The sequence below is a fragment of the Mesorhizobium sp. P171375 genome, from assembly GCF_057786075.1.
The window spans coordinates 5,622,942-6,073,373 of record NZ_JBYNWF010000001.1 but is presented as its reverse complement, the minus strand read 5'-3'; the positions used below and the strand labels follow the sequence as shown (position 1 = coordinate 6,073,373).

Sequence of the window (450,432 nt, the reverse complement as noted above, 5' to 3'; positions counted from 1 at the left end):
CCACATCTCGCTGTCGACCTGCTCGGCCGGCAACGCGTCAGCCACCACCTGGTGGAAAGTGCGGCTGAGAAGGGCAGGCGGAACCGACTGTTCGACATGGCCGACGCGCAGGCCGCGCGTGCGGGTGATGTCGCCGGAGGTCGGCTCCATCGCGCCGGTCAGGCATTTGAGCAAGGTCGACTTGCCGCGGCCGTTGTCGGCGACGATGCCGAGCCGGTCGCCGGTGCCGATGGTGAGATCGAGATTGGAAAACAGCGGCGCACTCATGGTGACGCCAAGGGATTTGAGGCTGATCAGGGCCATTGTGATTTCTCTGGACTTGCCGGAGACAGCTCCGGATGCACTTTGACGGTGCACTTGCCGGCCATCAGGCTCAGTGTTGCGCACCACGAAGGGCAGACCAAAAAATCGAAGCGGGAAAAAACCCGTGATGTCCCTGGTCAGCCCTGCAAGCGAACTCGCAGGGCAGAAATCGGGCCACGCTGACGATGGTGACGAAAAAACGTAAACACGTGAGCCCTCCTTTCAAGACAAGACGTTGAGTGTGAGGGAGCGATTACACCAAAGGCGGGATTGGTGGCAAGTGGGTGGGGGAGTGCCGGGGCGGCGAAGCGCTTACCTTCTCCCCTTGTGGGCCTGTTGCGTAATTGGCTGGTTGTGATTCTCTGAAGGCGAAAGCCGGGAGAGTCGCAATGGCGGTTAAGCGGACGGGTCAGTTGAGCCTGGTGGAGGCATTTCTGGGCGACAAGCTTGCGGGCGGTTCTTCGCCGCTCGACCGTCTGTCAGGTCTGGTGAAGTGGTACCGGTTCGAGAAGCTGCTCAACCGGCTGCGGGATGGCGGGCCGGGTCGGGCAGCCTGGCCGCCACTGGTGCTGTTCAAGGCGCTTTTGTTGCAATCGCTCTATGGCTTGTCTGATCGCGAGTTGGAGGAAGCACTCGGCGACCGGCTGTCGTTCCGGCGCTTTGCCGGGCTTGGCCTAGACGACACGGTCCCCGATCACACGGTTCTGTCGCGCTTTCGCAATCTGCTTGTCGGCGAAGGGCTGATGGAGAGGCTGTTTGGCGAACTGGACCGGCAGCTGGAGAAGGCCGGTGTGATCCTGAAGCGTGGGACGATGCTGGACGCCACGCTGATCGATGCGGTCTCGGCACCGCCGACACCCGAGCGGCCGTCGAAGGACGCAGACGCCCGCCCCACCATGCGCAAGGGCAAGGATGGCTTTACCTTTGGCTACAAGGCTCATGTCGGGGTGGATGAGGGTTCGGGCCTGATCCGCACGGTGATCACCACACCGGCCAACGTCAACGACACGGTGATGGCCGATGCCTTGATCTGCGGCGACGAGAAGACGGTGTGGGCGGATGCCGCCTATGACACCCATGCCCGCCGTGCCCGATTGAAGGCACAGGGCAAGAAGGTGCGCATTGCGCGCCGTCCCAACAAGCATCATGCGCTGCCGGCACGGCTCAAGCGCTACAATCGCCTGATCGCCAGACGGCGAGCGGCGGTGGAAACCACCTTCGCCACGCTCAAGAACCGCATGAAGCTGACCACGATCCGCTACATCGGACTGGCCAAGGCTACCGCTCAAGTGACGATGGCGGCCATCGCCTTCAACATGCGCCGATGGGCGGCCATCACGGGATAGGTGCGCCCTGCGTCGGCCTGAGGGCCTCCGCCACCATCAAACTCCACCCCAAAAGGCAAAGCCGAGCGAGACATCACGGTCAAACCGCTCCGCACGCCTTTCTCCCGTAACTGTGCAACAGGGCCCTTGTGGGAGAAGGTGGCCGAGCGAAGCTCGGTCGGATGAGGGGTGCTCCAGGGAACGCCGACGTCTCACTCCGCTGGAATACCCCTCAACCGTCTCGGCGCTGCGCGCCGATCCACCTTCTCCCACAGGGGGAGAAGGAAGAGAGGCGCTACTTCCCCGGCCGCCCAGTCTTGCCGGGCCGGCGCTTTTCGCGGCGGGCGTCGCCTGGGTCTTCGTAGGAACCAATACCGGGGCGCTGGCGAACGATGGGCTTGGCGTCGCGATCCTTCGCGCCCCCCTCTGTCCTGCCGGCCCCCACAAGGGGGGAGATTGGCTGCGGCTTGGCCGGCACTTTTCCTTCTACCGGCTTTTCCGTCCGCCGCACGGTCATCTCATCGAGCGAGTTCTTCTTGAACAGCGGTTTTGCAGGCTCGCCCGGAATGCCGAAGTCGGAACCGTGCGCTTCCTGCGCCGACTGTTTCTTGAACAGCGAACGGGACACCGCGCCTGACGGCGTCGGCATGTCGGTGCCAGGCCCCATATCGTCCAGCGACGGCTTGGCAAACAGTGGCTTCTTCACCGGCACGGCGCCGTCGGCGCCCATCTCGTCGAGCGCCGGCTTGCGGAAGAGGTTGGACCGGGCAGCCCTGGCCGCCTCTTCGGCGGAACGTGCCGCGTCGAGCTTGCGGAAACGCTCCTGTTCCTCCGCCGTACGATGCTTGGCCACGCCCTTGTTGTGCTTGCCCTTTTCGCGGCCCGAAACCGGGCTTTCCATGTCGGCATATTTGGCCAGCGGGTCTTCCGAGATCGACAGTTCCATCTCGCGCAGCCGCTTGATCTCGTCGCGGATGCGGGCGGCCTTTTCGAAGTCGAGATTGGCGGCGGCGTCGCGCATCTGCTTTTCCATGGCGTCGAGATGGGCCTTGAGATTGTTGCCCATCATGGCGCCGGCGCTGTCGGTGAACTGAGAGATGTCGGCGCGGACGTGGTCCTTCTCGTAGACCGAATCCAGAATGTCGGAGATGCGCGACTTGACCGATTCCGGGGTGATGCCGTTGGCGGCGTTCCACTCCATCTGCTTTTCGCGGCGGCGGTTGGTCTCGGCCATCGCCCGCTCCATCGAGCCGGTGATCTGGTCGGCATAGAGGATGACCTTGCCGTCGACGTTGCGAGCGGCGCGGCCGATGGTCTGGATCAGCGACGTTTCGGAACGCAGGAAGCCTTCCTTGTCGGCATCGAGGATGGCGACGAAGCCGCATTCGGGAATGTCGAGACCTTCGCGCAACAGGTTGATCCCGACCAGGACATCGAAGGCGCCGAGCCGCAGGTCGCGCAGGATCTCGATGCGCTCCAACGTGTCGATGTCGGAGTGCATGTAGCGGACGCGGATGCCTTGCTCATGCAAATATTCGGTCAGGTCTTCGGCCATGCGCTTGGTCAAGACGGTGACCAGCGTGCGGTAGCCGGCCGCGGTGGTGTCGCGGATCTCGCCGACGACATCGTCGACCTGGCTCTTGGCCGGACGAACCTCGACCGGCGGGTCGATCAGGCCGGTCGGGCGGATGACCTGCTCGGCGAAGACGCCGCCGGACTGTTCCATCTCCCAGCCGCCGGGCGTCGCCGAAACCGCGACCGAGAGCGGACGCATGGCGTCCCATTCCTCGAAGCGCAGCGGCCGGTTGTCCATGCAGGAGGGCAGGCGGAAGCCATACTCGGCCAGCGTCGCCTTGCGGCGAAAGTCACCGCGATACATGCCGCCGATCTGCGGCACGGTGACATGGCTTTCGTCGACGAAGACCAGCGCGTTATCAGGGATATATTCGAACAAAGTCGGCGGCGGATCGCCCGGCTGGCGTCCTGTGAGATAGCGCGAATAATTCTCGATGCCGGCGCAGGAGCCGGTCGCTTCCAGCATTTCCAGGTCGAAGCGGGTGCGCTGCTCCAGCCGCTGCGCCTCCAGCAGGCGGCCGGCGCGCTCGAGTTCGACCAGCCGGTGCTTGAGCTCTTCCTTGATCGACTTGATGGCCTGGTTGAGCGTCGGGCGCGGCGTCACATAGTGCGAATTGGCGTAGATCTTGACGCTTTTCAGCTCGCCGGTCTTCTGGCCGGTGAGCGGATCGAATTCGGTGATCGCCTCTATCTCGTCGCCGAACATCGAGATGCGCCAGGCGCGGTCCTCAAGGTGGGCCGGGAAGATTTCGATCGTGTCGCCGCGCACGCGGAACGAGCCGCGGACGAAATTGATGTCCTGGCGCTTGTATTGCTGGGCGACGAGGTCGGCGAGCAAAGCGCGCTGGTCGAGCCGGTCGCCGATCTGCATCTGGAAGGTCATCGCCGTATAGGTCTCGACCGAGCCGATACCGTAGATGCAGGACACCGAGGCGACGATGATGACGTCGTCGCGCTCGAGCAGCGAGCGCGTCGCCGAATGGCGCATGCGGTCGATCTGCTCGTTGATCGAGGATTCCTTCTCGATGAAGGTGTCGGTGCGCGGAACGTAGGCCTCCGGCTGGTAATAGTCGTAGTAGGAGACGAAATATTCGACCGCGTTGTCGGGGAAGAATTTCTTGAACTCGGAAAAGAGCTGCGCGGCCAGCGTCTTGTTGGGCGCCAGGATCAAGGCAGGGCGCTGCGTCTCCTCGATCACCTTGGCCATGGTGAAGGTTTTGCCCGAGCCGGTGACGCCGAGCAGCACCTGGGTGCGGTCGTTGTTGTCGACGCCTTCGACAAGGTCCTTGATGGCGGTCGGCTGGTCGCCGGCCGGCTCGAAATCCGACACCATCTTGATGGCGATGCCGCCTTCGGATTTTTCCGGGCGGGCAGGGCGGTGCGGTGTCCACAGCACGCCGTCCTTGTGCAGCGGATTGCCGGATTCGATCAGCGCCGACAGCGCCGCAACCGTTGCGGTGACACTGCCCGAGGCCATCGTCTCGGCATCTTCCAGCGAGATGTCCAGGCCGGCGACCGGATTGAGGCCGGCGGCGGTGCGCTCCCTGGCGGTGGCAGCACCGCCCATCGATGTGCCACGCGAACTGCGGCCGGGCGCGGCGGAACGCTCCGGGATCTTTTTCGCCGCCTTTGGCGATTTGCCGCCGTCACCCTTGCCGGAGAGGCGGCCTTCCTTCTCGGCCTCCTGCTCGATCTGCTCAGCCCAGTCCGCAATCGAGCCGGTCAGCGGCGTGCCGGTGAAGTCGGCTTGCGGCGCCTCGGCGAAGCCGCCCTTGTGCAGCGGCTCCGAGGCATCGAGGAAATCGGTCAGCGGGCTGCGCCGCTTGGGCGGCGAAGCGCTGTTGTCACCCGCCGTCAAGGGCGTTTTTTTGTCGGGGAGTTTGGCCATGCCCCGAATATGGGCAGAGTCCGCCAAAATGGAAAGGGTGCAGTGGCGCAGGGCATTGGGCGAACCGAGGCTGCTGACACAAGGGTGTCAGGAGCTGTGGCGCGAGTGCCTGGCGATTGCCTCAGTTGAACCACAGCGCGAAGGTCAAAAACCCGGCGCCGCCGAACTGGCGCTGGATCTGGTCGAACTCGTCGCTGGTCAGGATCTTGCCGCTCTCGAGATAGGGCGCGACGGCCGGGCCGGTGATCGACAGCACCAGATCGAAATTTTTCGGCTCCTCGAAGAAGCGCTTCATGTTGATGCCCTTGTCGGCGATACGGAAATGCGGCAGCAGCGTGCGGCCTTCGAGCAGATCCTCGGCCATGGTCAAAGTGGCAAGCCAGGCCTGCACCTGTTCCTCGCCGACTTCGAGACCGGTCAGCGGGTTGGCGCCCTTCTGCTGCGGGCCGGGCAGCCATTCGCGGTCATTGTCGGTCTCAGTGCGGATCGCCTTCCAGTCCTCGCGCGACAGCCGGATCATCTCCAGTAGATGGCGGCGCGCGGACTGCCGGCGCTCGGGCTCGACCACCGGCCAGTTGACGAGGTGGACCAGCGAAATGAAGTCGGCAATGCGCCATTCGGAGGCCAGCATGCCGCCGCTGGTGCCGCCGTCCAGCGGCACGAGAATGTCCTGCAGCGGCAGTTTGGCGTGCGGGAACAGCATGTGGAACGAGCCGTCGAACATGTTTCTGAAATCATGCGCCAGCCAGAAATCGGCCTGCGCCATCAGGAACTCCGCATAGCCCTGCAGCCAAAAGCCGTCGGCGCGGTCGAAGCGGAAGGCGAGCGCCGGCGCGGTGTCGTCCGGGGCGATGCCGCCACGCGCCAGCGAGGCCATGATGGCGGCCATGCTTTCGTCAGGCGCGATGGCGCCGTCCTCGTTGAGGTCGATGCCGACATGGGTGAGGTCGATGACCATGCCGATATCGGCATCCGCCGGCACCGAGCCCAGCGTGGCGGCGGATTTCTCCAGCCGGTCGCGGAAGGCGACCAGAATGGCGCGGAACTGTTCATAGGTCAGCGGTTCGGGATTGGGATTGTCCGGAACCGGAAGCCGCATCAGCGGCAGCATGAAGGATTGCGGGCTATCGAAGCCGTGGCGGTGCAGGCCGCCGGCCAGGATTTCCAGCGCGGTGAAGAACTCGCCCGCGCCGGCGGCGTAGGCCGCTGCCGGATCACCTGATGACGCAGCCTCGAGCGTGGCCAGCGCGGTGTTGCGGTCAGCCACGGTCTTCGCCTCGAACAGGGCGGAGGCTGCTTCGGGCGACGCGGCGGATGCCGAAGACAAGGGCAGCAAAAGAAGGAAGGCGGACGCCAACAAGCTTGCTACATGTGTCATCTCATTCCTCCACTATGCCATTGCGCGGACCATACACGTATTCAGTGCGCCGCGTCTGCCCATTACGAGCGGCAGTGTTTCGAGGCTGACGGTCGACACTTCCCGGGCAGACCGTCTACACAAGCCAACCGATTGGGCAAACGATTGGGCGTCGCGTGTCGAACTATCCGCTTTCCTACAAACTGTCATGGCTGCCGCGCTTCCTGAAGCCGTCGCTCGGCGGCGATGTCAGGGACTTTGCGCCGATTGCGGCGACAACCATCATCGATCCGCCGCCGGCGCGGAGGGTACGTCTGGTGTTCGTCGGCGACATTTCGGCGGTGGCCAACCGCAGCGCGCCGGAGTGCGATCCAATGATCGCAAAGCTGCTGGGCTCAGCCGATCTGGTGATCGGCAATTGCGAAAGTCCGGTCGTTGAGCGGCCGAGCGTGGCACTCGGCACGCGGCTCGGCACGCACCATGCGATGAGCGAACGGTTTCTCGCCGACGCACTTACCGCCGTCGGTATCGCGCGCGAAAAACTGGTGCTGTCACTGGCCAACAACCATGTGCTGGATCAGGGCGTCGCCGGTTTCGACGAGACCGTTGCAGCGCTGGAACGGCTCGGCATCCGCACCATCGGCACCGCGAAAAAAGGACCTGTAGAGCAGGTCAAGGCCGGGCCGCTGACGATCGGCTTTGCGGCATTCACGCTGTGGCGCAATGCCGACGCTTCGCCGTTCACCGAGCGGGTGTCGATGCAGAGCGACCCGGCGGCATGGGTAAAAGACGCCACGGACAAGAGGATTGATCTGCGCTGTGCCGTTCCACATTGGGACTGGGAATTCAGGCATTTTCCGCGCCCGCAAACGCAGGCGCTGGCCAGGCTGCTCGCAGCGCATGGCTTCGGACTGATTGCCGGACACCATGCCCATGTCGTGCAGCCGGTGCAGTGGGTCGGCAAGACGCTTGTCGCCTATGGGCTCGGCGACTTCCTCGGTACCGCTTTGGCGCGCCAGCCATGGCCCGGCCGCATCGGCGGCATTTTCGTCGTCGATGTCAGCGCCGATCTCGGCAAGCGCGGCGCCATCGCCGGCTACAGGATGTATCCCTTCATGCGGCTCCGCGCCGGCGGGCATGACCGGTTGGTCCCGGTCGAGGCGCTCACCGACCCGATAAAGGGCAAGGTCGAGGCGCGGCTGAAGGCGATTTTCGGCGACTGACGACTTTCCGAAAAAACGGTAGGATAGGCGAAAATGGGGCTTGCGAGGGGGCGATGGAAACAGCGGATTTCATGCCTGATGAAACGGTTATCGCCGGCATCAGGAAGAACATCGAAGCCTATGAGGCCGGACGCGCCTCGGCCTATCGCCAAGTGCGCTGGCGGGTGCCGGTGTTTCTCGGGCTGCTGCTGGTCTTCGTCGCGCTGGTGGCCTGGTTGTTCAACAAGGTCGCCGACTTGAACGAGCAGTGGTTCTCGACACCGCATGTGTTCCTCTATGTCGTTGGTTTCTTCGCGGCGCTGCTGCTCTATTTCCTGGCGATGAGACCGGCGACGCGGCTGCAGCAATCGTTCCGCGACACGCTGCTGCCGATCATTTTCGGCTTCATCAGGGATGTGCGCTATCAGCACAGCGTGACGCCGAATTCCTTCGACCGGCTGCCGCGGGCCGTGGTCGGCGCCTTCAACCGGCAGAGCTTCGACGACATCGTGTCAGGCCGCTACGAGGAGTTTCCGTTCGAGCTTTACGAGGCGGAGTTGCGCCAAGGCTCGGGCAAAGGCTCGTCGACGGTCTTCAAGGGCGTCATCGTCGCCTTCGAGACGATCGCGCCATTCCCCGGCACATTGGTGGCGACGCGGCGCAGCAATGCAGTGGTCGGCTTCTTCCGTGGCATCTTCGCCGGCAAGATGCAGGAGCTGTCGAGCGGTGACCCGCTGCTCGATAGTGACTATGAATTCCGCACCGACAATGTCGCCGCCGCCCAGCCGCTGGTCACTGGCCGGCTGGCGCAGGCGCTGAAATGGCTGCATGAGACATGGCGCGATGATCCGGCGCGGGTCGCGCTCAACGGCAGCGACGGTTTCCTGCTGTTGCCGCAGCCGAAGAACTTTTTCGAGCTGCCCGCCATTTCCGTGCCGCTCGACTACACCAGCCATATTGCGCCGATGATCGCCGATATGGGCGCGATCCTGGCGACGGCGGCGCTGGTGCGCAAGATCGGCGCGACGGATGGGGAGATCCAGCCAGGCTGACCCCGTCAGCAGTCGAAGCCGTAATTCTGGCGATAATAGTCGGCTTCTTCCTTCGATATCGTCTTGAACAGCACGCAGACGGTGAAGCTGCCAACCTGGCGGCCGTTCCTGGTGTAGCCCCAGTCGGAAATATCGTCGCGGGTGAATTCGAGTTCCTGGCCGGCAGTCACGTTGTGCACGGCCTGCGGCTCGTTCGCCAATGTTCCGGCAAAGCCGCTTGCTGTCTTGTGGAAGGGGATGATCCAGAAGTGTTCCGAAGTGTCGCCGTCCTTGACCTCGACCTTCAATTTGTAGTCGGTGGTTCCGGCTGGCGGTGCCTCCGACAAGGTCAGGAATTGATCGAGGCTGGCGCGCGCCTGCGCAATGGCGGCCGCCATGTCCGGATCGTCACGGGCGACGTTGACGACCTTGTCGTCGCCCTGCTGGGAATTTTGCGCCCCGGCCGAAATCGGAGCGGACGCCAGCATCAAGGACAGCATCACGCGAATTGCATGCTTCATGGAAAGGTGCTCCTCCGTGCCGATGCCTCACACCATCATGCATCTATCTGGAGTTTTCAACGGCAGTGCGACACCGTGGTATGGCCCGAATGGCGCGGCCGCCGCTCACAGCCCGCTCGGCACCAGCCCTGCCAGCCAGTTCGCGGATCGCTTGGCCATGCCGACCGTTGCCGATGCGGCACGGCCGAGATCGGTCTTGACCACCGCATAGCCGTTCCTGGTGCGGTAGAGCACGCCGGTTCCGCCATCGACCATTTGCTCGTAGGCGACGGGCCGGGCTGCTGCCGCTTCCATGGCCGTCGTCGGCGAGCCGACCGGAACGCTCGGCCGATGGCTCAGTTCCGGCGGCAACGGGCTTTCAGACTGAACACTCCGGCTGGCTGGCCTCAGTTCCGGGCGGGATGCGGTCGCCGCCAGTTGCGAAGAGGATGCCGACCCCTTGGTGCGGCAGATGCCGGAACCAGCGGATAGTTGAAATTCTTCTGATGCAGCATCTGGTTTTTCATCGCCGCTTCGCAGTCGGCGATGGTCGCCCACTTCGCCGGCGTCTCGCCGATATATTCGCAAAGCTTGGCGTCGCAGTCGCAGCCGACGATGGTCATGGCGACAAGGGCGGTCTTGATCACGGTCTTGTCCTTCGGATTGCCCCCCGGCAGCCAACCCCTCCATCGCGCGCGAACAAGGCGGGATTTTGGCCACGATCGCGCAATGAGCCAGGCGATGCGTTTTCAGGAGCGGCTCACAATAGGTGGATTTCGAGATGCCCGGGAGCAGATAGGGCGGCGACCATGATGCGTTTGCGAAAGAAGGGCAAAATAAATATTGCCTTCTATGACAGCAACAACTGTTTCCTGGCGCGGTTTTCTATTACGATACTGGCGGGGCGATACAACAATATCGGGAGGGGTTGCCATGGGAAGAATTGTCCGGTCCGCTGAGCCTGTGTCGAGAAGCAATCCGACGCTTGAGGGCATTCCCGGCGCTGCTCCGCTCGACGTCGACGACGGCGATCAGGACGCAGGATCGAAAGGCGGCGACGGCTATCTCGACCGGGTGGCAAAGTATGTGCCCGCCGAAGTCGTGGCATTCTTCATCTTCGTCAATTCCATCCTCGACAACGCGGCCGAGGAGCCGGTGGCCAAGGCGCTGTCCGATGCGGTGGCCGCAGAATCCAAAGGCATTCCGGGGGACATTCCGGGCGCGGTACGAGCAGCCATCTACAAGATTGAAATGGCCGGCATCAGCGTCTGGACCATTTCATGGGCCGTGTTGTTCATCGCACTGGCAATGACGCCGATCTATCTTAAATCGGTGAGCGATGCCGCCGACAATGCGGAGGCTCCCGGCGCCAACATCGTCATGTCGATGCTCGCTTTCCCGTTCTGGGCTTACGCTGTCGATGCGCTGGCCCTCAGGCCATGGCATGACGGGGCGCTGGCCAGCATAATGCTGGCCACATTCACGCTCATCAGCGGCGCTGTACGGCCGGAATATATAAACTCCGTCCTCAATTTGATCCCGGGCATCGGATCAAAGAAGTAGGCCGGCATGGGGGCCGGCCTCGTCGTAGTGCGGAAGTCGCGGCTTCAGCAATCGTAGACGTGCTCCAGCCTGGCGCCGGCCCTCAGCAGCGCCGGCAGCAAAGGTGCAGTTTGCGCACGGCGACGATCAGCCCGGTGCGGTGGTTGGCCGGATCGACCGGGATCGGCTGGCTGAACAGCACGCGGGCGCCTTCGGGCGCCGCAAGCTCGGCCGCCGACAGCACGTTAGCCGATTTTGCCGAGGGTTGCAGCCCCAGCTGGAAAGGTATGTGGGAGGCCCGAAGGACAGTCGGCGCCGGGATTTCTCCCAGCGCCTCCCTGTCAGATCAGGACACGGTCGGGCAGCAACTTCCCTAGAGATGTCGCGCCATGCCGGCCTTGATGTTGACGGCCCTGCCAGTCACCACCCGAAGGCGATGCCCGTTCCAGGCCACGCCGTTCTCCACTCTTGCGAGCTTCGCTCAGCGTGCCATCGAAGGTTTTTGCCGTCCTTCATGGCAGCATCGGTCCGCCGTTGGCGTTCGCACGCTTTCCGCGGCCCCGTAGGTCTCGGCATCCGTCCCTCGAACAGGCAAGCCTGCTCTCGCTTCGGGCCGTACGGGCCTCAGGAAATCCGCCTTTTCGCTTTGCCTTTCGGCGTGGCGATCGGTAGCCGCCTGAGATGGGTTAAACTTACGCCGGGTAAGGGTTTTGGGGAATGGGGGTGAGCCTGTGGATAACGGGATTATCGGGGACGGTTTGCCACAAACCTCGGAATCTCGGCGTCGGCTGCCTTAGACAGCCTGCCCGCTTTTTGACGCCCAGCCGGTTGTACCCCTTGCTCCGCACGCAGGCGCGGGTTTCAATGCCGGCAAAGCATCGCGCCTATCGGCTCGGTGCGGGGAGGGTGCGCTTTGAAAGTCGGGGTGGTGCTCAATCCGATTGCCGGTGGCGGCCGGCTGAAACGGCATTGGCCGGAGGTCGCCGCGTCTCTGAAAACCCATTTCGGCGACTTCGAGCTGCGCGAGACGCAAGCCGAGGGCGACGCCGAAAGGTTAGCGCTCGACCTCGCGGCCAGCGGTTTCGATCTGGTGATCGCGGCTGGCGGCGACGGCACCGCCAGTGAGGTGGCGGATGGGTTGCTGCAGGCATTCGATGAGAGCGGCCGGACAACCGAGCTTGGGTTGCTGCCTTGCGGCACAGGGATCGACTTCGCCCGCGGGCTCGGCCTGCCGAAAGAGGTGGACGCAGTGCTGAAACGGATCGCCGAGGCCAAGGCGCGCAAGGTCGATGCCGGGCGCATCTGCTACATCGACGATCATGGCGCGCTGGCCAGCCGCCATTTCATCAACATCGCCAGCCTCGGTCTGTCCGGCGCCACCGACCGCGCCGTCAATGCCGACAAGCGCAAGGGTAAGATGTCGGCCAAGGCGCTGTTTCTCTGGCGCACTGTGGTCGAATTCGTCCGCTACCGGTTCCAGGACGTCCGGATCACCGTCGATGACGGCATGCCGGTCGAAGCGCGCATGGCGCTGGTGGCGGTGGCCAACGGCAAATTCTTCGGCGGCGGCATGATGATTGCGCCGGACGCTGAGCTGGCCGATGGTCAGTTCGACATCGTCATCCTGCGGGCGGCCGGCAAGCTGAAGCTGATCTGGGACATCCGCCTGCTCTATGGCGGACGGCACCGCAACCATCCGGCTATCACGATCCTGCGAGGCCGGAAAGTGGTGGTCGAACCGCTCGGCGATGTCGAGAAAAATGGCGCGCTTGTCGACATAGATGGCGAGTCGCCGGGGCGTATTCCCGCGACCTTCGAGATTTTGCCCGGAGCGCTGACGCTGAGATATTGAATCAAGTGCCTTAGGTGCTGATTCTGAAGGCCCGACTAAGCCACTGAAGACATTGGCTAAATATTTTGCCGGCTAGGTCTCAAGTTTGGCCGGGAAGCCGGGTGCACGCAGGTCGGTGCCGACGGCATCCTCGAGCAATTTGACGATCTGGGTCGACCAGGCGCTGCCGCCATAGGCCGCTTTGCCCTGCTCGAAAATCGCGTTGACGCGCGTGGCAAGGTCGAGCGGTACGCCGGATTGTTCGGCCATGGCGAGCGCGAAGCCGAGGTCCTTCAGCGCCAGGTCCATGGTGAAGCCGATGTCGTAGGAGCCGTTGAGGATGAGCTGACTTTCTGTCTCATGGACGAAGCTGTTGCCGGAAGAGGCGACGATGGCGTGGTAGGATTGGGCAAGGTCGAGGCCGCCCTGCCTGGCCAGCATCAGCGCCTCGCCGGCGGCGACGAGATGGATGAAGGCCAGCATGTTGGTGATGACCTTGATCACCGCCGCCGAGCCGACCGGTCCCATCAGGAACGATTTTGCGCACATTGCTTCGATTGCTGGACGATGCCGCTCATAGAGAGCTGCATCGCCACCGACCAGCGCGGTGATCTTTCCCACTGCCGCCAGATGCACACCACCGGTGACCGGGCACTCCAGCGTTTCGACGCCCTTGGCCAAGGCGAGAGCTGCCAGTCGCAGAATCTCATCGCGACCATTGGTCGACATCTCGATCCAGGTGCCACCCTTGGGTAGGCCTTCGAGCAGGCCGTCGCCACCCGTCAGCACAGCTTCGCTGACCTTTGGCGAAGGCAGGCAAGTGATGGCGTTGCCGGCCTGCGCCGCCGCTTCGGCAGGACTAGCTGCTGCTGTCGCGCCGAGCGCAACCAAGCGCTCGGCGGAGGCGGGGTCACGGTCGAAGACGATGACGGCAAAACCGTTGCGCAGCAGGCTGGCGGCAAGGTTGCCGCCGAGATGGCCAAGGCCGATGAATGCGTAGCGCTCTCTCACGGCATCAGCGGCGTCTGCATCATCTGCAGATGCAAATCCTTGCCGGTGTAGGGATGCGCGTCGCAGACCGCCTCGTTGAGCTCGACGCCGAGCCCGGGCTCCTTCGACGGGATGACGTCGCCGTCCTGCCATTCGATCTTCTTCTTCAGGAGCGCGGCGTGGAAACCGTCCCACTGCTTCAGCGATTCCAGGATGAGGAAGTTGGGCAGCGTCACTGCCAGCTGGATGTTGGCCGCGCCGACGATCGGCCCGCAATAGCAGTGCGGCGCGACCTGGATGTGATAGGCCTCGGCCATGGCGGCGATCTTCTTGGTTTCCAGAATGCCGCCAGAGCGGCCGAGGTCAGGCTGCAGGATGGTCGCGGCGCGGTTCTCGATGACGCGGGCAAATTCAAACTTGGTCGTCAGGCGCTCGCCGGTGGCGATCGGGATGGAGGTGCCGCGAGCCACCTGCGCCATCACTTCGGGCATGTCAGGCGGCACCGGCTCTTCGAACCACAAGGGATCATAGGGCTCGATGGCGCGCGCCATGCGCAGTGCGCCCGATGCGGTGAACTGGCCATGCGTACCGAACAATATATCGGCGCGGGTGCCGACAGCTTCGCGGACCGCCTTGATCATGCGGGTGGAGACATCGATGTCGACGAGGCGCGGCTGGTGACCGTCAAAGGCCGTGTAAGGGCCGGCCGGGTCGAGTTTGACGGCAGTAAACCCCTGCTCGACATATTCGAGCGCGCAGGCCGCCGCCAGCTCGGGGTCGTTGTAGACGTTCCGGCCGTCCGGCGCGTCCTCGGAATGGACGCTGCCGGTGTGCGGATAGAGATAGGTGTAGGTGCGCAGCGTCTCGTGCACCTGGCCGCCGAGCAATTTGTAGACCGGCTTGTTGGCTTCCTTGCCGATGATGTCCCAACAGGCCATTTCGAGTGCGGAAAAACAGCCCATGCCGGAAACATCCGGGCGCTGGGTGAAGCCGGAGGAATAGGCGCGGCGGAAAAAGTTCTCGATGTCGTGCGGGTCGCGCCCGACGAGATAGCGCTCGGCCATGTCCTCGACCATTTTCGCGGTCGTGTGGGCCGAGAAGGTGGCGTTGTAGGCCTCGCCATAGCCGACGACACCGCCATCGGTGGTCAGCTTGACGAAGATGAAATACTTGCCGCCGATGCCTGGCGGCGGATTGCCGACAACCCAGGTCTTGACGTCGGTGATCTTCATTTTTGGTCCTCCAGAACCAGTTCGGCGCCCTTCCATCCGGTCATGATGGCGGCGGCGTTGGTGTTGCCGGTGATGTTGGCGGGAAAGATCGAGGCGTCGATGACGCGCAGGCCGTCGAGCCCATGCACTTTCAGGCGCGGATCGACGACCGCCTGCCCGGCATCGGGGCCCATGCGGCAGGTCGAGACCGGGTGATAGACGGTGCCCGAGCGCTTCCTGAAATCCGTGATCAGGTCGGCATCCGACTGGATCGATGGCCCCGGCAAAACCTCTTCGGCGATGATCTCGGCCATGGCCGGCATCGAGGCGATCTTGCGCACGAATTTTACCGCCGCCAGCATCTCGTCGACATCGGCATTGGTGGAGTAGGCGTTGGCGACGATCTTGGGATAGTACAGCGGATTGCTGGAGCGGATCATGATCTCGCCGCGGCTCGACGGGCGGCAGTTGGACAGGCCGATGGAGAACCCCGGCCATGGGTCCGGCGTCAGGATAGGCCGCTCGCCGCTCTTTGGAATAACGGTGGAGAAGGCCTGGAAATAAAGCTGCATGTTGGGGCGCGAGAACGCCGGGTCGGTGCGGAAGAAGCCGCCGCCATGGTTCATCGACAGCGACAGCGGACCCGAGCGGGTGAGGATGTATTGCATGCCGACCAGCAGTTTTCCCCACCAGGGGCGCAGGATCTGGTTCAGCGTCGGCACCTTGCCCTTGAAGGTGTAGTTGATGCCGACATGGTCCTGCAGATGCGCGCCGACATTTTCGTTGGCGTGGACGACAGGAATGCCGAGGCCCTTGAGCAGCGCCGAGGGGCCGACGCCGGACAGCTGCAGCAGCTGGGGCGAGTTGATCGAACCGGCGGAGAGGATGACCTCGCGACCGGCGCGGGCGGTCTTGGTCTCGCCGTTCTGCTGGTACTCGATGCCGACGGCGCGCTTGCCTTCGAACAGAATTTTGCTCGCCAGTGCATTGGTTTCGACGCGCACATTCGCGCGTTTCATCGCCGGGCGCAGGAAGGCGCGCGCCGCCGACATGCGACGGCCACCCTTGGTCGAGATCTGGTAGACGCCGACGCCTTCCTGGACGGCGCCGTTGAAGTCGGGATTGAGCGGCAGGCCCGCCTGCTGGCCGGCAGCAAGGTAGCGTTTGGTCAGCGGATGGACGGCGTTCGTGGTGTCGGTGATGTGCAGCGGCCCGCCGGTGCCGCGCCATTTGTCGGCGCCGGCCTCATTGTCCTCGAGCGCCTTGAAGCCCGGCAGCAAATCGTCATAGCCCCAGCCGGGATTGCCGGCATCGCGCCAGTCGTCAAAGTCCTCGCGCGCACCTCTGATCCAGACCATGGCATTGATCGAGCTTGAGCCGCCAAGGAGCTTGCCGCGCGGCCAATGGTCGACATTGCCGCCGAGACCGGGGTCCGGTTCGGGCTTGTAGCTCCAGTTGACCGCCGGGTCGAAGAAGGTCTTGCCATAGCCGAGCGGCATCTGGACGTAAAAACGGCGGTCGGTGCCGCCAGCTTCCAGGACCAGCACGGAGTAGCGGCCGGAAGCCGACAGTTTGTCGGCGAGAACCGAGCCGGCCGAGCCGGAGCCGACGATGATGAAGTCATAGGTCTGCATGATTGGTGTTGGCGGCTCCGCAAAACTGGGGGCAGCCTAGACGCGACGGCTTTGCCAAGTCGCCGCACCTTCCGGCATGCGTTGTGAAAAATGCGACCGCGAGACGCCTGGTTCGGAAATGCCAACAGGGAAACGACATTGCGCCGCCAGCCTCGCACATCGCGTTGACCTCCCGGCGCCGTGACGCTACGGGATCGAGGGCAATCGTTTCAGGGGATTTGGCGCATGGTGCATTACGCGGACGGACAGCCGATCGGCGATCTGACCTTGCGCACGCTGGCCATGCCGGCCGATGCCAATGCGGCCGGCGATATCTTTGGCGGCTGGGTGATGGCGCAAATGGACCTTGCCTGCGGCATCCGCGCCGCCGAGCGCGCCAAGGGCCGCGTGGTGACGGCGGCGGTCAAGGAGATGTCCTTCGCCAAGGCGATGAAGATCGGCGACACGCTGTGCATCTACACCCATGTCGAGCGCGTCGGCCGCACGTCGATGACGCTCAAGGTCGAGGCTTGGGCGCAGCGCTACCTCTCCGATCTGATGGAGAAGGTCACCTATGCCGATTTTGTCATGGTGGCGCTTGATAGCGACGGCAAGCCGAAGCCGATTCCAGCGGAAAGCTGAAGCAGTCGATTCTTCCAAGCTTGCGCTTATGTAACATCCCCCACGCGGGCGATGCGCTACGCGACATCCAATGGTTGCCTTCGTCTCCGATTCTGCGGATGGCGGAGGGAAGACAATGCGTCAACACATGCTGAACGGCTGGCTCGTGGCGGCCCTTGTCGCGGTGATCTGTCTGCTTGGCACCACCGCCTATACCGAGATCAGGAAAGAACTTCCGAGCGTCGCCTGCAAGCACGACCGCACAGTCGACAACCAGCGAACTGCAAGGGCCGATACGTGCAGCACGATGTGTTGCAGCAACCCTGCGTCAAAGGCCTGAAGGCCTCTCAGCGAGGACGCTTATTCGCCTCAAAATGATGGTGCGCCGGCGAACGAGACGCGGCAGCTGGATCGCGACGGCCTGGCCGAGGATGCCAGGCGGACCCAGCCAAATCTGAACTGCGTGTCTCGAGGACGAAGTCCTTGCGCTGCAAGGGTTTCAGGCGTGCACGCCGTCGAATTTTTCGCGCGCTGCCTGGACGCGCACGGTGTTTTTGCGCGCCCATTCGCCCAGCGCGCCGACCGGGACCAGCAGCTCATGGCCGAGCTCGGTCAGCTCGTAATCGACGCGTGGCGGGATGGTCGGGAACACGGTTCGGGTGACGAAACCGTCGCGCTCCAGGCCACGCAAAGTGGTGGTCAGCATCTTCTGCGAAATGCCGCCGACGGCGGCGCGCAATTCATTGAAACGCAGCGGCCCGCCGCCGAGCTTGCCGACGACCAGGACGGTCCATTTGTCGCCGACGCGCTGCAGGATTTCCGAGACGGCGCGGCAGTCTTCGGTGTTGTGCGGGTACCTCAGTAACAAAACGGTGCCTCCTTGCGCAGTGGTTTGACAGTATCTCATATAGCGCCGGTATCCAAACGATACCAGCTTTTACATATATGGAGAGCCCCATGTCCAAGCCCAAAATCGCCATTGTCGTCGGTTCGACACGCGCCGCGCGTTTCGCCGATGTGCCCGCCCAGTGGATCGCCAAGATCGCAAAATCGCATGCCGACATCGATGTCGAGATCGTTGACCTGCGCGACTGGCCGCTGCCCTTCTTCGATGAAGTTGCCTCGTCCGCCTGGGCACCGTCGCAGAACGAAGTTGCGCAGCGTTGGCAGAAGAAGGTCGCCGAGTTCGACGGCTTCATCTTCACCGCCGCCGAATACAATCACGGCCCGACCGCAGTGCTGAAGAACGCCATCGACTACGCCGCCAATGAATGGAACAAGAAGCCGGCCGGCTTTGTCGGCTATGGCAGCGTCGGCGGCTCGCGTGCTGTCGAGCACCTGCGCCTTGCCGCCGTTGAGCTGCAGATGGCGCCGGTCAAGTCCGCCGTCCACATCGCCTGGGGCGATTTCCTGGCGGTACGCCAGGGCGAAAAGAAGCTTGAGGAGATCGAGCATCTGAACCAGGCTGCTGCCGCGCTGGTCAACGATGTCGCCTGGTGGGCCCGGGTGCTCAAGGCTGCGCGTCAGGCCGACGCGATTGCCGGCGAAGCCCAGGCGGCCTGAGCCTTATCCTCCCAAGGATCAATCATCTTCCCAAAGGGGCGGCGCTTGCGCCGCCCTTTTTTCGTTGACGACCATGCGTGATAGATCGCCGCCTGTCACAGCCAACCGCCGGAAAAACCGGCTCGATGCAGTCCGGTGGCGATGGCCGGCACGCCGCGCATCAGCCGCCACAGGAAGTCCGACCGGTAATTCTCGATCATCAGGGCGATCGGCCCCTGATTGATGCCGACGTGGTCCGGCGATACCCAGCCACAGGCGCGGCCGTCGGCTGCGGCGATCGTCGGATTGAAGCTTGCGACGAAGCCGTAAGGATTGCCCACGTGCAGGTCCATCTCGTGAAAATGGCGCAGCGCCGGCAGCACGATTTCCGGCGCAAAGGGCAGGGAGGTAATCGCCGCCCATGGCGACAGCGTGCCGTCATCAGGCCCGAAAGGCGCGCCGCGCGCGAGATAGCCGAAGAAGCGGCGGCCATCGATCGTCATTTCCCGTTTGGTCGGGCCCGGACCGTCGCTGGCGGTGACGCCCCAGCAATTCTCGCCGTAGCCGCTTAGCCCCTTCGGATTGCGGATGGCGTAGTCGCGCTGCAGATAGGTCGCCTGGCGGCTGTTCTGGAAATAGTCGCTGTCGTGATCGCGCATGAAGGCATCGCGGATGCCGCGAAAATCGATCCAGATATGCGAGAACTGGTGGATGAAGAGCGGGCCGGCATAGACCAGTTCGCGGTCGTAGATTGTCTTCCACTTGTAGCTGGACAGCCAGGCCGCGTAGCTCTCGGGCGGCAGCGGATGGGTTGGCGAGCCCAAACCCAGCACGTACAGGATCAGCGCTTCGTCAAATCCTTCCCAGCGATAGCGCAGGAAGCCTTTTTCAGGCCGCCAGCCATGGGTAACGGTGGGGCCGCCATTCTGCGCCCAGCGCCAGTCGGCGCGGCGGTAGAGCGCATCGGCGAGCTGGCGGATTTCCAGTTCGGATCCATCGTCCTGGTCAAAATAGGCGCCGGCGGACAGAACGCCCGCAAGCAGGAGCGCGGTATCGACAGTGGACAGCTCGCACTTCCAGACGCGGCGGCCGGTCTGCATGTCGAGGAAATGATAGTAGAAACCCTTGTAGCCGGTGGCATCGGGCTCTGGCCCATGCGGAGCGTTCCAGAAGAAACGGAGCGTGGCGAGCGTGCGCTCGATTGCGGCCGCGCGCGTCATGAAACCGCGTTCGACACCGACGGGATAGGACGACAAAGCGAGGCCGACGGCGGCTATGCTGGCAGGCGACGCCTGCGTGTTGCGGTCGGCGACCAGGCCGTTGGCAGGGTTGGCCTCGTTGAGAAAATACTCGAAGGACAGACGCTGGATATCTTGGAGAAGCTCGTCGTTTAGCGCGTGTTCGTTCGATGCATCCATGGCTATCGATATAGAGGCTTTGGCTGCGTTTCCCAATCTCTCAGTGGATCAATCATGGGTGAGGCAGGCTGCTTTCGGAGTCCGTACTTCGCCATGCAAGCGAGCATCTGACAAAGCCCTTCTGACGCCACGTCGCGGGCATTGCTTGCCGACCTTGAGCCGCCACGCGCTCGTGTCCCTTGCTCGATCACGTCCGAGTGAATTGCATAATGCAACTCACATCGCTATCTGTAACTTTCATTATGAAAGAGACCGCTGTCATGGTTGCAAAGACAAGCTTCGAAAACCGCCCATGCCCCATCGCGCGCAGCCTCGATGCTGTCGGTGAGTGGTGGAGCATCCTGCTGCTCAGGGACGCGTTCCAGGGCCTGACGCGCTTCGACCAGTTTCAAAAGAGCCTGGACATCGCGCCCAACATTCTGACGCGGCGGCTGAACAGCCTTGTCGAGCGCGGCCTGTTCGAAAAGCGCGTCTACTGCGAACGGCCGCTTCGCCATGAATATGTGCTGACCGCCAAGGCGCGCGATTTTCGCCCGGTTCTCCTCTCCCTGCTCGCCTGGGGCAACAAGCATCTGGCCCCCGAAGGCCCGAGCCTGGTGATGGTGGACAGGGCGGATGGACGCTGGGCCGAGCCGGTTCTGGTCGACCGCCAAACCGGCAGTGAACTCGACAGCGAGGGCTTCACCCTGGCGACTGGACCGACCGCCACCGACCGTATGCGGCAGCGCTATCGCTTCAGCAGCGCGGGCTCAGGCCTTCCGCTTATAGAGAATACGGTGATTGAGCACAGGTGGGATGAGGCGCGCCAATGAACAAGGTTCTTTCGGCCGCCGAGCTGCAGCCGGCGCAGCCCCCGGTCGTGCAAATCCCCGCACCCGCCAAAAAGCGCCGCAAGCCGTGGCTGACGCTGGCAGCCGTGATCGTCGTCGGTGCCGCCGGATGGTATGGCTTCGACTGGTGGCGGGCCGGCCGCTTCCTCGTCTCGACCGACGATGCCTATGTCGGCGGCAACGTCACGCCGCTGGCGCCGCGGGTCGCCGGCCACATCGATCAGATCCTTGTCGAGGACAACCGGCACGTCGCCGCCGGACAGCTCATCATCCGCATCGACGACCGGCCGTTCAAGGCGGCGCTGGAGCATGCTCAGGCGTCCGTCCAGCAGCAGCAATCGGCCCTCGACAATCTGCGCGCCCAGATATCGTTGCAGAATTCGGTGATCGAGCAGGCCGAGGCCGATCTCGAAGCCAAGAGCGCTGCCGCGACTTTCACCGCCCAGGATGCCAAACGCTATGAAGTGCTGGCCAGCACCCGGGCCGGAACGCAGCAGGATGCGCAGAGAAGCCTCGCCGTCGACGGTCAGGCCAAGGCTACCGTTGCCGCCTCGCGCGCCGGGCTTGCCGCCGCCAGACAGCAGCTCGACGTGCTCAACACCCAGATCGCGGAAGCGACCGCAGCTGTCGCGGCGGCCAAGGCCGACGTCGATACGGCCGAGCTCGATCTCGGCTTCACGGAAATCCGCTCGCCCCTCGACGGCATCATCGGCAACAGGCTGGCGCAGGTCGGCAGCTATGTCTCGCCGGGCAGCTATCTCCTGACCATCGTTCCGGCCTCCGGCCTGTGGGTCGACGCCAATTTCAAGGAAGACCAGCTGCGCGACATGACCGACGGCCAGGCTGCGACGGTCTACACCGACATTGCGCCCGATGCGCCGCTCAAAGGTCACGTCACCAGCCTGGGGCCGGCGACCGGGGCGATCTTCAGCGTGATCCCGCCGCAGAACGCGACCGGCAATTTCACCAAGATCGTCCAGCGCGTTCCGGTCCGGATCACGATCGACCCGGACCAGGCGCAGAAAGTCGCGCTGCGGCCGGGTCTGTCGACAACGGTCACCGTCGATACCGCGTCACGCTGAGGACGCCATGCCGGTGCGCCAGGAATCCTTCATCACCAGCATCCTGCCGTTCATGGTGATGTGCGTGGGGATGTTCATCGCGCTGCTCGACATCCAGATCGTGGCGTCTTCGCTGCAGGATATTGGTGGTGGTCTGTCGGCGGCACAGGACCAGATCGGCTGGGTGCAGACCTCCTATCTGGTGGCGGAAATCATTGTCATCCCGCTGTCGGGCTGGCTCACCCGCGTGTTCTCGACACGCTGGCTTTTCACCTTCTCGGCAGCCGGCTTCACGCTGGCCAGCATGCTGTGCGGCTTCGCCTGGAGCATCGAAAGCATGATCGTGTTCCGCGCACTGCAGGGGCTGCTCGGCGCGTCGATGATCCCGACGGTGTTCACCTCGTCGTTCCACTACTTCCAGGGGCCGAGGCGGGTCTATGCGGCGGCGGTGGTCGGCAGCATCGCGTCGATCGCGCCAACGCTCGGCCCGGTGATCGGCGGCTGGATCACCGATACGCTGAACTGGCACTGGCTGTTTTATGTCAACGTCATTCCCGGCACCATCATCACTATCCTCGTCGCGCTGCTGGTCAAGATCGACAAGGCCGATCCGTCGCTGCTGAAGGGCGCTGATTATATCGGCATGGTGCTGATGGCGGTCAGCCTCGGCACGGCCGAATATGTGCTGGAGGAGGGCACGCGCTGGAACTGGTTCGACGACGCAACGATCCGCAACGGCGCCATCATTGCCAGCGTTACCCTGGTTCTGTTCGTCATCCGCAGCCTGACCTATTCACAGCCGGTGGTCGACTTTCGCGCCTTCGGCAACCGCAACTTTGCCATCGGCTGCTTCCTCTCCTTCGTTACCGGCATCGGCATCTTTGCCACGATCTATCTGACGCCGCTGTTCCTCGGCTATGTCCGCGGCTACGACGCCTTCCAGACCGGGGTGGCGGTGTTTTCCACAGGCGTCGCCTCGATGGTCGGCGTGCCGGTCTACATCTTCCTCGCCAAGCGCTTCGACACGCGCTGGCTGATGATGTTCGGGCTGGCATCTTTCGGCGCCTCGATGTGGAGCTTTAGCGCTATCACCAGCCAGTGGGGCGCCGCGCAACTGCTTCTGCCGCAGATATTTCGTGGTTTTCCGCAGGTCTTTGCGGTGGCGCCGAGCGTTAATCTCGGCCTCGGCAGCCTGCCGCCGGAGCGGCTGAAATATGCCAGTGGCCTGTTCAATACGATGCGCAATCTGGGCGGCGCGGTGGGCATCGCCATTTGTGGCGCGATCCTGAACGACCGCACCAACTTCCATTTCCTGACTATCGCCTCGCATCTGACGCCGCAAAACGAGGCGGCGATGCGCCTCCTCGACAATGTCGGGCAGCGCTATGGGCAGTTGCCGGGTGCTGTCGACGATGGTCATGCCGCGGCGCTGAAGCAGCTCTGGCAACTTGCCTATCGCGAGGCCTCCACCATGGCCTATGCCGATGCGTTCCTGGTCATCATGGTTGCCTTCGTCATCGCCACCGCGCTGGTTCCCTTCCTGCGCAACGTCACGCCGAAGGCGCCGCCGCCGGACGCGCACTGAGGCAAACTTGCCTTGGACCGGCATATGGACAGGGCTGCCATCTGGCCCTGCCGTTTTGCCCTGATATATCGGCCGCGATCCATCACATGAGCAGTCCCCGTGAAGTCACCCAGCCTGACAGGCATCGTTTCCCCCATGATCCCGGTGCTGGTCTGCGCGCTGGCGATCTTCCTTCTGTCCGCCATGGATGCGGCAATGAAGGTTCTGGTCATCGCCGTCGGTGTCTACAACACGGTGCTGTGGCGAAGCATGCTTGCAACCGTGGTCGCGGGCACGGCCTGGGCGGCAGGGCCGCGCGTGCTTCCCACGCCTTCCGTGCTCAAGCTGCATGCGCTGCGCGCCGTCGTCGTCTGCATCGTTCTGCTGTCATTCTTCTGGGGGCTTGCCAGGCTGCCGCTGGCGGATGGGATCGGGCTTAGTTTCGTAGCACCGCTGTTTGCTCTTCTGCTGGCCGCACTGCTGTTGGGCGAACGCATCCAGCGTCAGGCGATCTGGGCGTCGCTGGCCGGCATCGCCGGCGTCGTCATCATCATGGCCGGACAGTTCGGGCAAGGCAGTTACACCGGGGATGCTCTGCTTGGCACGGTGGCGGTGCTCGCGTCGACGGTGTTCTATGCCTACAACCTGATCCTCTCGCGGCGACAGGCGCTGGTGGCCAAACCAGGCGAGATCATGATGTTCCAGAACCTGTGCGTCGCCACCGTCCTTCTCCCCGCCGCGCCCTGGCTGGCGGTTGCCCTGCCGGGCAATCTCTGGCTTCCCCTTGCGGGTGTGACGGCTTTGTCGCTCTCCGGCCAGTTCCTGATGAGCTGGTCCTATGCGCGCGCTGAAGCGCAATATCTGATCCCGACGGAATATTCGGCCTTCATCTGGGCGATCGTGTTCGGCTGGCTGTTCTTCGACGAGGCGGCGACCTGGACAACGCTGGCAGGTGCGGCCCTGATCGTGGCCAGCTGCCTGATCGCCTCGCGCTCCAATCCGAGACTTGCCGAACCGATCGAAGCCGCGGTGTGAAAGGGCGCTGTTGTCAGCGCACCACTTCGCGATGGCCGCTGGGCAGGCGGGTGGCGATCAGCTTGTCGATGCGGCGGCCGTCGAGGTCGACCACCTCGAAGCGCCAGCCCTGCGCGTCGACGCATTCGCCGGTCGCCGGCAGATGATGCATGTGCGACAGCACATAGCCGGCGACGGTCTCATAGTCGCGGTTTTCTGGCAGGTCGATGCCGAGAACCTCGGCCATCTCGTCGGCCTGCATGTAGCCGGCGAGCAGCCATGAGCCGTCCTCGCGCTTGACGGCGTTTTCCTCCTCGCCGGCATCGAGGTCGGCGCGGAACACACCAGTGATGGCTTCGAGAATGTCGGCGGGGGTAACGATGCCTTCGAAATGACCGTATTCGTCATGCACCAGCGCCATTGGCACGTCGGAATCCTTCAGCTTCTGCAGCACGTCCAGCGCGTCGGCCTGGTCATAGACGATGGGGGCGGCGCGCGCATGCTTGCGTGGGTCGAGCGGGCGGCCGGCAAGGATCGCCGCCAGCACGTCGCGGGTCTGGACGACGCCGACCATGACATCGACGCCGCCATCGCCCGCCGGCAGGCGCGAATGCTGGGTGTCCATCAAGAGCTTGCGGATGGCGCTCTCATCCGCCTGCAGATTGATCCAGTCGACTTCGGTGCGCGGCGTCATCACCGCGCGCACGGCGCGGTCGCCGAGCCGCATGACGCCGGCAATCATGCGCCGCTCGTCGGATTCGATGGTGCCGTGATGCTCGGCCTCGGCGACCAGCATCTTGATCTCCTCGTCGGTGACCTTCTCGTCGCTTTCGCCGCGCTGGCCGAGCAGCCACAATATGGCGCGGCCGGAAATGTCGAGCAGGAAGACGAGCGGCGCCGAGACAGTGGCAAGGATGGTCATCGCCGGAGCGGCGCGGGCAGCAACGCGTTCCGGATCGCGCAATGCGATCTGCTTGGGCACCAGTTCGCCGACAATCAGCGAGAAATAGGTGATGATGGCGACGACGATGCCGACGCCGAGCGGGTCGGCGACGCTCTCGCGGATGCCGGTCGAGGCCAGGAAGACGGACAGCCTGTCGCCCAGCGTGGCGCCGGAGAAGGCGCCCGACAACACCCCTACCAAGGTGATGCCGATCTGCACCGACGACAGGAATTTGCCGGGGTTGGAGCCGAGCGCCAGCGCGCGCCCGGCGCCATTGACGCCGCGGTCGATCATCGCCTTGAGCCGTGCCGGGCGCGACGAAACGATGGCGAGCTCGGACATCGACAGAAGGCCGTTCACACAGATGAGGACGACCACGGTAGCGATTTCGACGTATAGCATCAGGGGTCAATAGCATTGCCGCGCGGTTTTCGAAAATAGATGGCCGCGATTTTTCAAGATGACGGGCGCGGATCTTTCAAGCGACATCCCAAGGCGGCGACGAAAAACGCTCGACCAGGGCATCGACGACGACGCGAACCTTCGGCGCCAGGTTGCGTGTCACCGGCCAGATAGCATGCACGACGACGTTTTCGACCAGACAATCCGACAGAACCATCTCAAGTTCGCCGCTTTTGAGGCAGTCGGCCGCCAGCCAGGTTGGCAGAAAAGCAATGCCGCAGCCGGCAAGCGCTGCATCCAGCATCGGTTCGCCATGACCGAGGACGAGCCGCGCTTTGGGCACGAATTTTCCGAGATGTCCGTCGCTATGCCTTACGGTCCAGGGCCGGACGACGCCGTCGCGGCCGTAACCGATGACGCTATGGGCGGCAAGATCCTCGATCGATCGCGGCCTGCCGTGGTTTTCGAGATAGGCAGGGGCGGCGCAGATTGCCGAGCGCTGGGCATAGATGCGACGCGCGGCGAGCGACAGGCTATCGTCGAGATCGCCCATGCGGATGGCAAGATCGATGCCTTCCTCTATCAAGTCGACCCGCCGGTCATTGAAGGAGATTTCTACCGTCAGATCCGGGAACTGCCTGGAAAGATCGAACAGAACAGGGGCGACGCAGCGGCGGCCGAAGGCCAGAGGCACGTCGACACGAAGCCGGCCGGAAGGCACCTGGCGACGCAAGGCAATCAACGAGTGGGCGGCCTCGATCTCAGCCAGCGCCCTGACACAGGCTTCATAGTAGCTGACGCCTTCGCTGGTTGGGCTGAGGCTGCGAGTGGTGCGGTTGAGCAGGCGAACGCCGAGGCGCTGCTCCAACTGCGCAATCGTCTTGCCGACCGCCGATTTCGTCACATGCATACGTTCGCCTGCACCGGTGAAGCTGCCGGCCTCCACCACCTGGACGAAGGCGACGACGCCTTGCAGGTTCGGCGATTCCATCGGTCGTTTCCTATTGTAGCGTTCAGGTATTCAATCCGTTGCCAAATATGCCACATCGAAGCGCTAATTTCCATAGCGAAATGGCATAGATGTCTCTCCCGTGACGTCAATCACGGAGCGCGAAAACAAGATGAGCACCCAAGTCAACAGATCCTGGCAGATGACCGGCTTTGGCCTGTCCAGGCTGGAGAGGGTTGAAGGCAAGGTTCCCGAGCCAGGCCCGCGCGAGCTTCTGGTGCGAACCAAAGCCGTATCCCTGAACTACAAGGACAGGATGATCATCGACGGCACGCTGATCCCGGATCTTGTCTTTCCCTTTGTGCCGACATCCGACGCACTGGGCGAGGTGGTGGCCGTCGGCAAGGAGGTCAGCCGTTTTCGCGTCGGGCAACGCGTACTCGGCCAGGTGATCGCCGACTGGCCGGATGGCAACGCTCCACCGGTGCTGCACAAGCACACGCTGGGGTTGTCGCTCTCGGGCATGCTTTCCGATCACGTCGTCCTTGGCGAGGATGCCGCAGTGTTGGCGCCACCATCGCTCAGCGATGTCGAGGCGGCGACGCTGCCGATCGCGGCGCTGACGGCGTGGTTCGCGTTGGTCGAGGCGACCAAGCCGGTGCCGGGCCAGACCCTTCTCATCCAGGGCACCGGTGGTGTGTCGCTGTTTGCGTTGCAGTTTGCCAACGCATTTGGTCTGCGCCCCATCGTTACGTCGAGCAGCGACGAGAAGCTCGAGCGGGCGAGGCAACTCGGTGCCTGGCAGGTGATCAACTACCGGACCCAGCCTGCATGGGACAAAGCCGCGCGCGACCTGACAGAGGGCATTGGCGTCAACCATGTGCTGGAAATGGTCGGCGGCGACAATGCGCGGCGTTCGCTCCATGCGCTGGCCGCGGATGGCCGGCTGTCGATCATCGGCATCCTCGGCGACGCTGAACTCAGCTTTCCGATCCTGCCGTTCATGCGTAACCGCATCACCGTGCAAGGCCTGTCGGTCGGCCACCGCCGTGCTTTCGAGCGGATGAACCAGGCGATCGAAGCGCTGGCGCTCAAGCCGGTGATCGACAAGGTTTTTGGCTTCGATGAGGTGCCGCAGGCATTGAAGCATCTGGAGAAAGGGCCGTTCGGCAAGATCGTGATCACCATGACCTGACCCTTTGCAATCGTTTTGCTATGGCAACCGCTTCAAGATGCCGACGATGGCCTTGCCGTCGGTGAAATAGGGATCGCCGCCGCCATTGCGTCCGGCTTTGGTGGCGCCGATGCCAGGGATATCGCTTACCGAGATCAACATGCCGGCAGCCGACAGGTCGTGGATCAAGAGATCGCGCTCGGCGTCGATGTCGGGGCCGATATGGTGGGTAATGGCGCCGGTGTCGTGGCTCAGCCCAACGCCACGATCGAAGCTGGCCGAGCCCAGCCAGAGCGGGCGGCCATCGTCGCCGGTCGCGTCGGTGCGCCAGAAGCGGACATGATGACGTCGGTCGGCGCTGTCGCCGACCGGTTTTTCAAAGGCGAGGTCCTGGGCGCGGCCTTCGAACAGCAGCCGGCTGACCGGTGCGTCGGGATAGGGATGGTCGAACAGCACGCTTTCCCCGATTTCGATCGCGGTCTTCAGCGTCACGCCGTCTGCCGTGTCCCAACCGGCCACGGCGAAGGCATGCACAAGCTCCTTTTCGCTGCCGACAAGGCCGACATTGATCGGGTCGCCAGGAATGCCTTGCGGCGTATGCGTTACCATCTCGAAGGTCTGCTTGCGAAAGCCGCGATCCCTGAATGTCCAGAATTCAGGTGCGGCGACATAGGCGAGCGCCAGCCAGGCGGCCACGAAAGCCGCAAGCCAGATCGTTGCGCGTTGTCTGAGGCTTTTCTGTCCCACCTGTCCGCCGCCTGCTTGCGAGGCGTCACCTTATGCGGCGTGACGGGGCTTTGGCAAAGAGCCGGCTAGCGGCAGGCGCGGTAGCCGCTCTTGCGGTTCTTGATGTCAAAATGGAAATGGTTGCGGTGGTCGTAATTGTAGCCGGGGCCGAGCACGGTGGTGAAATACTGGCAGCCGTCGGCGCGCACATTGTTGAGGAAGCCACGGGTGCGGAAGGCGAACAGGCCGGGCTTGCGCACGTCGATGTCGTCGCCATTGTTGAGCTCGATGCTCATGACGTCGAGTGCGTTGCCCTTGCCGTGCTCGGACAGGACGCCCTCGCCAGCGATGTTGCGGCAGGAATAGCTCGAGCCCTGGTGAATGGTCTTGACGCCGGAGAAATAGCGCCAGCGGGCGGAGGGAACCAGTTCGTTCCGGGTCCAGGCGGCGAAGCTGGCGGCCATGTCACAGGTCAATGTCGCCGCCGGTTTCATCTGGATGCCGCCAATGGCCGAAACCTTGACCGGATAGTCGATGCCGCACTGTCCCTCATGGATCGGCTGGACATCGGTGTAGACGACGCCGAGGCGCCGCAATTCTCCACGGCAGTCGGTTTCGCTGGCCGGCATCTGCTCGGGCTCCGACATCGGCTCGTCCATGCGCGGATAGGCGGCGGTCATGTAGGGATTGGACGGGACGAGCTTCTGCATACCTTCATACTGCGGTACGGCAGCAGTCTGGGCACCGACATCGACAGCCGGCTGCAGCGACAGCACACTGCCGGTGTTGCAGGCAGAAACGGCGGCCAGCGCAAGGCCGGCGGTCACCATCGCTGCGCGTTTCGATTGGCGCGCGACCATCGCGGCGGCGCGAAATATTCCGGCCATGGGCGGAATCCCTGTCCCTAGATGTCCGGCATTTTAACGATCAAGGGTAAAGGAAAACTCAGCGGCCGCATTCACGCCTGCGGCTGAAATGCGGCAGGCGGACGATCATTGGCAGAAGGTGCCGCCGTGCCGACGCGGTTCGAGATCGAGATGGAAATGCAGGGCGTGATCGGAGTCCGCGCCCGGTCCGAGCACGGTCTTGAACGGTCCGCAGGCAGCCTTGCGCACCGCGTTGAGGAATTTGCCGTCCTTTTCGGGAGGCGTTGGACCGACTTCGATCTTCCGGCCGTCAGCCAAGGTGAAGCTGGCGATATCGAGGGCGTTGCCGAATGCGTGTTCCGACAGTTTGCGCGTACCATGGCGTGGCCGGCAGACGAAGGCCGATGCCGGGTTGATCGATTTCAGGTCGGCGCCGAATTCAGCCTTTGCCGTCGGCTGGATGACATTGGCGGCAAAGCGGGCGGCCACTTCGGCCATCGGGCAGTTGAGCTCGGTGGCGGGGCCGATGGCGATGGATTTTCCGAGCGTCTTCAGCACGATGGGATAGGGGATCGAGCAGCCGATATCGGGATTGCTTTCCGCCTTGTGCTCCTCGAATTCGACGCCAAGCGCCGTCAGCCGCTCGCGACAGGCAACTTCCTCCGCCGGCATTTTTGCATCGGGCAAATCGCCCGAGCGAGGGTCGGGGAGCATCTTCTTGTCGTCGGCATCCTCGGGTTTTTCAGGCGGTTGTGGGACGACGACCGGCGGCTCTACCTCCGGCTTTGTGACGTCGGGCCTTTGTGTCGGAACGGGCACCACTGCCGGCGGCTCAGACCTACTCTCGGCATTGGTTGACGGCTCCGAGCCTGACGGCTCTGGGGCTGACGGTTCGGGCCGCGCCTGTTTTTTATATCGGGATTTTTCTTCATTGAACCGATCGTCATCGGACCGGTTGGGTGCACCACTGGTCTTTTGCTCTTCGGTTTTTGCGGCGCCGGTCTCCTGCGCCTCCACGGGACGCGCCTTGGGCACCGGAACATCGTTGGGTGATGGCTGCGGATCCGGCGTTTTCGGTTCCGCCTGGTTCGGCACGATATGCCGCTTGCCGCGCGATTTCAGGCGGTGCTTGCTGCGCGGCTTCGACGGCTGGTCGGCCCGTTGTGTCAGCAGTTGCTCAACCCAGGACGGCTTATGAGGCCGTCTGTGCTTCGCGTCGGCAGGCGTCGTGAGCAATCCGGCCACCACCATGGCCAGCGCCAACCCGCACATTCTGGAAAAGACAAGCGCCGCCATCGGTCCTAAACGGCGTGGGCTTGCGGAGGTTGCCGTGAAAAGCGCATGCGCCCGATCACGATCGGTTACCCCGGCGTTACGCGCCGATCGCCTCCAGCCCTTCTTCCAGCCAGTCGGCCAGCAGCGGCATGCCGAGCAGATATTTTGCCGTGCGCTTGTTGGCGCGCTCGCGCGCGGCGGCAACCGCATCGGACCATTCCGCTGCGTCATAGTCGCCGCGGCCGACCCAGGCCAGCGCGATCAATTCGGCCGCCTCGTCGACATTGAGGTCGTTGATCAGTTCGCGCAGCTCTTCCTCGGTGAGGTTTTCAGAGCTCTCCTCCGCAAGCCCGTCATGGTGGTGATTGTCGTGCGTGTCGCCGTCGAACTCGACCTCATGCTCGGCGCCGTCGGTATAGTCTTCGTTGACGGCAGCGCTCAGCCCCTTTGCCTTGAGAATGAACAGCCGCACGGTGTCCGGGCCGATCGATAGCTCCCATTCCCGTTCACGGCGCTGTTGCACTCTCTCGCACTCCGCTGGTCATTTCCCGGATGATAGCGGATTTGCAGCGCGCGTCACGTCCGTTCGGCCGGCTTGGCTCACCGCCGGCGGGTTTCTGGCTCGCGCGCCTGTCTTTTGAAGTGGTTTTGGCAAATAGTTTTCGCGGCGCGGCTTTTCCGGGATGAAATGGCGCGCGTCCGGCGTTAGCATTTCATCATTATCCCTCAAGGAGGCTTCGATGCGCAGACGTTTGCTGATTCAAGTTCTAGCTGTTGTCGCTCTGCCGCTGTTTGCGGCGCCAGCATTTACCGCCGGCGAAGGCGGCGGAGGCGGCAGCGACGGCGGGAGCACGAAATGCAAGAAGGGCGAGGTCTGGGACAAGAAGCTCAAGAAGTGCGTCGCGCCGAAATACGGCATGCTCGACGACGACAATATCTATGAGGCGGGCCATGATCTGGCGATGGCCGGGCGCTATGATGAGGCGATCGCCGTGCTCAGCCTGGCCGCCAACAAGCAGGATCCGCGCATCCTCAACTATCTCGGCTATTCGCACCGCCATTCCGGCCGCGTCACGGTCGGGCTCGGCTATTATGAGGAAGCGCTGCGCATCAATCCCGATTACACGCTGGTGCGCGAATATCTCGGCGAGGCGCATCTGCAGATCGGCGACCTGGCTGGCGCCCAGGAGCAGCTGGCCGAGATCGAGAAGCGCACCGGCAAAGGCTCGCGCGAATACGGCATGCTGGCCGAACAGATCTACCATTTTATGAGAAGCTGACCCCACCCAATGGCTTCTCTGGGCCGGTTGCGAGCAATCGCAGCCGGCTTTTTATTGTCTTAGCCGCAACACAACGCGCATTCCGCGACGGCAACTGCACAATCGGCTCATGATTTTTCAAAAGCCCGCTTTTTCAGCGTGAAAAGCGCGCGAAGATCGCTATATTAGGGGAAATTGCGGTGAAACGGTTCCGTTAGCCCGAGGCTACCGGACCCGTTTTCTTTTTGTACCCATCGACAAGGCTTTCCCCGAAACGCGGGGGTGGCGGCAGGAAAGGTTAGGCATCATGAACAAGGTCCCGATGACAGGCGAGGGGTTCGCGTCATTGAAGGAAGAACTGCGTTGGCGCCAGCAGGAAGAGCGGCCGCGCATCATCGAGGCGATCTCCGAAGCGCGCTCGCATGGCGACCTGTCCGAAAATGCCGAATATCATGCTGCCAAGGAGTCGCAGAGCCTCAATGAGGGCCGCGTTAACGAGCTAGAAGATTATATCGCGCGCGCCGAAGTGATCGACATCACCAAGCTCAGCGGCGACAAGGTCAAGTTCGGCGCCACGGTGGTGCTGGTCGACGAGGACACCGAGGAAAAGAAGACCTACCAGATCGTCGGCGACCAGGAAGCGGACGTGAAATCGGGCCGCATCTCGATCTCGTCGCCGATCGCGCGTGCGCTCATCGGCAAGGAAGTCGGCGACGCCATCGAGGTTAATGCGCCCGGCGGTGCCAGGGGCTACGAGATCGTCCAGGTGCAGTTCATCTAGGACCTCAGATAATTCCGAAAGCTTCTAAGCCGGCGCTCGTGATTTGAGCGCCAGTTGCTTTTCAGCTTCTGCCACAACCTCAGCCGGTGTTAAGCGCTCCCCTGATGCGGCCAGCAGCGTTGAGGCATATTGCCCGCGCGGGCCGGTTAACCCCGGCTCCGTCGCCAGGAATACCGCGACCGTCGGCAGGCCGAAGGCGCTGGCGAGATGGGTCAGGCCGGTGTCGGCGCCGATGACCAGCGTCGAACGGCCGAGGATCGCGGCGATGTCGGATAGCGGCGATTTCGGCACCACGATTGTTGCCGGCACCGCTTGCGCGATCGCCTTGGCCACGGCCTTCTCGCGCTCGTTCGACCAGGTGGTGACCGGCGTGATCCCCCGCCCAACCAGGAGGCGAGCAGCTCCGATCCAGTCTTCGGGCGGCCATTTCTTGTCCTCGCGGCTGGTGCCGTGCAGCAGGAAGGCCGTTTTACCATCGATGCCGGCCGGGCCGCCCGGAGGAGGCACAATCCCTGATGCCAGCGTCGAAAGATCGGGCTTGTAGCCAAGCGCCAGCCCGAACAGCCGCCGCGTGCGTTCAATGGCGTGCAGGTCGCGCGGCACGGCGTATTTGCGCTTGTAAAACAACGTTGCCGAGGGCTCCCGCGCGCTGGCGCGATCGAAACCGGCAACCGGCGCGCCGGCCTGGATGGCGACAAAGGCCGACTTCAACAACCCTTGCGCATCGATGACCAGATCGTACTGGCCCGCGTGCAGTTCCCGGCGCAGGCCGGCCATCTCGCGCCATGTACCGCTGTCGAAAAGCTGCTTGCGCCAGCGCCGGATCGCCACTTTGTGGATGGTTGCGATCGCCGGATGCAGGGCGACGATGCCGGCAAAGGCCTCCTCGACACACCAATCAAAGGAAATGTCAGGGCGGTTGCGGCGCGCATCCTCGACAGCGGGGAAGGTGTGGATGACGTCGCCCATTGACGATGTCTTGACGATCAGCACCTTCATGCGACGGCCGGGAGTTCCAGCAAACGGTCCACCGCCGCCGCAACCTTGGCGACATCGAGCGTCTTCAGGCAGTTGAGATGGCCGAGCGGGCAGACTTTTTGGTGACAGGGCGAGCAGGACAAATGCAGCCAGATGAGCTCGCGCTGCTCGGCGAGCGGCGGCGTGTTCTCAGGCGAGGTCGAGCCGTAGACGGCAACGACCGGCGTGCCGACGGCGGCCGCGACATGCATCAGCCCGCTGTCGTTGGACACCGCCAGCCTGGCCGCCGCGATCAGGTCGATGGCGTCTTCCAGCCGCGTTTTGCCTGCGAGATCGACGACACCGGGTGCGAGCGCCGAAATGTCGGCGGTGACGTCGCGATCGTTCTTGGAGCCAAACAGCGCCACTTTGAATCCCTTCGCCATCATCTCGCGGGCGAGGCCGGCATAGCTTTCGCTCGGCCAGCGTTTGGCCGGACCGAATTCGGCGCCGGGCATCACGGCCACGAATTTTCTCGGCTGCAGATCGAAGCGGATAAGAAGCTCTTTCTGATTGCCGGCATCGACGGTGAGCCGCGGCGGCCGGAAATGTCCGCCTTGGGCAAGACCGAAATAAGCCTGCGCGGTTCGCCGCTTGACGCTGGCGGGCAGCGGAACGATGTCGGTCAGCAGGCCATAGCGCATTTCGCGCAAATTGCCGAAGCGGCGTGGAATGCGGGCAAAGAACGGGATCAGTGCCGATTTCCAGCTCCCCGGCAGGACATACGCCATGTCGTAGCGGCCGCGCAGCAGGCGGCCGAAGCGGCGGCGAATGGTGAATTCGAGCGCGCCGGGTTTCAGCGGAAAATCGATCTGCTGGCGCAGTTCGGGCATGCGCTTGACCAAGGGGGCTGCCCAGGCCGGAGCCAGCACGTCGATGGCGGCGTTGGGATGGCGTTCCTTCAGCGCCGAAAACAGGCACTGCGCCATGACCATGTCGCCCACCCAGCGTGGGCCGATCACGAGGATCGTTGGGCTTTCAGCCATTCGACATAGTCTCTGACGCCGGTTTCCACGCTGCGGAATTGCCCGTTATAGCCGGCTGCGCGCAAGCGGGACATATCAGCCTGGGTAAAACTCTGGTAGCTGCCCTTGAGATGGTCGGGGAATTCTATGAACTCGATCTCGCCTTTGCCCAGCGTGTCGATGACGGTTTCAGCGATGGCGCGGAACGGCTGGGCGCGGCCGGTGCCGCAGTTGAAGATGCCGCTTGAGCCCCGCTTCCACAGCCACAGATTGACGTCGGCGACATCGCCGACATGAATGAAGTCGCGGCTCTGTTCGCCAGGGCCAAAACCGTCATAGGCGCCGAACAGCTTTGGATTCTCGCCGCGCCCGACCTGGTTGAACAGATGGAAGGCGACCGAGGCCATGGCGCCCTTATGCGCCTCACGCGGCCCATAAACGTTGAAATAGCGCAAGCCGGTGACCTGCGAATGGTCGGTATCGAAGACGGTCCGCCTGACATAGTCGTCGAACAGTTTCTTCGAATAGGCATAGACGTTGAGCGGCCGCTCGAGCGCCGGGTCCTCGCGAAACTCCGAACCGCCGCCATAGACGGAGGCCGAGGAGGCGTAGAGGAAGGGGACCCGCAGCGACAGGCAGGCATGCAGCAGCCGCTTCGAATAGGCGTAGTTCACATCCATCATGTACTTGCCGTTCCACTCGGTGGTGGTCGAGCAGGCGCCCTGATGGAACACAGCCTCGATGCGGCCGAGGTCGCCGGCTTCCAGGCGCGGCAGGAACTCGTCCTTGTCGAGATAGTCGGCGATCTTGAGATCGGCCAGATTGACGATCTTGTGGCCGTCGGTGAGGTCGTCGACGACGATTATGTCGTCATGGCCTTCGGCATTGAGTGCGGCGACTATGTTGGAGCCGATCATGCCGGCGCCGCCCGTGACGATGATCATGAAGGCCTCTGGCTGCTTGCGATTCCGGTCCTTATAAGGGAGCCCAGCCGGGCTGTCGATGAAGCAGGCGGTTGCCTACTCTTGTTGTGTCAAGCTTGTCTATTTTGTCTGTTTTGTCTATTATGTGCAAAACGGAGTTTGCGATGAAACACTATCCATCGACCGATCTGAAACAGAATCTCGGCGACGTGCTTGCAGCTGCCAGCCAGCAGCCCGTGTCCATCACCCGCCACAACAAGCCGAGATATGTCCTGATGAGCATCGAGGCTTACGAGGCACGCTTCGTCAACGACAGCCGCCGCGCCTACGCGGCCAAGGACGCTCCACCCGAACATGTCGAGAGGCTTGAGGAGTACGCGGCCGGCGTAGATCGCGATTAGGCCGATTGCTGCCGACAGCGCAGTCGATGTGGTTTGGTTGCCGATAATCGCGCTAAGTCAGCGCCGCCCCTCATCCGCCTGCCGGCACCTTCTCCCCGTATAGTGACGGGGAGAAGGGGCTTGTCGCAACTTGCCGCCTTTCTTGCAACGCCGGTGGTTGGCGAAACCATCGATGGGAGCGCCCCTCTCCCCGTCACTATACGGGGAGAGGATGCCGGCAGGCAGGTGAGGGGCAGCGCAAACGCCTGGCAAGACAGTTGGACGAGTTCGAAGATATCCATATCTGTGGTATCGCCAATATGGAAATGAGGGCAGTGAGGCGCAGCCCGTCAGAGACCCAATCCTTGAGGGACAAAAATGCCGTCGACCGAACTGCTCATTGCGTTTTTCGTCACCACGGCGATCTTCGCCTACATCCCGGGTCCAGCCATGCTTTACGCGGCCGCGCAGACCATGGCGCGCGGGCGCTGGTCGGGGCTGACGGCGGCACTCGGCATCCATCTTGGCGGCTATTTCCATGTCTTTGCCGCGGCCGCCGGCCTGTCGGTGCTGTTCCACGCCGTGCCGCCGCTCTACATGGCGGTCAAGCTGATCGGCGCGCTCTACCTGATCTGGCTTGGTGTCTCGCTGTTTCGCAAGCGCGGGGAGGGCGATGCGGCATTGCCGGCCATCGAGCGGAAATCGGCGCGACGGGCCTTTTTCGAGAGCATCACCGTCGAGGTGCTCAATCCGAAGACGGCGATCTTCTTCATGGCGTTCCTGCCGCAGTTCATCGATGCCTCGGCGGCTTTGCCAGTCTGGCTGCAGTTCGTCGTTTTGGGCACCATCGTCAATCTGATGTTTTCTTCCGCCGATATCGTCTGCGTGTTTTTGGCCGGTGCGGTCATCGGCCGGCTCAAGCGCTCCAGCCGCGCCCAGTGCATGATGCAGCGGGCGGGCGGGGCGGTGCTGGTTGGACTGGGCGTCCACGTTGCGATGCAGAAGAGCTGACGGCTGCCTGACGTTGCGCTGCGTGGATTTGCGGTATATCGGCTTCGCCATGAACGATCCGGCCCGTAAATTGACAATTTTCAGCGTGATTGAGATCGGCCTTTCCCTCGCATTGCCAGTGACATGATCAAGCACAATCCGCCTTCGCCCGAGCCTTTGCACCGCGCCATTGCCCGCTTTGGCGACGTCGCCGTGCTGGTGGTGGGTGACTTCATCCTCGACCGTTTCGTCAATGGCGTCATCGAGCGGATATCGCCGGAAGCGCCGATTCCGGTGCTGCACGGGCGCGGCGAGACCTCGACGATGGGCGGCGCCGGCAATGTCGTCGCCAACATCGTTTCGCTGGGTGCAGCCGCTATACCGGTCTCGGTGATCGGCACCGATGTGGCCGGCGACAATCTCATGCGCATGCTGCGCGAACTCGGCGCCAATACGGCGGGCCTCGCGCAGGAGCGCGGCCGCATGACGTCATCGAAGAGCCGCTTCAGCGCGCTCAACCAGCAGGTGTTGCGCTTCGACGAGGAAGAGATCAAGCCGCTCGACGTGGCCGAGCGTGCCGGCCTGGTCCGGCATTTCCGGGAAGCGCTCTCTCGCGCCGACATCGTCATCCTGTCCGATTACGGCAAGGGCATCCTGCTCGACGGCGTGGCGGCCGAACTGATCGCCATCTGCCGCGAGGCGGGAAAACCGGTGCTGGTCGACCCCAAGGGGCGCGACTATGCACGCTATGCCGGCGCGACCGCCATAACCCCAAACCGCAAGGAGTTGGGCGAAGCGGTCGGTCATCCGGTTTTCGCCGATGACGAGATCGTCGCGGCCGCACGCGAATTGATTGCGGCGCACGGCCTCGACTTCGTCGTCGCCACGCGCAGCGAAAAGGGCATGAGCGTCGTCAGCGCAGATGAGGCGCGCCACATCGCCACCCAGGCGCGCGAAGTGTTCGACGTTTCGGGCGCCGGCGACACGGTGATCGCCAGCTTCGCGCTGGCCCTGGCCGCGGGCGCCGATCGCGTCATGGCCGCCTCCATCGCCAATGCTGCCGGTGGCGTGGTGGTGGGCAAGCGCGGCACGGCGCGGTTGACGGTCGAGGAGCTGACCGGCGCGCTGTTTCGCTCGCATGGCCCGACCGCGCACAAGGACGCCATCCTCGATGCCGCATCGGCCGCGCGCATGGTGGCGACGTGGAAGGATGAGGGTTTGACCGTCGGCTTCACCAATGGCTGTTTCGACATCCTCCATGCCGGCCATGTCAGTCTGCTACACGCGGCGCGCAGCCAGTGCGATCGGTTGGTGCTCGGGCTCAACAGCGACGCCTCGGTGCGCCGGCTGAAAGGGCCGGGGCGCCCGGTCAACGACCAGCATGACCGCGCCTGTGTGCTCGCTGCACTTGCTTCCGTCGACGCCGTCGTCGTGTTCGAGGAGGACACGCCGCTGGCGCTGATCGAGGCGCTGCTGCCGGACATTCTGGTCAAGGGCGCCGACTACACCGTCGAAACCGTGGTCGGCGCCGATGTGGTGCAGAAAGCGGGCGGACGTGTCGTGCTGGTCGACCTCGTCGCCGGCAAGAGCACCACCGGCACGATCGGCAAATTGCGCGCCGGTGGCGCCAGCAACTGAGGGATTTCATGTCCGGACTGAACGATTACCTTGTCCGCTCGGCGGCTGCGATCAACGCGATGGTCGAGCGCGACCTGACCGTCGAGATGGAGCGGGCGGCAGTGGCTATCGTCACCGCGCTTTCGTCCGGTAAGGCTTTGCTGATCGCTGGCAATGGCGGTTCGGCCAGCGACGCCATCCACATTGCCGGCGAACTGGTCGGCCGCTTCCTTAGGGAGCGCAAGGCCTACAATGTCATCGCGCTGCCAGCCAATGCCGCCGTGCTGACTGCATGGGGCAATGACTACGGCTTCGACACGGTGTTTTCGCGTCAGGTCGAGGCGCATGGCGCGGCAGGTGGCGTGCTGCTCGCCATTTCGACCAGCGGTAATTCGCCGAGCATTCTTGCCGCTGCCGAGCAGGCACGGATGATGGACATGACGGTGATCAGCCTGACCGGCGATACCGGCGGCAAGCTTGCGCCGCTCACCGACATCCTGCTCAACGTGCCCTCAACCTCGACGCCGATCATCCAGCAGGGGCATCTCTGCCTCTACCATTATCTTTGCGAAGTGGTCGAAGCGCGTCTCAGCGATGTCTGACACCGGCGCCTCCGGCCCATACCCGCTGGCTGAGCCCGGTCTGTGGGTCGAGCGGGTCGGTTCACGGGTGTTTCCAGCCAACGCGCCGGCGCTGTTTCTCGACCGCGACGGCACCATCAATGTCGATACCGGTTATCCCGACGATCCCGCTGACATCGTTCTGCGGCCGGAAATGCTGCCAGTAATCCGAACCGCCAATATCGTCGGCCTTCCTGCGATCATAGTGTCCAACCAGTCGGGCATTGCGCGCGGCTACTTCGGCTGGCCTGAATTCGCCGCCGTGAATGCCCGGCTGCTGGCACTTCTCGAAGTCGAGCAATGCCGTATCGATATGGTGCTTGCCTGTGGCTACCATTCGAGCGGCACGGGTGAACTGGCGATAGGCGATCATCCGATGCGCAAGCCCAATCCAGGCATGCTTTTGCGCGCTCGTGATCTGCTGCGCGTGGACGTCGGTCGATCGATCATCGTTGGCGACAAGGCTGACGACATGGAAGCCGGTCGAAGAGGTGGGCTGGTAGAAGGGTGGCTCGTCGGCGGCAGGATCAACAAAAAGGCCCCGGACGGCAGTTTCACGACGCGCAAACTGATGACGGGCAATGACTACCGCAGACTGTGCGACGTAATCGCAGGGTTGGGCGTGGCTTAGAACGCCACCAGTCCCTCGTCCTTGACGCGGCGGATGGTGAGCGCGGTGCGCACCGTGTCGACATTTGGCGCCGAGGCCAGCTGTTCGATGACGAAGGTCTGGAAGGTGCCGAGGTCGCTCGCCACGCAATGCAGCAGGAAATCGGATTCGCCCGACACCATCCAGGCATCGCGCACGATCGGCCAGCCGCGGGTGCGCTCGGCGAAGGTTTTGAGTTCCGCGTCGGCCTGGTGGTGCAGGCCGATCAGGCAGAAGGCGACGACGTCCATGCCGAGCGCCGGCGCGTTGAGCAAGGCGCGATAGCCCTTGATGATGCCGGTTTCCTCCAGCCGCCGGACACGGCGCAGGCAGGGCGGGGCGGAAATGCCGACGCGGCTCGACAGTTCGACATTGGTCATGCGCCCGTCGCCCTGAAGCTCGCGCAAAATCTTCCAGTCGATGGCGTCGAGATCGGCTTTCAGGGGCATGGCTGTCTCAGCTTAAGCGCAAGAATCTTTCGCGATCTCGTCATTAAACGACTTTTGTGTCGATGCCAGCCCTTGGTCAGGCGATTTTAGGGCGGTAACGAAAGCGGCGATTGCGCGAATATGCCTATGGGCCGAAGCTTTCCGGGGACGACGGCCCGTTCGTCTTGCTGGCATGGTTGGCAACCCTTACATTACCAGCGACATTTCACGTCTTTTTCCAAGGCACACTCGATTGTCTGCCCCGCAGAGGCTTTAGATGACCACCAAACATGCGCCTGTCCTTATCATCGGTTCCGGCCCGGCCGGCTATACCGCCGCGGTCTATGCCGCGCGCGCCATGCTGAAGCCGATGCTCGTCGCCGGCCTGCAGCAGGGCGGCCAGTTGATGATCACCACCGATGTCGAAAACTATCCGGGCTTCGCCGATCCGATCCAGGGTCCGTGGCTGATGGAGCAGATGCTGAAGCAGGCCGAGCATGTCGGCACCGACATCATCAACGACATCATCACCGAGGTCGATCTCAACGTGCGGCCGTTTCGCGCCAAGGGCGATTCCGGCACCACCTACACGGCGGACGCGCTGATCATCGCCACCGGCGCGCAGGCGAAGTGGCTGGGCATTCCGACCGAGCAGGCCTTCATGGGCTTCGGCGTGTCGGCCTGCGCCACCTGCGACGGCTTTTTCTACCGCGGCAAGGATGTCGCGGTGATCGGCGGCGGCAATTCGGCGGTGGAGGAGGCGCTCTACCTCTCCAATCTGGCGAAGAGCGTGACCGTCATTCACCGCCGCAACGATTTCCGCGCCGAGCGCATCCTGCGTGAGCGGCTGTTGAAGAAGGACAATGTCCGCGTCATCTGGGACACGATCGTCGACGAGATCACCGGCCGGCCCGGCAAGACGCCGCTGCCACCTTCGGTCGAAGGGCTGAAGCTCAAGAACGCGGTGACGGGCGAGATCAGCCATCTCAAGGTCGACGGTGTGTTCGTGGCGATCGGCCATGCGCCGGCGGTGGAGCTGTTTGTCGGCAAGCTGAAGCAGAAGCCGAATGGCTATCTGTGGACGGCGCCCGATTCGACCCGCACCGACGTGCCCGGCGTGTTTGCCGCCGGCGACGTGACCGACGACATCTACCGTCAGGCGGTGACCGCCGCCGGGCTCGGCTGCATGGCCGCGCTCGAGGCGGAAAAGTACCTGGCCGGCATCGAGGTGCTCCGCGAAGCGGCGGAATAAAATCTATCAAGACGGCAGAGCAAGCCGTTCAAAAGCCTGATTTTTCATTCAGACGCCAAAAACAGAACGAGGGGAACTCAATGGCGTTGGACTGGGACAAGCTTCGCGTGTTTCACGCTGCGGCGGAGGCTGGGTCGTTCACCCATGCCGCCGAGACATTGCATCTGTCGCAATCGGCGATTTCACGCCAGGTCAGCGCGCTCGAACATGATGTCGGGGTGCCGCTGTTCAACCGCCATGCGCGCGGCCTGGTGCTGACTGAGCAGGGCGAGATGCTGTTCCGCACGGCGCATGACGTGCTGATGAAGCTGGAGACCATCAAGTCGCGGCTGACCGAAGCCAAGGACCGGCCGTCCGGCGTGCTCAGGGTGACGACCACTGTCGGGCTTGGCGCCGGCTGGCTGACCGAGCGTGTGCAGGAATTCATCGAACTCTATCCGGAAATCAGCCTGCAGCTGATCCTCGCCAATGAGGAACTCGACCTCACCATGCGCCAGGCCGATTGCGCGATCCGGCTGCGCCAGCCGCAGCAGCCCGACCTGATCCAACGCCGCCTGTTTACGGTGCATTTCCACCTCTATGCCTCGCCGGCCTATGTCGGCAAACACGGCAAGCCGGCCTCGGTCGCCGATCTGAAGAACCATCGCATCGTCACCTTCGGCGTGCCGGTTCCGTCACATCTGTCGGAGCTTAACTGGCTGGAGACCATCGGCGATTTCGAAGGCGGGCAAAGGGTGCCGACGCTGCAGATCAACGACATATTGTCGATCAAGCGCGCCGTGCAGGGCGGCGCCGGCATCGCCATGCTGCCCGACTATGTGATCTCCAAGGAGTCCGATCTGGTGCAGCTTTTGCCAGAGACCGAGGTGCCGTCCTTCGACACCTATTTCGCCTATCCCGACGCGATGAAGAACCAGGCCAAGCTGCACGTGTTCCGCGATTTCATCATCGCGAAAGCGCGTAGCTGGTCGTTTTGATCCTCACGATGCTCTGTAGCTATTCCCGCCACGGCGTCAGCCGCGGCAACCAGCCGGGGACGTTGCGGCGGTAGGTCTCGTATTCGGCGCCATAGCGGCGGGCCAGCGTCGGCTCTTCGTAGAGCTTCACGAAGGAGCCCATGACGATCGCGCCGATGACGGCATAGGCGACGACGGTCCAGCTCGAAAACAGCAGCGCCTGGCCGAGGATGATCGACAGCACCGCGACATACATCGGGTTGCGGACATGGCGGTAGATGCCGCCGATCACCAGTCGCTCGGTGGGCGCGACAGGCGCCGGTGTGCCGAGGCCTTCAAGCGCAAAGCGGGCAAAGGAATGAACGAGCAGGGCGATGGCCGCGACGATCAGAAGCCAGCCGAGGGGAACGAAACCGGGCACAGTCGATAGCGGCAGATGGTAGTGGTCCGTCAGCAGCCAGGGCACCACACCGGCGACGACGCAAGGCGCTGCGATGAAGAAGACCGCGCTGCCGGCGATCGCCTGGGGTGTCCGCATTTCAGGTCTTCCTTGCCGGCGCCTTGCCTTCCGATTCTGGCCGCTGCCGCAAAAATAAACGCGCTCTGCCTGATTCTATGTCATTTGGCGTTTTTGCGCTTTGGCGCAAAAATCGGGTCCGGTTACGGTTCTGTGACAGCTATGGGCCGGTCGCGCAGGCCATCTGAAGTCTTTTTCTGGTCCTACCGTGCCCTAAAATGGGTTAGACCACAGCCTGCGCCTTTTTGCATGCGTGTGTTGCAAAATAGATGCTTGTTTCTTGGGCATGATGAGCACATATATAGACCATCTCCTGGGCGCGTTCTCCTCCCATTAGCGCCCTCGAGTGTTCCCCTCTGGAGGTTAGCCTTAACAGGCACTTCCAATCAAACTCAGCCGGATCTTCGTTGATCCGGCTTTTTTGTTTTCAGGCCTGCCGCAACCGGCGAAAAACCGACCGGAATTGCCGCGTAACAGTGACATGTAACCTCAGGTAACATGTCGCAGGCGCGATTCATCGTTTAAGCAGATCATAGGACGCGGTGTGGTTCGTCCGGGAGATGGGGGCATCACTCGGATGATCCGGGCTCAGGCGGCTACCGCGTCCGAACCTATTCGTCTGCCAGTGCCGCCAGGCGCGGCGGATACATGCGGCGGACCTGCCGTTTTCCTCCCAAGAAGACGGTCCGCATTAGTAGCGGCATCCGGATCATCCGGGCGCCGTTTTTTTTGCGGATCAGCCACCGCCTGTCAGGCAGCCTTGCCGTTGGCGTTCATCGCCTCGTCGGCCAAACGCCCCGTAAGCTCAGCCATATGATCGAAGGCACAGCGATAGCTGGCGACGCCGGCGGTCGCCGAGCGCAGTTCGATGATCAGATCGCCGATCTCGGCCTGCGGCATGGTCGCCTCGACGACATCCCATCCCGGCCAGTCGGGCCGCGCGTCGTAGCCGAGGATCTGGCCGCGGCGCTGCGGGATTAGCGCGATGATCTTCGAGGTGGCTTCGGACGGGGTGACGATCTCGACTTTCATTACCGGCTCGAGCAGCACCGGTGAGCACGCCGCCATACCTTCCTTCATCGCGAGTTTGGCTGCCATCTGGAAGGCCATGTCGGATGAATCGACGGCATGGTAGGAGCCGTCGGAGAGGTTGACGGCAACGTCGACCACAGGGAAGCCGAGCGGGCCGGATTTCAGATAATCGCGCACGCCGGTTTCGACCGACTGGATGTAGGTCTTGGGCACGACGCCGCCGGTGATGGTGTCCGAGAACTGGAAGCCGGAACCACGCGGAAGCGGCTTGATCTCGATCACCACATCGCCGAACTGGCCATGGCCGCCGGACTGCTTCTTGTGGCGGCCGCGCTGCTGCACCGTCTTGCGGATCGTCTCGCGATAGGGGACGGCAGGCGCGTGGCCTTCGACCGGGATCTGGTTCTTGCCTTCCAGCCGCTCGCGCACGACCCGCAGATGCATCTCGCCATGGCCGGACAGCACGGTTTCGGCCGAGTCCTGATTGTGGCGCAGGGTGAGCGAGGGATCTTCCTCGGCCAGGCGCTGGATGGCCGCCGACATCTTGACCTCGTCCTTGCGCTCCTTGGGCCGTAGCGCAAAAGCAAAGACCGGCTGCGGCGGCGTCAGCGTAAGCAGCGGCTTGATGCCGCCCTTGGTGGAGCTCAACGTCTGGCCGGTCTTGACCTCGTCCAGCTTGCCCAGCGCCACCGTGTCGCCAGCCTTGGCGGCGGTGAGCTTGGACTGGTCCTTGCCGAGCATCTTGTAGATGCCGGAGACCTTCGCCGTCTCGCCGTTCGACAGGAAAAGCTCTGTGGCGTCGGCGAGCTGGCCCGACAGGATGCGTGACACAGACAGCTTGCCGCCATGCGCGGTGTGGATGGTCTTCATCACCTGGACGACAGTCTGGTTGCCGTCCGGGACGCCGAGTCGCTTGCGGGTCGCCTCGACATCCGGCGCGTCATGGCGGATCGCCTTCAACAGACGCAGCACGCCATTGCCCTTTTCGGCGGTGCCGATCAGCACCGGCGTTATGACGCCGGCGCGCAGGTCGGCGGACAGATCGTCGAAGACCGCGTCTTTCGGCGGTTCGATCTCCTCCAGCAACTGCTCCATCAGCTGGTCGTCGTGATCGGCGAGCGTCTCCAGCATGGAGAAGCGGGCTTCCAGCTCGCGCGCCTTTTCGTCGCCCGGAATCTCGGCGACCTGGCTTTCGGCATATTCGCGGTAGATGTAGGCGCGCTCCAGCGCCAGGTCGATCGAACCGATCACCACATTGTCCTTGCGCAACGGAATCTGGCGCAGCAGCAGCGGCGCCGCGCTCGTCGGCTGCAGCATCTTCAGCGTGTCGCGCACGCCGGCGATCGCCTTGTCGACCTTGTTGAGGAACAGGATGCGCGGCACGCCGAGATCATCGAGCTTGCGCATGATGAGCTGCAAGGCAGGGATCTTCTTCTCGTCGGCCTCGGCGACGACCACGGCGAGGTCGCAGGCGGCCAGCACCGGCTCGGCCTCGAAGGAGAATTCGATCGATCCGGGGCAGTCGACGACGGTGAGCTGCTCGCCCATGAATTCGGTTGTGGCAAAGGTCGCCTCGACGCTCATGGCGTGCGCCCGCGCCTCGGGCGAATGATCGGAAACGGTGCTTCCCGATGAAACGGGATTTTGGCGGGGGATGGCGCCCGTGCGGGCGAGGATGGCTTCGAGAAGTGTCGTCTTACCGCTTGCAAAGGGACCGACTATGGCAATGCATTTCGGTCCCGTGCGTCGTCCTCCGGCGCGAGTACCCATGGCTGACCTCCACTCAGGCGTTGGCCTTGGAGTACGATCAGCAAAAGTGGAAACGGTTTTGCGCCGATCGCACCCTGTTTGGAGCGGCGGCCGGCCTGTTCGACCGTCGCGGGCGGGGTTGTTTTCATTTAGCCACCTGCCCAAACCCATCGTCCCACGGGTTAGGCGGTAGGGCAAGGAAAATAGAAATCGGCGTGCGCCGCCGTCAGGCGGAGAGGGCGGGAAGCGGGATTAGAAAACTTGTCGGAAAGTTTTCAGCGGCCCTGGCTTCGCCGCGCCGGCGTGGCTGCACTCTGCTTCACCACCGTTTCGGTGTAGCGCGACAACAGCGGGTTGAACAGGTTTGGGCGTTCCCAGAAAGGTGCATGGCCGGCGTCCGGGATGACATGGCACTGTTCCCACAGCGAGGCATAGGCCACCGTCTCGAAGTAGCTCAGCCGCACCAGCGGATCATGCTCTCCATTGATCACCGCGACCGGGAACGGGGCGTGTTCGACCACCTGTTTCTGGTCGGCGCCCTTGCCGGCAAACATGCTGCGCGCCACGCCGGCGCGCAGCCTGCCGTCGGTGCGCCTTATGGCTTCACGGAACGACGGACTGGCGGTGTCGCCGAAGCAAAGCGCCTCAAAGCGCTCGATGTCGCGTTCGGAGTAGACCTTCTTGGAGGTGAGCAGCATGTCCCAATTGGCGTGAAAGCCGCGCAGCATGCCGAGCGGTCCCCTCGACACCGGCGGCGCCCCGGTCAGAACCAGGCCGTTCACCGCGTGGTGAAAGCTGGCGAGTTCGATCGCCACATGGCCGCCGAGCGACCAGCCGAAGATGATGGCGCGGTCGATGCCCAGCGAATCGAGAAGGCGGGCTGTGGTCTGGGCGAGACCGGTAATCGTGTAGGCGGTTGCCGGGTCGCGGGCATCCGATGACTCGCCATGGCCGGGAAGATCGAAGGCGATCAGCCGATGGGCATCGGCGAGCGGACTGTCGAACTGACGGGCAAACACGGCGCGCGAACTGCCTGAGCCATGGATCATGACGATGGGCATGCCGGATCCCGACGACTGGCTGAGGCGCAAATCGGCCTGCGGCGTGCGGATGGTGCGGTGAGTGATGCTCATGCTGGATTAGACCTTCAGATTTGCCTGAAGGCCAACATCGCATCGCGGGCTCTATATGTTCTTTAAACATGTGGTTAAGAAAGGATTTCTAGAAATCGACCATCGGCGTGCCCACCGGCTCCATGGCAACCACCGCGGAATCCCGACAATGGAACCAGTTCTCGATCTTCTTGTCTCGATCTTCAGCATCGCGACGATTGGCCAGTATGTTTGGTCGATGCGGGCGCATTTCCAACCGCAGGCCATGTCTCCAGGCGCCATGACGATATCGGCGGCGGTCATCGCCACAGCGCTGTTCTTTCTCGCCATACTGTGGATCCAATCGCAGCCGGTTTCGGCAAAGCTCACCGGACTTGCCGTCGAACTGGCGAGCTCTGCCCTGTTCTGGTGGGCGATTGTCACGTCGCGCAAGGCGCGGCTACGCTTCATCTTCGCGTCCGACGATCCCCACAGCCTGCTGACCGACGGCCCTTACGGCTATGTCCGCCACCCGTTCTATACGTCCTACATCATCTTCTGGATCGGATGGGGGATCGCGACGTGGTCGATCTGGGCGGTGGTGCCGGTCGCCGGGATCGCCATCCTTTATGTGTTTGCCGCGCTCGACGAAGAGAAGAAATTTTCGCGTACACCGCTTGCCGGCGACTATCAGGCCTATCGCGGCCGAGCCGGCCTGTTCTGGCCGCGGCTGGGGTGATAGGCAGGGGGTAGGGTTTGCCGGATTGAGGATCGCCAGATGAAGATCATTGCCTGTGGCAGCGTGCCGACCATCATCGCGCCGGAGAAGTATTTCACCGGCCGCGTGCTGCAGACACCGATCATCGAGAGGCAAGCGCCGGCGCGGCTGCGCGCCACGCTGGTCAGCTTCGAGCCCGGCGCGCGCACCCACTGGCACACGCATCCGCTCGGCCAGACGCTCTATGTCACCGCGGGCGCCGGCCTTGCGCAGACATGGGGCGGGCCGATCCAGGAGATCAGGGCCGGCGACGTCATCTCGTTCGAGCCCGGTGAGAAGCACTGGCACGGTGCAGGTCCGAAGACGACGATGACCCATGTCGCCATGCAGGAGGCGCTGGACGGCGTCCATGCCGATTGGATGGAAGCGGTAACCCCTGAACAATATGGCGGCTGAGCGCATGGTGGGCGAAACGGCATGCACGAACGCTTCGCCACCGCCTATGCCGGAGCAAGAGGCATGAGGCGCCAACAAAAAGCCCGGCGTGACGCCGGGTTTTCTGTTTCAGGCTGGCCTGATCAGGTCAGCGATGCCGTAAAGCGCTGGATCCGCGTGCAGGCTTCCTCCAGCAGCGTCTCCGACGTGGCGTAGGAGATGCGGAAGTTGGGGCCGAGGCCGAAGGCCGAGCCGAACACCACCGCGACACCCTCGGCTTCGAGCAGTTCGGAGCAGAAGGCTTCGTCGGTGTCGATCACCTTGCCGGCCTTGGTCTTCTTGCCGATCAGCTGGGCGCAGGACGGATAGACGTAGAAGGCGCCTTCGGGCGACGGGCAGCTTATGCCGCGCGCCTGGTTGAGCATCGACACGACGAGATCGCGCCTCCCTTGAAAAATCGCCTTGTTCCTGGCGACGAAATCCTGCGGCCCATTGAGCGCCTCGACCGAGGCCCACTGCGCGATGGTGCAGGCGCCGGAGGTCTGCTGGCCCTGGATCATGTCCATTGCCTTGATCAGCTGCACCGGACCCGCGGCATAGCCGATGCGCCAGCCGGTCATGGCATAGGCTTTCGAGACGCCGTTCATGGTCAGCGTGCGGTCATAGAGCTTCGGCTCGACCTCGGCGATGGTCTTGAAGACGAAATCGCCATAGGTCAGGTGCTCGTACATGTCGTCGGTCAGCGTCCAAACATGCGGATGCTTCAGCAGGACATCGGCCAGCGCGCGCAGCTCGGCCTCCGTATAGGCGGCGCCCGACGGGTTCGACGGTGAGTTCATCAAGAGCCATTTGGTCTTCGGCGTGATCGCCTCTTCCAGCACGGCCGGCGTCAGCTTGAAACCATTGTCGATCGAGGTGTCGGCAAACACCGAGGTGCCGCCGCAGATCGCCACCATTTCGGGATAGCTGACCCAGTAGGGGCGGGGGATGATGACCTCGTCGCCGGGGTTCAGCGTCGCCATGAAAGCGTTGAACAGGATCTGCTTGCCGCCGGTGCCGACAATGGTCTGCTCGGGCTTGTAGTCGAGATTGTTCTCGCGCTTGAACTTTTTGGCGATCGCTTCGCGCAGCGGCACGATGCCCGATACCGGCGGGTACTTGGTCTCGCCACGGCGTATCGCCTCGATCGCCGCATTCTTGATGTTGTCGGGCGTATCGAAATCCGGTTCGCCGGCGCCGAGGCCGATAATGTCACGGCCGGCATTTTTCAGCTCGCGGGCTTTCTGCGTCACCGCGATGGTGGCGGAAGGCTTCACGCGGGAAAGGGCGTCGGCAAGAAAGGCCATGACCAGATATCTCCAGAGGGGTCGGCGCAGCGGGAACAGCTGCGGCGCTTCTCATGTCGCATCAACCCGCCAAGTGCAAGCATTGTCGGATGAGCCAGGGGTCAAGGAGGTGTGAAGATCGGCTTTGGGACAGCGCCTGCGCCGGGATTTCTCCTCGTTCGTGTGAAGCAATCCACAGAGCGCATCCGCGGCAAGAATAAATTCATCAACGGCCGCTAAAACCTTTGACGGCAGGATCGCCAGCCATTTCGCCTGTCTCGCGGAGCGAGGGACCCTTGTCGCGCAGCATCGGGCTTGCCCACATCATTCGTAACGATGACGGCACCTCTTCAGGTGTCTGGGGCCTCTACACCCTGCAGAGCGCCTTCCAGCCGATCTTCGCCTTCAAAGAGGGCAAATTGTCGGTGGTGGCGTTCGAAGGGTTGATCCGGCCGTTTCGCGACGGCGAGCCGCAATCGCCGATGAATTTTTTCTCGACCTGTCCGGCCGGCGACCGCCTGCATATCGAGGCGCTGACGCGCACGCTGCATTTGCTCAACGCCGGCGCCTGCCTGCCACAAGAGGCCTCGATCTTCGTCAATTTCGACCCGTCGGTGTTCACCGAACGCTCCGTCGTCGACAACGCGCTGCGCGACATGCGCCTGGTGCTGCACGAGGTGGGGATCGATCCGCGCCGCATCGTGTGCGAGGTGACCGAGCAGAGGTCGGCGTCGCAGGAAACGCTTTACAGCTTCGTCGAGGCGCTGCGGGCTAATGGCTTCCGCATCGCCGTTGACGACTATGGCGCCGATGAATCCGACATCAATCGCATCAAGGAACTCAAGCCGGACATCGTCAAATTCGATGCGCACTGGATCACGCAGCTGATGGAGTCAGGCGCCGGCTTCGCCCTGTTGACCACCATGGTGACGAACTTCGAACAGCAAGGCATCCGCACCGTGTTCGAGGGCATCGAGGAGGGCTGGCAACTTGAACTCGCCGAGAAATCGGGCGCCTCGATGGTGCAGGGTTTCGTGCTGGCGAAGCCGGAACTGGCGCCGACCAGTTTTCGCGTTTTCGGCAAGGATGCGCAGCCACCTGTCGCGGCGACCGAGCCAGTCAAGGCGCCTGCCGGCCGAACCGCTACAGCGCGGCCGGGCAGGGTGTTCGGGCGCAGGACCGGGCCATGACCGGGCAGCGCGAGCGGCGGCGTGTCGTCGGCGAAGCGATCTTCGCCGACGAGGTCGGTATCGAATATGGCGTCTATGGCGCGTTCCGGTTGAAGAGCGCCTACCAGCCGATCTTTGCGCCACGCGGCGGCGCGTTGGCCGCGGTCGCCGTCGAGGCGCTGATCGAACCGCACCGCGCTGCCATGCCGGTTGCGCCGGCCGTGTTCTTCGACAGCATCGCGGCAGGCGACCGCCTGTTTGTCGAGACGATGTGCCGGATGCTGCATCTGAGAAACTTCCGCAACATCGGCGTCGATGGGCTCGACCTGTTCTTCAACTACAACCCGATGATCAACGATCATCTCGGGCGGGCGCTGGCCGAGATCCGGCTGATGACCCGGCATCTCGGCGATCTCGACCTGCATGCCGGCATGCTGGTCTGCGAAATCACCGAGCAGGCCGCCGACGATCATGTGCTGGCCCCGCTGGTGCGCGAGATACGGCGCCACGGCGTTCGCGTCGCCATCGATGATTTCGGTACCGGCCATTCGACCGCCGAGCGGATGAGCCTGCTTCAACCTGACATCGTCAAGATCGACGGCGGCTGGTTCGCCGAATTCTGTCGCCACACTGCCGCCGAACGCTTCTTCCGGCCGCTTGTCTCGTCGCTGCACGATCGCGGCGCCAAGGTGCTGGTCGAAGGCATCGAGCAATCCGTGCATCTGCGCGTCGCGCTGGATGGCGGTGTCGACCTGCTGCAGGGGTTTCATCTTGGCCGCCCGGCATTAGCCGGTACGATCTTCAACCAGGAGCCGCTATCGATCGAGGCGCTGCTGGGCACGGACAACAAGGTGGTGCCGTTGCATCTGCGGCGTTAAAGAGGAGCGTCCTTCTCCCCGTTCACGGGGAGAAGGTGGCGGCAGCCAGATGAGGGGCGGCGCCGGCTTTCATAATTGGTCTGGTGACGGGGCAGTCCTTCCGCGTCGGCGCTGCCCCTCATCGCCCTGCCGGGCACTTCTCCCGTGAACGGGGAGAAGGACGCTGTATTGTCTGAACCCCAGACAAACAAAAAGGCGGGATAAATCCCGCCTTCCCATTTTCGGTAGCCTGATCGGGAGCTTTAAGTCCGGGCTGGCAGCTATCTGCTGATCCAGCTGGTCGGGTCTTTCCACTCCGGCGCGCTTCTCGCGCGACTGTCAGTACATCCGTGACTTGCCGCGCGCCCCGAACTCTCGTCCGGCGCGCGCTGTTTGCAAAATCAGGCTGCCTTGCTCAGAGAACCAGCGGACGACTTGCCAGTGCGGCGGTCCTGCTCGATCTCGAAGTTGATCTTCTGGCCTTCGACCAGGGTCGACAGTCCAGCGCGCTCGACAGCGGAGATGTGGACGAAAACGTCCGCGCCGCCCGAATCAGGCTGAATGAAGCCGAAGCCCTTGGTGGCGTTGAACCACTTGACCGTACCAGTTGCCATATAAATAGTCCTCGCATTTGCTTTGGTTTGACCGAACCGAGGTTCAGCCGGTGTGTATCGAGATTTTGGAGATAGACGTCAGCAAACGCGAAGATCGCGAGGCCCGGATCGATCGGCCGAAATATCAATGGACCTGATATAGGCGGGTTTTGCACCAAAAACAAGATGGCTCGAAAAATGGCGCCGCCGCGGCGCCGCCCAAAGGCCGCCCCAATCGCATGAAAGCGTTGAGCAATCGGGAAGATCGGGGCGCCCCACGGCGTTAGTCCGGTTTTGGGAGACAACCATGAAAACCGTCGTGAAAACCATTCTGCTGGCTGTCTGCCTGACGCTGGCGGCCGCCGAAGCGCAGGCGATTTCGCGCTACGACCCCACTCGTATGAGCTGCGACAGGGTGCAGGGCACGATCGCCCGCCAGGGCGCGGTGATCCTGCGCTATCAGTCCAGGCGCGTGCCGGGGCTGCCGCTCTTCGACCGCTACGTGCAGAGCCAGCAATTCTGCAATATCGGCGAGGTCAGGAAACGCGCCTATGTGCCGAGCGCCGATACCGAATCCTGCCCGGTCTATCTCTGCAAGCGGATCGAGAACGACCATTTCCACCGGCGGTTCCTGCGGCGCCACTAAGTGGTTCGGGTTCTGATTTTTCAGAACCCGAACGACACCTGCGCCGGAGGTGGCGGGCCGACGCGCACGCCTTCCATGCCCAGCATCTTTTCCTTGGTGGCCGAGCCGCCGGGCGCCGAGAAGCCGCCGATCTTGCCGCCCGCGGCCAGGATGCGGTGGCAGGGAATGACGAGCGGCACCGGGTTGGCGCCAAGCGCTGCTCCTGTTTCGCGCGGCAGGCCGGGCTGGCCGGCGCGCTTGGCCAGTTCGCCATAGGTGGTGGTTTCGCCATAACCAAGCTTTCGCGCCGCGTCGTAGATGGCGAGGCGGAAGTCGTCGACGCCGTCCAAATCGACCGGCACGCCGGAGAAATCGACGTCCTCGCCTGAGGCATAAGCCTTGATCGAGGCGATCAGTTCGACGACCCATTGCGGCTGCCCAGTATTGCCTGAGACGCCGGCATGGCGCATCAGCCGGCGCTCCACCGCTTCGCGGCTCTTTTCGGGCAGGCAGAGCCGGATCAGGCCCTTTTCGCTCCAGGCGATGCCCATGAAGCCGATCACTGTTTCTAACACTGCGTGGCCGGCTGTGATCGAAGATGTCGTTTCCATGATGCGCTCCTTTCCGCAAAGTGGCGAAAACCGGCATACCGACCGGTACATATGCAGAACAATATGGCATCTGGGCCTAGCTCTTGCCACCCGAAAACCACCGGATAGCCCCGATTGCTCACCAGGAATCGCTGGTGTAAGGACTTCTTAACAACCCGACAAACCGGACCCGCGCGGCTTGCCAGCAAAATTCAACCTTATTGCGATCTGTGTGATCGTCGGCGCCGCAGCACTCAGCGGCTGCCAATCGACCTCGCAGATGAAGGCTACGCCTGCGCTGACCGAAACCGCTACCGCCGCCGGCAGCGATGCCGGCTTCACCGTGCCGCTGCCCGACACGGTTTCGGTGCTGCCGCAATCCTCAGGGGTTACACCCGTCCAGGCGGCCGAAGCGACACCCGCCACGCCGGCACTCGATGCCGCCGCGCAGCCAGCTGCCGCGACAGCGGCTTTTGCCGGCGCGACGCCGACGGTGGCAGCCATGCCCGCCGCAATGACCGCCAATGCCTGGCAAGCGCCGGCACCTGCCAAAGCCGGGCAGCCACTCACTGCTGAGACATACACGACCGCCGGGTTTGTCATGCCGGCGACCGCCAAGGGTGGCGAGAAAACCTTGCCCGGCGTGCAGCAGGTGGCCTATGTCGGGCCGCAGAATCCGGCTGCCCTGGTGCAGTTCCCGGCCGCCCCGCTCAGCTCCGCGCCAGCAGAAGAGCGTACGACCGGCATGCGCGGCGACATCGACCAGCTGATCCAGAAATATGCCGCACTCTACGAGGTGCCGGTCGATCTGGTGCGCCATGTCGTCAACCGCGAAAGCACCTACAATCCCAAGGCCTACAATAACGGCCATTGGGGCCTGATGCAGATCAAGCACGCGACGGCGCGCGGCATGGGCTATGACGGGCCGGCCAAGGGCCTGTTCGACGCCGAGACCAATCTGAAATACGCGGTCAAATATCTGCGCGGCGCCTGGCTGTGTGCCGACGGCAACGCCAGGAAGGCCGACTGGCTCTACCAGACCGGCTATTATTTCGACGCCAAGCGCAAAGGCCTCCTCGAGGCGACCGGCCTCGGTGTCGACCGCAGGCGCCGCCGGCTGCAGCCCGACGCCTGAGCGCCATGCCTGAACCGCGGCCGCCGGCTCCAAACGACATCCGGCTGCGCAAGATCCTCGACGAGACACTCGTTGCACCGCACTGGCCGGACGGCTTTGCCATGCGCTGCTTCGAACATGGCGACGCGCAACCCCTGCATGCGCTTTTGACCGAGGTGTTCGATGACGGCACCGATGGCCCATTCGACGAATGGTGGCCGCGTATCTCAGGCGATGCCGAATTCGACCCGGCGCTGTGTTTCCTGGTCATCGACGCCAAGGGACGGCTGGCGGCGGCAGCGCTGTGCTGGACGAGGGCCTTCGTCAAGGACCTCGCCGTTCACCCCGAGGCGCGCGGCAAAGGCATTGGCGAAGCGCTGATGTGGCAGGCTTTCAATGCCTTTCGCGATCGAGGCGCGCCCCATGTCGACCTCAAGACCAACACGGTCGAGAACGCCGCAGCGCTCAGGCTCTACGAGCGGCTGGGAATGATTCAAGTCCCTTGGGAAGGCTAAAGCGGCTGTTGAAAACCTCCGGATTGTGAACTGCTTCACATAGGCCGCTGCAACCGGATGCTACCTCACCATCCATGCCTTTCGGCCGATGGCGGATCGACGACTGGCAGATGTGGAGGGGCTGCACCGGCATGTGTTCAGCCACTCCTTGGCGGGTCCCAGGCGGGGGTTTGGGGCCCGCCAGTCGCTTCAGATATCAGGCGCATTGCCGATCTTCTTTTTAAGCTCGAGCGCCCAGGCGCGGCCCTCGTCGCCGCCCCACAGCAGCCAGGCGATAGTGCCGGCCGACGGATTATCCTCGTTGCCATAGTTCTTCCCGCGCTTGTCGATCTCGTGGCGGGCGAAATAGCTGACCATGCGGCGGATGGTGGATGGCGCCAGCTTTTCGCGGTTCTTCAGTTCGGTGGCGCGCGTGACGCCGATCTCGGTGCCGCCGCGCCCGAATTGCTTGCGCAGCCGCAGGCCCTTGGCTGCGTTGTCGGCAACGATCTGCGGACAGCGCAGGTCGATCTCGTCGGTGCTTTGCTCGCGCATATATGCTCCCCTGATCCCAGAGATCTAGCTGACGGGAAGAATACGGCAAGGCGGGCTCGTTTCCCGGATCAAGAATGTCGGAACCAGTCGAGTTGGCTCGTCCTTGGATCGTAAAGCAATCCGCGCCAGGACGCCGGCGCGACGACCTGAAGGAGCCGGTCATGATCACCTTTCCCAATGAATCCGCGAAATACCGCACCGCCCGCGAAAAACTGCTGCGCAAGGAAATCGAGCTGCGCCGTGTGATGGAGGAGGTCGCCGAGGCACGGCGCGCGCTGCCGCCGGGCGGGCTGATCCGCCAGGACTATGAGTTCGACGGGCTGGATGCCGAAGGCAGGCCGGCGACGATAAAACTGTCCGAGCTGTTCGCGCCCGGCAAGGACTCGCTCATCCTTTACAACATGATGTTTCCGCGCCATCCGCAGGAGAAGCGCGAGGTAGCCACCAGCGGCGGCACGGCCAAGCTTGCGCGGCAGGATCAGCCATGCCCGTCCTGCACGGCGCTGCTCGACCAGTTCGACGGCGCGGTCGGGCATCTCCAGGCGGCCGGCTTCAATTTCGCGGTGGTGGGCAAGACCGCGCTCGAAAACCTGCTCACGCTTGGCCGCGACAGGGGCTGGCGCAACATGCGATTGGTGTCTTCCGCCGGCAACAGCTTCAAGCGCGACTACAATGCCGAGGGTGCCGACGGCGCGCAGATCCCGCTGCTGTCGGTGTTTCATCGTGACGCGGACGGCATCCGCCATTTCTGGAGTTCGGAACTGGATTTCGCGCCGACGGAGCCCGGCCAGGATCCGCGCGGCATCGGCACCTGCGAGACCCTGTGGAACCTGATGGATTTCACGCCTGAGGGCCGGCCGAACTGGCATGAGCAGCTGCAGTATGGCGAGGCGTGCTGCCACTGAGAGCAGGGTGGGGTGCTCGTGCCCCTGCATCGTTTCAGCTCACTAGGCGCCGGCGCCGCCCCTCATTGCCCTGCCGGACGTTCGTCATTCGAAAAGCCAAGCAGTTGGCTTTTCGTCCGCTTCGCGGACCATTCCTCAACTCCCCGTATAGTGACGGGGAGAAAGAAGCCTGCGCCGATGGTTTCGCCAATCACCAGCGTTGCAGAAAGCGTGCCGGCGCTGCGGTCAAGCCCCTTCTCCCCGTCACTATACGGAGAGAAGATGCCGGCAGGCAGATGAGGGGCAGCGCTGACATCTGATGGCCCGCCCTGTGCGCGGGCGATGCGGAATCGAGGAGGAGTGAATGCCCAAGATCGACCTGTCCACCGTGCCCGTCCGCAAAGGCTCCGGCTACCCCGCGCCCTTCGACGCTCCTTGCGCCGACCGCACGCGCAAGCGCCTCGGCGATGCCGGCGGCCTCACCGATTTCGGCGTCAACCTGATGACCCTCCCGCCCGGCGGCTGGTCGAGCCAGCGGCATTGGCACAGCCATGAGGACGAGCTCGTCTATGTGCTGGAAGGCGAACTGGTGCTGGTCGAGGATGGCGGCGAGACGCTGCTCAAGGCTGGCGACTGTGCGACCTTTGCCAAAAACAGCGGCAACGGCCATCACATGATCAACCGCTCGACGATGACAGCGCGCTATCTCGAAGTCGGCTCGCGCTCTCCCGACGATGTCATCACCTGCTCTGACATCGACATGATGAGCCCGAGTTCGGACGGCCGGTTTCTGCATAAGGACGGCACGCCGTATCCGGGGCAGGGGTGAGCGACTTGCGTCCGTTAGCGTTTGCGAGGTGACAGTGTAGTCTCCAAGCAATCGCAGAATCGGCGCAGGCCCCCTCATCCGGCCGCTTCGCGGCCACCTTCTCCCCGCTGGGGAGAAGAGGGTGGCGCCGGCGCCAAAAGTCTCCTCTCCCCTCGGGGAGAGGTCGCCCGAGCGAAGCGGAGGGCGGGTGAGGGGGCTTGGCGCCAGCCTGTCCAACAAAGGGAGCACCACCGTGAAAAAAGAAATCATCGAAGTGCCGGTACTGTCGGCGGCGGTGCGGGCGCTGGGCGTGCCGCTGTCGTTGGTGACCAAGGGCGCCGGGCTGGTCTTCGTCTCCGGCACGCCACCGCTCGATCTCGCGACCGGCAAACTGGTCAAGGGCGACATCGAGGTGCAGACCGAGGCATCGCTCAGGGCATTGCGCCATTGCCTCGAAGCGGCGGGAAGCTCGCTCGACAATGTGCTGATGGTGCGCATCTACGCCGCCAATGCCGGCTTCTACAACGCCATCAACCGCGTCTACGCCAGGCACTTCCCCGAAAACCCGCCCTCGCGCACCTTCGTGCCGGTGGCGTCATGGCCGATGGAGTTCGATATCGAGATCGAGTGCGTGGCGGTGGGGTGAGTTGGGCAGACGGCGTAAGAAGTAATGGTTCTCTCTGTTCCCCAGAACCGGAAGGAATAGTGTCTACGCATATGCCGCCCACCTGTGTTGCCCATCTACAATGGTTTTGGGACCATCAACTGATCGATGACCGCTGCCATCCCCGGGGGTCGATACGCGTGATCTCTAATCCTAGAAATGATCAAATTCCTGAATTGGTCGTATTTAACACCGTTCCCATGCCGGCCCACAAAACGCTTGAGAATGTCACGCCCTCGAAATGATAGTTTCCATCTACCGGATTGGATGTCCTCCAGAAGAGACCTGGAGATCGAGCTTGCTAGTAAATTTAGCGCCACATCGGATAGTGAGTCCGAAACAAGCGCATTAATCCTGTCGCGGGAGTGCCTAATTGCATCTGCCACAGCAATTGCAACATCTGGAGACTGTGGATCAACCCGAAGCATCAATGCGGAAACAATCTTGTCGTTTGCTGAGGTTGAAACTTGATGGACCACCAAAGAACTCACCGTCTCAGTAGCGCAACTTTTCAGCTCCTCTTCCACCTCCAATTCCGAAAGCGTATTGTCATGACCGACTAAGTCGGTCAAAACCATCCGTATATATTTCGGATCAACAAGGTAGTTCTCGATGTGGTAAGCATTCCATGTGAGTCTATTGTTCAACGAGGTATCCTTGGTGGCGTCGGAGTCCCTGTCAACTATTGAGAATATGCGCGAAGGAGGCAATTTGCCTGAATTTGATAACTTCTCGAGAAGAACATGTAGCCCTCTCACTCGGTGTTTATTTGTTCCAGATATAAGATTGGCCTTGCTGGGAAGTTCGGGAAACAGCTCCGATGCCATCCGCAGGTCGAAATCGGAATCTTCGCCTTCAAATATTACAATCCTACCACCAGGATTATACGCGGCCAGATCTCCAACCAGATCGATGACCGCGCGTTCAAGATCCTGATCTGCACGGATTAAAGTTGCCTGACTAGTACGTTTAGAGGCGTATGCGCTTGGCGTAATATGAAAAACCGATACGCCGGCCTTTCCGACGCTCTCACGGAGGATCGCATCAGAGTGAGTCACTAGCCACACTTGATTTCCGAGAGCCTTTGCAAGATGCCGGTGGTAGAAATCTGGAAGATTTCTTGTTAACCTAGGATTGAGATGCAGCTCTGGCTCATCAAGAAGTATAATAGAATTCTTTGGCGTTGAAGTTCTAAGTCTGAGATACCCATAGAGTATCTCTTTTTCTCCAGAGCTCAACTCATCCAGGTCATGGCTCTCGCGCCCTCCGATTCTAACTGGAAACCTTAAGCTCCCTTCCGCAGTTGGTTGAGGCCCTAAAAATTCCTTATCTGGAAAGAAGGTAATAAATAGCTCTTTCAAAACGTCTGTTATTGATTTCGTTCTATCAACGAACGATCCAGACTTTTCTGATAGAGCCTCTCTCACGTATAGTGCGGCCATCTCACTTTTAATGTTACTATATTTTGCATTGTAATTATATAGAGTGCTTTGCTTCTTCTGCTCATTTATAGCATCTAGGTTTACATTTATTGAGTTTATTACTTCTCGTCCGTAGATACGATGAGGTCCGTGATAATCAATGATACCAAAGTGCCTAATATCAAATGTGCTGAAAACGAGCTCTAATACTTTGGAAGGGTTGAATTGCGGTTGCTTGTTCGGGCTGATTTTTATTGCCGCCGTAATATGATTTAGATCGATTTCCTTCTGAAAAAGCTTTATGTCCTTATTTGCTTGTTTCTTCACATCTGGTTCTCTGCTGCGAAATTGCGCCGTGAAAGGTGCCGCATTTAGAGATCGCCATCCATAAAGCTCGGGAACGACAGCTCGCCACGCTTGATCAGTAATTAATGCTTCGGCATTTTCTTTAAGATAGCGTCTTTCATCTTCGTGAATTTCTATGTCTATCTGTATAACAAGAGGTTTTGCTGGATTGTTAAATAGAGAGGTAAACGCGGCGGGGTCATTCGAGAAATTAATTTGAAATTCGCCGAACCACTGCTGAGTCTCGTTTGGCTGGTAGCCACCATACACTGATTTAACGAGGCGGATCGCATCTAGGACGCATGATTTTCCGGAACCATTTTGACCGGCGAGAACAACAAGATCATCCAGATTCGGTAGTTCCGTGAGTCGAATACCCCGGAAGTTTTGAATGTGTACTCGTCTTATGCGCATTCAAACCCCCACCGTTGAAACGCCGGAATTGCCAGAATTATTTAAATGACAATGGTAGTGTTAGCTAGCCGGGCGATCGATTGAGGTGGAGAACGAACAAGAATATTTCGCAAGGGCTGCGGCTCCGATTGAGTTCCCCCAAGGGCCGGCCTTATGAATATGGCTCTTCGAATCTCTCTAGTGTAAAATCGCGGGACGTTGATTGCCTCACGCAAAATACTCCTGCAGCGGCCGAACCTCCAGGCTCCCTGCCTTCAGCGCCGCAATCGCCTCGGCCACTGCGGCCGCTCCCGACAGCGTCGTGTAATACGGCACCTTCTGCATCAGCGTCGCGCGGCGCAGCGATTTCGAGTCCGACACCGCCTTCTGGCCGTCCGTGGTGTTGAAGACGATCTGGACCTGGCGGTTGCGGATGGCGTCTTCGATGTGGGGGCGGCCCTCAAGCACCTTGTTGATTTTCTCCGCTACGACACCGTTCTCGGCGAGGAAGCGCGCGGTGCCTGATGTGGCCATCACTTTGAAGCCCTGGCCGGCGAGGCGCTTGACCGCCGGCAATATGCCTTTCTTGTCCTCGTCACGCACCGAGACGAACAGCGTGCCGGAGCGCGGCAGGTCGACGCCGGCGCCCAGCTGGCTCTTGGCGAAGGCCAGCGCAAAGTCGCGGTCGAGGCCCATGACCTCGCCGGTCGAGCGCATTTCCGGGCCGAGCAAGATGTCGACGCCGGGGAAGCGGGCGAAGGGGAAGACGGCTTCCTTGACCGCGATATGGCCGGGATTGCGCGGATCGGGCATGGCGCCGTAATGGGCGAAGGCGTCTTCCAGCTTTTCGCCGGCCATGATGCGGGCGGCGATCTTGGCGATGGGGCGGCCGATGGTCTTGGCGACGAAGGGCACGGTGCGCGATGCCCGCGGGTTGACCTCCAGCACATAGACCGTGCCGTCCTTGATCGCATACTGCACGTTCATCAACCCGCCGACATTGAGCGCGCGGGCAAGGGCTGCCGTCTGGCGCTCCAGCTCGTCGACCAGCTCCGAAGGCAGCGAGTGAACGGGGAGCGAGCAGGCGCTGTCGCCGGAGTGAATGCCGGCCTCTTCGATGTGTTCGAGAATGCCTGAGACGAATGTGTCCGTGCCGTCGCAGAGGCAGTCGACATCGACCTCGATGGCACCCGAGAGATAGGTGTCGAACAGCAGCGGGTTCTTGCCCAAGAGGGTGTTGATCTGGCCGGTCTTGTCGTTGGGGTATTTCTGCTTGATGTCCTCCGGCACCAGGCCGGGCACGGTGTCGAGCAGATAGGACTGCAGCATGCTCTCGTCATGGATGATCTGCATGGCGCGGCCGCCCAGCACATAGGACGGGCGCACCACCAGCGGGAAGCCGAGCTCGCCGGCGACGAGGCGGGCCTGCTCGACGGAATAGGCGATGCCGTTCTTCGGCTGGGTCAGGTTGAGCTTGTGCAGCAGCTTCTGGAAACGGTCGCGATCTTCGGCGAGATCGATCATGTCGGGCGAAGTGCCAAGGATCGGGATGCCGGCCTTCTCCAGCGCGTCGGCCAGCTTCAGCGGCGTCTGGCCGCCGAACTGGACGATGACGCCGACCAGTTCGCCCGAGGCCTGTTCAGCGCGCAGGATCTCAAGCACGTCCTCCGCCGTCAGCGGCTCGAAGTAGAGCCGGTCGGAGGTGTCGTAGTCGGTCGAGACGGTCTCGGGGTTGCAGTTGATCATGATCGCTTCATAGCCGGCATCGCGAAGCGCGAAGGCGGCGTGGCAGCAGCAATAGTCGAACTCGATGCCCTGGCCGATGCGGTTGGGGCCGCCGCCGAGGATGACGACCTTCTTGCGCGATGACACCTGCGCCTCATTGGCAAGCGCGCCGGCGAAGGGCACTTCGTAGGTCGAATACATGTAGGCTGTGGGCGAGGCGAACTCGGCAGCACAGGTGTCGATGCGCTTATAAACCGGATGAACGTCGAGCTTTTCGCGAATCCTTTGAATCACTTCGGCGTCGGTGTTCGTCAGCGACGCGAGGCGGGCGTCGGAGAAGCCCATCGCCTTCAGCATGCGCAGATTGACGGCATCTTGCGGAATGCCGTGCTCGCGGATGCGGGCTTCCATGGCCAGGATGCCGGCGATCTGCTCGAGGAACCACGGGTCGATCTTGCACATGGCGTGGACGTCTTCCAGCGAGGTGCCCATGCGGATCGCCTGGGCCACCATGCGCAGCCGGTCAGGGGTAGGGGTTCCCAAAGCGGCTCGGATGGCGTTGCGGTCGTCGACGTGACTGGCGGGCGCAGTGCCGTGACCGAGGCCGGGGATTTCGATTTCGTCGAGGCCGGTCAGGCCGGTTTCCAGACCGCGCAGAGCCTTCTGCAAAGACTCCTGGAAAGTGCGGCCGATGGCCATGACTTCGCCGACCGACTTCATGGCGGTGGTCAGCACCGGCTCGGCTCCAGGGAATTTCTCGAAGGCAAAGCGCGGGATTTTGGTGACGACGTAATCGATGCTCGGCTCGAAGGAGGCGGGCGTGGCGCCGCCGGTGATGTCGTTCTCCAGCTCGTCCAGCGTGTAGCCGACGGCGAGCTTTGCCGCGATCTTGGCGATGGGGAAACCGGTCGCCTTGGAGGCGAGGGCAGAGCTGCGCGAGACGCGCGGGTTCATCTCGATAACCACCAGCCTGCCATCGGCCGGGTTGACGGCGAACTGGACGTTGGAGCCGCCGGTCTCGACGCCGATCTCGCGCAGCACCGCGATCGAGGCGTTGCGCATCATCTGGTATTCTTTGTCCGTGAGGGTTAGCGCCGGGGCGACTGTGATCGAGTCCCCCGTATGCACGCCCATCGGGTCGATGTTCTCGATCGAGCAGACGATGATGCAATTGTCCGCCTTGTCGCGGACAACCTCCATCTCATATTCCTTCCAGCCGAGCACGCTTTCCTCGATCAGCACTTCGGTGGTCGGCGAGGCGTCGAGGCCGGACTGGACGATGTCGTAGAATTCGGCGCGGTTGTAGGCGATGCCGCCGCCAGTGCCGCCCATGGTGAAGGACGGGCGGATGATGGCGGGCAGGCCGACATGGTCGAGCGCCTGGGCGGCGATCGCCATGCCATGGCTGATGTAGCGCTGCTTGCGGTCGCCTTCGCCGAGGTTCCAGCGTGTTTCCAGCGCGTCGAGCGCGGCATCGAGATCGGCCGGCGCCTCGGCCTTCAGCGCGGCGCGCTCGGCCTCATGCGTCTTGCGGTCGGTGTTCTTGACGTCGGTGGCGTTGGCCAGCATCGACTTCGGCGTTTCGAGCCCGATCTTCTTCATCGCCTCGCGAAACAGCGCGCGATCCTCTGCCTTGTCGATTGCCGTGGCATCGGCGCCGATCATCTCGACATTGTAGCGGTCGAGCACGCCCATGCGGCGCAGCGACAAAGCGGTGTTGAGCGCGGTCTGACCGCCCATGGTCGGCAGCAGCGCGTCGGGCCGCTCCTTGGCGATGATCTTGGCGACGACCTCCGGCGTGATCGGCTCGATATAGGTGGCGTCGGCCAGTTCCGGGTCGGTCATGATGGTGGCCGGGTTGGAATTGACCAGGATGACGCGGAAACCTTCCTCCTTCAGCGCCTTGCAGGCCTGGGTGCCGGAATAGTCGAACTCGCAGGCCTGGCCGATGACGATGGGGCCGGCCCCGATGATCAGGATCGACTTGATGTCGGTGCGTCTTGGCATCGTTATGAGTTCCGTTCGGCGAGCGGCTTGCACGAAAAACCGGGACGGGAAGACCCGGCCGGTTGTGCTTGCGATTCTGGTATCAGGCTAGGAGGGCCTTATAGGGAAGAGTTTTGGCGGATGTAACCCCGAAAATGAGGGATTGCGCGCGGCTTCGCAAACGGGGCAATCGCTTCAAGTTTGAAATCGCATCTTGCCGGGCGCCGGCGTCGACAAATGGTCAGTCGTGGCAGAATCCAGTTTGCGACGGCGCCGAACCCTAATCCCCGGCCGCCACGGCGTCGGTGATCTCGAAGCGCTCGGAGGTGCCGATGCGGATCATGTTCAAGCTGCCTTCGCGGGTGAAGCGGAATTCGTCGGCAGAGTCGGAGCCGACTGGCAAGCCGCCATGGAAGCTGATGATGCGCGCGCCGCCGTCCGGCCAGGTCACGGTCACGGCGCTGTCGCCGCCGGTATGGGCGACGCTTATTTGGCACTGGGTCATCGGCTCGCCGACATGGCGCGCGCAGGGGATGCCGGGCGCGGGTGGAGCAGGGGAGGGCTCGATCGCCGCGAACGCCATGCCATAGGCATCGTCCATCGCGGTCCTGCCGATCTCGGCGGCGGACTTCGGCGTGCCTGGATCCGAGCCGCCGAGTCGCTGCGTCAGGTCAGGCGGCGGCGCAGGTGCGGGCGGTGGGGGCGGCGTCGTGGCGTCCGGGCCAGCATCGGTGGCCGTGGCGACAGTGGGCGCATCCGCCGGCTGATCGGATTCAGGCACGGTCGCCGGATTGACCGGAACGAGATAGCGCGCCGGCGCCCAGCCGGTGACTTTGGGATTGTCTGAAACAATCTTGCACCAGGGATGTCCGTCAATGTCGTTGCAGCCGAGGTTGCGTACGCTCGCGCCGGCAGCCACCCGCGCCTCGGTCTTGCCCATCGGCGATGGCTTGGCGCGGATGTTGAGCAGATCGTCGGGGGCAAGCCCGGTGACGATGGAGATGAAGGGCGCCTCTTCGGCGTGAGCCGGGACAACAGCCATCCACGCCGCCGTCAGCAGCGGAGCGGCAATCAGCGCATGCAGACTTGTTCGGAGCGTAACGATGCGCCTCATCATTGGCCGTGCACTGATACTCTGTACCTTTGCCGCGGCAGGTCCTGCCGCATGCCGAGGCGGTTTTATAAGGGACGATACGGCGTCATGTAAGTCCGAAAATGCGTCCGATGTTTGGTGCCGGGAGGGCGGCGCAGGGCACGGCTGTGGCGTCAAACGGAGCCTTGCCCAGAGGATTTGGGCATGAAGCCGGTTCTGAGCGCATGCGCCCATTCCGGCCGCCCCGCCTGTTCAGCCTGCCTGGCTGCCGCTTCGTGGTCGTAGTCGACGGCGATGGTCTCGAAACGGTCGGGTCCTTCACCATCCAAGGTGACGATGCCGTAGCGCGCATGCGGGCTGCCTTGCTCCGAAACATGCGCCGGCGGGGTGTCGTCGTCATAGGCGGGGGCGCCGACGCTGCCGGGGTTGAAGATCACGGGGCCGTCGGGGATGCGGATCAGCTCTGGGCGGTGGCTGTGGCCGCACAGCACGATGCGGCAGGCGAGCCCCTTCAGCCGCCGCTGAATAGCGGCAAGCGGTGCGCGCACCAGTTGGCCATCGACGATCGCGTCGAGCAGATATTTCTCGTCATGGTCGGGCCGGGCATGAAAGGCGACCACGCCGGGAATGATCTCCAGCGTGAAGGGCAGGGCGAACAGGGCTTCGCGCTGCGCCTCCGTCAGCCGCTCCTGGGCGTAGCGGTCGGAAGCCCACATCGTGTCGTCGGCGGGATCGACGGCGACGCGGCGGTCATGGTTGCCGCGCACGGTCGGCAGGTCGAGCGCTTCGAGCCGCTCGAACGTCTCGCGCGGCCAGAGCGGACCGGAGACGCAATCGCCGAGATTGATGGTAAGATCGGCGCCACCGCGCCGCTTGAGGTCGTCGAGCACGGCATCCAGCGCCAGGACGTTGCCGTGGATGTCGGCGAGGACGGCGATGCGCATGCGGCGGGCTCCCTGGTGCAGCCGCGTTGGAGGCTTTGCGGCCCGTCTTCGTTATCAAGCTCGTGCCTTGGGTATCAAGCCCTTGAGATCGTTCGGGACAGCCGGGAGCCCCACCCGTGGCTTTTGCGGAAGCACTCCATCTGCTACCGTCCACGCCATTCCAGAGTTCATCTGGGGGGAGATCTGCTCAAGACAGCCTTGGAGGGACCAGGCGATGACCCGCGACCAGATGGTTGCCCACCTCCGCGCCGCCAATGACGTCGCGCGCGAGACTGCCGCGCACGGGCATCATCCTTTCGGCTGTGTGCTCGTCGGCCCCGACGATCGCATCCTGATGCGGCAAGGCAACATCAACACCGTGCGCCACGCCGAAACCGAACTCTCCCGGCGTGCGGCGGACGCCTATCCGCCGGAATTCCTCTGGTCCTGCACGCTGGTCACAACCGGCGAGCCCTGTGCGATGTGCACCGGAACGCTCTACTGGGCCAATATCGGCCGGCTGGTCTACGGCTACGAGGAGAGCAAGCTTCTCGCACTGACTGGCGATCACGCCGAGAATCCGACGATGAACCTCTCGTCGCGCACAGTCCTCGCCTCCGGGCAGAAGCCGGTCGAGGTCCACGGCCCATTCCCCGAGATGGATGAGGAACTTCTCGCCCCGCATATCGGTTTTTGGCAGCGCTAGGAGCGACAGAAACCTTACTTGCGAACCTGCAGCCTCAAACCGGCAGTTCGATGTCGTGGCCTCCGACCGCCGGAAGGGCAGGGTCGTCACCAGCCGCCGCAATGACGCTGTCGAGCAGGCCGGGGAAGCGGGCGTCGAGATCGGCGCGGCGCAGCGTGATCATGCGGTTGGTGCCGACCACTTCGGCGCGGGTGACGCCGGCCTCGCGCAGTTTGGCGAGGTGATAGCTGAGATTGGTCTTGGAGCCGAGGTCGAGGAACTGGCTGCAGTTCAACGCCACGCCCTCCTTGCTGGCGAGATAGCGCACAATGGCGAGCCTGGTCGGGTCGCCAAGCACGCCGAGCACGATCGGCAAGCTGATCTGGTCTGTATTGGGGTGCGGCAAGGTCATGGCCCGAAACTAAGCACAGTCGGTGGCGATTTCAACGCGTCCATCTTGTCCCGCGCATGCACAGTGTTTCTCCGTTTCGCGATCAGGCCCGCCGGCTGTCCTGACACAGGGCTGTCAGCAGGGTTCAGCTATTTTTGGTCATCTTCATTGACATCATGCCCTGTTATGTCCAATTGTTCAATAAGCTTTGAACTAAGGACACCCCCAATGGACAAGCGCCTCTTCTGGCTTGCGCTCGGATCGTTCACGATCTCGACCGAAGGCTTCGTCATTTCCAGCCTGTTGCCCGACATCGCCACCGACGCCGGCATTTCCATCCCGCTCGCCGGCACGCTGATCACCGCTTTTGCGCTCGCCTATGCGATCGGCACGCCGATCCTGGCGACGCTGACCGGTGAATGGGACCGGCGCCGCGTCATCCTGTGGACGCTGACGTTCTTCGTCATCGGCAATCTGGTGGCAGCACTAAGCTCGTCCTTCGAACTGCTGCTCATTGCCCGCATCATCATGGCGCTGTCCTCGGGCCTGTTTGCCGCAACCGCGCAAGGCACGGCGGTGGCGCTGGTCGATGACCATCACCGGGCGCGCGCCATCGCCGTGGTCGTCGGCGGCACCACCGTGGCGGTTGCGCTCGGCGCACCGCTCGGCGCGCTGGTCGCCGCCTTTGCCGGCTGGCGCGGCACCTTCTTTGCCATTGCCGGGCTTGGCGCGCTGGTCGGCGCCATCCTGTGGTATCGGCTGCCGCGTGGCATCATCGGCACCAAACTGCCGCTACGGGCACGGCTTTCGGCAGCAGTGCGCCCCGGCGTCATGCCAATCCTGTTGACGACGACTCTGGCGCTGATCGGTGCCTTCACCGTCTTTGCCTATGTCGCACCGCTGGCCATCGAAAGCGGGGGCCTCAGCCCGATGGCGTTGCCCGGCATGCTGCTCGCCTTTGGCGTCGGCGCCGTCATCGGCAACATTGCCGGTGGCCAGGCGGCCGACCGTTTCGGCGCGACGCGCACCGTCGGCTGGTCGCTGGCGCTGAGCGCGGCCATGCTGGTGATGCTCTCGGTTATCCCCACCTTCCTGCCGCAGCACATCGCCGGGCCGGTGCTGATGGCCATGATGGTGCCGTGGGGCATCGTCGGCTGGGCGTTCCCGCCGGCGCAGGCCAGCCGCATCATCAAGCTGGCGCCAGACGCCGCTCCGATCGTGCTGTCGCTCAATGCCTCGGCGCTCTATCTCGGCGTGGCGCTGGGCGCGGTGGTCGGCGGTGCGGTGTTGCGCTACGGCGTGCCGGCCGATCTCGGCCTGGTGGCGGCGGTGTTCCCGGTTATCGGGCTCGGCGTCGTGCTGGCCGGCCGCTGGGCGGCACGACCAGTCGCCATGCCGGCGGAGTAATGCCGTTTCCAGATATGATCGCCGGCCGCTCCTTCAGCTTGAAGGGGCGGCCGGTGGTACTTCGTAATCCAGCTCCGCGACTTCATCCAGCATGGCGCGCAGATCGGCCGCCCGTTGCCTGCCGACCATGTCCTCGAAGCGCTGCTGGGCAGTGCTCCACAGTTTCGTCGCCTCTTCGAGCTTGGCGAGGCCTTGGGTTGTCAGCCGCACCCGCTTGATGCGGCGATCGTCCTTGTCGGCGAAGGTCTCGATATAGCCGTCGCGGATCAGCGGCTTCAGCGTGTGGCCGAGCGCCGACAGATCCATGACCATCTCTTCGGCTATGGTGCCCATCGCCGGCTCGCTGCCGACATAGATCTGGTAGAGCAGGCCGTATTGCGTGCCCTTCAGGCCAGAAGGCGCGATCACATCGTCATAGAAGCGGCTGAGCTTGCGCGCGGCACGCCGCAGCGTGGCATTGTTGCAAGGGCTGAATCCCGGCATCGCAGTCTTGGTCATCACGACTCCTCACCGGCAAAAAGCGTCTGTCGGCCTGCCGCAGAAATAGTTTCTGCCGCCTCCGTTGACAAGATGGTGGCATATACCTACTTCCCAGATAGTGGTATATGCCACTAATTGGAAATCAGGCGGCGAGCGGGGGACATCCCATCTCGCCGGGCAGCTAAAAAGGAACAGGACAATGAGTGGACAGGACAATAAGGGCACCGCAGTCATCACCGGCGCGTCGGCCGGCATCGGAGCGGTCTACGCCGACAGGCTGGCCGGGCAGGGCTACGATCTGGTGCTGGTGGCGAGGCGCGCCGACCGGCTCGAGGAACTGGCTGAAAAGCTGCGTTATGCCTACAAGCGCAAGGTCAGCGTGATTGCCGCCGATCTCGCCGACGACAATGATGTGCGCCGCGTCGAGCAGGCGATCGCCGCCGACGACAGCGTGACGCTGCTGGTCAACAATGCCGGCATCGGCGGCCAGGCCGTGGTGGCAACGGCCGACGCCGACGAGGCCGAGCGCATGATCAAGGTCAATGTCATTGCCTTGACCCGCCTGACCCGCGCCGTGCTGCCGGGGCTTTTGGCGCGCAACCGTGGCGCCATCGTCAACATCGCTTCGGTGCTCGCCTATGAGACCTCGTTCGGCGGCATCTACAGCGGCACCAAGGCCTATGTCGTCAACTTCACCGAAGGGCTGCACCGCGAGGTCGCCGGCACCAATGTGAAGGTCCAGGCGGTGCTGCCGGGCGCGACCCGCACCGATTTCTGGGAGCTTGCCGGCAGCGATATCGACAACCTGCCGAAGGAAATCATCATGACCGCCGACGATATGGTCGATGCGGCACTTGTGGGTCTCGCCAGGGGCGAAGCCGTCACCGTACCGGCGCTTGCCGATGCGGCCAAGCTCGACACCTTCCTCGGCGCCCGGCAGGCCTTCTACGGCAGCCTGCACGCCGACAAGCCGGCGGCCCGCTACGCGGCTTGAGGAGGCTGGTTCGCTTTCGCGAACCAGGACCCCCACCCCGCTCACTTCGTTCGCGACTTGCCGGGGCGAGCCACGGGTCTCGCCCGTCCTTCGGACCCCCACAAGGGGGAGGGTAGAAGGCGCGCTCCCTACCTCCCCCTTGTGGGGAGGTCGGACCGAAGGTCCGGGTGGGGGTACTGGCGCAAGCTTTACAGATTAAGCAGTCCGCCACATCGGAATGATTGACGCCGCCAGCACCAGCGCCAGCACGATGTTGAGCGCGCGCCATTGCCATTCGGTCTTGAGCAGCCGTGCCAGCACCATGCCCGCCACGCACCAGATCGACAACGAAATGGCGGCGGTGAGGCCGAAGGTCGAGCCGAGCAGCAAAGCCAGTTGTCCCGGTCCGTCGGCCAGCGCCGCGAACGAGGCGGCGGCACCCAGTCCCATCGCCCAGCCCTTCGGGTTCATCCACTGAATGCCTGCGCCGCCGAAGAAGCTGTTGGGCTTGGCCATCGTCACATCGAGATTGGGCGGCCCCGCGCGACCGATCTTGATGGCCAGCCAGATGAGATAGAGCGAGCCGATGATCTTCATCGCCAGCTGCAGCGACGGCATGGCCAACAGCAGGCCGGCAAGCCCGGCGGCGGCGGCACCAGTCACCGTGGCAAGGCCGGCAGCGCTGCCGGCCATCAGCGGCACAGAACGGCGAAAGCCGAACTGCGCTCCCGAAGCGGTGGACAAGGTCGTGGCAATACCAGGCGTGGCGGTGGCCACGAAGGCAAACAGGATAAGCGGCAGGATGGGCTGGAGCATGGGAGGCCCTTCATCGAAGGCCCCATCGTAGACCGCCGCCTGCTTCAGTAAATGCAATGTTTGCGATGCCTGGCATTAGAAGATATAATGCTAGTCATGATCCGTAATCTCGACACCGCGCTGATCCGCACCTTCGTCACCGTCGCCGACAAGGCCAGCATGACGGCGGCGGCAAACGCGCTGCATTTGACGCAAGGCGCCGTCAGCCAGCAGGTCAAGCGGCTGGAGGAGGCGCTCGGCTGCAGCCTGTTCGAGCGCGACCGACGCGGCTTGCGGCTGACACGGCCCGGCGAGCGGCTGTTTGGCAAGGCAAAGCGGCTGCTTGGCCTCAATGACGAAATCTGGGCCGAGATGGCGGGCACGGACGTGGCCGGCCAGGTGCGGCTCGGCGTGCCCTACGATCTCGTCGGCACCTTGCTGGCGCCGGTGCTGAAGGCCTATTCCGAGGCCTATCCGCGGGTCGAGATATCGCTGCTCTGTGCTGCCTCGCCGGACCTTGCCGCTGCCCTTGCGGCCGGCACCATCGATCTTGCCGTCATCGAGGAACGTGTGGGTCCGTCGGCGGGCGAGTGCCTGGTCATCGACCGGCTGGTCTGGGTCGGGGCCAAGGGCGGCGTCGCTCGCGCCAAGCGACCGCTGCCGGTGTCGATCGTCGCCGACACCTGCGCCTTCCGCCCTGTGGTGTTGTCGGCGCTGAACGAGCATGGTTTGGAATGGCGCACCGTGTTCGAAAACGGCAACATCGACGCCACGACGGCGACGGTGCGCTCCGACCTTGCCGTCACCGCCTGGCTCGCCTCCACCGTGCCTGCCGATCTCGACATTCTGCCCTTCGATGCCGGGCTGCCGCCGCTGCCGAATTTCTCGATCAACCTGCATCTGCCAAGATTTGGCGCGGCCCCGGCGGCGCAGGAGTTTGCGCGGTATATCAGGGATGGACTGGCGCGGCGGGCGGTGGCGGCTTGAGGGTGCCGGCAGGCGGATGAGGGGCGGCGCGAACCGATCCGTTTCAGATACACAGACGTTTCGTCCAATTGGCGAGGTCAGCGCTGCCCCTCATTGCCCTGCCGGGCATTTCTCCCCGTACAGTGACGGGGAGAAATTACCACTTATTTCCAGTTCTTGCGTCGCTCGAGCTCGGCGTCTGACGGCTCCTGCGTGACAAACGACCCAACCTTGATCTCGCCTGATCGTTCGTAGGTCGCCATGATGACGCCGGTGGTGGTGGCTTGCGACTTGACGAGCTTGAAGGCGGCCGGCATCGCATTGTCGCTGAACAGCCGCTTGCCCTTGCCCAGCAGCAGCGGGAAGATCATCAGCCGGATCTCGTCGATCAGCCCGTTGGCCAGCAAAGTCTGGATCAGCTCGCCCGAACCCTGGATGAGCAGATCAGGCCCATCTTCTTGGCTGAGGCGGCGCAACGCCGCGACGATATCTTCCCCAAGCCATTGCGTGTTCTCCCAGGTCAGGCTGTCCGGTCGATGCGTCGCCACATATTTGGTCGCAGGGTTGAAGGCATCTCCGATCGGATCTTTCTGGTAAGGCCAGTACGCCGCGAAGATGTCGTAGGTCCTGCGGCCGAGCAGCAGCGCGAAGGGTTTGGAGAAGAGTTCTTCCATCGCCACGCCCGCCACCTCGTCAAAATAATGGAAGGTCCAGCCGCCGAACTCGAAGCCGCCAACCGGATCTTCCTCGGGACCACCTGGCGCTTGCATGACGCCGTCTAGGCTGACGAAGGTGGCGGCGATGATCTTCCTCATTGGATTTTTCCTTCTCTTTGGTCCGGGCCGTCGGGCCGGACTTCGATCCAAGGACGGACCGGCAGGCGGCCTTCCGACAGGTAACAGCAAAAAACGATACCTATTGCCGCTGTCGCCTGCCGCCAAGCGCCTGCGACGAAAACCAGACGTCGCCGATGACAGCGGTGGCGGTCCGGTCCGGCGCCCTGTCTGATGTCAGCCAGATGGAGCGGCTTCGCGCCGCTTGCTGGAGGTCGGGGATTTTCGCCGCCGAGTTGGCGACCGAGGCGCCGACGCAAGGGATGAACCATGAGCGCATGAACGGGTCGCAGGCAAAGCCCTTGTCGGTGCGGGTCACCGTCACGGCAAGGCCGACGCTCTGGGACGGGCGCCAGGGAAAGATCATGCGGCCGCCGGGCTTTAGCGCTCGCAGCCAGGCAACCGGCGGGGCGATGACGCCAGCGTTGACATAGATGATGTCGGAAGGCGGCAGATCGCTCGTGACGGCATCACCGTGAATGACGCTGACATTGTCGTAGGTTTCGAGGTTCTTTGTCGCTTTGGCGGCAAGGTCGGCCTCCAGTTCGAAGGCGGTGACCGCGCCAGGCGAAACCAGCCGTGCCAGCAAGGCGGTGTAGTAGCCGGTGCCGGCGCCGACATGGGTGACGGCCTGACCCGGTCTGGGGGCGATCCGGCCGATCCACATGGCGTGCAGGGAGGGCTCGCCATTGTTGATGCCCTTGTCGGCATCGAGCGCCACCAGCACGTCCTGATAGATGTGAACCGGATCGGCGCTCGGCGTCATGATCTTGCCGTTGCCGGTGATCAGCGCCCTGCCAGCAACCACCGTCCATGGTCCGGGGCCGAGAAAGGCCTCGCGCGGCACCGTGGCGAAAGCCTGTTCGAGACGCGGATCGGCCGAGCCGGCACTGGCCGCCATCAACTGCGCATAGAATTTCCTGGCGTCTTCGACACTTGTCATGATGGCGAACAAGATAGCGCAAGCCGCCAGTTTGTCGCGGTCTGGAGCAATTCCAGGAAAAGTGGGAAACGGTTTTCCGGGAAAAGCGCGTAGCGCTTTCCCTTGGGAATTGCGTTAAAACAAAGAGATAGAGCAGGTCGCCGTTTCCGCGAAACGGCGAACTGCTCGAGAAGAAGCTCAGCCGACGCCGAAGACGGTGTCGTAGAGCAGCTTGAAATTGAGCACCAGGATGATCGCGGCGACCACCCACGCGAGGGCCGCCACGCCGCGCGGAATGGCAAGGTTGCCCATCTTCTTCTTGTCGGAGACAAACTGCACCAGCGGGATGACCGCGAAGGGAAGCTGCATCGACAGGATCACCTGGCTGAAGACAAGCAACTGGCCGGTGCCCTTTTCGCCATAGAACGCGGTGACGACCACCACTGGAACGATGGCGATGCCGCGCGTCAGCAGCCGGCGCGCCCATTGCGGGATGCGCAGGCGCAGGAAGCCCTCCATGACGATCTGACCGGCAAGCGTTGCCGTAACCGTCGAGTTGAGGCCCGAGGCCAGCAGCGCCACCGCAAACAGGATCGAGGCGATGCCGAGGCCAAGCAGCGGCGACAGGAGTTCGAAGGCTTGGCCGATTTCGGCGACGTCCTGATGGCCGGTGCCGTGGAAGGCGACAGCCGAGACGATCAGGATCGAAGCGTTGACGAACAGCGCCAGGATGAGCGCGATGGTCGAGTCGGTCGTCGCCCATTTGATGGCGTCGCGCTTGCCCTTTTCGGTCCGCTCATAAGCGCGTGTCTGCACGATCGAGGAGTGCAGATAGAGATTGTGCGGCATGACCGTAGCGCCGATGATGCCGATGGCGATGTAGAGCATCGCCGGGTTGGTGACGATCTCCGTCGACGGCACGAACATCGAATGCAGGATCGAGCCGACCGGCGGGGCGGCGGCGAAGATCTGGATGGCGAAGCAGCCGAAGATGATGATCAAAAGCGCGATGACGAAGGCTTCGAGATAGCGGAAGCCCTTGTTCATCAACAAAAGCACTATGAAGGCGTCGAGCGCCGTCAGCATGGCGCCGCCGATGAGCGGAATGCCGAACAGAAGCTGCAGCGCAATCGCCGTGCCGATGACTTCGGCGAGGTCGCAGGCGATGATGGCGAGTTCGCAGGCGATCCACAGCACGAAACTGACGGGACGGGGATAGTAGGCGCGGCAGGCCTGGGCGAGGTCACGGCCGGTGGCGATGCCAAGCCGGGCGGCGAGCGCCTGCAGCAGGATCGCCATCAGGTTGGACAGCATGATGATGAACAAAAGCGTGTAGCCGAACTGCGCGCCGCCGGCGAGGTCGGTCGCCCAGTTGCCCGGGTCCATATATCCGACCGAAACCATGTAGCCCGGCCCCATGAAGGCGAACAGACGGCGGAACCAGACGCCGGATTGCGGCACCGTGATCGTCGAATTCACCTCGCGCAGGCTGGGCGGATTGTCCTCCGGCCTGTCAAATCGCCAGGTTGATCCCACGGTTGCGTCGGCTTCGGACATGTACGGTTTTCCACTGAAAGGATTGGTATCTGCCATCCTATCTATGCCAGGGCTCAACATTATGCAATAGGCTATATTTCATTGTATGTGCTTCTTGTGAGGGCAGCCCAATGGACACGCAGGGATGATCGCAAACGCCGGTTGCGCCTGCCATGGAATGCAAATAAACGGCTGGAACAGTTAAGCCTGTGCTATGAATGGCAAAGGCGGATTGATTTGTCGAAAGCCACGAGGGAACACATATTGGCGCTGAAGCACAAACCGGTTCGACGCGAAGAGCCGCTTCCGGATGCCGATGTCCATTCCGAAGGCTTCCGGCAGACGCGCGAAGCGCGCCGCAGCGCGCTGGTTGAGGATTATGTCGAGCTGATCGCCGACCTGATCGAGGACGGCAATGAGGCGCGTCAGGTCGATATCGCGGCAAGGCTTGGTGTCGCCCAGCCGACGGTGGCCAAGATGCTGACCAGGCTGTGCGCCGACGGGCTGGTCTCCCGCAAGCCGTATCGCGGCGTGTTTCTGACCGATGCCGGCCGCAAGGTGGCGGAGGAAAGCCGCATCCGCCACCAAACGGTTGAAGCCTTCCTGCGTTCGCTCGGCGTCAGCGCCGAGACGGCGCGCATCGATGCCGAGGGCATCGAGCATCATGTCAGCGCCGAGACGCTAGAAGCCTTCCGCAAGGCGATGATCGCGCCGCGCTGAGCCTTGCCAGCCTCGAACCAAAGTCCACGGGAACCTCTGCACCTCAGGCTCGTTGCTCCTGACGTCGCGCGCGATTGTTGCGCGCCAAGGGAGGAAAACCATGGGCGTTGAACAGGCACCGACCGCGAAGGGCAAGCAGGCTGCAAAGGGTTTGAAGCAGGCTGCCGCAAAAGACGAGCGCAAGACCGAGGCGGAAACCGGCCGGCCGCTGAAGAAGGGCGCCGCGCGTTTCGAGGAGCGCTCCAGAAGCTCCGATGGCAAAAGTGCTGGCGCCAAGCAGAAGAGCTGAGATCGCAAGCGCCAACGCGCGGCTTATTCTTCGCTCACATCCTGCACCCAGCTGCGCGGATGGCCGTCGACGCGGAACTGGAAGATGAAATAGGGGGGGATGCAGGTGCCCTTGCCGGGCTTGGCCTCGGCCAGATCGTCGTAGCCGGCGGTGCAGATATAGTCCTCGCGACAGGGATGCGCCTTGTCGCAGGCGCGCAGGCCGGCAGTCTTGGTAAATTCCTTGGTGCAGAATTTGTGGTCCTTGCCCGACGCAATGCAGTCGTTGAAGCCGGTCTTGGCCAGCCGCCCGCAACTTGCCTCGTCGGGAAGCTTGTCGCAGCTTGCCTTGCGCAGCATGCCGCCGGGAAAGCCGCCGGTCTTCTGCTCGGGATTGTCGTAGCGCTGGCGCGCCGCGCCATAGCCGGCGAGCTTGATTACCGGTTTCTTGTCGCGCGCAGGATCGATGGCGCAAGCCTTTGCGGTGGCCGGTGACAGGCGGCAATACTGGTCGCTGCCCCATTTCGACATCTTGATCTCGCCGAACTCGACGGGATCGCCGACCTGGGTGCCGCCTTCGCTGACGCAGGTGCCGAAGCCCGGATGGATGGCGCTTGCATGGACGCCAGCGCAGCGCAGGCCTTCACCACAGCTCCAGTCCTTGAAGCTTGCATCCTCGCCGCTGTAGCAGATCGAGCCCCAGCCATTGTAGAGGTCGGTGTCTTTCAGCGCCTCGGCATATTTGGCATCGGGACGAGCGGCGAAGCCGCGGGAGAAATCCGGATGGCCGCCGGCGGCGAAGTCCTCGACGATGGCGCGCCGGCGCGGCAGGTCGGCGAAGAACACCGCCGAGCCCGGTACGAAGACAGCGTTGCGGCGCGGCTCGCTCGCCGGATCGGCGCCGGTATAGTGGAAGCCGGCAATGCCATGCGTCTGGTGGCAGCCGGTGCAGGTCATCTCATTGAGGCGAAGATTGAAGCCGGCCACCGATTTCACGCTGTACAGTGCGTTGCCTCTGGCGACATAGTCCTGCAGCGCCTTGTTGATATCGGAATCGTCGAGCAGCCCATAGGCGATGTTGTTTTGCGACCGGCTCATGCCGCCGGGCGCGACCGAGACGGCGCTGGTCGCCAGGAATTTGTCGTCGATGACCAGCCGGCCGCGATCGAGATCGTAGATGTTGCGGTCGGTGAGCAACCATTTGGCAAAGGCCGGCCGGTCAGCGAGCACGATCTTCCTGTCGATCTGGTTCTCCATCTTCGATTCCTGGAAGGTGGACGTCGCCGGGTCCCATTTGAAAATCTTGAGGAGATATTCGGCGTGGCCACCGAAGTCGCGGCGGCTCGACGCCGATAGCCGGAGAACCTGCATGTTGAGTTCGAGCCGCATTATCTGCGATGAATTCAGCATGGCGTTCGACAGCGGACCTTCATCGGAGCGCAGCCAGGCCGCCAGCTGGTCGGGTGGAAGGTCTTTTTGCCCGGCGGCCAGCCAGCGGTTGGCGACATCGGCGCACGACACGGCGGTGGCGCTTGGACGGTCTCTCGAAGCGCGTGCGCGAGCCTCGCCGGGCTTGGCGTTGAAGACCAGGCTCATGGTCAGCGGCAGGCGCGACGAAATGCGTTGTGCCGTCTTCCCTTTCGCCGGCTTCTCCGCCACCGAATAATGGAAACGATAGATCAGCCTGATCTCGCCGCATTCGGTGTGGCCGAGATAGCCGCGGTCCATGCGGTTGACGACGCCAGTCAGGTCCAGCGTCGAGCCATCGTCATCGATGTAGTTGGGGTTGAATTTCTGGCTGGGGTCCTTCGTCTTCGCCATAGCGGCGACATAGGGGTCGGGACTGCCGGCGGGCTCGTCGGCGATCTCCTGCTTGACGGCGTTGCGCACCGGGGTCAGCGCACGCACCGAAAACAGGCCGCGATTGTCGACCTCACGCGTGAGACCCAGCGCCGGGCCGAGCAGGCGGCTGATGGAACGACCACCACGCTCGAGCGCCTGCAATGTGTCGGGATCGGTGACGGCGACGCTGGAATCGAGCGTCACGGCGCACGCCGGCCACGGGCCGAGGCACAGCAGCGCCGCCAGCAACAGAAATCGGCCGATCGTCCGCAAGCCCCTGATACCCCCGTTCGAACCGGATGCTACAGCGCGCAGGCCGACTCGACCAGAGCGCGAAGCCGCGATGCCGGCGGCGCGAAAAATACTGTGACTTGGTGCAACCATTGGGATATTCGTTTGTTGGGTCGGACCGGGCCATACCATCGGCCGGGTCTGCCGGGAATTTTGCATCACGGGGAGTTGCCATGCTCTGGAAGGGCCGCCGTCAGAGTGACAATGTCGAGGACGAGCGCAGCGACAGCGGCGGCGGTGGTTTCGGCGGCGTCAGCCCTGGCCAGTTCCGCGTCCCGATCGGCGGCCGCACCGGTGGCGGCGGCAGCATCCTGCTCGTCATCCTTGTGGTGCTGGCCGGATGGTATTTCGGCTTCGATCCGTCGCAGATCCTGGGCAGCGGCGACAGCGGCGGTGTGCTGCCGGGGGGCGGCGGCCAGATCACCGACAACAGCAGCGGCCAGGACGAGGGTGCCGGCACGCCTGCTTCCGACGAGATGAAGCAGTTCGTGGCGACGGTGCTCGCCGAGACCGAAGAGACCTGGACCGGCATTTTCCAGTCACAGGGCCTGAAATACGAGGATCCGAAGCTTGTGCTGTTCAGCGGCCAGATCCGCTCGGCCTGCGGCTCCGCCTCGACGGCAGCCGGTCCCTTCTATTGTCCCGGCGACCACAAGGTCTACCTCGACACCACCTTCTTCCAGCAGCTCGACCAGCAGTTTGGCGCCTCGGGCGATTTCGCTCAGGCCTATGTGATCGCCCATGAGGTCGGTCACCATGTGCAGAACCTCACCGGCATCCTGCCCAAGTTCAACCAGATGCGTCAGTCCATGGGCGAGGCGGAAGCCAACCAGATGTCGGTGCGCATAGAGCTGCAGGCCGACTGCTTCGCCGGTGTCTGGGCGCATTTCACCGGGCAGAAGGGCATTCTGGAACAGGGCGACATCGAAGAGGCGCTGAACGCCGCCAAGCAGATCGGCGACGACACGCTGCAGAAGAAGATGCAGGGCTATGTCGTTCCGGAAAGCTTCAACCATGGCACCTCGCAGCAGCGGCAGACCTGGTTGGCGCGTGGCTACAAGAGCGGCAAGCTGTCGGATTGCAACACGCTGACGGGTCCGATCTGACGAGACTGTCTCAGGCCCGCAGTTCCCAGCGTAAACCAACCGCCAACTTGCCGTCAGGGAATGTCAGGATCAGCGATTCCTGCGCGTTCCCTTATTGTTCCGGAATGACGCCTCGCCTATAAGGGGCGCCCGCCTTCGCCCAAAGGCGGCCCAGGGAGCAGGCACCATCATGATCGACCCCAAAACCGCCAGGCGGGGCCTTGCGCTCGTCTTCACCACGCTGCTGCTCGATATTATCGGCTTCGGCATGATCATGCCGGTGCTGCCGGCCTTTCTCAGGGAACTGAGCGGCGTCGGCATCAGCGAAGCGGCGATCGAGGGCGGCTGGCTGTTCTTCGTCTATGCGGCGATGCAGTTCTTCTTCGCGCCGATCATGGGCGGATTGAGCGACCGCTTCGGGCGGCGGCCGATCCTGCTCGCCTCGGTGCTGACCTTCTCCATCGACAATCTGATCTGCGCCATCGCCTGGTCCTATCCGATGCTGTTCATCGGCCGCGTGCTGGCTGGTATTTCGGGCGCCAGCTATTCCACGACATCGGCCTTCATTGCCGACATTTCGAACGATGAGAACCGGGCGAAGAACTTTGGTCTGCTCGGCATCGCCTTCGGCGTCGGCTTCGTCATAGGGCCGGTGCTGGGCGGGCTGCTCGGCACGTTCGGGCCGCGCGTGCCGTTCTATTTCGCCGCCGGGCTTGCCTTCGTGAATTTTTTAATCGCGCTGTTCTTCCTACCGGAAACGCTGGAGCAGAAGCACCGCCGGCGCTTCGAGTGGAAACGCGCCAATCCGGTCGGCACGCTCATGCAGATGCGCCAATACCAAGGCATCGGCTGGATCGGACTCGCCTTCTTCCTGATGACGCTCGGCCACATGATGTATCCGGCGGTGTGGTCGTTTGTCTCCAACTACCGCTATGGCTGGAGCGAACAGCAGATCGGCTTCTCGCTCGGCGCCTTCGGCCTGTGCGGCGCGATCGTCATGGCGACAGTGCTGCCGCGCGTGATCCCAAAACTTGGCGAATGGAGGACGGCGGTCATTGGTCTCACATTCACGGCCGCCAGCGCCTTCGGCTATGCCTTCGCCTCGCAAGGCTGGATGATCTATGCGGTGATCGTCGTCGGCTGCCTGGAAGCACTGGCCGATCCGCCGCTGAGGAGCCTCGCCGCCGCCAAGGTGCCGCCTTCGGCGCAGGGCGAATTGCAGGGCGCGATGACCTCGATCTTCTCGATCACCTCGATCATCACGCCGCTGCTCTACACCGCAATCTTTTCCTGGTTCACCGGGCCGAATGCGCCGGTGACCTTTGGCGGCGCGCCTTATCTGCTCGGCGCGTGCTTCCTCACGCTTGCAGTCATCGTCTTTGTGACGAAGGTCGCGCGGCCAACGGGGGTGAGAAGCGCCACTACCGGCGTCGCTGAAGATGGAGCACAGGTATGAGCCATGACGGCCGCATAAAGCTGACCAAGGATGGGGTGTCGCTGTCGCGGCTGGTGTTCGGCGCCCGGCGGCTGCTCGACAGCGCCGCCCGCCCGGACGCCGATCAGGTCGCGAGGTTGATCAGCTCGGCAGTTGAGCTCGGGCTGACCAGCTTCGATCATGCCGACATATACGAGAACTACGAGGTCGAGGCGGCGTTCGGCGCCGGCTTGTCGCGCTGGAAGGGAAAACGCGACAGCATCGAGCTGATCTCGAAATGCGACATCATGCTGGCATCCGGCAACCGGCCGCAAAACCGGCTGAAGCATTACGACACCAGTGCCGGTCATATCGCCGCCTCTGTCGAGCGTTCGCTCGCCAATCTCGGCACCGACTATCTCGACCTGTTGCTGTTGCACCGGCCCGACCCGCTGATGGATGCCGACGAGACGGCGGCGGCCCTTGCCGGGCTGTTCAACTCCGGCAAGGTGAGGGCGGTCGGCGTTTCCAATTTCACCCCGTCGCAGTTCGACCTTTTGGCCTCGCGGCTGCCGTTTGCGCTGGCCACCAACCAGATCGAGATGTCGGTGCTGAAAACCAATGCGCTGGCCGATGGCAGCCTCGATCATGCGCAGCGCCTTGGCTATGCGCCGATGATCTGGTCGCCGGTCGGCGGCGGCTCACTGTTCACCGGCAAGGAGGGACGCGAGGCGCGGGTCAGGGCAGCAATCGCGGCAGTGGCAGCTGAAACCGGCGTGAGCGATCTTGCTGCTGTCGCCATCGCCTGGTTGTTGCGCCACCCGGCCCGGCTGGTGCCGGTGCTGGGCACGATGAAGCCGGAGCGGCTGTCAGCCATGGTCAAGGCGCTGGAGATCAACCTCGACCGCCAGCAATGGTTTGCCATTCTGGAGGCAAGCGAAGGCCGGCCGGTGGCGTAGAGGCTCAGGCCCGCTCGGCTAGCAATTCCTCGCCACGCTTTTCGCGGATCAAATTGACGAAGCGGCGGAACAGGTAGTGCGAGTCCTGTGGGCCTGGCGAAGCCTCGGGATGATGCTGGACCGAGAACACCGGGCGTCCCGTCAACGCGATGCCGCAATTCGAGCCGTCGAACAGCGAGACATGGGTTTCCTCGACGCCTTCCGGCAGCGAGTCGGCATCGACGGCAAAGCCGTGGTTCATCGAGACGATCTCGACCTTGCCGGTGGTATGATCCTTGACCGGATGGTTGGCGCCGTGGTGGCCCTGGTGCATCTTGGCGGTCTTACCGCCCAGCGCCAGCGCCAGCATCTGGTGGCCGAGGCAGATGCCGAACACCGGTATGTCGGTCTTGAGCAGGTCCTGGATGACCGGCACGGCGTAGTCGCCGGTGGCTTCCGGATCGCCGGGGCCGTTGGAGAGGAAGATGCCGTCGGGCTGCATGGCCAGGATTTCTTCCGAACCGGTGCTGGCCGGCACCACTGTCACCTTGGCGCCGAGGCCGGAAAGCAGGCGCAATATGTTGCGCTTGACGCCGTAGTCGATGGCGACGACGTGCATCGACGGTTCGGCCTGTTCGCCAAAACCTTCGTTCCACACCCAGGGCGTTTCGCGCCAGACCGAGGACTGGCCGGAGGTGACCTCCTTGGCGAGGTCGAGCCCGATCAGGCCCGACCAGGCGGCGGCGCGGCGCTTCAAATCGTCGAGGTCGAAGACGCCGTCGGGCGCATGGGCGATGACGGCGTTGGGCATGCCCTTCTCGCGGATCAGCGCGGTCAGCGCGCGGGTGTCGATGCCGGACAGCGCGACGATGCCGCGCTTCTTCAGCCACTGGTCGAGATGGCCGGCCGCACGGTAGTTGGACGGGTTGGTGACATCGGCCTTGAACACGGCGCCGACGGCGCCGGCGCGGGCGACCGGATTCAAGTCCTCGATGTCTTCGTCATTGGTGCCGATATTGCCGATATGCGGGAAGGTGAAGGTGACGATCTGGCCGGCATAGGACGGGTCAGTGAGGATTTCCTGGTAGCCGGTCAGCGCGGTGTTGAAGCAGACTTCGGCAACGGCGGAGCCGGCGGCGCCGAGACCGCGACCCTCGATGACGGTGCCGTCGGCCAGCACCAGAAGGGCGGTCGGCTTTTCGGTTGCCCAGGCGGGGGTCAACGCGGGCGTCATCTCGGCCATGGCGGCGCTCCTGTCAGGTTGCGCGTTTCGATGGCGGGCCATCTGCGCAGCAAACGGCGCGGCCGATCTCCCGAGCCTGCGCGCATCAATTCATTTGTCTTATGCAAGGCCGAGTACATAGGGGAAGGCGCCAGAGCGGTCAATGATGCCGGGCCAAATCGGCAGGCATTTGTTTCGTCGAACGATATCAGTGGCTTGGCCTGTTTGCTTTACGAGTTCGCCACGGTTATTGTCCGCGCCGTTCGAAGGAGAAAGCATCATGCGCGCAAAAATCGCCGAATCCCTGAAGAGCGCGATGAAGGCGCAGGACAAGCACCGGCTGCCGACATTGCGGCTGATCCAGGCCGCCATCCACGACCGCGACATCGCCAATCGCGGCTCGGGTAAGGAGCCCGCCAGCGACGAGGAGATCCTGCAGATACTGGCAAAGATGGTGAAGCAGCGCGAGGAATCGGCCAAGGCGTTCGAAGACGGCAAGCGGCCGGAACTGGCGGCCCAGGAGCGCGGCGAGATGGAGATCATCCGCGGCTTCCTGCCGACGCAGCTGGACGATGCGGCCGTGGCCGCGGCGGCCCGCGAGGCGATTGCAGCCACGGGCGCGGCCAGCCAGAAGGACATGGGCAAGGTGATCGCCGCGCTGAAGCAGAAATATGCCGGCCAGATGGACTTCGGCAAGGCAAGCGGCATCGTCAAAGGCCTGCTGCAGTAGCAGCCGGCCTTCAAGGCGTCTTGCAGCGTCTTGCCGTGTGGCGACGCATTTTTGATCGGCAAAGATTCAGCTATGATCTGATTCCGGCGCGCCCACGCCTCCTCCCTCCAGCGGGAAAGCATTGATCATGCGGGGCCATGCGATCATCAAAACCGACTGTTCGAGCACCAAGCATAAGGAGGGGTTGCGAAGATTGCTCGCAATAGGAGGTTTTTCGATGAGGCTGTCAGCGCCGGTCTACCATCTGAAGCGTGAAGCCAAACTCTTGGCGCGCAAAGACAATATTCCCCTTCACCAGGCGCTTGACCGCATTGCAGCCAGGGAAGGTTTCGACAACTGGAGCTTGCTTGCGAGCAGAGCCTCCGCAGCGACGCCTGCCGGCAAATTGTTTGCGCAAATGGCGCCCGGTGACCTGGTTCTGGTGGGGGCGCGGCCGGGCCAGGGCAAGACCCTGATGAGCCTCAAGCTCGCGTTGGAGGCCATGAGGTCGGGCAATCGCGCCGTATTCTTCACCTTGGAGTACAGCGAGCGAGACGTTTTGGACCGATTTCGCGCCATCGGGGCGGACCCGGCGCAGTTCGGCGGCCTGTTCGAATTCGACAATTCCGACGCCGTCAGCGCCGACTACATCATAGGCAAACTGGGATCGGCGCCGCGTGGCACGCTGGTGGTCATAGACTATCTGCAACTGCTCGATCAGAAACGTGAAAACCCCGACCTGATGGCCCAGGTTCGGACGCTGAAGTCATTTGCCCGGGAACGAGGGCTGATCCTGGTCTTCATCTCCCAGATCGATCGATCATACGATCCGCGGATCAAGTCCTGTCCAGATATCAGCGACGTCCGCTTGCCGAACCCGCTGGATCTGTCGCTGTTCGACAAGGCATGTTTTCTCAACAAGGGCGAAGTTCGTTTCCAGGCCGCAGGCTTCGCCTAGTCTCGGCGTCGCCCTGCTTCCCGGTTCCATGCATTGAGCATCATGATCGAAATCGTCAAACCCGCGCTCGAACATCTGCCGTCCTACAAGGCCGCGCTCGAGCGTGGCTGGTCGCCGGATAATGTGCGGCTTGAGGAAGCGACGCGCGAGCAGCTTGCCGCCATCGAGGCGGATCCGGTGGCGTTCCTTGCCAGCCTCGACGATCCAGAGGCGAAGGGGCCGCCGATCGCCTTGCCCGATGGCACGACCGTGCCGCGGCTGCCCAGCTTCCGCCGCTGGATCTGGGACGGCGAGGCCGCCGGCTCGATCGGCTTTCGCTGGCAGCCCGGAACGTCGGCGCTGCCGTCGCATGTGCTCGGCAATATCGGCTATGCCGTGGTGCCGTGGAAGCGCGGCCGCGGCTATGCCACCGAAGCGCTGCGGCTGATGCTGGATGAGGCGAGGGCGGTCGGCTTGCCATATGTCGAGCTCACCACCGACCTCGACAATCCGGCCTCGCAGAAGGTGGTGCTGGCCAATGGCGGCCGTATGGTCGGTCCGTTCGTCAAGGATGCCGCGTATGGCGGCGCCGAGAGCATGTTGTTCCGGATCGATCTGTAGCGGCGCTATTCGGCCGCGGCCGGCAGCGGCGGCGCTGCGCGGCTGCGCCCCTCCCAGACATAGGAGGCAATTGCCACCACCACCGCGACCAGCATGGCGGCAGTGCCCACAACCGGCAGGCTGCGATAGCCGTAACCGGCGTTGAGCATGGCGGCACCCAGCGATGCGGCGAGCGCGATGCCGACGTTGAAGCCAGACGGTATGAGCGAGGAGGCGAGATTGGAGGCGTCCGCCGTCCAGGCCAGGATGCGGGTCTGGATCGGCGTGCCAATGGCGAAGTTGAGGCCACCCCAAATGACGATGGCGATGACCATCGGGAGCGGGTAGGGGCTGACGGCATAGATCACGCCAAGCATCACCGCCTGCAGGGCAAGGATGGTGATCAGCGACGGCATCAGCTTCCAGTCGGAAAGCTTGCCGCCGAGGAAGACGCCGATGGTGGCGCCGACGCCGTTGAGCAGCAGCACCCAAGGGATCAGGTTTTCGTCGAGATGGGTCACTTCAAGCAGCGTCGGGGTGATGTAGGTGAACAGGCCGAACTGCCCGATCATCAGCATCAGCATCAGGATCAGCGAGGTCCAGACCTGCTGGCGCGCCAGCACGCGCACCTCGTGGCCAAGGTTGGCTGGCGGGCTCGATGCGCCCGTTTTGCGCGGCAAGAGGGCGGCCATCGCAGCAAACGCTACTACGCCAAGCGCGCACATCACCCAGAAGGTGGCGCGCCAGCCCCAGAGATTGCCGATCGCGGTGCCGGCCGGCACGCCGATGACGTTGGAAACGGTGAGGCCGGAGAGGATGACGGCGACAGCCATGCCACGCTTGTCCTCGGGCACAAGGCCGACGGCCACCACCATGGCGACACCGAAATAGGCCCCGTGCGCGACGGCGACCGCAATGCGCAGGAGCAGCATCGAGGCAAAGTCGGGCGCCAGCGCGCAAGCGGCCTGGCCGATGGTGAAGGCGACGGTCAGGCAAAGCAGCAGGGTTTTGCGGGAAAAGCCTTTGGTGGCGAGCGCCAGCAGCGGCCCGCCAACCGCGATGCCGCCGGCATAGCCGGAGACGAGATAGCCGGAGGTCGGGATCGAAACGCCCAGACCATCGGCCACTTGCGGCAATACACCGGCGATGACGAATTCGGTGGTGCCGAAAGCGAAGGCGGCGATGAACAGGGCAATGAGCGGAAGCATGGCGCGGAAGCGATCCTGAGACGAGGTCGCCTCAAATCATGGATGGCGCTTGCCGGCAATGCAGAAATTGTCGACGCCGCTTTAGGTTTTCTTGATCCGGCCCATTCCAGCTGGCGGCACCCACCAAGTCTAAGCGGCGTTCTTCCTGCCGTAGGGGATTTTCAGCCACGCCCGCTCATGAAGGTAATACAGCAAGGATTTGGTGACGACCTCGGTGGCGCCGATGGCCGCGGCAAGCTTGATGCTGCCGGTGATGACGAGCGAGATGATCATCGTGTCAATGGTGCCGGTGGCGCGCCACGATAGCGCCTTGGCAAAGCTACGCGAATGGGTATCCAAAGACTATCCTCCCGGTGGACTGACCCGATGCTTAGCCGAGGGAGGGCTGGGCGCGCAAAGACTAATTTCGCCGCAGCAGGCGCTTGTCCGGGCTCAGCTGGCCTTCAGCCTCGACCCACCGAGCAGGCCGCGCTCTTCCAGCACCGGATAGGCCATCGAGGCCAGCAGCGAGTTGATCTGCTTGAGGTCGCGGATGGTGTCGAGGTGGATGGAGCTGGTCTCGACGCTCTTGGCGGTGCCGTCGCGCAGGCGCACGAAATGGCTGGCGCTGGTTTCCTTCTCACGGTCCCGCAGTCGGTCCTTTTCCAGCACCAGCTGGCGCGCGGCCTCGGGGTCGCGGGACACCAGCACATTGAAGGCGAGCCTGGCATTGGCCAGCACCGAGGCATGGAAGGCGCTGAGTTCGCGCCAGCCTTCGGGCGTGAACTCCAGCCCGCGCTCAAGCTTCTTCTTCACATGCACCAGCATGTTGCGCACGATGATGTCGCCGACCTGCTCGAGCTTGACGCATGCACCGATCAATTCCTGGCAGCGGAGGGCCTCGTCCTCTGTGAGCGAGTTCCTGGTCAGTTTGGCCAGATAGAGCTTGATCGCCGCGTGCTTCCTGTCGACACGGTCGTCAAGTGCGGCCAGCGCCTTGATCTTGTCGGCGTCGGCGCTCTCGTAGAGTTCGATGATGCGCTTCAGCATGATCTCGACCGTTTCGCAGACCCGCACCACCTCGCGGGTGGCATTGGCCAGCGCCTGGCTCGGCACGTCCAGCGCGCTGTCGTTGAGCGCGGAAAGCTCGATGACGTCGAGAGCTGCGGCCGGTTCGGACTTGGTGCCCATCGCCACGATCTTCTCCGAAACGCGATAGACCAGCCTGGCCAGCGGCAGGCCCGCGAGCAGAATCAGCACATTGAACAGGATGTGGGCGTTGACGATCTGGTCGGGCACGGTGGCGCCGAGGAAGGCGACCGGCGGCTTCAGCATCATGAACAGGATCAGCATCACCAGCGAGCCCATGCCGCGCATCAAGAGATTGCCGATTGGCACGACGCGCACGCCAGGCTCGGCGTTGCGGGTGAGCAGCGGCGCGATGATCGACGAGCCGAGATTGACGCCGAGCACCAGCACGATGCCGAGTTCCGGTGGGATGAAACCGCGGCCGGCCAGCGTCACCAAAAGCAGCACCGCGGCGATCGAGGAGTGGAACAGCCAGGTGATGAGGGCTGCAAGCAGGTAGGCGGTGACGAAATCGCCTGAGAAATAGTTGACGATCAGCGGCATCAGCGTGCTCTGGCGCAGCGGCTCGGACGCCTGGCCGATCATCTCGAGCGACAGAAGCAAAAGGCCGATGCCGACCAGAATGCGGCCGGACTGGCGCCAGTCGCGCCGCTCGGTGGCCATGAACATGACGGTGCCGGCGACAAGGCAGATCGGCACCAGCAGCGTCAGATCGAAAGTCAAGAGCTTGACCACCAGCGCCGAGCCGATTTCGGCGCCGCGCACCGCCAACTGGCCCGACATGCCCGACACGATGCCGGCGCCGGCGAAGGAGCCGACCAGAAGCGTAACCGCGGTCGAACTCTGCAACGCAATCGACAGGCCGCAGCCGGCCAGCACCGCCATGATCGGATTGCGCATGGTGGCGCGCAGTCGGTGGCGCAGCACATCGCCATAGGCGCGCTCGACGCCAGTCTTGACCATCCGGGTCGCAAACAGCATCAGCGCCACGGCGCCGGCCAGATGCAGGAGAACGACCGAACCGCTCATGTCAACGCCTGCATGCGGACAGGACGCGCGATGCTGACAGCGCGACGCCTGGAGGGGACAACGAGGATGCGAATCATGGTCATGACAGTCGCTTAATATTAGCTGGAATATTTTAGCCGGATAATAAAATTTGTCGATTCCAAGGGCGGTCGCGACGCGACAGGCCGTGTCGGAAAATAGACGGACGCGCAGATGACTGCACGGCGGGTTCATGGCACGGCAGTGGACTGGCGAAGTTTGCCGCGCCTTTGGCGACAACCTTTGTGATGATCTTTACCGGCCAGGCCGCACCGATGAACACGTCCCGGCCGCGGCCAGGAATGGATCCGCGTCGGCAACGACTATGTGCTGGTGAGCATCCTGTCCGGCATCATCTTCGGCGCCATTGCCGCGCAGTAAGCCGGGCCAAGCCGGCACTGAAACTTTGAAAGGAGGCGGCCGGCAAGAGCCCGCCTTTCTTTTTGGCCTGTGGAAACCGGGTAAGGTCCGCAATAGGGGTCGTCGGATTTCGCGCACATGATTATATGAGGGACAAACGAGTTCCCCGATGCGCTTTCCGCCCGCCTTTCTCGACGAGATACGCGACCGTGTGCCGATTTCATCGGTTATCGGCCAGCGCGTCGCGTGGGACAGGAAGAAGACCAACGCGTCGCGCGGCGATTACTGGGCATGCTGCCCCTTCCATGGCGAGAAGAGCCCGTCCTTTCACTGCGAGGACAAGAAGGGCCGCTATCACTGCTTCGGCTGCTCGGTGTCGGGCGATCATTTCAAGTTCCTGACCGAACTCGACGGCATGAGTTTTCCCGAAGCGGTCGAGAAGATCGCGGAGATGGCTGGCGTGCCGATGCCGGTGCGCGACGAACGGGAGGAGCAGCGCGAGAAGGAACGCGCCAGCCTGACCGACGTCATGGAGATGGCGACTGTCTTCTTCCAGGAGCGGCTGCAGGGACCGGAAGGGGCGAAAGCCCGCGCCTATTTGCGCGACCGCGGGCTGACGCCGGCGACGCAGCAATCATTCCGGCTGGGCTTTGCACCGGACAGCCGCAACGCGCTGAAGGAGCATCTTGCCGCCAAGGGCGTGCCCAAGGCCGATATTGAGGCCTGCGGGCTGGTGCGCCATGGCGACGACATCCCGGTCTCCTATGACTGGTTCCGCGACAGGATCATGTTCCCGATCCCGGATTCGCGCGGCAAGATCATCGCCTTCGGCGGCCGCGCGCTGGCCGCCGATGCGCTGGCCAAATACATGAACTCGCCCGACACCGAGCTCTTCCACAAGGGCAATGTGCTCTACAATTTCGCCCGCGCCCGCAAAGCGCTCGCAAAGGGCGGTACGGTGATTGCCGTTGAAGGCTATATGGACGTCATTGCGCTGGCGCAGGCCGGCTTCGAAAATGCCGTAGCGCCGCTCGGCACCGCACTCACCGAAAACCAGCTTGAACTTCTGTGGCGCATGGCGCCCGAGCCGATGCTTTGCTTCGACGGCGACCAGGCCGGGCTGAAGGCGGCGTGGCGCGCCGCCGACATGGCGCTGCCGTCGATCCAGCCGGGACGCTCGGCGCGCTTTGCCCTGCTGCCCGAGGGCAAGGACCCCGACGATCTGGTCAAGGCCGAAGGGCCGGACGCCTTTCGCGCCGTGCTTGCCGAAGCGCGGCCGCTGGCCGACCTGCTCTGGATGCGCGAGACGGCAGGCGGCGTCTTCGACACGCCGGAGCGGCGGGCGGAGCTGGAAAAGACGCTGCGCGAACTGACCGGCCGCATCCGCGACGAGAGCCTGCGCTACCACTACCAGCAGGAGATGCGCGAGCGCGTGCTGAACTTCTTCGGCTCGCAGCGCAGTGCCCGCCAGGGTCGTCAGGACTGGAAACCGGGGCAGGGCAAAACACCGGCACCCGGCGGCCAGTTCGCGAAAGGCAGCGGCGTTGGCGCGCGCGCCGCGATCACCGAAAGCCTCGGCCGCTCCGCCATGGTCAAGCGCGGCGGCGAGATGATGTCGGTGCGGGAGGCGACGATCATCGTGGCGCTGGTCAACCATCCCGCGCTGATCGACGAGAATTTCGCCCATGTCGAGTTCCTCGATCTCGCCAACACCGATCTGCAGCGGCTGCACGCCGCCATCCTCGACGCCATGGCGCATGACATGGCCAATGACCGCGACGCGGTGATCGCCACGATCGAGCGCGCCGGCTGCAGCGATATCTGGGAGCGGGCGGTGATGCTGATCAAACGCGCCCGGCAATGGCCGGCGCTGGAAACCGCCGCCCTTGACGATGCCCGTGACGCCTTCAACCAGGCGCTGCACTTGCAGCGCAGCGCGCGCACCTTACATAAGGAGCTCAAGCAGGCGGAAGCAGCGCTCGCCAGCGATCCCACAGACGAAAACTACCGGCATCTCGTCGAGATTCAGGCGCAATTTCGTGATGTGCAGGCAACGGAAGCGCTGATCGAAGGGTTCGGCGTGTCCTCGGGCAAGGCTGGACGCGTGTAGGTTGAAACCTGCGCAAGAGTGAAGTTGAAACGTGCTGCGCATCGAATCGACGCCTCTAAGTCGGGTAATTGATTCGCTTTTTTGATGCGAATCATGCGAGAGGCGCTTGACCTTCTGGCAGAATGACGGAATCAGGACGATTCGAAACCTTAACCCGTGCCGGCGTCGATGGGAAATGCAGCGATGTGAGGTGCTGATCACTGGACAGGCTGTTAGCCTGCCACAGATATCAGGGTTAATCTGGACTTAATGCATGTCGCCCAAAAGTGAAAACCGGTTTTGGGGCACGATATGAACCAAACAAAAGAGTTGATGCGGTTACCGGCCCGGTGAAGCGCGTTTCGTCACGAGCGCATAATTTGACCGGTGCGGCAGCTTACGCGGCTTCGATGTTCGGCCGCTAGGAGAAGATAAAGACTATGGCGACAAAGGAAAAGGAAGAGGTCGAGACCGAACGTGAAGGCGCCACCGATGGCCCGCTGCTCGACCTTTCCGATGATGCTGTCAAGAAGATGATCAAGGCCGCCAAGAAGCGCGGCTATGTGACCCTTGACGAGCTGAATGCGGTGCTGCCGTCGGAAGAGACCGATCCGGATCGCATCGAAGACATCAATGCGATGCTGTCCGACATGGGCATCAACGTGGTCGAGGACGACGACCAGGGCGAGGAGCCCGAGGCCGCCGACAGCAATGCCGACGCCGAGGAAGACGCCAACGAACTGGCCGAGCAGACCGGCACCGCCGTCGCCGCCACGACCACGAAGAAAGAGCCGACCGACCGCACCGATGATCCGGTGCGCATGTATCTGCGCGAAATGGGCTCGGTCGAGCTTTTGTCGCGCGAGGGCGAAATCGCGATCGCCAAGCGCATCGAGGCCGGCCGCGAGACGATGATCGCGGGCCTCTGCGAAAGCCCGCTGACCTTCCAGGCCATCATCATCTGGCGCGACGAGCTCAACGAATCCAAGATCCTGCTGCGCGAGATCATCGACCTCGAAGCCACCTATGCCGGCCCTGAAGCCAAGCAGGCGCCGGTGGTGGAGCGCATCGAGGAGGCCCCGAAGCCCGAGGAAAAGCCACGCCGCGGCAGCCGTGAAGACGAAGACGACATCACCAATGTCGGCACCGATACGCGCGGCCTGGTCGATGACGACGAGGAAGATGAGGACGAGGCCAGCCTGTCGCTGGCGGCGATGGAAGCGGAACTGCGCCCGCAGGTGATGGAGACGCTCGACGTCATCGCCGACACCTACAAGAAGCTGCGCAAGCTGCAGGACCAGCAGGTCGAGAACCGTCTGGCCGCCGCCGGCACGTTGTCGCCCAGCCAGGACCGCCGCCTGAAGGAGCTGAAGGATCAGCTGATCAAGGCTGTGAAGTCGCTGTCGCTCAACACCGCGCGCATCGAGGCGCTGGTCGAGCAGCTCTACGACATCAACAAGCGCCTGGTGCAGAACGAAGGCAAGCTGCTGCGCCTGGCCGAAAGCTATGGCGTGCGCCGCGAGGAGTTCCTCAAGGAATATCAGGGTTCCGAGCTCGATCCGAACTGGACCCGCTCGATCGGCAATCTGACCTCGCGCGGCTGGAAGGAATTCACCAAGAACGAGAAGGACGCGATCAAGGAGCTGCGTTCGGAGATCCAGAACCTCGCCACCGAAACGGCGATCTCGATCCTGGAATTCCGCAAGATCGTCAATCAGGTGCAGAAAGGCGAGCGTGAAGCCGCGATCGCCAAGAAGGAAATGGTCGAGGCCAATCTGCGTCTCGTCATCTCCATCGCCAAGAAGTACACCAATCGCGGCCTGCAGTTCCTCGACCTGATCCAGGAAGGCAATATCGGCCTGATGAAGGCGGTCGACAAATTCGAATACCGCCGCGGTTACAAGTTCTCCACCTACGCGACATGGTGGATCCGGCAGGCGATCACGCGTTCGATCGCCGACCAGGCGCGCACCATCCGCATCCCGGTGCACATGATCGAGACGATCAACAAGATCGTGCGGACGTCGCGCCAGATGCTGCACGAGATCGGCCGCGAGCCGACGCCGGAAGAACTGGCCGAAAAGCTCGCAATGCCGCTCGAAAAAGTCCGCAAGGTGCTGAAGATCGCCAAAGAGCCGATCTCGCTCGAAACCCCGGTGGGCGACGAGGAGGATTCGCATCTCGGCGATTTCATCGAGGACAAGATGGCGATCCTGCCGATCGATGCGGCGATCCAGGCCAATCTGCGCGAGACCACCACGCGCGTGCTCGCCTCGCTGACGCCGCGCGAAGAGCGCGTGCTGCGCATGCGCTTCGGCATCGGCATGAACACCGACCACACGCTGGAAGAAGTCGGCCAGCAGTTCTCGGTCACCCGCGAGCGTATCCGCCAGATCGAAGCCAAGGCGCTGCGCAAGCTCAAGCACCCGAGCAGGTCGCGCAAGCTCAGGAGCTTCCTCGACAGTTGACACTCGCCGATTGCAAGGAAATTAAGGGCGCCCATCGAGGCGCCCTTTTCGTTTCAAGTGGTTCATCGAATTGCTCTACAACGGCACGTTCAGCCGCGTCCCCTTGACGATGATGCCGCCTCGGTCGCCAACTTCTATTGAGCCGTAACGCTGTCTGAAGCACTCGGGCAGCGGGCGGTCGCCGGGAACAGACAGCCACAGGCGCAGCATATGGCGCCGCTTGTCGGAGTCTGGCCAATCCCTAAAACCCATGCGGTCGTGAAGCAGTGAATGATTGTAGACAAACTGCATGTCGCCGGGCCGCAGCCGCATCGACAGATTTAGCTTCGGGTCATTGGCAAGGCTGTCGAAGAGATCCAGCGCTTCGACATGCGCGGGGCTCAGCCGCATGGCATCCGGGAAGCGCTGGGCGCTGTCGATATACTGGCGTTGATAAATGCCGGTCAGTAATCCCGCGTGCCAGTTGAGGACCGGGATTTCGAAGTAGGGCTTTTCGCCTTCGGGTACCTCGCCGCGCCGGTCGGTGGCAATCGGATCAAACAGCAGACGGACCAGATCGGGCCGTCTCTTGCGCATCTCATTGTAGATCGTCACCGTGCTTACCAGCAGGGACTCGCCACCTTGCATGGCATCTTTTAGGCAGAGCAGACCGACGACGTCGGCGGAGTCGGTGTGAAATGTCTGGCGCTCCGCAGTCTGGTAGATGCGCGTCGTAACGTCCTTGGCGTCGGCGCCTGTGTCGCGGACATGGCCGAGTATATGGCCCTGGGCATTCTGCGACCGTGCGCCTCCAAGATGCGCGCCAATCCCGCAGAAGATCGTTGCCGACATTTGCGCGGAATATGTCTCGACCGGGAGGCCGCGAAGCACCTCGAACCCAATGCCTGCGATCAGTTTTTCGCGGAGGGCGGTGAGATGGCCGGCAAGCCGGGGCAAGGGGAAGTCGGCCTTGCTCAGGTTGCCGATATCTTGCGAACGGGCGAGAAAGCCGGTTGTCGCCAATTCCAGTTCCGCGACATCCTGCTTGTCCAATTCGACCAGCCAACTTTCAGGATGCTTCGCTATTTCCTCGCCAGTCCATGCGGCAGGAATTTCGATCTGTCCGGGCGGCAGGTCGATGCTCTCGCGCATGAAACTCTCCAACGGCTGGATCGGCGGGATTTCCGCCAGGTCGATGGCCACGAACGGAGATTGCCGTAGTCAGGCGGAATTTTAAACCGGCTTTCCCCGGTCGGCGCCGACAGTTTTGCGGTCGTCGCCATGCGGCCGCCTTGGCGCTTGGAGAAATCGCCTCCACGCATCAATGGGGCTGGCGCGACAGTCCTTGCACGAAGCTCGCTGCGGGCGGATACTTCCCCGTCGGATGCGTGTTCTGGGTGACAAACCGGATGTTCGCCCCGGCGCAGGTCCACGACCTGAGCCGTGCTCCGTGGCGCCGGAGGGAGGTGTGCGATGACAACCTACATCCTTTTGATGAACTGGACCGAACAGGGCGCGAGGAACGTGCGCGAGTCGCCGAAGCGGCTCGATGCCGCCAAGAAGCAACTGGCTGACATGGGCGGATCGTTCAAGGCGTTTTATCTCACCATGGGCGAATGCGACATGGTGGCCGTGGTCGAAGCGCCCGACGATGCGGTGCTGGCGCGCTTTGCGCTGATGCTGGCGACTGGCGGCAGCGTCAAGACGCGAACGCTCAAGGCTTTCCCGGAGTTTGCCTATCGCGAGATCGTCACTTCGCTTGGATAAGGCGAAGGTAGCTTGAAATAACGAGGCCAGAAGCATTTCCGGGCGATCAATGGGGGGTGCCGCTTGACGGCGCCTGATCTGCCGATATTGAGGGGAAATGCTCCTCTCGTTCGAGAAGAACTTTATTTTCATCCACATCCCGAAGACGGCGGGGACCTCGATCACCCGTGCGCTGCGGCCATGGTGCCTGAGGCCGAAGCCGACGCCGTGGCGGCGTCTGCTGTCGCGTCTGCCGGTGCCGGAAGCGCCGGAGAAGGTCAATTTCAGGCAGCATGACAGAGCCGCCTGGCTGCGGCGCAAGTTGCCGCCCCGGCTCTATGACGGAGCCTACAAGTTCGCCGTGGTGCGCAACCCTTTCGCGCTGGTCGTTTCCAATTACCAGCATTTGCGCCGGAAAACCTCGCGGCGCCGGCATCGCCAGGCGCAGCGCTGGGACTTCAAGGCGTTCCTGCGCTACCTCGAACGCAAGAACCGGCTGGCGCGGGTGGATCAGACGAGCTGGATTTCGGACAGGAACGGAAAGCTGATTATCGACGAGGTCCTGCGCTTCGAAACGCTGGGCGAGCAGTTCAATGTCCTGGCCGAGCGGCTCGGCCTTCCCGGCGAGCTTCCGCGATCGAATGTCGGGGCGCCGGTCGACTATCGCGCCCTCTACGATGAGGAGGCGAAAGCGATCGTGCGACGGCTCTATGTCAGAGACTTCGAGCGCTTCGGCTACGAGTTCTGATCAAGCGCGGCGCTTCGCCATGTTGCGGGCCGATGGCATTGAGGGGATAGTCGGTGCGTTCCTCGGGTCACGGATTTGAAATCCATGTCCAAGCCTGCGCTCACCGTCTGGTACAACACACGCTGCCCCGTCTGCGATGGCGGCATCACTAGGCAGAAAAGGCGGCTGATCGAGGCGATCAAGGCTGGGCAGATCGCGTTTCGGGACATCAATCTCGAACCGGCGGCGCTCGCCGGCTACGGTGCCTCGCTAGAGGACATCCGCCGCCGGCTGCATGCCACGGATGATCAGGGCAAGCTGCTGGTCGGCGCCGATGTCGCGCTGGCCGTCTGGAGGGTGACGCCGGGCGAGGGGTGGCTGGCTGCGCTGTTCGGCAATCCGGTCGCGCTGCCGCTGACCCGGTTCGCCTATGATCGCTTTGCTGACCTTCTCTATGCCTGGAATCGACGCAACGGACGTTGGTAAGGGGGCAAGCCCGAAATTGTCTTCGGGCCTGCCGTCGTGAGCCTTACCGGGCCGGCAGCTCGCATAGCCAGCCGACGATGCGTCGCACGGCCGGCAACAAAAGCAGCAGCGTCGGAAACGCCACCAGCCAGGACAAGCCCCAGGCGGTGAGCCAGACAGAGGGCAGGTTGGGCTGAGGGCCAAGGCTTTTCAGCGTCGAGATGAACGAGACGATGAAGGTCATCAGCAGCGACAGCACCAGCGGGCTGACGATGGCAGCATAACGCGCCGGCAGCTTGCCGCGCTTACTACGGGTCGTGGTCATTGGGATTTTCCCTGAAGTATCCGGTCCGTCGCATGGCATCCACTCCTGCCGGGATTCCGGCGGAATTGCCCGGAAGGACCGGGGTTGGATGCGTTGCTTGACGTCAGACGCTTACGGAGAGGCGCAAAGCCCTCACGCGCCTTCTAGCTGTCAGCGTCGGCGAAATCAACCGCTCTGGCCGCTCTCAGATACATCGTAAGATATATCTTGACTTGTCGATGCCGCACGCCTATTTAAGATATATCGTAAGATAGAACTCAAGGAGCAATCCATGCACAGACATCATCCCTTTGGCGAGCGCGCCGAGCGCGCCTTCCTGCATATGGCCGGCAAGTTCGGCGGGCGCGGCGGCGGCTTCGGTCCGTTCGGACATGGCGGTCGTGGCGGCGGGCGCGGCGGCCCGGGCGACATGTTTCGCGCCGGACGCATGCTGGCCGACGGCGATCTCAAGCTGATCACGCTGTCGCTGCTGGCCGAGGCGCCGCGCCACGGCTACGACATCATCAAGGCGCTGGAAGAGCGCACCAGCGGCATCTACAGCCCAAGCCCGGGCGTCGTTTATCCGACGCTGACCTTCCTCGAAGAGGCCGGCTATGCCGCCTCTGCGGCCGACGGCAACAAGAAGGTGTTTTCGATCACCGAGGCGGGCCAGGCGCACCTCAACGAAAACCGCGAAATGATCGACGGCGTGCTCGAGCATCTCGAGCGCTTCGGCCGCAAGATGGCCAAGGCGCGCGAGTGGTTCGGCTGGAACGACGAGAGCGAGGAAGGCGGACGGCGTGGCCGTGGCGGCCGTTCGGAAGCCCGCGACGAGTTCCGCGCCGTGCGCCACCGGCTGCGTGCAGCACTCGGCGAGATCGTCGACGCGCCGGCCGAAAAGCAGGCCGAAGCGATCGCCATACTGGAAGGGGCCGCCGAAGCTCTTGAGGCGCTGTCGCGCGGCTAGCTGGTTGTGTGCATGTCGCTATCCCAAAACCGCTGGGCACTTTTGCGCGACATGCATTAGCGGCCGAGCCGCGGCCCTTGCCGACTTAGCCAAGGACCGCTAGTGAAAATCATCTCGCATCACACCATGTGATGCGGGATGATTGCGGTTGGAGGCTGCTCATGTCTTTTCTGAAACGTCTTTTCGGCGGCGGGGGCGGCGGTGACGCAGGCGAGCCAAAGAGCGCCGCTACGGCAAAACAGATCGAGCACAAGGGTTTTCTGATCAGCGCCACACCTTACAAGGCTGATGGCCAGTACCAGACCTGCGGTGTGGTTTCGAAGGAAGTCGGCGGCGTGATGAAGGAACACCGCTTCATCCGCGCCGACCGTTTCGCCGGTCTTGACGACGCTGTCGACATCTCGATCAAGAAGGGCATCCAGCTCGTCGACGAGCAGGGCGAGAAGATTTTCGGCTAGGTATGTCGATATTCAGGTGATGCCGGCCTGCGAATGCCGGCTTCCTGCGCTTCCGATGCTCACGTACGAAAAGTACGCTCCACTCCGGTTCTCGGTACAGCCATTCTCGGCTCGGCCTGACCTGAATCTCGACACACCCTTGTTAGCGCATGGTGCGTTGACAACAAAAAAAGGCAGGCGATGGGCGCCTGCCTTTTTCAACTCGAGTGAGTGACGGGCTTGCGTTTTACGCCGCCGCCGCAATACGCTCGGCAGCTCCCGCGGCCACCACGGCGTCGATCTTGGCTGTCGCCTTGGCGAGCGCTGCGGTAACGGCATCGGCGCCCATGCCGACGCCTTCGATACGGATGACTTCGACATCGGTCATGCCGAGGAAGCCGAGCACCGAGCGCAGATAGGGGACAGCGTGGTCCATCTGGACGGCCGCGCCTTCGGAATAGATGCCGCCGGAAGCGAGCACGATGTAGACCTTCTTGCCGGTGACGAGGCCGTTGGGGCCGCCCTCGCCGTAAGAGAAGCTCCTGCCGGAACGGGCGATGTGGTCGACCCACGACTTCAGCGTCGAGGAGATGTTGAAGTTGATGAAGCCGGTGGCCAGGATCACGGTGTCGGCGGCGAACAGCTCGTCGAGCGCGACGTCGGAGACGCCGACGACTTCAGCCTGGCGCGGGCTGCGGGCTTCGACGGGCGTGTAGATGCCGGTCGAATAATCGGCGTCGATATGCGGCAGCGGGTTGGCGACGAGGTCGCGCACGACACGCGTGTTCGACGGATCGGCGGCGAGGAGCTTTTCAGCGAATTCGGTGGCGATGCGGGTCGAATGCGAAGCGGAGCCACGCGGGCTCGAGGTTACAAGAAGGATGGACATGGCGGTTCTCTCCAGTGGGAATTGAATTGTCCCGCTTGATATGGGCCTATCGATCCATTCAAAAAACTGGTATATTTTCTATATAATCCATCCATAAAGTAGATATGCCATGCAACCCAATCCGACGCTCGACCAACTTCAAATCCTGGTGGCGGTAGCCGACACCGGCAGTTTCTCGGCCGCCGGCCGTAAGCTCAACCGGGCACAGTCCGTCATCAGCTATGGTATCGCCAATCTCGAGGCGCAGCTTGGGCTGAAACTGTTCGAGCGCGAGGGCACGCGCGAACCGCAACTGACCGAGATTGGCCGGGCGATGTTGGAGGATGCGCGGCGCATGGTCGGCGTGCTGCAGCGCGTCCGCTCGCGCGTCGACGGCCACCATCAGGGATTGGAGGCGGAAGTCGCCCTGTCGGTCGACGCGACGCTGCCTTCGCCGGTGCTGGTTCGTGTACTGAAGGCATTCGAGGCGCAGTTTCCAACCGTGATGCTGCGCCTCCACATCGGTTCGCTCGGCCTGATCCCCGATCATGTCGTTAGCGGACAGTCCGATCTCGGCATTGGTGGCCTGCTGGGCGAGGTCGACGTGCACCTCGTGCGCATCGGCTTCATGTCGATCGTGCTGGCTGCCGCGCCCAGCCATCCGCTGGCCCGGCTGCCGAAGCCGGTGGCGCTCGAAGATGCGCGCGAACACACGCAACTCGTTGTTACCGACCAGTCCGAACGCACCAAGGGACGCGACTTCGGCGTTTTTGCCTACCGAACCTGGCGGCTGACGGATGTTCGCACCAAGCATATTCTGATGCGCGAGGGCCTGGGTTGGGGCGGGCTGCCGCGCTGGCTGATATCAGACGATCTCGCTAGCGGCCGGCTGGTGGAACTCGACCTCGAACCCTACAGCGAGGTGCGCTCATCGCTCTATTCCATGCATCGCGTCGACCGCAGCCCGAAACCGGCGGCGGCCTGGTTGATCGACCAGTTCAAACGCCAGCTCGGCTGCTTCAACGAGTTCGAACCGGGCACGGTGCCTATGGTGCAAGGCATCCCCGGGGAGATATGATGTTCCTTGGGGTTATGCGCGGCGCGGAGCCGGAGCGAGCCCGTCGATCAATGCCATGAGCACGGCGCGATAGTCTTCGGCTGACGCACCGGCCTCGACGGCAAGTGCCGCACGATCGAAAGCCGCGGCGAGCAAAGCGGTCAGCGCGTCGACCGGCAGCCTGATCAACGACTGCTCGCGCATCGCTGCAACTAGGCCTTCGCGCAGCGAACGGTTGCCGTGGCGGTTGTCGATCGCGTCCATGGCGGCGCGGCCGAGCACGGCAGGTCCGTCGAGCAACAGCAGTCGGGTGCGGCCGGGCGCGCGCATGGCCGCGAGATAGGCGTCCGATCCGGCGATCAGCGCGTCGCGGGCAAACAGCGATGGCGGCGAGGCACGATCGATCTCAGCGGCGACAGCTTCTGCCTCCTGCTCGACCACGGCGGCAAACAGCGCCTGCTTGTCGGCGAAATGGTGGTAGAGCGCGCCGCGGGTGACGCCGGCGGCCGCTACGATCTCCGGCGTGCCGGTCTCGGCATAGGATTTTTCAATGAACAGTTTGCGCGCGGCGGCGATCAGGTCGGCACGCGTTGCCTCGGTGCGATCGCGATTGGAGCGGCGCGCGGTTTCTCGTTGCATACATGCAGCCTGTATGTTATTTCAATTTACATGCAGACTGTATGTTAGCTGACGGGAGAAAGAAAGATGAAGACGACTAGCTATTATCCGGTGTTGATGACGGGCGACGTAGCCGGCACGAAAGCCTTCTATATCAACCACTTCCGCTTCAAGCCGCTGTTTACGAGCGACTGGTATGTACATCTGCAGTCGGCCGAGGATCGCCGGGTCAATCTCGGCATCGTCCACGGCGACCACGAAACGATCCCGGAAGAGGGGCACGGCCGCACGTCGGGCCTGCTGATCAATTTCGAGGTTCACGATCCGGACGCGGTCTATGAACGGATCGTTGCGGCCGGCCTGCCGATCCTGCGCTCGCTGCGCGACGAACCCTTCGGCCAGCGCCATTTCATCACCAGGGATCCCAACGGCGTGCTGATCGACGTCATCAAGCCGATCCCGCTCAGCCCTGAGTTTCAGGCGCAATTCGCGGAGGGCGCGGCGGGGAGCTGAGCGATGGCAGCAAATGTCGGCAGCGGCTCCGGCCTCTGTGGCCGGGGTCACGCGATGCAGTCTATGCTGGATGATGCTGAAGCTGGTCCTGTTGCATGCGTGACATCTGCCTTGTTCGTGCGCCATCCAATCTCGGCCTGCGGCCGCTGCACCCGGGCCATGTGCCCGGCACCTGGCGCGCGCCGCAGGCGCTGAGCGAAGCCGGTCTGATCGAGGTGCTGGTGCCGGCGCGGGTGGTCGATCTCGAAAGGCCCGCTTACAGCATCGAACAGCAACCGGGCACACACCTGCGCAATGGTCCGGCGATCCGCCGCTTCAATCTCGACCTTGCCTAGATCGTCGCAAGTGCGCTCGGGAAAAGCGAATTCCCGCTGGTCATCGGCGGCGATTGTTCGATTCTGCTTGGCGCCCTGGCGGCGGCGCGACGGTCCGGTGCGGTCGCGCTTGTGCATGTCGATGGCCACAGCGACTTCCGCCATCCGGGCAATTACGATGTCGACGCCTCGCTCGGCTCGGCCGCCGGCATGGATCTGGCGCTTGCCACCGGACGTGGCGAGCCTTTGTTGACGGAGTGGCCCGGCATTGCCGGTCCGCTTGTTGCCGACGAGACGGTGGTGCAGATCGGCGAGCGCGAGAGCCGCGATGCCGATTTTGCCTGGCCCGACATAAATGCGACCGCCATCACGCGTATCGATGTCTTTGCCGCGCAGGAACTCGGCGCGGCTGGAGTGTTGGAAAAGACCCGAGCCACGCTGACGCGCGCCGATTGTCCCTACTGGTTGCATCTTGATGTAGATGTGCTCGACCAGACAATCATGGCGGCGGTGGATTCGCCCGGCAGTCCCGGCATCGATCCCGACGATCTCGTTGCGATCCTGTCGGCGCTGGCAGGGGACCAGCGCTGCATCGGCATGGACATGACCATCTACGATCCCGATCTCGACCCGGACGGCGACCTCGCAGCGTTGCTGGTGTCGCTGCTCGGGCGCGTGCTCAAGCAGCGATAGGGTTCAGCTCGCCCTTGCCACCGGCGTCACCGTGACCTGACTGACGCCGGTGCGGCGCACCACGGTGCACAGCGTCTCGCGGCCGATGCGTTCGGCGTCGAGGATGCGCACGAGGTCGTCGACGCCGGTGACTGGGCGGCCGTCTATTGCGGCGATGATGTCGCCCTCCTTCAGGCCGGCCTTTGCCGCCGGGCCGTTCTTCTCGACGCTGCGCAGCCGTACCGCGGTGTTGGTCGACACCTGTGACAGAAGCGCTGCGCGGCGCGGCAAATTAGTGGTGTCGGCGGAGATGCCGATGAAGGCGCGCCGCACCCGGCCGAAGCGGATGATCTCCGAAATGACGAAGTTCGCGGTGTTGGAGGCAACCGCGAAGGCGATGCCTTGCGCGCCATGGATCATGGCGGTGTTGACGCCGATGACCTCGCCGGCCGACGAGACCAGCGGCCCGCCGGAATTGCCAGGATTGAGCGCCGCATCGGTCTGGATGACGTCATCGATCAGCCGCCCGGTCGAGGCGCGCATCGACCGGCCAAGCGCGGAGACGACGCCGGAGGTGACGGTCCATTCGAAGCCGAGCGGATTGCCGATGGCGATAGCGATCTGGCCGCGCCGCAGCCGCTTGGAATCGCCCAGCGGCGCGACATCGGCAAAGCTGCCGTCAGCGCGCACCAGCGCGATGTCGGTGTCGGGGTCGCGGCCAAGCACGCGGCCTTCGCTGGAGGCGCCGTCCGGCATCGAGACTCGCACCGTCCTGGCGTCGCCGACGACATGGAAATTGGTGACGACCAAGCCGTCCTGCGCGATGACGAAGCCGGAGCCGTGGCCGCCCTGGCCGCCAATGCGCTCGATGCGGCAGACGGCGGGGCCGATGCGATCGACCGCGTCTGCCACCGTCGACGAATAGGCGTCGAGCAGTGTGTCGTCCGGTTGGAATTTGGCGGCGGCGACGGCCATTGGTGGGCTCCGTGTTTTCAGGCTTGTTCGTGATTTTTTCCTGTGCGTGTCGTTATCCCAAAACCGTTGAGCACTTTTGGGCGACACGCACTATATGTGCGGAGCGGCTGGAAGCGCCGCGACCTGACCAGATGGCCAGTGAAACCATGAACTAGCCGTCAGGCGAGTATCTGCGAGCCGGCTGCCGAGCGATATCTGGGGCATGCAAGAAACCCAGGAGACCAAAATGAGCGACTTCAATCTCGGCGCCTTTTCCGCGGCCATCGCCGACGTCGCGGCTGCGGCGGCACCCGTGACGGCAAGTTTCACCACCCATCACCATCGCACCGCCAGCGCCTTCCATTGGCGTGACGGCTATTTCGTCACCGCCGAGGAAGCCGTCGAGGCCGGCGAAGAGATCGAACTGACATTGGCTTCGGGCGAGACGGTCAAGGCCGAACTGGTCGGCCGCGATCCCTCGACCGGCGTTGCACTTTTGAAACCGGCAGGTGCTGTCAGCGCCGCGCCGCTTGCCAAAGCGGATGCGGTGCGGCCCGGCAATCTGGCCATTGCCATCGGCAGCAGCCAGGGCTCGGCTCTGGCCGTGTCGGGCTCGGTCGGTGAGGTCGGTCCGGCCTGGCGCTCGATGCGCGGCGGCACCATCGACCGGCGCATCAATCTTGCCGTCAATGCCGGCAGCCGTTTCGAGGGCGGGCCGGTGCTCGACGCCAAGGGCGCGCTGATTGGCATGCTGCTGTTCGGCCCGCGCGGCCGGGCCCTGGTCATGCCCTATGAGACGATCGAGCGGGCGGTGGAGACGCTGCGTGAAAAGGGCCATGTCGCGCGCGGCTATCTCGGCGCCGGCCTGCACCCGATCCGTGACGGCGCGGCGCGCGGTGCCATGGTGATGAGCCTCGACGACAATGGCCCGGCCAAGGCCGCCGGCCTTGCGCTCGGTGACATCATCGTGGCGTGGAACGGCGAGGCCGTACATGGGCCGCGCGAGCTGATCCGCAAGCTTGGGCCCGATAGCGCAGGTGCCGCAGTGAGGCTTGGCGTGGTGCGCGGCGGCGAACAGCGCGATGTGGCTGTAACAATCGGCGAGAAGCCGCTGAGCTGAGAGGGTTGATGGACACGCTCGCCAACGATCGGATCATGTCCGACGGCCCCGCCTCGCGGCGGCTGGTGGTGCTGATCGCGCTTGGCGACGTTGTTCGCGCTGAGCGCTTGGCTGCTGCGCTTGCCGCGAGCGACGATCTGTTGCCGGTCGCGGCCGGCAGCGGTGCGGCCGACGTCGCCATCATCGACGGCAGCGGCGCTGATGCCGTTCCGGCCGCCACGCCGCGGGTGCTGCTGTCTGGGCGTGCGGGCGGCGAACGGCCTGCCGGCGAGGTGATGGCGGTCATGCCTGCTGGCGCGGACGATCTGCTGATCGCCGCGGCGGTGCGGCTGGCGGCGGCTGGCTATCGCGTCTCGGGCGACGGCGGTGGCGGGCGCCATGGGGATTTTCATGCTGGCGATGGCGAGCCTTTCGAGGAAGACCTCTCCGATGAACATGCCCCCCGACCAGCACTGTCACCGCGCGAGGCCGAAGTGCTGGCACTGCTTGCCGAGGGCGCGCCCAACAAGGTGATCGCGCGACGGCTGAACATCTCGGTGCACACGGCAAAGTTCCACGTCGCCGCGATCCTGATCAAGCTCGGCGCGGCGAACCGCACCGATGCGATCGCGATTGCCATGCGGCAGGGCCTGGTGCTGGTCTGATGTTGCTCAAACCGCCGCTTCGATGTCGGTCAGCCGGAAATCATCGCCCTTGAACAACAACGGCATGGCTTCGAGCCGTGCCGTGGCGTAGGCGATGCAGTCGCCGAAATTCAGCGCCGCCGGATGCCGGCCCTTGCCATAGCGCAGGAAGGTCTGGCGGGCGACGGCAGCGTGGTCGGCGGTGAATGGGACGGTTTCGATCGAGGCGGTACGCAGGAACTGGTCGAGGCGATCCAATATTTCATCTTCCCGGCGGCCAGCGAGCACCATCGTCGTTTCAAGCAAAGTTGGCGCTGCCAGCAGCCGTCTCCTGGCCTGAGTGATCGCCAGCACGAAACGGTCGTAGCCCGGCTCAAGGCGCAGAATGGCGACCAGAACCGAGGAATCGATGATCATTTTGTCGGGATTCCGAACTCATCGTAACCAAGGATTTCGTCGTCGGTCAGTGCGTTTTCACGTTCCGGGACGTTTCCAGCACTGTCCGCAATCGCCATCAACCGCTGAAACAGGTCGCTGGCTTCGTCGCGTGGCACCAGCCGCTCGCGCGCGACCTCGCGCTCGAGGCTCTGACGGATAGCCTCTGTCACGGTCACGCGCCGGCGGCGGGCGAGTTCGCGCGCCAGTTGCTCGACTTCCATGTTCTTGATGGACAGCGCCATCTATATTCCACCTTTTTGTATAGGATATATACCAAGCGCCTGACAAATCCTACAGCTTTCGGGCGCAGATCGATGTCAGCCTCCGCAGCGTCACCCATCGCTTCCCGCCGCAGGCCCTTGTATCCCGCAACCGCGCGGGCAAGGATCGCGCAAAGAACCAAAGCCACTGGAGGAAAAATGTCGCTGAAGGGAAAGACGCTGTTCATCTCCGGCGGGTCGCGCGGCATTGGGCTGGCGATTGCGCTCAGGGCGGCGCGCGATGGCGCCAATGTGACGATCGCGGCCAAGACCGCCGAGCCGCATCCGAAGCTGCCAGGCACGATCTACACGGCTGCCGAAGAAATCGAGCAGGCCGGCGGCAAGGCGCTACCGGTTTTGTGCGACATCCGCGAGGAGGCGCAGGTTGCGGAGGCAGTCGCTAGAACCGTGGAAAAATTCGGCGGCATCGACATCTGCGTCAACAATGCCAGCGCCATCCAGCTCACCGGGACGCTGGAAACCGACATGAAGCGTTACGATCTGATGCACCAGATCAACACGCGCGGCACTTTCCTGGTCTCGAAAATGTGCATTCCGCACCTGAAGTTGGCAAGCAATCCTCACATTCTGAATCTGGCGCCGCCGCTCGACATGAAGGCCAAGTGGTTCAAGAATCACGTCGCCTACACGATGGCCAAGTTCGGCATGTCGATGTGCACGCTGGGCATGAGCGCCGAGTTTGCCAAGGACGGCATCGCGGTCAATTCGCTGTGGCCGATCTCGACCATCGACACGGCGGCGGTGCGCAATCTGCTCGGCGGCGCGACGGTGGCGGCGATGAGCCGTTTGCCCGATATCATGGCCGATGCCGCGCATGCCATCTTCCTGCGGCCATCGCGCGAGACGTCAGGCAATTTCTACATCGACGAAGAGGTGCTGCGCGCCGAGGGTGTGACGGACTTTTCGATCTATTCGCCCGGTGCGACAGGATCGCTGGCCGGCGACTTCTTCGTGCCCGACGAGGTGTTTGCGAATTCGCCAACGAACGTCAAAAGCATTTACTAGCCGGTTTCACGCGCGTCTGCGCTGGCTCCCGTCTGTCTGCCGCACCTTCTCCGTTCACGGGGAAACGGCCTCAGTCTTCTTGCCTTTGGCCAGGCCCATCAGCCGGTCGATATAGGCGAGCATGAATGCCGAGGCGACGAAGGCGAGGTGGATGATGGTCAGCCACATCAGCTGCTCGGTCGTGTAGGAGGCCGAATTCAGGAACACCTGCAACAGGTGGATCGAGGAAATGGCGACGATGGTCGAGGCGACTTTGACCTTCAGCGAGCCGACATCGATCGTGCCGAGCCAATGGACCTCGCCGTCATTCTCGTCGAAGCGGCTGACGAAGTTCTCGTAGCCGGAGATAATGACCATGACCACCAGCGAGGCGACAAGTGCCGCATCGATGAGGCCGAGCATTTTCAGGATGGTGTCGGTGTCGCCGAGCGTAAAGGCGAGGGTGATAAACTCATAGAGCTTCTTGCCGAAGGATAGTGCGTAGACGGCCAATGCCAGGGCCAGCCCGATGTAGAAAACGACCAGCAGCCAGCGCGAGGCGAGGATGATCGATTCGATGGCAAGTTCGAGACGTTTCATGCAGCGGTTCCGGTCAGCTTTCTGCGGTCGAATGGGTATTTCGGCCAGCCCGCCCCGGTTTGCAAGGCTAATTGTGGTGCAAAAAAACCCCGCCGGGAGGGCCGGCGGGGCTCAGTGCATCCCGCTGGAGTCGGGACGGGGCAGGGAACGCCCAGTCGTGAATCTGGGGTGAGCGGCCTCGCGATTCAATGAGCCGGCTCTAATGCTTGCACAATTCTTGTTGACTGGGCTGGCGGTTCGTACATCCACCCCATCCCGGTCTACCGGGATGGGTCCTTTTTGTTGATCTATTCCAGAAAGCCACTCAAGCTATTGGAAAAGCAGATCAATTGTTGCTCGCCACGGGCGCCACCAACGAGGTGATGCGGCGGATGGCGACGCGGCGGTTCTCGCGATTGGGCGCCGTCGTGTTCACCTTCAAATACTCCTCGCCATAGCCCTGCGTGGTCAGGTTCTCCGGCGGGATGCCGAAGGCATTGGTCAACGCTTCGGCGACCGACTCGGCGCGGCGGTCGGACAGAGCAAGGTTCGCCTCCGGCGTTCCGACCGCGTCGGTGTGGCCTTCGATGAGGAAGGTTTCAGCCGGGTTCTTCTTCAACAGCTTCTCCATGGCGCTGGCGACGCCTTCCAGTTTCTGCACTTCGGTGTCGGAGATCGAGGCCGAGCCAAATTCGAAGTTCAGCGTGTCGAGGTCGACGCGCCGCGCGATGTCACGCACACGCGCCGAGCGCTTGACCTCGTCGATCGAATAGAGGCGCTGGACCCTCTCCACCGGCGGCTGTTCGAGGAAGGTGTAGTAGTCGTCCGGATCCTCCACATCCTCCGAATCCAGGATGTAGTCCCGACGCGAGATGTCGAGCCGCATCGGCGGCAGGTCGTCGCCGGGATCGCGCCAGTCGCTGTCATCCTCATAGTGCCGCTCGTCGACATAGCTCAGCACATATTCGCGTCCATCCGGCGCAATGCGCGAACGCTGGATGACGTCGCCATAGCGGTTGCGGATGGTGACGATCTGGACACCGTTGTCACGCTCGACGATTTCCCGGGTGCGATCGCCCGACAGATCCTCATAGTAGACGTTCCTGGCGCCGCGGGTCATGCGCGGGGCGTCATTGCTCTGGACGAATGTCTGGTTGTTGAACTGCAGGATGACGCGGTCGCCGAGTTCCCTGACGACGTCGACGCCTTTCGGACGCCGACGGTCGCGAACGTTCTCATCGGGTGCACGCTCTACGCGCGTGCCCTTTTCCTCCGTCACCGGCGCGATCTTTTCAAGCTGGATTGCTTGTTGGGCCGACTTGTCGTCGGTGGGCGGCGGTCCTTGGTCGACTGGAGCCGGCTTCGGGTTCTGCGCCTCTGTGCTGCCCTGCGCGGGCTGCTCGCCCGTCTGGCCGCCTGCATTCTGACCATTCTGGCCGTCGGCGTTCTGGCCGCCCTGGTCCTTGCGGTGCTTGCGCCTGGCATCCTTCTGGCTGTCCAGAATGGGTGCTTCGTCGGGATTGGCCACGGCTTCGCCCTGGGCCGGATTTTCGCCCTGCGCCGGCTGGTCGGCATTGGCGGGTTGTTCACCCGTCGCGGGCTGTTGTTCGCCGGCCGCAGGTTGCTGTTCGCCTGTCACCGGCTGTTCGCCGACAGGTTTCTTGCCATGCTTCCTGGCCTGGTCCTTTGGCTGTTCGCCCTCGGCGGGAGCGGCTTGCTGATCGGCCGGGGGCTGGACCGGCTCGGCCTGCGGCACTGGTTCTCCGGCAGGTGCAACCTTGGTGGCTGGCGCCTGTTCGGCAGGTGCGGCCTCGATCTGCTGATCTTGCTTGCGCTTTTTCTTGCGCGCATTGTTGTCGTTCGCCGGCGCTACCTGTTCTGTGGGCGCTGCTTGCTCTGCAGGCTGCTGGGCCGGCTGTTCAGCCGGCGCCGCTTCGATCTGCTGCTGGTCGCGCTTCTTTTTGCGCGGCTTAGGCTGCTGTTCATCAACTGCGGGAGCCGGTTGCTCGGCAGCAGGCGCTGCCTGTTCCGCCGGCGCTGCCTCGATCTGCTGCTGCTGGTCACGCTTCTTCTTGCGTGGTTTGGGCTGCTGTTCTTCCACGGCGGGAGCAGCCTGCTCGGCAGGGGCCTGCTCCGTCTGCTGCTGTTGATTGCGCTTCTTCCTGCGCGGCTGCTGCTCTTCAGCCGGAGCAGCCTGTTCAGCAGGAGCCTGCTCGGCCTGTTGTTGTTGGTCGCGCTTCTTCTTGCGCGGCTGTTGTTCCTCGACGGCTGGCGCGGCCTGCTCGGCGGCTGGCGCTGCCTGTTCGGCCGGTGCCTGTTCGGCCTGCTGGCGCTTCTTTTTGCGCGGCAGTTCCTGGTCGGTCTGCTGACCATCTGCAGCAGGGTCGTCCTGGACCAGGATCAATGGCGCGGCCGTGTGCTGCAAGGGGCCGAAAACGGCGTTGCCCTGCAGCGGGGAGGCGCCCAACGGCGCGGATGCCATCAGCAGGCCAAGTGCCGTACCTGCCAGTACCCGTGGTTGGCGTTTCATCACGAATTCTCCTTGTGGGGTCCCATCCCTGCCCAAACTTTCATCAGCCGGATTGGTTCCGGTTCGTGGACATTACCGACAACGAAGGACGATTGACCGGCCTTTTGAAGGCAACTTCATGTTTTTCGTATGGTGCGGGCGGCATTTGCGGCGGCGGTACAGCTTGACCTCACCGCCAGCGAGGGCCACATCTCAGCCCATGATGGAAACCCCGTTCTGGAAAACCAAGACGCTGGAAGCGATGACGCCGGCCGAGTGGGAATCGCTATGCGACGGCTGCGGCAAATGCTGCCTGTCGAAACTCGAGGACGAAGATACCGGCGAAATCTACTGGACATCAGTCGGCTGCCGTCTGTTCGACGGGCAAACCTGCCGCTGTTCGGACTATGCCAACCGGCTGGCGCGCGTGCCGGACTGCGTCGGGCTGACGCCGCAGAATGTGCGCACCATCAGCTGGCTGCCGAAAACCTGCGCCTACCGGCTGGTTGCCGAGGGACACGATCTCTACTGGTGGCACAGGCTGGTGTCGGGAAGTGCCGAGACCGTGCATGAGGCCGGCATTTCCATGCGCGGCCGCGTCCGCGCCAGCGAGACCGATCTTGCCGAGCCGGACGCCTATTTCGACTATATGCTCGACGACGAGCCCTAGATTCAAAGTGATAGAGCATGATGTCTGGACAAACACTGTTTGTCCGAGAAAGCCGCTTCACACTTTTCGGCATCATGCTCAAGCGTCTGGAACGGATGTAGCCGCCGCCCGTTTCTGGGATGACCGGACGTTTTTGAGACTCCAAGTCGTTTGCAGCGGTGGAAGGGGCGGTTGCTTTCGACCTATCCGGCAGATTAACCGAAAATGAACGGCCGGTTCGCAAAGAGTTCAGATTGCAAGGAGCATTCTCCCCCCATCGGTTCGACGAAGACGGGCGCCAGCCCTCAACAAGGAGAGAAGACAATGTTCAACACGATCAAAACGGTAGCCCTTTCGGGTCTCGTAGCCCTCGGCACGCTCGCCGCCGTTCCCGCCCATGCGGACTCGATCTATCTCGGCTTCGGCAACAACCACGACCGCCGCACCGGCGTCTATATCGGCGACGACGATGACGGCTACCGCCGCGAGCGCCATTGGCGCCGCTGTTCGCCGGAGCGCGCCCTCGACAAGGCCGAGCGCATGGGCCTGCACCGCGTCCGCCTCATCGACGTCAATCGCCGCGTCGTGAAGGTCGCCGGCCGCCAGTATGGTGATCGCGTGGTGGTCGTGTTCGCCAATGAGCGCGGTTGCCCGGTTATTTATCGCTAAGGCAGGAGACTGATCTGCTGATGAAGATCAGTCTGGAGGCATGATCCTCTGCGAGGATCAGCCTGTGATAGCAGCATGATCCTCTGCGAGGATCGGCCAGGAGCCCCTTTCCCATAGCGCGGAAGGGTGCGGCTCGAAGAAAACCCCGAAGGACCATGTCCTCCGGGGTTTTTCATATTTGGTGTTAAATACCGGTCAGTTCGGCCCGCAGCATGCGGCCGCGGGCTTTGCCGATTTGGATGAGCCTACTTGAGCTCAAAGGTGACGGTGACCTGCACGGCATAGGCATTCTCGCCGGCCTGTACCGGAACCGCGGCGCCTGCCGCATCGAAGGCCTTGGCATTGATCGGCATCGGCGCCGGCGCGATGTTCTGGTCGGTAATTTCCAGCACCCGTCCGATGCTGACGCCGGCAGCCTCGGCTAGCGTCTTGGCCTTGGCCAAGGCGTCGGCGACCGCCTTCTTGCGGGCCTCTGTGACTGCAGCCTTCGGATCCTCGTTGGAGAACGAGATGCCGCCGCCCTGGTTGACGCCGAGCGACACCGCCTTGTCGAGAATCTCGCCGGTCTTGTCGATGTCGCGGATGCGCACGGAGAGCGTGTTGGTCACCTGGTAGGCGACAAGCTCGGCTTCCTGGCTGCCGTCGGGCTTGTTGGTGTAGTTGTAACGCGGGTTGATCTGGATGCCGGCGGTCTGCAGGTCGCGGTCCTTGATCCCTGCCGATTTCATTGCCGCGATCACGGCGGCCATGGCGTCATTGTTGGCGTCGAGTGCCGCGCGTGCCGTCTTGGCCTCGCGCATGACGCTGAGCGTCAGCAACGCCAGGTCCGGCGCTACAGTCGACTGGCCTTCACCCGACACGATGATGCGGGGCGGGGGCAGCGAATCGGCAGCGGCGGCAATAGCCGGAAAAGCGATCGCCGCGGCAAGTGCGAGCGGCAAAAAATGTCTGGTCATGAAAATCTCCTCGGTCCGCGATCCAGTCGCGCCTGTCGACTAGGATGCGAATATGGGCTGATTTGGGCAATCTCGGCCAGCCTGTCCGGAAAGCCTTGTGCCGCGTAAGGAAAAACACTAATCCAGCGCGCGTGGGGCCTGTAGCTCAATGGTTAGAGCCGGCGGCTCATAACCGCTTGGTTGGGGGTTCGAGTCCCTCCGGGCCCACCATAACCATTGATTTAACTATGGAAAATTGACCCCGGCCCAAAAGCCGGACCAAACAAGAGGCCAGCTCCAAGGCGCCAGGCAGCGCCTTGGAGCAGGCTTGTCGCTCAAGTAGATGTTCGCAGGCGGCCTAAGCGCTTCGCCGGCTTCTTGGGGGGAGGGCGCTGTCGCCTTGCGCTCGAGGGCGGCCACCTGATCTGAACTTCCATGTCGCGTGATCTAGTCTCAGCTGTGCCCAGGTGGCGTTCATCAATCAGCTGAGGGTCGGCTTCAGACGTTCGTCTACGTCCTTCATTCGCTCATGCAGTAGAGCGCGTCGTGCTTGACGATTTCGATGCTCCGCAGGTTGAGCAGCCGGATGACGCCCTTGTCCTTCAGCCGGGTGAAGACCCGCGACACGGTCTCGATGGTGAGGCCGAGATAGTCGCCGATGTCCATGCGCGACATTGGCAGTTCGACCTGCCGCAATCCGCCTTGCCGCTCCGCCATATCCACGAGGAAAGCGGCTACGCGTTCGATAGCGTTCTGGCGGCCGAGCACCAGGAGGTGCTCCTGCGCCCTGGTCAGGCCCTTCAGCGCCAAGGGCAGCAGCTGGCGCGACATGTCCGCCCCGGCAGCGAGCCGCAGGACGCGGACAGCGGTGGCGTTGATTGCCTCCGCAAAGAAATGATGTGTCGCGTCAGCCTCGAAGCCGAATGTCTCTCCGGCAAGGTGAAAGGCGCTGATCTGCCGGCGACCGTCGGCAAGCAGGCGGTAGATGCGCACGGCGCCGAACTCGACCTGATAGAAGGCCCCAGCCTTCTCACCCTGGGCATAGATTTCCGCGCCGGCGGGAAAAAAGCTGACCGGCTGCAGCGGTGCCGGGTCGAACGCGTCCGGCAGGCTTGGCTGAGCAGAATGCGACGACAGTGAGATTCTTGAGGCGGTGTAGGCGTGCATGGCTGTTTTCCCGGTTGATCCGTGACACAGCAATCGCGCGAATCCGCGGGTCGCGAAATTCGGTTTTGTCCCTACGGGAAACTACCTAGTCGGGCGGATTGTTGATCCACATCAAGTGACAAGGCGCGCCGGTCGCTTAAGTCCTCCTTCGCTTTGGGTGATAGCAATAGGGAGTCGTTTCGAATTCTTGCATCGGAACGGCTGGTGGGTAGCGATGTATCTTCCGCAATTCCTGGTCGGAATGTTTATAACGTCGGGTATCGTGGGTCTGTGGACCTACGCGGCCACCGGTTCGGTCTGGAGCGCGGTAGGCTGGGCGATTGTGGACCTGGTCATTCTGCAGGTGGGATACTTCGCCCTTGTCATACGCCTTGTTTACAAACGCACTACGGCAGACGCTGCAGAGAATTCGGCGCCCCCCGGCCATGTTCAGCCATTTCACCGCGACGGCACGCACTCCTAGAGCCGCCAGACCGTATGACTCATCCGCCAACGGCTTTCCACAAACCCTGCTGCGGCTTCAGGAGATCAGGTTCGACAGTCGCGCCGCCATATGCTCTCGTCACGCGCTAGTTGCCGTCGTCGAACGGGTAAAAGTGGACTACCTTGAGTGTGACCGTGATGTCATGGCCCTCGATCAGAACCGTGGCCCACCGGTCCCCCAGATCGTCTTGCCAAGTTCGGTAACGCGGCACCTTGCGGCCAGATCCATGCCAACTTCGACCTTGTCCGTTCTCTTTGCCATCATTGGACTCCCGTTCGCTTTCACCTCGACTCTGCGTAGCTTCCTGCTCCAAGTGGGTCAGTTCGAGAGCAGCCGGTTAATCGCCCCTTGCTTCAGCAAGCAGCGGGTCATGCCGCAAACGCCCATTCGTGGATACGGCTGTGGCCGTAGCCGCCCGCGACCACAAGGTCGGCACCCATCGCCCGGGCGACTTCGGACACGGCTTCGCAGGCGTCCGCTTGGCCGACGTCCAGAACCTCCGATCTTGCCTTGACGCCATGTCTCATCAGGAAGCGGAGCACGTCCCCGACACTTTCGCGTGCGCTTCTCAGATTCTGTTCCTCGATCGTCGCCACAAGGACATGTTGTGCACCGTTCAAAAAGGGCATTGCATCGGTGACCGCACGCCGGGCCTCGCGGGTATCTTTCCAGGCAACCAGAACATTTTCGGACTTAAGCGTTGCAACCTTGTCAGCCGCAAGCAACACGGGCCTTCCGGCCGACAGCACTAACGTTCCGACATCGACCATCCGGTGGCGGTCGCTGGGAACGCCCTGTGCGGGAGCCCCGGTCACGATGAGGTCGGCGGCGCGTGCATGCGTCGCGAGCAGGCGTGTTGGATCGCCGATCTCCTCGCGCCACGAGGCATCGTGTCCGGCTACGACACTCAGGAATTCTTGTTTCAGAATCTTCAGGCGATCCTCGATATCCGTGCGGCGTTGCCGCATGATCTCGGCTGCCGTCACGCCGCCATCGTCGCCTGGAACAAACACGTATGAATCGGCCGCCGCAAATCCGATCAGCGTAGCTTCGAAGCGTCGAGCCAACTCCAGCGCATAGGTCGTTCGCGGCGCTGCCGGGGAATCCACGTCGAGTTGAACCATGATGGTGTTAAAGGTCATTGCCGTGGCTTCGGTGAGATTTATTGCAGGATCGCCGGAGGTTCGATCTTGCGCCTTGATGTTCGTCAAAGCCTGCCTGTCCTGCCAGTCCATCTCGGCCCACCGTCATCGCCGGCCCGCCCTGCAAGACCCGGCGGACGGCGTGCCCCGCCCTTTCGGCGCCCTCGCCATAGGCGTTGGCGAGGCCGCGGCAGGAGCCGGTCGGGGGATGGGTCGGGATGGCCGACCACAATCAGGATGCGTCGTGACATGGTCAACTCCCAGGGAGCTTGGCGTTGCCGTCAGGGCTGCTCGACCCTTGCTACCTGGTAGGTGTGCATTGCGCCGTTGCGCTCGATCGACACATATTCACCGGTCACGAAGCGTTCATCGCCGAGATGAAAGCCGATTTCGTCATCGCGGTCGCCTTCGGCGTAGTCGAAATACCACTGTCCGCCAGGCTTGCGCCTCAGCCGTCCGATCAAATCTTCCTCGCCATTGCGAAACCGGCGAACACGGCAAGAGGCCTTGTGTGATTTCCACTCTTCCGCATCGATCTGGCCTTCGCCGGTCAATGGAGCGAGCACGTCATAACCTTCTTCGCGGTCGCCTTCCGGATGGCCCTTTTCGCGCGCGAGCAACAGCCGCACGTGGCGGAATTTCGGGGTTAGGTCCATTAGAATGGTCATGGCGAACTCCTTTCGGGCAGATCCATAGAGCAGTCGCGGGCGCCCTTGATCCGCGTCAAAGAAAGAACTTGGCTTCGATCAAGGGCTAGGCAACCGCGTTGCGCAGGCCCCCAAGGTCACTGCGACCAGGGTTGCGGCTGCTAGTGGCAACCAGAACTTGACCGGACCTGCGGAGATCGCGAGCAGCAGGCGTCCAATTGCGTTTGCAGCCAACGCTGCCAGCAAAGCTTGGCCCACGGTCTCGACGGACACGGAATGCTTGACCAGGCGCAGCGCCCCAAGCACCGAGACATCGACATCGAATGCGCCGGCGAGCGCCGAACTCGCCAGCAGACCGCGCCCACCGAATTGAGCGGCCAGCCCGGCACTCGCGGTCGCGACGATCGCAAAGAGCACGGCGAAGAGCAGCAGCGGGCCCAGTTCGAATGGATTGCGCGCGATAGCGCTACCTTCACCCTTCCCGCTATCGCGACAAATCAGCAATGCGCCGCTGACAGCGAAGGCAAACGCCGCGGCAATCGCCGGCATGACGACCGCCGCGAAAACGCTTGGCTCGATGATCAGAACCATGCGCAGACGCGGAGAACCGACACCATTGCAGCCAGGGATGCAGCCCCGGCGAGTGGCAGTGGACTAGGCGCGGAGGCGGCGTTGCGGGCCAGCGCCAAGGTCACGGCGGTCGAAGAGACGATCGCACCGGCGAGCGAACTGACAAGCAGACCACGCGTATTTCCCAGAATGCGAACAGCCACATAGCCGGCGAATGAAATCGAGGCCATCAGCACCGTCAGGAACCAGACCTCCCACGGATTGAAACCGCCCCACGGGTCCATCGTCCGGTTTGGCAGCAGGGGCAGAACGATCGCCGTCATCACCGCCAGGCTCAGCGCTGAACGCAGTTCGATCCAGGTCAGTCGCTTCAAAAGACCGTGCAGGACCTCACGGCTGGCCAGGATTGCCGCCAATGCCGCTCCACCGGCAGCAGCAGCCCGGCAGTCGCCGGCGACGGAAAGCGCGCCAAGGGCGAAAACGCCAAGGCCGGCGATCACGCCCGTGACGCTGAAATCCTTGTCATGGGCGGCCTCGCGCGCCTTGTACCAGGCGAAGATTGCCGCAAAAGCGATGAAGCCGCTGACCAGCACGGAAACCGCGCCGAGCGCGTCGGCAAGTGCGGCGAGAACGCCGCCAAGCAGCCCGGATATGCCGAATGTCCGGATGCCGGCCGTGCGACTGCGATCCGGTGCGTCCCGCTCTTGCCAGCCGCGCTCCAAGCCGACGAGCAGGCCTATTGCGAGGGCAAGTCCCAACCGGGCGATCAGTGGATCCACTACTGGCTCGCTTCCCGTCCGGACACCTGCTCGATCAGAATCCGAAAGAAAACGTGCGGTGCACTGTCGGCTGTGGGAGGAATGACGGGCTTGAGTGCGCCAGGTTCCCACCAGTCGGAATGCTTGCTCAACACCGACCAGGCATGGTCCCGCTGAAGCTTGTGGCCGATCTGGTCAGGCAGTTCTTCGTATCGGCCATCGGCAACCACGCTTCTCCATCCTCGGCCCAGCCCATGTTCGTCAACCTGAACGGACACCAGAGGATTGGCTCGCATCCATTCGATCTTCTTGCCCGGCATGGAAAACGCGTAAAGATGAGCATCCGAATGGGCGTAGTAGAGGGGCACGACATAAGGCTGCCCGTCCTTCGCGCAGGCCAGGCGGCCAACGCGGTTGGCCATCAGGATTTTGGTGCATTCCAAGACAGAAAGAGTGCGGATCTGCATCAGTGCGATCTCCTGTTCTTCACGGCTTTTGAACTAGGCCGGAAACGTGCCGCTGGCTAATTTTGTACAGCTGGGCAGCCCCGTCCATTGCGGAGACAACGTCGCTGTCAGAGAGCTGCGGGAACCGCAGATAGTGGTGGCCCAAGGTCTGGAACCGTGCTGGCTGACTAAGGCAGACCACACGGTCCGCTTCCTGTTCCAGCGCGGCGACCGTCTCTTGCGGTGAAACGGGAATTGCCACGACGATTTCCCTTGGTGACCGGCGCTCGAGGGCGCGGATCGCGATTTTCATGGTCGTACCGGTCGCGGCACCGTCATCGACGATGATCGCGGTCTTTCCCGCAATCGAGATCGGTGTGGTCTTCCCGCGATAGGCAGCGCGCCGGCGTTCGAGTTCTGGCCGCTCATTTGCAATCAAGACACGTAGTTCGCTTTCGTCGAGCGCATAGGTTTCGACAATCTCACGGTTCAAGACGACGTCGCCAGGGTCGCCATCGACGATTGCGGCAACAGCCAGCTCGGGATTGCCCGGGGCGCCGACCTTGCGGACGATAAGCAGATCAAGAGGAGCGTTGAGGGCCCTGGCCACTTCCACTGCGACGGGCACGCCGCCACGCGGCAATGCCAGCACGATGGGCTGGTGCAGTTGAAGCCTGCTAAGCTCCAGGCCAAGCTTCACTCCAGCCTCTTCCCGGTCGCGGAACATCGGTCAATCCACCGGCCACAGTTTTCGCAGCGACTTCTTCATCGAGTTTCTGACCTGTACGATCTCACCATGCGATATGTGACGGTCGAGAAGCTTGAAAACGGCACTGATCGCGACATCGAAGTCGATCTCCTCATCGTAGCCGAAACTGTTTCTGACGCTGAGAATGAAGTCGCGCTTTGTGCGCTCATGCGCAGGCGCCGACGGATTCCAGCCTTCGAAATAGATGCCGCGGACCAAAACAGGCAGTTGCGCCGAGAGATCGGCCATTTCCGCCGGCGACAGCCAATCCCGCACCGTGTGCAGGACAGACCTCAGGAGACGACACGCGCTCGGCTCACTCCAGCAGAGGTCCTTAGCGAGCTCCTTGACCCATTGTTGCGCCTGCTGGCCAGCGTGCGTGAAGTCAGCGAAGGACGTGTGGGAAATATGACCCATGGCGATGCTCCTCGAAGATTTGAACTCCATTCTCGGGCATCGAAGAGCTTTGAGCATTGAGCAGGATCAAATCGTTCAAAAGTGCGCTGCTCCGATCTTCTTTCACCGCGGCAGCGATCAGCTCAAGGAGCCGCACCCCGGCTGGCAAAGGGGACGGAGCACGTTTGGGCGGGCGGCGGCTTTCAGCCGCCCGACTTCGGCACCAGCAGGGGAACAATCCGGTCGCTCTTGGCCACAGTGGGCCGTCCGGCGGAGCCGTGGGGAATGCCGAGCGCATCCCATGTCTCGACCAGCGCGTCCTGCAGTCCCGCAATCAGTGCATCGGTGTGGAACGGCGTCGGCGTGATGCGCAGCCGCTCGGTGCCGCGCGGCACGGTCGGATAGTTGATCGGCTGGATGTAGATGCGGTGCACGCCAAGCAGGCGGTCGCTGGCCATCTTGCAGAGTTCCGGGTCACCGACCAGCACCGGCACGATATGGGTGGGCGACTCCATCACCGGCAGGCCGGCGGCAGACAGAACCTCCTTGGTCCGCGTCGCCTGGCGCAATTGCGCGTCGCGCTCGACCTGCGAGCGCTTCAGGTGGCGGATGGAGGTGGTGGCGGCGGCGGCAATCGCCGGCGGCAGCGCCGTGGTGAAGATGAAGCCCGGCGCGTAGGAGCGCACCGCATCGATGATGGCGCTGTTGCCGGCGATATAGCCGCCCAGCGTGCCGAACGCCTTGGCCAGCGTGCCTTCGATTATGTCGATCCGGTCGGCCAGCCCCTCGCGCTCGGTGATGCCGCCGCCACGCGGTCCGTACATGCCCACCGCGTGAACCTCGTCGATATAGGTCATGGCGTTGTAGCGTTCGGCCAGCTCGACGATCTGCTTGATCGGCGCAATGTCGCCATCCATCGAATAGACGCTCTCGAAGACGATCAGCTTGGCGCGCTCGCGGCCTGCCGCTTGCAAAAGGCTTTCGAGATGCGCGACGTCATTGTGGCGGAAAATCTTCTTTTCGGCGCCCGAGCGCCGCACGCCCTCGATCATCGAAGCGTGGTTCAACTCGTCCGAGATGATCAGGCAGTTGGGCAACAGACGCGCGATCGTCGAGATCGAGGCTTCGTTGGAGACGAAGCCGGAGGTGAAGACCAGGGCCGCTTCCTTGTCGTGCAGGTCGGCAAGTTCCACTTCGAGCTCGACCAGCGGGTTGCTGGTGCCGGAAATGTTGCGGGTGCCGCCGGCGCCGGAGCCCATCTTGCCCGCCGCGTTCTGGAACGCGGCGATGACATCGGGGTTCTGGGCCATGCCGAGATAGTCGTTGGAACACCAGACGGTGATTTCCTCGGCGCGGCCATTGGAACGCCAGATGGCGCGCGGAAACTTGCCGACGATGCGCTCGAGATCGGCGAAGACGCGGTAGCGCCGCTCGGCATGAAGCTGGTCGATCGCTTCCTCGAAGAACCGCTGATAGTTCATGGCACGCTCCCTGCGTATGGAGTGAACGCGACGACATCATGTCGAAGCACTTGCCGTCATGTTGCAGTAGGGGCAGGCCCCAGCATTGAGCCATATCAAATCGGCGGCCCGGCCTGCCGGGCGTCGGGGGCAGGTCTTCGAATGCTTTGAAAAATGATTCAAGTCAAAGCGCAGGCCGACATTTCTATCAATGATGGCGGGATGTGGAATCCGATCGCAAGCGCTCCGTTTGGTCGCAATCTCGAGCTGGCCGTCTTCGACGAGGACGGCCCGCACGCGCTCGTATTTCCCTGTGCAAGGGCTCGGGAAGGCTGGAAGAATGCCACCAACGGCGCCCGTGTCGACATCCGGCCGACCCACTGGCGTGATTGGGGGGAGAAGGCCCAAGCCAGACTTGGCAAACCTCTCGAAGGCTCTCCCTAGAGTCTGGTTTCGACGATCAACGCCATGCGCACAAGATGTGACAGGCTGCCTGCGCCCATCTTGCTCATGACATTGGCACGATGGATCTCGACTGTACGCGGGCTGATTCCAAGGTCATAGGCGATCGTCTTGTTGGGCAGACCCGAGACAAGCCCGTCGAGCACCTGCCGCTCGCGCTCTGACAAGGTCGACAGACGCCCGCGGATATCCGCTGACTGCGGATGCGCTGCATTGACCTGGTTGCGGCTGGCGAGAGCGGAGCGGATCGCGTCGATCAGCAATTCGTCGTCGAACGGCTTTTCGATGAAATCGGAGGCGCCTTCCTTCATCGCCTGAACGGCGAGCGCCACATCGGCATGGCCCGTCATGACAATAACTGGAATTGTATGCCCACCCGCTCTGAGCTGGCGCAGGAACTCGATGCCGTCTATGCCCGGCATGCGTACGTCGGTGACGATGCAGCCGTCGAGATTGTCCGTCGCCGTCGATAGAAAAGCTGTGGCCGATTCGTGCAGGCGCACAGCGAAGTCTGCTGTGGCCAGAAGAAAACCGAGCGACTTACGAACGTCGACGTCGTCATCGACCACGTGCACCAGATCACTGTCGGCCATTTGTGACCTCTTCTTTCTCTACGATGCGCAAGGTGAACCGGAAAGCGGTTCCACCGGCCGGCATTGCTTCGGCCCATATGTGACCGCCGTGCGATTCGACGATGGTGCGGCAAATGGAAAGGCCAACACCCATGCCTTGCTTCTTGGTGGTGACAAATGGCTGAAACAACTGGGCCGAGACCTCTGGTGCGAGACCCGGGCCGGTATCGATCACGCTCACCTCGGCCATCCCATCATCCCGGGCAACGGTTGTGACTTTCAATTCGCGGCGGGGCACGTCCTGCATGGCCTCCACCGCATTGCGCATCAGATTGAGCAGAACCTGCTGAATCTGGATGCGGTCGGTCAAGACCAGTTCGGCAGCGGGGTCAAGCGTGTAGCTGACCAGGACATTTATCTCCCGCGCACCGACCAGCGCTAGAGATGAGGCTTCCTCGATCAGTGCCGGCAGTCGTTCCACCTGACGCTCGCTTTCGCCCCTTGCCACAAAATCCCTCAGATGACGGATGACGTCTCCTGCCCGCAGGGCCTGCTCAGCTGCCTTCTCCACCGCATCCCGCAGCATAGGCGCGTTCTCTTCCTGGCTCTTTTCGAGCAGCCGACGACTGCCTTTGAGGTAGTTCGTGATGGCGGTCAGCGGCTGGTTGATCTCATGAGCGAGCGTCGACGCCATTTCGCCGAGCGCGGTAAACCGCGCCATGTGGAGGAGCTCCTGCTGCTGCTCCTGGATTCTTGCTTCTGCCCGGTGGCGTTCGGTGAGGTCGCGGCAAAAGCCGGTAAAGAAGCGCCCGGTTCCCGGATGCATCTCGCCGACGGAAAGTTCCATCGGGAAAGTCGTGCCATCCTTGCGTGCCCCGGTAACGGTGCGGCCGAGCCCGATGATCCGGCGCTCGCCCGTCGTCAGGTAGCGAAGCAGATAGGCATCATGCTCATCACGGTAGGGCGGAGGCATCAGCATTTTCACGTTTTGACCAATGACTTCACCTGACTGATAGCCGAACAGCGTTTCGGCGGCGGTGCTGAAGGATTGGATCCCGCCCTGCTCATCGATGACGACCATTGCATCCGGCACCGTTGCCAGGATCGATCGCAAATGGTCCTCACGCAGCCGAAGGGCTGCGTTTGCAAAGGAGAGTTCGCTGACATCCGTGCCTTCGATGAAGATGGCGGTTATACGGCCATCGTCGGCCTTGATCGGCTGATAGACAAAATCGAGGATGCGCTCTTCGACCGGCCCTTCGGCTTGGTTGCGAAAGCCAACCTTCACGCCGTCGCCCCTGTAGGGCTCGCCGGTCATGTAGACCTGGTCCAGATGTTCGAAAAACTCATGTCCTTCGAGCTCGGGAAATGCATCCCGCACTGACTTTCCAATCACCTGCCTGTTGCCGATCAATCGCTGGTAGGCGGCATTGGTCAATTCGAAGACGTGACCTGGCTCGCGCATGAGCGCGATAAACCCCGGAGCCTGATCGAACATCCGCGACAGGAGTGATTTCAGTATCGTCCCACCGGGCGACAAGCTGAGCGCTTCGTCTTTGATCACCTGAAATTCCTGGGTTCGAGACGGTGCTACCCGCGCTACTATCACTTCTCGTCGCACAGGCAAAACAGATCGAGACGACGTTTCCGCAAGACATTCATTTGGCGGGCGCAATTGGCGGTCTTTGACGCGCGTCAAGGCATCGGGCGCTGGCGCGTGCGATCCATCACGCATAGCACCGTTCCAGCGAAAGGCACCCGCAATGTCCTACAGGTCAATTATCGTGAACCTCGCCATCGATGCTGCACCTGCCCCTATTGTGCAGGTGGGGATCGAACTTGCCGAACGATTTGGAGCGCATCTGATCGGCCTTGCGGCAGCTGATGTCCCGCCTCTGGTCGCGACAGGCGATGGCATGGTCTACGAAGGCGAGGTCATGCAGATCCAGCGAACGGAAATCGAGAAGCGGCTTGCCGAATTGCGTGACGTGTTCGAGACGCTGGTACCCGCTTCGATCACAAGCGAATGGGGACAAGCCGTCTGCAGTCCGACCCGGTTCCTCGGCGTTTCGGCCAGGGCCGCCGACCTCATCGTCACCGGCGGTGTGGATGGAGACAACGTCTTTCGCGCCGTGGATGTCGGCAGTCTGGCACTCGGTGCCGGGCGGCCAGTCCTGGTCATTGCTGGCAATATCGAGCATATTCGCGCAAAAACCGTGCTGGTTGCCTGGAAGGACACTAGGGAGGCTCGGCGTGCGCTAGCAGATGCGTTGCCTTTTCTGGCAAAGGCCAACGAAGTTGTTGTGGCCACGATAGACAGCAACCGCGACGAAACCAGCCGTGACAGCCTCGACGATGTCGCCGTCTTTCTCGACCGCCACGGCATCAGGGCGCGAACCGAGCTGATCGCCGGTGAGGCTGATGGCGACCGGTTACTCACCTTCGCGCACTCGATCCATGCGGACCTGATCGTCTCGGGCGCCTATGGCCATAGCCGCTTGCGGGAATGGGCGTTCGGCGGCGTTACCCGCACGCTCATCGAAGAGAGCCGCATCAGCCGCTTCCTGTCGTATTGATAAAGAGAAGTTGATCAGCAATCTTTCTCGGCACGGAGCGGGTTTACCTCCTGCGCCGCTTGATCGAGATCAACGCCACCTGCCGCCAACATGGCAATGATGGCGAGTAGGCAGGAGTGATGAATATGAGCTTTCTCGATTACCTGATTTCGGTCGACGCCAGAACGGCTCTGATGGATCGCATGATGCGGACGCTCGGCGTCGACAGACATTTGAAGGTCGTGGCAGACCATGCGGCAGTCACCAATAGGGCGGTGAACCGCTGCCGTGCCTGCGGCCATCAGGACGAATGCATGACCTGGCTCGATGAACACGAGCATGCCAGCGAGCCGCCGGACTATTGCCGCAACAGCGACCTTATCGCTCGACTGCAGCAAGCGGCCGGGCAACGCTAGGACATCGAGCTGTCAGCCTCGACGAGGTCGTGCCGTCCGTGTTCTGATGAGAGTCAACACAGATCAGATTTTTGCGGTTGATAAGTTTGCATTCCACGGGACCAGGCAGCTTGGACAATTTATTTTTTCTGGAGGCATTTCTGCTCTTCGTCGCGCCAGGGCCTACCAACGCTCTTTTGATGGCGGGGGCGGTCAAGCGAGAGAACTCGGTCAAGCTTTTGGCCGCTCAGGCTTGCGGATACGGGATCGCATGCGCGTGCTGGTTTTCGCTACGTCCCTTGATGCCGCCCGAGGCCATTCAAATACTTAGGCTGGTGGCAGCCGGATGGCTCATAATTCTGGGCCTGCGTCTGACAGCGAGCGCCCGGATCAACGCTTCCAAAAGCGGCGACGCCATTTCGGTTGCGGCGACCAGTGCTCTCAATCCGAAGGCCTTTATTTATTGCCTGGCTATCGTGCCGCTAAACACCGAACCGCGCGCGCTGGGGGTCTTCTGGGTTGCGCTCCTGATGATGACGGCTGCCACCGGATCGGTGTGGCTTTTGCTAGGCAAGCGCTTCAGCGGAGGCAAAAGAATGGTAGAAAGAGTTTCGGGCGCGGCGCTTATCGCCTTTGCCCTGTTGCTTCTTCGACCATTGATACCCCTTGTCGCGACCTGAGCGGCGAACCCTGGGCGAGGACTGGCAACTGAGCGAGGCAAGGGTGCCTCGCTGCGGATCAATGTCATGTGCCGCCAATCTGGCGATAATTGCCCTAGCGCAGGAGTTCGATGACGTGACTTTCTCGACTCCGCTAGGAAACAAGGACGACTGACACAGGATCGGCGCAGAAGAGCGCGTCCTCGACCGCTTTGACGCCGGCGACGTTTTCGGCCGCTACAATGGCTGCCTGCCGCTCGCGTTCGTCGAAGATGGCCCCGCTCAGTTTCACCACGCCATTGTTCACCGTCACGTTGATCAAGTCCTTGCCGGCCCATTTCTGCGACGCTAGCTCGATCATGATGTTCTGCCGAATCTGTTCGTCATCGATAGCTGCAGGGGCTGTATCCGGAAGCACGCTGAGCAATGCCCGCAGAAGATCGGAGCGGGTGATTATGCCGACGACCTTACAAGCGTCGACGACAGGAATGCGTTTGATGTTGTGACGCGTCATGAGATCGATGACCTCGGTGAGCGGTGCGGTGGGGGATGCCGTGACGACATCTTGCGACATTACCTCCTCGATCCGTCGCCCGTTGGCGTGGACATATTCATCGGCGGCCTTTCCGGGGCTGACGAGAAACTCCAGCCAGCGCGAGCGCTTTCGCTGCGTGCCCAGTTCCCCGCGACGTAGGAAATCGCCCTCGCTGACGATCCCCACCAGGGTGCCGTCGCCGCGAATGACGGGCAAGCCGCTGATCTTTTTGACGAGCATCAACCCGGCAGCCTCGGCGATCGATGCGGATGGGTCTATGCCGACGACTGGCTTGCTCATTATGGCTTCGGCTTGCATGCCAACCTCCTCAGATGGTTACTCCTATTCATATCGAGGCCACGCGCGCTGTGCCTTGATCTGAATCATTTTTTAGATTGCGCAAGCATAGCGGATTGACAGTTTCTTGGCGATGAAACGGCCCGGCTGCGCGCGTATAGAAATAGGTCCGATCCACAATGCCAACCTGTTCCTGCCGACGTCAGCCGGGGAAGTTCGGAAGCTCTCGCTTGGTGCTTTCGATTTTGGTGACCCTTTGCTTGGTCGCAAATGGCTGCGCGACCCGGGCGGGAAACGTGCCTCAACCTCCCGCGATCACCACGAGCGAAGCCACGCGAGTTAACCTGCTGGTCGCCACAACACGCAAACCGTCGACGGACCCTGACCAACTTTATTCAGGAGAGCGCGGGACGGCGATCTCGTTGGACAGCGTCACTGTCGCCGCACCTCCGGATCGAAACCGAAAGATCAGTCAGGTCCAACGGCCTTCACACCGCCCTTCTGATCCCGCTCGGGAGTTCGCCATGGCCGAGGTCGACAAAGTCGCAACGGAGAGGCAGGTCTTCGATTGGTTCCGCAAGAACCGAAATGCAAAGCGTCAGGTGCTCATTTTTGTGCACGGCTACAACAACTCTTATGCCGACTCCGTCTTTCGTTTCGCTCAGATCGTTCTCGACACAGGGACCGACGCTGCGCCCATTCTCTTCGCCTGGCCCTCGCGGGCCAGGGTCTTCGACTATCTTTACGACAAGGAGAGCGCCAACTACTCGCGTCGAGCCCTGGAGGACTTGATCCTCCAGGCTTCCATGAGTCCCGACGTCGACGACGTCACCATTCTCGCTCATTCGATGGTGACGTGGCTTGCCGTGGAGGCGTTACGTGGCGTTGCCATGCGTAAAAACGGGATCCCAACTAAGGTCAGGAATGTCGTCTTGGCGTCTCCGGATATCGACATCGACGTGTTTCGCCGTCAATTTGTCGAGATGGGGCCAAATAAGCCGCGGTTTACAATCTTCACGTCGACGCGGGACAAGGCCCTTGAGTTTTCGCGATTGTTATCGGGTGGAATTTCGCGTGTCGGCGGTACCGATCTCACGCCATATACGGCGGTTCTTGAAGAACTCGGAGTTACCGTCATCGACACGAGCGCAATCGGGTCGGGAGATCCACTCGGGCACAATGGCTATGCCGATAGCCCGGAGATTGTCCGGCTGCTGGCGCAGCGCCTGAGCGGTCGATCGGTGACGGCAGGCGAAGCTAAGTTCTCGGATCGCGTAGCGTCACCGACCGTCTACGACCGGCCGTTGCCGCGCAAAACCGCGACCGCCGCAGTAGACAGCAACGAGGCACGCAAATTGTTGAAACGCGAGCCTGTCACGTCGATTGGACAGATCGTTGATGGTCAAATCTCGTACTGAGATATCTGTGTAGACTGCAGGCTGTAAAGAGAGTGGTGATCAACGGCCAGCCTGCGGTGGACGTTATGGTCAATATGACCTATTGTGCAATCCGTTGTTTGAGATAGGACCAACGATGGCGAAGATCAATCCTGTTCGTCGAGCTGAAATTGGGCGTGAAAAGCGCGCGCGAACCCGTGCAGAGCTCGTTGCCGCGGCCAACTCGTTGTTCGCCAGACAGGCCGTGGAATCGGTAACAGTCGACGATGTGGTCAGGGAGGCCGCCGTTGCCAAGGGTACGTTCTACGTTCATTTCGATGGCCTAGACGGTTTGACGGCGGCAGTCGCGGAGGAACTGGTCCAATCCTTTGACGAAATGCTGCAGTCCGATCGGCTCTCACTCGACGATCCTGCCGTTCGGATTGCGTTCGGGTGCAGCGCATTCATCGATAAGGCCCTCAATGATCCTCGGTGGGCCAGCCTTGTCGCCAGGATGGCGACGGTAGATGCAAAGGGTGGCGAACTCGTCCGAGACCGAATCTTCGAAGACCTGCAACAGTTCTCGAACAACCTGCCGGACGGCGGGCCATCCGCGCACCTGAACCTGGAGATCGTCGTTGGGATTATGCTCCAGCTCATGCGCGCGCTTGGCGAGCGCAGGCTGTCGTCGCTCGATCGTGATCCGGCCATAAGCGCCATCCTGCGCGCGATCGGCCTCAATGCCCGGGAGGTGAAGTCGGTCCTTACGCGCTTGCCTACATCGGCCGACGGCGCAATGCCTGATGGGCCGCGGCAACGGAAGTCTCAGCGCCCAGGTGCGGGGAGCAGCGGGGCCTGACCTTGGACTGCCAGCCCCCACGCGGCGATCTCAGTTATCTGTTCGTTGAGATTGATGGCCGCGCGCGGCGTATGGGCCAACGTAAAGCCGATGCCCGGCCGCAAACGCCGCCCACCGTTCAGTGCTTTCCTCTATCGCTACCCAACCTCGTCGAATCAGCGCTGACCGAGGCCGAGAGCACGAAGCGTTGCGTCGAGCGCTTGGCTGGTCGTTTCGGGCCGGGGACCTCGCGCAATAATTCCGCGCGTCACCTCCAGCCATATCCCTATTGCGATGTCGGCTGCCAACTCAACGTCGCGCACGCTCACTCGGCCCTGAGCAATCGCTTCCTCAATGTCCGCCTTGAGGTTCGCGCGAACCCCTATGCCGAACTCAATGGGTGATTGCGAGCTCTGAATAACAAGGCGGGCCCAGTCCGTGTCCGCGCTCGCTCTCTCCAGGAATTTCATGAACGCGAAAGAGAGGCGCTCGATCGGATCCCGCCGCTCGAGCCTCGCAGGCGACAGCAGCTCATCAAAGCTCTGACTGAGCCCGGCCCCCACCGCAGCGGCCAGATCTCCGATGCTCTTGAAATGGCAGTAGAAGGTCCCCTTGGCAACGCCCGCAGCCTCGACCACAGCATCCACCGTAACCGCCTCGTGCGTACGCCCCCCAAGGAGCGTCGCGCCTGCTTCCACGATCTGCGCACGCGTCCGCGCCCGCTTCTCGCGCCCTATCTCCGCCCTGCGCGCCACATCGACTTTTGCCATGCGTCATGTCCTTTTTGCATTGCACCATTACGCAATTCTCATATTGACTATATAGTCGTTTTGACATATAGGTGCAAATCGAAAAATTGAATGATCGCGATGCGGACGGCGAAGGGCCGCGAGGTCACGCTCGGTGAGAAGGAAAGCATTCGATGAACGTTCAGTCCCAGAAGGATTTCCAAACGGCGGAACGGCGTCTCCCTTTCGAATGCATTGCGTTGGTGCTGCAAGGCGGTGGGGCACTTGGAGCCTACCAGGCTGGCGTCTACGAAGCCCTTGCGGAAGCCGGCATTCATCCAGATTGGGTTGCCGGCGTCTCCATTGGCGCCATCAACTCCGCGATCATCGCTGGAAACGAGCCGGCCGAACGGGTTGCGAAGCTGCGGACCTTCTGGCGCGAGATCACCGCCAATCCCCTTCTCGACTGGACTGCCGCCACAGACGCTCTTGCTCCGAAGGGCAATCTGCCGCGCGCACTCTTCAATCAATTCAGTGCAGCCTGCGCGCTCGTCGCCGGCGCCCCAGGCTTCTTCAGCCTGCGGCAGCCCGCACCCTGGATGCACTCGGATGGCTCGCTCCAAGGTACAAGCTTCTACGACACCAGCCGCCTGAAGAGCACTCTGGAGCGGCTTGTGGACTTCGACCGGATCAACGCGGGCGGCATGCGTTTCAGTGTCGGCGCGGTGAACGTGCGGACAGGAAATCTCGTCTACTTCGACAATGAGACGCATACGATCCGGCCCGAGCATGTGATGGCCAGTGGCTCGCTTCCGCCCGGCTTCCCTGCGGTCGAAATTGAGGGCGAACTCTACTGGGACGGCGGCCTCGTTTCCAACACGCCGCTGCAGTGGGTCGTCGAGCACGGGACGCGGCAAGACACGATTGCCTTCCAGGTCGACCTGTGGAGCGCGCGCGGTGAGATACCCCGCAACCTAGCCGACGTCGCGGCGCGGCAAAAGGACATCCAGTATTCGAGCCGCTCGCGCGCCCATACCGACCAGTTCAAGCAGTACCAGCGCGCCCGGCACGCTCTCGCCAGCCTGCTTTCGAAGCTGCCGGCCGACTTACTTGCCAGCAATGAGGCAAGAATGCTGGGCGGGATCGCAGACCACAAGGTCTACAAGCTCGTGCACCTCATCTACCGCGCAAAACAGTACGAAGACCACTCGAAGGACTACGAGTTCTCGCGTTTGTCGATGGAGGAGCATTGGCGGGCCGGTTACTTCGATGCCATTCGCACATTGCGCCATCCTGAGGCACTGAGTCGGCCGGACAATCTGGACGGGGTCAGCACCTATGACCTTGCCATCGACGGGCTGGAATAGCGGTCGGCCCAAAGACGACTAACGGCCCCTGCCGGTCGCGAAGGCGACCAGGCTTCTCCTGAAACGAACCGCTCGATCCAGCCCAAAGGAATTTCCGACATGCATCAAGACACCGTCCGGGCGAAGGCTTTCGCCATGCCCCTGACCAGCCCGGCCTATCCGGCCGGGCCATATCGCTTCCGAAACCGGGAGTATCTGATCATCACATATCGCACCGATCCGCAGAAGCTGCGCGACCTGGTGCCGGAGCCACTTCAGGTCGTCGAGCCGCTCGTGAAATTCGAGTTCATTCGCATGCCGGACTCGACTGGGTTTGGCGACTACACCGAAAGCGGGCAGGTCATCCCGGTCTCCTTCCGAGGCCGCAAGGGCAGCTACACCCACTGCATGTTTCTCGATGACCATCCGCCGATCGCCGGCGGACGCGAGTTGTGGGGTTTTCCGAAGAAGCTCGCCAGCCCAACGCTTCGAACGGAGACGGATACCCTTGTCGGCACGCTCAACTACGGCCCGGTCCGCGTCGCGACCGGCACCATGGGCTACAAGCACCGAGCCGCCGATCCCGCGAGCGTGAAGGCCTCGCTCGCCCAACCGAACTTCCTCCTCAAGATCATTCCGCATGTCGACGGCACGCCGCGCATCTGCGAGCTCGTCGAATACCACCTTGAGGACATAGATCTGAAAGGCGCCTGGACCGGCCCGGCAGCCCTGAACCTTTGGTCACACGCACTGGCGCCGGTCGCCGAACTGCCGGTCCTGGAAGTGGTATCGGCGGTTCATATCGTCGCAGATCTCACGCTCGCGCTCGGCAAGGTCGTGCATGACTACCTTGTGCAGGCCGAGCCGCGCCATCGGAAAGGAAGAATCCATGAACTTGCAGACTGAGATCTCATCGAACAAGCGCGCCGATGGAGCCCGCGGACGGCTCCTGGACAAGGTGGCGGTGATCACTGGAGCCGCGAGCGGCATCGGCAAGGAGATTGCGCTCAGCTTCGCCCGTGAGGGAGCAAAGGTGGTCATTGCGGATCTCGATCAGACCGCGGCGCAAAAAGCCGCGTTCGAGATCGATCCGATGGGCAAGCGTGCGCTCGGGGTTGGCATGAATGTCAGCAGCGAGGAGCAGGTGGAAAGCGGAATGGCGAAGGTGATCGAAGTCTTCGGGCGCCTCGACATCCTGGTCAGCAACGCCGGCGTCCAGATCGTGGCGCCGATCGTGGAGTTCGAATTCGCGAAATGGCGGAAGCTGCTTTCCATCCACCTCGACGGGGCTTTCCTGACGACCCGTGCAGCCTTGCGGCAGATGTACAGCCAGAACAGCGGCTGCATCATCTATATGGGATCCGTGCATTCCAAGGAGGCGTCGCCGCTCAAGGCTCCTTACGTCACAGCCAAGCACGGCCTCGTTGGCCTGGCGAAGGTCGTGGCCAAGGAGGGGGCCGCCCACGGCGTCCGCGCCAACGTGATATGCCCCGGGTTTGTGCTGACGCCGCTCGTCGAGAAGCAGATTCCCGAACAGGCTCGCGAGCTAGGACTCTCCGAAGCGGACGTGGTCAAGACCATGATGCTGAAGGAGACGGTCGACGGCGAGTTCACGACCGTCCAGGACGTTGCGGAAGCAGCGCTGTTCCTCGCGGCCTTCCCATCGAACGCGCTGACCGGCCAGTCGATGGTGGTCAGCCATGGATGGTCCATGCAGTAGCGGGGTTCGGAGACGCGCGTCTCATCGCGCGCTTCCGTCCTGTCTAGATCGATCTCCACCTATTCGTCGTACCTTTTTGCATAGCACAATTGTACGAATCTCATATTGACGATATCGTCGTTTTGACATACAAGTTCAATATGAAATCGAAACCCGGCCGATAACCGGGGCTCATTCATCATCAGTTCCCTGCAACCCCGATCCTTTCGAGCGGAGGCTTTCATGCGCCTATCGTACGGCAAATTCCTTTGTGTCTGTCTCGCCGGCCTTTGTATTGCTGGCTGTTCCGAAGAGGAGAAGGCAGCATCTCCAGCACCGCGGCAGGCGCGGGCAGTGGTGGTGACGCCTCACAAGCTCGCCACGGTGGCGCAGGGCGCCGGTCGCGTCCAGTCGCGGTATGTCAGCGAGGTGGGCTTCGAAGTCGGCGGCCGCGTCATCTCCCGCGATGTCGACATAGGCGCCATCGTCAAGAAAGGTCAGAACCTCGCTGAACTTAGTGCCGTCGATTACCGCAACAAGGTGACCGCCGCAGAGGCCGATCTCACGGCGGCCAAGGCCACGCTCATCCAGGTCGTGGCCCAGGAGGAACGCTTCCGCATTCTGCTCGGCAAGGGCTTTACCACCCGTTCCCAGTATGACGAGGCGCTGAAGTCGCTACAGAGCGCACAAGCTGCCGTCCAGGCGGCCGAAGCCAATCTCCGGATCGCTCAAAACCAGCTCGGCTACACGCAGCTGCTTGCACCCGAGGACGGCATCGTGACGGCGACGGCGGCGGACCCCGGTCAGGTCGTCGTCGCGGGCCAGACGGTTGTTGAAGTCTCCCGCAATGACGCGCGCGAGGCCGTGTTCGCTGTCGCCGGTTCAGATATCACCGCGGCAAAGCTCGGCATGGCGGTGAACGTTTCGATCCAGGGCCGGCCGGAGATCGCAGTCATCGGCACGATCCGCGAGATTTCGCCCGAGGCGGACAGCACGACCGGCACCTATCAGGTGAAGGTGGCGCTGGCTTCGCCGCCGCCAGAGATGCGGCTGGGGGCAGTCGTCGTAGGCCGCGTTGAAAGCGAAGGAGCCCAGGAGGTCACCACACTACCCCCGACCGCACTGCTGCAGTCCGGAGACAAGCCGCAGGTCTGGGTGATTGGCGGTGACGGCAAGGTTCAGCGCCGGAACGTCCAGCTGCTTCAATTCGATACGGACTCCGTGGTGGTCAGCCACGGTCTTTCGGCAGGAGAGAAGGTCGTGACAGCCGGCGTCAATTCGCTAGCTGACGGTGAGTTGGTCAACGCTGAGACGGAGGTGAAGTGATGACACGCTTTAATCTTTCAGAATGGGCCGTCCACAACCGGGCCATCATCGTATTCCTCATGCTTGTCTGCGTCATCGGTGGCATCAGCGCCTATGAGCGACTTGGTCGGCAGGAGGATCCGGACTTTACCGTGCAGACCATGGTGGTCCAGGCGGTCTGGCCCGGGGCCACCGCGGCCGACATGCTCACTGAGGTGACCGACAGGCTGGAGAAGAAGCTCGAAGAAACTCCCAAGCTGGATTACCTCAAGAGCTACACCAAACCCGGCCAGGCAACGATTTTCGTCTACCTCAAGGAGTCGACGCCCAAGAGCGATCTCGACGCCATCTGGTACCAGGTCCGCAAGAAAGTCAGCGACGTTCAGGCGACGCTTCCCCCTGGCGTGATCGGCCCCTTCTTCAACGACGAGTTTGGCGACGTCTTCGGCGTCATCTACGGAATCACCTACGACGGCTTCACGCCGCGACAGGCGCGCGACTTCGCCGAGACGGCGCGGACTGAGTTCCTGCGTTCGTCCGATGTCGGCAAGGTCGAGATTTTTGGCGACCAGGACGAGAAGATCTATCTCAGCTTCTCACCCCAGAAGCTCGCCAATCTCAAGCTCAACCTCGACGAAGTGCTCACGGCGATCGCCCGCCAGAACGCCGTTGTGCCCTCCGGCGTCATCAACACGCCACATGAGAACATGCTTGTCGACGTTACGGGCTCGCTCCTGACGCCCGAGAATGTTACCAACCTCAACCTCTGGATTGATGGGCGCTTCTACAAACTCACTGACATCGCCAACGTCCAACGCGGCTACAGCGACCCGCCCACGAAGATGTTCCGCGTCAACGGCAAGCCGGCTATCGGGATTGGCATCAACATGCGCGAGGGCGGCAACAACCTCGAATTCGGCGAAGGCCTGCACGAAGCGGCCAAGCGCCTGACGCAACGCTTTCCCGTCGGCATTAATCTCAATCTGGTTTCGGACCAGCCTGAGGTCGTGCGCGAGGCCATCGGCGAATTCACCAAGGCGCTGGTCGAGGCGATTGTCATTGTGCTCGCCGTCAGCTTCCTCAGCCTTGGCCTCAGGGCAGGGCTCGTGGTTGCCCTGTCAATACCGCTGGTACTCGCAATCGTCTTTATCGCCATGGAGGCGATGGGCATCAGCTTACAGCGCATCTCGCTTGGCGCTCTCATCATCGCGCTCGGCCTGCTGGTAGATGACGCGATGATCACTATCGAGATGATGATCTCGAAGATCGAGGAAGGCATGGAAAAAATCAAGGCGGCTACCTTCGCCTACACTTCTACCGCCTTCCCCATGCTATCGGGAACTCTGATCACGATCCTCGGCTTCCTGCCGATCGGGTTCGCAGACAACAACACCGGACAGTATACGTTTTCACTGTTTGCGGTCATTGGGGTTGCGCTGGTTGCGTCCTGGTTCGTGGCCGTGATCTTCGCGCCGGTAATCGGGCTTTCCTTGCTGCCTTCCCGCATGAAGGCGCACGCTCATGGGCCCGGCCGCTTCATGCGTGCGTTCATCGGCTTGCTTGGTTTCAGCATGCGGCACCGCTGGCTCACCATCGCCGCCTCGCTTGCCGCCTTCGGTGCCTCGCTCTACGGCATGGGTTTTGTGCAGCAGCAGTTCTTCCCGGCGTCGAACCGGCCCGAGCTTGTGGTTACGATGACGCTGCCGAAGAATGCCTCGATCGCCGCGACCGAGACGGAGACGAAACGGCTGGAAGAGTGGCTTGCCAGCGACCCGGACATCGCCGGCTATTCTTCCTATGTGGGCGGCGGAGCCATCCGCTTCTATCTGCCGCTCGACGTCCAGCTCGACAACGACTTCATGGCGGAGACCGTGGTCGTCGCGAAGGACCTCGAGGCGCGCGACCGCGTTCTGGTGAGGCTCCAGACGCTGTTTGCCGACAGCTTCCCGGACGTGAAGGCCCGCATCTCGCGCCTGGAACTCGGGCCGCCCGTCGGCTGGCCGGTGCAATACCGGGTGAGCGCGCCGACGGCCGAGGAGGCAAGGGAGCACGCGGAGGAACTCGCAAATGTGCTGCGATCATCCGGACTCGTGCGAAACGTCAACTACGACTGGGCGGAGAAGAGCAAGGAGCTGCGCATCGTGGTCAATCAGGATCGCGTGCGTCAGGCTGGCCTGAGTTCGCAGCAGGTCGCCCAGGCACTCGACCGGGTGATCAGTGGCTCGACGGTCACTCAGCTTCGCGACTCAATCTATCTGGTCGATGTCGTTGCGCGGGCCGAGAGCAGCGAGCGCTCAAGCGTTGAGGTCTTACGCAATCTTCAGATCCCCACCGCGACAGGCGCCTCAGTGCCCATGCGCGAGCTTGCCGAGTTCCAGTATGATCTCGACGAGGGTTATATCTGGCGTCGCGGCCGCCTGCCCACCATCACAGTTCAGGCGGAACCGCTGCCAGGGCTGCAGCCCGCCTCCGTTCACGAGCAACTGGCAGGCGCGATTGAGGCGCTGCACAAGTCGATGCCGGCGGGCACCCTGATTGAGACCGGTGGTACGGTCGAGAAGAGCGGCCAAAGCAACGCCGCGCTACTGGCCCAGTTTCCGCTGATGATCACCCTGATGCTTACCGTACTCATCGTGCAGCTGGGCAGCTTCCGCCGGATGGCGATGGTGATCAGCGTGGCGCCGCTCGGCCTCATCGGGGTCGCGATCGCGCTGCTGACCACCAGCACGCCGATGGGCTTCATCGCCATCCTCGGGATTATCGCACTTGCAGGCATGATCATCCGCAACTCCGTGATCCTCGTCGATCAAATCGAGCATGAGCGGGCGCGAGGCATCGATCCGTGGCAGGCGGTGATCGACGCGACCACGCACAGGTTCCGGCCGATCATGCTGACCGCGGCTGCAGCCATCCTTGGCATGATACCCATCATGCACGACGTGTTCTGGGGACCGATGGCCTACGCCATTGTCGGCGGGCTCGCCGTGGCCACGGTGCTTACCCTGGTCTTCCTCCCGGCGCTCTATGTCGCGGCCAATAGTATCCGGGAGAAAGACGAGCCGACTGCATCGGCGGAGCCGGATGCGATTGCGGCGCCCATTCTCGTACCTCAGCACTGAGAAGGGGATCGGTATGCTGAAAACGTCGTCCTCTCTCCTTCATCGCTACTTCGGATCGGATGCCACGATGTACGCCGGATCAGGTGAGACCGCCCGCGAATATGCCGACAAGATGCTGCTCTCAGCGCTGCAGGAAGCGCAATCGGCGGCACGCTCGTACGACACGCGGGCCCAGATCGTCGGCGTGGGCTACATCCTTGCCCTCAACCTGGTGCTGCGATTCGGCGATCTCTTGCCGATCCATGCGCCAATCGGGCCGCTGTTTTATGCGGTCGTTTGGGGGATCGTGATCATGCCGATCATGCAGTTCGGCCACGTTCTTTATCCGAGCCGCATGCGCGCGGAAAAGGAATTTAATGGCAAGGTGTCCGGGGCTTCCGCCGTTGCGCCGGTCTACTATGTCGAACCCAGCTCCTTCCCTGATGTCCGGGCCCTGGTCCACCAGGCGTTGAAGTCCGATTGGACCTCAGTGCTGGCCACCGAATTGCTGAAGACCTCGCGTGTCCGGACCATCAAGCAGGCGCGCTTCCACCGCGGCCTGCTGATGACCGTTTTGTCCTTCATCGTGCTGGGTGGCGAGCAGTTTCTTCGAAGTTTCACACTGGCTTGATGAGCAACATGACACCGAGCTCTGAGGCCGGGAAGCAAAGCAGCCGACCTCACCGCCTTTTCCGCTACCGCAAGGGAGAGCTTCGGCTCGGTAAGGATCAACTCCTCCGCCAGGCCGGCGCCCAACCGGAAACTTCAAGAAGAGTCGCATGACTATGGATCCAGCAACCATCACCGCCGTCTCCGCACTGGCCGGTTCCGCCATTGGCGCCTTGTCATCCGTCGCCACGAGCTGGCTCACCCAGCATCGTCAGAATCGTGTGCAGCGGCTCGAGCAGGAGGCTTCGCGTCGCGAGCGGCTGTTCGGCGAGTTCATCGACCAAGCATCGAGGGCCTATGCTGACGGAGTGGTCCAGGAACGCTTGGATGACCCATCCAAGTTGGTCCCGATGTACACCGCCATTAGCAAGCTTCGCCTATTTGCCATGCCAGGAACCATCGGGGCTGCCGAGGCAGTTCTTGAACACGTCGTCACGACATACGAGACGACTTCGTCCGCCTTGGCGGCCCGGAACTCGCGCGTGGCCGCCCATGACATTCTGCGCGTGTTTGCAGAGGCCTGCCGCGCGGAGCTAGCGTCCGTGCGCTAAACTCCGGGAGGACTTCGCTGAACAAGTTCATCAGCGCCGCGCCTATGCCAGAAGAAGCCAGCTTGCCGTCCAATATAGCGGGATGGGAAGTCTGTTCACGGCAGAAACGCTCGCCGTCCCCTGGAGCACGGCTCCGAACAAACGAAGTTAGCTCTGTATGCGCCACGGAACGATGCGGAACGATACGGGAAGATTTCTGATTTTGGCCCACGAAAAACTCAATAAAATCAACGTCCTTACTACGTCCTCCGGGCCCACCATTATCGTTATTTATCAATGACTTATTGACAGGTTCGCCACGAGGTTCGCCAACAGGTTCGCCAAGCAGCGGCTTCCGCGTCACCAGCCGTACAGCGCCACTTGTCGCGCTGGTTTACTATATGACCTGCCAGGCCTGACTGTCGGCAAATGGTTGGCCGTGCCGCCCATTCCCGCGCGATCGGAATTGGCGAAAGTTGGCATTTACGCCAGCTGCAACGGCTGAAGTCTAGCAGTGAAAGACGTCAGCGTTTGACGCCTTGCCCAACACCACTTCGTATATCACCCCTCGAGGATATCTATCGATGCGCGTCCGCGGCGCACCAGGGGATGCAGGTGTGAACCTGCTTATTCGCTTACCTGCGGGGGTCGAGCAGGCTGCGTGCGACGTCTTCAATATGCGAGCGCATGGCGAGTTCGGCTTGCATGGGGTCGCGCGCAGTGATCGCATCCAGAATATTCCTGTGCTGCTGCGCGTAATGCTCCCGTCGCTCCGGCGTGAGTACCGCCTGACGAAGCTGGCTCCATGTCCTTTGCCGTCTTATAGCGTTGAAGCTGTCGAAGATGGAAAGCAGGAGCCGATTGCCTGTGACCAGACACAGCGCCCGGTGAAACTGTCCGTCCCAGGACTCCCACGCAGCGGGGTCTCCAGAGGCCCTTCCCTTCTGAACAAGTCCGAACATATCAGAGATCTGAAGTTCGCTCGCGCGCAGAGCCGCCATTCGGGCAATCTGAGGTTCGATTGCCAGTCGTGCCTCCAGCGCCTCGGCCGGGCTCGTGTTTGCGGTAACGAACGACAGTTGTTTTGGTGCTTTTTCGGGACGCGGACCAACAAAAGTACCTTGACCGACATGACGCCAAATTCGTCCTTCCGCCTCGAGCCGGTCAAGCGCCACTCGCAGTCCCATACGACTGACGGCGAGCTGACGGGCCAGATCTCGTTCCGGCGGCAGCCGACTCTGCGGCTGGAAGCGATTTTCCCGCAGCATTTCGTCAAGCTTCTGGTGAGCGTAGTCGGCTCTCTTCATTTTAGACCATTCCATATTGGTTTATTTTGGTGGGCCGGTACCCAGTGAGTTGACAGGGCCCATACGTTGGGGAATAGATAACAAAAATTGTAACAGAACACTATCGGGATATAGACCAATACGCAATGGTCCAAATTGTTGGGCCGATAAATTAAGGGGAAGGTTGTCAAATGTCTCGTGTTTCCAAAACTGCCGGTTGTGCCATCGCGCTCGTCTTTGCGGTTGGCCTTGCCCATGCATCGGAAGTGACGCCGCCGGCAGATATCGCAAAGGCAGGCAAGATCACGTATTGCGCGGAATTCGGAAATCCGCCGCTCGGCTTCTATGACGAAAATCAGGTTCTAGGTGGCATGGATGTCGATATCGGCACCGAGATCGGGAAGCGGATGGGGGTGAAGGTCGAGTGGAAGGAAACTGCGTTCAGTGCCATCATTCCGGCTCTCCTGGCCAAGCAGTGCGATGCCATTCTGTCGCAGCTTTTCGACAAAGCGCAGCGCCGCGAAGTCGTGGATTTCACGAACTACATGTATTCGAGCCAGTCGCTCTTGGTGGCGAAGGGAAACCCGAAGAATGTCAAAGGGCTTGAGGATCTTTCCGGCCTCAAGGCCGCGGTGGACAATGGCACGACGATCCAGAGCCTGCTGGACGAGCAGAACAAGAAATTCAAGGAAGCTGGAAAACCTGAAGTAACGGTCACGGTCTTCCCGAAGGATTCCGATGCTCGCCAGGCGCTGCAAATTGGTCAGGTCGATGCATACGGAACCACCCTCGAAACAGCTGCTTTTTTCCTACAGAAGGCGGGCCATATTTTCGACATAGGCGGTGAGCCGTTCGCCAAGATCAAGACCGGGATCGCCACCCGCAAAGGTGAGGCCGAGATGCATGATGCCGTTCAGAAGGCCTTCGATTCGATGAGGGCCGACGGCACCTACAAGAAGTTACTCGCGAAGTGGGGGCTCGAAGGAGACGCCATCGAATAGGCGGTCCCCATGAATTTCGAATGGGGCGTTTTTTGGGAATACCTGTTCCGGCCAAGTTCGGTCTATTTGCACGGTCTCTGGCTGACCTTGAGCATCAGCGTGATCTCCCAAGGCTTCGGAACCCTTCTCGGGCTTTTCATAGCCTTGGCCCGGATCTCGAAGCATCACATACTGCAAGTGTCCGCGCGAATCTTCGTGTGGGGTTTTCGCGGCACGCCATTGTTGGTGCAGATCGTCTTCATTTACACCGGGTTGGCGGCCGCGAACATTTTCCGTTTCGAGGATATCAATCTCGGTTTCGCCGTCCTTCCCGGCAATATGCAGGCAGGAATTCTTGCGTTGACGCTGAACGAAGCGGCCTACATGGCGGAGATCATTCGGGCGGGGATCAATTCCGTCGCCATAGGCCAGACGGAAGCGTCAAAGTCCCTGGGAATGACATACGGCCTCTACATGCGGCGCATCATACTGCCGCAAGCGGCGCGCGTGGTTGTGCCGCCGCTTGGCAACGAGTTTAATAGCATGCTGAAAAACACGACACTGCTAAGCGTGATTGGCGTTCCCGAACTTCTGCTCGCAACGCAGATGGTTACGTCCGTAACCTTTCGTGTTTTTGAGCTGTATATGGTGGTCGCCTGCTACTACCTGACGCTCACAACGCTCTGGGGCTTCGTACAGCAGCGGCTCGAGTCGCGGTATGGCGATCCTGCTGCGGCAGCTTCCCGCAAACTCGGCTCAAAGGGGTACCGGCGCCTGTTCGGATTTGGCCAGACTGGAGAGCGGCGATGAGTGGTGATCGGGCGGATGAGCCTGCGGTTGTCACCGCGCGCGGCGTGGAAAAGCGCTTCGGTGACCTTCAGGTCCTCAAGGGAATCGATCTTACCGTTCGCAAGGGAGAGGTGGTCGTCATCGTTGGTGCGTCGGGGTCGGGCAAGACCACGTTCATACGCTGCATCAATCATCTCGAGAGGATCCAGAAAGGTCGGATTGAGGTCAACGGCCATTTGATCGGCTACCGCGAACGCGACGGCCAACTTGTGGAAGACAGCGAGCGGAACATTGCCCGCCAGCGCTGCGAGATTGGAATGGTCTTCCAGCTGTTTAATCTATTTCCGCACCTGACGGCTCTCGAAAACATCATCGAAGCGCCGATTCACGTGCGCAAGATTCCGCGTGAGGAAGCGCTCCGAACCGGCCGCACACTGCTCGCTCGCGTGGGCCTGGCCGATAAAGAGAATACCTATCCCGCGCAACTCTCTGGTGGTCAGCAGCAGCGTGTGGCCATTGCCCGTGCTCTGGCCATGCGTCCTGCGCTCATGCTGTTCGACGAGCCGACCAGTGCGCTCGACCCTGAGATGATTGGCGAAGTCCTGGACGTCATGAAGGAACTCGCCCGCGAGGGCATGACCATGATTGTGGTGAGCCACGAGATGGGCTTCGCGCGCGAGGTGGCAAACCGCGTCATCATGATGCATGGCGGCCGGATAATAGAGGACGCTCCTCCGGAGCAATTCTTCACCGCGCCCGCCCATGAAAGAACCGCGGCGTTTTTGTCCCGGGTCATTAGCAGGAAAGAGTGAGAGCGGTACGCATGAATACGATCCGCGATATTCTAAGTTCCGGGCCCTTGGGGGCTCGAGCAATTGGAGCTCCAGCTCGCCCGGATATCACCTTGGGAGAACTGCTGGCTCTTGTCGACCGGACGGTCAGATCTCTCAACAATCTTGGCATTGGGAGGGGTGACAAACTCGCCATCGTTCTCGACAACGGCCCCGAGATGGTCGCCGCCTTTCTCTCCTGCGCAACCGCCTGTACGACCGCTCCACTCAATCCAGCCTACCGAGAAGACGAGTTCGTCTTTTATCTGGACGATCTCAAGGCGAAGGCACTTCTCGTCGCAGCCGGGAGCACAAGTCCGGCGCTCGCTGCAGCCGCGCGCGTCGGGATACCGACAATCCACCTGCATGCACGAGAAGACGGTCCAGCGGGGCTCTTCGATCTGTCGGGCATGTCGTCGGCGGCCACCACGCCGGGACTGGCAGATTCTGAGGATGTCGCGCTGGTCCTGCATACTTCGGGTACGACCTCCAGGCCTAAAATAGTGCCGCTTAGTCACACCAACCTCCTGACTTCAGGGGCAAATATCGTACGGACGCTCAACCTTGGGCCGTCGGACCGTTGCCTCAACATTATGCCGCTCTTCCATATTCACGGTCTGGTTGCGGCCGTGCTGGCAAGCCTGTCGGCCGGCGGCAGTGTTTTCTGCACGCCCGGCTTCAACGCCCTGAAGTTCTTCGGCTGGATGAACGAGGCTAGACCGACCTGGTATACGGCTGTGCCTACGATGCATCAGGCGATCCTCGCCCGCAGCAGCGGCAATGCGGAAACTATTGCAGCCAATCCTTTGCGGTTCATCCGTTCGAGCTCGGCATCTTTGCCAGCGCCCGTCTTCGCCGAAATGGAACGGGTTTTTGGGTGTCCGGTGATCGAAGCATACTCGATGACTGAGAACGCTCATCAGATGACGTCCAATCAGTTGCCGCCAGGCCAGCGCAAGCCGGGAAGTGTCGGCCTCGCCGCGGGACCCGAGGTTGCAATCATGTCCGAAGACGGAAGATTGCTTCCTTCCCGAGAGGTAGGAGAAATTATCACACGCGGCGCGAACGTCACGCGAGGTTACGAGAATAACCCAAAGGCCAACTCTGAGGCGTTTACTCATGGGTGGTTTCGCACCGGCGATCAGGGTGTGATGGACGATGACGGTTTTCTTCGCCTTACCGGTCGGCTCAAAGAGATCATCAACCGCGGTGGCGAAAAAATTGCCCCGCTCGAGGTCGATGAAGTCCTGATGGCCCATCCGGCTGTCCATCAGGCGGTGACCTTCGCCATACCGCATGACAAGCTTGGCGAGGACATCGCAGCGGTCATTGTCCTGAGGGAGGGCGCCAAGGCCGGCGAGCGAGATATCCGCGAGTTCGCTGCTGGTCGGCTTGCCGACTTCAAAGTGCCAAGACGTGTGGTATTTGTGCCCGAAATTCCCAAAGGCGCCACGGGAAAGATGCAGCGCATTGGCCTCGCGGCAAAACTTGGGCTGGCATAGGCATGGCCAGCAGAGGCTCACGCGCCAGAAGTGATTGCGAAGGCTCGCTCCCTCGCTTCAGGAAAGCGAGTTCGAGGCCAAAAGACGCGAAGCCGTGGGCCGCCGCGACATCTTTCAATCGTAACTGACAAGCAAATTGGAATGACGGCGCGGCTTTGGGCTTGCCGTGTTCATTCCCGACGTTGCCGATAGGAGAACACTATGCGCGACTTCCAACTTCCTGGCCGCTCTCCGGCCATGGCCATGAACGGCATGGCGGCCACTCACAACCCCCATGCGGCTCGGGTGGCCATTGAGGTGCTGCAAAACGGAGGCGCGGCAATCGATGCGGCAGTCGCCGCGGCCGCGGTGCTTGCCGTCATCGAACCCCAGCAAACCGGAATCGGCGGCGACTGCTTTGTCATCATGGCCAAGAATGGCACCGATCAGATTGTTGCCTATAATGGCTCCGGGCGAGCACCTTCCAGGCTTCCAACTGACGAACTCGCCGTCGGCCAGGGCCAACTTGAGGATTTGAGCCCGCATGCCGTCACTATTCCGGGCGCGATTGATGCGTGGACCCAGCTCGTGGCCGATCATGGACGCAAGGAGATCGGTGAGCTTCTTGCTCCTGCAATTGCCTTTGCGCGGGATGGATTTCCGGTTCATCCGCGGGTGGCGGAAGATTGGGCTTTGGAGGAACCGCGGTTGCGGCGCGACCCCAATGCGACCCGCGTTTTTCTTCCGCGTGGCCGGGCCGCTCGGGCAGGGGAGGTATTTCGCAACCCAGGCCTGGCCGACGCGCTCAGCCTGATCGCTGCCAAAGGCAGAGATGGATTCTACAAGGGGCCAGTGGCTCAGGATATCGTGAGCTATCTGCGCAGCCTGGGCGGCTATCACACCCTTGACGATTTCGAGATCGCCGCAGGCGAATATGTCAAGCCGGTCCGGACGGATTACCGTGGCATGGAAGTCTGCCAGATCCCGCCCAATAACCAGGGCATCACCGCGCTCCTCATGCTCAACATCCTCGAGGGTTTTGATCTCGCGGCGCTCGAGCCTTTGGGCGCCGAGCGTCTCCATCTTGAAATCGAAGCCGGCAGGCTGGCCTACCGTGATCGTGATGCTTTCATCTGCGACACGCGGCATGCCGCATTTCCAGTGAATGAAATCCTGGCCAAGGATTACGCCGCACGCCTGCGAAATGAAATTCGTCGCGACCGTGTGGCAGACCATCTGCCGCCGCCACTGATGCGCAAATCAGACACTGTCTACCTGACAGTCGTCGACCGTGATCGCAACTGCGTCAGCTTCATCAATTCTGTCTATTGGGGCTTTGGCTCAACCCGAGTCTCGCCAACCTATGGCATCACGCTTCAAAATCGCGGCATGGGCTTTTCGCTCGATCCCACCCATCCCAACGCGATAGGGCCGGGCAAGCGCCCCCTCCACACGATCATGCCCGGGCTCGCCATGAAGGATGGTCGACCATTCCTTTGCTATGGGGTCATGGGTGGCGACTATCAACCATTTGGACATACACACGTATTGACCGGCATCGTCGACTTCGGGCTCGATCCGCAGGAGGCGATCGACCAGCCCCGCGTCTTCCATTCGCTGGGTGACACTGAGGTCGAGCGTGGCGTTCCGGTCAATACAGTCGAGGGGCTAAGAAAGCTCGGCCACCGGGTGGTCCAGCCAGCCGAACCGCTCGGCGGCGGACAAATGATAAAGATCGACTGGTCCGAAGGTGTGCTTATCGGGGGTTCTGATGCGCGTATGGATGGTTGCGCCCTTGGCTACTAGGTCGTCGACACCGGCCCCTCGATGCCGACAGTCCGGCCGCGAGAGCTGGATGGGATGCTGATGCAAGGTTCGGCGGTTCAACGGGGGATCGGCTGATGCGGATCTGCGTCTTCGGCGCGGGAGCGATCGGAGGTCTCGTCGGCGCCAGGCTCGCCGCGCAAGACGGCGCCGAAGTGAGCCTCGTTGCCAGGGGTGCGCACCTTGCGATCATGCGCGAGAAGGGTTTGACACTGAAGTCTGAAGAGGGTGAGACCACCGTCACGGTGCGCGTGACGGATCAGCCGGCAGATCTCGGGCCGCAAGATTTCGTATTCCTGGCGCTCAAGGCTCATTCGCTTCCAGGCATCCTTGAAAGCCTGAAGCCGCTTCTGGGGCCTGAAACGGCGGTCGTCACGGCGCAGAATGGCGTTCCTTGGTGGTATTTTCATAAGCATGGCGGCGTGCATGAGGGGCGCCGTATCGAGGCCGTCGATCCGAAGGGGCTGCTGTGGGGCACGATTGGGCCTCAGCGTGTGATCGGGTGTGTCGTGCATCCGGCCGCAGAAATCGAGGCCCCCGGCATCATCCGCCACATCGAAGGCGATCGGCTGCCGATCGGCGAACCTTCAGGCGAGAAGACCGAACGCATCGCCAAACTGGCTGCGCTCCTCGTCTCAGCGGGTTTCAGGGCGCCTATTCGCCCGCAAATCCGCAATGAGATCTGGGTGAAGCTGTGGGGCAATCTCTCGCTCAATCCAGTTTCCGCCCTGACCGGCGGAAAGCTCGATGAAATCTGCGCCGATCCAGGCACGCGGGCGATCATTCGCGCAATGATGGTCGAAGCTCAAACGATCGGCGAGGCTTTGGGGGCAAGTTTCGGCGTCGATGTCGATCGACGGATTGCCGGCGCGGCCGCGGTCGGCGCGCACAAGACATCAATGCTGCAGGATCTGGAACTGGGCCGGCCGATGGAGGTCGATGCTCTGGTGTCGGCCGTCCAGGAGCTAGGCCGTCTCACCGGTCAGGCGACCCCGACGATCGATATCGTCGAGGCGCTCATTCGGCAGCGTGCGAAGCTCGCCGGCTGTCTTTGACGACCACCCCCTGCAGGCCATTTTCATCCAGACCGCCCTTAGGGAGTGGGCTTTATGAGGGTCAATTAGGTTCGGATCCGGCTATGTCGCACACGGATCGTTGCTTCTTCCTAGTTGAAGTCTATATTGCAACTCCACGTATTAATCACATTTATCCAGATTTCCAACTTGAGCGCACTTCCGAATTGTGCGTTCCAATTGCTCAGGACATGATCACAAAGAGATTGGAACTTTGGTTGAAAATCATGATCACTAGTTGAAATCTTTATTACGACATCTGGGACGGTGGCCGCGTGCACTGCCAAGGAATTAAATGCTATTGCTGTACACTGATTTAGCTCGACGATGATATCGTGATCAGGAACGTTGAGAACCTCGTTTGTCGCCTGATAAAGAATATCCATCACTGAGGCGCAGCGATCGGTCAACTGTTTCTGGGCTCCAGCGGATTTAGGGAAAATTTCGATGTAAGCCATTATAGTATATTCCTCTGCCTTCCGTTGTTTCCTATAAAGTTAAATTAAAAATTATTATAACATCAAACAGTATTTGGCATATGTTATTTTTCTCTGCTTTTTACTTCCATCAGTTCTATCGGAAATCCAATGGACGGTTCCATGTCCATCTTAACTTCTCTAGAGAATTCAGATGAAAGCGTGTCAGTCACCTGCCACCCGAGTTTTGATAGCCGGTCCAATTCTGCGTCCATATTAGGGGTGAGGAAGCCAATTTCACTCAAGTGCCCAATTGGCGCACCGCACCCGGTATGGTATCCCAGCCGTTGTTTTTCGAGCGGCTCCATTAGTTCAAGATAGAAATTGTCGTTCACCCACGCGCCGCTGACAAAAGCTTCACCTTTGAATAGATCTCCTTCAACACGAGTAAACCCTCCTGTGCCGATACCAAAAGACTCAGTCAGCAACCTTTCCGTGCGACGGATGTCGTCAACCCGAATGCAGACGTGGTTCATGATGAGCCTCTGTTCCTGATGGCATTTTTTGACCAAGCGCATCATTCGGCTCTCGAAACCTTCTTCTCTGTCTTGATTTTCCATAGCTAATTCCTCCAATAGTTTCTCTAATCAAAGATAGGAAGTATTGACAACGTCGACCTTCAGACGCAGACAGCCGATGAACCTCTGCTGTCACCGCAGCGGCACCCGCTTGTTGAGTTCAGCTCCGTCCCCAGGCCAGACCGATCACAACATCCCACAAGGCAAAGGTGCGGCTAACCTCCCGGCGCGACAACATTCAGGACACACGGACCGATAGCTTCAAGGCAGTACCCCCCTTCGAGCACAAACATGTGAGGGCAGCCCAGGGATGCAACGGTTTCTCCGATCCGGCTGAAATCAGCCAACTCAAGGGCCAGACGCCCCGCGGGATCGTTGGCATAGGTATCCACGCCGAGTGCCACCACCATATAGTCAGGAGAATAATCGCGCAGCCTCTCGAGTGCGGTCGTCAAACCTTCGCTATAGCCCGACCAATCGGTGCCGGGTTGCAGTGGCAGGTTCAAGTTGAAGCCTTCTCCAGCCTCGGCGCCGATCTCCTCGGCGTAGCCGGAGAAATAGGGATAGTCCACCGCAGGATCGGCGTGGAGAGAGATGGTAAGGACATCGGACCTGGTCCAGAAGATGTCTTGAGCCCCGTTGCCATGGTGAGCGTCAACGTCCAGGATCGCGACCCGAGCGCCATCTCGCGTCAGTTCCTGTGCGGCCAGCGCGGTATGGTTGGTGTAACTCGTTCCACCACCCATGTTCCAGCAGGCATGGTGCCCCGGAGGACGAGCCAGGACCAGGCCCGGCAATCCAGAGACGCGAAGGTCCCTGGCAGCCTGAAGGGACGCCCCTGCTGCGCACAAGGTTGCAGGCCACATCGCCGGCGTGATCGTACTTACGCCGTCGAACATGTAGTAGGCGATCTTGCCTTCTATCGCGCTTGGGCATCGAGCTGGCCGGTTGCGGTGCGGCCAGACGAAGCCGACGCCGTCGAGTTCGGTTCCGAATGAGCTCGACCATTCATCCCAAGCCGTGGCCAGGAAATCGAGGTAGTCTTCGGAATGAATGGTGCGCAGATCTTCCTTCGATGCAGGTGCACAGTCCAAGACATCGGTGTGGCCAGCCTGTCGTAAGACGTCCAGAACAACGCTGGTGCGCTCCGCCACGTCGAGCGTCGGGATGAACCTCCCAGGGGTGAGTTCGACTTTCGATTGATGCTCCAGATGAGCATCGCATTTGTAGATTTTCATCTGCTAATCCCCGGTTGGCTCAGGCGCTACTTGCGATCCGAAGATCGGGCGGCACCTCTGTCAGCGCGGTGTGAAGGGCTTCGAAGCACCGGTCGGCGTCGGCGGTGCTGAAGGCCAATGGCGGCCTTATCTTGATGACGTTTCCCAAGGGACCTGTCGAGGCAACCAGGACACCGAGGCTCTTCATCCGTTCACGCACCCAGCGGGCTGCGAGTTTCGCGGGAGCGCGCGATGTCCGATCGACGACAAGCTCGACTCCGTAGAAGAGGCCGCGCCCATGAATGTGGCCGACAAGCTCGTGCGTGCCGATCAAGCCGTCGAGAGATGCCTTGAGATGCGCACCGACACGCTCGGCGTTGCCTTGCAGGTTCTCGCCCTGCAGAACGTCCAAGGTGGCGTTGGCGACAACCGTCGAGACCGTGTTGCCGCCAAACGTGTTGAAATAGCCAGTGCGACGCTGGAACTCCAGGGCAATTTCGCGACGCGTCACGAGCGCGGCGATAGGGTGGCCGTTGCCCATCGGCTTTCCCATGGTGACCATGTCGGGACGAACATTGAAGGCCTCGAAGCCCCACATGTCCGTGCCCGATCTTCCGAAGCCCATTTGAACTTCGTCGGCGATGCACAACGCCCCTGCGCGGCCCGCTTTCTCGAAGGCAAGGCGCATGTAGTCCTGTGGCGGCACCAGGGCGCCGTTGCCGTCAAAGATCGAGTCGATCAGCACGGCTGCAGCCCCGGGCCCCCTTGCTCCAAGGCGGGCCGCTGCTTCCGTCACGTGATCAGAGTATCGTTCCGCTAAATCGGCCTGGTCGCCTCGGTGGATGCCCCGGTAGACATTAGGAGCCGGCACCGCCTCGACCCAACTCGGCTTGTCCTTGATGTCGTATTCCAGCAACGAAAGCGGCGCGACCACCGATGTGTTGCCATGATAGCTGTTCTCCGTGACGATCACGCCTTCGTTGCCGGTAACTGACCGGGCAATGCGAACCGCCAGGTCGTTGGCCTCCGAGCCGGTGCAGACAAAGATCCAGGTATCCAGGCCTTCGGGGAGGGTCGCAGTCAGCCGCTCTCCCAGCCGCAGGATCTCGCTATGAAGATAGCGGGAGTTGGTGTTGAGCGTGGCCGCCTGCTGGGCGAGCGCCTGCACCACATAGGGGTGGCAATGCCCCACGTTGGCGACGTTGTTGTAGCAATCCAGGTACTCCGTCCCGGAAGCGTCGAAGAGTTTTGTGCCGCGACCGCGCACGAGTTCGAGCGGCTCGTTGTAGAACGTGTAGGCTTTGCCCAGGACGGATTCCCTGCGCGACACCAGGGCTTGGATATCGTTCGCAGTCTGTTCCACCACGGGCGATGAGATCGGAGTGGGCACTACGGACGGTGTCATCGAGGCGACGAACGCGTCGTCGTCGATGTTGGCGAGACGTGATATGGCTGCCGAATACAGGGGTTGCAGTTCACCGAGGTGTTGGTCGTTCCGGCCGTTGACGACAGCCTGGTAGCGCACGAGCCCGACCTGCAGGATCAGCCGGGCCAGCACCAGGTCCTTGAGCACCGCCAGATCGGCGGACTCCAGTGGCATATGGATTTGGTAGCCGCGTACGACGGCTGCCGCGGCCGCCACAGGCTCCGGGCTCCAATGGATGAAAGACGCCACGGCAACGGCGAGGTCCTGCGCGACCGTCCCATAGACCATGTCGCCAAAGTCGATAACACCCACGACTTCGAGCAAAGGCTCGGCCCGGACCAGGACGTTGCTCTCGTGGAAATCATTGTAGATAACCTGCGATCGGAGGCGCGGCAGTGCTGCCAGGGTTGATCCGGCGAGGTGCTCCAATGCCCGGTCGACATCTGGGCGGATTTCTTCTGGGATATAGTCCCGCAGCCAATCACCAAGGACCAGGCTATTTGCCAGGTCCCACGGCATCGGTCGAAGGGCGCCGCGATGATTGAATCCCTGGAGCGCGCGTGCCAGACGGCCTTGCGCCGCACCGAGGCGCAGAAGGTCGTCGGTGGACAGATTGAAGCCTCGCTGGCTCAACAGATCCATGACGGTCTCGCCGGCGACGTACGAGAGAACCCGCAAAGCATACCTTCTTCCCTCTCCAGCCGAGATGCTGGAAAGCAGGTCACCTGCAAGGGTCCTGCGCACCCGTGGGACCTGGAGCGCCGGGTCTACCTGTTCGATATGTTCAAGTGCTTTCGCCTGAAAGATGAGACCTTCCTCATCCTCTTCGAGAGATGCAATCTTGACGACAAACCTCTCGCCGGCGGCAGTGACAAGACGATAGTTCTGTTCTCTTTCCCCTCCCAGCTGATGCCATTCGCCTGCCAGCCCGTAGTGTTCGAGCACATGGTCCGCGACCGGCTTCAGGTCCAGTTGCGGCGCCTTGATGCTGCGCAGGAGCGAGCGCGCTTCAGTCTCGGTGATTTTCGTTTGCATGGTCGAACTGGTACCTCGATTTCGACGCCCTGCCACTACGCCGTCATAGCAGACGTGAGCGCGTCGCCCAGATCCTGGCGTCTCATGAACCCTACCGTTCTGCCGGTGGAATTGCCGAAGGCGATCACGCTGGCCCCGCCCTGGAAGGTTTCCGCGACTCTTCGAAGTGTCGCCTCAGCCTCGAGTTGCACGTCGAATGCGCCCGGCTCTCCACGCTGCATGAAATTTTCCGCCGTCAGTATTCGACTGCGTTCCGCGCTCGCGGTGAATGCTCTCACATAGGAATCCGCGGGATTCAGGATCAGTTCCGCAGCGCTGCCGGTCTGGACGAGCTCGCCCTTGCGCAAAAGGGCGATGCGATCTCCAACGCGAGCAGCCTCGTTGAAGTCATGGGTCACGAACACGGCAGTCTTCGACAGCGTTTTCTGTAGCCTGAGAATTTCGTCCTGCATCTCTTCGCGAATGAGTGGGTCGAGCGCTGAAAAGGGCTCGTCCAGCAGCCAAAGGCTAGGATTGGTTGACAGACTGCGAGCAATGCCGACGCGCTGCTGTTGGCCTCCGGAGAGCTCGTGCGGGTAGTGATCTTCTTTGCCGGACAGCCCGACGAGCCCAATCATATCGAGCGCCTTCTGCCTCCGCTCAGCTGCGCGCACGCCTTGGATTTCCAGGGGCAACTCCACATTGCCGACCACGGTACGGTGGGGAAGCAGCGCGAAATTCTGGAACACCATGCTCATGTGCGTACGACGCAGCAGTTGCAGGCTCTTTTCAGGCACGGCGCGCAAGTCCTGACCCTCGAAGCGCAACTCTCCGGCCGTCGGCTCCACCAGGCGCGTCAAGCATCTCAGCAGAGTGGACTTTCCGGATCCGGAAAGCCCCATGATGACCAGGATCTCGCCCTTCGCCACGGAGAGATCGATGCCGGCCAACGCGACGAAACCGCCGCGCTGCTCCACCGAGGAGATATTCTCACTCAGTGGCGCTTCGGGATCGATACTATGTGCCTTGGCCGGTCCGTAAATCTTCCAAAGGTTCTTGCAGCTTAGCATGGCTATCCCCGACAATCCTCAGCCCAGTTCCCTGGCTTCGTTCAACATGATCGCGTCAGAGGAGGTATAGCCGCCATCGACGGCGATGCTCGTGCCCGAGACAAAGCTGGCCCGCTCGGACAGAAGGAAGGCGACCACGCCAGCGACTTCGTCCGGCCGCCCGTCTCGCCCAAGAGGTGTGACTGATGCTGATCCCGAGGACGCCTCAGTCGTCATGTCGGTTTGTATCCATCCCGGCGAGACGGCGTTGGCGCGGATGTTTCGGGAGCCGAAATTGCAGGCGAGGCTCTTGGCCAGATTGACCATCGCCGCCTTCGACGCCGCGTAAGCCATACTTGCGTAGGAGCCGAAGAACGCGTCGGTGGACGCGACCAAAACAACCGATCCTCCCGACACAATCTGCTTCTGCAGTCCAAGAGTTAGCCGCAACGCTGCATTCAGATTTACTTCGAAGGTGCGATCCCAGATCGAAATGTCATATTCAGTAAAGCGCTCGAACTTGACGATTCCCGCATTGTGGACGATGCCCCGAAGTTGGACACCGTGCAGACGCCGCATCAACTCGTCCTGACTCTCTCGCGCGCCGGCATCAAAATGGTGAAGCGTGACTTTGCGCTCCAGTTCTTCGCCATACGAAACAAGGCTCTCTGCCGCTGCTGCATCGTTGAGGTACGTGGCATGCACATCGTAGCCATCCCGAAGCAACATCTCTGCAGTCGCTCGCCCAATACCGCGGGACGCGCCTGTGATCAGCGCGATCGGAGCTTCACTTGGATTCGACATATTGTTCTTCGATCCTCTTTTTGGCTTTTGGTCTCAGTTTCTGATCTTGGTCCATTTCAAGGAATAGGTTCACGCCTTTGCAGGCATACTGCAGGGCGGAGGTCAGAATTTCCATGGCACTGGCCGCGTCGGTCGCCTCCAAGGCGTCGATGATCGCAACCAGGGCCGCATTCAGTCGCGTGATGATGCCCTTTTCCTCGAAGGCCTCGCGCGCCGGCGGAGCTGTCTTGATCCAGACGCTTTCGATCATCTCAATGAGCGCCTGAGATTCCCCTCGCACATAGATCTTCATCAGAAGGCCGTTGAACCGACGGGCGTAGCCAACAGTGTTGCCAGCCTCGATGTCGCGCTGCATGCACTCGGCTTCGCTTCGGAGCGCCTGGATCGTTTCACTCGATATGCGCGCGGCGGCCCTCTCTAGCGCCAGGCATTCGAGGCTCACCGAGATCTCGAGGTATTCGTTAAAGCTCTGCCGCGAAACGAAGGGGACGCGCGCTGACCGGTTTTCCTCGATGATAAGAATGCCGTCTTCGCCGAGGCGCCGGAACGCCGTACGGACCGGCATCGGGCTGACGCCCAGTTCGGCGGCGATATCGCGGATCTTCAGGCGCTGTCCGGCCCGCCACCGGCACTCAAGGATATCCTGACGGACAAGCTTGTACACGCGGTCCGAAGCGGTCGTGCCCTGCTCATCCTTCTTTGTCATTTGTGACTCGTTTGTGATATTTTACATTCAATTCCATGCTTCATTCAACCTGAGATGCCGTCGCAATGCAACCTCCTTTTTCATTTTTGTGATTGACATGTGATACAATTGCGCCCTAGCTTTGACTGGTAGGTCATTCTGAAAGGGGGTTTCGACATGCGGTTTCCACTCTCATCAGTCACGTTGGCGTCTGTGCTTTGCGCCAGTCTGTGCATTTCTTCCGGCGAGGCGCTCGCCGCTGCCGAGTCCCAGGATCCGGTGCGGTTGGCGATCGTTAGTGCGCCCGACGCGGACTTCATTACGAACGTCTTCGGGACCTTGCTCAAGAAGGCCGGATACAACATTCAGTACGTGCATACCGACTACACGGCGCAGTTCACGGCCATAGAGCTCGGCGATCTCGAGATCAGTCCCGCAATCTGGTCGTCTTCTCCCGAACTGATCGCAGCTGCGCTTGCGTCGGGCTCTGTGACGAAGGTGGGGTCGGTCGGCGTCAAGATCAGGGAAACCTGGTGGTACCCAAACTATGTTGCTCAGCTATGTCCGGGATTGCCGGACTGGAAGGCGCTCAAGAATCCTGCATGCATCAAAGCGCTATCCAACCCCGAGACGGACGGAAAGATCAATTATCTCGGAACGCCGGCGGACTTTGACGCCGATGACGAGCGCCGCATCGCGGCGTTGGGCATTGATGTCCACATAACCTTGCCGGGCACCATGGCGGCCATGGTCGCCACGATGCAGGGCGCAATCGAAAGGAAAAAACCGATCATCGGATTTGGTTTCGTGCCTCACTGGCTGTACGGCTCCGGCGTGGGCACCTTTGTCGATTTCCCGCCCTATGAGGACGCGTGCCGCAGCGATCCCGCCTGGGGCGTCAACCCCGATCTCGTGGGCGACTGCGCATTACCCACGGGAGATATCATCGAGTTGATCAACAATGATTTCGCCAAGCGCGAGCCCAATGTAACGGATCTCTTGAAGAAGTTTGTTCTGACCAATGACGATGTTGCCTGGGGCATCCTCAAGCAGGATAAGGGCGGACTTACGCCCGAAGCTGCCGCGGCTGAGTGGATTTCCACCAACGAGAAAAAGTGGTCACCGTGGCTTCAATAACCTTCGGCGCGACATCTGTGGCGCCGCTCATCCACCACAAATGGCTGCTGAGCAGCCGTTTGTGGGTGACATTCGGCCTCATTTTGCTCGTCGCTGCCTATGTTGGGCGGGAGGTGCTGCCCGAAGGGTTGTACGTCTGGCCGAAGCAATGGCTGCTGCCGTTGCTTAAGATGTCCAACGATGTGCTCAACCAGTTGCTTCGCCGATCCGAAATTTTTGGCGAGCCTCTCCGGGTCTGGACGCGTGCGGGTGGGGAGGCAGTCGGCCTTCCGATGCGGGGCTTGCAGAACCTTCTGACCACCGGCTGGTCCTTTCCGGGTCGCACTGCAGCCGAAACGGTTACTCTGCCGCCATTGTCGTGGGTGTCGGTGGTTCTTGCTGCAACCTACATGGGTTGGCTCGCCGGTGGGCGCCGCCTGGCTGTCCTGGCGTTTGCAACTTTCGCGTACTTTCTTGTTTTCAATCTTTGGGCTCAAGCGACATTGACGCTCGCTTCCGTGGCGTTTGCGATCGTCGTCGGCGTGATCTTTGGCCTGGTGCTTGGCGTGATGCTGTTTCGTTGGCGTTGGCTCGAAACCGTATTGAGCCCCGTCTTCGACGTCATGCAAACGATTCCGCCATTTAGCTATCTGGTGCCAGTCCTGATCCTCTTCGGGTTCGGTCCCGTCGCGGCGTTGGTGGCAACACTGATCTTCGCTTTGCCGCCGATGGCGCGAGCGGTGGTGTATGGCCTGCGTCGGTTGCCGGACCATACGTTCGAACTGTCCAGCATGACCGGTGCCTCCCGCTGGCAGGGCACATCGAAGATCCTTTTGCCAAGCGCGAGGGACGACCTCCTTCTGGGCGTCAATCAACTGGTGATGATGGCTCTGGCTATGGTCATTCTGGCTTCGATGATCGGCGCAGGTGGTCTGGGAGCGGAAGTGCTTCGCGCGATCCAATCCCTCAAGATCGGTCGCGGGTTGGAGGCGGGGATTGCGATAACACTGCTGGCCGTACTGCTTTACGGCTACGGACATTCGATCGCCGTGCGACGACCTTCTCATCTGTCTCGGCCGCGACCGATGGAGCACCTCGCGATCCTGGCCGGGATCCTGGTCATTCCCACAGTCGCGGGAGTTGCAATCGCACCCCTGGCGCAATATCCCACCGAGTTGACGATCTCGACCGCTGATTTCTGGTCACGCGTCATCACTTGGCTGAACGGCAACTGGGGCGATGGTTTCGAAGCCGCTCGGCTGACCATCACGCTCAGCGTCATTCGGCCCTTGCTGACGATACTGAGAGAGCTCGGCTGGGCGTCGATTGCGGCTTGCATGCTGTGTTTCGGCTTCGCGCTGCGGCGGCCTTTTCTTGCTGTCCTGTCTTGCGCCACGCTCATCCTGATCGCTGCCATCGGCTATTGGGACAAGTTGCTGATCACCTTCAATCTGGTGACGGTCGGAACGCTGCTCTCCCTTTTTGTCGGAGCGCCCTTGGGAATATGGGCCGGATCTTCGCGCCGCGTGCACGCGGTGTCAGAGGTTATCGTCACGACCCTGCAGACGTTGCCTTCCTTCGTATACCTGGTGCCCGTTGTCATGCTTCTGGGTCCCGGAGATGCAACCGCGGTGATCGCCATCGCGCTCTACTCCGTGGCGACGACGGTACGATACACGGACCATGCCATCCGCAATGTCGATCCAACGACGATCGAAGCTGCGGTGGCGTTCGGGGCCACCCCACTTCAAACGTTCTGGAAGGTTCGTCTGCCTCTTGCCCGACCTGGTCTGATGCTGGGTCTCAACCAGACGATCCTCATGTGTGTTGGGATGGTGGTCATCACGGCGCTTGTTGGCTCACAGGGGCTTGAACTGGAGACCGTGGATGCCATCGCTCGCGTCGAGGCCGGCAGAGGATTGCTTGCAGGCCTTGCGATTTCCGCACTGGCAATCATCCTGGACCGCTATGTAGGCGCGGTCGCGGAGAAATTGAACGCCCCCGGCTCGCCTCGCGCTATTTCATCATGATCATCAATGCTCCGGCTGCCCGCTACGGCTGCGGAAATATGAACATTGAGGGTGGCACGTTGAAGTCATTCCGGGCCCGGGTCGCGGGACGGGCCGTTGGCCAGTTTCATGTCTTTTGATTTCTGGGAACAAAGCGACACAAGGAGAGGGTTTCGCAATGGTTGACTTTAATGAGCGCCTTGCAGCGCTGCGGGCGAAGTTCGCCGACAGTCTTGAGTTTCATGATCCGAAATTCCGCAAGGTTGGTGAGAAGATATTTAGTGGGGGAATCCGTCTGGCGCCGTATTCTGGCATCTCAACCTTTGCCAGCCTGCCATTGAAGACAATCGATTTTAACGCGCCCGACTTCGGCGATCTCCAGGTGGCGGTGGTCGGCGTGCCAATGGATCTTGGTGTAAGCAACCGGCCCGGATCGCGTTTCGGGCCACGTGCGATACGGGCAATCGAGCGGATTGGGCCGTACAATCATGTCCTCGAATGCGCTCCTGCGTTCGATCTCAGGATCGCCGACATAGGCGACGTTCCTTTCAAAAGCCGCTATCGCCTGGAGCAAAGTCACGATGATATCCAGGCGGCAATTGCGGCGGTCGTCGCTGCGGGCGTAATTCCCGTCTCGGTTGGAGGCGATCACTCGATCACTCATCCTATCCTCAGGGCCGTCGGCCGCGATCGCCCGGTTGGGTTGATTCATATCGATGCGCATTGCGACACTGGCGGCCCCTTCGATCAGACCAAGTTCCATCACGGTGGGCCGATGCGTAACGCGGTCCTGGACGGCGTGCTCGATCCCGCCCGGACAATCCAGATCGGAATTCGCGGCCCCTCGGAATATTTGTGGGAATTCTCCTATGCGTCCGGCATGACGGTCATCCACGCCGAAGAAATTTCGGGCCTTGGAATCGAAGCCGTGATCCGCAAGGCGAGGGAGATTGTCGGCGACGGCCCGACCTATCTTTCTTTTGATGTCGACAGCGTCGATCCGGCCTTCGCACCGGGGACAGGCACTCCAGAGATTGGCGGGCTCACGACGCGCGAGGTATTGGAGCTCATCAGGGGACTGAAGGGCGTCAATCTTGTCGGCGCAGACGTGGTCGAAGTGGTCCCGCAATACGACGCGACAACCAACACAGCGCAGGTCGGGGCTCAGGTGCTCTTTGAAATTCTGAGCCTGCTGACTTTTAGCCCTTCGCTCGCATGAGTCGGCTGTGAGCCTTTTTCGAATTGGGGAGAGCGTTGTCATGCTCGATAAGCGGAAGTTCTATATCGATGGCGAGTGGGTGTCCCCAATCGCGGCGCTGGATCTGGAAGTCCTGAACCCTGCAACCGAAAAGCCGATTGCCGTCATTTCCATGGGTTCTGAAAAGGATATCGCCAAGGCTGTCGAGGCAGCAAAGAATGCTTTCGCGTCCTATAGCCGAACTACTCTTGAAGAGCGCCTCCGGTTGCTCGAACGATTTCTGGCCATCTACAAACGTCGCTACGACGAGATGGCTGAAACCATCACGTTGGAGCTTGGCGCCCCAATCACCATGAGCCGCGAGCAGCAGGCCGATGTCGGTGTTGGCCATCTGCGGGGGTTCATCGATGCGCTGCGCGATCTGAAAGTTCGCGAAGCGCTGCCCAATGGCGATATCGTTCTGCGCGAACCTATCGGCGTCTGTGGTCTGATTACGCCATGGAATTGGCCGATCAATCAGATCGCATTGAAGGTGGTGCCGGCCCTCGCGACAGGGTGCACCTGCATCCTGAAGCCCAGCGAATTCACGCCTCTCAACGCGATGTTGTATGCTGAGATGATTGATGAGGCAGGCTTTCCCGCCGGTGTCTTCAATTTGGTCAATGGCGGCGCCGATTGCGGCGCGGCGCTTTCGAAGCACAAGGACGTCGACATGATGTCCTTCACAGGCTCTACCAGAGCAGGGATCGCAGTCAGCAAGGATGCTGCGGACACTGTCAAAAGGGTAACCCTGGAGCTTGGTGGCAAGTCCCCTAACATCGTTTTCGAAGATGCGGATCTCGAAGAGCGCATTTCCGCCAGTGTCGCTGACTGCTTTAATAATTCCGGCCAGTCCTGCGATGCTCCGACGCGCCTTCTCGTGCAGCGCTCTGTCTATCAAAGGTCAATCGAGATAGCGCGTCGCGCCGGCATGGCCGCCGAAGTTGGGGATCCCATGAAGGAAGGGGCGCATATTGGGCCTCTGGTGAGCGCCGTTCAGTTCGACCGTGTCCAAACCTTGCTCAACGCTGCGATCGACGAAGGAGCGAAATTGATCGTTGGCGGCCCGGGCAAACCGGAAGGCTTCGAAGCTGGTTACTTCGTGAAACCAACTATCTTCGTCGACGTCGAGAACGGGATGCGCATCGCAAGGGAAGAGGTTTTCGGGCCGGTTCTTGCCATCATTCCGTTTGACACCGAAGAGGAAGCCATAGCCATAGCGAATGACACGGCGTACGGCCTCGCAGCCTATGTGCAGACCGGTGATCTTAAGAGAGCTGAAAGGGTGGCAGCGCGCCTGCGGGCTGGCATGGTGCATATCAACGGGGCGCCGCACCGCTACGGAAGCCCATTCGGGGGCTACAAGCGGTCCGGCAATGGCCGCGAGGGCGGCAAGTTTGGTCTTGAAGATTTTCAGGAAGTAAAAGCAATTCACAGACCTGCGTAGCCTAAAGTGTTGATTGCCAACGTGGAATGACCGGAAAACACAAGATATTTTCACCGAAAATCGATCATGTTTGAACCACCCCTTGCACTTTAGCAGGGACTTTGGAGGGACCGACATGGCGTTATTAAGCGTAAATCGGACGCGGTCATTTTTGAAAGCATTTATCGATTCGGGAGATTGGTCGCGGGGCCGGCCTGTCCCGCAATACCACTTGCGAGTATCTGCGGGCGTGTCGGGCCGAAGTTCAGGTGCCGGATCGTCGCCAGGCAGATCGCGGCGCACGCAAAATCGCGCGGCGTCTCGGCGGCCGATTTCGCGCTGGCCCGGGTGCTCAACAACCGGCCTATCACGACGACCATCGCCGGTCCGCGCACCGAGGAACAGTGGGAAGCGGCGGAAGCTGCAGGAAATCGGCAGCCTGCCCCCTGGCGCCGGGTCTTTTCTGTCCCGGCATTCTTTCTGGCGGAGCCAGTCAGGCGTCGCTACGGCTGGCCGCGTCGGAGGCCTCTGCCTTTCGGCGCCCCTGCTTGCGGCCCCGCAGCGAGCTGGAGGGTCGTTCCATGTCCATCAACAGATTTATCGCCCGTTCGGCGAAGCTGAGTGCCGCTACAAGGGCCGTCACTGCTGCGTCGAGGTCCCTGCGCCGCATCGCCTGGAATATCTCGACCAGATGAACGTGGATCTTGCTGACAAAGACCGGCGCTTCAAAGATTACGTTCGAAGGAGGGGCGACATGCACCCAGGCATATTCGATCATTTCGATCAGGGCGCTTGATCCGCCGCTCCGATAGAGTTCCATCAGCATCGAATTGAAGCGCTGCGCATAGCCGACGGTGCGACCCTTCTCCAGCTCGAGCCTCAGCGCTTCGGCCTTGTCTATCAAACTCGTGAGCTGCTGAGGTGTGATCCGGCTATAAGCCCTCTCGAGAGCCAGCGTCTCGAGGCGTACCGTCACTTCATAGAATTCGCTAAAGCGGCGTTGGGAAATGACGGGAACGCGCGCCGAGTGGTTTTCCTTGACGGTCAGCACGCCCTCATCGCCAAGCCTTTTCAACGCCAGCCGCACAGGCATAGGACTGACGCCGAATTCAGCCGCAAGATTTCTGATCTTGAGCATATGGCCCGCGGGCCAGCGACATTCCATGAGGTCTCTGCGGATAGAATTGTAGATTTGGTCAGCGATGGTTTCCTTGCCGCCCTCCGTCAGTTTCTTATCATTCATATGTCCCGAACTTTCCGCAGTCTTGATCTCTAAACCGTCCATTTTGATCAAACTTGCCCTCGCTGCAAGAGCGCAAACGCTCAGGCATCGTCGTGAAAATATGGTAGCGAAGCCCGCCAACCTACCAATAGAAGGCGCGCCATGATCCGCGCTGCGAGGTCAGATGGCGCGTTGGCCAGGGTCGATGCCATAAGGACGTCGGACAAAGCAACCATGGGCAGGAGACAAATGCTCCTCCCCATGGTCTCGCTGCGTTTCGGGAGCAGCCAGCGGGATTCTTCGATCATCGTTCCTGAAGAAATGGCAGATCCGTGGCAGTTGGACACTGGAGGCTCTGCGACCTCGGTCGCGATGATGCCTCCGCGACCTCTTCCGTCATCTGATCCAGCCACTCCAGACATCCCGGTTCTTCGCCATCCATTCAACGGCCACATCGTCGGTAGCCTTGCCGTCGACTTCTTGAAGTTTGATCGCCGCTGCCATCTCATCCGTGCTCATTTTGAGCTTCTTCAGGATTTCGATCGCGAAGGGTTCTTTCGCTTCGAATGACTTGTTGACAAGCTTGAAGACTGCATCCTCGGGTGCGGCGCAGTCGCGCGTCGCTTCCGGATTTGGGCCCCAGGCGGGATCGTCATAGCAGGCCTGCTCGAAGGTCGGCAGCGCGATGAAGCTGCCCTGGTCGCTTCCATAGAAGCGGGAGTGTCGCTTCCGCCGTCCGCCGATTCGACCACGCGTCTGCAGAGTGGCGCGAGTTTGGAGACGGCCCAGTCATGGCACATCGCCTACATCGATCATGCCCGCTACGCGAACGCCTTGCGCACCACCAAGGCCGGCGCTTGCTTTGTCTCGGAGCGCTTTGCCCATATAGTGCCGGCCGGCACCATTCCCATCATCGTCCGGGATCCCCGCCTGGTCTACGCCAGGGTCCTTGCTCGACTGCATCCCGAGGCGCTGCGGGCTGCCCCCTTTTTTGCAGCGCCAATGCCACCGAGGGATGTTTTGTGCATCCATCAGCGCAGATTGGAGCCGGCGTCGTGCTCGATCCCGGCGTTGTCATCGGAGAGCGGGTGTTCATCGGCGCCGGCACCACGATAGGTGCCCATGTGGTTCTGGGGCCGGACGTGGTGATCGGCTGGGATTGCTCCATCGGTCCCAGCGTCACCATCACCCATTGCAACATGGGCGATCGGTCCATCGTTCATGCGGGAGCCCGCATTGGTCAGGATGGTTTCGGATTCGCGATGAGCATTTCAGGACATGTGAAGATACCGCAACTCGGCCGCGTCATAATCGGAAACGACGTCGAGATCGGAGCCAACAGCACTGTCGATCGCGGCAGCGGGGGCAACACCGTCATTGGAGACGGGACGAAGATCGATAACCTCGTTCAGATTGCGCACAATGTACGGATTGGACGCCATTGCGTGATTACTGCCCAGGTCGGGATCGCGGGCTCGCCCGTGCTGGAGAACTGCGTTGCGGTGGGCGGCCATAGTGCCATTGCTGGCCATCTGAACATTGGCCGGGGCGCTCAACTTGCCGCAGCATCGCGGCTCATGAGAGACGTGCCGGCAGCCGAACGCTGGGGCGGAATGCCGGCCAAACCTCTGCGAGAATGGTTCCGCGAACAAACAACCCTTAGGAAACTGGCGAAGCATCGCTCTGGGCTTTGACTCTGTAGCCACCCATTGATCGAAACCTGTGAAGATTAGGTATCAGAGGGTGAGGTGCTCATTTGGAGCTCTCACCGGGTTCGCCACCGAATACGAGAACATACGAAGGAAACGGGTTGGCGAACCATCCGCTAACGTATTGATTTTGTGTAGAAAACGTTGACCCTCCGGACCCACCAACTTGTTACAAATCAGTGTCTTACGTTTAATTCTTTGAGTTTTAATTGAGTGTTTTCGGGTAAACCTCTGCCTGTTGGGTGAAATGGTTTTGGGGCCGTTCGTCAATTTCTCCGTCTCGTTGATGGCAACCGTCACACGTAGCTCAACACTCCTTGGCTTCGAAAGACCCTTCAGCGATGCGTGCGGTATTCGGCGGCAACGACGTGCAATTAGGGGGGCCGAACTCGGCGAGAACTGACTATCCCGCCTTCGCAAAAAGGGCCATGGCCATCGTTGCGCGGACAGCTACTCCTTCAGGCTGCGCAGCCGAAGCGATCGACCCTGAAATCGTCGAGCGGCGTTTCGCAACGGTCGGTCATGATGAGCTCGGCCATGGCATCGCCCACGCCCGGACCGAGCTGGAAGCCGTGTCCGCTGAAGCCGAAAGCGTGGAACAGGCCTGGCGTCGTCGCCGAGCGTCCCATGATCGGCAGCATGTCTCTGACATAACCCTCGCAGCCGGACCAAGTGCGAATGACCGTAGCCTGCGCGATCGCCGGCAGCAGCCGCGCGACGGCGCGCGATTGCAATGGAAGGCGCATGGGATCGGCGCTGGCGTGGCCTGGATCGAGATTCACCGCTACTCTTTCGGCCGCTCCGCCGAAGACGATGTTGCCCCGCTCGACCTGACGCAAATAGGCGCCATGGTCCTGGTTGCGCGTCCAGATGCCGACCACCGGCAAGATCTGATGCGGCAGCGGCTCGGTCACGCCCATCTGCGGGCCACGGGCGTCGAGCGGAACCGCTTCGCCGAACTGCGCGGCGATGCGCGCGCCCCAAGCACCGGCGGTGTTGAGCAGACACTCGGCGGCGAATGCACCTTTTGAACTGGCTACAAGGAAGCTGGAGCCCGTGTACCGGATCGTCTCGACCTCAGTCGCCTCGACGATTTCGGCGCCCAGCCTGCGGGCTGCCTCGGCAAAGGCCGGTGCGATCAGCCGGGGATTGCCGCTGCCATCGTGCGGCGAGAACGACGCCGCAACAGCATCAGGACCGAGACCGGGAAAACGGGCGCGAATCTCGCGTCGGCTGAGCTCCGCCAGCTCAAGCCCCCAGGGCAGCGCCGCCTCGGCATAGGCCCGCATGTCGGCGAGGCTATCTTCATCGAAGATCAGCCGGATATGGCCGGTAGCGCGGAATTCCACGTCGCGGCCAAGCATTTTTTCGGCCTCGCCCCACAGCCTGAGCGAGCGATGGGCCAGCGGAAGCTGGGACAGATGACGCCCCGTGCGCCGGATGTTGCCGAAGGAGGCAACCGTTGCTCCAGTGCCGATCCGGTTGCGCTCGATCAACGTCACGCGCGCGCCGTGCAGGGCCAGGAAATAGGTCGAAGCCGTTCCCATCAGTCCGCCGCCCAGCACGATCACATCCATGGCGCCCTCTTGCAATGAATCATTGACCAATCTTGTCGGCGCCACGGCATTGCGTCAAAGATGGGTTTGGATAGAAGCCATAAGCTTTACCTATGGAGTAGCAATGCGGGCCCGGCAGCTCGAAGTGTTCATCGCTGTTATGCGCGCGGGCACCGTGACCGCCGCGGCGCGGCTGCTGAACATCTCCCAGCCTGCTTTGAGCCAGATCCTGCTCCACGCCGAGGACGAACTCGGCTTCACCTTGTTCGAGCGGGTGAAAGGCCGGTTGCGACCGACCCCGGAGGCGCTCGAGATCTTCCCTGATGCCGAGAGGTTGTCAGCGGGGCTTGAAGGCTTGCGCCGCAAGACCACCGATCTACGCTTGGGTCGGGCAGGGCTGGTGCGGGTCGCCGCCTCACCGCCGCCGGCCATGGCTATCTTGCCGCGTGCATTCACCAAATTCCGGGCCCAGCATCCCAACATAATGTTGCGCGCTCATAGCGCGCCGATCGCCGCCATCGTCGACATGCTGCGAGCGGGCGACGCCAGCCTCGGCGTGGCCATGGACGACCGGCTCCCTCCGGATATTGAGGCGGAGGTGATCGGCAGCATCGGCTTCGCATGCCTGCTGCCCGCCGGGCACGCGCTGCAAAAGAAAGCCGAACTGACGCTCGCCGACCTCGTCGGGGAGGAGTTGATATCGTATCGCGGCAACACCCGTCCTGCCGACGAACTGGCCCACGCTGCCCGCGCGCAAGGTGTGACGCTTTCGCCGTCGCTCGAGATCGACGTATCCATCTCCGCGGTCGGTTTTGTCCAGGCCGGTCTGGGCATCGCCTTGGTCGACGCGCTGCTGCCTTGGCATCAGTTTGCCGGGCTTGCGGTCAGGCTGCTGACAGGCCCGGAATTTCCGATCGCGCTTCTCACCTCGCGGACGCGGGCCCTTTCACGCGCCGATGAGATGATGCGCGATGAGATCCGCGCGGCCTGTGCCGCCGTCCTGAATGAGCATCGCGCGAAAGCATAAGCAAGACTTATATCCTTGCTCATCATACGTCTTGGACCCGCACCATCCGGCATGCCAATTTGCTTGGCAGACAGGAAGGACGCATCATGGATGGTGTCATCACGGCGGATAAGGCGCAGAACAGAGCCGACTGGAAGGTTGGCGTCGATATCGGCGGGACATTCATCGATTTCTGTGCGCTCGAAGCAAATTCCGGACGCCTCGCCTCGCTAAAGGTGCTGACGACGCCAGAAGATCCGGGCGCCGAACTGATGACCGGTCTTACCCTTCTGGCCGTGCGCGAAGGTTTTGATCCTGCCCATATGACGCGCTTCGTGCACGGCACCACCGTCGGCATCAACACGATCATCCAGCGCAAGGGCGCGCCGCTGGCGCTGTTCACCAATGCCGGCTTCGAAGACGTGATCGAGCTCGCGCGGCTGCGCATGCCGGACATGTATTCTCTGTTCTGCTCGCGTCCGGACCCGCTGATCTCGCGCGACATGGTGTTCGGCATTCCGGTCCGCATGCGCGCCGATGGAAGCGAATCCCAGGCGCCGGACATGGCGGTGGTGGCCAGCGCGGTGGCAGCGGCGAAAGCGAATGGGGCGCAGGGGATCATCGTCTCCTTCCTCCATTCCTGGCGCAACGCCGCGCAGGAGGCTGCCGTCAAGGCGACGATCGCACGTCTCGCTCCCGACCTCTTCGTCTTCTCTTCGGCCGAGGTGTGGCCGGTCATCCGCGAATACGAGCGCAGCTCGACCGCCATTCTCAACGGCTATGTCCATCCGCGCGTCTCGGGCTATCTGACGGCGCTGGAAGAGCGGCTGAAGGACCGCGGCGTGCCGGCCCGCCCGATGCTGACGAAGTCGAACGGCGGGCTGATGAACGCCGCCGAAGGCAAGCACGCCTGCGTCAACATGTTGCTGTCGGGAACGGCCTCCGGTGTCATCGGCGCCTCGTGGCTGGCGCGCCAGGCAGGCGAAGACAGGATCCTTACCCTCGACATCGGTGGCACCTCGGCCGACTTCGCGCTCATCATCGACGGCGAGCCGCAGTTTGGCACCGGCGAACTGATCGGCGAATTTCCGCTCCATATCCCCTCCGTCTCGGTGAGCTCTATCGGCGTCGGCGGCGGCTCGATCGCCAGCGTCGACGCGCAAGGGGTGCTGCGCGTCGGGCCGGAGTCGGCGGGTTCGACGCCGGGACCGGCATGCTACGGCCGTGGCGGCGAGCGGGCGACGGTGACGGACGCCATGGTGGTGTGCGGATGGCTCGGCCACAGCGAGATGGCCTACGGCCAGCTCAGGATCGATACCGGACTGGCGCATCGCGGGGTCGGCGAGCTTGCCGCCCGGCTCGACCGACCGGTCGAGCAGACCGCGCAGGCGATCCTCGACATTGCGGTGTCGGAGATGTTCGTCGAGGTCGAGAAACTCGCCTCGCGCGCCGGCGTCGACTTGCGCGATTTCACGCTGATGCCCTTCGGCGGCGGAGGCCCGATGCTCGGCGCCTTCCTGGCCCGCGAACTCGGGATGAAGCGCGTCATGGCGCCCCGCCGTCCCGGCGTGGTGTCGGCGCTGGGCGGGTTGGTGGCGGATCTGCGCGGGGACTTCATCCGCACCATCTTCAGCCCGCTGTCGAGCATGTCGCTTGCCGGAATTCGCGAGGCCTTCGAGGCCCTGGCACGTGAGGGCCGTGACTGGCTCGCGGCGCAACGTCATGACGGGGAGGCGGAGCTCAATTTGTCCTGCGACATGCGCTATGTCGGACAGAGTTATGAGATCGAGGTCCTCCTTTCACCGGAATGGCTGACGGACGGCAATGCGGCCGCCATCGCGCAGGCCTTCCACCTCACCCATCAGCAGCTCTACGATTTCCACGACCCGGACGGCGAGATCGAACTTGTGAATGTCCGGCTATCCGCCGTAGGCGCGGGGCCGAAGCTCTCTTTCCTGGAGACAGACGAGATCCGTGCCGCCGCCGTTCCGGCGCGCCGGCTCCCGGTCTATACGGGCGCTGGCGTCGAGACCGTCGACCTCCACGACCGGCAGGCCCTGGTGCCGGGCAGCACGTTCCACGGGCCTGCGGTGGTCGTGCAGGAAGACACCACCTTCGCAATTCCCGCTGGAGCACAGGCACGGGTCGACCGTCACCTCAACCTTTTGCTGACCTTCCCGGAGTGATGCCATGTTTGACCGGACAAATCTGCAGGTTCTGGCGAACCATGCCCGCGCGGCGGCCGAGAACATGGCCCACACGCTGCACCGCACTGCGCACTCTGCCTTCGTCAAGGAGACGCAGGACTTCACCGTGATGCTGATGGATCGTTCGGGCGCGACCTTCGCCGTGCCGATGGACCTCGGCGCCACCTGGTATCCGGGGCTTTCGTATCACCGCGCCATCGCGATGGTCGACGACTACCGGCCGGGCGACGTTGCGTTCACCAACGATCCCTATTCGGGCCACGTCGCCACGCACGCGCCCGACACGCATCTGTGGAAGCCGGTCTTCGTCGATGGCGAGATCGTCGCCTGGACCGGAGGGCATATCCACAACACCGACATGGGTGGCGCGGTGCCGGCTTCGCTCAGCCGGGCGCTGACCGAGATCCATCAGGAAGGCATTCGCTTTCCGCCGATGAAGCTGGTGAACGAGGGCGTCTTCGACGAGACAATACTGCGGATCATGAGCACCAATGTGCGCAAGCCCGACCTCAACATCGGCGACATCAAGGCGCTGGTCGGCGCGCTCAACACCGGCGAGCGCAAGATCCAGGCGATGGTGAGGAAGTTCGGCAAGGCCGGCTTCATCGAAGGCGTTGCCGCGCTTCTCGACCATGCGGAGGCGCAGGCGCGCGACGTGCTGCGTTCGATGCCCGACGGCACCTGGGAATTCGCCGACTATGCCGACGAGGATTCCGTCGAGGCCAATCCGTGCCGGCTGAAGCTGACGCTGACGATCAGGGGCGACGAAGCGGTGCTCGACTTCACCGGCTCCGATCCGCAGCTCGGCTCCTCGCTCAACGTGCCATCAGGCGGCGACCCGCGACACACCATGCTGCTGGTGGGCGTCTACTACGTGCTCTACACGCTCAACCCGAAGATCCTGCTCAATACGGGCCTTATCAGGCCGTTCACCTGCATCACGCCCGAAGGTTCGGTGCTCAATCCGGTCCATCCCGCCGCAGTGGGCATGCGCTCGCTCACCTGCGCCCGGCTGCGGTCGGTCATCTTCGGCGCCTTCTCGCAAGCCGTGCCGGAGCGCCTACCAGCAGCACCCGCCGGCAACAACTGCATCGTCAACGTCATGACCACGGACGAGCGGACCAGCCGGACCGTCATCGCGGCGGTGAACCCCGTGGTGGGGGGCGGTGGTGCGATGCCGCATCGCGACGGCACCAACGGATCGGGCGCCGACGCCGCCTATCTCAAGAACACGCCGATCGAGATCACCGAGACCGAGACCCCGGTCGAATTCGTGAAGTACGGGCTCGCCAGGGACAGTGGCGGTGCAGGGCGCTGGCGCGGCGGCCTGGCGACCGAGATGGCCTTCCGTGTCTTCGCCCCCGACTCCAGGATCACGGCGCGCAACCGGGACCGCAGCTTCTTTCGTCCCTGGGGTGTGCTGGGCGGCAAGGCGGCCGGCCTGTCTGACATGGTCGTCAATCCGGGGACCGAGCACGAGCGGCGGCTGGGCAACATCGACACGGCGGTCCTGCAGCCTGGCGACGTGCTTGATATCCGCTCCGCCGGCGGCGGCGGGCGCGGCGATCCGCATGAGCGCGAGCCCTGGCAGGTCGCGCAGGATGTGCGGCGCGGCTATGTGTCACCGATTGTTGCCGAGCGCGACTATGGCGTCGTCATTCGCGATGGCGAGGTCGACGAGCAGGCGACCGCGAGGCTGCGCGCGGGGCACAAGCCGTCCGCCGGCCATTTCCATTTCGGTCCGGAGCGCGATGGCTACGAAGCGCAGTGGACGCCGGCGGCCTATGACCTGCTGACCGCCATACTGCGGGACTTGCCGATCCACTGGCGGTTTTTCGCCAAGACGGAGATCTTCCGTCGCATGAAGGGGCGCTCGGGACCGGAAGGCGTCCAGGCGGCGTTCGATGCGGTCTGCGAACGGTTCCCCGAACTGCCCCGTCCTCACAGCGTGCGAGAGGCAGCGGAATGATCACCGCTGGCCGCATCGTCCGGCTGGCCGAGCGCGACCGCGCAGTGGTGCATTTCTTTCTCGACGGTGAGATGCGCGGCGCCCTTGCAGGCGATACCGTGCTGACCGCCATGCTGGCATCAGGGTACGCCTTGCGGAGCTCCGAGTTCGGAGCCGAGCCGCGTGCTGGCTTCTGCCTGATGGGAGCCTGCCAGGATTGCTGGGTATGGCAGGACGACGGACCGCGGCTGCGGGCGTGCTCGACACTTCTCAGCGAAGGCATGCGGTTGCGCACGATGCCATCGGAGAGCTGGCTGTGAGCGAGACCCCGTCGCCGCGGATCGTGATCGTGGGCGCCGGTCCGGCTGGCATAAGGGCCGCCGCGACGCTTGTGGAGGCCGGGCTCCACCCGGTGGTGATCGACGAAGGGCAGCGCGCAGGCGGACAGATCTATCGCCGCCCGCCCGCCGGGTTCACCCGCACCGCGAAGCAACTCTACGGGTCGGAGGCGGCGAAGGCGGACGCGCTGCATGCGCTGTTTGACTGGCTGGCCAAAGAGGGGCGGCTCACCCATTGCGCGGCGAGTTCGGTTATCGCCGCGCAGAACGGGCGACTGCACGTGCTGGGGGAGGGCGGCGTGCAGCTAGTCAGCTATGACCGCCTGATCCTTGCCACCGGCGCATCCGACCGTGTCGCTCCGGTCCCGGGCTGGCAGAGCGCCGGCGTCTACAGCCTCGGCGCCGCGCAGATCGCGCTCAAGGCGCAGGGCGTGGCGCTTGGGCGGCGCATCGTCCTGATCGGATCGGGGCCTTTGCTGACGCTGGTCGGCGCCCAGCTCGTCAAAGCTGGAGCCGATGTGGCGGCGGTGCTGGACACTTCTCCCTGGCATCAGCAGATGCGGGGGCTCTGGCAGCTTGCCGCCCGGCCGCTCGTCACGCTGCGCGGTCTGGCCCTGCGAGCAAGGCTCGGCGGCCGCTACCATGCGGGCGTGACGCTCGAGCGGATCGAGGCTGACGAAAAAGGTGTCACGGCGATGCGTTGGCGCGACGCCGGCGGTCGGGAGCACCGCACCCCTTGCGACATGATAGGCATGGGCTGGCATCTGCGGGCAGAGACGCATCTGGCCGACCTTGTGGGGTGCGCCTTCACCTATGACGAGCAGTGGCGGCAATGGCTGCCGAAGACCGACGAGATGGGTCGGGCCGGCAACGGCGTTTATCTGGCGGGCGATGGGGCTCGTCTTCTGGGAGCGGACGGCGCGGAGATCGCGGGGCGTCTCGCGGCGGCGGCATGCCTTGCCGATCTCGGAATTCCGGCGCGGTCCACCGGCGGCGATCTGCGCAAGCTTGCGCGGCTCGAGCGCTTTGCCCGTGGCCTGGCTTGCGCCTTTCCCTGGCCGGCAGCGATGGCGCGGGCACTCCCCGACGACGCGGTCGTTTGCCGCTGCGAGAACGTGACTGCCGGAGCTGTACGCGAGAGCGCGGATTTCGGCGGCGGCGAGGCCAACAGGGTGAAATCGCTGTCGCGCGTCGGCATGGGGCGATGCCAGGGGCGCTACTGCCAGTTGGCTGCCGTTGAACTTGTTGCGGCGCAAGCCGGCTGTGCGCCCGGCGCTGTCGGCCGGTTTCGCGGGCAGGCGCCTGTCCGCCCGGCACCTATCGGTGCCTTTCTCCGGGACGGTTGATGCAATTCCGGAGGCCACACCAGGATGGCATGGATCACATCCTAGAAATCGGCAACCTTTCCCCAGGCCGAAGCATCGAAGCGCCGGGGATCATAGGATGTCGGATCGACGATCGGCTCCGCTCCAGTCACCAGGTCGGCGACGAGATGCCCGGCGCCGGGCCCGATGCCGAAGCCGTGTCCCGAAAATCCGGCAGCCAGGAAGAAGCCCGGAACGCTGTGGATCTCGCCAATGGCGGGCACGCCGTCCGGCGTGCTGTCGATGTAGCCGGCCCAGGCCGCATTGATCCTGGTCTGGCGCAGTGCCGGCAGCAACTCGAGCGCCCGGGCGTGGGTAAGCCGAATGGTCGCGCGATCCGGGACCGGATCGAGGATACGCATCCGCTCCATCGGCGTCGGCTGGTCAAGCCGCCAGCGCCGCAGCGTTTCGTGGCCCGAGCACATGCCCTGAAGACCGCCGGGCGCGAGGCTTCGCCACCGCTTCAGGAACATCGGCAGGAACTGCGAGGAGAAGCGCAGCTGCTGCGGCGTAACGTCGACGCGGCCGCGACCGCTTATGGCGAGCGTGTAGCCACCATCGCTGCGACGCGTAGCCGAGATCCTTGCCGTGTGCAGCGCATCCGGAAGGCCCTCCGCGCCCGGCGAGACGGACAGGATGGAGGAACGGATCGACGCCTGCGGAAAGCGGAAGCCGAACTGCCGGCAGAAGGAGGAGGCCCAGGCGCCGCCGGCCAGGACGGCCAGCTTCGTGCGGATCGTTCCGTTTTCGGTGACCACGCCACTCAGGCGGCCACCCTCGGTCTCGATACCGCGCGCGGCGCAATTCTGGTGCACGGAGCCGCCCAGCTTGAGGATGCCGCGGGCGACAGCGGGCGCGGCCCGCGACGGATCGGCGGTGCCGTCGGTCGGCGAGAAGACGCCGCCTTTCCAGGTCCGGCCGGTGGCGCGACCGCGCTCGCTGGCCTTGGCGCCGTCGAGCATGTGCGTGGTGACGCCGGCCGTCCTGGCGAAGTCACGCCAGCGCGCCCAGCCGGCCAGTTCCGCCTCGTCATCGCTGAGATAGAGCAGGCCACAGCGGCGAAAGCCGGTGTCCTCGCCGGTTTCCGCCGCGAAGCTGTTCCACAGATCGAGGCTTCGGGTTGCCATCGGCAACTCACGGGCGTCGCGGTTCTGCTGGCGGCACCATCCCCAGTTCCTGGAGGATTGTTCGGCGCCGATGCCTCCCTTTTCGACGAGGGCGACCTGCATGCCGCGCCTGGCCAGATAATAAGCCGCGAAGACGCCGACGATGCCGCCGCCGATCACCACCGCGTCCGCGGACTGTGGCAGTTCGCCAGATGTCTCGATTTGCTGCAATTGAGCGCGCATGGTCTCTGCCTCGATACGCCAATCTAACGCGTTCCGCAGGCAGCCGCTGCTGCAGTTGAGGCCGAGGCAGTATTTTATTCCGGCAGCTCGGCTGAAATCGGAAGTCGCTGCGTTTCAAAGTGGTGTCGGCTTGGATGGACAGGCCGGCCGGCTGTGGTAGTGTCGATGGCTGTTGATACGGCAGCATTTTGTGCTGTGGCGTGCGTTCTTCGGAGACGGCCGTGAAACTGGATCGGATCGACATCAAGATTCTGCACGAATTGCAGAAGAACGGCCGCATCACCAATGTGGAACTTGCCGATCTGGTGCATCTGTCGCCGAGCCCGTGCCTGATGCGGGTCAAGAAACTCCAGTCGGAAGGCTACATCGAAGGCTATTCCGCGCAGATCAATATCGGCAAGCTTGGCCAGACGCTGACCGTTTTCACCGAAATCACCTTGAAGAACCACCGTCAGATTGACTTCGCCCGCTTTCTCGCTGTCGTGGAGAAGATCGAGCAGGTCATCGAATGCCATCTTGTGTCGGGCGGCTACGATTATTTGATGAAATTCGTGACCTCCGGCATTAGTGAGTATCAGACGATCATGGAGCGGCTGACCGACATGGATATCGGCATCGACAAGTATTTCAGCTTCGTGGTGCTGAAGTCGCCCATCGTCAAGGCGCACATGCCACTGCCCAGCCTGTTTCCGATGTAAGCCCCCGCGCTTCGTCGCTCTACGTATCCGCTTCAAAGCAATTCCGGACGGGAAAGCGTCGCAGGCTTTTCCTGGGATTGCTCTTAGCGATGGCCGTACTGGCTGACGAGCTCGGGGTCGCGGACGAGGCCGTCGAGCCAGGTCGGGTCAAGCTTCGGCACGGAGGAGAACAGAAGCTTGGAATAGGGGTGGGTGGGCGCCGTCAGCTTGTCGGGCGTGATCTGCTCCACCCGCTCCCCGTTGTACATGACCATGATCTCGTCGCAGATGGCCTCGACGACGGAGAGGTCGTGGCTGATGAAGATGTAGGAGAGTCCCAGCTCGCGCTGTAGTTCCTTGAGCAGCTCGATCACGGCCGCCGCCACCACCGTGTCGAGCGCCGAGGTGATTTCGTCGCAGATGATGAGCTTGGGGTTGGCCGCCAGCGCGCGTGCGAAGTTCACCCGCTGCTTCTGGCCGCCCGAGAGCTCCGATGGATGACGGTAGCGCAGCGTCTTGGGCAGGCGCACCATGTCGAGCAGTTCGTCGACGCGCTTCGAGCGCGCCTGCCTGTCGAGCCGATGATAGAAGGCCAGCGGGCGAGAGATGATGTCCCCCACGGGCTTGGCCGGATTGAGCGCGGTATCGGCATACTGGAACACGATCTGCATCTCGCGCAGCTGGTCCTGGCTGCGTTTCCTGGCGGCGCGCTGCAGTTCCTCACCGTCGAAGACGATGTCACCGGCAGCCGCCGGATGGATGCCGGCGATGACGCGCGCTAGCGTCGATTTTCCGCAGCCGGATTCGCCGATGACGCCGAGATTGCGCCCTTTCTCGACAACGAGGCTGACGGAATCGACGGCGCGGATAAGTGGCAGTCCGTCATCCCGCACCGCGCCATAGCCAGCCGTCACATTGTCGATACGCAGCAGCTGTTTCGTCCCGGTATCCGCGTCTGCATGTGCTTGCCGCGGCTTTGGTTCGAAGGCGGCCAGCAGTTCGCGCGTGTAGGGGTGCTGGGCGTCCGAAAGGATTTCCGCCGTGGTGCCGGTCTCCTGCACTTCGCCGCCTTTCAGCACCACGATGCGGTCGGCGATCTGGGCGACGACCGCGAGGTCGTGGGAAACATAGACACCCGCTATCCCGCCCGCCCGCATGACCGACTTGAATGCCTTCAGCACGTCGATCTGCGTCGTCACGTCGAGTGCTGTCGTCGGCTCGTCGAAGATCATCAGCTTGGGATCGCCGATGAGCGCCATGGCCGCGGCCAGCCGCTGCAATTGCCCGCCCGAAACCTGGTGCGGATAACGCGCGCCGATCCCTTCCGGATCTGGTAACGACAAGGCCCGGAACAGCTCGACCGCGCGCTGGCGCGCTTGCTCGGGTGGCATAAGCTGGTGGATGCGCGTGACCTCGATGACCTGCTCCATGATCGTGGAGGAGGGGTTGAACGAGGCGGCGGCACTTTGCGGAACATAGGCAATGTCGGTGCCGCGCAGCCTGGCGCGTTCCTTTTCGGAAAGGGCAGCCATGTTCTTGCCGTTGACGTTGATCTCGCCGCCGACGATCCGGCAGCCGGGCCGCGCATAGCCCATGAGCGAGAGCGCTACCGTCGTCTTGCCGGAGCCGCTCTCGCCGATCAGGGCAACGATCTCGCCGTCGGCGATGTCGAAGCTGACGCCCTTGATGATTTCGACAAGCCGTCCGGAGTCGGTCTTCGCCTCGATCCTCAGGTTTCTGACCTCGACGAGATTGCTCATGCGTCTCGGTCCCTGATCTTCTGCGGCAGGTTGTCGATCAGCAGGTTGACGCTGATGGTGAGGCTGGCGATTGCCAGCGACGGCACGATGACGGCGGGGGCCGCGAAGGGCAGGCCGCCGATGTTCTCGCGCACCAGCGCGCCCCAGTCGGCGAGCGGTGGCTGGAGGCCGAGTCCCAGGAAGGACAGGCCGGAGAGCAACAGCACGATGAAGACGAAGCGCAGGCCGAAGTCGGCCAGCACTGGGCGGATGATGTTGGGCAGGATCTCGGAGCCGATAAGGTAGGCGGTGCTCTCGCCACGGACACGGGCGACGGTGATGAAGTCCATGGTGTTGATGTTGACGGCGAGCGCGCGCGCGAAGCGGTAGGCGCCGGGGACATAGATGATGGCCAGCGTCAGGATCAGCACCGGGATCGACGAGCCGACCGCAGCGACGACCACAAGGCCGAACAGCTTGCTGGGGATGGAGTTCATGGCGTCCAGGAAGCGGCTGAGGCAGGTGTCGAGCCAGCCACCGGTGACGGCCGCGATCATCCCCAGCACGACACCTGAAAAGCAGGCGATGGCGACGGCGGCGAGCGATATGCCGACGGTGTAGCGGGCGCCCATCAGAACCCGCGAGAGCATATCGCGCCCAAGATAGTCCGAGCCGAGCCACAGTCCCTGGCGCATCGGGCCGAAATAGTCGTCGTCGACAATGTCGCCGATCGAATGGGGAATGACGTAAGGCGCCAGGATCGCGATGAGCGTCCAGGCCAGGATGACCAGCGCGGCCACGACGCCGACGAGGCTGTAGCTGTGACCCAGGAAGGACCGTTGGGAGGTTGTCGCGCGCGCTATCGTCATCTGAGCCTCGGGTTGGACATGATGGCGACGATGTCGGCGGCGGTGATGAGGAAGAGGTAGCCGAGGCAGAAGATCATCGCGCAACTCTGGATAAGCGGCAGGTCACGGGTGGCGACGGCATCGACCATCAGCTTGGCGATGCCGGGATAGTTGAAGATCGTCTCGACGATGATGACGCCGCCGACCAGATAGGACAGTGAGAGCGCGACAGCGTTGACGATTGGCCCAAGAGCATTCGGAAGTGCGTGCCTCAGCACCATGCGGCCGCGCGAGGCGCCTTTCAGAAGTGCCATCTCGACATAAGGCGTAGAGAGCGTTTCGATCACCGCGGCGCGGGTCATGCGGATCATCTGGGCGGAGATGACGAAGGTGAGCGTGATCACCGGCATTGCATAGATGCGCACGAGGTCGGTCAGCGTATGCGCCTCGTTGACCGAGGACAGCGCCGGCAGCCATTTCAAATAAACGGCGAAGAGCAGGACCGCGAGGGTCGCGACCATGAATTCCGGCACGGAGATGACGCCGATCGACAGGATGGTGACGGTGCGGTCATAGACGGAGCCGCGCAACATCGCGGCGGTGATGCCGAGCGTCAGCGCCAATGGCACCGAGAGCAGCGTGGTGATGCCCGCGAGTTTCATGGTGTTGACCAGGCGTCCGCCGATCAGTGTCGCGACCGGCATCTCGTTGGCATAGGAGGTGCCGAGGTCGCCGTGGAGCAGGCCAAGAAGCCAGAGCAGGAAGCGCAGGATCGCCGGATCGTTGAGATGCATGGCCTCGCGCAGGCCGGCGACCGCTTCCGGAGTCGCCGCCTGGCCGAGCAGGATCGACGCGGTATCGCCAGGCAGCATGCTGGTGGCGAAGAACACAGCGAACAGCACGATCAAAAGCGTGACGGCCGCGATCCCCAGCCGCTTCAGCACGAGGTTGAGAACCCCAGACGTCATGGAAGCGCTCCCCGCGGTTGCGTAGGCCAAACAATCTTGCGCAATGAAGTGCCGGGGGCTGGCTGACCGGCCCCCGGCTGGCTTCTCTCAGGCTTCGAGCCAGAGATATTCCACCATTGCATAGCCCATCATGCCACCGAGCGGGTTCGCTTCCAAACCCTTCACCTTGCTGGAGAGGGCGTCGACGTTGGAAATGTAGGCCGGGATGATGGTGCCGGCCTCCTCGGAGACCATAGCCTGCATCTGGCCGTAGATCTCCTTGCGCTTGGTCTGATCGAGCGAGCCGCGCGCCTCGATGAGCATCTTGTCGAACTTCTCGGACTTGTACTGGCTTTCGTTCCACGGCGCGTTGGAAGCGTAGAGGAGCGAGAACAGGATGTCCGGCGTCGGGCGCGGATTGATGTTGCCGAAATGGATTGGCGCCTTCAGCCAGTAATTGTCCCAGTAGCCGTCGGCCGGGACGCGCTGGACGTCGAGCTTCATGCCGATATCCGCGCCGGCGGCCTGGATGATCACCGCCATGTCGATCGACGAGGTCGCCGCGTCGGAAGCGATCACCGGGATGGATTGGCCGAGCAGGCCTGCCTTCTGGAAGTGGAACTTCGCCTTGTCCGGGTCGAAAGCCTTCGGTTTGACGTCGGGATTGTGGAAGATATTCGCCGGCGAGACAGGCTGGTCGTTGCCGATTTCGCCGAGGCCGCGCAATGCCGATTTGACGATCTGCTCGCGGTTGACGAGATACTTCATGCCCGCCACGAAGTCGGCCTTGCTGCCTGGATCCATGTCGAGCCGGATGTTGAGGTCGGTGTAGTTGCCCGAAGTCGTCTTCGACAATTCGAAGCCCTCCTGGCCGCCGATGAGTTTCATCGCACGCGGATTGATCGAGGCTGCAAAATTGATGTCGCCCGAAAGCAGGGCGTTGACGCGGGCGCTGTCGTCGCTGATGGCGATGAACTCGAAAGAGTCGAGATAGGGCTTGCCCGACTTCCAGTAGTTCTTGTTCTTGGTGACCACCGAACGCACGCCCGGTTCGAACGTTTGCAGCACGAAGGCGCCGGTGCCATTGCCCTTGGAGAAGTCCGTGGTGCCGTCCTGGACGATCATGAAATGGTGCAGCGCCAGGATGGTCGGCAGGTCGGCATTCGGGTCGGCGAGCGTGATTTCGACGGTCGACTTGTCGACCGCCTTGAAGCCGGTCATCTGTGCGGCGATCTTGGCGACCTTGGAGCCGACCGCTTTGTCGAGATGGCGCTTCAGCGAGAAGACGACGTCGTCGGCGGTGAGGTCCTTGCCGTCGTGGAAGGTGACGCCCTTGCGCAGCTTCACCGTCCAGGTCTTGGCGTCCTTGCTGTCGAAGCTTTCAGCCAGCTCCATCTGCGTGACGCCATCCTTGTCGAGGAAAGTCAGGCGGTTGTAGAGCGAGCAGCAGCGGACATAGTCGGTGGAGAGCGACGCCTTTGCAGGATCAAGCGTGTCGGCGGTCGATGACGACCAGCCGGCGGCTTTGAAATTTCCGCCGGAAACCGGCTCAGCGGCAACGGCATTGGTGGCGCGGCCGAGTACCAGGCTACCCGCGGCAACCGCGGCGCCGCCGGCCAACAGCATCTTGAGAAGTTCGCGGCGGCTCGCGCCCCGCCGAATGGCATTTTCGACCATGGCATCGTCTGCGCTGGTCCAGTTCGTGATCTTGTCGGTCATGTTATTCCCCTTTCTGTTTGTGTGGTCGGGATGCTCGTCTTGTTGCGGCTTTCCGGGCTTGGGCTCAGGTTCGTTCCTTCAGGCTTTCCCGCACGGCCGCCGCCAACGCGGCCATTGAGGTGAAGTGGTGGTCCGGCACGGTGAAGCGCCCGGGTTCGATCGTGCCGCCATAACCCTTCTGGGCGTGCCGGCGCTCGATCCAGCAGTTGGTCATGCCAAGCGCCCGGGATATGCCGATGTCGTGGTACTGGCTTTGGGCGACGTGCAGAATGTCGTCCTTGCTGTCGCCGCGAGAGGCGACGAAATCGAACACCTTCTGGAAAAAGGCCGGGTCCGGTTTCTCCGTGCCGGTGTCGTCAGCGGTGAAGGTAGCGAAGAAGGGCAATCCCAACCGCTTCTCGAAATGATCGAGCGCCCAGCGCCGGGCATTGGTCATGGCAATCAGCTTGTGGGATTTCGCAAGCTCGGCCAGTGCCGCCGCGCTGTCGGGAAAGCCTTGCCAGGCGCTGGCGGAGTCTCGCAGCCGGACGCCGTATTTCTCCTCGGTCGGCAGGCCGAGTTGCGGCGCGATAACCATGTAGACACGCACGAGATCGTCGGGAAACAGGGCCGCATCGGGCATGTAGCGGGCCTGCCGATACAGGGCCAGCGCGGCTTCGCCATCGATCGCAACGCCGGCGTCGGCGGCAATCCCGGCCAGGCAGGTCGTGATGCCGCCTTCGAAGTCGATCAGCGTGCCGACGACATCGAAGGTCATGTATTTGAATTCGCTAAAGCCCCTGGCCAAGACTGGCTCTCCTCTGCGCGGCCGAATTGCATGGTGCTGAACAGAACAAAATTTCGTGCTGTCCGGGGCATCGGCCTTTTCAAGAGCCCGGAAATTCGAGCCCTCTGGCCTTGTCTTAAGGACAGTCTGGCACTTCCCCCGCGCTGGATTCGCCGAAAAGGCGCAGGGCTGCGGCATAAAATTGCGAAATCGTTTGGCCCGGCGCTATTTCGAAACACGTGGTATTCGTCGCCCGTCATGCCAGGGCTTGGCGGACATCCGCATCGTCCAGCGTCTGGTCAAGCGTCCGGCGCGTGCGCTCGATGATCGCATCGATGTCGTCGTCAGTGCAGCAGAGCGGGGGAGCGTAGCCGATAACCCCATGCGCAAACGCACGGACGATCAGGCCGTTGTCCCAAGCCCTGTCGAAGACGCGCCGCGCCGCCATGGCCGAAGCCGGAAGTGGTGTCTTCTTCTTTTTGTCGACCACCAGTTCGATCGCGGCAAGCATGCCGCGACCGCGCACATCGCCGACAAGAGGGTGGTCGCTCAGGCCTGCCAGTCCCGCCATCAGGCGAGCGCCGGCCCTGATGCCATTCTCCAGAAGGCCGTCTTCGTAGAGCCTCAACACCTCGAGCGCGACGGCGGCGCTGACGGGATGGGCGGAATAGGTGTAGCCGTGGCCGACCGCAGAAGCGCCCGCGCCATCGGCGATGACGTTGTAGACATGATCGGCCATGAACACGGCACCCATAGGAACATAGCCCGAGGTCAGCCCCTTCGCGGTCGTCATGAAGTCGGGAACGATGTCCTCCTCCGTGCAGGCGAACAGGGGGCCGGTGCGGCCGAAGCCGGTGATCACCTCGTCGGCGATGAACAGGATGCCGTACTCCCGGCAGAGTTCGCGTATCGCCTTGATCCAGCCCTTCGGCGGGACGATGACGCCGCCTGAGCCCTGGATCGGTTCGGCATAGAAGGCGGCGACCCGCTCCGGTCCGAGATCCTCGATCTTGGCCTTCAATGCGGCGAGCGATGCGGCGATGATCGCGTTCCCGTCCTCGCCTACCGGGTTGCGATAGGGATAGGGGGAGGGGATCTTGTGTTGCCATTCGAAGGGAATGCCGAAACCGGCGTGAAAGGCGGGGAGCGCGGTCAGGCCGGCGCCGACCACCGACGACCCGTGATAACCCTGCTCGATGGAAATGAACTGGTCGCGTTTCGCCTCGCCCTTGGCATTCCAGTAGTAGCGGACGAAACGGATCGTGCTGTCGACCGCGTCCGACCCGCCGAGCGTGAAATAGACGTGATTGAGATCCCCGGGCGCGCGCTCAGCTAATTCCGAGGCGAGGCGGATGGCCGGCTCCGAGCCGAGGTCGAAATAGGCAGTGGCGTAGGGGAGCTCGCGCATCTGCCGGGCCGCAGCCTCGACGATGCTGTCATGGCCATAGCCGGCGTTGACGCACCATAGTCCCGCAAAACCGTCGACGAGTTGCTTGCCGGACGCATCGGTCACGGTCGCGCCCTTCGCCGATTTCAAGACGCGCACGCCGAGCGCCTCATGGCCGCGGTATGATGAGACAGGATGGATGAGATGGGCGCGGTCGAGTTCGATCAGGGAATTGGCGAGCATTGTTGTCCTCCGGATTAACCGAGCGCCTGGTTGGCGAGGGCGTAAACTTTTGGCCGGGCCTGTGCCGCGTCCTTCCTGGACGGACGGTCCATGGTCACGCCGCCGCCGACATGGGCGAGGCCGATTTCCCCGAGCCAGTCGGCGATGCCGGCCCTGCTGTCGGTATCCACACGCAGGAAGGCGCCGGGGCGCGATGTGGCGAAGAAACTGATGAGTGCCTTGGCGTCCTCGACATTTCCGGCGATGACCGGGCCGATCACCTCGCCGCGTCCGAACGGGCGTATCGCGGCATAGCCTTCGATGGCGCCATTGCGGCGGATGACCGCGAACTGGCCGCGCTCGGCCAGCGCATCGATCAGAGCTTCACGGTCGGCGCCGTAGGCCTCGCGGTCCAGCGCCTTGATCTCCGGCAGATCGTCTGCACCTGCTGCTTCCACACCGTCGGCCGCAGCAAGCTCTGCAACCTTGCCCTGGTGCTGCAGGATCGTGCCGGAGGGCACAAAGCCCAGTTTCTGATAGAGAGGCATGCCGTCGGTCGTCGCGACGAGCCGCAATGGGCGGTCTCCTGCCAAGTCAAAGGCCTGTTCCATGAGCCGGCGCCCGAGCCCCTTGCCCCGCACGTTCCTGTCGACGATCACCATGTTGATCATGGCGCACTCCGCGCCGTAGGGCGTTACCAGGATGGTTCCGGTGACGCGGCCCTGGTCGTCGAGCGCGACCGCGCCGCTCGAGAGCTGCAGCGCCATCTGCCAGTCCTGCGGGCGATGCGGCCAGTTCTCCTGGCGAGAAAGCGCCACAGCGCCCTCGATATGGTCCGGCCCGAACGCCTGGATTTGGATCTCGCCCTGCTGCATAGGCTTCCCTTCCGTCTGATGCCAAGTCTCGGCCATCGGCGCGCCGCAGATCGTCTGAAGGTCTTGGCTTGGGCAGTATCTTTCGCCGTAGCACAAGGGGTGCGCCGCATCTTGTGCTGGCGCCCTCCGCGATGAGTGCGCCTTAGGTCGCGAAAGGCACTCTCATTGGCCGTCAAGATGCTACAGCGTGCCAAACCGGATGGCGGATACGGAACTTTCTGCTTTCGGGAGGCCCATTTCGGTCAGGTGGCTCGTCGCCTGCCGGCTTATGATGAAGTGCATCGCAAAGCTTGTGTGCTTCCACGGGAGATCGACAGACATGGCTTCTTTTCGGCCCAAATACATCACCTTCGACTGCTATGGCACGTTGACCAATTTCCAGATGGCGGAAGCGGCGCGCGACCTTTACGGCAGCCGGCTCGACGAGCAGCGCATGCAGGAGTTCATCAAGAACTTCGCCGCCTATCGGCTCGACGAGATCATGGGCGACTGGAAGCCCTATGCCGACGTCGTCCACAACGCGCTCGAGCGCGCCTGCAAGCGCAACGGCGTCGCCTTCAGCGCCGACGACGCCAGGATGGTCTATGAGCGTGTCCCGACCTGGGGGCCTCACGCGGATGTTCCGGCCGGCCTGGCGAAGGTGGCCAAGGAGATTCCGCTGGTCATCCTCTCCAACGCCATGAACGCGCAGATCATGTCCAATGTCGGGAAACTCGGCGCACCGTTCCATGCCGTCTACACGGCCGAGCAGGCACAGGCCTACAAGCCTCGCTTCCAGGCTTTCGAATACATGCTCGACATGCTGGGCTGTAGCCCGGAGGATATTCTTCACTGTTCGTCTTCGTTCCGCTACGACCTGATGTCGGCACATGATCTCGGCATCAAGAACAAGGTCTGGGTCAATCGCGGCCACGAGCCGGCCAACCCGTACTACGGCTATGTCGAGATATCAGACATTTCGGGTCTTCCAGGCGTGATTGGTCTTTGAAACAGGCGGGTTGCCAATGAAGTTCGTCTCCTACTGGCACGACACGGCTCCCGTCTTTGCCGGCGGGGCGCAAGGCCCGGTCGAGGGGCACTACGATACCGCCATCATCGGTGGCGGCTTCACCGGTCTCGCCGCCGCGCGCCAACTGGCGAAGGCCGGCGCGAAGGTGGCCGTGCTGGAGGCGGAGCGGGTGGGCTGGGGCGCATCAGGTCGCAATGGCGGACACCTGAACAACGGCCTCGCCCATGGCTACCTCTCGGCCAAGGCGGAACTCGGCAAGGAACGCGCAATCGCGCTCTACCGGGCGCTTGACGACTCCGTCGACACCATCGAGGCGCTGGTCGCCGAGGAAGGCATCGACTGCAATTTCCGCCGCGCTGGCAAGCTGAAGCTCGCCTCCAAGCCACAGCATTTCGAAGCGATCGCCCGCAACTTCGAAGCCCTCCATGCGGAAGTGGATCCGGATACGGCGCTGCTGTCGGCCGCCGACCTCAAGTCCGAGATCGGTTCGCCCTTCCACGGTGCGATGCTGTCGAAGAAGAGCGCCATGATGCATATGGGCCGCTATGTGGCAGGCTTGGCCACGGCCGCCGCCCGCCACGGTGCCGTCATCCACGAAAACGCGGTTGTGACCGACCGCAAGCAGGCCGGTGGCAGGCATGAGCTGACCACCTCCCGCGGCCGGATCAGCGCCGACAATGTGGTGGTTGCGACCGGCGCCTATACCACGCCGAATTTCGGCTATTTTCGCCGCAGGATCATCTCCGTCGGCAGCTTCATCATCGCCACAAGGCCGTTGAACGACGCCGAGATCACTGCCACCATGCCCGGCAACCGGACATGCGTGACCTCGATGAACATCGGCAACTACTTCCGGCTTTCGCCGGACAAGCGCCTGATCTTCGGCGGCCGCGCGCGCTTTTCGGCGACCTCGGACCAGCGCTCCGACGCCAGGAGCGGACAGATATTGCAGGCGGGCCTCGCGGCGATCTTCCCGCAGCTCGCCAAGGTCGAGATCGACTATTGCTGGGGCGGGCTGGTCGACATGACCAAGGACCGTTTTCCGCGGGCCGGCTACCAAGACGGTGTCTGGTACGCGATGGGCTATTCCGGCCACGGCGCGCAGCTTTCCACCCATCTCGGCATGATCCTGGCTGATGCCATGCTCGGCCGCGAGGACCGCAATCCGATGAAGGGGCTCGAGTGGCCTTCCATTCCCGGCTATTCCGGCAAGCCCTGGTTCCTGCCTATGGTCGGCCTCTATTACAAGGCGCTCGACCGAATTCAGTGATCGTCGATCCGGCCTGGCCGGCTTCAGCCAAATTGCCTCAACTGAGCCCGCCCATGTGGAAGCTCTTCATCTCGAGATATTCCTCGATACCGGCCTGCGCACCCTCACGGCCGAGGCCCGACTGCTTGACGCCGCCGAAGGGGGCGACTTCCATTGAGACCGAGCCGGTGTTGAGCCCCACCATGCCGAACTCCAACGCCTCGCCGACGCGCCAGGCGCGCTTCAGGTTCTCTGTGTAGAAGTAGGAGGCAAGGCCGTAGGGTGTGCCGTTGGCGAGCGCGATCGCCTCCTCTTCCGTCTCGAAGCGGAAAAGCGGCGCGACCGGACCGAAGGTTTCCTCACCGGCGAGCTGCATGTCTTTTGTGGCGCCGGTCAGCACCAGCGGCGCGACATACTGAGGACCCTCCGGCAGCGCCGGCTTTTCGGTGATGATCGCCGCGCCTTTGGCGAGCGCATCCTCGACGTGGCGGTTGATCTTCTCGACCGCCGCCATGTTGATCATCGGCCCGATGGCGACACCGGGTTCTGTGCCCGGCCCCACCTTCATGGCGTTGACGCGGGCGGAAAGCTTCGCGGCGAAGGTTTCGTAGACTCCGGCCTGGACGAGGATGCGGTTGGCGCAGACGCAGGTCTGGCCGCCGTTGCGGAACTTCGAGACAAGCGCGCCCTCGACGGCGAGATCGAGATCGGCGTCGTCGAAGACGATGAGGGGCGCGTTGCCGCCGAGTTCGAGGCTGAGCCGTTTGACGGTATCGGCCGCTCCGCGCATCAGCAGCGAACCGACCCGCGTCGAGCCGGTGAAAGAGATCTTGCGAACGGTCTCGTTCGCCATGATCTCGTTGCCGATCTCGGCCGGCATGCCGGTCACGATGTTGATGACGCCGGCGGGGATGCCCGCGCGTTCGGCAAGCACGCCGAGCGCCAGCGCCGAATAGGGGGTGAACTCGGATGGCTTGATCACCACCGTGCAGCCGGCGGCCAGCGCCGGCGCGACCTTGCGGGTGATCATCGCGTTGGGGAAGTTCCACGGCGTGATGATGCCGCACACCCCGACCGGTTCCTTCAGCACGATGATGCGCCGGTCCGGCGTGGGCGAGGGGATGGTGTGGCCATTGATGCGGCGTGCCTCCTCTGCGAACCATTTGACGAATGACGCGCCGTAACGGATCTCGCCTTTGGCCTCGTCCAGGGGCTTGCCCTGTTCGGTCGTCAAGATCAGCGCGAGATCGTCCAGATGCACGAGCATCAGGCTATGCCAGGTCTCCAGGAGGCCAGCGCGCTCGGCGTTGGTCTTCTTCTTCCAATCGCCATAGGCGGAAGCTGCGGCGTCTATCGCAGCGCGGGTCTCCGGACCGGCCATGTCGGGCACCGTGCCGATCGTTGCCTGGGTCGCCGGATCGACGACATCGACCGTCTTTCCGGAAGAGGCCGCGACCCATTTGCCGCCGATCAGGCCGGCCTCGCGGAACAGACTTTTGTCTTTCAGATTTTTCATCGAAAACGACTTTGCAATCAGGTGAGCGCCGCGACGACGGCGGTGGTGATGGCGTTCGTGCGGTCTTTGCCGGGAACGGTGCCTATGCCTCTGGCGGTTGCGGCCTCGACCGCCTGCATGACGCGGCCGGCCGCAGCCTTTTCGCCGAGATGGTCGAGCATCATGGCGCCGGACCAGATGGTGGCGATCGGATTGGCGATGCCCAGATGCGCGATATCGGGCGCGGAGCCGTGCACAGGCTCGAACATCGACGGCGCCGAGCGGTCGGGATTGATGTTGGCGGAGGCGGCGTAGCCGAGCCCGCCCTGGATCGCTGCGCCGATGTCGGTCAGGATGTCGCCGAACAGGTTGGAGGCGACGACCACGTCGAGGCTCTCCGGCGCCATGATCATGCGCGCGGCGAGCGCGTCGACATGATAGCTGGTCACTTCGACGTCCGGATAATCCGCAGCCAGCTTTCGCGTGATGTCGTCCCAGAACACCATCGAGTATTTCTGCGCGTTGGACTTGGTGACTGAGGCGAGCTTCCGCCGCCGCGACCGCGCCTGCTCGAAGCCGAAGCGCAGGATGCGCTCGACGCCGGCGCGGGTGAAGATCGAGGTCTCTACGGCCACCTCATCCAGAGTTCCCTGATGCACGCGCCCGCCGGCGCCCGAATATTCGCCCTCGGTGTTCTCGCGGATGCACAGGATGTCGAAGCCCTCGGCCCGCAGCGGGCCCTTTACGCCCGGCAGCAGACGGTGCGGCCTGATGTTGGCATATTGCACGAACGCCTTGCGGATCGGCAGCAGCAGGCCGTGCAGCGAGACCGAATCCGGCACCTCCGCCGGCCAGCCGACCGCGCCGAGAAGGATGGCGTCGAAGCCGCGCAAGGTGTCGATGCCGTCCTGCGGCATCATGCGGCCGGTTTCCTTGAAGAAGCGGCAGGACCAGGGGAAGTCGGTTCCCGTCAGCGCAAAGCCGAAGTTTTTGGCCGCGGTTTCCAGCACCGTCCAGGTGGCGGCGGTCACATCGCGGCCGATGCCGTCACCTGGGATCAGGGCGATCGAATAGGACTTCATCGGCTTCTCTTCACAGGCTGATCAGGACGCTCTTGGTCCTGCGGTTGGCGAGATAGGCCTCACGGCCGAGATCCTTGCCGATACCGGAGCGCTTGTAGCCGCCGGTTGGCAGGATATGGTCGCGCGAGCGGCTGTAGCGGTTGACCCAGACGGTGCCCGCTTCGAGCTTGCGCGCGAAGCGGATGGTACGGGACAGGTCGGAGGTGAACAGGCCGGAAGCCAGCCCGTAGGTCGGATGGCTCGACAGCGTCAGCGCTTCTTCCTCGGTCTCGAACGTCTGGACGGTCAGGACCGGGCCGAAGATTTCCTCGATGATTGCAGGATTGGCCTGATCGACATTGGTGATCAGTGTCGGTTCGTAGAAATAGCCCGGGCTGTCCGTGGCGGCGCCGCCGATCAGGCATTCGCCGCCGGCTTCGACCGCGGCTCGCACGATGCTGTCGATGCGCGCTCGCTGCCGTTCCGAGATAACAGGCGAATACTGCGTCGTCTCGTCCCAGGTCGGGCCTGGCCGCACCGCCTTCATCCGTTGCAGGATGGCGGTCGTCAGCCTGTCGGCGACACTCTTCTCGACGATCAGGCGCGTACCGGCCACACAGGCTTGGCCGGCATTGAAGGTGACGCTGCCGGCGATCGCCATTGCTGCCTTGTCGAGATCGGCATCGGCAAAAACAATCTGCGGGCTCTTGCCGCCGAGTTCCAGCGTCATTGGCTTGACGCCGGTACGAGCGACGTTCTCCATGATGGCCGAACCGGCGCGGGTCGAGCCGGTGAAGGAGACCTTGGCGATGTCGGGATGACCGGTCAGCGCCGTGCCGGTCGTCGGACCGTCGCCGAGCACCACGTTTATGAGCCCTGCCGGCAGGCCCGCCCTGATCGCGAGTTCTGCCATGTAGACTGCAGAGAAGGGCGTCATTTCAGACGGCTTCAGCACGACAGCGTTGCCCGCGGCCAGCGCCGGGCCGAGCTTCCATCCGGCCATGGAGACAGGGAAGTTCCAGGGTGTGATCGCGCCGACCACGCCATAGGGCTCGCTCATGATCATGCCGAAGGTGGCGTCGTCGGTCGGCACGAGATCGCTGCCTTCCTTGTCGGCGAACTCGGCAAAAAAGCGGATCTGTTCGGCGGTCACGGCAATGTCGCCGGCAACGAGCTGGCCGACGGGCCGCGTCGAGGACAGCGCCTCGATCCTGGCGAGCGTTTCGGCTTCCGCCTCGATCAGGTCGGCCCAGGCCTGGAGTGCTTTGGTGCGCTCGCGCGGCCGGACGCCGCCCCAGTTGCTGGCCTTAAGCGCCGCCTTGGCACTTGCCACCGCACGGTCGACCATGTCTAAGCCAGCCACAGGGCAGGCAGTATATGACCTGCCGTCCGAGGGGCGGCGCATTTCGAGCCCGCCCTCGGTCGAGATCAGTTCCCCGCCGATGAGGTGGCCGACGGGGAGGGGGATTGTATCGGGATTGAAGCTTAGGCTCATCGACAACCACTCTGCGGCGTGGGCTGGAGCCTAGCGCGTGCCGGCACGCAGCATGCGCTGTTCGGCGACCTACCGCCGACGAATGTTGCGTGCCAGACGTGAGAGACGGCAAAATCTTCCGCGCAGGCCGGCATCTCACGCGGGTTCCGTTAACCGACGGTCACGTAGATCTTGCGCACTGTTTCGATGGTCTTCCAGACACCGGTGAAGCCGGGCTTCATCACGAAGCTGTCGCCGGCGCGGTAGATCACCGTTTCACCGGCGTCGGGCGTGATTTCGACCACGCCGGACAGGATGTGGCAAAACTCGAAAGTGTCGCCCTTGATCGAGCGCGTCTCTCCCGGCGTCGCCTCCCAGACGCCGGTGTGGACGAGATCGTTCTTGGCGGCGTCCTGCGCCCAGGTCTTGAAGGCAGGGTTGCCGGCAATCAGCCGTTCGGGCAGCGCCCTGGATTCGCGCGGCGGGGAGGCAGGGCTGGTATCGACGGTCTTGAGCAGGGACAAAGGATGACCTTTCCGGTTGGGTTTCAATAGCCGCGCGACCGGTCGACGAGCCCGATAGGATCGAGACCCGCGCGGTGGCGCCTGATGTTGTCGATGACGGCGCGTGCAGCCGTCGCAGGTTGGGTGACGCTTGCGATATGCGGGGTGAGAATGATCTTCGGATGCGACCAGAACGGATGACCCGCGGGCAGCGGTTCGGGATCGGTGACGTCGATCATCGCCGCCAATAGTTGGCCGCTGTTCAGAGCCGCGACAAGCGCTTCGTGGTCGAGCTGCGGCCCTCGGCCGGTGTGGACGAGCGCCGCGCCCTTGGGCAGCTTCGCCAACAGGTCGGCATTCAGAAAACCGCGCGTATCCTCGGTCAGTGGCAGCAGGCAGATCAATATGTCGCTGGCCGCGAGCATCTCCTCCAGCCCAAGTTCGCCATGATAACAGGCCACGCCCGCGATCTGTCGAGGCGAGCGGCTCCAGCCGGCGAGCGGAAAGCCGAAGGGCTTCAGCCGGTCGAGGACGGCCTGGCCGAGTTGCCCGAGGCCAAGCACGCCGAGCCGGCGCGACCCGGCCTGGAGTTGTGCGATATCGCTCCATTCGCCGGCGCGCTGCTGCGCCAGATAGGCAGGTAGGTTGCGGTGCAGCGCGAGCACGGCCAGCGTCACATACTCCTGCATCATGCGCACGATGCCTTCCTCGACCGTACGCACGATCTTCACCTGTTCCGGCACGGTATCGAAGCGGAACTGGTCCACGCCAGCGCCAATCGAAAACAGGATCTCCAGGCTCCTGTAGCGCGCGAGGTCTTCTGGCGCGGTCCAGGTGATGAGATAGCGTACCGCGTCGGGATCGACCGCTGCAGCATCCATCGTGAAGGGGACGTCCGGCAATTCTGTAGCGAATGCATCGGCGAAGACCGCCCCGCGCCCCGCATCGGAATTGAACAGGAACGTCATCCGGTTTCCCTTCAAGCCGCGCAGCGCGCGCCCAGCGCCTCGATCAATCGCTGGCAGGCTGCGAGTTCGCTGGTGAGAATGTACTCATCCGGCTTGTGGGCGCGGTCGATGTCGCCCGGTCCACAGATGATCGCATCGAACCCGGCCGCCTGATAAAGTCCTGCCTCCGTGCCATAGCTGACGGCGGCGAGCGTCACCTCGCCTGTCAGCTCGCGCAGCAGTCCTGCCAGTGCCGCTTCTTGTGGCAGCGACAGGGCCGGATAAGCGCTCATCGCCGTCCACTCGACCGGAAAGCCGTCGGTTTCGAGGGCCTCGGCCCGCGCCCTGATCGGCGCGAGAAGGCTCGCCGGGTCGACACCGGGTATGGCGCGTGCCTCCAGATCCAGCGTGCAACTGTCGGGAATGATGTTGACCGACTGTCCTCCTGCGATCACACCGGCCTGCAGCGAGGAATAGGCGGGCTCGAAGGCGGAGTTGAACGGACCGCGCGTCAGCCGCTCGGCTTCGCTCACGGCCGCGCTCAGCGCTTCGGACATCGCATGGATGGCGTTGAGCCCGAGGTCAGGCCGTGAAGAATGGCCGGAGCGCCCTTTGATGATTACGCGGGCGGCCGCCTTGCCCTTGTGGCCGCGCACGGCGCGCATGCCGCTCGGCTCGCCGACGATGACGCCGAGCGGCTTCGCGCAAAGTTCGGGAAGCCGGGCGATCAGGTGTGGCACGCCGCGACATCCCACTTCCTCGTCGTAGGAGAAGGCGAGATGGATCGGTCTGGCGAGGCGCAGTCCAGCCAGCATGGGCACAGCCGCCAGCGTAGCGGCCAGAAACCCCTTCATATCCGTGGTGCCGCGTCCGTAGAGCCGTTCACCGTCCCGGCGCAGGGTGAAAGGAGCCGAACTCCACTGCGGCTCGCCGGCGGGAACGACGTCCATGTGGCCGGACAGGATGTAGCCCGGGACATCGGTGGGACCGACCGTCGCGAAAAGATTGAAACGGTCGCCTTCCGGCCCTGGAAGCACGGTGACCTGGGTTCCGTGTTCCGCGAGATGGGTCTCGATCCAGCCGGCGATATCGCCGTTCGGTCTGCCGGCGACCGATGGAAAGGCGACGAGACGATCGAGGATGTCGAAGACGTCCATTCCAGCCCTCAAAACATTTCGGGTTCGCCGGATCGATGCCGTCGACCATATGCTGCTAGATTTCCAGAGAGAGTGTGCGCGTTCTTTCGCGATTGCGTGCCGAAAGCGGAAGTGTTTCAGTCGAATCTTGCGTTGGCGCGCGGCTTTCGAGCAAATCGTACCGGGCTGCTTGTTTAGCGTTGGCGGGACAGTAGGCGGTCGCCAATAGGTCGCCCTCCCTCGTGGTAATCTTTCAGGGGCATGGACTTGAAGCCGTCCGAGAGCTTGAAAATCGATACCTTCTCGATGCGAATCGACGACATTGAAGGCGTCGATCTTGACCGGTTGCACGCACTCTCGCTCTCCGTGGGATGGCCGCATCGCGCCGAGGATTGGCAATTCCTGCGCCAATCGGGAGAGGGGTTCGTGGCGCTCGACGAGATCGGCCGGGTTCTCGGCTCGGCCATGTGGTTCGCGCATGGCACGGATTTCGCAACCGTGGGCATGGTCATCACCTCGCCGCGGCTCCAGACGCTGGGTGCGGGGCAATGGCTGATGAAGCGGGTCTTCGACAGGGTAGCCGGCCGCGACTTGCGCCTCAATGCGACCAGGGCGGCAAGGCGGCTCTATCTCTCGCTCGACTTCCAGCCGGAGAAGACTGTCTATCAATGCCAGGGCATCGCCCGCCTGGAGACGACGGGTAGCCCGGGAGACATACGCGATGTCAGGACCTTGGGCGCAGGGGACATTCCCGCAGCTATCGCGCTCGACGCGGCAGGATTTGGCGTGAGGCGGGCGGCACTCATCGAAAGGCTTTTCGCACACTCGGCCGGCTATGGTCTTTTCAAGGATGGCAGGCTGAACGCATTCGCGCTCTGCCGGCCGCTCGGGCGAGGCCACGTCGTGGGGCCGGTCGTGGCGGAAAGCGATGCCGACGCCGTGGCGATCGTCCGGCCGCATGTGGACGACCATTCGGGGTCTTTCCTGCGGATCGACACCCACATGGACAATGGCGAGTTCGCCGCCTTTCTGTCGCACAGCGGCATGCCGGTTTTCGACACGGTGCTCACCATGTCGATGGGCAAGCCTCTCAACGATTTTGCCGTCGGCGGTGCAATCACACCGAAGACCTATGCCCTCGCCAGTCAAACGCTCGGTTAGTTCAATCCAGGACGCGGGCAGTCGCGGCTGTCCACGCCTTCGCAGGCACTCTTGCGGCACCAGTAGAACTAACATCTAAAAGTATGGTTTCTGCAGCCATGCTCAAACGCAGACAACACTGGATTGTCACAGCCTTCGAAGTTGCCCAAGGCAGGCGCGCATCAACTTCCGTCTGAACGCATCGACGTCGCGACAACTTTGTTGGATTCGCTTATTCGTGACCGAAGTGCACTGACAATGGCACGCTAGTGTTCAATATCGTGTCATGGCGTAGAAAAGGCGGTGGCTCGCCGGGATCGGCGAAGCCGCGAATTACGAATTCTCCATTGCCCTTCGCCAAAATTCGCAGCAGGAACCTAAGATGCGAAAAACGCGACCGAGATCGCTCGGAAGCACTTCGCCTTGCCGGTGGTCCCATACCGCTACGGGCGGTATCGCGCTGCGGTAGTCGACGCTGCTGGGTCTTGAGCCACATCTAATCGATCGCGACTGCTTCGACCACCTCGGGCTGCCGTACACGTAGAAAAATGCAGCGTCCGGATCGCCGCGAGCACCCGAGAAAATGGACCTCGCAGACTTCCAGAGCGTGGGCATCGAACGTCGGCAAAGCGGGGCAACGGGGCTCTGGTTTGGGCAAATTCTCGGCCTGTTCAACTTGCTAAAGCGTGGTAAAGTGATTATACCAGTTAATAACATGACGATCGGCGCGGCCGTCGTTTAAAAATCGGGAGTAGGGATAAATGACGACGATTGCGTTGTTCGGTGCCGGCGGGAAGATGGGGTACCGCCTGTCGACCAATTTTCGCGGTTCGCCCTATACGATACGCCATGTCGAGGTCAGCGATGCCGGCCGCGAGCGGCTGAAGTCGGGTCTGGGCTTCGAAGCCGTCAGCGCCGATGAAGCGCTCAAAGGTGCCGATGTGGTGATCCTGGCGGTTCCCGATACGCATATCGGCAAGGTGGCGGCCAGCATAGAGAGCAAGCTTGCATCGGGCACGATGGTCGTCGTGCTCGACGCCGCCGCGCCGTTCGCCGGCCATTTGCCGAAGCGGCCGGACCTGACCTATTTTGTCACCCATCCCTGCCATCCGCCGATCTTCAACGACGAGACCGACATGGCGGCAAAAAAAGACTATTTCGGCGGCGTCAAAGCCAAGCAGCATATGGTCAGCGCGCTGATGCAGGGTCCGGAAGAGGATTTTGCCAAGGGCGAGGCGATCGCCAAGATCATCTGGGCGCCAGTGATGCGTTCGCACCGTGTCACTGTCGATCAGATGGCGTTGCTGGAGCCCGGCCTTTCGGAAACCGTATGCGCCTCGCTGCTCGTCGTCATGAAGGAAGCCGTCGACGAGGTCGTGGCGCGCGGCGTCGACAAGCAAGCTGCGCTCGATTTCCTGCTCGGCCATATGAATGTTCTTGGCGCCGTCATCTTCGGCGAAACCAAGGGTGTGTTCTCCGACGCCTGCAACAAGGCGATCGAGTTCGGCAAGCCGGTGCTGATGCGCGACGACTGGAAGCGGGTGTTCGAGCCGGAAGAGATCGCCGCGAGCATTCAGCGCATCACCTGAGAAAGGCCAAGTCAGGTGCTCGCCGGAGCGTCTCGATGCCTCGGCGCATCGCCGCCGACGCTCAACCTCGGTCGTATCAGGTACATATCATCTGAATTTGTGATTGACTCATCATACCAGTTGGCTTAGCTGTTGTTGACTCGGATCGATAAGGTTTCGCAGGGAGTTCGAAGCCTGGACGAGTGGAGGACGGCCGGGGAGCAACGATCCGTCAGTGGAAGCCGGCAAACGGCTTTTGAGCCTGAACCGATCAGCGGCCCGCGCTGCGTAACGAATTCGAATGCAGACAGTGGCCTTGGTTGATCAAGGCCGTTTTTCAAACGGGAGGACATCATGAAACTCACACGCAGAATGACACTTGCGGCTTTTGCCGGGATGCTGGCGCTTGGCACCGCGGCACCCGCCTATGCCGCGGACCTCATTGCAATCATCACGCCCTCGCATGACAATCCGTTCTTCAAGGCGGAAGCCGTCGGTGCCGAAGCCAAGGCCAAGGAACTCGGCTACGAAGCGCTGGTGCTCGTCCATGACGACGATGCCAACAAGCAGTCCGAACTGATCGACACCGCGATCGGTCGCGGCGCCAAGGCGATCATCCTCGACAATGCCGGCGCCGACGCCACCGTCGCCGCCGTGCAGAAGGCCAAGGACGCGGGCGTGCCTTCGTTCCTGATCGACCGCGAGATCAACGCCACCGGAGTCGCCGTCGCGCAGATCGTCTCCAACAACTACCAGGGCGCCCAGCTCGGCGCGCAGGAATTCGTCAAGCTGATGGGCGAGAAGGGCAATTTCGTCGAGCTGGTCGGCAAGGAATCCGACACCAATGCCGGAATCCGCTCCAAGGGCTATCACGACGTCATCGACGACTATCCGGACCTGAAGATGGTCGCCCAGCAATCGGCCAACTGGAGCCAGACCGAAGCCTACGCCAAGATGGAATCGATCCTGCAGGCCAACCCCGACATCAAGGGCGTCATCTCCGGCAACGATACGATGGCGATGGGCGCCTATGCGGCGCTGGTCGCGGCGAACCGGAAGGACGTCATCGTCGTCGGCTTCGACGGATCGAACGACGTGCGCGACTCGATCACCGCGGGCGGCATCAAGGCAACCGTGCTGCAGCCGGCCTATGCGCAGGCGCAGATGGCGGTAGAGCAGGCCAACGACTTCATCAAGAACAAGAAGTCGCCGGCCAAGGAAAAGCAGTTGATGGACTGCGTCCTGGTCAATGGCGACAATGCTCCCAAGCTGGAAACTTTTGCGCTGACCAACTGAGCCGGCGCGATATGAATAGCGAGGGACGACCCATGGGTCGTCCCTCGCCGCCATTTTCCGTGGGTGCCGACCGCCGTGCTGAACAACAGGCCATCATGCTGAACAACAAGCCGATCTGGCCGATCCTTGCCGCGACACTCGGCATCAGCCTTACCGCCTGCAAGATTCTTCCGACTCCCTCGGGAGACAGCGGCAGCAGCACCGCGTTCAACCCCGACAAGATGGTCGAGGAGATCTGGGTGGCGAAGGTCGTGCCCTATCTCCAGCGGAAAGCCGGGCCGTTTGCCGAGGTTCATGCGCTGGCGAAAACCGATCCCGCTTCTGCCGGCGCCAAATATGGCAATCCAAACAAGCAGGCAAATTCGCCTTGGACCTTCGCGGTTCGCGTTGAGGGCAAGATCATTGCCGCCAACACGGCGTCGCGCGCGGCGACGATGGATATCGATGTCGACGGCGACGGCAAGGCGGATGCGCGGGTGCAGATCGGACCGGCGATGCGGGGAACCGCGCTGCGCGACAGCCTCGATTTCATCCAGTTCAACGATTTTACCAACCAGATCGATTTTGCCCAGTTCGGCAAGGCGTTCAACGCCTATGCCGACACGGCCGTGCTTTCCAAACTGCCGCGCGACGCACTGGAAGGCCGGACCGCGAAAGTTCTCGGCGCCTATACGCTCGAAAGCGGCCAGGACCTGCCGCTGGTGACGCCGGCGGAGGCGGAAATCGGGCCAAAACCATGACTGCTGCCGCCGCTCATGATGTCATCCTGAAGTTGGAAGACGTCTCCAAGGTCTATTCCGGCACGGTCGCGGTCAAGCGCGCGAATTTCGAGGTGCGCAGGGGCGCGGTGAATGTGCTGGTCGGCGAAAACGGCGCCGGCAAGTCGACGCTGATGAAGATCATCGCCGGCGTCGAGCAGCCGACGCTCGGCCGGATCCTTCTGGAAGGGGAGGAGGTCTCCTTCTCGTCATCGGGAGATGCGGTGAACCGCGGCATCGGCATGGTGTTCCAGGAACTGAACCTGTTCGGCAATATGACGGTGGCCGAGAACATCTTCGCCACCCGCGAGATCACCAACCGGTTCCGCAAGATCGACCGCAAGGAGCAGGAGCGCCGTGCCGCGCAATTTCTCGAACGGCTTCAGGCCGGCATAAGGCCCGATATGCTGGTCGAGGATCTGCGCATCGGCCAGCAGCAGCTGGTCGAGATCGCCAAGGCAGTTTCGCTCGATGCCCGCATCCTGATCATGGACGAGCCGACCTCGGCGCTGAGTGCGGCGGAAGTCGAGATCCTGTTCAAGGTGATTGCCGACCTCAAGGCGCGCGGCGTGGCCATCGTCTACATCTCGCACCGGTTGGAAGAGCTGATCCGCATCGGCGACTACATCACTGTGCTGCGCGACGGGCACATCACCGGCCAGGAGGAGATGAAAAACGTCGACACGCGGTGGATCGTGCGGCAGATGATCGGCTCCGACGCCAAGGATTTCGCCAAGGCCGACGGCCATGTTCCCGGCGAAGAAATATTCCGCGCCGAAGACATCTGCCTGCCGCGCGCGACCGGTGGATTGGCCGTCGACCATGTGTCGCTGTCGCTGCGCGCCGGCGAGATCCTAGGCATCTACGGATTGATGGGCGCCGGGCGCAGCGAGCTGTTCGACTGCATCATGGGCCGCCATGGCCAGGCGACCGGAACGATCTTCATCGCCGGCAAAAAGGTCAAGGAGCGCGACACGACGCGGCGCATCGGGCGCGGACTGGCGCTGATCCCCGAAGACCGCCAGCGCGAAGGGCTGGTGTCGATCCTCTCGGTTGCCAGCAACCTGACGCTGGCCAGCCTGTCGCGGTTCGTTCGCCTGTTTCATATTCGCGGCGGCCCCGAAAGACAGGCAGTGGCGCAGATGGTGCAGGAACTGGCGATCAAGGTCGCCGACCCTGCGCAGGAGGTCTCGTCGCTGTCGGGCGGCAACCAGCAAAAGGTGGTGATCGGCAAGGCGCTGCTTACCGGACCGAAGGTGCTGCTGATGGACGAGCCGAGCCGTGGCATCGATGTCGGCGCCAAGGCCGACGTCTTCCGCACCATGCGCAAACTGTCGCGTGACGGACTGGGCATTCTCTTCGCCACCTCCGATCTCGACGAGGTGATGGCGCTGTCCGACCGCATCGCGGTGATGAGCAACGGAAAACTGACCGGCATGTTCGATCGCGCCGAGGCGACGGAGGCGGCCTTGGTCGCCGCCTCGGCACTTGGCCACGGACCGGCCCCGCACACGGAGAATACCGCCCATGACTGACATCCCGGCCAAGGCGGCTATTCCATTCGTCTCGAGTGGCTCGCTGCTGCTGACGTTGATGAAGGCGAGGACGTTCATCGCGCTGATCGCCGTGCTGATCTTCTTTTCGATTGCGGCGCCGAACTTCCTGTCGACCGCCAATCTGATCCTGATGTCGAAGCATGTGGCGCTGAACGCGTTCCTGGCGATGGGCATGACCTTCGTTATCATCACCGGCGGCATCGACCTATCGGTCGGCTCGATCGTCGGCCTGTGCGGCATGGTAGCCGGCTACCTCGTGCTGAACGGCATCGACCTGCAGATCGGCTACACCATCTATTTCAACGTGGTCGAGATCGCGCTGATCACGCTTACCGTCGGCATCCTGATCGGTGCCGCCAACGGATTGCTGATCACCAGGCTGAACGTCGCGCCGTTCATCGCCACGCTTGGCGTGCTCTACGTCGCGCGCGGCCTGGCGCTGCTGTCGTCGGATGGCCGCACCTTCCCCAATCTCGTCGGCAAGCCGGAACTCGGCACTACCGGGTTCGGCTTCCTCGGCGCCGGCCGGCTGCTCGGCCTGCCGGTGGCGATCTGGATCCTGATCGTCGTTGCGCTGGCGGCGGCCTATCTCGCCAAATACACGCCACTCGGCCGCCATATCTTTGCTGTCGGCGGCAATGAACGGGCGTCGCGTATTTCCGGCGTCCGTGTCAACATGGTGAAAATGTTCGTCTACATGTTCTCCGGCTTTTGCGCGGCGATCGTCGGCCTGATCATTTCGTCCGAACTGATGGCCTCGCATCCGGCAACGGGTGAAAGTTTCGAGCTCAACGCCATCGCCGCGGCGGTGCTTGGCGGCACGTCGATGTCGGGCGGTCGCGGCACGATCGGCGGCACCATTGTCGGCGCCTTCGTCATCGGCATTCTTTCGGACGGGTTGGTGATGATGGGCGTGAGTTCCTTCTGGCAAATGGTGATCAAGGGCCTCGTCATCATCGTCGCCGTCGTCGTCGACCAGGCGCAGCGTCGGCTGCAGAGCCGGGTGACACTGATGCAGATGGCAAAGGCAGGGTGAGCATGGCGGAGTTGCGGGGAGCACTGATCGGTTGCGGCTTCTTTGCCGTCAACCAGATGCATGCCTGGCGTGACATTGAAGGCGCCTCGATCGTCGCCGTTTGCGACCGCGACCCGGAACGGCTGTGCATCGTTGGTGACCAGTTCGGCATCGCGAAGCGCTACACCGACGCGGCCGAACTTTTTGCCAGCGAGAGGCTGGATTTCGTCGATATCGCCACCACGGCGCCCAGCCATCGTCCGCTGGTCGAGATGGCGGCGCGTTACCGTGTGCCGGTGATCTGCCAAAAGCCGTTCGCGCCGACGTTGGCCGACGCCAAGGCCATGGTGAAGGCCTGTGCCGATGCCGGCGTACCGCTGATGGTGCATGAGAACTTCCGCTGGCAGTCGCCGATCCAGGCGGTGCGCGCCGTGCTCGACAGCGGCAAGATCGGCACGCCCTTCTTCGGCCGCATCTCCTTCCGCTCCGCCTATGACGTGTTTTCCGGCCAGCCCTATCTCGCCAAGGGAAAGCGCTTCATCATCGAGGATCTCGGCATCCACAGCCTTGACATTGCCCGGTTCCTGCTGGGCGATGTGTCGACGATCACGACACGAACCGCGCGCATCAACCCTGATATCGCTGGCGAAGATGTCGCGACGATGTTGATGGACCACAAGAACGGCGCGACGTCGGTCGTCGACTGCAGCTACGCGACGAAGCTTGCCGTCGAGCCGTTTCCCGAAACGCTGATCGAGATCGACGGCAGCGACGGCACGATCCGGCTGGCGCAAGAATACCGGCTCACCGTCACCGGCAAGAGCGGCACGAAGATCATAGACGTTTCGCCGCCGCTGCTGCCCTGGGCGTCGCGGCCCTGGCACAACATCCAGGAGAGCGTCGTCGCGATTCAACAGCACTGGGTCGACTGCCTGGCAAAGGGGACTGAGCCGGCGACCTCGGGCGCGGACAATCTCCAAACCTTTGCGCTTGTCGAGGCGGCCTATCTGGGCGCCGCGAGCCACGAACCTGTCCACCTCGATGCCTTGCTGAAATGACAGCCGACGCCTTTCTCCTCTACGGCACACGCGTGGTCGAGGCCGAGCCAGTCAGGCTGAGTGCAGGCCCGCTCAGCGCCGACTTCGTCAACGGCAATCTGCGCAGCATCCGTTATGGTGGCATCGAAGTGCTGCGCGCCATCGCGTACATCGTCAGGGATCGCGATTGGGGCACTTACGAACCAGCGCTGACCAACCTTATGATCGATTGTGGCGCCGACAGTTTCTCGGTGAGCTACACGGCAAACTGCACCGGGCAGGACGCAAGCCGGCTCGCCTTCCGCGCCACGATCAAAGGCTCCTCTGATGGCCATCTGGTCTTCGACGTCAGCGCACTGCCCGAGAGCGATTTCGAGACCAATCGCTGCGGCTTCTGCATCTTGCACCCGATCGCCGGGTTGGCTGGCAGTGCGGTGACGGTCGAGCATACCGATGGCAGCGTGGTGGCGACAAAACTTCCGCTGCTGATCGATCCCTGGCAGCCTTTCAAGGATTTGCGCGCGATCACCCATGAGCTTCAGCCGGGCATTACTGCCGAATGCCGGATGGAGGGCGCCACTTTCGAGATGGAAGACCAGCGCAACTGGTCGGATGCGTCCTACAAGACCTATGTCCGGCCGCTTGCGCTGCCGTGGCCCTATGTGTTGCCTGCCGATCAACCCGTCAGGCAGACGATCAGCCTGCGCATCATCGACGAGGGGAAAATACCGGCTGTCGCGGCAAGCACCGAACCGGTGCGCATCGAACTCGGCGAGGCCGGGCAGAGGCTGCCGGATATCGGTGTGATCATCTACCCGGATGACGTGGAGGCCGCGCTCGCAAACCTTCCGACATTGGCCGCGCTGGGCCCGCAGCAACTTGTCTTCCACTACGACCCGACACGTGGCCATGGGCTGGGTGCGTTGCAGTCCTTTGCAAAACTTGCCGCCGCCTATCCAGTGCAGACGACGCTGGAATGCGTCGTTGTCTGCGCGGGCGATCTCGAAGCTGAACTTTCAGCCGTCGCCGACATGGTGCACCAGGCCGGGCTAAAACTTTCGGCCATTGCCGTCTCGCCTTCCGTCGACCGGCAGTCGACGCCGCCGGGCAGCGCGTGGCCGGACTGTCCGCCGCTCGAAGACGTTTATGCCGCTGCTCGTCGCGCCTTTCCTGGTATCCGGCTTGGCGGTGGCATGTTCAGCTATTTCACCGAACTCAACCGCAAGCGCGTGCCGGCCGGCTTGCTGGATTTCGTCACCCACTGCACTTGCCCGATCGTGCACGCCGCCGACGATCTCAGCGTCATGCAGTCACTGGAGGCGCTGCCCTTCATCACGCGATCTGCGCGGGCGATCTTCGGAGAAAAACCCTACCGCATCGGCCCGTCGACGATTGCCATGCGCCAGAACCCCTATGGCAGCGCGACCAAGGCCAATCCCGGGGGACAGCGCATCGCCATGGCCGACCGCGACCCGCGCCATGCCGGACTGTTCGCCGCCGCGTGGACGATCGGCTATGCCGCGCGCGTCGCGCCGGTTGGACTGGAGCAACTCACGCTCTCCGGCTTCGCTGGACCGTTCGGCGTGCTGGCGGCGTCCGGAGAATCCGTCGCGGAAGGATCACCCCGGCCGATCTTCGATGCCATCAAGGGGCTTTGCGAAATGGCCGGCCTTGCGCATGTGGCGGCAACGACGAGCGATGAGACCAAGGTGCTGGCGCTGGCTGGCCGCGCCGCCTCGGGCAAGATCATCTTGTGGCTGGTGAACCTGGCAGCGGGCGACGTGCCGGTCGACATCTCAGCGCTTGGTCGGGAGCAATTCTTGATGGCGCCTTACGCGATCGCGCGGATCGGCTAAGCTATTTTTCGGAATTCATCACATAGAGCGCGCGGGAGCGCTCGAGATGCTTGATCATCGCCTTCTCGGCGCCGTCTGCATCCTTCTTCTCGATGCGGTCGATGATCTCTTCGTGCTCGGTCAGCGTGAACTTTTCCTTGCCGGTCCAGATCAGCATTTCCGTATGATATTCCTTCAGCCAACCGAGCATCGCCTCGCTGACGGCGACATAGATCGGGTTGCCTGAAATCGCCGCGATCTGGGTGTGAAACTTCATGTCGGCGGAGATGAAGGCTTCGGAATCGCCGCGAAAGCCGCGCTGTTCGGCAATTGTGGCCCGCAGTCGCTCAACGTCCTCGGCGGTTGCGTTTTCGGCGGCTTCCCTGACCATGCCGCGCTCGAAGAAGATGCGCGCGGTTTTCAGGTGTTCCAGCGTGTCCTTCGACGACGACAGGATGATCTTGGCCGCGCCATCGACCTGTTTGATGATCGACTTGGCGGTCAACTGCAGCACCTTGGCGCGCTCGCCATGCGAGATCGCGACCAGGCCCATATTGCTCAGCGCCTGCATCGCCTCGCGGATCGCGGGACGGCCGACCTCGAAGCGCTCCATCAGTTCGCGCTCCGAAGGCATATCGTCGCCCGGCGTCAGTTCGCCGCTGGTGATCAGGCGCTTCAGCCGCAAAAACACTTCATCGGAAAGCTTGCGCCGGACGATCGGCTCCGAACGGTTCATCGTCGCGAATCACTCCCTTGACCGGTGTCTATCTAGCACTGCCGTCACGATTTCCAGAATGCCTGCCAGCCAATCAGCCCATATCTTGCGAGCAGGATATTGCTTGCAAAGCTTATGTACTCATTATACCAGATTTCGACGATCAAGGAACTCTTTTCGAACCTCCTTCGGCCTCAGACAACGAACCATGATCACGCTCACCTACCGCATCGAGACATCAGGCAGCATCGAGGCGCTGGCGGCCAAGATCGCCAGCGACCAGTCGACCGGAACCTTCGTTGCGCTGCCCGGTGAGACCGAGGAACTCAAGGCCAGAGTGGCAGCGCGCGTTCTCGCCATACGCCATCTGCCCGAGGCTGACAGGCCCTCCATTCCCGAGGCCGGTGACGGGCCGTTCAAGCGCGCGGATGTCGACATCGCCTTTCCGTTCGATGCCATCGGCACCGACCTGTCGGCACTGATGACGATTGCCATCGGCGGCGCCTATTCGATCAAGGGCCTGTCCGGCATTCGCGTCGTCGACATGAAGCTGCCGGAGCAATATCGCGGCGCTCATCCAGGTCCGCAGTTCGGTGTCGCCGGCAGCCGCCGGCTGACCGGCGTCACGGATCGGCCGATCATCGGCACTATCGTCAAGCCGGCGCTGGGGCTGCGGCCGCACGAGACCGCCGCAATGGTGGGCGAGCTGATCGCCGCCGGCGTCGATTTCATCAAGGACGACGAGAAGCTGATGAGCCCAGCCTATTCGCCCTTGGCGGAACGGGTGAAGGCAATCATGCCGCTGGTCCTCGACCATGAGCAGAAGACCGGCAAGAAGGTGATGTATGCCTTCGGCATTTCGCATGCCGATCCAGACGAGATGATGCGCAACCACGACTTTGTCGCCAAGGCCGGTGGCAATTGCGCGGTGGTCAACATCAATTCCATCGGCTTCGGCGGCATGGCCTTTCTCAGGAAGCGCTCCAGCCTGGTGCTGCACGCCCATCGCAACGGCTGGGATATCCTCACCCGCCATCCCGGCCTCGGCATGGACTTCAAGGTCTGGCAGCAATTCTGGCGGCTGCTCGGCGTCGACCAGTTCCAGATCAACGGCATCCAATCGAAATACTGGGAGCCGGACACGTCCTTCGTCGAATCCTTCAAGGCGGTGACGACACCGATCTTTTTGCCTGAGGACTGCGCGCTGCCAGTGGCCGGCTCCGGCCAGTGGGGCGGGCAGGCGCCCGAGACCTATGAACGAACCGGCCGCACGGTCGACCTGCTCTATCTGTGCGGCGGGGGCATCGTCAGCCATCCGGACGGGCCGAGCGCCGGCGTGCGCGCCGTGCAGCAGGCCTGGCAAGCTGCGGTCGACGGCATTCCGCTGGTGGAGTTCGCCTTGAGCCATCCTGAGCTGGCGCGGTCGATCGAAAAATTCGGCGACGGCAAGGCAGCCTGAAACGATGCAAAACCTTCTGCTCAGCTATTATGGCGACGATGTCACCGGCTCGACCGATGTGATGGAGGCGCTCGAGCTCGGCGGCGTGCCGACCGTGCTGTTCATGCGCCGGCCGAACGCGGCCATGCTTGCGCAGTTCAGCTATTGCCGAGCCATCGGACTGGCCGGCACCAGCCGCAGCGAGGCTCCGCTCTGGATGGACACGAACCTGCGCGAAGCCTTCGCCTGGCTGAAGACACTGAACGCCGCGCTCTGCCACTACAAGGTCTGCTCGACCTTCGACTCCAGCCCGACGATCGGCAGCATCGGCCGCGCCATCGAGATCGGTCGTTCGGTCTTCGCGCAGGATAGCGTGCCGCTGCTGGTCGGGGCGCCGCAGCTCAAGCGCTACACCGCCTTTGGCCATCTGTTCGCCGCCTATCGCGAAAAGTATTTCCGCATCGACCGCCATCCGGTGATGAGCCGCCACCCGACCACGCCGATGGATGAATCCGACCTGCTGATCCATCTGTCGCGGCAGACGAAGCTGACGTCGGGGCTGGTCGATCTCGCGACGCTGCAGTCGGCGGGCCGGTCTGAAGCGTTCGATCGCTTGTTGGCCGAGGGCACCGACATCGTGCTTGTCGATGTCGACAGCCGGGAGACGCAGGCGCTTGCCGGCAAGGAGATTTGGCGTGTCCGCAAGCCGGGCGGCTCTTTCGTCGTCGGCTCGTCCGGGATCGAATATGCGCTGCTGGCCGAATGGGTGTCGAACGGGACGGTCAGTGCTGAACCGAAATTTTCGCCGCCGGGTGCGGCCGACCGGGTCGCGGTGGTCTCGGGCAGTTGTTCGCCGACGACCGAACGACAGATCCGGCACGCTTTGACCGACGGCTTCGACGGCATCGAGGTCGATCCTGTCGAACTGATCTCCGAAGCGTCCGGAGATGCAATCGCGCGCGCAGTTTCTGCCGGCCGCTCCAGTCTGGAAGCCGGCCGCAGTGTGGTGCTCTACACCGCGCTTGGTCCCGCGGCGGACCGGGGCGCCGAAATCGACCGGCAGGAAGGTGCCCGCCACAAGCTTGGTCGCGGCCTTGGCGAACTGCTTCGCGCGCTGACGATCGAGCAGAATTTGCAACGCGTGGTCATTGCCGGCGGCGACACGTCGAGCCACGCGCTCGGCCAGATGGGTGTCGATGCGCTGACGGTGCGGATGCCGCTGCCGGCATCGCCGGGCTCGCCGCTTTGCGTCGCTCACTCGCGCATCAAGGCGATCGATGGGCTGGAGGTGGCGCTCAAGGGCGGGCAGGTCGGAACCGAACGCTATTTCAGCGCCATCCGCGACGGCCTTCGCAGTTGACAACGCGTCCGCGCCAGCAACCGCGAGATCCATCCGTGCCTCGACTGGCGCCGAAGCCTTAGTGAAAGCCTAGTCGACAACCTGAAATGCAATGGCTTGAATAGCGTCGAAATTGTCGCGCATGTTGACGTTAAATTCACATAAAGATATGGGTTCTTTCTCGCGGCAAGGTGCTTTTGGAGTTCGTCCGCCTTGCTCTATCGGGATTGTCGCTATGTGTTTCGCCCTTGCATCAGACTGCAGGATCGCGCTGCAGCAATCGCCAGTTGCTGAAAGAGGCGGTGATCATGCCCAGCCTGCTCGGAATCGATAACGGTCTGACGGTCACCAAGGCGGTCATCTTCGATGCCGACGGCACGCAATTGTCTGTGGCGCGTCGCCGGGTGCCGCAATCTATGCCCCTTGCGCGTTCGGTAGAACGCGACATGGCAGGCCTGTGGCAAGCGACCGCCGACGCCATCAAGGAGGCGATCGCGCTTTCCGGCAGGCCGGCGGAAGACATCAAGGCGGTAGCGGCGACTGCGCATGGCGATGGTCTCTATCTGCTCGATCATGACCGTCAGCCCTTGGGACCAGGCATCCTATCGCTCGACAGCCGCGCCGGCGACATTGTCGACAGGTGGTGCGCCGGTACCGTTTTCGCCGATGCGCTGGCGACGACAGGCCAGACGCCGCATGTTTCGGCACCGTCGGCGCTGCTGGCCTGGATAAGGCAGAACGATCCTGATCGCTATGGGCGCATCGGCCATGTGCTGGCCTGCAAGGACTGGCTGCGCTTTTGCCTGACCAGCACGATCGGCACCGACCGTACGGAGGCCAGCACCTCCTTCACGGATTTCCGAACGCAGGCCTTCGCGCCGGAAGCGATGCGCATCTTCGGCCTGGACGATCTTTTCGATGCGCTGCCGCAGGTGGCGCATTCGGCCGACATCGTTGGACAGGTCACCGCGGAAGCCGCCGAAATGACCGGCCTGTTCAAGGGCACGCCCGTCGCCTGCGGCCTGCATGACGTGACCGCGTCGGCACTTGGCATGGGCGGCCATGAGGAGGGCACGCTCGCCATTGTCGCCGGCACCTATTCCATCAACGAAGTCGTTTCGTCTGAGCCGCGCGTCGACCCGCGCTGGTTCTGCCGCAACGCCCTCGACGCCGGCCGTTGGAACAATATGGCGATCTCGCCGGCCTCGACCGCCAACTACGACTGGTTTCTCGACACGTTCTGCCGCTCGGAACAGGACACGGCAAACGCGGATTTCGGCTCCATCCACGAAATGCTGGCAAGCGAGATCGACGCCGCGCTGAAAAGGCCTTCGACCATTCTGTTTCATCCCTATCTGTTCGGCTCTCCCTATGGCGATGTCGCCAGCGGCAGCTTTGTCGGCCTGCATGGCTGGCACAATCGCGGCGACATGCTGAAGGCGGTTCTGGAAGGCATTGTCTTCAATCATCGCACCCATGTCGAAGCCTTGCGTGACGGCTTTGCCATCAGCGAGATCCGCCTGACCGGCGGTGGTGCGCGGAACCCGGCTTTCGTGCAGATGTTTGCCGACGTTCTGAACGCCCCGGTCACCGTCACCTCGTCCGACGAGGCCGCGGCCCTGGGTGCCGCCCTTTGCGCTGGGGCCGCGGTCGGGATCTTCGCGACGCCGCAACAGGGCGCCAAGCAGGTCGGCATGACGGAGCGGAAATACCAGCCCGTGCCGGCCTCCAGTGCCGTGTTCAATGAGCGATTTTCGCTCTACTGCCGCATAGCCGAGCAGATGAAGTCGCATTGGCCTGACATCGAAAAGCTGGCGCGGCCGAGGGGAGAAGCATGATCAAGGCCGACGAACGACGCGAAGAAATCGCCGACTATGTGATAAAGCTCGGCCAGGTGCGCATCGACGATCTGGTCGAGCATTTCGGCGTGTCGCGCATGACCATCCACCGGCACATCGACCGGCTGGCGCAGCAGGGCGTGCTGCGCAAGCTGCATGGCGCGGTGACGGTCCAGCCCTCGGGTCTCTATGAGAGCGCCTTCCGCTACCGGGTGACGGTCAATCGAGCCGAGAAGGATGCACTGGCGCGGGCAGCACTGGATTATGTCGAGGCCGGCCAGGTGGTGATGCTCGACGATTCATCGACGGCAAACGCGGTCGCGACGCTGCTGCTCGACGTCAAGCCGCTGACGGTTGTCACCAACAGCGTGTCGACGGCTGCGCTGCTGATCAATGTCGACGACCTCGACTTCATCTGTCTCGGCGGCCAGTATCACGGCACCTACAATGCCTATATCGGCATCGTCTGCGAGAACGCCGTGGCGCAGTTGCGCGCCAATGTGCTGATCTGTTCGGCTTCGGCCATCACCGGAACCACTGCTTTCATCCAGGATCCGAATGTCGTGCGGGTCAAGCAGGCGATGATGGCCGCATCGGTCAAGCGCATCCTTTTGGTCGACCACGCAAAATTCGACCGGATCGCGCTGCATGTCTTCGACGATCTGACCAGTTTCGACGCGGTGATGGTGACCGAGGGCCTGGGCGATGCGCAGGCGCAGAGCCTCGAACGGGCCGGGGTGAAGCTGCGCATCGTCAAGACGAAAGCGCCATGAGCCCAGCCGACGGAGCAGGGGCGAAAGATCGCGCAGGACGCCTCGTCGCGATGGCCGGGACCGGCGAGGTCGACGTCGTCATTCTTGGCGCCGGCATCAACGGGGCAGGGTTGTTTCGCGATCTGTGCGCGCAAGGTGTCAGCTGCCTGATCGTCGACAAAGCGGATTTCGGCTCGGGCACCAGTGCCGCGCCGTCGAGGCTCATCCACGGTGGCCTGAAATATCTCGAGACCGGCGAGTTCGGGCTGGTGGCGCAGTCGACGCTCGAACGCAATCTGCTTTTGCAAAACGCGCCGCACTATGTCAGCCCGCTGCCGACCGTCATCCCGATCTTCTCGTGGAGCAAGGGCATGCTGGCGGCGTTGCGAACGCTGTTCGGCTCGACCAGCGCGCCGCGCAGCCGCGGCGCCATACTGATCAAGATCGGCTTGATGATCTACGATTTCTACGGTTCGCGAAACCAGGTCATGCCGCGCCACCGCATGGTCGGACGGCGGCAGACACTTCGCGAGATGCCGGCTCTCAATCCGGCGATCGTCGCCACCGGCACCTACTACGATGCCAAGATCAGCCACCCCGAGAGGCTGGTACTGGAGCTGATCCTCGACGGCTTGCAGGCCCACGCGGCATCTGCCAGTGCCAACTACACGACACTGGCGGCTTCAGCCAATGGCGTGCTCACCTTCCAGCCGGAAAACGGCACCGCTTTTTCGGTGCGGCCGAAGCTGGTGGTGAACGCCGCCGGTCCGTGGATCGATGACGTCAATGCGTTGCTTGGCGCGTCGTCAAAGATGATCGGCGGCACCAAGGGCTCGCATATCCTGTTAAAGCATGACGAACTGGTCAAAAGCCTTGCAGGGCGCATGCTCTATTTCGAGGCCGATGACGGCCGCATCTGCCTGGTTTACGACTATCTCGGCCTGGCGCTGGTCGGCTCGACCGACATCAAGGCCGACAATCCGGACGCGGTGCGCTGCGAACCCGAAGAAGTCGAGTATCTGCTCGACAGCGTGCGAACGCTGCTGCCGGGCATGGCGTTCGAGCGCGACCAGATCGTCTATGCCTACAGCGGCATCCGACCCCTGCCGACGTCTGAAGCAGCGACGCCCGGACTGATCAGCCGCGATCATTCGGCGCCGGTTGCCGAGCCGGACGGCAACAGGCCCTTTGCAGTCATTTCGCTGGTCGGCGGCAAATGGACGACGTTCCGCGGCTTTGCCGAGGAAGTCGCTGACACCGTGCTCGGGCGCTTGCAGCGCAGCCGCAACGTGTCCACTCAGTCGATGCCGATCGGGGGTGGGAGGGATTTTCCGGCCAATGCCGAGGCGCGCGCGGACTGGCTGGCTGAGGCGCAGCAGGCAACCGGCGTCGAGCAAGAGCGCCTTGACCAATTGCTGTCGCGCTACGGGACCAGAGCCGCGCAGATCGCCAGGCACAGGTCGAATGATGAGGGTCGCCTGCCGGACTCGGACGGCTATGGCAAGGCTGAAATCGACTACATCGCGCGCAACGAATTCGTCGAACATTTGGCCGATGTCGTCATGCGCCGCAGCACTTTGGCGATAGCCGGTTCGCTGACGCGCCGCGATCTGGAGGAGATTGCCGCGATCGCCGGGCGGGCGTTGGCGTGGAGCACTGAGCGCCTCGCGCGGGAAGTCGAAGCCGCTGTTGTCGAGCTCGAGGGCAGGAACCTGATGCGGCTGGACTGATCGCGCCGACGCCGACGCCGGTAGTATTCTAGGGCAATCCGATCGGTTTGCCCTTGTTGCGCCTTGTGCACCAAAATTCCTGTCTTACATCCGGATTGGGATTTTCATCGCCATCGAACATTTCAACAAAAACAAATGCTTATTCGTTATTTCAGCTGCCGGCGCTCAAGGGTCCATGTTGTCGTTGAACATGATATAACGCAAATTGACGTTAACTTAACGCCGCCGTATGATCGCCTAATATGTTGACCTCCTAATATGCTGCGTCGGCTGCCGACCCCGTCGGCTGAGGCAACCATCTGCGGAGGATTGACAGCGATGCAAAGGTGTGAAAATTTTTGCATACAAAGATAATATTATCACCCTGGGGAGGGGATGGCTTGAAATCCGGCGGAACCGCGAACCGCGACCACGAGTCCAGCCTCGCCACGCGCGCGGCCTGGCTCCACTATGCCGGAGGTCTCACACAGGCTCAGGTGGCCAAGCGGCTTGGCCTGACCAGCCTCAAGGCGCATCGGCTGATCACTAAGGCCAACCAGGACGGCCTGGTCAGAGTGTTCATCGACGGAGATGTCGCCGAATGCGTCGACCTGGAGCAGCGCCTGACCGCCGCCTATGGGCTCGACTATTGCGAGGTGGTTCCCGATCTCGATCAGGACGGACTGCCGCTCAAAGGTCTGGGCATTGCCGGCGCCCAGTTCCTCAAGCGCGAAATCGATCGCGGCGAAGACATGCTGATCGGCGTCGGCCATGGCCGCACGCTTGCGGCCTGCGTCGAATATCTGACACGCACCACTGCTGCCCACATCCGTTTTGTCTCGCTGCTTGGCGGCGTGACGCGCAAATTCGCCGCCAACCCGCACGACGTCATGCATCGCCTGGCAGAGCGGACCGGCGCGCAGGCTTTTGTCATGCCGGTGCCTTTTGTCGCCAACACCGCCGAGGACCGCGAGGTGCTGCTTGGCCAGCGCGGCATCAGCGATGTCTTCGCTCTCGCCGGCCGGTCCGACCTGATGTTCGTCGGAATAGGCACGGCCGAACGGGAGGCGTCGCTGGTCGCCACTGGCATGATCGAGCCTGCCGAAATCGACGATGTCAAACGTGACGGCGGCGTCGGCGAATTGCTTGCGCATTTCTTCGACGACAAGGGCCGCCCGGTCGAAACAGCGCTGTCGGAAAGAATCCTGGCGCTTCCGCGCGATCAGTTGAAGGGCCGCAGGATCGTGGCCGTCGCCGGCGGCAAGGTGAAAGTGCGGGCCATCAAGGCGGTGCTCGAAAGCCGTTATCTGAGCGGCCTGATCACCGACGAATGCACGGCCAGGGCACTGATCGAACAGGGCCGGCTTGAGAGTGCATCCGGTGCAACGAAACGCCGCGTGAACGGAGGATCGTCGAATGCGTGACAACGGAAAATCCGCTTCGCTGGTGGTTGTATCATGAGCGCCAAGGCTGCCACCGCATCGCCCCGGCAGACTTCGCCCGGCCTGCGCCGCGCACTTGCCGGCGCCGCTGTCCTGGTTCTGCTCGGCGCTATGGCGCTCGATACCAAAATCGTCAAGATCGGCTCCGCCGGCGATGTTCGCAACGCCGTGTTCTCCGCAGCCGACTACGGCAAGTCGGAATTTCCCAAGGTGCAGGCCGATGTCGAGACGCGTGCCGCCGACGCCGCAAAGGTGGCGACGGCGATCGCCAAGGACAGGGCTACGGCCGAGAAAGAATACGGCGTGCCCGCGGGTGTCGGGCCGGTCATCTCGGTCAAATTCACCGGCGTCGTCGGCGAGGGAAAGTCGGGCATCTACAAGGTCGCTGTCGACGGTTTGCCGGATACGCTGACGGTCCGCGTGCAGACAGGGCCAGCGATCAACGGCACCGAGCTTCGCGACGCCACCGGCAAGATCACCTTCGGTCAGTTCACCAACCAGATCGAATACCAAGACGCCGGCTCGGCGCTGAACAACGAGATGAAAAAAGAGGTGCTGACGAAAGTCGATACCGGCGCCTTGACCGGCAAGACCATAGCGGTGGTCGGCGCCTTCAAGCTGGTCAATCCGAAGAGCTGGCTGGTCACGCCGGTAAGGCTGGACGTCAAATGACAACGGCTTCCGGCACAGAACCCGCGACTGGCGACGCCGTGCTTTCGGCGCGCAATGTCGTCATGTCGTATGGAGGCGTTCACGCGCTCAAGGGCGTCAACTTCGACATCCATCGCGGCAAGGTCACGACCCTGTTTGGAGAGAATGGCGCCGGCAAGTCGACGCTGATGAAGATCCTGTCCGGCGTGGTGACGCCGACATCCGGCGACATCGTGCTCGATGGCAATCTCGTCAGCTTTTCCTCGTCTTCGGATGCGCGCGATCGCGGCATTTCGATCATCCACCAGGAGCTCAGCCTGGCGCCGAATCTGAGCGTTCGCGACAACATCTTCATGGGCCGCGAACTGCGCACCAGAACCGGCCTCGACTTCGCCGAGGAGTCGCGCCAGGCGCGGGCGCTGATGGCCGACCTCGAAGAAGACATCGATCCGATGACCCTGGTCGAGGATCTGCGCCTTGGGCAGCAGCAGATCGTCGAGATCGCTCGCGCATTGTCGGTCGATTCCCGCATCCTGATCATGGACGAGCCGACCTCCGCACTCAGTGCCACAGAGGTGGAGGTGCTGTTCAAGGTGATCCGCGACCTGACCAGCCGCGGCGTCTCGATCGTCTACATATCGCATCACCTCGAAGAGGCGCTGCAGATCACCGACTATGCCGTCGTGCTGCGCGACGGATCGATCACGGCGACGGCCGAGGCCAAGGACATCGATCTCGAATGGATCGTCCGCAACATGGTGGGCGAGAATTTTGACCTCGGCTCGCCGCCGACCGGCCATGAATTCGGCGAGGTCGCGCTGTCGATCGAGGATGTCAGCGTCACCGACGCTTCGGGTTCGGACTATGTCGTCGATCACCTGTCGCTGGACGTCAAAGCGGGCGAGATCGTCTGCATCTATGGACTGATGGGCGCCGGGCGCACGGAATTGCTGGAAGCCGTTGCCGGACGCGTGCCGATGGCGGGCGGGCGGGCGCTGCTGGAAGGCGAGGACGTCTCGGGGCTGACCATTGCCCAGCGCATCGCCAGAGGCCTGGTGCTGGTGCCCGAGGACCGCCAGCGCGACGGCCTGGTCCAGACCATGACCGTCGGCCGCAATCTGTCGCTTGCCAGCATCGAGGCGTTCGCCAAAGGCTTGTTCCTCTCCCGGCCCAGGGAACGCGCACTGATCGACGATTCGATCCGGAAGGTCACCATCAAGACCACCGGCGGCCACGCCATGATCGGATCGCTGTCGGGCGGCAATCAGCAGAAGGTCGTCATCGGCAAGATGCTGACGACCAACCCCAAGGTCATCCTTCTCGACGAGCCGAGCCGCGGCATCGATGTCGGCGCCAAGGCCGAAGTCTTCCGTCTGCTCAGCGAGCGCGCTGCGCAAGGCCTGGCGGTCATCTTCTCGACCTCGGAGGTCAATGAGTGCCTCAGCATCGCCCACCGCATCGTCGTCATGCGGCGCGGCAAGATTTCAGCCGAGTTCGGCGCGAACGCCACCAAAGAGCAGATCATGGCCGCCTCCGGCGAAGCCGTGGTCGCCTGATCATAGAATTTCGGAGCCCCGATCATGACCGATGTCAGCCAGGCCAGCAAACAGTGCAGCCCCAGCGCGGGCGGCGAGGGCTTCGACGTGGCCAAGCTGCTGCTCGAGGGTCGGGCTTTCTTTGCCCTGATCGTCATCATCGTCGTCTTCTCGATGCTGTCGCCCTACTACCTCTCGGTGGCGAACTTCCTGACCATGGCCTCGCATGTCGCCATCTTCGGGATTCTCGCCGTCGGCATGCTGCTGGTCATCCTCAATGGTGGCATCGATCTGTCGGTCGGATCGACGCTTGGGCTTGCCGGCGTCGTCGCCGGATTTCTGATGCAAGGCGTGACGTTGACCTGGCTGGGCGTCGTTCTCTACCCTCCGGTCTGGGTGGTGGCGGTGCTGGCCTGCATGCTGGGCGCCGCTGTGGGTCTGGTCAACGGCGTGCTGATCGCGCGGTTCAAGGTTCCGGCCTTCGTCGCCACGCTCGGCGTCATGTACATGGCGCGCGGCCTGGCGCTGCTGATGACCAGTGGCCTGACCTACAACAATCTCGGTGGCAAGCCGGAGCTGGGCAACACCGGCTTCGACGCGCTCGGCTTCAACCGCCTGTTCGGCGTGCCGACCGGCGTGGTGGTGCTGGTGGTCATCGCGCTGATCGGCAGCATCGTCTTGAACCGCACCGCTTTCGGCCGCTGGCTCTACGCCTCGGGCGGCAATGAGCGCGCCGCCGAACTCTCCGGCGTTCCGGTCAAGACGGTGCAGATTTCGGTCTATGTGCTTTCAGGCATCTGCGCCGCCATTGCCGGCCTGATCCTGTCCTCGCAGCTGACCTCGGCCGGACCGACTGCGGGCACCACCTACGAATTGACGGCCATCGCGGCCGTCGTCATCGGCGGCGCGGCGCTGACCGGCGGGCGCGGCAACATCCGCGGCACCTTGCTCGGGGCCTTCGTCATCGGCTTCCTGTCCGACGGTCTGGTGATCATCGGCATCTCATCCTACTGGCAGACAGTGTTCACCGGCGCCGTCATCGTGCTCGCCGTGCTCCTCAATGCCGTTCAGTATCGCCGCCGTAGCAAGCTTCCAGCTTACACGGGCGGCCAACCGACTTCTCAGAAACGGGGGAAGGCCGAACCGGCCAATCCTGCCCAAGGGAAGACTGCCGGGTGACCGGCAGCAACACCGCGTAAACCATTGGAGGAATTTACATGAAAATCGTGCTTAGAAGTTTGCTTGCCGCCGCAATGGTGGTTGGGTTTAGCGCAGCCGCATCGGCCGCGGGCCTGATCTCGATCATCGTCAACGATCCGGCCAATCCCTATTGGCTGACCGAAGGCAACGTCGCCAAGGCCGAGGCCGAAAAGCTCGGCTATACGGCCAATGTCGCTGCCCACAAGGGTGACACCAACACGGAAAGCAATCTGATCGACACCGCCATCACCAACAAGTCGGTGGCGATCATCCTCGACCCGGCCAATGCCGATGGTTCGGTCGGCGCGGTGAAGAAGGCGATCGCCGCCAACATCCCGGTTTTCCTCGTCAATGCCGAGATCAACCAGGAAGGCCTCGCCAAGGGACAGCTCGTCTCCAACAACGCGCAGGGTGCGGCTCTCGGTGCCCAGCAGTGGGTGCAGGCGGTCGGTGAAAAGGGCAAGTATGTCGAATTGCTCGGCGCCCCGTCGGACAACAACGCTGCCACGCGCTCGAACGGCTACGCGACTGTGCTGAGCCAGTATCCGGATCTCGAAAAGGCTGCTTCGCAGGTCGCCAACTGGGATCGTACCCAGGGCCACGACAAGATGCAGAGCATGCTGCAGGCCAATCCCGACATCATCGCCGTGATCAGCGGCAATGACGAAATGGCGCTTGGTGCGGTTGCGGCGCTGAAGGAAGCCGGCAAGCTGGCTGGCATCAAGGTCGGCGGCTTCGACGGCTCTCCGGATGCGGTTGCGGCCATCAAGTCCGGCGAACTGCAATACACCGTGCTGCAGCCTGTCGCCATCTTCTCGGCGAAGGCCGTGCAGCAGGCCGACTCGTTCATCAAGTCGGGCGCCACCGGTGCCACCAGCGAGAAGCAGCTGTTCGATTGCCTTCTCATCACCAAGGACAATGTGGACAAGTACACCGCACCCTTCGTGCTGTCGGAATAAAACGTGCACAGGGGGTGTCCTTGCGGACACTCCCTGCCTCTTCTACGGCTTCCAGACAACAAAGACTGCTCCTTTGAATTGCCTTCATAACCATCCGGAACTTGCCGCATGAAAGACCTGCTGATCGGGATCGACGCGGGAACCTCCGTGATCAAATCGGTCGCTTTCGATCTTTCGGGGCGGCAGCTTGCCATGGCGTCGGTGACCAACAGCTTCGTCACGCTGGAAGGCGGCGGCGCCGAGCAGGATCTCGATCAAACCTGGCGCGACATGGTTGAGACGGTTCGCGAACTGGCGACGAAAATTCCGGATCTCGCGCGGCGAATTGCGGCGGTGGCGATCACCGGGCAGGGCGACGGTACCTGGCTTATCGATGGCGACGGCATGCCGGTCGGGCGCGCCTGGCTATGGCTCGATGCCCGCGCCGGCCATCTGGTGGACGAGATGCGCTGCGATGCCCGAGATCGCACGCGGTTCGAGATCACCGGCACCGGGCTCAACGCCTGCCAGCAGGGCGCCCAGCTCAGCTGGCTGAAAAGGAACAGCCCGGAAATCCTGGAGCGGGCCGCCACCGCCTTTCATTGCAAGGACTGGCTCTATTTCAAAATGACCGGCGAGCGCGCCACCGATCCGTCGGAAGGCACTTTCACTTTCGGCGATTTCCGCTCGCGCAGCTATTCCGACGCGGTGCTCGACATTCTGGATCTGACGACACATCAGCGCTTGTTGCCGCCCATGCTCGAAGGCACGACCGACCATCACCCGCTGTCGCCATCGGCGGCGAGAGAGACCGGCCTGCTCGAAGGCACGCCGGTGGTGCTGGGTTACGTGGATATGGTCAGCACCGCGCTCGGAGCCGGCCTCTACGATCCAAGCGGCAATGTCGGCTGCACGGTCATCGGCTCCACCGGCATTCACACGCGCCTGGCGCGCACCGCCGACGATGTCGTGCTCAACGACAATGCGTCCGGCTATACGATCGCCATGCCGGTTCCCGGCGCCTATGCGCAACTGCAATCCAATATGGCGGCGACCCTCAACATAGACTGGCTGCTTGGCCTTGCGCGCGACGTGCTGACCGCCAGCGACGCCAAGCCTTCGCGCGACGAATTGCTGAAAGCACTCGATGCCTGGGTCGAAGGATCGGAGCCGGGATCGCTGGTCTATCAGCCCTATATTTCGCTCGCCGGCGAACGCGGCCCGTTCGTCGATCCGGATGCACGCGCGGGCTTCATCGGCCTGTCGGTCAAGCACGGCTTTGGCGATTTGGCGCGCGCGGTTCTAGAGGGATTGGCCTTCGCGGCACGCGATTGCTACGAGGCGATGGGCACGATGCCGGGTGAAATCCGCCTGTCGGGTGGTGCCGCCCGCAGTCCGTCGCTGCGCCGCATCATCGCCGCAGTGACCCGCGCGCAGGTCAGAACCAGCAGCCGCCAGGAAGCAGGCGCCGCGGGCGCAGCGATGATGGCCGCGGTCAGGCTCGGCGTCTATCGCTCCATGGATGATTGTTGCTCCGAATGGGTGACGCCGCTGCTGGGCGAATGCGACACCTATGACGAGGCGCTTTCCCACACCTACGATGCGCTGTTTCCATCCTTCGTCGCGGCGCGCCAGGCGCTGCGGCCGGTATGGAAACGCATGGCGCACCGCACAGGAGCAAAGTCTTGAGCGATACGTCTGAAGTTGTCGATCTCTTCGTGATTGGCGGCGGCGTCAACGGCGCCGGCATAGCGCGCGATGCGGCCGGTCGCGGGCTGTCGGTCATCCTGTGCGAGAAGGATGATCTGGCGCAAGGCACCAGTTCGCGTTCCGGCAAGCTGGTGCATGGCGGCCTGCGCTATCTCGAATATTACGAGTTCCGGTTGGTGCGCGAAGCGCTGATCGAACGCGAGGTGCTGCTTGAGGCGGCGCCGCACATCATATGGCCGATGCGCTTCGTGCTGCCGCATAGCCCCGAGGACAGGCCGGCATGGCTTGTCCGGCTCGGGCTGTTTCTCTATGACCATCTTGGCGGCCGTAAGCGGCTGCCGGGGACGCGAACACTGAACCTGCGGACAGCGCCGGAAGGGGCGCCGATCAAGGACGAATTCAAGCGCGGCTTCGAATATTCCGACTGCTGGGTCGATGATGCCCGCCTGGTGCTGCTCAACGCGCTCGACGCCAGTCAGCACGGCGCAAAAGTCTTCACCCGCACCGCCTGTATTGCTGCCCGACGCGAAGGCGGCCTGTGGTCGATCGACATGCAGGACGGTCGCACCGGTGCTGTGACGAAGGTCCGCGCAAAGGGGCTGGTCAACGCCGCCGGGCCGTGGGTCAACGACATTGTGAGCCGCGTCGCCGGACAGAATTCCACCCGCAACGTTCGCCTGGTGAAAGGCAGCCATATCGTCGTGCCCAAATTCTGGGAAGGACGGCAGGCCTACCTCATCCAGAACAGCGACAAGCGGGTGATTTTCGTCAACCCGTATGAGAATGATCTGGCCCTGATCGGCACCACCGACATTCCCTATGAAGGCAAGCCCGAGGAGGTGGCCGCCGAGGCCAGCGAAGTCGATTACCTGATCAAGGTGGTCAATCGCTACTTCAAGCGCCAGCTGACTGCGCAGGACGTGGTCTACAGTTTCTCAGGTGTGCGACCGCTCTATGACGACAATGCAGACAACCCAAGCGCGGTGACACGCGACTACATCTTCGAACTCGACGCCCCGAATGGCGGCGCGCCGCTGCTTTCGGTGTTCGGCGGCAAGATCACCACCTTCCGCAAGTTGTCCGAACATGCGCTGGAAAAAATCCAGCCATTCTTCCCGACGATGAAGAAAGCCTGGACCGCCAAAATTCCCTTGCCGGGGGGCGACCTGCCCAACGCCGATTTCGAGCAGTTTTTGAGCGATCTGCACGCCGAGTTTTCCTCGCTTAGCCCGTCGCTGGTGAAGCACTATGCGCGAAGCTACGGCACGCGCACGCGCGCTTTGCTGAAAGGGGTGAAAAACGAAGCCGATCTCGGCCGTCGTTTCGGCCCGGATTTCTTTGAGCGCGAAGCTGCCTTCCTGTTCGAGACCGAATGGGCGATGACTGCTGCCGATGTTCTCGAACGCCGCACCAAGCACGGGTTGCACATCAATGCGGCCGAGCGGAAAACATTTGAAGACTGGTGCGCTAACATCATGGCGGCGGCAAACTGATGGCCTTCACGCTTTCTCTCAACACCAATCCGCTGGTCAATCGTTTCGCTGATCCCGACGATTTGATCGACGCCATTGCCTATGGCATCGGCATCCGCGACGTGCAACTGACGCATGAATTCGTCAATCCGGGCTGGCCGGCGGCAACGATTGCCAAATTCCTGCGCCTGTTCAACAGCGCCCTGGCGCGGACCGGCGTGCGCGTCACCTCAGGGATGACCGGGCCTTATGGCAGGCTCAACCATTTCGGCCATCCGGACGCGGATGTGCGCCGCTACTATGTCGACTGGTTCAAGACCTTTGCCGACATCTCCGCCGAACTCGGCGCTTCGGGCATGGGCACACAGTTCGCCATCTTCACCTATAAGGATTATGACGATCCGCAACGGCGGGCAGCGCTTCTCGACGTCGCGGTCGAATGCTGGCGCGAAGTGGCCGAGCATGCCAAGGCAGCCGGCCTGACCTACCTGTTCTGGGAGCCGATGTCGGTGGGGCGGGAGTTTGGCCATACGATCGAAAGCTGCGTTGACCTGCAGGGCGCCATCGACGCGGCCAAGCTCCCGATCCCGATGAAAATGATGGTCGACATCGACCATGGCGACGTCACCTCGCCCAACCCCGCCGACACCGATCCCTATGCCTGGGCGAAAGCCTTTCCGCTGCAATCGCCGATCATCCATATCAAGCAGTCGTCCATGAACAAGGGTGGCCACTGGCCGTTCACGGCCGCCTACAACAAGGATGGTCGCATCCTTCCACAGAAGTTGCTCGACACCGTGCGACAGGGCGGCGGAACCGACAATGAGATTTGCCTTGAACTTTCCTTTCGGGAGAGGGAACCGGTCGATCATCAGGTGATTGCAATGATCCGCGAGTCGGTGGATTTCTGGGCGCCTTACATCGACAGCGGCCGCAACAGTCTCAAGCCTCGCGCTTGAGGTAAAACGCCGGCTCGAAAGCTGGCGCCGATGCTGGCCGAGAAAACACGTGTCGTCCGAATTTCGGATCGAAGGAGAAAAGAATGACCCCATATTGGGTCGGCACCAGCTGGAAGATGAACAAGACGCTGGCGGAGGCGTTGCAATTCGCCGAGGCATTGGCGGCCTTCGTGCCCGGCTTCGATCCGGCGATACAGCCTTTCGTCATTCCGCCGTTCACCGCCGTGCGGCAGGTGAAGACGGCGCTCGCCAACACACGCGTCAAGGTTGGCGCGCAGAACATGCACTGGGCCGATGCCGGTGCGTGGACGGGCGAGATTTCCCCGGTGATGCTCAGGGATTGCGGACTCGACCTGATCGAACTCGGCCATAGTGAGCGCCGCGAACATTTTGGCGAGACGGACAAAACCGTGGGACTGAAAACGGCGGCGGCGGTCAGGAACGGTTTCGTGCCGCTGATCTGCGTCGGCGAGACGCTGGCGGAGCGCGAGGGCGGCCGCGCCGATGACATCCTGACCGCGCAGGTTCTGGGCGCGCTGCAAGGCCTCGCGGACCATGAATTGTCGGCGGAAATCCTGTTTGCCTACGAGCCGGTGTGGGCGATCGGCGAGAAGGGCATCCCGGCCAGCGCCGACTATGCCGACAAGCAGCAGGCGCTGATCAAACAGGTCGCCGCCAGCCGGTTGCCGGCTGCCCCGCTTGTGCTCTACGGCGGCAGCGTCAATCCCGGCAATGCGGCCGAACTGATCGGCCAGCCGCATATAGACGGCCTGTTCATCGGCCGCTCGGCATGGCATGCGGAAGGCTATATCGACATTCTGAAAAAGGCGTCGAGCGCCATCGCGCGCTGACCAGGAAAGCAAAGGAGTTCATTGTCATGAAGATCGCACTTGGAGCCGACAGCGCTGGCAAGCCGCTGCTCGATGTCATCGCAAAGCATCTCGCCACCAAGCCCGAGTTGCAGGTCGTCGATCTCAGCCAGGCCGGCTACTACGCCGATATCGCCGCCGCAGTTGGCCACGAAATTATCGACGGCAATTACGACCGCGCCATCCTGTTTTGCGGCACCGGCATCGGCGTCAGCATCTCGGCCAACAAGGTGCCGGGCATTCGCGCTGCGCTCACCCACGACACCTATTCGGCGGAGCGCGCCGCAAAATCCAACAATGCCCAGATCATCACCATGGGCGCCCGCGTCATCGGCCCCGAACTGGCGAAGTCGATCGCCGATGCGTGGCTCGCCTCGGAGTTCGATCCGAACGGCCCCTCTGCCGGGAACGTGGATGCCATCGACAAGCTCGACGCCAAGCGCTGAAGACGGGTCTTTCCGGATAGAGTCAAGTTGAGCCTCTATCCTGTTGTTTGAAAATGACCTTTCCCGGAAGGGATATGGTCTAGCTCGTCAAGGCGGCCCGCATCGCCTCGATCACCGTTACGGCGGACGCAGCGCCTGGATCCATATGGCCAAGCGAGCGTTCGCCAAGGCGGGAGGCCCGACCCTTGGTGGCGATCATCGCCTTGGTCGCTTCCGCGCCGGCCCTTGCGGCCTCGACCGCAGCCGCAAGACTGCCAGCCAGACCCTTGCCGGCGGCCAGCGCCTCGCCCGCCGCTGTCGCGGCCGGCGCCCAGGCATCCATCATCGTCTTTTCGCCTGTTTCAGCCTTGCCGCGATCCTGTATGCCTTTGGCCATCGCCTGGAACACGGCAACGGTGTCGGCTTCGTCGAGCGTCGTCTTGCCCTTCACGGCTGCAGCGCCGCGCATGAACGCGGTGGCGTAGAGCGGACCCGAGGATGCGCCGACGGCGTTGAGGAACGACTTTGCCGCCGTGTTCAGTAAGGCGGTCGGATCGGTGGTGGCGGCGTCCAGTGCGGCCACCGCATCGCGTGCCGCGGAAAATCCAAGCTCCATCGCAATGCCGTGGTCGGCGTCGCCAATCACGCCGTCAAGCGCGCAGAGCCGGTCTCGGTCGGCTGACATGGCGTCCGCAATGCCAGCGAACATCGCGGCAAGGTGGGCAGTGTCGATCGTTGTCATGTCTTTGTCCCTTGCTGCTCTGACAGGTTTTAGCCAACGCGAAACATGGCGCAGTCGCAAGGGTGGTCGAGCATCGTCTGCAACTCCTCGTCGAGGTGGTGCAGCGTGATCGAAGCGCCGGCCATTTCGAGCGAGGTGCAGTAATTGCCGACCCAGCTTGCGTGAATGGACACACCGATATCGTCAAGCCTCTGCTTCACGCGCCGGTTCATGATGTAGAGTTCCATCAGCGGTGTCGAACCGAGCGAATTGACCAGCACGGCGACCTTCTCGCCGCGTGCCGGCGCCATCTCGGCGAGGATACTGTCCAGCATCTCGTCGGTGATCTCGTCGGCCGTTTTAAGCTTTCCGCGCGCGATGCCGGGTTCGCCATGGATGCCCATGCCGATCTCCATCTCGTCGGGTCCGATCTCAAAATTCGGCCGGCGGGTTTGCGGCAACGAACAAGGCGCCAACGCCACACCCATGGTGAATGTTTGGTCGTTGGCTTTCCGAGCGATGCGCTCGCATTCATCGAAGGACAACATGCGGTCGCAGGCGGCACCTGCCGCCTTGAAGATGAAGAAATTGCCCGCGACACCCCGTCTCTTGTGCCTGTCGCCAACGGGCGCGGACGCGACGTCGTCGGTGCTCAGCACCGTGCGCACCTCAATATCGTCCATCCCAGCCATCTCGGCCGCCATGTCGAAATTCATGACGTCGCCGGCATAGTTGCCGTACATGAACAGCACACCGGCGCCGCCATCTGCTGCCTTTGCGCATTCAAGGATCGGATCGGGCGGCGGCGAGGCGAAGACGTTGCCGATGGCCGCCGCGTCTGCCAGCCCCTTGCCGACAAAGCCGAGAAAACTCGGCTCGTGGCCCGAGCCGCCACCAATGACGAGGCCTATCTTACCCTGGCGCGGTCCGTCGCGGGCGATGATCGAACGTGGGCTGCCGTCCACGCTTTTGAGATGGCGGGGATGCGCTGCCAGGATGCCTTCCAGCATCTCGTCGACGGCGCGATTGCCGTCATTGATGATCTTCTTGGTTTGCACCGGCGTCCTTCCGATTTGGGTATTTTCATAGATGATACCGGGCGCAATCGAGATTTTCACCCCGGCAATTGATGTTTTCAAATGTTGGCTCTCTCTGGCACGGCCAGGATATGCACGCCGTCGCTTTTTTTGTCCGCCACCAAGCGAAATTCTTCTTGCCAGCGGAACGTCCGCTTGCTGATGATTTTACCTCGCCAGACGTGATGGTGAAGATGATCAAGTCCGGTAAACATCGCCATCACGACCGGCTCAACATGGCGCCGCGACGGCGTGGCGCGCGCGCATGTCGTGCCGATGCCGATGGATCTGGCCATGCCGGTCTACACGCCGGACGATTTGATGGGCGGCAATGTGCCGACTGGCACCACAGTGGCCGGGTGAAGTCCTCGTGCTCGCCCGGTCGCGGCTCCTTGTCGGCGAGCACATACAGCAGCAGGCCGAGTGGGCCCATGTAGAGGGTCACCAGGATGAACCCCCATTTCATCACCACAGGTTCGGGATTGTTGCGGTACTGATCTATGCCGACATAGAGCGTCGAGGCGGCGGCAAGAGTGAACCAGACAACAAGAAAATAGTCGATCGGCTGGACGAGCATGGGCAGAACCTGATTCTGGATCCGTGGCTGGTGATAGCCACCCCTTTTCGATGAACGCGGTCGGCGCGTTTACGATCCAGCCAGTTGAATTTGGGAGTGATGAATTCTGTCAGCTTCCGCTCTTGTCGAAGGATCGCCGCGCGGTAATTCCCCTGAAGGCGTGGGCGCTTTTCGCAACAGGAGCGGACCATGAAACATCAGACACTCGACCAACTGCATGCCATCGCCGGGATTGAGCCCTCGGCGCCACATTTGGAAATGACACGAAACGAGCGCATCGCGCGTTGGGCTGAACTTCTCGAGCAGAATCCCGAACGATGCCTTGGCGCATTTACAGGCACCGAACATCTGCACCCGGAGGCACGTGCCATGGCACGCGGCGACGGGTCGGCAATTGCTGTTGCCTTCGAAGACACGGTGCTACGCGCTTCCGGCCTGAGGGATGACACGTATGGCGAGGCCAAGCGCTTCTTCGAACTGAATGACCGGCAACTGCACGACATCGTTTGCGATTGTCATGTAGGCGCTACCATGACAGCACGGTGGGCTGCCACTAGGGTCCGCGCACTGATCGGCGAGAACAGGTTTCTCGCATGGTTGAGGCAAAGGATCATGCACTGACCAAGAGTCGGGAATTGTCGCGTGCCCGCAGCCGTGCGATTCCCGACCGCCCCATTTCTGGATCAGCGCCTGTTCTGGCGACACAGCCGGTCAGTTACGCAGTCACTTTCCCACGTTCAGCGGGGCCAGGGCGGCGGCGTGTTAACACGACATAGGCCGTCAATATAACCAGCAACAATGGCCCGCCGGCCGCGAGAACCAACCATAGCCTGGATGCAACTCATCGAATCCGTTCGTACGTTCCGACGAGTTCTGCCTGCTCGAGCAGATGTTTTTGCGCTTCCTGCCAGATACGCTGGATGCCGGCGCTTGCCGGGATGGCAAGGTTTGGTGTGTCGAGCGCGGCCAGCTGGAAATGATAGTGATGGACGCCGTGTCCGACCGGTGGTTGAGGGCCATCATAATAGGCGTTGCCAAAATCGTTCGTCGCCTGCCTGAGGGCCTGCGGACCCGGCTTGCCGCTTGCCGCCTCGGGAAGCTCCTGGGTGTCCGGGGACATGTTGAACACCGCCCAATGGCCGAACGTTCCGCTTGGCGCATCCGGATCCTGGACGACGAGAACGAAGCTCCTTGTATCATCAGGTGCCCCCGACCACTTGAGCGGCGGAGACACGTTCTTGCCGTCCCGCGTATATCTTTCAGGGATTTTTGCGCCTTCGGCAAAGGCGGAACTGCTGAGCGTGAGTGGCATGAGTTACTCCTTCGGGAGGGTTGCTACGCCGATGTCGGTGCATGGGTCGACCTCAACGACCTCCCCGACGCTTGTTGTGAGAACTTTCCTGGTTCTCTCCGCGGATGATGTTCCGATCATCGGGGTCGGCAATATCCCCCAGCTTGGGTCTGAGGTTGTTCTGCCGCGAGGCTGCGCGCTCAGCGTCGGTCTTTCCCAGCTCCGTCTTCGCGTCGAAGCCCTTGCCGGCATTCTTAGTATCCTCGCGCTTTTCGATTACGCGAAGGCTTTGCTCGTGGGTTTTGTTTCCGGCCATCGATAGCCTCCCTTTTCGCGCAATTGGGCACGCTACTTGTTCGTTCGCATTTTCTGCCTTGGATTGATCCCGCCGGCGGCCGTCGTGTCGCTCCCGACGTCGCCTTCGACCGTGTTCTCGCCTTCAAGGTCGAGCTCGTCGCCTTCCTTGATCGTGCCCTTGGAGGTTCCGATGCCCGGATTGTTCGCCAGGTCGGCAACGCTCGGGTTTTTCCACTTTGTATGTCTGGTCGTGGTCATGAGACAGCTCCTTCGACAGGTTCGGTTTCAAAACCACGGGCCGGCTGAAATGTTCCGGGCCATTTGCCGTTCGCCGACGGCTAAAGTCCGAACGGATAAGTGTCCGGAACACCAGCTCTTGCATGCTCCGGACCAAGCGGCGTCACCGCGGTGGTTTTGTCGAACCATACGAAGGCGTCGAATTGCTGGGGCAGGGAGGCGTCGGCATAGTGGCTGCGCAGTTCGGTCTTCGGCCGGTAGACCACCCCGATGAAGCGTTCCAGCCTGCGTTCCAGGAGCCGCTCGCGCAGCGCCTCGTCGCGCTTCAGGTCGAGCAGAAAACGCGGAATGCGGCAGTCATGGCAAAGCCGCTCGTAGCTGTCGGCGCGTGAGGGCCGCACCTGCTTCACCTTCATCTCCTCGCCCCAGCCGGAGGCGGCGGCTACAGTGCCGGAATGCGTGCCCAGACCGACCAGGGCAACCTTGTCGCCAAATCGTTGCCGGCAAAGCTGGCCGATATTCAACTCGTCGCGGACAACGCCCATTTCGGTGTAGCGGGCATCTCCGATATGCGAATTGTGCGCCCAAACAACCGCCTTGGAATTCGGCCCGTTGGCGTCCAGCAGATGTTCCAGCGTTTCGAACATATGCGTGTCGCGCAGGTTCCAGGATTGTGCGCCGCCATAGTACATGATCCGGTAATAACGTTCGGCGGAGGCTATCAACCGGGCGTTCTGAGCGGCATCGAAAAGTCGTTGCCGTTCTGTCGGGCATAGTCCAGTTGCCTGGCGAGCAGATCTCGGCATTGCGCGAGAGCGGCCTGCTCGCATTCCTGGTAGCCCGAGGTCAGCGCCGCCCGGCCGTAAGTGGACGGTTCGTTTTGCCACGGGGTCAGGCAGCCATAGCGCTCGCGGGCAATCTTTGCGGCCTGCGGATCAACCCGGTCAAGATAGTCGAGAACCGCTTCTATGACCCGCTCATGTTGTAGATGTCGAGGCCGTAGAACCCTGCTTGCCTGGATGGCTCGAGCTTCTCGTTGTGGTGACGCATCCAGTCGGTGAAAGCCGCCACATCGGTGTTGCGCCACATCCAGGTCGGAAACCGCTGGAATGGTGCAACCGCCCCCGCTCGCGGCTTGCGGTGGCGAACGTAGCGGTCGATCGCTGCGGCATCAGGCCAATTGGTGTGCGATCAAGGTTGCCCAATCTTCGGGCGCCGCGATGAATTTTTTATCATCGGCGCGGCGGGTCGAGGGGCGGCGCACACGAATATGTCGTGCAAACCGTGCCATTCGAACCTGGCACACACCTTGCATGTTGTTTTAGGTGCAGAGCGTCTAGGGTTCCGACTGCGGTTAGAGCGGTGCTGGTCCAAGAGATGCGACCGCCCAGGATGCATTGAGGCATCCGGCGGAACACGGCGGGCCAAAATCCCGGGAGAACCCTGCACGGGTTTGCTGGCGCGAACCTCTCCCGGATGCGCGCTCTGTAAACCCCAACATAAAGTCCGGACGCAATCCGGATCGCGAACAGGGGTACGCAATGCTTCGCAAGCTGGCCGCAATCATCCTAGCCGCAACACTCAGCCTTCCTATCGTTTCCGCTGCAGGCGCGGCGCCCAAGAAAGATTTCAAGATATGCTGGTCGATCTATGTCGGCTGGATGCCGTGGGGCTATCTTGCCGAAAGCGGCATCATGAAGAAATGGGCGGACAAATACGGCATCAATGTCGAGGTCACCCGCATCAACGACTATGTCGAGAGCATCAACCAGTACACAGCCGGCGGCTTCGATGGCTGTGCGATGACCAACATGGACGCGCTGTCGATCCCTGCGGGCGGCGGCGTCGACAGCACAGCCATGATCATCGGCGACTTCTCCAATGGCAACGACGCCGTCATCCTCAAGGACAAAGCTGCACTCACCGACATTGCCGGCCAGAAGGTCAATCTCGTCGAACTCTCGGTCTCGCATTATCTGCTGGCGCGGGCGCTGGACACGGTCAAGCTCACCGAGAAGGACATCACCGTCGTCAACACCTCGGATGCCGACATGGTTGCCGCCTATGGCACCAGCGACGTCACCTCCGTCGTCACCTGGAACCCGCTGGTTTCCGAGATCGTCGCCATGCCGGGTGCTCACAAGGTGTTCGATTCGTCGCAGATTCCCGGTGAGATCATCGACATGATGGTCGTCAACACCGAGACGCTGAAGGACAACCCCGCGCTGGGCAAGGCGCTTGTTGGCGCATGGTACGAAGCGATGCGTCTGATGACCTCGGGCACGCCGGAAGGCCAAGCAGCCAAGGAGGAGATGGCCAAGGCGTCCGGCACTGACCTCGCCGGCTTCGACGCGCAGCTTGCCTCGACGGCGATGTTCTTCGATCCCGCTAAGGCTGTCGAATTCACCAAGGGCGCCGAACTGCCGAAGACGATGGATCTTGTCCGCAACTTTCTGTTCAGCCACGGCATCCTCGGCACAAACGCGGTGAGTGTCGATGTGGTCGGCATGAGTTTTCCCGACGGATCCACGCTGGGCGACGCCAAAAACGTCAAGCTGCGTTTCGATCCAGCCTTCATGGCTGAGGTTGCAACCGCAGCGCCGTGACATAGGCATGACATGCTAGCCAGGGGCATTGGCATCATGAATGCAGTCTCCGAGGCGGGCGGGGAGGGTACGCGCCCTCCCCAGCCAGGGCCCAAGGTGCGCCTTCGCATGATCAACGCAAGGGTCTCCCGAGGTGGCGCCTTGTTTCTCGGCGCTTTGCCATTTCTGGTCGCAGCGGGCGCCTATCTGATCGCGTCGGGCAAAAGGCTGGACGCCAACCCTGCCGACAAGCTGTTGCCCTCGCCAGCACAGATGTGGTCAGCTTTCCTGGACCTTGCCACGGTTCCGGACAAACGCTCCGGCGATCTCATCTTGTGGGTCGATACCTATGCTAGTCTCGTCAGGCTGTTCGCGGGGGTGGCCGCCGCCACGCTGGTCGCCCTTTCGCTCGGCATCGCCATCGGCTTCATTCCGCGAGTGCGGGCCTTCCTGCTACCCTTCGTCACCGTCGTCTGCGTCATCCCACCATTGGCGCTGCTGCCGATCCTGTTCATTGCGCTCGGCCTCGGCGAAACGGCCAAGATCACGCTGATCGCCATCGGCGTGGCGCCGGTGATGGTGCGCGACATCGCCAACCGGGTGATGGAGTTGCCGCCGGAACTGATCGCCAAGGCGCAGACACTCGGCGGCAACAGCTGGACCATGGTTCTGAGGCTCGTGCTGCCGCAGGTCATGCCACGGCTCATCACCTGCGTGCGGCTGGCACTCGGACCAGCCTGGCTGTTCCTGATCGCCGCCGAAGCCATCGCCTCTACAGAAGGACTGGGCTACCGCATCTTCCTCGTCCGCCGCTATCTGTCGATGGACGTCATCCTGCCCTACGTCGCCTGGATTACGCTGCTTGCCGTCATCACCGACTGGCTTCTGGTGCGACTGTCCCGGGCGTTGTCTCCCTGGGCTCATCCGGTGGAGGCCAAATGAGCCGCATCGTCGTCCATGGGCTGGAGAAGAGCTATGGCGATGCCCGGGTGCTCGAGCGTGTCAACGTTACGGCCGAGGCCGGCGAATTCCTGTCACTGGTCGGCGCCAGCGGCTGCGGAAAATCGACGTTCCTGCGCATACTGCTCGGTCAGGAACAGCAAAGCGGGGGCGTGGTCATCGTCGGCGACAGCCCGATTGTGCCCGAGCCGACACCGCAGCGCGGCATCGTCTTTCAGCGCTATTCGGTGTTTCCGCATCTGACCGCCATTCAGAATCTGCTGCTGGTTGAAGACTTTCGCTCGGGTGGGCCGTTTGGCCGCGTCTTCGGTGTCAGGCGCAGAAGCGCCAGGCAAGAGGCCGAGGCCATGCTGGAACGGGTTGGCCTTGCCCATGCGCGCGACCTTTATCCGGCATCGCTCTCCGGGGGTATGCAGCAGCGGCTTGCGATTGCGCAGACCCTGCTAGGCCGTCCGCAGATCCTGCTTCTCGACGAGCCGTTCGGTGCGCTCGATCCCGGCATCCGCGTCGAGATGCACGAGCTGCTGACCGAGCTCTGGACCGAGCATGGCATGACGGTGGTCATGGTCACCCACGACATCGGCGAGGCCTTCAAGCTCGGCACTCGCGTGCTGGTCTTCGACAAGGTGCGCCACGACCCGCAGTTCCTGTCGGCCTACGGCGCGACGATCACCTACGATCTGAAGCTCGACCGCAAGAACCGGGCTTCCTCACGAGACGTGGCCAAGGTGGCCGCGATGGTCGGGACGGCCCGGCCGGATGCAGCAATGGCGACGACGGCGTCGCAAGGGAGATCTTAGAATGTTTGGAAATATTCCCGAACGCAGCCACCGCCGGGCGGGCGTGGTCGCCCGAGAGCCGTCGCGGCGTTTGCACCATCCTGATTTTGATGCCCGCGGCACGCAGGGCTGGAAGTCGATCGAGGCCGAGGGGAAGCTGCCGGAAAGCGGCTGGCGCAAGGAGCAGCAATGGGCGCTCGACATGGGCCTGCCCGGATCGGACTCGATCATCGACAAGTCGATCCCGACATTCGCGCGCGGCGAGCTGCCGCATTTCGCCGGCATCAACACCTTTCTGAAGGCGCCCTATGTCGAAAACGTCCGCGATGTCGGCAAATATGATGCGGCGGTCATTGGCATTCCCTTTGACAGCGGCACCACCTACCGGCCGGGAACCCGTTTCGGTCCGCAAGGCATCCGCCGTATCTCGGCGCTCTACACGCCTTACAACTACGAACTCGGCGTCGATCTGCGCGAACAGATGACGCTTTGCGACGCCGGCGACGTCTTCACCATTCCGGCCAACCTCGAAAAGAGTTTTGACCAGATCACCAAGGGCGTCAGCCATGTCGCCTCGTCGGGCGCGCTGCCGATCATGCTGGGTGGCGACCATTCGATCGGCTTCCCCTGTGTGCGCGGCATCGCCGACGTCACCTCGAAGCGCATCGGCATCATCCATTTCGATCGGCATATCGACATCCAGGAAAAGGATCTCGACGAGCGCATGCACACCACGCCCTGGTATTGGGCGACCAACCTGCCGAATGTCTCGGCAACCAATCTCGTGCAACTCGGCATCGGCGGCTGGCAGGTTCCCCGCTACGGCGTCGCCGAGGCGAGGAAGCGGGGCACTAACGTGCTCACCATTTCGGATATTGAGCAGATGGGGCTTGAGAAGGCGGCGGAAGTCGCTCTCGAACTCGCCTGGAAGGACACCGATGCCGTCTACATCTCTTTCGACGTCGACAGCCTTGATTGCGGCTTCGTGCCCGGCACGGGATGGCCAGAGCCTGGCGGTTTCCTGCCGCGCGAGGCGCTCAAGCTTCTCGGACTGGTGACGGCGCCGGGCATCTGCGGGCTGGAAGTGGTCGAGGTATCGCCGCCCTACGACACGTCGGACATCACTGCGCTGTTCGGTGTGCGCGTCGTCGTCGAGGCGCTCGGTTCGATGGTCGCCCACGGTAATCTCGGCAAGCATAAATCCATCATCGACAAACCGGTGAGTTTCTGACCATGCACGACGATCATGACCATTCTCATGGCCATCGCGACGGCCACCATCACCACGGGCCGAACGATCATCACACGCTTGGCCACAACGGACCCGCTGGCAAGCCGCTGCAATGGCAGACGCCGCATCTGCCACCTGACCAGGCCCAGGAGTCGCCTGTCGATCCCGCGTCGGTCGATCTCGATCTTGTTGAAACGGCCTTCCTGGAAGGATTTGCGCGAGCACCGGACCCATCCAGCTTTCTGCGTCTCGCCGGCATACCTTTTGTTGGTCAAATGGAGGACGGCGTGAGGCTTCATTTGCTGCGCGTCGAGACCGAGGACCTGGTCGATGTCGGCGCGGTCATGCCGCTCGTCGGCGGTACTGGCGTCGCCTATCATCCGTTGCCGGCGCGCCTGACATCGCACCGCCGCCGCCTTGCTTTCATCTATCACGATGGCACCCAGCAAAAACATCTCGGCTTCGCCGCGGCGCGCGCCCTTGCCGACCGTTCCGCTGCCTCGCAATTCGCCGTTCCCGGACATTGAACTCATTCGCCAACCTCATTCATCGGACAGACCCAACCATGAAAACGCTCCCAAGATTTGGCATGACTATCCTTTCGGCCTTAGCCGTCTTGACGCCCTCGCTGGCGTTCGCCCATCCGGGCGGCTATCACGTCCATGGCTTCCTGGCCGGCGTCGAGCATCCTCTGTTCGGCATCGACCATCTGCTCGCGATGGTAGCTGTCGGCATGATCGCCGCGAGAATCGGCGGGCGCGCCGTTCTTCTCGTTCCGTTGCTCTTCGTCTCCGCTATGGTCGTCGGAGCCCTGTTCGGAGTCGCCGGCATCGGCTTGCCCTCCCTTGAAACCGGCATCGCACTGTCGCTCGTGGTGTTCGGGGCGATGGTCGGTCTGGCGAAGCCTTTGCCGCTGACCGTCGCCATGTCGCTGACGACCTTGTTCGGATTGTTCCATGGAAACGCCCATGGCCTTGAGATTGCCGAAAGCGACGGTGGCCTCGCTTACGCCATCGGTTTCGTCCTCGCCACCTCGATCCTGCATGCGGTGGGCGTGTTGTCCGCCACCAAATTCGCCGGTTGGCCGGGAGCCATCCGCACCGCCGGTCTCGCCACTTCGCTGGTCGGGGTGGCCACGGCCGCGCAGTTCATCTGAATCAGTCTGCGAAGCAAGTTGCTTTCAACAGGGACGAAAACGCGATGAGACAGAAGTGGCTAATAGGGCTTCGTCGCCTTCGCGACATGCTATATCAACTGGTGAAGGCCCGCGCCGAGCGACTTTGACTATCGTCTTATAGTGATTGAGGACATGGATTGGCCGGCGACGCTGTGTTTCTCGCGTCCGAGGCCGCAAGCTTTGTTGCGGGGCAAACTCTGTTGGTGGACGGCGGAATGACCAGCGTGCTCTAACCATGTCGACTTCCCTCCCGATCAGGTCGTCGCTGGCGATCTCGGTCAAAACTGCTCCACCGATCTTTATGAGGCTGCCAAGGGTGCCGATCGTCCGTTGGCGTTTCGAATCCCTTCAACTTACGCCGAGTTTCGCAAATCCACTTTGCGTCCTGGCTAGCGTTCGAAAGGTTCGCCAAGCGAGGCGACGCCGTTCAGCCTGAGCAGGCGGCGGTCTGCCGAGATGACACCGAGCACGATGATCGTAACGAGATAGGGAAGGCTGGAAAGCAGTTGCGACGGTACGTCCAGACCGGTCGCCTGGGCGGCGAGGCTCATCAGCGAAACCGCGCCGAAGAGGCAGGCACCCAGGAAGATGCGGCCAGCGAGCCACGTACCGAAGACAACGAGTGCGATCGCGATCCAGCCACGTCCGGCAATCATACCGTCCGCCCAAAGGGGCGTGTACACCGCCGCCGCATAGGCGCCGGCAAAACCCGCCATCATGCCACCAAAGGCTATCGCCGCGACACGGATAGCGATGACCGGATAGCCGATGGCGTGGGCCGCCTTGGGATTCTCGCCGATTGCCCTCACGACAAAGCCGACCCTCGTATAGGCAAACATCGCCCAGATCGCGAACGTCACGGCAAGGGAAAGCCATACGACGACGTCCTGGACAAACAGCCTGCCGACTACCGGGATTTCCGAGAGGCCGGGAAAGGCGAGCTTCGGGAGCCCCTTGACCGTCAGGCTCTCGTAGCTTTTGCCGAACAGCGCCGAAAGGCCCTGGCCGAGGATGCCGATCGCAAGGCCTGTCGCGACCTGGTTTGCCCGGAATCCGAGTGCCAGCATTGCAAAGACGAGGGACAGGACGGCGCTACCGAGGCCGGCGGCAACGAAGCCCAGCAGGTGTCCACCGCCGTGGTAGACGACGATGAACGCGAGCACCGCGCCGAGGGCCATCAGGCCCTCCACGCCGAGGTTAAGGACGCCGGCGCGCTCGACCACCAGCTCGCCGAGTGCGGCAAGGAGAAAGGGGGTTGCCGCTGCTAGCATGCCTGAAATAATGAACTCGACGGCGTTCATGGCTGGCTCCGGTGATAGGGGCGGCGCCATTCGATGCGGTAGCGCACGAAGGCCACAGCGACGAGATAGGCGAGCAGCAAGCTGCCTTGGAAGACGCGGACGGCTGCGATCGGCAGGTTTGCCGACACCATCGCATTGTCGCCGCCGATATAGAGGACAGCCATAAAGAGCGCGGAAAAGATTATGCCGATCGGATGCAAGCCGCCGAGATAGGCGACAATGATGGCCGCATAGCCGTAGCCGGTCGAGATCGAGCGCTGCAACTGGCCGAGCGGCCCCGCGACTTCCGCGGCGCCTGCCAGTCCCGCCACCAAGCCACCGATCAGAAGCGATAGCCAAATCGCACGCCCTTCGCTGAAGCCGGCGTAGCCGGCCGCGCGCGGGGCAAGGCCGCCGACCTTGAGCTTATAACCCATGAAGCTTCGCTGCATGAAAACCCAGGCCACCAGCGAGAGCGCGAGTGTGATGAGCAGTGAAACGTTGACGCGGGTACCGGCGATCAGGGTCGGCATCACCGCGTCGCTCTGAAACATCACGGATTGTGGGAAATTGAAGCCGGCCGGGTCCTTCCAGGGGCCGAGCAGCAGGTAGTTGAGGACTTGTGCCGCAACGAGGCTCAGCATCAGGGAGACCAGGATCTCGTTCGCATTGAGCCTGACGCGCCAGAAGGCGGTGATAGATGCCCAAAGCGCACCGCCGACGGCACCGAGAAGCAGCATCAGCGGCCAGATCCACTGCCCGGTCGCCTGCGGAAACCAGACGGGGATCGCCGAGGCGAAAATAGCGCCCAGGATGAACTGGCCCTCCGCGCCGATGTTGAACACTTTTGCGCGGAAACCGATCGCCAGCCCCTGCGCGATGAGGAGAAGAGGCCCCGCCTTGAGCAGCACCTCCGCGAACGATGCCCAGGAGAGGAACGGCTCGAGAAGCATCGCGTACAGGACGGCCGCCGGATCTCGGCCTATCAGCACATAAAGGCCCAGATTGAGGATGATCGCCATGCCAAGCGCGGCAGCCGGTGCCAGCATGGCCGCGACGAGCGAGGCATGCTCCCGGCGGACGAGCGCGGGGAGGAACGTCGCGGCCCAAACGCTCATGCAGGAACCTTCTCTGGCGAGGCATGTGCTCCGATCATGTATCTGCCGATGTCTTCGGGGCGCGTATCCCGCGTGACCAGAGGCGGACTCAACATTCCATGATGCAGCACCTGGATGAAATCGCTGAGTTCGAAAAGTTCCTCGAGTTCCTCGGAAATAACGAGGATCGCCACGCCCAGGTTGCGCAACGCAATGAGCCGCCTTCTGAGGGCGGATGCAGCGCCAATGTCTACGCCCCAGGTCGGCTGCGCCACGAAGAGCAGCTTTGGCGAGAGCATCATCTCGCGACCGACGATGAATTTCTGCAAGTTGCCGCCGGACAGCGAGCCCGCTTCGGCATCCGGGCCGGAGGCGCGGACGTCGTGCTGTCGGATGCATTCTCTGGTGAAAGCCGTCGCTCCGGCGCTGTTGATGAGGCCGCGCCTCACGAGATCGAAAGGATGGGCGGTAAGAACGGTGTTGAGCACGAGCGACATTTCAGGGACCGCGCCGCGTCCGAGCCGATCTTCGGGCACGAAGGCGAACCCTAATCTCCTGCGGGCGGCCGCATCAAGTGTGCCTACGTCGCGGCCCATCATGTAGATTCGGTCGCGCTGTTCCTTCAGCAGCATCGCTTCGCCTGAGATGAGCGCGGCAAGTTCGCCTTGGCCATTACCCGATATTCCGGCGATGCCAAGGATCTCGCCTGATCGTACCGTGAGGCTGATGCCGGAGAGCGGCGTGGCAAAGGGGTCATCCGGCGTGTAGTCCATGCCGATTATTTCCAGCCGCTTCTCTCCCTCGGGCATGGCCAACGCCGGCATCACATCCGGCATGTCGCGGCCGATCATCATGCGGGCGAGGTCGTGCGCATCATGGTCGCGCGGGTCGACGGTGCCGATAACGTGCCCTCCACGCAGGATGGTCGCCTGGTCGCAGATCGTGCGAATTTCCTCCAGCTTGTGGGAGATGAAGAGGATGGAGACGCCGCGGTCGCGAAGGCGCCTGAGCGTGTCGAACAGCGTCTTCACTGCCTGCGGCGGCAGCACCGAGGTCGGCTCGTCGAGAATGAGCAGCTTCGGGTCCGTCATCAGGCAGCGGATGATCTCCACCCGCTGCCGCTCGCCGACCGAGAGCGCGTGCACATCGGCGAGAGGATCTACTTCAAGGCCAAAATCTTGGCCGAGGGTGCGGATGCGCCCCGCCAGCTCCGTCTTGCCGCCGGGCACGACGAGCTGGATGTTCTCGACAACAGTCAGCGTCTCGAACAGCGAGAAATGCTGAAAGACCATGCCGATGCCCCTGCGCCGTGCCTCGGCCGGCGAGGCAAGGCTCAGAGGCTCTCCGTCCCAGACGACGGTGCCCTCGTCCGGCTGTTCGACGCCATAGATGAGTTTCATCAGCGTCGATTTGCCCGCCCCATTCTCCCCGAGGATCGCATGGATCGATTGGGGCGCCACGTCCAGATCGATGGCCTGGTTGGCCCGGATCTGGCCGTAGCTCTTCGAGATGCCGCGGAGCGACAGAAGGGGCGGGGTCATGACTTACTTCGGCAGTGGTGTGGTGACACCCTTGACGTGCCAGTCCATCGCGACGATCTCGGGATCCGCCATCGTCGCACCGGCGGCGGCGGCTTCGCTGCCGTCGGCCTTGATGATTGGACCTGTGAAGGGCGCGAAGCTGCCGTCGGCGATCTTCGCCGCCACTTCCTTGATCTTCGTCATCGTGTCGGCTGGGATATCGGAGCTCCAGTCCACGACCTCCACCACCTTTTCGGCGACACCGAGGAAGGCGTTGGCGCCCTTGAACGTTCCGGCGAGATGGGCATCCACGGAAGCCTTGAAGAAGGGCGACCAGTCCGTCGCGATGCAGCCGAGGTATTTATTCGGCGCATATTTCTTCATCGACGAATTGAGGTTGAACGCGTAGACGCCAGCCTCCTCGCAGGCCGAGATGACGGAGGGCGTGTCCTGCGCGTTCGAGAAGATCACGTCGCAGTTCTGTGCCATCAGCGCCTTGGCGGCTTCCTGTTCCTTGGCCGGGTCGAACCAGGAGTTCACCCAGACGACCGATACTTCGATAGCGGGATTCACGGTCTGTGCGCCGAGCGTAAATGCATTGATCGAGGTGATCAGCTCCGGAATGGCGAAGGCCGAGACGGAGCCGAGCTTGCCGGTCTTGGAAAGAGCTGCGGCGGCCATGCCGAGCAAGTATGTGCCTTGGAAATACTTCGCCGCGAAGGGCGAGAAATTCGGCGCGGTCTGGAAGCCGGAGGCATGCAGCACGGTGATCCCAGGATCGCGGCGGGCGATCTGCAGTGCACCATTCTGGTAGCCGAATGAGCCGGCGATCAGGAACTTGTTACCGTCGGCGACAGTCTTGTTCATGATCCGGTCGGCGTCCGGCCCCTCGGCGATGTTCTCGATGACGGTGATCTTCACCTTGTCGCCGTATTCGGCCTTGACCGGCTCGAGGCCGGCGGCGAGCGCATGGCCCCAGCCGACATCGCCGACCGGCGACGGGAGCACGAGCGTGATACCGAGCGGCTCGTCGGCCGCGAAGGCGGGACGGCCGCCAAGCGCGCCGGCAAGCCCTGTCGCGGCAAGGCCCTTCATCAGAGTTCTGCGGGTCAGGTAGTTCAGCATGTCAGTTCCCCTGTTTTAAGTTGTCAGAATTCCACTGCAGCAAGAGCGGCTTCCGCGTCTGCAGCAAGCCGGGCCTCGTCCAGCCCGGTAAACGCACCCTTTTCCCAGACGATGCGGCCGTTGATCATGGTCATGTCGGTGGGCATGCCGATGCCGACCTTCGCAATCAGGCTCAATGGATCGTGGCGCGTGCCGACATAATCCATGCGGCGGGTGTCGATCGCGAAGAGATCGGCGGCCATGCCGGACGACAGTCGGCCGATGTCCTTGCGGCCCAGAAGCGCGGCCCCGCCCGTTGTCGCATAGCCGAGGAAATCGGCCGGCGCAGGCACGGGATGAGCGCGCGTCGAGGCCGCCAGGCACTGCAGCATGTAGGCGGAATGGATGCAGTGCATGAGGTTGGAATTGTCGTTCGAGGCAGCACCGTCGCAGCCGAGACCGACGCGCAGGCCAAAGGCGGACATGGCGGGAATATCAGTCACCTCCGCACCCACCAGATAGACCGGCTCTGGGCAATGCGAAACACCGGTGCCGCTCGCCGCCATCACCCGTAGTTCGTCATGCGTCAGCTCCCAGCAATGGGCATAGAAAGTGTCTCGGCCGGCAAATCCGAGTTCCTCGAGATAGTCCACAGTGCGCATGCCATGGCGGGCCTCGATGACCGGGCTTTCGCCCTCGCCGACATGGGTGTGCATCCGCACCCCGCGATCACGCGCCAGCGAAACCGATTCCACGAAGGTCTCGCGGTAGCAGTTGACCGGCTGGCAGGGAGCGACCACGACCTGACGCATGCTGAAGGGACTGGTGTCGTGATAAGTGTCGATGAGGCGTGCGCAGTCGACGATGAATTCGTCCGTGGTCTCCAGCATCTCGTCTGGAATGGTCGAGCCTTCCGATTTTGGCAGCGTGTTGCCGCCGCGGCCCGCGTGGAAACGCATGCCGAGAAGGTCGGCCGCTTCGAACTGCCGGTCGATGAGCCGCTTTCCGGCATGGCGTGGAAAATTGTACTGGTGGTCGAAGGCCGTCGTGCAACCGTGCTTGATCATCTCTGCCATCGCCGTGATCGAGGCGTGGTAGAAACAATCCTCGTTGAGCCGGCAGAAGATCGGATAGATCCGGTCGAGCCATTCGATGACCGACAGCTTCGTCCAGTCGAGTTCGGCACGGTTGCGCACAAAGCACTGAAAGAAGTGATGGTGGGTGTTGACGAGGCCGGGATAGACGAACCAGCCGTCGGCGTCCTGCACGATAGTACCGGCCGGCAACTCGCTTCTGTGCAGGCCTTCCCCGATTGCCTCGATCTGCGGGCCATTCGTCAGCACATCGACATTGCGCCGGACGCTCGGACCCCTGCCCTCGTCGGTGATGACCGCTGCGCAATTCTTCAGGAGATAGCCGGTCACCTCACGCCTCGTCCGGGCAGGGGTCGCGGTTCGGGCTTCAACTCGTGCAGCCGGTGGATACCAGGCATCTCGATGAAGTTGTCGAGGCTGCGGAGCGCTCGCGACCAGAGCCGGATCGTGGGATACGGGTCGAGGGAAACGCCCCCGTCGGGCGCGAGCGCGACATAGGGAAAGCAGGCAATGTCGGCAATTGTCGGCAGGTCGGACGCGAGAAACCGATTGCCACGCATTTTTTGTTCGAAGAGGCTGGCTTCCAGTTCGCGTAGTGCCGCTATGCCATTGGCCTGAAGCGCACCGATGTCACCGGGGCGCAGCAGCATCTCATGCAGGCGCGCGCCGCCGAGGTTGGTGGTCAGCCTATGCGAGAAGGAAAGCCATTGCTGGATGCGCGCCGTCTCCTCAGGGGCGCCGCTGCCGAGCCAGGCCGGTGCTGCCCTCGCGGCGAGATAGCCAAGCATGGCGGAAGACTCGGTCAGGATCAGGTCGCCGTCTTCAAGGATCGGGATGGAGCCTCCCGGATTAAGCGCCATAAGCTCGGGGCCGCGATGCTCGGCGCCGGGATGGAAGTCGACGGGACGGATTTCGAGCTTCACGCCTGACAGCGCCGCCATCAGGCGCACCTTGTAGCAACTTGGGGAGAGGACGTAGTCGTAAAGCTTCATTGTGCCACCAACTGCGCGCCGTAGGTATAATTGTGGCGTTTCAGCCAGCGGCGATAGGCGACCGAGGTCAGGTCCGCGCGCGTGGGGATTTCCATGCTGGGATCGAGCGGCAGAAGCCGCGGGATCTGGTTTTCGAGGATCGAGCGGTCTTGCAGAAAAATCGTCTGCTGGAAGTGGATGAGGTCGGTCAGTGGTGTCTCGTCATCGAAAAGCGCCATCCACGGCCAGACGTCGCAGAGATCCTCGGCAAGCGGCTGGACGAATAGCGCAATGACATCCCATTCGCCCGGGCGCGGCGGGCAGGTCTTGTAGAGGACGGAGCAGGTCGGAGCCGGCACGCGGTACATGTATTCCGTCGTGATACCTCCGCTCGCGGATTTCGCCGCCTGCGGCTGGTAGAACTTCACCTGGGTCGCCCAGACCTCGTCCTCTTCCTCGCGGATCTCGACCTTGTAGTCTTCGACCTCGGTATGCGGCTCCGAGCCGAGGATGTCGGTATGGACGAAGGGGAAGTGTGCGATGTCGAGGAAGTTCTCGACGGCGCGGAGCGGCGAGCAGCGCACCCGCACCACACCGACATCGACGAAACGGCGCCCGGGCTGGTCCGCCTCGGGAATCGGAAAGACCGGTTTCTTCGGTTCGCCGAGCGACGACCAGATATGGCCATAGCGCACCGAAACCGGCAGCACGCGCCCGTTTTCGCCTGTCACTTTCGCCGCGCCATTGGCGTCGAGCGCAACCTTGATCGGTCCGCCCATCAGGGTGGTCTCGCGCCCATCGCGGTCGAGCCTGCTGAAAAGCCCGACCGGATACCATTCGTCGCGCATCGCATCGTCGATCATGACACGCCCCCTTTCGCCTCGATCCGTTCGGCCATGCGCCGAAGGCTCTCGGCGGCTCGCGAGGCGGCGATGCGCTCGGACGCGCTGCAGTCGGCTGTAACAAGGACATGGATCAGCGTCTCGCCGGCTTCCTGCGGGATGGGCAGCAGGCGGATTGCCGGCGCGCCGGGCGCCTGCCAGACGAATCCTTCAACGGCGGCCTTCGTACCGGCAGCGACAGAGAGTGCCGAACATCCGGCACGGGCCGTCAATGAACGGAGCGGGACGTAACCCTCAAAAAGGGGTGGGTTGTCGTCAGGCGCTCCATCAGCGACCCAGATGATCCCACCTGCCTCTACGACAGACCGGGTCGCAACGCGAATCGTCTCCGGCGGCGTGAGGCTGGGATGGGCAGGAATGCGCAGACACTGACCGGCCTGCGAATAGGTCCAGCCGTGATAGATGCAGGAGAGCGCCTCGCCGCGCACGAAGCCATGGGAGAGGCGCATGCCGCGATGCGGACAGCGATCCGCCGATGCCGCCACGCGCCCCGATTGGCTTCGCCAGAGGGCAATGGGACCGGCGGGCGTCCGCGCCGGCATTGCCTGTCCTGTTGGCAGATCCTGGGAAAGGGCGACCGGCACCCAGGTGTCCGTCTTGTCGGACAGCATGACCTTAACTTCCGTACTGATACCACTGTTTGCCGACCAGAGATGCCAGCGCAAGGAGTTGGCGAACCGCTCGATGGGCTGACGTATGCATAATTATTTCGCAATTGCAATATTGATTAAATTAAGTGCAAACGGACGGTAACCACACACAAAGCTATATGTTTTTTTGCTCGACAGGGGCGCGGTCGATCGTCTCGACCCAGACTTCAATGGGCCCAAGCGAACATCCCATCTCCATCATGTCGATCAGTTCCGCCGCACCGGTAATATCGAGTTCGATGCGATCGGTACTTGCATGAGCGATGTGGTGCGCGAGACCGAGCTTGGCCGCATGGCGCATGATCCAAGGCACGAAGGACGCGGGTTCGAGGTGACCGCGAATGGTCATCCGCTCATGGAAGTGGTGTTGACTTCGCTTCATTACGAACGGACCGCGCGCCTTGGTGTCATGGTCAGCAGCATAGCGTCTGACTGAACGGGCGGAAGTGGTTATCGACGCGCCAATTCGCGCAGATGTACCGCCGTTTCGGCGCCGAGGTGACGGTTGTCGAGCGGATGGATCGCCTGATTGCACGCGAAGGAGGGCGATTTAGAGGGCAGCCGACTTGTGGAGCCACGGTGCGTGATCGATGCTGCTTCGAAACAACATCATCCCCGCCGACAGGGACTTAAGTGCACGAAGGTTGCGGGGCTAGGCGTCGCTCGGCAGGTGCCTCCGTAACCACACGATTGCGGCCGGAGGTCTTAGCGAGGTAGAGCGCCCGGCCCGTCCGCTGCCCGCAACCTTCTGAATATGATTGCCTGCGGCAACCGGAGGGAATCTGCGCTCTCAAACCAGCATCGACTGCTGGGCCGAGATACCCGCCGTCGCGCCCTGCCATGATGCCGTGGTGACCGAGGGCATTCCGGGGTTGGCGAGGTCGCCGGCGGCGTAGATGCCGGGTATGCTGGTTTCGCGGCGCTCGTCGACTTTGAGGGCGATGCCGGTCGGCGTATTGACCGTGGCGAGACCCAATGATTCATGCAGGCTTGCGGACGGCTTGTTGCGCGGATGCGCGAACAGGATGTCGACTGCGACATCCGGGGCGCTATCGAGTTTGATGGTGGCATTGTGGGGCCCGTGACGGGCGACCCCGGCGATCCGGCCATCAACGACAGGTATGTTGCGGCGCGCCAGATCGGCCCGGATATCGGGTGCAATGTCGTGACCATCGGCAAAGACCGTCAACCTGTCGGTCCAATCGTGGAACAGCCTGACCTGATTCATCGACTGCGGGCCGGACCAGACGAGACCCCAATGCTGGCCAGCGACTTCAAAGCCATCGCAATAGGGGCAGGGCACGATGGATGTGCCCCAGCTTTCGGCAAAGCCGGGAACGGCAGGCATCTGATCGACAACGCCATAGCTCAGGATCAGGCGGCGCGCCCCGAGGCTCTCGCCATCGCCAGTGAGGACGGAGAAATTGTCGATGGTGCCGGAGATGCTGTCGGCCCGGGCATTGACCAGCTTGACCGTGGGATAACGCGCCAGCTGCTGCCGCGCCTCTGCCAGGATGTCCAGCGGTGGCTTGTGATCGTGGCCGAGCAGGCCATGCGAGTGGCCGGCGAAGCGATTGCGTGGCAGGCCGGTATCGAGAACTGTGACCTTGCGGCGGGCACGGCCGAGCTGGAGGGCGGCGGCGAGACCGGCAAAGCTGCCGCCGATGATGATAACGTCATCCATAGTGATGGGCTCCGTGTTGTGGTTGGAGGGGGGTGGGCTGGGCCTGGCGCGAAATTTCGTCCAGCGATACGCGCTCGAGACGGGCAGCGAGCAGGGCTTCGGCATCGACGAGAAAGTCGCCCGTCACTGTTTTGGCCGGCCGGACAATGCCGCATTCGATATCGCCGGGCGGCCCGGGGAAACTTGATTTGGAGGACACCTACCCATTGGCTTGCACATTTCAGATACTACATGGTATCGTAATGCAAGAATTAGGATACTGTCAAGGACTGGAATTGTCGTGACCGAAAACAGCCAGGCCCGGCGCGGCCGGCCCGCCAACGAGGCGCTTGGCCAAACGATAGTCGACGCCGCGTGCGAACTCTTTGTGGAATTGGGTTTTCAAGCGACGACATTGGACAAGGTCGCTCGGCGAGCGAGGATATCCAAGCTCAGCATCTATCGGCACTTCGAGAACAAGGAGGCGCTGTTCAGTGCGGCCATCGCGGCCCATTGCCATCAGTTTGCACCACAGGCTCTTATTGAAGGCGTCGACGGTTCGGCAGAACATCAGCTCATGGCGGTGGGAACGTCCCTGCTTCGCACGCTGTTGAGCCCGGACGTCCGCAGTGTCGAAGCCATGATCATGGCCGACAAGACGAATCAGAAGTCGTTAAGCAAGCTCCATTACGAAGCCGGCCCCGCCTATGTCATCGCCCAAATCGAGGCCCTGTTGCGTCAGTTGCACGCGAATGCGGTTCTGAACGTGCCCGATCCTCTCCGGTCCGCCCGCTTGTTTGCCGCGCTTATCAAAGGATCCGACCTCCTGATTATCGCACGCTTCGATCAGGCGAGAGCAGACGACGACAACGAAATCGAATCCTATTGCCGGTCGGCTGTCGCCATGTTCATCGCCGCGCACGGTGGCAACGACCACGCGGCCGGAGAGTCTCGTTAAGAACGGATCAGAACAAGGATGTGGCATGGCAGAGAAAAATGTTTATCAGGTAGCCGACTGGAATGGCCAAAGCGGGGAGCGTTGGGTCGCTTACCAGGCCCGGCTCGATGCCATGATGGCGGTGTTTGGCCAGGCCGCGATCGGGGCCGCCGCGCCCGTCACGGGCGAACGCGTGCTGGACGTCGGCTGCGGCGCGGGCGCGTCTAGTCTGCATCTGGCCGCCCGCGTCGGCGCCGGGGGCCATGTGCTAGGCGTGGACATATCCGAACCGCTGATCGGCAGAGCGCGCGCGCTAGCGCCGCAGGATACGCCGGTCCTGTTCCAGGTGGCCGACGCCAGCAGCACCGAGTTGCCCGAGGGCGCATTCGACATCCTGTTCTCGCGCTTCGGAGTGATGTTCTTTGACGATCCTACAGCGGCCTTCACTCATATGCGCCGTGCGCTCAAGCCGGGCGCGCGGGTCGCTTTCGTCTGCTGGCGCGGTATGGCCGAGAACGATTGGGTGCGCTTGCCGATGGGCGCAATCAAGGACATCGTCCCGCCGACGGCGCCGCCCGATCCCGAAGCGCCCGGCCCGTTCTCGTTTGGCGACCAGGGGCGGGTGGCGCGTATCCTGACGGCGGCTGGCTTCACCGATGTCGCTATCGCGCCATTCGATGCCTCCATCCCGTTCGGCAAGGGGGAGACGAGGGACGCAGCGCTCGACGACGCGGTGAAGATGACACTCGAGGTCGGCCCGCTGGCGCGCTCTCTCGCTGATCAGCCCGACGACATCCGGGCCCGCGCCTCGGCCGCGGTTCGTGCCGCCTTCGCGGGCCACCCCGGCGAGCGGTCGGTGATGATCGACGGCGCGGCGTGGATCGTCACCGCGCGCAATCCGGCAAGCTGACAGGGATTAACAGGGGTAGACGCCCCGTCTCGATGGCTCGGCGTTGACCGTGACGCGATCGACCCGCACTGCTTGCGGCCGGAACGCAGAGGAGATAGGGCGGCGGGCTTTTGTCCCAGGCCGCACCGCTGCCATTGGTTTGTATCGCGCTCATTTGCGACTACCTCTGCAACGAAATTGACCGCCCCCTCGAACGATTCAGGCCAATCCGCGCTAACCAATTCAATCCAAACAAGTCAATTTCCCTTAGCGGGTATTAGTGCAGTAATGCCCACAGAGCCCCTTGGTGCCTGCACAGGCGCGGCGGCAACCGGCTGGGCCTCGGTCAGGTAGGACAGCACGGCCGGGGGTAGCGCTGCGGAATTGGGCGCATAGATGCCGCAACGCGAGATAAGACTCCTCTTGTTGACGCGTTTCCCCAGATAGTGCCAGACGGTTCGGGTGGCGTAGGGCAGATTGTTGGCTCGCCACGATATGCCCATAGTGATGCCCCGCAGGTAACGCCGCTGGTACGTTTCGAACGGCATGAGGATCGTCTGTCCAAAGGTTGGAGCCTCGCCGCGCGTCAGTTCCGTCAGGAAGATGCGCTCGTGGCGATACGCCGCGAGCCCGACGTACCGTGAACGCTGCACGATGCCGTTTTCGGAATCTTCGATGCGCTCAAGCGTGGAAACCAGAACTTGTCCGCCATTTTCGCGCAAGTGAGCGCAGGCGCAGACGATCCGGCCAGGCCAGGACAGCGATGTGTGCCATGCCTGGTAGAATCCGAGATAGGGTTCGAGTGCATGCAGGTCGCCCGGAAAGGCATCCGCTAGCGGGCCTGTAAGGTCGGCGTGTCGGCGCCGCTCGCCCAATTTGCTGCGGAACACGCCCGGAGGAAGGTCGAAATCGGCTGGTTCGAGGCCAAAGGCTGCCGCGATCGTCAGGAGATTATGGGCGGAAGGAAGGGTTCCTGCATTGAGGTAGCGGTTGAACTGCTGGCGGTTGATACCGACGGTGCGGCATAGATCGGATACTGATCTGTGCGTGCTGCAGGCGAGTTTCAGGTTGCTGCTGAAATTGGCCCATGGCTTGCTCATGGAGACAGTATAAACCCGCTTAAAAACGCTTCAAGCGACGAAATTGCGTTGCCGAGGGCTCTGCCTAGTATCGACCACAAGGCTTCAGTCCAAAGGGGAACCCAATGAGCGCTTCCAGCAGGTTATCGAGTCTCTCACGCCGTGATCTTCTTCAAGCGGGGGTGGCTCTAGGCCTTGTCGCAGCCGCAGGCTCGCTGGCGTCACCGGCCGCGGCGCAAACGCCAGTGCGCGGCGGACAGTTGCGGCTGGGGCTCGATGGCGGCGCCTCCGCCGACACGCTCGACCCGGCCCTGGCGTCCGCCAGCGTCAATTTTGTGATCGCGCATTGCTGGGGCGATACGCTGGTCGAATCCGACCCCAAGACGGGCGCGGCGGTTCCGTCGCTGGCCGAATCCTGGTCCCCGTCGGCCGACGCCAAGGAGTGGACCTTCAAGATACGCAAGGACGTTCGTTTCCACGATGGCAAGGCATTTACTGTTAGCGATGCAGTCGAGACCTTGCGCCGCCACGCCGGGAAGAAATCGCAATCGGGCGCACTCGGCCTGCTCTCCGGGATAGACCGCATCGAGGAACGGTCGGGCGACATGGTGGTGACGCTGAAGGAGGCCAACGCTGACTTGCCGCTGATATTTACCGATTATCATCTTCAGATCCAGCCGGGCGGCGGCGTGGAAAAACCTGCGGCAGCGATCGGCACCGGTCCCTACAAGCTGGCTGCATTCGAGCCGGGCATTCGCGCTGCTTTCGAAAAAAACGAGGACGACTGGCGCCAGGACCGGGGTTACGTCGACAGCGTGCTTATTACCGTGATGAACGACCTGACTGCCCGGACCAGCGCGTTGCGGTCCGGTCAGGTCGATTTTATCAGCACCGTCGAACCGAAGATCGTGCCGTTGCTGAAGCGGGTTCCGGGCGTCGAGATTCTGCGCACCTCCGGCAAGGGGTTCTATTCCTTCCTGATGCATTGCGACACCGCGCCCTTCGATAACAATGATCTGCGTCTGGCGCTCAAATATGCGATAGACCGCGAGGCTATCCTCAAGGGGGTTCTGGGCGGGTTCGGCACCATTGGCAATGATTACCCGATCAACGCCAACTATGCGCTCGCGCCTGCCGATATAGAGCAGCGCAATTACGATCCCGACAAGGCTGCATTCCACTTCAAGAAGTCCGGCCTTCAAGATCCAATTCTGCTGCGCACCTCGGAAGCGGCGTTCCCCGGCGCGGTCGATGCGGCCCAGCTTTTCCAATTGAGCGCGGAAAAGGCCGGTATCAAGATCAATGTGCAGCGCCAGCCGAGTGACGGCTACTGGTCGGAAGTCTGGAACGTCAAGCCGTTCTGCACCTCCTTTTGGGGTGGTCGTCCGACGCAGGATGCGCGCTATTCCACGTCCTACGTTTCCAACGCGGAGTGGAACGACACCCGCTTCAAGCGGCCCGACTTCGACAAGATGGTGGTCAAGGCGCGCGGTGAACTGGATGAGACCAAACGGCGCGTACTCTACCGTGACATGGCGCTGATGGTGCGGGATGAGGGCGGCCTGATACTGCCGGTGTTCAACGATTTCATCAACGCCTGCACGAGCCACCTCAAGGGTTTTGTTCCCGATATTGGCAATGACTTCTCCAATGGCCGCATCGCCAGCCGGGTCTGGCTGGAGGCTTGAACCGGGAAATGATCGTGCAATTCCGGCGGCCGATAGTTGCCGCCGAGTGGAGCTTTTGTGGTTGATCGCATAACGATAAATTTCCGTGTCATTGAAAATGAGTGGATCGTTCTGAAAGACGGCACCCGGCTCGCCGCGCGCATCTGGAGACCCGAAACGGTTCCTGGCGGGGTGCCGGCGGTGCTCGAATTCCTGCCTTATCGAAAACGCAACGGCACCGCCGCGCGTGACGAGTCCACCTATCCGGTCTTCGCGGCGGCCGGCATCGCGGGCGTGCGTGTCGACATTCGCGGTTGCGGAGAATCCGACGGCGTGATCGATGGCGAATATACCGCGCGCGAGCTTGCCGACGCCGTCGAGGTTATCGAATGGATCGCAGCGCAGGACTGGTCGAACGGCAATGTCGGCATGATGGGAATTTCCTGGGGCGGGTTCAACGCGCTTCAGGTCGCGGCTCTCAAACCACCAGCTCTCAAGGCCGTGATTTCCCTGTCGTCCACCATCGACCGCTACAATGACGACATCCACTACAAGAATGGCGCGCATCTATCGGCGCAACTGTCATGGGCGGCGACGATGACTGCCTTCCAGTCGCGGTCCCCCGATCCCGATCTCGTCGGAGAACGCTGGCGCGACATGTGGCTTGAGCGCCTGGAAGGCGAGCCGTTCTTCATGGAGCAGTGGCTCTCCCACCAACGCCGCGACGACTTCTGGCGTCACGGTTCGATCTGCGAGGACTTTGACGGTTTTTCCGTTCCCGCACTGGTGATTGCCGGATGGGCCGACGGCTACCGCAACACGCCCTTGAAGGCGGTCGCCGGGATGCCGGAAATGGCCTGGGGCCTGATCGGTCCATGGGTTCACAAGTATCCGCATTTCGCCTATCCGAAGCCCCGCGTCGATTTTCACGCCGAGGCAATTTCATGGTGGCGGCATTGGCTATGCGCAGAAGACAACAAGGTGGAGCATACGCCGAGGCTGCGTGCTTATATCCTGGACGGGCCGCGACCCGGCCGCCGGCGCGAGACCGACCCAGGCTATTGGGTTGCCATGGAGAGATGGAACGTTCCCGACACACTCGTCCTTAGCCTGGACGCTTCGGGCAGGCTCGCTCGGAGCACTTCATCGCATGCTGAAGGGAAAGCCCTCCTGCACTCTCCTCAAGATACAGGCACCGCTGCGGGAGAGTTCTTCCCGCGGAGGCCGGATTCGGAAATGGCCGGCGACCAGCGTGTCGACGATGCTGGATCACTCACCTTCGACAGCGCCGTCCTTGCTGAGGAATGCGTCGTCTTTGGCCAACCGCTCGTAAAACTGTCGCTTTCCAGTGATGCCAACTTCGCCAACCTTGCCGTCAGGCTCGTCGACGTCCATCCCGATGGTGCGGCGACGCGCGTCAGCTACGGTGTGCTCAACCTCTCGCATCGCATGGGCAATGCCGAACCACAGCCTCTGAAGCCGGGCGAGACGGTCGAAATCGAGTTGGTGCTCGATGCGTGCGGCTACCGTTTTGCGCCCGGCCACCGTCTGCGTCTGTCCTTGTCGAGCGCCTATTGGCCGACGATCCTGCCGCCGCCCTGCGACGCAACGCTGGCGATCGATCTTGCCACGCTGCGATTGGAACTGCCGCTGCTTGGCGAGCATCGAAGGGTCGAAATCCCGCAGCCATCCAATCCCGATCCTCTACCCCGTTACGAAGTCCTGACAGACGGATCGTCGGACCGCTCTGTTGAACGCGATCTGCAAAATGGCGTGACGCGCTATCGGGTGCACGAGGACACAGGTCTTAGTCGCCATCCGGGCAACGGCTTGTGCACGCGCGACATCCGGCAGGAGGTATGGTCGATAGCGCCCGATGACCCGCTGTCGCTGACGGCAGAGGTCCACTGGACGTGCTGTGCCGAGCGGGAAGGCTGGCGAACGCAAAGCCATTGCACCACGCATCTCTCCTGCACGGCGACCGAATGGGTGGTTACGGAGCGGGTTGAAGCACTGGCTGACGGTCATAAGGTATTCGAGCGCGAGCGCAGCGCTCGAATACCGCGTGACCATATGTAAGGGTGAGCTACATAATGGGTGAGCTACGGCCGGCGCAATCAGGGTGTTCCACCGACATCAAATCGGGAAGGAACATGGACCAGGCGGGCCTCACCGACCTTCTCGCCTATGCCCGTCCAGGCGACGCTCGACGGCGTGCGCCTCGATTGTCTTGTCGTGACCGTCGCGACCTGCTCCGAGCGTCCGTGGCCGCGTCGGTCATGTGCGACCACGCGATAGCCTTTCGACAGGAAGAAAAGCATCTGCGCGTCCAGTCATCTGAGCTGAGCTGCCAGCCATGGTGAAAATCGATTGGCTGGGCGTCCTTGGGACCCCGTACGTCGTCGTCGGTCGTGACAAAGCCCATGGATTTATCACTGACATCACAAGGCTTCCCCGTGAGGTGAGGATGGCGAGGGCCGGCAAACGGATCGAGTCCGACCCTCACCGAAATGCTCGCCATCCCGGCCGGGATCAGCCAGCTACTGGCGTGTTGAGAAGCTGCTGCTCCCAAAGATACGCGATGCCGCTGCCGCCGAAGTGCTGGATGAGAATCTCGGTCAGCTCCTCGACATGCTCGGTGCGCGCCCAATCGCGTTGCCATTCGCCAGCGAGCGCCATCACGGTCATCGGGTTCGCGCCGGCTGCGATCATCCGCTGGACGGCAACCTCGTGAGATTCCTTCGAAATGCCGCCCGACGCGTCGGTGATCACGGTCACGTCCCAGCCTTCGCCAGCGGCCTGGATCACAGGCATCGCGACGCAGACTTCGGTCCAAAGGCCGGCGATGATCAGTTGCTTGCGGCCGGTCGCCTTGACGACGTTCACCACATTCTCGTCCTGCCAGGTGTTCACCCAGGTGCGATCGATGACTTCCTGGTCTGGAAATACGTCGGTGATCTGCTTGAAGAGAAGTCCACCGCGCGCCGCGATCACGCTGGTGAGAATGGTCGGAACATTGAAGGCTTTTGCTAGCTTCGCCAGCGCGGTCGTGTTGTTGACCACCATGTGCGGATCGTGGCTGTTCAGGTTTGCGAGCTGGTAAGGCTGGTGGTCGATCAGAACGAGGACTGAGTCTTCAGGACGAAGAAGCGAATCGAGGCCGTTACGAAGGGTCATCAAGACTTCCTTTCTCTGCTGCCATGGACGGCAATGGGTTCGACGGGAGACATGCGCCAGCAGGCGACGTTGCCTGGATGTAATTTGCTGTTCCCTTTGATGATGCGGTAGTGCCATAGTCAGGCAACCTGTGTCGCGAAATTAGGAACACCGAGTTGGACATCGAAGATCTGCAGACATTCGTCGCAGTAGCCGATGCAGGGGGCGTATCGGCCGCGGCGCGTCGGCTCGGCGTCTCCAAATCAATCGTCAGTCGACGGCTCTTTCGGGTTGAAGCGGAACTTGGCGTCCAGCTTCTTGCACGAACGACCCGCGGGGCCGCTCTCACCGAGGCGGGGATCACGTTCAGGGACCATGCGGCCCGGGCCAGCGCCGAGATCGACAGCGCCAGGGAAACGATCCTCCCGACCGGCGACCTTCGCGGCCGCCTGAGGGTTGCCATGCCGCTTACTTTCGGCCCAACCCACTTCGCCCCGGTGATCGCGGAAATGGCGCGTCTGCACCCGAAGCTTCAAATCCATACCTCCTACAGCGATCGCTTCGTCGATCTCATTGCGGAGGGTTTCGATTGCGCGATCCGGGGCGCCTACCTTCAGGACTCCAACTTGATCGCGAAGCGCGTTGGGCCGATCCATGGAAAGCTTGTCGCAAGCCCGGATTACATCAAAGCGCATGGGTCACCTGAGACGCCGGACGAACTCGTCACCCATCAGGCCCTCATGCAGGGAACGGAAGCCTGGCAGTTCATGGATGGCGGCAGGATCGTCACGGTCCAGCCGCAGGGCAGGTTCAAGGCCGACAGCGCCACGGCGCTTGCCGCTGCTGCTGCGGCAGGCCTCGGTATCGCCTGGCTCCCCGATTGCATTACATATGAATATGTGGCCTCCGGTGCATTGGTTCCGATCATGACACGCTATCCGGTACCTCCGGGGGCCGCGTATGTCGTACGCCCGCCGGGTCAGCATCCCGCGCGGAAAGTGCGGGTGCTCACCGAAATGCTGACTGAGTATTTCAAAAGGAACCCGGAAGTTTGGGGTCTCGACCCCTAGTAGAACGCGAACCGCTCAAGGCCCTGTCAAGGAACCGACTTCCATCACCGGGACAGCACCGGGGCGGGCGCGGTGTCACCCATCCGGAGCGCACATCAGCGGCCGCCCGAGGCGGCTTTACCCGGGCTCTACTCTACCGGGCCGGTGGCTTCCTAGGCTCCAGGACGAAGCGGCCATCGCTCCTGAGGATGATTACCCTGGCTGCCTTGTGAGCCATCGGGCAGCGTTCCTCCCCCCGCAACACTGTTTGGCACTTCTCGACACTAATCGGGACCAATGCCGAACACCAAATCCCGGATCAGGCCGTCGAGCGGGTGTCGCATCCTACGCGAACCAATTGGATGCCTGAACTAAGTTGGTAGAAAGGACGGACACATGATCGATCTGAGTGGGAAGCGTGCATTGGTGACTGGAGGATCGCGGGGCATCGGGGCCGCGATCGCGTTAGCACTGGCGGAGAACGGCGCCGACGTTGCATTTACTTACCGGCGCTCCGCCGAGAAGTCTGAAGCGGTGGTCAAGTCCATCGAAAGCATGGGGCGTCGCGCAGTCGCCATCCAAGCCGACAGCGCCGCCCCGGAGGCCATCATGCGCTCAGTGAGCCAAGCCCTCTCGGCGCTCGGTGGACTCGATATCCTCGTCAACAGCGCGGCTATCGGCCACACCGGAACGATCGCCGAAGTCGACGTGAACGAATATCAGGCCGTGATGGACGTCAACGTGCGAGCGCCAGTGCTGTTTGCGACAGCAGTTATCCCGCATCTCACCGAAGGGGGACGCATCATCACGATCGGTTCGGCCCTAGGAGAGCGGGTCCCATTCCCAGGCATAACGGTTTACGCGATGTCCAAAGCGGCACTTACCTCCTTCACCCGCGGTCTTTCGCGTGAACTCGGCCCGAACGGCATCACCGTGAATCTCGTGCAGCCCGGGGCGACCAATACGGATGCGAATCCGGCGGATGGGGAGGCTGCCGATTTCCAGCGAGGCCTGACGTCACTGGGACGCTACGCCGAGCCGCGCGAAATCGCGAACGCTGTGGTCTTTCTGGCAAGTCCCGCCGCGAGCATGATCACGGGCTCCATCCTGACCGCCGACGGTGGCGCAACCGCCTGAGCGGACTTGATGTTCGCAAACGGGCCAATTGCGTGCTCGGCAATGCATCGAGCGCCACACATAGCCTTTCGCGCCAAGCCCCGGCCTTGACAGGATCGGGCTGATGAATAAGCGCACCCGATTTACGCGGAGGACGAGGACGACATGAAGGAGGCCGCTCTGTGGACTCTGTGTTGAGACTCAGGAGTTCAAGCTAACCGCTCAACCACACCAGTTAGAAGGAGAAATTCCCGTGAAGGTTCGCAAGTTCAACATCACCGACGCAGTGCTGGAGCGTTCCCCGGGGCAGGGCGGAGACGTACTTGTGGGCAATCTGATCGACCAGCACGATGCCTCCCCGATCACCATCGGGTACGGGCGCTATGGGCCGAACCAGACGCTTGAGGAGACGATGGCCGTCGATGATGTGATGGTCGTCCTCGAGGGGCGGCTGTCGGTGTCCGGAAAGTCAGGCAGCGTCACCGCAGGGCCGGGCGAAATCGTCCATATGCCCAAAGGCCAGAAGGTCACGATCCGCTCGCACGAGCAAGGCGCGGTCACCGCCTATGTCACCTATCCCCACTGGCAGGAGGCGAGGGGGTAAGTCCTCCGGGGTGACGCGCAGTTCGACGTCCAGGCGGATCATGCTCATCCGAGTAGGCGTTGAGGTCTCGCCTGCGCAGGTCTGGCGCGAGGCCTCTCCGCTTTGTCCAGCGACGGCTCGCGCGCATCTGAGCTCACTATGAAGCCTGGACCAAACCTGCACGACGGGCCGCTTTCAAAAATGCCCTTCTTGCTTGTTGCGGGGCCCGCCATCCGTCCAGGGAGTCGCGGCAAGTGCGGCAGGCTGCTCGATAGCTTGGTCCTCTCGCCCATTCTGGCCATTGGTCATGAAGGCACTCAAGTGCTTCCCAACTGCTGGCAACCACCCGTTCCCTTGAGGGTCTCACGCGCAGTCTGACTGGTTCGGGAAATTGAATATCCCTCATGGTTTCCACCGTTCCGACAGATCGATTACATCGATTTGTTGAAATGGCCTCCCGCAGCTAATCCGAAGGTGCCGACTGCCTTGGCCGCGACGATGTCCGCTGCGGTCGGCACAAGCAAATCCATGCGGCGGGCAAAGGCGACAAAAGTGCTGCGAGCGGTTTCGGCATCCACCTCGCCGGCGAGGGCTGCCCGACAGGCATTGAGCGCGACGCCATGAGCAGGGTTTCGCTTCGATGGCGGCCATTCATCCAGCAGGACGAAGGCGTCCCTTACGCTTTGAATGTCGGTTGGAAACCCAAGACCCACGAGCACCCTCACGGGATGCTGAAATTGATTGTGTTCCATGTTTTCCTCCGTTCACGTGGTTAGCTCAATCGATCGGAAGCCTTTCCCACGGCGCGTGCGCGATAGGTTGCGTGCGTCGCGCCTTAGCCTGCCGAACTCCCGTTTCCAGGAGGGCCTTTGCCGTCGGTAAGATTCCGCGCGGCCAGAAACATCACCGTGTATGCGGCTTTGCGCCGATCCCAACCCGCGGCCTCCGCTCTGTCGAGCAAGTCGACCAGTATCGGGTCAAGCGCAACCTTCAGGTCTGCTTCGTAGTTCAGATCGGTGGCCGCACGCGACGGCGGGGGGATTACGTTCAAGTTCATCACGTTCATGGATCTACCCCATTTGTCAGAGTGTCCGCGCCCACCGGGCGCGGACACAGCCGTTACCTCAGAAGTCCATGCCACCAGCCGGCATTGCCGGAACGGCGGGTTCCTTCTTCGGCTTCTCGGCAACCATCGCTTCCGTCGTTACCAGCAGGCCGGCAACCGATGCCGCATCCTGGAGCGCGGTCCGCACCACCTTTACCGGATCGATGACGCCCTCGTTGTAGAGGTCGCCGAACGCGTTGGTCTGTGCGTTCCAGCCCCAGCCGAATTCCGGCTTCTCGCGTAGCTTGCCGACGATGATCGAGCCTTCCGCGCCGGCATTCTCGGCGATCTGGCGCACAGGCGCTTCGATCGCGCGGCGCACGATCTCGATACCGTGCTTCTGGTCTTCATTCTCGGCCTGCACGCTGTCCAGTGCCTTGGCCGCACGCAGAAGCGCCACGCCGCCACCTGGCAACACGCCTTCCTCGACCGCAGCCCGCGTCGCATGCATGGCATCGTCGACACGGTCCTTGCGCTCCTTGACTTCGACTTCGGTCGAGCCGCCGACGCGGATGACGGCGACACCGCCGGCGAGCTTGGCCAGCCGCTCCTGCAGCTTTTCCTTGTCGTAGTCGGAGGTAGTCTCCTCGATCTGCGCCTTGATTTGACTGACGCGGCCCTGGATCTCGCTCTTCGAGCCGGCGCCGTCGACGATGGTGGTGTTCTCCTTCTCGATCACCACTTTCTTGGCGCGGCCCAGCATGTTGAGCGTGACATTCTCCAGCTTGATGCCGAGATCTTCCGAGATCGCGGTGCCGCCGGTGAGGATGGCAATATCCTCCAGCATTGCCTTGCGGCGGTCGCCGAAGCCCGGCGCCTTGACGGCGGCGACTTTGAGGCCACCGCGCAGCTTGTTGACGACCAGCGTCGCCAACGCTTCGCCCTCGACATCCTCGGCGATGATCAGCAGCGGTTTGGACGACTGCACGACAGCTTCCAGCACCGGAAGCAGCGCCTGCAGATTGGACAGCTTCTTCTCGTGGATCAGCACATAGGGCTCTTCAAGCTCGACGCGCATCTTGTCCTGGTTGGTGATGAAGTAGGGGCTGAGGTAGCCGCGGTCGAACTGCATGCCCTCGACCACTTCCAGTTCGGTCTCGGCGGTCTTGGCTTCCTCGACGGTGATGACGCCCTCGTTGCCGACCTTCTGCATCGCTTCCGCAAGGAAGCGGCCGATCTCGGCGTCGCCATTGGCCGAGATGGTGCCAACCTGGGCGATCTCGTCATTTTTGGTCACCTTGCGGGCATTGGTCTTCAGCTCAGCCACGATGGCTTCTACAGCCTTGTCGATGCCGCGCTTCAGGTCCATCGGGTTCATCCCCGACGCGACCGCCTTGGCGCCTTCGCGGACGATCGCCTGGGCGAGCACCGTAGCGGTGGTAGTGCCGTCACCCGCGATGTCGCTGGTCTTCGAGGCGACCTCGCGCACCATCTGCGCGCCCATGTTCTCGAACTTGTCCTCGAGCTCGATCTCCTTGGCGACGGTCACGCCGTCCTTGGTGATGCGCGGGGCGCCGAACGACTTGTCGATGACGACGTTGCGGCCCTTGGGGCCGAGGGTCACCTTCACCGCGTCGGCGAGGATGTTGACGCCGCGCAGCATGCGCTCACGGGCGTCGGAATGGAATTTCACTTCCTTGGCAGCCATTGGATCACTCCTTCACTAGGCAGTTCACTGACTGGATTGCGGTTGGACCAGAGCCTCGCTCAGGCGGCTTTCTTGACCGTCGCGGCCTGCTCGATCACGCCCATCACATCGCTTTCCTTCATGATGAGCAGATCTTCGCCGTTGAGCTTGATCTCCGTGCCGGACCACTTGCCGAACAGGATGCGGTCGCCGATCTTGACGTCGAGCGGTGTGAGCTTGCCACTCTCGTCGCGGGCGCCTGGGCCGACGGCAATCACCTCGCCCTCTTGCGGCTTCTCCTTGGCGGTGTCCGGGATAATGATGCCGCCAGCCGTCTTCTCCTCGGCTTCGATGCGGCGGACCAGAATACGGTCATGCAATGGACGGAACGTCATATCGTTCTCCTTCAGGACAAACAGATTTTTGAGTTCCTCCACACCGGACCGGCAATATCGGGCCAGTGCGGGGCGCCGCGACCCTTTTCAGGCGTCGCGCGCATATCGAACTAGTTTTGCATTTTCTGCGTTTCAAGAGGTCGCTGAAAAAATTTTGGCACTCGGCATTCCGGAGTGCTAGCCGCATGAATTCATGCAGCTATTTTTGCGAGGCGCGCGATTTTCAGGTCTTGAAATTCGGCCCGAACTCCACGAAATTTTTTGCGGTTGGAGACCCCGAAAAGGGTCACTGCAACACCAATAATGCCAAGGAGATTGTTAGGAAGCGGAGACTGTCGATGGAACGAACTTTCCCAAAAAACATCCCCTCGATCGCCCCTGAAACCACTGATCCTTCGCTTGACCGCTGTTTCCGGCGCGGCACTTTAGCCACCCCGATGAGGTGGTGGGCGACCGCACGCTCGACACTCAGGAGAAGCGCGCCATTCTTGCCTCATGGGCTTCTGATGCTTGCGCCGTCGACTCCATGCCTACGCTGCGAAAGCCACCGGGTGCTGCGAACCCGGTGACATTTGACGCCGTCATGGATGCACTTCGCCGACTGGACGATAGTCGCGCCGAGATAGGCTGTGACCTCGAGGAACGGCGAGCCCGAGAACGCCCGCAAAGACTTGATGCCTGAACGCGCGCGATAGGAGAGACGCATGGTCAGTAGGGAATTCCGGCTGCAGATGGAGGGCTACGGTCTCACAACTGCGGAAATTCACTACCACCTTCCCGATCATCCGAGCCTTTTGCAGCTCTACGTTTGGCAGGAATACGACCTGGCACCGGAATTCCCGACCCTCAAGGGGTTTCTGGATTACTGGGAGCGCGAACTCGAAGGAGCGCTGCATTCCGTGCGAGTCGCCCATCACCGCCTTATCCGGCCTTCCGAATGGCAGGCCGTAGACGGCATCTTCACAATTCAATAGCCGGGTCCGCTCCCCTTGAACTGGAAAGTGGCGTTTCCAATCTTTTTATGTGTCCAGCGCGGCTTGCCGGATATCGGGTTAGCAGGAGCCGAAGGATCGCATGGAAACGATGCTCTTTGAAAATCCGGTTTCCGCCGTTTGCCGTGGCGTTCGCCAAGTAGCCGACATCGTTTGCCGGGAGCCGCGCACGGGGAGGCAAGATCCAGTTGCGCCACGGTTTGAAGGGAGGTCACTATGGAAAGTGCGACGTTCAAACAACCGGTTTTCGTAAGAGACGAGGGCCATGTTGTCCAAAAGATCGGCTGTGTCATGGATGCGATAGAGTTTCTGGAAGAATGGCCGGTTGAAAGGAGAGGCCTCCTCCACGCTGCGGCGTCGGATGCATGCTACTCCGCGCACGATGGCCGGAAGTCTGTCGAGGCGGCGAACAGGGCCTTTATGACCTGGGCACGCAGGGTCGCCGTCATCGAGGATCTGCCCGCGGCGCCGCAGTGGATGACAGGGCCGAAGATCAGCAAAATAGACCATCTATAGATAGTCAGGGCTAGTACTGCGGCGGCAATCTACCGCCGCAGCATCAAAGCGGTGCGTCACCGGGGCAAGGGGAGCGGGAAGCGAGCCCCTTGTCGTTGTCTGTCATATAGATGCCTCCAGCACGGACAACTTTCCAAGCGGATCGCACGACTAAGCACGTCTGCCTGAATGGCAGGACCTGCCGGCATCTTCACGCTTCGTCCCGGTTCCCTTGCGCTGCCACCCGTGTCCCGGCAATGGTCGTCCCTGGCTCATCAGCGCCTCGTCACCGAAGGCCCAGGCCCAGCCTTCTCAATTCCTCGAGCGAGGCACCGGACGCGATGATCTCCGCAATCGTCACGTCGTCTATGAATCCGAGGACCGAGACGACGTCTTGGCGTGTCATAGTCATCCTTTTCCTCCGTTCGAAATACCTGCGAAGTAGATGGGGCATTCGCTGGAGAGCTTGCCACCCAGCCATCCGAAGGCGGTCGCGAAACTGCTTTAGCCGTCGCTCTTGACACGGCCGAAATCGATTCCCAACTCATCTTTGTCGGTCGCCGCGCAAGGGGCCGATGTGTCAGGGAGCGCCGGGGCTTCTTGGCGTTCCCTCGTATCTATGTTGCTCCAAGGAGGATGTAGCTATGAGAACGAACCTGGACTTTTCCCCCTTCTATCGGTCGAGCATCGGCTTTGACCGCATCTTCAACCTGCTCGAAAACGCCAGCCCCCCGCAGAACGCGGATAGCTGGCCGCCATACGATATCGCCAAGCTCGGCGAAGACACCTATCGCATTGTCCTCGCGGTCGCCGGTTTCGGTGAAGACGAGCTTACGATCACGCATGAGCCAAATATGCTCGTGATCGAGGGCGCCAAGACAGAGAATGACGGGGTTCAGTACCTCCATCATGGCCTGGCGCTGAGGTCGTTCGCGCGCCGCTTCGAGCTCGCCGATCATGTGACCATAGTCGGGGCAAAGCTCGAAAACGGTCTGCTGATCATCGACCTCAAGAAGGAAATTCCCGAGGAGATGAAGCCGCGCCGGATCGCGATTAATGTCGATACCGGAAAGAATGCGGCCTCCAAGGGCATTGAAAGCGCGGCGGCCTGATCTTTGGCGGTTGGCCTGCAGCAGACAGCCCGTCCTGTCGTGGATGGGGTCCGGGTGCGACCCATAAAACGGAAAGGAGAAGGACAAATGAGCGTACGTGACTTGATTCCCTGGAGCCGTGGCGGCAGCCAGGCACCGAGCATTTATCGCAGTGACGACATGGATCCGTTTCTGTCGTTGCACCGCAATGTCAACCGGCTCTTCGACGAGGTGTTCCGCGGTTTTGACACGCCTTCGGTTCTTGGCCGCGTGCCTCCTCTCAATGGCACTTGGCCAAGCGTGGAGTTCTCGGAAACCGATAAGGAAATCCGGGTGACGGCCGAAATCCCTGGCCTCGACGAAAACGACGTCGAGGTCATGCTGGATGATGGTGTTCTGACGCTTCGCGGCGAGAAGAAAGCAGAAACCGAGGACAAGGACCGCCAGTTCAGCGAACGCTATTATGGGCGCTTTGAGCGGCGCTTCAGTCTCGGCCGTGAGGTTGAAGACGACAAGGTGGTGGCTACGTTCAAAAACGGTGTGCTCACCGTGACACTGCCGAAGACCAAAAAGGCGCAGGCAAACGCCAAACGCATTGCAATCAACGGCAGCAAATGAGGTTCGCGAAGGAAGGCCGGGGCTCGTCGAGCCCTGGCCTCTGCAGACAGCGAGGATGGTCAAATGGCGTCCGACAGCCTCAAACGAAAGAGCCGCATCATGTGATGCTGAATCAACCCTTGCAATCCCAGGGAGGTAACAAATGACCAGTCTGGCTTTCCGTGCCCCCGTGCAGGTTAAGACCAGTGACGTGATACACGACATCAACTCGGTGCGGGAGGCGATGGTATTCTTGAATCAATGGCCGAAGGCCCGTCGGGGACCGATATACAGCTGCGCAGTGAGAAGCTGCAACGCCGCGATTGCCGGTCAGATGACAACTGATCAGGCGCGGCAGGCATTTGTCGGCTTTGCCAGGATAGCTGGGGTGCTGGCCAAATCCGATTTTGCGCCAATGGCCGGGGCTGATCAAAAGCTGCGCGTTTCTCAGCGCGGTCCCTGACTTCAGTTCAGGGTTTCTCCTGGGCGCGCATAGAGGACTTCTGATTTTGGCCACGAAAAAGCCAATAAAATCAATGATCTTAATATGTCCTACAGGCCTACCATTGTCGTTATCAACGCTTTAGAGGTGCTTCCGACCCAGTGATTCCGATGTTCCGTCGGGCGACGCCGGAGTGGCTTACGCCGCCGCATCCAGCGTATTGAAGGCGGCCCGGTGCGACGTGACGAAGTCCTGAACGGTCATCGGCGGCACGCCTGTGACTTCGGCGATGATCTTGTCGGCGCCCGAGAAAATGCCGTTCTGGTAATCGAGGGCGATGGCGCAGAAATGCTGGATCAAAAATTCCGGCAGGCCGAACTTTTCCAGGCGATCGCGATAGGCGGGGATGGTCAGCGGCTGATAGCTGATCTTGCGGCCGAGCACCTCGCTGATGGCTGCGGCGATGCCCGGCTGATCAAGCTCGGTCGGCCCATGAAGCGTGTAGGTCTTGCCGACATGGACGGCCGGATCGGCCAGCAGCACTGCGATCAGGCGGGCCTGGTCCTCGGCAGCGATGGGAGCATGACGGCCAGCGCCATAGGGCAAGTCGATGATGCTCTGTTCGACGATCGTCTTGCGCGCAAACGGATAGAGCAGCCATTGCGAGAAGAAGGTCGGCCGCAGATGGATGGTGGGAACGCCCGACCAGTCGAAGATCCGCTCGGCGATCCAGTGATCGCGCGCCGCATGACTCTCGGAGTCCTCGCGCGCGGAGATCTGCGACATGTTGATCACGGCCTTGAGGCCGGCGCGCCTGGCCGCATCGGCGAAATATGCCGTCGTCTGGATGATACCGGGACGGACAGGGTAGCAGAAATAGGCGGCGGTGGTGCCTGCGGCGGCGCGGATCACGTTGTCATGCTCGAAGAGGTCGCCCACCACGACCTCGGCGCCTTCGTTGCGAAGCGTCTCGGCGCGCTCGTCTTCCTTGTGGACCATCGCGCGGACAGCGTGGCCCTTCTCGAGCAGGCGTTGGACGGTGTAGCGGCCGGTCTCACCGGTCGCGCCGGTAACGAGGAACTTGTCAGTCATTTTCATCTCCTTGTGTTTGGCGCATCATAAGTGTGTAATTACACATATATGGGTAAAAAAGGAACTACCCGGCGAGGTTCAACTCCAGGATTTCATCGCGCATACGCACGGCACGGTCCTGTCCGACCTCCCGCTCAAACGCGGCCTGGGCGTCTTCCCAGAGAGGAATGGCCTGCGCCACCTTTGCAACGCCCGAGGGGGAGAGCGTGACATCGAAAGCGCGGCCGCTATCGGCTCTCCCGGCGACGACCCATCCGGCCGCCTGCAGCGGCTTCAGCGCGCGGACGAGAGTCGTGCGTTCCATGCTCAGCATTTCGGCGAGACGGGTGATCTTGAGGCTTTGGTAGGCTTCCAGCAGAGACAAAATCGAGAATTGCGAGACCGACAGTCCGGCAGGCGCCAGATGACTGTCGTAAAGACGGCTCAGATGCCGCGCGTTCTGGCGGGCGGCAAGGGCATAACAGAGATGAGGACCGGTAGGTGTCGGCATGGAGCATATCTAAATGTGTAATTGCACAGTGTCAAGTCCGAACCTCGGCGCTCTACGCAATTACCAGGGTCGGCACAACCCGCTCCTCGGCTCATTGCTTGAAGTGCAATTACACACTAATTTCGGGAACGTCGCAGTTGAGTCTGGATCGCGCTCACGCGGCCATCCCAGAAATCACGCCATCCGGAGAAACGACATGTCGAGCAGCAACGGAGAAAAGCACCCATTCCTCGATGATCTTGCCGATGACGCCGAACTGAGAGGGACGGTCCTGCGCCGTCCGGTTTCGGGTCGAGACAAGATCAAGCACCTGGTCGAGGCCGTCGGCACGCTCTACGCCTCGCAGACGCCCACCTTCTATGGGGCGATCGATCAGCGCCATTTCCTGCAATACAAGGCAACGCTTCGCGCCGGCCTCGATCTGGAAGCGGTAGGCGTCATCGAGCGTGACGGGACCGGGCTCGTCCGGCGCGTGACGATGACATTTGCGCCTCTGGACGCTGCGCTGTCACTGTCGGCAGGACTGGGCGGCATCATCGGGGAGAAGTTTGGTGACGATCTCTTTTACAACGCGCCGGTGAACGAGGTCGCCGGGTCCTCATTGCCAGATCAGCATACGATAACACGCAAAGGCGCCGGGGGCCGGGCTACGGCCACCCCCCGGCCTTTCGCACGCCATTAGCCGCGAAGGAACGCCAGCAGGTCGGCGTTCAATCGGTCCTTGTCGACATGCAGCAGCCCATGGGAGCCGCCTTCGTAGACAGTGAGCTTGGCATGTGGAACGAGCCCGGCGGTCAGTTTCGCGGAGATTTCCAGAGGTACGATCTGGTCGTCACTGCCGTGGATCACCAGCGCGGGAACGGTGATCTTCTTGAGGTCGTCGCGGAAATCGGTTTCTGAGAAGGCGCCAAGCGCGTGATAGGCAGCAAGAAACCCGGTTGCCTGTCCCTGACGCCAGTAGCTCTCCCGCAGGCCTTCCGAGACGTGCGCGCCCGGACGGTTGAAACTGTAGTACGGCATGGTGACGTCGAGATTCCACTGCGACCGGTTTGCCTGCACGGCGGCGCGGAACGTATCGAACAGCTCCTTCGGCGCACCGTTCGGGTTGGTCGCGGTTTTGAGCAGGAAGGGTGTCACCGAGGAAACGAAGGCGACCTTGGCGACGCGGCTCTGGCCATGGCGCGAGATATAGCGTGCGACCTCGCCACCGCCCATCGAATGACCTACGAAGGTCGCCTCGCGCAGATCGAGCGCCGCGACCAGTTGCGCCAGATCATCGGCGAAGGTGTCGTAGTCGTAGCCACCGGACGGCTGGCTCGACCGGCCAAAACCCCGACGGTCATGGGCGATGACGCGGTAGCCATTCTGCAACAGGAAGAACATCTGGTCCTCCCAGGCGTCCGACGAGAGCGGATAGCCATGGCTGAACACCACGGCCGGGCCGGTGCCCCAGTCCTTGAAGTAGAGGCTGGTGCCGTCTTTCGTGACGAGGCGATCGCCTGTGGCCTTGCCGGCGCGGGCAGGCGCGGGGGTCTTTGCATCGGCGGGGGATGTGCCGGCGCCAACTGCTGCAAGCCCGACGCTGGCGATGGCGACCCCTTTCAGCAGGTTGCGCCGGGAAGCGCTGTCGGGTGTTGTGATCGTGGACATGAGGGAACTCCGTGAGGTTATGCCGCCTGGCGGCGCGAGTGGCGAATGTGGTTGGACGTGTCGGCGCGGTGTTCGCACCGCTTTCGTGCGGTGTTAGAAGCCGAGCCTGCGCAGATCCTCGGCGACGAACATCTGGCCGCTGCGATTCTTGACGCTCGGCAGCTCGGAAACCTTTGCGCGCCAGGACTTCAGCGCGGAATGATCGTCAGGGATGGCAATGCCGGCGGCGTCCGCAAACATCAGCCCGGCAAACACAGTAATGTCGGCCATCGAGAAGGCATCGCCGGCGACGAACGAACGGTCCTGCAGCACCGTGTCGAAATACCTCATGCCGACGACCGCCTTATCGCGCTGGCGATTGCCCCAGTCCTGACGGCCAGCCCATTCCGGACTCTTGAACACTTGCAGCTCTGCGCCGAGGCCCGTCGTCGCGTGATGGAAGTAGTTGCCGACAGCATCAAGCAACTCGGTCTCGGCCCGCTTCTGCATCATGTGGATGACGGCCTTTTCCTTCGGCGTCTTGCCGGTGAGCCGCGGGTCGCCGTCGAGGTTGTCGAGGTATTCGGTGATGGCGGTGGCCTCCGCGATGTAGGTGCCGTCCTCGAGCTGGAGAACCGGCAGCACGCCCGAGGGGTTCTTTTCGAGGAAAGCCGGCTGTTTGTGTTCGGCGCCGATGAGGTCGACGGAGACGAACTCGACCTGCGGTTCGAGTTCTTTTTCGGCCAGCACGATGCGGATGCGGGCCGGATTGGGAAAGCCGGGGCGATCGAAGATTTTCATTTGGGACTCCTTTAATCTGTCTATCGATAGATAGGTTACTATCGTGGGTTACCTCTTCCCTTTTGCGACGTCAAGAACTATCTATCGAGTGATAGGTATACGGATCGACGATGGCTAAAACCAAAACGGATATGCGCGAAGCGGTCATGACCGCCGCAAGAGCGACGGTGCAGTCGCATGGCTACAATGCGCTCAGCTTTCGCGAACTCGCGAAAGAGGTGGGGATCAAAAGCGCCAGCGTGCACTACCACTTCCCGACCAAGGGCGACCTCGGCGCGGCGTTGGCGCGTCGCTACACCGAGGAGGGGGCAGCATATCTCGCTGAGCTCCTGGCGACGTCCGAGGACGTGACCTGGTGCATGGACAAATATACCGAGATATTTCGCTCGGCTCTTGCCAACGACAATCGCATGTGCCTGTGCGGGATCATGAGCGCGGAACTTGACGACCTTCCAACGGAGGTTCGGACCGAGGTCGACAAATTCGCTGCTATGAACGTCGGTTGGCTAGCCAAGGTGCTCTCGCGGGCCAAGCCTTCCGCAACCGACCAAGACCTGCAGGAGCACGCGATGGCGATCTTCGCAGCCATCGAGGGGGCCCAGTTGATCGCGCGCGGCTGCCGGGACATCGGCATTTATGACCGGACGATCCGAGCCTACCGAGCGACCGGTCTTGTCCCGTAACGGTCGATGCGCCAACTGCACGGCCAAACGCACTTGCGACGCCTCTCAAGATAGAGTTCCGCATGGTCGATGTCGTTGTGGCCGAGAACGTCCACCATCTGCCTAGGGTTGGCGAACCAGCCGCTAGCATATTGATCTTGTGTAGAAAACGAGGACCCTCCGCGGCTACAATAATCGTTATCCGCCAATAGGTTACGAAGCGGTTCGCCAAGGTCGACAAGAAGCTGGTTCAGCCATTCGCCAATAGGGCCACCTTATACCGAATGGCAGCTTTGGGTCGCATCACGGTCGCTGGAGTGAAACTTTGCACTGCCTGGAAGCGACATCGTCTGCGGGCATTCGGGCTGTCCGGAAACTTTCAGGCCACGTCCCGCCGAATTGGCTTGCGATCGTCAGTCGCGAACACCGCGCTCGCTTCGCTGACGATAGAGACATGGTCCCTGGCGGCCTTGCCCGCAGCCATGCTGTCTCCGCGCATGATTGCGGTGACAATTAGGTCGTGTTCCTGCCAGGATTTGGCCAGCCGTCCGGGTAGCATGAACTGCGCGCGGCGGAAGGGTGCCAACCGGCTGCGGGTCATCACGGTGAGATCGTGGATATGCGTATTGTGGGCGCCACGATAAAGCCGGCTATGGAACTCGGTGTTGAAATACTCGTAGTCCTCCTCGGCGCCCAGCTGAACCATCCGCGCTGAAGCCTGGTGCTCGATCTCGAGCCCGCGGCGCTCGCTGCTGGTCATGCGCTCGGCCGAGAAGCGCGCGCAGATCGCCTCCAGTTCGGCCATGCTCTCGAACATCGAGGCGAGATGCTCCTGCGTCACGACGGCGACGATAGCGCCCCTGTTGGGTCGCCTCTCGACCAGGCCCATGGCGCTGAGCTGGCCGAGCGCCTCCCTGACCGGGGTGCGTGATACGTCGAAGCGGGCGGCGAGCGAGGCCTCGTCCAGCTTTTCGCCGGGGCGCAGGTAGCCGGTGACGATCCGGTCGCCGATCGCCCGCACCATCTGATCCACGGTCGTGCCCGACCTGATCAAGCTGCGCTTCCCCGACAAGTTTCCTCCGTCGCGTCTTCTCGTGGAGTCGGCCGACTCGTTGGTCCTTCGACTCGATATGCCCTCTATGCCTCTATTTTAATCTGCCTGTCAAACTGGCTATTTTCAAGGCAAAAAGTGCATGCAATTGCCTCTGCTGTGAGCACGAGCTTTCGATACGATAACTGATTTTATTAGATAAATTTCAATTCGAAAACTGGCACGGTGATTGCATGCACTTTCTTGACGGCATGTTAACCGACCCGGAAAAGGGTCCCAAAGGGGAGCATTCACTATGACCGACAGATTCATGCTTAACCGCCGCCAACTGCTCAAGACCACCGCCGCGGGAGCCGCACTCGGCCTGGTCTCGGCATCCTTTCCGATCAGCCGTGCCTTCGCCGCCGCCGCCACCGTCGGCTTCATCTATGTCGGCCCGAAGGACGACTACGGCTACAACCAGGCGCATGCCGAGGGGGCGGCGTCGCTGAAGGGCATCGAAGGCATCTCCGTCGTCGAGGAGGAAAACGTTCCCGAGACGGTCGACGTCCAGAAGACGATGGAATCAATGATCAATCTCGATGGCGCCTCGCTGATCTTCCCGACCTCCTTCGGCTATTTCGATCCGCACATGCTGGCCATGTGCGCGAAATTCCCCGACGTGCAGTTCCGCCATTGCGGCGGCATGTGGAACAAGGACAAGCATCCGATGAATGCCGGTTCCTATTTCGGCTATATCGGCATGGGCCAGTATCTCAACGGCGTCGTCGCCGGCCACACCTCGAAGAGCAAGAAGCTCGGCTTCGTCGCCGCCAAGCCGATCCCGCAGGTGCTGCTCAACATCAATTCCTTCCTGCTCGGCGCGCGCTCGGTCGACCCGACCATCACCTGCCAGGTCATCTTCACCGGCGAGTGGTCGCTGGCGGTCAAGGAGGCGGAAGCCACCAATGCCTTGGTCGACCAGGGCGCCGACGTCATCACCTGCCATGTCGACAGCCCGAAAGTGGTGGTCGAGACGGCCGCCGGCCGCGGCGCCTTCGTCTGCGGCTATCACGCCAACCAGAGCCCGCTGGCGCCGGAAAAATACCTCACCGGTGCCGAGTGGAACTGGGCCAAGGTCTACAAGATGTTCGTCGACGACCTCATCGCCGGCACGCCGCTTCCCAATTTCACCCGCGGCGGACTGGCCGACGGCTTCGTCAAGATGAGTCCGCTCGGTCCCGCCGTCGGCGAGGCGGCCCGCAAGCAATTCGACGCCACCCTGGCCGAAATGATGAAAGGCGGCTTCTCCGTCATCAAGGGTCCGCTGAAGAGCAACAAGGGCGCCGTCGTGGCGACGGAAGGCCAGGCCTTCGCCGAGACCGCCATCGAGCTCGAAAGCATGGACTATCTCGTCGAGGGCGTCGTCGGCTCGACCGCCTGAAGCTGAGCGCGGAGACGGGGACCATGACGGATACGACCAGCAGTGCGGAGGCGCCGGCAGTGTTCGGCGCCAGGGGATATCCGGCGGCGCTCGAATGGATCGCCAGGCGGGCGGAAGCCTTCGTTATTCCGCTCGCGGCGCTGGTCGTCGGCATGGTCCTGTTCAGCCTGTTCATTGCGCTGGTCGGCAAATCGCCGGTCCAGCTCTATGAAACCATGTGGCGCGGCGGCTTCGGCTCGTGGTTCTCCATCCAGAACTCGCTGTCGCGCGGGGCGCCCCTGCTGCTCGCGGCGCTCTGCGTGGCGCTGCCGGCGCGGCTCGGCCTCGTCGTCATCGGCGGCGAGGGCGCCATCGTTCTCGGCGGCGTCGCCGCCGCTGCCATCGGCGTGGCGCTGGGCGGCGCGCCATCCTCAATCGTCATTCTTGCCATGGGCGTGGCGGGCATGGCCGCCGGCGGCATCTGGATAGGTGCCGTCGGCGCGCTCCGCCATTACCGGGCCGTAAACGAAACCATATCCAGCCTGCTGATGGCCTACATCGCCATCGCCCTGATGAACCAGCTGGTGGAAGGGCCGCTGCGCGACCCGGCCTCGCTCAACAAGCCCTCGACTCAGCCGCTCGCCGACATCTACCGCATCGGCAACATTCCGGGCATGGAGGTGCATTGGGGGCTTGCCGTCGGCGTCGTCGCCTGCGTGCTCTCCTGGGTGCTGATCGAAAAGACCCGCTGGGGGTTCGCCGCCCGTATCGCCGGCGGCAATGTCAGGGCAGCGCAGGTGCAGGGGCTGGCCGTCGGACCGCTCATTGTCGGCTTTACCGCGCTTGCCGGTGCCTTTGCCGGCCTTGCCGGCATGCTGGAAGTCGCGGCCGTGCAAGGCAGCGCCAACGGCTCGCTCGCCGCCGGCTATGGTTACACCGGCATACTCGTCGCCTTCCTCGCTCGCCACAACCCGCTGGCCATCATCCCGGTCGCCATCCTGCTTGGCGGCATCGACGCGTCCGGCGGGTTGATCCAGCGCCGCATGGACCTGCCCGACGCCACCGTGCTGGTGCTGCAAGGCATGCTGTTCATCGTCATCCTGTTCAGCGAGACCTTGTACGGCCGCATCAAGGCCTTCAATCCCGACCTGTGGCAGAGGGCCTCCTGATGGACGCAACCGAGATCGGTCTCTGGGGCGTGCCGCTCGCCATCCTCGGCGGTGCCATCCGCGTGTCGACGCCCTTCATCTTCGTCTCGCTGGGCGAGGCCATCACCGAGCGCTCCGGTCGCATCAACCTTGGCCTCGAAGGCACGCTCGTCTTCGGCGCCATGACCGCCTATGCGGTCGCGGTGATGACCGACTCGCCATGGCTCGGCCTGCTGGCCGCCGCGGCCGCCGGCCTTTGCTTCGGCCTGTTCCATGGCTGGATCTGCAAATTCCCGAAAGTCAATGACATTGCAATCGGCATCGCGCTGATGCTGTTCGGCTCGGGGCTCGCCTTCTTCTTCGGCAAGCCGTTCATCAAGCCGAAGGCGCCCAACCTTCCGGCCATTCCGTTCGGCGCATGGTCCGACATTCCGCAGGTGCAGGCGGCGCTCGACGTCAACGTCCTGTTCCTGATCGGGGCGGCACTTTCGCTCGTCCTGTGGTGGGCCTTCCGCAACACTCGCGCCGGCCTCATCGTGCGCGTCGTCGGCGACAGTTCCGACGCCGCGCGCGCCATGGGCCTCAACCCGAACACGGTGCGCCTCGTCGCCACCGGTGTCGGCGGCGCGCTGGCCGGTATCGGCGGCGCCTATCTGTCGCTCTACTATCCCGGCAGCTGGACGGAGCGCATCTCGTCTGGCCAGGGGCTGATGGCGGTGGCACTGGTCATTTTCGCGCGCTGGAATCCGCTCGGCTGCTTTGCCGCTGCCCTTCTGTTCGGCGGCGCCGGAGCGCTCGGACCGGCGCTGCAGTCGGTCGGCGTCACGCAAGGATACTACCTGTTCTACGCCGCCCCCTACATCCTCACCTTGATCATCATGATCGCCACCTCGTCGCCGACCCGTTCGCTTGCCGGCGCGCCGGGTGAATTGTCGATCACCAAATAACTGGAGTTTTTTGCCATGAACGCCAGAGCCGAAATCACCCAGCGCTACATCGACGCCGACCCCTATCCATGGCCCTACAATGGCGAACTTCGCCCCGACAACACGGCGTTGATCATCATCGACATGCAGACCGATTTCTGCGGGCCGGGCGGCTACGTTGACCATATGGGCTACGACCTCTCGCTGGTGCGCGCGCCGATCGAACCGATAAAGTCGGTGCTGTCGGCTATGCGCGCGAAAGGTTACACCATCATCCACACCCGCGAGGGTCACCGGCCCGACCTCGCCGACCTGCCCGCCAACAAGCGCTGGCGCTCGCGCCGCATCAATGCCGGCATTGGCGACCCCGGCCCCTGCGGGCGTATCCTGGTGCGCGGCGAGCCGGGTTGGGACATCATTCCCGACCTTTACCCGATCGAGGGCGAGCCGATCATCGACAAGCCGGGCAAGGGCTCGTTCTGCGCCACCGACCTGGAACTGATCCTCAACCAGCGCGGCATCGAAAACATCGTGCTCACCGGCATCACCACCGATGTCTGCGTCCACACCACCATGCGCGAGGCCAACGACCGCGGCTTCGAATGCGTCATGCTGGAGGATTGTTGCGGGGCGACCGACTACGGCAATCATCTCGCTGCCATCAAGATGATCAAGATGCAGGGCGGCGTCTTCGGCGCGGTGTCGAACGCCGCGTCCTTCGTCGCCCAACTGCCGTGAGGAAGCCAGGATGAGCGCGATCACGGGCAACAAGGCCGTCGGCGTCGAGACCATCGGCATGACCATGCGTTTCGGCGCCTTCACGGCGCTGGGCGATGTCTCGATCAAGGTGCCAGCCGGCTCTTTCCACGCCCTGCTCGGCGAAAACGGCGCCGGCAAGTCGACGCTGGTCAAATGCATGATGGGTTTCTATCACCCGACCGCCGGCGGTATTCTGGTCGACGGCCGCGAGGTGGCGATCGCCAGCCCCAGGAACGCATCGGCGCTCGGCCTCGGCATGGTCTACCAGCATTTTACGCTTGTCCCGTCGCTGACCGGCGCCGAAAACCTGGTCATTTCGCGTGAGAAGGTTCCCGGCGTGATCGACTGGCGCAAGGAGCGCGGCGACCTTGCCGTGTTCATGGATCGCATGCCGTTCAAGCTGCCGCTCGACGTCAAGGTGGCCGAACTCGCGGCCGGCGAGAAGCAGAAGCTGGAGATCATCAAGCAGCTCTATCTTGGCCGCTCCTTCCTGGTGCTGGACGAGCCGACCTCCGTGCTCACCCCCGGCGAGGCGCAGGAAGTGCTGGGCCTTGTGCGCGACATGACAAAAGCCGGCGACCTCACCGTGCTGATGATCTCGCACAAATTCCACGAGGTGACGGCGTTCGCCGACGACGTCAGTGTGCTGCGCAAGGGTCGGCTGACCGGCACCGGCCGCGTCGTCGACCTAGACCGCAAAGCCATGGCGGCGATGATGATCGGCGACCAGCCGATCGCCGCGCTCGACAGCCGCGCCGAGCCGAAGCCGGACGCGGAGATCGTGCTCAAGGTCAAGGCGCTGAAGGCGCCTGACCGCACCGGGCTGAAGTCGATCCGGATCGAGGATCTCGGCGTGCGCTCCGGCGAAATCGTCGGCATCGCCGGCATTTCCGGCAACGGCCAGAAGGAATTCCTCGAAGTGCTGGCCGGGCAGCGCCCCCGCGATGCCGGCGAAGTCATGGTGCGCGGTACCGCCTATGCGGCGACGCGCGCCGAGGCGCGTGCGCTCAACGTCCGGCTCATCCCGGAAGAGCCGCTGAAAAACGCCTGCGCGCCGAAGATGACGGTGGCCGAGAACATCTCCTTCCGCACCTTCGACATCGACAGCAGCGGCAAGCCGGTGAGCTGGATCAGTGCCAGCGCCATCAAGGTATTCAGCGCCAGGCTGGTCGAGCAGTTCAAGGTCAAGACCGCCTCGCTTGCCTCGCCAATCGCTTCGCTGTCGGGCGGCAATGTGCAGCGCGCCGTGCTTGCCCGCGAACTCACCGGCGAGGTCGATCTGCTGATCGTCTCCAACCCGTGCTTCGGCCTCGACTTCTCGGCGGTGGCCGAAATCCGCGCCCGCATCATGAAGGCGCGCAATGCGGGTGCCGCCGTGCTCCTGATGTCGGAAGACCTCGACGAACTGCTCGAACTGTCCGACCGCATCTTCGTCATGTCGGACGGCGCGCTGGTCTATGAGACGCCGATTGCGCAGGCCAGCGTGCAGACCATCGGCGAACACATGGCGGGACATCACTGATGGCGGAAATCGATGCGCTGCCGTTTTCCTTCACCTTCAAGCCGCAGACCATGGCGCTGGTGGTCATCGACATGCAGCGAGACTTCGCCGAGCCCGGCGGCTTCGGCGCCAGTCTCGGCAACGACGTCGGTCGCGTGACCGCGATCGTGCCGACAGTGAAGCGGCTGATCGAAGGCTTTCGCGCCGCCGGCCTGCCGGTGATCCACACCATGGAGTGCCATAGGCCCGACCTTTCGGACCTGCCGCCGGCCAAGCGCGACCGCGGCAATCCGTCGATCCGCATCGGTGATATGGGCCCGATGGGACGTCTACTGATCGCGGGCGAACCCGGCACCGCGATCCTCGACGAGCTTGCGCCCTTGCCCGGCGAGATCGTCATCGAGAAGCCCGGCAAGGGCGCCTTCTATGCGACCAGCCTCGCCAACGACCTCAAGTGGATCGGCGCCCGCCAACTCGTCTTTGCCGGCGTGACGACCGAAGTTTGCGTGCAGACGACGATGCGCGAGGCCAACGATCGCGGCTATGAGTGCCTGCTCGCCGAAGATGCGACGGAAAGCTACTTTCCCGAATTCAAGGCAGCGGCCCTGGCCATGATCAGGGCGCAAGGCGCCATCGTCGGCTGGACGGCAACGACCGACCAGGTGCTCGAGGGAATCACGAATGCCTAATCTTGCCTTTGCCGGCCTGCTCGACGGCGGCTGGCGCGATCTGGCGCTCGAGCATTTCCGCGACGGCATCAGGGTGCACTGGCTGCTCAAGGGCGGACCGGTCGAACCCTCGGTCGCCATCCTCAGCTACCAGCCTGGCGCCGGCGTGCCACGCCACCGCCATGTCGGGCTGGAGACCATCGTCGTGCTGGAAGGCATCCAGAGCGACGAGAACGGCGACTATCCAGCGGGCAGCGTGATCCTCAATCCGGTCGGGACCGAGCATTCGGTGTGGACGAAGGACGGCTGCGTCGTACTGATCCAGTGGGACCTGCCGGTGATCATTCTGGGGGAGACGAGATGAGCGACATCCACTTCGACATAGCGAGCCTGCACGCGGCCTATCGGGACGGCGTCAGCGTTGGCCATGTGATCGAGACGATTTATGCCCGCATCGAGACAGCTGACGATCCGGGCATCTTCATCCATCTCGCCGCCCGGGCGGATCTGCTTGCGGCGGCCGAAGCGCTAGGCCCGTTCGACCCGCTGGGAAAACCGCTCTGGGGCATTCCCTTCGCCGTCAAGGACAACATCGACGTCGCCGGCATGCCGACGACGGCGGCCTGCGCCGAATACACCTACTGGCCCGACAGTGACGCCACCGTAGTGGCGCGGCTCAGGGCCGCCGGCGCGCTCGTCGTCGGCAAGACCAATCTCGACCAGTTCGCCACCGGCCTCGTCGGCGTCCGCACGCCCTGGCCGATCCCGCGCAACGCCGTCGACGCGGAGCTCGTGCCGGGCGGCTCCTCCTCGGGGTCGGCGGTGGCGACGGCGCGCGGCATCGTCTCCTTCGCGCTCGGCACCGACACGGCCGGCTCCGGCCGCATCCCGGCCGGCCTCAACAACATCGTCGGGCTGAAGCCGACCGTCGGTGCGCTGTCGACGGCCGGCGTCGTGCCGGCCTGCCGCACGCTCGACTGCGTCTCGGTGTTCGCGCTGACCGTCGACGACGCCTATCTGGTGTTCTCGGTCGCAGCCGCGCGCGATGCGGCCGATCCCTATTCGCGCGACATCGCCGTCCAGCCGCTCGCCCCCCGCCCGCCGGTGCTGAACGTCGGCATCCCGGCAAAAGCCGACCTGAAATTCTTCGGCGATGCGGCGATGCAGGATGGCTTCGAGGCCTCGCTTGCCATGCTGTCGCGGCTCGGCTGCCGGCTGGTCGAGATTCCCTTCGGCGATTTCTACGCCACCGCCAATCTCCTCTACGAGGGCGCCTGGGTGGCCGAACGCTATGCCGCGATCCGCGATTTCATGGAAGCCAACGAAGCCGCCATGCATCCGGTGACGCGCAAGATCATCGGCGGCGCCAGAAGTCTGTCGGCGGCGGACGCCTTTCGCGGCCTCTATGCCTTGCAGGCCTACAAGGCGAAGCTCGCCCCGGTCATCGCCTCGGTCGACCTGTTCTGCGTGCCGACCGCGCCGACGCATTACACCACTGCCGGCGTGCTCGCCGATCCGGTCGAGACCAACAGCCGGCTCGGCACCTACACCAATTTCGTCAACCTGCTCGATATGTGCGGCATTGCCGTACCGACCTGCACGCGCGATGACGGCCTGCCGATGAGCGTGACCCTGCTTGCGGCCGCCGGGCTGGACGGCCTTGTGGCGTCCGTCGCGCGCGATCTCCATGCCGCGAGCGGCCTCACCCTCGGCGCGACTGGCTGGCGGCAGCCGGGCGCGCAGCCTGTCGGCGCATCGGCCGAAGACGGCACGATCGAATTGGTGGTGGTCGGCGCTCACCTCTCGGGAATGCCGCTCAATGGCCAGCTCAGGGAGGCTGGTGCCCGGTTCTGCAGGGCGATGAGGACGGCCTCTTCATACAAGCTTTATGAGCTCGCGGGCCAAGCCACGCCCAAGCCGGGACTGGTCCGTGTCGGCAACGACGGCACTGCGATCGAGGTGGAGGTCTGGCGGCTACCTGCCGACGCTTTCGGCCACTTTGTGGCCGCCATCCCGCCGCCGCTGGGCATTGGCAGTATAGAGCTTGATGACGGCAGCACCGCCAAAGGCTTTCTGGTGGAATCCGTGGGCTTGCTAGGCGCTTCCGACATCTCGTCATTCGGCGGCTGGCGCCGCTTTTTGTCAGATCGCGTTCCCGTTTGAACTTCGTCAACGCACTTCGCGAAGGCAAGAGGGGCCGGGGCCCCGACCGAGGTAGGTTGAACTTCTGATTACCTTCGTTGCGAAGCCGGAAAGTATCTGGCCCGCAATTTTCCCGGCCATTTTGAAAAGTTTCAAACTTGTCAGTGCCCTTCCACAGATAAATGGGATCGATCGTATAGCGGCAAGCTCGACGCACCAGGGAATCGGCCTGTGACCGTCGACGATCCCGCATTGCACAATTCTTTCGCTTGGTCACAATACAGGCATGGTCCGCTCTCCACTCGCCGTCCTGGTGATCGACGAAAACCGCATACGTGCCTCGATCATCGAGGCAGGCTTGCGCGAGGCCGGGCATGAGCGGGTCACTATCATTCATGACGTGATCGGCATCGCACGCCGCATTGCCGAGATCGAGCCGGACGTCATCGTCATCGACCTCGAAAATCCGAATCGCGATATGCTGGAAAGCATGTTCCAGCTGTCGCGCGCGGTGAAGCGGCCGATCGCCATGTTCGTTGACCGCTCGGACCAGGCCTCGATCGAGGCAGCAGTCGATGCCGGCGTCTCGGCCTATGTCGTCGACGGTCTCAGGCAGGAGCGCGTCAAGCCGATCCTCGACATGGCAGTCAGCCGCTTCAACGCCTTCTCGCGCATGGCGCGCGAACTGGAAGAGGTTCGCGGTGAGCTCGAGAACCGCAAGGTGATCGATCGCGCCAAAGGCATATTGATGAAGTCGCGCGGCCTGACGGAAGAGGCCGCGTACACGCTGCTGCGCAAGACGGCGATGAACCAGAACCGCAAGATTAGCGACATCGCCCATAGTCTGGTGACCGCTGCCGGACTGCTCGGGCCGTCGGAGGACGAATGAGCATGGACGCCGAGCACCAGATCACCGCCGGCTTTATGCCGCTGTTCGACAGTGCCGTGCTGGTTGCGGCCGGCGAGCTTGGCTTCGCTACACGCGAAGGCATCGATCTCACGCTGCACCGCGAGACCTCCTGGGCCAACATCCGTGACCGCATCGCCATCGGCCACTTCCATCTCGCGCATATGCTGGGACCGATGCCGCTCGCCTGCAATCTTGGGTTGACGCCGCTCGCCTCGGAAACCATCGTGCCGTTCTCGCTCGGCCTCGGCGGCAATTGCGTCACCATCTCCAACACTGTGTGGGCCGGGATGGCGGCGCTTGGCGCAAAGGCCGACCTCGACCCAGCGCGCGCCGGTGCCGCACTTAGCGCGCTCATCCGCGAGCGCGCTGCCGCCGGCCACGACCCGCTGCGCTTTGCCGTGGTGCACCCGCATTCCGGGCACAATTACGAACTGCGCTACTGGCTCGCCGCCTGCGGCATCGAACCAGGGCGCGAAATCGAGATCGTCATCGTGCCGCCGCCCTTCATGGCCGATGCGCTGGCCGCCGGGCGGATCGACGGCTACTGCGTCGGCGAGCCTTGGAACAGCGCTGCGGTTGCCGCCGGCACCGGCCATATCGTCACCGTCAAGGCGTTGTTGTGGCGCAACAGTCCGGAGAAGGTGATCGGCGCGCGCAAGGCTTGGGCAGAGCAGTCCCCCGAGGCGCTGGCGGCGCTGTTGCGCGCACTGCATCATTCGGCGCGCTGGTGCCAGGATCCGGCGAACCACGCCGAATTGGCTGATGTGATGGCTCAAGCTGGCTTCCTCGGCCTGCCACCAACTGTCCAGATGCCGATCCTGACCGGCCATCTCCAACTGGGCGGCGGCGCCGAACTGGATGTCGACGACTTCTTCGTGCCTTTCGACAAGGCGGCGAACTTTCCGTGGAAGAGCCATGCGCTGTGGTTCTACACGCAGATGGTGCGCTGGGGCGACGTCGCGCACACGCCGGAAAATCTCGCCATCGCCAGGGATTGCTACCGGCCCGACCTCTACCGCGCGGCGCTGAAGCCGCTCGGTGTGGCGCTGCCCGGCGCCAACGCCAAGGTCGAGGGCGCGCTGAAGGCTGCGACCCCTGTCGGTTCGGCGGGTGCCAGCCTTGTGCTCGGCCCGGACGGCTTCTTCGACGGCCAGATCTTCGATCCCGACGAGATCGACGCCTATATAGCCAGTCAGAAATCAGGCCTGCACCCCGCCTGATCAATTCTGCGCCATTCTTGTGCATTGCACAAAAATTGTGCGTGCAAGTGCTCTAATGAACAATCTTTGGCCTCCCAGCCTATGCGCCGGCGCAATGGGAATTGCTTCGGATTGCTGATTTCATTGATGTTTTTCCTTCAATCCAAAACTGGCACGGTTCCTGCTTTGTAATGATCAGGCCCTTCGCGGGTCACGGAACAGGCGTCCAATGGCGGGCGCCACAGGCAAAGCTGCCGCTCAGGTCAAGACGCGATCCCGGATGTACGGACGTGCGAGGCCTGGACGGTGGCTTTTTTGTTTTGGGCCAACGCCCTCGCGTTCAACCGGAGACGACGATGAAGAAGACGATGAAGCAATGGATCGGGACAGGCACGTCGCTCAAGGATGTGACGCGTCGCGATTTTCTTGTCAGCAGTGCCATGACCGCCGGTCTGTTCATAGCGGCTCGCAAGCTCTTCCCCTCGGGCGCCTATGCCGCCACGACTGCTCCGGAAGTCACCGGCGCCAAGCTCGGCTTCATCGCGCTGACCGATGCGGCACCGCTAATGATCGCCAAGGAGAAGGGGCTGTTCGCCAAACACGGAATGCCCGATGTCGAGGTGCTGAAGCAGGCCTCCTGGGGCGCGACGCGTGACAATCTGATGCTCGGCGGCGAAGCCAACGGCATCGACGGAGCCCACATCCTGACGCCGCTGCCTTACCTTATGCACACCGGCAAGGTGACGCAGAACAACCAGCCGATGCCGATGGCGATCGTGGCGCGGCTCAACTACGACTGTCAGGGCATTTCGGTGGCGCAGGAATATGCCGCCACGGGCGTCGGCCTCGATGCCTCCAAGCTGAAGGATGCCTTTGCCGCCAAGAAGGCAGCCGGCAAGGAGATCAAGGCCGCCATGACTTTCCCGGGCGGCACCCATGACCTCTGGCTGCGCTATTGGCTCGCCGCCGGCGGCATCGATCCCGACAAGGATGTTTCGACCATCGTGGTGCCGCCGCCGCAGATGGTCGCCAACATGAAGGTCGGCAACATGGACGTCTTCTGCGTCGGCGAGCCGTGGAACGAGCAACTCGTCCATCAGGGTGTCGGCTTTACCGCTGCCACGACAGGCGAGTTGTGGAAGGGCCATCCCGAAAAGGCGCTCGGCCTGCGCGCCGAATTCATCGACAAATACCCGAACGCCACCAAGGCGATCCTGATGGCCGTCATGGAAGCGCAGCAATGGTGCGAGGCCATGGAGAACAAGGACGAGATGGCCGCCATCATCGGCAAGCGGCAATGGATGAACGTCCCTGTCGCCGACATCATCGGCCGCCTCAAGGGCGACATCAATTACGGCAATGGCCGCGTCGCCTCCGGCACCGATCTCTACATGAAATTCTGGAACGGCGGCGTCTCCTATCCCTTCAAGAGCCACGACAGCTGGTTCCTCGCAGAAAACATCCGTTGGGGAAAATTCGCGCCGACCACCGACATCAAGGCACTCGTCGATCAGGTCAACCGCGAGGACCTGTGGCGCGAGGCGGCCAAGGATCTCGGCGTTGCCGCGGCCGACATCCCGGCGTCTTCATCGCGCGGCGTCGAGACCTTCTTCGACGGCAAGGTCTTCGATCCCGCCAACCCGTCCGCCTATCTCGACAGCCTGAAGATCAAGGCATCCGCCTAATCGTCGGCGCCAGTGGCCCAAGGAGTTTTTCCCAGACATGTCGATTCAGACTATCGAGGACACAACGGTGAAGGCGTTCCCCGCGAAGCCGGCGGAGGTCATCGCCTTCACCGCCAAGGCGCGGCGCCGCTTTGATCCGATCGTGATCGCCGGCAAACTGGCCAGTGCGCTGGTGCCGCCAGCGATCGTCATCGCCCTGATGCTGGTCGTGTGGCAGATCGCCTGCTCGTCGCCCACCGCCAGCCTGCCGCCGCCGAGCCAGGTCTGGAACGAGGCCTATGACCTGATCGCCCATCCGTTCTTCAACAATGGTCCGCAAGATATCGGGCTGGCGTGGCGGGTGCTGATTTCGCTGCAGCGCGTCGCCATCGGCTTTGGCCTGGCGGCGGTCGTCGGCGTCGCGCTCGGCGCGCTGGTCGGCCAGTCGATCTGGGCAATGCGCGGCCTCGATCCGGTGTTCCAGATCCTGCGCACCGTGCCGCCGCTGGCCTGGTTGCCGCTGTCGCTGGCAGCGTTCCGCGATTCCAGCCCGTCGGCGATCTTCGTCATCTTCATCACCTCGATCTGGCCGATCATCATCAACACCGCCGTCGGCGTGCGCAACATCCCCGAGGACTACCGCAACGTCTCGCGCATTCTGCGGCTCAACCAGTTCGAATTCTTCGTCAAGATCATGGTGCCGGCCGCGGCCCCCTACATCTTCACCGGTCTCAGGATCGGCATCGGCCTGTCCTGGCTCGCCATCGTCGCCGCCGAAATGCTGACCGGCGGCGTCGGCATCGGCTTCTTCATCTGGGATGCCTGGAACTCGTCGCGGCTGCCCGACATCATCGTCGCGCTCGCCTATATCGGCGTCACCGGCTTCTGCCTCGACCGTCTGGTCGCGGCGGTCGGTGCCTTCGTCACCCGCGGCACAACGGCAAAGTGAGGAGAGGGTGATGAAAGCCTATCTGAAACTCGATCATATCGACAAATCCTTTGCCCGCGGCAATCAGGTCAGCGAGGTGCTGAAGGACATCAGGCTGACCATCGACAAGGGCGAGTTCGTCTCGATCATCGGTCATTCCGGCTGCGGCAAGTCGACCTTGCTCAACCTGATCGCCGGGCTGACCAAGGTTTCCGCCGGCGCCGTGCTGCTCGAAGACAAGGAAGTCGACAGCCCCGGACCCGAACGCGCCGTGGTGTTCCAGAACCATTCGCTGCTGCCGTGGCTCACCGTCTACGAAAACATCAACCTGGCGGTATCGAAAGTCCTTGGACGTTCGAAGAGCAGGGCCGAGAGGCATGACTGGATCATGCGCAATCTCGATCTCGTCCAGATGGCGCATGCCAAGGACAAGCGGCCAGCCGAAATATCGGGCGGCATGAAGCAGCGCGTCGGCATCGCCAGGGCTCTGGCCATGGAACCGAAGATCCTGCTCCTCGACGAGCCGTTCGGCGCGCTTGACGCGCTGACGCGCGCCCATCTGCAGGATGCGGTGATGGACATCCATTCCAGGCTCGGCTCGACGACGATCATGATCACCCACGATGTCGACGAGGCAGTGCTGTTGTCCGATCGTATCGTCATGATGACCAACGGCCCGGCGGCGACCATCGGCGAGGTGCTTGCGGTGCCGCTGGCGCGTCCGCGCCGGCGCATAGAACTCTCTTCGGACCGCACCTTCCTGCGCTGCCGCGAGGCGGTGCTGAAGTTCCTCTACGAACGCCACCGCTTTGTCGAAGCCGCGGAGTAACGCCATGAGCGAAAAACTCGTCATCATCGGCAATGGCATGGCCCCCGGGCGCATGCTTGAGCATCTGCTTGAGCAAGCTCCCGGTCGCTACACCGTCACCATCTTCAACGCCGAGCCGCGCGTGAACTACGACCGCATCATGCTGTCGCCGGTTCTGTCGGGCGAAAAGGCCTATGAGGAAATCATCATCCACGGCGACGGCTGGTACATCGCCAACAACATCACCCTCTACAAGGGTCACAAGATCATCGCGATCGACCGGACGGCGAAGACCGTCACGTCCGATCATGGCGTCACCGAGCCTTACGACAAGCTCGTCATCGCCACCGGCTCGGTGCCGTTCATCATTCCGGTACCCGGTCATGATCTGCCGGGCGTGCTAACCTATCGCGACCTCGACGACGTGCAGGCGATGATGCTTGCCGCGCAGTCGCGCGCCAAGGCCGTGGTCATCGGCGGCGGCCTGCTCGGGCTTGAGGCGGCAGCAGGTTTGAACGCCCAAGGCATGGACGTCACAGTGCTGCATGTCATGCCGACGCTGATGGAGCGCCAGCTCGATCCCGCCGCGGGCTATCTCCTGCAGCGCGCCGTCGAACAGCGCGGCATCAAGGTCATCACCAAGGCCAACACAAAGGCGATCACAGGCAACGGCAAGGTCGCGCTGGTCGAACTTGCCGACGGCACCGTCATTCCGGCGACGCTGGTGGTGATGGCCGTCGGTATCAGGCCGAACTCGGCGTTGGCCAAAGAAGCTGGCATCGCCGTCAACCGCGGCATCGTCGTTGATGCCGGCATGCGCAGCAACGATCCCGATATCTACGCACTCGGCGAATGCGCCGAGGTCAACGGACAGGTCTATGGCCTGGTGGCGCCGCTCTACGAGATGGCGCGCGTTGCGGCACGCCAGCTTGCCGGCGACGAGGCAGCCGCTTTCGTCCATATGGACACCCCGACCAAGCTCAAGGTCACCGGCATCGACCTGTTCTCGCTCGGCGACTTCGCCGAGGGCGAGGACCGCCAGGAGATCGTGCTGCGCGATGCCGCGGCCGGCGTCTACAAGCGCCTGGTGCTGAAGGACGATCGCATCATCGGCACCGTGCTCTATGGCGAGACGGCGGATGGGGCCTGGTTCAACGATCTCAAGAAGAAGCAGACCGACATATCGGAGATGCGCGACACACTGATCTTCGGCCAGTCGTACCAGGGGGGTGCCCCGCTGGACCCTATGGCGGCCGTTGCAGCCTTGCCGGATGATGCGGAAATCTGCGGCTGCAACGGCGTTTGCAAGGGCAAGATCACAGGCGCGATCACGGCCAAGGGCCTGACCTCGCTCGACGACGTGCGCGCCCACACCAAGGCGTCGGCCTCTTGCGGCTCTTGCACCGGGCTGGTCGAGAAGCTGATGGTGCTGACCATCGGCGACAAGTACAACCCGGCAGCAGTACAGCCTATGTGCGGCTGCACCACGCTCGGCCATGACGAGGTGCGCCGGCTGATCATCGCCAAGAGCCTGAAGACCATTCCGGCCGTCATGCAGGAGCTGGAATGGACAACTTCTTGCGGCTGCGCCAAATGCCGGCCGGCGCTCAACTACTACCTCGTCTGCGACTGGCCGGACGACTATGCCGACGACTACCAGTCGCGTTTCATCAACGAGCGCGTTCACGCCAACATCCAGAAGGACGGCACCTATTCGGTGGTGCCGCGCATGTGGGGCGGCGTGACGAACGCCGCGGAACTCCGCGCCATCGCCGATGTCGTCGACAAGTTCGAGATCCCCATGGTCAAGGTCACCGGCGGCCAGCGCATCGATATGCTCGGTATCCGCAAGGAAGACCTGCCGGCGGTGTGGGCCGATCTCGGCCAGGCCGGCTTTGTCTCCGGCCATGCCTACGCCAAGGGGTTGCGCACGGTGAAGACCTGCGTCGGTTCGGACTGGTGCCGTTTCGGCACGCAGGATTCGACGGGCCTCGGCATCCGCATCGAAAAGTTCATGTGGGGCTCGTGGACCCCTGCCAAGGTCAAGATGGCGGTGTCGGGCTGCCCGAGGAACTGCGCCGAGGCAACCTGCAAGGATGTTGGCGTGATCTGCGTCGATAGTGGCTACGAGATCCATTTCGCCGGTGCCGCCGGCCTCGACATCAAGGGCACCGAGGTGCTCGGCCTTGTGAAGACAGAAGACGAGGCGCTCGAACATATCGTGGCGCTGACGCAGATGTATCGCGAGCAGGGCCGCTATCTCGAACGCATCTACAAATGGGCCAAGCGCATCGGCATCCCGGAGATCAAGCGCCAGATCATGGACAACGGCGACAAGCGCAAGGCCTACTACGACCGCTTCGTCTTCAGCCAGAAATTCGCCCAGGTCGACCCGTGGTCGGAGCGCGTCTCCGGCAAGGACAAGCACGAGTTCAGGCCGATGGCTTCGGTCGGGTTTGCGCAGGCGGCGGAGTGAGCATGATGAATTGGATCGCCATTGGCTCGCTCTCGGACATTCCGCGCCGTGGGGCGCGCTGCGTCGCCACGCCGGAAGGCAAGGTTGCGGTCTTCCGCACCCAGGACGATCAGGTCTATGCAATCGACGACCACTGCCCGCACAGAGGCGGACCGCTGAGCCAAGGCATTGTCCATGGCACCGCGGTGACCTGTCCCTTGCACAATTGGGTGATCTCGCTGGAGACGGGCAAGGCGCTGGGCGCCGATGAGGGTGTGGTGCGCACCATTCCGGTGCGCATCGAGGGCGAGCACCTGTTCATTGCGCTGGAAGCGCTGGCCAGCCGCGCGGCCTGAATCATGGAAATCGACGCAGCGCGCGAGGTGAGGACCACCTGCCCCTATTGTGGGGTGGGTTGCGGCGTGCTGGCGAAGGTCGCCGCGGACGGGCAAGTGTCGGTCCGCGGCGATCCCGACCACCCTGCCAATTTCGGCCGGCTTTGCTCCAAGGGCTCGGCCCTGGCCGAAACCGTCGACCTCGACGGCAGGCTGCTCCACCCCGAAATCGACGGGCGCCGCGCCGGCTGGGACGAAGCGCTCGACCGCGTCGCCACGACCTTTGCGCGGACCATCGCTGAGCACGGTCCGGACTCGGTCGCCTTTTATGTTTCCGGACAGTTGCTGACCGAAGATTACTATGTCGCCAACAAGCTGATGAAAGGTTTTATCGGCTCGGCCAACATCGACACTAATTCCCGCCTCTGCATGGCCTCATCGGTGGCCGGCCACCGACGCGCCTTCGGCTCCGACACCGTGCCGGGCACCTATGAGGATCTCGAGCTCGCCGACCTGATCGTGCTGGTCGGCTCCAACCTCGCCTGGTGCCATCCCGTTCTCTACCAGCGCATCGCAGCAGTGCGGGAAAAGCGGCCCGACATGAAGGTCGTGCTGGTCGACCCGCGGCGTACCATGACTGCCGACATCGCCGACATGCATCTGGCGATCGCGCCGGATGGCGACGTTGCTTTGTTCACGGGGCTGCTCGCTTATCTCGGCCAGCACAACGCGCTCGACCGCGCTTACATCACGGCGCACACGACCGGTTTCGGGCAAGCGCTTTTCGCCGCCTCGACGCTCGACCTTGCCGGTGTCGCAGCCGCAACCGACCTCAGCGAGGATGAGCTCACCCGGTTCTACAGCCTGTTCGTGGCCACAGCGAAGACCGTCACCATCTACAGCCAGGGCGTGAATCAGTCTTCGTCGGGCACCGACAAGGTCAATGCCATCATCAACTGTCATCTCGCCACTGGCCGGATCGGCAAACCCGGGGCAGGGCCGTTTTCGGTGACCGGCCAGCCAAACGCCATGGGTGGCCGCGAGGTCGGCGGCATGGCCAATATGTTGGCCGCCCATATGGAGATCGAAAACCCTGAGCATCGCGACCGCCTGCAGCGCTTCTGGAACGCACCGGCCGTTGCGCAAAAGCCCGGCCTGAAGGCGGTGGAGATGTTTCAGGCGCTCGCCGACGGACGTATCAAGGCGCTGTGGATCATGGCTACCAACCCGGTCGATTCCATGCCGGATGCCGACGCCGTTGAAGCAGCAATCAAGGCCTGCCCCTTCGTCGTGGTGTCGGACGTGTTGGCCAAGACCGACACGGTCCGCCACGCCCAAGTCAGGTTGCCCGCCGCCGCATGGGGCGAGAAGGACGGCACCGTCACCAATTCAGAGCGCCGGATCTCGCGCCAGCGCTCCTTTCTGCCAGCACCCGGCGAGGCGCGACCCGACTGGTGGATTGTCGCCGAGGTTGGCAAGCGGATGGGTTTTGGCGAAGCATTTTCCTATTCGTCGCCGGCGAAAATCTTCGCCGAACACGCCGCGCTGTCGGGCTTCGAGAATGACGGCGCGCGCGATTTCGATATCGGTGCCTATTCAGGTGTCGATGAAGAAGACTATCACGCGCTGGCGCCTTTCCAGTGGCCAGCGTCGAGCTCCCAGAAGACCGCACCTGGCCCCTCCATCACCCGTTTCTTCGCTGACGGCAATTTCTACACAGCCGACCGCAAGGCGCGGTTCGTCGCCATTCGGGCCGCCACGGGAAGCCGCACCAATCCGGACTATCCGCTCATCCTCAACACCGGCCGGGTCCGCGACCACTGGCACACCATGACGCGGACCGGCAAAAGCCCCCGTCTGTCCCAGCACATCGCGGAGCCCTTCGTCGAGATTCACCCGGCGGATGCACAGCGCTACGGCATCGGCGACGCCGACATCGTGCGTATCTCCAGCCCGCGCGGCGAGGTGCTCGTGCGCGCAATGATCACGTCCCGCCAGCGCCGTGGCAGTCTGTTTGCACCGATGCATTGGACCGACCAGTTCGCCGCCAAGGGCCGGCTCGACGCGTTGACCGCGTCGCTCACCGACCCCGTTTCCGGTCAGCCCGCCTTGAAACACGTCGCGGTTCGGCTTGAGAAATTCGCCGCAAAAGCTTTTGGCTTCGCCGTGACGCGGCGACGTCCCGAGGCGATCGACGCCGACTACTGGGCAGCAGCCCGCTGCAGGGGTGGCTGGCGCATCGAACTCGCTTTCGCCGAGGCGGAGATCGACTGGACAGGCTTTGCCCAGTCCCTGTTCGGCGCGCCGCCGGAAACCGAAATGCTCGCCTATCACGACCGCGACGCGGGCCAGCACCGTATCGCCGCCTTCGATGACAAGCACCTCGCCGGGGCCTTGTTCGTTGCGTCCGGCCCGGTCGCGGTATCACGCGGCTGGGCAGCGCAACAGCTCGAGGAGGTGCACGCCAGCCAGCGCGAACGCTTCCGCATCGTCGCCGGCCGCGCTGGAGCCGAACGGCCAGATGCCGGTGCGATCGTCTGTTCCTGTTTCGGCGTCGGGGTCAACCAGATCGTGGCGGCAGTGACGGCCGGCTGCGCGACCGTCGATGCCATCGGCGGCGCCCTGAAGGCCGGCACCAATTGCGGCTCCTGCCGGGCCGAGATCAGGGCGATCATCCAGGTCAATCGGTTTCAGGCCGCGGAGTAAATGCGGCCGGCTCTTCGATGTGGCGCTCGTTCCAGATCGCCTATCCGAGCCGACACGGGAGAGACGCCACCGGTCGCGGCGGCGCCTATCTATGGACAGCTCGCAACGGAACAGCGACATTGGCGGCTCACAGCAGGCGCATGGCAGCGGTTTCGGATTTCGAGCAGGAACTTTTCTGTCGGAGCCGGCGGTCAGACGCTAACGCTCCACCGCGCTTGGCCGTAACTGTGTCGACAACCGCCTCTTTGTCCCCGCCTTCAGTGGCGGCCAGGAACGAGCGCCAGCATGCGCTCGGCTGGCGGGCGATCGACTGAGGCTTACCGGATAGGCGTCTCGCCGCGAAACAGCGGCTGGTGCGCCCGCATCAAGGCCGCGATCCGGTCGGCGACTTTTCGTACCGGCGGGGAGTGACGTTCCTCGTGATGGGTGACGATCCATTGGTCGGTTTCGAGTTCTGGAATGGGCTGAGCGACGCGAACCAGCCGCGGGTCGCTGTCACCGACGAAGCATGGGAAGATCGAAAGGCCGGCGCCGGCGGCCACCAGTTCACGCACCGAATGGGCGTTGTTGCCCCGCACCGCGATGCGGTCGCCGTGATGAGCTTGCAGCCAGCGCGCCGAGGCAATGTTTGCGCCTTCGCCAGTGACGCCGACGAACAACCCGGCGGCGATGCCGTTGATCAGGTGGCGTCCGGAATAAATGGCATGTGCAACCTTGCCGCTCTGACGGCCGGCCAGCCACTGTTCGGTCGGGCGCTCGCCGCGAATGCCGATGTCGGCGGCACGGCGGCCGATGTCGACCCGGTCGGTAGTGGTGATCAGTTCTACCCTTATGCCGTCATCGACCGTCCAGATTTCGCCGATATGGGCGGAAACGAAGGCCGAGGTCCATGGCCCGGCCGAGACGCGGACAATGCGGTCGGGCAGGCTGCCCTCGCGCCAGCGGGTCAGCGACTGCATTGCGGCCTCGACATCTTCGGCGCGCCGCAGCAGTTCGTCACCGACCTGCGTCAGCCGGTAGCCTGTCTGCTGACGCACGAACAGCGGTTCGCCGATCTGCTTTTCAAGCGCGGTGACGCGTCGGCCAAGGGTGGCCGCGCTTAGGCGCGTGGTTCCCGTCGCAGCGCTCAAGCCACCCAGCCGCGCAACGTTGAGAAACAACCTCAGATCGTCCCAGTCGATATCCATATTGCAGAAATGAAAAAATCGTTGCGACCGTGGCTGTAGCGCGAAGCGGGCACCACGCGCAAGTATGCGAGCCTTGGAAATGTTGGACAAATCCCGCCTTGCGGGGCGGCGACAAGCGCCTCGGCAGGCTAGGAAGCCGGCGCAATCCCTTCGATCGAGTACACTTTGAACCGATGCTTTGCGCTTTCGATTAATTCAGGCGCGGGCGTTCCGCCCGCCAAAGGAGACGATTATGTTCTATGAACTTCGACAGCGTTTCGCGCGCTGGCTTGCCTATCGCCAGACGCTTGCGAGCTTGAGGCGAGTCCCGGACCGCACACTGGCGGATGCCGGCATTTCTCGCGAAGACATCCGCGAGCGTGCCAGTTATGCCGCCGCCCGGCATCGTCTCGCCGAGCAGGGTCTCCACCGCACCTCGACGCCGAGATCACTCAGATCGTTGCCGTTGCCGCGTCGCGCCGATTTTCTGGAGTGATAAGCCGCGCCCGACGCGGCGAATTCGTAACCCTATTCGGCCGCCGTCTCCGATGGCGCCTCTGCCGGCGCCGAAGGCTCGGCCTCGGCATGCGGCTTGCGCCGTGAAAACAGCGACTTGAGCGCGACGTAGAACACCGGCGTCAGGAACAGGCCGACGAAGGTGACGCCGAGCATACCGGAGAACACCGCGGTGCCGAGCGACTGGCGCATTTCCGCGCCCGGGCCCGTTGCGATCATTAGCGGCACCACGCCGAGGATGAACGCGAAGGCGGTCATCAGGATCGGCCGCAGCCTGAGCCGGCAGGCTTCGACGGCAGCCTCGGCGACCGACAGGCCGCGTTCTTGCGCCTGCCGCGCGAATTCGACGATCAGGATCGCGTTCTTGGCGGCAAGCCCGATCAGCACGATGAGGCCGATCTGCACGAGGATGTTGTTGTCCAGCCCTCGGAAAGACACGCCGAGCAATGCCGCGAGCACGCCGAGCGGCACCACCAGCACAATGGCGAAGGGCAGCACCCAGCTTTCATATTGCGCCGCCAGCGCCAGGAACACGAACAGCACCGACAGTCCGAAGATATAGACAGCGGCATTGCCGGTGTTGCGCTCCTGATAGGCGAGCTCGGTCCATTCATAGGAGGTACCGGCCGGCAGCGTCTGTGCCGTGATCGCTTCCATCTTGGCCAGCGCATCGCCGGTGGAAACGCCGGGCGCGGCGTTGCCCTGCAGCGGCACCGAGACATACATGTTGTAGCGCTGGACCAGCGCCGGGCCGGTGACGTCGCGGATCTCGATCAACGTGCCGAGCGGAACCAGCGCGCCGGTCGCCGAGCGCACCTTCAGTTTCAAAATGTCGGCGCGATCGAGGCGGAACGCCTGGTCGGCCTGCGCCCGCACCTGGTACACGCGCCCGAAAGCGTTGAAGTCGTTGACGTAGGCGGTGCCCAAATTGATCGACAGCGTCTCGAAGATGTTGGGGATCGGCACGTTCAGGATGCGCGCCTTGTCGCGATCGATCGCCAGGAAGAATTGCGGGCTCGATGCGGAGAAGGTGGTGAACACGCCCGTCAGTCCCGGCGTCTTGTTGGCCTTGCCGGCGATTTCGTAGGCAAGCGCCAGGATCTGCCGCATGTCGGCGCTGTTGCGCTCCTGGATCTGTAGCTTGAAGCCGCCGGCATTGCCGACGCCGCGGATCGGCGGCGGCGGCAGTGCGATAATGAAGGCCTCCTTGATGCTTTGCAGGCTGCCGAACAGATTGCCGATGACCTGGGTCGCGGACTGGCCGGCTTTCAGTCGCTCGTCAAACGGCTTGAACCTGGCGAAGATCACGCCCGCGTTGCTGGCGTTGGTGAAGGTCGCGCCGGAGAAGCCGGCGAAGGCGACTGCGTAGTCGACGCCTGGGGTTTTCTGGATGATCTGCGACGCCTGCTGGATGACAGCATCGGTCCTCGACAGTGAGGCGCCGTCCGGCAACTGGACGACGACGATCGCGTAGCCCTGGTCGAGCGACGGAATGAAACCGCGCGGCACCGTCTGCGCCATATAGACCGTGGCGTAGATGAGGGCCGCAAAAACGGCCAGCATGGCGCCGATCGCTATCCGCGAGCCGACGAGCACGCGGATGATGCTCGAATACCAATGGGCGAGCCTGTCGAAGCCGCGATTGAAGCCGTCGGCGAGCGCCTGTCCGAACCGCGCCAGGAAAAAGCGTGGCGGCGCCGCAGCAGTGTGGTGCGGCTTGAACAGCAGTGCGGCCAGCCCCGGCGAAAGCGTCAGCGAATTGAATGCCGAGATCGCCGTCGACACCGCGATGGTGATCGCAAACTGCAGGTAGAACTGCCCGGAAATGCCAGGGATGAAGGCTGTCGGTACGAACACGGCTATCAGCACCAGCGAGATCGCGATGACCGCCGTTCCGACTTCGTCCATGGTCAGGTGCGACGCCGGATTGGGCGCCAGCCCTCTGGCGATATTGCGCTCGACGTTTTCGACCACGACGATCGCATCGTCGACGACGATGCCGATCGCCAGAACGAGGCCGAACAGCGTCAGCATGTTGAGCGAGAAGCCGGCGGCGTAAAGCACCGCCAGCGTGCCGATCAGCGACACGGGGATCGCCACGATCGGCACGATCGCCATGCGCCACGATTGCAGGAAGACGATGATGACGATGATGACCAGCACCATCGCCTCCAGGATCGTCTTGTAGACCTCCTGGATCGACTCGGCGACGAACTCGGTCGGATTGTAGACGATGTCGTAGCTCAACCCCTTCGGGAAGTCGCGGGAAAGCTCCTTCATCTTGTCCTGGATCTCCGCGGCCGCGGCGAGCGCATTGGTGCCCGGCCGCTGGAAGATGGCGAGCGCCACCGCCGGTTTGCCGTTGAGATAGGAGTTGGTGACGTAATCCTTGGCGCCGAGCTCGATGCGCGCCACGTCCTGCAGCTGGATCAGGCGGCCGTCTTCGGTCGATTTGACGATCACGTATCGGAAGTCGCGCGCGTCGTTGAAGCGGCCTTGCGTGGTGACCGTGTACTGGAACGCCGTGCCCATGTTGGTCGGCGGCGCGCCGATCGAGCCACCCGACACCTGGACGTTCTGGTCGCGCAGCGCCTGCACCACATCGCCCGAGGTCATCCCCAGGGCCGACAGTTTTTCCGGATCGAGCCAGATGCGCAGCGAATATTCGCGTTCGCCGAAGATGATGAGGTCGCCGACGCCGTCCAACCTGAGCAGTATGTCACGCACCCGCGAGCGGGCGTAGTTCGAGACGTAGAGCTGGTCGTAGGTATTGTCGGGCGACAGCATGTGCACGACCATCATCAGGTCGGGCGAGCTCTTGGTGGTGGTGATGCCGAGGCGGCGGACTTCTTCGGGCAGGCGCGGCTCGGCGACCGACACGCGGTTCTGCACCAGCACCTGCGCCTGGTCGAGATCGGTGCCCAGCTTGAAGGTGATGGTCAGCGCCATCGCCCCGTCGCCCGACGAATAGGACGACATGTAGAGCATTCCCTCGACGCCGTTGATCTCCTGTTCGATCGGCGTTGCCACCGTCGCTGCGACCGTCTCGGCGTCGGCGCCCGGATACTGCGCGCGAACGACGATGGTCGGCGGCGCGATCTCGGGATATTGCGCGACCGGCAGCTGGGTATAAGCAATCCCGCCAAGGATCAGCAGGACGATCGAAACGACCGATGCGAAGATCGGACGGTCGACGAAGAAATGTGCGAACCTCATTGCTGCAACCCGGCGGTCTCGACCTTGGGCGGCAACGTCACCATCTCGACCTTCACCTTGGTGCCGGGCCTGGCGTGCATCACCCCGTTGACGATGATCGTCTCGTTGCCGGTCAGGCCCTGGCGGATCACCCGATATCCGTCGAGAAGCGGGCCGGTGCGCACGGGCTTCGCCGATACCATCCCGGCCTCATCCACCAGGAACACGATGCGGCGATCCTGATCGGCGCCGATCGCCTCGTCGGGCACCAGCACGCCGCTATGCGGCAGCGACCCCGGCACGTTGATGCGCCCGAACATGCCTGGCTGGAGAACGCCGTCGGCGTTGGGAAACGTTGCACGCACCCGCATGGTGCCGGTCGCGTTGTCGATCCGGTTCTCGGCAAAATCGAGCTTGCCCTTGAAGACCGCCTCCGCGCGGTCGGCGACGCGAACCACCACCTCGAGCCCGCCGGCGCCTTCCTGCATCGAGCCGCCGCGCTCTTTCGCGTCGCGGGCGTAGCTGAAATACAGGCGCTCATCGACGTCGAAATAGAAATCGATCGGATCGCGCGTAACGATGGTCGTCAGCAAGGTGGAATCCGGCTGCACGAGGTTGCCGACCGACACCAGCCGGCGGTCGATGCGGCCGGACAAGGGCGCCTTGATCTCGGTGAATTCCAGATTCAGGCTGGCAGACCTCAGCGCAGCCGTTGCGCCCTGCATCTGCGCCTGTGCCGAAAGGTATTCCCGCCGGCGGTCGTCGACCGTCGCGGTTGAGATGTTGCCGGTCTTGGCGAGTTCGTCGGCGCGATCCAGCTGCATCTTGGAGAATTCGAGCAGGGACTTGGCGACGTCCACTTGCGATTTGGCGGCATCATAAGCCGCCTGGTACGGACGCTGGTCGATGGTGAAGAGCAGGTCGCCCTTGTTGACCAGTGCGCCATCCTGGAAGCTGACCTTGTCCAGATAGCCGCTGACGCGCGAACGGATGGCGACCTGGTCAACGGCTTCGAAGCGCCCGACGAACTCGTCGTCTTCGACGATGTCACGGACCACCGGCTTGGCCGCCGTCACCACGGGTAGCTGCTGGTCCTGCGCAAACGCAGTGCTGCTGAAAGCCATGCCGAGCAGGAATGCCGCCGACAGGGCGGCGCGGGCAAGCCAGCCGGCCGATCGACGGGGTCGCCCGCCCGCGTCGCAATGCAATTGCCCATTCTCGGGGGTGTCCATTTGCGTCCCCACTCGCTGGACCCGGAGGGTCGATTGATCCGCTTCTACGCTCAGGCTTCTCGTCGATATCAGAGCCCTGCAGTATTGTGCATGGCAACATGATCATTTTCCATGTGGGCTGAAATGTCCACCCTGTGGTTGCCCCCCATCTGGCTAGTGCCAGCGATTTAAAGGATTCAGGATTCCTTTGAAGGACGGCCTATGATTTTCATATTGGTCGAAGGAGACAGACATGGGCATTACCACGCCGGCCGGGTACAATGGACTGCAACACTGCGGCATCGAGCGGTGCGTTGACATATCCTCCCGCTCAGCTCGAGATCCACCGAGGAAACCTGCTTCGCGGTGGCCGACAGCGACGTTGTCAGGCTCACCGCTAGAGCGAATAGCACGCCTCGTGCCGTTCGGGTTTTCCCGACCAGCGAAGCGTGGAATGAAGGACGTCATCTTGCGCGTCCGAGCAGGAGCCTTCGCCCCTGATCGGCCTCGTCGCAGCGGCTTCCGCCTCGGTAGCTCCGTTAGGTGAGCAAGCGGACCCTTGCTTACTGTGGAATCTCAAGTCCGGGCCGCAATCCTGTAGCGACGACTGAGACCCTGAATTTTCCGGCAAGTGCCCGGTCGAATATGGCGCCGACGATGATGTCGGCGTCGGCGTCGACCTCCTCGCGGATGCGGGTGGCGGCCTCATCGACTTCGAACAGCGTCATGTCCATGCCGCCCGAGATCGAGACCAGGACGCCCTTGGCGCCGATCATCGAGGCTTCGTCGAGAAGCGGGTTCGCGATAGCCGCTTCGGCGGCCTTCTTGGCGCGGTCCTCGCCCGTGGCTTCCCCGGTGCCCATCATCGCGCGGCCCATGTCGCGCATCACCGACTTCACATCGGCGAAGTCGAGATTGATCAGCCCCTCCTTGACGATGAGGTCGGTGATGCAGCCCACGCCGGAATAAAGGACGCGATCGGCCATGGCGAAGGCGTCCGCGAAAGTCGTCTTCGCGTCGGCGATCCTGAACAGGTTCTGGTTCGGAATAACGATCACGGTATCGGCGCATTCGCGAAGCCGCTCGATGCCCTCTTCGGCGGCTTGCATGCGGCGTTTTCCTTCGAACGTGAATGGCTTGGTGACGACCGCCACGGTCAGGATGCCGGCTGTCCGCGCAGCGTTCGCTATGACGGGCGCGGCACCGGTTCCAGTGCCGCCTCCCATGCCGGCGGTCACGAAGCACATATGGGTTCCCGCAAGGTGGTCCCTGATCTCGTCGATCGATTCCTCGGCGGCGGCACGGCCGACCGCGGGCAGCGATCCGGCGCCCAGGCCTTCCGTGACATGGGCTCCCAACTGGATCAGCCGCGATGCCTTCGACATGGTGAGAGCCTGGGCATCGGTGTTGGCGACGATGAATTCCGCCCCCTGCAGATTTTCCGCAATCATGTTGTTGACCGCGTTGCCGCCACCACCGCCGACGCCGACAACGGTTATCTTCGGCCGCATTTCAGAGATGACGGGCCTTGCCGCGGTGCTCATCGTCTTGTCTCCTTGGAATTGATCGACAAAAGATTCATCCCGGAACGCGCCATTTGAACACGCCAGGTGCAAGAATCAGCTTTTACAGCCTTGGCGCAGGGAATCAGAGGGTGAACTTTGCGGCAAGACAAGATGTGGCGCTCGTACCATATACGCCTGCAACTCCTGAACGTGTCTCAGCCCAATCTTTTGGGATTGGCGAGCCATCGTAGCAATGCTGGTCGCGTGGTCGTGTGGTCGTGGTGTCATTTGACAGCAACCAGCCGGTGCGCGCACTTGCCACGCGGCGTCATGACAAGATTTCTGAAGCGCCTGGGCGCTCAAAGGCCGTCAGCATCGGACGATGCGGAACGGCCTCGCCCCCAGCACGAGCGCGCTGGGGCTGCGGCTAAAATGCGCCAATGCGGCGGCAACGCTTGATGCGGCCGCAGTTTCGCTCCACATCGTGAGGCATGAAGGACGAGACATTTGAGCGGCGTCGGACTTTGCTGTGGGCCTTGCCCGCATCGCTGATCCTGCACGCGCTCATCGCCGCGTTCCTTATTTACGGCCTGCCTACGTCTCCGGAACAGCCGCAGGAGGAGCAACCAGTCAACGTCGCACTCGTACCTCCGCCCGATCCGCCAAAGCCTGAACCCCCGCCGCCTCCAAAGAAGCCCGAGGCGCAAAAGCCGCCGGAATTGAAAGTAGAAAAGCCGCCCGAGCAGAAGGTAGAAAAGCCTGTACCGGAAAAGCCGCCGGCGCTCGATGTCCTGAAACCTGTATTCCAGTTCGGCGACAAAGATACCGGCCCCAGGAAATCCCTGGATGGAGCCAGCGCCCAGGACAACTCGCCGACACCGGCCAAGGATAAGGATTCGAAGCCGCCAGGCGAGCCGAAGGACGCAGAGAACAAACCCGTTGCGTCGTCAAACTCCGGCGAGCCGCCGGATGCAGCCAAGGCCGAGGAGAAGCCGGCAACCGCGGCCACAGAGCCGACGCAGGAGAAGCAGGCGACCGAGGACGCAAGCAAGCAGGAAGCAGACAAACCGGAGCCGCAAGACGCTGACAAACAGGTGGCCGCAATGCCTTTGGCTGTCCCCGGCGAGGACGGTGAGGTCGAGCTTCCGGCGTCGGCCCAGGCGCCGAAGGCCAGGCCCGAGAACACGCCGAAACCAAGCCCTGCAAAGGTCTCGAAGCCTGGAAGCGGAGGTGCCAGGAGGCCCAGCTCCATGGACGTGGCCGCTGCCGGGGCTTATTCGGGCCTTCCGGGCGTCCGCAAGCTCTTCTCGCAAGGCGCTACCGGCGATGCGTTTGCCGCGACCGCGATGGCCGGCCTGCCGCGAGCAGAGCGGGCCGGCCAACTCTGTGCCAGCGTCCTGCAGCAGGAGCTGCTTGACGCCTCTTACGTTCCCGCCTTCTGGCCGATTGTTCGGCAGAAGGCGGGCAATATCATCAACGACTCGGATGCCTATTTCCGCACGCGAACAACATGGTACCATCTGAGTTTCCGCTGCGAGATCGACGCCAATGCGACGCGGGTCCTGTCCTTTGCCTCCCGTGTCGGATCTCCCGCCTCGCCGGCCGAAAGCGCCCGCCTCGACCAGGAACTTCGCCGGCAGTATTCCGGCGGATAGCCTCTGCGTTAAGCTCCCGGTAACTCTCCCAGGTCGAAGACCAATTCGCTTCTTTGCTGTCCATGGATGCTAGGCTGCATCGGGGCGGAGTTGAAGGAGTAAGACCACAATGGCCAGCGTCCTGAACGCCAAAGGCGTTCCCCTCGACTATGTTCATGCCTATGCGCTGGGCGACGGGTATAAGTAGCTCCAAGGCGCTGCAGGAGTGACGATTGGGTGGCGGCCCGTGCCGCGTGGTCCCACCTCAATCCGCCGGGCGATTGGCTTTGCGCCACTCCTCATATTCGCCGCGGGCATCGTCATGCAGCGGATAGTAGCGCTGCAGCGGCGCACCCTGCATCAGCTTCATGCGCGAGAACTCCTCCCACTCGTGATGCTTCTGTGATTCTTCGATCACTTTTGCGGCCATTGCGAGCGGAAGTACCACCACCCCGTCGTCGTCGGCCACGATGATGTCGCCGGGGATCACCGTGACACCGCCACAGGCGATCGGCACGTTGACGGCATTGGGGTAGATGCTGGTCTGCACATGATAATTTGGTGTCCAGCCGCGCAGCCAAAGGGGAAGGTCGAGCTTCTCGACATTGGGCCGGTCGCGCATGCACCCGTCAATGACGATGCCCGCGCCACCTCTGCCCTTGAAATAAGTCGACATCATATCGCCGAAGACGCCGGAGCTCATATCGCCGCGCGCGTCGACCACCACCACATCGCCCTCCTGAGCGTGATAGAGCACATGCCGGTGCAATTGCGTTTCCGGGTCGGCGTATTCTCCCTCGCTGAAGAGGTCGGGCCGCTGCGGCAGGAATTGCAGCGTCAGCGCCGGCCCGACGATCGACTTCCCGTGGTTCTGCGCCACCGGACCGACCATGTGTGGATTGCGGAAGCCCATGTGGCCGAGCGTGCCGGCAACCGTCGCGGCGCCAATCTCCCTTAGCGCGTCGATCAGGTCTTTTGGCGGCCGCTGCGTGATATCGGGAGTATGTGTCATAATGGACTCCGGTTGGAATTGAACTACCAGTTCGTAACTGAGCCATCGCGGCGCTTGAGGTGAGGCGCTTCCCAGAAGCGGAAGCTCTGCGCCTGGATCGCCTCTTCGTTGATCTCGACGCCCAGTCCCGGCAAATCGCTGACCGGGTAATCAGGGCCGTCCAGCCGTGGTTGCACGGGAAAGAACTCGGAATTGTCGAAGCCCAGCTTCCTTTCCGGCGCCCTGGTCTCGAGCCACGCGAAATTCGGCACCGCCGCGGCGAGATGGATGGTTGCGGCGGTGCAGACCGGGCCAAGGGGATTGTGCGGCATCAGGTCGACATAGTGCGCCTCGCTCCAGCCAGCGACCTTCATCGCCTCGGTGAGCCCGCCGACATTGCAAACATCGAGCCGGTTGAATTGGTGGATGCCGCGCTCGATGTAGGGCAGGAACTGCCATTTGCTGGCAAATTCCTCGCCGATGGCGAACGGGATGTCGGTCATCGTGCGCAGGGATTCGTAGGCCTCCGGTGTCTCGTCGCGTATCGGCTCCTCAAGAAAATCGAGCACGCCACGGCCGAGCTTGTTGCAGAAGCTCGCCGCCTCGGCCACCGACAGCCGATGATGATAGTCGATACCAAGGACCACCTCGTCGCCCAGCGCCTCGCGTGCCTTGGTTAGCATCCTCGCGGTAGCGCCAATCGACTCGCGCGGCTCGAAGATGTCCTTGCTGCTTTGCCCGATGGGGAAGAAGCGGATCGCCTGCCACCCCTGCGCGCACAGTTCCCGGGCTCGTTCGATGGCAATATCGCCCTCGGCCTCGTCTCCAGTCGAGGCGAAGGTGGGGATGCGGTCGCGCTGTTTGCCGCCGAGCAATTGGTAGACCGGCGCCCCCAGCGCCTTGCCCTTGATGTCGTGAAGGGCAATGTCGATGGCGGAAATCGCCGCCTGCAGAACGCGTCCGCCTTCGAAGTACTGGCTGCGATAGACCTCCTGCCAGATCCGACCAATCTGCATCGGGTCGCGGCCGATGAGGAATTCGCGATAGTGCTCGATCGCTCCGGTCACGGCCTTTTCGCGACCGCTCAAACCGCTCTCGCCCCAGCCATATATGCCCTGGTCGGTCTCGACCTTGACGAGCATCTGGTTGCGGGTTCCCACCCACACCGGATAAGGCTTGATCGCCGTGATCTTAAGTTTTGTGATCATTCACACGCATTCCCCCACACATTCCCGTGTCTCAATCGGCATGGAGGGCCATCTCCGTTTCGCCGTCGAACAGATGGATGCGTTCCTGATCGAACTCGAGCCAGATGTGCTCGTCGGGTGTGACGGCGATGTTGGGAACCACACTGATATTGACGATCGCGCCGGAGAGGAACGCTTGCACGAAGGTGACGTCTCCGGTTGGCTCCACCGTATAGGCCTTGGCCGGAATGGCGCCGGGGGCGGCGCTCTTGTGCAGCTTGATCGTCGAATGTCGCGCGCCGAGCACGATCTTCCTGGTGGTTGCTCCCAGAACCTTGCGCGCGTTGAGTTGCGACAGCGGCAGGCTCCAGCCTTCCGCGCTGGTCAGAACGGTGCCGCCGTTTGCGGTCGATGCCTCCAGCGGGATAAGGCTCATCGCCGGGCTGCCGACGAAGCTCGCGACGAACATGTTGGCGGGATGGGCGAAAACTTGCGCCGGCGAATCGTATTGCTGCAGGAAGCCGCCGTTCATCACAGCCATCCTGTCGGCCATCGTCACGGCCTCGAGCTGGTCGTGCGTCACATAGACGATCGTCGCCTTGAGGTCCTGGTGGAACCGCTTGATTTCGGACCGCATCTGCACGCGCAGCTTTGCGTCGAGATTGGAGAGCGGTTCGTCCATCAGGAATACCGCCGGATCTCGAACGAGGGCGCGACCCAGGGCCACGCGCTGCTGTTGCCCGCCCGAGAGTTCGCGTGGCTTGCGCTCAAGCAACTGCGTCATGTCGAGCACCTTCGCCGCTTCCCTGACCTTCTTGTCGATCTCATCCCTGGGCAGCTTGCGCATTTGCAGCGGGAAGGCGAGGTTCATATAGACCGACTTTTGCGGATAGAGCGCGTAGTTCTGGAACACCATTGCGATGTCCCGGTCCTTGGGGTCGAGGTCGTTGACCACCCGGTCGCCGATGAAGATATCGCCCGACGTTATCGGGATCAGCCCGGCGATGAGATTGAGCGTCGTCGTCTTGCCGCAGCCTGAGGGGCCGACGAGCGCAACGAATTCGCCGTCATTGACCGTCAGCGAAACGTCGTTGACAGCTTTGAAGCCGCCATAGGTCTTGACGAGATCTTTGAGGACCACGTGGGCCATCGGCAACTCCCTAATGCTTGACCGCGCCTTCTGTCAGGGCGCGTACGAAGTATCGCTGCAGGACGAGGAACAGCACCACGACGGGCACGCTCATCATGAAGCTCGCCGCCATCAGGCCTGGAAAGTCCGTCGTGTTTTCCGAAAAGAAGCGCTGGATGCCGACCGGCAGGGTCAACTGCTCGTTCTTCGAAAGGAAGGTGTAGGCATAGATGTACTCGTTCCACGCACCGATGAAGGAATAGATTGCGGTGGCGATGATGCCCGGCGTCGACAGAGGCATCACGATCAGGATGAAGGCCTGGAACCGCGTCGCCCCGTCGATGCGCGCCGCCTGCTCGAGCTGCACCGGAATGTTGTCGTAAAAACCCTTGAGCAGCCAGATCGCCAGCGGCAGGCCGAAGGTGAGATAGGTGAGAATGAGCGAGCCATGCGTGTTCACCAACCCGATCGCGCGCATCAGGATGAAGAGCGGCACGAGAAAGATCACCGCCGGGAACATGTTGCGAAGCAGGACCGTGAAGAACAGGAAGTTCCGGCCTGGGAAGGTGAAGCGCGAAAACGCGTAGGCCGCGGGAACCGCCACGATCACCGAAAGGACAGTCGTGGCGGTGGAGACGAAAAGGCTGTTCCAGAAGAAGCGGAGGAAGTCCTGGCCGACGCTGTTTTGCGGATCGAGCAGCTTCTGGTAGCTGGCAAGGGTCGGCTGGTCAGGCCACCATTGCGGCGGGAATTGCATCGCGGCGAAGCCGGATTTGATCGAGGTGATCAGCATCCAGACCATCGGCAACGCGGTGTAAAGCAGCATGAATACGAGGAAGATGCGTCCGCCCCACCGCCATCCGTCGAAACGCAGGCGGCGACGGGCCTGGCCTCGAGCGGCTGTCTCAGCAATCGTGCTCATGCGTTGCCATCCTTCCTGTCGTTGCCGCTTAGCGCGCGGACGTAGAAGTAGCCGAACGTCATCAGGATGAGGAACAGCAGCACCGAATAGGCCGATGCCACCCCCCAGCGTTGCCGGCCGAAGGCGAGCTCATAAATATGGGTGATCCAGATATGCGATGCGTTCGACGGCCCGCCGCCGGTCATGATCCAGGGGATGATGAAGGAATTGAAATTGGCCACTGCCAGCAGGAGGATCGTCACTGTCGAGACGTTTCTCAAATGCGGGAAGGTGACGTGCCAGAAGCGCTGCCATGCATTGGCTCCGTCGACCTTTGCGGCGCGCAGCAGCTGGTCGGGAACCGTCTGCAGACCGGCCATCATCATGATCATGGCAAACGGAAATTCGCGCCAGATGTTGACGACGATCAGGGAGGGCAGCACCGTTGAGACGCTGTCGATGAAATTCGGCGGCCGGTCGGCCAATCCGAGGCCGACCAGCACCGCGCCGATGATGCCGAAATCCGAATGGTAGATCCACTTCCAGATGTAGGACGCCGCGACCGCGCTGATGACCCAGGGAATGATGAGGATGGCGCGCAGGACACCGCGGCCGAAAAAGTCGCGGTGGAGCGCCAGCGCGGCGGCAAAGCCGAGGGCGAAGGAGATGAAAGTGGATGCCAATGTCCAGACAAGAGTGTTCCACGTGACCTTCCAGAACACCTGACTTGTAAGGATGGCCGTGTAGTTGTCGAAGCCGATGAAGATCTTGTCGCGGAGCTGCAGACCGGGCGGCGTATTGAAGAACGACAGTTCGACCGTGTAGTAGATTGGATAAGCGATGACGATGAGCATCACGACGATCGCAGGCAGCACATACGCGTAGTCAGCGCGATGCTCCCAGATCTTCCGCAGCACGCCGGACCTCCCGGGTTGCAGTCTTCGGCGAGCCTCGGTCTTGCCGGTCACGATCGTCACTGTGGCGTGCCCTTGTTCTTCGGAACGAACCGGCCGCACCATCGGCGCAGCCGGTCAGATCGTGGGTCCGGCTCGGACTAGAGTCCGCCCATCAGGTCTTTTACCTTCTGGGCCGCGTCGTCCGCTGCCTGATCGACGGTCATCGCTCCGGTCAGGGCGTTCTGCAGCATGTCCGGGACGATGATGTTCATGATCTCGGGGGACTGCGGCAGCGCCGGGAACGGGATGCCGTATGGCAGCATCGAGGTCGTGACATCGAGGAACTTGATGCTGTCGAGGCGTTCCTTCATCCATTTGGTCTTGAAGCCGTTGAGGTTGCCGGGGTTCGAGCCGGCATAGGCCATCTTCAACGACCATTCCGGGCTCGTCCACATGCAGATGATGGCCTTTGCCGCCGGCTCGTCCACCTTGCCGCCCTCGACATATTCGGGCTTGAGGATGTGAATGTTCGAGCCGCCGAAGACGACGGCGCGTTTGCCGTCCGGCCCGGTCGGAATCAGCCCGTAGCGCATGTTGTCGATGACGGTCTGCGCCTTGTCCTTGTCGGTGCCCGTCGCTTTCTTCTGCAGGTCGAGCATCACGTTGTAATCGGACGGGTGCGAGATCATCATGCCGAGCTGGCCGGCGAGGAACAGCGGCTGGTTGTCCGCCTGCTGGTTGGTGAGCGCCGAAACCGGAACCGACTTGTCGCGGACATACATGTCATAGGAAGCTTGCAGCGCCGCCTTGCTCTGCGGGCTGTTGAGCTCGACCTCCTTATAGATCGGGTTCGCGGTGGCTTCGTCGAAGACGCCGCCGCCATAGGCCCACAGCTGCGGCATGAAGCGGTACGGGGTATTGCCGGCATTCTTGCGGGCCACGAGACCGTAACCGGCAATGCCGAGCTTGTCGTGGATCTGCTTGGAATACTTGACGACGTCGTCCCAGGTTGCCGGAGCCTTGTCCGGGTCAAGGCCCGCGCGCTTGAAGATGTCGGCATTCCAGATGAATGCCATCGTCTCGTTGTTGGTCGGAATGCCGTAGCTCACCCCGTCCCAGGTCACGGCTTTCAAGGCGCCGGGCCAGAAGTCCTCGGTCGAATACCCCACGTCCTCGGGCTTGAGCGGCTGCAGATAGCCCTTTGCGGCGAATTCGGTACCACCCAGGATTTGCAGGCGCACCGCCATCGGCGCGGCATTGCCGAGGAGCGCCGTGCGGAACTTGTCGAGGAGATCGTTGTAGGTGAGGGCTTGTTCTTCCAGCTGGATGTTCGGGTAGGTCTTGCGGAAGGTTTCGAAGAAATCCTTGTAGTACTGGCGCAGGAGGTCGGGGTCGCCCTCGAACACGCCCTGATACCAGAAAGTCAGTCGCCCCTTGTAGTCGAGAGGGGTGACCTTGCCGCAATCGGCGGCCGTGTCGAAATCCTGCGTGCCCGCAATGGAGCGCACATATTCCGGCGACCACTTGCTCAAGTCGACCGGCGCCGCAGCCAACGCCGATGCGGACATCAACGATACCACCAAAGCAGTGGAGACAGTGCCGCGCAGGACGGCACCGCCGAGTGAAATCCTCGTCATAGGGTATCCTCCAGGTTTCTCTCCCACGCCGCTCTGCGTCGAGGCGAGCGGTCCTGCTCGTCGGTGGCCGAACGTACCGTTCGATGTATCCCTTCGAGCGCTTCATACGTTTTCAGATCGTGGATTGTCTGTCAACGCGCCAAATCGTACATTGTTTATGGAAACCGTGCGTGATATCGATTAAGGCGTGTATTGATTTGGGGGCAGCCTTGGCCGAAGCAAGCGATTTCAAAGCAGAGCCACCCGAAGGGATCGACCCTATCGGGGCCTCCAGCGAGGGCGCTTCGCTTTATCAACTGATCAGGGAAGACATCATCGAGGGGCGGCTCGCCGCCAACGAACGGCTTGTGGTCACCGATCTCGCCCGACGTCACGGTACCTCGACCAACCCCGTGCGCGAGGCACTGCAGCTGCTGCGGGGCGAGGGCTTTGTCACCTTTGTTGCCAATCGTGGGGCGCGCGTCCGGCCTATAGACCAGGATTTTGTCCGGGATATCTACGAGATCGGAGTCCTGATCGAGCCAGCACTGACGCGATGGTTTGTGAATATGGCTACCGTCGAGGACATTGCCGAACTCGAACGTATCCAAGGCCTGATCGAAGAGAACAATTTTTCCGACACGTTCAGGCACAGCGAGCTGGATACCGCCTTTCACACCGTGATGTACCAGAGGCACTACAACCGCCATGCCGCCGAGCTTTGGTGGAAGCATCGCGAAGTGCTGCGGGCTGTGAGCCGGCGTTTCAATTTCACGCTCGCCCGGCGTGCCGCGATCCTTCGCGAGCACCGCGAGCTCATCGCGCATGTAAAAGCGGGAAATGCCGACGAGGCAGCCGAATTGATTGCGCGCCATGTCGAAGGCTCCGGCCGGCATGTCCTCGAACACATGCGCGCGCGCAGCGCCGCGCGGGCAGGATAGAAACTCCGGTCCGGAACTCAGCTATCCCGATCCACTTCGCATAAGGCAGTTGAGATGAAAATCACGAGCGTTCGGCCGTGGCTGATCAAGTCCGGTGCTTCTTATTGGGGAGAGTTCCTGTTCGTCGAAGTGACGACCGACGAGGGGGTGAGCGGCTGGGGAGAGATCACCACCACCACTAGGCTCGCCAACCGCGCGCTCTGCACGATCCTGCGGCAGATCGGTGCCGCCGTGACCGGCGAGGACCCGGCGCGTATCGAGTATCTGTGGCACAAGATATTCCGCAGCTTCACCTATATGGGCAGCCGCGGCGCCGCCGTCGAATGCGTGAGCGCCATCGACATAGCGCTCTGGGACATCCGCGGCAAAGTCCTTGGCAAGCCGATCTACGAGCTGCTGGGCGGACCGGTACGCGATGAGGTCGCGCTCTATACCCATCCTGACCAACGCAAGTTTACCAGCAAGGAGGCTGTGGTTCGCGAAATTCGAGACATCGTCGAGTCCGGACACACGGGGCTGAAGTTCGACCCTTTCCCGCATCAGGGCCGCACCGCCGATGGGCAATCGCGCGAGCAGCGGGACGGCTACCTCGATGGCAGCATGACCCGCAAGGACGAGCGCGAGGCAGCCGAACTCACGGCTTTGATCCGCGAAACGGCAGGCCCCGACATCGACATCCTCATCGATGCGCATGGTCGCTTCGACGTCCCCACCGCCATTCGCCTCTGCCGGACCCTCGAGGAGGCCGGCCAGATCGATTGGTTCGAGGAGCCCTGTCCACCCGAGAGCCTTAACGCCCTCAAACAGGTGCGCGAGAAAGTCAGCGCCGCTATCTCGTGGGGCGAGCGCGGCCACACGAAGTGGGATTTCGTGCCGGTGCTCGAGAACAAGCTCGCGGACTACATCATGCCGGACGTGACCTGGACCGGCGGCATCACCGAGCTCAAGAAGATTTCCGCTCTGTGCGAAGCCTACTACATCCCGGTGTCGCCGCATGACGCTGCCGGGCCGATCAACGTGGTCGCGGGAGCCCAGGTGATGATGACCGTTCCCAACTTCTACAAGCTCGAGACGTCGGAGTGGAACCTGGGCAAATACGATCATCTCATCGACCGACCGCTCGATGTCTCGAACGGCAACCTCAAGCTGACGTCGAAACCCGGTCTGGGTGTCGAGATGAACCGCGAGTACCTGCAGGCCCACGAGATTGAGCTGGGCTAGCTCTCGCCCGGCGCAGCGTGCAGGCCCGCCAAGCGTAGCCAACCAGAACGAGGATAGATCATGCCAAAGACGGACGCAGCCGGCGAGGCGCTCAATCGTGTAAACACGAACTCCAAGCCGAGCGAACTGCGCATCACCGACCTGCGCGTCGCCGAGATCGTCGGCGCGCCGTTCACCTCGGCTTTGATCAAGATCTACACCAACCAGGGCATTGTCGGCCTGGGCGAGGTGCGCGACGGCGCCAGCGCCACCTATGCGCTGATGCTCAAGAGCCGGTTGCTGGGCGAGAACCCCTGTGACGTCGACCGGCTGTTTCGGCGCATCAAGCAATTCGGCGGCCATGGGCGGCAAGGTGGCGGTGTCTCGGCAATCGAGATCGCGCTCTGGGACCTCGCCGGCAAGGCGTACGGCGTGCCGATCTACCAGATGCTTGGGGGGCGGTTCCGCGACAAGGTACGGGTCTATTGCGACACCGACGCGGACAAGCCCAGCGGCACCGAGACCGGCAAGCGGCTCAAGGCGCGGATGGATCTCGGCTTCACCTTCCTCAAGATGGACCTCGGCCTGGCGCAGATCTCGCACATCCCGGGCGCGGTGGTCGCCCCGGCTGGCGTGCTCGACGGTTTCCGCAGCCATGCCTCTCGTGGTCCGGCGCGCACGCTGGACGAGCGGCGGGCGCGCAATGCCGCCTATGACGCGCAGAACGTGCCGCATCCCTTCACCGGCCTGCACTTCACCGAGAAGGGCATCGACCTGCTCGATCAGTATATCCACGAAGTCCGCGAGGTGATCGGCTACGAGGTCCCGCTCGCCATCGACCATGTCGGCCACATCTCGCTGCAGGATGGCATTCGTCTCGCCCGGCGGATCGAGAAATACGCACCGGCCTGGCTCGAAGACGTGATCCCCTGGCAGTACACCGAACAGTATCGGCAGCTGCAGCAGGCTACGTCGGTGCCGATCTGCACAGGCGAGGACATCTACCTCAGCCAAGCATTCGAGCCGCTGCTCAACGCGGGCATCTCGGTCATCCACCCAGACCTGCTGACGTCAGGCGGCATTCTCGAGACCAAGAAGATCGGCGACGTGGCGCAGGAGCATGGCGTTGCCATGGCCATTCACATGGCGGAAAGCCCGATCGCCGCGATGGCCGCCGCACATGTCGCGGTGGCGACGGAAAACTTCATGGCGCTCGAATACCACAGCGTCGAGGTCGACTGGTGGGACGATATCGTTACCGGCCTGCCCAAGCCGCTGGTCAAGGACGGCTTCATCACCGTGCCGGACAAGCCAGGCCTCGGCATAGACGACATCGTCGACGAAGTAATCAGCCAGCATTTGCAGCCCGGTGTCACGGGGATATGGCAATCCACCGAGCATTGGGACAATGAATATAGCTGGGACCGGACCTGGAGTTAGCCCAGACCCCCGCCCTCATTCCCCCAGGCTCCCAGGGGCCAACGACCGACCATTCGTGTCGACCTCTCCCAAGGGAGAGGCGAAGAAAGAAACGGACGAAACCATGATCTACGAACTGCGTATCTATGACTGCCTGCCGGGCAGGCTGCCGGCTTTGCTCAAGCGCTTTTCCGACCAAACGCTGGCCATCTGGGAGAGGCATGGCATCCGCCAAGCCGGGTTCTTCACCACGGTGGTCGGCGAAAGCAGCAATCAACTGACCTATTTCGTCGCCTGGGAATCCCTTGCCGAGCGCGAAGTGAAATGGAAGGCCTTCACCACCGATCCGGCATGGCTCAAGGTCCGCGACGAGTCCGAGCGCGATGGCCCGATCCTGGCCAATATTTCCAGCCAGTTTCTCGCGCCAACCGCCTTCTCGTCGGTGAAATAGAGGACATCATGAAGATCACCGATCTCCGGTGCGCCGTCATCGGCAAGCATCCCATCGTCCGCATCGTCACTGACGAAGGCCTCCATGGCCTCGGAGAGGTCGAGTACACCAAGCCCTATCTCAAGCCTTGGGTGCTGCATTTGCGCGAGGCATTGATCGGCGAGGATCCGACGGATGTCGAACGCTGTATGCTGAAGATCCGCCAGCGCGGCTCGTTCAAGCCCTATGGCGCCGCCGTCAGCGCCATCGAGCATGCGCTTTGGGACATCGCCGGGAAGGCGGCAGGCGTTCCGGTCTACAAGCTGCTCGGCGGCAAGGTCCGCGACCAGGTGCGGGTCTATAACGGCTCCATCCGCAAGCAGCGCACCGGCGACAGGCCGGAGGACTACGCGGCCGACGTCAAATGGATGATGGAGCGGCCGGAAAACTTCTTCATGGTCAAGCAAGGCATCAGCTTTCACTCCAACATGAAGACCAGCGTGCCCGACTTCCATTACGGCGTGCGCCAGCTGCCGACCTATCACGGCGCGATGGACCAGGGGCAGATCAGCGAGCGCGGCATGGCGCACATGATCGAATGCGTCATCGCCATGAAGGAGGTGCTCGGCGACAAGGTCTCGCTGGCGCTGGATTGCGGTCCCGGCTGGTTCCTGCCGGATGCGATCCGCTTTGCGCAGGCGGTGGAAAAGTACAATCTGATGTGGCTGGAGGACATGCTGACCGGCGACTACGTGCCATGGGTCAATCCGCAGGCCTACCGCGAACTCACGACATCGACGTCTACTCCCATCCACACCGGAGAACAGATCTACCTGCGGCACAACTTCAAGGAACTGATCGAAACGCAGGCCGTGCGCGTCATCGGTCCGGATCCCGCCGATATTGGCGGCATCGCCGAGCTCAAATGGGTGGCTGAGCACGCGTATATGCACTCGATCATGATGGCGCCGCACGGTACGGCGAACGGCCTGCTCGGCCTCGGCGCACTGATCAATGTCTGCGCCACGCTGCCGGCCAACTACATCGCCTTCGAATATCCCAGTGCCTCCGATCCCTGGTGGGAGGATATCGTCATCGGCCTGCCAAAGCAGATCGTGAAGGATTCGATGGTCGACCTGCTCGAAGCTCCGGGATTGGGCCTCGACATCGATGCCGCGGGCGCCAAGAAGTATCTTGGGGAAGAGGACGCCGGTTTCTTCGACTAGCGCAAGGCAGCCGGTCGGATCGGCCGCCGACCGGTTCTAACCCATCAGGAGCGCCATTTCACCCCTTGCTACTTCTAAAAGCCAACCGCGACGCTATTCGAAATAGCGTTGGAAATATTTATACGATTTCCGCGCGGAATATCTTTAAACCTATTGGCGCGATACCTACGTCGTTTGTTGTTATGTCTATCAAGGCAACACCGATGTGAGATAGCTCACGGCCACGCCTCCCCTCACTGGGGACTCGGGATGCGCGGTCATTTTCCCACACAATGAGCAGCCCAAACGTTCGACACGCCCTTTAAGTGCGTCGAGCGTTTTGGTGCGCAATCTCCCCGCTTCATCAATCAACACCAACCGGGTGGCCCTCGGGTGAACGAACCCGCGCGCCCCATAGGAGAGAAGAGATGGACGCCCTACAATATCTCGGCCCGATCGAATGGATGGCGATCGAGGTCGTGCTGGTCATCGTGCTGGCAATCCTGCTCTGGTGGAGCGGCGTGGTCCGCTACATCCCAAACGACAGGCTCGGCATCCTGGAAAAACTATGGAGTTTTCGCGGTTCCATCAGCAATGGCTTCATCGCCCTCAACCGTGAGGCAGGCTACCAGCCGGAAGTCGTGCGCGGTGGCCTGCATTTCTTCATGCCGTTCCAATATTCGATGCATCGCGCCAATCTTGTCACTATCCCGCAGGGTCAGATCGGCTATGTCTTCGCCCGTGATGGCAAACCGCTGCCTCCGACGCAGACACTTGCTTGCAACACCGACGCCGATGATTTCCAGGATGTTCGCGGCTTTCTCGAAAAAGGCGGACAGAAAGGACCGCAACGCAAGATCTTGCGTGAAGGCACCTATGCCATCAATCTCGCACAATTCATCGTGCTGACCGCCCAGTCGATCTATGCCGTCAATCTGAGCTCGTCGGAACAAAGCCTTTTTTCCAACATGTCCAGCATGATCTCGGAGCGGGGCGGCTTTGAGCCGGTCGTCATCCATAATGCCGATGACATGATCGGCATCGTCACCATCCATGACGGTCCGGCCCTGCCGGACGGCGAGATCATCGCACCGACCGTCGCCAACGATCCGAACGATCCGAACTTCCACAACAATTTTCAGGACCCGGAGAAGTTTCTCAAAGCCGGTGGCTACCGTGGCCGGCAGTTGCAGGTGCTGGCCGACGGCAGCTACTTCCTCAACCGCATTTTCGCGACCGTCGAACTGGTCGAGAAGACGATCATTGACGTTGGCACGGTGGGTGTCGTCGTCTCCTATAACGGCCGCCACGGCACGGATATATCCGGGCAGGCATACCGTCACGGCGAGCTCGTCGAAATCGGGGCACGCGGTGTCTGGTCAACGCCGCTGCTGCCAGGCAAGTATGCGTTCAATACCTATGCCGGCAAAATCATCACAGTGCCGACCACCAACTTCGTGCTCAAATGGACGAAGGAGCAGTTTGGCGAACACAGGCTGGACGAGAACCTGTCTGAAGTGTCGTTGATCACCAAGGATGCGTTCGAGCCTGTGCTGCCGCTCTCCGTCGTCGTGCATATCGACTATATGAAGGCGCCGCTCGTGGTGCAGCGTTTCGGTGACATCAAGCGGCTGGTCGAACAAACGCTCGATCCGATGGTTTCTGCCTACTTCAAGAATATCGCCCAGACAAAGACGCTGATCCAGCTTTTGCAGGAGCGTAGCGATATCCAGCGCAAATCGGGCGAGGAGATGCGCGAAAAATTCAATACCTACAGCCTCGAGCTGCAGGAAGTGTTGATTGGTACGCCCCGTGCTGCCAATGGCCAGAACAGCATAGAGCAGATCCTGATCCAGTTGCGCGAGCGCCAGATCGCAGTCGAAAAGGTCGAGACTTATAAGTTGCAGGAGAAGGCGGCCATTCAGGAACGCACGTTGCGTGAGAAGGAGGCGCTCGCCGAACAGCAAGCCAAGATCACGACGTCCGCACTTACCATCGAGATCAGCGAGAACGAGGGCAAGGCGCAACTCGCCCGCACCCGCCAGGAGGCGGAAACGATTCAGGTGACTGCCAAGGCAGAGGCCGAGAAGGTGCGTCTCGGCGGCCAGGGCGAGGCCGACATGATCAAGGCTATCGCGCTTGCCGATGCCGAGCGCATCAAGGCGACCGGTTTTGCGGAAGCCGAGAAGGTGCGTGCTCTCGGTCTGGCGGAGGCCGAGGCCACCGAGAAGAAGGTCGCGGCCTTCGGCGGCCCGGACTATCAGCTCAACTCGCAGGTTCTCATGCGCTTCGCCGAGGCGATCGAGAACGGCAGGCTACCGCTCGTGCCGCAGATCCAGATCGGCGCCACCGGTGGCGAGAAGGGGGCCGCCACCGGCCTTGTGGAAATGATGCTTTCGATGCTCGTTGCCGATCGGGTTGGACAGCAGAAGCTACCGGATGCGACTCCGGCACCCGTTGAGGAGGAATCCGTTGAGGATTGATTGAAAATGGGCCCGTTGTACCGGCCAATTCTGCGCCCTGCCGAAACATACCCGGCGGGGCGCAGGAACCCACTCATGTCGGCCGGTCCGTTCACCCGCATAGACAGAGCATGCGAAAGCGTTCCCGCATCGGCTGAATCCCAGCGCGCGGCGGAAACCCTTCCCGATATCGGCATAATCGTCAGGGTTGATGGATTGTTGCCAGAGCCGGATTTCTCGTTGAGAATCTGGCAGCAATGTTGCGCATCCGGAAAGAATGGATGGACCGTATAGAAGCCATGCGGGTGTTTGTAGCGGCGCTGGACGAGGGCAGTCTGGCGGCCGCATTGACAGCATCGTCGACCTGATCGCGCGCGACCCCCGCGGAACAGGTCGCGACGATCATCCACGACTGCACGGTCCGCTGGGGCTCTTCCTTTTAACCGGACGGACTGCGTCCAGGCATGGCGTTATCGCCTATTTGACACCTCTTGGCTGTGGGCACATAAATCGCGCCCCAAGTTACGGAGACCCCGATGACTGTCGACCAGACGCTGCCAGATGCGGCGCCCGTGGAGGCCGAAGCCAGGCCCGATCTGACGACACTGGTCGTCTATTTCGGTGCGTTGATCGCCATGTTCATGGCCACCATCGACATGCAGATCGTCGTCACCGCCTTGCCCACCATTGCCGGCGAACTCGGCAATCTGCATCTGTTCGGCTGGGTGGGTGCCGCCTATCTGCTGTCGACCGCCGCAGTCTCGCCTTTCTACGGCAAGCTCGGCGATATGTATGGCCGCAAGAATGTCGTGTTGACGGCGATCGGCCTGTTTCTCGTAGGGTCGCTGGTCTGCGGCATGGCTTGGTCGATGGAGAGCCTGATCGCCGCGCGCGTGCTGCAGGGCATTGGCGGCGGCGGGCTGATGGTCTCGGCCTTCGCCATGATCGGCGAGTTGTTCGGGCCGCGCGACCGCGCCAAATACCAGGGCTACAGTTCGGCGGTGTTTGCGCTGTCGTCGGTGCTCGGTCCGCTGGCCGGCGGCTACATCACCAGTCTGTTCGGCTGGCGCTGGGTGTTCCTGGTCAACCTGCCGATCGGCATTATCGTGATGGCGGTGCTGGCCTTCGCCATGCGCAGCCGGTTCAACGAGAGAAAGCACCACATCGACTATCTCGGCGGCGCGCTGCTCGCCATCGGCACGACGGCCATCGTCTATTGGGGCTATCATGTGCTCGACCCCACAGGGCCGGACCTCATCACCTTCGCGCTGCCGCTGGTCGCACTGGTCGCCATCGTCCTGTTCATCATGGTCGAGCGCCGGGCGGAAGAACCGATCGTGCCGTTGCGGCTGTTCGGTAACTCGACGGTCAGCATCGTCTCCGGCGTATCGCTGGTCGCCGGAACGGTGACGCTGGGCATGTTCTTCTATTTCGCGCTCTACATGCAGACGCTGACGGGTCTAAGCCCGGCCGAAGTCGGCTTCCTGTTCCTGCCGGCGTCGCTGACGTCGATGGTCATCTCGATCGTCGCCGGTCGCGTGATTGCCGCAACCGGACGCTACAAATGGATGCCGGTGGTCGCCATGGCTATTGGCGGGTTCCTGATGCTGGGCTTCGTCGTCACCAACCAGCACACGCCGATCTGGGTGCTGGCGACAATGATGGCTGTGTTCGGCATCAGCATGGGCCTGCAGTTCCAGGTGTTGATCGTGGCGATCCAGGCGGCAGCACCCCTGCAGGACATCGGCGCGGTGACGTCGCTGATCACCCAGGCGCGGACCTTGGGAGCATCACTTGGACTGGCGCTGAATGGCGCGGTGATGATCTGGGCCCTGAACCGGCAGACTGCCGAGCTCCCCGCCGATGCCGCCGCCCTGCTGCCGCAGGGCCTGAACGGGTTGACCCCCCACCTCGCGTCAAGCCTGCCGGGCGCGATCCGCGAAGTGGTGCTCGACCATTACTCCAGCGGGTTCAACGTGATGTTCATCTGGGTGGCGGCGCTCTACTTCGTCGCCATGGGGCTGACGTTGCTGCTTGAGGACAAAGAGATCCCGAAGCGGCATTGAACCAGGCCTGGAATATCTGGCGACGATACGAAATCGACTCGCGAGGAAAGCATGATCATCGACACCCATCTGCACCTGATCGATCTGTCGGCGCTGCGCTATCCCTGGCTTGCCGGCGCACCGGCGCTCAATCGCGATTTCCCGCATGAGGAGTATGCGACCCAGGCCCGCCGCGCCGGCATCGAGGCGGCATTGCATATGGAGGTCGATGTCGATCAAGCCGACATCGAGGCCGAGACCAGCCATGTCAAGGCGCAGTCGCAGCAGGCGGGCAGTCTTTTGCGCGGCGCGATTGCCGCTTGTCGTCCAGAGGAGGGCGGCTTTGCCGCCTATCTCGAACGCCAACAGGCCGATCCCTTCATCAAGGGGTTCCGCCGCGTGCTGCATGTCATGCCGGACGAGCTTTCGGACAGTGCGCTGTTTCGCGACAACATCAAACGGCTTTCCGGCAGTGGGCTGACCTTCGACCTCGTGGTCCTACCGCATCAGATTCCACGCGCGATTGCACTCGCCGATCTCGCGCCGGACGTCCAGTTCGTTCTCGACCATTGCGGCGTGCCCGATATCAAAGGCCGCGCCGAGCACCCATGGCGCGAGCACATGGCCGAGATCGCGCGGCGCTCCAATGTTATTGGCAAGATTTCGGGCGTCGTGGCCTATGCGGACCCCAGCTCGTGGAGTGTCGAGAACTTGCGCCCCTATGTCGAACACACGATCGGGTCTTTCGGTTGGGATCGCGTCGTCTGGGGCAGCGACTGGCCGGTGTGCACGCTTGGCGGAGGGCTCGCGACCTGGGTGGCGGCGACGCACGCGCTGATCGCGGGCGCCAGCCCCGAGGAGAGGATGAAATTGCTGTCGGGCAATGCCAGGCGGATGTGGAAGCTATAGGGCGATCGGACAAGGTTCGCGATTGCCGGCAAGCGTGCAGAACGCCATCACAGCCTTACTTCACGCCAATGCCTGCCGTCAGGCCGCCATCAATCTTGTAGTCGGCGCCGGTGCAGAAACCGGCTTTCGACGAGCACAGGAAGGCGATGAGTTCCGCCACCTCTTCCGGTTCACCGATGCGGCCGAGCGGATGGGCCGAGCCGAAGCGCTTGTAGGCCTCTTCGACATCGGCATCGCTGCCACTCTCGCCACGAGCGGCCTTCTCCAGGATCGGCGTGCGGATCGAACCGGGGCTCACCGAATTGACGCGGATGCCGGCAGCCGCATAGTCGAGCGCCAGCGAGCGCGTCAGCGTGTGAATGGCGCCTTTGGTGGTGGCGTAGGCGGCGACGTTCTGCTGGCAGGCGAAGCCCTGCACGGAGGCGACGTTGACGATGGCGCCGCCGCCGCGCTTGATCATTTCTGGTATGCCGAAATGCGTCGTCAGATAGATCGAGCCGACATTGACGGACATCGTCCGGTTCCAGGTTTCCCAGTCGGTCGTCGTCGCGGTTCCATAGGGATGCACGGCGGCCGAATTGACGATGACGTCGAGGCCACCGAATTTCGCCACGCCGGCCGCCACCGCGTCGCGCACCTGGTCAGAGACGGAGACGTCGGTGTCAATGACCAACGCTTTGGCGCCGGCGCTTTCCAGTTGCGCTTTCATCGTTGCATTGGCGGCGCGGTCGATGCCACAGGCGATGATTGCAGCGCCGCCGGCTGCGAGGCGCCTGGCTGTCGCGAGGCCAATGCCGGTCGTCCCGGTCACCAGGGCCACCTTGCCCTCGAAATCCATCATTTCTAAAAACTCCTTCCTTTTCTATCGACTCCCGTCGCGGTCCAACAATAAGTTGCCAACCTCTCGCAGAAGGAAAGCCGAAAATGGAACAATGCTGGCGCTGGTATGGACCTGACGATCCGGTGACGCTCGATCATGTCAAGCAGGCCGGCGCCACCGGCGTGGTCTCGGCGCTTCACCATATCTACGACGGCAGGGCGTGGCCGGAAGCCGACGTGCTGGAACGCAAGCACATCATCGAGGCGGCCGGACTGACCTGGTCGGTCGTCGAGAGCATCCCGGTCCACAATTCCTTCAAGATCGGCGCGCCGGAGCGCGAGCGCTACGCCGGCTACTATCGCGATAGCATCCGTGCGCTGGCCAAGGCCGGCATCGCCACGATCTGCTACAATTTCATGCCTGTGGTCGACTGGACCCGCACCGATCTCGCCTACCGGCTGCCGACGACGGGTTATGCCTTGCGTTTCGACGCGATCGATTTCGCCGCGTACGATCTGTTCGTGCTGAAGCGCAAAGACGGCGCCGACAGCTATACGCCGGCGCGTATTGCGCAGGCGGAGAAGCGGCTCAAGGAATTGCCGCCCGAGAAGATCGACCAGATCGAGCGCAACCTCATCGCCGGCCTGCCGGCGACCGAGCGCAAATATGATCGCGAGAGTTTTCGCGAGGCCTTGGCGGACTATGAGGGGATCGGGCCGAAGGAGCTGCGCGACAACCTCGCCTGGTTCCTACGCGAGATCATTCCTGTGGCGGAAGAGGAGGGGGTGCGCATGTGCATCCATCCAGACGACCCGCCCTTCTCGCTCTACGGTCTGCCGCGCGTTGTTTCGACCGCCGAGGATGCGCGCTTCATCTTGAGTGCTGTCGACAGCCAGGCCAATGGACTGACGTTCTGCACCGGCTCCTACGGCACACGCGCCGACAACGACATTGTCGCCATGGTCAAGGAATTTGCCGACCGCATCCATTTCGCCCATCTGCGCAACATCACCATCGAGAAGGACGGGTCGTTCTACGAGGCCGAGCATCTCGAGGGCGGCACCGACATGGCGCATGTCATCCTGACGCTGATGCAGGAAGAGGCGCGCCGCCACAGAGAAGGCCGCGCCGACTGGCAAATCCCGATGCGGCCGGACCATGGCCATCTGCTCGCCGACGATATCGGCAAGACAAGGATCAATCCCGGCTACTCGCTGATCGGCCGCCTGAAAGGCCTCGCCGAACTGCGCGGCATCATGCGCGCCGTGGAGACGTTCGGACTGGCTTGAGGGGCAAACGAACTGCGTTTCAATGCCGGTGCCGGCTCAACGTGCCGTCACTGTAGATCATGCTGCCGGCACGGAATGTTGCCCGCACCTTCCTTCTCGACCATGTCGCCATGCATGTCGATGAAGCCGGGCAGAAGCAGGCGGCCGCCACCTGAGATGTCGGCATTTTCGACCGGCTGGTTGCGGATCTCGGCAATCCGGCCGTTTTCGATGCGAATGGCGCCGCTCGGGGTGACGCGGTCGCGCAGGACAATTTCGAATTCACTCAGCCACATGCGATTTCTCTTCGGGGGACAGGCGGTTCAGGACGGGTTGCCGGTCGGCAAGACCGAGGGACAGCCGTCCCATAACAGCTGCTTACCCCTGAAAAATGACAGTAAGCGACGAGCCTTGTGATTGACGCGAAAAGTCACCGTTCATGAAAGTTCACGGCCGCTTTCTTCTGAAGTCGGCTCAAGGCAGCGTACCGTTCGATTGCCAGCTTGACAGAAAGCTGACAATGTATCATATCCAAAAAGCTGACTATGTATCATATTATTCCAAACAGCGATCAAGACCGGCCAAACCGGCTGTCCCAGGGAGGCGATTGTGGGAGAGGCTATCAGCCAGTGGAGCAATTGGTCGGGCTATGTCACGGCCACGCCCCAGGCTTTTGCCGAACCGCAATCTCTCGATGCGTTGAGCGTCGCCATTCGCAATTCGCCGGGACCGGTTCGTTTCGCTGGCACGGGGCACTCCTTCACGCCACTGGTCAAGAATGACGGAACAATCCTGTCGCTCGACCGCTTCGAAGGCCTGAAGGCGCATGATCCCGAAAGACTGACGGCGAGGGTCGGCGCCGGCACCAAGATCGGCGCGCTGGCGAAGCTGCTGCACGGCGTCGGCCAAGCGCTGCCGAATATGGGCGACATCGACAAGCAAGCGTTTGGCGGCGCGCTTGGCACCGCCACGCATGGTTCGGGCATCACGCTCGGCGCCTATCATACCCAGCTCGAGGCGATGCAGATCGTCGACGGGCGTGGCGCGGTCAAGGAGTTCGACCGTGCCCAAAACCCCGACATGATTGATGCCATGGGCGCCTCGCTCGGCGCTTTCGGCGCCGTCACCGAAGTGACGATCCGTAACATGGCGAGTTACCGGATGCGGCACCGCCGCTGGACGGCGCCGGTTGCCGACGTGCTTGCGCAATTCGAAAGCACGATGACGGCGCATCGCTCGGCCGAGTTCTACTACGTGCCGTTTTCCGGCCAGGCGCTGCTGATCGCCAGCGACATCACCGAAGCTCCGGCGACCGTGCGCCCGCCAACGGAAGACGACGATGCCGTCACCACGCTCAGGAAGCTGCGCGATTATCTCAGCTGGTTCCCGTGGCTGCGCCGCCGTCTCATCGGCTCGGCCTTCGCCAAGGTGCCAGCCGAGGACTATGTCGAGGACTGGCTGAAGGTCTTCACCTCGGAGCGCAACGTCAAGTTCAACGAGATGGAGTACCACCTTCCGTTCGAGGAGGGGGCGGCGGCGCTCGGCGAGATCATTGCGATGCTCGAGACGCGGTTCCCAGAGGTCTACTTTCCGATGGAGGTGCGAGTCGTCGCGCCTGACAACATCTGGCTGAGCCCGTTCTACAAGCGCCCGACCTGTTCCATCGCCATTCATCACGGCGTCGAGCGCGATCCGATGGCATTCTTCAACGCCGCCGAGCCGATCTTCCGCAAGCGCGGCGGCCGCCCGCACTGGGGCAAGATGCACAGCCTGACATCAAAGGAATTGAGCACACTCTATCCGCGCTGGAACGATGCCATGGCGGTGCGCCGCGAGATGGACCCGGACAACCGCTTCGTGTCGCCCTACATGGCCAGACTGCTCGGCGTCGCGGCATGAGCCTGACCGACACCTATTTCGCCGAACTATCTGGCGCGCTCAGGGCGGCCGGGATTTTCCAGCCTTGCCTGGTGCTCGATCTCGACCGGCTCGATCACAACATCGCTGCGATCGAGGCGAAGTTCGCCACGGGCCTCGACCTGCGCCTCGTCGACAAGTCGCTGCCTTGCCTGCCGCTCATCGAGCACATCCGTGCGGCGTTCGCGACCGACAGGCTGATGACCTTTCATCTGCCAGTCAGCGCTGAAATGCTGAAAGCCTTTCCCGATGTCGATCTCCTGCTTGGCAAGCCGATGCCAGTCGCCGGCGCCAGGCACGCATTGACCAAGGGTGTTCTCGCCGGTCTTGGCGAAGCGACGTCGCGCATCGTCTGGCTGATCGACACCGAGGAACGGCTGGCTGCCTATGGCGCCCTTGCCGCTGAGCTCGACCGCGAGCTGCGCATCTGCTTCGAGGTCGATGTTGGGTTGCATCGCGGCGGTATCGGCAATCCCGACGCACTGGCGCGGGCGGTGGCCACATTGGCGAACTATCCGCGGCTGAAATGCGAAGGCGTCATGGCCTACGAGGCGCATATCGGCCACATCCCCAAACTGCTCGGCGGACCGGCCAAGGCGCGCGCCAAGGCGGTCAGCCTGTTTCGTCAGTATGTCGGCTGCCTTGCGCCCGACCAGCGCAGGATCCTCAACCTTGGCGGCAGCAGCACCGCATTGCTCTATGACAGCTGGGTCGGCGCCAATGAATTGTCCATCGGATCGGCCTTCGTCTTGCCGACCGATTTCGACGTGCCCAGCCTCAGCCAGTTGCAGCCTGCCGCTTTTATCGCGACGCCGATCCTGAAGGTGGTCGATGTCCAGGTGCCGGGCCTCGACCAGCGCTCATGGCTGCTGCAGAAGCTCGGGCTGCTGCCACGGCGCGGCTGTTTCCTCTATGGCGGCAAGTGGATGGCCAAGCCTGTCCATCCCGCCGGGATGAAGGCCGACAAGACGTTCGGCTTTTCGACCAATCAGCAATTCATGGCGCTGCCCGACGACGCGAATATCGGACCCGACGACTACGCCTTCCTGCGTCCGACGCAGAGCGAATTCGTGCTGCAGCAATTCGGTTCGATCCAGGTCTATTCCGGCGGTAAGATCGCCGCGCAATGGGCCGCGCTGCCGTTTTCGTAAAATCGAAGTGGGAGGAAGAAACGATGGTCGCCAAGGCAATCAAGACCCAGCCCACGCAGCCTGAATGGGCAGCCGAACTCGATCTGACGCTCACCGATCTCGACAGCAAGAAGGATGACTGGGCGCAGACCTCGAACAGCGAGCGCATCGCACTGCTGCGCAAGATCAAGGAGCATATCCGCGAGGTCGCCGAGGCATGGGTCAAGACCGCCACCCGGAAAAAGGGCATCCCGACTGGCTCGCCGCTCGAAGGTGAGGAATGGCTGGCCGGCCCGGCGGCGCTGATGGATGGCTGCAACCAGTTCATCCACACGCTGAGCCTGATGGAGGGCAAGAAATTCCTCGCCAGGCTGCCGGTCCGCACTCTGCCCAACGGACAGGTGGCGGTGACGGTGGTTCCGAACTCGGTCTGGGACAAGGTGCTGTTCACCGGTCTGAAGGCCGAGATATGGATGCAGCCCGGCGTGACCAAGGCCAATCTGGCCGAAAACACCGCCTCGGCCTATGACGCGCCGGCGACGAGCCGCAAGGGCAAGATCGGCCTGGTGCTCGGCGCCGGCAATGTCGCCTCGATCGCACCGCTCGACTGCCTGCACAAGCTGCTCGTCGAACACCAGGTCGTCCTGCTCAAGATGAACCCGGTCAACGACTATCTCATCGATTTCCTGCGGCCGGCGCTGCGGCCGCTGATCGAGTTCGGCGCGCTGCGCATCGTGCGCGGCGGCGCCGATGTCGGCGGCTATCTGTGCAATCACGACTTCGTCGACGACATCCACATCACCGGTGCCGCCACCTCGCACGACGCGATCGTCTGGGGGCCGGGCGACGAAGGCCGCAAGAACAAGGCGGCGGGCACGCCGAACAACAAAAGACGCATCACCTCGGAACTCGGCGGCGTGGCGCCGACCATCGTGGTGCCCGGCCCATGGTCGAATGCCGACATCGCCTACCACGCCGAACTGATCGCAACCCAGAAGCTCAACAATTCCGGCTTCAACTGCATCGCTTGCCAGATGCTGGTGCTGCCGGAGAGCTGGAACAAATCCGATGCGCTGCTGGCAGCGCTCGAAAAGGTGATGCAGAAGGCCCCGTCGCGGCCGGCCTATTATCCCGGCGCCGCCGAGCGCCTCGCCGCCTTCGAAGCGCATGCCGACAGCCTGCAGAAATTCGAGCGCCCGGGTGGACCTGCCTGCGTGGTGGTGCCGTTCCGGCCGGGCAGCGATGCCTATCTCGAAAACGCCGAAGTGTTCGCGCCGGCGCTCAGCGTCTTGCGATTGCCGGCGGGCAACGCCGAATCCTACCTGCGAGCCGCGGTCGCCTACGCCAATGAAAAGCTGCACGGCACGCTGGCCGCCAACATTCTCATCCATCCCAAGACGATCGCCGAAATCGGCCGGCAGCGCTTCGAGGAGATCGTTGCAGAACTGGGCTATGGCGGCATCGGCATCAATTCCTGGAGCGGCGTTCTGTTTGCGCTGCTGCGGCCGACCTGGGGCGCTTTCCCCGGTCACACGCTCGATGACGTGCAGAGCGGCATCGGCGTCGTCCACAACACCTACCTGTTCGACATGCCCGAGCGCAGCGTGCTCGAAGCGCCGTTCCGCATCATGCCGAAACCGGCGTGGTTCCTGACACATAAAAGGGCGCACATCGTCGGCCGGCTGATCACCGAGTTTCACTACCGGCCGAGCGTCCTGAAACTGCCGCGTATCATCTGGAACGCGCTGCTGGGATAGTGCCGAGTGGCAAGCAACGATCCCAGGGCAGCATCGCAAAGGCGAGACAGGAGTTACGACAATGGCTGACGCGGATGCAATCATTGTGGGCGGCGGGCTGGCCGGTCTCGCCGCTGCCGCGGAACTCGGCGATGCCGGCAAGCGCGTGATCATCGTCGAGCAGGAAGGCGGCGGTTTTCTCGGCGGTCAGGCATTCTGGTCGCTCGGCGGCCTGTTTCTGGTCAACACGCCCGAGCAACGCCGCTTGCGCATCAGGGACAGCCGCGACCTCGCTTGGCAGGACTGGCTGGGTTCGGCCCAGTTCGACCGGCCCGAGGATCACTGGCCAAGGAACGTGGCGGAAGCCTATGTCGATTTCGCCGCCGGCGAGATGCGGCCCTGGCTGCACGCCATGGGCATGCGTTGGTGGCCGGTAGTCGGCTGGGCCGAGCGCGGCGGCGCGTTGGCCAATGGCCACGGCAATTCGGTGCCGCGCTTCCATCTGACCTGGGGCACTGGGCCGGGCGTGGTCGCGCCGTTCGAAAGGCGCGTGCGCGAACACGTCGCCAAGGGGCTGATCACGCTGAAATTCCGCCATCAGGTCAGCCGGCTGGTCAAGACCAACGGCGCGGTCACCGGTGTCGCTGGCGAAATCCTGGAGGCGTCCAACGTCGAGCGCGGCAAGCAGTCGAACCGCACGGTCGTTGGTGACTTCGAACTCTCGGCCAGCGCGGTCATTGTCACTTCCGGCGGCATTGGCGGCAACCACGATCTTGTCCGCAAGGTCTGGCCGGTCGAGCGGCTGGGGCCGGCGCCGAAGCGTATGGTCGCTGGCGTGCCGCACCATGTCGACGGCCGCATGGTGGCGATCACCCAGCAAGCCGGCGGAGCCGTCATCAACGCCGACCGCATGTGGCACTATGTCGAAGGGATCAAGAACTGGAATCCGATCTGGCCGAACCATGGCATCCGCATCCTGTCGGCGCCGTCGCCGCTATGGTTCGACGCGCTCGGACAACGCATGGAGGCGCCGTTCTTTCCGAGCTTCGATTCGCTCGGCACGCTGAAGCGCATCCTGTCGACCGGGCATGATTATTCCTGGTTCGTTTTGACCAAGACGATCGCCTCGAAAGAGTTCGTGCTGTCGGGCTCGGAGCAGAACCTCGACTTCACCGGCAAGGATTGGCGGGCCGTGCTGAAGAACCGGCGCGGCGGCAAGGCGTCGCCATCGGTGGCGGCGTTTCTGGAAAAGGGCGAGGACTTCGTCGTCCGCGAAAACCTGACCGACCTGGTCGCTGGGATGAACGCGTTGTCAGGCGACAATCTGCTCGACTATGACCGGCTCAAGGCGCAGATCGTGGCGCGCGACCGCGAGGTCGAGCATGCCTACACCAAGGACGCGCAGGTCACGGCCATCCGCGGCGCCCGCAACTACATCGGCGACAAGATCTTCCGGGTGACCAAACCGCACAAGATACTCGACCCCCGGCACGGGCCGCTGATCGCGGTGCGCCTCAACGTGCTGACGCGCAAGACGCTGGGCGGCCTGCACACCAACCTCAATTCGCAGGTTCTGGACGGCGATGGCGAGCCCATTGCGGGGCTCTATGCGGCAGGCGAGGTGGCCGGCGGCGGTGGCGGCGGCTATCACGGCTACAATGCGCTTGAAGGGACATTTCTCGGCAGCTGCATCTTTTCCGGCAGGAATGCAGGCCTGCACGCGTCGGGCAGGTGACGCCCTGGCCAATCCTGCCATCGACGCCGAGACAGGCTATCATCGGGCGCCATAATGGGGATATTTTCCGACGACAAAGCAGATTATTAATCGTCCTGCGTTATTGGCAGTCCGGGGGTGAATGGGTCTGGTAATCTGATCGTGTTCACGGGTCGACTATGGCAGTATTTGGTACCGTTCCTCCCGATCTCAGCTGCCGGCCAATTCACCAGGGTGATTGGGACGGCGTAGCCGATTGCCTGCTCCGGGGCTTTCCAGAACGCAGCCGCAATTACTGGATGCGGGCGCTTGCCCGTTTGTCGCAGCGTCCCGTCGTCGCCGATTTTCCACAATACGGCTTTGCCTTGGAGAATGCCGGCCGGATCGTTGGCGTTGTGCTGACGCTCTACGCCCGCTTCCCTGGCCGTGAAGGCGATGAAATCCGCTGCAACATTTCCAGTTGGACGGTGGACGAAGAGTACCGTCCCCAGGCCATGAAGTTGATTTGGGCGATCCTCAGGCGGAGGGACGTGACCTTCACGAACATTTCGCCGGCGCCCTCGACATTGAAGGCCAACAAGGCACTCGGCTTTCAGCTTTTTTCCAATGGACAGTTTGCCTTCCTGCCCGCCTTGAGTTCGGTGCGGCGGTCGTGTCGGGTGCTTGAGGTGCGTCCCGATCTTGCCGAATTGGCGATGCTCTCCGACGGCGAAAGATACATCGTCCTGGAACACGCCGCGCTGGGCTGCATCTCTCTGGTCTGCATTTGCGACGGGGTGGCGTCTCCGCTGGTGTTGATGCCGCGCCGAATACTGCATGGTCTCATCCCCTGCGCCCAGATCGTCTATTGCCGCTCCCTGGCGGATCTGAGCCGGTGTGCCGGCGCCGTGGGGCGCTTTGTCTTGCGAAGGGGAATCCTGCTTTGCCTCGTCGATGCCAAGGAGCCTATCCTTGGCCTGTTCGGCCGTTACTTCGCCAACCGGGGGATAAAATACTTCAAGGGTCCGAAGCCGCCGGCGCCCGGCGACCTGACCTTCACCGAGCTTGTGGTGTTCGGGCCGTAATTGCTCTTTGCACCGCCAGTTCGCGCCAGCGCGTGCCCAGCGACACGCCGACGAGCAGCAGGCAGAAGCCGAGTGCAAGCGGCGAGTAGAAGGCTTCTTCCTGCAGCACGGCATTGGCCGAGATGGTAACGATGACGACGAAACCGAACAGGAAATCCGGGTCGCGGGTTTCGATCAACTGCCGCCGTGCCGCCATGGCGAGCGCCGCCAGGAAGCCGAAGAAGACAAAGCTGCCTATGCCCATCTGATAGAGCATGACGCCGACGGCGCTCTCGACGGGAACGGAGGCGACACCTTCCGCCTGGGCGTTGGCCCAGCTGAGATTGAGGCTGGTGCTCGACAAATTGCCGCCAAAGCCCAGTCCCTGTCCAAGCGGGTTGGCCAGGAAGTCGCGCAGGCCGGCCGTCAGGCCAAGCACGTGATAGTCCCCATGCGTCGCGCCATAGCCGATTGCCGCGGTCGTCCAGGCTAAAGCCAGGATTATAACGGCGGTGAGCGTAAAACCGGCACGGGAGGGGCTGTAGATCAGACGCATGGCGAGCGCTATGAGCAGCAGGAACGTCGCGCCCTTGGAGCCGATGACGAGCAGCAGCGGCAAGGCCGCGATCGGCAGCAGCCAGCGTCCCTTGAAGAGCAGCCAGGCCGATATGATGCTGAGGGCATAGGCATAGCTGATCGGATGAAAATTCGGGCCGCCGACACGAAAGACGCTGGGCAGGATGTCGTTGAAGAACGGCGTGTTGAAGAAGGTCGTGGTCATCACGTCCTCAAGCCCACGGAAAACGAAGCCGGTCTCCTGCAGCGCCTTCTCCCAGACGCCGGTCTCGATCTGCCGCGATATGCTGCGTTCGATGTAAAGGTCGCCATGGAAGAGGCTGAGGAAATTCATCGTGAAGATCAATTCCAGATATCCGTAGACGACCGCGCCGGCACCGAGCCACAACATGCTCTTGCGCAGGTCGACCGGATAGAGGCTGGCGGCGAGCACGGCGATGTGGAAGCAGGCAAGCGGCGTGATCGTGTTGCGGAAATAGACGACCGCGTCCTTGGGCTGGCCGTGCACGACCCCCAGGGCGAGATAGAAGGTGATGGTTCCACAGAGCACGAGGCTGAGCAGCAGCCAGAAGCGCAATTCGATCAGGGCGCGCACGCGGTGCTGGAACGACGCGGCAAGGAAAATGCCGAAGGCGCTCATCAGGATGACGAAATTGGTACCGCGCAGCGAATCGAACGTATCGTTGTCTGGGATGTAAGGGGTGTACCAGGTGACCACGAGGTTCTGGTAGAGGAAGGCGCAGATGATCAGGACGGGAACGCCCGCGGGCAGGGCGTTGGACACGATTAGCGTCAGGAGGAAGGTCGCGGCAATGCCGAACGGGGTCCAGACGGCAAAGGCCGAAACCGTCAAGACAACAACGATCAGCGACACGCAGACATGCAGCACTGCGTCGCGCGGGGCTGCCAGGCTTTGCGCGCGCAGGCCGACTGGCGGATAGGCTCCGGTGACGCTCATAGCTGGCCCGCCTCGCCCAGGAGGGCAGCCATCATCGAGGCGTCGAAACCTTCCGTGCTCTGCCTGCTGGCGATGAAGCCAAAGCCCTGGTCGAGCTCCCAATAGGTCCAGCCGATATGGTTGGCTTCGGCGGCCTCGCGCACGGCGCGGACCCAGGCCGCGCGGCTTTGCGCATCGACGCAGAAATTGAGCACGCCGAATTCGTTCAGCATCAGCGGGCAGTCATGAGCCGCCGACCAGCGTGCGACCTCGGCAAAGTTCGCGGCGATCGCGGCCTGCGTCCATGGGTTCGAAAGTTCTTTCTCGAGCAGGGAAGCGGCCTCTTCGTCGCCGGCAGTGCGCAGTCTAGCAATGAGCTCGCGGACCGCCGGAGTCTCCCTTGTCGCGGGAAAGGGCAGGTTGGCCATGCGGGCGAGCGGCGACGTATCCCAGTTCTCGCATTGATGGGTAAACGCCATCGGCGCATAGAAGTGGATGGCGGCGATCTGATTGTCGTCGGCCAGAGGCGGCGTATCGGCTATTTCCCATATGCCCTGGAAGCGTGCAGGGCCCCAGACCAGCGTGTGGCGCGGACATGTTGCGCGCAGCGTCTCGGCGAGCCTGTCGCGCAGCGCCAGCCAGACGGCGCGCTCCATCGGCGGCTCGTTCAGCAGCTCCGGATAGACCGAGGCCGCCGGCAGATCGGCGATGACGGGACCCAAGGCCGTCCACGCCTGCACAACCTGTTCGCTTGCGCCCGCCGGATCGCGCTCGAAAGCGGCGTGAAGGTCGGCGGACGGGTGCATGTCGACGAGAGCGGCAAAGCCCAGCCCGGCAAGGTCGGCGACGCCGTCACGGATGCGGCGGAGCCCGACCGTGTCGCCGGCCGAGATAAGATCGCTGTTCACCGGCAAGCGGATGGTTTCGAACCCCGACTGGCGCAGCTTTTCCAGCGTCGCAGTGGCGGGAGCAATCCCTGCCTCGCGATCGAGCCATCCCGGAAGATTGAAGCCGCGCGATGGAATGCTGCGCGCGGTCGTCGTGGCGGAGGCCGGGAAGGGGAGGGCGGCAAGCACAGCCCCGCCGGCCAGAGCGAGCGCCTGCCGCCGTGACATCACCGGCAGCGATGTCAGCTCCGCCGGCACGGATCAGCTCCTCGCAGCCGAGCTGCGGCGCCAGTCGCCGGCATCGGACGGCTGCACAGGCGTGCGCGCGCCAGTCGCCACGGTCTGCGGTGCGATCACCAGCGTGGTACTGCGTCCGATCTGGGCAACGCCCAGCCGTTTCACCAACAGGGCGGCAGCGTCGGCTGCCTGCTCCGACGGGGTCAGCGCCAGAAGCGTCAGATCGGCCCGCGTGAAAAACTCCGGGGACCAGGCCTTTTCGCTGAAGGCCGGGGCACTGACGAGGATGAAGTCGAAGGCATTTCCAGCCTCGGTCAGGACGTCGCCCAAGGTCCGGCCGCCTTTTTGCCCCTGCGGGCTGCAGATGGCGGTTCTGAGGCCGCTGGCGCTGTCGACGAATATGCCGGGGCCGTGGTCCGCCGAAGCGGATGGCTGGCCTTCGATCTCGACGACCAGCACGTTCTGCTCGACGCGCTGCAGGCTGATCCCGATCAATGCGCCGGCAAGCCTTGCCTCGAGGCTGCCGCGCGTCGAGGACACGGCCAGCACAAAGGGTTTGGGATGGTCGTGCAGGCGCAGGATGATCTGCCGCATCAGCTTCAGCACGTCGCGGGAAAGCGCCTCGTCGCCGTCCTGGAACAGTGAGGCCCTGATTGCCTTGATGCCTGAAAGCGCCGTACCGCTGGCCGGCACGCGGTATTCGCCCAGACTGGCCGGCAGCGGCTGCGGAGCCGGCTGGGCAGCGGCACGCGGTGCGTCCTGCCTCGGCTGGACCGCCGGCACCACTTCTTCCTTGGGCGCCTGCGGTTCGTCTTCGGGCCGGCGGACCGGGCCGAACGCCAGAGCGAGACCGCATCCGGCGAGAAGGCCAAGAACCGCGCTCACTGGCAACAGCAGGGCCGGCTTCGGCCAGGTCGGTTGCAGTGGCGGCGAAGCCTTGGCGATCGTGCGCGCCTCGGAGGTCTGGACGCCCTCCATCTGCGAGGTTTCCTTGGCGCGCTTCAGATAGTCGTCGAGGACGCCGCGAGCGGCCTGGGCCTTGGAGTCCAGCTGCCGCAGCTGCACCTGGGCAAGGCTCGAGTCGGAAGACTGCTGGCGCAAGGCTTCGAGCTTGGCCTGCAACTTGCCGACATTTTGCGCCGCAAGATCGTAGCTGGCCTTCAGCTGCTGCCTGATGCGGTCGGCCTCGGCACCCATGAGCCGATTCATCCGCTCAAGCTCGGACCGCAGCCGCGCGATCGCCGGATGGCGCGGCCCATACATGGTTTCGAGATTGGCGAGTTCGGCGGCGCGCTGGTTATAGTCGTCGCGCAATTTTATGGCCGAGTTGGAGGATAGGATTTCCGCCAGCCTGGCCAGATCTGCAGGCGAGCTGCCCACGGCAAGCGCCTGATTGTAGCGGTCCCTTGCCTGGTCGGCGTCGCCCTGGGCGGTGATCAGCTGCGTCGTCAGCTGGTCAAGCTGGAATTGCAGCGTGCCGCCATCGGTCGGATCGACGATCCTGTGCGTCGTCTTGAAATCCTCGACCGAGCGTTCGGCGTCGCTGACGTCCTTCTGCAGGCCCTTGATCCGGTCGTTGAGGAGGGAGTTCACATCGCTGTTGGCGCCTTCGCGCTCTCCGGCAAGACCGGTCCGGTAGCGCTCGACGATGGCGTTGGCGATGCGCGCGGCCGTCTCCGGCGATTTCGACGTGAAGCCGACATTGATGACATAGGTGAGCCCTTCGCGCTCCACAGTCACCGCTTTTTGAAAGCGCTTGAAGGTCGCGTCGCGCGTGGCTTTCTTGTCCGATCCAAATATGGAAAACAGCCGCGATACCAGGCCGCGTCCCGAGAATTCGGGGTCGCTCTCCACCTTTTGACCGTCGAATACATCTCCCAGCATATCCTGCGATTCGATGACGAAGACCTGGCTGGCAATGGCGGCGCTGTCGGAGCCGATGCCGGGAAGAACATTGTTGAAATTGGTGGAACGCGAATCGCGCGGGTCGATCAGGATCGAGGCTGTTGCCGTGTAGCTCGGGCTGGTCACGGCGAGATAGAGCACCGTCAGCAGCAGCACGGCACCTGTAATGACAAAAATCATCAGGCGACGGCCCCAAAGAATCGCCCAGAGCGCCGCGATATCAAACAGCGGTGGAAGCGTGCGATCGTCGATGCTGGCAGGACTCATCATTTTTCCTCTGCAGAGTCACATCACTCTACACCTCGCACTATTTCCCATTATCGTTAGCCCTTCGTTAAGGTTACCAAAGCGTTTCACCTTTGTATGCAGGGGCGCCAGTAACCATTCGTCGCGTTGGCACTGGCGCCTGCGTGAGTTTTTGTTCTATTCAGGGACAGGTTTCAGGGTCGGTTCGGCTGCCGCGGGGGCAAGGCCATTGCCGGTCGTCACAGGAGCCGATCTTGGATGACAACATAAGCGACAACAAAGCCGCAATGGCTGGGAGCGGCAATCCGGCAGCCGACATGCGCATGTCCATCCCCGCGCTCGCCAGGAGCGGGGCGGTCGCGGGTGTGATCAAGCTCGCCAGTGCCGGCCTGTCGTTCCTGATGTTCGTGGCCGTGGCGATGGTGATGGACGAGCGGCAGTTCGGCCTCTACAGCGCCACCTATGCCGGCGCCAGCCTGGTTTCTTTCTTTGCATCGGTTGGCCAGCAGAGCACCGTGCTCAGGTTCTGGCCGCAATATGCCGGCCTCGGCGACCTCAATTCGGCGCATGGCATGATGGCGCGCGCCATACTGGTGGCGCTGCTCGGGCTTGTCGTCTCCAGCCTGCTTATCCTGGTAGCGGGGTTTTTGCCGTTCGTCGGCGGCGGCACGCCCGAATGGCTATCACTGTGCCTGGCTGCCGCGGTGCTGTCATTCTCGCTCGGCTGGTCGGAATTCACCTCCGGCGCCTTCCGCGCCAAGCATGCACTCATTTACGGTCTGTTGCCGCGCGATATCATATGGCGGGCGGCGACCATTGCCGCCATGCTCGGGTGCCGCTTCCTGCATATCGAGATGGGTGCGGTCGCAGCGACCTTTCTGACCGCCGGGCTGCTCATCCTTTCGGTCGTGCCACAGACGGTGCTTCTGCTGCGCGAAACCGCGCACGCCGAGCGCGGCCCGCTCAGCCTAGCGCAAAAGCAGGAATTCAAGACGGTGACACTTGGCCTGTGGGGCGTCACCTCGCTGCCGCCGGCGCTCGGCCAGGTCAGCACCTTGCTGGTGGCCATGATCCTGGGGCCGGTGCCGGCCGGCGCCATCTTCGTGGCCGACCGGACAACCCGTTTCGTGGCGCTGGCGCTCAACGGCATCAACCAGGCGCTGGCGCCGCAGATTTCGAGCGCCTTCTATAGCGGCGACAGGGCGCATGTGCAGCGCATCACCAGTCTTGCGGCACTCGGCAGCTTCGCCATTGCGCTCTGCGTGCTGGCGGCGTTCTGGCTTTTCGGCGGCTTCATCCTGTCCATTTTCAATCCGGCCTATGACACGCCGACCATGCGTACGACGCTCGTCATCTTCGGCATCGGCGCGACCTTCGCCACCGCTTGCGGCCCGATCGAGATACTGCTGCAACTGACCGGCCTTCAGCATGCACTGTTCAAGGTGCTGATCATCGTCAACGTGCTGGGGCTCGCCGCGACGGCCGCGACGACCTACTATTTCGGGCCGGTCGGCGCGGCGGTCACCATCGCCGGAACGGTGATTGCCTGGACTGCCCTCGCAGTGTCGATCGCGCGGCGCCGAATAGGCATAAACCCGTCCATCTTCGGTCTCGCGATGGGCAAGGCGGCAGCCGTTTCCCGTCCTGTGCTTAGAGACCGCACGTGAAGATCGTGCAGGTCCAGACGCAGGCGGAGGCGGCCGGTGCGCAACGCGTTTCCGACATGGTGGGTGAAGGATTGCGGGCGCGTGGCCATGATGTCCGCACCGTCTTCATGTACCGGAAGACCGACGCATTCGACCACGACGCCAGCGCCGATTTCATCCTTGCCGAGCCGCCAAAAGGCTTGCCTGGACAGATCCGGGCGACCATCGGACTGGCGAGCTATCTGCGCAAGGCGCGGCCGGATGCCGTCATCACCTATCAGCATTATGGCAACATCTTCGGCACGATCGGCGCGCGACTGGCCGGGGTCAGGCACATCGTCGCCAACCAGAGCGGCGCACCGCACACCAAGGGCACCATGGGCCTGCTCTCCCAGATCGACAAGCTTATGGGCGTGACCGGCCTTTACCATGCAAACATCGTCAACTCGGCCTGGACCGAAGCCCAATTCGATCACTATCCGCACGCCTACCGGCGGCGCCTCCATCGCATCGATCACGGTGTATCGGCGCCGCGTGAGCAATTCGACAAGGCTGCGGCGCGCGCCCGCTTCGGCTTGCCAGGCAATGCGTGGCTTGCCGTCTCGTCCGGACGCCTGACGCGGACGAAGAACCAGATCGCGCTGGTCGGGGCACTTGCACGGTTGTCCGACATCCATGTAGCGCTTGCCGGCGTCGGACCTGAACTCGAGACGCTTGTCACCTTTGCCAGGGAGCGGGGCGTGGCGGACCGGTTGCATCTGGTCGGCGAAGTTCCGCCGGCGCAGATTTTCGAATTCCTTGCGGCAGGCGATGTCTACGCGTTCCCGTCGACGAGCGAGACCTTCGGTCTTGCCTGCGTCGAAGCGGCGATTTCCGGGCTGCCGGTGGTGGCAAGCAATCTTGCCGTGATGCACGAGGTGCTGACCGCGCAAGACGGCCAACCGGCTGCGATCTTCGTCGAGGCCGACGCCGCCGGCATGGCCACGGGGCTTGCCGAGATGATCGCCAGGCCGGAGCTCATGACCAGGCTTTCGGCGGCCGGTCGGCGGCTCAAGGACAAGTACTCGCCGGCCCAGATGTGTGCCGGCTACGAGGCGCTACTGCTTTCCTAGAGCGGTTCACGGAAACGGTGAATCGCTCTATGTCTATATTTTGCGCAATTCCCAAGGGAAAGCGCTCACACTTTTCCGGGAATTGCTTTAGCGCCTCCGCACCGCCGCGATCCCGTCGATTACTTCCAGCCTGCCGGCGCGGTTGAGCGTGTGGATTTTCGGGTATGGCCAGTCGCCATCGGCAACGATCGGCCGGGGTGCTGAAAGCCGCACCGTCTGCCGGTCGAGCTGCAACAGTTCGGACAGGCCGAGGCCACCGCCATAGCCGAGCGTTCCGTCCTGTACGGGAAGAACGATACGGCCGTCGCGGCTGTGTACGAAAGCGCCACCCGGACGCGCCATGCGATGGTCGATCAGGATCGGGTTGCCGGCATGTGGCGTCCAGGGGCCGGTGAGGGCAGGAGCCGAAAACACCACCAGTGTGTCGGAGGTGCTGCCGTAGCCGTCGCGGTCGGTGGCGAACAGCCAGAGCTGCCCGTCATGTTCGAGCAGCGTTGCGTCGGAAACCTCGCCCTCGACCAAAACGGTCTCGGCAGTCCAGCGATCCGGGAAAGCTGACGCGCGATAGAGGGTGAGCTTGCTGCTGGCGCTGGCTTCGGGAAGCATCCAGACTGCCCCGTCACGCTCGAACACCTGGGGATAGGAGAGGTGGTGCGGTTCCTCCAGAACCACCCGCGGCGCCTCCGGAACCCCGTTGGCATCGAACGCAACGACCGAGATGACGGCCTTGCCGGTGGCATGGGGATAGTCCTCGACGAACAGGAACGACCGGCCCTGCCATTCGAACGGGAACGGATCGGCGTAGAAATGGTCGCCGGGGTCGGGCAGCACCGACCAGCCGCTGCCCAGCCTGCCAGTTTCCACGACGCCGGGGGTATCGGCAAAGCGGTAGCCGACCCGCCAATGCGCGTGGCGATAGCTGACGCGCCGGATGATTTCACGGCCAAGCCGCGGCAGCGCCGAGCCGAGATAGGCGGGCAGGAATTGCATTGCCGGACCGCTGCGGGCTTCGGACGATGGTTCGTTCTGCAAGGGTCGGCCGTCGGCAAAAGCCTTGGCGAGCGAGACGATCAGGGTAATGGCGCGTGCGAGCACATCTTCCGTTCCGAGCGCCACCGATTCCCGCTTGTCCACCATCGGCCGTGCCTGGCCGACCAGTTTTCCATCAAGGACGGCCTCGATAACAGGCAACTTTCCGGCCGCGACCACTGTTGCCACTGCAAGATCGGACCGAGATCCGTCGAAAAGGAGGCCAATGGTTGGTACATCGGATCGCGGCGCATTGCCGGCAAGGTCCAGCCTGAGTGCTGCGGGCCGGCCGGCCGGCTGGACCGGAATCTCGTTCAACGCCGCGGCCAGATTGGGACGGCGGCGCCGAAACAGGCGCTGTTCGAACGCGAACGCGGCTTTGGCCGAACCTGGCCAGCCTGCCGTTCCCGGCTGCTGCAGCACGGCGACATCGTGGCCGTCCGATTGCAGTTGCTCGACGACAATCTTCTGCCACAGGCGCGGTGCAGTTTGGGGAACAATGACGTCGATCGCCAGCATGTCGTACCAGTTCGCGATTGTATCGGGACCCGGCCTGTACATTTGAAGAGAAATGACCGGTACAAACAAATGACTGACTGAAAAAACTTACCTTGCGGTTACTTGCAAGTCTGGCTATTCGCTTTACGGGAAGAACTTGACCAATCCTGCCGGGCAGCCGCGCAATGCTGGATTGACGGTAGATATGCAATCAGCGCTTGAGGCCCCGCATATACCAAGTTTCTAACATTCCATGCGGTTGACCTTGACGTGGAACGCAAGACAGCGTCGATAGACCATACCCAGCCGGTTCGGACCATACATGTTTGAAGTCACAGTCGAGGATTCGTTCGATTTTCGTTCGAAGGAATATGCCGAGCTTTTCGCCAGCTCGGCCGCGACCGCTTTTCAGCACCCCATTTGGCTCGCCCTGCTGTACGAGAAGATCGTCGGAAATGGTGCGGCCACGCCGCTGATCATCGTCGTGCGTGAAGGCGGAAGACTGGCGATGGTCCTGCCGCTGGTCAGGCGTCGCTACACGCTCTTGAAAGTCGTGGAATTCGCCGACATGCGTGTTTCCGACTACATATCGCCGGTCGCCGACGAGGAGACGTTTTCGCGTATCGTGGCAGACGGCCGCACTGTGGCCGCCATCCGAAAACATCTGAAGCCCTATGACCTGCTGCGCATCGGCAAGCTGGCCGACCGCTCGCTGGCAATCGAGCGCCTGTTTGGCATCGACAAGCGTGAAAGCATGGGCATGAGCGCCTATTCCAGCAAGCTCGAGACGACATTCGCGGCGTGGCGCGAACATCAGCTCGACAGTTCATATCGCAAGGAACTCGACAAGAAGTCGCGGCAGCTCGGCCGGATGGGCCAGGCGCGTTTTGAATGTTCGGATAGTATCGACGCCATCCGGACGACATTCGATGCGCTCAAATTTTACCGCGGCAAGCGTTTCGACGGCAGCGACGGCCCGGCCGACCTGTTGCAGTCGCCGTCCTATTTCGAGTTCTATATGGCCGTGGCGGCCGAGGGATGTGGCGGCTTTGCCCGCACCTACACGTTCTGGATGGACGATCGGGCGATCGCCGGCGCGCTTGGCCTCGCACATCGCGGCTCGCTGCTGGTCATTCTCGGCGGCTTTGACGAGGCGGGTTACCGGAAGCAGTCGATCGGCAGCCTGATGTTCGAACAGATCGCCCGCGACTGCATCGAGCGCGGCGACCATTCGCTCGACTTCACGATTGGGGACGAACCCTACAAGACAACCTTTGGTGGCCGGCCATCGCCGATGTGGCAGATTTTCAGGGCCGGCAGCCCGCTCGGCTATGCTGCGCACATGACCGTCGAGAAACTGCCGGCGGCCAAGGTGCTGGCGCGGCGGCTGGTCGGGTCGCATGGCAAGAAGCCCAAGTCCGGCGGTACCGTGCTGCCGCAGGCGCCCAGCGACGAGGCGGCCGGTTCCTAGAACAATTACAGGAAAAGGGTGAAGCGGTTTTTCGCGGGAAAAGCGCGCCAGCGCTTTCGCCGCGGAATTGCGTAAAAACAAAGATAGAGCTGTTTCAGGTCGTGGCTTCGATACCCGGCTTTCTGAAACCGCGCAGCCTGGCCGCGAAAGCGGGGCTGAAATTGCTGATCTTCTGCATCACGCGACGACGGCTGAAGTGAAGCTGCCGGCGCGCGCGCCAGCGCAGGTCCGTGTCGATGGTCAGGCTGCGGCGAAAATCAGCCATATGCAGGCCGTGTTCGTCCATCGCCTGCTTTACCGGATCGTCGTAGAATGTTGCGATCTTGGCCGCCGTCATGCCGGGCGAAGCCATCCACTGCGGTACATGCACCGTGCACAACCGTTCGACATCGGTGAGCAGCCGGCTGACGCCGGTTCCGGCGGCCGGACAAGAGGTCTGATAGGCATCGCCGATCAAAACGATACCGTTGCGCACACAGTTCTGCGCCACGGTGATGTCGGTGAGCCAGCTGTCGACACGGTTGATAACTTCGAAATCGCCGAATGTCTTAACCAGCCCCGGCAGTGTTTCGATGAGCGTTTCCCGTGGACGTTCGCGCAGCGCCTTTACCCAGGGATCACGGTGATCGCGGAAGACGAACAGATTGGCGCGCGTGACGTCGGCGGCGGGAAACAAGGTCAGGTAGTCGATGCCGTCGGACACCCGCTCGCCGTAGTAGGTGACGGCCGCGTGCCTGAAGGCGCTTATTCCCACCGGGCGCAAATTGAAGCCGAAGGTCAGCGACTGCTTCTGGTGAACGAAGTGGCGCTCGATGCCGACGTCACGCTTCAGAATGTCGCCCATGCCGGTGGCCAGTACGAGCAGCCGCGCCGTCACGTCGTGATGATCGAGGATCGACACGCGCTGGCGTTCCGCTCCTGTCTCCAGCCCGTTGACGCGGCCGGAGATGAAGCGAACATTTTCGGGCAGTTCGGCACGCATGGCGGCTACGAGGTCATCGTAGAAAATGCCGTAGTGGCGCGCATGCGTGCGGTCGAGGACACGCCCCCTGCGAATGTTGACGATGTCGTCGAAGGCCACGGCCGCCGTCGAAAGCCTGTCCAGAAGGCCAAGCCGGCGCAGTTTTTCAATCTGGTCGCCGGCGACTTTCTCGACACGGAATTCCCTGGGAAAGACCGAATGGCGATCGATCAGGATGACGCTGTAACCGGCCCGTGCGAGCACATTCGCCGCAATGGTGCCGGAAAGTCCGGCGCCGACGATGGCGATCTCGGCATCGGTCCCTGCGGGCAGTGGACTGTGGCGGTGCTCGGCAGTCATTTGGAATACCTCAATAGGGCGTAGACGGCGAGGGGACTGGTCGTGAAGTAGCGCCAGAAAAGCCGGCGCGGCTCCATCATCACACGCCAGAGCCATTCGAAGCCAGCCTTCTGCACCCATAGCGGGGCGCGCCGGACCTTGCCGGCGATATGGTCGAAAAGCCCGCCCGACGTCTTGATCAGGCCGACATTGTGGAGCCGCGATGCATAATCGCGGATAAAGATCTGCTCGCGCGGCACGCCGAGGCCCAGCCACAATATGTCGGGCGCAAGCGCGTTGATCTCGTCGAGTTTCCTTTCAAGCGCCTGGCCGGCGAGAAAGCCGTGACAATTGCCGGAGATGCGCAGGCGAGGGTATTTGGCTCTGATGCGGGCGACAGCCTTGTTGTTCTCCGCCTCCGTCGAACCCAGCAGGTAGAATGTCGTGCCTTCCTGTTCGGCGAGCTTGGCCACATCATGGAACAGGTCAGTGGTGGCGACCCGCTCGGGCAGCTGCACGCTGCACAGCAGGCGTGAGGCGAAAACCAGCGGCTGGCCATCGGCGAAGATCTGGTCGGCCTGGCGAAACAGCCCGGCGACCTCCGTGTTCTGCCCCACCTGGGCGATGACATCGCCATTGGCGGAGGTGAAATAATAGGGGCGGGTGTTGGGCAGATGCCCGCGCGCCGACGCGATCATCAGCCGGGCGGCGTCTTGCCGATCGATAACGGTGATCGGCAGGCCGCCGAGCAAAACCGTCGGCAAGGCGGGAAACTGCGCGCCGGTTGTCACGCCTTCGGGTGCGGTCTCGCCAAGTGAGCGGGGATGGGAAGCCTCACCTGCTGCTGACGCCTCGGGGCGCCGCGCATCCGCTTCGCGGATCGCGCTCTTACCCCCTTGAGATTTTTTTGAAACGTCACGCATCGTGGAAGTTACCCATTTCGAAGTATTCTAAGTAAAACGAGGGGGAAGTTAAGCGATACGTTAATAGTTAGTTAACGGGTAAATTTTTCATAAAATTGACAGATAAATCAATGTGTTGCATCGCCGCAGCGAAGCGTTGTCCAAATCGCGAAGAACGGACCATTTCAGGTCGAGTTTGTTTTTTGGTAATGGAGCAAAAAGTCCAATTGGATCAACACGCTCTTCGCATTTTGTCGACCCATAGAATTCGATTGCAGTGTGGCGGGGAGTTTGGCATCGCGAACGCCTACGCAGCCGCCGGACGACATGGAAATGTCGACGCGGCCTGCGTCAAGGAAAGGTCGATGAGAACCGGATTTCCGTCATGTTCCATCGATAGCGATTGCTTTAGATTGGATGTCAAAAGCATCAACCGATCCGATGTTTGCAAGCAACCGCTTCTAGTAAAACTATGTCGTTCTGGTTGCATTTACTTGCAGACATCGTTCTCGTGCCATACGTCGAGAATTCGATGCCGCTGCTTTTCATAACCCGCTTCGCTCTGTCGGACCTGCCCGCGATACCGGTAATCGAAGGGCAGGCGCATCGTGAGGCAGTCGGATCAAAAATCCTTCCGACCTATCCCTTGGAGGGATGCCCATTGCGGCGGGAATACCGTATCGTCGAGGGCAGGCGCAAGCGCCAAATCCTGTGAACCAACCTGAGTAAGATGCTGCTTGATTCAGGCACCGCGTCAGAGGATACCGAACGGATCAAGCATGGAGTCCAGTTTGCCAGCCGTTGTTTCGCAACCGGTCGTCGCGCTGCTGACGCGGGCCGCGATTTTTCTTGTCGTTACGCTCAAACCCGGCCCCGAACACGACGCGACCGCACGCGGCCTGTGTGCCGGTCTATCCGCACTCAAGCGAGCGGTCGGCTTTCGCGACCTCGAGGGCGGGTTGTCCTGTGTCATGGCAATTGGCTCCGACGCGTGGGACCGGTCGTTCGCAACCCCAAAGCCTAGGGATCTGCATCCGTTCCGCGAGATCCGCGGCCAGCATCACGCTGTTTCGACGCCGGGCGACATGCTGTTTCATATCCGTGCGGCGCGAATGGACCTCTGCTTCGAACTGGCGACGCAGATCATGGCGCGGCTTGGTAGCGCTGTCGCCACGACGGACGAGGTGCAGGGCTTCAACTATTTCGACAACCGCGATCTGATCGGTTTCGTCGATGGCACCGAGAACCCGGTAGATCAGGGCGCAATCGACGCCACCATCATCGGCGAGGAGGATCCTGACTTTGCCGGCGGCAGCTACGTCATCGTGCAGAAATACCTGCACGACCTGACGCGCTGGAACGAGGTGCCGGTGGCGGAGCAGGAGAAGATCATCGGCCGGACCAAGCTTTCCGACATCGAACTCGACGACGCGGTCAAACCGACATCGGCGCACAATGCGCTGACGTCGATCACCGAGGACGGCGAAGAGCTGGAGATCCTGCGCGACAACATGCCGTTCGGCGATGCCGGCAAGGGCGAGTTCGGCACTTACTTCATCGGTTATGCCCGCTCGCCGCGGCGCATCGAACAGATGCTGGAGAACATGTTCATCGGCCGCCCGCCCGGCAATTACGACCGGCTGCTCGACTTCAGCCGCGCGGTGACGGGCACACTGTTTTTCGTGCCGTCTGCGACTTTTCTTGACGGTGTCGCGGCGGATGCGACTGCTGCTCCGCTGTCGACCCAGCCTGAGGCGACGGATCAAACCCAGTCGCGCCCGCGCGATGGTTCACTCGGTATCGGATCTCTCAAGGATGTGAGGCAGACATGAACACGCTTTACCGGGAACTCGCTCCCATTTCCGACGGCGCTTGGGCGCAGATCGATGACGAGGCATCGCGCACGCTCAAGCGACATCTGGCGGCGCGGCGCGTCGTCGATGTCGTCGGCCCGAAGGGTTTTGACCTGTCTTCCGTCGGCACCGGCCATACCAAGCCGATCGCGGCGCCAGGCGAGGGGGTTCAATCGACACAGCGCGAGGTCAAGGCGCTGGTCGAGTTGCGGGTTCCGTTCGAATTGACGCGCCAGGCGATCGACGATGTCGACCGGGGTGCCACGGATTCAGATTGGTCCGCGGTGAAGGAAGCGGCGCGCAAGATCGCTTTTGCCGAGGATCGCTTGGTGTTCGACGGCTACGCCTCCGCCGGTATCCAGGGCATTCGTGAAGGCACCAGCAATCCGGTCGTGGCGTTGCCGGCCAATGTGATGGGCTATCCGGAAGCGGTTGCCCAGGCGGTCAGCCAGTTGCGGCTCGCCGGGGTCAACGGCCCCTATGCGCTGGTGCTGGGTGCGGCGGCCTACACGGCCGTCAGCGGCGGCAGCGACGAGGGTTACCCGGTTTTCCATCATATCGAGCGCATGGTCGATGGCGGCATCATCTGGGCGCCGGCCATCGAAGATGGGTTCGTGCTCTCCACGCGCGGCGGGGATTTCGAGCTCGATATCGGCCAGGACCTGTCGATCGGCTACCTCTCGCATTCCAGCACGAGCGTCGAGCTTTATCTGCAGGAGACGTTCACCTTCCGGCTGCTGACCTCAGAGGCCTGCGTTACGCTTGCACCGCAGTCGTAGCGGCCTGACCGCAAGATCGGCCGGGCTACCGTTCGGCGAAGGAGCCGTCCTTGTGGCGCCAGACCGGGCTGCGCCAGAAAACCTGATCTGTTACGGCAAGCGGCTGTTTGGCGCCCGCGCGGGTCTACCGATACACGACCGGGCGCCGGCGATGCGGCCGAGCGAAGTCGGCCTCGCAATGGTGGAGCGCTTCGCTTCCCGCCTGGGCAGATTGCCGGGATAGGGCTCTATCCCCACGGCGTCGGCCACCGCGTTGATGGCGCGAGCAGTCGCGATCAGAAACGCTCGCGATAGGCGCGCGGGTTGGTGCCCAGCACGCGCAGAAAGCCGCGCCGCATCGTTTCTTCCGAGCCGAAACCGCAGCGGCGTGCCGTCTGGTTGACGGGCTGGCCGCGCTCCAGCATCCGTCGCGCCGCCTCGATGCGGATCTCCTCGATCGCCCGGGCGGGTGTCCGGCCGGTGGCCTCGCGATAGCGCCGCGAGAAGCTGCGCGGGCTCATATTGGCGTGGTCGGCCAACTGCGCCAGCGACAGGTCGCCAGCCAGATTTTCGAGGATCCAGCCATGCAGCTGGTCGAAGCGCCCATCGCCTTGCTGCAGCTTGAGGGTCTGGCTGAATTGCGCCTGGCCGCCGGGACGTTTCAGGAAGACCACCAACTCGCGCGCCACCGCAAGCGCCGTATGCCGGCCAAGGTCCGCCTCGACGAGGGACAGTGCGAGATCGATCCCCGCTGTTACGCCGGCGGACGTCCAGACATTGCCGTCACGGATGAAGATCGGATCGGGTTCGAGGCGGACTGCCGGAAAGCGCCGGGCGAACTCGGCGCAACGTCCCCAGTGGGTCACGGCGCGACGGCCGTCGAGCAGGCCCGCCTGCGCCAGCAGCATGGCGCCGCTGCAGACCGAGGCGGTTCGCGTGGCATCGGACGAGCGGCCGGCGATCCACTGGACCAGCACGGGATCGTCGCAGGCCGCGTTGACGCCCCATCCGCCGGGCACGATCAACGTATCGATCTCGCCTCCGTGCGCCGGCAGCATTGCTGCCTCCAGCACAAGGCCGGCCGATGTGCGGATGCGCGGCGAAGCGGCGACGACCGAGACCTCGTAGGGCGCAGGCTCGCCGGCCTGCCGCTTGTAGTCGTTGGCGCTGGCAAAGACCTGAAGCGGTCCGCTGACGTCGAGGAGCTGTATGTCGGGATAGGCAAGCACTTCGATACGGCGCATCGGGTTTGGCCTGAAACGAGGGATGAATGGCAATCGCGCCAAAACATGATGCCCTAGATTGCCTGAAGTCAACCACGGAGATTTCCATGACCCTTCGTTTCGGCATCCTCGTATTCCCCAACGTCCAGCAGCTCGACCTCACCGGTCCCTACGAAGTCCTGGCAACAGCCAAGGGCGCGGAAGTGGAGTTGATCTGGAAGGATCGCAATCCGGTGATGTCCTCGACACGGCTGTCCCTCACGCCAACGGCGACCTTCGATGATTGCCCGCCTCTCGACGTGCTGTGCATTCCAGGCGGAGGCGGGGTCAACGCGCTGCTGGAGGACCAGACAGTCCTCGATTTCGTGTGGGAGCGCGCGGCGCACGTGCGCTACATTACCTCGGTGTGCAGCGGGGCCCTGGTGCTCGGCGCGGCCGGGCTGCTCAGGGGCAAGCGGGCGACCACGCACTGGTATGCGCATGATTTCCTTGAAGAGTTCGGGGCGATCCCCGTCGATGAGCGTATCGTCGAGGACGGCAAGCTCATTACCGCCGGCGGCGTCACGTCCGGGATCGATTTCGGGCTGGCGCTGGTTGCGAGGCTGCTTGGGCAGGAGGAGGCCGAGATCGTGCAGCTCTCACTCGAATATGCCCCGGCTCCTCCCTTTCGGTCGGGTACGCCCGCCGAGGCTTCGCCTGCCGTGCTGGCGCAGGCAAAGGAGCGGCTCTCCGGTTCAAGACGGGTTCGCGAGGAAATGTTCGCGCGCTGGCGCGAGGCTCGCGCGGCCGCTGCGCCGGCGCGCATCCACGGCTGAAGCGGCAGGGCCGAAGGCGCATATCTCCGGCCCTTCGGCCCAGCTGCGTTTCCGCTGTTGACACCTCTCTTCGTCTGTGCAGAAATTGGTTGGACCATTGAACCACTTTGAGTTTGCACAGGCGTGACCGAATTCAGCCTTCCGCCGATCCAGACGACGGCCCGCGACGATGCGGTGCTGAAGGCGTTGGCCGGGTTCGTCATGCGCGAAAAGCTGCAGCCCGGCGAGAGACTGCCGACCGAACGCATCCTAGCCGAGCGCCTGAAGGTCAGCCGCAACACCGTGCGCGAGGCCCTCACACGTTGGGAAGGGCTTGGCCTGGTCGAGCGCCGGCAGGGCTCGGGCACCTATCTCAAGGCCGCCGTCTCGCTCGACATGCTGCACATGCCGCTGACGCTCTCCGGCGGCAATGACCTCACCGGCCTGATGCGCACGCTGGAAATCCGCCGCGCACTGGAAGCGGAAGCCGCCGCGCTTTGCGCCGTCCGTGCCGACGAGGACGATCTCGCCGAGATCGAGCGCAAGCTCGACATCATGGAGGAGGAGTTTCTCAACCGGGCCGGCATGTCGTCGGAAGAGGACTGGGAATTCCATCAGGCGATCTACCGCGCCTGCGGCAATCCGTTGTTCGAGCAGATCATCGCTGCCATGCACGAGCTGTTCCACCGCTTCTGGGAACATCCGCTCGGCGTGCGTGATTTCGGCCATGCCAGCTTTCCCTATCACCGCACCATGTTCAATTGCATCGCCGCGCACGACCCGGAAGGCGCCCGGGCCGAGGCGCTGAAGCTGATCGCTACCGTCGAGGACGACCTGAAGCGCGGTGCCGCCAACCTCAAACTTTCGGACCGCAAATGAACGACCACAGCTTCGACCCAGGCATTTCCGGCAGCGACTATCTCGCCGAGGCGGCAACGCTCCTGGCGCATGACGATCCGTTCCCCGGCAATGCAGTGGTGCCGCCGATCTACCAGACCTCGCTGTTCACCTTCGGCAGCTATGCCGAGATGGCCGACACCTTTGCCGGCCGCCGCAAGCAGCCGATCTATTCGCGCGGCGACAATCCGACGGTGATGGAGTTCGAGGCGCGCGTTGCAGCGCTTGAAGGTGCGGAAGCCGCGCGCGGCTTTTCCAGCGGCATGGCCGCGATCAGCTCCACGGTGCTTGCCTTTGTCGGCGCCGGCGAGCGCATCGTCGCGGTGCGCAACTGCTATGGCGACGCCTACAGGCTGTTCGAGCGGCTGTTCCCACGTCTGAACATCAAGGTCGATTATGTCGACGGCTCGGATCCGGACGCGATTGCGGCGGCACTGCCCGGCGCGAAACTGCTTTATCTGGAAAGCCCGACCTCGATGATGTTCGAGCTGCAGGACATCGCGCATCTGGCGCGACTGGCGAAAGAGCAGGGCATCGTCACCACCATCGACAATTCCTGGGCGACGCCGGTGTTCCAGAAACCGATCCTGCACGGCGTCGATCTGGTGCTGCATTCGGCCTCCAAATATCTCGGCGGCCACAGCGACACCGTCGCTGGCGTGGTGGCGGGCTCGGCCGCCCACATCAAGCACATCAACGACCAGACCTACTCCCAGCTCGGCGCCAAGCTGTCGCCTTTCGAGGGCTGGCTGCTGCTGCGCGGCCTGCGCACGCTGCCGTTGAGGCTGCCGCATCACATGAAGAGCGGGCTGACCATCGCCGAGCGCCTCAAGGCGCATGACAAGGTCGAGCGGGTCAATCATCCCGCCTATTCCAACCATCCCGGCAAGAAGACGCTTGCCGGCTATGCCGGGCTGTTCTCCTTCGAGGTGACGGAGGATATCGACATTCCCGCTTTCGTCGATGCGCTGAAATTCTTCCGCATCGGCGTCAGCTGGGGCGGTCACGAAAGCCTGGTCGTGCCGGCAAAGGCCTCGCTCGAGCAGACGCCGGGTCTGAATTCGATGGCGCGCTTCGGCGTCAGCCCCCGAACCATCCGCTTCAATGTCGGATTGGAAAGCGTCGAAGACCTCTGGGCCGACGTCGCCCAGGCCTTCGACAAAGCAAAAAAATAACTGGGTTCAAAATGGGAGTTCTGAACATGAAAAGACTGAGCATCATGCTTGCCACCGCTGCCGGCCTGGCGATTTCCGCCAGCGGCGCGCTGGCCGACACCACCCTCAAACTGGTCGAGGTCATCACCAGCCCGCAGCGCACCGAATTCCTGAAGAAGCAGATCGCCGAGTTCGAGGCCGCCAATGCGGGCGTCAAGGTCGAGGTGGTGTCGCTGCCCTGGGGCCAGGCGTTCGAGAAATTCCTGACCATGGTCCAGGCCGGCGATACGCCCGACATCGTCGAGATGCCGGAGCGCTGGATGGGTCTCTACGCCACCAACGGCCAGCTCGAGGATCTCGGCCCCTACATGGCCAAGTGGGACGATGCCAAGACGCTCGGCGAGCGCGCCAAGCAGTTCGGCTCGACCGTCAACAACACCCAGTTCATGATCCCCTACGGCTACTATGTGAACGCGCTGTTCTGGAACAAGAAGCTGTTCAAGGAAGCCGGTCTCGACGGCCCGCCGGCGACGCTCGACGACTTCATTGCCGATTCAAAGAAGATCTCCGCCATTCCCGGCAAATATGGCTACTGCTTGCGTGGCGGCCCGGGCGCCTTCAACGGCATGCACATGTTCATGAACATCGCTCAGGGCAAGGGGGGCTACTTCAACGAGGACGGCACCTCGACCATCAATGAGGAAGGCTCGGTCAAGGGCCTGCAGATGCTGGCCGACATGTACAAGGACGGGCTGGCGCCGAAGGATGCGGTGAGCTGGGGCTTCAACGAAACGGTCACCGGCTTCTATTCCGGCACCTGCGCCATGCTCAACCAGGATCCGGATGCGCTGATCGGCATTGCCGACAAGATGAGCGCCGACGATTTTGCCGTGGCGCCGCTGCCAGTCGGGCCGAGCGGAAAATCCTATCCGACGCTGGGCTATGCCGGCTGGGCGATGTTTGCCAATTCGCAGCACAAGGACGATGCCTGGAAGCTGATGGCGACGCTGTTGTCGCCCAAGGACAATCTGGAATGGGCCAAGGAAGTCGGCGTCGTGCCGATCCACAACGGCGCCGACCAGGACGCCCATTTCAAGACCGAGCAGTTCAAGGGCTGGTTCACCGAGCTCAGCGACACCTCCAAATATGAAATGGTGACGCCGCCGACGCATCTGGAGAACCTCGGCAACTTCGTCGACCAGGTGGCGATCAAGAATTTCCAGGAAGTGCTGCTCGGCCAGAAGTCGGCCAAGGACGTTGCCGACCAGTGGGCCGCGTTCCTGACCAAGGAACAGCAGGACTGGATGGCCAAGAACAAAAAGTAGGCGCCGCCTTCTTCTTCCTCTCCCCGTTTACGGGGAGAAGGTGGGATGAGGGGCAGCGCGAGCACCCCAATGTTGGCGCTGCCCCTCATCTGCCTGCCCGTCCTCCGCCGCAGCTGCGCTGCAGCTACGGAGGGTGGACCGGCATCTTTCCCCGTGAGCGGGGAGGACGCTTGTCGCCAATTCCGGCGCTCCTCCAGGAGACGATTCAGCACCCGATGACCTATGCCGTGTCCACAGTACGACCCGCAGGCCGGCCGCGAAAGAAGCGGCTGACGCATGCCGCCATCGAACCCTGGCTTTATCTCTCGCCGGCGATCGTTCTGCTCGTCGTGGTGCTGTTGGTGCCGTTGATCATCGGCATCAGCTATTCCTTCCGCAAATTCTCAGCCTTCAAATCCGAATATGTCGGCCTTGGCCAATATGAGGCGATGCTCTCCGACCAGGTGCTGGGGCAGGCGCTGGTCAACACGCTGTGGTGGACCGTCGCCAGCCTGTTCTTCCAGTTCTTCCTCGGGCTTGGCCTCGCGCTGCTGCTCGACAAGCCGTTCATCGGCCGCAAGTTCGTTCAGGCGGTCGTCTTCCTGCCCTGGGCGGTGCCGTCCTTCCTGTCGGGCCTGACCTGGGCCTGGCTGTTCAACCCGATCATCGGACCGCTGCCGCACTGGCTCTTCGCGCTTGGGCTGAAGGCCGAGCCGACCAATGTGCTGTCCGATCCGGCCACCGCCATGTGGGGGCCGATCATCGCCAACATCTGGTTCGGCATCCCGTTCTTCGCCATCACGCTGCTGGCGGCGCTGAAGTCCATCCCGTCGGAACTGCATGAGGCGGCGGCCATCGATGGCGCTTCGCCCTGGCAGCGCTTCACCAAGGTGACGCTGCCTTTCCTGGCGCCGACCATCGTCATCACCGTCATGCTGCGCACGATCTGGATCGCCACCTTCGCCGATCTGATCTTCGTCATGACCGAAGGCGGGCCGGCGGGCTCGACCAGTACGGTGCCGGTCTACATCTATGTCAGCGCCTTCAAGTCGCTGGACAAGGGTTATGCCTCGGCGGTCGCGGTGCTGCTGCTGGTCCTGCTCATCGCCTATGCGATCGCGCTGATCGCCATCCGCCGCTTGCTGGTGAGGCACGTCTGATGATCGCCGGACGCTCCACCTCCTCGCGCATCTTCAGCGGCATCGGCCTCTACGCGGCGATTGCCGCCTACATGATCTTTGCGCTGTTTCCGATCTTCTGGACGCTGAAGATTTCCGTGACGCCGGAGCGGCTGCTCTATTCCGAAGGCATCACTTTGTGGCCCTCGGAAACGACATTCCGCAACTTCATCACCGTGCTCGAAGCCTCTGATTTCCCCCGCTATTTCCTCAACAGCGTCATCGTCTCGGTGTCGACGGCGGCATTCGTCACCGTCATCGCCACGCTCGCCGGCTACGCCATGTCGCGCTTCACCTTCCGCGGCAAGGCGACGCTGGCGATCATGCTTTTGCTGACGCAAACCTTCCCGCTGGTGATGGTCATTCCGCCGATCTACCGCGTCATGGGTGAGCTTGGCCTGACCAACAGCCTGGTCGGGCTGATCATCATCTACACCGCCTTCAACACTGCCTTCGCCACCTTCCTGATGCAGTCCTTCTTCGACGGCATTCCGAAGGATCTGGAAGAAGCCGCGATGATCGACGGCTGCACCCGTGCGCAGGCGATGCGCAAGGTGATCGTGCCGCTGACGTTGCCCGGCATGGGCGCGACGCTCGGCTTCGTCTTCACCGCCGCCTGGAGCGAATTGCTGTTCGCGCTGATGCTGATCTCCAGTGACGACCAGAAGACGTTTGCCGTCGGCCTGCTCACCTATATCGGCAAGTTCGCCGTAGACTGGGGGCAGATGATGGCGGCGTCGATCCTGGCGCTGATCCCGGTCTGCATCTTCTTCGCCTTCCTGCAACGCTATCTCGTCACCGGCCTGACCGCCGGCGCGGTCAAAGGATAATCGATGGCTTCCGTCACGCTGCAAAACGTCGAGAAGGACTACGGTTCGCTGCGCATCCTGCACGGCGTCGATCTTGAAATCGCCGATGGCGAGTTCGTCGTGCTGGTTGGCCCGTCCGGCTGCGGCAAGTCGACTCTGTTGCGCATGATCGCCGGGCTGGAGGAAGTGTCTGGCGGCGAGATCCGCATCGGCGAGCGGCTGGTCAACGACGTCGCGCCGAAGGACCGCGATATCGCCATGGTGTTCCAGTCCTACGCGCTCTACCCGCATATGGATGTGTCCTCGAATATGGGCTTCAGCCTGCTGCTCAAGAAGGCGGAGAAGACGACGATCGACGGCAGGGTAGGGGCCGCCGCCAAGCGGCTCGGCCTCGACAGTTTCCTCGGCCGGCTGCCGCGGCAATTGTCCGGAGGCCAACGCCAGCGCGTGGCCATGGGCCGCGCCATCGTGCGCGATCCCAAAGTGTTCCTGTTCGACGAACCGCTGTCGAACCTCGATGCCAAACTGCGCGTGCATATGCGCGCCGAAATCAAGGCGCTGCACCAGCAGCTCAAGACCACTTCGGTCTATGTCACGCACGACCAGATCGAAGCCATGACCATGGCCGACCGCATCGTCGTCATGCATGACGGCTATGTCCAACAGGTCGGCCATCCGCTCGAACTTTACGACCGGCCGGTCAACACCTTCGTCGCCGGTTTCATCGGCTCGCCCGGCATGAACTTTTTGCCGGCGACGGTCGCCAAGGGTGGCAAGGTCGATGCGGTGCTGGCCGACGGCCAGAAGCTGAGATTGCCCGATGGTCTGCCGCTCAAGGATGGCGACAAGCTCACCGTCGGGCTGCGGCCGGAACACATCCAGCTCGCCGAGGATGGTCCGCTCAAGGCCGAGGTCGAAGTGGTTGAGCCGCTCGGCCTGTCGACGCAGTTCTATGTCAGGTTCGCGGGCCAGCTGGTCTGCGTCTTCGTCATGGGGCGCAGCACTATCCGACCGGGCGACACGGTGCGGCTGTCCGCCGATCCGGCAGCGCTGCACCTGTTCGATCCGGAAAGCGGCAACCGCATCGGGTGAGAGTGCCTGAAGTCCCTCCTTACCGATGGTTGCCCAGGCTGGCATACATGCCGGTGGTGCGGAACTGCGTCGGGTTGATGCCGTAGAGCCGGCGGAAGACTTTCGAAAAATAGTTGGCGTCCTCGAAGCCGCACAATATGGCGACTTCCTTGACCGGCAGGAAGTCGGCCCTGGTCAGAAGTTTCGCTGCCCGCTGCAGCCGCTGCTGCAGCACGAATTCGGCCGGCGGAATGCCTTCGCTTTCGGCAAAGCAGCGTGAGAAATGCGCGCGGCTGAGGCCACTGATTTGAACGAGATCGGCCACCGGCAGGGGCTTGTCGAGATTGGCGTTGATATGATCGATGACCGGCTGCATGGCGCTCTGTTTCTCGGTGAAAGCGTGCGAGCCGAAGACATCGTCGTAAAGCGCCATCGCCGCCTCATAGGCGATCGCCGAAGCAGCGCCCGGCGAAGCGCCACCCTTGATCAGGCGCAGGCTGCAATCGGCGAGATGATCGATCGTCTCCGGCTGCAGCCGGAACACCGGGCCGGAGACGCTGAGAATGGACTTGTGGATACGCAGCGCCTCCTCGCCATTCATCGAGATCCAGAAATATTCCCAGCGATCGCCCTTCTCCAGCCAGTAGCGATGGTTGTGCGGCACCAGCACCAGCAGCGTGTCGTTGGCCTGCAGCCGGTAGTTGCGGTTCTCATAGCGAAGCTGGCCGGTGCCGCTGATCGTGTGCTGCAGCACGGTAAATGGTGTCTGGCCGCGCTTTCGCCCATCCCAGTCGTAGGTGACACCCTCGCGCACCTCATAGCCGGTGCTGGTCGGCATGGCATGCAGGCGCTGACGACCGCGCGGCAGCGAGATGGTGCGCATCAACTGTCCGTTGGCGATCAGGTCACGCAGCACAAAATTACCCTCGAAAGCATAAACGTTCTCTGGCCGCGCCGTGGAATAAAGGCATAATCCAAATCCTGAGAACGCGAAAGACCCGCGGTCGAGGAGCGGGCGGGGAGGAGAAAGAGCCGGAATTCCGGCTCGAATGGCATGCGCGCCATGGGCGCGCCGCCATATACTCTCTTGTTGCTCCTTGCCTGGCATTCGATTGGATCGAGGTGAAGGTGATGAGTTTCAAAATCGCTATTATCGGCGCCGGCAGCGTCGGCTTCACCAAAAAACTGTTCACCGACATTTTGTGCGTTCCGGAATTCGCCGACATCGAATTCGCGCTGACCGATCTCAGCGAGCACAATCTGCAAATGATCAAGGCGATCCTCGACCGCATCGTCGAGGCCAACAGACTGCCGACAAAAGTCACAGCCACCACCGACCGTCGCAAGGCGCTGGAAGGCGCGCGCTATGTCATCAGCTGTGTGCGCGTCGGCGGGCTCGAAGCCTATGCCGACGACATCCGCATTCCTCTGAAATACGGCATCGACCAGTGCGTCGGCGACACGATCTGCGCCGGCGGCATCCTCTACGGCCAACGCAACATTCCGGTCATTCTCGACTTCTGCAAGGACATCCGCGAACTCGCCGAGCCGGGCGTGAAATTCCTCAACTATGCCAACCCGATGGCGATGAACACCTGGGCGGCGATCGAATATGGCAAGGTCGACACGGTCGGCCTCTGCCATGGCGTCCAGCACGGCGCCGAACAGATCGCCGAAGTGCTCGGCGCCAAATCGCACAGTGAACTCGACTATGTCTGCTCCGGCATCAACCACCAGACCTGGTTCATTGACCTTCGCCTCAACGGCCGCAGAATAGGCAAGGATGAGCTGATCGCCGCCTTCGAGGCGCATCCGGTGTACTCGCAGCAGGAAAAACTGCGTATCGACGTGCTGAAGCGCTTCGGCGTCTATTCGACCGAAAGCAACGGCCACCTCTCCGAATATCTGCCGTGGTATCGCAAGCGGCCGGACGAAATCACCCGCTGGATCGACATGTCCGACTGGATCCACGGCGAGACCGGCGGCTACCTCCGTTATTCCACCGAAACGCGCAACTGGTTTGAGACCGAATATCCGCAATTCCTCGAAGCGGCGTCGAAGCCGCTCGACGCGTCGAAGCGCTCCAACGAGCACGCCAGCCACATTCTCGAAGCGCTGGAGACGAATCGCGTCTATCGCGGCCACTTCAACGTCAAGAACACCGGCATCATCACCAACCTGCCGCAGGACGCCATCATCGAGTCGCCCGGCTTCGTCGATCGCTTCGGCATCAACATGGCTTCCGGCATCACGCTGCCGGAAGCGTGCGCGGCCACCTGCATTTCGTCGATCAACGTCCAGCGCATGTCGGTGCATGCGGCGATATCTGGCGATATCGACCTGTTGAAACTCGCAGTGCTGCACGATCCGCTGGTCGGTGCGGTGTCGACGCCGGAAGAGGTGTGGCAGATGGTCGACGAGATGGTCGTCGCCCAGGCGCGCTGGCTGCCGCAATATGGCGAGGCCGTGCCGTCGGCGAAGGAGCGGCTTTCGAAATCGAAGGTGAAGACCCGTGATTGGGCGGGTGCGGCGCGGCGCAATGTGCGCTCGATCGAGGAACTGCGCGCGGAGAAGACGGCACTGAAACAGGCCGGCTGAGAATGCTTGCAGGCGGACCGCGGGAGGCCGGTTCGCCAATCAGTCGTCGTGAAGTGATGCAGGCAGCAGCAGACGTCGAAACATCTGGGAGGAGACTATGAGGAACTTTCGCAGAATTCGCATTCTCACTGGGCGAAGAATTGGCATTCTCGCCGGCCTGGCGCTGAGCGCATCGGCGCTCGGCGCATACGCATCCGAGCCGACCACGCCGCCGGCGCCGGCGCAGTTTCCCGCCGAGGGCAAGATCAAATACGTCGCCCGCGATTCCATCCTGGAATTCAAGGCGCTGACTGAATATCACGAGCCCGACTGGGTCACCGAGAAATACGTCAAGACCGGCAAGCTGCCGCCGGTCAAGGACCGCCTGCCGAAGGAGCCGCTGGTGTTCAAGACCAGCAACATGCCGGACGGCATCGGCGTCTACGGCGACACCATGCGCCACGTCATTGGCGGCCGGCCGGAGGGCTGGAACTATGGCGCCGGCCAGACGCAAGGATGGGGCGGCATCGACATCGGCCTTTCCGAATGCCTGACGCGCACCGCGCCGCTATTCCAGGTCGAGGCCAAGGACACCGAGCCGCTGCCGAACCTGGCCAAAAGCTGGGACTGGTCGAAGGACGGCCACACGCTGACGATGCACCTGGTCGAAGGCGCCAAATGGTCTGACGGCGTTGCGTTCAATGCCGACGATGTCATGTTCTACTGGGACGACGAAGTGGTCGATCCCAATGTCTCGCCGCTAAACGGCGCCACAGCGGAAACCTTCGGTGTCGGCACGACGCTGAAGAAGATCGACGACTACACCGTCGAATGGACGTTCAAGGACGCCTTTCCCAAGCAGTATCTCTATGCCGTGGCCTATGGCACTTTCTGCCCCGGCCCCGCGCATATATTGAAACCGCTGCATCCGAAATATTCGAAGAACACCTACGATCAGTTCAAGAATGCGTTCCCGCCGGAATATATGAATATGCCGGTAATGGGCGCCTGGGTGCCGGTGGAGTATCGAGCCGATGACATCATCGTCCTTCGCCGCAATCCCTACTACTGGAAGGTCGACGAGAAGGGCAACCAGCTGCCCTATCTCAACGAGCTGCACTACAAGCTGTCGACCTGGGCCGATCGCGATGTCCAGGCTGTTGCCGGGGCCGCCGATTTCTCCAATCTTGAGCAGCCGGAAAACTTCGTCGCTTCGCTGAAGCGCGCGGCGGACAAGGACGCACCGGCCCGGCTCGCCTTCGGCCCGCGCCTGATCGGCTACAATCTGCGCATGAATTTTTCCGCCAATGGCTGGGGCAATCCGGACGAACGCGGTCAGGCGATCCGCGAGCTCAACCGCAATGAGGACTTCCGCAAGGGCATTACCATGGCGCTCGACCGCAAGGCGCTCGGCGACTCGCTGGTCAAGGGTCCGTTCACCGCCATCTACCCCGGCGGCTTTTCCTCCGGCACGAGCTTCTATGACCGCAACTCCACCGTCTACTACCCCTTCGATCTCGAAGGCGCCAAGGCGGAGCTCGCCAAGGCCGGCCTCAAGGATACGGACGGCGACGGTATCGTGAACTTCCCAGCCGGCACCGCTGGCGGCAAGGATGTCGAGATCGTGATGCTGGTCAACAACGACTACACCACCGACAAGAGCCTTGCGGAAGGCGTCGTCGCGCAGATGGAGAAGCTGGGCTTGAGGATCGTGCTAAACGGCCTCAATGGCACCCAGCGCGATGCCACGCAATATTCCGGCCGCTTCGACTGGCTGATCCGGCGCAACGAGCAGGAGCTGACCTCCGTCGTGCAGAATACTGTGCAACTCGCTCCCGTCGGCCCCAAAACCAGTTGGGATCACCGCGCGCCGGAAAGCGGCCAGGTCGACCTGATGCCGTTCGAAAAGGATCTCGTCGACATCGTCAACAAGTTCGTCTCCTCGTCAGACAATGACGAGCGCGCCAGCCTGATGAAGGAGTTCCAGAAGATCTCTACCGAGCATGTCTACAATGTCGGCCTAACGGAATATCCCGGCGCCTTGATCATCAACAAGCGCTTCTCCAACATCCCGCAGGGAACGCCGATCTTCATGTTCAACTGGGCCGAGGATTCGATCGTGCGCGAACGCGTGTTCGTCGCCGCCGACAAGCAGCAGAAATACGAACTCTTTCCCGAGCAGCTTCCCGGCAAGCCCGGCGACAAGGGTCCGACAAACTGAGTTACCTCCCCTGGCTGACGCCCGGCCGCGCTGCGCGCGCGGCCGGGACGGAGTAAGGTCAGCGGCAGAGAACCCTGAAACCGGCAACGAGGAGGCGAGACGGTGCTGCGATTCCTGGCCATGCGCATAGCATCGGCGTTACCGGTTATGGTCATCCTGAGCTTGGTCACCTTCGCCATCATCCAGGCGCCGCCGGGCGACTATGCCGACTATATCCGCTCGCAGCTCATCAACCAGGGCGGCGCGTCTTTTGCCGAAGCCGACGCGCAGGCGCAGGCCTACCGCGTCGAGCATGGTCTCGATAAACCGCTGCCGGTTCAGTACGTGAACTGGATCGCCGGCATCGTCACCCGCGGCGATTTCGGCTACAGTCTCTACTACAACAAGCCGGTCGCCGCCGTGGTCGGCGAGCGGCTGCCGCGCACGCTGCTGCTGGCGCTGGTCTGCCATCTGCTCGCTTCGGTGCTCGGCATCACCTTCGGCATCTGGGCGGCCACCCGGCAATACACCTGGATCGACTCGATGCTGTCGGCCATCTCCTTCCTCGGCATGACCGTGCCGCGCTTCCTGATGGCGCTGATCATCGTCTATCTCCTGGTCTTCCAGTTCAACGTGTCGGAGATCGGCAGTTTCTTCTCGCCGCAATATGGCGGCGCGCCGTGGTCGTGGGCAAAGTTCGCCGACCTCGTCAAACATGTCTGGCCGGTGGTGGCGATCGCCACCTTTGGCGGGCTCGCCTACAATATGCGCGTCATGCGCGGCAATCTGCTCGATACGCTGAACGCCCAGTATGTCGAGACGGCCAAGGCCAAGGGGCTCACCGGCGGCGCCGTCGTCATGCGCCATGCCGTGCCCAACGCGTTACACCCGCTCATCATGTATCAGGGCGTGGTGCTGCCCTACATGCTGACCGGCGAGATCGAGACGGCGATCATCTTCGCGCTGCCGACGGTCGGGCCGGCGATTGTCGGTTCGATGGCGGTCGGCGACGTCTATGTCACGGCGACGTTCATGATGGTGCTTTCGGCGACGCTGATCGTCGGCAACATCATCGCCGACATGCTGCTTGCGCTGCTCGACCCGCGCGTGCGCCAGTTCGGAGAGAGCTAGATGTTGGCACGCGACCCATCCCCGCCGCCGCCGGCCGAAGCAACAACGATTCCGACACCGCGCGGCAATGAAAGCTACATGGCGCTGGTCTGGCGCCGGCTGCGGCGCTCCTGGACCGGCATGGCCGGGCTGATCCTTGTCGTGCTTCTTGTGCTGATGGCGCTGTTTGCCGATTTCTTCGCGCCGATGGACCCCAAGGCGACCGATGTCGCTTTCGCCCCACCGCAAGTCATGAGTTTTCACGACAAGGACGGCAATTTCGTGCTCCAGCCGCGGGTCTATGCGCTGGCGGATTCGGCTGACCTCGACCCGGTCACCTTCCAGCCGGTCGTCGGACCGGACTACGAGCATCCGCGCCTGCTCGGCTTCTTCGTTAGGGGTGCCGAGTACCGGCTGCTCGGGCTGATCCCCGCCAACCGGCATTTCTTCGCCTCGACCGACGGCCTACCGGTGCATTTTCTCGGCACCGACAAGTTCGGCCGGGATGTGCTGTCGCGCGCTATCCATGGCTCGCGCGTCTCGTTGATGATCGCGCTGACGGTGGTGTTCATCATCACCGTCATCGGCACCACCGTCGGCATGGTCTCCGGCTATTTCGGCGGCCGGTTCGACGTCTGGGTGCAGCGCTTCGTCGAACTGGTGCTCGCGTTCCCGCAACTGCCGCTTTATCTGGCGCTGACGACCCTCATCCCGGTGACCGCGCCGACCAATGTGTTCCTCGCCTTCGTCATCATCGTCATGTCGGCGCTCGGCTGGGCGCAGATGTCGCGCGAGGTGCGCGGCAAGACGCTGGCGCTGGCGCGGATCGACTATGTGCGCGCCGCCATGGCGGTCGGCGCCACTGATATGCGCATCATCATGCAGCATATTTTCCCCAATGTGATGAGCCACGTCATCGTCGCGGTGACGATCGCGATCCCGACGGTGGTGCTGCTTGAAGCCTTTCTTGGTTTCCTCGGCTTCGCGGTGAAACCGCCGCTGATCTCCTGGGGTCTGATGCTGCAGGATACCGCGACCTATTCGGTCATCGGCACCTATCCGTGGATCCTGTCGCCGGTCGGTTTCGTGCTGATCACCGTCTTTGCCTTCAACGCGCTGGGCGACGGCCTGCGCGATGCCGTCGATCCCTATTGAGGTGGCCGGATGACCGTCGTGCTCGCACAATCCTTCGCACCCGCCGTCCGGCTCGACCATGCCGGCCGCCACGACCAACCGATCATCGATGCCCGCAACGTCGAGGTCGCCTTCAAGGTCGAGCACGGTGTCGTCGAGGCGGTGAAGGATGTCTCGTTCCAGCTTTATCGCGGCGAGACCATCGCCATCGTCGGCGAGTCCGGCTCCGGTAAGTCGGTGACGGCGCGCACCGTCATGGGGCTTCTGTCAAAGCGGGCCACCGTGTCGCCGAAATCGAGCGTCGACTATTGCGGGCAGGACATACTGAAATTCCCCGAGAGCGCCCGGCGCAAGCTGCGCGGCAACCGCATCTCGATGATCTTTCAGGAGCCGATGAGTTCGCTCAACCCGATCTACACGGTCGGCAGCCAGATCGTCGAGGCGATCAGGGTGCATCGCAAGGTGAGCCGTAGGGAGGCCTGGGCACGGGCGCTCGAATTGCTGCGGCATGTCCAGATCCCCGAGCCGGAAGCACGCATCAAGCAGTATCCGCACCAGCTGTCGGGCGGGCAGCGCCAGCGCGTGATGATCGCCATGGCTTTGGCCAACGACCCCGATGTGCTGATCGCCGACGAGCCGACGACCGCGCTCGACGTCACGGTCCAGGCGCAGATCCTGAACCTGATCCGCAACCTGCAGAAAGAGCTCAGGATGGCGGTGATCCTGATCACCCACGACCTCACCGTGGTGCGGAAATTCTCCGACTATGTCTATGTCATGCAGTATGGCGAGATGTGCGAGCACAACGTCACCGAGCGTCTGTTCGCTGACCCGCAGCATCCCTACACCAAACGGTTGCTCGCCTCCGAGCCGCACGGCAAGCCACAGCCGCTGCCTCAGAACAGCGGCACGATCCTAGAAGCCCACGACATGCGTGTCTGCTTCATGCTGCGCCATGGCAGCTTCCTGAAGCCGGACTGGCGCGAACTCGTCGCCGTCGACGATCTCGGCCTGAAACTTTGCCGCCACGAAACACTTGGGCTGGTTGGTGAATCCGGCTCCGGCAAGACCACGTTCGGTCTCGCTCTGCTCAAACTCACCGATGCCAAGCGCGGCGCGATCAGCTTCGACGGCCAGCCGATCCAGGGCCTGTCGCGCACCGAGATGCGGCCGCTTCGCTCACGCATGCAGGTGGTCTTCCAGGATCCATTCTCGTCGCTCAATCCGCGCATGACGATCGGCCAGATCATCGAGGAAGGGTTGGTCGTCAATAGGTTAGGGGCGACGCGGCGCGAGCGGGTCGAGCGGGTGCGCGACGCCCTGGTCAGCGCCGGCATGCCGGGCGACATTCTTTCGCGCTTTCCGCACGAATTTTCCGGCGGCCAGCGGCAGCGCATCGCGATTGCCCGCGCCATTGCGCTGGAGCCCGAATTCATCCTGCTCGACGAACCGACTTCGGCGCTCGACCTCTCTGTGCAGGCGCAGATCATTGACCTGTTGCGCAAGCTGCAGGACGAGCGCGGCTTGAGCTATCTCTTCATTTCGCACGACCTCAAGGTGGTGCGCGCGCTCTGCCACCGCGTCATCGTCATGCAGAACGGCAAGATCGTCGAACAGGGACCCGTCGACGAGGTCCTCACCAATCCCAAGACCGCCTACACCGAACGGCTCGTCAGGGCCGCTTTCGATGTGGCGTAGCAAAGTGCCGGAGGTTTAAAAGTGCAAAGACATCCCAGGATCACCTTCATCGGCGCCGGCTCGACCGTGTTCATGAAGAACATTGTCGGCGACGTGCTGCAGCGGCCGTCGCTGTCGAATGCTACGATCGCGCTGATGGATATCAATCCGCAGCGGCTGGAAGAGAGCGCCATCGTCGTCAACAAGCTGATCGCAACGCTCGGCGTGAAGGCGAAGGCCGAGACCTATTCCGACCAGAAGAAGGCGCTCGCCGGCGCCGACTTCGTCGTCGTCGCCTTCCAGATTGGCGGCTACGAGCCGTGCACCGTCACAGATTTCGAGGTGCCGAAGAAATACGGCCTGCGCCAGACCATCGCCGATACGCTCGGCGTCGGCGGCATCATGCGGGGCCTCAGGACCGTGCCGCATCTGTGGAAGATCTGCGAGGACATGCTCGCCGTCTGTCCAGAGGCGATCATGCTGCAATACGTCAATCCGATGGCGATCAACACCTGGGCGATTTCAGAGAAATATCCCAGCATTAAGCAGGTCGGCCTCTGCCATTCGGTGCAGGGCACGGCGATGGAGCTGGCGCACGATCTCGACATTCCCTACGAGGAAATCCGCTATCGCTCGGCCGGCATCAACCACATGGCCTTCTATCTCAAATTCGAGCATCGCCAGCCGGACGGCTCCTATCGCAACCTCTATCCGGACCTCGTCCGCGCCTATCGCGAGGGCAGGGCGCCGAAGCCCGGCTGGAACCCGCGCTGCCCTAACAAGGTGCGCTACGAGATGCTGACGCGGCTTGGCTATTTCGTCACCGAAAGCTCCGAGCATTTCGCCGAATACACGCCCTATTTCATCAAGGAAGGGCGCCCCGACCTGATCGAGAAATTCGGCATTCCGCTCGACGAATATCCCAAGCGCTGCATCGAGCAAATCGAGCGCTGGAAGGGACAGGCCGAGGCCTATCGCTCGGCCGACCGCATCGAGGTCGAGCAGTCGAAGGAATACGCCTCCTCGATCATGAATTCTGTGTGGACCGGCGAGCCGTCGGTGATCTACGGCAATGTCCGCAACAATGGCTGCATCACCTCGCTGCCGCACAACTGCGCGGCCGAGGTGCCGTGCCTGGTCGACGCCTCAGGCATCCAGCCGACCTATATTGGCGAGTTGCCACCGCAGCTCACCGCGCTGATCCGCACCAACATCAACGTCCAGGAACTGACGGTGCAGGCGCTGATGACCGAGAACCGCGAGCACATCTACCACGCGGCGATGATGGACCCGCATACGGCGGCCGAACTCGACCTCGACCAGGTCTGGGCGCTGGTCGACGAGTTGCTTACGGCGCATGGCGACTGGCTGCCGGCCTGGGCGCGTGGGAGCGCCAAGGTCCGGGCAGCCTGAGCGTCACACCTCTGGCGGCGCCGGCAGCCGGTGGCGCAGTTCCTCGACCAGGACGCGCTCGTTCTCCGAATAGTCGATCGGAACGACGACGAGATGGACGCCACCGGCGGTGAACGCCGTTTCGAGCGTCGGCTTGAGGTCGGCAATGGCGCTGACCCTGGTGCCCTTGGCGCCATAGGCCTCGGCATATTTTACGAAATCGGGGTTGCCGAAGGTCATGCCGAAATCGGGAAACTGGTCGACCGCCTGTTTCCAGCGGATCATGCCGAATGCGTTGTCCTCGATGATCAGCACGACCAGGTTGAGTTTCAGCCTGACGGCGGTTTCCAGCTCCTGGCTGTTCATCATGAAGCCACCATCGCCGCAGATTGCCATGACGCGGCGGCCGGGATAGAGCATCGCCGCCGTCATCGCCGACGGCAGGCCGGCGCCCATCGTGGCCAGCGCATTGTCGAGCAGCAGCGTGTTGGCGACGCGGGTGCGGTAGTTGCGCGCAAACCAGATCTTGTACATGCCGTTGTCGAGAGCGAGGATGCCGTCGGCCGGCATGACCGCGCGGATATCGTGGACCAGGCGCTGCGGCGTGAACCGGTCCTCGGTGGCGCGCGCGGCAATGCGGCCCAAAATGCCTTCGCGCAGCGGCAGCAGCGCCTGCGCGTTGGGGATCTTGCCCTCGATGCGATCGGCAAGCAGCCGCAGTGAAGCGCCGATGTCGCCGATCACTTCGGTCTGCGGGAAATAGACCTGCTCGACATTGGCCGGCTGGTAGCCGACATGGATGACTTTCGGTCCCTTGTCGCCCATGATGAAGGGCGGCTTCTCGATCGTGTCATGGCCGATGGTGATGATGAGGTCGGCCTGTTCGATCGCCTCATGCACATAGTCGCGCTCGGAGAGCGCGGCCGTGCCCATGTAGAGTTCGGTGCCGCCGGGCACCGTGCCCTTGCCCATCTGCGTGGTGAAATAGGGGATGCCGGTCCTGAGCACGAACTGGGCGAGGTCGGAGGTCGAGCGCGGCCGCGAGGCGGCGGCGCCCAGCATCGCCAGCGGACGCTGCGCCTTGATGATCATCTGCGCGGCGCGGTCGAGCGCGAGCGGGCTCGCCAGCGGCAGCTCGACCGGATGCGGCGGGATCAGCGCGACGTCGTCGCATTCCTCGGCCGCGATGTCTTCAGGCAGTTCCAGATGCACCGGGCCGGGACGCTCTTCCTCGGCAATGCGGAAGGCCTCCCGCACAACGGCGGGGATCGTGCGCGGCGAGATGATCTGGCGCGACAGCTTGGTCAGCGGCTTCATCGCGGCGACGATATCGACTATCTGGAAGCGGGCCTGGCGCGACGACCGGATGCCCTTCTGCCCGGTGATCATGATCATCGGCATGGCGCCGAGCAACGCATAGGCAGCACCGGTCGTCAGGTTCAAGGCACCAGGCCCGAGCGTGGTGATGCACACACCTGGCTTGCCGGTGAGCCTGCCATGGGTGGCGGCCATGAAGGCTGCCGCCTGCTCATGGCGGGTCAGGATGAGCTGGATCGACGATTTGCGGATGGATTCCACGACGTCGAGGTTCTCTTCGCCCGGAATGCCGAAGATACGATCGACGCCCTCATTCTCGAGGGCGGCTACAAGCAGGTCTGAACCTTTGCGCACGAAGCATCTCCTGGGCGAAGTGGCGGCGAACCGCGTCGGGATATGGTCAGACATAGTCCTGAAAAAGCCCTAGCGCGAGGCACGGCCGCCGCCAACGTCGTTTTGCGCTTGCAGACCGTTCTGTTTCTTGCGGACCAGCGAGCGAGTCGGGCAAACGGAAAAAAATTCCCTAGGGATGGCACTGGAGGGCCTATCCTTGCTTCTTGCGGCAGGTGCAAGCCTGTAAATAGGCGATATGAAACGGCCACCGTCCTGAGAGGTGAGAGCACATGCCCAATCCAACCGTCGTCGGGTTTTCCGGCAATTTCACCCGGCCGTCCAAGACGCGTGGCTTCGTCGACCAGGTCGTCAGGGACATTGCGCGCCAGCATGGCCTGTCGGCGAGCACCTATGACATCGAAGACCTTGGCCCCTCGCTGGGCGCTGCCAAATGGGCGCGCGATCTCGACGGCCAGGCGCGGGCGATTTTCGACAGCGTCGTCACCGCCGATGTCCTGGTGGTGGGTTCGCCGACCTACAAGGGCAGCTACACCGGCCTGTTCAAGCACTTCTTCGACCTGTTCGATCCCGCTTCCTTGCGCGGCAAGCCGGTGGTGCTGCTCGCCACCGGCGGCAATGATCGCCATGCGTTGATCGTCGAGCACCAGTTGCGGCCGCTGTTCGGCTTCTTCGAGGCGCTCACGCTGCCGACCGGAGTCTACGCCACGGACAAGGATTTCTCAGACGGCGTGCTGCGGGCAGAACCCATCCTGAAGCGCGTCGAGCAGGTTGTCGGCGAGGTCGGGCTGGTGCTGGCCAATCGCTCGGCCGCCGGCGTCGCTGTCGGATAGAGCGCGGCGAGCAGGTCGCCTCAAGCATTAACGGCTCGGGAATGAAAAAAGGCCCGCCACCGACGCGAATCGTGACGGGCCTTCGTGGAGTACGCCGGGCTTCCCACCGCCCGACTGCTTTAAAAACTATCCGGCGGAAGGATGGTTCCGCGAGATTCCTGCAAGTCCTTACGTCATAGCCAAAATCAATACCCCGGCCGTCTTGGCGACGCCTAATGCGGCCGTCGGCTCATCCAGCAGGATCAGCTTGCTCGCCCAATGCGTGGCGCGCGCGATCGCGACGCCATGCGGCGGGTGGTCGAGCAGACCGCGCCGGAACCACCACGGCTGCCCAGCCATTGTCCTCGAACATGGAGGAACCAATCATGCCCAAGTATATCACCATCGGCTACGGCGACCGGGCCGGATATGACCGGACGCCGCAGGATGTCAGGCAGGCAGCCCATGAGCATGATGCGTCGCTCAAGCAGCGCGGCGTGGTGATGGGCATCGCCGAAACACCGGTGCAGGTGCGAAATCCGGACGCCAGCGGCGTGCTGACCGAAACCGGGCCCTATCTCTCGTCGGACCTGCCCATCGCCGGCTTTTCGATCATGGAAGCCAGCGACATGGATGAGGCGATCGCGCTGGCCTCGAAATCGCCTTGTGCGGTGGCGCATGGGGTGATCGAGATCTGGCCGCTCAACGAGCGGTAACTAGTTCCTGTCCGCCGGCTTGGAGCGCATCCGCGACACCGTCTCGCGTTCGGCGCGCTTGGAGGGCAGCGGCGGCGGGCCGTGGTCGATCGGGCCTATGGCCTCTGGCAGCATGTCGTCCATGCGCCTGGGGCGATCGCCGACGTGGCTTTCGATCTCGCCCGTTCAGAAAGTCTGGAATAAAAGCGGGCTTGTCGGATCCGCCGCCGAGCGTGCGCCCGATGGTTCCGATGATCGCCTAAACACCAGGTGAACGACCAGGCCGAAGTAACCGACCTGCAGGATTACCAGTGTCAGCACTGACCAGCCAAGGGTCACCCAGATCGACCCGGTCTCCAGATAGGCCCAGATTGCAACGCCGATTGCCGTTGCAGACATCCCGACCAGAAATTGCGGAAAGTACATGTCTCTTTCCACCCCCATTTCCAACCCGTGGGTTGGGATCTGTTGCCAGCATCCTTAATTAAGTTGTCACTAAATTAGTAATATTGCAATCGCCTGCGGAGAGCACGGTCATGGCGCGGTCATAGCGGGTTTGAGCTTGTGTACGGCGCGCGGTGTTTCTCAAACCACGGACAAATCAGCGAAACGGTCCCCCGCCTGCCATCAATTCCGATCCGCCGGTTTCGAGCGCATCCTCGACACCGTCTCGCGCTCGGCGCGCTTGGAGCGCAGCGGCGGCAGGCCGCGGTCGATCAGGTCCATGTCTTCCAGGACCATGTCGCCCATGCGCTTGAAGGCGATGTCGAGCGCGCCGGCTCGGTGGGCGGAGCGCAGGAAGCCGGGGATCGTACGGACCGGATGGTCCTGTGCCAGCGGCTCTTCCGGGAAGACGTCACTGGCGGCAACGATGTGGCCGCTCTTTACCGCTGCCATCAGAGCAGGGAAGTCGACGACACCGGCGCGGCTGAGCAGGATGAAGGCCGCACCCTTGCGCATGCTGGCAAAAGCACCGGCGCCGAGGAAACCCTGGTTCTCCGAGGTCACCGAAGCGACGACGAAGACGAAGTCGCTCGATGTCAGGACATCGTCGAGCGAGGCCGGCTCGACGCCATTGTCGATCAGGATCGACGGCGGCAGCCAGGGATCGAACACCTTGGTGCGGGTGCGGAAACCCGACAGCAGGCGGTTCAGCGCCCGGCCGAGATCGCCGAAGCCGATGATGCCGACATCGGCGCCCGACAGCAGCCGCGCGGTGAGGTTGCCGTCGCCGCCCCACAGCTCCTCGCCTTTGCGGAAGGCGAGGTCGGCATCGACGATGTTGCGGGCGAGATTGAGCGCCATGGCAAGCCCGAGCTCGGCCACCGGCTCGGCAAAGACCAGGCCGGTGGTGACGACATGGATGCCGCGCGCAAACAGCGTCTCGTAGGGCATGTTGTTGACGAGGTTGGTCTCGACATTGAAGACGCAGCGCAGCGCCTTCATAGCTTCCAGCGTCTCAGGCGAGATTGGTGGCTGGCCGATGATGTAGCGGGCTTCGGCCAGCACATCGGCCGGCAGTTTCGCCACGCCGTCGGCCGTCGTCTCGACAATGCGGTAGTGCGCCTTGAGGCGCGCCAGCTGTGGCGGGGTGAAGATCAGCTCGAGCGTGCGTGGTTCCGGCGCGCTGATGACCAGCGGCAAGGCCGTGTTTGGCATGATGATTCCTCCCGGGCGATCCGCAGCGCGTATTTTTGCTAGCGCGTATTTTTGCTTTGCACTTGTCGTTATCCCAAAACCGCATCACACTTTAGGGCGACATGCGCTCGACAAAATACCCACGATTAAACGATTTACAACTCCGAAAAATCGATTTACTCATTTCTCCAGCGGACGGAATGCCTCGGTCCGCGCTTCGGGAGGAGGACCAATGGCGCATAGGCAGGACCAGCAGCGGCGTGCGTCGATCCACGACGTGGCCAGCCGCGCCGGCGTGTCCGCCGCCACCGTCTCCAAGGTCATGGCCGGCGTCACCACGGTGAAGCCCGAAAATGCGCAGCGCGTCTTCGATGCGGTCGAGCAGCTGGGTTACCGCGTCGATCCGCTCGCCTCCGACATGCGCCGGGCCAAGCGCCGCATTATCGGTGCCATCATGCCCGAGTTCGAAAGCGAATTTTTTGGCCAGATGGTCACCCAGCTCGAGAGCCTCGCCGAGCAGCGCGGCTACACGCTGGTGGCGGCGTCGAGCCGTGAATCGGAAGCGCGTGAGAAGGAAATCCTGGCCCGCATGCATGACTGGCGCGTCGCCGGCGTGGTGCTGGCGCCGGTGCGCAACGAGCATGGGCCGGCTGCCGACTTCATGAAGGCCAACGGCATGACAGGCGTGCTGATCGATCGTGTGCTCTCCGATGACGCCTTCGACACGGTGTCGGCCGACAGTGCCGCGGCCAGCGCCGAAGTGGCGCGCGAACTGATCGCCAAGGGCCATCGCCACATACTGGTCGTCGGCCTCGGCGAGCAGGCGGCCACGATGCGCGCCCGCCTCGACGGGTTTCGCACTACTGCGCTCAAACTGGCGCCGGATGTGCGCATCGATGTGGTACTGGCCGATGCCGACGTCGAGCCGCTGCGAGCGCAGTTGCGCGAGTATTTCGCGAAAGGCGAACGGCCGACGGCGGTCTATTCGCTGTTCCTCAAGGGCACGCTGGTGGCGCTGTCCGAGTTCCGCCGGCGCGGCTGGCATTGTCCCAACGACATCTCGCTGGTCGGCTTCGACGACGCCGAATGGATGCAGGTGACATGGCCGGCCATCGCCGCCGTCGTGCAGCCGGTGCGCCAGATCGCCGGCCACGCCATGGAGGCGCTGTTTGCAAGAATTGAAGGTGGGGAGGGGCCGCCGATCGCGCGGCTCGAGCCTTGCCGCGTTTTGATGCGGGAATCCGTTGGCTCGCCAGGCAACGGCCCGCATTCCGGGGGAGGAAAGCGACAATAGCCCCCATTGAAGGGAAGAAGAATCAAAACGGATAGTGCTGGTTTGGATCCTCGATGGTCAGCCAGCGCAGGTCGGTGAATTCGGCGATCGAGGCCTTGCCGCCGAAGCGGCCATAGCCCGAGCCCTTGACGCCGCCGAACGGCATTTGCGCTTCGTCGCCGACGGTCGGGCCGTTGATGTGGCAGATGCCGGCCTCGATGCGCGCGGCGACCGCCATGGCACGGCGGATGTCGCGGCTGAAGACGGCCGAGGAGAGGCCGTATTCGGTGTCGTTGGCGACGCGCACGGCTTCGTCCTCGCCCTTGACGCGGATCACCGGTTTGACCGGCCCGAAGGATTCTTCGGCGTAGACGCGCATGGAAGGCGTGACATGGTCGAGCAGCGTTGCCTCGACCACGGTGCCGGTGCGCTTGCCGCCGGCCACCAGTTTCGCGCCCTTGGCGACGGCGTCGGCCACCAGCTCCTCCATCTTGTCGGCGGCCTGGCTGCTGATCAGCGAGCCCAGCACGACATGGCCGCGCGGGTCGCCGGCCGGCAATGCAGCGGCGCGGGCGGCGAGCTTGGAAACGAACTCATCGGCGACCCTTTCATCGACGACCAGGCGTTCGGTCGACATGCAGATCTGGCCCTGGTGCATGTAGGCGCCGAAGGCTGCCGCATTGACCGCGGCGTCGATGTCGGCATCGTCGAGCACGACGAGCGGCGCCTTGCCGCCAAGTTCGAGCAGCGCCGGCTTCAGGTTCCTGCCGGCGAGCTCGGCGATGATCCGGCCGACCTTGGTCGAACCGGTGAAGTTGACGCGCCTGACGGCGGGATGCGCGACCAGCGCCTCGACGATTGCGGCAGCGTCCTTGGGGTCGTTGGTGACGACGTTGATGACGCCCTTGGGCAGGCCGGCCTCGACCAGCACCTGGCCGATCAGCCGGTGCGTGCCCGGACACATTTCGGAGGCCTTCAGCACCACTGTATTGCCGCAGGCGATCGGCATGGCGATGGCGCGGGTGCCGAGAATGACAGGCGCATTCCACGGTGCAATGCCGAGGCATACGCCGGCCGGCTGGCGGATCGCCATGGCGAGCGTGCCCGGTTTGTCGGACGGGATGACTTCGCCCGAAATCTGCGTCGTCATGGCGGCTGCCTCGCGCAGCATCTTGGCGGCGAGCATGACGTTGAAGCCGGCCCAGGGACCGGTGGCGCCGGTTTCTTCCATCATCAATTTGGTGAATTCGCCAACCTTGGAATCCATCACATCGGCCGCCTTGGCGAGCAAAGCGCGGCGCTCGCCAGGTCCGGTCTTCGACCAGGTCTTGAAGGCAGTGGCTGCAGCTTCGACCGCGGCATTGGCGTCGGCGACACTTGCTGCTGCGGCGCGCGTCGCCAGCTTGCCGGTGAACGGGTCCATGCGCTCGTAAGAGGCAGCACCCGACGCATCCCGTTTGTCGCCGTCGATCAGAAGTCCGATGTCCATTGTTTTCTCCCTCGCTCGCCGTCGAGCGTCGCAAAATTTAGAAGCCGAGCACCTCGGCGTTGATCGATGCTTCGAGGCCGCCATCAACCGGCACGTTGGCGCCGTTGACCCAGCGTGCGCCGTCCGAGCACAGAAACAGCACGACAGGCGCGATGTCGCCCGAGGTGCCGGCGCGTCCGACACGGGCGATGTCGCTGTCGACGCGGGCATCGCCGAGCACAGTGCGGAACTGTTTCAGGATCGGCGTCTCGACCGGGCCGGGGCTGACCGCATTGACGCGGATGCCGCGGCTCCTGAACTGCTCCTGATGCGCGGCGCGCTGCGTCCACAACAGAAGCAGTTCCTTGGAGACGGGGTAGCCTTCCTCGTTCTTCACCTGATGGTCGGCGACCACTTTGGCGATATCGGGAAAGCCCTCGATGCCGACCATCGACGCCGCGCGGTTGAGGTTGGCGCGCCAGCCATAGCCGGCGATCGAAGCGACGTTGACGATGGCGCCGCCTTCGCGAAGCTTTGGCGCGAGACCTTCCGAAAGTGCGCGCAGACCGTAGAAGTTGACCGCCAGCGTCGACACCGCGCCGGTGTTGCCGGAGAGGCCGGCGACGTTGCAGAGCGCGTCGATACGCTGCGGCACGGACGCAATGAGGTCCTCAACGCCGGCCCTGGACGAGATGTCGGCCTTGACGAAGCCGCCGACTGTTGCTGTCGGCTCGCGCACATCGACGCCGATCACGTCGGCGCCGAGCTGGCCGGCAAGTTCGGCCGTTCGGGCACCGATGCCGGAAGCGACACCGGTGATCAGAATGGTTTTGCCGAAAAGCATGGTCACGCCTTCTCCCGCTGTACCGTGGTTTCGTGCGGCGCTGCCGCCGTGTCCGCATCGCCGGTGTTTGCCGGCAGCCTGACGCGATAGCCGACCGGCAGCAGGCGCAGGCCAAAGCGCTCCTCCAGCGTCCCCCACAGGCCGCGCGGCAGGAACAGCGAAAACAGCACGGCGGTGGCGCCGAGGCCGATCAGGTACCAGACGCCGGTGCCGCCGAACCAGGTCTCGATGAGGAAGAACAGCAGTGCGCCGAGGATCGCGCCTTCGAAGGTGCCGATGCCGCCGACCAGCACCATAAAGATCATGTAGGCGGTCCACTGGACGTTGAAATAGGTTTTCGGCTGGAAGGTGATCGAAGTCGCCAGCCACAGCGCGCCGGCCATGCCGATGCCGAAGGCGGCGAGCACGAACAGAAGCCGCTTGGTGCCGGTGACACGCACGCCGACCGAGGCAGCGGCATCCTCATTGTCGCGGATGGCGCGGATGGCCGCACCCGTGTTGCCGCGCAGCAGGCCGAACAGGATGGCAAGCAGCGCGGTCATCGCGGCCAGTGCCAGCCAGTAGATCGTCGCCCGCCTGGCGCCGGCGTCATAGACGTTGAGCGAAATCAGCGACGTCCCGGTCTCGCCTTGCACCAGCCGGTCGAGATTGACCAGGAGATGGGTAAGCGCCGCGATGACCCACATGCCGATGGCGAACTCGCCGTTCCTCAGCCGCAGCATGAACAGCGACATCGGCCAGGAGATCGCGCCGACAATGATCGCCGAGACGAACAGCGAGGCGAACGGGTTGAGGCCGGCATCGGCCAGGCGAATGGCGAAGTAGGCGCCGAGGCCGAAGAACACTTGTTGTCCCACAGAGACCAGGCCGCCGAAGCCGGCCAGCGCATTCCACATCGCCGCCAGGATCACATAGATGAACAAGGCCGTCATGCGGTCGACCGCGCCGGCTGACAGGAAGTGCGGCGCAACGGCGAGCAGCGCGATGATCACGACGACCGCGATCGCCGAGATACGCGAAGCAGGTGTGCCGCGCTCGATCACGGGGGAGGTCGAAACTGCGCTCATGTCGTCTTCCTCGCGGGCAGGCGCACCAGGCCACGCAAGCCGAGGCCGGACGTGGAGAGCCGGATGAACAACACGATCAGGAAGGCGACATGGCCGCCGATGAGGAAGCCTTGCGGATGCACCTGCGCGCCGAGCGTCTGGGCAAGCGCCAGCACGATGCCGCCGAGAAGTGTGCCCCACAGCGAGCCGGCGCCGCCGATCACCGCCGCCTCGAAAGCGAACAGCAATTGCGGTGCGCCGGTATAGGGATCGAAGGTGGCGCGCATGCCGAGAAAGGCGCCGGCAAGACCGACGGTGACCATGGCGATGGCCGCTGCAAGCGCGCTGGCGCGGCGCGCATCGACGCCGACGAGGCCAGCGGTATCAGGATCTTCCGAGGTGGCGCGGATCGAACGGCCGAGCCTGGTGCGGGTCAGGAACAGCTGCAGCCCGCCGAGCATGACGACAGCTGCGGCGAACATGATCACGGCAAGTTTGCCGACATAGATGCTGCCCGGCCATTCCCAGGAATCGTAGGACAGGCTGCCGATATAGGGCGCCAGCGAACGTGTGTCGGCGCCGAATTGCTCGAACAGCGCATTGTCGATGACGATGGCGAGGCCGAAGGTGGTGAGGATCGGCAGCAGCGCGCCGCCGCGGGCGCTGCGCTCGAGCAGGAAGCGCTGCAGCGCCCAGCCGATCGCCGCCGTCAGCGGCAGGACGATGAGCAGGCCGACGAAAGGCGAGATGTGGAATTGCGAGGCGAGCCACCACAGCGCATAGGCCGAAAACACGGCAAGACTGCCATGCGCGAGGTTGATGATGCGCATCACCGAAAACATGAAGGAGAGGCCGCAGGCGATCAGCGCGTAGTAGCCGCCGAGCAGGATGCCCTGGACGATCTGGTTGCTCATGCCGGCACACTCCCGGCGCTCTTCCTGTGCAGGCCGAAATAGGCCTTCGTCACCTCGTCGCGCGAGACCCCCTTGCTCGAACCCTCGAGCGCCACGCGTCCTTCGAGCATGCAGATGACTTTGTCCGAGATCGAGAGCGCGCGGTTGAGATCCTGTTCGACCAGGATGATCGTCGTGCCGGAGCCGATCAGTCCTTGCAGCGAAGCGTAGACGCGGTCGACCACCAGCGGCGACAGGCCGAGCGAGACCTCGTCGAGCAGCAGCAGTTCCGGATTGCTCATCAGGGCGCGGCCGATGGCCGTGGCCTGCTGCTCGCCACCGGAAAGATGCCCGGTCTTGGCATGGCGGCGTGGCTTGAGGTTGGGAAAGGTGTCGAGCACTCGTTCCACGCTCCAGTCGCCGGGACGGCCGGCGGTCTTGCCAAGCAGGAGGTTCTCTTCGACGGTCATCTGCACGAACAGCTTTCGTCCCTCGGGCACCAGTGCGACACCCATGCCGACGCGCTTGTGCGACGGCACGCCGGTGATATCGGCGCCATCCAGAAGCACGCGGCCGGCCGTCGGCTGATGCGCGCCGGCGATTGCTCTCAGCAGCGTCGTCTTGCCGGCGCCATTTGCGCCGACCAGCGCCAGCGTTTCGCCGCGCTCGATCGCAAAGCTCACGCCGCGCACCGCCTGTAAGAGGCCGTGCCGGACAACGAGGTTTTCTACGGCGAGCAGGCTCATTTCGGGCCTCCACCGAGATAGGCGCGCACGACTTCCGGGTCGGCCATCACCGCCTGCGGCTCGCCGTCGGCGATGATCTTGCCGGCATCCATGCAGATCAGCCGCTCGGCAACCTGCAGCAGAATGTGGACGATGTGCTCGATCCAGACGATGCCGATCTTGCGCCGGCGCAATTCCTTGATCGTATCGACAAGTTCGCTCGCCTCGCCATCGGTCAGTCCGCCGCCGATCTCGTCGAGCAGAAGAAGCGTCGGTCTCGCCGCAAGCGCGCGGGCGAGTTCCAGCCGCTTGCGGTCGAGCAGGCCGAGCGTCTCGGCGCGCCGGTTGGCGACGCCCAGCATGCCGCACAGTTTCAGTGACGCCAGCGCCTCCTCATAGGCTTCGTCGCGGCCGAGACCCGCGCCATGCGACGCGGCGACGAAGACGTTCTCGAACGTGGTCATGCCACTGAACGGCTTCGGCACCTGGTGCGTGCGCACCAGGCCGAGACGACAGCGGGCCGTGGCCGGCAGCGCCGTCACGTCGCCGCCCCTAAAGGCGACGGTGCCGGCACTCGGCGGAAAGGCGCCTGAAAGCACGCTGAGCAGCGTCGTCTTGCCGGCGCCGTTCGGGCCGACGATGCCGATAGCCTCGTCGGCATGCATGGCAAAGTCGATATCGTCCAGCACCACCAGCGCGCCGAAGCGTTTGTGGATGCCGGCGGCGCTGAGGATCGCGTTTGCTGAACCGTTCACGATGCGATCCCCGTAACCGTCGCTCAGCCGTTATACGGCTGGAGCTTGGCCTCGACCGGAACCTTCGGGTCGGTGGCGTTCTCGGTCACGACATAGTCGAGCGGGAATTTGCTGCCTTCCTTGGCGGCCACCCATTGTGTGCCGATGATCGGACCGGGCGAGACATTGGCGACCGGGCCGCTGGTGAAGTCGACCTTGCCGATCATGGTCTCGGTGTTGAGCGTGCTCAGCGCCTTGGCGACCGCTGCCTTGTCCTTGGCGTCGGTGCTCACCTTCAGCGCCTCGAAGCCGGCGTCGAGCAGCGACATCGAGGCGCCGAGCTGCTGCGTCCACTGCTTGCCGCTCGCGGCCTCATAGCCGTCGGCGAGTTCAGTGCCCGAAACCCCGGTCAGCGGCGACTTGTAGGGGAAGGCCTTGTGCCAGTAAGCGGCGCTCGAAATCTTGTTGCCGAGATCGCCAAGCGCCTCGATGTCGGACGGGAACAGCCCGGTCTTGGCGACCTGGCAGATCTTGATCTGCTTGATCAGGCCCTGCTGCGCTGCCTGGCGCCAGAAGGCGGCGAAGTCCGGCGGAATCGGGAAGGAGTTGAAGATCTCGACGCCTTCCTGCTTGAACAGCGCGATCTGCGAGGAATAGTCGGTGGTGCCGGTCTCGTAGGCGCCGGGATCGACGATGGTGAAACCCTGCTTGGCCAGCCGCGGCGCCAGATGGGCGCGGATGGCGTTGCCGTCGGCGTCGTTGGGATACATGACGCCGACCTTCTTGTTGGTCTCGATCAGGTTCCATTGCGAAACATAGGTCCGGAAGAACTCGTCGACGCCGAAGCCGAAATGATAGGTCCACTTGAACGGCGAGGGGGCGTCGGGCTTGGCGCCACGGCCGAAATACCAGGCTTCCCACGGCATGACGGTGGAGAGGCAAGGCACGCCGGCGGCTTCGCAGGCGTCGGCGACCGGATTGATGACCTCGGGCGTCGACACCGCCAGCATCAGGTCGATGGCCTGGTTGTTGATCAGGTCCTTGGCGAGCTGGCCCGCGCGGGAGGGATCCGATTGCGTATCCTGATCGAGGATTTCCACACTGTACTTCTTGCCGCCGACATCGAGGCCGCCGGCGAGCGCCTTGCGGGCGAGGTCGAGCACATAGCCGTCGGTCTGGCCGAAGCCCGCGAGCGGGCCGGTGCGTGGACTGACAAAGCCGACCTTCAGCGTGTCGGCAGCTTGCGCGAAAGCCTTGCCGCGGCTGAGCGCAAGGGCTGCGCCGCCGGCGAGAGATGTGGTGATGAACTGGCGCCGCGAGACGCCGGATTTGCTTGAGGTCATGCTGATATTCCTCCCTTTCCTGACGGTGCCTGGAGGCGACCGCCGGCCTGCTCAAAATCGGTGCCGCCCGTTGTTCAGATCGGATATGCCCCGACTGTCTCCAAGGCGGCAGCGGAACGCCGCCAATGCCGGCAAACGGCACGATTTCGATCCTCCCATTGCCACACTGCCTTAGGTGTTTGGTTTGGTAAAATGATATTTTGCGGTTTTTTATTAACCCATGGGTTAGGAGACTTGCGCATTCCCACAGGCTGCCGGCGACTGACCTGATTGCCTTGCCCCTCGTAACGACAACTGCCTCAGCCGCCTCGGCTGGCCGCCTCGCGGATGGTTTTCAGCAGGATGGCGAAGGCCGGCGAGGGGGCCGTGTCGGTGCGCATCGTCAGCCCGACAGGTCCCTTGGTCTCTTCGGTGTTGACCGGCAGAGCGACGAAGGCGCCGCTGGAGATTTCATTGGCGACGACGCCGGTCGAGATGATCCAGACGGCATCGCTTTGCCGCAGGAAGGCGCGGCCGAAGGAATCCGAGACGGTCTCGATTTCGGTCGCCGGCGCGGTCATGCCATTGGTGATGAACAGGCGGTCGACGAACGGGCGGATGACCGATTCCCGGGTCGGCATCAGCACCGGGAACTCATCGAGGCGGGCGAAGATGTCCTGGCCCGGCTGCGCCAAGGGGTGGCCGGCCCGCACCACGAACAGAACCTGTTCGGAATAGAGATGCTCGAAGAAGAAGCCGGTCATGTTTTCCGGTGCCGCCAGCCGGCCGACAACAAGATCGAGCGCGCCGACACGCAACTGTTCGAGCAGCACGGCATTCTCACCGGTGACGATCTTGATCGCCGCTCCCGTATTTTCACTCAGGAACAGACTCATGGCGAGCGGCATGACCCTGGCCGACACTGTGGGCAGCGCGCCGATGCGGATCGGATGGCGGTTGATGGCGCCGTCCTGGCGGACGGAATTGACGCCACGCTTCAAGGCGGTGATCGCCGTGCCGGCATGACCGAGGAAGATTTCGCCGAGCCGTGTCACCCTTATGCCGCGGCCGTCGCGTTCGACGACTGCGATGCCAAGCGCCTCTTCCAGTTCGCGCAATGTCTTGGTCACCGCCGGCGGACTGACATGAAGAAAATCGGCCGCCCTCGCCACGCTGCCTTGCCGCGCTACCTCAAGGAATGCCTGCAGGTGACGGAACCTTATGCGGCTTTCGGACATGGTTCTCGTAACCTCCCAGTTAATGAAACGGCGCAAAATATCATTTTACCAAACCAAATGCCTTGTGCAATGTGAACACGGAGGATCGAAATCGTGCCATTCGTCAACATTGGCGGCATCACGCTCCACCATCGCAACTTCAAGGCGAATGGGGACGCGCGGCCAGTCGTGTTTATCAATTCGCTCGGTACCGACTTCCGCATCTGGGACGAAGTGGTGTCTGACTTGAACGCTGACATGCCCTTGCTGGTTTACGACAAGCGCGGCCACGGGCTCTCCGATATTGGCGGCATCACCTCGATTGACGATCATGTCGATGATCTCTCCGGCCTCATCGATCATTTCGGGCTGACCAATGTCGTGCTTTGCGGCCTTTCGGTCGGCGGTCTGGTCGCGCAAGGGTTCTATGCAAGGCGCCCCGACATCGTCGACGGTCTCATCCTATGTGACACGGCGCACAAGATCGGCACCGCCGACAGCTGGAACACCCGCATAGCAACCGTCGAAAGCAAAGGCATCCAGGCCATCGCCGACGCAGTGCTTAAACTGTGGTTCACTCCGGCCTTCCACACGGACCGGATCGCCGAGCTTGACGGCTACTGGAACATGATGACCCGGCAAGCCGTCGCCGGTTATATCGGCACCTGCGCCGCAGTGCGCGACGCCGATTTCACCGAGGTCGCTCAGGCTATCGCGGTGCCTACGCTTTGCGTCGTCGGTGACCAGGACGGCTCGACGCCGCCGGACCTGGTTCGCTGGCTGGCCGAACTCATTCCCGGCGCGCGCTTCGAGATCATCCGGGATGCCGGCCACATTCCTTGCGTCGAGCAGCCCGGTGCGCTGACCGCCCTGATCCGAGAATTTCTCGCGTCGCTTCCTCAGAGAAAGCAGATCCATGGATGAAGTGTCCAAGACCACGACCAGATACCGGACCGGTCTGACGGTGCGGCGCTCGGTGCTCGGCGACCCGCATGTCGACCGCAGCGAGGATGCCGTCACCGATTTCGACCGGCCGTTCCAGGAGCTGATCACCGAGGCAGCCTGGGGGACGGTGTGGGCGCGGCCGGGTTTCAGCAAGCGCGAGCGCTCGATCGTGACGCTGGCCCTGCTCGCCGCACTCGGCCATGATGAAGAGGTCGCCATGCATGTGCGCGCCACCGCCAACACCGGCGCCTCGCGTGACGACATCTGCGAAGCGTTCCTGCATGTCGCGATCTACGCCGGCGTGCCGGCGGCCAACCGCGCCTTCAGGATCGCCAAGGAGGTGTTTTCGGAAATGGACGGAAGCAGGAATGGCCATGCCAGTTGATGCCGGCTCGAACCGCAGGCCCGAGACCGGCGCCTTCTTCCAGCGCGACCGCAACTGGCATCCGCCGGCGCTGACGCCGGACTACAAGACATCGGTGCTGCGCTCGCCTCAGAAGGCGCTGCTGGCCTTCGACAACACGGCATCGGAAATCACCGGCCCGGTGTTCGGCCACGCCATTCTGGGCGAACTCGATGCCGACCTCATCCACAATTTCGCCAGGCCCGGCGAGAGCGCCATCGGCGAGCGCATCATCGTCTATGGGCGCGTGCTCGACGAGCGCGGCGTTGGCGTCTCGGGCGCGCTGCTCGAATTCTGGCAGGCCAATGCCGGCGGCCGCTACCGCCACAAGAAGGACGGGTATCTGGCGCCGCTCGATCCGAATTTCGGCGGCTGCGGCCGCACCATCACCGACGCTGATGGCAGCTATGCCTTTCGCACCGTCAAGCCCGGTCCCTATCCCTGGCCGAACGACCCCAATGACTGGCGGCCGTCGCACATCCATTTCTCGGTGTTCGGCCACGGCTTTGCGCAACGTCTGATCACGCAAATGTATTTCGAGGGCGATCCGCTGATCTGGCGTTGTCCGATCGTGGGCGGGATCCGCGACAAGGCGGCTGTGGAGACGTTGATCGCCGCGCTCGACATGCAGGCAACGATCCCGTTCGACGCGCGTGCCTACAAGTTCGACATCGTGCTGCGCGGACGTCGCGCCTCGCTGTTCGAAAACCGGGCGGAGGGCAATTGATGGCGCAGGCTCTCACCCGGCTGAAGGAGAGCCCGTCGCAAACCGCGGGGCCTTATGTCCATATCGGGCTGACGCCGAATTTCGGCGGCATTGGCGGCGTGTATGCCACGGACCTTGGCGCGACCATGCTCAACGACAAGACCAAGGGCGAGCGCATCGGTTTGCGCATCCGCGTGCTCGATGGCACCGGCACGCCGCTCAGGGACGCGCTGATCGAAATCTGGCAGGCGGATGCCAATGGCTTCTACAATTCGCCGGCCGAATTACGCGGCGATGCCGATCCGGATTTTCAGGGCTGGGGCCGTCAGCCGACCGACATGGAAACCGGCCTGTGCAGCTTCGAGACGATCAAGCCGGGCCGCGTGCCGTTTGGCGACGGGCGGCTTATGGCGCCGCATATCAGCCTGTGGATCGTGGCGCGGGGCATCAATATCGGCCTCCACACACGGCTCTATTTCTCCGACGAGGAGAAGGCCAATGCCGAGGACCCGATCCTCGCCCGCATCGAGCACAGGGTGCGCGTGCCGACGCTGATCGCCGAGCGGCAAGGCGATATCTATAGTTTCGACGTCCATCTCCAGGGGGAGAAGGAAACGGTCTTCTTCGACAGCTAGGAGGCCCCTCGCATGACCGTATCGCCCTTCGACCATCCGCTGCTGTCCGGCCTGCTCGGCGACGAGGAGGCGGTGCGGTATTTTTCCGCCGATGCCGAAATCGCCGCCATGCTCGATTTCGAGCGCGCGCTGGCGGAAGCGCAAGCCGAAAGCGGGATCATCGGCAAGGACGCCGCGGCCGCGATCGTGTCTGTCCTGTTGTCCTACAAGCCGGATACGGCGCGGCTACGGGCCGGCGTGGCAAAAGACGGCGTGATCGTGCCGGAACTGGTGCGCCAGTTGAAGGCAGCGGTCGGCGCGCCGCACGAGGCCAGCGTGCATTTCGGCGCAACCAGCCAGGATGTCATCGACACTGGCCTGGCGCTTCGGCTGCGCCGCGTGATCGACCATCTCGATCTCTTGCTGATTGAAAACATCGTGCGGCTGACGGCGTTGGAAGAGCGTTTCGGGGGCAGGACATTGGCCGGGATGACACGGATGCAGGTGGCGATCCCAATAAAAGTGTCGGACCGTGTCGCAGCGTGGCGTGCACCGCTACAGCGGCATCAGCAGAGATTGTCGCAACAGTCGCCACGTTTGCTCGTAGTGCAATTTGGCGGCGCCGCCGGCACGCTGGAAAAGCTCGGCGACAAGGGCCCTGCGGTGCGCGCGGCCCTTGCCGCAAAACTCGGCCTTGGCGACGCGCCGCAATGGCACAGCCAGCGCGATGCGCTGGCCGAATTCGCCAGCTTGCTGTCGCTCATCACCGGCGGCCTCGGCAAGTTCGGCCAGGACATTGCGCTGATGGCGCAGGCCGGCTCTGAGATCACACTGTCCGGCGGCGGCGGCTCGTCGGCCATGCCGCACAAGCAGAACCCGGTGAAGGCCGAAGCGCTGGTGGCGCTGGCGCGCTTCAACGCCACGCAGCTTTCCGGCGTGCACCAGGCGCTGGTGCACGAGCAGGAGCGCTCGGGCGCGGCGTGGACGCTGGAGTGGCTGCTTCTGCCGCAAATGGCGGTTGCGACCGCAGCTGCACTACGGCTCGCCGCGGAGCTCGCCGGAGAGATCGAAAGCCTGGGGCACTGATGCGTACAAAGATCGTCATTGTCGGTTCCGGGCCGTCTGGCCTGCTGCTCGGCCAACTGCTCAGCGGCATCGGCGTCGAGACGGTGATCCTCGAGCGTTCGAGCCGGGAGCACGTGCTTGGCCGTGTGCGGGCAGGGGTGCTCGAACAGGGCACGGTCGAATTGCTGGAGGAGGCGGGCGCGGCTGCAAGGCTGCATGCCGAAGGCCTGCCGCATGCCGGCATCTCGATTGCCTTCGGCGGCAGCCTGCACCGACTCGACCTGTCGGCGCTGACTGGTGGCAAGCACGTCACCGTCTATGGCCAGACAGAAGTGACGCACGACCTGATGGACAAGCGCGAGGCGGCGGGGCTCACCACGGTCTACGAGGCGGCCAATGTCGCGCTGCATGGTTTCGACGGCGAAGCGCCCTTCGTCACCTATGACAAGGATGGCGTCAGCCTCCGCATCGGCTGCGATTTCATCGCCGGCTGTGATGGCTATCACGGCGTCAGCCGCAAATCAGTGCCTGAGCGCGTGTTGAAAACCTTTGAGCGCACCTATCCGTTCGGCTGGCTCGGCGTGCTGGCCGAGGTGCCGCCGGCCGATCACGAACTGGTCTACGCCAATCACGAGCGCGGCTTTGCGCTGTGCTCGATGCGCTCGACCCATCGCAGCCGCTACTATGTGCAGGTTCCGGCGGACGAGCGCGTCGAGGCGTGGAGCGACGACCGCTTCTGGGATGAGTTGCGCCGCCGCCTGCCGGAACGGACGGCTGCCGCCGTCGTTACAGGCCCGTCCTTCGAAAAGTCGATCGCGCCGCTGCGCTCCTTCGTTGCCGAGCCGCTGCGCTTTGGCCGGCTGTTCCTGGTCGGGGACGCCGCCCACATCGTGCCGCCGACCGGCGCCAAGGGGCTCAACCTCGCTGCCAGCGACGTGCGCTATCTCTTTGCCGGACTTCGCGAATTCTACCTGGACAAATCACTGGGTGGGCTCGACGCCTATTCGGCTAAGGCGCTGGCGCGAGTGTGGAAGGCGGTACGCTTTTCCTGGTGGATGACGACGATGCTCCATCGCTTTCCCGATACCGGCGAGTTCGGCCAGCGCATCCAGGAGGCCGAACTCGACTATCTCGTGCATTCGCAGGCGGCGTCGACCGCGCTGGCCGAGAACTATGTCGGTTTACCGTATTGAGGGCGGTGCGATCTCAAACGCGCTCGAGCGCCACTGCGATGCCTTGGCCGACGCCGATGCACATGGTGGCCAGCGCATAACGGCCGCCGCGCTCGCGCAGCTCCAGCGCCGCGGTACCGGTGATGCGCGCGCCCGACATGCCGAGCGGGTGGCCAAGTGCGATGGCGCCGCCATTGGGATTGACGTAGTCCGCGTCCTCGCCGATGCCGAGTTGGCGCAGCACGGCGATACCTTGCGAGGCGAAAGCTTCGTTGAGTTCGATGACATCGAATTGTTGCGGCGTCAGGCCGAGACGGGCACAGAGCTTTTTCGTCGCCGTCGCCGGGCCGATGCCCATGATGCGTGGCGCCACGCCGGCGGCGGCGCCGCCGAGGATCCGGGCGATCGGCGTCAGTCCGTATTTTTTCACAGCCGCTTCCGACGCGATGATCAGCGCCGCGGCGCCATCGTTGACGCCGGACGCATTGCCGGCGGTGACCGTCCCGCCTTGGCGGAACGGCGTCGGCAATTTGGCCAAGGACTCGACCGTGGTTCCGGCGCGAGGATGTTCATCTTTGGAGACGATGACCGCATCGCCCTTTTTCTGCGGGATCGTCACCAGAGTGATCTCCTTCGCCAGCCGGCCATTGGCTTGCGCGGCGACGGCCTTGTCCTGGCTGCGCGCGGCGAACGCATCTTGGTCGGCGCGCGACACCGAAAAATCCTCGGCGACGTTCTCGCCGGTCTCGGGCATGGAATCGACGCCGTACTGTTTCTTCATCAGCGGGTTGATGAAGCGCCAGCCGATGGTGGTGTCGTAAATCTCGGCATTGCGCGAAAAGGCGGTCTCGGCCTTGGGCATGACGAAGGGCGCGCGGCTCATCGATTCGACGCCACCGGCAATCATCAATTCGGCCTCGCCCGATTTGATGGCGCGGGCGGCGATGGTGACGGCATCCATGCCGGAACCGCAGAGGCGATTGACGGTCGAGCCGGAAACCTCCTTCGGCAAGCCGGCCAGCAGCAGCGACATCCTCGCCACATTGCGATTGTCCTCGCCGGCCTGGTTGGCGCAGCCATAGACGACATCGTCAACCGCCTGCCAGTCGATGCCGGCATTGCGCTCGATCAGCGCCTTCAGCGGGATGGCGCCGAGGTCGTCCGCGCGCACTGAGGAAAGCGAGCCGCCGAAGCGGCCAATCGGGGTGCGGATGTAGTCGCAGATGAAGGCCTCGGTCATGTCATGCGGCCTTTTGTTTTCCGCTTCCCTCGTGCGCCGCCTTGGTGCGGGCCTGCAGGTCGCGCAATGTCGTCAGTTCCAGCGCTGTTGGCGCCGGCGTCTCTTCAAGCGCATCGGCAAATCTCACCGTCCAGCCGCAAGTGTCCTGCACCTGTTGGCGCGTCACGCCGGGATGCAGCGACACCACGGTGAATTCCTTGGTCACCGGGTCGGGCTTCCAGATGGCGAGGTCGGTGATCAGCAGCGTCGGCCCTGATGTGTCGATGCCGAGGTGTCGGCGATGGTCGCCGCCGTCGCCATGGCCGAAGGAGGTGAAGAAGTCGATCTTTTCGACCATGCCGCGCTTCGATTGCGCCATGGTGATGTAGATCTCCTTCGATGAGGTGGCGATCTCCGGCGCACCGCCGCCGCCGGGCAGGCGGGTCTTGGGATGCGCATAGTCACCGATGACGGTGGTGTTAATGTTGCCGAACTTGTCGAGCTGCGCCGCGCCGAGGAAGCCGATGGAGATGCGGCCGCCCTGCAGCCAGTAGCGGAACATTTCGGGCACCGAGACGGTGGTGACGGCGGTGTCGCAGAGTTCACCGTCGCCGATCGACAGCGGCAAAACATCGGGCGCGGTGCCGATGGTGCCGCTTTCATAAATTAGCGTGATGTCGGGCGCATGCGTCAGCCGCGCGACGTTGCAGGCGGCCGACGGCGCGCCGATGCCGACGAAGCAGACATCGTCGTTCTTCAAGGCGCGGCTGGCGGCGATGGTCATCATCTCATTGGGGGTGAAGCCGCTCATGCCGCGCTCCTCAGATGTTCGACTCGGGCCGCGAAATCATCGGCCGTGCGTTCGATGACATTGGCCTGCATCCAGGCCTGGAATTTTTCACGGTCGGCGGCGATCTCGTCCCATTCGAGATAGGCGGCGTTGTCACGCGCATAATAGCCGTGCGTGTAGGAGGGATGGGAGCCGCCGGGCACCACCGATATCGCAGCGATGGTCCAGCGCGGCAGCACGGTCAGATTGGGGTGCAGGTCGTCGAAATTGTCGACCACTTCCTCCACCGTCACCACGGCGCGTTTTGCTGCCAGCACCGCTTCCTTCTGGATGCCGACAATGCCTTCGACCAGCACATTGCCTTTTTTGTCGGCCTTCTGGGCGTGGATGAAGGTGACGTCCGGGCGGATCGAGGGAACCGCCGCCAGCACTTCGCCGGTGAACGGACAAGTGACCGACTTGATGTTCGGATTGACGGCGACAAGCCCAGCGCCGCGATAGCCGCGAAACACCGCACAGGGCAGTCCGGCCGCGCCCGCCTCATAGGCGTTGGCCATGCCGGCATGGCTGTGCTCCTCGATCTCGATCGCCCGGGGAAAGCTGTTCTCGATGGCGTCGCGGGCGCGCCGCAGCAGGCCGACGCCGGGATTGCCGACATAGGAGAAGATGATCTTCTTCGCCATGCCCATGCCGATCATCTGGTCGTAGATCAGGTCGGGGGTCATGCGGATCAGCGTGAGATCGCGAAAGCCCTGGCGGATCGCCTCATGCGCCGCCGCCGTCGGGATCAGATGGGTAAAACCCTCGAAAGCGACCGCGTCGCCATCATGCAGATTCTCGGCCACGGCCTCACTGAGCGGCAGGAATTTGACCATCGCAGGAAACTCCAAAAGTTCGTATTGCGAACATTTGTTTTGTATGCAATACATTTACATCAGGTCGCCGCGATGAGTCAATGGCGACGCATTGTTTCGCGGAGGCCGCATGGACGACGAGGGAACGACGCGCGACCATGTCGGTTCGCTGGAACGCGGCCTTGCGGTCATGGAGATCCTTGCCCGGCATCCGGCGGGCTTGACGCTGACCGAGATGGCGGAAGAGGCGGGGCTGACTCGCGCTGGCGCGCGCCGATTTCTGCTGACGCTGACCGCTACCGGTTATGCGAGGCAATCCGGCCGGCTGTTTTCGCTTTCGCCGCGCCTGTTGACCATTGTGCGGACCTGGCTTGGCGGCGCTTCGCTGTGGAGCTTCGCGACGCCGATCCTGCGAGAGGTGGCAGGGCAGTTCAACGAGGCCTGCAATGCGGCGGTGCTGTCGGGCGAGGATGTCGTCTATGTCGCGCGCATCCCCGGCCGGCGCATCCTCAGCGTATCGCTCGATGTCGGCACCAGGCTGCCGGCGCATTGCACCTCGATGGGGCGGGTTCTGCTTGCGGGGCTCGCGCCGGACGAACTGAAGGCCTTCCTTGCCGAAGCAAGGATCGAGCGGCGGACGCCGAAGACGATCACCAGCCGCGCAGCCCTCAGCAAGGCGATCGACGCCGCGAGGGCGGGTGGCTTTGCCATCGTCGATGAGGAACTGGAGCTCGGCCTGCGCTCGATCGCCGTGCCGATCTGTGATCGCGCCGGCAAGACCGTCGCGGCGATCAACGTCTCGACCCAATCGGCGCGGTTTTCCGTCGAGGCGATGGAACGGGATGTCCTGCCGGAGCTGGGCAAGGCGAAACGGCGTATCGAAGAATTCTTCTTCGTTTAAGCAGCAGGCTAATCGCCTAAACGCGTACCGCCCTCATTGCCCTGCCGGGCATTTCTCCCCGTTTACGGGGAAGAAAGAGGCTGGCCCCCGCATTGCCGGCTTTATTTCTGAATGTTGGTGAAGTGGCGAAATCGTCGATGAGAGCGCCACTCGCCCCGTTTACGGGGAGAGTGCCGGCAGGCAGGTGAGGAGCAGCGCATGCACTCCCAACGAATCCCGTTGACCTCACGTCAAAACTCCAATATTGAACAGGACTATACAGGTTCACTGAACAGGTACCCATATGAAGCGGCGCGCAGTTCAACTGTCTCCCGGCACGGGCAAGCCCGAGCAGATCGCCACCGTTCTCGAACATGAAATCCGCTCCGGCGTGCTTGGCTTCGGCGACCGCCTGCAAAGCGAAAACGAGCTCGTCCAGCGCTTCTCCGTCAGCCGCAACACGGTTCGCAAAGGCCTTGAAGAACTGTCCAGCCGCGGGCTGATCACCACCAAGGTCGGCATTGGTTCCTTCGTCACCTTCGACGGCAAGCCAGTCGATGACAGCATCGGCTGGTCCCGGGCGCTGGCCAATGCCGGCGCCAATGCCGAGACGCGGACGCTGCGGCTGGAAGTGATCGAGGATGCCGATCTTGCCGCGCTACTTGGCATCGAAAGCCCGTTCTTCATCGCCGTCGACCGGGTGCGCACCAATGCCAGCGACGGCCATGCAATCTCCATCGAGCGCAGCCGGCTGCCGCTGTCGCCTGAACTCGAGGATGTGCCGCTGCGCGGCTTGCGCGAAGGCTCGTTGCACCAGACGCTGCGGGCCGCCGGGCTCATTCCCGACCATGGCGAGGAATGGGTCGGCATCGAGATGCTCAACGCCGAGGACGCGGCCATTCTCGGCTGCCCGCAAGGCACGCCCTTCCTGCGCGGGCGACGGCTGACGCGCGCCGCAGACGACCGGCCGATCGAGTATGTCACCAGCCTGCTCAACCCGGCGCATTTTGCGCTGCATATGAGGTTTTGAGCGATGCCGGATGCAGCCGACAAGGTCGTTGATCGCGCGCTGGGCGCGCTTGTCGGTGGGGCGCTGGGCGATGCGCTCGGCATGCCGACGCAGCTTTTGTCGCCGGCCCGTATTGCCGAACTCTATGGCCATGTCGAGGATTTCGTCGCGCCTTTCGCCGACCATCCGGTGTCCAAGGGGCTCGTGGCCGGCACCATCACCGACGACACCGAACAGGCGCTGCTGCTCGGCCGCATTCTTGTCGAATCCGGCGACCGTTTCGACCATGCGCGCTGGGTCAATGCGCTGCTCGACTGGGAACGCGAGGTCAAGGCACGCGGCAGCTATGATCTGCTGGGACCGTCGAGCAAGCGCGCCATCGATGCCATCAACAATGGTGTGCCGGCCGAAGAAGCCGGGCGCAGCGGCGACACCAATGGCGCGGCCATGCGCATCGCGCCTGTCGGCATCATGATGCCGCTGGAGCCGCTCGATGCGTTTGTGGCCAAAGTGGCGGAGACCTGCCGTGCCACGCACAACACCTCGATCGCCATTGCCTCGGCCGCCGCGGTCGCGGCCGCTGTCAGTCGCGGCGTCGCCGGCGGCGACTGGCGTGCTGCTTCCGACAGCGCCGTCGCGGCGGCGAGGCGAGGGGCCAAGGTCGGCCACTGGGTGACCGGCGGCGACATCGCCGCACGCATAGTCTTGGCGCAGGAGCTCGTGCGCGGCAAGGCGACGAGGGATGCGATCCGGCTGATCACCGACCTGGTCGGCACCGGCGTCGCCAGCCAGGAATCGGTCCCGGCCGCCTTCGCGGTGCTGGAAGTCTCCAACGGCGATCCCTGGAAGGCCGCTGTCATCAGCGCCAATCTCGGCGGCGACACCGACACGATCGGTGCCATTGCCGCAGGCATGGCTGGGGCCTGCATCGGCTTTTCGCAATTGCCGCAGGACCGGATCGCCGGCCTTAGGGGTATCGACATGGCCGAGGTTCGGACGCTGGCAGCCGATCTGGTTGCAGCAAGGGTGTTCAAGGGCCGCACGGACAAGACCGGCTCCGGCAAGGACGCCGCGGCATGAGCGGGCGCCTCGTCCATGTCGGCAGCGCGGTGGTCGACCATGTCTACCGCATCGATGTGTTGCCGGCGCCTGGTACGGAGAAGACAGCTTCAAGTTATGCGCAGGTCGCCGGCGGCGGCTTCAACATGATGGTTGCGGCCAGCCGCACCGGCATGACGGTTGTGTTCGGCGGCCAACTCGGCAGCGGACCAAATGGCGATTTCCTGCGCGCTGCGCTTGCGGGCGAGGGTATCGAAACGCTGACGCCGCCATCATCTGCGATGGACAGCGGCAATTGCGTCGCCATGATCTCGAGCGATGCCGAACGCACCTTCGTCTCTTGGCCCGGCGCGGAGGGCATTCTCAGCCTCGCCATGATGGCGCCCGTGGTCGCGGCATCCGGCGACTGGGTGTTCACCTCAGGCTACACGCTGAGCTATCCCGGCAGCCGCGACGCGCTGACCGACTGGATCGAGGCGCTGCCAGCAGATATTCCGTTTGTGTTCGATCCGACGCCAATCATTGCGGACATTCCGCGCCCAATCCTGTCGCGGGTGCTTGCCGGCACGACTTGGTTGAGCTGCAACACGACCGAAGCGGCCGAGATCGCCGGCCTTGGCGATGTCGAAACCCTCGCACGCCGACTTCTCGCCGATCATTGCCCGAAGGCCGAAGGCGTTGTCATTCGCGCCGGCCCGAAGGGCTGCTTCGTGCAGTTGGCTGACGGCAGTGCGCAAACCATTCCCGGCTTCAAGGTCGATGCAATCGACACCAATGGCGCCGGCGACACCCATATCGGCGCTTTCGTCAGCGCATTGTCACGCGGGGTGCCGGCTTTCGAGGCGGCGCGCTACGCCAATGCGGCGGCGGCGCTTTCGGTCACTCGCCAAGGCGGGTCATCGGCGCCGACGGACAGAGAGATCCAGACATTCCTGAGCCATGCCGATGATCACGAGCATGGCCGGAAGCAACAGGCCTAAACATGCCCCGCCAACCGGGCAAACAATGAGAGGAACGAACATGCGTATGCCCAGACTGACCGCTTTCCTGACTGCAACCTCCGTCATCGCCTCGGTGCTGGCGGCCAGCGCCGGCGAAGTGCACGTGCTCAACTGGAAGGGCTACGGCGCCGACGAGCCGTGGGCCGTCGAAGCCTTCGAGAAGGCGACCGGCAACAAGGTCATCAACGACTTCTTCAATTCCGAACAGGAAATGCTGACCAAGATCCGGACCAACCCGGGGCTCTACGACGTCGTCATGATCAATGCCGCCTTCAACGACCAGGCGATGGCGGAAAAGCTGATCCAGCCGATCGATGTGTCGAAGCTTTCCAACTATGCCAATATCAGCCCGGACAAAGCGAGCTCGCCGATGCTCGACCATGACGGCAAGGTCTATGGCGTGCCGTGGGTGTGGGGGCTGACGGCGCTTGCCATCAACGAAAAGTCCTTCGACAAGCCGCCGACATCAATCGCCGAAATGTGGAATGCCGCGCATAAGGGCCGCGTAGTCATTCGCGACGACGCCGTCGAGGCGGTCCAGTTCGGGGCCATCGCCACCGGCCAGAATATCAACGACATCAAGGATATGGAGGCGGTCAAGGCGAAGCTGACCTCGCTGATGCCGCAGATCAAGACCTTCTGGAGCTCGGAGAACGACTGGAACCAGATGGTCGCCTCCAACCAGATCGACATCGGCACCTACTGGAGCGGTTCGGCCGACCGCGCCAAGACCCACTTCAAGCTGCCGGTCTCGCTGGTCATCCCGCAGGAGGGCGCCGTCGCCTGGCTCGATGCTTTCTCCATTCCGGCCGGTTCGAAGAATGTCGAGGGCGCCGAAGCCTTCATCAACTACATGATCGACCCGAAATTCTATGTCGAATGGGTCACCAAGGTCGGCGCTCCCGTCTCCGCCAACACCAAGGCGGTGGAAGCGCTGCCGGAGGATGCCTTCAACCGCAAGGTGATGGGCGATCCCGAGGTTGCCAAACGCATCCAGTTCCAGGCGCCGATCACCGACAAACAGCGCGAAGCCTATCTGGCGCTGTGGCAGCAGCTCAAGGTCGACGTGAAGTAAAGCTTACGTCCCGGCCAGCCGGCGGTTCGCGCCGGCTGGTCTTTCAATCCTGGGAGGAGGGTTACCATGGCAGCGCAGGGTACGTCGCGCAGCGGGCTGAGTTCGGCGCTGCCGCTCCTGGCGCCGGCCTATCTCTGGCTGACGGCGGCGATCTTCCTGCCGCTTTCGGCCATGGTGTTCTTCTCCTTCATGACCGACCTGCCGCTGTCGGGAAAGCCATGGGCTTTTACGCTCGGCAACTATGCCGCCTTCTTCTCGCAAAGCCTTTACCTGACGCTGCTGCTCGCCTCGCTCAGGCTCGGCCTCGAAGTGACGCTGTGGTGCGTCATCATCGGCTATCCTGCGGCCTATGTGCTGGCCAAGGTGCTGAAGGGCCGCAGCCGCGAGGCGATCTTCCTGCTCGTGATCCTGCCGTTCTGGTCGAACGGGCTGGTGCGCATTTTCTCATGGGCGATGGTTTTGCGCGAGGGCGGCATTCTCGACACGGCGCTCAATGCGGTGCTGCCGTTCAAGATCAACATCGATCTGATGTATTCCTACCCGGCCGTCATCATCGGTCTGGTGCACTCCTACGTGCCCTACATGGTGCTGACCTGCTATTTAACGCTGCAAGCAATTGACGACTCGCTGATCGAGGCCGGACGCTCGCTCGGCGCCTCGCGGTTGCAGGTGCTGAAGCGGGTGATCATCCCGCTGTCGATGCCCGGACTGGTGGCGGGTGCTGCGCTGATCTTCGTGCCGGTTGTCGGCTCTTTCATGGAGCCGCGCATTCTTGGCGGGCGCACCGGCACGTTCTACGGAACGATCATCGAGGACCAGTTCGTCGCAGTATTCAACTGGCCGCTGGGGGCGGCTTTGTCCTTCATCCTGCTGGCGGTCGTGCTGGTGATCCTGGCGGTTGCCTCGCCGGTGCTCAAGAGGGCCGCGTGATGATGACGACCCGCGTCCTCGAAGGGCTCGGCCGCTTCTATATCGGCCTGCTGCTCACCTTCCTCTATCTGCCGATCATCATCATGGCGCTGATGTCGCTCAACGTCTCGCCGTTCTATCAGCTGCCGTTCGAATGGACGACGGAATGGTACGCTTCGCTTTGGCAGAACGACCAGCTCATCGCTGCCACCTGGAACAGCCTGGAGATCGCAGTGATCACCACCATCATCTGCGTGGTGCTTGGCTCGGCAGCATCGCTGGCGCTCTACCGCTACGACTTCCGCGGCAAGAAATTCCTGCAGGCGCTGCTGTTTCCGCCGATCGCCATTCCGTGGCTGATCACCGGCACGGCGATGCTGATCTTCTTCTTCGGCGTCGGCATCGGGCGCGGCCTGTTCGCCATCCTGCTCGGCCATGTGGCGCTGGCGTTGCCCTATGTCATCGTCGTCGTATCGGCCCGGCTGCAGACTTTTGCGCCGGAACTGGAAGAGGCGGCGCGGTCGCTCGGCGCCAATCAGTGGCAGGTCACAGCCCGCGTGACGCTGCCATGGATCATGCCCGGCGTCATCGCGGGCGGCTTGTTCGCGTTTGCCGTGTCGTTCGACCAGTTCGTCGTCTCCTACTTCCTGGCGACACCCGGCCAGACGACGCTGCCGGTCGAAATCTACGCCGCGATCCGCAAGGGCTTCACGCCCGAGATCAACGCGGTGTCGACGATCATCATCGTGGTGTCGATGGCGCTGATGCTGCTCACGGCACGCTTCTTCAAATTCGGCGGAGAGAAATAATGGCTGGCGTCCAGGTAGCGAACATCTCCCGCAGTTTCGGCGCGCACAAGGCGCTGGACGACGTCTCGATCGATTTCGCCGATGGCGGCTTTTACGCGCTGCTCGGCCCATCGGGCAGCGGCAAGACGACGCTGTTGCGCCAGATCGCCGGCTTCGATTTTCCGGACGCCGGCCGCATCGCCATCGGTGGCGAAAGCGTCGAGCGCGTGCCGGTCGAAAAGCGGCGCATCGGCATGGTGTTCCAGAACTATGCGCTGTTTCCCAACATGAGCGTCGCCGACAATATCGCCTTCGGACTGTCGGTGCGGGGCGAGCCGAAGTCGACAATCGCGACCGAAGTGCAGCGCGCGCTCGATCTCGTCCAACTCGGCAAGCTTGGCGAGCGCCGGCCGCACCAACTCTCCGGCGGCCAGCGCCAGCGCGTCGCACTAGCGCGCGCCATCGTTACCAAACCGCGCGTGCTGTTGCTCGACGAGCCGCTCGGCGCGCTCGACAAGGCGTTGCGCGTCGACATGCAGATCGAGCTGAAGCGCATCCAGCGCGAGATCGGCATCACCACCATCTTCGTCACCCACGACCAGGAAGAGGCGCTGACGATGAGCGATCGCATCGGCATATTGCGCGACGGCAGGCTGGTGCAGGAAGGGCCGCCGGAGGAAATCTACGACCGGCCGAAGAGCGAATTCGCCGCCACCTTCCTCGGCGACGCCAACATTTTTCGCGGCGACACCACCGGCAATGGCATCCGCTTGGCCGACGGCACGGCGATCGCCGCCGGGGCAGGTGCAAAGCTCGCCGCCGGGGCCAAGGCGAGCTGCGCGGTGCGGCCCGAACGCATCCGCATCGCCACCGATGCGGGGGCGCCGGATGCGGTCAACGCCAACATGCTCAAGGGGCAGGTGTCCAAGCGTATCTTTGCCGGCAACAACAGCACCTATTTCGTCGAACGGGCCGGCCAGACGCTGAAGGTCATCGTCCAGAACACCGGCATCGAGCGGCTGGCCGAAGGGCAGGACGTGGTGCTTCGCTGGTCGCCGGAGAGCACGGTGCTGATCGCCGGATAGGATCCGGCCAAGCCTTCTACTGCTCAAATCTCCGGGATGTTTTCCCTGAAGATCACCTGCAGCCGGGGCTGGTGCAGTTCGTAGGGCAGGCCTTTCACTGCATGGGTCAGCGTGTTGAGCGCCTCGCGGGCCTCGACGCGCGGGTTCTGGTCGATGACCGCGTCGAGCGTGCCGTCGAGCAGCAGGTCCTTGGTTCCGTCCGTTACTTCATGGCCGAGAAACACGGTCGAATGTTCGCGGCCGCGCTCCTTCAGCGCGCGGGCAATGCCAGTGTTGCCGGCGCCGACATTGTAGATCGCGGCGAGATCCGGATGGCGCTCCAAAAGGGCGGACGCCTCCGAATAGGCTTTCTCGCGGTCGTCGAGCATTTCGCGCATTTCGACGATCTGCAGGTTCGGCGATTCCTCCGTCAGTATGTGGCGGAAACCCATCTCCCGTTCCTCATGGCCGCGATAGGAGAGCGAGCCGGCGAACAACGCCACCTTGCCTGCACGCCCTGATCCCATGAAGCGGTTGAGCAGATAGCCGGCCAGTCGCCCGGCGGCGCGGTTGTCGATGCCGATATAGGCGACCCTCGGCACATGCTGGATGTCGGAGGCGATGGTGACGACCTTGATGTCGTTGGCCGACAGCGAGCGGATCGCCTCGCGCACCGTCGGGTGGTCGAGCGCGATGACGCCGACACCTTGCGTCTGGCCGCGCAAATCCTGCAGCAGGCGGGCGAGCCGGTCCGGATTGAACCCTTCAATGGTGGAGACATGGACGTCGAGATCGGGCCGCGCCTGCGCCTGCGCCTCGATGTGGCGATGCAGCATCTTGATGAAGGAGTTTGTGCCGGCCGGAAGCGCGAAGTCGAGCCGGATGACGTCGCCGGAGAAGGCGCTGCGCGGCACCGGGCTGTTCGAATTTTCCGCGATGTAGCCAAGCCGCTGTGCCGTCTCGAGCACGACTTCGCGGGTGCGCGCCCGAACGCCGGCACGGTTGTTGAGCACACGGTCGACTGTGGCCGGGGAGACACCGGCTTCCCGGGCTATGTCTGTCAGCGTGGACCGCACTGTCGATCACCTCAGCAAAAGCATCAAAATCGCGCAACCCGGACTCGGATGACGGTTCATCGCTGTCCGCGATTCTGATGGGAAATGATGTAACCGGCCTTGGCCGATGCGCAAGCCATTGCGCTAAACCAAATCATGCGGCCCAGCCGCGCGTGTGAGGCGAGCCGCATTTTCCCATCAAATACAGGCATCGAGAGGGGTGACTGGTGATCGGTGTAAGGCATTTTCTCTCCCTGTATGCGATGTTATGATGTTTTTTGATTATTTATGATGTTGACAGCCTTTGCATAGTGCCGTCAATATCAATCATCGGAGCCATGGAGGAACAAGGCTCTGAGGGAGGAGTTTTCAATGTCTGATTTGATCCGCATGTCGCGGCGCCGTTTGCTGGCGTCCGGTGGAAAGGCGGCCGTCTTCGTGGCCGCGGCAGGTATCGCCCCGCAATTCATTCGCCCCGGCCGCGCCTTTGCGGCCGACGCGCTGGCGCCGGGCATGATCGGCGGCCCGACCGGCTTCGACGGCGCCGAGCGCTATCAGTATGGCGCCGACACGCCGGAAGGCCGCGCCATCGAGGCGGCCAAGGCGCTGAAGGGCGCCGGCAAGGCACCGGCCAAGATCGTGCTCGGCCTCTCGGATGGCTCGATCGGCCAGCTGACGCAGCCGTTCCCGGCCGGTGCGCCGTCGATCAAGGATCTGTGGGAAAAGGAAACCGGCATTCCGATCGAAATCGTCGGCCTGCCGAACGGCCAGGAATTCACCAAGACGATGCAGGACATCTCCACCAAGGGTGGGGCCTACGACATCTACTCGACGGAATGGAACCGCCTCGGCGACCTCGCCGAAACCGGCGGCATCGCCAAGCTCGACGACTTTGTCGCCCAGTACAAGCCGGAGTGGGACGACCCCAAGACCGGCTATGTCGACGGCGCCAAGGGCGTGTCGCTGCTCAACAAATATCGCGGTTCGACCTATGGCGTGTCGCTGGACGGCGACTTCCAGACCTGGGTCTACCGCACCGATCTGTTCGGCGACGAAGCCGAGAAGAAGGCGTTCAAGGACAAATACGGCTACGATCTGGCGCCGCCAAAAACCTGGAAACAGCACGGCGACATCGCCGCCTTCTTCCAGCGCCCGGACAAGGGCCTGTTCGGCTCGACCGACCTGCGCAACCAGGGCTGGGGCTACACCAACTGGTATCAGCGCTATGTTTCGATGGCGTCGCCCAACCAGTTCCTGTTCGGCGAAGACGGCAAGCCGCTGATCAATTCCGAACAGGGCATTGCCGCCACCAACGAATACATCGCCTCGCTGGCGCATCATTCGCCGGATGCGATCTCGTGGGGCTGGCCGGAGCAATATGGCAATTTCGCCAAGGGTGGGGCGGCGATGACCTGCGCCTTCTCCAATCTGCCGAAATTCCTCGACAATGCCGGCAACAAGGATTCGGCTGTCACCGGCAAGATCGGCTCCATGCTGCCGCCCGGTCGCGAGATCGGCGGCAAGCTGATCAGCCGTTCGGTGCTGTGGTTCTCGCTGACCGGCATGGTCTCATCGCAGTCGAAAAACCAGGAGGTCGCGTATCTCCTGCTGCAATGGCTGGGCTCCGCCCGCATCTATGCCTGGATGACGGCCAATCCGGGCGGCTATTTCGATCCGTTCCGGCTGTCGGACTTCTCCGATCCGCTGGTTCGCCAGACCTATCACGCCTACCACATGGACGTGGTGCGCGAGACGGTCGCCCGCACCGTGCCGACCATCAACTATCCGGGTGCCACCGCCTTCCACAATGCGCTGGACGAGAACCTGATGGCATCGCTGACCAAGGCCAAGACCGCAGAGCAGGCAATGGCCGACACCGAGAGCGAGTGGAAGAAGATTGCCCGCCGCATCGGCGAGGACAAGCTTCTCGAAGCCATCAAGACCAACAAGGAGGCCTGGCCGACCGTTCTCGATCCGATCAGCTGATCCGGGATCAAAAGGGAGGGGAGGGGCTTGTCGCTCCTCCTCTCCGCTAAACGACGCCACCAGCAAAGCAGCCAGATGAAGCGTTCCGCTCCCTTCGACATATTCCGCTATGCGGCGATTGCCGCGGCCATGGCGGTGACGTTGATCCCGATCCTGTGGATGGTGTCGATGGCGTTCAAGCCGATCGCCGAATGGTCGGCAACCGGCGCCGAGCTGACATGGTGGCCGAAAAACCCGACGCTCAGCAATTTTCGCTTCGTCTTCGGCGAGTCCACCAACAATCTGATCGTCGCGCTTGACCGCAACGCGCTGAAACCGATCCTGTCGTCGCTGCTGTCGGCCACGTTCGGAACAGCGATCGCCATGTCGGCCGGTACCGCAGCCGCCTACGGGCTGTCGCGCTTCGGCTCGGGCCAGAACCTGCCGCTGGCGCTGATCCAGCTCAGGCTGTTTCCGCCGATGGCGGTGATGACGCCTGTCATGATCATGTGGGCTTTCCTCAATTTCACCGACAGCTGGTGGGGGCTATCGCTGATCTACGGCATCGTCACGCTGCCGTTCGCCTTCTGGCTGATGAAGACCTTTTTTGACGACATGCCGCGCGAGATCGAGGAAGCGGCCTTGGTCGAGGGCTGTTCGCGGTGGCGCGTCTTCACCCGCATCACGCTGCCGATGATGCGCGCTCCGCTGGCGAGCGCAGCGCTCTTCGTCTTCATCCTCAACTGGTCGGACTATCTGATCGCGCTGCTGTTGACGACGCGCGAATGGGTGACGATCCCCGTCTACATGGCCTCGCTGTCATCCTCGATGACCGGACAGCTCTACGGCGCCAAGGCGGCGCTCGGCCTGATCGCCGCGGTACCGCCGGTGATCATGGGCATCGCCATCCAGCGCCATCTGGTGCGCGGCCTGACCTTTGGGGCGCTCAAGCAATGAGCGCGGTGACCGCAACGATTTCGGAGGACGACATGGACGCCGTCCAGGCAAAGCCGGCCCAGCGGGACGATGGCGCAAAACTCGGCTTTCGGCTGACGCTGCCGGCGCAGATCCTGGTGCTGTTCATCGCCGTCTTCCCGCTGCTGATGCAGCTCTACATCAGCCTGACCGACTGGTCGCCGCTGTCGGGCCTCGGCTGGTGGAGCGCCTGGTCGATGTGGAACAGTTTTGCCAACTACACCGACCTTGCCGCCGATGCGCGCTTCTGGAGCGCGCTGAAGCGCACGGCCATCGTCATGATTGTTTGCGTGCCGGTGGAATTCCTGCTCGGGCTGGCGCTGGCAACGCTGTTTGCCGACGAGTTTCCGGGCAAGCGCATCTTCTATTCGATCCTGCTGATGCCGATGATGGTGGTGCCGGCGGTGGCCGGCTATATGTTCTTCATGCTGTTCCAGTCCGGCGGCCCGGTGAACGACATCTTGTCGTCGCTCACCGGTTCTCCGGTGACCATTGCCTGGCTGTCGGACCCGACGCTGGCGCTGTTTGCCGTCATGGTCGCCGACATCTGGCAGTGGACACCGCTGATGTTCCTCATCCTGCTCGCCGGCCTGGTTGGTGTGCCGGAGGACCAGATCAAGGCGGCGACATTGCTTGGCGCCAATCCGTGGCAGCGCTTCGTCACCATCGTGCTGCCGAAGATGAAGACGATCATCATCATCGCGCTGGCGATCCGGGTGATCGAGAACTTCAAGATCTTCGACACGCTCTACATCATGACCGGCGGCGGTCCCGGCGTCGCCACCGAAACCATCTCGGTCTACATCTACAAGCTGACCACGCAGGACCTGATCTGGGGTTATGTCGCGGCGATCGCGCTGGCCATATTGATCGTGCTGTCGATCGCAGCGGTGCTTGCCATGAAGCGCATGGCGCGTACAGCGGAGATGCCGGCATGAGCGCCATCCATTTGCAGAACCTGGTCAAGAAATTCGGCGACTTCACCGCGCTGAAGACCATGGATCTGGCCATCGCCGACGGTGAGTTCATGGCGCTGCTCGGCCCCTCGGGCTGCGGCAAGTCGACGACGATGAACATGATCGCCGGCATGGAAGAGCCGACCGGCGGCAAGATCCTGTTTGGCGAGCGGGACATGGCCGGCGTGCCGATGGGGCGGCGCGGCGTCGGCTTCGTGTTCCAGAATTATGCCATCTTCACCCATATGACGGTGCGCCAGAACCTCGGCTATGGACCGAGGATGCGCGGCGCGGCGCCAGCCGAGATCGACCGCCGCGTCGGCGCCATTGCCGAGATGCTGCAGCTGACGCCGCTGCTCGACCGCAAGGCCGACCGGCTGTCGGTCAACATTCTGCAGCGCGTGGCGATTGGCCGCTCGGCGATCATGGAGCCGGCGATCTTCCTGCTCGACGAGCCGCTGTCCAATGTCGACGCCGCCTTCCGGGCCGTCATGCGCACCGAGCTGAAGCAGTTGCAGCGCCAGTTCAAGCAGACCATGGTCTATGTCACCCACGACCAGCTCGAAGCGATGACCATGGCCGACCGCATCGCTGTCATGGACCATGGCGTGCTGCAGCAGGTCGGCACGCCGCTCGAGGTCTACAACAATCCGGCCAATCTGTTCGTCGCCCGCTTCATCGGCGCGCCGGGCATGAACCTGCTCAAGGGCTGGCTGGCGGAAAGCGACCGCGGCCTGATCGTCGACCTCGGTCCGCTGGGCGCCACGCCACCGCTGCCCGACGATATCGCCGCTTCCGTGCGCCGAGCGCGCGGCGAAGTGTTTTACGGCTTTCGTCCGGAGCAGGTGACACTGGTACAGCGTGGCCCGGGCCTGTCGATGCCGGTGACCTTCGTCGAGCGGATCGGCGCGCGCACCATCGTCCATCTCGGTGAGGGTGAGAGCGCCGTGAAGGCGGTGTTCGACAATGATGTCGGCCTGGCGATCGGGCAAACCGCCATCCTCGCGCCGGCCGCGCAGTCGGTGCGCATCTTCGACGCCGCCACCGGCCGCGCCATGAAAGCGGACTGAGACCATGGCCGACATCGTCTTCCGCAATGTGACCAAGCGCTACGGCAAAACACTCGCCGTCGACGACGCCTCGTTCACGGTCAACGACAACGAGTTTTTTTGCTTTTTCGGTCCGCCGCTGTCGGGCAAGTCTACAATCCTACGCTTGGTGCTTGGGCTGGAAGCGCCTGATACGGGCGAGATCCTGATCGGCGGCAAACCGGTCAATGCGGTGTCGCTGGCCGAGCGCAACGTGGCCATGGTGTTCCAGAATCTGGCGCTGTTCCCGCATATGAGCGCGCTCGACAATGTGCGCTTCCCGCTGGTCGAACGCGGGGTCGCCGAACTCCAGATCAAAAAGCGCGTCGCCGATGTCGCCGCCAAGCTGCATATCGGTCATATTCTGCACAAGCCGCCGGCGCAGCTTTCGGGCGGCGAGCGGCAGCGCGTAGCGATTGCGCGTGCGTTGGTGCGCGATCCCAATGCCTATCTGATGGACGATCCGATCTCGGCGCTCGACGCGCGGCTGCGCGAGGAGACGCGCGTCGAGCTGAAGCGCATCCAGCGCGAACTCGGCAAGACGCTGATCTACGTCACGCACGACCAGGAGGAGGCGATGTCGGTCGCCGACCGCATCGCCATCCTGGAGAACGGCAAGATCAGGCAGATCGGCGCGCCGGCCGAAATCTACGACCGCCCAGCCAGCACCTATGTGGCGCGACTGCTCGGTTCGCCGATGATGAACATCCTGAAATCGGTGCGCGGCGCCGGCGGCGTCGAGGCGGCGGAAGGCACGATCCGCATCGCTGATAAGGCTGCTCCAACCGATGCCGTCGAGATCGGGCTCAGGCCGGAAGACATCAAGGTCGGGCCATGGGTGGATGGGACGTCAAGCCGTCCGGCGCGGGTGTTCGAGGTCGAGCCGCTCGGCGGCTATACGGTGGTGACGCTGGCCGCCGGGCAGGCACGGCTGCGGGCGCTGCTGCGCGGTCAGCCCGACATCAGGCCGGATGCAATGGTGGCGATATCCTGCGAGCCGGCCCGCGTGCATTATTTCGGACAGAGCGGGGGAGCGCTGGCACGTTGACGGCGACGCTCAGAGAAGAATTTCGGGAGGACCAGATGACAAACAAGGGCTTTGAGCCGGACGTGAAGGTCCGCACGAAGGAATACAGAATCGGCTGCGTCGGCGCCGGCATGATCATGGCCGAATGCCATCTGGCTGCCTACAAGGAGGCCGGCTTTCCTGTGGTGGCGATTGCCTCGCGCACCAAGGCCAGCGCCGAGAAAGTCGCCAAGCGCTGGAGCATTCCGACCGTCCACGACACGCCGGAACAGCTGATCGAGGACACAAATGTCGAGATCATCGACCTAGCCTTTCCGCCGGACCAGCAGCCGGCGCTGATCCGCCATGCGCTGAAGCAAAAGCACATCAAGGCGATCCTGGCGCAAAAGCCGGTGGCGCTGTCGCTCGAGGATGCGATCGAGTTGCGCGACGCGGCGGCCAAGGCCGGCAAGATCCTCTCGGTCAACCAGAACATGCGCTACGACCAGTCGATGCGTGTCCTGAAGCAGATCATGGACAGCGGCGCGCTGGGCGACATCGTCTTCGCGCAGATCGACATGCACGCCATCCCGCACTGGCAGACTTTTCTCGAGGACTATGACCGGCTGACGCTCGCCAATATGAGCGTGCACCATCTCGACGTGCTGCGTTTTCTGTTTGGCGATCCCGACGAGATCACGACTCTGACGCGCAAGGACCCGCGCACAAAATTCGACCATTCCGACGGCATCACCGTGTCGACGCTGCGCTTTCCCTCCGGCGTGCTCGCGGTGTCGCTGGAAGATGTCTGGTCCGGTCCGCGCCAGGATGGCTACAAGGACGACCAGCACATCAATTGGCGCGTCGACGGCACCAAGGGTGTCGCCAAGGGCACGATCGGCTGGCCGACAGGCTCCGCCTCGACGCTGACCTACGCCTCGACCGAAACCACCGACGGCAAATGGGTGACGCCCAGCTGGGACACGATGTGGTTCCCGCATGCCTTCATTGGCGTCATGGAGCAGCTCCAGCACGCGGTGAAGACCGGCACGCCGCCGGCGCTCTCCGTCGCCGACAACGTCAAGACCATGGCGCTGGTCGAAGCCGGCTACCGCTCGATCGACAAGGGCCGCACGGTCAAGCTTTCCGAAATCTCGACAAACTGAATCAACTGAATCGCTTACAGGGAGGACTTCACACCATGATGCAATCCGGGATTTTTACGGGGTACTTCCCCTACGGGCTCGAAGAGACGGCGAAGAAAATTCGCGGCCACGGCTTCAACACCGTACAGCTCGACCTGCACTTCAAGGATATCGACCTGTCGGCCGGCCAGATCACCAAGGACAGGGCCAAGAAAGTCCGCGATACATTTCGTGCCTACGACCTGCCGATCTGCTGCATCTCGGGCTACACCAATGTCATTCATCCCGACCTCGCGCACCGCAAGGCGAATGTCGATCGGCTGAAGGAAATCATCCGCAACGCCCGCCAGCTCGGCTCGGCCTATGTGATCTCGGAAACCGGCACCTACAACACCGAGAGCGAGTGGATGAGCGATCCCAAGAACAAGTCCGAAGAGGGCTTTGAAATGTGCCGCAAGGTGATCGCCGAACTGGCGCAGGAAGCCTACGACCACGGCTCGATGTTCCTGCTCGAAACCTACGTCAACAATGTCGTCGGCTCGGTCGAGGAAACGGTGCGCATGTTCGCGCAGGTCGACCATCCCGGTCTCGGCCTGCTGATGGACCCGACCAACTATTTCGAAAGCCACAACATCGACCAGATGGACAAGGTGCTGAACCAGGTGTTCGACACGCTGGCCGACAAGGTCAAGATTGCGCACGCCAAGGATGTCGCGCGCGCCGGCGACGACAAGAGTGAGAAGCACGCCGATATCGGCGATGATGACGCGCTCGCCTCGCACACCTTCCGCGGCGTCGGCGAGATGGTGCTCAACGCACCGGGCACCGGTTCGCTCAACTACGATCTCTATCTGAAGCGCCTGGCGCAGAAGAACCCGAACATCCCTGTCATCATCGAGCATCTCTCGGAAGACGATGTGCCGAGGGCGAAGAAATTCCTCGACGACAAGTTCCGCGCCAACGGCCTTTGACACCAACACCCCTTGCGTCGCCGCTTTGCGGCGGCGCATCGCCACAGCGAAGTGAGAGAAGCGGCCGGCACATGGTAGAGCTTTACGGCAAGACGCTTTCGCGCCGGCAGGTCAGCGAACGTTCGGGCATGCTGTCGCAATTTGCCGGCGTGCGGCTGATGACACTTGGCGACGGCGTCGAACGCGGCATCCGCATGCTCGAATTCCGCACCGGCTCGGGCCTGCGCTTCACGGCGCTGGTCGACCGGGCGCTCGATATCGCCGATTGCGATTTCAGGGGCCAGGCGATCGGCTGGCATTCGCCAAGCGGGTTCCGTCATCCCGGCCTGCACGACTATGAAGGCGAGCAGGGACTTGGCTGGGCGCGTTCGTTTTCCGGGCTGCTTTTGACCTGCGGTCTCGACCATATTCTGGGCCGCGATGAAGTGTCGGCCGACACCTACAACTATCCCGGCAAGAAGAGCGTGGTCCATTCGCTGCATGGCCGCATCAGCACCATTCCGGCGCGGCTGACCGGTTATGGCGAGGCCTGGGACGGCGACCGCTGCGTGCTGTGGGCCGAGGCGATCGTCCAGCAGGCGACGGTGTTCGGCGAGGATCTGCATCTGTTGCGCCGCATCGAGGCCGATGTCGGCGGCAACGAGATCCGACTTTCCGATCGCGTCGTCAATCACGGCTTCAACCGCACGCCGCATATGTATTTCTACCACATCAATGTCAGCCATCCCTTGCTCGACGAAGGGTCGCGCTATCTGGCACCGATCAAGGATGTCGTCTGGGCCGGACATGCCGGCGAGCGCTATGAGGCGCAGCAGGTCGGCTACCGCACGATGCCGGCGCCGCAACTGGGGTTCAGCGAGCAGGTCTGGCAGCATGAAATGGCCGCCAATGCCACCGGCGAGGTGCCGGTGGCGGTGGTCAACGACCGGCTCGGCCTCGGCTTCGAAGTGGTGACGCGCAAGGACCAGCTGCCTTGCGCCTATCAGTGGCAGAATTTCCAGGCCGGACAGTATGCGCTGGGCATCGAACCCTCGACGCATCATGTGCTCGGCAACCTTGCGGCGCGTGAACGCGGCGAGATGATCTGGTTGGAGCATGGCGAAAGCCGCTCCTACGATGCGGTGTTCCGCGTTCTCGACGGCGCCGATGAGATCATCGCTGCAGAGCGCCGGATTGCTGCCATCGCGCAGCAGCCGCGCGAGGATTACCCGAAGCCGTCGGGCAATTTTCCTGGATTGGCGGGCAAGGCATGACCGGGATGCAAAACTTCGGCTGGCGGGCCGGAAATCGGAGGTCGATGTGACGGGGAAAAAGCGCGACTACAGCCTGGTTGGCGAAAGCACGCGGCGGGCGATCGAAACCGGTCTGGCCTCGGCCGAATGGTATCACACCGATGTCTCGCGCAAGGCGATGAAGGAGCTGATGCAGCGTTCGGACGGCCCGGCGATCCGTGACACCATCATCTGGATCGTCGCCATACTGGGCTCTGCTGCCGGCGGCATCTGGTTCTGGGGCACCTGGTGGTGCGTGCCGTTCTTCTTCGTCTATGGCTTGCTCTATGGCTCCTCCAGCGACTCGCGCTGGCACGAATGCGGTCATGGCACCGCATTCAGGACGCGCTGGATGAACGATGCGATTTATCAGATCGCCAGCTTCATGGTGGTGCGCAATCCGGTGACCTGGCGCTGGAGCCATGCCCGCCACCACACCGACACGATCATCGTCGGCCGCGACGCCGAGATCGCGGTGATGCGGCCGCCGGACCTGCTGCGCGCCGCCCTTGCCTTCACCGGCATTCTCGATTTCCGCTATTCGCTGCCGACGCTGGTGCGCAACGCCTTCGGCAACATCTCGCCCGACGAGAAAAGCTACATCCCCGAGATGGAGCAGCCGAAGGTCATCACCGCCGCACGCTGGCATGTCGCCATCTACGTCGCGACCATCGCGCTGGCGCTCTATATGTGGTCGTTCCTGCCGCTGATGATCATCGGCCTGCCGCGCCTCTACGGCAGCTGGCACATGGTGCTGACCGGCCTGCTGCAGCATATCGGTCTGGCCGACAATGTCGTCGACCACCGGCTCAACACCCGCACCGTCTACATGAACCCGATCAGCCGCTTCATCTACTGGAACATGAATTACCATGTGGAGCATCACATGTTCCCGATGGTGCCCTACCATGCGCTGCCCCGGCTGCATGAGCTGATCAAGCATGATCTGCCGGAGCCCAACCCGTCGATGTGGCATGCCTATCGCGAGGTCTGGCCGGTGATGCTCAAGCAGCTCAAATACGAGGACTATTTCCTCAAGCGTGAACTGCCGGCGACTGCGCGGCCCTACCGGGGTGAATTCCACGACTTGAACATGTCGGCGGCGGCGGAATAGGCTTCCGATCTCAGCAGGAGAGAAAAATGGCTGACTGGGTTGAAGCGTGCGCCGTCGACGCTGTCGACGAAGAGGATGTCATCCGCTTCGATCATGGCGGTCGCAGCTTTGCGATCTATCGCTCGCCCGATGACGAATTCTTTGCCACTGACGGGTTTTGCACCCATGAGAAGACGCATCTGGCCGACGGGCTGGTCATGGACGACATCATCGAATGCCCCAAGCACAATGGCCGCTTCAACTACAAGACAGGGGCCGCCAAGGGCGCGCCTGTCTGCGTCAATCTCAGGACCTATGCAGTTAAGGTCGAGGCTGGCAAAGTGATGATCGACATCAGCTGACCGGCCTGCAGTAGCCGCAACACAAGGAAGCAAGATCGATGAGCCGGAAAAGACCGACGGTGGCGGATTTGCGCGCCATGAAGGGCAAGCGCCAGTTGACCATGCTGCGCGTGATGACGATGGACGAGGCCGAGGCCGCCGAGCGGGCTGGGGTCGACATCGTCTCGGTGCCACCGGAGCTGGTGCTCAATCCTGAGTATCGCGACGCGGCGCCCAGCCTGTTCACCATGCCGGGCGAGAATTTTTACGAGATCGGCACCGCCGACGATTTCATCCGCTGGGCGTTCCGGGTCTACAAGGCGAGCGCCGACGCGGTCTACTGCAGCGCCGGCTTTGCCACGGTCAAGCGGCTGGCCGCCGATGCCATCCCGGTCATCGGCCATGTCGGCCTCATTCCGTCGCGCGCGACCTGGACCGGCGGCTTCAAGGCGGTGGGTAAGACCGCCGACACCGCCATGCAGATCTTCGAGGCGGTGAAGCAGTATGAGGCCGCCGGCGCCATCGGCGCCGAGATCGAGGTGGTGCCGGTCGAGGTGGCCAAGGCAATCTCGGAGCGGACCTCGCTGATCATGCTGTCGATGGGCGCGGGCACTGGCTGCGATGCGCAATACCTGTTCGCCGACGACATACTCGGCCAGAACAGGGGCCACATGCCGCGCCATTCCAAGGTCTATCGCAATTTCGCAGCTGAATATGACCGCTTGCAAGCAGAGCGGGTGGCGGCGTTTTCCGAATATGTCGCCGACGTCAACAGCGGCGCTTATCCGGAAGACAAGCATGTGGTGCGCATGGACCCGGCCGAGCTAAGCCAATTCATGAAAAGGGTGGATGAAAAGGCCTGAACTCGCCGATCTGGCGTGGTCGCTGTTACGCCCGCCAACCACCGTTGGCGAGCGAGGCGTAAAGCGGCTCGGCGTCCGGGCCGAGCGGCCTGTCTTCCCTGAGGCTCGCCACGTGCGCGCGCACCGCCGCATGGATGACTCCTGTCGCCGGCGCCAGCGTCAGGCCTTCGCGCAAATCGACCGCCTGTGCTGCCGCCATCAGCTCAAAGGCGATCAACCGTCTCCACAGGCCGATCATGCCGGCGCATTTCGTAACAGCGAGCAGCGTCTGCGTCGCATGGTCCTCGACGCCTTCCGAGACCGGCAGGAAGTCGAGCATCACCGGATTGGCCTTGTGGCGGATGGCGGCGAGGATCGCCGTGACTGTCTTTTGCAGCGGCACGAAGCCGGCGGACGCGCCGCCGATTGGCGACAAATATTTGGGCAGGCCGTTGCGGCCGGAGCCGGTGAGTTGGACGAAGCGTGCGGCCGTTGCGGCTGAGGCCTGCGCGATGGCGAGGCCAAGCGTCTCGAAAGCGAGTGCCATCGAGGCGGTGTGGAAATTGCCTGTCGACAAGACCAAATTGTCCTCTTCGAGTACCAGAGGATTGTCGGCGGCGGCGTTGAGCTCGATTTCTACCGCAAGCCTTGCATTGTCGATCGCCTGGATCAGCGCGCCGTGTATCGACGGCATGCAGCGGACCGAAAGCGGATCCTGCAAGGTGGTGGGCGGTGGTTGCTCGTCGCGGGCGAGCAGATCGCGTAGCTCCTTTGCCGCAAGCTGCTGGCAGGCCGCGGGACGCGCCAGATGCAGACGCGGATCGAGGATGGTGCGGTTGGCGCCAAGTGCCTCCATCGTCAGTGCGCCGGCTTGCTGCTGTTGTTCAAAGGCTGAGAGGGTATCAGCGAGCGCCAGTGCGCCGGCACCCGTCGAGACCGCCGAAGCATTGATCAACGACAGTCCGTCTTTGGGCGCCAGGCTGATCGGCGCCAGCCGCGCCATCATCAACGCCTTTGCGGAAGGCATGCGCCGGCCTTGGTAGTCAGCTTCGCCCTCTGCAATCAGCGTGCGGGGCTGTCGCGGTCATCAGCAGCAGGTCGCCGGCGCCGATTGAACCTAGAGACGGCATCACAGGATGCACGCCCGCATTGAGCGCGTCGACAAGGGCGGTCAAAACAGCCGGCGAAATACCCGAACCGCCAACCGAGAACATCGCGGCGCGCGCCAGCATTGTCGCCCGCACCGCCTCTTGCGACAGCGGCTCGCCGACAGCGCCGCTGCGGCCTTCCAGCAGCTGGCGCTGGAAGGCACTGGCATCGCCTTCGACCGTGGTGCCGAGATTGGCGCCGAGCCCGGTGTTGAGGCCGTAGATCTGCTGGCCGGACGCTGCGGCCTGGTCAAGCACTTTGCGGGCTTTGTCGAGCCTCTCGATGACGCCGGGCCCGACCTCGACCTTGCGGCCGCCACGGGCGACGGCCGCGACATCCTCGACGCTGATGCCGGCGCCGCTGAGGACGAGCGCGCTCATGCGAAGCGCAGCCTCTGGCCTATGCCCTTGTCTGTGGCCTTGGCCAGCATTGCCTTGCCCAGCGCAATGTCGGACAGCGACAGGCCGCGATGCCAGAACAGGATCGTCTCGTCGTCGCTTTCGCGCCCGGCTTTCAGGCCGGCAGCGATCTGGCCGAGTTCGGCATGCAGCGTCTTTTCGCTCAGCCGTCCGGTCTCGACATGGGCGCGCAGCGAGCCGAACTTGCCGCCCTTGCACTGGCCCCAGTCGTCGACGACCATTTTCTGCATGATATCGGTCAGCGATAGCTCCACCGCGCTCATCGTGCCGTAGGGCATGACGAGAGCGCCGGGTTTGATCCATTCGGTCTTGAGGAGCGGCTGCGGCTCGGGCAGGCGCGAGGCCTCGACGACGATGTCGGCGCCTTTGACGCAGCTCTCCCAGTCGGCGACCGCCGTGACCGGTTTGCCGAGATCGGCGGAGAGTTTGGCGGCAAAGCCGTCGCGGCTTTCCGGGCGGCGCGAATGGACGCGGATCTCGTCGAAGTCGAAGAGATGGTCGAGCAGGCGCACGTTCCAGTAGGCAGTGCCGCGCGCCCCGATATGGGCCAGAACCTTGGAATTCTTGCGCGCCAGATGCTTGGCGCCGATGGCGGTGACGGCGCCGGTGCGCATGTCGGTAATGACGGTGGCGTCAAGGATGGCGCGCGGCGTGCCGGTGCGCGGATCGAACAGGTTCAAAATACCGAATTCCGAGGGCAGGCCGTGCAGATAATTGTCGACATAGTCGCCGACGATCTTCACGCCGGCCGCATCGAGCGGCGCGACGTAGCCGCGCAGAACGTTGAAATGACCATGGAAAGCCGGATCGGGTTCGAGATGGACGCGCGGTTCGATCACCGTCTGGCCATTGCCTTGCGCGACCAGTCCGGCCTCGACGGCGGCGATGATTTCGCCGTCGGTCATATCAAGGGCTTCGATATCGAGGGCATTGAGGTAGTCGATATAGATCGGCTTCATTTATGCGCGCGCTTTCCTCCGTCGACCCGTCCATCCCATAGCAGGCCTCGGGCTGACACGGAAGTTTGTTGGCTAGGCTCTGGACTGGGCCAGCCATATGCTGTTCAACGCGGTTCGTCATGACTGCCGTTCCCGATACCGAAGCCTCCACCGAGACCGCCAGCAATGCGCGGCGCGTGGCGCTGATCGTCGCCATCGCGTTTTTCATGCAGCTGCTGGATTCGACGATCATCTCGACCTCGCTGCCGCAGATGGGAGAATCCTTCGGCGTGCCGGCGGTGGCGATGAGCATCGGCATCACCGTCTATATGCTGACCATGGCGGTGTTCGTGCCGCTGTCGGGCTGGCTTGCCGACCGCTTCGGGGCGCGCAACATCTTCCTGCTGGCGATCGTGCTGTTCACGCTGGCCTCGCTCGCCTGCGGCTTCTCGCAAAGTCTCCCTCAATTCGTCGCTGCCCGCGCCGTGCAGGGCCTGGGCAGCGCCCTGATGACGCCGGTCGGGCGTATTCTCGTGCTACGCAATGCGCCGAAGTCGGAGCTGCTCAATGCCACGGCGCTGATCACCTGGCCGGCGCTGTTCGCGCCTGTCGTCGGGCCGGTGTTCGGCGGCTTCATCACCACCTATCTCTCCTGGCACTGGAATTTCTTCATCAACATCCCGCTTGGGCTGATTGGGCTGGCGCTGGTGGCGCGTTTTATCCCCGGCGACCGCGAGGCCGATGCCAAGCCGCTGGACTGGCCGGGATTTTTCCTGACATCGCTGGGACTTGCCCTTCTGCTCTATGGCCTCGAACGCGTTGCGCATCCCGAGGATGGTGCCTTGCCGACGGTGCTGCTGGTTGCCGCCGGCATCGTCATCGGCTGGCTGGCGGTGCGGCACCTCCGGCGCGCGCCGCATCCGCTGCTCGATCTCTCCGCGTTCAAGGTGTTGACCTTCGCCATCTCGACGCTCGCCGCCGGCACGATCTTCCGCGTGGCGATCAACGCCACGCCGTTCCTGCTGCCATTGCTGTTCCAGGTTGGTTTCGGGCTTTCGCCCGTCGATGCCGGCCTGATGATCCTGGCCTATTTCCTCGGCAATCTCGGCATGAAGACGGTGACGACGCCGACGCTGCGGCGCTTTGGTTTCCGCTCGGTGATGGTCGTCAACGGCCTGATCGCCTCGGCATCGATCATGGCTTGCGCGGCGATCTCGCCTGACACACCGCAGGCGCTGGTGGTGGCGCTGATGCTGGTCGCCGGCCTGTCGCGCTCGATGCAGTTCACCGCGCTGAACACGCTGGCCTTCGCCGACATCGACGCGACGCAGCGCAGCTCGGCGGCGACGCTGTCTTCCATGCTGCAGCAAATAGCGATGCTGTTCGGTGTCGCGGTGGCGGCGGCAATCCTCAATCTGTCGCAGATCGTCAGGGCGCAGCCTGCGCTCGACCTCGTCGATTTTCGCATCGCCTTCCTGGTGATCGGCGCCATCGGGCTGGTGGCGGCGTTGCGGTTCCTGGTGCTGCCGCCTGGTGCGGGCGCCGAGGTTTCCGGCCACGCTCTGAAGAATTGACGTCGAATTCTTCCGCCGCGAAACTTGAATCGGCAAAAGGTTAGGCACGTTTGCTCGAGATCTGATTCAACGACCTGATCCACCGATTCAACGAAGGGAAATACCATGGCCGCGACAAGACTGCTCAGCGATGCCGAGGTCGAGAAGATCCCGGCCTTGAAGGCGGTGTTCGATGACATCCGGGCGACTCGCAAATCGGATTTCGTCAACAATTTCTGGCGCGGGCTGGCCAATGATCCAGCCTTGCTGAAACGGACATGGGAACAGGTGAAGGTGGTGATGGCCACTGAAAGCGCCATCGATCCGCTGACCAAGGAGATGATCTACATCGCGGTGTCCACTGCCAATGGCTGCTCCTACTGCGTCCATTCGCATACGGCCGCCGCTCGCGCCAAAGGCATGACCGATGCGCAGCATGGCGAGCTGGTGTCGATCATCGGGCTGGCCGGGCAGACCAATCATCTGGTGACGATGGTCCCGGTCGATCCTGAGTTTGAAGTGAAGTGAGGCGGCGGCGCGCCCTTACCTTCTCCCCCTGTGGGAGAAGGTGGCCTCGCGAAGCGAGGTCGGATGAGGGGTGTTGGAAAGGATCGCGACCTTTGAGAACTAAGCGATTGAAATCCCTTGATCTTTTCACGTCTAGTTTCTTCCAGCACCCCTCATCCGTCTCGGCGCTGCGCGCCGATCCACCTTCTCCCACAGGGGGAGAAGGGGAGGTCCGTGCTACACCGGCCGATAAACCTTCTCAGCCGTGTTCCAGAAAATATCGGCCTCAGCCCCCGCGCCATGCCTGGCCACTGCATCTCGGTGCGCCTTGGTCAATTCGGCGTGGCTGGTCCAGAGTTTTTCGATCGGGAAGTTCGAGCCGAACATCAGGTGGTCGCTACCCAGAATGTCGATCGCATTGTCGACGATGTAGGCGATCAGATCCGGGTCGTTGCGGTGGACGAAGGTCCCCAGTCCCGACAGCTTGGCGTAGAAGTTCGGCGCGGCGGAAAGCGTGCGCAGGCCGGCTTTCCAGGCTTCGGTCGTCTCCGGCTCCATGCCGGTCAGCATGCCGGCATGGGTGAGGATGAAATTGGTCTGCGGGTTCTCGCCGACCAGCGTCAGCCCGTCCTTCATCTGGGTGGGAAAGAGCTGGAGATCGAATGACAGGCCATAGTCCTTCAGCCGCGCCACATTGGCGCGCACCTTTGGGTCGATGACCTGGTCGGGCGAGGCGGCGAAGCGGAAGGCCGGCGTCTCATGCCAGTGCAGCTGCATGCGCACGCCGCGCAGCAGGGGGTATTTCATCAGCCGGTCGATCTGGTGCCGGACGTCGTCCACGGTCATGTCGGCATAGCCAACAATGGCATGCGGCCAGCCGGTTTCATCAGCAGTCTTCTGCAGGAAGGCGACCTCTTTTTCGAAATCCTCCTTGGCCCAGTTGGTCTGGACATAGACCGCCTTTTCGACGCCGGCGCCTTTCTGGTCGTCGAGAAACTCCGTGATCGGATAGTCGCGGCGGATCGGCTCGTACGGCCCGAAGATGCGCGGCACCATCGGACCGACCAGCCAGGGCTGATCCTGCTGGCGCCAGATGTGGAAATGCGCGTCGATGGCTTTCTGCATCACGATACCCTTTTCCAGATTGTCGATGCCGCTGGGGCAGGGCGGGCGAGCGACAGGATGAAATCGGTGAGGCTGTTCAGCGACGAGCCGTCGATGAGATCGTCGAGGTCAGGCAGGATAGCGCGCAGCGCCGCTGTAGCAGGCTGGAAGCGCGGATCGCCGGCCAAAGGTGTTGCCAGCGAAAGCCGGAAGGCGCGGGCGCTCAGTCGGCGTATCGCGGTTTCGAGATCGGCATGGTCGCCGCGTTCCAGCGCATCCGACAGGATGACGGCTGCAGCACCGCGCGCGAAGGCCGAGAAGCGCGGCACCGAGAGAAAGGCAAGCAGCGTCGGCCCCATGCGCGTGCCGCCGTCCCAGTCGTCGACCAGTGCCCCGGCGCGGGACAGCGCCTGATCGCGGTCGCGGATGCGCAGTGCCGAGGTGATGCGAGTGAGCCGCGTGCCGAAGGTGAAGACTTCCGCGCGGTCGGCGCCTTGCACGGTCGCATGCGCCAGTTTGAGATAGTCGGCAGTGTGCAGCTTCATCGAGCCGGAGATATCGATCAAGAGCAGCAGCTTGCGCGGCACGGTCTGGCGGCGGCGCAACAGCGGCGAGGGGATGTCGCCATCGGCGCTGACGATTTCGCTGAGCGAACGGCGCAGGTCGAGCGTGCCGCGCGAACGGGTGCCCACCGTGCGGAAGGAGCGGCGCGCGGGCAGCGCGGAAGCGAGCTTGCGGCGGAAGGGGACAAGGCTATCATCGTCGCGCTGGAAGTCGCGGCTGCTCAGCTGTTCCATCGCCGACGACAATTCGCCACCTTTCTCCTGGCGCGTGGTCTGGTTCTTTTCCTCGCGCGTGCCGTGATCGTCCTTGATGCGCGTTTCCTCGTCCTCTTCGCCTGCGATCGAGGGTCTGGCGTCGCCATAGAAATGGCTGCGGAAATGCGCGTCGAATTCGCCGCGGCGGTCGGGTGAGGGCGCGAGCGTTGCGAGCGCCGCCTCGCGGATGTCGGCCATGGAGCGCGGGCCGAGCAGGGTAACGGCCTGCATGAAGCTGGAGACTTGCTCGGGTGCGATGGGAAAGGCGTGGTGGCGCAGCAGCCGAGCGAAGTCGAGCAAGGGTTCGGCGGCGCGGGGCAAGCTCTCCTCGCCCCGTTTACGGGGAGAGGATGCCGGCAGGCAGGTGAGGGGCGGCGCCACCTTCTGCCCATCATGGCGCCGCCCCTCATCCGCCCCTTCGGGGCACCTCCTCCCCGTAAACGGGGCGAAGCGGTCGTTGAGGTCCCGGCTCACGCCAGCGCCTCCTCGACGATGCGGCCTAGCTCCGGCGTTATCACGGACAAATCCTCCTCATCCTTGATCAGCACGCCGATGGCGCGGCGGAAGGCTTCCGGCCACGGGCTGCCGCCCTTCTCCAATATGGTGGCGGCATTGGCCCACTCTACGGCCTCGGAGATGCCCGGCGGCTTGGCGAGCGGGCGGCCGCGGATCTCCTGCACGGCATTGGCGACCGCACGCGCGGTGGCCTCGGCGACACCGCCGGCGCGCAGCATGATGATCTCGGCCTCGCGCTTTGCGTCGGGATAGCCGATCCAATGATAGACGCAGCGGCGGCGCAGCGCCTCGGCAAGTTCCCGGGTGCGGTTGGAGGTCAGGATGACGATCGGCTGCGCTTCGGCGCGGATGGTGCCGCGCTCCGGGATGCTGATCTGGAAATCGGAGAGGAATTCCAGAAGCAGCGCTTCGAATTCATGGTCGGAGCGGTCGATCTCGTCAACCAGCAGCACTCGCTGCTCTGGCGCTCGCAGCACTTGGAGCAACGGCCGGGCGATCAAAAAACGGTCGTCATAAATGTCGATCTCGTGCTCGCCGGCATGGCGGATGGCGAGCAGCTGGCGCTGGTAATTCCATTCGTAGAGTGCGTGTGCTGCGTCGATGCCTTCATAGCATTGCAGCCGCACCAGATCTCGGCCGAGAGCTTTGGCGATGGCCTTCGCCGCTTCCGTCTTGCCGACGCCGGGCGCGCCTTCGAGCAGCAGCGGCTTGCCGAGCCGAATGGCGAGGAAGATGGCGGTGGCAAGGCTGTCGTCGGCGAGATAGCGCGAGGCGGCGAGATGCTGCGCCACCGCCTCCGGTGAGGTCGCGACAGTCTCGGCAGTCACCTCCGGCATTTCCAGTCCTCAGTTCGCCGCCTGCGCCTTGAGCGCGCGCAAAATGCGCTCCGGCGTGATCGGCAGCGTGTCGATACGCACGCCGACGGCGTCGAAGACGGCATTGGCGACAGCGGGTATCTGCGGGTTGGCGCACATTTCCCCCGGCCCCTTGGCGCCATAGGGTCCGTCGGCGGAAGGGCGCTCCAGCACGATGATCTCGGTCTCGGCGAGGTCGCCCGGTCCCGGCATCAGATACTGGTTGAAGTCGGTGCCGCCATGGTCGCGGTTGGGATAATACGGTTCGGTGGTTTCGTAGAGCGCATGGCTGATGCCCATCCAGGAGCCGCCGACCAGCTGCTGCTCGACCATTTTCGGGTTCAGCGCACGGCCGATCTCGAAGACATTCTTGACGGTCAGCACCGTCACCTCGCCGGTCTCGTCATCGACCTCGACCTCGGCGACAGTGCAGGCATGGGCGTAGCAGGTCGAAGGCTTCATCGCGCCGGTTTCCTTCTCCGGATAGGAGCGCGGGATCAGGAACATGCCGCGTCCGGAAATCGAGCGGCCGCGCTTGAAATGCGCCGACAAAGCGACGTCGAAGATCGAGATCGATTTCTGGGGTGCGCCCTTGACCAGAATGTTGCCCTCGCCATCCGTCTCGAGGTCGGACGCATTCACTTCCAGCTCCTCGGCCGCCACTTCCAGCATCACCTGGCGGGCTTCCTTGGCCGCCTGGATGACGGCATTGCCGGCGCGATGGGTGCCGCGCGAGGCGAAGGTGCCCATGCAGTGCGGACCGGTGTCGGTATCGGCGGTGTCGATGATGACCCGGTCGGTCGGCACGCCGATGGTCTCGGCGCAGATCTGCGCCATGATCTGCTTCAGGCCCTGACCGAGATCGACGGACGACAGCGTCACCATGAAATTGCCGGTCGGCGTCGAATGCACCAGCGCCTGGGTCGGATCGCCGCCGAGATTCATACCTGTCGGATAGTTGATCGCGGCGACGCCGCGTCCGCGCCGGATCGCCATCTCAGGCTCCCTTCTTGTAGGAGGACATCGCCATGTATTTTTCGGCCACCGGCCAGTTGGCGGCGCGCGAGGCCTCCTGCATGCACTCGATCAGCGCTGCGCCTTCGGTCGGCTGGCGATGCGCCTTCATGTCGCCGTCGCGATAGGCGTTGATGAAGCGGAATTCGAGCGGGTCCATGCCGATCAGCCGCGCCAGCTTGTCCATCTGCACCTCCAGCGCAAAGTCGCCGATGGTGACGCCGAAGCCGCGCATGGCCGACGACGGGGTGCGGTTGGTGTAGACGCAGTAGGTGTCGATCCAGACATTGGGGATCGTATAAGGCCCGGGATAGTGCGCAGCACCCTTCTGCGCGCCATAGGGCGAGTGGCGCGAATAGGCGCCGGCGTCGGTGTAGCCGGTGACTTTGCGCGCGACGATGCGGCCATCCTTCATCACGCCGTCCTTGATGACGACCTTTTCGGCCGCGCGCGGTGACGAGATCTGCATTTCCTCCTCACGGCTATAGATGAAACAGACCGGTCGTCCGGTTAGTTTGGCGCCGAGGATGGCAATCGGCTCGACGATGACATCGACCTTGCCGCCAAAGCCGCCGCCGACCGTGCCGCCGACGAAATGCAACTTCGAGCCCGGCATCTGCAGGATGATCGAGGCATTATCGAGTGTGAAGAACATCGCCTGCGTGTTGGTGTAGCAGGTGAAGCGGTCATTGCCTTCGGGCACCACGACGCAACCGGTGGTCTCGGTCGGCGCATGCTCGATAGGCGAGGACTGGTAGCTCTGCTCGAGGATATGGTCGGCCTCAGCGAAGCCTGCCTCGACATCGCCGAAGCGCACCTTGCGGCATTCGCCGCTGTCGTAGAGATAATAGTTCTGACCGTGGTATTCGTTGACCAACGGTGCGCCGGGTTTCAGCGCTTCCTCCATATCGAAGACGGCCGGCAGCACTTCGTAGTCCACCTTGACCTTGGCGGCTGCTTCCTGCGCCGCGCGTTCGGTCTCGGCCAGTACGGCCACCACGGCCTCGCCCTTCCAGCGCACCTTGCCATCGGCCAGCACCGTCTCGTCCTCCGGGCCGATCTGGATCAGGATCAGGATGGTATAGACATTGTGCGGCACGTCCTTGGCGGTGAGGATTTTCACCACGCCCGGATGCTTCTCGGCTTCGGAGGTGTCGATCGAGCGAATACGGGCGTGATGGTGCGGGCTGCGCACCATTTTCAGGTGGAGCATGCCAGGGAAATTGCGGTCGGCGAAATAGGCGGTCTTGCCCGTGACATGGCCCGGCGAATCTAGCCGCGGACGCCCCTGGCCGATCTCGTGCAGGCCGTCCTTGCGCTGATCGGCGAAATAGCTCTTGCGCAGTTCCATTCTCTTGGTCCCCTCAGAGCATGATGCCGAAAAGTGTGAAGCGGTTTTCGGACGACATCATGCTCTATCTCTTTGATTTAGAGCCGGATTCAGATTTCAGGTCGATTCGACCTGAAATCATCCGGCTCTAGGCGGCGTTCTGCGAATTGGCGCGCGCCGCGGTCAGCACCGCCTGGATGATCGGCTCATAGCCGGTGCAGCGGCAGATGTTGCCCGACAGCGCTTCGACGACGTCCTCGCGGCTGGGATTCGGCGTGTGGTCGAGCAGCACATTGGCGGCCATGATCATGCCCGGCGTGCAGAAGCCGCATTGCGTGGCGAAGGCATCGAGGAAGGCGCGCTGCAGTGGATGCAGGACGCCGGCTTCGGCGAGGCCCGATGTCGTGGTGATTGCCGCCCCATTGCAGGTCTCGGCCAGGGTCAGGCAAGAGAGCCGGAGTTCGCCGTCGATGATGACCGAGCAGGCGCCACAGGTGCCTTGATGGCAGCCGCCTTTCGGCGATGTGTCGCCGATCTTGTTGCGCAGCGCGTGCAGCAGTGTTGTGCCACTCTCAACGAATTCGGCTTTCTCGCTGCCGTTGAGCGTGAACTGAACCGGAACCTTTGCCATGTTTTCCTCCCAGCGCGCCTGCCCGATTGATCGGACAGACGCGCGCCCCCTACCGGTGGTTAAGTAAGCAGCAGACGACCGAGATGGACCGGCAGGACCTCGGCGCGATACCAGGCGCTAGCGATCGGGTCGGTGATCGGCGAAGTGCCTTCACCTGCCGCAGCCTGCGCTGCTGCGATGCCGTCCCGGTCAAGCCGCCTGCCGATCAGCGCCTTTTCCGCCGCGCGTGCACGCATCGGCCGGTCGGCCATGCAGCCGAGCGCGATCCGCGCCGAGGATATTGCGCCGTCGCCGGCCTGTTCGAGCGCGGCGGCGATGCTCAGCACCGAGACGCCCTTGGGCTTCACGCGCGACACTTTCAGGAAGCGGAAGCTGTCGGCCTTCGGCAGCGCGAAGCTGACTGAGGTGACGATGGCGTGGTTGTCGTCCCGCTTGGCCAAAAAATCCCCAATCGGCAATTCCCCATCATCGGTGCTGACGGTCGCATCCAGCGCCAGCAGCGCAACCGCGAAATCGCCGTAGGGCGCCGGCGCAAACAGATTGCCGCCGACCGTCGCCATGTTGCGGATCGCGGGGCCGCCGACCGCGCGCGCCGCTTTGGCGATGGCGCCGAGCTGCGGATGGCGGGCGATGGCCGCCATGGTCACGGAGGCGCCGATGCGGGCTTTGCCGCCGGCGATCTCGATGGCCGAGAGCGAGGGATCGGTGGACCGGACAAGGCTGGTGACGGAGACATCGCCTTCATTGGTGGCGCGCACGACCAGCGTGCCGCCGCCGAGATAGCGCGAGCCGGACGCCTTCAGCGCTGCGTTGGCGTCCCTGATGGTCGGAAAGGTCTGGAGGGCAAGTGCCATGGCAGGCTCCTTGGTTCAGCTTTCGCCGGAAAAATGGCTCTTCAGCGCATTGAAGCCGCCCTGGAAGACGTTGGCGCCCATGCCGGCGGCGATCTTGTCGGCCTCTTCCGGCACGGCATCGAAGCTGGCGGTCCATTCGGCATAGGTGCGGTCGCCATCGGTCACGCGGCGCAATTGCAGCGTTGCCTTGTGATTGGTCAGCGGCTGCGGCGTCTCCAGGATGGAGTAGCTGACGCGGAAATTCTCGTCGGAGAAATCGAGCAGTTTTTCACGAATGCGGGCGCCACTGGCGAGCTCGAAATTGCGCACGCAGCCGATGGTGCCGGCGTCCTTGCCGTCCTCGATATGGCTTTCCACCATGCGCGGATGCCAGCCCGGCAGGCCGTTGAAGTCGCGAATGCGCGCCCAGACCTTCTCGACGGGCGCGTCGATGACGCTGGATATGGTGACATCAACCATGAGCTCGTTCCCTAGCAATCGAATCTACATTCAAGGTAGGGCGGCGGCCGGTGCCGCGCTTATCAATGGGTCTTGCGGCCCTATCAAGGAGTCTGAAAAACGAGCGGCTTGCTCAGGCCATGGCCCGCGCTGCCTCTCGGTAAAGCGTCGGCGGCACTCCGACATGGTCGCGGAAGAAGCGCGAGAAATTGCCCTGAGTGGTGAAGCCGAGATTGCAAGCGACCGAGATCAGCGGCTTCCTGCGACCACTGCAACTGCCGCACGGCTTCCTCCATGCGCAGCGTGTTCCAATAGACATTGGGCGTCAGATTGGTCTGTTCCTTGAACAATGCGAAGAAATGCGGCCGCGACAGGCCAACGCTGCGGGCGACGTCATCGAACGAAATACGCTCGCAGACATTGGCCTTCATCAGCTGGATCGCCTTGCGGACGCGGAAATCCTGCATGGTGTTGATGCGGATGCGCGCCTCTTGCGGCGCCGAAGCGTCGGCGGCGTCAAGCACGCTATCGATGAAGCGCTCGATCTCGTAATTGGCGATGTCGTCGACGCTTTCATTGTCGCTCAGATGATCGAGCAGATTGGCGGCGGCCTGATGCAGCCAGGGTTCGAGCGTGATCGCAGCCTGGGCAAACAGCGGCGCCGACGACGGCAAGTCGCGGCGCCGGCGCGCCCAGTCTGGATCAATATAGAAGGCGAGGAACAAACCCGGCCTGCCATTCTGCGACAGGACATGGCTGTGAGGCTGGTAGGAGTTGATCCCTGCGGCGGTGCCGGGTCCCAACGCCACCGTCTCGCGGCCGATGGTCATCTCGCCGGCCGTGCCTTCCAGCCAGATGATGATATGGGCCTCGACATGAGCATGGGTGACGAAGTCGCTGGCGACATTCAGGACAGAAACATGTCCGAACCGGCCCCAATAGAGCCTGATCGCGTCCGTCATGGGTATATCCTCCCGCAGACGACTGGCCTCCCTTCGCCTGCACCCGGGATTGTGCGGCTGAGTTCGGGCTCCCGTCAAGGCGCAGGGCCAAAGCAGCCGTGTGCTGCCATGCGCGGCAGCGGATTTTCAGACTGAGCGATAGGGTTTTGCCTTCTCCCACAAGGGGAGAAGGCAAGGCGTGCCTCAAACCGAAGCCGTCATGCCGCCGTCGACATAGAGGGTGTGGCCGTTGACGAAGGATGATGCGTCCGACGCCAGGAACACGGCGGCGCCGATCAGCTCGTCGACATAACCCCAGCGACCGGCAGGCGTGCGCTTTTCCAGCCAGGCGGAGAATTCCTGGTTGTCGACCAGCGCCTGGTTCATCTCGGTGCGGAAATAGCCGGGCGCAATGGCGTTGATCTGAAGCCCATATTTCGCCCAGTCTGTGCACATGCCCCGAGTCAGGTTGCGGATCGCACCCTTGGTTGCCGTATAGGGCGCGATGTTAGGCCGGGCGAGTTCGCTCTGCACCGAGCCGATGTTGATGATCTTGCCTTTTCCGCGCGCGATCATGTTGCGGGCGACCGCCTTGCCGGCATGGAAGGCGCCGGAGACATTGGTCTTGAACAGCCGCTCCCACTGCTCCTCGGGAAAGTCCTCGAGCGGGGCGCGAAACTGGATGCCGGCATTGTTGATCAGGATGTCGATCGGACCGATCTCGGCCTCGATGCGGGCGACATCCGCATCGACGGCGCGAAAGTCCGTCACGTCGAAGGTCGAGGCGTGCGCCGTGAAGCCGGCATCGCGCAAACCTGTCACTGCGTTCGCGACCTTGCCGGCATCGCGGCCGTTGAGCACGACACTGGCACCATGCTCGGCAAGACCGCGCGCCAATGCGAGGCCGATGCCTTGGCCGGAGCCGGTGATCAGCGCCAGCCGGCCGCTAAGGTCGAACAGGGATTTCGATGTCAAAGCAATGGTTTCCAGCGGAAGGTTCAGTCATTGCGCCTGAAGTTGCGGATGCGGTCGAACAGCACCGCAAGCAGGATGGCGCCGCCGATGAACACACCTTGCCAGAAGGCATTGATGCCGAGCAGGCCAAGGCTGTTGCGGATCACTTCGATGAGTGCTGCACCGACTATGGCGCCGAAGGCCGTGCCGACGCCGCCGGCCAGATTGGCGCCGCCGATGACGGTGGCGGCGATCACCTGCAGTTCCATGCCGGTGCCGAGGTTGGTGGTGACGGCGCCCAGCCATCCCGTCTGGATGATGCCGGCAATGCCGGCCGCCAGCGCCGAGATCATGTAGACGGCGACCTTGATCTGCTTGACGGGAACGCCGGTCAGCGTCGCCGCGTGCTCATTGCCGCCAATGGCGAAGATGTGCCGGCCGAATTTGGTCCAGCGTAGCGTGAAGCCGGTGATCAGCGCCAGAAGGATCATGTAGAGCACCGGATTGGCGATGCCGAACACCCAGGCGCCGCCGCCCAGCGCCAGAAGCTTGTCGTGGTCCGGGCCGAACTGGAAGACTACGGTGTTGTTGGAGGCGACCATGGCAAGGCTGCGCGCGATCGACAGCATGCCGAGCGTCACCACAAAGGGTGGAAAGCCGAGATAGGCAATCAATATGCCGTTAAAGGCGCCGATGGCGAGCGCGGTGGCGATCGAGGCGAGGATGCCGATTTCGATCGAATAGCCGGCATGCATGGTGACGGCCAGCACCATCGACGACAGGCACAGCACCGAGCCGACCGACAGGTCGATGCCGCCGGTGATGATGACGAACGTCATGCCGAGCGCAATGATGGCGACGAAGGTGATGTTGCGGGTGATGTTGTAGAGGTTTTTCTGCGTCGCAAAAGCGTCGGTGGCAAACGACAGGAAAATGCAGGCGATGATGACGGCAATCACCACCCAGAAGGTCTGGCTGGCGAACATGCGCGAGAAAAAGCTGTGCTGTTTCTGCGCGATCGTCTGGTCAAGCGTGACTGCCATTGTCGACATTTATCCCCTAATCAGACCTGTTCGATCGCGCCGGTGATCAGCCCGGTGACTTCCTCGGGCGAACTGGATGCGATCCTCTTGTCGGCGACTTTCCTGCCGCGCCGCATGACGATGACGCGGTCGGCGACGTCGAAGACGTCGGGCATGCGGTGGCTGATCAGCACCACAGCGATGCCCTGGTCGCGCAGATGGCGGATCAGGTTCAGCACTTCTGCGACCTGGCGGACCGAAATCGCCGCCGTCGGCTCATCCATCAGCACGATCTTGGCTTGCGACAACATGGTGCGGGCGATGGCCACCGCCTGGCGCTGGCCGCCCGACATCTGCTTGACCAGGTCGCGCGGCCGCGTCTCCGATTTCAGTTCGGCAAAAATCTGCCCGGCGCGCTTGTACATGGCGGCATAATCGAGGATGCGGAACGGGCCGACGCCCCGGCGTAATTCGCGGCCGAGATAGACGTTTGCGGCGGCGGTCAGATTGTTGCACAGCGCCAGATCCTGGTGGACGATCTCGATGCCGTGCTGGCGCGCCTCCACCGGCTTGTGCAGGATCAGCTCCTTGCCGTCCATCTGCATCGAGCCGTGGCTCGGGCGGAAATTGCCGGCGATCATCTTGACCAGCGTCGACTTGCCGGCGCCGTTGTCGCCCATCAAGCCGACGACCTGTCCCGGCTCGATGGACAACGAGACGTCGTTGACCGCCTGGATGGCGCCGAAATGTTTCGAGATGTTGGTGAGTTCGAGAACCGCCACCAGCCTTCTTGCCTCCCCGTGACTTGGATCTGGGATGACGTTTGGTTGAAACGTCATCCAGATCCAACACTTTGTTGTTGGAGCATGATCTCTTCCGAAAACCGGTTCCCACTTTTCGGGATCATGCTCAGACCGCCGGTTCTGCCCGCGGCCTCGCTCGCCCAGCTCCTCCCGGGACAGCGATGTTGAATTCCATTTACGCAAATGACTGCACGGGCGTCAATCGGCAGGCGGAATCTAAAAATCCGTTTTGTAGGACAAATACCATTGACGTTGGCCACAAGCCGATATTAGCTGGAGGGCGGAGGAGTAACCTGCCGACCCCGTGCCGGTTTGCGTGGGATCGCAGGAATGCGTCGGTGCCAGCCGGCTTCTTTTCGAACCGGCTGACCGAAATGAAATGCTTATCGACCTGGCTTGCTGACAAGAGCGCTCGCATAGCGACCCTCTGTCACCGTATTCCGGGTTGGTTCGTGTGGCGGGCACGTCGTGTCCGTCTGTTTCCAAGGGAGGACTGATATGAGGAAAACAGTTTTGCTTGCCGCCGTCGCCGCCATGGCGCTGGGCGCCGGGCCGGCTTTGGCCAAGAAGCAGCTCGTCATCGTGGTGAAAGGTCTCGACAATCCGTTCTTCGAGGCCATCCACCAGGGCTGCGAGAAGTGGAACAAGGAAAACGCCAGCTCGGAGTATGAGTGCTTCTACACCGGCCCGGCGTCGACATCCGACGAGGCCGGCGAGGCGCAGATCGTGCAGGATATGCTGAGCAAGGCCGACACGGTGGCGATGGCGATTTCGCCGTCCAACGCGCCGCTGATCGCGCAGACGATCAAGACCGCCAATCCGACGATCCCGATCATGACCCTCGACGCCGACCTGGCCAAGGAAGATGCAGCACTTCGCAAGACCTATCTCGGCACCGACAACTATCTGATGGGTCACAAGATCGGTGAGTACATCAAGAAGGGCAAGCCGAACGGCGGCACGATCTGCACCATCGAAGGCAATCCGGCGGCCGACAACATCCTGCGCCGCGCGCAAGGCATGCGCGATGCGCTGTCGGGCAAAGAAGGCCTGGCGGCACTCGCCGGCGAAGGCGGCTGGACTGAAGCCGCCGGCTGCCCGGTGTTCACCAATGACGATGGCGCCAAGGGCGTGCAGGCGATGACCGACATCCTCGCCGCCAACCCGAAGCTCGACGCCTTCGGCATCATGGGCGGCTGGCCGCTGTTCGGCGCCCCGCAGCCCTATCGCGACCTGTTTGGGCCGCTCAAGGACCGCATCGCCAGCAATGATTTCGTCATCGGAGCCGCCGACACGATCGGCGACGAGGTGGCGATCGCCAAGGACGGGCTGGTGACCGCGCTGGTCGGCCAGCGGCCGTTCGAAATGGGCTACAAGGCGCCGTCGGTGATGATCGATCTCATCGAAGGCAAGGCCGTCGCCGATCCGGTGTTCACCGGCCTCGACGAATGCACCAAGGATACGGTCGACACCTGCATCCAGAAATAGTCGGCGATACCGGGGCGTCCTTTGAGGGCGCCCCGTCATTTTCCTCAGGGACAAGGACAGGCAACATTGTCGGGGCGGCAGCTCCGGCTTTGACGGGCTCATGCGTCTTGCTTTCGGCGAAGGGCACGGACAATTCCGGACGGTTTCCCTGCGACAAATTGCCGATGCCGACGATGCCGGACGACATACCAAGAAGGCGATCCGCCAGGATAGATGCGCCGGCCGGCCCGGTTGCCACCGCTGTTCGACGACCGGATACGGCCTGGCCCCCCGGCTCCAGTGTACACGCCTCGCTGGCCAACGAGATCGGGCTTCGGATCGTGCGCGGCGACTATCCGCCAGGCGCCATCCTGCCAAACGAAGCCAAATGGGCGGAGATGTTCAACGTCAGCCGCTCGGCGGTGCGCGAAGCCATCAAAATGCTGATGGCCAAAAGCCTGCTGGCTTCACGGCCCAAGATCGGCAGCTGGGTCGAGCCCAGGGAACGCTGGAACCTGCTCGACCGCGATGTGCTGGCCTGGTATGCGACCGGGCCGGACCGGGAGGCGTTCCTGCGCACGGTGCAGGAGTTCCGTCACATCATAGAACCGGAAGCCAGCGCCTTTGCCGCGATGCGACGCAGCGACGAGCAGATGGCCGAGATCAGCCAGGCCTGCCGGGAAATGGGCGAGGCGCTGAGCCTGCAGCAGCGTATCCGCGCCGATACGCGCTTTCATCTCACGATCCTGCGCGCCTCCGGCAACGATCTTTTGGTGCCGCTCGGCGTGCTGATCGAATCGGCGCTCGACCATCTCTTCGTCTTCACGACCATACAGGTCAGCGACCAGCAGCACGCCCAGAAGCTGCACGAAGCGATCGAGAAGGCCATCCGCCTGCAGCGGCCCGACGCGGCCCGCAACGCGGTGCGAAAGTTGCTGGCCAATACGGATGAGGGGATCGGCAAGGCGCGGCGGTGAGGCAGTACGATCTCCCCCACACCGGGGGAGATCGGCTGATCAGATCGTCTGCTTCTTGCCGTCCTTGCTAGGCATGAGATCGACGCCGTTCACCTTGGCGATATGCGTGGCCAGCATCGGCACGAACTGCTCGGCCGGCCCGGTAGCGTGGGCGCCGGCGAAGGAATTCTTGGTGGCGTTGCCGAGCGGGTTGGCGATGCCGGCCGAACCCGCCATCGATTCCAGATAGGTCAGGTCCTTGAAGGCATTGGCGATGGTGAATTTGTGCGCGTCGCGGTCGCCTTCCAGCGTCCAGCGCATGAAGGTCTGGTAGAAGCCGCAATCCATGCGGCCGTTGCGGATGACGCTGTCAAAACGCGGCGGCGAGATGCCGACCTTCTCGGCCAGCGCCAGCGCCTCGGAATAGATCGCGGCGTAGCCCAGCGAGATGAAGTTGTTGAGCAGCTTCATACGGTGACCGTCGCCGGTGTTGCCGATGTGGACGATGCGCCCGGCCCAGGTTTCGATGACAGGCTTCACACGCGCAAAGAGCGCGTCGGGCGCGCCGACCATGGCGTCAAGCGTGCCTTCCCAGGCTTCCTTCGGAGTGCGGCTCAGCGGCGCGTCGACAAAGTCGACGCCGATCTCCTTGAGTTCCGCCGCCAGCGCCACTGTCGAGACCGGATCGGAGGTCGAGCAGTCGACGACGACCGAGCCCTTCTTCAGGCCCTCCTTGAGGCCGCCGGGGCCGCGGATGATGGCTTCGACCTCGCGCGAGCCGGTGACGCAGATGAAGACGATATCGGACGCCGCCGCCACGTCGCGCGAGGTTGCTGCTTCCTTGGCGCCGCGGCCTAGCAGGTCTTCCGCCGGCTTGCGGTTCTTGCGGCCAAGGAAGGTCAGCTTATACCCCTTGTCGACGATGTTCTTGGCGATGCCGTGCCCCATCAGGCCAAGGCCGATGAAGCCGATCTTTTCGCTCGCGGCAGTCGTGGTCATGTCTTGAAGTCCTGTTGCAATGATTGATATCTGGCGCCGCCGTTTTGCCGGCGAGGGTGGTTGCGGAATGCCATATTGTCTGACAATACACAGGAATCCTAGGCATTGGAGGCGAAAATGACGAAGCGGATCATGTTCACCGGCGGCAGTGGCAAGGCCGGGCGCCATGTCGTGCAATATCTGGTCGAGCAGGGCTGCCAGGTGCTCAACATCGACACCAAACCGCTCGACAATCCCAAGGTGCGCACGCTGATCACCGACATCACCGACAGCGGCCAGGTGTTCAACGCGCTGACGAGCTACATGGGCCTGCATGAATTCGACCCGTCGCTGCGCTCGCAGCCGGTCGATGCCGTCGTGCATTTCGCCGCCATCCCGCGCATCATGATCACGCCCGACAATGAGGTGTTTCGCATCAATGCGATGGGCACCTACAATGTCATCGAAGCGGCAGTGAAGCTCGGCATCAAGAAGGTGGTGATCGCATCCAGCGAGACGACCTATGGCGTGGTATTCGCCAACGAACCGCGCGACCCCAAATATTTCCCGCTCGACGAAGAATACGACGTCGATCCGATGGACAGCTATGCGCTGTCCAAGGTCGTCAACGAACACACGGCGCGCGCCTTTGCGCAGCGCAACGGCACCGACATCTATGCGCTGCGCATCGGCAACGTCATCGAACCGCATGAATATTCGCTGTTTCCGAAATGGTTCGCCGATCCGGGTTTCCGCAAGCGTATCGCCTGGAGCTATGTCGATGCCCGCGACCTCGGCCAGATCACGCTGCGCGCGGTGGAAAAGGACGGTCTCGGCTTTCAGGTCTTCAACGCCGCCAATGACGACACCTCGTCCGACCTGCCGACGGCCGAGCTGTTGAAGCGGTTTTACCCCAATGTGCCGGTCAAGGCGGAGCTCGGCGAATATGAGACGCTGCTCTCCAACCGCAAGGCCAGGGACTTGCTCGGCTTCCGTCCCGAGCATAGCTGGCGCAAATACGTCAAATAGGGCGGGCAGGGCTTTGGAGGCAAGGTTGTAACCTGATCTGTGCACAGCCTCAGGCTTTGCCGCCAACGCCCTTTCCTCTGCTTGACAGCTTTCGAAATCCGGACTTTGTGGACGCATGAGGGACGGAAAGCCGAATAAGGGAAAGAAGCCCGACAAGGCGGCGGCCGCCGAGCGCCCGGCGGCGCTTCGTCGGGCCGACGCAACCCGGGTGCCCGGCTCCAGCGTGCACGCGTCGCTGGCCAGCGAAATCGGGCTTCGGATCGTGCGCGGCGATTATCCGCCGGGCACCATCCTGCCCAATGAAGCCAAATGGTCGGAAACCTTCAACGTCAGCCGCTCGGCGGTGCGCGAAGCGATCAAGATGCTGATGGCCAAAAGCCTTTTGGCATCACGCCCCAAGATCGGCAGTTGGGTTGAACCCAGGGAGCGCTGGAACCTGCTCGACCGCGATGTGCTGGCCTGGTATGCGACCTCGCCCGACCGCGAAGTGTTCCTGAAAACGGTGCAAGAGTTCCGCCACATCATCGAGCCGGAAGCGACCGCCTTTGCCGCCATGCGGCGCACCGAGGAGCAGATGGCCGAGATCAGCCAGGCCTGCCGCGAGATGGGCGAGGCGACCAGCCTGCAGGAGCGCACGCGGGCCGACACGCGCTTCCATCTCGCCATCCTGCGTGCCTCCGGCAACGATCTGCTGGTGCCGCTCGGCGTGCTGATCGAATCCGCTTTCGATAACCTGTTCACTTTTACGACGCGCGAACTCGACGATCTGCAGCACGCACAGCATCTGCACGAGGCGATCGAGAAGGCCATTCGGCTGCAGCGGCCGGAGGCGGCCCGCAATGCCGTGCGCAAGCTGCTCGCCAATACCGACGGCGTCATCAACACCAGGTAGAAGCGGGGTCCCGCAGGCTATCCTGCCAAATGCCGCTTGGTCAGCGCGATCAGCAATGCCTGGTCGCGGGCGGCGTGTTCGGGTGGGTTGACCACCGCGTCACCGTTGACGATCGCGCCCCAGAAGCCTCGCATCTCCTCGACAAAGGCTTCGCCATAGCCGGCGCGCAGGTCCCTGGTCGATAGCGTATGGCCGTCCGACGTCTTGACCGTCAGCCGGGTCGGATGATGGTTGAGCCAAGGCGAGGGGAATTCGAGCTCGAGGCTGGCATCGTCGAAGAACAGCGTGATGCGCTCCTTGTAGTCGGCGAGCTTCGGCACGGTGAGATGCGTCATCGTCCACAGCGCCTGGTCGTTGAGCAGTCTCACCGCACCCTGGCCGCCATCGCCATTCGCGAAGATCTGCGCGCCGACGACCTCGCCGTCCGCCACGCCGAGCGCGTCGAGCAGGCCGTGCACGGCATTCACATCGTGAATCAAGGCGGAGCTGTAAGCGCCGGTAAATCCACGGAAAGCGAGATCGGTCAAAGGCTGGCCGATGGCGCGTTCGACCTGTTGTTTCTGCTTGCCTTGCGCGGCGGCAATCAACTCTTTCGGAATGTCATTGCCGCGGATATAGCGCTGGTGGGCGATGAACGGCCAGGCATCGGGGTCATTGACCTCGACCGAGACGGACCGCAGCGTCTTTGCCGTGCCGGGCAGCGAGGCCAGCGCCAGCCGATAGCTCGGATCGAAGCGCTTCATATAACCGACCTGCATCACCTTGCCGGCCTTGTCGCGCGCGGCGACGATCTCGGCGATCTCCTCCGGTGAATAGCAGAGCGGCTTTTCGCAGAAGACATGCAGGCCGCGCTGGAGTCCGGCCAGCACCTGCTCGTGATGCAGCGGGTCGGGCGAGCCGATGACGACGGCGTCGAGCTTCTGGTCGAACAGCTGCTCCGGCGTTTCGAAGTTGCCAAACCCGTGAGTGTCGGTAACAAACTGCCGCGAGACCTTCGACGGATCGGCGACGCCGACCAATTCGAACAAATCGCCGAGCCGCAACAGGTTTGGAATATGCTCGACCTGCGAAATCATGCCGGCGCCGATGACGCCGACCCGTATCCTGCTCATGCAATGTCTCTCTTGATGGTCTGAAACGTCACGGCGCCGCCGATGGCCGGTTGCCGATCTGCGCCAACAGGCCGGCGATCTCCGCCTCGACCGCTTTCAGATCCTCGCCGCCCGACATGATCGAAATCACCTCGTCGCGCGAGATCTCGGATTTGGCGTAGGTGCCACGGTTGCGGCCGCGGTTGAGCAGCGTGAAAGTGTCGCCGACGGGGTAGGCGTGGTGGATGTTGTGGCTGATGAAGATCACCGCCAGTCCGCGCATGCGCGCCTCGATGATGAATTTCAGCACCATTGCCGCCTGATGCACGCCGAGCGCCGATGTCGGTTCGTCGAGGATCAGCACTTTGGCGCCGAAATGCACGGCGCGCGCGATCGCCACCGACTGGCGCTCGCCGCCCGACAGCGTGCCGACGGCCTGTGTCGGGTCGCGGACGTCAATGCCGATGTCTGCCATCGCCTGGCGGGCAATCGCGTTGGCACGCTCCTTGTCGAAGCGCGAGAAGGGCAAGCTGCTCTTCGTTGGCTCGCGGCCGAGGAAGAAGTTGCGGGTGATCGACATCAGCGAGATCATGCCGAGGTCCTGGAACACGGTTGCGACGCCGAGGTCCTGCGCGTCGCGCGGGCTGCGGAAGGCGACCCGCTTGCCGTCGACGAAAATCTCGCCCTTGCTCGGCCGATGCACGCCCGAGAGCACCTTGATCAGTGTCGACTTCCCGGCGCCGTTGTCGCCGAGCAGGCAGTGCACCTCTCCAGGATAGACCTTGATGTCGATGTCCTGCAGCGCGCGCACCGAACCGAAATTGACCGACACGCCACGCAGTTCCATGGCTGGCTGAATGGCTTGGGTCATTTGCCGCCTCCGCGTCCCAGCGCCTTGAGGCGGATGTAGTTGTTGACCAGCACCGCCATCAGGATGACGATGCCGAGGAAGACCTTGAACCAGTCGGTGTCGATGCCGGTGTAGAAGATGCCCATCTGCACCAGGCCGAAGATCAGTGCGCCGAACAGCACGCCATAGACGGTGCCGTAGCCGCCGGTGAGCAGCACGCCGCCGATGACCGCGGCGATGATGGCCTCGAATTCCTTGAGCAGGCCGCGCGTGGTGTCGGCTGAGCCGGCCTCCATGACCTGGATGGTGGCCAGCAAGGTCGCGGCACAGGCGGTGTAGATGAACAGCGCGATCTTTACCCGGTCGACCGGCACGCCGACATTGCGGGCGGCATTGAGGTCGCCGCCGGTGGCGAAGATCCAGTTGCCGTACTTGGTCTGGGTCAGGACATAACCGGCGAGCGCGGTCAGGCCGAGCCACCAGACGATCGACATCGGAATGCCGACGACGAAGGGGATGCCGTCGGTGCGGGTGGCGATCCAGCCTTGCGTACCCATCCAGTGGAAGAAGCCGGTCAGGAGATGGCCGTTGAACAGGCCGGCGGTGGCCGGGTCCGGCGCGCCGTCGAGGATGTATGGGATCTGCGTGCGGCCGGTGACGGCGCGGGTGATGCCGATCGACAGGCCGCGCAGGATATAGAGCGAGGCCAGCGTGACGATGAAGGAGGGTAGGCGGGTCTTCACCACGATCAGGCCATTGACGTAGCCGGTGAGGATGGCCACCGCGAAGGCGCAGGCGATGCCGCCCCATAGCGGCAGGCCCCAATATTTGACCGTCAGGCCGATGACGACGCCAGCGAAGCCGACCATCGAGCCAACGGAGAGATCGAATTCGCCGGCGATGATGAGGAGCGCGGCGGCCGTGGCGATGATGCCAAGTTCGGCCGCCAGCGTCAGGAAGGTCATCGACCCCTGCAGCGAATAGAGGTTCGACGCCCCCGGCAGCAGCGCGAAAATGATGATGGTGGCGATCAGGCCGCCGGCGGCACCCGCTTCTGGCCGGCGCAGCCACTGCGTCAGCCGGCCGGTGCTGGCCAGCCGCTCATCGGCGCCGGCGGCGCGCTTCGACGTCATGCCGAAACGGTCCTTGACCGGCCCTTCTGAAGGTATCGCCTTGTCTTCCACGGCTGTCATTAGGCTCCCCAATCGCTCACTTCGCAATGTCGACCAGAGATCGGGGGAGCGCATGGCGGCTCCCCGATCCGTTTGGTTTCTTGCCTAGAGCGTTTCACCGTTTCTCTTGTTTTGCGCAATTCCGGACGGAAAACCGCTTCACACTTTTCCTGGAATTGCTTTAGCGGATGCCGTCCTTGGCGAGCGCCAGGATCGCCTTGGCCTTGTCGGGTGAGTCGATGAACAGCGGGCCGGTATAGGCGTTGTTCTGCGGCCAGAAGCCGTGCGTGGCGTGCTCGACGAGATAGATCACCGGCAAATAGCCCATCAGATATTGCTGGGCGTCCATGCCGAAGCCCATTTCGCCGGCGACGACGGAATCCAGAACTTCGGGGCTGATGTCGAACGTGTAGAGCTTGATCTTGCCGAACAGTTCCTTCTGCCGGAAGAACGGGATCAGCGGATTGGCGGCGGTGGCGCCGAGCGCAAACACGGCCTGGGTGTCGGGATGCGCCGACAGATAGGCTTCGGTGCGGCGCTGGATGTCGGCCGGATCGGGAGACACGGTCAGGACTTCAGTGCCGCCGCCGGAAGGCTTCAGCCCGTCATTCAAGCCCTGGCAGCGCTGGTCGAGGCTGACATTGCCGACCTCGTGGTTGATGCAGACGACCTTGAACGTGCCTTCCTTGGCCAGCCGCTCACCGGCCTTCTTGCCGGAATCATATTCGGAGACCGTGCCGACATACATGGTCGTCCCGAGCTCTGCGCCTTCCTTCTCGCCGGAATCCAGAACCACCATCGGGATGTTTGCGGCGAGACCCGCCTTGACCGATTTGCCGAGCGCATTGGCGTCGGCGATGGAGACCGCGATGCCGTCGGGATTGGTGGCGATCGCCGCATCGAGCAGGCGGGACTGCTCGACCACGTCGAAGACCTGCGGCGCGTAATATTCGACCTTGGCGCCGGTGAGTGCGGCCGCATCATCGACACCGCGCTTGACCACCGACCAGTAGGGATCGGAGGCCGAACCATGCACCACGAAGGTGATGCGGACGTCCTTCGGGTCCTTCAGGCCAGCGGCCTGCGCGACGCCCGCCAACATACTCATCGAGACAAGCGCGCCGAGCGCCAGTTTCAGAACGGTCTTCATGTCATTCTCCCATTGTCGTTGCAGTTCCAATTCCCTCTTTGCGCCGCAGGCCGAAGGATCGGCTTACAGCGCTGACCGGGTGGCCGCTTTGCGGGCCTTTGCCGGTGTCGATGCTCCAAGCCTGGCGCGCAGTTCCTCGCGCAAGGGCTTCATGCCGATGATGTCGATGTCCTGCGTGCCGAGCCAGTCGCGAAAAGCCTGGTCGCGGAAGAGTTCATATTCCTCGGTGCGGATATAGGCGGAGCGCGGCTCGATCAACTCGAGCTCGCCCGGCGCGTTGAAATGCAGGCAGAAGAAGGTCAGGCCTTCGCGCACCCCTTCGACCAATGCCTTGTAAGCGGGTTCAATCGGCTTTGAGCGCGGACGGCCCCAGGTCGTCTGGATGGCGGCGTCGAAGATGACAAAGCCTTTGGCACGGGCTTCAGTGACGCCGCGCTGGAAACCCTCTTCGGTGACACCGACCAGATTGTCGTTGGGCGAATAGGCCGACAGGGTTTTGGTCAGCAGCACCGGCAGTCGGTATTCCAGGCCCAGCCTGATGTAGACGTCGCAGAACTCGGGCGACAGGGCCGCGCCCATATGGGCGTCGAGATGGGTGACGTCGATGCCGGCGCGATAGGCGTTGTCGATCTGGGCGCGCAGCTCGGTCTCGACCGCTTGTGGTGCCGCCTTGCGGCGGGTGGTCGCGACATCGGGCCAGAAATAGCCGAACTCGTCGGTCAGGCCGGCCGCGCGCGACGGCGAGGTCAACGGGCGCCATTTGTAGTGCTGCTTTTCGCTGTTCAGCGTCAGGTGGACGCCGAGATCGAGGGCAGGGTCCGCGGCTGCCGCTTCGGCCATCTCGGGGAACCACGGGCAAGGCACCATCACCGCGCCGGAGCTGCAGGCGCCTAGCCCGGCCAGTTCGAGGAAGGCGCTGTTGGCGCCATGGCACATGCCGACATCGTCTTCATGCAGCACAAGCTGTCGCCTTTGGGCATTCATGGGGGCATTCATGAACGGCCACCATCTTGCCGGCACGCCGGTTGCGAGGGTCTTCCAAAGTGTGTCCCGTGCTGCATGGAACCGACCGTTTGCCCAACTGGACGCGATGGAACGCCCAAAGCCGGCTTTCCAACAGGGCCACTTCAGCGAATTCGGATGGGTACGATTTTTCCGCGGGGCCTGCATTGTGGAATGCCGATTTCATTCGTTATGCCCACATTCGGCGTCAAACCCGTCCTCGCGCAGCCGGGATGGCTTGGTCCGATCGCCGCGGAGTGGTTCTTTCAAACAGCGCCGGCAAGCGTAGAGCTTTCACACCATCAAGCGATATGGAGAGCTGCCATGTACACTGCCGGCGAAGAAGAGATCGAAGCCATTGCCAGGGTGATCCGCTCGGGCGCGCTGTTTCGCTATGGCGACAACAGCGAATGCGACCGCTTCGAGGCTCGCTATGCCAGGCATCTCGGCGTCGAGCATTTCGCGCTGGCCGCCAGTGGCACCTATGGCCTCGCCGCCGGCCTGATCGGGCTCGGCATCGGGCCTGGCGATGAAGTGCTGGTGCCGGCGCACACTTATATGGCGACAGCCACCGCCGTGCTCTCGGTCGGCGCCATTCCGGTCATCGTCGATATCGACGAGAGCCTCACCATCGATCCGGCAGCCCTGCGCGACGCTATCGGCCCGCGCACCAAAGCGGTCATTCCTGTGCATATGTGGGGTGCCGCCTGCAACATGAATGCCATCATGGACATCGCCAAAAAACGCGGCCTGCTCGTGCTGGAGGATGTATGCCAGGGCATTGGCGGCGGCTATGAGGGCAAGAAGCTCGGCTCCATTGGCCATGCCGGCGCCTATTCCTTCAACTACTTCAAGAACATGACCTCGGGCGAGGGCGGCGGCATCGCCACCAGCGATCCGAAGGTGGCGGAGCGGGCGCGCTGCGCCATCGATCCCTGCCATTTCTACTGGCAAGGCCGCAGCGACAGCATCAAGCCGTTCGCCGGCATCGGCGCGCGCGCCTCGGAACTGATGGGCGCCATGCTCAATGTCCAACTCGACCGTCTCGATGGCATCATCGAGGCGATGCGGGCGGAGAAGAAGAAGGTGCTGGCCGGCACGCGCCATCTCGGCAATCTCGGCCTGACGCCATCGCCGATGAACAGCCCCGATGACGACTGCGCGGCGCAGGTGATGTATCTTTTGCCGAGCGAACAGTCGGCGCAAACCTTTTCCAAGACCATTCCGAGCGTCATTGCCGGGAAGACTGGCCGCCACAATTTTACCCAGTGGGACCAGGTGCTGATGCATGAGGGTGCGCATCACGCGGCGCTCAATCCCTACACGCTGCCGGAAAACAAGGGTCTGCGGCTGACCTATGCCGACGATCTCGGCAAGGGGTCGCTCGACATCCTCAACCGCACGGTGATGGTGGCAATGAACCCGGCGCATGGCGATGCCGAGATCGACGACATGATCCACAACATCGACGCGGCGGCTCGCGTGGCACTGGAAAACGCTTCGCTGGACGATGTCGAGGTGCGCAAGGCAGCCCCAGTGGATCTGCAGAAGTTCGATAGTGTGAACTGAAACACGCCGCTCTAGGCCGGCCTACTGCCGGTCCAGCCGCGTAAACGCGGCCCGCAACGCCAGCACGGCGCGCAGGATCTGGCGTTCGTCCATGGCGGCGTAGCCCAGGAGCAGGCCGTGTTCGGGCTCGCTTGAATGGTAGTTGATGGAGATGCCCTGCACGTCCAACCCTTCCTTCACGGCGGCGGCTACGACGTCGCTGTCCTTGTAGGGTCTTGTAAAACTCGCCAGCAGCTGCATGCCGGAATCGTTCTCGGTCACGGCCAGCCAATCGGACAGATGCTCTTGGCACAGCTTGACGAAATTGGCCTGCCGGCGCGCATAGAGCCGGCGCATGCGCTTCAGATGCGTGGCGAAGTAGCCTTGCGTGATGAAGTCGTTGACCGTGGCCTGCAGGATCAGCGGCGCGAACTGGCCGGTGATGGAGACGGCGCGGTCGAAGGGCACCGACAGTTCGCGCGGCACGATGAGATAGCCGATGCGCAGCGCCGGGATCAGCGTCTTGCCGAAGGAGCCGATATAGACGACGCGGTCGGCATGATCGAGGCCGCGCAAAGCCGGCACGGGCCGGCCACGAAAACGGTACTCGCCGTCATAGTCGTCCTCGACGATCCAGGCGCCGTGGCGCTCGGCGATGTCGAGCAGCTGCAGCCTCTCCTCGATGCGCATAATGGTACCGAACGGCCATTGGCAGGACGGCGTCACATAGATCAGCCGTGGCGGCGGCAGCTCGGGGTCGGCGAGGTGCCAGCCGTGCCGGTCGACCTTCAGCGGCGCGAGCCTGGCGCCGCTGGCGAGGAAGGCGCTTTTGGCGCCGAGATAGCCGGGCTCCTCCATCCAGACATGGTCGCCTTCGTCCATCAGCACGCGCGAGGCGAGGTCGAGCGCCGCCTGCGCGCCGGTGACGATGATGACCTGGTCGGCGGTGCAGTTGATGCCGCGCGACAGGCTGATGGTCGAGGCGATGGCCTGGCGCAGGCCCGGATGACCGGCAAAGGAGAGATAGCCAAGCAGATTCTCGTCACGGCTGCGCGCATTGCGCACCAGAAGGCTCGACCAGATGGTGAAGGGGAAGGATGCCGTTTCCGGCACCCCGGGATGGAAGTTGATGACGCCGGCATTGCGCGGCGGCTGCGGGCCGTTGACGATGGTCTGGCCGCGCCGCGAGAGCTTTTGCGGAGCGGCGAGACCGGCGCGCAGCGAGGCCGGCGGGCGCTTCTGCTGGATCGGCGCTACCCAGGTGCCGGATCCGGCGCGCGCCTCGATGAAGCCTTCGGCAAGCAACTGGTCGTAGGCGGCAATCACCGTGTTGCGGCCGACTTTCAGATCCTCGGCCAGAGAGCGGGTCGAGGGCAAAAGCGTGTTCTGCTGGATCTGGCCGTCGAGGATGAAGCGCCGCAAGGCGCCATAGATCTGCCGGTGCATCGGCTCGTCCGAGGCGCGGTCGACCGACATGATGTCGAGGGAAAGGCGCATATGGTCGGCCAAAGTCTAGAGCCGGATGATTTCAGGTTTGTTCGACCTGAAATCATCCGGCTCTAAATCTAAGAGATGGAGCATGATGTCGTCCGAAAACCGCTTCACACTTTTCGGCATCATGCTCTAGTCTCCGATGAACCTGGCTGCGCGGGCGATCTTCTCTTCGTTGAGAAGGCAGACGGTGTCGAGCACCAGCCGCCTGGTTTCGGGATGGACCTCGCTGTTCTTCAGCGCGCGATGCACGGTGGCGGCGCCGAGTTCCGCCTTTTGCGCAATCTTGCGGATGGTGCAAAGCCGTTCCATGCCGAGTGCCGCCTCGAATGCCATATCGCTCCTCCACCTGCATCAAGGCACGGCTTGCCGCCAGCCTCAAGCTGGAAACTCTGCGGCCGGAAACTCCGGGGTCTAAAATCCGACCTCCCAAGCCGGTGCCGAGAATTGCTCGATCCGCGCCGCCAGGGGAGGACGGCGGCGCGGATCGCCGGGCGCTTTCGCGTCGCTACCCCTACCGAGGCGCGCGCCCACCGGCCAACCACCAGCCCCCCGGCTGTGGTCAGGCCAAGTCCCGTGTCGCTACCTCAAACCCGGCCTTGCGGGCCGTGGCGAGAAGCGAAGCGTAACCCTTCGTGGCGTAGGTCAAGGGATGCGCCTTGGCCGGATCCTGTTCGGCCTCGACGACGATCCAGCCTTCGTAACCGCGTTTGGCGAGTGGCTGCAGCAGCGACAGGAAATCGACGGAACCATCGCCGGGCACGGTGAAAATCCCCTCCATCACCGCAGCCATGAAGCTCATGTCCTGGCGCCGCGCTTTTTCCAGCACGGCCGCGCGGACGTCCTTGCAATGGAAATGCACGATGCGGTCGAGATGCCGGTTCAGGAGAGAGGCCGGGTCGCCGCCCGAAAACAGGCAATGGCCGGTGTCGAACAGCAGGCCGACAGATTTCCCGGTGACCGCCATCAGCCTGTCGACCTCCTCATCGGTCTCGACGATGGTGCCCATGTGATGATGGAAAGCCATGCCGACGCCGAAGGCGGCCATGCGGTCGGCGAGCTCGGTCAGCTTCTCGCCATAGGCGGCCCATTCGTCATCGGCGAGACGCGGGCGCTGCGAGATCGGGGCAAAGATGCCGTCATGCCGACCGCGTGATGTGTCGGCATAGACGACAACCTTGGCGCCGAGGTCGCGCAGCAAGGTCAGATGCGGCGTGATGGCGGAGAATTCCTCGTCGACCGTGCGGTCGAGAATGCGGCCGTCATACCAGCCGGAGACGAGCTCCAGCCGATAGGAGGACAGGATCGTTCCAAGCTCGTCGCTTCGCCTGGGAAATTTGCCGCCGAGCTCGGTGCCGCGATAGCCAGCCTGCCAGGTTTCCGACAGGCAGGTCTCGAGCGGCGTGTCGCCGCCGAGTTCGGGAACATCGTCATTGCTCCAGGTGATGGGATTGATGCCGATCTTGACCGTCATGCCGCCACTTTGCAGGCTTGGGGAACGCAATGCCGAGGCTGGCAAACTGGAGGGAAAGAGGACCTGTCACTAGGTCCAGTTCAAGCGAATTTGGCGGAGCCAATTGTGAGGGCTAGTCCTGCTCCGGCCGACCGAAGGCGACGCGCAGTTCGTCCTTGGCATCCTCAAGCACTTTCCGGCGGGCCTGCGGGAGGTTCTTGCCGGCGCGATTGATGTAGAAATTCAGCATCGACATCGCCGACTGGAACGGCTCGGCCTTGCGCCGGTCGCTGTGCTCGGCCGAGCGTTTGAGCGAAGCCGCGATCCTTTTGGCGTCGTCGGCTTCGAAGATGTGCTCCTGAAGGTCCATCGCATCGCTATGCTCGGTCACCTCGGCTGACCATTTTTTCTTCGCGGTCATGGCAAACTCCTTCCTGTCGCAAAACTCAGGCAGAGCGTTGCCGGTTCCCGAAAAAATCGCCTGGCCGCTGGAGCCACCGATCGGGGCCCTGTGGCGCTGCCCGTCGCCGCGAATGCGCCGATAGTGGCGGCAGTCGACTTCCCGGAACCGCGGACAGGAAACGCCTTGACCCCCATCGTCGCCAACCCGGCGAGCAACCCTGGCATCGACAGCTCCTATGCCTGGATGCGTCTCGCCATCTCGATCCTGCTGGCGACGATTGGCGCCGTCGGCATGTGGGCCGTCGTGGTGGTGTTGCCGGCCGTGCAGGCCGAATTCGGCGTTGACCGCGCGGCGGCATCGATGCCTTACACCGCAACCATGGTGGGCTTTGCCGCCGGCAATGTGCTGGTCGGCCGCGCCATCGATCGCATGGGCTATTGGATCCCGGCGCTGATCTCCTCGGTGGCACTCGCCGCCGGACTCCTGCTCGCCGCGGCGTCGACGTCGATCCTGCAATTTACCCTTGCCCAGGGGGTGCTGATCGGCCTTGGCTCATCGGTGATCTTCGGACCGTTGATTGCCGATATTTCGCACTGGTTCAACCGTCGACGCGGCGTCGCCGTCACGGCGGCGGCCGCGGGCAACTACCTCGCCGGAGCGCTCTGGCCAACCATCATGCCGACGCTGATCAAGGCGGAAGGCTGGCGCTTCACCTATGCCGCCATCGGCGTCTTTTGTCTGCTCACCATGATACCGCTGGTGCTGTTGCTGCGGCGCGGCGCTCCGGACGCGGCAGCGGCCGGCTCGCCGGGAAACCGGCCTGTACAGCCGATATCAATCTCGCCGGCGGCACTGCAAATGCTGCTGGTCATCGCCGGTCTCGGCTGCTGCGTGGCAATGTCGATGCCGCAGGTGCACATAGTCGCCTATTGCATGGATCTCGGCTACGGCATCGCGCATGGCGCCGACATGCTGTCGATCATGATGGCCGCGGGCGTCGTCAGCCGGCTCGCCTCCGGCTTTGTCGCCGACCGCATCGGCGGCGTGAAAACCCTGCTTATCGGTTCCGTGCTGCAATGCCTGTCGCTGCTGTTCTATATCCCGTTCGACGGGCTTGCCTCGCTCTATGTCGTGTCGCTGGTGTTCGGCCTGTCGCAAGGCGGCATCGTGCCTTGCTATGCCATCATCGTGCGCGAATACCTGCCCGCCAAGGAGGCCGGCCAGCGTATCGGCATCGTCATGATGGCGACGATCTTCGGCATGGCGATAGGTGGCTGGATGTCGGGCTGGATCTACGACCTGACCGGCTCCTACGCGGCCGCGTTCCTCAACGGGATCGCGTGGAACCTGGTCAACGTTGGAGCTATCCTGCTGCTGATTTGGCGGGCGCGGCGCCCGGCCATGGTTACGGCCTGAAGACTCCAGCCGGCGAGGCCGCAGCCCGCGGTAGTGTCTCAGTTTGAAATTTGCCCGCCTTGACGATGCCCGTCGAATGTTGCTGATCATTCACGTATGATGGGCGGCAATCAGTCGTGGCGGACTTGCCATTTCTTACCGATGGAGGCTGCGCGCCTCCAAACACCTCAAGCTGGCGGCTGCGGCGGCGGCGGGATCTGTGAGGCTGGTGGTGATGCTGTCACTGCGGACAGCCGGTCCTTTTTGTTCAGCGCCGGCTTTTCATATGTTTTCTTCATTTATACGTCCTCCCTTTTCCCTTCATCCATGAATGACGTAGACCGCCCAACTTTGTCAAGGAGTTGGAAACCGCCGTCAGCTTGACAATCGTCAGTGGCTGCGCGACGCCAAGCTGGCATGGCGTAGTGGGGAAGCCGGACAAACATGGCGACAGAGACGACGAAGTCGCAATCGCGCGCGGTGCAGAGGGCAGGACCGTGACCAAGCCGCGCTCGCGCCGCGGCGGCGGCCGCCCGACGATCGCCGATGTCGCGCGCAAGGCCGGCGTCGGCGCCATCACCGTGTCGCGAGCGCTTCGCGAGCCCGATCGCGTCAGCCAGGATTTGCGCCGCCAGATCCAAGCCGCAGTCGACGAGCTCGGCTATGTGCCGGATCCCAATGCGCGGGCGCTGGCCTCGGCGCGCGCCGATGTGTTCGGCGTGCTGGTGCCGTCGCTCACCAACAACGTCTTCGCCGAAGTGGTGCGCGGCATCTATGACAGCCTGTCGGACGGCCCGTTCCGCGTCCAGCTCGGCAACACCCATTATTCCGGCCTCGAGGAGGAGCGCCTGCTGCAGGTGTTCGCACCGCAGCGTCCGGCGGCGCTGATCGTGGCCGGCATCGACCAGACACCGACCTCGCGAAAACTGCTGGAGAGCGCCGGTTGCCCGGTGGTGCAGGTGATGGAGACCGGGCCCGATCCGGTCGACATGCTGGTCGGCTTCTCGCATTTCGACGGCGGCCGCACGGCGACCGAGCACCTGATCAAGGCGGGCTACCGGCGGATCGGCTTCATCGGTGCGCGTATGGATCCGCGCTCGCAGCGGCGCCTTGCCGGCTATCGCGCGGCAATGGAGAAGGCCGGCCTGTTCGACCCGCGGCTGATCACCACCACGCCGCTGTTGTCCAGCGTGTCGCTCGGCCGCGAGCTGCTTCGCCATGCGCTGGCCAAGATGCCGGCGCTCGACGGCGTCTTCTGCAACAATGACGATATCGCGCTCGGGGTTTTGTTCGAATGCCATAGCGCCGCACTCGACGTGCCGAAGACAATCGGCATTGTCGGCTTCAACGACCTCGAGATGATGCAGGCGGCGTTCCCGCCGCTCACCAGCATCCGCACTCCTCGCTATGAAATCGGTCGCCGGTCTGTTGCCATGGCGCTGGCGGCGATCGCCGGGCGAAGGCCTGAGCAGCGGGTTGTCGATCTCGGTTTCGAACTCAAGCCCCGCGAGAGCACGGCGCGCTGAACACGCTTTGGCGACCTCAGCAAATGGTGCTTTACACAACGTCATGGTAGCGCTACCATTTTTATCAGACAGGCGTTGTGGTTGAGGAGCCACGCCTGTTTATTATACATAAGCAACAGCTCATGCTTGTTTATTATGTATAATATGCTAGGTTTCGTTTCTCGCCCGTGAAGCGGCGAGGGGGAGGGGATCGGGCCGGCTTCAGGCCCTTGAGACGTGCCGCCCGCAAGGCTGGAGGGCCTTCGCCGGGCGTGGAAAAACGCACCACGGCAAGCAGCATCAAAAATTAAACTGCAACTGGGAGGAATATCGATGATCAAGTCACTTGTTGGTGGCATCGTTGCCGCCACTGCATTCGTCATGCTGAGTTCGTCGGCCATGGCCGAACCTGAAGTCGTCAAGGGACCAGCAGCCGAGCCCGACTGCTTCGCGCCGTGGGCGGCCGATACACAGTTCTTCAAATTCCCCAAGAAGGAAGGCCCATACCGCATCGCGCTCGCCAACGGCTATATCGCCAACACCTGGCGCATCCAGATGATCCAGACGGCCAAGGCCTACGCTGCGCAGAAGGACGTCGCGGCAAAGTTGAAGGAATTCAAGGTCGTATCGACCGGCGAGGATGTGCCGGCGCAGATCTCAGCGATCAACAACTTCATCGATTCCGGTTTTGACGCGATCGTCGTCAACGCGCAGAATCCGACCGCCTTCGGGCCGGTCATCAAGCGCGCCAAGGAAGCCGGCGTCGTGCTGGTCGCCTTCGACAACATCCTCGACACCAAGGACGCTATCAACGTCAACGTGGACCAGAAGGGTCTTGGCGAACTGTGGGGCAAATGGCTAATCAACCATATACCGGATGGCGGCAAGATACTTGAAGTGCGCGGCGTTGCCGGCACGTCGGTCGATACCGACCGCCACAACGGCATCCATGAGGCGTTCGACGCCTCGGGCAAGAAATGGGACGTCACCGAAGTCGCCGGCAAGTGGGATGATCCGACAGCGCAGAAGGTCACGGCTGACGCGATCGCAACCAATGGTCCGTTCGTCGGCATCACCGGCCAGGGCGGCGACACAGGCATCGTCCAGGCGATGATCGACGCCAAGCATCCGTTCGTGCCGTTCGGCGGCGAAACCGAGAACGGTTTCCGCAAGTTCTGCGCGGCGCACGCGGCGGACGGCCTGAAATGCTCCTCGGCCGGCACTGGCCCTGCCCAGGTCGCGGTCGCCATCAAGACGGCGATCGCCGCACTTGAGGGTCAGGTCGTACCGCAATCGGTCAAGCTGCCGCTCGCCATCGTCGAGGATCCGAACTTCAAGGAAGGCCAGGACTACTTCCCTGACCAGTCCGACAATTTCTTCGTCGGCAATTCCTTCCCGACCTGCGGCATCAATTTCACTGCGCAGGAAATCATGGGCCAGACCAAGGCCGACCAATAGGCTGCACAATCGGCGCCGCGGGATGCTCCGCGGCGCCGAACCGCTTGCCATCTCAATCCATAAAACTGCCCCGGAGGGCTGATGGACGGTGCAGCTCCACTCTTTCGCATGGAAGGTATTTCCAAGCGCTATGGCGGCGTGCGTGCGCTGGAGAAGGCCGAACTTTCGGTCACATCGGGCAGCATCCACGCCATCCTCGGCGAAAACGGCGCCGGCAAATCGACGCTGATCAAGGTCATGGCCGGCGTGGTGGCGCCCGACGAGGGCACGATGACGCTGGACGGGCGTGAGGTCAGCTTTGCCTCGCCGGCCGCCGCGAACCAGGCCGGCATCGTCTGCATCTTCCAGGAACTGTCGCTGGTCCCCGAGCTCAGCGTCGCCGACAACATCGTCATTTCCGATCCGCCAACCCGGTTCGGCATGATCGACCGCAAGGCGCAGCGCCGCATCGCCGAAGAGGCGCTGGCACGCGCGGGTGCGGCCGACATCCATCCGCTGGCGCTGGTCAAGGATCTTCCGCTTTCGAGACGGCAGATGGTCGAGATCGCCAAGGCATTGGCCAGGAAGCCGCGCATCCTGATCCTCGACGAGGCAACGTCGGCGCTGGCTGCTGCCGATGTCGCCAAGATCTTCGCGGTGCTGAAGCGGTTGCGTGGGGAAGGGCTGGCACTGCTCTACATCTCGCACCGTATGAACGAGATCGCAGAGCTCGCCGACCAGTGCACGGTGTTTCGCAACGGCCGCAATGTCGCCAGCTATGCCGCCGGCTCCAAGAGCGACAATGAGGTCGTCGAGCTGATGATCGGGCGAGAATACAGCCATATTTTTCCGCCCAAGCCAGTGCGCCTGCCGGCTACTGCTATCCCGGTCCTTGAAGCGCGCAACCTGTCGTGGACAGACCGGCTGGACAATGTCTCGCTGACCGTCGCGGCCGGCGAGGTGGTGGGTCTCGGCGGCCTCGACGGCCAGGGCCAGCGCGAGTTGCTGCTTGCCTTCTTCGGCGTGCTGCGCGGTCTCTCCGGAGAGATCCTGATCGATGGCAAGCCGGTGGCGATCGCCAGCCCGGCGGCGGCGCGCGACGACCGGATCGGCATGGCGCTGATCCCCGAGGATCGCAAGACGGAAGGGTTGATGCTGCCGATGACGGTGCGCGAAAACCTCTCCTTCGCGGCTCTCGACCGGCTGTCCAAAGGCGGCATCATCGACCGCGCCGCCGAGCAGCGGCTGATCGACGACATGGTGGGGCTGCTGGCGATCAAGACGGCGGGCCTCGACATTCCGGTCGGCGCGCTGTCGGGCGGCAACCAGCAGAAGGTCGTCATCGCCAAATGGCTGATGCGCCAGCCGCGCATCATCCTGCTCAACGATCCGACGCGCGGTATCGATGTCGGCACCAAGCAAGAGCTGTATCAACTGATGCGCAAGCTTGCGGACGCGGGTGCCGCTATCCTGTTCTACTCAACCGACTATGACGAGCTGATCGGCTGCTGCGACCGGGTGTTGGTGCTCTATGACGGCGCGGTCAAGCGAGAGCTGGTCGGCACCGAGATCACCGAACGGGCGCTGATTGCCAGCGCACTCAACATCCATGGCGGCGACGCCGCCCCTAGCCACGGAGCGGACGCGTGAAGGATTGGCGCTACTGGCTTGCCGAACAACGCGGAACGCTGCTGGCGTTCGCCATCTTCATCCTCATGTTCGCGATCTACACCGCGAACCATCCGGCGGGATTTACCGCCAATGTCGTGCAGACGGCCTCCAACAAGGGCGTGCTGCTCGCCTTCGTCGCCATGGCGCAGACGCTGGTGGTGATCACCGCCGGCATCGACCTTTCCGTCGGCATGATCTTCACGCTGACCAATTGCCTCGCCTCCTGGCTGGTCATCGGCACCGGCCTCGAGACCGCCTTCGGCGTCGTCGCCGTGCTCGGCACCGGGCTGTTGTGCGGCGCGATCAATGGCGCCATCGTCATCTACGGCCGACTGCAGCCGATCGTGGCCACCATCGCCACGGGTGCCGTCTATTTCGGCATCGCACTGCTGCTCAGGCCGTTCCCGGGCGGCTCGGTCAATGAGGATCTGGCCGATGCGCTCACCGGGCGCCTGTTCGGCGTGGTGCCGGCGAGCCTGGTCGCGCTGTTCGCCGTGGTGCTGATCGTCTGGGTGCCGTTCAGCCGTTCGGTGCTTGGCCGTGCCGCTTACGCAGCAGGCTCATCCGAGACGGCGGCCTACATGTCAGGTGTGCCGATCCGGCGCGGCAAGTTCGCCGCCTACGCGCTTGCCGGGCTGCTGGCGGCGATCGGCGGGCTGTTCCTGACCTTCTTCACCTATACGGGCGACGCGGCCTATGCCAGCGGCAACGCCTACACGCTGTTCTCGATCGCCGCCGTCGTGCTGGGCGGCGTTTCGCTGTTCGGCGGCAAGGGCAGCGCCATCGGCGCCATCTTCGGCGCGCTTGCCTTCCGCACCATCGGCGACCTGCTGTTCGTCTTCGATTTCGACCCGCTCTGGCAGCCGCTGTTCCAGGGCGTTATCCTGCTGATCGCGGTCAGCCTCGGCGCCTTCGCCCTGATTCGGGTCCGCAACCGGCTGGAGTGGTTCCTGTGAGCGAGACGACCATCGGCGGCATCGCCGGGCGCATGCCGAAATTCATCCGCCGCGCCGATCCGGCGGTGCTCACCGCCTTTGCCTGCATCGTGCTGTTGCTGTTTCTCGGCAGCCTCTATTCCAGAAGTTTCCTGTCACCGGAATATCTGTTGCAGCAGCTCAAGGTGGCGTCGTTCCTTGGTGTCATCGCCACCGGCATGATGCTGGTCATCCTGCTCGGCCAGATCGATCTGTCGGTGCCGTGGTCGGTGGCGGTCGGCGCCATGATGGCGGCCGCGGCCGCGGCCTATGGCCCGGTCGGTGTGGCGCTGGCCATTCCGTTTGGCATCTTTTGCGGCGTGCTGATCGGCATCGTCAACGGCATCGGTGTCGCCTATCTTCGCATCCCCTCGATGATCATCACACTCGCCACCAACGCCGTCGCGCAAGGGCTCATGGTCGTCTATACAGGTGGCTTCTCGCCACAGGATTCGGCCACCGGTGCCATGCGTTATCTTGCGACAGGTTTTGCCATTCCGGGCGTGCCCAACGCCGTCATCATCTGGGCGCTGATCGGTGCTGCGATGGTCCTCGTGCTGACACGCACCAGCTTCGGCCGCAGCGTCTACGGCATCGGCAACCGTGAGAGTGCCGCCTATCTCTCCGGCATTGACACAAGGCGCGTGGTGATGATCGCCTTCGCCATATCGGGCGGGCTGTCCGCCTTTGGCGGGGTGCTTCTCGCCGGCTATGCTTCCAAGGCGGCGCAGTCGATGGGTGACGCCTATCTGCTGCCGTCGATCGCCGCCGTGGTGCTGGGCGGCACCTCGATCCTCGGTGGTCGCGGCTCCTATCTCGGCACCGTCGCCGGCGTCATCCTGATCACGCTCCTGCAATCCATCCTTTCCGTCATGCAGATGCCCGAGGCCGGCCGGCAGATCATCTATGGCGTCGTCATCGTCGCCATGCTCCTGCTCTACGGCCGCGCGCCGGCAAGCCGCTGACCGTGGACGAGGCACAGGCGCCAACGGGCGCTCCCGGCCCAGTGCCTCGGGCCATCGTGGTAATGGGCGTCGCCGGCTGTGGCAAGTCTGCCGTCGGAAAGGCGCTGGCAGCAGCGGAAGGGGCCGTCTTTGTCGAAGGCGACAGGCTGCATCCGCCCGAAAACGTCGCGCGCATGGCGAGCGGCGAGCCGCTCACCGATCAGCTTCGCGAAGGCTGGCTCGATGCCATTGGCGAGCGGATCGCGGACCTGGCCGGCAGCGGCCAGGGCGTGGTCGCCGCCTGCTCGGCGCTGAAGCGCAGCTATCGCGAACGTCTGCGCGGTTTCCGCCGAGATATCGTTTTCGTCTATCTGGAGATCGATCCCGCTACCGCCAAGCGGCGCGTCGACGCCCGCAAGGGGCATTTCATGCCGGCCAGCCTGGTCGACAGCCAGTTCGCCATCCTTGAGCCGCCTGGCGCCGACGAGCAGGCGCTGACGGTCGACGCCACACGTCCAGTGGCTGACATCGTTAGCGCCGTTGCCAGCCTGCTGGCCGGCGCAAAATCATGAACCACCCTCATCGGGCAAGGCGTTTTCCGGCCGTTCGGTGAACCGGTCGGCGCCGGACCAGATCATCATTTGCTCGGGGTAGAGTTTCAGCGCCTCCAGCAAGCGGTCGCGCTTGAGCAGGATGTACTCGGCCTGCAATGCCATGTTCTTGGCGCCGCCGGCTCTTGTCGTGGGCTCAGAATTTCCCGCCGGGGCCGGCACCAGTTCGGGACTCAGGATAGCGCGGTACTGGCGGAACGGATCGGTCTCGAAGGTCGACATGGAAAACAGCGCCGCCTTGCCTCTGGCGGCGAAATTCGTCGGCGCCGAGGCGAGGTGGGTCCAGCCACTTTCGCCGATGCCGACTTCGGTGAATGTCGAACCGGCATGCACGGTGTTGGTCACCAGCACGACGCCGTTGTTGCCAAGGATCTTCTGGATCCGGCCGGTGACCTGGTAGGCATCGCTGCGATCGAAGACGATTCGGCTTTTCAGGAAACGGTTCTCGACCCGGACCATTGGCGGGTTCAGGAAGCGCAGGCCGAAGGTCGAGTCGGAGATGCCGTGAGCGCTGACGCTGAGCTGGTGCGCCTCGATGCCGGCTTCATAAAGTGCGCGCTTGCCGATGATGGTCTGGACCGTGAACTGATCGCACCAGATGATGGCGCCGTGGCCGCGCGCCAGCGCCGCTTGCAGGCCCTCCAGGCCCTCAAGCCGGATATCGGGTGACCAGTGGTGGCCGACGAGATGCGCGGCAAGCAGCAATCGCCTGCGGTGGTTGGCGTAGAGCAAGGCCCTGAACTGCCTTTGCGCATCGATGCCGTTGCCGAGCACCGCGCGCGTCGCGGCGGCGTAGCGCACGAAGTCCTTGCGGATATGGCGCTTGAGGCGCAGCCCCGATACGCGGCTGCAGATCGCTGCCCACCAACTGACCGGCAGCAATGCCGCGACGCCGAGATAGAAGGCGGCCAGCACCAGCTCGCGAAAATCCCTGTTGTTGAAGGTACGCAACTTGCCGGGGCGAACCAGCTTGCGGCTGAAGAAGCGCACATGCTCGGCCCGCTCGGGCACCAGGAGATCGGCGATGATTTCAGTATGGTAAATAACGGCGGACGACGGTGTCCGGTCGGCTTTCCGGGATTTTCCCAACCACGGCAGCCTCATCCGACCGGTGTCCACCTGTTCTTGCGCGTCCGAAAATCGCTTTACTGCGTCTGCCACGGGCGCGCAATCGGCACCGGCAAGGCCATGGTGAACGCCATTCAAGGTTCGAACTTATCTAAATCTGCGACGTCAGTTCGACCGGAAAATCGTCATTGTCGGCATCGCGCATGGCGGCGAGGCTTCTGTTGTCTAGCACCTCGGCGATTGCCTGACGCACTTCCAGCATCATGTGCCGGACCTGGCAGGTCGCCTCGTCGCAATCCTCGCAGCGCTGGTACTGGGTGCGGCTGGCGCATGGGATCGGCGCCAGCGGCCCGTCGAGCACGCGCACGACATGGCCGATCTTGATCTCGGAAGCAGGCCGGGCGAGGCGATAGCCGCCTTCCTTGCCCTTGCGGCTCAGAACGAAGCCGGCATTGCGCAGTTCGCCCAGAATGGCATCCAGGAATTTCTTCGGGATGTTGTTGGCGACAGCAATGTCGTTGACGAATGCAAGCTGGCCGACCGGCAGGCCGGAAAGATGCACGAGGGCCTTGAGGCCGTATTTGCCTTTTTTGGTAAGCATGCCCGATTCAGTTCATGAAAACCCCAACCACCCGCATCTGGCGGTTGTTTGTGTGCAAATCATGACGTTTCGCCTGAACAACCCGGTTTCGCGTAGAACAAGCCGCCCGGTTGAGAGGTTAGGCACAAAGGCGTTGATTCTTTGTAACGTTTTTCACATGTGCCGCCGGATTCTGGTGAAAGTCGTTTGTCGGCGCGCGAAAACGAAAAAGCCGGCAAAGAGCCGGCTTTCCTGTTCCGTTTTCAGGCCAGCTGCTGCCGATGTCAGCGGCTGCCATAGGTCTGGTCGAGCAGGCCGCCGGCGGCGAAATGCTCCTTCTGCACCTTGTCCCAGCCGCCGAAGACGTCTTCCACCGTCAGCAGGCGGACATCGGGAAAGTCTGCCTTGTATTTTGCCGCGACCTCAGCGTTGCGGGCGCGCAGGCCATTTTCGGCGGCGATGGTCTGGCCCTCCGGCGTGTAGAGGAAGTCGAGATAGGACTTGGCCAGATCGCGCGTGCCATGCTCGTCGGCAATCTTGTCGACGATCGCCACCGGGAACTCGGCGAGCAGGCTGACCGTGGGGGTGACCTGCTCGAACTTATCGTTGCCATACTCTTTGCGGATGCCGCGCGTCTCCGACTCGAAGGTGATCAGCACGTCGCCGATCTCGCGCTGCACGAAGGTGGTGGTGGCGGCGCGGCCGCCGGTGTCGAAGATCGGCACGTTGTTGAACAGCTTGGTGACGAACTCCTTCACCTTGGCGTCGTCGCCCTTGAAGGCCTCCTTGGCGTAGGCGGTGGCCGCCAGATAGGTATAGCGCGCATTGCCCGAGGTTTTCGGATTGGGGAAGATCACCTGCACGTCGTCGCGCACGAGGTCGTTCCAGTCCTTGATGTGCTTGGGGTTGCCCGCGCGCACCAGGAAGGACGGCAGCGAATAGAAGGGCGAGGCGTTGTCGGGAAAATCCTTCTGCCAGTCGGCGGAGACGAGGCCTTTCTTGACCAGGAAGTCGATGTCGGTGACCTGGTTGAAGGTAACGACGTCGGCGCCGAGGCCTTCGGCAATGGCGCGCGCCTGGGCAGATGTGCCGGCATGCGACTGGTCGACGGTGACGCCCGGATGACCGGCGATGAAAGCCTTGTTCACCTGGACGAACAATTCGCGCCCGACATCATAGGAAGCGTTGAGCAATTTGTCGGCCGACCAGGCTTGTGAGGAGGCGAGGACCAGGCTGGCTGCAGTGGCGACGCTGAGCAAAAATCGCTTCATGAAAAGGGCTCCTTGGGAATGCCGGTTCGAATGCTTCGATATAGTGCGCCAACATAATAGGACGATGTCCAATGCCGCCAGACACGCAGTCCGGGTCCATTGAACGGTGATGAGAAAAAGCGTTGCTGAAACAGCCGGTTGGTAGGATTTCCTTCCAAACGGATTCGCTTCGGCCAGTCGGCGGATGATGTCTATGTCGCCGGGAAAAGCTTCCAGCGCCGCGGCCTGAACGCCACGCGGCTCTTCTGCGCCGCCGGATGGTCGACGGGCAGTTCGATTTCGACCCGCTGGCGTTCGCCGCCGATTTCGAGTTCGACGCGCCTGGTGCCGGCGACGCGGCGGCTGGCGGCGACCGTGCCGGCGATGCAGCCGCTGCACCCGTCGACCAGTTCGACATCGTGCGGGCGGAAGTAGAGGACTGCCTCGCCACTCGGCGCATGCGGCGCGGACAGCCCGATCGGTCGGTCGGCAATCCAGACTTGGCCGTCCTCGACCTTTACGGGAAGCGTGCTCGATTCACCGATGAAGGAGTAGACGAAGGGTGAGTTCGGCGTGTCGTAGATCTCGTCGGCCGAGCCGACCTGCTCGATGCGGCCCTGGCTCATCACCACGACGCGGTCGGCAAGCTCGAGCGCCTCTTCCTGGTCGTGGGTGACGAAGACGGTGGTGTGGCCGGTGCGGTCGTGGATCTCGCGCAGCCAGCGGCGCAATTCCCTACGCACCTGCGCATCGAGCGCGCCGAACGGCTCGTCGAGCAACAGCACCTTGGGTTCGATCGCCATGGCGCGCGCCAGTGCAACGCGCTGGCGCTGGCCGCCGGAAAGCTGAGCCGGATAGCGCTTTTCCAGGCCGGAAAGCTGGACGAGGTCGAGCAATTCTGAGGCGCGGCGGCGGATCTCCGCCGCCGGCGGGCGCGACGGCCCATGCCGGACCTTGAGGCCGAAGCCGATATTGTCGGCGACCGTCATGTGCCGGAACAGCGCATAGTGCTGGAAGACGAAGCCGACATTGCGCTCCTGGATCGACTTCTGCGAGGCATCGTCGTCGCCGAAGAAGATCTTTCCGCGCGTCGGCCGCTCCAGCCCGGCAATCAGCCTGAGCAGCGTCGTCTTGCCGGAGCCGGACGGCCCCAGCAGCGCGATCAGCTCACCGGACTTGATGTCAAGCGATACGTCATGGAGGGCCGGGAACCGGTCAAACTCCTTGCGCACGTTGGCAACGCGAACTTCCATGAAAATCCCTCTATCAGTGTCCGCGCGTCGCGGCGATCTCGGCGCCGTAGCGCATCTCGAGAAGTGTTTTCAAGACCAGCGTGACCAGCGCCAGGCCGGCAAGCAGCGAAGCGACGGCAAAAGCGCCGACGGCGTTGTACTCGTTGTAGAGGATTTCGACATGCAACGGCATGGTGTTGGTCAGCCCGCGTATGTGGCCGGACACGACCGAGACCGCGCCGAATTCGCCCATCGAGCGGGCGTTGCACAGAAGCACGCCGTAGAGCAATCCCCATTTGACGTTGGGCAGCGTCACATACCAGAAAGTCTGCCAGCCATTGGCGCCGAGCGAGAGCGCGGCCTCTTCATCGCCATTGCCCTGTTCCTGCATCAGCGGGATCAGTTCGCGGGCGACGAAGGGGAAGGTGACGAAGACGGTGGCCAACACGATGCCGGGCACGGCGAACAGGATCTGGATGCCGTGCGCCTTCAGCCATTCGCCGAGCAGCCCCTGAGCGCCGAACAAAAGCACATAGACCAGGCCGGAAATGACCGGCGAGACGGAGAAGGGCAGGTCGATCAGCGTGGTCAGAAACGCCTTGCCCTTGAACTCGAACTTGGCGATCGCCCAGGCGGCGGAGATGCCGAAGACGACGTTGAGCGGCACCGCGATCGCCGCCACCAGCAGTGTCAGTCGGATCGCCGAGCGCGTATCGGGATTGGAGAGTGCCTCCGTGTAGGCACTGAGGCCTTTGGCCAGCGCCTCGTGAAAGACGATGATCAGCGGCAGGAGCACGAAGATGACGAGAAAGGCGAAGGCCACCGCCATCAGCAGCAGCCGCACCGGCAGGCTTTCGGTCACCGCGGCCGACTGGCTCTCGTGATGCGGCTCGTAGGATTTGATCTCGGGGTCAGCCATAGCGCTTGCGGCTCCATGACTGCGCGAGATTGACGATCAGGAGCATCACGAACGACAGCAAAAGCATGATCGCGGCGATCGCGGTCGCTGCCGGATAGTTGTATTCCTCCAGCCGGATGACGATCAGAAGCGGCGCAATCTCCGACTTGTAGGGCAGGTTGCCGGCGATGAAGATGACCGAGCCGTATTCACCGACGCCGCGCGCGAAGGCCAGCGAGAAGCCGGTGATGATGGCCGGCGCCAGGCCCGGAAACAGGATGCGGGTGATGATCTGGAAGCGGTTGGCGCCGAGCGTGGCGGCTGCCTCCTCCACTTCCTTGTCGATCTCCTCCATAATCGGCTGCACCGTGCGCACGACGAAGGGCAGGCCGATGAAGACCAATGCCACCACGATGCCGAGCGGGGTATAGGCGACCTTGATGCCAAGCGGCACCAGGAGATGGCCGATCCAGCCATTGGGCGCATAGAGCGTGGTCAGCGCGATACCGGCCACTGCCGTCGGCAGCGCGAAGGGCAGGTCGACCATAGCGTCGACGATGCGGCGGCCGGGGAAGCGGTAGCGCACCAGTACCCAGGCGACGAGCGTGCCGAAGACGACGTTGACAGCCGCCGCGATGAAGGCGGCGCCGAAGCTGATTTCAAGCGCGTTGAGGGTGCGGCGGTCCGTGGCGATCGCCCAGAAATCGGTCCAGCCGAGGGCTGCCGAACGCCAAACGAGGCCCGACAGGGGGATGAGGATGATGAGCGTGAGGTAGGCAAGCGAGAAGCCGAGCGTCAGTCCGAAACCCGGAATGACACTCGGCTGTCTGAACCGCCACCCCGCCTTGGCGGGTGCTATGGTCATGTCGTCCTGATCTAGATTTTAGCTCACTGGGCCGGCTTGTAGATCTGGTCGAATATACCACCGTCGCCGAAATGATAAGGCTGTGCCTTCTTCCAGCCGCCGAAAAGCGGATCGTCGATGGAGATCAGCTTGATTTCAGGGGTTTTCGGGATATCCGCCGGATCCACCAGCTCGGGCTTGGCCGGGCGATAGTGGTTCTTGGCGATGATCGTCTGGGCTTCCTTGGAGTAGAGCCAGCCGAGATAGGCTTCGGCGACCTTGCGGGTGCCCTTGGCGTCGACATTGGCGTCGACGATCGCCACCGGCGGCTCGGCCAGGATCGAGGTCGGCGGATAGACGATCTCGAAATTGTCGGCGCCGAATTCATTGAGTGCCAGATAGGCATCGTTTTCCCAGCCGATCAGCACGTCGCCAATGCCCTTTTGCGCGAAGGTGACGGTCGAGCCGCGGGCACCGGTGTCGAGCACCGGAGCATTTGCGTAGAGCTTGCCGACGAATTCCTTGTTCTTGGCCTCGTCGCCGCCATCATTGGCATTGGCGTAGGCCCAGGCGGCGAGGTAGTTCCAGCGAGCGCCGCCCGACGTCTTCGGGTTCGGCGTGATCACCTGGACGCCGTCCTTGACCAGATCGCTCCAGTCATGGATGCCCTTCGGGTTGCCCTTGCGGACCAGGAAGATGATGGTCGAGGTGTAGGGGGCCGAATTGTTCTCGAACTTCTTGCGCCAGTCGGGATTGATCTTCTTCGACTTGGTGGCGATGGCGTTGATGTCGCCTTCGAGGGCCAGCGTCACCACATCGGCATCGAGGCCGTCGATCACGGCGCGGGCCTGGGCGCCCGATCCGCCATGCGATTGCTGGATGGTGACGGTTTCGCCGGTCTCGGCCTTCCAGTGGGCGGCGAAGGCCTCGTCATAGGCCTTGTAGAGTTCGCGTGTCGGATCATAGGACACGTTGAGAATGGTGGTATCGGCAAACGCGAAACCGAGCGTGCCGAACTGGATCGATGTGGCGACCAGTGCGCCGAGCAGTTTCCTGAAATGAGGTTTGGTCATTTCCGCCTCCGTTGATGACGGCTGAACTCTATCGAATTGATAGAAATTAGATGCATTCAACGTTGCCTTTTTTGGCCCTTCGAAGCAATTTTTCGCCGATATTGCGCGCTGAGAGGAAACATTTTCCTCATATTAGCCTAGGCCGACTCCAGGCCGTCCGGCGCTATTTAGAAGCGGGCCGCGCTGAGGCAAGGCCGCTGCGGCGGAGATTCGCCGTAGCACCGGGTGGTTTCAATTCGCAGTGACGGGGAAGTCGAAGCGCTGCTTTGGAAACGGCTCGTTCCCGAGCGTGTAGTGCCACCATTCGCGCGAATAATTCTTGAAGCCGCCGGCGCGCATGGCATTGAGCAGTCTTTTGCGGTTTGCCGCCGCCTCTGTTGCCAGCGGGCGGTGGGCGGTTTCGCTTGTAGGGTCGAAGCAGTCGAAGCTGGTGCCGAAATCTAGCGTGCCGGCACCCGTAGCACCGCAGGCAGCGGATGATGTGCTTTTGCCGTCGCTGCGGGCAATGGCGACATCGACGGTCGAGCCGCGCGAATGGGTGGACAGTTCGCCGATATAGCCCTTGGCGATGAGGTCGCCGCGCTTGACTAGGGGATACCATTGCGGGTCGGGAGGGCCACCCGCTCTGGTCCATTTGCCCATGTCGGCGACGGCGCGCGCCGGCCGGTAGCAGTCGAAGACGACCAGTGTCAGGCCATCGGTGGCGAGCGCTTTCTGCACGCCGGACAGCGCTTGCGCCGCCTGCCTTGTGAGGATGCAGACCGGCGCGTCATAGCCGTCGGCCTTGCGATGCAAGAAGTTTTCCAGGCCGGCATAGCGGATGTCTTGGCGGATTGTGGGATCGACATCGGCAAGGCGGACAAAGCCGGCGGGCAGGGGATCGGCGGAGGCGGGCAGAGCGAAGACGAAAGGCATGAGGACGCAAAGTCCAATGCTTTGAATCGCCTGACGGAGTCTATTCAACGAACACCTTCACGCTGGCCGCGCGGCCCACAGCGTCAATGACGGTGAGCGTCGAATAGCCGGCGCCGTCGGGCAGCCAGGTCGCGGTACGGCGGCGGTCGATGCCGACGAGCGGCTTGCCGTTGGCGAGCCAGCGGAACGGCGCGCGGCCGCCTTGCAGCTTCAGCACCAGCGGCGAAGCATCGGCGGAATTGGTGGCGAGATCGACGCGGGCGCCGTTGGGCGGGAAGATGATCGTTGGCGCCGGCTCGGTCGGACCTGCCTGCACCAGCCCGTCGGCGCCGGCACCGAAACGGGCCAGCGTCACCGGCAGGTCTTCGCGCCTGGCCTTGACGACGCCGGCCGGCTGGCTGGGCAGCGGCACAGCGGTAAGGCCCGAGCGGACAAAGCCCTCGAACAGGATGGGGGCGGCCGAGACATAGCCGGACAGGCCGGGCACGGCGCCCGCATCGGCGCGGCCGACCCAAACGCCCAGCACGTAGCGGCCATCGAAGCCGACGGACCAGGCATCGCGATAGCCGTAGGAGGTCCCGGTCTTGTAGGCGATACCGCGCTGCAAGGCGCCTTCGGGCGGCTTTACCCCCGACAAGATGTCGGTGATCTGCCAGTTCGCCTGGGCGTCGAGGATGGTGGCGGTGGTGCGCTCGGCGTTGGCCGGCTCGGTGCCGTCATGCAGCGTGTTCGCCTTGCCGCCATTGGCAAGCCCGGTATAGAGTTGGACGAGATCGCGCAGCGTTACGCCGACGCCGCCGAGGCCGATGGCGAGGCCCGGCGCCTCGTTGATCGGCAGCACCGGACTGACGCCGGCCTGGCGGAAGCGCGCCATCAGCCGTGCCGGGCCGACCGAGTCAAGCACACGGATCGCCGGCACGTTGAGCGACAGCTGCAGCGCCTGGCGGATCGAGACATCGCCCTGATAGCCCATGTCGAAATTCTTCGGCCGGTAGCCGCCGAAATCGACCGGGCTGTCCTCGATCAGCATTTCCTGCGCCACCAGCCCCTGCTCGAAGGCGAGGCCATAGATGAACGGCTTCAGCGTCGAGCCGGGCGAACGCACGATCTTGGTCATGTCGATCCAGCCCGAACGGCTGGCATCGAAGAAATCGGCCGAGCCCACTTCGCCCAGAATGTCGCCGGTGCGGGCATCGGCCATCACCATGGCGACGGAGAGGCGAGGGCCAAGCTTGATGGCGGCATCGCGCGCCACCTGTTCCAGCCCTTGCTGGACGCTTTTGCGAATCGTCAGCTGCAGCGGCTTGCCGGGGACGGCCTTGGGCAGCATGGCGTAGGCGGCGTGCGGCGCCAGCGCCGGCAGTTTGCGGCGCAGGCCCGAGACATCGTCAAGTGCTGCACGCGCTGCCTCACGCTCGCCGAGCAGGCCTGATGAAACCATGCGGGTCAACACGCGGTCGCGGGCGGCATGGGCAATATCGAGATTGCGGTCGGGCCGGCGCTTTTCCGGCAATTGCGGCAGCGCCACCAGCAAGGCGGCTTCCGAGACGGTCAGCCGCTTCGGCTCCTTGCCGAAATAGGCAAGCGAGGCCGCGCGCACGCCTTCGAGATTGCCGCCGTAGGGCGCCAAGGTCAGGTAGCGTTCGAGGATCTCTTGCTTGGACAGCCGTCGCTCGATCTGGATGGCGCGCAGCATCTGCTTGAGCTTGGAGCCGAGGCTGCGGCTTTCGCGTGGCTCGATCAGCCTGGCAAGCTGCATCGACAGCGTCGAGCCGCCGGAAACGATGTGGCCGTTGGTGACAAGCTGACCGGCGGCACGCGCCAGCGCCAGCACGTCGACGCCGTCATGGTCCCAGAAACGCTTGTCTTCATAGGTGACCAGCATGTCGACGAACTGCTTGTCGACCTGGTCGAGCCTTGTGTCGAGCCGCCAGTAGCCGTCCGGCGTGGCGAAGGCTCGCAACAGCTGGCCGTCGCGATCCTGGACTTCGGTCGAGACGGTGAGCTTTTCGGGCAGCGGCGGCGGGAAGGCGCGGTCGAGTTGCCAAAGGGTAGCGGTGGAGAGGACTGCAAGGCCGGCGACAGTCGTTGCTGTGATGGCTGTGCGGCGAACGAATTTCCTGGAGAACATGGCGCCGTCCCTCATTGTCCTGCCGGACATTTCTCCCCGTCTAGAGACGGGGAGAAAGACGCTGTTGCCGATGGTTTCGCCAATTGCCAACGTGGCAGAACAAGCAGCGAAATTCGCGATAGTCCCCTTCTCCCCGTCACTATACGGGGAGAAGGTGCCGGAAGGCGGATGAGGGGCAGCGCCATCGCTACGTCTATCAGGCGCCTTACGGCGCCTTGATCTCCATCATGCCGGTGGCGGTGCGGGCCGAGTATTGCGGCCGGTACATGTCCTCCACCGTGGCTGCCGGATGGGCATAGGTGCCCGGCGTCACCGCACGCACGACATAGGCCAGCATGATGTTGCGGTCGCCGTCGCCGTCATTGGGGTTGAATGCCGCGACGAAACGGTCGTCGCGGAATTCGAGATGGGCGGCATCGGTCTGCGCCAGCCAGGTGAAGTTCGACAATTGGGCGCTGGAAACAAGGCCCGGATTGTCGATCTCGAAGCCGGCCGGCAACAGGTCGGTGATCAGCAGGCGCGACGGCCAGCGGTTCTGCTCGTAGACCTTGAGCACGACCACGTAGCGTTCGTTCTGCGTCGCCTCGGTGACGTTGGCCTCGGTGCCATCAAGCTTGTAGTAGGTGCGGTCGATTGTGAAGCCGTCACCGCCGGCCGGCAGAGGCTGGACCGGCGAGGCGACCGTGGTGACAACCGCCTGCAGCGGCGTCGACCCGGTGTTGGCGATGGTCAGCGGGCTGTCGGCGATATCGCTGCCGCTGAGCTGGGTGGAGTAACCACCGGCATGCGGCGCGCCGTTGACCGACAGCTTGATCGAATCGTTGCCCGACTTCAGCGCACGAGCCGCCAGCAGCATCCAGGACTCGTCTTGCGTGCTGGTCCAGCGGGCATCGGCGCGTTCCCTTGCCACCAGCTTGATCAGCTCCGGCACAATGGTCGGCACCGGCTTCGATTCGGCGGCGAGCGCCAGGATCGCGGTGCCGTCACGCAGCCGCGAGCCATAGTCGGACCGGTAGTAGTCGTAGTCGGTGGTCGACTTGGCCAGCTGCAGCGCCGTCTGGAAGGTCGCTTCCGAACGTTGCGCGTCGCCGTAGAGCGCCAGGCTCGCCGCCAACTGGGCGACGGCCATGGGGCTCGAGAAGGCTTCGAGCTTGGTGTCGGCGTAGTAGCGCAGATCGCCCACCGAGGCCTTCTTGTTGCGGGCCAGAACGTAGAGCGCGTAGGCGATCTCGCTGCCGCGGTCCTGGACGTCCTGGTCGTAGCCGACCGAGTTCTGCAGGTTGCTCAGCGCCTGGCTCATCGCCAGGGCCGGCACGTCGTAGTTCTGCTCGCGCGCCCGGGTCAGGAAGTCGGTGACATAGGAGTCGAGCCACAGATCGCCGGAGCCCGGACCCCACAGGCCGAAGCTGCCGGCCGAAGCCTGGTAGCTCAGCACCTTGTAGATGGCGGCCTGGACACGGTCGTGCAGGTCAGGATCGCTTTGCATGCCGATGCTTGATGCGACGTCGTTGACGTAGAGCAGCGGCATGGCGCGGCTGGTGGTCTGCTCGGCGCAACCGTAGGGGTAGCGGTCGAGCGTCATCAGCAGCGATGGCACGTCGAAAGCGGCTGCCTGCGAAACGCCGACGCTGATCGAGGCGCCGTCAAGCAGGCTTGCCGCGAGCAGTTCCTTGTCAACGCGCAGCGAACCGCCATTGCCCTTGAGGTCGACGACCAGACGGGTGGTGACAGGCAATTGCGCCGGGCGCACCGGCACATAGAGCGTCTGTTCCACCGAGGTGCCGTCGCCATGGGCGAGTTTGATGGTGATCGAGGCATTGCCCGCCGTCTGTGCAATCAGCGGCACGGTCAGCGTCTGGCGCTTGCCCTTGGCCAGCGTCAGCTTTTCAGGCAACGGCTTGTCGCCGGTCGAGAGGTCGCCTGTGGTGTCGATCGACAGGGCATAGTCACCTTCCGGGCCGTCCATTTCGGCAACGTCGAGCCGCATGACAGCGGCATCGCCCGGCGCCAGGAAGCGCGGCAAGCCGGCGGTGATCACCACCGGATCGCGGACAATGACGTCGGTCGAAGCATGGCCGACCGCATCCTTGGTCCAGGCGATAGCCATGACGCGCACGGTGCCGTTGAACTGCGGGATGTCGAAGTCGATCCTTGCCTTACCGTCGGCGTCGAGCTGGACGACGCCGGAGAAGAAGGCGACCAGCTTTTCGGTCGGCGGGCTGCCTTGCGGCTGCATCGAGGCGCCGTCACCGCCGGTCCTGAGCTTGCCGGTGGTGCCGAGCGACCCGTCGATCAGGCGGCCATAGATGTCTCTGACTTCAAGGCCCAGCATGCGCTGGCCGAAATACCAGTCCTCCGGATCCGGCGCCTTGTAGTTGGTGAGGTTCAAAATGCCGACATCGACGGCCGCGACCGTGACGTAGGCATTGCTGCCCGGTGCAACGCCAGCCACCGAAACGGGGATCGACAGCTGCTGGCGCGGCATGGTCTTGTCGGGCGGCGTCAAGGTGACGGCGAGCTTCTTCGAGCCCGGATCGACCGTCAGCCATTTCACGCCGATGGCGCGCGCCGGCATGCGCGTCTCCTGCGCATCGCCCGGCCGGAACAGGGTTGCGGTGATGTAGGCGCCGGCGCCCCAGTCGTCGCCGACCGGGATGTCGACGGTGCTGCCGCCGGCCGGAACGGTTGCCGTGACGGTCTTGAGCAGCTTGTCGGCGCCGATGGTGACCAGCAGTTCGCCGGCAAAATGCGGCGATACTTTCAGCTTGGCCACTTCGCCGGCGGCGTAGCTGTCCTTGTCGAGGGCGATTTCGAGCCCGTCGGGGGTTTCGGTGGAGGTCGAGGAGACATACCAGCCGGCGTCGAACTCATAGCTGGTCGCCGGGCCCTCGGGATCGGCGGTCTCGATCTCAAGCCGGTACTGGCCCCAGTCGACCGGCATCGTCACGGTCGCCTCGGCATCGGCGCTGAGATCGACCTGGCCATTGGCGATCGACTTGGTGAAGGTCACCGGCTCGTAGTTCCAGGAGTTGTTGTTGCGGTACCACTGGTAGTTGCGTTCGACCTTGACCAGCGACCACTGCGCGCCTTTCAGCGTTTCGCGTTTGCCGTCGGGATCGACCGCAATCAGGCTGAATTTGGCGGTGCCGCCCTGCGGCACTTCATTGTCCTCGAAATCCGGACGGATGCCGATCATGTGGCCTTGCGGGCGAATGCCGATGTTGAGCGAGCGCTCAATGGCACGGCCGCCGGTTTCGCGCATGCGCACCGTGACCTTGGCGTCGACCAGCTTGGTAGTGGCGGGCAACTGGTCGACCGTGACCGGGAAGGTCGCCTTGCCGTCATCGCCGACCACGGGAAGACCGGTGAAAGGGGTGACCGAAGGCTCGGCCGACTGTTCGTCGGCGAGGCCGAACGAATAGCCGGCGAAACGGTCCCAATCGCGCGCCGTCGACAGCGTTAGTTCGCCTTCGAGCGCGAGGCCAGCAGCCGGCGCGCCATAGAGGAAGCGGCCGTCAATGTCGATGTTGGCGGTTTCGCCCTGTGCGATCTCCTGCTTGTCGGACGTCATGTCGAACTCGATGCGATCCGGCACGAAGTCTTCGACCAGGAACATCTGGCTGGAGACGGCGGCCTGCTTGGGATCGGTGTAGATCGACACCGTCCAGGTGCCGCGCATGGCGTTGGCTTCAAGCGGCAGGTCGACGGCATAGCCGCCGGCCGAGACGCCGTCGGCGACAATGCGGCGGTTTTCGACGCCGTCGGGACGGGTGAAGATGAAGGTCAGCGGCAGGTTCTCGACCGCCTTGGAGGCGCCGTCGCGGGCAAGGGCTGCGACATGCACGTCCTCGCCGGCGCGGTAGATGCCGCGTTCGGTCCAGGCATAGACATCGAGCGCACCAGGTGCGGCACGTCCGGAGACGCCGCGATCGGAAAGATCGAAGCCGGCGCGGCCCATGTCAAGGAAGACGAAGTCGTTGTCCCCCTGCTTGGCCATCAGCACGGCCGGCACCATGCCGCCGTCGCCGCGCGTCAGGCCGGGGTTGAAGACGGCATGGCCTTCGGCATCCGACGTCGCAGTGCCGAGGATTTCATTGTTCCTGGCCAGCAGCGTCAGTTCCGCGCCGGCAATCGGCTTGGCGGTGCCGAGCGAGCGGGTGAAGACATTCAACCCGTCCTGGCCGGTATAGGTCGACAGGCCGATGTCGGAGACGACGAACCACTGCGTGGCAAGCGAATTGTAATCGTCGTCGTCGCCATTCGCGTTGACCGGCTGCGCGGTCAGCACGTAGACGCCGGGCTTGCGCTGCGGCAAGGCCTCGTCGACCGGGAACGAGGTCGTGACGTCCTTGTTGAGGTCGTTGGCGATGTCGAGCTGGCCCTGCCAGACCGGCTCGCCCATCTGGTCGGAAATGCTGGAGATGTCGTAGCCGTCGAGCTGCTTCAGGAACTGGTAGCCGGACAGAAGCTGCGCCAGCGAACGATCGCCGATGCGATAAAGCTTCATCTGCGCGGCGGTCATGTTGACGGTGACGACCGGGATGCCGCGACGGGCGCCGGCCGGCAGTACGAAGCTGTCGCCGGTGAAGCGGGCGGACGGTGCGCGGTCCTGGACATAGATCGACAGCACGACAGGGGCGGCGGTGACTTCGCCGATCGCCGCCGGCAGGCCGGCGCGGAAGGTCACTTCGTAATGCTGGCCATGCTCCAGGCCTTCGACGCAGATCTGCTTGTCCTTGGCTTCGACGCCCTTGGGCGGCTGGTTGTCGACGGTAACGAACTGGGCGTAATCGACGCCGGTCTTGACCAGCTCCTCGGAAAACTGCGCGCAAATGCGCGGCGCGCTGGTGTCGGCATCGATGGAGTGATCGATGACGCGGAAGCCCTTGCGGGCCTTGAGGTCCTCATATTCGGCCTTGACGGCCGGCGAACTGACCAGCGCGAGGCTGGCTTCATAGGCTTGCAGGGCCGGACGGTAGAGATCGCGGCGGTCGAGGCCGTTACCCATCAGTGCCAGCACCTCGGCGCGGGTCTTGGTGGTGCGCAGCAATTTGTAGGCGTTGAAGGCTGCCGACGTACCCTTGACCGGCAAATTATAAGCTCCCGAGCTGCCATTAGCCGGCTGCTGGGCAAGCGTTTCGCGGGCCAGGCCGAGCCACAGCTGGGCGTCATCGGGCAGGACCGAAACGGCAGCCTCGTATTTGTTCATGGCCTGGGCATGGTCGCCGGTCAGTGCGGCCTGTTCGGCCGCGGCGCGGAGCGCTTCCAGACCCTCGGTCGGCTTGTCATAGGCCGGATCGGTCAGCTTGTTGCGGTACTGCTGGGCCTGATCGGCCATCCAGTTGGGAAAGAAGGCAAGTTCCGGCGGGGCGCCGATATCGGGGTCACTATCGACATTGACGACCTTGCCCGCGATAGCGCCGCTGAAGGGTTTCAACTGGTTGTAATCGGACTTGAGGAAGCACCATTTGGCCTTGTTGTTGTAGGTGAAGGCGCGGCAGGCGGGGTCGCCGAGGCATGTGGTCTTGCACTGATCGAGGCTGACATTCTGGTCCGATCTGAGATCGAAACCGAAATAGTCGGAATTGTTTGAGGTCACCACCCGGCGGGCTTCGGCCGCTTGGGCGACAGCTCCCCAGGCGAAAAAGAGAAGGATCAGGATAGACAGACCACGAGCCGCGCGCATTGCCATAACACCCTCCAGACACTGCTGACGTCCAAGGCTTGTTCAAGCTTCAGTCAAGCTTGTCAACACGAGGACGGGCAGGTTTCCGCCTGCCAACGGTTCCCAAACCGGCAATTGACCGGTATGCCGACAGTTCATCCACAGGGAAGGGGATCACGCTTTCTTGCGGCAACGCAGAAGGTGTGAATTCCAAGCCCTGCCTATTTCAGACAATTGGATTGTGGCCCCTTTACGAGCGCTTCAAAACTTCATTCCAATTTTAGTTTTGTAACCTAGGTTGTCTTAATGCCGGCGTGTGAAGCGCAGATGTCGAAAGGAACCGCGCCACGGCGTGCGCTTTCGCGCGCGCTGATTCTGGTGTTGGCGTGCTCGACCGTGCTCGCAGCCGAATCGGGGTCGGCGGCGGCCTTCGAGATTTTCGGAATCAAATTGTGGGGTTCGTCTAACGACGAGGACGCCGATATTGTCGACCCGCTGCGCTATTCCGTTAGCATCGAGGCGCCCGATGCCGACAAGGACCTGGTCAAGAAGCTCGAAAACGCATCGACGCTGAAAGCCGACGAGGAACGCCCCGTTTCCGGCTCGCTCGGCCTTTTGGCCAAGGCGCGCAGCGACCGCGAGCAGCTGGTCGCGGCGCTTTATTCGGATGCCCGCTATGAAGGCGTCGTCACCATCACCATCCAGGGCAAGGCGCTCGACGATTTGCCGCCGGACGCCGAATTTACCGGCCCACAGCCGATTCCGGTGGTGGTCAGCATCGCCAGCGGGCCTAAATTCACCCTCGGCAATATCCGGCTGGAAGGCGATGCCGCTGGGCTTGCGAGCGCCGATTTCGGCCTGATCGCCGGCGGCGATGCCGGTTCGGGCGCCGTGCTCAAGGCCGAGGCGCTGATCGTGCGGGCGCTGAAGCAGGAGGGCCGGCCGCTGGCCCGGATCACCGACCGGCAGATCGTGGCCGAGCACAACACCTCGACGCTCGACGCGACGCTGACGGTGGCCGCCGGGCCGCTAGCCGGCTATGGCGACACCACCGTCGAGGGAACCGAGAAGGTCGACCGCGAGTTCACCGAATACATGACCGGGCTGAAACGCGGC

Annotated in this window: 418 protein-coding genes, 1 tRNA gene, 11 pseudogenes and 1 riboswitch (2 of these 431 running past the window's edge); of the genes and pseudogenes, 237 read left to right on the top strand and 193 right to left on the bottom strand. The window is 62.8% G+C overall.

The annotated features are described in order from the left end of the window. Positions 1 to 303: the 5' end (the start) of an ABC-F family ATP-binding cassette domain-containing protein gene (locus ACYHH6_RS29620; protein ID WP_352593647.1), read on the bottom strand. The gene continues 1,224 nt to the left of window position 1, outside the view; 303 of the gene's 1,527 nt are visible here — the first part of the coding sequence; it begins with the start codon at positions 301 to 303; its stop codon lies beyond the left edge, outside the window. Positions 304 to 692: 389 nt separating this feature from the next. On the opposite strand from ACYHH6_RS29620, the gene ACYHH6_RS29615 reads away from it, so the two are divergent. Further along, positions 693 to 1,649 carry an IS5 family transposase gene (locus tag ACYHH6_RS29615; protein ID WP_477353343.1) on the top strand — a complete coding sequence of 319 codons (957 nt, stop codon included), beginning with the start codon at positions 693 to 695 and terminating at the stop codon, positions 1,647 to 1,649. A 274-nt stretch (positions 1,650 to 1,923) separates the two neighbouring features. Here the strand turns inward: ACYHH6_RS29615 and uvrB are convergent, their stop codons facing one another. Both uvrB and ACYHH6_RS29605 read right to left on the bottom strand, forming a co-directional pair. Further along, positions 1,924 to 5,091, bottom strand: a complete 3,168-nt coding sequence (uvrB, locus tag ACYHH6_RS29610) for an excinuclease ABC subunit UvrB (RefSeq protein ID WP_352589877.1) — start codon at positions 5,089 to 5,091, stop codon at positions 1,924 to 1,926. A gap of 121 nt (positions 5,092 to 5,212) precedes the next feature. After that, complete coding sequence (locus ACYHH6_RS29605) at positions 5,213 to 6,469, bottom strand: hypothetical protein (protein WP_352589874.1); 1,257 nt, start codon at positions 6,467 to 6,469, stop codon at positions 5,213 to 5,215. 155 nt (positions 6,470 to 6,624) lie between these two features. On the opposite strand from ACYHH6_RS29605, the gene ACYHH6_RS29600 reads away from it, so the two are divergent. Continuing rightward, a complete protein-coding gene (locus tag ACYHH6_RS29600; protein ID WP_352589871.1) occupies positions 6,625 to 7,671 on the top strand; it encodes a CapA family protein in 1,047 nt (348 codons plus the stop codon). Positions 7,672 to 7,724: 53 nt separating this feature from the next. Next, positions 7,725 to 8,702 carry a DUF3137 domain-containing protein gene (locus tag ACYHH6_RS29595; protein WP_352589868.1) on the top strand — a complete coding sequence of 326 codons (978 nt, stop codon included), beginning with the start codon at positions 7,725 to 7,727 and terminating at the stop codon, positions 8,700 to 8,702. A 5-nt stretch (positions 8,703 to 8,707) separates the two neighbouring features. Here the strand turns inward: ACYHH6_RS29595 and ACYHH6_RS29590 are convergent, their stop codons facing one another. Beyond that, positions 8,708 to 9,202 (bottom strand): YegJ family protein, encoded by a 495-nt coding sequence (locus tag ACYHH6_RS29590; RefSeq protein WP_352589865.1) that lies wholly within the window; start codon positions 9,200 to 9,202, stop codon positions 8,708 to 8,710. Positions 9,203 to 9,307: 105 nt separating this feature from the next. Further along, a pseudogene (locus ACYHH6_RS29585) lies at positions 9,308 to 9,828 on the bottom strand (hypothetical protein). Between the two features lie 286 nt (positions 9,829 to 10,114). Here ACYHH6_RS29585 and ACYHH6_RS29580 point away from each other — a divergent pair. Further along, the gene (locus ACYHH6_RS29580; protein WP_352589862.1) at positions 10,115 to 10,744 is read left to right on the top strand and encodes a hypothetical protein; all 630 of its coding nucleotides are present in this window, start codon (positions 10,115 to 10,117) and stop codon (positions 10,742 to 10,744) included. An 82-nt stretch (positions 10,745 to 10,826) separates the two neighbouring features. Here ACYHH6_RS29580 and ACYHH6_RS29575 read toward each other — a convergent pair whose 3' ends face one another. Continuing rightward, positions 10,827 to 10,967: a hypothetical protein gene (locus tag ACYHH6_RS29575; RefSeq protein ID WP_352589859.1), complete on the bottom strand. Its 141-nt coding sequence runs from the start codon at positions 10,965 to 10,967 to the stop codon at positions 10,827 to 10,829. 669 nt (positions 10,968 to 11,636) lie between these two features. Between ACYHH6_RS29575 and ACYHH6_RS29570 the strand changes: the two genes are divergently transcribed. Next, positions 11,637 to 12,575 (top strand): diacylglycerol/lipid kinase family protein, encoded by a 939-nt coding sequence (locus tag ACYHH6_RS29570; protein ID WP_352589856.1) that lies wholly within the window; start codon positions 11,637 to 11,639, stop codon positions 12,573 to 12,575. A 72-nt stretch (positions 12,576 to 12,647) separates the two neighbouring features. Here the strand turns inward: ACYHH6_RS29570 and ACYHH6_RS29565 are convergent, their stop codons facing one another. Genes ACYHH6_RS29565 through ACYHH6_RS29555 form a run of 3 tightly spaced genes read right to left on the bottom strand, consistent with a single transcriptional unit; the run spans position 12,648 to position 16,389 of the window. Next, the gene (locus ACYHH6_RS29565; RefSeq protein WP_488500500.1) at positions 12,648 to 13,565 is read right to left on the bottom strand and encodes an NAD(P)-dependent oxidoreductase; all 918 of its coding nucleotides are present in this window, start codon (positions 13,563 to 13,565) and stop codon (positions 12,648 to 12,650) included. Beyond that, complete coding sequence (locus ACYHH6_RS29560) at positions 13,562 to 14,776, bottom strand: mandelate racemase/muconate lactonizing enzyme family protein (protein WP_352589851.1); 1,215 nt, start codon at positions 14,774 to 14,776, stop codon at positions 13,562 to 13,564. Before ACYHH6_RS29560 ends, ACYHH6_RS29565 begins: the two co-directional genes overlap by 4 nt. Next, on the bottom strand, positions 14,773 to 16,389 hold the full coding sequence (locus ACYHH6_RS29555; protein WP_352589848.1) for a GMC family oxidoreductase: 1,617 nt from the start codon (positions 16,387 to 16,389) through the stop codon (positions 14,773 to 14,775). Before ACYHH6_RS29555 ends, ACYHH6_RS29560 begins: the two co-directional genes overlap by 4 nt. A 225-nt stretch (positions 16,390 to 16,614) precedes the next feature. Between ACYHH6_RS29555 and ACYHH6_RS29550 the strand changes: the two genes are divergently transcribed. Together ACYHH6_RS29550 and ACYHH6_RS29545 are read left to right on the top strand one after the other, a co-directional pair. Further along, positions 16,615 to 17,010, top strand: a complete 396-nt coding sequence (locus ACYHH6_RS29550; protein ID WP_352589846.1) for an acyl-CoA thioesterase — start codon at positions 16,615 to 16,617, stop codon at positions 17,008 to 17,010. Between the two features lie 70 nt (positions 17,011 to 17,080). Further along, positions 17,081 to 17,329: a hypothetical protein gene (locus ACYHH6_RS29545; protein ID WP_352589843.1), complete on the top strand. Its 249-nt coding sequence runs from the start codon at positions 17,081 to 17,083 to the stop codon at positions 17,327 to 17,329. A 159-nt stretch (positions 17,330 to 17,488) separates the two neighbouring features. Here ACYHH6_RS29545 and ACYHH6_RS29540 read toward each other — a convergent pair whose 3' ends face one another. Beyond that, positions 17,489 to 17,857, bottom strand: coding sequence for a winged helix-turn-helix transcriptional regulator (locus tag ACYHH6_RS29540; RefSeq protein WP_162712075.1), 369 nt, complete (start codon positions 17,855 to 17,857; stop codon positions 17,489 to 17,491). An 89-nt stretch (positions 17,858 to 17,946) separates the two neighbouring features. On the opposite strand from ACYHH6_RS29540, the gene ACYHH6_RS29535 reads away from it, so the two are divergent. Then, entirely contained in the window at positions 17,947 to 18,552 is a 606-nt protein-coding gene (locus ACYHH6_RS29535) for an NADPH-dependent FMN reductase (protein ID WP_192257837.1), read from the top strand. A gap of 95 nt (positions 18,553 to 18,647) precedes the next feature. Here ACYHH6_RS29535 and ACYHH6_RS29530 read toward each other — a convergent pair whose 3' ends face one another. Further along, the gene (locus ACYHH6_RS29530; protein WP_352589839.1) at positions 18,648 to 19,949 is read right to left on the bottom strand and encodes a glucoamylase family protein; all 1,302 of its coding nucleotides are present in this window, start codon (positions 19,947 to 19,949) and stop codon (positions 18,648 to 18,650) included. A 260-nt stretch (positions 19,950 to 20,209) separates the two neighbouring features. Here ACYHH6_RS29530 and ACYHH6_RS29525 point away from each other — a divergent pair, with 260 nt between their 5' ends. The 4 genes from ACYHH6_RS29525 to ACYHH6_RS29510 all read left to right on the top strand — a co-directional run bounded on the left by ACYHH6_RS29525 (position 20,210) and on the right by ACYHH6_RS29510 (position 24,439). After that, positions 20,210 to 20,761, top strand: coding sequence for a winged helix-turn-helix transcriptional regulator (locus tag ACYHH6_RS29525; RefSeq protein WP_352589836.1), 552 nt, complete (start codon positions 20,210 to 20,212; stop codon positions 20,759 to 20,761). Further along, positions 20,758 to 21,861: an HlyD family secretion protein gene (locus ACYHH6_RS29520; RefSeq protein ID WP_352589833.1), complete on the top strand. Its 1,104-nt coding sequence runs from the start codon at positions 20,758 to 20,760 to the stop codon at positions 21,859 to 21,861. The genes ACYHH6_RS29525 and ACYHH6_RS29520 overlap by 4 nt, the downstream gene beginning before the upstream one ends. Before the next feature lie 7 nt (positions 21,862 to 21,868). Then, the gene (locus ACYHH6_RS29515) at positions 21,869 to 23,425 is read left to right on the top strand and encodes a DHA2 family efflux MFS transporter permease subunit (RefSeq protein ID WP_352589830.1); all 1,557 of its coding nucleotides are present in this window, start codon (positions 21,869 to 21,871) and stop codon (positions 23,423 to 23,425) included. 135 nt (positions 23,426 to 23,560) lie between these two features. Then, positions 23,561 to 24,439 carry a DMT family transporter gene (locus tag ACYHH6_RS29510; protein ID WP_352589892.1) on the top strand — a complete coding sequence of 293 codons (879 nt, stop codon included), beginning with the start codon at positions 23,561 to 23,563 and terminating at the stop codon, positions 24,437 to 24,439. A gap of 13 nt (positions 24,440 to 24,452) precedes the next feature. Here the strand turns inward: ACYHH6_RS29510 and ACYHH6_RS29505 are convergent, their stop codons facing one another. Beyond that, positions 24,453 to 25,763 (bottom strand): hemolysin family protein, encoded by a 1,311-nt coding sequence (locus ACYHH6_RS29505; protein WP_112561005.1) that lies wholly within the window; start codon positions 25,761 to 25,763, stop codon positions 24,453 to 24,455. A gap of 76 nt (positions 25,764 to 25,839) precedes the next feature. After that, positions 25,840 to 26,754, bottom strand: coding sequence for a LysR family transcriptional regulator (locus ACYHH6_RS29500; protein ID WP_352589827.1), 915 nt, complete (start codon positions 26,752 to 26,754; stop codon positions 25,840 to 25,842). A 130-nt stretch (positions 26,755 to 26,884) separates the two neighbouring features. Between ACYHH6_RS29500 and ACYHH6_RS29495 the strand changes: the two genes are divergently transcribed. Further along, positions 26,885 to 27,907, top strand: coding sequence for a zinc-dependent alcohol dehydrogenase family protein (locus ACYHH6_RS29495; RefSeq protein ID WP_352589824.1), 1,023 nt, complete (start codon positions 26,885 to 26,887; stop codon positions 27,905 to 27,907). 18 nt (positions 27,908 to 27,925) lie between these two features. Here ACYHH6_RS29495 and ACYHH6_RS29490 read toward each other — a convergent pair whose 3' ends face one another. The 4 genes from ACYHH6_RS29490 to ACYHH6_RS29475 all read right to left on the bottom strand — a co-directional run bounded on the left by ACYHH6_RS29490 (position 27,926) and on the right by ACYHH6_RS29475 (position 31,276). Next, complete coding sequence (locus ACYHH6_RS29490) at positions 27,926 to 28,633, bottom strand: LssY C-terminal domain-containing protein (RefSeq protein ID WP_352589822.1); 708 nt, start codon at positions 28,631 to 28,633, stop codon at positions 27,926 to 27,928. A gap of 65 nt (positions 28,634 to 28,698) precedes the next feature. Beyond that, positions 28,699 to 29,499 carry an extensin-like domain-containing protein gene (locus ACYHH6_RS29485; RefSeq protein ID WP_192257850.1) on the bottom strand — a complete coding sequence of 267 codons (801 nt, stop codon included), beginning with the start codon at positions 29,497 to 29,499 and terminating at the stop codon, positions 28,699 to 28,701. 105 nt (positions 29,500 to 29,604) lie between these two features. Next, the gene (locus ACYHH6_RS29480) at positions 29,605 to 30,774 is read right to left on the bottom strand and encodes an extensin-like domain-containing protein (protein ID WP_352589820.1); all 1,170 of its coding nucleotides are present in this window, start codon (positions 30,772 to 30,774) and stop codon (positions 29,605 to 29,607) included. Positions 30,775 to 30,850: 76 nt separating this feature from the next. After that, on the bottom strand, positions 30,851 to 31,276 hold the full coding sequence (locus ACYHH6_RS29475; RefSeq protein WP_112561002.1) for a DUF3775 domain-containing protein: 426 nt from the start codon (positions 31,274 to 31,276) through the stop codon (positions 30,851 to 30,853). A 217-nt stretch (positions 31,277 to 31,493) separates the two neighbouring features. Between ACYHH6_RS29475 and ACYHH6_RS29470 the strand changes: the two genes are divergently transcribed. Together ACYHH6_RS29470 and greA are read left to right on the top strand one after the other, a co-directional pair. After that, positions 31,494 to 32,033 (top strand): tetratricopeptide repeat protein, encoded by a 540-nt coding sequence (locus ACYHH6_RS29470; protein WP_352589817.1) that lies wholly within the window; start codon positions 31,494 to 31,496, stop codon positions 32,031 to 32,033. A 286-nt stretch (positions 32,034 to 32,319) separates the two neighbouring features. Next, positions 32,320 to 32,793: a transcription elongation factor GreA gene (greA, locus tag ACYHH6_RS29465; protein ID WP_112561000.1), complete on the top strand. Its 474-nt coding sequence runs from the start codon at positions 32,320 to 32,322 to the stop codon at positions 32,791 to 32,793. A gap of 24 nt (positions 32,794 to 32,817) precedes the next feature. Here the strand turns inward: greA and waaC are convergent, their stop codons facing one another. Genes waaC through rfaD form a run of 3 tightly spaced genes read right to left on the bottom strand, consistent with a single transcriptional unit; the run spans position 32,818 to position 35,719 of the window. After that, positions 32,818 to 33,792 (bottom strand): lipopolysaccharide heptosyltransferase I, encoded by a 975-nt coding sequence (waaC, locus tag ACYHH6_RS29460; RefSeq protein WP_352589814.1) that lies wholly within the window; start codon positions 33,790 to 33,792, stop codon positions 32,818 to 32,820. After that, positions 33,789 to 34,796 (bottom strand): lipopolysaccharide heptosyltransferase II, encoded by a 1,008-nt coding sequence (waaF, locus tag ACYHH6_RS29455; protein ID WP_352589811.1) that lies wholly within the window; start codon positions 34,794 to 34,796, stop codon positions 33,789 to 33,791. The genes waaC and waaF overlap by 4 nt, the downstream gene beginning before the upstream one ends. Then, entirely contained in the window at positions 34,769 to 35,719 is a 951-nt protein-coding gene (gene rfaD / locus ACYHH6_RS29450) for an ADP-glyceromanno-heptose 6-epimerase (protein WP_352589808.1), read from the bottom strand. The genes waaF and rfaD overlap by 28 nt, the downstream gene beginning before the upstream one ends. Before the next feature lie 143 nt (positions 35,720 to 35,862). On the opposite strand from rfaD, the gene ACYHH6_RS29445 reads away from it, so the two are divergent. From ACYHH6_RS29445 to ACYHH6_RS29425, 5 genes are all read left to right on the top strand, one after another. Beyond that, the gene (locus ACYHH6_RS29445) at positions 35,863 to 36,099 is read left to right on the top strand and encodes a type II toxin-antitoxin system Phd/YefM family antitoxin (RefSeq protein ID WP_352589805.1); all 237 of its coding nucleotides are present in this window, start codon (positions 35,863 to 35,865) and stop codon (positions 36,097 to 36,099) included. A gap of 357 nt (positions 36,100 to 36,456) precedes the next feature. Further along, positions 36,457 to 37,089, top strand: a complete 633-nt coding sequence (locus ACYHH6_RS29440; RefSeq protein WP_352589801.1) for a LysE family translocator — start codon at positions 36,457 to 36,459, stop codon at positions 37,087 to 37,089. Between the two features lie 123 nt (positions 37,090 to 37,212). Next, entirely contained in the window at positions 37,213 to 38,706 is a 1,494-nt protein-coding gene (rfaE1, locus tag ACYHH6_RS29435; protein WP_352589798.1) for a D-glycero-beta-D-manno-heptose-7-phosphate kinase, read from the top strand. A gap of 8 nt (positions 38,707 to 38,714) precedes the next feature. Continuing rightward, the gene (locus ACYHH6_RS29430; RefSeq protein ID WP_352589795.1) at positions 38,715 to 39,287 is read left to right on the top strand and encodes a D-sedoheptulose-7-phosphate isomerase; all 573 of its coding nucleotides are present in this window, start codon (positions 38,715 to 38,717) and stop codon (positions 39,285 to 39,287) included. Continuing rightward, positions 39,280 to 39,936: a D-glycero-alpha-D-manno-heptose-1,7-bisphosphate 7-phosphatase gene (locus tag ACYHH6_RS29425; protein ID WP_352589792.1), complete on the top strand. Its 657-nt coding sequence runs from the start codon at positions 39,280 to 39,282 to the stop codon at positions 39,934 to 39,936. Before ACYHH6_RS29430 ends, ACYHH6_RS29425 begins: the two co-directional genes overlap by 8 nt. Here ACYHH6_RS29425 and ACYHH6_RS29420 read toward each other — a convergent pair. Beyond that, positions 39,933 to 40,403, bottom strand: coding sequence for an Lrp/AsnC family transcriptional regulator (locus ACYHH6_RS29420; protein WP_352589789.1), 471 nt, complete (start codon positions 40,401 to 40,403; stop codon positions 39,933 to 39,935). The genes ACYHH6_RS29425 and ACYHH6_RS29420 overlap by 4 nt on opposite strands. A 256-nt stretch (positions 40,404 to 40,659) precedes the next feature. On the opposite strand from ACYHH6_RS29420, the gene trxB reads away from it, so the two are divergent. Further along, on the top strand, positions 40,660 to 41,634 hold the full coding sequence (gene trxB / locus ACYHH6_RS29415) for a thioredoxin-disulfide reductase (protein WP_352589786.1): 975 nt from the start codon (positions 40,660 to 40,662) through the stop codon (positions 41,632 to 41,634). 80 nt (positions 41,635 to 41,714) lie between these two features. Further along, positions 41,715 to 42,611, top strand: a complete 897-nt coding sequence (locus tag ACYHH6_RS29410; RefSeq protein WP_352589783.1) for a LysR family transcriptional regulator — start codon at positions 41,715 to 41,717, stop codon at positions 42,609 to 42,611. 19 nt (positions 42,612 to 42,630) lie between these two features. Here ACYHH6_RS29410 and ACYHH6_RS29405 read toward each other — a convergent pair whose 3' ends face one another. The 3 genes from ACYHH6_RS29405 to ACYHH6_RS29395 form a co-directional block, all read right to left on the bottom strand. Further along, positions 42,631 to 43,128 carry a methyltransferase family protein gene (locus ACYHH6_RS29405; protein WP_352589780.1) on the bottom strand — a complete coding sequence of 166 codons (498 nt, stop codon included), beginning with the start codon at positions 43,126 to 43,128 and terminating at the stop codon, positions 42,631 to 42,633. Between the two features lie 729 nt (positions 43,129 to 43,857). Then, the gene (locus tag ACYHH6_RS29400) at positions 43,858 to 45,909 is read right to left on the bottom strand and encodes an elongation factor G (RefSeq protein WP_352589778.1); all 2,052 of its coding nucleotides are present in this window, start codon (positions 45,907 to 45,909) and stop codon (positions 43,858 to 43,860) included. Between the two features lie 254 nt (positions 45,910 to 46,163). Further along, the gene (locus tag ACYHH6_RS29395; protein WP_352589776.1) at positions 46,164 to 47,021 is read right to left on the bottom strand and encodes an alpha/beta fold hydrolase; all 858 of its coding nucleotides are present in this window, start codon (positions 47,019 to 47,021) and stop codon (positions 46,164 to 46,166) included. Between the two features lie 148 nt (positions 47,022 to 47,169). Between ACYHH6_RS29395 and ACYHH6_RS29390 the strand changes: the two genes are divergently transcribed. Both ACYHH6_RS29390 and ACYHH6_RS29385 read left to right on the top strand, forming a co-directional pair. Continuing rightward, the gene (locus ACYHH6_RS29390) at positions 47,170 to 47,718 is read left to right on the top strand and encodes a methyltransferase family protein (RefSeq protein WP_352589773.1); all 549 of its coding nucleotides are present in this window, start codon (positions 47,170 to 47,172) and stop codon (positions 47,716 to 47,718) included. Positions 47,719 to 47,757: 39 nt separating this feature from the next. Then, on the top strand, positions 47,758 to 48,153 hold the full coding sequence (locus ACYHH6_RS29385; protein WP_192257884.1) for a (R)-mandelonitrile lyase: 396 nt from the start codon (positions 47,758 to 47,760) through the stop codon (positions 48,151 to 48,153). 122 nt (positions 48,154 to 48,275) lie between these two features. Here the strand turns inward: ACYHH6_RS29385 and ACYHH6_RS29380 are convergent, their stop codons facing one another. After that, entirely contained in the window at positions 48,276 to 49,478 is a 1,203-nt protein-coding gene (locus tag ACYHH6_RS29380; protein ID WP_352589770.1) for a pyridoxal phosphate-dependent aminotransferase, read from the bottom strand. A 275-nt stretch (positions 49,479 to 49,753) separates the two neighbouring features. Here ACYHH6_RS29380 and ACYHH6_RS29375 point away from each other — a divergent pair, with 275 nt between their 5' ends. Both ACYHH6_RS29375 and ACYHH6_RS29370 read left to right on the top strand, forming a co-directional pair. Continuing rightward, positions 49,754 to 50,647 (top strand): EAL domain-containing protein, encoded by an 894-nt coding sequence (locus tag ACYHH6_RS29375; RefSeq protein ID WP_352589767.1) that lies wholly within the window; start codon positions 49,754 to 49,756, stop codon positions 50,645 to 50,647. Continuing rightward, positions 50,644 to 51,504: an EAL domain-containing protein gene (locus tag ACYHH6_RS29370; RefSeq protein WP_352589764.1), complete on the top strand. Its 861-nt coding sequence runs from the start codon at positions 50,644 to 50,646 to the stop codon at positions 51,502 to 51,504. The genes ACYHH6_RS29375 and ACYHH6_RS29370 overlap by 4 nt, the downstream gene beginning before the upstream one ends. 380 nt (positions 51,505 to 51,884) lie before the next feature. Here ACYHH6_RS29370 and ACYHH6_RS29365 read toward each other — a convergent pair whose 3' ends face one another. After that, the gene (locus ACYHH6_RS29365) at positions 51,885 to 52,097 is read right to left on the bottom strand and encodes a cold-shock protein (RefSeq protein ID WP_015316174.1); all 213 of its coding nucleotides are present in this window, start codon (positions 52,095 to 52,097) and stop codon (positions 51,885 to 51,887) included. Positions 52,098 to 52,395: 298 nt separating this feature from the next. On the opposite strand from ACYHH6_RS29365, the gene ACYHH6_RS29360 reads away from it, so the two are divergent. Beyond that, positions 52,396 to 52,722, top strand: coding sequence for a hypothetical protein (locus tag ACYHH6_RS29360; RefSeq protein ID WP_112561170.1), 327 nt, complete (start codon positions 52,396 to 52,398; stop codon positions 52,720 to 52,722). 20 nt (positions 52,723 to 52,742) lie between these two features. Here the strand turns inward: ACYHH6_RS29360 and ACYHH6_RS29355 are convergent, their stop codons facing one another. Beyond that, a complete protein-coding gene (locus tag ACYHH6_RS29355) occupies positions 52,743 to 53,312 on the bottom strand; it encodes a methylated-DNA--[protein]-cysteine S-methyltransferase (protein WP_352589761.1) in 570 nt (189 codons plus the stop codon). A gap of 178 nt (positions 53,313 to 53,490) precedes the next feature. Between ACYHH6_RS29355 and ACYHH6_RS29350 the strand changes: the two genes are divergently transcribed. Then, on the top strand, positions 53,491 to 54,426 hold the full coding sequence (locus ACYHH6_RS29350) for a transglycosylase SLT domain-containing protein (protein WP_352589758.1): 936 nt from the start codon (positions 53,491 to 53,493) through the stop codon (positions 54,424 to 54,426). A gap of 5 nt (positions 54,427 to 54,431) precedes the next feature. Beyond that, on the top strand, positions 54,432 to 54,920 hold the full coding sequence (locus tag ACYHH6_RS29345) for a GNAT family N-acetyltransferase (protein WP_352589755.1): 489 nt from the start codon (positions 54,432 to 54,434) through the stop codon (positions 54,918 to 54,920). 189 nt (positions 54,921 to 55,109) lie between these two features. Here the strand turns inward: ACYHH6_RS29345 and ACYHH6_RS29340 are convergent, their stop codons facing one another. Continuing rightward, complete coding sequence (locus ACYHH6_RS29340; protein ID WP_352589753.1) at positions 55,110 to 55,454, bottom strand: hypothetical protein; 345 nt, start codon at positions 55,452 to 55,454, stop codon at positions 55,110 to 55,112. Between the two features lie 161 nt (positions 55,455 to 55,615). On the opposite strand from ACYHH6_RS29340, the gene ACYHH6_RS29335 reads away from it, so the two are divergent. From ACYHH6_RS29335 to ACYHH6_RS29325, 3 genes are all read left to right on the top strand, one after another. Beyond that, positions 55,616 to 56,359 (top strand): DUF899 family protein, encoded by a 744-nt coding sequence (locus ACYHH6_RS29335; protein ID WP_352589750.1) that lies wholly within the window; start codon positions 55,616 to 55,618, stop codon positions 56,357 to 56,359. Between the two features lie 343 nt (positions 56,360 to 56,702). Next, on the top strand, positions 56,703 to 57,167 hold the full coding sequence (locus ACYHH6_RS29330) for a cupin domain-containing protein (protein ID WP_352589748.1): 465 nt from the start codon (positions 56,703 to 56,705) through the stop codon (positions 57,165 to 57,167). A 232-nt stretch (positions 57,168 to 57,399) separates the two neighbouring features. Then, positions 57,400 to 57,792 carry a RidA family protein gene (locus tag ACYHH6_RS29325; RefSeq protein ID WP_352589745.1) on the top strand — a complete coding sequence of 131 codons (393 nt, stop codon included), beginning with the start codon at positions 57,400 to 57,402 and terminating at the stop codon, positions 57,790 to 57,792. Between the two features lie 95 nt (positions 57,793 to 57,887). Here the strand turns inward: ACYHH6_RS29325 and ACYHH6_RS29320 are convergent, their stop codons facing one another. The 4 genes from ACYHH6_RS29320 to ACYHH6_RS29305 form a co-directional block, all read right to left on the bottom strand. Beyond that, positions 57,888 to 59,990, bottom strand: coding sequence for an AAA family ATPase (locus tag ACYHH6_RS29320; RefSeq protein ID WP_352589742.1), 2,103 nt, complete (start codon positions 59,988 to 59,990; stop codon positions 57,888 to 57,890). Positions 59,991 to 60,197: 207 nt separating this feature from the next. Further along, positions 60,198 to 63,701: a carbamoyl-phosphate synthase large subunit gene (gene carB / locus ACYHH6_RS29315; protein ID WP_352589739.1), complete on the bottom strand. Its 3,504-nt coding sequence runs from the start codon at positions 63,699 to 63,701 to the stop codon at positions 60,198 to 60,200. Positions 63,702 to 63,960: 259 nt separating this feature from the next. Further along, entirely contained in the window at positions 63,961 to 64,797 is an 837-nt protein-coding gene (locus tag ACYHH6_RS29310; protein ID WP_352589737.1) for an SH3 domain-containing protein, read from the bottom strand. 149 nt (positions 64,798 to 64,946) lie between these two features. Then, positions 64,947 to 65,717 carry a metallophosphoesterase family protein gene (locus tag ACYHH6_RS29305; protein WP_352589735.1) on the bottom strand — a complete coding sequence of 257 codons (771 nt, stop codon included), beginning with the start codon at positions 65,715 to 65,717 and terminating at the stop codon, positions 64,947 to 64,949. Between the two features lie 214 nt (positions 65,718 to 65,931). On the opposite strand from ACYHH6_RS29305, the gene ACYHH6_RS29300 reads away from it, so the two are divergent. After that, on the top strand, positions 65,932 to 66,402 hold the full coding sequence (locus ACYHH6_RS29300; protein WP_352589733.1) for a nucleoside deaminase: 471 nt from the start codon (positions 65,932 to 65,934) through the stop codon (positions 66,400 to 66,402). Between the two features lie 34 nt (positions 66,403 to 66,436). Here the strand turns inward: ACYHH6_RS29300 and ACYHH6_RS29295 are convergent, their stop codons facing one another. Next, positions 66,437 to 66,793, bottom strand: a complete 357-nt coding sequence (locus tag ACYHH6_RS29295; protein ID WP_352589730.1) for an ArsR/SmtB family transcription factor — start codon at positions 66,791 to 66,793, stop codon at positions 66,437 to 66,439. A gap of 207 nt (positions 66,794 to 67,000) precedes the next feature. Between ACYHH6_RS29295 and ACYHH6_RS29290 the strand changes: the two genes are divergently transcribed. After that, on the top strand, positions 67,001 to 68,179 hold the full coding sequence (locus tag ACYHH6_RS29290) for an MFS transporter (RefSeq protein WP_352589727.1): 1,179 nt from the start codon (positions 67,001 to 67,003) through the stop codon (positions 68,177 to 68,179). A gap of 33 nt (positions 68,180 to 68,212) precedes the next feature. On the opposite strand, the gene ACYHH6_RS29285 is transcribed toward ACYHH6_RS29290, so the two are convergent. Beyond that, a complete protein-coding gene (locus tag ACYHH6_RS29285; RefSeq protein WP_352589724.1) occupies positions 68,213 to 68,677 on the bottom strand; it encodes a MarR family winged helix-turn-helix transcriptional regulator in 465 nt (154 codons plus the stop codon). Positions 68,678 to 68,858: 181 nt separating this feature from the next. On the opposite strand from ACYHH6_RS29285, the gene ACYHH6_RS29280 reads away from it, so the two are divergent. After that, complete coding sequence (locus tag ACYHH6_RS29280; protein ID WP_352589721.1) at positions 68,859 to 69,653, top strand: SDR family NAD(P)-dependent oxidoreductase; 795 nt, start codon at positions 68,859 to 68,861, stop codon at positions 69,651 to 69,653. Positions 69,654 to 69,848: 195 nt separating this feature from the next. Here ACYHH6_RS29280 and ACYHH6_RS29275 read toward each other — a convergent pair whose 3' ends face one another. Then, positions 69,849 to 70,448 (bottom strand): LysE family translocator, encoded by a 600-nt coding sequence (locus tag ACYHH6_RS29275; protein WP_352556496.1) that lies wholly within the window; start codon positions 70,446 to 70,448, stop codon positions 69,849 to 69,851. Between the two features lie 96 nt (positions 70,449 to 70,544). Here ACYHH6_RS29275 and ACYHH6_RS29270 point away from each other — a divergent pair, with 96 nt between their 5' ends. Further along, on the top strand, positions 70,545 to 71,414 hold the full coding sequence (locus ACYHH6_RS29270; RefSeq protein WP_352589889.1) for a LysR family transcriptional regulator: 870 nt from the start codon (positions 70,545 to 70,547) through the stop codon (positions 71,412 to 71,414). A gap of 143 nt (positions 71,415 to 71,557) precedes the next feature. Here ACYHH6_RS29270 and ACYHH6_RS29265 read toward each other — a convergent pair whose 3' ends face one another. The 3 genes from ACYHH6_RS29265 to ACYHH6_RS29255 all read right to left on the bottom strand — a co-directional run bounded on the left by ACYHH6_RS29265 (position 71,558) and on the right by ACYHH6_RS29255 (position 74,705). Then, on the bottom strand, positions 71,558 to 72,208 hold the full coding sequence (locus ACYHH6_RS29265; protein ID WP_352589719.1) for a dihydrofolate reductase family protein: 651 nt from the start codon (positions 72,206 to 72,208) through the stop codon (positions 71,558 to 71,560). Between the two features lie 100 nt (positions 72,209 to 72,308). Next, a complete protein-coding gene (locus tag ACYHH6_RS29260) occupies positions 72,309 to 73,169 on the bottom strand; it encodes a protein-L-isoaspartate O-methyltransferase family protein (protein ID WP_352589716.1) in 861 nt (286 codons plus the stop codon). A gap of 177 nt (positions 73,170 to 73,346) precedes the next feature. Then, the gene (locus ACYHH6_RS29255) at positions 73,347 to 74,705 is read right to left on the bottom strand and encodes an Nramp family divalent metal transporter (RefSeq protein WP_352589713.1); all 1,359 of its coding nucleotides are present in this window, start codon (positions 74,703 to 74,705) and stop codon (positions 73,347 to 73,349) included. A gap of 243 nt (positions 74,706 to 74,948) precedes the next feature. On the opposite strand from ACYHH6_RS29255, the gene mntR reads away from it, so the two are divergent. Both mntR and ACYHH6_RS29245 read left to right on the top strand, forming a co-directional pair. Then, positions 74,949 to 75,404, top strand: coding sequence for a manganese-binding transcriptional regulator MntR (gene mntR / locus ACYHH6_RS29250; protein WP_192260151.1), 456 nt, complete (start codon positions 74,949 to 74,951; stop codon positions 75,402 to 75,404). Between the two features lie 100 nt (positions 75,405 to 75,504). Continuing rightward, positions 75,505 to 75,693: a hypothetical protein gene (locus ACYHH6_RS29245; protein WP_352589710.1), complete on the top strand. Its 189-nt coding sequence runs from the start codon at positions 75,505 to 75,507 to the stop codon at positions 75,691 to 75,693. 23 nt (positions 75,694 to 75,716) lie between these two features. On the opposite strand, the gene ACYHH6_RS29240 is transcribed toward ACYHH6_RS29245, so the two are convergent. Next, positions 75,717 to 77,897 carry a hypothetical protein gene (locus ACYHH6_RS29240; protein WP_352589707.1) on the bottom strand — a complete coding sequence of 727 codons (2,181 nt, stop codon included), beginning with the start codon at positions 77,895 to 77,897 and terminating at the stop codon, positions 75,717 to 75,719. An 80-nt stretch (positions 77,898 to 77,977) separates the two neighbouring features. Here ACYHH6_RS29240 and ypfJ point away from each other — a divergent pair, with 80 nt between their 5' ends. From ypfJ to ACYHH6_RS29225, 3 genes are all read left to right on the top strand, one after another. Further along, entirely contained in the window at positions 77,978 to 78,910 is a 933-nt protein-coding gene (ypfJ, locus tag ACYHH6_RS29235) for a KPN_02809 family neutral zinc metallopeptidase (protein WP_352589704.1), read from the top strand. A 169-nt stretch (positions 78,911 to 79,079) separates the two neighbouring features. Then, positions 79,080 to 80,345 carry a TCR/Tet family MFS transporter gene (locus ACYHH6_RS29230; protein WP_352589701.1) on the top strand — a complete coding sequence of 422 codons (1,266 nt, stop codon included), beginning with the start codon at positions 79,080 to 79,082 and terminating at the stop codon, positions 80,343 to 80,345. Continuing rightward, complete coding sequence (locus tag ACYHH6_RS29225; protein WP_352589698.1) at positions 80,342 to 81,262, top strand: aldo/keto reductase; 921 nt, start codon at positions 80,342 to 80,344, stop codon at positions 81,260 to 81,262. Before ACYHH6_RS29230 ends, ACYHH6_RS29225 begins: the two co-directional genes overlap by 4 nt. A gap of 4 nt (positions 81,263 to 81,266) precedes the next feature. Here the strand turns inward: ACYHH6_RS29225 and carA are convergent, their stop codons facing one another. Then, a complete protein-coding gene (carA, locus tag ACYHH6_RS29220) occupies positions 81,267 to 82,484 on the bottom strand; it encodes a glutamine-hydrolyzing carbamoyl-phosphate synthase small subunit (protein WP_112563302.1) in 1,218 nt (405 codons plus the stop codon). A gap of 259 nt (positions 82,485 to 82,743) precedes the next feature. Here carA and ACYHH6_RS29215 point away from each other — a divergent pair, with 259 nt between their 5' ends. The 3 genes from ACYHH6_RS29215 (at position 82,744) to ACYHH6_RS29205 (ending at position 84,730) form a co-directional block, all read left to right on the top strand. Continuing rightward, positions 82,744 to 83,193: a GatB/YqeY domain-containing protein gene (locus ACYHH6_RS29215; protein ID WP_142866940.1), complete on the top strand. Its 450-nt coding sequence runs from the start codon at positions 82,744 to 82,746 to the stop codon at positions 83,191 to 83,193. A 217-nt stretch (positions 83,194 to 83,410) separates the two neighbouring features. Continuing rightward, on the top strand, positions 83,411 to 84,130 hold the full coding sequence (locus tag ACYHH6_RS29210) for a DNA helicase (protein ID WP_352589886.1): 720 nt from the start codon (positions 83,411 to 83,413) through the stop codon (positions 84,128 to 84,130). A gap of 42 nt (positions 84,131 to 84,172) precedes the next feature. Continuing rightward, on the top strand, positions 84,173 to 84,730 hold the full coding sequence (locus ACYHH6_RS29205) for a GNAT family N-acetyltransferase (protein WP_352589695.1): 558 nt from the start codon (positions 84,173 to 84,175) through the stop codon (positions 84,728 to 84,730). Positions 84,731 to 84,735: 5 nt separating this feature from the next. Here the strand turns inward: ACYHH6_RS29205 and ACYHH6_RS29200 are convergent, their stop codons facing one another. The 3 genes from ACYHH6_RS29200 to ACYHH6_RS29190 form a co-directional block, all read right to left on the bottom strand. Next, the gene (locus ACYHH6_RS29200) at positions 84,736 to 85,917 is read right to left on the bottom strand and encodes an MFS transporter (protein ID WP_352589692.1); all 1,182 of its coding nucleotides are present in this window, start codon (positions 85,915 to 85,917) and stop codon (positions 84,736 to 84,738) included. A gap of 129 nt (positions 85,918 to 86,046) precedes the next feature. Next, a complete protein-coding gene (locus tag ACYHH6_RS29195) occupies positions 86,047 to 86,256 on the bottom strand; it encodes a DUF2061 domain-containing protein (RefSeq protein ID WP_142866937.1) in 210 nt (69 codons plus the stop codon). Positions 86,257 to 86,349: 93 nt separating this feature from the next. Continuing rightward, positions 86,350 to 88,014 (bottom strand): Na/Pi cotransporter family protein, encoded by a 1,665-nt coding sequence (locus tag ACYHH6_RS29190; RefSeq protein WP_352589689.1) that lies wholly within the window; start codon positions 88,012 to 88,014, stop codon positions 86,350 to 86,352. 300 nt (positions 88,015 to 88,314) lie between these two features. Here ACYHH6_RS29190 and ACYHH6_RS29185 point away from each other — a divergent pair. The 3 genes and pseudogenes from ACYHH6_RS29185 to rpoD all read left to right on the top strand — a co-directional run. Beyond that, positions 88,315 to 88,413: pseudogene (locus ACYHH6_RS29185) on the top strand (RcnB family protein); the annotation flags it as partial. A 148-nt stretch (positions 88,414 to 88,561) separates the two neighbouring features. After that, positions 88,562 to 90,502, top strand: coding sequence for a DNA primase (gene dnaG, locus ACYHH6_RS29180; RefSeq protein WP_352589685.1), 1,941 nt, complete (start codon positions 88,562 to 88,564; stop codon positions 90,500 to 90,502). Positions 90,503 to 90,921: 419 nt separating this feature from the next. After that, positions 90,922 to 92,949 carry an RNA polymerase sigma factor RpoD gene (gene rpoD / locus ACYHH6_RS29175; protein ID WP_352589682.1) on the top strand — a complete coding sequence of 676 codons (2,028 nt, stop codon included), beginning with the start codon at positions 90,922 to 90,924 and terminating at the stop codon, positions 92,947 to 92,949. Between the two features lie 75 nt (positions 92,950 to 93,024). On the opposite strand, the gene ACYHH6_RS29170 is transcribed toward rpoD, so the two are convergent. Next, positions 93,025 to 94,080, bottom strand: a complete 1,056-nt coding sequence (locus ACYHH6_RS29170; protein ID WP_352589679.1) for a TauD/TfdA family dioxygenase — start codon at positions 94,078 to 94,080, stop codon at positions 93,025 to 93,027. A gap of 321 nt (positions 94,081 to 94,401) precedes the next feature. On the opposite strand from ACYHH6_RS29170, the gene ACYHH6_RS29165 reads away from it, so the two are divergent. The 3 genes from ACYHH6_RS29165 (at position 94,402) to ACYHH6_RS29155 (ending at position 95,887) form a co-directional block, all read left to right on the top strand. After that, positions 94,402 to 94,695 carry a GYD domain-containing protein gene (locus ACYHH6_RS29165; RefSeq protein WP_352589676.1) on the top strand — a complete coding sequence of 98 codons (294 nt, stop codon included), beginning with the start codon at positions 94,402 to 94,404 and terminating at the stop codon, positions 94,693 to 94,695. 97 nt (positions 94,696 to 94,792) lie between these two features. Then, entirely contained in the window at positions 94,793 to 95,422 is a 630-nt protein-coding gene (locus tag ACYHH6_RS29160) for a sulfotransferase family 2 domain-containing protein (RefSeq protein WP_352589673.1), read from the top strand. Positions 95,423 to 95,506: 84 nt separating this feature from the next. Continuing rightward, entirely contained in the window at positions 95,507 to 95,887 is a 381-nt protein-coding gene (locus tag ACYHH6_RS29155) for a thiol-disulfide oxidoreductase DCC family protein (protein WP_352589670.1), read from the top strand. Between the two features lie 43 nt (positions 95,888 to 95,930). Here ACYHH6_RS29155 and ACYHH6_RS29150 read toward each other — a convergent pair whose 3' ends face one another. Then, positions 95,931 to 96,191 (bottom strand): DUF2798 domain-containing protein, encoded by a 261-nt coding sequence (locus tag ACYHH6_RS29150; RefSeq protein ID WP_352589667.1) that lies wholly within the window; start codon positions 96,189 to 96,191, stop codon positions 95,931 to 95,933. Between the two features lie 271 nt (positions 96,192 to 96,462). Here ACYHH6_RS29150 and ACYHH6_RS29145 point away from each other — a divergent pair, with 271 nt between their 5' ends. Then, positions 96,463 to 97,137: a PadR family transcriptional regulator gene (locus tag ACYHH6_RS29145; protein ID WP_112563279.1), complete on the top strand. Its 675-nt coding sequence runs from the start codon at positions 96,463 to 96,465 to the stop codon at positions 97,135 to 97,137. A 161-nt stretch (positions 97,138 to 97,298) separates the two neighbouring features. Further along, positions 97,299 to 97,595 carry an HlyU family transcriptional regulator gene (locus ACYHH6_RS29140; RefSeq protein WP_352589664.1) on the top strand — a complete coding sequence of 99 codons (297 nt, stop codon included), beginning with the start codon at positions 97,299 to 97,301 and terminating at the stop codon, positions 97,593 to 97,595. Positions 97,596 to 97,821: 226 nt separating this feature from the next. Here the strand turns inward: ACYHH6_RS29140 and ACYHH6_RS29135 are convergent, their stop codons facing one another. Continuing rightward, positions 97,822 to 98,463: an FMN-dependent NADH-azoreductase gene (locus tag ACYHH6_RS29135; protein WP_352589661.1), complete on the bottom strand. Its 642-nt coding sequence runs from the start codon at positions 98,461 to 98,463 to the stop codon at positions 97,822 to 97,824. Between the two features lie 109 nt (positions 98,464 to 98,572). Here ACYHH6_RS29135 and ACYHH6_RS29130 point away from each other — a divergent pair, with 109 nt between their 5' ends. Then, on the top strand, positions 98,573 to 99,520 hold the full coding sequence (locus tag ACYHH6_RS29130) for a LysR family transcriptional regulator (RefSeq protein WP_352589659.1): 948 nt from the start codon (positions 98,573 to 98,575) through the stop codon (positions 99,518 to 99,520). 12 nt (positions 99,521 to 99,532) lie between these two features. Here the strand turns inward: ACYHH6_RS29130 and ACYHH6_RS29125 are convergent, their stop codons facing one another. Further along, a complete protein-coding gene (locus ACYHH6_RS29125; RefSeq protein WP_352589657.1) occupies positions 99,533 to 100,138 on the bottom strand; it encodes a TetR/AcrR family transcriptional regulator in 606 nt (201 codons plus the stop codon). A 66-nt stretch (positions 100,139 to 100,204) separates the two neighbouring features. Here ACYHH6_RS29125 and ACYHH6_RS29120 point away from each other — a divergent pair, with 66 nt between their 5' ends. From ACYHH6_RS29120 to ACYHH6_RS29110, 3 genes are all read left to right on the top strand, one after another. Beyond that, complete coding sequence (locus tag ACYHH6_RS29120; protein ID WP_352589655.1) at positions 100,205 to 100,630, top strand: VOC family protein; 426 nt, start codon at positions 100,205 to 100,207, stop codon at positions 100,628 to 100,630. Between the two features lie 95 nt (positions 100,631 to 100,725). Beyond that, positions 100,726 to 100,965, top strand: coding sequence for an arginase family protein (locus ACYHH6_RS29115; protein WP_352589652.1), 240 nt, complete (start codon positions 100,726 to 100,728; stop codon positions 100,963 to 100,965). Beyond that, positions 100,966 to 101,637, top strand: coding sequence for an arginase family protein (locus ACYHH6_RS29110; protein WP_352589883.1), 672 nt, complete (start codon positions 100,966 to 100,968; stop codon positions 101,635 to 101,637). Positions 101,638 to 101,640: 3 nt separating this feature from the next. Here ACYHH6_RS29110 and ACYHH6_RS29105 read toward each other — a convergent pair whose 3' ends face one another. Beyond that, positions 101,641 to 102,591, bottom strand: a complete 951-nt coding sequence (locus tag ACYHH6_RS29105) for a S1C family serine protease (RefSeq protein WP_352589649.1) — start codon at positions 102,589 to 102,591, stop codon at positions 101,641 to 101,643. A 226-nt stretch (positions 102,592 to 102,817) separates the two neighbouring features. On the opposite strand from ACYHH6_RS29105, the gene ACYHH6_RS29100 reads away from it, so the two are divergent. Both ACYHH6_RS29100 and ACYHH6_RS29095 read left to right on the top strand, forming a co-directional pair. Continuing rightward, entirely contained in the window at positions 102,818 to 103,690 is an 873-nt protein-coding gene (locus ACYHH6_RS29100) for a S1C family serine protease (protein ID WP_352589646.1), read from the top strand. Between the two features lie 8 nt (positions 103,691 to 103,698). Next, the gene (locus ACYHH6_RS29095) at positions 103,699 to 104,334 is read left to right on the top strand and encodes a helix-turn-helix transcriptional regulator (RefSeq protein WP_112563265.1); all 636 of its coding nucleotides are present in this window, start codon (positions 103,699 to 103,701) and stop codon (positions 104,332 to 104,334) included. 6 nt (positions 104,335 to 104,340) lie between these two features. Here the strand turns inward: ACYHH6_RS29095 and ACYHH6_RS29090 are convergent, their stop codons facing one another. Both ACYHH6_RS29090 and ACYHH6_RS29085 read right to left on the bottom strand, forming a co-directional pair. Continuing rightward, positions 104,341 to 104,730: a type II toxin-antitoxin system VapC family toxin gene (locus tag ACYHH6_RS29090; protein ID WP_352589642.1), complete on the bottom strand. Its 390-nt coding sequence runs from the start codon at positions 104,728 to 104,730 to the stop codon at positions 104,341 to 104,343. Beyond that, positions 104,727 to 104,993, bottom strand: coding sequence for a type II toxin-antitoxin system VapB family antitoxin (locus tag ACYHH6_RS29085; protein WP_352589640.1), 267 nt, complete (start codon positions 104,991 to 104,993; stop codon positions 104,727 to 104,729). Before ACYHH6_RS29085 ends, ACYHH6_RS29090 begins: the two co-directional genes overlap by 4 nt. Before the next feature lie 177 nt (positions 104,994 to 105,170). On the opposite strand from ACYHH6_RS29085, the gene ACYHH6_RS29080 reads away from it, so the two are divergent. Further along, positions 105,171 to 106,037, top strand: a complete 867-nt coding sequence (locus tag ACYHH6_RS29080; protein ID WP_352589637.1) for an SDR family oxidoreductase — start codon at positions 105,171 to 105,173, stop codon at positions 106,035 to 106,037. 54 nt (positions 106,038 to 106,091) lie between these two features. On the opposite strand, the gene ACYHH6_RS29075 is transcribed toward ACYHH6_RS29080, so the two are convergent. Continuing rightward, a complete protein-coding gene (locus ACYHH6_RS29075; protein ID WP_352589634.1) occupies positions 106,092 to 106,616 on the bottom strand; it encodes a TIGR00645 family protein in 525 nt (174 codons plus the stop codon). 325 nt (positions 106,617 to 106,941) lie between these two features. Continuing rightward, a complete protein-coding gene (locus tag ACYHH6_RS29070) occupies positions 106,942 to 107,874 on the bottom strand; it encodes an OmpA family protein (RefSeq protein WP_352589631.1) in 933 nt (310 codons plus the stop codon). A 63-nt stretch (positions 107,875 to 107,937) separates the two neighbouring features. On the opposite strand from ACYHH6_RS29070, the gene ACYHH6_RS29065 reads away from it, so the two are divergent. The 3 genes from ACYHH6_RS29065 to ACYHH6_RS29055 all read left to right on the top strand — a co-directional run bounded on the left by ACYHH6_RS29065 (position 107,938) and on the right by ACYHH6_RS29055 (position 110,422). Then, positions 107,938 to 109,221 (top strand): hypothetical protein, encoded by a 1,284-nt coding sequence (locus ACYHH6_RS29065; RefSeq protein ID WP_352589628.1) that lies wholly within the window; start codon positions 107,938 to 107,940, stop codon positions 109,219 to 109,221. Between the two features lie 106 nt (positions 109,222 to 109,327). Beyond that, a complete protein-coding gene (locus ACYHH6_RS29060; RefSeq protein ID WP_352589880.1) occupies positions 109,328 to 109,774 on the top strand; it encodes a YcgN family cysteine cluster protein in 447 nt (148 codons plus the stop codon). A gap of 303 nt (positions 109,775 to 110,077) precedes the next feature. Beyond that, positions 110,078 to 110,422 (top strand): hypothetical protein, encoded by a 345-nt coding sequence (locus tag ACYHH6_RS29055; RefSeq protein ID WP_352589625.1) that lies wholly within the window; start codon positions 110,078 to 110,080, stop codon positions 110,420 to 110,422. A gap of 245 nt (positions 110,423 to 110,667) precedes the next feature. Here the strand turns inward: ACYHH6_RS29055 and ACYHH6_RS29050 are convergent, their stop codons facing one another. After that, positions 110,668 to 111,378, bottom strand: coding sequence for an SIMPL domain-containing protein (locus ACYHH6_RS29050; protein ID WP_352589622.1), 711 nt, complete (start codon positions 111,376 to 111,378; stop codon positions 110,668 to 110,670). A gap of 134 nt (positions 111,379 to 111,512) precedes the next feature. Between ACYHH6_RS29050 and ACYHH6_RS29045 the strand changes: the two genes are divergently transcribed. Then, positions 111,513 to 111,588: transfer RNA gene (locus tag ACYHH6_RS29045), tRNA-Ile, on the top strand. 288 nt (positions 111,589 to 111,876) lie between these two features. On the opposite strand, the gene ACYHH6_RS29040 is transcribed toward ACYHH6_RS29045, so the two are convergent. Further along, positions 111,877 to 112,524: a helix-turn-helix domain-containing protein gene (locus ACYHH6_RS29040; RefSeq protein WP_352589619.1), complete on the bottom strand. Its 648-nt coding sequence runs from the start codon at positions 112,522 to 112,524 to the stop codon at positions 111,877 to 111,879. 214 nt (positions 112,525 to 112,738) lie between these two features. Between ACYHH6_RS29040 and ACYHH6_RS29035 the strand changes: the two genes are divergently transcribed. Next, entirely contained in the window at positions 112,739 to 112,987 is a 249-nt protein-coding gene (locus ACYHH6_RS29035) for an exopolysaccharide production repressor protein (protein ID WP_488500499.1), read from the top strand. 389 nt (positions 112,988 to 113,376) lie between these two features. On the opposite strand, the gene ACYHH6_RS29030 is transcribed toward ACYHH6_RS29035, so the two are convergent. The 7 genes and pseudogenes from ACYHH6_RS29030 to hemA all read right to left on the bottom strand — a co-directional run bounded on the left by ACYHH6_RS29030 (position 113,377) and on the right by hemA (position 119,196). After that, positions 113,377 to 114,243 carry a universal stress protein gene (locus ACYHH6_RS29030; protein ID WP_352589617.1) on the bottom strand — a complete coding sequence of 289 codons (867 nt, stop codon included), beginning with the start codon at positions 114,241 to 114,243 and terminating at the stop codon, positions 113,377 to 113,379. A 188-nt stretch (positions 114,244 to 114,431) separates the two neighbouring features. After that, the gene (locus ACYHH6_RS29025; RefSeq protein WP_352589615.1) at positions 114,432 to 114,818 is read right to left on the bottom strand and encodes a hypothetical protein; all 387 of its coding nucleotides are present in this window, start codon (positions 114,816 to 114,818) and stop codon (positions 114,432 to 114,434) included. Between the two features lie 78 nt (positions 114,819 to 114,896). After that, positions 114,897 to 116,146 (bottom strand): annotated as a pseudogene (locus tag ACYHH6_RS29020) (MgtC/SapB family protein). Further along, the gene (locus tag ACYHH6_RS29015) at positions 116,146 to 116,592 is read right to left on the bottom strand and encodes a pyridoxamine 5'-phosphate oxidase family protein (RefSeq protein WP_352589612.1); all 447 of its coding nucleotides are present in this window, start codon (positions 116,590 to 116,592) and stop codon (positions 116,146 to 116,148) included. Before ACYHH6_RS29015 ends, ACYHH6_RS29020 begins: the two are co-directional and overlap by 1 nt. Before the next feature lie 19 nt (positions 116,593 to 116,611). Then, positions 116,612 to 117,298: a phosphoribosyltransferase gene (locus ACYHH6_RS29010; protein ID WP_352589609.1), complete on the bottom strand. Its 687-nt coding sequence runs from the start codon at positions 117,296 to 117,298 to the stop codon at positions 116,612 to 116,614. Between the two features lie 3 nt (positions 117,299 to 117,301). Then, complete coding sequence (locus tag ACYHH6_RS29005; protein ID WP_352589606.1) at positions 117,302 to 117,736, bottom strand: DUF2267 domain-containing protein; 435 nt, start codon at positions 117,734 to 117,736, stop codon at positions 117,302 to 117,304. A gap of 182 nt (positions 117,737 to 117,918) precedes the next feature. Beyond that, positions 117,919 to 119,196 (bottom strand): 5-aminolevulinate synthase, encoded by a 1,278-nt coding sequence (gene hemA / locus ACYHH6_RS29000; protein WP_488500498.1) that lies wholly within the window; start codon positions 119,194 to 119,196, stop codon positions 117,919 to 117,921. Positions 119,197 to 119,349: 153 nt separating this feature from the next. Between hemA and ACYHH6_RS28995 the strand changes: the two genes are divergently transcribed. Then, positions 119,350 to 119,619, top strand: a complete 270-nt coding sequence (locus ACYHH6_RS28995; RefSeq protein ID WP_352583326.1) for a hypothetical protein — start codon at positions 119,350 to 119,352, stop codon at positions 119,617 to 119,619. Here ACYHH6_RS28995 and fixJ read toward each other — a convergent pair. Then, positions 119,616 to 120,230: a response regulator FixJ gene (fixJ, locus tag ACYHH6_RS28990; protein WP_352583328.1), complete on the bottom strand. Its 615-nt coding sequence runs from the start codon at positions 120,228 to 120,230 to the stop codon at positions 119,616 to 119,618. The two genes, ACYHH6_RS28995 and fixJ, sit on opposite strands and share 4 nt — an antisense overlap. Then, on the bottom strand, positions 120,217 to 121,773 hold the full coding sequence (locus ACYHH6_RS28985; RefSeq protein ID WP_352583330.1) for a PAS domain S-box protein: 1,557 nt from the start codon (positions 121,771 to 121,773) through the stop codon (positions 120,217 to 120,219). The genes fixJ and ACYHH6_RS28985 overlap by 14 nt, the downstream gene beginning before the upstream one ends. Before the next feature lie 199 nt (positions 121,774 to 121,972). Here ACYHH6_RS28985 and ACYHH6_RS28980 point away from each other — a divergent pair, with 199 nt between their 5' ends. The 3 genes from ACYHH6_RS28980 (at position 121,973) to ACYHH6_RS28970 (ending at position 123,839) form a co-directional block, all read left to right on the top strand. Continuing rightward, a complete protein-coding gene (locus ACYHH6_RS28980) occupies positions 121,973 to 122,785 on the top strand; it encodes a universal stress protein (RefSeq protein ID WP_352584302.1) in 813 nt (270 codons plus the stop codon). A 125-nt stretch (positions 122,786 to 122,910) separates the two neighbouring features. After that, on the top strand, positions 122,911 to 123,180 hold the full coding sequence (locus ACYHH6_RS28975; protein ID WP_352583332.1) for a DUF6455 family protein: 270 nt from the start codon (positions 122,911 to 122,913) through the stop codon (positions 123,178 to 123,180). A 110-nt stretch (positions 123,181 to 123,290) separates the two neighbouring features. Further along, positions 123,291 to 123,839 carry a hypothetical protein gene (locus ACYHH6_RS28970; protein WP_352583334.1) on the top strand — a complete coding sequence of 183 codons (549 nt, stop codon included), beginning with the start codon at positions 123,291 to 123,293 and terminating at the stop codon, positions 123,837 to 123,839. Between the two features lie 133 nt (positions 123,840 to 123,972). Here the strand turns inward: ACYHH6_RS28970 and ACYHH6_RS28965 are convergent, their stop codons facing one another. Beyond that, positions 123,973 to 124,671: a CBS domain-containing protein gene (locus ACYHH6_RS28965; protein ID WP_352583336.1), complete on the bottom strand. Its 699-nt coding sequence runs from the start codon at positions 124,669 to 124,671 to the stop codon at positions 123,973 to 123,975. A gap of 503 nt (positions 124,672 to 125,174) precedes the next feature. Between ACYHH6_RS28965 and ACYHH6_RS28960 the strand changes: the two genes are divergently transcribed. Then, a complete protein-coding gene (locus ACYHH6_RS28960) occupies positions 125,175 to 126,068 on the top strand; it encodes an alpha/beta hydrolase (RefSeq protein WP_352583338.1) in 894 nt (297 codons plus the stop codon). Positions 126,069 to 126,183: 115 nt separating this feature from the next. Beyond that, positions 126,184 to 126,885 carry a TetR/AcrR family transcriptional regulator gene (locus ACYHH6_RS28955; protein WP_352583340.1) on the top strand — a complete coding sequence of 234 codons (702 nt, stop codon included), beginning with the start codon at positions 126,184 to 126,186 and terminating at the stop codon, positions 126,883 to 126,885. A gap of 155 nt (positions 126,886 to 127,040) precedes the next feature. Here the strand turns inward: ACYHH6_RS28955 and ACYHH6_RS28950 are convergent, their stop codons facing one another. Then, a complete protein-coding gene (locus tag ACYHH6_RS28950; protein ID WP_352583342.1) occupies positions 127,041 to 127,634 on the bottom strand; it encodes a TetR/AcrR family transcriptional regulator in 594 nt (197 codons plus the stop codon). Positions 127,635 to 127,786: 152 nt separating this feature from the next. On the opposite strand from ACYHH6_RS28950, the gene ACYHH6_RS28945 reads away from it, so the two are divergent. The 7 genes from ACYHH6_RS28945 (at position 127,787) to ACYHH6_RS28915 (ending at position 136,260) form a co-directional block, all read left to right on the top strand. Next, the gene (locus ACYHH6_RS28945; RefSeq protein ID WP_352583344.1) at positions 127,787 to 128,959 is read left to right on the top strand and encodes a patatin-like phospholipase family protein; all 1,173 of its coding nucleotides are present in this window, start codon (positions 127,787 to 127,789) and stop codon (positions 128,957 to 128,959) included. A 99-nt stretch (positions 128,960 to 129,058) separates the two neighbouring features. Then, a complete protein-coding gene (locus ACYHH6_RS28940; RefSeq protein WP_352583346.1) occupies positions 129,059 to 129,844 on the top strand; it encodes an acetoacetate decarboxylase in 786 nt (261 codons plus the stop codon). Continuing rightward, positions 129,834 to 130,658 (top strand): 3-hydroxybutyrate dehydrogenase, encoded by an 825-nt coding sequence (locus ACYHH6_RS28935; protein ID WP_488500497.1) that lies wholly within the window; start codon positions 129,834 to 129,836, stop codon positions 130,656 to 130,658. Before ACYHH6_RS28940 ends, ACYHH6_RS28935 begins: the two co-directional genes overlap by 11 nt. 222 nt (positions 130,659 to 130,880) lie before the next feature. Then, on the top strand, positions 130,881 to 131,963 hold the full coding sequence (locus ACYHH6_RS28930) for an efflux RND transporter periplasmic adaptor subunit (RefSeq protein WP_352583350.1): 1,083 nt from the start codon (positions 130,881 to 130,883) through the stop codon (positions 131,961 to 131,963). Beyond that, positions 131,963 to 135,061: an efflux RND transporter permease subunit gene (locus ACYHH6_RS28925; RefSeq protein ID WP_352583352.1), complete on the top strand. Its 3,099-nt coding sequence runs from the start codon at positions 131,963 to 131,965 to the stop codon at positions 135,059 to 135,061. The genes ACYHH6_RS28930 and ACYHH6_RS28925 overlap by 1 nt, the downstream gene beginning before the upstream one ends. 13 nt (positions 135,062 to 135,074) lie before the next feature. Further along, positions 135,075 to 135,671 carry a hypothetical protein gene (locus ACYHH6_RS28920; RefSeq protein ID WP_352583354.1) on the top strand — a complete coding sequence of 199 codons (597 nt, stop codon included), beginning with the start codon at positions 135,075 to 135,077 and terminating at the stop codon, positions 135,669 to 135,671. 148 nt (positions 135,672 to 135,819) lie between these two features. Next, positions 135,820 to 136,260 (top strand): hypothetical protein, encoded by a 441-nt coding sequence (locus ACYHH6_RS28915; protein ID WP_352583355.1) that lies wholly within the window; start codon positions 135,820 to 135,822, stop codon positions 136,258 to 136,260. A 614-nt stretch (positions 136,261 to 136,874) separates the two neighbouring features. Here ACYHH6_RS28915 and ACYHH6_RS28910 read toward each other — a convergent pair. Further along, complete coding sequence (locus ACYHH6_RS28910) at positions 136,875 to 137,546, bottom strand: FadR/GntR family transcriptional regulator (protein WP_352583356.1); 672 nt, start codon at positions 137,544 to 137,546, stop codon at positions 136,875 to 136,877. A 170-nt stretch (positions 137,547 to 137,716) separates the two neighbouring features. Here ACYHH6_RS28910 and ACYHH6_RS28905 point away from each other — a divergent pair, with 170 nt between their 5' ends. From ACYHH6_RS28905 to ACYHH6_RS28880, 6 genes are all read left to right on the top strand, one after another. After that, positions 137,717 to 138,526, top strand: a complete 810-nt coding sequence (locus ACYHH6_RS28905) for an ABC transporter substrate-binding protein (protein ID WP_352583358.1) — start codon at positions 137,717 to 137,719, stop codon at positions 138,524 to 138,526. Between the two features lie 9 nt (positions 138,527 to 138,535). Next, the gene (locus tag ACYHH6_RS28900) at positions 138,536 to 139,315 is read left to right on the top strand and encodes an amino acid ABC transporter permease (RefSeq protein WP_352583360.1); all 780 of its coding nucleotides are present in this window, start codon (positions 138,536 to 138,538) and stop codon (positions 139,313 to 139,315) included. Next, complete coding sequence (locus ACYHH6_RS28895) at positions 139,312 to 140,106, top strand: amino acid ABC transporter ATP-binding protein (RefSeq protein ID WP_352583362.1); 795 nt, start codon at positions 139,312 to 139,314, stop codon at positions 140,104 to 140,106. Before ACYHH6_RS28900 ends, ACYHH6_RS28895 begins: the two co-directional genes overlap by 4 nt. An 11-nt stretch (positions 140,107 to 140,117) precedes the next feature. After that, the gene (locus ACYHH6_RS28890) at positions 140,118 to 141,626 is read left to right on the top strand and encodes an acyl--CoA ligase (protein ID WP_352583364.1); all 1,509 of its coding nucleotides are present in this window, start codon (positions 140,118 to 140,120) and stop codon (positions 141,624 to 141,626) included. 201 nt (positions 141,627 to 141,827) lie between these two features. After that, positions 141,828 to 143,411: a gamma-glutamyltransferase gene (ggt, locus tag ACYHH6_RS28885; protein ID WP_352583366.1), complete on the top strand. Its 1,584-nt coding sequence runs from the start codon at positions 141,828 to 141,830 to the stop codon at positions 143,409 to 143,411. A 95-nt stretch (positions 143,412 to 143,506) separates the two neighbouring features. Then, on the top strand, positions 143,507 to 144,484 hold the full coding sequence (locus tag ACYHH6_RS28880) for a 2-dehydropantoate 2-reductase (protein ID WP_352583368.1): 978 nt from the start codon (positions 143,507 to 143,509) through the stop codon (positions 144,482 to 144,484). A 110-nt stretch (positions 144,485 to 144,594) separates the two neighbouring features. Here ACYHH6_RS28880 and ACYHH6_RS28875 read toward each other — a convergent pair whose 3' ends face one another. The 7 genes from ACYHH6_RS28875 to ACYHH6_RS28845 form a co-directional block, all read right to left on the bottom strand. Next, a complete protein-coding gene (locus tag ACYHH6_RS28875) occupies positions 144,595 to 144,960 on the bottom strand; it encodes a hypothetical protein (protein ID WP_352583370.1) in 366 nt (121 codons plus the stop codon). A gap of 83 nt (positions 144,961 to 145,043) precedes the next feature. Then, positions 145,044 to 145,538, bottom strand: a complete 495-nt coding sequence (locus ACYHH6_RS28870) for a VOC family protein (protein WP_352583371.1) — start codon at positions 145,536 to 145,538, stop codon at positions 145,044 to 145,046. 173 nt (positions 145,539 to 145,711) lie between these two features. Beyond that, complete coding sequence (locus tag ACYHH6_RS28865; RefSeq protein ID WP_352583373.1) at positions 145,712 to 146,734, bottom strand: histone deacetylase family protein; 1,023 nt, start codon at positions 146,732 to 146,734, stop codon at positions 145,712 to 145,714. 19 nt (positions 146,735 to 146,753) lie between these two features. After that, positions 146,754 to 149,174, bottom strand: a complete 2,421-nt coding sequence (locus ACYHH6_RS28860; RefSeq protein ID WP_352583375.1) for an aminotransferase class III-fold pyridoxal phosphate-dependent enzyme — start codon at positions 149,172 to 149,174, stop codon at positions 146,754 to 146,756. Between the two features lie 35 nt (positions 149,175 to 149,209). Continuing rightward, positions 149,210 to 150,223, bottom strand: coding sequence for an ATP-binding cassette domain-containing protein (locus ACYHH6_RS28855; protein WP_352583377.1), 1,014 nt, complete (start codon positions 150,221 to 150,223; stop codon positions 149,210 to 149,212). An 18-nt stretch (positions 150,224 to 150,241) separates the two neighbouring features. Continuing rightward, positions 150,242 to 151,006, bottom strand: a complete 765-nt coding sequence (locus tag ACYHH6_RS28850; RefSeq protein WP_352583379.1) for an SDR family NAD(P)-dependent oxidoreductase — start codon at positions 151,004 to 151,006, stop codon at positions 150,242 to 150,244. Then, a complete protein-coding gene (locus tag ACYHH6_RS28845; protein WP_352583381.1) occupies positions 150,990 to 151,712 on the bottom strand; it encodes a GntR family transcriptional regulator in 723 nt (240 codons plus the stop codon). Before ACYHH6_RS28845 ends, ACYHH6_RS28850 begins: the two co-directional genes overlap by 17 nt. A 156-nt stretch (positions 151,713 to 151,868) precedes the next feature. On the opposite strand from ACYHH6_RS28845, the gene ACYHH6_RS28840 reads away from it, so the two are divergent. The 5 genes and pseudogenes from ACYHH6_RS28840 to ACYHH6_RS28820 all read left to right on the top strand — a co-directional run. Further along, positions 151,869 to 152,828, top strand: coding sequence for an ABC transporter substrate-binding protein (locus ACYHH6_RS28840; protein WP_352583383.1), 960 nt, complete (start codon positions 151,869 to 151,871; stop codon positions 152,826 to 152,828). Then, positions 152,807 to 154,837 carry an ABC transporter permease gene (locus ACYHH6_RS28835; protein ID WP_352583385.1) on the top strand — a complete coding sequence of 677 codons (2,031 nt, stop codon included), beginning with the start codon at positions 152,807 to 152,809 and terminating at the stop codon, positions 154,835 to 154,837. The genes ACYHH6_RS28840 and ACYHH6_RS28835 overlap by 22 nt, the downstream gene beginning before the upstream one ends. 157 nt (positions 154,838 to 154,994) lie before the next feature. Beyond that, complete coding sequence (gene speB / locus ACYHH6_RS28830; RefSeq protein WP_352583387.1) at positions 154,995 to 156,035, top strand: agmatinase; 1,041 nt, start codon at positions 154,995 to 154,997, stop codon at positions 156,033 to 156,035. 40 nt (positions 156,036 to 156,075) lie between these two features. Continuing rightward, positions 156,076 to 157,500 (top strand): aldehyde dehydrogenase family protein, encoded by a 1,425-nt coding sequence (locus ACYHH6_RS28825; RefSeq protein WP_352583389.1) that lies wholly within the window; start codon positions 156,076 to 156,078, stop codon positions 157,498 to 157,500. Positions 157,501 to 157,758: 258 nt separating this feature from the next. Then, positions 157,759 to 157,890, top strand: a pseudogene (locus ACYHH6_RS28820) (aldo/keto reductase); the annotation flags it as partial. 82 nt (positions 157,891 to 157,972) lie between these two features. On the opposite strand, the gene ACYHH6_RS28815 reads toward ACYHH6_RS28820, so the two are convergent. Next, on the bottom strand, positions 157,973 to 158,722 hold the full coding sequence (locus ACYHH6_RS28815) for a GntR family transcriptional regulator (RefSeq protein ID WP_488500496.1): 750 nt from the start codon (positions 158,720 to 158,722) through the stop codon (positions 157,973 to 157,975). 375 nt (positions 158,723 to 159,097) lie between these two features. Continuing rightward, positions 159,098 to 159,382, bottom strand: a complete 285-nt coding sequence (locus ACYHH6_RS28810; RefSeq protein ID WP_488500518.1) for a glycine betaine ABC transporter substrate-binding protein — start codon at positions 159,380 to 159,382, stop codon at positions 159,098 to 159,100. 39 nt (positions 159,383 to 159,421) lie between these two features. On the opposite strand from ACYHH6_RS28810, the gene ACYHH6_RS28805 reads away from it, so the two are divergent. Next, a complete protein-coding gene (locus tag ACYHH6_RS28805) occupies positions 159,422 to 159,817 on the top strand; it encodes an LpxD N-terminal domain-containing protein (RefSeq protein ID WP_352583391.1) in 396 nt (131 codons plus the stop codon). Beyond that, positions 159,757 to 160,395, top strand: a complete 639-nt coding sequence (gene lpxD, locus ACYHH6_RS28800; RefSeq protein WP_352583393.1) for a UDP-3-O-(3-hydroxymyristoyl)glucosamine N-acyltransferase — start codon at positions 159,757 to 159,759, stop codon at positions 160,393 to 160,395. Before ACYHH6_RS28805 ends, lpxD begins: the two co-directional genes overlap by 61 nt. 473 nt (positions 160,396 to 160,868) lie before the next feature. Here the strand turns inward: lpxD and ACYHH6_RS28795 are convergent, their stop codons facing one another. Next, positions 160,869 to 161,987 (bottom strand): NAD(P)/FAD-dependent oxidoreductase, encoded by a 1,119-nt coding sequence (locus tag ACYHH6_RS28795; RefSeq protein ID WP_352583395.1) that lies wholly within the window; start codon positions 161,985 to 161,987, stop codon positions 160,869 to 160,871. Between the two features lie 103 nt (positions 161,988 to 162,090). Here ACYHH6_RS28795 and ACYHH6_RS28790 point away from each other — a divergent pair, with 103 nt between their 5' ends. The 5 genes from ACYHH6_RS28790 (at position 162,091) to ACYHH6_RS28770 (ending at position 168,811) form a co-directional block, all read left to right on the top strand. After that, on the top strand, positions 162,091 to 162,993 hold the full coding sequence (locus ACYHH6_RS28790; protein ID WP_352583397.1) for a LysR family transcriptional regulator: 903 nt from the start codon (positions 162,091 to 162,093) through the stop codon (positions 162,991 to 162,993). Positions 162,994 to 163,079: 86 nt separating this feature from the next. Next, complete coding sequence (locus ACYHH6_RS28785) at positions 163,080 to 165,158, top strand: hydantoinase/oxoprolinase family protein (protein ID WP_352583399.1); 2,079 nt, start codon at positions 163,080 to 163,082, stop codon at positions 165,156 to 165,158. 4 nt (positions 165,159 to 165,162) lie between these two features. Beyond that, positions 165,163 to 167,148, top strand: a complete 1,986-nt coding sequence (locus tag ACYHH6_RS28780; protein ID WP_352583401.1) for a hydantoinase B/oxoprolinase family protein — start codon at positions 165,163 to 165,165, stop codon at positions 167,146 to 167,148. Beyond that, complete coding sequence (locus ACYHH6_RS28775; protein ID WP_352583403.1) at positions 167,145 to 167,447, top strand: (2Fe-2S)-binding protein; 303 nt, start codon at positions 167,145 to 167,147, stop codon at positions 167,445 to 167,447. Before ACYHH6_RS28780 ends, ACYHH6_RS28775 begins: the two co-directional genes overlap by 4 nt. Then, positions 167,444 to 168,811 carry an FAD/NAD(P)-dependent oxidoreductase gene (locus ACYHH6_RS28770; RefSeq protein ID WP_352583405.1) on the top strand — a complete coding sequence of 456 codons (1,368 nt, stop codon included), beginning with the start codon at positions 167,444 to 167,446 and terminating at the stop codon, positions 168,809 to 168,811. Before ACYHH6_RS28775 ends, ACYHH6_RS28770 begins: the two co-directional genes overlap by 4 nt. A gap of 41 nt (positions 168,812 to 168,852) precedes the next feature. On the opposite strand, the gene ACYHH6_RS28765 is transcribed toward ACYHH6_RS28770, so the two are convergent. Further along, complete coding sequence (locus tag ACYHH6_RS28765) at positions 168,853 to 170,178, bottom strand: NAD(P)/FAD-dependent oxidoreductase (protein WP_352583407.1); 1,326 nt, start codon at positions 170,176 to 170,178, stop codon at positions 168,853 to 168,855. Between the two features lie 221 nt (positions 170,179 to 170,399). Here ACYHH6_RS28765 and ACYHH6_RS28760 point away from each other — a divergent pair, with 221 nt between their 5' ends. Continuing rightward, the gene (locus ACYHH6_RS28760) at positions 170,400 to 170,876 is read left to right on the top strand and encodes an Lrp/AsnC family transcriptional regulator (protein WP_192259777.1); all 477 of its coding nucleotides are present in this window, start codon (positions 170,400 to 170,402) and stop codon (positions 170,874 to 170,876) included. Positions 170,877 to 170,959: 83 nt separating this feature from the next. Here the strand turns inward: ACYHH6_RS28760 and ACYHH6_RS28755 are convergent, their stop codons facing one another. The 7 genes from ACYHH6_RS28755 to ACYHH6_RS28725 all read right to left on the bottom strand — a co-directional run bounded on the left by ACYHH6_RS28755 (position 170,960) and on the right by ACYHH6_RS28725 (position 179,358). After that, positions 170,960 to 172,615, bottom strand: a complete 1,656-nt coding sequence (locus ACYHH6_RS28755; RefSeq protein WP_352583409.1) for an ABC transporter ATP-binding protein — start codon at positions 172,613 to 172,615, stop codon at positions 170,960 to 170,962. Beyond that, positions 172,612 to 173,463, bottom strand: coding sequence for an ABC transporter permease (locus ACYHH6_RS28750; RefSeq protein ID WP_352583410.1), 852 nt, complete (start codon positions 173,461 to 173,463; stop codon positions 172,612 to 172,614). The genes ACYHH6_RS28755 and ACYHH6_RS28750 overlap by 4 nt, the downstream gene beginning before the upstream one ends. Continuing rightward, entirely contained in the window at positions 173,460 to 174,410 is a 951-nt protein-coding gene (locus ACYHH6_RS28745) for an ABC transporter permease (protein ID WP_352583412.1), read from the bottom strand. The genes ACYHH6_RS28750 and ACYHH6_RS28745 overlap by 4 nt, the downstream gene beginning before the upstream one ends. Before the next feature lie 87 nt (positions 174,411 to 174,497). After that, positions 174,498 to 176,108 (bottom strand): ABC transporter substrate-binding protein, encoded by a 1,611-nt coding sequence (locus ACYHH6_RS28740; protein WP_352583413.1) that lies wholly within the window; start codon positions 176,106 to 176,108, stop codon positions 174,498 to 174,500. A gap of 64 nt (positions 176,109 to 176,172) precedes the next feature. Beyond that, positions 176,173 to 176,865, bottom strand: coding sequence for an HAD-IA family hydrolase (locus ACYHH6_RS28735; RefSeq protein WP_435053237.1), 693 nt, complete (start codon positions 176,863 to 176,865; stop codon positions 176,173 to 176,175). A 265-nt stretch (positions 176,866 to 177,130) separates the two neighbouring features. After that, complete coding sequence (locus ACYHH6_RS28730; RefSeq protein ID WP_352583416.1) at positions 177,131 to 178,504, bottom strand: aspartate aminotransferase family protein; 1,374 nt, start codon at positions 178,502 to 178,504, stop codon at positions 177,131 to 177,133. A gap of 14 nt (positions 178,505 to 178,518) precedes the next feature. Then, on the bottom strand, positions 178,519 to 179,358 hold the full coding sequence (locus ACYHH6_RS28725) for a GNAT family N-acetyltransferase (RefSeq protein WP_352583418.1): 840 nt from the start codon (positions 179,356 to 179,358) through the stop codon (positions 178,519 to 178,521). 319 nt (positions 179,359 to 179,677) lie between these two features. On the opposite strand from ACYHH6_RS28725, the gene ACYHH6_RS28720 reads away from it, so the two are divergent. Together ACYHH6_RS28720 and ACYHH6_RS28715 are read left to right on the top strand one after the other, a co-directional pair. Beyond that, positions 179,678 to 180,346 carry a haloacid dehalogenase type II gene (locus ACYHH6_RS28720; protein WP_352583420.1) on the top strand — a complete coding sequence of 223 codons (669 nt, stop codon included), beginning with the start codon at positions 179,678 to 179,680 and terminating at the stop codon, positions 180,344 to 180,346. A gap of 16 nt (positions 180,347 to 180,362) precedes the next feature. Next, positions 180,363 to 181,637: an NAD(P)/FAD-dependent oxidoreductase gene (locus ACYHH6_RS28715; RefSeq protein WP_352583422.1), complete on the top strand. Its 1,275-nt coding sequence runs from the start codon at positions 180,363 to 180,365 to the stop codon at positions 181,635 to 181,637. A 37-nt stretch (positions 181,638 to 181,674) separates the two neighbouring features. On the opposite strand, the gene ACYHH6_RS28710 is transcribed toward ACYHH6_RS28715, so the two are convergent. From ACYHH6_RS28710 to argE, 6 genes are all read right to left on the bottom strand, one after another. Then, positions 181,675 to 183,132: an NAD-dependent succinate-semialdehyde dehydrogenase gene (locus ACYHH6_RS28710; protein WP_352583423.1), complete on the bottom strand. Its 1,458-nt coding sequence runs from the start codon at positions 183,130 to 183,132 to the stop codon at positions 181,675 to 181,677. Between the two features lie 17 nt (positions 183,133 to 183,149). Then, positions 183,150 to 184,193: a tartrate dehydrogenase gene (locus tag ACYHH6_RS28705; protein ID WP_352583425.1), complete on the bottom strand. Its 1,044-nt coding sequence runs from the start codon at positions 184,191 to 184,193 to the stop codon at positions 183,150 to 183,152. Positions 184,194 to 184,203: 10 nt separating this feature from the next. Then, the gene (locus ACYHH6_RS28700; RefSeq protein WP_352583427.1) at positions 184,204 to 185,667 is read right to left on the bottom strand and encodes an aldehyde dehydrogenase family protein; all 1,464 of its coding nucleotides are present in this window, start codon (positions 185,665 to 185,667) and stop codon (positions 184,204 to 184,206) included. 149 nt (positions 185,668 to 185,816) lie between these two features. Continuing rightward, on the bottom strand, positions 185,817 to 186,170 hold the full coding sequence (locus ACYHH6_RS28695) for a cupin domain-containing protein (protein ID WP_112563097.1): 354 nt from the start codon (positions 186,168 to 186,170) through the stop codon (positions 185,817 to 185,819). Between the two features lie 23 nt (positions 186,171 to 186,193). Then, positions 186,194 to 187,117, bottom strand: coding sequence for a 2-hydroxyacid dehydrogenase (locus ACYHH6_RS28690; protein ID WP_352583430.1), 924 nt, complete (start codon positions 187,115 to 187,117; stop codon positions 186,194 to 186,196). An 11-nt stretch (positions 187,118 to 187,128) separates the two neighbouring features. Then, complete coding sequence (gene argE / locus ACYHH6_RS28685) at positions 187,129 to 188,253, bottom strand: acetylornithine deacetylase (RefSeq protein WP_352583432.1); 1,125 nt, start codon at positions 188,251 to 188,253, stop codon at positions 187,129 to 187,131. 240 nt (positions 188,254 to 188,493) lie between these two features. On the opposite strand from argE, the gene ACYHH6_RS28680 reads away from it, so the two are divergent. The 8 genes from ACYHH6_RS28680 (at position 188,494) to apnL (ending at position 198,458) form a co-directional block, all read left to right on the top strand. Continuing rightward, entirely contained in the window at positions 188,494 to 189,393 is a 900-nt protein-coding gene (locus ACYHH6_RS28680; protein WP_352583434.1) for a GNAT family N-acetyltransferase, read from the top strand. 740 nt (positions 189,394 to 190,133) lie between these two features. Continuing rightward, on the top strand, positions 190,134 to 190,961 hold the full coding sequence (locus ACYHH6_RS28675; protein ID WP_352583436.1) for a phosphogluconate dehydrogenase C-terminal domain-containing protein: 828 nt from the start codon (positions 190,134 to 190,136) through the stop codon (positions 190,959 to 190,961). A gap of 333 nt (positions 190,962 to 191,294) precedes the next feature. Then, entirely contained in the window at positions 191,295 to 192,236 is a 942-nt protein-coding gene (locus ACYHH6_RS28670) for a D-ribose ABC transporter substrate-binding protein (RefSeq protein ID WP_112563086.1), read from the top strand. Between the two features lie 95 nt (positions 192,237 to 192,331). Beyond that, a complete protein-coding gene (locus tag ACYHH6_RS28665; RefSeq protein ID WP_352584307.1) occupies positions 192,332 to 192,976 on the top strand; it encodes a DUF2291 family protein in 645 nt (214 codons plus the stop codon). Next, positions 192,973 to 194,529, top strand: coding sequence for a sugar ABC transporter ATP-binding protein (locus ACYHH6_RS28660; protein WP_352583438.1), 1,557 nt, complete (start codon positions 192,973 to 192,975; stop codon positions 194,527 to 194,529). The genes ACYHH6_RS28665 and ACYHH6_RS28660 overlap by 4 nt, the downstream gene beginning before the upstream one ends. After that, positions 194,522 to 195,586 carry an ABC transporter permease gene (locus tag ACYHH6_RS28655; RefSeq protein ID WP_352583440.1) on the top strand — a complete coding sequence of 355 codons (1,065 nt, stop codon included), beginning with the start codon at positions 194,522 to 194,524 and terminating at the stop codon, positions 195,584 to 195,586. The genes ACYHH6_RS28660 and ACYHH6_RS28655 overlap by 8 nt, the downstream gene beginning before the upstream one ends. A 2-nt stretch (positions 195,587 to 195,588) precedes the next feature. Beyond that, complete coding sequence (locus ACYHH6_RS28650) at positions 195,589 to 196,623, top strand: Gfo/Idh/MocA family protein (protein ID WP_352583442.1); 1,035 nt, start codon at positions 195,589 to 195,591, stop codon at positions 196,621 to 196,623. Continuing rightward, positions 196,620 to 198,458 (top strand): D-apionate lactonase, encoded by a 1,839-nt coding sequence (apnL, locus tag ACYHH6_RS28645; protein ID WP_352583444.1) that lies wholly within the window; start codon positions 196,620 to 196,622, stop codon positions 198,456 to 198,458. Before ACYHH6_RS28650 ends, apnL begins: the two co-directional genes overlap by 4 nt. A gap of 1 nt (position 198,459) precedes the next feature. On the opposite strand, the gene ACYHH6_RS28640 is transcribed toward apnL, so the two are convergent. Further along, positions 198,460 to 199,173 (bottom strand): transcriptional regulator NanR, encoded by a 714-nt coding sequence (locus ACYHH6_RS28640; protein WP_142866853.1) that lies wholly within the window; start codon positions 199,171 to 199,173, stop codon positions 198,460 to 198,462. A 187-nt stretch (positions 199,174 to 199,360) separates the two neighbouring features. Between ACYHH6_RS28640 and oiaX the strand changes: the two genes are divergently transcribed. The 15 genes from oiaX (at position 199,361) to derI (ending at position 217,450) form a co-directional block, all read left to right on the top strand. Beyond that, complete coding sequence (gene oiaX, locus ACYHH6_RS28635; protein ID WP_352583445.1) at positions 199,361 to 200,611, top strand: 3-oxo-isoapionate-4-phosphate decarboxylase OiaX; 1,251 nt, start codon at positions 199,361 to 199,363, stop codon at positions 200,609 to 200,611. 4 nt (positions 200,612 to 200,615) lie between these two features. Beyond that, on the top strand, positions 200,616 to 201,950 hold the full coding sequence (locus ACYHH6_RS28630) for a four-carbon acid sugar kinase family protein (RefSeq protein ID WP_352583447.1): 1,335 nt from the start codon (positions 200,616 to 200,618) through the stop codon (positions 201,948 to 201,950). 287 nt (positions 201,951 to 202,237) lie between these two features. Beyond that, positions 202,238 to 203,767: an FGGY-family carbohydrate kinase gene (locus ACYHH6_RS28625; protein WP_352583448.1), complete on the top strand. Its 1,530-nt coding sequence runs from the start codon at positions 202,238 to 202,240 to the stop codon at positions 203,765 to 203,767. Further along, complete coding sequence (locus tag ACYHH6_RS28620) at positions 203,764 to 204,540, top strand: DeoR/GlpR family DNA-binding transcription regulator (RefSeq protein ID WP_352583450.1); 777 nt, start codon at positions 203,764 to 203,766, stop codon at positions 204,538 to 204,540. Before ACYHH6_RS28625 ends, ACYHH6_RS28620 begins: the two co-directional genes overlap by 4 nt. After that, entirely contained in the window at positions 204,537 to 206,249 is a 1,713-nt protein-coding gene (locus ACYHH6_RS28615) for a glycerol-3-phosphate dehydrogenase/oxidase (RefSeq protein WP_435053217.1), read from the top strand. The genes ACYHH6_RS28620 and ACYHH6_RS28615 overlap by 4 nt, the downstream gene beginning before the upstream one ends. A 380-nt stretch (positions 206,250 to 206,629) precedes the next feature. After that, positions 206,630 to 207,652, top strand: coding sequence for a sugar-binding transcriptional regulator (locus ACYHH6_RS28610; protein WP_352583452.1), 1,023 nt, complete (start codon positions 206,630 to 206,632; stop codon positions 207,650 to 207,652). 33 nt (positions 207,653 to 207,685) lie between these two features. Continuing rightward, entirely contained in the window at positions 207,686 to 208,342 is a 657-nt protein-coding gene (locus ACYHH6_RS28605) for a DUF2291 family protein (protein ID WP_352583454.1), read from the top strand. Beyond that, positions 208,339 to 209,877, top strand: coding sequence for a sugar ABC transporter ATP-binding protein (locus ACYHH6_RS28600; protein ID WP_352583456.1), 1,539 nt, complete (start codon positions 208,339 to 208,341; stop codon positions 209,875 to 209,877). Before ACYHH6_RS28605 ends, ACYHH6_RS28600 begins: the two co-directional genes overlap by 4 nt. Positions 209,878 to 209,901: 24 nt before the next feature. Next, positions 209,902 to 211,035, top strand: coding sequence for an ABC transporter permease (locus ACYHH6_RS28595; protein ID WP_352583457.1), 1,134 nt, complete (start codon positions 209,902 to 209,904; stop codon positions 211,033 to 211,035). Positions 211,036 to 211,073: 38 nt separating this feature from the next. Further along, positions 211,074 to 212,015: a D-ribose ABC transporter substrate-binding protein gene (locus ACYHH6_RS28590; RefSeq protein ID WP_081725422.1), complete on the top strand. Its 942-nt coding sequence runs from the start codon at positions 211,074 to 211,076 to the stop codon at positions 212,013 to 212,015. A 108-nt stretch (positions 212,016 to 212,123) separates the two neighbouring features. Then, on the top strand, positions 212,124 to 213,683 hold the full coding sequence (locus tag ACYHH6_RS28585; RefSeq protein WP_352583459.1) for an FGGY-family carbohydrate kinase: 1,560 nt from the start codon (positions 212,124 to 212,126) through the stop codon (positions 213,681 to 213,683). Then, positions 213,644 to 215,197: a glycerol-3-phosphate dehydrogenase gene (locus tag ACYHH6_RS28580; RefSeq protein ID WP_435053218.1), complete on the top strand. Its 1,554-nt coding sequence runs from the start codon at positions 213,644 to 213,646 to the stop codon at positions 215,195 to 215,197. Before ACYHH6_RS28585 ends, ACYHH6_RS28580 begins: the two co-directional genes overlap by 40 nt. Continuing rightward, positions 215,197 to 216,135 carry a sugar phosphate isomerase/epimerase family protein gene (locus tag ACYHH6_RS28575; RefSeq protein WP_352583463.1) on the top strand — a complete coding sequence of 313 codons (939 nt, stop codon included), beginning with the start codon at positions 215,197 to 215,199 and terminating at the stop codon, positions 216,133 to 216,135. Before ACYHH6_RS28580 ends, ACYHH6_RS28575 begins: the two co-directional genes overlap by 1 nt. An 83-nt stretch (positions 216,136 to 216,218) precedes the next feature. Further along, entirely contained in the window at positions 216,219 to 216,986 is a 768-nt protein-coding gene (locus tag ACYHH6_RS28570; RefSeq protein ID WP_352583464.1) for a triose-phosphate isomerase, read from the top strand. Between the two features lie 26 nt (positions 216,987 to 217,012). Continuing rightward, on the top strand, positions 217,013 to 217,450 hold the full coding sequence (gene derI / locus ACYHH6_RS28565; protein WP_352583466.1) for a D-erythrulose-4-phosphate isomerase: 438 nt from the start codon (positions 217,013 to 217,015) through the stop codon (positions 217,448 to 217,450). 79 nt (positions 217,451 to 217,529) lie between these two features. On the opposite strand, the gene dhaL is transcribed toward derI, so the two are convergent. From dhaL to ACYHH6_RS28545, 4 genes and pseudogenes are all read right to left on the bottom strand, one after another. Further along, on the bottom strand, positions 217,530 to 218,171 hold the full coding sequence (dhaL, locus tag ACYHH6_RS28560) for a dihydroxyacetone kinase subunit DhaL (RefSeq protein ID WP_352583467.1): 642 nt from the start codon (positions 218,169 to 218,171) through the stop codon (positions 217,530 to 217,532). Positions 218,172 to 218,200: 29 nt separating this feature from the next. Beyond that, on the bottom strand, positions 218,201 to 219,208 hold the full coding sequence (locus ACYHH6_RS28555; protein WP_352583469.1) for a dihydroxyacetone kinase subunit DhaK: 1,008 nt from the start codon (positions 219,206 to 219,208) through the stop codon (positions 218,201 to 218,203). A 77-nt stretch (positions 219,209 to 219,285) separates the two neighbouring features. Beyond that, the gene (locus ACYHH6_RS28550) at positions 219,286 to 219,447 is read right to left on the bottom strand and encodes a hypothetical protein (RefSeq protein ID WP_352583471.1); all 162 of its coding nucleotides are present in this window, start codon (positions 219,445 to 219,447) and stop codon (positions 219,286 to 219,288) included. A 107-nt stretch (positions 219,448 to 219,554) separates the two neighbouring features. Continuing rightward, positions 219,555 to 219,803: pseudogene (locus ACYHH6_RS28545) on the bottom strand (copper oxidase); the annotation flags it as partial. Between the two features lie 189 nt (positions 219,804 to 219,992). Between ACYHH6_RS28545 and ACYHH6_RS28540 the strand changes: the two are divergent. Then, positions 219,993 to 220,424: a hypothetical protein gene (locus ACYHH6_RS28540; RefSeq protein WP_352583472.1), complete on the top strand. Its 432-nt coding sequence runs from the start codon at positions 219,993 to 219,995 to the stop codon at positions 220,422 to 220,424. 220 nt (positions 220,425 to 220,644) lie between these two features. Here ACYHH6_RS28540 and ACYHH6_RS28535 read toward each other — a convergent pair whose 3' ends face one another. The 4 genes and pseudogenes from ACYHH6_RS28535 to ACYHH6_RS28520 form a co-directional block, all read right to left on the bottom strand. Continuing rightward, positions 220,645 to 221,115, bottom strand: a complete 471-nt coding sequence (locus ACYHH6_RS28535) for a YbhB/YbcL family Raf kinase inhibitor-like protein (protein WP_192259690.1) — start codon at positions 221,113 to 221,115, stop codon at positions 220,645 to 220,647. A 52-nt stretch (positions 221,116 to 221,167) separates the two neighbouring features. Then, positions 221,168 to 221,410 (bottom strand): hypothetical protein, encoded by a 243-nt coding sequence (locus ACYHH6_RS28530; RefSeq protein ID WP_352583475.1) that lies wholly within the window; start codon positions 221,408 to 221,410, stop codon positions 221,168 to 221,170. 32 nt (positions 221,411 to 221,442) lie between these two features. Further along, entirely contained in the window at positions 221,443 to 221,649 is a 207-nt protein-coding gene (locus ACYHH6_RS28525; protein WP_352583477.1) for a hypothetical protein, read from the bottom strand. Positions 221,650 to 221,729: 80 nt separating this feature from the next. Next, a pseudogene (locus ACYHH6_RS28520) lies at positions 221,730 to 222,810 on the bottom strand (erythromycin esterase family protein); the annotation flags it as partial. A gap of 143 nt (positions 222,811 to 222,953) precedes the next feature. Continuing rightward, positions 222,954 to 223,069, top strand: a riboswitch (guanidine-I (ykkC/yxkD leader). Positions 223,070 to 223,169: 100 nt separating this feature from the next. Between ACYHH6_RS28520 and ACYHH6_RS28515 the strand changes: the two are divergent. From ACYHH6_RS28515 to ACYHH6_RS28485, 7 genes are all read left to right on the top strand, one after another. Continuing rightward, entirely contained in the window at positions 223,170 to 224,234 is a 1,065-nt protein-coding gene (locus ACYHH6_RS28515) for a putative urea ABC transporter substrate-binding protein (RefSeq protein WP_352583479.1), read from the top strand. A gap of 108 nt (positions 224,235 to 224,342) precedes the next feature. Then, a complete protein-coding gene (locus ACYHH6_RS28510) occupies positions 224,343 to 225,155 on the top strand; it encodes an ABC transporter permease (RefSeq protein WP_352583480.1) in 813 nt (270 codons plus the stop codon). Continuing rightward, positions 225,152 to 225,973 (top strand): ATP-binding cassette domain-containing protein, encoded by an 822-nt coding sequence (locus tag ACYHH6_RS28505; RefSeq protein WP_352583482.1) that lies wholly within the window; start codon positions 225,152 to 225,154, stop codon positions 225,971 to 225,973. The genes ACYHH6_RS28510 and ACYHH6_RS28505 overlap by 4 nt, the downstream gene beginning before the upstream one ends. Before the next feature lies 1 nt (position 225,974). After that, on the top strand, positions 225,975 to 227,183 hold the full coding sequence (locus tag ACYHH6_RS28500; protein ID WP_112559951.1) for an agmatinase family protein: 1,209 nt from the start codon (positions 225,975 to 225,977) through the stop codon (positions 227,181 to 227,183). 2 nt (positions 227,184 to 227,185) lie between these two features. Further along, entirely contained in the window at positions 227,186 to 227,710 is a 525-nt protein-coding gene (locus ACYHH6_RS28495; RefSeq protein ID WP_352558237.1) for a hypothetical protein, read from the top strand. 62 nt (positions 227,711 to 227,772) lie between these two features. Further along, the gene (locus ACYHH6_RS28490; protein WP_352583484.1) at positions 227,773 to 228,339 is read left to right on the top strand and encodes a HupE/UreJ family protein; all 567 of its coding nucleotides are present in this window, start codon (positions 227,773 to 227,775) and stop codon (positions 228,337 to 228,339) included. 173 nt (positions 228,340 to 228,512) lie between these two features. Continuing rightward, complete coding sequence (locus tag ACYHH6_RS28485; protein ID WP_435053238.1) at positions 228,513 to 228,593, top strand: hypothetical protein; 81 nt, start codon at positions 228,513 to 228,515, stop codon at positions 228,591 to 228,593. Between the two features lie 156 nt (positions 228,594 to 228,749). Here ACYHH6_RS28485 and ACYHH6_RS28480 read toward each other — a convergent pair whose 3' ends face one another. The 10 genes from ACYHH6_RS28480 to ACYHH6_RS28435 all read right to left on the bottom strand — a co-directional run bounded on the left by ACYHH6_RS28480 (position 228,750) and on the right by ACYHH6_RS28435 (position 238,662). Further along, the gene (locus ACYHH6_RS28480) at positions 228,750 to 229,661 is read right to left on the bottom strand and encodes an ABC transporter permease (RefSeq protein ID WP_352583486.1); all 912 of its coding nucleotides are present in this window, start codon (positions 229,659 to 229,661) and stop codon (positions 228,750 to 228,752) included. Then, complete coding sequence (locus ACYHH6_RS28475) at positions 229,658 to 230,758, bottom strand: ABC transporter permease (protein ID WP_352583488.1); 1,101 nt, start codon at positions 230,756 to 230,758, stop codon at positions 229,658 to 229,660. The genes ACYHH6_RS28480 and ACYHH6_RS28475 overlap by 4 nt, the downstream gene beginning before the upstream one ends. Further along, entirely contained in the window at positions 230,755 to 232,278 is a 1,524-nt protein-coding gene (locus ACYHH6_RS28470) for an ABC transporter ATP-binding protein (protein WP_352583490.1), read from the bottom strand. The genes ACYHH6_RS28475 and ACYHH6_RS28470 overlap by 4 nt, the downstream gene beginning before the upstream one ends. 3 nt (positions 232,279 to 232,281) lie before the next feature. After that, positions 232,282 to 233,379, bottom strand: a complete 1,098-nt coding sequence (locus tag ACYHH6_RS28465) for a BMP family ABC transporter substrate-binding protein (RefSeq protein ID WP_352584311.1) — start codon at positions 233,377 to 233,379, stop codon at positions 232,282 to 232,284. Between the two features lie 26 nt (positions 233,380 to 233,405). After that, the gene (locus ACYHH6_RS28460; protein WP_352583492.1) at positions 233,406 to 234,785 is read right to left on the bottom strand and encodes an amidohydrolase; all 1,380 of its coding nucleotides are present in this window, start codon (positions 234,783 to 234,785) and stop codon (positions 233,406 to 233,408) included. Continuing rightward, the gene (locus ACYHH6_RS28455; RefSeq protein WP_112559959.1) at positions 234,782 to 235,447 is read right to left on the bottom strand and encodes a glutathione S-transferase family protein; all 666 of its coding nucleotides are present in this window, start codon (positions 235,445 to 235,447) and stop codon (positions 234,782 to 234,784) included. Before ACYHH6_RS28455 ends, ACYHH6_RS28460 begins: the two co-directional genes overlap by 4 nt. Continuing rightward, positions 235,444 to 236,289, bottom strand: coding sequence for an aromatic ring-hydroxylating dioxygenase subunit alpha (locus tag ACYHH6_RS28450; RefSeq protein WP_352583495.1), 846 nt, complete (start codon positions 236,287 to 236,289; stop codon positions 235,444 to 235,446). The genes ACYHH6_RS28455 and ACYHH6_RS28450 overlap by 4 nt, the downstream gene beginning before the upstream one ends. Continuing rightward, the gene (locus ACYHH6_RS28445) at positions 236,286 to 236,939 is read right to left on the bottom strand and encodes a Rieske 2Fe-2S domain-containing protein (protein WP_352583497.1); all 654 of its coding nucleotides are present in this window, start codon (positions 236,937 to 236,939) and stop codon (positions 236,286 to 236,288) included. Before ACYHH6_RS28445 ends, ACYHH6_RS28450 begins: the two co-directional genes overlap by 4 nt. A 154-nt stretch (positions 236,940 to 237,093) precedes the next feature. Further along, a complete protein-coding gene (locus ACYHH6_RS28440; protein ID WP_352583499.1) occupies positions 237,094 to 237,327 on the bottom strand; it encodes an acylphosphatase in 234 nt (77 codons plus the stop codon). Positions 237,328 to 237,768: 441 nt separating this feature from the next. Next, complete coding sequence (locus tag ACYHH6_RS28435) at positions 237,769 to 238,662, bottom strand: NAD(P)/FAD-dependent oxidoreductase (protein ID WP_352583501.1); 894 nt, start codon at positions 238,660 to 238,662, stop codon at positions 237,769 to 237,771. A 280-nt stretch (positions 238,663 to 238,942) separates the two neighbouring features. Between ACYHH6_RS28435 and ACYHH6_RS28430 the strand changes: the two genes are divergently transcribed. Together ACYHH6_RS28430 and ACYHH6_RS28425 are read left to right on the top strand one after the other, a co-directional pair. Beyond that, on the top strand, positions 238,943 to 239,599 hold the full coding sequence (locus tag ACYHH6_RS28430; protein ID WP_352583503.1) for a TetR/AcrR family transcriptional regulator: 657 nt from the start codon (positions 238,943 to 238,945) through the stop codon (positions 239,597 to 239,599). A 25-nt stretch (positions 239,600 to 239,624) separates the two neighbouring features. Next, on the top strand, positions 239,625 to 240,488 hold the full coding sequence (locus ACYHH6_RS28425) for a class I SAM-dependent methyltransferase (protein ID WP_352583505.1): 864 nt from the start codon (positions 239,625 to 239,627) through the stop codon (positions 240,486 to 240,488). Between the two features lie 236 nt (positions 240,489 to 240,724). Here ACYHH6_RS28425 and ACYHH6_RS28420 read toward each other — a convergent pair whose 3' ends face one another. Beyond that, on the bottom strand, positions 240,725 to 241,567 hold the full coding sequence (locus ACYHH6_RS28420) for a helix-turn-helix domain-containing protein (RefSeq protein WP_352583507.1): 843 nt from the start codon (positions 241,565 to 241,567) through the stop codon (positions 240,725 to 240,727). Positions 241,568 to 241,671: 104 nt separating this feature from the next. On the opposite strand from ACYHH6_RS28420, the gene ACYHH6_RS28415 reads away from it, so the two are divergent. Both ACYHH6_RS28415 and ACYHH6_RS28410 read left to right on the top strand, forming a co-directional pair. Then, positions 241,672 to 243,234 carry an ABC transporter substrate-binding protein gene (locus ACYHH6_RS28415; RefSeq protein WP_352583509.1) on the top strand — a complete coding sequence of 521 codons (1,563 nt, stop codon included), beginning with the start codon at positions 241,672 to 241,674 and terminating at the stop codon, positions 243,232 to 243,234. A gap of 57 nt (positions 243,235 to 243,291) precedes the next feature. Next, positions 243,292 to 245,292, top strand: coding sequence for a CocE/NonD family hydrolase (locus ACYHH6_RS28410; protein ID WP_352583511.1), 2,001 nt, complete (start codon positions 243,292 to 243,294; stop codon positions 245,290 to 245,292). Positions 245,293 to 245,406: 114 nt separating this feature from the next. Here ACYHH6_RS28410 and ACYHH6_RS28405 read toward each other — a convergent pair. After that, positions 245,407 to 245,638 (bottom strand): annotated as a pseudogene (locus ACYHH6_RS28405) (alpha/beta fold hydrolase); the annotation flags it as partial. A gap of 107 nt (positions 245,639 to 245,745) precedes the next feature. After that, the gene (locus ACYHH6_RS28400) at positions 245,746 to 246,390 is read right to left on the bottom strand and encodes a hydrolase (protein ID WP_352583512.1); all 645 of its coding nucleotides are present in this window, start codon (positions 246,388 to 246,390) and stop codon (positions 245,746 to 245,748) included. 155 nt (positions 246,391 to 246,545) lie between these two features. On the opposite strand from ACYHH6_RS28400, the gene ACYHH6_RS28395 reads away from it, so the two are divergent. The 3 genes from ACYHH6_RS28395 (at position 246,546) to ACYHH6_RS28385 (ending at position 249,138) form a co-directional block, all read left to right on the top strand. Then, entirely contained in the window at positions 246,546 to 247,439 is an 894-nt protein-coding gene (locus tag ACYHH6_RS28395) for a LysR family transcriptional regulator (protein ID WP_352583513.1), read from the top strand. Between the two features lie 375 nt (positions 247,440 to 247,814). Then, positions 247,815 to 248,555: an SDR family NAD(P)-dependent oxidoreductase gene (locus ACYHH6_RS28390; protein ID WP_352583515.1), complete on the top strand. Its 741-nt coding sequence runs from the start codon at positions 247,815 to 247,817 to the stop codon at positions 248,553 to 248,555. Positions 248,556 to 248,787: 232 nt separating this feature from the next. Continuing rightward, positions 248,788 to 249,138, top strand: a complete 351-nt coding sequence (locus tag ACYHH6_RS28385; RefSeq protein ID WP_352583516.1) for an ethanolamine utilization protein — start codon at positions 248,788 to 248,790, stop codon at positions 249,136 to 249,138. A 136-nt stretch (positions 249,139 to 249,274) separates the two neighbouring features. On the opposite strand, the gene ACYHH6_RS28380 is transcribed toward ACYHH6_RS28385, so the two are convergent. The 5 genes from ACYHH6_RS28380 to groES all read right to left on the bottom strand — a co-directional run bounded on the left by ACYHH6_RS28380 (position 249,275) and on the right by groES (position 252,244). After that, complete coding sequence (locus tag ACYHH6_RS28380) at positions 249,275 to 249,523, bottom strand: DUF982 domain-containing protein (RefSeq protein ID WP_352583518.1); 249 nt, start codon at positions 249,521 to 249,523, stop codon at positions 249,275 to 249,277. 25 nt (positions 249,524 to 249,548) lie between these two features. Further along, positions 249,549 to 249,869 carry a DUF982 domain-containing protein gene (locus tag ACYHH6_RS28375; protein WP_352583520.1) on the bottom strand — a complete coding sequence of 107 codons (321 nt, stop codon included), beginning with the start codon at positions 249,867 to 249,869 and terminating at the stop codon, positions 249,549 to 249,551. Between the two features lie 83 nt (positions 249,870 to 249,952). Beyond that, positions 249,953 to 250,183 (bottom strand): hypothetical protein, encoded by a 231-nt coding sequence (locus ACYHH6_RS28370; protein WP_352583522.1) that lies wholly within the window; start codon positions 250,181 to 250,183, stop codon positions 249,953 to 249,955. Between the two features lie 58 nt (positions 250,184 to 250,241). Further along, positions 250,242 to 251,870, bottom strand: a complete 1,629-nt coding sequence (gene groL, locus ACYHH6_RS28365; RefSeq protein ID WP_352583523.1) for a chaperonin GroEL — start codon at positions 251,868 to 251,870, stop codon at positions 250,242 to 250,244. Positions 251,871 to 251,929: 59 nt separating this feature from the next. Further along, complete coding sequence (gene groES, locus ACYHH6_RS28360; RefSeq protein ID WP_352561487.1) at positions 251,930 to 252,244, bottom strand: co-chaperone GroES; 315 nt, start codon at positions 252,242 to 252,244, stop codon at positions 251,930 to 251,932. A 704-nt stretch (positions 252,245 to 252,948) separates the two neighbouring features. Between groES and ACYHH6_RS28355 the strand changes: the two genes are divergently transcribed. The 5 genes from ACYHH6_RS28355 to ACYHH6_RS28335 all read left to right on the top strand — a co-directional run bounded on the left by ACYHH6_RS28355 (position 252,949) and on the right by ACYHH6_RS28335 (position 255,882). Continuing rightward, a complete protein-coding gene (locus tag ACYHH6_RS28355) occupies positions 252,949 to 253,218 on the top strand; it encodes an usg protein (protein ID WP_352561483.1) in 270 nt (89 codons plus the stop codon). Positions 253,219 to 253,452: 234 nt separating this feature from the next. After that, entirely contained in the window at positions 253,453 to 253,752 is a 300-nt protein-coding gene (locus ACYHH6_RS28350; protein WP_352583524.1) for a DUF982 domain-containing protein, read from the top strand. A 623-nt stretch (positions 253,753 to 254,375) separates the two neighbouring features. Beyond that, on the top strand, positions 254,376 to 254,843 hold the full coding sequence (locus tag ACYHH6_RS28345) for an Hsp20 family protein (RefSeq protein ID WP_352583526.1): 468 nt from the start codon (positions 254,376 to 254,378) through the stop codon (positions 254,841 to 254,843). Positions 254,844 to 254,930: 87 nt separating this feature from the next. Next, positions 254,931 to 255,440, top strand: a complete 510-nt coding sequence (locus ACYHH6_RS28340; protein WP_192259616.1) for an Hsp20/alpha crystallin family protein — start codon at positions 254,931 to 254,933, stop codon at positions 255,438 to 255,440. Between the two features lie 142 nt (positions 255,441 to 255,582). Beyond that, the gene (locus ACYHH6_RS28335) at positions 255,583 to 255,882 is read left to right on the top strand and encodes a DUF982 domain-containing protein (protein ID WP_352583528.1); all 300 of its coding nucleotides are present in this window, start codon (positions 255,583 to 255,585) and stop codon (positions 255,880 to 255,882) included. A gap of 177 nt (positions 255,883 to 256,059) precedes the next feature. Here ACYHH6_RS28335 and ACYHH6_RS28330 read toward each other — a convergent pair whose 3' ends face one another. Next, positions 256,060 to 256,953 carry an NmrA family NAD(P)-binding protein gene (locus tag ACYHH6_RS28330; protein WP_352583530.1) on the bottom strand — a complete coding sequence of 298 codons (894 nt, stop codon included), beginning with the start codon at positions 256,951 to 256,953 and terminating at the stop codon, positions 256,060 to 256,062. A 64-nt stretch (positions 256,954 to 257,017) separates the two neighbouring features. Further along, positions 257,018 to 257,443: a MarR family winged helix-turn-helix transcriptional regulator gene (locus ACYHH6_RS28325; protein ID WP_352583532.1), complete on the bottom strand. Its 426-nt coding sequence runs from the start codon at positions 257,441 to 257,443 to the stop codon at positions 257,018 to 257,020. Positions 257,444 to 257,639: 196 nt separating this feature from the next. On the opposite strand from ACYHH6_RS28325, the pseudogene ACYHH6_RS28320 reads away from it, so the two are divergent. Then, positions 257,640 to 258,041: pseudogene (locus ACYHH6_RS28320) on the top strand (hypothetical protein); the annotation flags it as partial. A gap of 80 nt (positions 258,042 to 258,121) precedes the next feature. Here ACYHH6_RS28320 and ACYHH6_RS28315 read toward each other — a convergent pair. Both ACYHH6_RS28315 and ACYHH6_RS28310 read right to left on the bottom strand, forming a co-directional pair. Then, the gene (locus ACYHH6_RS28315) at positions 258,122 to 259,093 is read right to left on the bottom strand and encodes an alpha/beta fold hydrolase (RefSeq protein WP_352583534.1); all 972 of its coding nucleotides are present in this window, start codon (positions 259,091 to 259,093) and stop codon (positions 258,122 to 258,124) included. Between the two features lie 93 nt (positions 259,094 to 259,186). Continuing rightward, positions 259,187 to 259,873, bottom strand: a complete 687-nt coding sequence (locus ACYHH6_RS28310; protein WP_352583536.1) for a glutathione S-transferase family protein — start codon at positions 259,871 to 259,873, stop codon at positions 259,187 to 259,189. Positions 259,874 to 259,983: 110 nt separating this feature from the next. Between ACYHH6_RS28310 and ACYHH6_RS28305 the strand changes: the two genes are divergently transcribed. Then, positions 259,984 to 260,556 carry a TetR/AcrR family transcriptional regulator gene (locus tag ACYHH6_RS28305; protein ID WP_352583538.1) on the top strand — a complete coding sequence of 191 codons (573 nt, stop codon included), beginning with the start codon at positions 259,984 to 259,986 and terminating at the stop codon, positions 260,554 to 260,556. A 358-nt stretch (positions 260,557 to 260,914) separates the two neighbouring features. On the opposite strand, the gene ACYHH6_RS28300 is transcribed toward ACYHH6_RS28305, so the two are convergent. Then, a complete protein-coding gene (locus ACYHH6_RS28300) occupies positions 260,915 to 261,589 on the bottom strand; it encodes a GntR family transcriptional regulator (RefSeq protein ID WP_352583540.1) in 675 nt (224 codons plus the stop codon). Positions 261,590 to 261,881: 292 nt separating this feature from the next. Here ACYHH6_RS28300 and ACYHH6_RS28295 point away from each other — a divergent pair, with 292 nt between their 5' ends. From ACYHH6_RS28295 to ACYHH6_RS28220, 16 genes are all read left to right on the top strand, one after another. After that, complete coding sequence (locus tag ACYHH6_RS28295; protein ID WP_352583541.1) at positions 261,882 to 263,009, top strand: BMP family ABC transporter substrate-binding protein; 1,128 nt, start codon at positions 261,882 to 261,884, stop codon at positions 263,007 to 263,009. 23 nt (positions 263,010 to 263,032) lie between these two features. Further along, the gene (locus ACYHH6_RS28290; protein WP_352583543.1) at positions 263,033 to 264,157 is read left to right on the top strand and encodes an ABC transporter permease; all 1,125 of its coding nucleotides are present in this window, start codon (positions 263,033 to 263,035) and stop codon (positions 264,155 to 264,157) included. Then, positions 264,157 to 265,083 (top strand): ABC transporter permease, encoded by a 927-nt coding sequence (locus tag ACYHH6_RS28285; protein ID WP_192259601.1) that lies wholly within the window; start codon positions 264,157 to 264,159, stop codon positions 265,081 to 265,083. The genes ACYHH6_RS28290 and ACYHH6_RS28285 overlap by 1 nt, the downstream gene beginning before the upstream one ends. 15 nt (positions 265,084 to 265,098) lie before the next feature. After that, positions 265,099 to 265,800 carry a biuret amidohydrolase gene (biuH, locus tag ACYHH6_RS28280; RefSeq protein ID WP_203277336.1) on the top strand — a complete coding sequence of 234 codons (702 nt, stop codon included), beginning with the start codon at positions 265,099 to 265,101 and terminating at the stop codon, positions 265,798 to 265,800. Positions 265,801 to 265,810: 10 nt separating this feature from the next. Next, positions 265,811 to 267,343: an ABC transporter ATP-binding protein gene (locus ACYHH6_RS28275; protein WP_352583544.1), complete on the top strand. Its 1,533-nt coding sequence runs from the start codon at positions 265,811 to 265,813 to the stop codon at positions 267,341 to 267,343. After that, complete coding sequence (locus ACYHH6_RS28270; protein ID WP_352583546.1) at positions 267,343 to 268,011, top strand: cysteine hydrolase family protein; 669 nt, start codon at positions 267,343 to 267,345, stop codon at positions 268,009 to 268,011. Before ACYHH6_RS28275 ends, ACYHH6_RS28270 begins: the two co-directional genes overlap by 1 nt. Then, positions 268,004 to 268,354, top strand: coding sequence for a cupin domain-containing protein (locus ACYHH6_RS28265; RefSeq protein WP_192259593.1), 351 nt, complete (start codon positions 268,004 to 268,006; stop codon positions 268,352 to 268,354). Before ACYHH6_RS28270 ends, ACYHH6_RS28265 begins: the two co-directional genes overlap by 8 nt. Continuing rightward, the gene (gene atzF / locus ACYHH6_RS28260) at positions 268,351 to 270,153 is read left to right on the top strand and encodes an allophanate hydrolase (protein WP_352583548.1); all 1,803 of its coding nucleotides are present in this window, start codon (positions 268,351 to 268,353) and stop codon (positions 270,151 to 270,153) included. Before ACYHH6_RS28265 ends, atzF begins: the two co-directional genes overlap by 4 nt. Before the next feature lie 265 nt (positions 270,154 to 270,418). Then, positions 270,419 to 271,021 carry an ANTAR domain-containing response regulator gene (locus tag ACYHH6_RS28255; RefSeq protein WP_352583550.1) on the top strand — a complete coding sequence of 201 codons (603 nt, stop codon included), beginning with the start codon at positions 270,419 to 270,421 and terminating at the stop codon, positions 271,019 to 271,021. Between the two features lie 2 nt (positions 271,022 to 271,023). After that, positions 271,024 to 272,262, top strand: a complete 1,239-nt coding sequence (locus ACYHH6_RS28250) for a CmpA/NrtA family ABC transporter substrate-binding protein (RefSeq protein ID WP_352584312.1) — start codon at positions 271,024 to 271,026, stop codon at positions 272,260 to 272,262. Positions 272,263 to 272,597: 335 nt separating this feature from the next. Beyond that, entirely contained in the window at positions 272,598 to 273,926 is a 1,329-nt protein-coding gene (locus ACYHH6_RS28245) for a CmpA/NrtA family ABC transporter substrate-binding protein (protein ID WP_435053220.1), read from the top strand. A 37-nt stretch (positions 273,927 to 273,963) separates the two neighbouring features. Next, positions 273,964 to 274,854, top strand: coding sequence for a nitrate ABC transporter permease (gene ntrB / locus ACYHH6_RS28240; protein WP_352583552.1), 891 nt, complete (start codon positions 273,964 to 273,966; stop codon positions 274,852 to 274,854). Between the two features lie 10 nt (positions 274,855 to 274,864). Then, positions 274,865 to 275,662: an ABC transporter ATP-binding protein gene (locus ACYHH6_RS28235; RefSeq protein ID WP_112562110.1), complete on the top strand. Its 798-nt coding sequence runs from the start codon at positions 274,865 to 274,867 to the stop codon at positions 275,660 to 275,662. A 4-nt stretch (positions 275,663 to 275,666) separates the two neighbouring features. Then, complete coding sequence (gene nirB / locus ACYHH6_RS28230) at positions 275,667 to 278,117, top strand: nitrite reductase large subunit NirB (RefSeq protein ID WP_352583554.1); 2,451 nt, start codon at positions 275,667 to 275,669, stop codon at positions 278,115 to 278,117. A gap of 5 nt (positions 278,118 to 278,122) precedes the next feature. Further along, on the top strand, positions 278,123 to 278,452 hold the full coding sequence (nirD, locus tag ACYHH6_RS28225) for a nitrite reductase small subunit NirD (protein WP_192260117.1): 330 nt from the start codon (positions 278,123 to 278,125) through the stop codon (positions 278,450 to 278,452). Positions 278,453 to 278,455: 3 nt separating this feature from the next. Further along, positions 278,456 to 281,137 (top strand): nitrate reductase, encoded by a 2,682-nt coding sequence (locus ACYHH6_RS28220; RefSeq protein ID WP_352583556.1) that lies wholly within the window; start codon positions 278,456 to 278,458, stop codon positions 281,135 to 281,137. Between the two features lie 317 nt (positions 281,138 to 281,454). On the opposite strand, the gene ACYHH6_RS28215 is transcribed toward ACYHH6_RS28220, so the two are convergent. Beyond that, positions 281,455 to 282,324 (bottom strand): LysR family transcriptional regulator, encoded by an 870-nt coding sequence (locus ACYHH6_RS28215; protein WP_352583558.1) that lies wholly within the window; start codon positions 282,322 to 282,324, stop codon positions 281,455 to 281,457. A 232-nt stretch (positions 282,325 to 282,556) separates the two neighbouring features. Here ACYHH6_RS28215 and ACYHH6_RS28210 point away from each other — a divergent pair, with 232 nt between their 5' ends. After that, a complete protein-coding gene (locus ACYHH6_RS28210; protein WP_352583560.1) occupies positions 282,557 to 282,799 on the top strand; it encodes a DUF1127 domain-containing protein in 243 nt (80 codons plus the stop codon). Positions 282,800 to 282,831: 32 nt separating this feature from the next. Here ACYHH6_RS28210 and ACYHH6_RS28205 read toward each other — a convergent pair whose 3' ends face one another. The 3 genes from ACYHH6_RS28205 to ftsZ all read right to left on the bottom strand — a co-directional run bounded on the left by ACYHH6_RS28205 (position 282,832) and on the right by ftsZ (position 288,769). Then, a complete protein-coding gene (locus tag ACYHH6_RS28205) occupies positions 282,832 to 286,035 on the bottom strand; it encodes an efflux RND transporter permease subunit (protein WP_352583561.1) in 3,204 nt (1,067 codons plus the stop codon). Then, the gene (locus ACYHH6_RS28200) at positions 286,032 to 287,138 is read right to left on the bottom strand and encodes an efflux RND transporter periplasmic adaptor subunit (RefSeq protein WP_352584315.1); all 1,107 of its coding nucleotides are present in this window, start codon (positions 287,136 to 287,138) and stop codon (positions 286,032 to 286,034) included. Before ACYHH6_RS28200 ends, ACYHH6_RS28205 begins: the two co-directional genes overlap by 4 nt. A gap of 650 nt (positions 287,139 to 287,788) precedes the next feature. Next, positions 287,789 to 288,769, bottom strand: coding sequence for a cell division protein FtsZ (gene ftsZ / locus ACYHH6_RS28195; RefSeq protein ID WP_352583563.1), 981 nt, complete (start codon positions 288,767 to 288,769; stop codon positions 287,789 to 287,791). Positions 288,770 to 289,221: 452 nt separating this feature from the next. Between ftsZ and ACYHH6_RS28190 the strand changes: the two genes are divergently transcribed. Next, positions 289,222 to 290,385: a DUF930 domain-containing protein gene (locus tag ACYHH6_RS28190; RefSeq protein WP_488500495.1), complete on the top strand. Its 1,164-nt coding sequence runs from the start codon at positions 289,222 to 289,224 to the stop codon at positions 290,383 to 290,385. 244 nt (positions 290,386 to 290,629) lie between these two features. Here the strand turns inward: ACYHH6_RS28190 and ACYHH6_RS28185 are convergent, their stop codons facing one another. From ACYHH6_RS28185 to ACYHH6_RS28160, 6 genes are all read right to left on the bottom strand, one after another. Beyond that, positions 290,630 to 291,376: a ribonuclease activity regulator RraA gene (locus ACYHH6_RS28185; protein WP_112562100.1), complete on the bottom strand. Its 747-nt coding sequence runs from the start codon at positions 291,374 to 291,376 to the stop codon at positions 290,630 to 290,632. A 23-nt stretch (positions 291,377 to 291,399) separates the two neighbouring features. Then, a complete protein-coding gene (locus ACYHH6_RS28180) occupies positions 291,400 to 292,563 on the bottom strand; it encodes a mandelate racemase/muconate lactonizing enzyme family protein (protein WP_352583566.1) in 1,164 nt (387 codons plus the stop codon). Between the two features lie 31 nt (positions 292,564 to 292,594). Continuing rightward, positions 292,595 to 293,692: an ABC transporter ATP-binding protein gene (locus ACYHH6_RS28175; protein WP_192259572.1), complete on the bottom strand. Its 1,098-nt coding sequence runs from the start codon at positions 293,690 to 293,692 to the stop codon at positions 292,595 to 292,597. A 10-nt stretch (positions 293,693 to 293,702) separates the two neighbouring features. After that, positions 293,703 to 294,593: a carbohydrate ABC transporter permease gene (locus ACYHH6_RS28170; RefSeq protein ID WP_112562097.1), complete on the bottom strand. Its 891-nt coding sequence runs from the start codon at positions 294,591 to 294,593 to the stop codon at positions 293,703 to 293,705. Continuing rightward, a complete protein-coding gene (locus tag ACYHH6_RS28165) occupies positions 294,590 to 295,549 on the bottom strand; it encodes a carbohydrate ABC transporter permease (RefSeq protein WP_112562148.1) in 960 nt (319 codons plus the stop codon). Before ACYHH6_RS28165 ends, ACYHH6_RS28170 begins: the two co-directional genes overlap by 4 nt. A 77-nt stretch (positions 295,550 to 295,626) precedes the next feature. Next, positions 295,627 to 297,105 carry an ABC transporter substrate-binding protein gene (locus tag ACYHH6_RS28160; RefSeq protein ID WP_352583568.1) on the bottom strand — a complete coding sequence of 493 codons (1,479 nt, stop codon included), beginning with the start codon at positions 297,103 to 297,105 and terminating at the stop codon, positions 295,627 to 295,629. Between the two features lie 209 nt (positions 297,106 to 297,314). On the opposite strand from ACYHH6_RS28160, the gene ACYHH6_RS28155 reads away from it, so the two are divergent. From ACYHH6_RS28155 to ACYHH6_RS28120, 8 genes are all read left to right on the top strand, one after another. Then, positions 297,315 to 298,025, top strand: a complete 711-nt coding sequence (locus tag ACYHH6_RS28155) for a GntR family transcriptional regulator (protein ID WP_203277344.1) — start codon at positions 297,315 to 297,317, stop codon at positions 298,023 to 298,025. Between the two features lie 54 nt (positions 298,026 to 298,079). Next, the gene (locus ACYHH6_RS28150) at positions 298,080 to 299,246 is read left to right on the top strand and encodes a mandelate racemase/muconate lactonizing enzyme family protein (RefSeq protein ID WP_352583570.1); all 1,167 of its coding nucleotides are present in this window, start codon (positions 298,080 to 298,082) and stop codon (positions 299,244 to 299,246) included. A 60-nt stretch (positions 299,247 to 299,306) separates the two neighbouring features. Continuing rightward, the gene (locus ACYHH6_RS28145) at positions 299,307 to 300,665 is read left to right on the top strand and encodes a mandelate racemase/muconate lactonizing enzyme family protein (RefSeq protein ID WP_352583572.1); all 1,359 of its coding nucleotides are present in this window, start codon (positions 299,307 to 299,309) and stop codon (positions 300,663 to 300,665) included. 103 nt (positions 300,666 to 300,768) lie between these two features. Beyond that, positions 300,769 to 301,095 (top strand): NIPSNAP family protein, encoded by a 327-nt coding sequence (locus ACYHH6_RS28140; protein WP_352561438.1) that lies wholly within the window; start codon positions 300,769 to 300,771, stop codon positions 301,093 to 301,095. A gap of 8 nt (positions 301,096 to 301,103) precedes the next feature. Next, positions 301,104 to 302,300 (top strand): mandelate racemase/muconate lactonizing enzyme family protein, encoded by a 1,197-nt coding sequence (locus ACYHH6_RS28135; protein ID WP_352583574.1) that lies wholly within the window; start codon positions 301,104 to 301,106, stop codon positions 302,298 to 302,300. 407 nt (positions 302,301 to 302,707) lie between these two features. After that, entirely contained in the window at positions 302,708 to 304,762 is a 2,055-nt protein-coding gene (locus ACYHH6_RS28130; RefSeq protein ID WP_352583576.1) for an SPFH domain-containing protein, read from the top strand. A gap of 515 nt (positions 304,763 to 305,277) precedes the next feature. Then, positions 305,278 to 306,807 (top strand): MDR family MFS transporter, encoded by a 1,530-nt coding sequence (locus tag ACYHH6_RS28125; RefSeq protein ID WP_352583578.1) that lies wholly within the window; start codon positions 305,278 to 305,280, stop codon positions 306,805 to 306,807. 51 nt (positions 306,808 to 306,858) lie between these two features. Next, on the top strand, positions 306,859 to 307,695 hold the full coding sequence (locus tag ACYHH6_RS28120) for an amidohydrolase family protein (RefSeq protein WP_352583580.1): 837 nt from the start codon (positions 306,859 to 306,861) through the stop codon (positions 307,693 to 307,695). A gap of 55 nt (positions 307,696 to 307,750) precedes the next feature. On the opposite strand, the gene ACYHH6_RS28115 is transcribed toward ACYHH6_RS28120, so the two are convergent. Next, the gene (locus tag ACYHH6_RS28115) at positions 307,751 to 308,536 is read right to left on the bottom strand and encodes an SDR family NAD(P)-dependent oxidoreductase (RefSeq protein ID WP_352583582.1); all 786 of its coding nucleotides are present in this window, start codon (positions 308,534 to 308,536) and stop codon (positions 307,751 to 307,753) included. Positions 308,537 to 308,619: 83 nt separating this feature from the next. Here ACYHH6_RS28115 and uxuA point away from each other — a divergent pair, with 83 nt between their 5' ends. Further along, positions 308,620 to 309,804 carry a mannonate dehydratase gene (gene uxuA, locus ACYHH6_RS28110; RefSeq protein ID WP_352583584.1) on the top strand — a complete coding sequence of 395 codons (1,185 nt, stop codon included), beginning with the start codon at positions 308,620 to 308,622 and terminating at the stop codon, positions 309,802 to 309,804. A gap of 89 nt (positions 309,805 to 309,893) precedes the next feature. Here uxuA and ACYHH6_RS28105 read toward each other — a convergent pair. Next, a pseudogene (locus ACYHH6_RS28105) lies at positions 309,894 to 310,079 on the bottom strand (alpha-D-ribose 1-methylphosphonate 5-triphosphate diphosphatase); the annotation flags it as partial. Between the two features lie 313 nt (positions 310,080 to 310,392). On the opposite strand from ACYHH6_RS28105, the gene ACYHH6_RS28100 reads away from it, so the two are divergent. The 5 genes from ACYHH6_RS28100 to ACYHH6_RS28080 all read left to right on the top strand — a co-directional run bounded on the left by ACYHH6_RS28100 (position 310,393) and on the right by ACYHH6_RS28080 (position 317,344). Continuing rightward, positions 310,393 to 311,682 carry a D-arabinono-1,4-lactone oxidase gene (locus ACYHH6_RS28100; RefSeq protein ID WP_352583586.1) on the top strand — a complete coding sequence of 430 codons (1,290 nt, stop codon included), beginning with the start codon at positions 310,393 to 310,395 and terminating at the stop codon, positions 311,680 to 311,682. Next, complete coding sequence (locus ACYHH6_RS28095; protein ID WP_352583588.1) at positions 311,679 to 312,851, top strand: alanine racemase; 1,173 nt, start codon at positions 311,679 to 311,681, stop codon at positions 312,849 to 312,851. The genes ACYHH6_RS28100 and ACYHH6_RS28095 overlap by 4 nt, the downstream gene beginning before the upstream one ends. Before the next feature lie 23 nt (positions 312,852 to 312,874). Continuing rightward, entirely contained in the window at positions 312,875 to 314,587 is a 1,713-nt protein-coding gene (locus ACYHH6_RS28090) for an aldehyde dehydrogenase family protein (protein WP_352583590.1), read from the top strand. Between the two features lie 61 nt (positions 314,588 to 314,648). Beyond that, positions 314,649 to 316,301, top strand: coding sequence for an FAD-binding dehydrogenase (locus ACYHH6_RS28085; protein ID WP_352583592.1), 1,653 nt, complete (start codon positions 314,649 to 314,651; stop codon positions 316,299 to 316,301). Between the two features lie 344 nt (positions 316,302 to 316,645). After that, positions 316,646 to 317,344: a hypothetical protein gene (locus ACYHH6_RS28080; RefSeq protein ID WP_352583594.1), complete on the top strand. Its 699-nt coding sequence runs from the start codon at positions 316,646 to 316,648 to the stop codon at positions 317,342 to 317,344. Here the strand turns inward: ACYHH6_RS28080 and ACYHH6_RS28075 are convergent. The 3 genes from ACYHH6_RS28075 to ACYHH6_RS28065 are packed head-to-tail and all read right to left on the bottom strand — an operon-like array spanning position 317,316 to position 322,132. Then, positions 317,316 to 318,857, bottom strand: a complete 1,542-nt coding sequence (locus tag ACYHH6_RS28075; protein ID WP_352583596.1) for a hypothetical protein — start codon at positions 318,855 to 318,857, stop codon at positions 317,316 to 317,318. The two genes, ACYHH6_RS28080 and ACYHH6_RS28075, sit on opposite strands and share 29 nt — an antisense overlap. After that, entirely contained in the window at positions 318,854 to 319,981 is a 1,128-nt protein-coding gene (locus ACYHH6_RS28070; RefSeq protein ID WP_352583598.1) for a glycoside hydrolase family 5 protein, read from the bottom strand. Before ACYHH6_RS28070 ends, ACYHH6_RS28075 begins: the two co-directional genes overlap by 4 nt. Positions 319,982 to 319,984: 3 nt before the next feature. Continuing rightward, the gene (locus ACYHH6_RS28065) at positions 319,985 to 322,132 is read right to left on the bottom strand and encodes a GumC family protein (protein ID WP_352583600.1); all 2,148 of its coding nucleotides are present in this window, start codon (positions 322,130 to 322,132) and stop codon (positions 319,985 to 319,987) included. A 233-nt stretch (positions 322,133 to 322,365) separates the two neighbouring features. On the opposite strand from ACYHH6_RS28065, the gene ACYHH6_RS28060 reads away from it, so the two are divergent. Next, the gene (locus tag ACYHH6_RS28060) at positions 322,366 to 323,778 is read left to right on the top strand and encodes a lipopolysaccharide biosynthesis protein (RefSeq protein WP_352583602.1); all 1,413 of its coding nucleotides are present in this window, start codon (positions 322,366 to 322,368) and stop codon (positions 323,776 to 323,778) included. Further along, entirely contained in the window at positions 323,775 to 324,869 is a 1,095-nt protein-coding gene (locus tag ACYHH6_RS28055; protein WP_352583604.1) for a glycosyltransferase family 4 protein, read from the top strand. The genes ACYHH6_RS28060 and ACYHH6_RS28055 overlap by 4 nt, the downstream gene beginning before the upstream one ends. A gap of 87 nt (positions 324,870 to 324,956) precedes the next feature. Here ACYHH6_RS28055 and ACYHH6_RS28050 read toward each other — a convergent pair whose 3' ends face one another. After that, on the bottom strand, positions 324,957 to 326,459 hold the full coding sequence (locus tag ACYHH6_RS28050) for a glucosamine inositolphosphorylceramide transferase family protein (RefSeq protein WP_352583606.1): 1,503 nt from the start codon (positions 326,457 to 326,459) through the stop codon (positions 324,957 to 324,959). A 259-nt stretch (positions 326,460 to 326,718) separates the two neighbouring features. On the opposite strand from ACYHH6_RS28050, the gene ACYHH6_RS28045 reads away from it, so the two are divergent. Further along, positions 326,719 to 327,867, top strand: coding sequence for a GNAT family N-acetyltransferase (locus ACYHH6_RS28045; RefSeq protein WP_352583608.1), 1,149 nt, complete (start codon positions 326,719 to 326,721; stop codon positions 327,865 to 327,867). Positions 327,868 to 327,961: 94 nt separating this feature from the next. Here ACYHH6_RS28045 and ACYHH6_RS28040 read toward each other — a convergent pair whose 3' ends face one another. Together ACYHH6_RS28040 and ACYHH6_RS28035 are read right to left on the bottom strand one after the other, a co-directional pair. Continuing rightward, entirely contained in the window at positions 327,962 to 329,188 is a 1,227-nt protein-coding gene (locus ACYHH6_RS28040) for an FAD-dependent oxidoreductase (RefSeq protein ID WP_352583610.1), read from the bottom strand. Next, positions 329,185 to 330,090 carry a WecB/TagA/CpsF family glycosyltransferase gene (locus tag ACYHH6_RS28035; protein ID WP_352583612.1) on the bottom strand — a complete coding sequence of 302 codons (906 nt, stop codon included), beginning with the start codon at positions 330,088 to 330,090 and terminating at the stop codon, positions 329,185 to 329,187. Before ACYHH6_RS28035 ends, ACYHH6_RS28040 begins: the two co-directional genes overlap by 4 nt. A 511-nt stretch (positions 330,091 to 330,601) precedes the next feature. Here ACYHH6_RS28035 and ACYHH6_RS28030 point away from each other — a divergent pair. From ACYHH6_RS28030 to ACYHH6_RS28020, 3 genes are all read left to right on the top strand, one after another. Beyond that, on the top strand, positions 330,602 to 330,784 hold the full coding sequence (locus tag ACYHH6_RS28030) for a hypothetical protein (RefSeq protein WP_352583614.1): 183 nt from the start codon (positions 330,602 to 330,604) through the stop codon (positions 330,782 to 330,784). A gap of 64 nt (positions 330,785 to 330,848) precedes the next feature. Continuing rightward, positions 330,849 to 331,901, top strand: coding sequence for a Dyp-type peroxidase (locus ACYHH6_RS28025; RefSeq protein ID WP_352583616.1), 1,053 nt, complete (start codon positions 330,849 to 330,851; stop codon positions 331,899 to 331,901). After that, on the top strand, positions 331,898 to 332,701 hold the full coding sequence (locus tag ACYHH6_RS28020) for a family 1 encapsulin nanocompartment shell protein (RefSeq protein ID WP_352583618.1): 804 nt from the start codon (positions 331,898 to 331,900) through the stop codon (positions 332,699 to 332,701). The genes ACYHH6_RS28025 and ACYHH6_RS28020 overlap by 4 nt, the downstream gene beginning before the upstream one ends. Before the next feature lie 275 nt (positions 332,702 to 332,976). Here ACYHH6_RS28020 and ACYHH6_RS28015 read toward each other — a convergent pair whose 3' ends face one another. Continuing rightward, a complete protein-coding gene (locus ACYHH6_RS28015; RefSeq protein WP_352583620.1) occupies positions 332,977 to 333,924 on the bottom strand; it encodes a GlxA family transcriptional regulator in 948 nt (315 codons plus the stop codon). 86 nt (positions 333,925 to 334,010) lie between these two features. Here ACYHH6_RS28015 and ACYHH6_RS28010 point away from each other — a divergent pair, with 86 nt between their 5' ends. The 7 genes from ACYHH6_RS28010 to ACYHH6_RS27980 all read left to right on the top strand — a co-directional run bounded on the left by ACYHH6_RS28010 (position 334,011) and on the right by ACYHH6_RS27980 (position 341,131). Then, positions 334,011 to 334,718 (top strand): DJ-1/PfpI family protein, encoded by a 708-nt coding sequence (locus tag ACYHH6_RS28010; protein ID WP_352583622.1) that lies wholly within the window; start codon positions 334,011 to 334,013, stop codon positions 334,716 to 334,718. Positions 334,719 to 334,841: 123 nt separating this feature from the next. Continuing rightward, on the top strand, positions 334,842 to 335,576 hold the full coding sequence (locus tag ACYHH6_RS28005) for a FadR/GntR family transcriptional regulator (RefSeq protein ID WP_352583624.1): 735 nt from the start codon (positions 334,842 to 334,844) through the stop codon (positions 335,574 to 335,576). Further along, a complete protein-coding gene (locus ACYHH6_RS28000) occupies positions 335,573 to 336,769 on the top strand; it encodes a PLP-dependent transferase (protein WP_352583626.1) in 1,197 nt (398 codons plus the stop codon). Before ACYHH6_RS28005 ends, ACYHH6_RS28000 begins: the two co-directional genes overlap by 4 nt. A 26-nt stretch (positions 336,770 to 336,795) precedes the next feature. After that, positions 336,796 to 338,073 (top strand): ABC transporter substrate-binding protein, encoded by a 1,278-nt coding sequence (locus tag ACYHH6_RS27995; protein ID WP_203277355.1) that lies wholly within the window; start codon positions 336,796 to 336,798, stop codon positions 338,071 to 338,073. 215 nt (positions 338,074 to 338,288) lie between these two features. Further along, positions 338,289 to 339,212 (top strand): carbohydrate ABC transporter permease, encoded by a 924-nt coding sequence (locus ACYHH6_RS27990; RefSeq protein ID WP_352584316.1) that lies wholly within the window; start codon positions 338,289 to 338,291, stop codon positions 339,210 to 339,212. Then, positions 339,212 to 340,060, top strand: a complete 849-nt coding sequence (locus ACYHH6_RS27985) for a carbohydrate ABC transporter permease (RefSeq protein ID WP_112562064.1) — start codon at positions 339,212 to 339,214, stop codon at positions 340,058 to 340,060. Before ACYHH6_RS27990 ends, ACYHH6_RS27985 begins: the two co-directional genes overlap by 1 nt. 3 nt (positions 340,061 to 340,063) lie before the next feature. Then, the gene (locus tag ACYHH6_RS27980) at positions 340,064 to 341,131 is read left to right on the top strand and encodes an ABC transporter ATP-binding protein (RefSeq protein WP_352583628.1); all 1,068 of its coding nucleotides are present in this window, start codon (positions 340,064 to 340,066) and stop codon (positions 341,129 to 341,131) included. A 19-nt stretch (positions 341,132 to 341,150) separates the two neighbouring features. On the opposite strand, the gene ACYHH6_RS27975 is transcribed toward ACYHH6_RS27980, so the two are convergent. Next, positions 341,151 to 341,993 carry an AraC family transcriptional regulator gene (locus ACYHH6_RS27975; protein WP_112562145.1) on the bottom strand — a complete coding sequence of 281 codons (843 nt, stop codon included), beginning with the start codon at positions 341,991 to 341,993 and terminating at the stop codon, positions 341,151 to 341,153. A 248-nt stretch (positions 341,994 to 342,241) separates the two neighbouring features. Between ACYHH6_RS27975 and melA (ACYHH6_RS27970) the strand changes: the two genes are divergently transcribed. The 6 genes from melA (ACYHH6_RS27970) to melA (ACYHH6_RS27945) all read left to right on the top strand — a co-directional run bounded on the left by melA (ACYHH6_RS27970) (position 342,242) and on the right by melA (ACYHH6_RS27945) (position 351,221). Next, positions 342,242 to 343,708: an alpha-glucosidase/alpha-galactosidase gene (melA, locus tag ACYHH6_RS27970; protein WP_352583630.1), complete on the top strand. Its 1,467-nt coding sequence runs from the start codon at positions 342,242 to 342,244 to the stop codon at positions 343,706 to 343,708. 97 nt (positions 343,709 to 343,805) lie between these two features. Then, complete coding sequence (locus ACYHH6_RS27965; RefSeq protein ID WP_352583632.1) at positions 343,806 to 345,908, top strand: ABC transporter substrate-binding protein; 2,103 nt, start codon at positions 343,806 to 343,808, stop codon at positions 345,906 to 345,908. Between the two features lie 102 nt (positions 345,909 to 346,010). After that, positions 346,011 to 347,018 (top strand): ABC transporter permease, encoded by a 1,008-nt coding sequence (locus ACYHH6_RS27960; RefSeq protein ID WP_352583634.1) that lies wholly within the window; start codon positions 346,011 to 346,013, stop codon positions 347,016 to 347,018. After that, on the top strand, positions 347,019 to 348,152 hold the full coding sequence (locus tag ACYHH6_RS27955; protein WP_352583636.1) for an ABC transporter permease: 1,134 nt from the start codon (positions 347,019 to 347,021) through the stop codon (positions 348,150 to 348,152). Positions 348,153 to 348,161: 9 nt separating this feature from the next. Continuing rightward, complete coding sequence (locus tag ACYHH6_RS27950; RefSeq protein WP_352583638.1) at positions 348,162 to 349,829, top strand: ABC transporter ATP-binding protein; 1,668 nt, start codon at positions 348,162 to 348,164, stop codon at positions 349,827 to 349,829. Positions 349,830 to 349,850: 21 nt separating this feature from the next. Continuing rightward, on the top strand, positions 349,851 to 351,221 hold the full coding sequence (melA, locus tag ACYHH6_RS27945) for an alpha-glucosidase/alpha-galactosidase (RefSeq protein ID WP_352583640.1): 1,371 nt from the start codon (positions 349,851 to 349,853) through the stop codon (positions 351,219 to 351,221). A 3-nt stretch (positions 351,222 to 351,224) separates the two neighbouring features. On the opposite strand, the gene ACYHH6_RS27940 is transcribed toward melA (ACYHH6_RS27945), so the two are convergent. Then, complete coding sequence (locus ACYHH6_RS27940; RefSeq protein ID WP_352583642.1) at positions 351,225 to 352,871, bottom strand: acetolactate synthase large subunit; 1,647 nt, start codon at positions 352,869 to 352,871, stop codon at positions 351,225 to 351,227. Between the two features lie 269 nt (positions 352,872 to 353,140). On the opposite strand from ACYHH6_RS27940, the gene msuE reads away from it, so the two are divergent. Further along, the gene (gene msuE, locus ACYHH6_RS27935; RefSeq protein ID WP_352583644.1) at positions 353,141 to 353,701 is read left to right on the top strand and encodes an FMN reductase; all 561 of its coding nucleotides are present in this window, start codon (positions 353,141 to 353,143) and stop codon (positions 353,699 to 353,701) included. A 189-nt stretch (positions 353,702 to 353,890) separates the two neighbouring features. On the opposite strand, the pseudogene ACYHH6_RS27930 reads toward msuE, so the two are convergent. Further along, positions 353,891 to 353,986 (bottom strand): annotated as a pseudogene (locus tag ACYHH6_RS27930) (sugar ABC transporter ATP-binding protein); the annotation flags it as partial. A gap of 80 nt (positions 353,987 to 354,066) precedes the next feature. Between ACYHH6_RS27930 and ACYHH6_RS27925 the strand changes: the two are divergent. Beyond that, positions 354,067 to 354,396, top strand: a complete 330-nt coding sequence (locus tag ACYHH6_RS27925; RefSeq protein ID WP_112562143.1) for a YciI family protein — start codon at positions 354,067 to 354,069, stop codon at positions 354,394 to 354,396. Here the strand turns inward: ACYHH6_RS27925 and ACYHH6_RS27920 are convergent, their stop codons facing one another. The 3 genes from ACYHH6_RS27920 to ACYHH6_RS27910 form a co-directional block, all read right to left on the bottom strand. After that, a complete protein-coding gene (locus tag ACYHH6_RS27920) occupies positions 354,397 to 354,519 on the bottom strand; it encodes a hypothetical protein (protein ID WP_488500494.1) in 123 nt (40 codons plus the stop codon). It abuts the gene before it with no gap. Positions 354,520 to 354,561: 42 nt separating this feature from the next. Beyond that, positions 354,562 to 354,801, bottom strand: a complete 240-nt coding sequence (locus ACYHH6_RS27915) for an exopolysaccharide production repressor protein (RefSeq protein ID WP_352583646.1) — start codon at positions 354,799 to 354,801, stop codon at positions 354,562 to 354,564. Positions 354,802 to 355,002: 201 nt separating this feature from the next. Further along, positions 355,003 to 356,034, bottom strand: coding sequence for a hydroxyacid dehydrogenase (locus tag ACYHH6_RS27910; protein ID WP_352583648.1), 1,032 nt, complete (start codon positions 356,032 to 356,034; stop codon positions 355,003 to 355,005). A gap of 211 nt (positions 356,035 to 356,245) precedes the next feature. Here ACYHH6_RS27910 and ACYHH6_RS27905 point away from each other — a divergent pair, with 211 nt between their 5' ends. Beyond that, positions 356,246 to 357,307 carry a LacI family DNA-binding transcriptional regulator gene (locus ACYHH6_RS27905; RefSeq protein WP_352583650.1) on the top strand — a complete coding sequence of 354 codons (1,062 nt, stop codon included), beginning with the start codon at positions 356,246 to 356,248 and terminating at the stop codon, positions 357,305 to 357,307. 22 nt (positions 357,308 to 357,329) lie between these two features. On the opposite strand, the gene ACYHH6_RS27900 is transcribed toward ACYHH6_RS27905, so the two are convergent. The 8 genes from ACYHH6_RS27900 to pcaQ form a co-directional block, all read right to left on the bottom strand. Next, on the bottom strand, positions 357,330 to 358,775 hold the full coding sequence (locus ACYHH6_RS27900) for an aldehyde dehydrogenase (RefSeq protein ID WP_352583652.1): 1,446 nt from the start codon (positions 358,773 to 358,775) through the stop codon (positions 357,330 to 357,332). A gap of 37 nt (positions 358,776 to 358,812) precedes the next feature. Further along, positions 358,813 to 359,598 carry a coniferyl-alcohol dehydrogenase gene (locus ACYHH6_RS27895; RefSeq protein ID WP_352584318.1) on the bottom strand — a complete coding sequence of 262 codons (786 nt, stop codon included), beginning with the start codon at positions 359,596 to 359,598 and terminating at the stop codon, positions 358,813 to 358,815. 2 nt (positions 359,599 to 359,600) lie between these two features. Beyond that, entirely contained in the window at positions 359,601 to 360,665 is a 1,065-nt protein-coding gene (locus ACYHH6_RS27890) for a branched-chain amino acid ABC transporter permease (RefSeq protein ID WP_352583654.1), read from the bottom strand. Beyond that, positions 360,662 to 361,558: a branched-chain amino acid ABC transporter permease gene (locus ACYHH6_RS27885; RefSeq protein ID WP_352583656.1), complete on the bottom strand. Its 897-nt coding sequence runs from the start codon at positions 361,556 to 361,558 to the stop codon at positions 360,662 to 360,664. The genes ACYHH6_RS27890 and ACYHH6_RS27885 overlap by 4 nt, the downstream gene beginning before the upstream one ends. Beyond that, the gene (locus tag ACYHH6_RS27880) at positions 361,555 to 362,283 is read right to left on the bottom strand and encodes an ABC transporter ATP-binding protein (RefSeq protein ID WP_352583658.1); all 729 of its coding nucleotides are present in this window, start codon (positions 362,281 to 362,283) and stop codon (positions 361,555 to 361,557) included. The genes ACYHH6_RS27885 and ACYHH6_RS27880 overlap by 4 nt, the downstream gene beginning before the upstream one ends. Beyond that, positions 362,280 to 362,954, bottom strand: coding sequence for an ABC transporter ATP-binding protein (locus ACYHH6_RS27875; RefSeq protein WP_352584320.1), 675 nt, complete (start codon positions 362,952 to 362,954; stop codon positions 362,280 to 362,282). The genes ACYHH6_RS27880 and ACYHH6_RS27875 overlap by 4 nt, the downstream gene beginning before the upstream one ends. A gap of 86 nt (positions 362,955 to 363,040) precedes the next feature. Beyond that, positions 363,041 to 364,339 carry an ABC transporter substrate-binding protein gene (locus ACYHH6_RS27870; protein WP_352583660.1) on the bottom strand — a complete coding sequence of 433 codons (1,299 nt, stop codon included), beginning with the start codon at positions 364,337 to 364,339 and terminating at the stop codon, positions 363,041 to 363,043. A 299-nt stretch (positions 364,340 to 364,638) separates the two neighbouring features. Beyond that, positions 364,639 to 365,556, bottom strand: a complete 918-nt coding sequence (gene pcaQ / locus ACYHH6_RS27865) for a pca operon transcription factor PcaQ (protein ID WP_488500493.1) — start codon at positions 365,554 to 365,556, stop codon at positions 364,639 to 364,641. A gap of 93 nt (positions 365,557 to 365,649) precedes the next feature. On the opposite strand from pcaQ, the gene pcaD reads away from it, so the two are divergent. The 6 genes from pcaD to pobA are packed head-to-tail and all read left to right on the top strand — an operon-like array spanning position 365,650 to position 370,461. Then, positions 365,650 to 366,459 (top strand): 3-oxoadipate enol-lactonase, encoded by an 810-nt coding sequence (gene pcaD / locus ACYHH6_RS27860; RefSeq protein ID WP_352583662.1) that lies wholly within the window; start codon positions 365,650 to 365,652, stop codon positions 366,457 to 366,459. Continuing rightward, positions 366,452 to 366,865 carry a 4-carboxymuconolactone decarboxylase gene (gene pcaC, locus ACYHH6_RS27855; protein ID WP_192259462.1) on the top strand — a complete coding sequence of 138 codons (414 nt, stop codon included), beginning with the start codon at positions 366,452 to 366,454 and terminating at the stop codon, positions 366,863 to 366,865. Before pcaD ends, pcaC begins: the two co-directional genes overlap by 8 nt. Continuing rightward, complete coding sequence (pcaH, locus tag ACYHH6_RS27850; protein WP_352584322.1) at positions 366,855 to 367,610, top strand: protocatechuate 3,4-dioxygenase subunit beta; 756 nt, start codon at positions 366,855 to 366,857, stop codon at positions 367,608 to 367,610. The genes pcaC and pcaH overlap by 11 nt, the downstream gene beginning before the upstream one ends. Beyond that, positions 367,610 to 368,224: a protocatechuate 3,4-dioxygenase subunit alpha gene (gene pcaG, locus ACYHH6_RS27845; protein WP_352583664.1), complete on the top strand. Its 615-nt coding sequence runs from the start codon at positions 367,610 to 367,612 to the stop codon at positions 368,222 to 368,224. The genes pcaH and pcaG overlap by 1 nt, the downstream gene beginning before the upstream one ends. Positions 368,225 to 368,236: 12 nt before the next feature. Continuing rightward, positions 368,237 to 369,289: a 3-carboxy-cis,cis-muconate cycloisomerase gene (locus ACYHH6_RS27840; protein ID WP_352583666.1), complete on the top strand. Its 1,053-nt coding sequence runs from the start codon at positions 368,237 to 368,239 to the stop codon at positions 369,287 to 369,289. After that, positions 369,289 to 370,461, top strand: coding sequence for a 4-hydroxybenzoate 3-monooxygenase (gene pobA / locus ACYHH6_RS27835; RefSeq protein WP_352583668.1), 1,173 nt, complete (start codon positions 369,289 to 369,291; stop codon positions 370,459 to 370,461). The genes ACYHH6_RS27840 and pobA overlap by 1 nt, the downstream gene beginning before the upstream one ends. Positions 370,462 to 370,474: 13 nt before the next feature. Here pobA and pcaF read toward each other — a convergent pair whose 3' ends face one another. From pcaF to ACYHH6_RS27820, 3 genes are read right to left on the bottom strand one after another with little or no spacing between them, the layout of a single operon-like run. Further along, a complete protein-coding gene (gene pcaF, locus ACYHH6_RS27830) occupies positions 370,475 to 371,680 on the bottom strand; it encodes a 3-oxoadipyl-CoA thiolase (RefSeq protein ID WP_352583670.1) in 1,206 nt (401 codons plus the stop codon). 1 nt (position 371,681) lies between these two features. After that, a complete protein-coding gene (locus ACYHH6_RS27825) occupies positions 371,682 to 372,470 on the bottom strand; it encodes a CoA-transferase subunit beta (RefSeq protein WP_352583672.1) in 789 nt (262 codons plus the stop codon). Further along, positions 372,467 to 373,324 (bottom strand): CoA transferase subunit A, encoded by an 858-nt coding sequence (locus tag ACYHH6_RS27820; RefSeq protein ID WP_352583674.1) that lies wholly within the window; start codon positions 373,322 to 373,324, stop codon positions 372,467 to 372,469. The genes ACYHH6_RS27825 and ACYHH6_RS27820 overlap by 4 nt, the downstream gene beginning before the upstream one ends. Positions 373,325 to 373,433: 109 nt before the next feature. Between ACYHH6_RS27820 and ACYHH6_RS27815 the strand changes: the two genes are divergently transcribed. The 8 genes from ACYHH6_RS27815 (at position 373,434) to ACYHH6_RS27780 (ending at position 381,109) form a co-directional block, all read left to right on the top strand. After that, positions 373,434 to 374,204, top strand: coding sequence for an IclR family transcriptional regulator domain-containing protein (locus ACYHH6_RS27815; protein ID WP_352583676.1), 771 nt, complete (start codon positions 373,434 to 373,436; stop codon positions 374,202 to 374,204). Between the two features lie 283 nt (positions 374,205 to 374,487). Beyond that, complete coding sequence (locus tag ACYHH6_RS27810) at positions 374,488 to 375,213, top strand: GntR family transcriptional regulator (protein WP_023815836.1); 726 nt, start codon at positions 374,488 to 374,490, stop codon at positions 375,211 to 375,213. Between the two features lie 3 nt (positions 375,214 to 375,216). Continuing rightward, on the top strand, positions 375,217 to 376,272 hold the full coding sequence (locus ACYHH6_RS27805) for an ADP-ribosylglycohydrolase family protein (RefSeq protein WP_352583678.1): 1,056 nt from the start codon (positions 375,217 to 375,219) through the stop codon (positions 376,270 to 376,272). Then, positions 376,269 to 377,231 carry a PfkB family carbohydrate kinase gene (locus ACYHH6_RS27800; protein WP_352583680.1) on the top strand — a complete coding sequence of 321 codons (963 nt, stop codon included), beginning with the start codon at positions 376,269 to 376,271 and terminating at the stop codon, positions 377,229 to 377,231. Before ACYHH6_RS27805 ends, ACYHH6_RS27800 begins: the two co-directional genes overlap by 4 nt. A gap of 40 nt (positions 377,232 to 377,271) precedes the next feature. After that, positions 377,272 to 378,327: an ABC transporter substrate-binding protein gene (locus tag ACYHH6_RS27795; protein WP_352559840.1), complete on the top strand. Its 1,056-nt coding sequence runs from the start codon at positions 377,272 to 377,274 to the stop codon at positions 378,325 to 378,327. Between the two features lie 66 nt (positions 378,328 to 378,393). Beyond that, on the top strand, positions 378,394 to 379,257 hold the full coding sequence (locus tag ACYHH6_RS27790; RefSeq protein WP_112560252.1) for an ABC transporter permease: 864 nt from the start codon (positions 378,394 to 378,396) through the stop codon (positions 379,255 to 379,257). Then, positions 379,257 to 380,045, top strand: a complete 789-nt coding sequence (locus ACYHH6_RS27785) for an ABC transporter permease (protein ID WP_112560253.1) — start codon at positions 379,257 to 379,259, stop codon at positions 380,043 to 380,045. The genes ACYHH6_RS27790 and ACYHH6_RS27785 overlap by 1 nt, the downstream gene beginning before the upstream one ends. Further along, positions 380,045 to 381,109: an ABC transporter ATP-binding protein gene (locus ACYHH6_RS27780; protein WP_352583682.1), complete on the top strand. Its 1,065-nt coding sequence runs from the start codon at positions 380,045 to 380,047 to the stop codon at positions 381,107 to 381,109. Before ACYHH6_RS27785 ends, ACYHH6_RS27780 begins: the two co-directional genes overlap by 1 nt. 23 nt (positions 381,110 to 381,132) lie before the next feature. On the opposite strand, the gene ACYHH6_RS27775 is transcribed toward ACYHH6_RS27780, so the two are convergent. Beyond that, entirely contained in the window at positions 381,133 to 382,164 is a 1,032-nt protein-coding gene (locus ACYHH6_RS27775) for a LacI family DNA-binding transcriptional regulator (RefSeq protein WP_352583684.1), read from the bottom strand. Between the two features lie 351 nt (positions 382,165 to 382,515). Between ACYHH6_RS27775 and ACYHH6_RS27770 the strand changes: the two genes are divergently transcribed. The 11 genes from ACYHH6_RS27770 (at position 382,516) to ACYHH6_RS27720 (ending at position 393,817) form a co-directional block, all read left to right on the top strand. Next, positions 382,516 to 384,129: an extracellular solute-binding protein gene (locus ACYHH6_RS27770; RefSeq protein WP_352583686.1), complete on the top strand. Its 1,614-nt coding sequence runs from the start codon at positions 382,516 to 382,518 to the stop codon at positions 384,127 to 384,129. A 75-nt stretch (positions 384,130 to 384,204) separates the two neighbouring features. Next, a complete protein-coding gene (locus ACYHH6_RS27765) occupies positions 384,205 to 385,065 on the top strand; it encodes a carbohydrate ABC transporter permease (RefSeq protein WP_352583688.1) in 861 nt (286 codons plus the stop codon). Further along, complete coding sequence (locus ACYHH6_RS27760) at positions 385,062 to 386,021, top strand: carbohydrate ABC transporter permease (protein ID WP_352583690.1); 960 nt, start codon at positions 385,062 to 385,064, stop codon at positions 386,019 to 386,021. Before ACYHH6_RS27765 ends, ACYHH6_RS27760 begins: the two co-directional genes overlap by 4 nt. Next, the gene (locus ACYHH6_RS27755) at positions 386,018 to 387,109 is read left to right on the top strand and encodes an ABC transporter ATP-binding protein (protein WP_352583692.1); all 1,092 of its coding nucleotides are present in this window, start codon (positions 386,018 to 386,020) and stop codon (positions 387,107 to 387,109) included. The genes ACYHH6_RS27760 and ACYHH6_RS27755 overlap by 4 nt, the downstream gene beginning before the upstream one ends. A gap of 4 nt (positions 387,110 to 387,113) precedes the next feature. Next, positions 387,114 to 388,175 carry an ABC transporter ATP-binding protein gene (locus ACYHH6_RS27750; protein WP_352583694.1) on the top strand — a complete coding sequence of 354 codons (1,062 nt, stop codon included), beginning with the start codon at positions 387,114 to 387,116 and terminating at the stop codon, positions 388,173 to 388,175. Between the two features lie 35 nt (positions 388,176 to 388,210). Then, positions 388,211 to 389,299 carry a Gfo/Idh/MocA family protein gene (locus tag ACYHH6_RS27745; protein WP_352583696.1) on the top strand — a complete coding sequence of 363 codons (1,089 nt, stop codon included), beginning with the start codon at positions 388,211 to 388,213 and terminating at the stop codon, positions 389,297 to 389,299. Positions 389,300 to 389,334: 35 nt separating this feature from the next. After that, a complete protein-coding gene (locus ACYHH6_RS27740; protein ID WP_352583698.1) occupies positions 389,335 to 390,249 on the top strand; it encodes a sugar phosphate isomerase/epimerase family protein in 915 nt (304 codons plus the stop codon). A 71-nt stretch (positions 390,250 to 390,320) separates the two neighbouring features. Next, on the top strand, positions 390,321 to 391,502 hold the full coding sequence (locus tag ACYHH6_RS27735) for an aldose 1-epimerase family protein (RefSeq protein ID WP_352583700.1): 1,182 nt from the start codon (positions 390,321 to 390,323) through the stop codon (positions 391,500 to 391,502). A 46-nt stretch (positions 391,503 to 391,548) separates the two neighbouring features. After that, entirely contained in the window at positions 391,549 to 392,634 is a 1,086-nt protein-coding gene (locus tag ACYHH6_RS27730; RefSeq protein ID WP_352583702.1) for a fatty acid desaturase family protein, read from the top strand. A 26-nt stretch (positions 392,635 to 392,660) separates the two neighbouring features. After that, complete coding sequence (locus ACYHH6_RS27725) at positions 392,661 to 392,975, top strand: MocE family 2Fe-2S type ferredoxin (protein ID WP_112560265.1); 315 nt, start codon at positions 392,661 to 392,663, stop codon at positions 392,973 to 392,975. A 38-nt stretch (positions 392,976 to 393,013) separates the two neighbouring features. Continuing rightward, entirely contained in the window at positions 393,014 to 393,817 is an 804-nt protein-coding gene (locus ACYHH6_RS27720; protein ID WP_352583706.1) for a 3-methyl-2-oxobutanoate hydroxymethyltransferase, read from the top strand. A gap of 25 nt (positions 393,818 to 393,842) precedes the next feature. Here ACYHH6_RS27720 and ACYHH6_RS27715 read toward each other — a convergent pair. Then, positions 393,843 to 395,325, bottom strand: a pseudogene (locus ACYHH6_RS27715) (HAL/PAL/TAL family ammonia-lyase). Continuing rightward, positions 395,322 to 396,323 carry an ornithine cyclodeaminase family protein gene (locus ACYHH6_RS27710; protein WP_352583708.1) on the bottom strand — a complete coding sequence of 334 codons (1,002 nt, stop codon included), beginning with the start codon at positions 396,321 to 396,323 and terminating at the stop codon, positions 395,322 to 395,324. Before ACYHH6_RS27710 ends, ACYHH6_RS27715 begins: the two are co-directional and overlap by 4 nt. A 119-nt stretch (positions 396,324 to 396,442) precedes the next feature. Here ACYHH6_RS27710 and ACYHH6_RS27705 point away from each other — a divergent pair, with 119 nt between their 5' ends. Together ACYHH6_RS27705 and ACYHH6_RS27700 are read left to right on the top strand one after the other, a co-directional pair. Continuing rightward, positions 396,443 to 397,876, top strand: a complete 1,434-nt coding sequence (locus ACYHH6_RS27705; RefSeq protein WP_352583710.1) for a DHA2 family efflux MFS transporter permease subunit — start codon at positions 396,443 to 396,445, stop codon at positions 397,874 to 397,876. A 105-nt stretch (positions 397,877 to 397,981) separates the two neighbouring features. Then, positions 397,982 to 398,383, top strand: coding sequence for a carboxymuconolactone decarboxylase family protein (locus ACYHH6_RS27700; protein WP_352583712.1), 402 nt, complete (start codon positions 397,982 to 397,984; stop codon positions 398,381 to 398,383). A gap of 216 nt (positions 398,384 to 398,599) precedes the next feature. Here the strand turns inward: ACYHH6_RS27700 and ACYHH6_RS27695 are convergent, their stop codons facing one another. The 12 genes from ACYHH6_RS27695 to ACYHH6_RS27640 all read right to left on the bottom strand — a co-directional run bounded on the left by ACYHH6_RS27695 (position 398,600) and on the right by ACYHH6_RS27640 (position 409,620). Beyond that, positions 398,600 to 399,487: an amidohydrolase family protein gene (locus ACYHH6_RS27695; protein WP_352583714.1), complete on the bottom strand. Its 888-nt coding sequence runs from the start codon at positions 399,485 to 399,487 to the stop codon at positions 398,600 to 398,602. Then, on the bottom strand, positions 399,487 to 400,605 hold the full coding sequence (locus tag ACYHH6_RS27690) for a vWA domain-containing protein (RefSeq protein WP_352583716.1): 1,119 nt from the start codon (positions 400,603 to 400,605) through the stop codon (positions 399,487 to 399,489). Before ACYHH6_RS27690 ends, ACYHH6_RS27695 begins: the two co-directional genes overlap by 1 nt. A gap of 149 nt (positions 400,606 to 400,754) precedes the next feature. After that, positions 400,755 to 401,636 (bottom strand): AAA family ATPase, encoded by an 882-nt coding sequence (locus ACYHH6_RS27685; RefSeq protein WP_352583718.1) that lies wholly within the window; start codon positions 401,634 to 401,636, stop codon positions 400,755 to 400,757. A 9-nt stretch (positions 401,637 to 401,645) separates the two neighbouring features. Continuing rightward, positions 401,646 to 402,650, bottom strand: coding sequence for a xanthine dehydrogenase family protein molybdopterin-binding subunit (locus tag ACYHH6_RS27680; protein WP_352583720.1), 1,005 nt, complete (start codon positions 402,648 to 402,650; stop codon positions 401,646 to 401,648). 1 nt (position 402,651) lies between these two features. Further along, positions 402,652 to 404,019: a xanthine dehydrogenase family protein molybdopterin-binding subunit gene (locus tag ACYHH6_RS27675; RefSeq protein ID WP_352583722.1), complete on the bottom strand. Its 1,368-nt coding sequence runs from the start codon at positions 404,017 to 404,019 to the stop codon at positions 402,652 to 402,654. 127 nt (positions 404,020 to 404,146) lie between these two features. After that, the gene (locus tag ACYHH6_RS27670; protein WP_352583723.1) at positions 404,147 to 404,629 is read right to left on the bottom strand and encodes a (2Fe-2S)-binding protein; all 483 of its coding nucleotides are present in this window, start codon (positions 404,627 to 404,629) and stop codon (positions 404,147 to 404,149) included. A 59-nt stretch (positions 404,630 to 404,688) separates the two neighbouring features. Further along, positions 404,689 to 405,483 (bottom strand): FAD binding domain-containing protein, encoded by a 795-nt coding sequence (locus tag ACYHH6_RS27665; RefSeq protein WP_352583725.1) that lies wholly within the window; start codon positions 405,481 to 405,483, stop codon positions 404,689 to 404,691. 15 nt (positions 405,484 to 405,498) lie between these two features. Next, positions 405,499 to 405,942, bottom strand: a complete 444-nt coding sequence (locus ACYHH6_RS27660) for an SRPBCC family protein (RefSeq protein ID WP_352583727.1) — start codon at positions 405,940 to 405,942, stop codon at positions 405,499 to 405,501. A gap of 83 nt (positions 405,943 to 406,025) precedes the next feature. Beyond that, entirely contained in the window at positions 406,026 to 406,883 is an 858-nt protein-coding gene (locus ACYHH6_RS27655) for a helix-turn-helix domain-containing protein (RefSeq protein WP_352583729.1), read from the bottom strand. Between the two features lie 183 nt (positions 406,884 to 407,066). Beyond that, entirely contained in the window at positions 407,067 to 407,837 is a 771-nt protein-coding gene (locus ACYHH6_RS27650; RefSeq protein ID WP_435053222.1) for an SDR family oxidoreductase, read from the bottom strand. 23 nt (positions 407,838 to 407,860) lie between these two features. Then, the gene (locus tag ACYHH6_RS27645; RefSeq protein WP_352583731.1) at positions 407,861 to 408,859 is read right to left on the bottom strand and encodes an ABC transporter permease; all 999 of its coding nucleotides are present in this window, start codon (positions 408,857 to 408,859) and stop codon (positions 407,861 to 407,863) included. 20 nt (positions 408,860 to 408,879) lie between these two features. Beyond that, positions 408,880 to 409,620, bottom strand: coding sequence for an ATP-binding cassette domain-containing protein (locus tag ACYHH6_RS27640; protein WP_112560281.1), 741 nt, complete (start codon positions 409,618 to 409,620; stop codon positions 408,880 to 408,882). A gap of 519 nt (positions 409,621 to 410,139) precedes the next feature. On the opposite strand from ACYHH6_RS27640, the gene ACYHH6_RS27635 reads away from it, so the two are divergent. After that, on the top strand, positions 410,140 to 411,129 hold the full coding sequence (locus ACYHH6_RS27635; protein ID WP_352583732.1) for a sugar-binding protein: 990 nt from the start codon (positions 410,140 to 410,142) through the stop codon (positions 411,127 to 411,129). A 173-nt stretch (positions 411,130 to 411,302) separates the two neighbouring features. Continuing rightward, positions 411,303 to 412,085 carry a FadR/GntR family transcriptional regulator gene (locus ACYHH6_RS27630; protein ID WP_352584325.1) on the top strand — a complete coding sequence of 261 codons (783 nt, stop codon included), beginning with the start codon at positions 411,303 to 411,305 and terminating at the stop codon, positions 412,083 to 412,085. A gap of 39 nt (positions 412,086 to 412,124) precedes the next feature. Here ACYHH6_RS27630 and ACYHH6_RS27625 read toward each other — a convergent pair whose 3' ends face one another. Next, complete coding sequence (locus tag ACYHH6_RS27625) at positions 412,125 to 413,063, bottom strand: NAD(P)-dependent oxidoreductase (protein WP_352583734.1); 939 nt, start codon at positions 413,061 to 413,063, stop codon at positions 412,125 to 412,127. A gap of 117 nt (positions 413,064 to 413,180) precedes the next feature. Here ACYHH6_RS27625 and ACYHH6_RS27620 point away from each other — a divergent pair, with 117 nt between their 5' ends. Together ACYHH6_RS27620 and ACYHH6_RS27615 are read left to right on the top strand one after the other, a co-directional pair. Next, a complete protein-coding gene (locus ACYHH6_RS27620) occupies positions 413,181 to 414,071 on the top strand; it encodes an NAD-dependent epimerase/dehydratase family protein (RefSeq protein WP_142868237.1) in 891 nt (296 codons plus the stop codon). Between the two features lie 115 nt (positions 414,072 to 414,186). After that, positions 414,187 to 414,963 carry a FadR/GntR family transcriptional regulator gene (locus tag ACYHH6_RS27615; RefSeq protein WP_352583736.1) on the top strand — a complete coding sequence of 259 codons (777 nt, stop codon included), beginning with the start codon at positions 414,187 to 414,189 and terminating at the stop codon, positions 414,961 to 414,963. 17 nt (positions 414,964 to 414,980) lie between these two features. Here the strand turns inward: ACYHH6_RS27615 and ACYHH6_RS27610 are convergent, their stop codons facing one another. From ACYHH6_RS27610 to ACYHH6_RS27590, 5 genes are all read right to left on the bottom strand, one after another. Continuing rightward, positions 414,981 to 416,075: a Gfo/Idh/MocA family protein gene (locus tag ACYHH6_RS27610; RefSeq protein WP_352583737.1), complete on the bottom strand. Its 1,095-nt coding sequence runs from the start codon at positions 416,073 to 416,075 to the stop codon at positions 414,981 to 414,983. Positions 416,076 to 416,103: 28 nt separating this feature from the next. Continuing rightward, the gene (locus ACYHH6_RS27605) at positions 416,104 to 416,925 is read right to left on the bottom strand and encodes an ATP-binding cassette domain-containing protein (protein WP_352583739.1); all 822 of its coding nucleotides are present in this window, start codon (positions 416,923 to 416,925) and stop codon (positions 416,104 to 416,106) included. Beyond that, positions 416,922 to 418,037 carry an ABC transporter permease gene (locus tag ACYHH6_RS27600; RefSeq protein ID WP_352584327.1) on the bottom strand — a complete coding sequence of 372 codons (1,116 nt, stop codon included), beginning with the start codon at positions 418,035 to 418,037 and terminating at the stop codon, positions 416,922 to 416,924. Before ACYHH6_RS27600 ends, ACYHH6_RS27605 begins: the two co-directional genes overlap by 4 nt. Positions 418,038 to 418,257: 220 nt before the next feature. Continuing rightward, entirely contained in the window at positions 418,258 to 419,226 is a 969-nt protein-coding gene (locus tag ACYHH6_RS27595; protein ID WP_352583741.1) for a rhizopine catabolism ABC transporter substrate-binding protein, read from the bottom strand. Between the two features lie 63 nt (positions 419,227 to 419,289). Continuing rightward, the gene (locus ACYHH6_RS27590; protein ID WP_352583743.1) at positions 419,290 to 420,210 is read right to left on the bottom strand and encodes a ChbG/HpnK family deacetylase; all 921 of its coding nucleotides are present in this window, start codon (positions 420,208 to 420,210) and stop codon (positions 419,290 to 419,292) included. A 342-nt stretch (positions 420,211 to 420,552) separates the two neighbouring features. Here ACYHH6_RS27590 and ACYHH6_RS27585 point away from each other — a divergent pair, with 342 nt between their 5' ends. Beyond that, on the top strand, positions 420,553 to 421,797 hold the full coding sequence (locus ACYHH6_RS27585; protein ID WP_352583745.1) for a DegT/DnrJ/EryC1/StrS family aminotransferase: 1,245 nt from the start codon (positions 420,553 to 420,555) through the stop codon (positions 421,795 to 421,797). 21 nt (positions 421,798 to 421,818) lie between these two features. Here the strand turns inward: ACYHH6_RS27585 and mocR are convergent, their stop codons facing one another. From mocR to ACYHH6_RS27565, 4 genes are all read right to left on the bottom strand, one after another. Further along, complete coding sequence (gene mocR / locus ACYHH6_RS27580) at positions 421,819 to 423,273, bottom strand: rhizopine catabolism transcriptional regulator MocR (RefSeq protein WP_352583747.1); 1,455 nt, start codon at positions 423,271 to 423,273, stop codon at positions 421,819 to 421,821. Between the two features lie 126 nt (positions 423,274 to 423,399). After that, complete coding sequence (locus ACYHH6_RS27575) at positions 423,400 to 423,603, bottom strand: hypothetical protein (protein WP_352583749.1); 204 nt, start codon at positions 423,601 to 423,603, stop codon at positions 423,400 to 423,402. Between the two features lie 226 nt (positions 423,604 to 423,829). Continuing rightward, the gene (gene iolE, locus ACYHH6_RS27570; protein WP_352583751.1) at positions 423,830 to 424,741 is read right to left on the bottom strand and encodes a myo-inosose-2 dehydratase; all 912 of its coding nucleotides are present in this window, start codon (positions 424,739 to 424,741) and stop codon (positions 423,830 to 423,832) included. Positions 424,742 to 424,853: 112 nt separating this feature from the next. Beyond that, on the bottom strand, positions 424,854 to 425,141 hold the full coding sequence (locus tag ACYHH6_RS27565; RefSeq protein WP_352583753.1) for a DUF3175 domain-containing protein: 288 nt from the start codon (positions 425,139 to 425,141) through the stop codon (positions 424,854 to 424,856). A gap of 225 nt (positions 425,142 to 425,366) precedes the next feature. On the opposite strand from ACYHH6_RS27565, the gene ACYHH6_RS27560 reads away from it, so the two are divergent. The 7 genes from ACYHH6_RS27560 (at position 425,367) to ACYHH6_RS27530 (ending at position 433,621) form a co-directional block, all read left to right on the top strand. Then, entirely contained in the window at positions 425,367 to 426,539 is a 1,173-nt protein-coding gene (locus ACYHH6_RS27560; RefSeq protein ID WP_352584329.1) for an MFS transporter, read from the top strand. A 476-nt stretch (positions 426,540 to 427,015) separates the two neighbouring features. Beyond that, entirely contained in the window at positions 427,016 to 428,044 is a 1,029-nt protein-coding gene (gene gntR, locus ACYHH6_RS27555) for an HTH-type transcriptional regulator GntR (protein ID WP_352584331.1), read from the top strand. Positions 428,045 to 428,356: 312 nt separating this feature from the next. After that, positions 428,357 to 429,481 carry a sugar ABC transporter substrate-binding protein gene (locus tag ACYHH6_RS27550; RefSeq protein WP_352583755.1) on the top strand — a complete coding sequence of 375 codons (1,125 nt, stop codon included), beginning with the start codon at positions 428,357 to 428,359 and terminating at the stop codon, positions 429,479 to 429,481. 81 nt (positions 429,482 to 429,562) lie between these two features. After that, entirely contained in the window at positions 429,563 to 431,110 is a 1,548-nt protein-coding gene (locus ACYHH6_RS27545) for a sugar ABC transporter ATP-binding protein (RefSeq protein WP_488500492.1), read from the top strand. Further along, positions 431,107 to 432,087 carry an ABC transporter permease gene (locus tag ACYHH6_RS27540; RefSeq protein ID WP_352583759.1) on the top strand — a complete coding sequence of 327 codons (981 nt, stop codon included), beginning with the start codon at positions 431,107 to 431,109 and terminating at the stop codon, positions 432,085 to 432,087. Before ACYHH6_RS27545 ends, ACYHH6_RS27540 begins: the two co-directional genes overlap by 4 nt. After that, complete coding sequence (locus ACYHH6_RS27535) at positions 432,084 to 433,070, top strand: ABC transporter permease (protein WP_352583761.1); 987 nt, start codon at positions 432,084 to 432,086, stop codon at positions 433,068 to 433,070. Before ACYHH6_RS27540 ends, ACYHH6_RS27535 begins: the two co-directional genes overlap by 4 nt. Before the next feature lie 62 nt (positions 433,071 to 433,132). Continuing rightward, positions 433,133 to 433,621, top strand: coding sequence for a gluconokinase (locus ACYHH6_RS27530; protein ID WP_352584333.1), 489 nt, complete (start codon positions 433,133 to 433,135; stop codon positions 433,619 to 433,621). Here the strand turns inward: ACYHH6_RS27530 and ACYHH6_RS27525 are convergent. From ACYHH6_RS27525 to ACYHH6_RS27480, 10 genes are all read right to left on the bottom strand, one after another. Then, positions 433,616 to 434,764 carry a hypothetical protein gene (locus ACYHH6_RS27525; protein ID WP_352583763.1) on the bottom strand — a complete coding sequence of 383 codons (1,149 nt, stop codon included), beginning with the start codon at positions 434,762 to 434,764 and terminating at the stop codon, positions 433,616 to 433,618. The genes ACYHH6_RS27530 and ACYHH6_RS27525 overlap by 6 nt on opposite strands. 115 nt (positions 434,765 to 434,879) lie before the next feature. Next, entirely contained in the window at positions 434,880 to 435,329 is a 450-nt protein-coding gene (locus ACYHH6_RS27520) for an RrF2 family transcriptional regulator (RefSeq protein WP_112394487.1), read from the bottom strand. 263 nt (positions 435,330 to 435,592) lie between these two features. Then, positions 435,593 to 436,579: a sulfate ABC transporter substrate-binding protein gene (locus tag ACYHH6_RS27515; RefSeq protein WP_352583765.1), complete on the bottom strand. Its 987-nt coding sequence runs from the start codon at positions 436,577 to 436,579 to the stop codon at positions 435,593 to 435,595. A 191-nt stretch (positions 436,580 to 436,770) separates the two neighbouring features. Continuing rightward, positions 436,771 to 437,811, bottom strand: coding sequence for a sulfate/molybdate ABC transporter ATP-binding protein (locus tag ACYHH6_RS27510; RefSeq protein ID WP_352583767.1), 1,041 nt, complete (start codon positions 437,809 to 437,811; stop codon positions 436,771 to 436,773). 13 nt (positions 437,812 to 437,824) lie between these two features. Then, positions 437,825 to 438,709, bottom strand: coding sequence for a sulfate ABC transporter permease subunit CysW (gene cysW / locus ACYHH6_RS27505; RefSeq protein WP_352583769.1), 885 nt, complete (start codon positions 438,707 to 438,709; stop codon positions 437,825 to 437,827). Continuing rightward, positions 438,702 to 439,553: a sulfate ABC transporter permease subunit CysT gene (cysT, locus tag ACYHH6_RS27500; protein ID WP_352583771.1), complete on the bottom strand. Its 852-nt coding sequence runs from the start codon at positions 439,551 to 439,553 to the stop codon at positions 438,702 to 438,704. Before cysT ends, cysW begins: the two co-directional genes overlap by 8 nt. Before the next feature lie 23 nt (positions 439,554 to 439,576). Then, positions 439,577 to 440,605, bottom strand: a complete 1,029-nt coding sequence (locus ACYHH6_RS27495) for a sulfate ABC transporter substrate-binding protein (protein ID WP_352583773.1) — start codon at positions 440,603 to 440,605, stop codon at positions 439,577 to 439,579. Between the two features lie 231 nt (positions 440,606 to 440,836). Then, positions 440,837 to 441,520, bottom strand: coding sequence for a M15 family metallopeptidase (locus tag ACYHH6_RS27490; protein WP_352583775.1), 684 nt, complete (start codon positions 441,518 to 441,520; stop codon positions 440,837 to 440,839). Between the two features lie 40 nt (positions 441,521 to 441,560). Further along, positions 441,561 to 443,651: a penicillin-binding protein 1C gene (gene pbpC, locus ACYHH6_RS27485; protein WP_352583777.1), complete on the bottom strand. Its 2,091-nt coding sequence runs from the start codon at positions 443,649 to 443,651 to the stop codon at positions 441,561 to 441,563. Positions 443,652 to 443,856: 205 nt separating this feature from the next. Continuing rightward, complete coding sequence (locus ACYHH6_RS27480; RefSeq protein ID WP_352583779.1) at positions 443,857 to 449,343, bottom strand: alpha-2-macroglobulin family protein; 5,487 nt, start codon at positions 449,341 to 449,343, stop codon at positions 443,857 to 443,859. Positions 449,344 to 449,622: 279 nt separating this feature from the next. Between ACYHH6_RS27480 and ACYHH6_RS27475 the strand changes: the two genes are divergently transcribed. Continuing rightward, a protein-coding gene (locus ACYHH6_RS27475) for an autotransporter assembly complex protein TamA (RefSeq protein WP_352583781.1) crosses the window boundary here: on the top strand, positions 449,623 to 450,432 show its 5' end (the start). The gene runs 1,119 nt beyond the window's last position; only the first 810 of its 1,929 coding nucleotides appear in the window; its start codon is at positions 449,623 to 449,625; the stop codon falls past the right edge of the window.

Excerpts from the sequence above, each read along its gene's own strand:
- ACYHH6_RS27480 (WP_352583779.1), bottom strand. The coding sequence starts at position 449,343 with ATGGCAATGCGCGCGGCTCGTGGTCTGTCTATCCTGATCCTTCTCTTT.
- ACYHH6_RS27710 (WP_352583708.1), bottom strand. The coding sequence starts at position 396,323 with ATGAAGCCGATCTATATCGACTACCTCAATGCCCTCGATATCGAAGCC.
- ACYHH6_RS29225 (WP_352589698.1), top strand. The coding sequence starts at position 80,342 with ATGAGCCATGACGGCCGCATAAAGCTGACCAAGGATGGGGTGTCGCTG.
- ACYHH6_RS28665 (WP_352584307.1), top strand. The coding sequence starts at position 192,332 with ATGCTGAACAACAAGCCGATCTGGCCGATCCTTGCCGCGACACTCGGC.
- ACYHH6_RS29090 (WP_352589642.1), bottom strand. The coding sequence starts at position 104,730 with ATGATCATCGATTCCTCGGTTCTGGTCGCCATTCTGCGCCTTGAGCCG.
- ACYHH6_RS28710 (WP_352583423.1), bottom strand. The coding sequence starts at position 183,132 with ATGAAAAATCTGAAAGACAAAAGTCTGTTCCGCGAGGCCGGCCTGATC.
- ACYHH6_RS29275 (WP_352556496.1), bottom strand. The coding sequence starts at position 70,448 with ATGCTCCAGCCCATCCTGCCGCTTATCCTGTTTGCCTTCGTGGCCACC.
- ACYHH6_RS28490 (WP_352583484.1), top strand. The coding sequence starts at position 227,773 with ATGACTATCCTTTCGGCCTTAGCCGTCTTGACGCCCTCGCTGGCGTTC.
- ACYHH6_RS29495 (WP_352589824.1), top strand. The coding sequence starts at position 26,885 with ATGAGCACCCAAGTCAACAGATCCTGGCAGATGACCGGCTTTGGCCTG.
- ACYHH6_RS28955 (WP_352583340.1), top strand. The coding sequence starts at position 126,184 with ATGGCGAAGATCAATCCTGTTCGTCGAGCTGAAATTGGGCGTGAAAAG.
- ACYHH6_RS27750 (WP_352583694.1), top strand. The coding sequence starts at position 387,114 with ATGGCCGACATCGTCTTCCGCAATGTGACCAAGCGCTACGGCAAAACA.
- ACYHH6_RS28135 (WP_352583574.1), top strand. The coding sequence starts at position 301,104 with ATGAAGATCACCGATCTCCGGTGCGCCGTCATCGGCAAGCATCCCATC.
- ACYHH6_RS28530 (WP_352583475.1), bottom strand. The coding sequence starts at position 221,410 with ATGGCCGGAAACAAAACCCACGAGCAAAGCCTTCGCGTAATCGAAAAG.
- uvrB (WP_352589877.1), bottom strand. The coding sequence starts at position 5,091 with ATGGCCAAACTCCCCGACAAAAAAACGCCCTTGACGGCGGGTGACAAC.
- ACYHH6_RS29405 (WP_352589780.1), bottom strand. The coding sequence starts at position 43,128 with ATGCGGACACCCCAGGCGATCGCCGGCAGCGCGGTCTTCTTCATCGCA.
- ACYHH6_RS28330 (WP_352583530.1), bottom strand. The coding sequence starts at position 256,953 with ATGACTGACAAGTTCCTCGTTACCGGCGCGACCGGTGAGACCGGCCGC.
- ACYHH6_RS28655 (WP_352583440.1), top strand. The coding sequence starts at position 194,522 with ATGACTGACATCCCGGCCAAGGCGGCTATTCCATTCGTCTCGAGTGGC.
- nirD (WP_192260117.1), top strand. The coding sequence starts at position 278,123 with ATGAATTGGATCGCCATTGGCTCGCTCTCGGACATTCCGCGCCGTGGG.
- ACYHH6_RS27780 (WP_352583682.1), top strand. The coding sequence starts at position 380,045 with ATGGCTGGCGTCCAGGTAGCGAACATCTCCCGCAGTTTCGGCGCGCAC.
- ACYHH6_RS27545 (WP_488500492.1), top strand. The coding sequence starts at position 429,563 with ATGGACGGTGCAGCTCCACTCTTTCGCATGGAAGGTATTTCCAAGCGC.
- ACYHH6_RS29140 (WP_352589664.1), top strand. The coding sequence starts at position 97,299 with ATGTCTTTTCTGAAACGTCTTTTCGGCGGCGGGGGCGGCGGTGACGCA.
- ACYHH6_RS29155 (WP_352589670.1), top strand. The coding sequence starts at position 95,507 with ATGTCCAAGCCTGCGCTCACCGTCTGGTACAACACACGCTGCCCCGTC.
- ACYHH6_RS28725 (WP_352583418.1), bottom strand. The coding sequence starts at position 179,358 with ATGCAGCAGGGCGAGATCCAAATCCAGGCGTTCGGGCCGGACCATATC.
- ACYHH6_RS28220 (WP_352583556.1), top strand. The coding sequence starts at position 278,456 with ATGGAAATCGACGCAGCGCGCGAGGTGAGGACCACCTGCCCCTATTGT.
- ACYHH6_RS28875 (WP_352583370.1), bottom strand. The coding sequence starts at position 144,960 with ATGGCTTACATCGAAATTTTCCCTAAATCCGCTGGAGCCCAGAAACAG.
- ACYHH6_RS29120 (WP_352589655.1), top strand. The coding sequence starts at position 100,205 with ATGAAGACGACTAGCTATTATCCGGTGTTGATGACGGGCGACGTAGCC.
- uxuA (WP_352583584.1), top strand. The coding sequence starts at position 308,620 with ATGGAACAATGCTGGCGCTGGTATGGACCTGACGATCCGGTGACGCTC.
- ACYHH6_RS29340 (WP_352589753.1), bottom strand. The coding sequence starts at position 55,454 with ATGCGCGAGCAAAGCACCGACGAGATCGACCTGCGCTGTCCGCAGATC.
- ACYHH6_RS27785 (WP_112560253.1), top strand. The coding sequence starts at position 379,257 with ATGATGACGACCCGCGTCCTCGAAGGGCTCGGCCGCTTCTATATCGGC.
- nirB (WP_352583554.1), top strand. The coding sequence starts at position 275,667 with ATGAGCGAAAAACTCGTCATCATCGGCAATGGCATGGCCCCCGGGCGC.
- ACYHH6_RS29560 (WP_352589851.1), bottom strand. The coding sequence starts at position 14,776 with ATGAAGATCACCGACGTCAAGACCTGGGTTGTCGGCAATCCGCCGCCA.
- ACYHH6_RS29305 (WP_352589735.1), bottom strand. The coding sequence starts at position 65,717 with ATGCGCATCGCCGTCCTCGCCGACATCCACGGCAACGTCCTGGCGCTG.
- ACYHH6_RS28040 (WP_352583610.1), bottom strand. The coding sequence starts at position 329,188 with ATGACTGCCGAGCACCGCCACAGTCCACTGCCCGCAGGGACCGATGCC.
- ACYHH6_RS28495 (WP_352558237.1), top strand. The coding sequence starts at position 227,186 with ATGCACGACGATCATGACCATTCTCATGGCCATCGCGACGGCCACCAT.
- ACYHH6_RS29190 (WP_352589689.1), bottom strand. The coding sequence starts at position 88,014 with ATGAGCGGTTCGGTCGTTCTCCTGCATCTGGCCGGCGCCGTGGCGCTG.
- ACYHH6_RS27595 (WP_352583741.1), bottom strand. The coding sequence starts at position 419,226 with ATGAAGACCGTTCTGAAACTGGCGCTCGGCGCGCTTGTCTCGATGAGT.
- ACYHH6_RS28915 (WP_352583355.1), top strand. The coding sequence starts at position 135,820 with ATGACTATGGATCCAGCAACCATCACCGCCGTCTCCGCACTGGCCGGT.
- ACYHH6_RS29520 (WP_352589833.1), top strand. The coding sequence starts at position 20,758 with ATGAACAAGGTTCTTTCGGCCGCCGAGCTGCAGCCGGCGCAGCCCCCG.
- derI (WP_352583466.1), top strand. The coding sequence starts at position 217,013 with ATGAAGATCGCACTTGGAGCCGACAGCGCTGGCAAGCCGCTGCTCGAT.
- ACYHH6_RS28160 (WP_352583568.1), bottom strand. The coding sequence starts at position 297,105 with ATGACGAGGATTTCACTCGGCGGTGCCGTCCTGCGCGGCACTGTCTCC.
- ACYHH6_RS27920 (WP_488500494.1), bottom strand. The coding sequence starts at position 354,519 with ATGGACGACATGCTGCCAGAGGCCATAGGCCCGATCGACCACGGCCCG.
- oiaX (WP_352583445.1), top strand. The coding sequence starts at position 199,361 with ATGATCACGCTCACCTACCGCATCGAGACATCAGGCAGCATCGAGGCG.
- ACYHH6_RS28315 (WP_352583534.1), bottom strand. The coding sequence starts at position 259,093 with ATGTCCACGATCACAACACCCGACAGCGCTTCCCGGCGCAACCTGCTG.
- ACYHH6_RS27965 (WP_352583632.1), top strand. The coding sequence starts at position 343,806 with ATGAGGAACTTTCGCAGAATTCGCATTCTCACTGGGCGAAGAATTGGC.
- ACYHH6_RS28175 (WP_192259572.1), bottom strand. The coding sequence starts at position 293,692 with ATGGCCCACGTGGTCCTCAAAGATCTCGTCAAGACCTATGGCGGCTTC.
- ACYHH6_RS29115 (WP_352589652.1), top strand. The coding sequence starts at position 100,726 with ATGCGTGACATCTGCCTTGTTCGTGCGCCATCCAATCTCGGCCTGCGG.
- ACYHH6_RS29470 (WP_352589817.1), top strand. The coding sequence starts at position 31,494 with ATGCGCAGACGTTTGCTGATTCAAGTTCTAGCTGTTGTCGCTCTGCCG.
- ACYHH6_RS28035 (WP_352583612.1), bottom strand. The coding sequence starts at position 330,090 with ATGCGTGACGTTTCAAAAAAATCTCAAGGGGGTAAGAGCGCGATCCGC.
- ACYHH6_RS28940 (WP_352583346.1), top strand. The coding sequence starts at position 129,059 with ATGCATCAAGACACCGTCCGGGCGAAGGCTTTCGCCATGCCCCTGACC.
- ACYHH6_RS27670 (WP_352583723.1), bottom strand. The coding sequence starts at position 404,629 with ATGGCAAAGGTTCCGGTTCAGTTCACGCTCAACGGCAGCGAGAAAGCC.
- ACYHH6_RS29060 (WP_352589880.1), top strand. The coding sequence starts at position 109,328 with ATGGAAACCCCGTTCTGGAAAACCAAGACGCTGGAAGCGATGACGCCG.
- ACYHH6_RS28570 (WP_352583464.1), top strand. The coding sequence starts at position 216,219 with ATGACCCCATATTGGGTCGGCACCAGCTGGAAGATGAACAAGACGCTG.
- ACYHH6_RS28190 (WP_488500495.1), top strand. The coding sequence starts at position 289,222 with ATGAAGGACGAGACATTTGAGCGGCGTCGGACTTTGCTGTGGGCCTTG.
- rpoD (WP_352589682.1), top strand. The coding sequence starts at position 90,922 with ATGGCGACAAAGGAAAAGGAAGAGGTCGAGACCGAACGTGAAGGCGCC.
- ACYHH6_RS29535 (WP_192257837.1), top strand. The coding sequence starts at position 17,947 with ATGTCCAAGCCCAAAATCGCCATTGTCGTCGGTTCGACACGCGCCGCG.
- ACYHH6_RS29580 (WP_352589862.1), top strand. The coding sequence starts at position 10,115 with ATGGGAAGAATTGTCCGGTCCGCTGAGCCTGTGTCGAGAAGCAATCCG.
- ACYHH6_RS28210 (WP_352583560.1), top strand. The coding sequence starts at position 282,557 with ATGTTCTATGAACTTCGACAGCGTTTCGCGCGCTGGCTTGCCTATCGC.
- ACYHH6_RS29550 (WP_352589846.1), top strand. The coding sequence starts at position 16,615 with ATGGTGCATTACGCGGACGGACAGCCGATCGGCGATCTGACCTTGCGC.
- ACYHH6_RS28750 (WP_352583410.1), bottom strand. The coding sequence starts at position 173,463 with ATGACGATAGCGCGCGCGACAACCTCCCAACGGTCCTTCCTGGGTCAC.
- ACYHH6_RS29040 (WP_352589619.1), bottom strand. The coding sequence starts at position 112,524 with ATGCACGCCTACACCGCCTCAAGAATCTCACTGTCGTCGCATTCTGCT.
- ACYHH6_RS27620 (WP_142868237.1), top strand. The coding sequence starts at position 413,181 with ATGACGAAGCGGATCATGTTCACCGGCGGCAGTGGCAAGGCCGGGCGC.
- ACYHH6_RS29295 (WP_352589730.1), bottom strand. The coding sequence starts at position 66,793 with ATGACCTTGCCGCACCCCAATACAGACCAGATCAGCTTGCCGATCGTG.
- ACYHH6_RS28325 (WP_352583532.1), bottom strand. The coding sequence starts at position 257,443 with ATGCCGACACCTACCGGTCCTCATCTCTGTTATGCCCTTGCCGCCCGC.
- ntrB (WP_352583552.1), top strand. The coding sequence starts at position 273,964 with ATGTCGATTCAGACTATCGAGGACACAACGGTGAAGGCGTTCCCCGCG.
- ACYHH6_RS29170 (WP_352589679.1), bottom strand. The coding sequence starts at position 94,080 with ATGCGCGAGAGCATCGACCTGCCGCCCGGACAGATCGAAATTCCTGCC.
- ACYHH6_RS27870 (WP_352583660.1), bottom strand. The coding sequence starts at position 364,339 with ATGACCTCAAGCAAATCCGGCGTCTCGCGGCGCCAGTTCATCACCACA.
- ACYHH6_RS28705 (WP_352583425.1), bottom strand. The coding sequence starts at position 184,193 with ATGAAGTCCTATTCGATCGCCCTGATCCCAGGTGACGGCATCGGCCGC.
- ACYHH6_RS28625 (WP_352583448.1), top strand. The coding sequence starts at position 202,238 with ATGCCCAGCCTGCTCGGAATCGATAACGGTCTGACGGTCACCAAGGCG.
- ACYHH6_RS29530 (WP_352589839.1), bottom strand. The coding sequence starts at position 19,949 with ATGGATGCATCGAACGAACACGCGCTAAACGACGAGCTTCTCCAAGAT.
- ACYHH6_RS29355 (WP_352589761.1), bottom strand. The coding sequence starts at position 53,312 with ATGGAAACGACATCTTCGATCACAGCCGGCCACGCAGTGTTAGAAACA.
- waaF (WP_352589811.1), bottom strand. The coding sequence starts at position 34,796 with ATGGCTGAAAGCCCAACGATCCTCGTGATCGGCCCACGCTGGGTGGGC.
- ACYHH6_RS28715 (WP_352583422.1), top strand. The coding sequence starts at position 180,363 with ATGAAGTTCGTCTCCTACTGGCACGACACGGCTCCCGTCTTTGCCGGC.
- ACYHH6_RS28575 (WP_352583463.1), top strand. The coding sequence starts at position 215,197 with ATGGCCTTCACGCTTTCTCTCAACACCAATCCGCTGGTCAATCGTTTC.
- ACYHH6_RS28215 (WP_352583558.1), bottom strand. The coding sequence starts at position 282,324 with ATGGATATCGACTGGGACGATCTGAGGTTGTTTCTCAACGTTGCGCGG.
- ACYHH6_RS27955 (WP_352583636.1), top strand. The coding sequence starts at position 347,019 with ATGTTGGCACGCGACCCATCCCCGCCGCCGCCGGCCGAAGCAACAACG.
- ACYHH6_RS28025 (WP_352583616.1), top strand. The coding sequence starts at position 330,849 with ATGGAGTCCAGTTTGCCAGCCGTTGTTTCGCAACCGGTCGTCGCGCTG.
- ACYHH6_RS27635 (WP_352583732.1), top strand. The coding sequence starts at position 410,140 with ATGAGGAAAACAGTTTTGCTTGCCGCCGTCGCCGCCATGGCGCTGGGC.
- ACYHH6_RS28420 (WP_352583507.1), bottom strand. The coding sequence starts at position 241,567 with ATGAGCAAGCCATGGGCCAATTTCAGCAGCAACCTGAAACTCGCCTGC.
- ACYHH6_RS28310 (WP_352583536.1), bottom strand. The coding sequence starts at position 259,873 with ATGAAAATCTTCGATCGCCCCGGCTTTCCCAATCCGGCCCGCATCCGC.
- ACYHH6_RS27530 (WP_352584333.1), top strand. The coding sequence starts at position 433,133 with ATGGGCGTCGCCGGCTGTGGCAAGTCTGCCGTCGGAAAGGCGCTGGCA.
- ACYHH6_RS28870 (WP_352583371.1), bottom strand. The coding sequence starts at position 145,538 with ATGGAAAATCAAGACAGAGAAGAAGGTTTCGAGAGCCGAATGATGCGC.
- ACYHH6_RS28510 (WP_352583480.1), top strand. The coding sequence starts at position 224,343 with ATGATCAACGCAAGGGTCTCCCGAGGTGGCGCCTTGTTTCTCGGCGCT.
- ACYHH6_RS28415 (WP_352583509.1), top strand. The coding sequence starts at position 241,672 with ATGAGCGCTTCCAGCAGGTTATCGAGTCTCTCACGCCGTGATCTTCTT.
- carB (WP_352589739.1), bottom strand. The coding sequence starts at position 63,701 with ATGCCAAGACGCACCGACATCAAGTCGATCCTGATCATCGGGGCCGGC.
- ACYHH6_RS27990 (WP_352584316.1), top strand. The coding sequence starts at position 338,289 with ATGACCTATGCCGTGTCCACAGTACGACCCGCAGGCCGGCCGCGAAAG.
- ACYHH6_RS28670 (WP_112563086.1), top strand. The coding sequence starts at position 191,295 with ATGAAACTCACACGCAGAATGACACTTGCGGCTTTTGCCGGGATGCTG.
- ACYHH6_RS28860 (WP_352583375.1), bottom strand. The coding sequence starts at position 149,174 with ATGCAAACGAAAATCACCGAGACTGAAGCGCGCTCGCTCCTGCGCAGC.
- ACYHH6_RS27520 (WP_112394487.1), bottom strand. The coding sequence starts at position 435,329 with ATGCTTACCAAAAAAGGCAAATACGGCCTCAAGGCCCTCGTGCATCTT.
- ACYHH6_RS29525 (WP_352589836.1), top strand. The coding sequence starts at position 20,210 with ATGGTTGCAAAGACAAGCTTCGAAAACCGCCCATGCCCCATCGCGCGC.
- ACYHH6_RS28355 (WP_352561483.1), top strand. The coding sequence starts at position 252,949 with ATGGTCAGTAGGGAATTCCGGCTGCAGATGGAGGGCTACGGTCTCACA.
- ACYHH6_RS29010 (WP_352589609.1), bottom strand. The coding sequence starts at position 117,298 with ATGTTCCGCGACCGGGAAGAGGCTGGAGTGAAGCTTGGCCTGGAGCTT.
- ACYHH6_RS27625 (WP_352583734.1), bottom strand. The coding sequence starts at position 413,063 with ATGACCACGACTGCCGCGAGCGAAAAGATCGGCTTCATCGGCCTTGGC.
- ACYHH6_RS28900 (WP_352583360.1), top strand. The coding sequence starts at position 138,536 with ATGAATTTCGAATGGGGCGTTTTTTGGGAATACCTGTTCCGGCCAAGT.
- ACYHH6_RS27925 (WP_112562143.1), top strand. The coding sequence starts at position 354,067 with ATGCCCAAGTATATCACCATCGGCTACGGCGACCGGGCCGGATATGAC.
- ACYHH6_RS27770 (WP_352583686.1), top strand. The coding sequence starts at position 382,516 with ATGTCTGATTTGATCCGCATGTCGCGGCGCCGTTTGCTGGCGTCCGGT.
- ACYHH6_RS28590 (WP_081725422.1), top strand. The coding sequence starts at position 211,074 with ATGAAAATCGTGCTTAGAAGTTTGCTTGCCGCCGCAATGGTGGTTGGG.
- pcaQ (WP_488500493.1), bottom strand. The coding sequence starts at position 365,556 with ATGTCCGAAAGCCGCATAAGGTTCCGTCACCTGCAGGCATTCCTTGAG.
- waaC (WP_352589814.1), bottom strand. The coding sequence starts at position 33,792 with ATGAAGGTGCTGATCGTCAAGACATCGTCAATGGGCGACGTCATCCAC.
- ACYHH6_RS29420 (WP_352589789.1), bottom strand. The coding sequence starts at position 40,403 with ATGCCCCTGAAAGCCGATCTCGACGCCATCGACTGGAAGATTTTGCGC.
- ACYHH6_RS28730 (WP_352583416.1), bottom strand. The coding sequence starts at position 178,504 with ATGCTCGCCAATTCCCTGATCGAACTCGACCGCGCCCATCTCATCCAT.
- ggt (WP_352583366.1), top strand. The coding sequence starts at position 141,828 with ATGCGCGACTTCCAACTTCCTGGCCGCTCTCCGGCCATGGCCATGAAC.
- ACYHH6_RS28000 (WP_352583626.1), top strand. The coding sequence starts at position 335,573 with ATGAACGACCACAGCTTCGACCCAGGCATTTCCGGCAGCGACTATCTC.
- ACYHH6_RS29200 (WP_352589692.1), bottom strand. The coding sequence starts at position 85,917 with ATGCTTCCGCTCATTGCCCTGTTCATCGCCGCCTTCGCTTTCGGCACC.
- ACYHH6_RS28615 (WP_435053217.1), top strand. The coding sequence starts at position 204,537 with ATGAGCCCAGCCGACGGAGCAGGGGCGAAAGATCGCGCAGGACGCCTC.
- ACYHH6_RS27725 (WP_112560265.1), top strand. The coding sequence starts at position 392,661 with ATGGCTGACTGGGTTGAAGCGTGCGCCGTCGACGCTGTCGACGAAGAG.
- ACYHH6_RS29105 (WP_352589649.1), bottom strand. The coding sequence starts at position 102,591 with ATGGCCGTCGCCGCCGCCAAATTCCAACCGGACGACACACTGCTCGAC.
- ACYHH6_RS27550 (WP_352583755.1), top strand. The coding sequence starts at position 428,357 with ATGATCAAGTCACTTGTTGGTGGCATCGTTGCCGCCACTGCATTCGTC.
- ACYHH6_RS28180 (WP_352583566.1), bottom strand. The coding sequence starts at position 292,563 with ATGATCACAAAACTTAAGATCACGGCGATCAAGCCTTATCCGGTGTGG.
- ACYHH6_RS29290 (WP_352589727.1), top strand. The coding sequence starts at position 67,001 with ATGGACAAGCGCCTCTTCTGGCTTGCGCTCGGATCGTTCACGATCTCG.
- ACYHH6_RS27655 (WP_352583729.1), bottom strand. The coding sequence starts at position 406,883 with ATGACGGACGCGATCAGGCTCTATTGGGGCCGGTTCGGACATGTTTCT.
- argE (WP_352583432.1), bottom strand. The coding sequence starts at position 188,253 with ATGGACGTCTTCGACATCCTCGATCGTCTCGTCGCCTTTCCATCGGTC.
- ACYHH6_RS28700 (WP_352583427.1), bottom strand. The coding sequence starts at position 185,667 with ATGAGCCTAAGCTTCAATCCCGATACAATCCCCCTCCCCGTCGGCCAC.
- pcaC (WP_192259462.1), top strand. The coding sequence starts at position 366,452 with ATGGATGAAGTGTCCAAGACCACGACCAGATACCGGACCGGTCTGACG.
- ACYHH6_RS29165 (WP_352589676.1), top strand. The coding sequence starts at position 94,402 with ATGACAACCTACATCCTTTTGATGAACTGGACCGAACAGGGCGCGAGG.
- ACYHH6_RS27615 (WP_352583736.1), top strand. The coding sequence starts at position 414,187 with ATGAGGGACGGAAAGCCGAATAAGGGAAAGAAGCCCGACAAGGCGGCG.
- ACYHH6_RS28595 (WP_352583457.1), top strand. The coding sequence starts at position 209,902 with ATGACCGATGTCAGCCAGGCCAGCAAACAGTGCAGCCCCAGCGCGGGC.
- melA (WP_352583630.1), top strand. The coding sequence starts at position 342,242 with ATGAGTTTCAAAATCGCTATTATCGGCGCCGGCAGCGTCGGCTTCACC.
- ACYHH6_RS27675 (WP_352583722.1), bottom strand. The coding sequence starts at position 404,019 with ATGGAACTGCGCAAGAGCTATTTCGCCGATCAGCGCAAGGACGGCCTG.
- ACYHH6_RS29100 (WP_352589646.1), top strand. The coding sequence starts at position 102,818 with ATGAGCGACTTCAATCTCGGCGCCTTTTCCGCGGCCATCGCCGACGTC.
- ACYHH6_RS29385 (WP_192257884.1), top strand. The coding sequence starts at position 47,758 with ATGAAGATCATTGCCTGTGGCAGCGTGCCGACCATCATCGCGCCGGAG.
- iolE (WP_352583751.1), bottom strand. The coding sequence starts at position 424,741 with ATGACGGTCAAGATCGGCATCAATCCCATCACCTGGAGCAATGACGAT.
- ACYHH6_RS29370 (WP_352589764.1), top strand. The coding sequence starts at position 50,644 with ATGACCGGGCAGCGCGAGCGGCGGCGTGTCGTCGGCGAAGCGATCTTC.
- ACYHH6_RS29030 (WP_352589617.1), bottom strand. The coding sequence starts at position 114,243 with ATGGACTGGCAGGACAGGCAGGCTTTGACGAACATCAAGGCGCAAGAT.
- ACYHH6_RS29445 (WP_352589805.1), top strand. The coding sequence starts at position 35,863 with ATGAAACACTATCCATCGACCGATCTGAAACAGAATCTCGGCGACGTG.
- ACYHH6_RS28235 (WP_112562110.1), top strand. The coding sequence starts at position 274,865 with ATGAAAGCCTATCTGAAACTCGATCATATCGACAAATCCTTTGCCCGC.
- ACYHH6_RS28960 (WP_352583338.1), top strand. The coding sequence starts at position 125,175 with ATGGCCGAGGTCGACAAAGTCGCAACGGAGAGGCAGGTCTTCGATTGG.
- ACYHH6_RS28650 (WP_352583442.1), top strand. The coding sequence starts at position 195,589 with ATGGCGGAGTTGCGGGGAGCACTGATCGGTTGCGGCTTCTTTGCCGTC.
- ACYHH6_RS28065 (WP_352583600.1), bottom strand. The coding sequence starts at position 322,132 with ATGAGTCCTGCCAGCATCGACGATCGCACGCTTCCACCGCTGTTTGAT.
- ACYHH6_RS29425 (WP_352589792.1), top strand. The coding sequence starts at position 39,280 with ATGTCTGACACCGGCGCCTCCGGCCCATACCCGCTGGCTGAGCCCGGT.
- pcaF (WP_352583670.1), bottom strand. The coding sequence starts at position 371,680 with ATGACCGAGGCCTTCATCTGCGACTACATCCGCACCCCGATTGGCCGC.
- ACYHH6_RS28850 (WP_352583379.1), bottom strand. The coding sequence starts at position 151,006 with ATGTCGAATCCAAGTGAAGCTCCGATCGCGCTGATCACAGGCGCGTCC.
- biuH (WP_203277336.1), top strand. The coding sequence starts at position 265,099 with ATGAACGCCAGAGCCGAAATCACCCAGCGCTACATCGACGCCGACCCC.
- ACYHH6_RS27795 (WP_352559840.1), top strand. The coding sequence starts at position 377,272 with ATGCGTATGCCCAGACTGACCGCTTTCCTGACTGCAACCTCCGTCATC.
- ACYHH6_RS28505 (WP_352583482.1), top strand. The coding sequence starts at position 225,152 with ATGAGCCGCATCGTCGTCCATGGGCTGGAGAAGAGCTATGGCGATGCC.
- ACYHH6_RS27910 (WP_352583648.1), bottom strand. The coding sequence starts at position 356,034 with ATGCCAAACACGGCCTTGCCGCTGGTCATCAGCGCGCCGGAACCACGC.
- ACYHH6_RS28090 (WP_352583590.1), top strand. The coding sequence starts at position 312,875 with ATGGTCGCCAAGGCAATCAAGACCCAGCCCACGCAGCCTGAATGGGCA.
- ypfJ (WP_352589704.1), top strand. The coding sequence starts at position 77,978 with ATGCTCTGGAAGGGCCGCCGTCAGAGTGACAATGTCGAGGACGAGCGC.
- ACYHH6_RS27605 (WP_352583739.1), bottom strand. The coding sequence starts at position 416,925 with ATGACCCAAGCCATTCAGCCAGCCATGGAACTGCGTGGCGTGTCGGTC.
- ACYHH6_RS27700 (WP_352583712.1), top strand. The coding sequence starts at position 397,982 with ATGGCCGCGACAAGACTGCTCAGCGATGCCGAGGTCGAGAAGATCCCG.
- ACYHH6_RS27565 (WP_352583753.1), bottom strand. The coding sequence starts at position 425,141 with ATGACCGCGAAGAAAAAATGGTCAGCCGAGGTGACCGAGCATAGCGAT.
- ACYHH6_RS28265 (WP_192259593.1), top strand. The coding sequence starts at position 268,004 with ATGCCTAATCTTGCCTTTGCCGGCCTGCTCGACGGCGGCTGGCGCGAT.
- ACYHH6_RS27950 (WP_352583638.1), top strand. The coding sequence starts at position 348,162 with ATGACCGTCGTGCTCGCACAATCCTTCGCACCCGCCGTCCGGCTCGAC.
- ACYHH6_RS29500 (WP_352589827.1), bottom strand. The coding sequence starts at position 26,754 with ATGGAATCGCCGAACCTGCAAGGCGTCGTCGCCTTCGTCCAGGTGGTG.
- ACYHH6_RS29135 (WP_352589661.1), bottom strand. The coding sequence starts at position 98,463 with ATGTCCATCCTTCTTGTAACCTCGAGCCCGCGTGGCTCCGCTTCGCAT.
- ACYHH6_RS28450 (WP_352583495.1), bottom strand. The coding sequence starts at position 236,289 with ATGATCGACGATGCGATGCGCGACGAATGGTATCCGGTCGGGCTTTTC.
- ACYHH6_RS28500 (WP_112559951.1), top strand. The coding sequence starts at position 225,975 with ATGTTTGGAAATATTCCCGAACGCAGCCACCGCCGGGCGGGCGTGGTC.
- ACYHH6_RS28480 (WP_352583486.1), bottom strand. The coding sequence starts at position 229,661 with ATGAACGCCGTCGAGTTCATTATTTCAGGCATGCTAGCAGCGGCAACC.
- ACYHH6_RS28680 (WP_352583434.1), top strand. The coding sequence starts at position 188,494 with ATGGACTTGAAGCCGTCCGAGAGCTTGAAAATCGATACCTTCTCGATG.
- ACYHH6_RS28270 (WP_352583546.1), top strand. The coding sequence starts at position 267,343 with ATGGCGGAAATCGATGCGCTGCCGTTTTCCTTCACCTTCAAGCCGCAG.
- ACYHH6_RS28865 (WP_352583373.1), bottom strand. The coding sequence starts at position 146,734 with ATGAAAATCTACAAATGCGATGCTCATCTGGAGCATCAATCGAAAGTC.
- cysT (WP_352583771.1), bottom strand. The coding sequence starts at position 439,553 with ATGACCATAGCACCCGCCAAGGCGGGGTGGCGGTTCAGACAGCCGAGT.
- ACYHH6_RS28855 (WP_352583377.1), bottom strand. The coding sequence starts at position 150,223 with ATGCTAAGCTGCAAGAACCTTTGGAAGATTTACGGACCGGCCAAGGCA.
- ACYHH6_RS28840 (WP_352583383.1), top strand. The coding sequence starts at position 151,869 with ATGCGGTTTCCACTCTCATCAGTCACGTTGGCGTCTGTGCTTTGCGCC.
- ACYHH6_RS29410 (WP_352589783.1), top strand. The coding sequence starts at position 41,715 with ATGGCGTTGGACTGGGACAAGCTTCGCGTGTTTCACGCTGCGGCGGAG.
- ACYHH6_RS28275 (WP_352583544.1), top strand. The coding sequence starts at position 265,811 with ATGAGCGCGATCACGGGCAACAAGGCCGTCGGCGTCGAGACCATCGGC.
- ACYHH6_RS29150 (WP_352589667.1), bottom strand. The coding sequence starts at position 96,191 with ATGACCACGACCCGTAGTAAGCGCGGCAAGCTGCCGGCGCGTTATGCT.
- ACYHH6_RS29545 (WP_352589843.1), top strand. The coding sequence starts at position 17,081 with ATGGTTGCCTTCGTCTCCGATTCTGCGGATGGCGGAGGGAAGACAATG.
- ACYHH6_RS28020 (WP_352583618.1), top strand. The coding sequence starts at position 331,898 with ATGAACACGCTTTACCGGGAACTCGCTCCCATTTCCGACGGCGCTTGG.
- ACYHH6_RS28170 (WP_112562097.1), bottom strand. The coding sequence starts at position 294,593 with ATGAGCACGATTGCTGAGACAGCCGCTCGAGGCCAGGCCCGTCGCCGC.
- cysW (WP_352583769.1), bottom strand. The coding sequence starts at position 438,709 with ATGGCTGACCCCGAGATCAAATCCTACGAGCCGCATCACGAGAGCCAG.
- ACYHH6_RS28525 (WP_352583477.1), bottom strand. The coding sequence starts at position 221,649 with ATGACCACGACCAGACATACAAAGTGGAAAAACCCGAGCGTTGCCGAC.
- ACYHH6_RS29025 (WP_352589615.1), bottom strand. The coding sequence starts at position 114,818 with ATGACCATTCTAATGGACCTAACCCCGAAATTCCGCCACGTGCGGCTG.
- ACYHH6_RS28515 (WP_352583479.1), top strand. The coding sequence starts at position 223,170 with ATGCTTCGCAAGCTGGCCGCAATCATCCTAGCCGCAACACTCAGCCTT.
- carA (WP_112563302.1), bottom strand. The coding sequence starts at position 82,484 with ATGGCCGAGATGACGCCCGCGTTGACCCCCGCCTGGGCAACCGAAAAG.
- ACYHH6_RS29160 (WP_352589673.1), top strand. The coding sequence starts at position 94,793 with ATGCTCCTCTCGTTCGAGAAGAACTTTATTTTCATCCACATCCCGAAG.
- dnaG (WP_352589685.1), top strand. The coding sequence starts at position 88,562 with ATGCGCTTTCCGCCCGCCTTTCTCGACGAGATACGCGACCGTGTGCCG.
- ACYHH6_RS28150 (WP_352583570.1), top strand. The coding sequence starts at position 298,080 with ATGAAAATCACGAGCGTTCGGCCGTGGCTGATCAAGTCCGGTGCTTCT.
- ACYHH6_RS29380 (WP_352589770.1), bottom strand. The coding sequence starts at position 49,478 with ATGGCCTTTCTTGCCGACGCCCTTTCCCGCGTGAAGCCTTCCGCCACC.
- ACYHH6_RS28015 (WP_352583620.1), bottom strand. The coding sequence starts at position 333,924 with ATGCGCCGTATCGAAGTGCTTGCCTATCCCGACATACAGCTCCTCGAC.
- ACYHH6_RS28470 (WP_352583490.1), bottom strand. The coding sequence starts at position 232,278 with ATGACCCCGCCCCTTCTGTCGCTCCGCGGCATCTCGAAGAGCTACGGC.
- ACYHH6_RS27515 (WP_352583765.1), bottom strand. The coding sequence starts at position 436,579 with ATGAAGCGATTTTTGCTCAGCGTCGCCACTGCAGCCAGCCTGGTCCTC.
- ACYHH6_RS29310 (WP_352589737.1), bottom strand. The coding sequence starts at position 64,797 with ATGATGAGGCGCATCGTTACGCTCCGAACAAGTCTGCATGCGCTGATT.
- ACYHH6_RS28200 (WP_352584315.1), bottom strand. The coding sequence starts at position 287,138 with ATGGCTTTCAGCAGCACTGCGTTTGCGCAGGACCAGCAGCTACCCGTG.
- mocR (WP_352583747.1), bottom strand. The coding sequence starts at position 423,273 with ATGCGCCTTTCCCTCGACATCATGTCGGTCGACCGCGCCTCGGACGAG.
- ACYHH6_RS28950 (WP_352583342.1), bottom strand. The coding sequence starts at position 127,634 with ATGGCAAAAGTCGATGTGGCGCGCAGGGCGGAGATAGGGCGCGAGAAG.
- ACYHH6_RS27645 (WP_352583731.1), bottom strand. The coding sequence starts at position 408,859 with ATGGCAGTCACGCTTGACCAGACGATCGCGCAGAAACAGCACAGCTTT.
- ACYHH6_RS29595 (WP_352589868.1), top strand. The coding sequence starts at position 7,725 with ATGGAAACAGCGGATTTCATGCCTGATGAAACGGTTATCGCCGGCATC.
- ACYHH6_RS28780 (WP_352583401.1), top strand. The coding sequence starts at position 165,163 with ATGTTTGACCGGACAAATCTGCAGGTTCTGGCGAACCATGCCCGCGCG.
- ACYHH6_RS27525 (WP_352583763.1), bottom strand. The coding sequence starts at position 434,764 with ATGAGGCTGCCGTGGTTGGGAAAATCCCGGAAAGCCGACCGGACACCG.
- ACYHH6_RS29430 (WP_352589795.1), top strand. The coding sequence starts at position 38,715 with ATGTCCGGACTGAACGATTACCTTGTCCGCTCGGCGGCTGCGATCAAC.
- ACYHH6_RS27665 (WP_352583725.1), bottom strand. The coding sequence starts at position 405,483 with ATGGCACTTGCCCTCCAGACCTTTCCGACCATCAGGGACGCCAACGCA.
- ACYHH6_RS27890 (WP_352583654.1), bottom strand. The coding sequence starts at position 360,665 with ATGAGCGCAGTTTCGACCTCCCCCGTGATCGAGCGCGGCACACCTGCT.
- atzF (WP_352583548.1), top strand. The coding sequence starts at position 268,351 with ATGAGCGACATCCACTTCGACATAGCGAGCCTGCACGCGGCCTATCGG.
- pbpC (WP_352583777.1), bottom strand. The coding sequence starts at position 443,651 with ATGTTCTCCAGGAAATTCGTTCGCCGCACAGCCATCACAGCAACGACT.
- groL (WP_352583523.1), bottom strand. The coding sequence starts at position 251,870 with ATGGCTGCCAAGGAAGTGAAATTCCATTCCGACGCCCGTGAGCGCATG.
- ACYHH6_RS28295 (WP_352583541.1), top strand. The coding sequence starts at position 261,882 with ATGACCGACAGATTCATGCTTAACCGCCGCCAACTGCTCAAGACCACC.
- ACYHH6_RS29440 (WP_352589801.1), top strand. The coding sequence starts at position 36,457 with ATGCCGTCGACCGAACTGCTCATTGCGTTTTTCGTCACCACGGCGATC.
- ACYHH6_RS28790 (WP_352583397.1), top strand. The coding sequence starts at position 162,091 with ATGCGGGCCCGGCAGCTCGAAGTGTTCATCGCTGTTATGCGCGCGGGC.
- ACYHH6_RS27820 (WP_352583674.1), bottom strand. The coding sequence starts at position 373,324 with ATGGTCAAATTCCTGCCGCTCAGTGAGGCCGTGGCCGAGAATCTGCAT.
- ACYHH6_RS29605 (WP_352589874.1), bottom strand. The coding sequence starts at position 6,469 with ATGACACATGTAGCAAGCTTGTTGGCGTCCGCCTTCCTTCTTTTGCTG.
- ACYHH6_RS27495 (WP_352583773.1), bottom strand. The coding sequence starts at position 440,605 with ATGACCAAACCTCATTTCAGGAAACTGCTCGGCGCACTGGTCGCCACA.
- ACYHH6_RS29320 (WP_352589742.1), bottom strand. The coding sequence starts at position 59,990 with ATGCGCATAAGACGAGTACACATTCAAAACTTCCGGGGTATTCGACTC.
- ACYHH6_RS28975 (WP_352583332.1), top strand. The coding sequence starts at position 122,911 with ATGAGCTTTCTCGATTACCTGATTTCGGTCGACGCCAGAACGGCTCTG.
- msuE (WP_352583644.1), top strand. The coding sequence starts at position 353,141 with ATGCCCAATCCAACCGTCGTCGGGTTTTCCGGCAATTTCACCCGGCCG.
- ACYHH6_RS27800 (WP_352583680.1), top strand. The coding sequence starts at position 376,269 with ATGAGCGGGCGCCTCGTCCATGTCGGCAGCGCGGTGGTCGACCATGTC.
- ACYHH6_RS29075 (WP_352589634.1), bottom strand. The coding sequence starts at position 106,616 with ATGAAACGTCTCGAACTTGCCATCGAATCGATCATCCTCGCCTCGCGC.
- ACYHH6_RS28085 (WP_352583592.1), top strand. The coding sequence starts at position 314,649 with ATGGCTGACGCGGATGCAATCATTGTGGGCGGCGGGCTGGCCGGTCTC.
- ACYHH6_RS28425 (WP_352583505.1), top strand. The coding sequence starts at position 239,625 with ATGGCAGAGAAAAATGTTTATCAGGTAGCCGACTGGAATGGCCAAAGC.
- pcaG (WP_352583664.1), top strand. The coding sequence starts at position 367,610 with ATGGCGCAGGCTCTCACCCGGCTGAAGGAGAGCCCGTCGCAAACCGCG.
- ACYHH6_RS27805 (WP_352583678.1), top strand. The coding sequence starts at position 375,217 with ATGCCGGATGCAGCCGACAAGGTCGTTGATCGCGCGCTGGGCGCGCTT.
- ACYHH6_RS28290 (WP_352583543.1), top strand. The coding sequence starts at position 263,033 with ATGACGGATACGACCAGCAGTGCGGAGGCGCCGGCAGTGTTCGGCGCC.
- ACYHH6_RS28095 (WP_352583588.1), top strand. The coding sequence starts at position 311,679 with ATGAGCCTGACCGACACCTATTTCGCCGAACTATCTGGCGCGCTCAGG.
- ACYHH6_RS28130 (WP_352583576.1), top strand. The coding sequence starts at position 302,708 with ATGGACGCCCTACAATATCTCGGCCCGATCGAATGGATGGCGATCGAG.
- ACYHH6_RS29300 (WP_352589733.1), top strand. The coding sequence starts at position 65,932 with ATGACCCGCGACCAGATGGTTGCCCACCTCCGCGCCGCCAATGACGTC.
- ACYHH6_RS28540 (WP_352583472.1), top strand. The coding sequence starts at position 219,993 with ATGAAACATCAGACACTCGACCAACTGCATGCCATCGCCGGGATTGAG.
- ACYHH6_RS27825 (WP_352583672.1), bottom strand. The coding sequence starts at position 372,470 with ATGAGCGGCTTCACCCCCAATGAGATGATGACCATCGCCGCCAGCCGC.
- ACYHH6_RS28825 (WP_352583389.1), top strand. The coding sequence starts at position 156,076 with ATGCTCGATAAGCGGAAGTTCTATATCGATGGCGAGTGGGTGTCCCCA.
- ACYHH6_RS27895 (WP_352584318.1), bottom strand. The coding sequence starts at position 359,598 with ATGCTTTTCGGCAAAACCATTCTGATCACCGGTGTCGCTTCCGGCATC.
- ACYHH6_RS27755 (WP_352583692.1), top strand. The coding sequence starts at position 386,018 with ATGAGCGCCATCCATTTGCAGAACCTGGTCAAGAAATTCGGCGACTTC.
- ACYHH6_RS28890 (WP_352583364.1), top strand. The coding sequence starts at position 140,118 with ATGAATACGATCCGCGATATTCTAAGTTCCGGGCCCTTGGGGGCTCGA.
- ACYHH6_RS28740 (WP_352583413.1), bottom strand. The coding sequence starts at position 176,108 with ATGACCGACAAGATCACGAACTGGACCAGCGCAGACGATGCCATGGTC.
- ACYHH6_RS27660 (WP_352583727.1), bottom strand. The coding sequence starts at position 405,942 with ATGGTTGATGTCACCATATCCAGCGTCATCGACGCGCCCGTCGAGAAG.
- ACYHH6_RS28285 (WP_192259601.1), top strand. The coding sequence starts at position 264,157 with ATGGACGCAACCGAGATCGGTCTCTGGGGCGTGCCGCTCGCCATCCTC.
- ACYHH6_RS28205 (WP_352583561.1), bottom strand. The coding sequence starts at position 286,035 with ATGAGGTTCGCACATTTCTTCGTCGACCGTCCGATCTTCGCATCGGTC.
- ACYHH6_RS27765 (WP_352583688.1), top strand. The coding sequence starts at position 384,205 with ATGAAGCGTTCCGCTCCCTTCGACATATTCCGCTATGCGGCGATTGCC.
- ACYHH6_RS28455 (WP_112559959.1), bottom strand. The coding sequence starts at position 235,447 with ATGAAGCTTTACGACTACGTCCTCTCCCCAAGTTGCTACAAGGTGCGC.
- ACYHH6_RS28720 (WP_352583420.1), top strand. The coding sequence starts at position 179,678 with ATGGCTTCTTTTCGGCCCAAATACATCACCTTCGACTGCTATGGCACG.
- ACYHH6_RS28375 (WP_352583520.1), bottom strand. The coding sequence starts at position 249,869 with ATGGAACACAATCAATTTCAGCATCCCGTGAGGGTGCTCGTGGGTCTT.
- ACYHH6_RS29515 (WP_352589830.1), top strand. The coding sequence starts at position 21,869 with ATGCCGGTGCGCCAGGAATCCTTCATCACCAGCATCCTGCCGTTCATG.
- ACYHH6_RS29005 (WP_352589606.1), bottom strand. The coding sequence starts at position 117,736 with ATGGGTCATATTTCCCACACGTCCTTCGCTGACTTCACGCACGCTGGC.
- ACYHH6_RS28980 (WP_352584302.1), top strand. The coding sequence starts at position 121,973 with ATGTCCTACAGGTCAATTATCGTGAACCTCGCCATCGATGCTGCACCT.
- groES (WP_352561487.1), bottom strand. The coding sequence starts at position 252,244 with ATGACGTTCCGTCCATTGCATGACCGTATTCTGGTCCGCCGCATCGAA.
- ACYHH6_RS29590 (WP_352589865.1), bottom strand. The coding sequence starts at position 9,202 with ATGAAGCATGCAATTCGCGTGATGCTGTCCTTGATGCTGGCGTCCGCT.
- ACYHH6_RS28930 (WP_352583350.1), top strand. The coding sequence starts at position 130,881 with ATGCGCCTATCGTACGGCAAATTCCTTTGTGTCTGTCTCGCCGGCCTT.
- ACYHH6_RS28245 (WP_435053220.1), top strand. The coding sequence starts at position 272,598 with ATGAAGAAGACGATGAAGCAATGGATCGGGACAGGCACGTCGCTCAAG.
- ACYHH6_RS28690 (WP_352583430.1), bottom strand. The coding sequence starts at position 187,117 with ATGACGTTCCTGTTCAATTCCGATGCGGGGCGCGGGGCGGTCTTCGCC.
- ACYHH6_RS29205 (WP_352589695.1), top strand. The coding sequence starts at position 84,173 with ATGATCGAAATCGTCAAACCCGCGCTCGAACATCTGCCGTCCTACAAG.
- ACYHH6_RS27745 (WP_352583696.1), top strand. The coding sequence starts at position 388,211 with ATGACAAACAAGGGCTTTGAGCCGGACGTGAAGGTCCGCACGAAGGAA.
- apnL (WP_352583444.1), top strand. The coding sequence starts at position 196,620 with ATGACAGCCGACGCCTTTCTCCTCTACGGCACACGCGTGGTCGAGGCC.
- ftsZ (WP_352583563.1), bottom strand. The coding sequence starts at position 288,769 with ATGAGCACCGCGGCAAGGCCCGTCATCTCTGAAATGCGGCCGAAGATA.
- ACYHH6_RS29270 (WP_352589889.1), top strand. The coding sequence starts at position 70,545 with ATGATCCGTAATCTCGACACCGCGCTGATCCGCACCTTCGTCACCGTC.
- rfaE1 (WP_352589798.1), top strand. The coding sequence starts at position 37,213 with ATGATCAAGCACAATCCGCCTTCGCCCGAGCCTTTGCACCGCGCCATT.
- ACYHH6_RS27810 (WP_023815836.1), top strand. The coding sequence starts at position 374,488 with ATGAAGCGGCGCGCAGTTCAACTGTCTCCCGGCACGGGCAAGCCCGAG.
- ACYHH6_RS27880 (WP_352583658.1), bottom strand. The coding sequence starts at position 362,283 with ATGAGCCTGCTCGCCGTAGAAAACCTCGTTGTCCGGCACGGCCTCTTA.
- ACYHH6_RS27915 (WP_352583646.1), bottom strand. The coding sequence starts at position 354,801 with ATGTACTTTCCGCAATTTCTGGTCGGGATGTCTGCAACGGCAATCGGC.
- ACYHH6_RS29240 (WP_352589707.1), bottom strand. The coding sequence starts at position 77,897 with ATGGTTGCACCAAGTCACAGTATTTTTCGCGCCGCCGGCATCGCGGCT.
- speB (WP_352583387.1), top strand. The coding sequence starts at position 154,995 with ATGGTTGACTTTAATGAGCGCCTTGCAGCGCTGCGGGCGAAGTTCGCC.
- ACYHH6_RS29260 (WP_352589716.1), bottom strand. The coding sequence starts at position 73,169 with ATGACAAGTGTCGAAGACGCCAGGAAATTCTATGCGCAGTTGATGGCG.
- ACYHH6_RS28785 (WP_352583399.1), top strand. The coding sequence starts at position 163,080 with ATGGATGGTGTCATCACGGCGGATAAGGCGCAGAACAGAGCCGACTGG.
- ACYHH6_RS28140 (WP_352561438.1), top strand. The coding sequence starts at position 300,769 with ATGATCTACGAACTGCGTATCTATGACTGCCTGCCGGGCAGGCTGCCG.
- ACYHH6_RS28370 (WP_352583522.1), bottom strand. The coding sequence starts at position 250,183 with ATGAACGTGATGAACTTGAACGTAATCCCCCCGCCGTCGCGTGCGGCC.
- ACYHH6_RS28120 (WP_352583580.1), top strand. The coding sequence starts at position 306,859 with ATGATCATCGACACCCATCTGCACCTGATCGATCTGTCGGCGCTGCGC.
- ACYHH6_RS29095 (WP_112563265.1), top strand. The coding sequence starts at position 103,699 with ATGGACACGCTCGCCAACGATCGGATCATGTCCGACGGCCCCGCCTCG.
- ACYHH6_RS27975 (WP_112562145.1), bottom strand. The coding sequence starts at position 341,993 with ATGCGCACCATCTCGCTGCCGCGCGGTCGTCAGCGCCTGCATGCCATG.
- ACYHH6_RS28390 (WP_352583515.1), top strand. The coding sequence starts at position 247,815 with ATGATCGATCTGAGTGGGAAGCGTGCATTGGTGACTGGAGGATCGCGG.
- ACYHH6_RS27740 (WP_352583698.1), top strand. The coding sequence starts at position 389,335 with ATGATGCAATCCGGGATTTTTACGGGGTACTTCCCCTACGGGCTCGAA.
- ACYHH6_RS29555 (WP_352589848.1), bottom strand. The coding sequence starts at position 16,389 with ATGCAGACCTATGACTTCATCATCGTCGGCTCCGGCTCGGCCGGCTCG.
- ACYHH6_RS29330 (WP_352589748.1), top strand. The coding sequence starts at position 56,703 with ATGCCCAAGATCGACCTGTCCACCGTGCCCGTCCGCAAAGGCTCCGGC.
- ACYHH6_RS27735 (WP_352583700.1), top strand. The coding sequence starts at position 390,321 with ATGGTAGAGCTTTACGGCAAGACGCTTTCGCGCCGGCAGGTCAGCGAA.
- ACYHH6_RS28075 (WP_352583596.1), bottom strand. The coding sequence starts at position 318,857 with ATGAGCGTCACCGGAGCCTATCCGCCAGTCGGCCTGCGCGCGCAAAGC.
- ACYHH6_RS28445 (WP_352583497.1), bottom strand. The coding sequence starts at position 236,939 with ATGCTGTCCGACAAGACGGACACCTGGGTGCCGGTCGCCCTTTCCCAG.
- ACYHH6_RS28620 (WP_352583450.1), top strand. The coding sequence starts at position 203,764 with ATGATCAAGGCCGACGAACGACGCGAAGAAATCGCCGACTATGTGATA.
- ACYHH6_RS28845 (WP_352583381.1), bottom strand. The coding sequence starts at position 151,712 with ATGACAAAGAAGGATGAGCAGGGCACGACCGCTTCGGACCGCGTGTAC.
- ACYHH6_RS27720 (WP_352583706.1), top strand. The coding sequence starts at position 393,014 with ATGAGCCGGAAAAGACCGACGGTGGCGGATTTGCGCGCCATGAAGGGC.
- ACYHH6_RS27575 (WP_352583749.1), bottom strand. The coding sequence starts at position 423,603 with ATGGCATTCGAGGCGGCACTCGGCATGGAACGGCTTTGCACCATCCGC.
- ACYHH6_RS29055 (WP_352589625.1), top strand. The coding sequence starts at position 110,078 with ATGTTCAACACGATCAAAACGGTAGCCCTTTCGGGTCTCGTAGCCCTC.
- ACYHH6_RS28435 (WP_352583501.1), bottom strand. The coding sequence starts at position 238,662 with ATGGATGACGTTATCATCATCGGCGGCAGCTTTGCCGGTCTCGCCGCC.
- ACYHH6_RS28880 (WP_352583368.1), top strand. The coding sequence starts at position 143,507 with ATGCGGATCTGCGTCTTCGGCGCGGGAGCGATCGGAGGTCTCGTCGGC.
- ACYHH6_RS28345 (WP_352583526.1), top strand. The coding sequence starts at position 254,376 with ATGAGAACGAACCTGGACTTTTCCCCCTTCTATCGGTCGAGCATCGGC.
- ACYHH6_RS28905 (WP_352583358.1), top strand. The coding sequence starts at position 137,717 with ATGTCTCGTGTTTCCAAAACTGCCGGTTGTGCCATCGCGCTCGTCTTT.
- ACYHH6_RS29245 (WP_352589710.1), top strand. The coding sequence starts at position 75,505 with ATGGGCGTTGAACAGGCACCGACCGCGAAGGGCAAGCAGGCTGCAAAG.
- ACYHH6_RS27590 (WP_352583743.1), bottom strand. The coding sequence starts at position 420,210 with ATGAATGCCCAAAGGCGACAGCTTGTGCTGCATGAAGACGATGTCGGC.
- ACYHH6_RS28995 (WP_352583326.1), top strand. The coding sequence starts at position 119,350 with ATGATTCAAGTCAAAGCGCAGGCCGACATTTCTATCAATGATGGCGGG.
- ACYHH6_RS29280 (WP_352589721.1), top strand. The coding sequence starts at position 68,859 with ATGAGTGGACAGGACAATAAGGGCACCGCAGTCATCACCGGCGCGTCG.
- ACYHH6_RS27705 (WP_352583710.1), top strand. The coding sequence starts at position 396,443 with ATGACTGCCGTTCCCGATACCGAAGCCTCCACCGAGACCGCCAGCAAT.
- ACYHH6_RS27995 (WP_203277355.1), top strand. The coding sequence starts at position 336,796 with ATGAAAAGACTGAGCATCATGCTTGCCACCGCTGCCGGCCTGGCGATT.
- ACYHH6_RS28535 (WP_192259690.1), bottom strand. The coding sequence starts at position 221,115 with ATGCCACTCACGCTCAGCAGTTCCGCCTTTGCCGAAGGCGCAAAAATC.
- ACYHH6_RS28045 (WP_352583608.1), top strand. The coding sequence starts at position 326,719 with ATGTTTGAAGTCACAGTCGAGGATTCGTTCGATTTTCGTTCGAAGGAA.
- ACYHH6_RS29335 (WP_352589750.1), top strand. The coding sequence starts at position 55,616 with ATGATCACCTTTCCCAATGAATCCGCGAAATACCGCACCGCCCGCGAA.
- ACYHH6_RS28920 (WP_352583354.1), top strand. The coding sequence starts at position 135,075 with ATGCTGAAAACGTCGTCCTCTCTCCTTCATCGCTACTTCGGATCGGAT.
- ACYHH6_RS28380 (WP_352583518.1), bottom strand. The coding sequence starts at position 249,523 with ATGAGGGATATTCAATTTCCCGAACCAGTCAGACTGCGCGTGAGACCC.
- ACYHH6_RS28050 (WP_352583606.1), bottom strand. The coding sequence starts at position 326,459 with ATGTACAGGCCGGGTCCCGATACAATCGCGAACTGGTACGACATGCTG.
- ACYHH6_RS29210 (WP_352589886.1), top strand. The coding sequence starts at position 83,411 with ATGAGGCTGTCAGCGCCGGTCTACCATCTGAAGCGTGAAGCCAAACTC.
- pobA (WP_352583668.1), top strand. The coding sequence starts at position 369,289 with ATGCGTACAAAGATCGTCATTGTCGGTTCCGGGCCGTCTGGCCTGCTG.
- ACYHH6_RS28965 (WP_352583336.1), bottom strand. The coding sequence starts at position 124,671 with ATGCAAGCCGAAGCCATAATGAGCAAGCCAGTCGTCGGCATAGACCCA.
- ACYHH6_RS29265 (WP_352589719.1), bottom strand. The coding sequence starts at position 72,208 with ATGAGGAAGATCATCGCCGCCACCTTCGTCAGCCTAGACGGCGTCATG.
- ACYHH6_RS29485 (WP_192257850.1), bottom strand. The coding sequence starts at position 29,499 with ATGGCCGGAATATTTCGCGCCGCCGCGATGGTCGCGCGCCAATCGAAA.
- ACYHH6_RS28250 (WP_352584312.1), top strand. The coding sequence starts at position 271,024 with ATGGACGCCGAGCACCAGATCACCGCCGGCTTTATGCCGCTGTTCGAC.
- ACYHH6_RS29255 (WP_352589713.1), bottom strand. The coding sequence starts at position 74,705 with ATGTCCGAAGCCGACGCAACCGTGGGATCAACCTGGCGATTTGACAGG.
- ACYHH6_RS29615 (WP_477353343.1), top strand. The coding sequence starts at position 693 with ATGGCGGTTAAGCGGACGGGTCAGTTGAGCCTGGTGGAGGCATTTCTG.
- ACYHH6_RS28305 (WP_352583538.1), top strand. The coding sequence starts at position 259,984 with ATGGCTAAAACCAAAACGGATATGCGCGAAGCGGTCATGACCGCCGCA.
- ACYHH6_RS29125 (WP_352589657.1), bottom strand. The coding sequence starts at position 100,138 with ATGCAACGAGAAACCGCGCGCCGCTCCAATCGCGATCGCACCGAGGCA.
- ACYHH6_RS28585 (WP_352583459.1), top strand. The coding sequence starts at position 212,124 with ATGAAAGACCTGCTGATCGGGATCGACGCGGGAACCTCCGTGATCAAA.
- ACYHH6_RS27585 (WP_352583745.1), top strand. The coding sequence starts at position 420,553 with ATGTACACTGCCGGCGAAGAAGAGATCGAAGCCATTGCCAGGGTGATC.
- ACYHH6_RS29365 (WP_015316174.1), bottom strand. The coding sequence starts at position 52,097 with ATGGCAACTGGTACGGTCAAGTGGTTCAACGCCACCAAGGGCTTCGGC.
- rfaD (WP_352589808.1), bottom strand. The coding sequence starts at position 35,719 with ATGATCATCGTCACGGGCGGCGCCGGCATGATCGGCTCCAACATAGTC.
- ACYHH6_RS28755 (WP_352583409.1), bottom strand. The coding sequence starts at position 172,615 with ATGAGCAATCTCGTCGAGGTCAGAAACCTGAGGATCGAGGCGAAGACC.
- ACYHH6_RS29390 (WP_352589773.1), top strand. The coding sequence starts at position 47,170 with ATGGAACCAGTTCTCGATCTTCTTGTCTCGATCTTCAGCATCGCGACG.
- ACYHH6_RS28745 (WP_352583412.1), bottom strand. The coding sequence starts at position 174,410 with ATGACGTCTGGGGTTCTCAACCTCGTGCTGAAGCGGCTGGGGATCGCG.
- ACYHH6_RS28910 (WP_352583356.1), bottom strand. The coding sequence starts at position 137,546 with ATGAAGAGAGCCGACTACGCTCACCAGAAGCTTGACGAAATGCTGCGG.
- ACYHH6_RS27985 (WP_112562064.1), top strand. The coding sequence starts at position 339,212 with ATGATCGCCGGACGCTCCACCTCCTCGCGCATCTTCAGCGGCATCGGC.
- hemA (WP_488500498.1), bottom strand. The coding sequence starts at position 119,196 with ATGAACTATCAGCGGTTCTTCGAGGAAGCGATCGACCAGCTTCATGCC.
- ACYHH6_RS29505 (WP_112561005.1), bottom strand. The coding sequence starts at position 25,763 with ATGCTATACGTCGAAATCGCTACCGTGGTCGTCCTCATCTGTGTGAAC.
- ACYHH6_RS28735 (WP_435053237.1), bottom strand. The coding sequence starts at position 176,865 with ATGACCTTCGATGTCGTCGGCACGCTGATCGACTTCGAAGGCGGCATC.
- ACYHH6_RS28640 (WP_142866853.1), bottom strand. The coding sequence starts at position 199,173 with ATGAACCGTTCGGAGCCGATCGTCCGGCGCAAGCTTTCCGATGAAGTG.
- ACYHH6_RS27885 (WP_352583656.1), bottom strand. The coding sequence starts at position 361,558 with ATGAGCAACCAGATCGTCCAGGGCATCCTGCTCGGCGGCTACTACGCG.
- ACYHH6_RS29480 (WP_352589820.1), bottom strand. The coding sequence starts at position 30,774 with ATGGCGGCGCTTGTCTTTTCCAGAATGTGCGGGTTGGCGCTGGCCATG.
- ACYHH6_RS29080 (WP_352589637.1), top strand. The coding sequence starts at position 105,171 with ATGTCGCTGAAGGGAAAGACGCTGTTCATCTCCGGCGGGTCGCGCGGC.
- dhaL (WP_352583467.1), bottom strand. The coding sequence starts at position 218,171 with ATGACAACGATCGACACTGCCCACCTTGCCGCGATGTTCGCTGGCATT.
- greA (WP_112561000.1), top strand. The coding sequence starts at position 32,320 with ATGAACAAGGTCCCGATGACAGGCGAGGGGTTCGCGTCATTGAAGGAA.
- ACYHH6_RS28775 (WP_352583403.1), top strand. The coding sequence starts at position 167,145 with ATGATCACCGCTGGCCGCATCGTCCGGCTGGCCGAGCGCGACCGCGCA.
- ACYHH6_RS29230 (WP_352589701.1), top strand. The coding sequence starts at position 79,080 with ATGATCGACCCCAAAACCGCCAGGCGGGGCCTTGCGCTCGTCTTCACC.
- ACYHH6_RS28925 (WP_352583352.1), top strand. The coding sequence starts at position 131,963 with ATGACACGCTTTAATCTTTCAGAATGGGCCGTCCACAACCGGGCCATC.
- ACYHH6_RS27630 (WP_352584325.1), top strand. The coding sequence starts at position 411,303 with ATGCCGGACGACATACCAAGAAGGCGATCCGCCAGGATAGATGCGCCG.
- ACYHH6_RS27840 (WP_352583666.1), top strand. The coding sequence starts at position 368,237 with ATGACCGTATCGCCCTTCGACCATCCGCTGCTGTCCGGCCTGCTCGGC.
- ACYHH6_RS28605 (WP_352583454.1), top strand. The coding sequence starts at position 207,686 with ATGAGCGCCAAGGCTGCCACCGCATCGCCCCGGCAGACTTCGCCCGGC.
- ACYHH6_RS28580 (WP_435053218.1), top strand. The coding sequence starts at position 213,644 with ATGGAAACGCATGGCGCACCGCACAGGAGCAAAGTCTTGAGCGATACG.
- ACYHH6_RS27905 (WP_352583650.1), top strand. The coding sequence starts at position 356,246 with ATGGCGCATAGGCAGGACCAGCAGCGGCGTGCGTCGATCCACGACGTG.
- ACYHH6_RS29085 (WP_352589640.1), bottom strand. The coding sequence starts at position 104,993 with ATGGCGCTGTCCATCAAGAACATGGAAGTCGAGCAACTGGCGCGCGAA.
- ACYHH6_RS29050 (WP_352589622.1), bottom strand. The coding sequence starts at position 111,378 with ATGACCAGACATTTTTTGCCGCTCGCACTTGCCGCGGCGATCGCTTTT.
- trxB (WP_352589786.1), top strand. The coding sequence starts at position 40,660 with ATGACCACCAAACATGCGCCTGTCCTTATCATCGGTTCCGGCCCGGCC.
- ACYHH6_RS28600 (WP_352583456.1), top strand. The coding sequence starts at position 208,339 with ATGACAACGGCTTCCGGCACAGAACCCGCGACTGGCGACGCCGTGCTT.
- ACYHH6_RS29345 (WP_352589755.1), top strand. The coding sequence starts at position 54,432 with ATGCCTGAACCGCGGCCGCCGGCTCCAAACGACATCCGGCTGCGCAAG.
- ACYHH6_RS28945 (WP_352583344.1), top strand. The coding sequence starts at position 127,787 with ATGAACGTTCAGTCCCAGAAGGATTTCCAAACGGCGGAACGGCGTCTC.
- ACYHH6_RS28475 (WP_352583488.1), bottom strand. The coding sequence starts at position 230,758 with ATGAGCGTTTGGGCCGCGACGTTCCTCCCCGCGCTCGTCCGCCGGGAG.
- ACYHH6_RS29145 (WP_112563279.1), top strand. The coding sequence starts at position 96,463 with ATGCACAGACATCATCCCTTTGGCGAGCGCGCCGAGCGCGCCTTCCTG.
- ACYHH6_RS28185 (WP_112562100.1), bottom strand. The coding sequence starts at position 291,376 with ATGACACATACTCCCGATATCACGCAGCGGCCGCCAAAAGACCTGATC.
- ACYHH6_RS28660 (WP_352583438.1), top strand. The coding sequence starts at position 192,973 with ATGACTGCTGCCGCCGCTCATGATGTCATCCTGAAGTTGGAAGACGTC.
- ACYHH6_RS28795 (WP_352583395.1), bottom strand. The coding sequence starts at position 161,987 with ATGGATGTGATCGTGCTGGGCGGCGGACTGATGGGAACGGCTTCGACC.
- ACYHH6_RS29215 (WP_142866940.1), top strand. The coding sequence starts at position 82,744 with ATGCGCGCAAAAATCGCCGAATCCCTGAAGAGCGCGATGAAGGCGCAG.
- ACYHH6_RS28550 (WP_352583471.1), bottom strand. The coding sequence starts at position 219,447 with ATGGCGATGTTTACCGGACTTGATCATCTTCACCATCACGTCTGGCGA.
- ACYHH6_RS27815 (WP_352583676.1), top strand. The coding sequence starts at position 373,434 with ATGGACGACGAGGGAACGACGCGCGACCATGTCGGTTCGCTGGAACGC.
- ACYHH6_RS27695 (WP_352583714.1), bottom strand. The coding sequence starts at position 399,487 with ATGCAGAAAGCCATCGACGCGCATTTCCACATCTGGCGCCAGCAGGAT.
- ACYHH6_RS27680 (WP_352583720.1), bottom strand. The coding sequence starts at position 402,650 with ATGGCGATCCGGCGCGGACGCGGCGTCGCCGCGATCAACTATCCGACA.
- ACYHH6_RS27760 (WP_352583690.1), top strand. The coding sequence starts at position 385,062 with ATGAGCGCGGTGACCGCAACGATTTCGGAGGACGACATGGACGCCGTC.
- ACYHH6_RS27510 (WP_352583767.1), bottom strand. The coding sequence starts at position 437,811 with ATGGAAGTTCGCGTTGCCAACGTGCGCAAGGAGTTTGACCGGTTCCCG.
- ACYHH6_RS29035 (WP_488500499.1), top strand. The coding sequence starts at position 112,739 with ATGTATCTTCCGCAATTCCTGGTCGGAATGTTTATAACGTCGGGTATC.
- ACYHH6_RS28125 (WP_352583578.1), top strand. The coding sequence starts at position 305,278 with ATGACTGTCGACCAGACGCTGCCAGATGCGGCGCCCGTGGAGGCCGAA.
- ACYHH6_RS28010 (WP_352583622.1), top strand. The coding sequence starts at position 334,011 with ATGACCCTTCGTTTCGGCATCCTCGTATTCCCCAACGTCCAGCAGCTC.
- ACYHH6_RS28675 (WP_352583436.1), top strand. The coding sequence starts at position 190,134 with ATGACGACGATTGCGTTGTTCGGTGCCGGCGGGAAGATGGGGTACCGC.
- ACYHH6_RS28145 (WP_352583572.1), top strand. The coding sequence starts at position 299,307 with ATGCCAAAGACGGACGCAGCCGGCGAGGCGCTCAATCGTGTAAACACG.
- ACYHH6_RS27600 (WP_352584327.1), bottom strand. The coding sequence starts at position 418,037 with ATGACGTCGAAGCGCGCCGCCGGCGCCGATGAGCGGCTGGCCAGCACC.
- ACYHH6_RS28255 (WP_352583550.1), top strand. The coding sequence starts at position 270,419 with ATGGTCCGCTCTCCACTCGCCGTCCTGGTGATCGACGAAAACCGCATA.
- ACYHH6_RS29400 (WP_352589778.1), bottom strand. The coding sequence starts at position 45,909 with ATGGGTACTCGCGCCGGAGGACGACGCACGGGACCGAAATGCATTGCC.
- ACYHH6_RS27790 (WP_112560252.1), top strand. The coding sequence starts at position 378,394 with ATGGCAGCGCAGGGTACGTCGCGCAGCGGGCTGAGTTCGGCGCTGCCG.
- ACYHH6_RS29285 (WP_352589724.1), bottom strand. The coding sequence starts at position 68,677 with ATGACCAAGACTGCGATGCCGGGATTCAGCCCTTGCAACAATGCCACG.
- ACYHH6_RS28350 (WP_352583524.1), top strand. The coding sequence starts at position 253,453 with ATGGAAAGTGCGACGTTCAAACAACCGGTTTTCGTAAGAGACGAGGGC.
- fixJ (WP_352583328.1), bottom strand. The coding sequence starts at position 120,230 with ATGGCCGACAGTGATCTGGTGCACGTGGTCGATGACGACGTCGACGTT.
- ACYHH6_RS29510 (WP_352589892.1), top strand. The coding sequence starts at position 23,561 with ATGATCCCGGTGCTGGTCTGCGCGCTGGCGATCTTCCTTCTGTCCGCC.
- ACYHH6_RS27560 (WP_352584329.1), top strand. The coding sequence starts at position 425,367 with ATGCGTCTCGCCATCTCGATCCTGCTGGCGACGATTGGCGCCGTCGGC.
- ACYHH6_RS28340 (WP_192259616.1), top strand. The coding sequence starts at position 254,931 with ATGAGCGTACGTGACTTGATTCCCTGGAGCCGTGGCGGCAGCCAGGCA.
- ACYHH6_RS28630 (WP_352583447.1), top strand. The coding sequence starts at position 200,616 with ATGCAAAACCTTCTGCTCAGCTATTATGGCGACGATGTCACCGGCTCG.
- ACYHH6_RS27900 (WP_352583652.1), bottom strand. The coding sequence starts at position 358,775 with ATGGACATCGGACTTCTGATCGACGGCGACAAACGGGATGCGTCGGGT.
- ACYHH6_RS28400 (WP_352583512.1), bottom strand. The coding sequence starts at position 246,390 with ATGACCCTTCGTAACGGCCTCGATTCGCTTCTTCGTCCTGAAGACTCA.
- ACYHH6_RS28440 (WP_352583499.1), bottom strand. The coding sequence starts at position 237,327 with ATGACCATTCGCGGTCACCTCGAACCCGCGTCCTTCGTGCCTTGGATC.
- ACYHH6_RS29395 (WP_352589776.1), bottom strand. The coding sequence starts at position 47,021 with ATGAGCATCACTCACCGCACCATCCGCACGCCGCAGGCCGATTTGCGC.
- ACYHH6_RS27610 (WP_352583737.1), bottom strand. The coding sequence starts at position 416,075 with ATGAGCAGGATACGGGTCGGCGTCATCGGCGCCGGCATGATTTCGCAG.
- ACYHH6_RS28030 (WP_352583614.1), top strand. The coding sequence starts at position 330,602 with ATGCCGCTGCTTTTCATAACCCGCTTCGCTCTGTCGGACCTGCCCGCG.
- pcaH (WP_352584322.1), top strand. The coding sequence starts at position 366,855 with ATGCCAGTTGATGCCGGCTCGAACCGCAGGCCCGAGACCGGCGCCTTC.
- ACYHH6_RS27490 (WP_352583775.1), bottom strand. The coding sequence starts at position 441,520 with ATGCCTTTCGTCTTCGCTCTGCCCGCCTCCGCCGATCCCCTGCCCGCC.
- ACYHH6_RS28815 (WP_488500496.1), bottom strand. The coding sequence starts at position 158,722 with ATGAATGATAAGAAACTGACGGAGGGCGGCAAGGAAACCATCGCTGAC.
- ACYHH6_RS28895 (WP_352583362.1), top strand. The coding sequence starts at position 139,312 with ATGAGTGGTGATCGGGCGGATGAGCCTGCGGTTGTCACCGCGCGCGGC.
- ACYHH6_RS28115 (WP_352583582.1), bottom strand. The coding sequence starts at position 308,536 with ATGATGGATTTCGAGGGCAAGGTGGCCCTGGTGACCGGGACGACCGGC.
- ACYHH6_RS28765 (WP_352583407.1), bottom strand. The coding sequence starts at position 170,178 with ATGCGCGCTCAATTGCAGCAAATCGAGACATCTGGCGAACTGCCACAG.
- ACYHH6_RS28335 (WP_352583528.1), top strand. The coding sequence starts at position 255,583 with ATGACCAGTCTGGCTTTCCGTGCCCCCGTGCAGGTTAAGACCAGTGAC.
- ACYHH6_RS29130 (WP_352589659.1), top strand. The coding sequence starts at position 98,573 with ATGCAACCCAATCCGACGCTCGACCAACTTCAAATCCTGGTGGCGGTA.
- ACYHH6_RS29015 (WP_352589612.1), bottom strand. The coding sequence starts at position 116,592 with ATGCAGATCCGCACTCTTTCTGTCTTGGAATGCACCAAAATCCTGATG.
- ACYHH6_RS27980 (WP_352583628.1), top strand. The coding sequence starts at position 340,064 with ATGGCTTCCGTCACGCTGCAAAACGTCGAGAAGGACTACGGTTCGCTG.
- ACYHH6_RS27685 (WP_352583718.1), bottom strand. The coding sequence starts at position 401,636 with ATGCCGGAGGTGACTGCCGAGACTGTCGCGACCTCACCGGAGGCGGTG.